Consider the following 452,825-nt stretch of genomic DNA (forward strand, 5'->3'; position numbering starts at 1 on the left):
GGGAGCTGCCGGATATCCGCGACCAGCGTTACATCGACTATGCGCGCGCCAATGCTTCTCTGGGCATCAATGGCACGGTGCTGAACAACGTCAACTCCAAGCCGGAGATCCTGACTGCACCCTGGATCGCGAAAGCTGCCGCCCTTGCTGACGTTCTGCGTCCCTACGGCCTTCGCGTCTATCTCTCGGTGCGCTGGTCGACGCCCCTGGAGCTGAAGCAAACCCGCACCGCCGACCCGCTCGATCCGCAAGTCGCGCAGTGGTGGCGTGACAAAGCCGACGAGATCTACCGCGTCATTCCCGACTTCGGCGGCTTCCTCGTCAAGGCCAACTCGGAAGGCCAGCCCGGCCCGCAGGATTACCACCGCACGCACGCTGAAGGCGCCAATATGCTGGCCGCCGCACTGGCCCCGCACAAGGGCATCGTCATGTGGCGCGCCTTTGTTTACGCCTCGGAACAGCCTGACGACCGCGCCAAACAGGCCTACAGCGATTTCGCACCGCTGGACGGCAAGTTCGCGCCGAACGTGGTGGTGCAAGTGAAGAATGGCCCGCTGGATTTCCAGCCGCGCGAACCGGTGCATCCCCTGTTCGGCGCGATGCCGAAAACGCCGCTGATGATGGAGTTCCAGGTCACCAAGGAGTACCTCGGTTTCGCCACCAACCTGGCCTACCTCGGCACGCTGTACGAAGAAACACTGCGCGATGCGGCGCCTGCGGTCGCCGGCATGGCAGGCGTCGCCAATATCGGCAGCAGCCGCACCTGGAGCGGTTCGCACTTCGACCAGGCCAACTGGTACGCCTTTGGCCGCCTTGCCTGGAACCCGCAGGCCAGGGCGCGCGATATTGCGCTGGAATGGGCCGGCCGTACTTTCTCTGCGAAGGCCGCGCCGGACATCGCCGGCCTGATGATGATGTCGCGTGAAGCCGTGGTGGACTACATGACGCCCCTCGGCCTGACACACCTGATGGGTACCGGACACCACTACGGCCCCGCGCCGTGGGTGTCGGACCTGGCGCGCCCCGAATGGAACCCGGCCTATTACCACCGTGCCCACAGCAAGGGCATCGGCTTCGACCGCACGGCGACCGGCAGCAACGCCCTGGCCCAGTATGCGCCGGCGCTGGCGCAGCGCTGGTCGGACCCGCGCAACACGCCGCCTGAATACCTGTTGTGGTTCCACCACCTGCCGTGGGATTACGCGATGCCGTCCGGCCGCACGCTGTGGGCCGAGTTGTTGGCGCATTACGACAGCGGCGTCGCCGCTGTGGCGGAAATGCAGCAGCGCTGGCAGCGCCTCAAGCCGTTGATCGACGCCCGTCGCCACCAGGAAGTGGCACAGCGGCTGGCCGTGCAACGCCAGGAGGCGCAATGGTGGCGCGACGCCAGCATCGCCTACTTCCAGTCCGTATCGAAGCTGCCGCTGCCCGCTGGCGTGCAGGCGCCGCCGCATAGCCTGGAGTACTACAAATCGCTGCACTTCCCGTTCGCGCCGGGACATGGCTGATACAGAACGATACTTTTTTTTGTTTGTGTTGGTAGCGGTAACAATTTATGTTACCAAATGGTAGTAATAACTATAATTTGGAGAAGACAGATGCAAGTAATATGCAGAGAGACCCTGCTGGGACTCACCGTCATGGCCGGCATGATTGCCCAGGCCTATGCGCAGGAAACAGTCACCCCCGCCAGCAACGTGGTGCAGGTGACCGGTTACCGCGGCAGCCTGGAAACTTCGGCGCGCGACAAGCGTGATGCGATCGGCTTCCAGGATTCCGTGTTTGCGGAAGACCTGGGCAAATTCCCGGATACGAACATCGCCGAATCGCTGAACCGCATCCCAGGCATCCAGGTCAGCCGCGAGATCAGCGGCGAAGGCCTGAATATCCAGATTCGCGGCCTCGGCACCAGCTTCACCAAGGTCTTGCTGAACGGCGCCCCGGTGGCGGTGGCATCGACCGGCCGCACCGACAACCAGAACACCAACCGCGAGGTTGACCTCGACATGCTGCCGACGGACCTGTTCCGCAAGCTGACCGTCAACAAGAGCCCGACCGCCGGCCTGCTGGAAGGCGGCGCAGCCGGCGTGGTCGACATGCGCAGCGCCCGACCATTCGACAACAAGGGCCGCTACATTGCAGCCAACGTGACTGCTACCGAAAACTCGGTCGCCAAGAAAGTCGGCAACCGCGGTTCCGTCCTGGCCAGCAACACCTGGGGCAATACCTTCGGTATCCTGGGCGGCATCGCCTGGGGTACCAACAAGGTCCGCACCGAGGGTTTTGAAACCATCGGCTGGACCAATGCCAACCTGAGCGCCGCGCAAAGCAGCTCGCCTACACGCAACAACACCGGCGGCGGCAACTGGACCATCCCATCGACCGTGCCGGCCGGCGCGGGCAACGGACTCACCACCGGCGCCACCATCGACCAGGTCTTCCTGCTGGCGAATAATCCGGGCCTGAACATCACCCAGATCGACAACGCCATCATCCCGCGCCTGGGACGCCAGATGGTCGAAAGCGGCAAGAAGGACAAGGTCTCCATCGTCGGCAGCCTGGAATACCGCCCGACCGAAAACCTGCAGTTCTACCTCGACACCCTGGGCGGGAAGAAGAAGAACACCCTGCAGCGTATCGACATGAACTGGGTCGGCCGCAACGGCGCCATGATCCCGCTGAACATGAAGGTCGACCGCGACGATTGCACCAATGGCTGCGTGGTCACCAGCGGCACCTTCGCCAATGCCCAGCACTTCCTCGAATTCCGTCCTTATACCGAAGACGTGACCTTGTGGGGCGCCAACCCGGGCATGGAATGGAAGATCAACGACAAGTGGAAGATGGATGCGCAAGCCAACATCACCCGCTCCACCTTCCTGCGCGATTCGCCGACCGTGATGCCGATCACCGCGCTGGGCACCGGTAATACCGTCGCCTTCGACAATACTTCGGGCGACGTCCCCACCATCAGCTCGAACATTGACCTGAACAACCCGGCCAACTTCCAGTGGAGCGGCGGCCGCGTGAACCTGCAGCAGGAAAAGCGCAACACCGAAACCAAGGGCGCGCGCGCCAATGTGACCTGGGGCGAAAAGTCCTTCAACGTCAAGGCCGGCTTCGCACTGGACGACATTTCGCGCCGCATTACCGCCAAGGACAATTCCGGCGCGTGGCAGGCAGCTGTTTGCGGCAACAATCCGAGCGTGTTCCTGCTTGGCCCGAACGGCGCACCGTCGTGCAACGGCGCCAGCACCCCGGGCGCCAGCGCGGCTGCGCTGTATCCAGGTTTCGGCACCGGCTACACTGCCGGCCGCACTGACACCCTGGTGTACAACGGCTCCCTGATTCCGGCGACCGCGCTGCAAAGCTACCTGCAGCCTGGCCCCGGCTTCGTCACGCTGGACTGGAACAAGTTCCGCCAGGACTCGCACTACGACCAGTTCGTGGCGACCGCGCCGGAAACCGGTTCCTCCAACACCAGCGCCTCCGCCGGCTACATCAAGGAAAAGACCAAGGGCTTCTACACCGAGGTCAATGGCGAAGCGGACCTGGCAGGCATGCAGCTGCGCTACAACGCCGGCGTGCGCCGCGTGAAGACCGACCAGACCGTGGGCGCCTTCAATTCGATTCCCGATCCGCGCAACGCAACGCTCACGCTGAACGGCAGCAAGTATCCCAACATCGACAGCTTCTACTACCTCGACACCAGCTACAGCAACACGCTGCCATCGGCCAGCGCCGCCCTCAGCCTGCGCAAGGACCTGCTGCTGCGCGCCTCCGCATCGCGCTCGATGACCCGTGCCGATCCGAACGCGCTGCGTCCGGGCATCAACGTCTCCAATCCGTCGGCCGATATCGGCAGCGTCGGCAACGCCTCGCTCAGCCCCTACCTGTCGGATAACATCGACGTCGGCCTGGAGTGGTACACCGGCCGCGAAGGCTATGTCAGCCTGACCCTGTTCCAGAAGAAGATCAACGGCTTCACCGTCAGCGAAAACGTCACTACCCCGTTCCGCGACCTGGCAGCCTACGGCGTGACCTGGGACGCGCTGACCCCGGTGCAGCAGGCAGCCATCAATGCGCGCGGCGGTCCCGACGCGGCCACCGTGGTCCTGACCCGCCAGAAGAACGCTTCAGGCGAGCTGAAGATCCAGGGCGTGGAACTGGGCTGGGTGCAACCGCTGGACAAGCTGCTGCCGGTGCGCGGCTTCGGCTTCTCCGAGACCATGACCTACACCAGGCAGAAAGCCAGCGGCGAAGGCACCAACGGCTTCGTGGCGCTGGGCGTGCCGCGCCTGACCAACAGCTTCACCGCCTACTACGAGCAGTCCGGCTACAGCATCCGCTTCTCGCACAACTGGACGGAAGGCAGCCAGGTATCGGGCGCCAACCAGAACGGCATCACCAATGCCGCGCTGTTCGTGAACGACTACAAGCAGCTGGACATGTCCTCCAGCGTGGACCTGGCCAAGGTCTTCGACCGCGACAACTGGCCAACGCTGACCTTCGACATCACCAACCTCAGTGATTCGGCGCAGCGTACCTACTTCCAGTACGAGAGCGCAGCCTTTACCAGGTACAAGCCAGGGCGGACTTTCAGCCTGGGGCTGCGTGCAAAGTTCTGATCGCCTGTGGTAGAGTCCCTTTGTTGTCCAACCACAAAGGGTCTTTTAAGCAGATGTCGAGCAAGAAGGTAAAGCCGAAGCCAGGATCCACGGCGCCGCGCAGCGGGGCGCCGACCATGTCCGACGTGGCCAAGCTGGCCGGCGTCTCGCCGATGACGGTGTCGCGCGTGATGAACGGCGACCCGAACGTACGCAGCACCACGCGCAAGAAGGTGGACGAAGCAGTAGCGGCACTGAATTACGTACCCAACCAGGCGGCGCGCCGCCTGGCCGGGGTACGGCCTGTACGCATCGGCTTCCTCTATTCGAACCCCTCGGCTGGCTACCTGACCGAATTCCTGGTCGGCTTGCTGAACCAGGCGTCGCTGAATAACGTGCAACTGGTGGTGGAGAAGTGCGAAGGGGAGCAGTGGAAAGACAAGACCCAGCGCCTGCTGGATAACGGCGTCGACGGCATCATCCTGCCGCCGCCGCTGTGCGATGTGCCAGGCTTGATCGACCTGGTGGCAAAGGCCCATGTGCCGGCAGTAACGGTTGCCTGCGGCCAGCCCGACAAGCGCGTCAGCGCCGTCAGCATCGACGACTACCAGGCCGCCTACACCATGACCAACCACCTGATTGCGCTGGGCCACCAGCGCATCGGCTTCGTCATCGGCCATCCGAACCAGACCGCCAGCGCACGCCGCCTGGCAGGCTTCAAGGCTGCCATGTCCGACAAGGGACTGGCGATGCCGAAAGAATTGACGGTGCAAGGGATGTTCACCTACCGTTCCGGCCTCGACGCGGCCGAGCAGCTGCTGGCACTTGAGCATCGCCCGACGGCAGTTTTCGCCAGCAACGACGACATGGCCGCCGCCACGGTGGCGATTGCCCACCGCATGGGACTGGACGTGCCGGGCGACCTGACGGTAGCCGGCTTCGACGACACCGCGCTCGCCACCACCATCTGGCCCGAGCTGACCACCGTGCGCCAGCCGATTGCCGACATGGCGGAAACCGCCGTCAAATTCCTGGTGCACCAGATCCGCGCCCAGCGCGAAGGCGACCCGCAGCAGCCGGAACACCTGGTCATGGATTCGACCCTGGTGCGCCGCCAGTCCGATGCCGCGCCGCGCATGCGCCCGCCGGCCAGGAGCGTCGCCAAAGCCTGATGAAAAATGGGGTACGTCCCCATTATTTGGTCATGCTAATATTTGGCTCATGATCGCTTCGGCCCTGTTTACCCCGGCCCAGCAAAAGCTGCTGGGCTTATTGTTCGTGCGCGTGAATGAGGGATTCCACCTCAATGAAATCATGCGCCTGACAGGGCTGGGCAGCGCTTCCGCACAGCGCGAGCTCAAGCGCCTGCACGAATCGGGGCTGATCGTTTCCGAACGCATTGGCAATGTGCGCCGGTTTCGCCCCAACAAGGAAAATCTGGTCTATCCGGAGCTGGCCAGCCTGGTCAAGAAGACTTTCGGCCTGGTCAGCGTGCTGAACTCGGCGCTGGCGCCAATGCGCAAGCAGCTCAGCGTGGCGTTCGTCTACGGCACCACCGTCAAGGAAGCGGAAGACTCCACCGCGCCGGTCGAGCTGCTGCTGATCGGCGAAAACACCACGTATGGCGAGCTGTTGAGCCGCTTGCCGGTGGCCGAGCGCCTGCTGCGCCGCAAGATCAACCCCAACCTGTATTCCGTCGACGACTTCCAGCGCCGCTTGCGCGAGGAACAGCCATTCATCCTCAAGATGCTGGGAGACCGCAAGGTCTTCGTGCTGGGCGACGATACCGACCTCGATAACATCATCAAGGAAGTCCACCCGGAGGAAGAGCATGGAGACGCGTTACCGGACATTTAAGGAGTTCTACCCTTTCTACCTGAAGGAGCACTCCAACAGCACCTGCCGCCGCCTGCATTTCGCCGGCTCCACCATTGTCCTGCTGCTGGTGGCGATGGCCATCGTCAGCGGCGAGCTGGCGCTGCTATGGCTGCTGCCCGTGGTGGGCTACGGTTTCGCCTGGGTCGGCCACTTCTTCTTTGAACACAACCGGCCGGCCACGTTCAGGTATCCGTTGTTCAGCCTAATGGGCGACTGGGTAATGTTCCGCGATATGCTTACGGGCCGGGTTGCATGGTGAGGGCGCCGTGCGCGGCAGGCTGATGGCCACGCGGGTATAGCGCCCCGCCTCCGATTCGCAGCCAATCTCGCCGCCGAAGGCCGACACCACGCGCTTGCAGAAGGCCAGGCCCATGCCGGTGCCGCCGCCATTGCGGTGTGTGGTATAGAACGGCTCAAAGACGTGCGGCAGCACGTCGGGCGCAATGCCATGGCCGTTGTCGCTTACCACCAGCCAGTTATGGTTGCCGCGGGAATAGCACTCGACATCCACTGCACCGCTGCCACCGGCCTTCACCGCCTGCAGCGCGTTCTTCAGCAAGTTATACAGCACGAACATCAGCAGTACGTCCGAACCGTGAAAGCTGTACTCGTTGCGGATGGTGACGCGCACCTGCGCGCGTTCGCTTCCGGAGAAAGGATAGCAAGCCATCGCTTCATCCACGCAGACGCTGATGGAATGCACGGCGAAGCTCTCGCTGCGCATGATGCCATCGCGCGCAGAGGCCAGCAACATGTCCACGATGAAGTTCGAGCGCGACACTTCGGCGTCGATGCTGCGCGCAATCTCGCCCAGGTGTTCCAGCTGGCGCGTGCCGAGTGCGCCCTGGTGTTCCGGCCGGTAGCCAGCGATCAGCTCGGGCAGGTTGCGCGCCAGGATGCGGGTCTGGCTGCGAATGCTGGCCAGCGGGGTGCGCATTTCATGGGCGATGGTGGCGGCAGCGGCCATCGGGTCGGCCAGCAGGTTATGGCGCACCATGGCTTGGGCGATCAGGCCCAGGGAGGCCATGATGAACAGCACGCCCGGCGGATACATTTCGACCCCGTAGTTGCATAGGTAATCGCTGGCCGCGCCGAAGTAGATGAGAATGCTGACCAGCACATAGCGCAGGCGCGTGCGCTCGGTTGATACCGCGCGCTGCTGGCGGTGGTACAGCAGCCACAAGGCGCGCCCGATCACAATCACGGTCTGCGCCAGGTGCAGCGGGTGCAGCCAGCCGGCCTTGGGATAGGCGCCGTAGAAATAATGCTGCAGCCCGGACAGCATCCAGTCCGTGGTTGGCAGCAGCAGGCCCAGGCCACCGGCAAACAGGTAGCTGAGGTAGAGGCCGGGACGCTCGTCCTTGCTGCCGGTCAGTTCGATGATGAAGTGGTACAACGTGGTCGGCAGGAACAGGATGGGCAGGTAGCCCAGGCGCGCCAACACCATGGCGGTGGTGTCGTTATGCGTCAGGAACAGCAGCGCCCAGCTCGCCTGCCAGAAGAAAGTGGTGGCGCATACGGAAAAAAAGGTCATGCCGACCCGGTTTGGGCCGCGCGAGCGCAATACGTACAGCCCATAGCAGATAAATAGGGCTGAGACCAATGCCGGAATTAGCGCATACATTGAGTTTCCTCAGCTTAAAAAGGGATTGTTAACAGCTTATTGTCAAGAAATTAGACAAGTATTGAGGAATATCAATAGTTCGGCGCGCCAATCGGAAAAAGTAAGGGCTGGCATTAAGCCGTTTTACTTTTATGGAGAAATAGTCCTATGTACGTCCACGTCCCAGCCCCCGACGCTCCTGCCGCAGCCGAAATGACCTTCCACCACAAGCTTTCGATTTTCCTCAAGGATTCCAATGCCTACGGCAATACCTACTTTGCGCGGTATTTCGAATGGCAAGGCATTTGCCGGGAGAAGTGGTTTTATGAATGTATTTCCCGCGACATGCTGCAGGCGGAGGGGGTATTTATTACCAAGCATGCCCAGAATGATTACCTGCAAGAGACCTTCCCATTCCAGGAAGTGTCGTGCGAGGTAAATACCTACGACGTCAGGAAATGCTCGTTCTGGCTTGAATTCCGCTTTTATGCCGATGGAAGCCCGGTATCGGTGGGCCGGCAGCAGATCGTGTTTGCCAACCACGCGAAACAGATTTCGCCGCTGCCCGAGCTGGTGCTCAAGCGCATCAAGCGCTACGCCCTCAAGAAATAACTGCCCAGCCCGTGTCCCACCATGGGGTCACACCCGAAACGGGACACGGGCACGGCCATTGCGCGCTTGAGGTCGTGTCTCACTTCGGGTGTGACCCCACGGTGGGACACGGGCCCATCTGTTAGCGCGATGCGGCGATCCAGGCGTCGACTTTGGACTCCAGCAGGGCCAGCGGCACGGTGCCGTCGCCCAGCACGATGGCGTGGAACTTGGCCAGCGTGAATTTGCTGCCCAGGGCCTTCTCGGCCTTGGCGCGCAGCTCCTGGATCTTCAGGGCGCCGGTCTTGTACGCCAGTGCCTGCGCCGGCCATACCATGTAGCGTTCGGTCTGGTTGCGCGCGACACTTTCGTCGCCCAGGGTTTCGGTCATGTATCGGATCGACTGCTCGCGGGTCCAGCCTTTGGCATGCATGCCGGTGTCGACCACCAGGCGCACTGCGCGCAGCATTTCGTCGTTCAGGTGGCCGAAGTATTGGGCAGGATCTTCGTACAGGCCCATTTCCTTGCCCAGGGTTTCCGCGTACAGCGCCCAGCCTTCGGTGAAGGCGGTATTGCCGCCGAATTTGCGGAACTTCGGCATGTCCAGTTCCTGCATCAGGGCGATGTGGAAGTGGTGGCCAGGTTTGCCTTCGTGCAGGAACAAGGTGTTCATGCCGGTGCTGCCGTATTTGGTCGGGTCGGTGACCACGGACCAGAACACGCCTGGACGCGAGCCATCCAGCGCTGGCGCGGTGTAGTGGTCGGATGCGGTATCGCGGCTCAGTTCAGGCTCCAGGCGCAGGTCCAGCTTGGCCTTGGGGATCAGGGTGAACATGGCGGGCAGCTTGGTGTCCAGCAGGTCGTTCAGCTTGTGGTACACGGCTTGCACTTCGTCTTCCGTTTTGAACGGGAAGAACTTCGGCTGCTGCGACACCCAGGTCGGCAGGCCGGCGGCCGGGCCGTTGTAGCCGAGTTTCGGGCCCAGCTTGGCGTATTCGGCCTGGATGCGCGCTACTTCGCGCAGGCCGGTCTGGTGGATTTCTTCGGCGCTCTTGCTGGTGGTGGTGGCATCGGCGATGCGTACCTTGTACCAGGCGTCGCCGTTCGGCAGGGCATTCCAGCCGGTGCTGGTGCGGCAGGCCGGGATATATTCTTGCTCCACGAAGGCGGACAGCTTGGCCAAGGCTGGATTCAGCTTGTCGGCCACGGTGGCGCGGAAAGCGGCGGCCAGGCGCTGCTTGTCGGCGTCGCTGAAGCTGGCCGGGAATTTGGTGACCGGCGTGAAGTAGATGTTCTTTTCAGGCGTTTCGCTGACCAGTTTTTGGAACTGCGGCAGCGCGGCAATCATGATGGCTTTCGGCTGGGTGATGCCCTTGGCCATGCCTTCCTTCATGTTGGCGATGGCCTGGTCGATCCAGGCTGGAAGCTGGTTCAGGCGGCTCAGGTAAGCTTCGTATTCCTTGACCGTGGTCAGTGGCTGCGATGCGTCGCCGCTCGAGAAGTTGGCCAGCGTGACCGGCATGCTGTCCATATGGCTGATCGGCAGCAGGTGTTCAGGGAAAGGCTCGTACGCCAGGTAAGTCTTCAGCTCGAAGGCCATCACGTCGTAGCTGATGCGGTCGCCGCGATTGAGCTGCGCGCGCGGGATGGCCTGCAGGCGCTTGGTGAAAGTGCGGTACAGGTCGAACTGCTTGCTGCGCGAGGCGGGCCAGATGGCGGTGCCCAGCTGGTCGTCGAAGCGGTTGTCGCCATTCTGCGTCGCGCCTACCGGATCGAACTTGGCGATGGCATCGTAATACTCGTCGGCCAATGCCCAGAACTGCTTCTTTGCCGCCTCATTGCTCTTGGCCGGAGCTTTTTCCAGCGCCGCAGGTTTGGCCGCGGCAGCATTGGCGTGGACCGGGGCATACGCCAGCAAAACGGCGGCCGCCAACGCGCCGAGGGTAATACGATGTTTCATTTTTCTTGATCCGGGTAAATGAAGGAGCGATAAGCATAGCCGAGCAAGCCCGCTGCTACAATGTTGCAAGATCGCTAAACTGGAACGAGGGAGCCGCATGTCGTATCCGCACATCGTTCCCCTCCAGAGCGCACCTGATGATCAACCGCGGCACGGGCCCTATGAAAAAAATCCTGGCAATGATGATTCCAGTGGCGGCGATGGCTGGATGCGCAACGGCGCCAACCGCGCAGCGTGGCTGCGTAGCGGAAAAGTTCGACAGCTTCCTGCCGCGCTACATGAGCGATCGCCAGTTCGCCGCCGAGCGCACGGTGTTCCCGCTTGAATCGCTGGCGACGGCGGAAGAAAAGAAAACGCTGGTAGCGCGTGAGCAGTTTGCGGCATCGGCCCTGCTGGCAGACATGATCAGGACCGATCACCTGTCGACCAGGCAGCTCGCAACGCCGGGCGGCATGGAGTTGAACGTGTTCCGGCCCGACTCGGATTCGCTGGTTTATTTCTACCGCTTCCGCCAGCAGGATGGCTGCTGGTACCTGTGGCAATTCGAGGACTCGTCGCTGTGAAAACAGGCGGCATCCGCCGGCAGCCAGGCCGGCCGGGAGCCGCGGCGGGCCGAGTCCCGGGCCTTAAGTAGCGTCCAGCGACTCCGCGCCGGTCATCAGCGATTCCACTGCCCGCTCGAACAGCGGCGAGTATTCCACCGGCCGCAGGCTGCCGTCGCGCATGGCTGCCAGCAGGGCTGCGCGCGAGTACACCAGTGGCGTGGTGTGGTCCGGCGCCGTGAACAGGAAGCCTGCATTGCGCGCCGCCACGGCACCCAGGCGCAGCGGCACGTAACTGCCGCCAGACAGCAGTTCGAAGCCGTTGCCGGCTTGCGCCCATTGCAGCCATTCGTCCTCGTAGCTCGATACCGGGGCCAGTGCCGGGTCGGGCTGCACGGTGGCCAGGACGCCATGCAGCGCAAACTCGGCGCTGAACTGCGGCTGTGCCGGCAAGGCATCGGCATGCGTGGTGGCGGCCAGCGCCGGCTGTCCCGCGTCAATGGCGGCGAAGCGTTCGCGCAAGCCTGCCACGTTCATGCGCGGCGTGGTCGGCATTGGCATATTGTTGGACAGCACATCCATGTGCAGCGACACCAGCTGGTCCAGTGCCGCCTGCGCATCGGCTTCGCTCATGCCGATCGTTGCCAGGCCGGCCCTCAACTCGCGGCCCAGCGACGGCAGCATTTTCATCAGCACCGAGCGTTCCTCCGGCAGGATTTTTTCCTGCGCGCTCCACACCAGTTCCGGCAGCAGCTTGCCGTAATCGGGCTGCTTGCCATAAGTGTGTACCATCACCTGCGCCCAGGTGCCGGTGATGAAATCCATCATGCGGCGGTCGACATTGACCGATTCGAGATGGCCGCGCAAGTTGTCCGCCAGGGCCGCCACGAAAGGCGCCACTTTCACCGCCCGTTCGAAGGCCGGCATCGAGCGGCGCACCACCGGGTCGCATTCGCGCAGCAGGGCGGCCAGGAAGCTATCCAGTTCCAGGGCCGCATCGGCGAACACGGAAGCGTCGTGCTCGTATTGCTGCAAGACCTGGTTGACCAGCCGTTCCACTTCGCCCTGCAGCGGCACGACCAGCGTCGAATCGGCACCGATGCCCACCGCGGCGCTGCCGATGCGGTCCAGCAGATGGCGCGCCGGCAGGTGGGCGCCTTGCAGCACCGCCAGGTCTTTCAGTGCCGCGCGCAGGAAGGGCGCGTGCAGGCGGCTCAGTTGTTCGCGGATGCCTTTGGGAAGCTGCTCGTCATTCAGGATGAACTCGAACAGCAGGCCGACCAGTTCCACCACGATGCGTTCCGAACTGTGCGGCAGGTTTGCCATGCGGTCGAGCAGGGCCAGCGGCGGTTGCGGGCCGCTGCCGGCATGTTCGCGCTGGAGCTGGCGCAAGGCGGTATCAAGCTGCACGCGCAGCGTGTTCTGCGCCTGCGGCGCACTGCGCCGGATGCCCGAGGGATTGAACATGCTGAAGACCAGCTCCTGCAGTTCCGGCTTGGATGGCACATCGGCTTGCCCGTGCAGGATGCTGGGCGGCGAGTCTTGCTGGATTTCCTTCCGTACCGCCCCCAGGCGCGCCACGCGCTGGCGCATGGCGACGTCGGCGTCGGCCTGCCCGGTTGCGGCGCGTTGCCATGCCAGGCGGTCCTGCTCCAGCCGGCTCAGGGCCGAGGGACGTGCCACCAGGCGCGAACGGATGCCGCGCGATTCGAATACTTCGCGCAGGCGGTTGTAGAACTCACCCAGCTCCGCCGTCATGGCGTGCGACAAGGTATCGAACAGCAGTTTGCTTTGCGCCTCGTCTGCCACCATGGCGCTCAGGGCGTCGTACAGGGAGCGCGCCAGCAGGTAAGGGCGGAACGGGTTTTCACGCTCGCGCACTTCGCTGTCGCCGTGCATCTGGGCGATGATCAGGTTCAGGTGGCCCAGGCTCAGTTCGTCCGCGTCGCGCAGCTTCAGCAGCAGGCGCTCGACTTCGATCTGACGCGTTACCACTTCGTCATCGATCAGGGTCAGGGTATCGGCGCGGAAGTCGTGCAGCCCGGTGCGCAGGTCGGTGTGCATGGTCTGCATGGCGCGCGCCAGCAAGCCTGCGTAAGAGCGCTCCATGCGCGCACGCATGGCAGCACCCTGCTCACGCAGGAAGAGGCGGCACGCCCCGGCAAGACGCTGGTCCGCCGGCGGCGCCGTACGCAGGGCTTCGCCCAATACTGCGTCCGCCTGCTCGGTCATCCGTTTGCACATTGTCGCAAAGCCTGTTTGCGCTTCTTCTAGGGCGAGTGCAAGCACCCTTTTCAACGTTTGCATATGCCTAGATTCTATCGAAATGTTGCGCCCAACAGTCAACAATTTAACGGTCGAAAATGTGTCAAAATGCAATTTTGACCGGAGTTTCCTGCAATGCGTATCGCGCTAGTTGCTGCCTTGATGTTAACCGCAGTGTCGGCCCAGGCCGATGTAAGCCTGGTGGGCACCATGAAAGAGAGGGCCCTGTTATCGGTCAACGGGGGCGCACCACGCACTTTCCCGGTCGGTGCCACGCTGCCTGATGGTAGCAGACTGGTTGGCGTCACGTCGGGCGAGGCAACCATTGAAGATGGCGGAAAACGCTATGTCATCCGCCTGGGCGAGTACGCCGCATCCAGGTCAAATGGTGGCGGCAATTCGATGGTGCTGTCGCCCGATACGAACGGCCATTACGCGGTGGCCGGCGAAATCAATGGCTTCCCGGTGAAAATGATGCTCGATACCGGCGCCACGCTGGTGTCGATTCCCGCCGCGCTGGCAGGCAAGATGGGCATCGACTACAAGAACAAGGGCCGCCGCGCCGTCACCAATACGGCGGCCGGCATGGCGCCGGTGTGGATTGTGAAGCTGGATAAGGTGAAGGTGGGCGAGTTCGAATTTGCCAACGTGGACGGCTCCATCAACGAAGCCGGCCTGAACGTCATCCTGCTCGGTAACTCGGTCCTCAAGCGGCTTGATATGAAGACGGAGTCGGGGACTCTGACGCTGACAAAGCGTTTCTAGCATACAGCGCCGCTACCACGTCCGATTGCGTCACGATGCCGGCAAAGCGGTCTTCGTGATCAAGCACGGGGATGTGGTGGAAGCCGGAATCGGCCATCAGCGGCACCAGTTCCGTGATGGGCGTGTCGATGCTGGCCGTGCGCGGGTGCTTCACCATGATCTGGCCGACCACCTCCGGCTTTTCCGAATGCGTGGTGCCTGACGGACGCAGGAAATCCAGCAACTGGCGGCGCATGCCGTGGTAGTCGTCCAGCCCGCCGTGCGCCATGAAGTCGCTGGTGGTGACGATGCCGATGACGCGCCGCACGCGGTTCAGGACCGGCACGGCTGCAATACGGTGCTGGCGCATTTCGCGCCAGGCATCGGCCAGCGGGGTGGCGAATTCCGCCGTCACCACGTCCTTCGACATGATGTCGCCGCAGGTGATGATGCCGAAGCGGCGCTGATAGGCGCGCATCTCGGTCTTCAGGAACAGTTCTTCCAGGTCGTCGCGGCTGATATCGAGTTCCTGGTTGTACTGGCGCAGCACCGCGTCCAGGTCTTCCGGCTGGAAGCCGAAGCGCACCGTCGGCACCTCGTCTTTCGTTGCGTGCGGGTTCGGGTGCGCCAGCTGCTGGCTGTGGGGATAGCGGCGTCCGGTCAGGTTGTTGTAGACGATTGCCGCCAGCACGACCAGCACGCAGTCCACCAGCACCGGTCCCAAAGGCAGGCGATAGCCCATGGCATGCACGGCCGGCCCGCCAATGACCATCATCAGCGCCGTGGCGCCGCCGGGCGGGTGCAGGCAGCGCAGCGCGTACATGGCGGCAATTGCCAGCGGCGTCGCCAGTGCCGCCGCCAGCGGACCGGGGCCGAAGAGCTGCACGCAGGCCACGCCCATCAGGCCGGACACCACGTTGCCGCCAATGACGGCCCACGGCTGGGCCATCGGGCTGGCGGGAAGGCAGAACAGCAGCACGGAAGAAGCGCCAACCGGGGCCACCAGCCACATCGCGTTATCGCCCAGCAGGTAGTGGGCGGCGAAGCTGGTTATCAAAAGGCCAAGCAGGGCGCCGACACTGGCGCGCAGGCGCTGGCGCTGGCTGGTATTGCTGCGGGCGGGAAGCAGGGAAAGAAGCACGGAATTCAGCATCCGGCCATTATCCCACGGTTGGCCGTGACTCTCAGCCACCGGCCCCGTGCGACACAAGGTCAAGCGGCAGGCTGGTGGTGAACTTGATCTGCTCCATCGAGAACGCGGACGAAACGCCGGTCAGTTGCGCGGCCTTGATCAGTTTCTTGTAAAAACGGTCATATCCATCGATATCGGTGGTCACGACTTTCAGCAGGTAATCGATGTCGCCGCTCATGCGATGGAATTCCTGCACTTCCGGCAGCGCCACCACGGCGGCGGCAAACTTTGCCAGCCACTTCTCGTCGTGCTGGCTGGTGCGCACGCTGACAAAGACGGTCACCGGCAAGCCCGCCTTGCGGCGATTGATGATCGCCACGCGGCGGTCGATATAGCCTTCCTCCTCCAGGCGTTTCAGGCGCTTCCAGCATGGCGTGGTCGAAAGGCCAACCTTTTCCGCCAGCTCGGCCACGGACAGCGTGCCATCGACCTGCAGCGCCCCCAGGATCGCGTAATCGAAGCGGTCAAGATCATTCATTTTTATTTATATGGTTATTTGGAATGCTTATTCTACATTAAGGCTTGTTTGAGGTAATTTTGGAATGCCTGATTCACGACTGGTTCGTAAACTATTGAGTATGAGCAAAGAAATCTACCTCGACGGGAATGCCACCACCTGCGTGCTGCCGGCCGCCATTGATGCGGCGGTGCAAGCCATGCGCGACTGCTTCGGGAATCCCAGCAGCACCCACGCAACCGGCCTCAAGGCCAAGGCCATGATGGACGCCGTGCGCCAGCGCGCCAAACGCCTGCTGGGCGTGGGCAACGGCCACATCATGTTCAACAGCGGCGCCACGGAAGGCATCCAGACCGCGGTGCTGTCAGCGCTGTGCGCCTTGCGTGAACGCCGTGAGCGCGGAGAAGCGATCGGCGGCCTGCTGGTGTATGGCGCCACCGAACACAAGGCCGTGCCGGAAGCGCTGGCGCACTGGAATCGCTTGCTGGGCCTGGGTCTCGAACTGAAAAAGCTGCCGGTGGACGGCGACGGCCGCCACGACCTGGCCGCGCTGCGTGCCTTGGCGCCGCAAGCGGCCTTCGTCTGCACCATGGCCGCCAATAACGAAACCGGCGTGGTGTCCGACCTGGTTGGCATTGGCGCCACGCTGGCAGCCAGCAAGGCGCTGTGGATGGTCGACTGCGTGCAAGGCCTGGGCAAGCTGCCGCTGGACCTGGGCAACACGCGCATCGACTACGCCCCGTTCTCCGGCCACAAGCTGTACGCGCCGAAAGGCATCGGCATGCTGTATGTGCGCGAAGGCGCGCCATACACGCCGCTGGTCATGGGCGGCGGCCAGGAAGCCGGGCTGCGCTCCGGCACCGAAAACATGGCGGGCATTGCGGCGCTGGGCGCCGTGCTGGCTGCGCTGGAAGAAGGCGGCACCTTCCGTTCGCCGTCGGAGCTGCACGGCTTCCGCGATAAACTGGCCGCCAGCCTGCGCGCAGCTTTCCCCGGCATCGTGTTCAACGCACCGCTCGACAAGGCGCTGCCGACTACCCTGAATTTCTCCGTGCCCGGTTTGTCGAGCAAGGAGCTGCTCGATGTATTCGACGCCGCCAATGTGCGCGTCAGCGCCGGCAGCGCCTGCTCCGCCGCCAAGGCTGCACCAAGTTATGTGCTCGATGCAATGGGCCTGCCGGCCTGGCGCAGCAGCAGCGCGGTGCGCATGTCCTTCGGTCCGCTCGCCAGCGAAGAGATCATCAACGAAGCCTGCGCCCGCATCGAACGCTGCGGCATGGCGCTGCGCGACGCAGGCCTGATGGATACGCCGGTGTCCGGCGCCGTCGTGCCGGAAGGCGTGCTGCAACTGAGCCTGGCGGGCAATCACACCTGGCTGCTGCTGGACGAGCCGTCGCGCCAATGCATCGTGATCGACCACCAGGCCGAACTGGGCGAACGTATTGACAGCCTGCTGCACAGCCACGGCTACAAGCTCGCGGCGCGTCTCAGCACGCGCGACGGCGGCGAAACCGACAGCTTCGCTTTCGGCGCACACGCGGTGCGCCGAGTGGCGCTGGATTCAACGCGCTCGGCTTACCTGCTGTGCAGCGGCGACAAAGTCGACTACGCCTTCACCGGCCTGGCGGCGTTGTCCGAACTTGCCGGCAAGGTGCCCGCCGATGCGTTGGTATGCGCCGGCCGCGAAGAAGTGAACGCCTGCTGCACCAGCTTGCGCGCCGAGGCTCAGGCCAGCAAGGCGAGCACGGAACTGAACCTGGACAGCATCGCCCTGGCGCGCCTGCTGGAAGCGCAACCCCAAGCCGTGCTGGTGGACGTGCGCGAAACCTACGAACAAGCCGCCTGCATTCCCGGCGGGCGCGCAGCGGAAAGCGTGCCGCTGAGCCGTCTGGCGGCCTTCGTGCCGGGCTGGCTGGCGGCCGTCGACCAGCCGCCGTTGGTGTTCTTCTGTCGCAGCGGGAACCGCAGCGCCAAGGCAGCGCAATGCCTGCGCCGCCTTGGCTACCGGAATGCCTACAGCCTGGCCGGCGGCGTCGCGCTCGCCGCGCCCGAGTTGGCGCTGGCTGCATGATTTTGTGAGCTTGTATCCTGTTTGCGGCGGCCTGCGGGCCGCCGTTTTTTTTGTGCCAACCGGCTCAGAGCTTCATTTCCAGCATTGCACGGAACAGGACGCTGGTCGGGGTGATGGTGGTGTCGCTGCGTCGCCCGGTGGCCTCGACATAGGAAGACTGCGCCAGGTTGTCCTGACGCAGCATGTTCGATGCCGACAGGCGCAGCTGCGTCTTCGGCGTGAACTTCCACAAGCCATACAAGTCCAGCGCGCGCTTCGGCACCGAATAGGCGTACTGCCTGTCGGAGATGCGCACTTCGCCGCCGCCCTGGTAGCTGTAGGAGCCGCCCAGGGTCAGCGGCAGCTTGTCCAGCTTCCAGTCCGCGCCGACGGTGCCGCTGACCGGCACCTGCTGGTCGAGGCGGTTGTTCGGGCCCGGTACGGTGTCGAGCTTCGACCAGCTGCGCGTCAGGTTGGCGCGCATCTCGACGCCCGGTGCTTCCTTCATGATCGAGCGCAAAGGCAGCTTGGCTTCCAGCTCGATGCCGTAAGTGTTTGCGGTGCCGGCATTGACCGGGCGCGACACCCACACGCCATCGATCAAATCCACCCGGCGGCGCGTGATGTCTTCGATGCGGCGCGCGTAAGTGCTGGCCGACAGCAGGCCGCCGCCTTCACCCAGGTAGTGCTCGAACGCCAGGTCCAGGCCCCAGGCCAGTTCCGGCTTCAGGTTCGGGTTGCCCATCATGTCCGGCGAAGTCGAGCTGTTGTTGTTGGAGGTGAAGCGGCGCGGAATCAGGTCGCCCACCCCCGGCGCCTTGTAGGTGCGGGTCAAGCCGAAACGCACCTGGTCCTTCTTCTTGTCGCCCAGCTTGTACAGGGTCTGGAACAGCGGGCTCAATACGCTGGAGTTGTTGTCGATGCTGCCGTAGTCGGTGCCGGTGCTCTTGATGTTCACCCCTTCCCAGCGCAGGCCAAAGTAGGCGGACCAGCGTTCGGTCACGTTCCATTCGTCCTGTGCGTAGGCCGCCAGGCGGGTCACGTCGGCGGAAAAGACTTCGTCAAGGTTCTGCGGCGCGATGCCGGCCGGCGCGCGCAGGTATTCTTCGCGCTGGATGCGGTCCTCATCGCGCTTGCTGTAGCCGATATCCCAGCCGGTAGCCAGGGCGTGGCCCGGCACGATCGGGCTGGAGTACTTGCCGGTCGTGGTGAAACCCTTGTCGGTCGACTCGGAAGTGACGCTGCGCTTGCGCTCAAATTGCGTGCCGGTCTGCAGGTTCGGCGCGCCCACGTTGCGGTGGTTGTAGTTGAGGCCTGCCTTCATATCCAGCTTGGCGCCGTCGGCCAGCGGGCGCGCCCAGCTCAGATCCGTGCGGAACAATTCCATGTCGGCCTTGATGTCCTGGTCCAGGCTGCTGAACATCGGCTCCTGGCCGTACACGGTGCTGATGCGTTCCGTGTTGTGGGCGCGGAAGCGGTTGACCGCAATGAAGCTCTGCGAAGTGATCACGTCGCCCGGCTTGATCGCGTAGTTGATGCGCGGCGCCAGGTTGAAGTTGCGGAAGTAGCCTTCGCTGGTGGCTTCGCCCCGGCGCAGCAATGGTGCGCTGCCGCCAGCTTCGGTGACGGTATGGCTGGGGCGATCGAAATCGCCGTGTAGGAAGCCGCCGCCGATCGAATACGACCACGGCCCCTTGCGGTCGGACATCTGCAGGTTGACGCTGGCGCCGGGCTGGCCGTTATCCGATTGCAGGCCGGCCTTGATCTCGGTCTGCGCGGTGGAGATGGCTTTCTTCAGCACGATGTTGATGCCGCCGGCAATGGCCTGGGTGCTGAACTCGGCGGTGGCGGCGCGCATCACTTCGATGCGCTCGATCATGTCCGGTGTCAGCGAATCGAGCGAGAAGCCCGGTGGCGCAGGCTCGCCGTTCAGCATGATGGAGGTGTAGCCGCTGCCCAGGCCGCGCATGCGGATATTGCCGCCGCGGCCTTGCACGCCGTCCAGCGTGATGCCTGGCAGGCGCTTGAGCACTTCGCCGATGCTGGTGTCGCCATTCTTCAGGATCTCCTCCTGCGTCACGACGATCTTGGTCGCGGTGTCATTGCGGCGGATATCCATCGCCGCGCTGCCCTTGATTTCAACCTTGGGCGTGGCGTTTTCGACGGGAGTTTGTTCCTGGGCGTAAACGCCGTGCAGGGCCTGGACGATCAGCAGCAGGGGGAGGGCGATTTTCTTCATGCAAATGGCGGTGGCTTTTGGGAAACTCAACAGGATACACTGCCGCGTGCCGAACTTAGCAAAAAAACTCGTGCTCTTTCTGATGCGAAATTTTGCGCCTGAAACGCACTGATCTGTAAGAAACCCATATGTACGCTAGCGAACAGTCGCATGTCGTGCGCCCGCCTACCATTGCTTGGAACATACTGCCGGTCTACACGGCAGTTCCAAGAATAAGTGTGAGGCCCCCCTTGAAAGAGAACCCTTTTTTATGGCCGGCCGCAAGTGCCGGTTTCAAGGAATCGGAATCGGGGTCCCTGGAAAAGGGGACCGGTGAGGAAGATGATTTGCCGCTGCGCGGTGAGCTGTTCAGCGCGCAACAGATGGAGCAGCATGGCCGCGCGCTTGCCGCCAGCCATGAGCTCAGCAAGCGTGGCGGCGGCGACCGCCTGCTGGCAAGGCTGAGCGAGAACGAAGCGCTGATCGGCGCCACCTGCGAGGGCCTGACCGAAGCGGTCAAGGAAGGCCGCCAGATCACGCCGGCATCGGAATGGCTGCTTGACAATTTCTACCTGATCGAAGACCAGATCCGCACCGCGCGGCGCCACTTGCCCAAGGATTACAGCAAGGAGCTGCCGCGCCTGGCGAAGGGCGCGCCGGAAGGCACGCCGCGCGTCTACCAGATCGCCCTGGAAATCATCGCGCACGGCGACGGCCGCGTCGATCCGGAAAGCCTGAGCCGTTTCGTCGAAGCCTATCAGGAAGTGGCGACCTTGAAGCTGGGCGAGCTGTGGGCCATCCCTATCATGCTGCGCCTGGCGCTGATCGAGAACCTGCGCCGCGTGGCGGCGCGCGTGGCGGAAAACCGCTTCCAGCGCGACCTGGCCAATAGCTGGGCCGACCAGATGGTGGAAATCGCCGACAAGAACCCGAGCGGCTTGATCTTGCTGGTGGCTGACATGGCGCGCTCCGAGCCGACCATTACCAGCGGCTTCGTGGCCGAACTGGCGCGCCGCTTGCAGGGACAAAGCCCGGTGCTGACCCTGGCGCTCAACTGGATCACCTACCGCCTGGCGGAGTCCGGCCAGACCATCGAGCAGCAGATCCAGGCTGAAATCCATTTGCAGGCAGCCGAGCAGGTCTCGATCGCCAACAGCATTGGCAGCCTGCGCTTCCTCGGCACCATGGACTGGCAGGAGTTTGTCGAGACCATGAGCGTGGTCGAGCAGTCCTTGCGCGAAGATCCGGCCGGCACCTACCCGGACATGGACTTCTCCACGCGCGACCAATACCGCCACAGCGTGGAACGCATGGCGCGCTATTCGCGTGCCACTGAGGCGGAAGTGGCGCAGCAGGCGCTCGAGCTGGCGCGCACGCGCGCCGCCGACCAGGACACGCGCCTGCATCACGTTGGCTATTACCTGGTCGGCGACGGCATGCTGCTGCTGGAGCGCCAGGTCGGCGTCCGCCTGCCGCCGCTGCGCTCCCTCAAGCGCACCATGCGCACCTCGCCCTTGCTTTCCTATCTCGGGGCAATCGGCGCGCTGTCGGTGATCGCCACTGCGCTGATGCTGGAGCGCGCCTGGCGCGACGGCGTGCAGCCGTGGGCGCTGCTGGTGCTCGGCATGCTTGCCCTGATGGGCAGCAGCCAGCTGGCGCTGGCCCTGGTCAACTGGGTGGCGACGCTGTTTGTCGAGCCGCGGCCCTTGCCGCGCATGGATTTTCGCAATGGCATTCCGCCCGATGCGCGCACCATGGTGGCGGTGCCGGCCCTGCTGTACAGCCGCGAGAACGTCGATGAACTGTGCGAGCAGCTCGAGGTGCGCTTCCTTGCCAACCGCGACCCCAACCTGCGCTTCTGCCTGTTGACCGATTTCGCCGACGCGCAGGAGGAAACGCAGCCGGCCGACGCCGCCCTGACCGAGCGCGCCGCCGCCAATATCGCGCGCCTGAACCTGAAATACACGGAGCAGGGCGCGGCCGCGCCCTTCCTCCTGCTGCATCGCCCGCGCCGCTGGAACGCTGCGCAGCGTACCTGGATGGGCGAAGAGCGCAAGCGCGGCAAGCTGTCCGACCTGAACCGCTTCATGCGCGGCGGTGCGCAGGATGCGTTCGCGCTGATCGTTGGCGATATAGACGACCTGCCCGACTTTAAATACGTGATCACGCTCGATAGCGACACACAGCTGCCGCGCGATGCCGCGCGCCAGTTTGTCGCCACCATGCGCCATCCGCTCAACCTGCCGCGCATCGACCTGCGCCTGCGGCGCGTGGTGGCCGGCTACGGCATCCTGCAGCCGCGCGTCGCGGTCAGCCTGCCGAGCGAGAACGCTTCGCGCTACGAAAAACTGTGCGGCGGCGAACCGGGAATCGATCCGTATACCCGCACCGTCAGCGACGTCTACCAGGACGTCTTCGCCGAGGGGTCCTTCATCGGCAAGGGCATCTACGATGTCGACGTGTTCGAGGAAGTGCTGGGCGGGCGCCTGCCGCAGAACCGCATCCTGAGCCACGACCTGCTGGAAGGCTGCTACCTGCGCGCCGGCCTGCTGAGCGACGCGCAGCTGTATGAACACTATCCGTCGCGCTACCGCGACGACGTGAGCCGGCGCCAGCGCTGGATGCGCGGCGACTGGCAACTGCTGCCATGGCTGATGCGGCGCGTGCCGCTGGCGGGCGGCAAGCATGAAAGGAATCCGCTGTCGGCGCTGTCGCGCTGGAAGCTGTTCGACAACCTGCGCCGCAGCCTGGTGGCGCCGGTCCTGACCTTGTCGCTGCTGATGGCCTTTGCCGCCTTGCCGCACCCGTGGTTCTGGGCCTGCGCCGTGTTGGCGATCATCTTCCTGCCGCCGCTGGTGAGCGCCATCCACGACCTGGCGCACAAGCCCGACGACACGCTGTGGAGCCAGCATGCGCCGGCTTCGCTGCGCCGCAGCGCCATGCAGTTCGCGCACGCCTTGCTGACGCTGGTATTCCTGCCGTACGAGGCCTATGTCAGCCTGGACGCCATCGTCCGCACCGGCTGGCGCCTGCTGGTATCGCGGCGCCGCTTGCTGGAATGGCGGGCATCGGGGCTGTCGCATGCCGGCACCAGCCTGGCCAGCAACTGGCGCACCATGTGGATCGCGCCGCTGCTGGCGCTGGGAGCCGGTGCCGGCCTGGCCGTGTTGCGCCCGCAGGCCGTCGAGGCGGCGCTGCTCTTCGTCGCGGCATGGTTCGTCTCGCCGGTGGTGGCATGGTGGATCAGCCTTCCCATAGCGCGCGTGCAGCGGGCGTTGAAGGAAGACCAGAACCTGTTCCTGCACAAGCTGTCGCGCAAGACCTGGCTGTGGTTCGAGACCTTCGTCGGCCCGGAGGACAATTGGCTGCCGCCGGATAATATGCAGGAGCATCCAACCCAGGTGGTGGCGCATCGCACCTCGCCCACCAATATGGGCATGGCCCTGCTGGCCAACCTGACCGCCTACGACTTCGCCTACATTTCCGGCGCACAGCTTGCGGCGCGCACGGCCAGCACGCTGGACAGCATGTCGCAGCTTGAACGGTACCAGGGCCATTTCTACAACTGGTACGACACCCAGTCGATGAAGCCGCTGCATCCGATCTATATCTCCACCGTCGACAGCGGCAACCTGGCCGGGCACCTGCTCACGCTGCAGGCCGGCCTGGTCGGCATTGCCGAACTGCCGATCGTGCATCCGAACCTGGCGCAAGGCCTGGCCACCACCTGCGCCCTGGTGCGCGAAGCCGCGGCAACGGCGGGCAGCGTGGCAGCCGATTCACTGGCCGCGCTGGAAGTGGCCATTGCTGCGCCGCCGCCCACCTATCCGCCAAGCCTGCGGCAGCAGCGCGCCTGGCTGCTGCGCGCCTGCGAGGGCGCCGAACTGTTCCTGCGCCAGGCCTCGGTGCCGCTCGATCCACAAGTTGCGGCGTGGGCCGGTGCGCTGCATGTGCAGTGCCGCAGCCTGCTGGACGAACTGGATGGCTTCGCGCCCTGGATCACGGCGCAGGCCGAAGCGCAATACGACACGACGCTTGACCGCGTACCGACCTTGCGCGAACTGGCCAGCTGGCCCCTGCCGGGGGCGGTGCTGAGCGACCTGGCGCCCGACGAGCGCGAACGCCAGCAGCAGCTGGCGACGCTGGTGGAGCAGGGCGCGGCGCGCGCGCGCGAGCGGCTCGACACGCTGAACCGGCTGTCGCACCAGGCCAACGAATTCGCCCAGTGCGAGTACGGCTTCCTGTTCAACCAGACCACCAAGCTGCTGGCCATCGGCTATAACCTGAGCGAGCGGCGGCTGGATGCGAGCTGCTACGACCTGCTGGCCTCCGAAGTGCGGCTGGCCAGCTTTGTCGCCATCGCCCAGGGACAACTGCCGCAGGAACACTGGTTCGCCATGGGACGCCAGCTTTGCATCGTGCACGGCCAGCCGGTGCTGCTCTCCTGGAGCGGCTCGATGTTCGAGTACCTGATGCCGCTGCTGGTGATGCCGACCTACCCGAGCACCTTGCTGGACCAGACCTACCAGTCGGTGGTGGCGGCGCAGGTGGAATACGCCAGGCAGCGCAATGTGCCGTGGGGGATTTCCGAATCGGGCTACAACACCACCGACGCGGCGCTGAACTACCAGTACCGCGCCTTCGGCGTACCGGGCATCGGGCTGAAACGCGGCCTGGCGGAAGACCTGGTGGTGGCGCCGTATGCCACCATGCTGGGGCTGATGGTCGACCCGGATACCGCTTGCCAGAACCTGCAGAAGATGGCGGCCATGGGCTTCATGGGACGTTACGGCTTCTACGAGGCGATCGATTACACGGCGGCGCGCCTGCCGCGCGGCCAGCAATACGCCATCATCAAGTCCTTCATGGTGCACCACCAGGGCATGGGCTTGCTGGCGCTGAGCTACGTGCTGAACGGCCGGCCGATGCAGCGCCGCTTCGAATCCGACCCGCTGCTGCAGTCGACCCTGCTAGTGCTGCAGGAACGCAGCCCGCGCATCGGCGCCTTCCATTCGGCCAGCGCGGAGCAGGCCTCGGTGCGCAGCACGGTGCCCGAGCAGGCGGCGCCGATGCGCATCATGAGCCAGCATACGCCGCCGGTGCCGGAAACCCAGCTCCTGTCGAACGGCCGCTACCACGTGATGGTGAGCAGCGCCGGCGGCAGCTACAGCCGCTGGAACAACCTGGCCGTGACCCGCTGGCGCGAAGACAGCACGCGCGACAACTGGGGCCAGTTCTGCTACGTGCAGGACGTGGAGGACGGCGCCGTCTGGTCCACCACCTACCAGCCGACCCAGGCCGAGCCGAAGCGGCTGGAGGTGATCTTCTCCGAAGGCCGGGCAGAATTCCGCCGCAGCGACAACGAGATCGAGCTGTACACGGAAATCGTGGTGTCGCCGGAGGACGATATCGAAATGCGCCGCACGCGCATCAGCAACCATTCCGACCGGCGCCGCATCATCGAGGTCACCAGCTTCGGCGAAGTGGTGATGGCGCCGGCGCCGGCGGATAACGCGCACCAGGCATTCAGCAAGCTGTTCGTTCAGACCGAGATCGTGGAGGACGAAAGCGCCATCCTTTGCACGCGCCGCCCGCGCGGCAAGGATGAGAAAACGCCTTACTTGCTGCATGTGATGACGGTGCACGATGCGCAGGTCCAGCAGGTCTCCTATGAAACCGACCGGGCGCGCTTCATCGGCCGCGGCAACACGGCGCACGCGCCGCTGGCGCTGCGGGAGCCTGGGCCGCTGTCCGGCAGCGAGGGCTCGGTGCTCGATCCCGTGGTGGCAATCCGCTACCGTATTGCGCTGGAGCCGGGGCAGGTGTCGGTGATTGACGTGGTGACCGGCATGACCGACACGCGCGATGCCGCGCAATACCTGATCGACAAATACCAGGACCGCCACATGGCGGACCGCGTGTTCGAGCTGGCATGGACGCACAGCCAGGTGGTGCTGCGGCAGCTGAATGCCAGCGAAGCCGAGGCCCAGTTGTACGCGCGCCTGGCCAACCATGTGATCTATCCGAATGCGGCCCTGCGTGCCGATGCCGGCGTCCTGGTGCGCAACCAGCGCGGCCAATCCGGCCTGTGGGCCTACGCCATTTCCGGCGACTTGCCGATCGTACTGATGGAAATCCGCGACGCCGCCAATATCGAACTGGCGCGGCAGCTGGTGCAGGCGCACGCCTACTGGCGCCTGAAAGGGCTGGTGGTGGACCTGGTGATCTGGTACGAGGACCGCTCCGGCTACCGCCAGGCCCTCCATGACCAGATCATGGGCTTGATCGCTTCCGGACTTGATGCGCAGGCGATCGACCGGCCGGGCGGCATCTTCGTGCGGCCGACCGATGGCATCGCGCCGGAAGACCGGGTGCTGCTGCAGACGGTGGCGCGCGCCGTGCTGAGCGACGAACGCGGCACGCTGGCCGACCAGTTGAAGCGCGGCGTGGCGCCCACGCTGCGCATGCCGCCGCTGATGGTGGAAGCGCGCGCCGAAGCGTTTGAACGCGATGCCGCGGCGGGCGTCCCGTTGCCGGATGACTTGATCCTGGTGAATGGCCTGGGCGGTTTCACGCCGGACGGCAAGGAATATGTGATCGCCACCAGCGCCGGACAACGCACGCCGCTGCCGTGGTCGAACGTGATCGCCAACGCGCAGTTCGGCAGTGTTGTATCGGAAAGCGGCCAGGCCTACACTTGGCAGGAGAACGCGCATGAGTTCCGCCTGACGCCATGGCATAACGACCCGGTATCGGATCTGAGCGGCGAAGCGTTCTACCTGCGCGACGAGCAGAGCGGCCGTTTCTGGTCGCCATGCGCCTTGCCCGCGCCGGGCGCAGGCAGCTACCTGACGCGCCACGGATTCGGCTATTCTTCGTTCGAGTACGCGGAAGCGGGCATCAACAGCCGCATGACCACCTTCGTGGCGCTGGATGCGCCGGTGCGTTACACGGTGATCCGCGTACGCAACGATTCCGACCAGGCGCGCAAGCTGTCGGTAACGGGCTACGTGGAATGGGTGCTGGGCGATATGCGCTCCAAGTCAGGCATGCATATCGTGACTGAAATCGATCCGGTGACCGGCGCCCTGTTTGCACGCAACGCCTACAACACGGAATTCTCCGGCCGCGTAGCCTTCTTCAATGCCGATGCTTCCGTGCGCAGCGTGACCTGCGACCGCACGGAATTCATCGGCCGTAACGGCAGCCTGGCCCGGCCGGCAGCGCTGCGGCGCGTGCGCTTGTCGGGCAAGGCCGGCGCGGGACTGGATGCCTGCGCGGCGATCCAGGCGCCATTCGAGCTGCAGCCGGGGCAGGAGCGAGAGATCGTGTTCGTGCTCGGCATGGGCGGCCGCCGCAATGCCGACGCCACCAACGTGGTGCAGCGCCACGGCGGGCGCGGGGCGGCGCTGCAGGCGCTGGGCGAAGTGCATGCGCATTGGGACAAGGTGCTGGGCGCGGTGCAGGTGCAGACGCCGGAGCCGGAGCTCGACGTACTGGCCAATGGCTGGCTGATGTACCAGACCATTGCCTGCCGCATGTGGGCGCGCAGTGGCTATTACCAGAGCGGCGGTGCGTTCGGCTTCCGCGACCAGCTGCAGGACGCGATGGCGATGGTGCATACGCGCCCCGACATCCTGCGCGAGCATTTGATCCTGTGCGCGGCGCACCAGTTCGTGGAGGGCGACGTGCAGCACTGGTGGCATCCGCCTTCCGACCGAGGCGTGCGCACGCACTGTTCGGATGACTACCTGTGGCTGCCGCTCGCGGCATGGCGCTATGTGTCCAGCACGGGCGATATGTCGGTGCTGGATGAGCAGGCGCCCTACCTGGAAGGCCGCCCCGTGCAGCCCGAGGAGGATTCCTATTACGACATGCCGAGCCGCTCGGCCCATGCGGGTGACTTGTACGAGCACTGCGTGCGCGCCATCCGCAACGGCCTGCGGTTTGGCGAACATGGCTTGCCGCTGATCGGCTCCTGCGACTGGAACGACGGCATGGACAAGGTGGGCGAGCATGGCAAGGGCGAGAGCGTGTGGCTGGCCTGGTTCCTGATCGAGGTGCTGCAGCGCTTTGCCGAAGTGGCCGAGAGGCGCGACGACTCCTCTTTCGCCAGCGAATGCCGCGAGCAGGCCAAACAGCTTGCCGCCAATATCGAAGCCAATGCCTGGGACGGCCAGTGGTATCGCCGCGCCTACTTCGACGACGGCACCCCGCTCGGCTCCGCGCAGAACGAGGAATGCCAGATCGACTCGATCTCGCAAAGCTGGGGCGTGCTGACCGGCGCCGCCGACAAGGCGCGCGTGGAAGGCGCGATGGAGCAGGTGGAAGCGCGCCTGGTGCGGCGCGAGTTCGGCCTGATCCAGCTGCTCGATCCACCGTTCGACAAGTCCGCGCTCAATCCCGGCTATATCCGCGGCTACGTGCCGGGCGTAAGGGAGAACGGCGGCCAGTACACCCACGCCGCCATCTGGACTGTGATGGCCTTCGCGCGCCTGGGCGATGTTGAACGGGCCTGGGACCTGATGCGGATGATTAATCCGGTACGGCACGGTTCCGATGCCGAATCCTGCGCGCGCTACAAGGTCGAGCCGTACGTGGTGACCGCCGACGTCTACGCCGTCGAGCCGCACGTCGGCCGCGGCGGCTGGAGCTGGTACACCGGTTCTTCGGGCTGGATGTACCGCCTGCTGCTGGAGTCCCTGCTCGGCCTGACGCGCCAGGCCGACAAGCTGCTGCTGGCGCCGCGCCTGCCGGCATCCTGGCCCGGCTTCACGCTGCACTACCGCCACGGCAGCAGCACCTACGTCCTGCGCATCACCCGCGGCGAAGCCACCGCCTCGCCAACGGAAATCGCCCTGGTCGACGACGGCACCACCTACGAGATAGACATCAAAGTGTGATTTGAAAGTCGGGGTCAGGTCTGGCAACAGGACATTTGCGCTGCGCAAATGTCCTGTTGCCAGACCTGACCCCGACTTTAGGTGTGCTATCCTCTGCGCGCTTGTAACAACAGAGAGATGCCATGTTCCGACTGTCTTTGACTGCTGCTGCGTTGGCGGCTGCGTTTGCGCTACCCGCGCGGGCGCAGGATCCGCTGAGCTTTGCGCGCTACGACCAGGTGCGCACCACCGACCTGCACCTGGACCTGCGAGCCGACTTCACGCGCAAGACGCTCGACGGTTATGCGGAACTGTCGCTGAACTGGATCGACAAGTCGGCGCGCACCCTGGTGCTTGACACGCGCCAGCTCAAGATCGCGCGCGTGCAAGTGCAGCGCCCTGACGGCAACTGGGCGCCGGCCTCCTTCATGCTCGACAAGCAGGATCCGAAGAAGGGCCGCGCCCTGCGCATCGCCCTGCAATCGCAGCCCGAGAAAGTCCGCATCTATTACCGTACCGCGCCGACCGCGAATGCGCTGCAGTGGATGAATCCCGAGCAGACGCTGTCGGGCAAGCGCCCCTTCATGTTCAGCCAGTCGGAAACCATCGATGCGCGTTCGTGGGCGCCGGTGCAGGATACGCCGGCGGTGCGCTTCACCTACAGCGCCCATATCGACGCGCCGGCCGGCATGCGCGTGGTGATGAGTGCGGAAGGCGACCAGCATGCGACCGGCAAGGGCGGCTGGAACTTCAAGATGCCGCAACCGATCCCGGCCTACCTGCTGGCCATCGCCATCGGCGAAATCGAACTGCGCAACCTCGGTCCGCGCACCGCGGTGTACGCGGAGCCCGGCCGCATCGATGCCGCTGCCTACGAGCTGGCCGACACCGAGAAGATGATCAATGCTGCCGAAGCGTTGTACGGCCCTTATCGCTGGGGGCGCTATGACATGCTGGTGCTGCCGCCATCGTTCCCGATCGGCGGCATGGAAAACCCGCGCATGACTTTCCTGACCCCGACCATGATCGCGGGCGATCGCAGCCTGAACGACCTGATCGCGCACGAACTGGCGCATAGCTGGTCCGGCAACCTGGTGACCAACGCTTCGTGGAAGCACTGGTGGCTGAACGAGGGCTTTACCACCTACGTCACCACCCGCATCGTGGAAAGCCTGTACGGCAAGGAAGTGGCCGACATGAACCTGCAGGTGGAGCAGGCCGAAGCCGTCGCGTCGTTGAAGGACATCCCGCCCGCCAAGCAGGCCTTGCTGACCAAGGACCCCGACACCAACCCGGACACCTACACCGACGAGGGCCTGGCCTACCCGAAAGGCGCCTGGCTGCTGCACACGCTGGAGCAGCGTGCCGGCCGCGACGTGTTCGACCCCTTCCTGCGCGGCTGGTTCGACCAGCACGCCTTCCAGTCGGCGACCACCGCCGAATTCGTCGAGTACCTGCGCAAGAACCTGCTGGCAAAAAATCCCGCCATCATGGGCGATGCGGAGCTGGACGAATGGCTGCACGGCAGCGGCATCCCGGCCGGCGCGCAGTACGTGAATTCGCCGCGCCTGGCCGCGCTGGACGGCAAGCGCGACGCCTGGTTGAAAGGCGACCTGGGCACCAGCCTGCTGGAGACGCAGCAGTGGACCGCGCTGGAGTGGATGCATTTCCTGAACGGCATCGACAGCAAGGCCAATGCTGCGCAAATGAAGGAGCTCGACGAGGCGTTCAAGCTGCGCGATACGAAGAATAATGAAATCGGCTTCCGCTTCCTGCTGGCGTCCGTGCATGCGGGCTACGGCGTGCGCGAGCCGTTGAATGCCTTCCTCATGAGCGTGGGGCGCCAGAAGTTCGTGGTTCCGCTGTACAAGGCGCTGCTGAACAACCCGAACGAAGCAGCATGGGCCAAAGGCGTCTACGCCAAGGCGCGGCCGCGCTACCATCCTGAGACCCAGGGTTCCGTCGACAAATTGCTGAAGAAATGACCATGCTGCTGAAGAAACGAATTGCCACCCTGCTCATGCTGGCCTTCGCAGCCAGTGCCGCCATCGGCGCGCCGGCCATCGCCGCGGCGGAAGGCGCGGTAGCCGCCGCCGCTGCCAGTGCGCCAGCCTTCGACCTCGAGCGTGACGTCAACCTGGCGCTGAAGACCTTCGACGTGCCCGGCATGGCCATCGCCATCGTCAAGGACGGCAAGGTGGTGGCGACCAGGGGCTTCGGCGTGCGCCGGCTCGGCAACCCGGCGCCGGTCACGGAGCAAACGCTGTTCGAGATTGCCTCGAACTCGAAAGCCTTTACCGCTGCCGAACTGGCGCAGCTGGTGGACGAGGGCAAGCTGGGCTGGGACGACCCGGTTACCAAGCACCTGCCGGGTTTCCAGATGGCGGACGCCTACGTGACCCAGGCCATGACCGTGCGCGACCTGCTGGTGCACCGCAGCGGCCTCGGGCTGGGCGCCGGCGACCTGCTGTGGTGGCCGACCACGACCTTCAGCACCGATGAAATCATCGACCGCCTGCGCAACGTGAAGCTGGCGACCAGCTTCCGCAACAGCTACGCCTACGACAACCTGCTGTACATCGTGGCGGGCAAGATCGTTGCGCAGAAGTCCGGCAAGAGCTGGGAAGAGGCGACGCGCGAACGCATCCTGGCGCCGCTGGGCATGAACGGCAGCACCACCAATGTCGATGACATGCTGAAAACGGCCGACTATTCGGCGCCGCACAGCAAGGTCAATGGCAAGGCCGCCGTGGTCAAGCCGATGCCGGTGCAAAACGCGGTTGGCGCGGTCGGCATCCAGACCAATGCGCAAGACATCGCCAAGTGGATGCAGGTCCTGCTCAACGAAGGCAAGATGGAGAACGGCAAGCAGCTGTTCAGCGCCAAGCAGGCGCGCGAGATGTGGACCCAGCAAACACCAATGAAGATCAGCGAGCCGAAACCGGCGCTGGCTGCCACCAGGCCTAACTTCGCGGCGTACGGCCTGGGTTTCCAGCTGCGCGATTACCGCGGCCGCAAAGTCGCCATGCACGGCGGCGCGCTGCAGGGCTTTTATTCGCGTATCGTGATGGTGCCGGAAGAGAAGCTGGGCGTGGCCATCTTCACCAATGCGGAGAACGGCCCGGTCATGACGGCGCTGCAATGGCGCATCCTGGACCACTACATGGGCGCGGCGCCGACCGACTGGATCAAGCTCTACGCCGAGCAGGAAGCTGAAATGCACAAGGAAGAACTGGCGCGCCAGGGCAAGCTGTCCTCGGCCCGGGCGGCGGCATCCAGGCCTTCGCTGCCGCTGGCATCCTACAACGGCGACTATAACGATCCCTGGTATGGCACGGTGAGCATCAGGCAGGAAGGCGGCAAGCAGCTCATGTCGTTCAGCCGCACGCCGGATTTGACCGGCACGCTGGAGCACTTCCAGCACGACACGTTCATCGTGCGCTGGAAGGAGCGCAATTTCAACGCCGATGCCTATGTGACGTTTTCGCTGAATCCGGACGGTTCGATTGATCGCATGAAGATGGCGCCAGTGTCCACCGAGACGGATTTCAGCTATGACTTCGCCGATTTGTCCTTTACTCCGGTGAAAAAATGACAAAATTCCGACAAACTTGAAACGAAGTGTGAGAATCATTCATGTGCGCATGCAGCATAATAGCGGCTGGTTTGTGCACTTGGGAGAATGAATGACTAGCCTGATCGTTTCAATTGCCGTCGTCTTGGGCGGTCTTTTCGTTGCCGGATACGGCTTTGTCACCTTGATGAGCCGCCTGCAATCCCGCTAGGAAGCTCCAGTTCAAATACCTTGCGCTTGCGCGCCGCGATCTCCCCCAGGGCGCGCTGGAAAGCCGGGTAGCCGTTCAACAGCTTGTCGAAACTGCCATCGGCTTGCGCAAGTTTCAAGCCTCGCTCCACCCGCTCCGCCATCGCCTTGTTGTCCTTGCTGACAAAGAAATAGAACGGTACGCGGTAATGCAGGAAGATCGTCGGTTCCACCATCAATCCATCCTTCCCATACACCTTTTCCTCGGCCCAGGCCTCGTGCACGCCGCGCGGCATGTAGTCGAAGCGCTTTGCTTTCAGCATCGGGAACAGCGAACTGTAATTGACCGTCGTTTCAACCGGCAGGCGGTTGTGGCGCAACACATCCACCGAAGGCCAGTTGACGCCCGCGCCGGCAACGAGCTTGCGCAGGTCGCCCAGGCTGCGAACCTCGCGGAAGCGGGCTTCATCCTCCTTGCGGATCATGAAGACGCGGTAATCGTTCAGCTCGCGCACCAGGGAGATGCGAATCGGCAGCAGGTCGCGTTCGCGCTCGGCGTTGGTGCCGTCCCACATGATGTTGATGACGCCATTGCGCTTGAGTTCCAGGGCGCGGCGCGGGCTGGTCAGTTCGTGGGGATAGAACTCGATGGAGAAGGGGCCGTCGGTCTTTTCCAGCGCGAGGCGCAGCAGCAGGTGAAAGTAGGTGACCTGTACCTCGGAGCCAGGCGTGACCGAGGGCAGGACGAAGCGCATCAGCGGCGCATTGGCCGCGTCGCCCGCATTGGCCAGGGTGGATGCTGCCGCCAGCAGCAAGCCGGCGGCAGAGCGTTGCAGCTTTTTCAGCACTGATTACTGCGGCTTGACGAACTTCAGCGTCATGCGGTCGCTCTCGCCAATGGCAGCGTACTTGGCGCGGTCCTTGTCCTTGTTGGTGAAGGTCGGAGGCAAGGCCCACACCCCGTTCTCGTGGTTGGCGTCATCCTTGGCATTGGCGTTGACTTCAGACTTTGCCACCAGCTTGAAGCCGGCCTGTTCGGCCATCTTGATGACATAGGCTTCGTGCATATAGCCGGTACTGGCCTTGGCATCCTGGGTCATGGCGGACGGCAGGCGGTGTTCTTCCACGCCGAAGATACCGCCTGGTTTCAGCGTGTCGTAGATGCTGGCCATCAGCTTCTTCATGTTCTCGTCGCCGGTGCCGATCCAGTTATGGATGTTGCGGAACGTGAGCACCATGTCGGCGCTGCCTTTCGGCGCGTAAGTGTATACGCCGTTGCCCGGTTCGAAGGCGCCCAGCACCACCTTGTCGCGGCCCGGCTGCTTGGCCAGGAACTCCTGGAAGCGTTCAGCCGACTTGCGCACGCGTTCGTCGGCCGATTGCGGGCTGGAGCCGGCGGTAATCAGCTTGCCCTGGTCGCGCAGGTAAGGGGCCAGGATTTCGGTGTACCAGCCGCCGCCCGGCGACAGTTCGACCACCGTCATGTTCGGCTTGATGCCGAAGAAGGTCAGGGTCTCGTAAGGATGGCGGTACTGGTCGCGTTTGACGTTGTCCGCGTTGCGGGTAGGGCTGGCGATTGCAGCTTTCAGGGCAGGATCTGCCAGTGCAACGCCGGAAAAACCGGTAAAGCCAACGGCCAGCAGGCCGGCCAGGACGTACTGTTTCATTCAGGAGTCTCCTTTTTTCGTTGGGCAGGCGACGCAGCGGCTCCGGTCGCCCGGGACTTGATGATCGTGCAAGCTGGCCGCCCGGTCAAGTGTCCGCGCGGACGGTGTGCGGACACTGCCCGGACACTTTTTGCGGATATGTTTCAGCTTTGTACAAGCTTTACACAATGGCATAAAAATTGCGTACGATTTGATCCCTGCAAGCTGTCTTAGGTAAAAACGATAACCCTGGAGAGACTATGGAACGACGTGCATTCCTCAACATGAGCGGCGGTGCAATGGCTGCCATGATGATGCCTTTTGGCCGCGCCATTGCGGCCGACGAGCTGGTAAAGCCCGTGGAAGTGAAGTTCAAGAAGATGCTGGCAGATACCGCGCTGACCGCGGCCACCCAGGCCGGCGCCAGCTACTGCGACGTGCGCATCGGCCGCTACCTGAACCAGTTCATCACGACCCGTGACCTGAACATCGAAAACGTCACCAATACCGAATCCGCTGGCGTGGGCGTGCGCGTGATCGCCAACGGCGCCTACGGCTTTGCCGCCACCAGCGACATGTCGCCGGACGGCGTGGCCGGCGCGGCGCGCCAGGCGGTCGCCATCGCCAAGGCGAACGCCAAGCTGCAGGCAGCCGGCGTGCAGCTGGCGCCGACGCCGGGCGTGGGCGAAGTGTCGTGGGCGACCCCGATCAAGAAGGACTGGCGCACCGTGCCGATCAAGGAGAAGGCCGACCTGCTGATCACCGCCAACAAGGGCGCGCTGGAAGCCGGCGCTTCGTTCATCCAGTCCTTGCTGTTCCAGGTTAACCAGCAGAAGTACTTCGCTTCCACCGACGGTTCCTATATCGACCAGGACCTGCATCGCCTGTGGGTGCCGTTCTTCGCCACGGCCGTTGACAAGTCGACCGGCAAGTTCCGCAGCCGTTCCGACCTGGGCACCCCGGTCGGCATGGGCTATGAATACCTGGACGGCCGCAAGGAAGACAAGATCAAGGCAGCGGGCGGCGTTGCCACGCTGTACAACCGTACCTATGACCTGGTCGAGGATGCGAAGGCCGCCGGCCGCCAGGCCAAGGAAAAGCTGACCGCCAAGTCGGTCGAGCCGGGCAAGTACGACCTGGTGCTGTCGCCGGAACATATGTGGCTGACCATCCACGAATCCGTCGGCCACCCGACCGAACTCGATCGCGTGCTGGGCTACGAGGCCAACTTCGCCGGCACTTCCTTCGCGACCCTGGACAAGCAGCAGTCGAAGAAATTCAAGTACGGTTCGGACCTGGTCAACATCGAGGCAGACAAAACCATCCAGGGTTCGCTGGGGGCGGTCGGCTACGACGACGAAGGCGTCAAGTGCAAGAAGTGGGACATCATCAAGGACGGCATCCTGGTGAATTACCAGGCTACGCGCGACCAGGCGGCGGTGATCGGCGAGAAAGAATCGCACGGCTGCTCCTACGCGGACTCCTGGAGCAATGTGCAGTTCCAGCGCATGCCTAACGTTTCGCTCAAGGCTGGCAAGAAGAAGATGACCCCGGACGAACTGGTGAAAGACGTGAAGAAGGGCATCTACATCGTGGGGGCCGGTTCCTTCTCGATCGACCAGCAGCGCTACAACTTCCAGTTCGGCGGCCAGATGTTCTACGAGATCAAGGACGGCAAGATCGGCCAGATGCTGGAAGACGTGGCTTACCAGTCGAATACCCAGGAGTTCTGGAACGCCTGCACCGCCATGTGCGATGAGCGCGACTGGCGCATGGGCGGCTCTTTCTTCGACGGCAAAGGCCAGCCGATGCAGGTGAGCGCGGTGTCGCACGGTTCGTCAACTTCGCGATTCAACGGCATCAACGTGATCAACACTGCACGCAAGATCGGCTAAGGCGAAAGGACTACGAATGAAGATCCTGAATCAGGAAGAGACCAAGCGCATCTCCGACAAGGTCATGTCGCTGAGCAAAGCCGATGAGTGCATCGTCACCATCAACGGCAGCCGCACCGGCAATATCCGCTATGCGCGCAATGCCGTGTCGACTGCCGGCCTGGTGGAAAATACCCAGCTGTCCGTGGCGGTCGCCTTCGGCAAGAAGCAGGGCACGGCAGTCATCAACGAGTTTGACGACAAGTCGCTGGCGAAAGCCGTGCAGCGCGCGGAAGAACTGGCAAAACTGGCGCCGGAAAATCCGGAGTTCATGCCGACGCCGGACAAGCAGGCGTTCAAGGGCTCCGACACCTTCAGCAAGTCGACCGACGCGATCAATCCTGAGTACCGCGCGCAGGTGGCGGCTTACAGCATCGAGGCCTGCAAGAAGAAGGGCCTGGTCGCTGCGGGCTTCTTTACCGACCAGTCCTCGTTCGAGACAGTCGCCAACTCGCGCGGCGTGTTCGGCCACCAGTCGCAGACCGGCATCGACTTCACCTGCACCGTGCGGACCGAAGACGGCCGCGGTTCGGGCTGGGTGCGCCGCGATGCTCAGGACGTCAATCGCTTCGATCCGCGCGCAGCGGCCGAAGTGGCGATGGAGAAGGCGATCCGCTCGGCAGAAGCCAAGGCGCTGGAGCCTGGCCGCTATACGGTGATCCTGGAACCTGCCGCGACTTCCGACCTGCTGGCGTTCATGTTCAGCAGCTTCGACGCGCGTTCGGCCGACGAGGGCCGCAGCTTCCTGGCCAAGAAGGGCGGCGGCAACCGCATGGGCGAAAAACTGTTCGACGAGCAGGTGAACGTGTGGGCCGACCCGTGGGATAAGGATATTCCTGTGCTGCCATGGGATAACCAGACCTTGCTGGCGCGCGAGCGCATGGACATCATCAAGAACGGCAAGATCGCTTCGTTGAACTACTCGCCGTTCTGGGGCAAGAAACAGGGCCAGCGCGCTGTAGGCCAACCGGGCAATATCATCATGTCCGGCGGTTCCAAGTCGACCGAGGAACTGGTTGCCTCGACCAAGAAGGGCATCCTGGTGACCCGTACCTGGTATATCCGCATGGTCGATCCGCAAACCGTGCTGCTGACCGGCCTGACCCGCGATGGCACTTTCTACATCGAGAACGGCAAGATCAAGCACCCGGTGAAGAACTTCCGATTCAATGAAAGCCCGGTGACGATGTTGAACAACATCGAGGAACTGGGCCGTCCGGAAGTGCTGGCCGGCGACGAGTCGCAATTCCAGCTGCTGATTCCGGCCATGAAGGTGCGGGACTTCAACTTCACCTCTTTGTCTGACGCTGTATAGGAAACCGAAGAGCGCAGCCGCCGCGCCACAAAGTGTCAGACCCTGTGGGTCTGACACTGCTTTACCGGTTTAAAAATGGAGCAACACATTGGAACGCAGATCCTTCCTGAAAGTCGCCGCTGCCGCCGGCGGCACCATGCTGGTCCCCGTCTTCGGCAACGCCATCGCCGCCGAAGACCTGATGAACCCGATGGCCCGCAAGTTCAAGAAAGAACTCGCCGACGCCGCGCTGAACGCCGCCACCAAGGCCGGCGCCAGCTACTGCGACGTGCGCATTGGCCGCTACCTGAACCAGTTCATCACCACCCGCGACACGCGCGTTGAAAACATCGTCAACACCGAATCGACCGGTGTCGGCGTGCGCGTGATCGCCAATGGCGCCTACGGCTTCGCCGCCACCAACGCGCTGACAGTCGACGCCGTCGCCGACGCCGCGCGCCAGGCAGTGGCCATTGCACGCGCCAACGCGCGCCTGCAGGCCTCGCCGGTGCAACTGGCGCCGGTCAAAGGCGTGGGCGAAGTCGCATGGCAGACGCCTTTCAAGAAGGATTGGCGCGAAGTGCCGATCAAGGAAAAGGCCGACATGCTGCTGGCCGCGAACAAGGCTGGCCTGGATGCCGGCGCCTCCTTCATGACCGCCAACCTGTTCCAAGTCAATCAGCAGAAATACTTTGCCTCGACCGACGGTTCCTACATCGACCAGGACGTACACCGCCTGTGGGCGCCTTTCACCGCGACTGCAGTGGACAAGGCAACCGGCAAGTTCCGCACCCGCGACGGCCTGTCTTCGCCGGCCGGCATGGGTTACGAATTCTTCGACGCCAAGCCGGAGCACAAGGTGCGCGCGGCAGGCGGCGTGACGCAGTTGTACAACGGCGGCTACGACATCATCGAAGACGCCAAGGCCGCCGGCAAGCAAGCGCGAGAAAAGCTCTCGGCCAAGTCGGTCGAGCCAGGCAAGTACGACCTGGTGCTGAGCCCTGAACACCTGTTCCTGACCATTCACGAGAACGTCGGTCACGCAACGGAACTGGACCGCGTGCTAGGCTATGAAGCCAACTACGCCGGCACCTCCTTTGCGACGCTGGACAAGTGGAAGAGCAGGAATTTCAAGTACGGTTCCGACATCGTCAACATCGTGGCCGACAAGACCACTCCCGGTTCGCTGGGCTGTGTGGGCTACGACGATGAAGGCGTGCCTTCGAAGAAATGGGACCTGATCCGCAACGGCATCCTGGTGAATTACCAGGCCACGCGCGACCAGGCGCACATCATCGGCGAGAAGGAGTCTCACGGTTGCTCATATGCGGATTCCTGGAGCAGCGTGCAGTTCCAGCGCATGCCCAACGTCTCGCTGGAAGCAGGCAAGAAGCCGCTGTCGGTGGACGACATGGTCAAGGACGTGAAAAAAGGTATCTACATCCTGGGCCGCGGTTCCTATTCGATCGACCAGCAGCGCTACAACTTCCAGTTCGGCGGCCAGTTGTTCTACGAGATCAAGGACGGCAAGGTCGGCCAGATGCTGAACGACGTGGCATACCAGTCGAACACCCAGGAGTTCTGGAACTCTTGTTCGGCCACCTGCGACCAGCGCGACTGGCGCATGGGCGGTTCGTTCTTCGACGGCAAAGGCCAGCCAAGCCAGGTCAGCGCCGTGTCGCATGGTTCCTCGACCACGCGCTTCAACGGCATCAATGTGATCAACACTGCCCGCAAGATTGACTAAGGACGCGATAGATGAAACTCCTGAGCAAAGACGAAGCAAAAAGCATTTGCGACAAAGTGATGGCCATGTCCAAGGCCGACGAGTGCCGCGTCAACCTGAGCGGAAGCCGCAAGGGCAACGTGCGTTACGCCAACAACAGCGTTTCCACTGCCGGCCTGATTGAAGATACGACCTTGGTGGTCAGCGTCGCTTTCGGCAAGAAGCAAGGTTCCGCCACCTGCAACCAGTTCGACGCCAAGTCGCTGGAAGCGGCCGTGCGCCGCGCCGAGGAAATCGCGCGCCTGGCCCCGGAAAATCCGGAATTCATGCCGGCCGTGGGCAAGCAGGACTTCAAGGCCAGCAATACCTTCAACCGTAATGCCGAGGCATTCAATCCCGAATACCGCGCAGATGTGGCCTTCGCCAGTATCGCCGCCGCCAAGAAGGCCGGCTTGCAGGCGGCGGGCTTCTTCAACGACAGCATTGGCTTCGACTGCATCGCCAACTCGAACGGCGTGTTCGGCTTCCAGGAACTGGGCGGCCTGAATTTCACCGTGACCACCCGCACCGACGACGGCCGCGGTTCGGGCTGGGTCAATCGTGCCGCCTACGATCCGAAGGCATTCGATCCGCGCGCGGCATCCGAAATCGCCATCGAGAAGGCCTTGCGCTCGGTGGACGCCAAGGCCTTGGAACCGGGCCGCTATACCGTGGTGATGGAACCTGCCGCCACCAACGACCTGCTGAATTTCATGTTCAGCGCCTTCGATGCGCGTTCGGCCGACGAAGGGCGCAGCTTCCTGTCCAAGAAGGGCGGCGCCAATCGCCTGGGCGACAAGCTGTTCGACGAGCAGGTGAATGTGTGGACTGACCCGTGGGATGCCAATGCACCGGTGCTGCCATGGGACCAGGGATCGATGCAGGCACGCGCGCGCCGCGACCTGATCAAAGGCGGCGTGATCACCTCGCTCGACTACAACCGCTACTGGGCGCAAAAGCAGAAGAAGGAAGCGACTCCGCCGGCGGGCAACATCATCATGGCGGGCGGATCGAAGTCGACCGAGGAACTGATTGCTTCGACCAAGAAGGGCATCCTGGTGACCCGCACCTGGTATATCCGCATGGTGGACCCGCAATCGGTGGCGCTGACCGGCCTGACCCGCGACGGCACCTTCTACATCGAGAACGGCAAGATCAAGCACCCGATCAAGAACTTCCGCTTCAACGACAGCCCGGTCTCGATGCTGAACAATATCGATGAACTGGGGCGTCCGGTGCTGATCGGCGATACCGATGCGCGCAAGCTGATGATCCCCGCCATGAAGGTGCGGGACTTCAACTTCACGTCGCTGTCCGACGCGGTCTGAGGAATGCCCGCCTACGATTTCTACTTCACGCGCCTGACTTACGAGTCGGGCGACTGGGATGTCGATATCCGCATGCCGAGCAATGTGCTCAACTCCCTGGTCGAATACACGACCCTGAAGGTTGATCCCGTTGAACGCATCGTCGCGCTGTCCGATCCGAAGATGCTGGAGGCGCCGTTCTGCTACCTGGCCGGCCATAAGCTGGTGCAGTTCACGCCTGCCGAGCGCAAGAACTTCGAGCGCTACGTGCGTGGCGGCGGCTTTGTTTTCGTGGACGACTGCAACCACGACATCGACGGCTTGTTTGCGAAATCGTTCGAGGCGGAAGTGGCCCGCATCTTCGGCCCGAAAGCACTGCACAAGATTCCCAACAGCCACCCGCTGTATTCCGCGTTCTTCAAATTCGACGGACCGCCGAATACCGGGATGGAGTTGAATGGCTGGGGCGACGACCTGGTGCACGACTACCTGAAGGCCGTGGAATTCGGCGGCCGCATCAGGCTTTTGTATAGCAATAAGGACTATGGCTGCGAGTGGGATTACGACTTCCGCAACAAGCGCTGGCTGGCAATCGACAACACGCGCTTCGCAGTCAACATCATTCAATACGCGTTGGGAGCATGACCGTGGCTGAAAGCGGCTGGAGCGAAAACGAGATCGGCGTACTGCACGCCAAGGTGAAGGCACTGAAGGCGAGCATGGGTCGCGTCATCATCGGCCAGGAAGAGGTAATCGACTCGCTGGTCATCTGCCTGCTGGCCGGCGGCCATGCGCTGGTGGAAGGCGTGCCGGGCCTGGGCAAGACGCTGCTGGTGAAGTCGCTGGCGCAGGCCACCGACATGGAATTCCGCCGCGTGCAGTTCACGCCGGACCTGATGCCGTCCGATATCGTCGGTACCGAGATCCTGGAAGAGGACCATGCGACGCGCAAGCGCGAGTTCCGTTTCCAGCAAGGGCCGGTGTTCACGCAAGTGCTGCTGGCGGACGAAATCAACCGCGCGCCGCCGAAGACGCAATCGGCGCTGCTGGAAGCGATGCAGGAACGCTCGGTGACCTTCGCCGGCCAGACGCATAAGCTGCCGCGCCCATTCTTCGTGCTGGCGACGCAGAATCCGATCGAGCAGGCAGGCACCTATCCGCTGCCTGAAGCGCAGCTGGACCGCTTCCTGCTGCATATCGATGTCGGTTACCCCACGGAAGACGAAGAAATCGCGATGGTATCGGCCACCACGCACGCCGGCTTGAAGGATGCGGAGCCGGCGATGGATGTGGAAACCTTGCTGCGCCTGCAGGCGCTGGTGCGCGATATCGAAATCGGCGAGCACCTGCTGCGCTACGCAACGCGCCTGGTGCGAGCCACCCGTCCCCGCGAGACGAGCGTCGAAGCGGTGAAAAAGCACGTCGGCTGGGGCGCAGGACCGCGCGCGGGCCAGGCCTTGGTGCTGGCCTCCAAGGCGCGTGCATTGATGCAGGGCCGCCTGGCGGTCACCCGCGAGGACATCGGCCACATGCTGCTGCCGGTGCTGGCGCACCGTGTCCTGCGCAATTTCGAAGCGGAAGCTGACGGCATTGCGATTGCCGGCATCCTGGCCGCACTGCGCGACGCAATCAAGCCCGAATAAGCATGCTGGAAACACCCGCGCTGCTGGCGCACTCCGCCGACCTTGAGCTGGTGATCCGCCATGTGCTGGCGGGCCTCGGCCATGGCATTCATGCGGGCCGCGAACGCGGCGCCGGTGTGGAGTTCTCCGAGTACCGTGCGTACGCGCCCGGCGACGAATGGCGGCGTGTCGACTGGAAGCTGCTGGCGCGCGCCGACCGCTATTATGTGCGCGAGGCGGAGCGCGACAGTCATGTCGCGACCTGGCTGGTGCTGGATGCGACCGCCTCGATGGCAGAGCCAAGCCGGCGTGTCGATGGCTTGAGCAAGTACTGGTATGCGCGCACGGCGCTGGCTTGCGTGGCGGCCATTGCGCAGCGCCAGGGCGATGCCTTCGGGCTGCTGGTGCTCTCTAACGGAAAGGTCGAATTCACGCAAGCTTCGCGCGGTCCGCGCCATCTGCAACGCGTGCTGGCGGCCCTGCAACGCGCCACGCCGTCCGGCGGGCTGCCGGATACCGAAACCCTGCGCGCAAGCCTGCACTTCGCGCGTTCGCAAAGCATGGTGTTCGCTGCAACGGACGCTTTGGACTGGCCGTCGCCGCTAAGCGAGGCGGTGGTGCGCTTGCGTCATATGCGGCATGACGTGCGCCTGCTGGCCTTGCGCACCGAAGCCGAAGTCGAAGCGGATTTCGCTGCCGGCCACGCCTATCGCGATCCGGAGGAGGGCGCTCGCCTGCATAGCTTTACCCGCGCCGACCGCGACAATTACCGCAAGGCGCTTGACTCCCACTTCGGTGCCGTGCGCACCGCATGTCGCCAGCATGACGTGCCGTTATGCGAAGCGCAGATTGAACAAACTTTGGGCGAAGTCCTGCGGGCATGGTTGAGGAATCCGGAGGCGCGCAGGCCATGACCAGCATGCAGCCTTTCTGGTGGCTTGCCTTGCCGGTGCTTTTGCTGCCGGTGTGGTGGCATATGCGCAAGCGCGAGCGCACGCGCACCGACATTCTCGCCACTGCGCGCTTCCTGCCTGCAGCAGCGCCACAACAGCAGCGCGTGCTGCGCTGGTCGGACGTGTTGCTCCTGCTGGTGCGGATGGCATTGCTGTTTATGCTGCTTGCCTGGCTGGCGGTGCTTGTCATGCCGTGGAAGGGCGACACGGTGTTCATCGACCCATCGCTCGAATCCTCGCCGTGGGCTGCGCAACAGGTGCAATCGGCTGGCATGGGCGCCGCTGCCCGCGAGCCGCTGCCCGCCGACCTGTGGACCTGGCTGGCCCGTAACGAACACGAATGGCGCCCGGAGGCGCGCTTCCTCATCCTTGCTCCCCGTGCCGCCATGCCCGCGCTTCCCCCGCGCCTGGCCCACGCAGCAGAGCTCCGCCTCGCTCCTTCCGCCATCGCCGCCCAGCCGCCCGTCGCTGCCGTTGCGACGCCCCGTAAGCGCCACGTCGTCGTGTCCGCGCCAGCCGAGCGCCTGCCTCGCTGGCAAGCGTTGTTTGCTGCCTTCAGCACCGCCGCCGACGGCGCCAATCTCTACCTTCTCTCCGACACCCCAACCACGGACACTGAGCTGATAGTCTGGGACCATTCAGGCAACGAACCTCCAGCCTCATGGAAGGCCCCTCTCTGGTGGCGCACCGCCGTCACTAACGGGCAAACGCAAACCCCGGAGGGCCTCGCCTGGACCGCCCCGCAATGGCCATTGCATGACGTCGATGCAGCCCGCGCACTTTACGAGCGCTGGCAAGCAGCAACTGCGCAGATGTCACCTTACCCAATGCCCGCGCAAACCCTGAAGGCCGGGCGCAAAGAACCGCTAGCCGCACCGCTGGGCCGTTCACCAGAATGGCTGGCGCTCGCCTTGCTGGCGCTGTTCGCAATCGAAAGGATCCTCACCCATGCCCGCCGCCGCTGACCACCTGGCCAGCGTGCGCCAACGCATGCTGGATGCCCTGATCCGCCGCCGCATCTCCAGTTGGCTTTTGCCGCTGCTGCCCGCAGCCGGGTTGGCTGCAATAACGCTCGCAGGTACCTTTGCTGCAAAGCTGCTGACGCTGACCATTCCGCTTGCACTGGCAGGAGCCGCCATGCTCTGGGCGGCGATTGACTTCGCGCTCTGGCGCAAGCGGGTGGATGCCCAATTGTCGTCCTGGCTGAACGACGCGGTTCCGGAACTGGAGGACAGTAGTGCCATGCTGGCCGCTGCCCCGGACACGCCACTCGGCCGCCTGCAACACAATCGCCTGATCGCGCGGGTCGGCCAGGTACTCGACGATGAGCGCTTGCGCAGCATCGCAATGCAGAAAGCCCGCTTCAATGCGATTCCGCTTGCCCTGGCAGCCGTGGCGGCCGCCGCTGCATGGGCCTATGTCGCAGCGCATAGCCCTCAGTACGCGCCGCCCGCGGGCACCGGTGCGGCAGCGCCGGCAGCCATCGCGGCAGCCGGCATAAGCCTGCACGCCGAGCCTCCGCCGTACACCGGCGTGAAGCCAAGTGAAGGCGCGCCGCGCGACCTGCAGATTCCCCAGCACAGCAAAGTGCGCTGGTGCGCGGTCAACGCCGATGCCATCATTGAGCTTGGCGACGGCCAGAATTTGCGGGCGACGGCGGGCCGCTGCGCTGAATGGACCGCAAGCGATTCCATCTTCTGGCGTAGCCGCCATAATGCCAGCCAGCGCTACACAATCCGCGTCACGCCTGACCAGGCCCCGCAAGTCGCCATTGCCGCGCCGAACGAATCGGTCAGCGTCCTGAAGCCCGACGCCCAAAGCGCACAGCTCAGCGTCAGCGTCAGCGACGACTACGGGGTCGTCAAAGCAACCCTGCATATGACCCTCGCGCGCGGAAGCGGCGAAAACATCCGCTTTACCGACAAGGAAGCTCCGCTTCCCGCTTCGTCCGATCCGCGCAAGCGCAGCTGGAACAAGCAATGGATGCTGAAAGAGCTCGGCATGGAGCCCGGTGACGAACTGTATTTCTTTGTGCGCGCCAGCGACAACGCTCCGGTCCCGCATGTTTCGCAATCGCCAACCTACACGTTGCGCCTGCCCGGCCAGCAAGGCGAAGCACTCGAATCGACTGCCCTGCCATCGATGGTGAAACCGGAAAACCTGCGCAGCCAGCGCCAGATCATCATCGACACCGAACAACTGGTGGCCGACTCGCCGCGCCTGGGCGCCGCAGAACTGCGCGCCCGCAGCGAGAAGATCGCCGGCGACCAAGCCAAGCTGCGCTTGCGTTATGGCCAATTTCTTGGCGAGGAGTCTTCCCTGTTCGGCGACGAAGAACACGGCGATGGCGATGGCCATGAACACGGTGGCGCCGGCACCCAGGGCCCGGGCGGTTTCGGCACCGGAAATATCGCCGCCCAGTTCGGCCACGCCCATGACCAGGAAGGCAACGCCACCATCTTCGATCCGGCCACCAAGGAAGTCCTGCGCCGCGCATTGCGGGCGATGTGGGACGCCGAAAAGCAGCTTCGCGCCATTGCACCCAAACCGGCCTTGCCGCCGGAGTACAAAGCGCTTGGGGCGATCAAGGAACTGCAGCAGGCGGAACGCGTCTACCTGCACCGCACAGCCTTCGTGTCGCCGGCCATCAAGGAAGAAAAGCGCATGAGCGGTGAGATGACTGGCGCGGCCAGCTACCGCCGTGCGCAAGGCACGGCCAACGAATTCGTGCCGGCCGATGTGCGCGAACTGGTGCAGGCCCTCGGCGGAGATGGCGCGCTGCCCTCACTGTGGACCAAGGCTGCGCGCGAAGCAGTTGCCCGCATCAAGGATGAAGAACTACGCCTGTCGGCGCAAGCCGCCGTGCAGGATGTGGCTGATGGTTGCCAGTCATGCCGTGCCCAGTTGCGTGCCTGGCTGCGTGCGACCGTGCAGCAGCCGGCAGTGCTGTTGCAGGCACGCCCGCAAGCGCAGACAAGGTTTGGCCAGGCATTGCAAGGGAAGGGCGCGCCGTGAACGTGGATATCAACTTCCTGTACGGTGGTGCGGTGTTAGCCGGCACGGCAAGCGCCTTGCTGTACTCACGCAAGAAGCGCTGGATAGACGCTGCCTTGGGCCTGGCGGCCGGCGCCTCGCTGGCGACCCTGCTTGCCGCCCCCGCTGCTCCTGCTGGCGGTGCGCAGCCAATAGTCCTGGCGACAGCAAGTGCTTCGCCAGCGGCACCGGACGATCGGTTGGCGGAGGCGCTGGCACAGATGCCGTCGGCGCTTCGCGATACCCCTGTGGAAGTGCAGGGCCAGGGCCTGTACGAGGCGCAATGGCGTGACATGCCCGTACGCCCTATCCAGTGGAAGCCGGCACAGGACGGCCTGCTTTGGTTGGACTTTCCACGCTCCCTGCCGCTCGGCCGCAGTTTCGCGCTGACCGTGCGGCGCGATGCCCCGCAGGCGGGCTGGCGCTTGCAGCTGCTGGCTGAAAATGGCCAGGTGCTGGCTGAATCGCGCGCCGCGGCTGCGGCAGACACCTTGACCGTGCAATGGCAACCGCCCTTGGCTGAATCGATGGTCTTGCAGGCGCGCCTGCTCGACAAGGATGGAAAGACCGCTGCGCAAGGCCCGGTGCCGCTGCGGGTTCTGGACGCCGTCCCCTTGCAGGTGCAGGGCCGCTTTGGCGCTGCGTCCTTTGACGCGCGCGTGCTGTACCAGTTGTTGACGGACTCCAACGCCATCGTCGATTGGCAAACCACGCTTGGCAAATCGCTGACGCGCAACGAAGAAGCACGCGCACCGCTGACGCATCCCAACATGCTGGTAGCCGATGCCGCCTGGCTTGAACGCGGCGGACTGCGTGGTGCGCTGGCGCAGGTTGCTCAAGGCTTGCCGCTGCTGGTCCTTGGCGGCAATGCAGACGATGCAGCGCTGTGGCAGCGTGAGACTGGATTGAAGTTGTCGGCGCAGTCGGCCACCACGGAGCAGGAAGATACGCGCCACCTACCATTCGCAGGCGCCACCCTGGCGTTCGCTCCCGGCGCACAAACGCCGATGGCCAGCGGCGCCTGGCAGCCCGTCGCGCGCGACAAGGACGGCAAACCCTGGTTGTGGCAGCGAGACTGGCAAAAAGGCCGCATCCTGTGGCTGGGCGTTCGCGACTGGCACCGGCACGCCATCAGCGAGCCGGCGGCTCTCGGCCAGTGGTGGCAGCAAGTGATCGACTTTGCCGCGTCGGGCAGCGAGCAGAAATTGCGCTGGCTTGATGCCGACCCAATGCCGCTGCCAGGCTTGCGCACTGAAATTTGCGCGCAAGGCGTGGCGACGGGCGGCGCTGTCACGGTGGGGCAGGAGGCCCTGCACTGGCAGGCCCGCAGCGAGCGCGCGGATTCGGCGTGCGTTGCACTGTGGCCGCGCGGTGCTGGCTGGTTACCGGTACGCACCGGCCAGGCGGAAAGCGCAGTCTACGTGTACGCTGCGCAAGACTGGCCGGCATGGCAGGCTGCGCTGCGGCATGACGCGACTGCCCGTTACGTTAGCCGCAGTGCACAGCCGATTGCCGGACTGGGTGCGGTCGATGCGGCCACGCTGCGTACCGGCGAACCGCAACCGTGGCCTATTGCAGTGCCGCGCTGGATGCCTGGCCTTGCGTTTGCCTTCTGCATGTTGCTCCTGTGGTGGCGTGAACGCCGCTGAACCGCAAGCTGTGCTAATGTCATCGCATGAAAGCGATCGACGAATTCCGTGCCAGGCCGGGCCTGCGCCTACGCGACAAGGATGCGAAATCGGACAGCAAGCCCGATCGGGAAATGCTGGACAAGATGTTGGACGACATCTCCGACCTGCAGGAGATGTTGTACGCCGAGCGCAAACGCAAGCTGTTGATCGTGTTGCAGGGCACGGATACCTCCGGCAAGGACGGCACCGTGCGCCACCTGTTCAGCAAAATCAACCCGATGGGCTTGCGCGCCGTGGGTTTCCGCGCGCCGACCGAGATCGAAGCCGCGCACGACTTCCTGTGGCGCATCCACCGCGAAGTACCCAAAGCCGGCGAGATCGCGGTCTTCAACCGCAGCCATTACGAAGACGTGCTGATCACGCGCGTTCTCGGCAAGATCACGCCGCAGGAATGCAAGCGTCGCTATGCCCAGATTCGCGACTTCGAACGCATGCTGGCCGAAAGCGGCACCACCATCGTCAAGCTGTTCCTGCACATTTCAAAGGATGAGCAAAAAGAACGCCTGCAGGAGCGAGTGGACGATCCGCACAAGCACTGGAAGTTCGACCCCGAAGACCTGAAGCAGCGCGAACTTTGGAAGAACTACCAGAAAGCCTACGAGGATGCGATTACGGAGACCGACGCCGGCCATGCGCCGTGGTACGTGGTCCCCTCGGATTCAAAACGCTATCGCAACGAAGTCGTTGCCCGCCTGCTGCTGGAAACCCTGCGCGGCATGCGGCTCGACTGGCCGCCGCCGGACAAGCGGCTGTTGAAACTCAAGGTTCGCTAGCCCAGTCCCGCACATAAGCCGGCGCCGCGGCCTTGCACTCCGGATCGGTGACCGGCGCGGTGCGCCATTGCACGAACGGCAGTTCGCCCGCCCAGGCAGCGATGCCCATGTCTTCCTCGTCGTCGTTTGGCCCGCCGCTGCGCACCTTGCACGCCGCTTCCGCCAGCGGGATCCGCAGCACTGTGGTGGCAGCATGTTCCTTGTCGTTGCCGCCGCGGACCTCGAGGCGGCGGCCCGGCGCCAGATGATCCATGAAGGCATCCAGCGTGCGGCGCTGCTCCGTCTCGTCGACCGCTTCGAAGCGGCCGTAGATCATTACCGAGCGATAGTTCATCGTATGGTTGAAGGCCGATCGCGCCAGAACCAGGCCGTCCAGGTGGGTGATGGTGACGCAGGCATCCTGCGCCATCAATTGCTTCAGCATGCGGCTACCGTTGGAGCCATGGATGTACAGGTGGTCGCCTTCGCGCCAGCAGGCGGTCGGGATGCAGTGCGTGCACTGCCCGTCGCTGAAGGCGATATGGCAAATGTAGGCGGCATCGACGATGGCGCGCACAAGGTCGGGTTCATAGGCGGCGTTGGCGGCGCCACGTCGCACGCGGGTGCGGTCGGATGGGGGAGGTGTTGTATTCATGGCATCGGACTATAATGTCCTGCTGGCCCCTGTAACAGGTCCAGGGCTATGCAAAACCATGGAGCCACGATTGGACTACTCGCTGCTGATCTCGAACTTCACCGCCAGCCATGGCCACCACGGCTGGCCGCGCCAACGCCTGCTGCACGAATGCCTGCGCTCTGCCATCCGCGACGGCACGCTGGCTCCCGGCACGCGCCTGGTTGCCACCCGCGCGCTGGCAGCGGAACTGGGCGTGGCGCGCAACACGGTGCTGTACGCCTACGAGCAGCTCACCAGCGAAGGCTATGTGGTGACCGACCGCAGCGGCACCATTGTTGCCGCCGTGGCGCCTGCCCGGCAGCAGCAAGCCAGCGTGGTGGTCCCGCACAAGGGCCTGTCGCAGCGGGCGCAGAACCTGCGCCACAGCACCGCTTCTGCCGCCAGCGGCACGCCCTTCGTGCCGGGCGTTCCCGACCTGCCAAGCTTCCCGATCGGCCTGTGGCGCCGGTTGCTGGAGCGCGCCTGGCGTTCGCTGCCCACCGACAAGCTGAATTACGGCGACCCGTGCGGCGAACCGGTGCTGCGCGAAGCCATCGCCGACTACCTGCGCGCCTCGCGCGGCGTGATCTGCGAAGCGGCGCAAGTGTTCATCACGGACGGCAGCCAGAGCAGCCTTGACCTGTGCGGACGCGCCTGCGCCGACGCCGGCGAAACGCTGTGGATGGAAAACCCCGGCTACGGCGGCGCCATGGCCGCCTTCCGCGCCGCCAGCCTGAAGCTGGAGCCGATCGAGGTCGACGAGGAAGGCATCGCCCCGCGCTCCGAAGACTGGAAGGAGCGCCCGCCGCGCCTGATCTACACCACCCCTTCGCACCAGTACCCGACCGGCACCGTGCTATCGCTGGCGCGCCGCATGGCCCTGATCGACGGCGCACGCGCCTGCGGGGCCCTGATCATCGAAGACGATTACGACAGCGAATTCCGCCACGACGGCCCGCCGCTGGCATCGATGCAAGGCTTGCAGCCGGACGCCCCGGTGCTGTACTGCGGTACCTTCAGCAAGACCATGTTCCCCGGGCTGCGCATCGGCTACCTGGTGGTGCCGCCGTGGCTGGTGCAGCCGCTGGCGACCATGCGCCAGCAATCGGCCTCGCGCGGGCGCGCCGCCGACCAGCTGGCACTGGCCGAATTCCTGCGCAGCGGCCAGTTCGCCCTGCACCTGCGCCGCATGCGCCGCGTCTATCGCGAACGGCGCGACGCCCTGGTGGAAGCGCTGGACAGGCACCTTGGCAGCATCGCCAGCGTACAGGGCGCCTCGGCCGGCATGCACCTTGCGCTGCGCTGGGAAGACCCGCGCCTGTCCGACGTGGAGATCAGCCGCCGCGCCCTCGAGCAGGAAGGCATGATTGCCAACGCCCTCAGCGTGCACGCCGTGGCCGGCCAATGCAGCTGGCGCGGACTGGCCCTGGGCTATGGCCAGGTCGATCCCGCCGGGGTAGATGCGCTGGTCAAGCGCCTGGCCGGTGTCATTCATTTAACGGCCTACGAAAATTTTTACCGAAAGTTCAAATAGTTGATCGAAAACCTGCGCCGCTTGTTTTTAGAATGAAGTAAATCTGGCCTGACCAGATGTAGTCAAAAACAAAAAACGAATACTGGGGCGCAATGAATCAACATTTCCTGAAGCTGCGGCAGAATTTCAAGGCCGACATGATGGCGCGCTACGCCGTCGACGAACAACTGTTTGACGAAACCAGCCAGTGCATCGCACCCCTGGCCGTGCCGTTTTCGGTGCGCCGCGGCGAGCTGCTGCAGCGCGTTGGCCAAGCCTCGCGCGACGTCTTCTGGCTGACCGGCGGCGTGGCCCGCGTGGGCTATGTCAGCGAAAGCGGCAATGAAGTCACGATGCGCTTCGCCACCGAGAGCCATATCGCGAACGCCTATGAAGACTTGCTGGAGTTCCGCGGCGAGCTGCCGGCGCGTTCCTTCATCGTGGCCGAGACCTCGGTGCAGGGTTTCCGATTCGACTGGGAGCAAATGAGCGTGGCGCGCAGCCAGCACCCGGTGCTGACCGCCTACATGACGCGCCTGCTGGAGTTTGCCGTATGCAGCCAGGCGCGCCGCTTCATCACGCACACCGCTTCGAGCGCCGAAGAGCGCCTGGCCAATTTCAGGGAAGAGTATCCGAACCTGGAACGCCGGATTTCGCAGAAGGTGCTGGCATCCTACCTGCAGATCACGCCAGCCTACCTGTCGCAGCTCATGCGCCGCGAACAGGAAGCCGCCTAGCGCTCCTGCTGCTCCTGCTCCTGGCGCAGCAGGGTGGACATGTATTGCGGCGTAATGCCCAGGAAGGAGGCCAGCGATTTCTGCGAAATACGCTGCTCCAGTCCCGGGTATTGCTCGCGGAAAGCCGCCAGGCGGCAGTTGGCGGACGTCATGCTGCGCACCAGGCAGCTTTGCGAATAGCGGCGGATCGAGTGCTCCGACACCTTCAGGTAGTACTCGCGCATGATGCTGTGCTCTTCGCGCAGGCGGGCCATGGTGGCCCATTCCACGCGGATCGCCGTCACCGGGGTCTCCGCAATGATGAATTCCTGGGCCGGCTGGCCGTCCTGGGCCGCCAGCAAGTCGTGGTGCGATCCGCAGGTATCGCCTTCCGCCGAAAACGCCATCGTCACATCGGCGCCATCCTGCGTGATCATGCCGCGCCGCGCCACGCCGCGGTAAAGCCAGTAAGCCACGCTGGCCGGCACGCCCGCGCGCTGCAGGTATTCGCCCTTGCGGAAATGTACCTCGACCACGTGCGGGGCGAGAATGCGATTGAAGGCATCGAACATTTCACGCGATACGCCGATGCGGCTCATCGAGTATTCGCTGAATTCTTCTCGCTGTTTTAGGAATGCTTCGGACATTGCGGCAACTCTTGGTCTTTATGACAATATTGTTTCTTGCCTGAAACCACAGGCCCCGCAATATAAACCACTGAAAGACGCCGGGCAATCCCGCCGTGACGACTGTTGCGTCCTACCAGTTAAATTTAGTAACTACTTGATAATCTTCAACTATTTAAACAGGAAACGCGCGCGCATGTAGCTATACTACGCGTTGGCCATCCAGTCGCGCATGCCGTCCACCCAGGGACGGGCATTCAGGTTAAGCGATTTCCTGATTTGGTTGGCGCGATCGTACAACAGTGAGAAATCGATCGATGGCGAACGCTTGAAAGCAATCACCACGATGTTGGCGTCGTGCACTTCCGGCAGCCACACCACCGCGTCGAACACCAGTTCCATGTGCTGCAGGTTCTTGGCGTAATTGTCGAAATCGCCAAATACATTGGTGGTCATGATGCCGTCCGGGCCCAGGCAGTCGAAGCAAGCCTGGTAGAACTCAGGCGTATCGAGCACCGGGCCGCGCGCTTCCTCGTCGTACAGGTCGACTTGCAGCACGTCCACCGTGCCATGGTTGCGCCGGTCGAGCACGAAGTCCATGGCATTCATCTGGCGCACCTCGAGCCGCTCGTCGTTCGGCGGCAGGCCGAACTTCTCTTCGCAAATTGCAATCACGTTCGGATTGAGTTCAATGGCGGTGACGCGCGCCTTGGGGAATTGGCGGTAGCTGAACTTGGTCAGGGCCGCGCTGCCCAGGCCGAGCTGGACAATATGGCGGGGAGCGGGAATGAATAGCGTCCACATCATCATCATGCGCACGTATTCAAGCTCGATCATGTCGGGCTTGGACAGGCGCATGGCGCCCTGCACCCAGGACGTACCCAGGTGCAGTGAACGGACACCTTCGAACTCGGTGATGGTGGCGGGAGGAAAACCAGGCTGGTCGAATCTACGGGAAGTCATGGCCGTAAGTTTACCAGCCCGGCGCTCAAGCTTCCCGGCGGCGCCTGCAGGCCGCTGCGCCGGCCACGCCGAGCCCCGCCAGCAGCAGGGCATATGCGCCCGGCTCCGGCACCGCGCTGATGTTCAGCGTTCCCGAGTAGCTGGCCGAGGCGGGCGTGAAACTGGTGTCTTCAAAATTCACGTAGCCGAAGACACTCAGTTCCAGTGGACCCGAGATCACGGTCGGCAACAGGAAACCGTATTCGAAGAGACCCGGACCGATCAGGCTCAAGGCGTTGCCATTGACGTAGGCGGCGGTGAGGGTGACATCGGTGTTCGGGCTGAAGCCCAGGGTCACCAGGCTGGCATCGACCGAATAGGTGCCGGCGCTGGGCGAGAAATAGAAGGTATCAGAGAAGGCTCCCTGTTCCAGGTGGGTCACGCCGAAAGCGGCGGAAAGTTCGGTGGCGCTGCCGCCGAGGTTGACGTTGGTAACAACGTTGTCGGCCTGCACCGCCGTGGCGGCCAGTGCAAGCAGCATACCCATGGCTGTCTTCATGGTGTTCTCCTGAAAGCGCAGGCGAGGCGCCTGCACATTCCAAGGTAGGCCGCACCGCTACTGTTTGATCTACATCAAAGCGGAAGGATGATTGCCACCGCAAGACCGCCACCATCGCGGTTGGCCAGCGCGATGCGGCCACCATGGGCTTCGGCGATCTCGCGCGCCAGCGCCAGGCCGAGGCCGGTGCCGCTGCGCTTGGTGGAATAGAATGGCACCAGGGCGTTGGCCAGCACCGCCTCGCTCATGCCGGGGCCGCGGTCCTGCACTTCGATGCGCAGCATGCCTTGCTGGCGGCGCAGCTCGAGGCTGACTTCTTCGGGTGGCGAGCCTGACTCGTGGGCATTCTTCAGCAGGTTGAGCAAGGCTTGCTCCATCTGGGCGGCGTCGAAGGCGTGCGCTTCGGCCGGCACTTCGCCATGCAGCTTGAATTGCACCTGGTCGGACAAGGCGGCCAGGAAGGCGCCCCAGTCCTGCTGTTCAAGCCGCGGCGTGGGCAGCTTGGCGAAGCGGGCGTAACCGAGGATGAAGCCCTCGAGGTGGCGTGTGCGTTCCTCGATGGTGGCCAGGATTTGCGGCAAGCGCTCGGTCTGGCCGCGCCGCACCAGTTCGCTGCCCGAATGGGCCAACGAAGTCAGGGGGGCCAGCGAGTTGTTCAACTCATGGCTGATAACGCGGATCACCTTCTTCCATGTCTGGACTTCCTGGCGGCGCAGTTCCTGCGTGAGCTGGCGCAGCAACAGCAGTTCGTGCGGACGGCCATTCAGGCTGAAGCTGCGCCGTGCAAGGTGGAAGACTTCTTCCTCCTCGCTGTCGCCGATGGTAAACAGGCCATCGCCGCCGCGGCCCAGGGCTTCGCGCAGGGCCGGCTGTACGCGCGCCAGCAACTCCGCCAGGCGCAGGCCCTCTAGCTTGCGGCCCTCGTTGACCAGCTGGCGCGCCGCCAGGTTGCCGAACACGATGGCATCGTTGTCGGTAACCAGCAGCATGGCGACCGGCGTGTGCTGGACCATGGTGTCGAGCAGGAGCTCGCGCTGCACCAGGCCAAGACGCTGCTCGCGCAGCACCTGCCCCAGTTCGTTGTGAGCGGCTACCAGGTCGCTCAATTCATCGTTCTGCGGCCAGTGCAGGCTGAAGGAAAAGTCGCCATCGCGGTAGCTGGCAACGGTGCCGGTGAGCGCGCGATACAGGGAAAGCTGGCGCTGCAGCTGGGCGCGGATGGTAATCACCGCCAGCGGTACCAGGCACAGCAGTGAAATGCCAAGCACGATGGTTGGATGCTTCGGCAAGAGCTGGTCCAGCCCAAGCGCAATCAGGATTCCCGTCGCCGTCAGCGTCCCCACCAACGCCGACCACAGAGTCAAAAGCGAAAGGCGCATAGCTTATACGGTCGTGCTCGTGTCACACCCTGGGGTCACACCCCAAGTGTGACACGGGCTCGTCTGCGCACCAGATGGGGTCGTGTCACCTTTGGGGTGTGACCCCATGGTGTGACACGGGCTGGGCCGTAGTGGAGGGCGGCTCATGGGCGGGCGATGCCGAGGCGTTCCATGCGGCGGTAGAGGGCTTGGCGCGAGAGGCCAAGCTCGGCGGCGGCCTGGGCGACCACGCCGCTGGCGCGCTGCAGGGCGCTGACGATGGCGTCGCGGTCGGGTTCCTGCTCGGGACTCGTTAGCGCGCCGTGGCCGTTCATGGTGTTCGCTGGAAGGCCGAGGTCGGGGACGGTGATGGCGTCGCCTTGCGCCAGCAGGCTGGCGCGTGCCATCACGTTCTTCAGCTCGCGTACGTTGCCGGGCCAGCCGTGCGCCAGCAGGGCGGCTTCGGCGTCGGGGCGCAATTGCCGTTCCTGGCCGAGGAAGTGGCGCGCCAGCGGCAGGATGTCGCCGGGGCGTTCGGCCAGCGGCGGCAGGCGCAGTTCAATCACGTTCAGGCGGTAGTACAGGTCTTCGCGGAAGGTGCCGGCGCGGATCATGGCGGGCAGGTCGGCATTCGTTGCGCTGACCACGCGTACCTTCACCTGGCGTTCGCGGTTGGAACCGAGTCGTTCGAAGCGGCCGGTTTCCAGCACGCGCAGCAGCTTCATCTGGCCTGCCAGCGGCAGGTTGCCGATCTCGTCGAGGAACAGGGTGCCGCCGTCGGCGGCTTCAAACTTGCCTTCACGGGCCTTGGAGGCGCCAGTGTAGGCGCCAGCGTCGGCGCCGAACAGTTCGGCTTCGATCAGTTCGGCGGGCAGGGCGCCGCAGTTCAGCACCACGAAGGGGCCTTCGCGCACCGAGGAATTGGCCTGGATGATTTCGGCGATGCGTTCCTTGCCGGTGCCGTTCGGGCCGGTGATCAGCACTGGCACGTCGGCGCGGGCGACCTGGCAGGCGAGCGATATTACACGCTCGGTGGCGGGGTCGTTCCAGACCATATTGTGCAGCTTGTAGCGTTCCAGTTCGCGGCGCTGGCGCAGTTCGTCGCTGCGGTGCTGGTTGAGGGCGCGGTTGGCCTGGCCCAGTTCCAGCAGGTTGCGCACGGTGGCGATCAGGCGCTTGTCGTCCCAGGGCTTGGACAGGTAGTCGGCGGCGCCGGCCTTGATCAGGTCGACGGCGGCGTCGAGGTGGGTCCAGGCGGTCAGCAGGATGACCGGCAGGTCGGGGTGGCGCTTGCGGATGGCGCGGAACAGCTCTACGCCTTCTTCGCCGGAGGTGGTGTCGGCGCTGAAGTTCATATCCTGCACCACCAGGTCGATGCTGGCGCTGCGCTGGTCGAGCAGGGCGAGGCCTTCTTCGGGGGAGGCGGCGTGCAACGCTTCGATGTCGTGCAGCGAGAACAGGACTTCGAGGGCGACTGCGACTGCGGCGTTGTCGTCGATGATCAGTACGGTTGGCATTTTGGCAGGATACATTAAAACCGGTAAACCGGGGTCTGACCCAAGGGTCTGACCCCGAACGGTTTTGAGGTCGGCGGTTGGGTTGGAAGATCTTGACTTTCGACGAAGATCAAAGGCGCAAAACCCAAACCATCGGCAGGCGGGCTGACAGGGTCTGACCCTGTGGGTCAGACCCTGGTTTACCGGTTTAAGCCGAACGGGTCGCCAGCGCCGGCGAGATGGAAGCTGCGCGCCACGCCGGCCCGTACACGGCGGCGATGCCGAGCGCCCAGGAAGCCAGCGCGCCAACCACCATATACTCGGCGGGCAGGCGCGCCAGCTCGAGTTTCGATACCAGCAACTGGTTCAGGGCCAGCGCGCCAAGCAGGCCGCCGACAATCCCGGTAGTGGTGATCATCAGGTTCTCAGTGACGAAGTAGCGCAGGATGTCGAGCTTGCGCGCCCCCAGTGCCCGCCGTACGCCAATCTGCTTGCGGCGCTGCGTGACCCACAGGCTGGCCATGCCGACGATGCCGCTGGCGGTCACCACCATCAGCAGCACGCTGACAGTGATCAGCATCCAGCACAGCGCGTTGTCGGCGCGGTAGCGCTTGACGCGCTCTTCGGACTGGGTGGTGGTGCGTACCACCACTTGGCCGTTATGCAGCTTGCGGATCGCTTCCTCGGCATCCTTCATGGCGCGGTCGCGCTGGCCCGGCTCGGCGCGCAGGGTGTACAGCGAGCGCGAGCTGCCCGTGATGCGGGCCGGTACCATGGTCGACATTTCGCCGTCCTGGCCCATGGCGGCGGACGGGGTCTGCAGCGTGTCGATCACGCCCACCACCGTCACTTCGCGCGCCTCGGCGCCGGTGCCGTAGTACATCTTCTTGCCGACAAAGCTGGGCGCGTCCGGCCACACCTTCTGGCCGGTGGCTTTGGTGATCAGGGCCACGGTGGGGAAGGCCTTGCTGGTGTTCTGGTCGATTTCCGGCGCATCCTGCGGGGTGAAATCGCGGCCGTCGACGATCTTCAGGCCCCAGGTCTTGACCAGCGAGTCCGGCGTCACGTACATGGACGGGCTGGCGTTGCTGCGCTCCTGCTCGCGGCTGGCGGCCACGCTGTTGTAGTTGCCGGAGTTGGACAGCGTGATCTGGTTGGTGTCGGCCACCGAAACGATGCCAGGCACGGCGCGCAAGGCCGCCGCCTGCGCTTTCTGGTTCGCCAGCTGCTGTTCATGGCCGCCCGGGGTGAGCGGTTTCACGCGCAGGTTGAACACTTCTTCTTCATTGGCGATGCCGGTCGGGCGCGCGGCGACAGCCTGGCGCACGCTGACGATGTGCATGGCGTTGGCCAGGATGGCGAGGCTGAGCGCCACTTGCACGGCCACCAGGATCGGGCCGGTCTTGGAGCGCATCAGCGCGGAAAAGATTGGTTTGATTTCCATGGTTATCCTCACTGCGATTTCAGTTGCAGGGCCGGGGTGACCTGGCAGGCGCGCCAGGTCGGCAGCAGCCCGGCCAGCATGGCGGCGCTGACGGACATGACGAAGGTCACCAGCAGCATCATCCAGTCCATATGCGTGGTGACGGCGATCTGCTCGGAGATGCTGCCGATCAGGGCCAGCGCGCCCAGTGCCAGCACCAGGCCGAGGATGCCGCCGGCCAGGCCGACCACGGCGCTCTCGATCAGGAACTGGGTGAAGATTTCCTTGCGCGAGGCGCCCAGGGCGCGCCGCACGCCGACTTCCGGTGCGCGCACAGAGAACTTGGCCAGCAGCAGGCCGATGGTGTTGACCAGGCAAAGCAGCAGGAAGCCGAAGGCCAGCATGGCCGACAGGCGGCTGTCCTTGCCGACCACTTTCTGTTCTTCCAGCCATTCCATCACGTTGAACAGCTTGTTCGGCGCGTTGCGTTGCAGGCGTCCCAGCTTGCGCTGTTCGGCGGCGTAGGCGTCCAGCCAGGCCTGCAGTTGCGGGCGGTCGGATGCCGAATGCAGTTCGAACCAGAACTGGATCCAGATGCATTCCGAATCGAGCAGGGCCTGGTAGCCGGGGCCGCGGTCGCTGCTGCAGTTCATATTGCCGTTCTGTCCCATTTCGTGACGGATCGCGTTGTGGAAGGGGATGTAGAACTCGTCCTCGTCGCCGAAGGCGCCGGGGCCGCCGATGATGCGGTGGTAGCGCGGCACCGGCTTCCAGTTGCCGTACACGCCGACCACGGCGTAGTCGAAGCCGCGGAAGCGCACGCGCTGGCCGACCGGGTTGGCATTGCCGAACAGGCGTTCGGCCAGCTTGCCGCTCAGGACCATCACGTCGGCGCCGGACTTGTCGTCCGCTTCGCTCCACGGCCCGCCGTGCACGAAGGGGACTTCAAACATGGCGAAGAAGTCGCGCGTCGGCGACAGGCCTTCGGTGGTGAACACCGGCAGGTCCTTGCGCGCCGGTTCGATGGTGCCGTCTACGCCGCGGACGGCGGTGCGGCGGTCGCCCTGGCCGGAAGCGAGCAGGTTGACGGCGTCGCGGTAGGACATCTCGTCGCCTTCACGCTCGCCCGGGGTGTAGCCCTTGAGCGGTCCGTTGTCGACCAGCGGCACGATCAGGCGCTCGCTCTTGTGCGGGATCGGGTCGCCCGACATCACGTGCAGGATGGTCAGGGTCGACACGCTGGCGGCCACGCCGACCGCCAGGATCAGCACCATCAGCGCGGTCAGGACCGGGTTGCGGCGCAGGCTGCGCACGCCCAGCAGGAAATAGTACTGGATCATCTCAGGCCTCCTTGGCGACCACCAGCGACGGCGATTTGCGCACCAGGTCGGACACCTGGCCGTCGATGATGTGGACGTTGCGCTGGGTGCGCTGGGCCAGTTCCGGGTCGTGGGTCACCATCAGGATGGTGGTGCCTTCGGCGTTGATTTCTTCCAGCAGTTCCATCACGCCGCGCGCCATCTGGGTATCCAGGTTGCCGGTCGGTTCGTCGGCCAGCAGCAGCTTGGGCGAGCCGGCCAGGGCGCGGGCGATGGCCACGCGCTGCTGCTGGCCGCCGGACAGTTCGGCCGGGTAATGGCGCATGCGCGAAGCCAGGCCGACCTTGGCCAGCGCGTCTTCGATGCGCTCCTTCCGTTCGGCGGCATTGAAGCCGCGGTAGCGCAGCGGCACGTCGACGTTGTCGAACAGGCTCAGGTCGGGAATCAGGTTGAAGCCCTGGAAGATGAAGCCCAGTTTCTCGTTGCGCAGGCGCGAGCGGGCGTTGTCGTCCATGCCCTTGACGTTGATGCCGTCCAGGACGTAGTCGCCGCTGGTGAAGTCTTCCAGCAGGCCTGCAATGTTCAGGAAGCTGGTCTTGCCGGAACCGGAGGGGCCGGTGACGGTGACGAACTCGCCCTGCTTGACTTCGATTTCGAAGCCGCGCAGCGCGTGGGTTTCGATCATGTGGGTGCGATAGACTTTGCTCAGGTTATTCATGCGCAGCATGGTTTGCCTCTCCGTAGGGGTTATTTGTTGATCGAGACGCGCTTGGCGTTCTCGAAGTTTTCGGTACCGGCGATCACGATCTTGTCGCCTTGTTTCAATCCATTGACGATTTCCACGGCGGCCACGCTGGTGGCGCCAAGCTGCACCGGGGTGCGCACGGCGATGCCGTCCTGCAGCAGGTAGACATAGCGGCCGCCTTCCGATTCCACGAAAGGACCGCGTTGCACCATCAGCACGTTCGGCTTCTCGTCGATCAGCAGGCGGGCAGAGACGCGCTGGCTCTGGCGCAGGCCTTCAGGCTGCTTGTCGAAGCGCACGCGCGCCAGCACCTGGTTCTTCACCACTTCCGGGGACAGGGCCGACAGCTTGCCCTTGGTCTTGGCGCCGGCCACTTCGATTTCGGCGGTCATGCCCAGGCCCAGGTCGTTGACATAGGATTCCGGCACTTCCAGTTCCACTTCGAGCTGGGACAGGTCGACCAGCGTCATGAGCGGCGTGTTGGCCTGCACCACGCTGCGGTTGGCCACCGACAGGGTGCCGATGAAGCCATCCACCGGCGCGCGCACGGTCAGCTCGTCGACGCGGCGCTGGGCGTTGGCAAGCGACAGCTTCTGGCGCTCCATCTGCGCGGTCTTGGTCTTCAGCTCCAGCGAGACGTTGTCGCCTTCCAGTTCGGCGGCCTGCTTGGTGTGCCTGGCGCGGATGTCGGCGGCGGCCACGGCGTCCTTGGCTTTCTGCATGTCGATCTTGGCGATGATGCCTTCGGTCGACACGCTTTCGTAGCGCTGCAGGGTGCGCATGGCGGATACGCGCTCGATTTCCGCGGTGTCGGCTTCGCGCTGGGCGGCCAGCTTCTGCTTGCGGGCCAGGATCTGCTGGCGCGCCACTTCGGCCTGCAGTTCGTTGAACAGCGTCTGTTCCTTTTTCAGTTCGTCGGTCAGGTCGGGCGATTCCAGCACGGCCAGCACCTGGCCTTTCTTGACGGTGTCGCCAGCGTGCACTTTCAGTTCGACCGTGGAGGTGGAGGTCGAGTACAGGGTCGGACTGACGGCGGCCACGATGCGGCCGTTGACGGCGGCATCGCGGATCAGGGTGCCGCGCGTGACTTCGCCGATGCGCAGGCGGGCGGCGCTGACCGATTGCTCGCTGCCGCTCCAGCTTTTCAGCAGGCCATAGCCAGCCGCAGCCAGCGCGAGCCCGACCACCAGCAGCAGCACCTTGCGGCGCGGGAAGCGGCTGGCCGGAGGGGCGATCACTTGGTCCTGGTGTGAGGTGTCGCGAATCATATTCTTGTTCCTGGTGTTGGTGATGTGGTCAATCTTGCTGACGCATGAAGTGTGCCAGCACCTAAGCCTTTGATTCCTATGACGTCCGCCTTGCCGCGGCTGCTGTCCGCGAGCGTCCACCGTGTCCACCTGTCCGCCATGCCCAGTCAACCGGACTACTTGATTTTTTTGTAAGCGGCTATACTTGCTGGCTTATCTTTATGGCAAGGGGTGGTTCTGTGGAGTATTCGTTCTCCGACAGCGCGGTGGCGCGTTACGATGAACTGGCCGGCGCCAGCGGCAACGGCGCGGTGGATGGGCAAACATGGCAGGATTTGCTGCTCGCGCCCTACCTGCGGGCGGTCGGCGAGGGGGCCAGCATCTTTGGCCGCCAAATGCTGTATCGGCGCTTGCGGCGCGGCGCCAGCGCTGCCGCGGCCGATCGTGTGCGCGCCTTGCTGGCGGACGTCGGCGCGCGCGAGCGTCTTGCCACGCAACTCGCGCCTTTACGCAAGGCCAGCGCAGAGGTCAGCGAATCCTTGTTCGTCCCGGTGACAGGCGCTGTCGTGCAGACCGAGTCGCCGCTGCCGCCCGTGCCGCGCTGGTCGGCCTGGCTCTGGCTGGTGCCCGTAGCCTTCCTCGCCAGTGTTGCCGCCAGCTTTTTCTGGCTGGCGGCGCTGGTTCCGGCGGTTGTGCTGTCGCTGGTGCTGATGGCGATCCAGATTGCTTTCCACTCTCGCGTCCAACAGTGGGGAGCCATTTCCGAGGCGCTGCGATTGCAGCTCTACGCACATAGCCAGCAAGCAGACGCACCCGGCGCCGGCCAGGCAGCCCAACTGCGCAGCAAGCTTGCGCGCAATGGCTTCTCCACTGCGCCTGGCGTGACCGAGTATGCCGACTGGATCATGCTCGCCAACCTGAAGCACTATTTCGCCACTTGCCGCCTGGTGCGCGGAAACGCGGCCTTCCTGCGCGAGAGTTTTGAACTGGTGGCCGGCTGCGATGCCGACCTTGCGCTGGCGCGTCATCTTTCCACGCAAGCGCAATGGTGCTGGGCGGAGGAGGGCTGGGAGCAGGAGGTCCAACTGCGTGCGGTCCGACACCCGCTGCTGCCTGATGCGCAGGCGCTGGACCTGGAACTGGATGGCAAGAGCGCCTTCATCAGCGGCCAGAATGGCATCGGCAAAAGTACCCTGCTGCGCACGGTCGGCCTCAACCTGCTGGCCGCGCGCGCATTCGGCTTCTGCTACGCGGAGGCGGCGCACGTGCCGAACCTGCCGGTCTATGCCAGCATGCAGAATGAAGACGCTCTTGATGGCGGCGAAAGCCTCTATCAGTCGGAACTGCGCCGCGCACATGAATTGCTGGCGCTGGCCAAGGAGCCGCAACGCGCGGTCTTCATCATCGACGAAATTTTCCGCGGCACGAATCACCTCGAGTCGGTTTCCGCTGCAGCCGCAGTCCTGGAGCAACTGGCCGGCCGTGGCACCGTGCTGGTGTCTTCGCACAACGTGGTGCTGGCGCAACTGCTCGAGCAATGCTGCGAGCCGCTGCTGGTGCAAAAACGCGCCGACCGCCTGGTGTTGACGCCCGGCGTGCTGGCCGAAACCAACGGCCTGACCCTGCTCGCCCAATCAGGCTTCGACGCGTCGATCGAACAACGCGCCCGCGATGTCTACAAGCGTCTTTCAGGCCGCCTGCTGCCGGCCTAAGACAGACGTTCGCCGGCGCAGCCAAAGCTTGGTCAGGCCGTACATGATTGCGATGACGCCGACCCACGCGGCGTAGACCACGGCCAGGGAAGGCTCGTAGCCTTTCGGTAGCGTGCATCCTCCCGGACCGCCTTGCGGGGTCGCGCCGTAGCGCAGCATGAAGTACGGCCCGGAGAGGAAGTGAATCATGGCGATGTGGATCACGTAGAAGAACATCGGGGTGCCGCCGAACAGCATCAGCAGCGGCACGGGGCGCAGGCGCTCGAACCACGCCAACAGGGGCAGGGCAATGCCGATCGTCACGCACAGGTAGAGGAGCGACGGCGGGTATTTGTGCACGCGGATGAAGGAAATGAAGTCCCACACGAAGCCGCGTCCCTGCGGCGACCAGGGATCGGGATCTCCGTAGAAGTTGCCGCTGCGCAGGGCGACGAAGACCATCAGCAGCACGGCGCCTGCAACCAGCAGGAAGCGCTGCCGGCGTGCCGGCTCCCATTGGAACACGGGGCCCAGCGCGTAGCCGGCCGCGATCAGGCCGAGCCATGGCATCAATGGATAGGCGAGATACACGCCGTAATTGCCGGCCACTGGCCAGAATCCGCGCTGGTGCCAGGCCAGCCACAGCGGGTGGGTGGACTGGATCGAATCGAGCAGGTTATGCGGCAGGATCAAGAGCGCGGCAATGAGCGCGATCGCGGGCCAGGGCAGCCACGCCAGCCCGGCAAGGAAGATCATCCCCATGCCCAGTGCCCACAGCACCTGCAGGATGGTGACGTTGTAGCCGAACTGCCAGCTGAAGCTGATCCAGGTCGCTTCAAGCACCAGCAGCAGGAGGCCGCGCGTCACGAGATAGCGCGACAGCGCGGGAATTCCGCTCTTGGTCCCCCGCAGGTAGGCCGAAGTACCAGCCAGCAGCACGAACGTGGCCGCGCACAGGTGCGTGATCCAGCGCGTGGCGAACCACAGCGGCGTGGTCTTGGCCAGGTCCTCCGGATCGAAAAGTGCAGCGCCAAAGAAGTCGCGCGTATGGTCCAGCGCCATCAATACAATGACCAGGCCGCGCAGCATATCGATGCTGGCGAGCCGCTTCGTAGTCTGCATGAGCGTCCCCCATGTTTATTTGCTATGCATTGTGGGCGCGAATTGCCATCCAGGCAAATATTTAATTTCTGTCTTGACAGAAATTTGTGTAAGCATAGAATGACAGGCATGGAACTGAAACCGATAGCCGAACGATTTGTACTGCACTGGGGCGAGATGGGTTCGCGCTGGGGCGTCAACCGCACCGTGGCGCAAATTCATGCGCTGCTGTACCTGGCCGCGCGTCCCATGGACGCCGAGGAGATCCAGAATACGCTGGGCGTGGCGCGCTCCAACGTCAGCAACAGCCTGAAAGAGCTGCAGTCCTGGAACCTGGTGAAAGTGGTGCACCTGAAGGGCGACCGCCGCGACCATTTCGAAACCTCGACCGATGTGTGGGAGCTGTTCAAGCTGATCGTGGCCGGGCGACGCCAGCGCGAGATCGATCCCACCGCCGCCGCGTTGTCGGAGTGTCTCGCCAACCCTGCGATGGCGGACGAGGACGAAGGCACGCGTGAACGGATCGAGGAAACGCTGAAGTTCATCGAAGTGATGGCGACGCTGTCGGATGAACTGCTGCGCTACAAGCCGGAAACGCTGATGAAGACGTTGGGCGTCAGCGCAAAAATCAGCCGGGCCATTCGCGGCAAGCAGTGATCGGGCAATAACGGAGGCGGGCGGCAATGCCCGTTTTTTTGAACATAAAATTTCTGTCTTTACAGAAATTACTGTCTGGGGAGGTTGTAAAATGTTGATCGCCTATGAAATCGTGATACCGCTGCTGGTTGGCCTGGCTGTCAGTCGCTACTTGCGTGATGTGCTGCGCCGCCTGCTGGTCGACCTGTGCGGAACGGCGGAACGCTCCGAATTCTGGGTGCGTGTGACCACGGTCCTGATTACCGCCTTCCCGGTGCTGTTGGCCTTGTGGTTCGGCCACAGCGACGCGCGCGATGCCAACCTGGCCAGCGTGCTGCGTACAACGCTGATCATGACTACCGCAGGCATCGTGGCAGGCGTCGCCGTGATGGCCTGGAGCATCGCAAAGTCGATTCCCAAGGCGGCCAAATGAAGGTCCTTGTTTGCGGCGCGGCTGGCTTCATCGGCCGCGCCATTTGCCTGCGATTGGCAGCGGCCGGACACGAAGTCCTGCGCGGAGTGCGCCGTCCTGCAAGGGGCGACGTGGCAGTCGATTACTCTGCCGACCTGCAGGCGGCCGACTGGCTGGAGCGCCTGCGCGGCGTCGATGCCGTAGTGAATGCTGTCGGCATCATCAGCGAAAACGGCGCGGCCACGTTCGAAGCACTGCACGCCCGCGCGCCGGTTGCCTTGTTTGCCGCATGCGCCCAGGCCGGCGTACGGCGCGTCGTGCAAATCTCGGCGCTCGGCGCGGATGGCGGCGACACCGCCTACTTCACCAGCAAGCGTGCGGCCGACGAAGCGTTGATGGCACTTCCATTGGAATGGATCATTTTGCGCCCATCGCTCGTGTTCGGTGCGGAAGGCGCGTCGGCTGCAATGTTCTGCCGGGCCGCCAGCATGCCGATGATTGTTGCGCCGGCCTTGGGCAAGGCGCGCTTCCAGCCGCTTCACGTCGACGACCTGGCGCAGGCGGTAGCAGCTGCGCTCTCTCCGGCGACGCCAGCACAGCGCGTGATCGATATCGCTGGCGACAGTGCCGTCAGCTACGATGGCATGCTGTCCGCCTACCGTAGCGCGATGGCCTTTCCTCCTGCCCCAGTGCTGCACGTTCCCGCAACGATCATGGCGTGCGCGGCCTGGGCCGGACAGTTCTGCGGCGCGCTCCTGACGCCGGAGACCTGGCGCATGCTGCGTGCAGGCAGTGCACTTCCGGAAGGCTGCGCCGCCAGCGCCGCCCCGATATGCGAGCTATTGGGCCGTTCGCCGCGCGGCATCAACGACTTCATGACGCCCGCCGAACGTGAACTGTTTCGCCTGCGCGCGCTGGCCGGCTGGCGCACCGCTTTGCTGCGCTGGGTCATGGCGATCGTCTGGCTGGCGACGGCCATCGTGAGCGCCTTCGTCCACCCGCAAGCGGACAGCCTGGCATTGCTGGCACGTGTCGGCATTGAAGGAATCCCAGCCATCGCCGCGCTGTATGGCGCAGCGGCCCTGGACTTCGTATTCGGCATCGCCTGCATCGTCCGCCCGCGCCGCGCGCTCTGGCTGGCGCAGGGCGCGCTGATACTCGGCTACAGCGCGGCAATTGCGGCCTGCCTGCCGGAATACCTGTGGCATCCCTTCGGCCCCTTGCTGAAAAACCTGCCGATCCTGGCCATCCTGTTCATCTTGTTTGCGGAGGAAAAAACGTGGACTACCTGACTGTCAAGACCATCCACATCCTGTCCTCGGTGCTGCTGGTCGGCACCGGTTTCGGCACGGCGTTCTACCTGTTCTTCGCCAACCGTTCGCGATCGGTAGAGGCGATTGCCGTGGTCTCGCGGCTGGTGGTGCGCGCCGATTGGTGGTTCACCACGCCGGCCGTGATCGTGCAGCCCCTGTCCGGCGCCTGGATGATCCACCTCGCCGGCCACCCGCTGGACGCGTTCTGGATCAGGGCTTCGCTGGCGCTGTACGTCCTGGCGGGCGCCTGCTGGCTGCCGGTGGTGTGGTACCAGGTCAGGATGGGCAAGCTGGCGCTGGCAGCGCATGCCGCCAACATCGCGCTGCCGGCCCAGTACTGGCGTTATGCGCGGCGCTGGGAACTGCTTGGCTATCCGGCCTTCATCGCCATGCTTGCCGTGTACTGGCTGATGGTGCACAAGCCGGTATGAGGCTTACTTGTCCTGCGACTGCGGCTTGCCCTTGTCGATCACTTCTCGGCAGTCGCCTTTGAACCTTGCGTTGTCGTAGTTGGTCCAGCCGTAGCTGTCCACCACCCGCTTGTGCACCTGGAAGTCCTTGTTGAGGAAGCTCCAGGCCGGCTTGTCGTCCGGGTAGCGGATGTTTGCCACGTCCAGCATGGTATGGAAGATGTTTTCCGTTGCCAGCTTGGCCTTGCGGTTGCGCAGCAAGGCGCCCACCTTGTCCGGGTAGCGATCGAGATACTGGTCCGAGAACCACATGAAGGCCGGCACATGGAATTCATAGTCCGTGTTGTGGCCGTGGAAGGCCAGGCGGCATGTGCCGTCGTACAGGGTCTGGCCATGGTCGGCGACGTACAGCATCGATGCCAGCTGGCCCGTGCCTTTCAGGTCACCGATCACCTGCGACAGGAACCAGTCGGTGTACAGGATCGAGTTGTCGTAGCTGTTATTCAGTTGCTGCTTGATCTTCAGGTCGGTGTAGGCCGGCTTGTCGACGCCGAACAGCGAGGGCTGCCACTTGTCGAATTCCTTCGGGTGGCGCTGGCTGTAGTTCCAGTGGCTGCCCAGCGAGTGCAGCACGATCAGCTTTTTCGGCGCCGGGTCGGCCAGCGCGCGCTTGAGCGGCTCGAACAGCACGTCGTCGTAATTGGAGTGGTTGGTGAAGCCGCCCAGGTTGAGGAACTGGATCACGTCCGCTTCCTTGGCAAACACCGACACCGGCGTATCGTACTGGCCGAACGAGATCTGGTTCGACAGCCACCAGGTCTTGAAGCCGGCTTCCTTGTAGGCCGTCAGGAAGGATTTTTCGCTGAAGCCATCCTTCAGGCTCTGCGTGGCGGGCTTGCGCGAAATGATGACCGGCACCGACAGGCGCGTCGCCGATACCGACGTGATCACGTCCGACAGCGGCACCAGGTTGCTTTCCTTGGCCAGCAAGGGATTGGTCTCGCGCTTGTAGCCGTTCAGGCTCCAGCGGTCGTAGCGCGACGATTCGCCCACCACCATCACCACGATTTCCGGCTGCGTGCCGCCGTCGACCTGGCGCGCGCCGAACTCGAAGCTGGCGCTGCGTTCATTGAGGTCTGCCAGGTAGCGCCGCTCCTTGTAGAAATCATAGCCGCGCGCGGCCAGGCCGAAGGGCCAGGATTCGACGAAGGCGCTCGGATCGAACGGCAGGCGCGCCCAATAAGGCAGGGCCGGACCGGGCAGGTGCAGGGCGTGGGCGCCGGCTACTGCGGCGCGCGCTGAGGCGCTCTCGCTGGAATCGTCATCGCTGGCGGCGCTTTCGCTTGCACTGTCGCTGTCTTTCGCGGCGCTGGCGGCCACGCTGGCTGCCGGGCGCGCCGGCGCCGCGTTGATGCCGAATTCATAGCCCCAGGCCGCCGTGGCGGCCAGTACGACCAGGGAGAACAGTGCCAGCCAGCGCGAGCCACCATGCCAGTCCAGCCCGCGCGTCTGGCGCGCAGCGCGGAAGGTCAGTACCCACCATACGGCGACGCCCACCATCACGGCCAGCATGGTCCATACCTTGCGGCCGAGGAACTCCAGCGCTTCCTGCGGGCTGGTTTCGGCCAGGATGCCGAGGTGGTGGGTGGAAATGCCCTGGCCGTAAAATACGAACAGGTAAATTTCGGTCGGCAACGCCAGGAAGGCGGGGATCAGCAGCCAGTGGAAGTAGGCCGGGCGCTTGAACAGTGCCCATATCGTGACCCAGGCCACGAACTCGATTCCCAGCAATTGCCACGGCTGCTCCACCGGCTTGCCCAATAGCAAAGGCAGGAAAGGCACTGCGGATAGCGCCAGGTAGCTAAACAGGATGAACAGGGTGGAAGGGCGCGGCAGCATTGCTTACAGGAAAGTACAAAATGATCGCTATTATGCTGCCAATAGCGGGCCGTGGGGCGTTCCAATACTGCCACTTTATTCAGCATTCCGGTTGACTGAGCTGTTAACCAGGTATATACTCGCGAGTTCTCAATTTAGTCTGCGCATCGTATACGCCTCGTTTTGAGTGACGTTCAGCGCACACTGGAGATACCGTTTTAGCCCCCGGGCAAAGCTGCCCGGGTTGTCAATGCTGTAATTTTGTTGGATTTAAAACGATGCCAACCATCAACCAATTGATTCGCCAACCACGTACCAAGCTGGTCGTGAAGAGCAAATCGCCGGCACTTGAAAACTGCCCGCAAAAGCGTGGCGTGTGCACCCGTGTGTACACCACCACTCCTAAGAAGCCTAACTCGGCACTGCGTAAAGTTGCAAAAGTGCGTCTGACCAACGGCTTCGAAGTGATTTCGTACATCGGCGGTGAAGGCCACAACCTGCAGGAACACAGCGTTGTCCTGCTGCGCGGCGGTCGTGTAAAAGACTTGCCAGGTGTGCGTTACCACATGGTCCGTGGCTCTCTGGATACCCAGGGCGTGAAAGACCGTAAGCAAGCTCGCTCCAAGTACGGTGCGAAGCGCGCTAAGGCCGCTAAGAAGTAATTTGCAATTTAACTGAGTTGAGGCGGTCGCGAGACCGAGTAAGTGGAAGGCTATGATGGCCTCCGCGAGTGCCCGAGGCACTCAACTGAAGAAAAGGAAATGACATGCCACGTCGTCGTGAAGTACCCAAGCGCGAAATTCTGCCGGATCCAAAATTCGGTAGCACCGAAGTCGCTAAATTCGTTAACGTTCTGATGCTGTCCGGCAAGAAGTCGGTTGCAGAAAACATCATCTACGGTGCCTTTGACCATATCCAATCGAAGTCCGGCAAGGACCCGCTGGAAGTGTTCACCGCAGCGATCAACAACGCCAAGCCACTGGTTGAAGTGAAGTCCCGCCGTGTTGGCGGCGCTAACTACCAGGTTCCAGTCGAAGTGCGCCCAGTGCGCCGCCTGGCCCTGTCCATGCGTTGGCTGCGTGAAGCCGCTAACAAGCGCTCCGAAAAGTCCATGCCACAGCGCCTGGGCGGCGAGCTGCTGGAAGCCGCGGAAGGCCGTGGCGGTGCAATGAAGCGCCGTGACGAAGTCCACCGTATGGCTGAAGCGAACAAAGCGTTCTCGCACTTCCGCTTCTAATACGTTTGGCCGGCCATTCGTGGCCGGCCTAGTTCAAGCCGGGCGCATTTTTCTAGTAAAAATGTTGCTCGGTTTTGTCCATTCAAAGATTTAGGATCAATTATGGCCCGCAAGACCCCCATTGAGCGCTACCGTAATATCGGTATCTCCGCTCACATCGACGCCGGTAAGACCACCACTACCGAGCGCGTGCTGTTCTACACCGGCGTGAACCACAAGATTGGTGAAGTGCACGACGGCGCCGCCACCATGGACTGGATGGAGCAGGAACAAGAGCGCGGCATTACCATTACCTCGGCAGCGACCACCTGCTTCTGGAACGGTATGGCCAACAACTTCAAGCCACACCACATCAACATCATCGATACCCCAGGGCACGTTGACTTCACCATCGAGGTGGAGCGTTCGATGCGCGTTCTGGACGGCGCTTGCATGGTTTACTGTGCAGTGGGCGGCGTGCAGCCACAGTCTGAAACCGTATGGCGCCAGGCTAACAAGTACAAGGTCCCTCGTCTGGCCTTCGTGAACAAGATGGACCGTACCGGCGCCAACTTCTTCAAGGTCTACGAGCAGATGCGTTCGCGCCTGAAGGCCAACCCAATCCTGATCCAGATCCCGATCGGCGCTGAAGACAACTTCAAGGGCGTGATCGACCTGGTCAAGATGAAGGCCATCATCTGGGACGACGCGTCCCAGGGCATGAAGTTCGACTACGTTGACATCCCTGCAGAACTGCAGGATTCCGCGACCGAGTGGCGCGAGAAGATGGTTGAAGCCGCTGCTGAAGCGTCGGAAGACCTGATGAACAAGTACCTGGAAGAAGGCGAGCTCTCCGAAGAAGAGATCAAGCAAGCCCTGCGCCAGCGTACCATCGCGTCGGAAATCGTTCCGATGATGTGCGGCACCGCCTTCAAGAACAAGGGCGTGCAGGCCATGCTGGACGCCGTGATCGAATACCTGCCATCGCCAGTGGACATCGCTGACGTTGCCGGTACCGACGAAGACGAACAGCCAGCTACCCGCAAGGCTTCGGACGAAGAGAAGTTCGCTGCCCTGGCATTCAAGATCATGACCGACCCGTTCGTGGGCCAGCTGGCCTTCTTCCGCGTCTACTCCGGCGTGGTGAACGCAGGCGACACCGTGTACAACTCGGTGAAGCAGCGTAAAGAGCGTCTGGGCCGTATTCTGCAGATGCACGCCAACCAGCGTGAAGAGATCAAGGAAGTCCGCGCCGGCGACATCGCCGCTGCTGTGGGCCTGAAGGACGTGACCACCGGCGAGACCCTGTGCGATCCATCCTCGATCATCACCCTGGAAAAGATGGTGTTCCCAGAGCCAGTGATCCAGCAGGCAGTTGAGCCTAAGACCAAGGCCGACCAGGAAAAGATGGGCCTGGCCCTGAACCGCCTGGCACAGGAAGATCCTTCGTTCCGCGTCAAGACCGACGAAGAATCCGGCCAGACCATCATCGGTGGTATGGGCGAGCTGCACCTGGAAATTATCGTTGACCGTATGAAGCGCGAATTCGGCGTGGAAGCAACCGTTGGCAAGCCACAGGTTGCATACCGCGAAACCGTGCGCAAGTCGGTGTCCGACGTGGAAGGCAAGTTCGTCAAGCAGTCCGGCGGCCGCGGTCAGTACGGTCACGCTGTTGTTACCCTGGAACCACAGGAACAAGGCAAGGGCTTCGAATTCGTCGACGCGATCAAGGGCGGTGTGATTCCTCGCGAATTCATCCCTGCGGTGGAAAAAGGCGTGCGCGAAACCCTGAACAACGGTGTTCTGGCAGGCTACCCGGTTGTTGACGTCAAAGTCACCCTGACCTTCGGTTCCTACCACGACGTTGACTCGAACGAAAATGCATTCCGCATGGCCGGTTCGATGGCGTTCAAGGAAGCGTGCCGTCGCGCCAGCCCAGTGATCCTGGAGCCAATGATGGCTGTTGAAGTCGAGACTCCGGAAGACTACGCCGGTACCGTGATGGGCGACCTGTCGTCCCGCCGCGGTATGGTGCAGGGCATGGACGAGATCCCAGGCGGCGGCGGCAAGATCATCAAGGCAGAGGTACCTCTGTCGGAGATGTTCGGCTACTCGACCATCCTGCGTTCCGCGACCCAGGGCCGCGCGACCTACACCATGGAGTTCAAGCACTACTCCGAGGCGCCTAAGCACGTGATCGACGCAATCGTCACCGCTAAAGCGAAGTAAAATAAATAATTACCCGGGCGGGGGAGATCCTCCCGCCCGGTTTGACCTTAAATCTAAAGTTCTGAGGAAGAATTAAAATGGCAAAAGAAAAGTTCGAGCGGACTAAACCGCACGTGAACGTTGGCACCATCGGTCACGTTGACCACGGCAAGACCACCCTGACCGCTGCTATCGCAACCGTCCTGTCGAAGAAATTCGGCGGCGAAGCGAAAGCTTACGACCAGATCGACGCTGCTCCAGAAGAAAAAGCACGCGGCATTACCATCAACACCGCCCACGTCGAGTACGAGACCGCAACCCGTCACTACGCTCACGTTGACTGCCCAGGCCACGCCGACTACATCAAGAACATGATTACCGGTGCTGCGCAGATGGACGGCGCGATCCTGGTTTGCTCCGCAGCTGACGGCCCAATGCCACAGACCCGCGAGCACATCCTGCTGGCACGTCAGGTTGGCGTTCCGTACATCATCGTGTTCCTGAACAAGTGCGACCTGGTTGACGACGCAGAACTGCTGGAACTGGTCGAAATGGAAGTGCGCGAGCTGCTGTCCAAGTACGAATTCCCAGGCGACGACCTGCCAATCATCAAGGGTTCGGCACGTATGGCCCTGGAAGGCGCTGCTGGCGAAATGGGCGAAGACTGCATCATGCGTCTGGCTGATGCGCTGGATTCCTACATCCCAACCCCAGAGCGCGCTGTTGACGGCACCTTCCTGATGCCAGTGGAAGACGTGTTCTCGATCTCCGGCCGCGGCACCGTGGTGACCGGTCGTGTTGAGCGCGGCGTGATCAAGGTCGGCGAAGAAATCGAAATCGTTGGTATCGTTGACACCGTCAAGACCACCTGCACCGGCGTGGAAATGTTCCGCAAGCTGCTGGACCAGGGTCAGGCCGGCGACAACGTTGGTCTGCTGCTGCGCGGCACCAAGCGTGAAGACGTTCAGCGTGGTCAGGTTCTGGCGAAGCCAGGCTCGATCAAGCCGCACGCTCACTTCACCGGCGAGATCTACGTTCTGTCGAAAGATGAAGGCGGCCGTCACACCCCGTTCTTCAACAACTACCGTCCACAGTTCTACTTCCGTACCACCGACGTGACCGGCTCCATCGAGCTGCCAGCGGACAAGGAAATGGTTATGCCAGGCGACAACGTCTCCATCACCGTGAAGCTGATCTCCCCGATCGCTATGGAAGAAGGTCTGCGCTTCGCAATCCGCGAAGGCGGCCGTACCGTTGGCGCGGGCGTGGTAGCCAAGATCATCGACTAATTTTTAGTCAGTCGATCTGAATCAAGCGGGCCGGCATGTGCTATCATGTCGGCCCGTCGTAGTATTTACTTACATTGCCGGAAACATATTGTTGCCGGTTCGTTCTTTAAGGAATAAGCATGTCCGCTCCAAACCAAAAGATCCGTATCCGCCTGAAGGCTTTCGACTACAAGCTGATCGACCAGTCCGCACTGGAAATCGTTGACACCGCCAAGCGCACCGGCGCCGTGGTAAAAGGCCCAGTTCCTCTGCCAACCCGTATCCAGCGTTACGACGTGCTGCGTTCCCCGCACGTGAACAAGACCTCCCGCGACCAGTTCGAAATCCGCACCCACCAGCGCCTGATGGACATCGTGGACCCAACCGACAAGACTGTTGACGCCCTGATGAAGCTGGACCTGCCAGCTGGCGTGGACGTCGAAATCAAACTGCAGTAATACCGGTTTCGTCGCAAGACACCTGAAAAGCCCGCTCCTGAGCGGGCTTTTCTTTTTCCAGGAGATTGGCATGAAACGCTTCGCAGTCATCGCCGCCGTCGCGGCACTGTCCCTGCTGGCCGCCTGCGGCAAGAAGAACCCGGCCGACCAGGCGGCGCAAGACATCAAGGCCATGGGCGCCCAGCGCGACAAGGCGAAGGATGCGCTCAAGGCGGCGCAAGAGGCACAACAAAAGCAGAGAGATGAAGCCGACAAGAACTGACGCGCTATACTGCCGCGCATGAGTGACAAGACCATCCTGATCGTCGAAGACGAACAAGCCATTGCAGACAGTATTGCCTTCGCCCTCGGCAAGGAGGGCTTTGCTCCGCACCATGTGATGCTGGGCGAGCAGGCGCTGGCAGCCGCGCGCGAGCAGGCGCCGGCGCTGGTGATCCTCGATGTCGGCCTGCCCGATATCAGCGGCCTCGATGTGTGCCGCCGCCTGCGTCAGTTCTCCGAAGTGCCGGTAATCTTCCTCACCGCGCGCAGCGATGAAATCGACCGCATCGTCGGCCTCGAGATCGGCGCCGACGATTACGTCACCAAGCCTTTCTCTCCGCGTGAACTGGTGGCGCGGGTGCGCGTCATCCTGCGCCGCGCCGGCAACGGCAACGGCAACGGCGTCGCGCCCGCCGCGCCGGTCTCGCCCCCGTCGGCACCGGCTGCCTCCCGCACGCCAGGCTTCGAACTGCGCGCTGCCGAAGCGCGCATCCTGTTCCGCGGCCAGCCGCTCGACCTGACCCGCTACGAATACCTGCTGCTGAAAACCCTGGTCGAACATCCGGGCCACGTGCTATCGCGCGCCCAGTTGATGGACCGCGTCTGGTGCGACGCCCCGGAAACACTGGACCGCACGGTGGACGCCCACGTCAAATCCCTGCGCGCCAAGTTGCGCGCCATCGATGAAAGCGCCGACCCGATCCAGACCCATCGCGGCATGGGCTACAGCCTCCAGGCCGGCGCATGAAAATCGGCCTGCGCATCCTGCTGGGCTACTTCCTGATCGTCGGCCTGGCAGCCTGGTTCCTGCTCAACGTCTTCGTACAGGAAGTCAAGCCCGGCGCCCGCTCCACCCTGGAAGCGGCCATGAACGACACTGCGCAGCTGTTGGCCCAGGTGGTAGCCGACGATGTAAGGGACGGCGCTTCCGATCCGGCCCTGCTGGCAAAAATCGCCGCCGCCAGCCGCAACACCGACTACCGCATCACCATCACCGATGCGGCAGGCATCGTGCGTTTCGATTCCGCCGGCAAGGCTGTCGGCCAAGACTACTCTCGCTGGAACGATGTCTACCTCACCCTGCGCGGCAAATACGGCGCCCGCATGTCGAGCGACTCGCCGCGCGAATATGGCGGCGTCGCAATGTACGTCGCCGCGCCGGTGCGCGACGGCGCGAACACGATTGGCGTGCTGACGGTCTCCAAGCCCATCTCCAGCGTACAGGGTCTCATTGAGCGCAGCCAGCGCAAGATCCTCAAGTGGGGCGTGGTGTTGCTTGGCCTGTCGCTGCTGATCGGCATTGCCATCACCTGGCGCATGGCCAGCACCGTCAACAAGCTGATGGTCTTCGTGGAAGACGTGCAGGCCGGCCGCAAAGCCGTCATGCCCAAGCTGGGCAGCAGCGAGATCAGCACCCTCGGCCATGCGCTGGAAGCCATGCGCGCCAAGCTGGAAGGCAAGGACTACGTCGAGACCCTGATGCATACGCTCACGCACGAGTTGAAAAGCCCGATCGCGGCCATCCAGGCTACAGCCGAACTGCTGGAAGAGGAGATGCCGCCCGAGCAGCGGCGCCAGTTCCTGTCCACCATCCAGGCCCAGAATGCCCGCCAGCGCGACCTGATCGACAAGCTGCTCGCATTGGTGCGCGTCGAAAAGCAGCAGCGCATCGACGATGCAGCGCCGCTCGACGTCGCCGGCCTGCTGCAGGACGTGGCTGGCGACTTCCAGGCCCGCCTCGCCGCGCGCAAGCTGCAGTTGGCGATCGAAGCAGATCCCACCCTGCAGTTGCGCGGCGATGCCTTGCTGCTGCGCCAGGCGCTGGGCAACCTGCTCGACAACGCCATCGGCTTTTCCCCGGCCGGCAGCATGGTGACGATGGCAGCGCAACGCAGCGACGGCCACGTCGAGATCAGCGTGCGTGACGCCGGCCCTGGCATTCCCGCCTACGCCCAAGCGCGACTGTTCGAACGCTTCTACTCCCTGCCGCGTCCCGATGGCGCCAAGAGTACCGGCCTTGGCTTGCCCTTCGTGCGCGAAGTCGCCGCCCTGCATGGCGGCAGCGCACAAGTGGTGAACGGGGAGGGCGGTGGCTGTCGCGCTGCCCTGCTGCTGCCGCTTCACGCAGAACGCATCGCCAGCGCATAAACGCTCCCCACACTGGCGCTATTTGCGTAAGTGAGGGAGCACTCTTGAAACGAAAATCGATCTTCTTTGGTGTGGCGCTGCTTGGCTTGGCGCTTCTGGCTTCCAGTATCTGGGTCTGGCAGCGCAATGGCGCCTACGGTTTCAATGTCCTGAAGCGGCGCGGCGGAACCTACTGGATAAAGATGGGCGCCGACGACGCCAGGCTGCCGTTGCCCATGCGGGAAGCGCTCAAGGAGATCGTGCCGGCGGTATCAGCGGGCCAGTTCTACTGGCGCGAGTTTGAGCCCGGCTACGAGGTCGCCGAAATGCCTGTGATGTCGGCCACCGGCGAGGTGGACCGCATCCTGCTCAACCGGATCGATCCACAGCGTTTTCGCTTCGTGGTGCGCAGCGCGCCGGAAGGCGACAAGGGCCTCGACGAATGGGAACGCGCCCTGCCGAGCGCAGTGCTGATCGTGAACGGCAGCTATTTCGGCCTCAAGGGCCAGCCCGATACGCCGTTTCTCAGCGAAGGCGAGCAGCTTGGCCCGCGCCACTACAAGGCTCGCGCCGGCGCTTTTGTTGCGCGGGAAGATGGCAGCGCGGGCGTGCACGACCTGACGCGGGCCGATTGGCAAGGCGCTTTCACGGGCGCGCGCAACGCGATGGTCTCGTATCCACTGTTGCTGGGCGAAGATGGGCAGAATCACGTGAACGTGAAAAGCCGCTGGCTCGCCAACCGCAGCTTCGTGGCGCAGGACCGGGCCGGCCGCATCCTGGTTGGCACCACGAAGGAAGCATTCTTCTCGCTTGACCGCCTGGCAAGCTTTCTCCGCGATGCGCCCTTGGACCTCGCGCTGGCGCTCAACCTGGACGGCGGCCCGATTGCATGCCAGAGCGTGCGCCTGGATGGATTCCAGCGCAGGTTCTACGCGCAATGGGAAGCGCAGGTGCGCGAGGGCGCGCCGAAGGGGACCGAGGTGAGCTTGCTGCGTTGGCCCGTTTCGCAGGCGACATGGGCCATGCCGGTCGTGTTGACGGTCGAGCGCTCGCGTTGAGTCGGCGTGACAAGAAAGCAGGTGCCTTCACACAGAACGCATCTTCCCTGCACACCGGCTTTTTACACTGGCGCAACCATAACAACAGGAAGTGCCCACCATGCAAAAGAAACTCCTTTTCAAAGCCCTGCTCGTCGGCATGCTGATGCTGCTGCTCGGCGTTCCGCTGGCCATGATCCAGTCCACCATCAGCGAGCGCATCGCCTACCGCGACGAAGCGGCGCGCAGTATCGCTGCCGATTCGGTGGGCGAGCAGCATATCTACGGTCCGGTGCTGGTCATGCCATACACTGAGGTGTACGCCGTCGAAGAAAAGGACAAGGACGGCAAGCCGGAGATGAAGCGCTACCGCAAGCAATCGCAGCACCTGGTGTTTCCCAACGAGCTCGAAGTCCTGTCAAACCTCGGCACCGAGCGCCGCCACCGCGGCATCCACCAGGTCCTGATGTTCAATGGCGCCCACAAGATCAACGGCGACTTCATCGTGCCGGCAGTGGCTGAACTGCCCCACACCGAGACCGGGTCGCAGATCACGCCCGAACGGCCGTATATTGCGCTGGCGGTAGCCGACGTGCGCGGTGTGCGCGACATCCCGCGCCTTGTGTGGGGGACTCGCAGCTTCGAATTCGAACAGGGCTCCGGGCTGCGTTCCTCGCGCCAGGGCTTGCACGCCTTGCTGTCGATGGAAGATGCCGCGGCTGGCCAGGTGAAGTTCAGCTTCAACCTGAACCTGGCGGGCATGGATAGCCAGGCCTTTGTTCCGCTGGCGCGCAATAACCGCTTCGCCATGTCTTCGCCATGGCCGCACCCGCAGTTCAGCGGCCGCTTCCTGCCGGAGCAATATAGTGTCGGCGACAAGGGCTTTCAGGCCGTGTGGCGCATTTCCTCGCTGGCCAGCGAGGCGCAGGCACAGCTGCGCCTGCGCGAACAGTCGGCAGGGCAGGGCGAAAATGCCTTGCCGGCGCTTGATACGATCCAGGCTGCATTCATCGAGCCGGTCAACGTGTACTCGATGGCCGACCGCGCCACCAAGTACGGCTTGCTGTTTGTTGCGCTGACCTTCGCCGCCTTCTTCCTGTTCGAAGTGATGAAGCGATTGCCGATCCATCCGGTGCAGTACTTGTTGGTGGGGCTGGCACTGGCGCTGTTCTTCCTGCTGCTGGTCAGCCTGTCCGAGCACTACAACTTCGTTGCTTCCTACCTCGCCGCCAGCGCCGCCTGCATCGTGTTGATTGCTTATTACCTCATGCATGTGCTGCACGACTGGAGGCGTGGCCTCGGCTTTGGCGGCGCGCTGTGCGCCTTGTACGGCATCCTGTTCGGCCTGCTCAATTCGGAGAACAACGCCCTGATGCTGGGCGCGATCCTGCTGTTCGCCGTGCTGGCCGCTGTGATGGTCGCCACACGCAAGGTCGATTGGTACAGCCTGGGCAGCCCGGCGCCAATGCCGGCGGAGCAAGCGTGATGCTGCCGGGCGGCCTGCTGACGCCATCCCTCGTCGAGGGCGCGCAACTGGTGGTCCTGTGCGGCTACACGGCCAGCCAGCCCGCCGGTCCGGTGCGGGTAGTGCTGGACCAGCGCGGCGCGCGTGTGGCGCTGGTGCTGGCCAGCTATGAGACTGTGGCGTGGCAGCTGGATGTCCGCCCCGGTACGGAGCTGGTGGCCGTGGTGGCCAGTGCTTACCGCGAGGTTGCGGTGGCCGGGCATGGCCGCGCCCCAGCCTACCGCTTGGCCCTGCCGTGCGCACCGGCGCCGGACAGTGCTGCCTACCGGGACCTGATGCAGGTCCTCCAGGCGAGGCTGGGGCGTGGCCAGCCGGATACGTTCCGTGGCTACATCCGCTTGCCGGAGCAGGTGGCAATTGCTTCCTGCGGCTCAGCGCTGCCGGTGACGGCGCAGCCAGAGCCAGGCATACAACACAAGGTTCACGCCCAGCACGACGCCCGCCAGTATGTATTGCATGGGCGGCGTCAGCCCGGCAGGGTAGATCAAGGGAAGGAGATAATGCTCGATGAACCCCTCCGCATAGCCCTGTTGGCCTGCGCGCACGCGTAGCTCGTTTTCCAGGTAGGTGAGCGGACAGATTGCGCCCATCAGTTCAATGCCGGCCGCCCACAGGGTAGCCGGCAGGTGAATCCGCCACATGCGCGGCCAGCGCAACGTCAAGGCAGCGCCGCAAAGGGCAAACAGGATGAAGGCCAGGTGCAGCAGCAAGACTGCATCGGCAGCGAGACGGAATAGCATCGCTGGATTTTACGCTGCCTTTCTGGATGACCCCATGGTGTGACACGGGCTCGGCGGTGCTTATGGGCGGGTGAAGCTCCATTGCTGGTTGGTGCCGTTGTTCAGCGACCATTGGATGATCTGGGCGTTTTCGGCGGTGCTCTTGTTTTGCACGTCGACCACGTAGCCGCTCAGCAGGTTCTTGACCGTGTACCAGCCGCTGGCGGGGCTGGCGAAGCTCCAGTGCTGGCCGTTGCCGGCCCAGTAGGACCATTGCGCGATATTGGTGCCTGCCGTGGTGGAGTTTTCCCAGTTGTCGAGGCTGAGCAGGCTGCCGGCGTTGATGATGCTGTATTGGCCGTCGCCATGCCCGATCAAATACCACTGCTGGTGCTTGCCGCCGCTGTAGGTCTGCTGCTGCACCATGGCGCCGTTGCTGGTGGAGGCGTTGGCGACCGCCAGCGCTTTGCCGCTCAGGCGTGACTTGATTACGTAAGGGCCGTCGCTCATGCCGCCGCAACCGGCAAAATTCGTAAAGTTGCGCGTCAGGCTGGGCCAGCCGCCGCTATACGTCATGCGCAGGATGTCGAGCTTGGCATTGCCGCCGTCGTTCAGGTCGTAGTAGTGGATCGAAGTGAAGTTGCAGCCATCCTGCTTCAATACGCCGATGTGGCCGGGGCCTTTGTATTTGCCGTCGACATTCGGCAGCACGGTGCGGGTGCCGGAGTAGGGGCCGGTAATGCTGGTGGCGCGCTGCACCTCGACGTAGTAGGTGCTGTTGCTGCCTTTGCAGCAGGCGCCGCGGTTGACGAACAGGTAGTAGTAGCCGCCGTCGCGGGTGATGTAGGGGGCTTCGATGTCCTGGCCGTTGCCGCCCCAGATCTTGGTGACGTTGCCGGCCAGCTTGCCGGTCGACTGGTTGATCTCGGCCACGCCGATGCCGCCGAAGAAGGAGCCGTAGCTCATGTACACCTTGCCGTCATGGTCGCGGTACAGGGCCGGGTCGATGGCGTTGATCTCGCTGCTGCCGCCAAACGATTCGACCACGATGCCGAGGTCGGTCCAGGCCGGGTTTTTCAGCGAAGGCGAGCGGGCGACGCCGATGGCCGAGCTGGAGGTACCGAAGGTCGAGACCGAGTAGTAAATATAGTAATACCCATTCATGTGGATCACGTCCGGCGCCCAGAACGAGCCGCTGAAGTTGGGAATCTTGTTGGCGATCCAGCTTGGATAGGTGCTGAATACCGGCCCCGGGCCGCCCTGCCAGGTGGTCAAGTCGGTCGAGGTGGAATACCAGATCCCGGTGCCGGTGGTGAAGTTGAAATAGGTGTCGCCGTCCTTGGTGATGGTGCCCGGGTCGTGGGCGTTCTGCAGCCCGGCGAGGTTGATGGCCTGCGCCGCCAGGGCGTGCAGGCACAGGCAGAGTACTGCCAGCAGCTTTTTCATTCGGTCTCCTTATCTATTTATAGGGCGCACTAGCCCATCACCAGATTAGGAGGCGTTGCCCCAAGGCACCAATGAGTTTTTTATCCGCTGCGATACCGTTTCCGGCATAGTCCGAGCAGGCCCAGCCCGGCGCCCAGCATGCCCCAGTTGGCCGGCTCGGGCACCGGCGCGAGCGCGTCGACCATCAAGTTGGTTCGCCACAGCAGTTGCTGGTTGTAGGCAGTGTCGTTGTGCCAACCCAGCGAGAAGCTGTCGGTAAATCCACCCGGTTCTGCGCCCAGCGTACTGCCGCGCTTGTAGTCAGGTTCGCAAGTGCTTGGAGCCAGGTCGAGGCAGATGCCGGCGAAGCCGCTGCTCTTGGCGCCGCCTGCGGTGCTGTCGTGGAAGGCCAGTTGCAGGCGGCCGCTGACGGTCACACTGGCGCCCGGTGCAAGATTGAGAAGAATGTCGGTCCACAGGCTGCTTTCGCCGCTGCGCCAGGCGCCGTCTCCTTCGGCCATGTCGACCGCCAGGCTGCCGCCGCCGGCCAGCGGGTTCCATCCGCCCTGTGCCTGCGAGCCGTTGTGCTGGGCGTTGGTGGCCACGGGCTGCCAGCTATCCTTGTCGATGGCCCATTCGGCAATGTCCTTGTAAGTGTCGACGTTGACGATGCGCGAATACAGTTTGCGATGGTCCGGCTGCACGGTGTAGTTGCCGCTGCCCTGCAGCTGCAGCTGGTCGATCGTGAGGGTGGCGCCCACGTTGCCGGCGTGGGTCAGGGGAGCGGCCAGCAAGCCGGCCAGGAGTGCGGGAATTGCCAGTTTTACCATGGGAACCTCCGTACACAAAGGAGGCAATCTTATCCGCGAGTTAACTGACGGCGGCGCTCGCTTGCCGCCAGGCCAGAACATTTGACATACCTCGTACAAAGCTGTTGCGTCAAGGGGGAAATATCGGTACACTAGCCGGCTTCGGTATGGGTTCGTCTTTTTTGCCCGTATCTTTTTTTGTAGTTAAACAAAGCCCCGCCCAATCGTAGGTGGGAATGGAGAAAAAATGAGCCTTGGCCTCCTCGGTCGCAAGGTTGGTATGATGCGCATCTTCAACGATGACGGGGATTCGATCCCAGTCACCGTGTTGGACGTGTCGAACAACCGTGTTGCGCAAATCAAAACTCCTGAAGTGGATGGTTATTCCGCTGTTCAGGTTGTCTTCGGTCAGCGTCGCGCATCCCGCGTGACTAAAGCTGCTGCCGGTCATTACGCTAAAGCAGGTGTTGAAGCTGGTTCCTTCATCAAGGAATTCCGCGTTGACGCAGCTAAGGCAAACGAACTGAAAGCTGGTGAAGTTATCGCCGCTTCCCTGTTCGAAGTCGGTCAGAAGATCGACGTGCAAGGTGTGTCGATTGGTAAAGGCTATGCCGGTACCATCAAGCGTCACAACTTCGCATCGGGTCGTCAAACCCACGGTAACTCCCGTTCGCACAACGTACCAGGTTCCATCGGTATGGCGCAGGATCCGGGCCGTGTGTTCCCAGGCAAGCGCATGACCGGTCACATGGGCGACGTTACCGTCACTACCCAGAACCTGGAAATCGCTCGTATCGACGCTGATCGCCAGCTGCTGCTGGTGAAGGGTGCAGTACCAGGCGCGAAAAACGGCCAGGTTGTTGTATCGCCAGCTGTTAAAGTTAAAGCAAAGAAGGGAGCTTAATCGATGGAACTGAAGCTCTTGAACGCGCAAGGTCAAGTTGCGTCGAACGTAGCTGCCGCTGACACCGTCTTCGGCCGTGACTACAACGAAGCGCTGATCCACCAAGTCGTCGTTGCTTACGCTGCTAACGCACGTAGCGGTAACCGCAAGCAAAAAGACCGTGAAGAAGTCCACCACACGACCAAGAAGCCATGGCGCCAAAAAGGCACCGGCCGTGCTCGTGCTGGTATGTCCTCCTCCCCGCTGTGGCGCGGTGGTGGTCGCATCTTCCCGAACTCCCCTGACGAGAACTTCTCGCACAAGGTCAACAAGAAGATGTATCGCGCAGGTATCTGCTCGATCCTGTCCCAACTGGCCCGCGAAGAGCGCCTGGTTGTGATCGAAGACCTGTCGATCGAAGCTCCTAAGACCAAGCTGCTGTCGCAAAAGCTGACCGGCATGGGTCTGGATTCGGTCCTGATCGTTACCGACACCATCCAGGAAAACCTGGAACTGGCTTCCCGCAACCTGCCGAACGTGCTGGTTGTCGAGCCGCGTCACGCTGACCCAATGTCCCTGGTCTTCTACAAGAAGGTCCTGGTCACCAAGGCAGCTCTGGCACAGATTGAGGAGATGCTGGCATGAGCGCAGTTATCAAACACAGCGAAGAGCGCCTGATGAAGGTGCTGCTGGCTCCGGTCATTTCCGAAAAAGCCACCATGGTTGCGGAAAAGAACGAGCAGATCGTGTTCCTGGTTACCAAGGACGCGACCAAGCCAGAAATCAAGGCCGCCGTTGAACTGCTGTTCAAGGTTGAAGTGGAATCGGTGCAGACCGTGAACCGCGAAGGTAAGGTCAAGCGTTCCGGCCGTTTCATCGGTCGCCGCAACCACACCAAGCGTGCTTTCGTGTGCCTGAAGCCAGGCCAGGAAATCAATTTCACCGAGGAGGCTAAATAATGGCACTCGTTAAGATGAAGCCAACCTCCCCAGGCCGTCGCGGCATGGTGAAGGTTGTGAACGCCGACCTGTACAAAGGCCGTCCGTTCGCCGCCCTGCTGGAGAAGAAGTCCAAGACTGCTGGCCGTAACAACAACGGTCACATCACCACCCGCCACATCGGCGGTGGCCACAAGCACCACTACCGTGTTGTGGACTTCAAGCGCACCAAGGACGGCATCCCTGCGAAAGTGGAACGTATCGAATACGATCCAAACCGTACCGCACACATCGCCCTGCTGTGCTACGCCGACGGCGAGCGCAAGTACATCATCGCCCCTAAAGGCGTTGCTGTTGGCGACACCCTGCTGAACGGTTCGGAAGCGCCGATCAAGGCCGGTAACTGCCTGCCAATCCGCAACATCCCAGTCGGCACCAACATCCACTGCGTGGAAATGCTGCCAGGTAAAGGTGCCCAGATGGCCCGTACCGCTGGCGCCGTTGTGGTCCTGATGGCCCGCGAAGGTACTTACGCCCAGGTTCGCCTGCGCTCCGGCGAAGTGCGCCGCGTGCACATCGAGTGCCGCGCCACCATCGGCGAAGTTGGCAATGCTGAGCACAGCCTGCGCAAGATCGGTAAAGCCGGTGCCATGCGCTGGCGCGGTGTTCGCCCAACCGTCCGCGGTGTGGTAATGAACCCGATCGACCACCCGCACGGTGGTGGTGAAGGCCGTACCGCAGCTGGTCGTCATCCAGTGTCCCCATGGGGCCAGCAGACCAAGGGTAAGAAGACTCGCTCCAACAAGCGTACTTCTTCGATGATCGTCTCTCGCCGCGGCAAGAAATAAGGATAAACCATGACTCGTTCATTGAAAAAAGGGCCGTTCTGCGACGCCCACCTGGTGAAAAAAGTCGAAGCCGCTCAAGCGACCAAAGACAAAAAGCCAATCAAAACCTGGTCCCGTCGCTCGACGATCATGCCTGACTTCATCGGTCTGACCATTGCCGTGCACAACGGCAAGGTCCACGTGCCTGTGTACGTGTCCGAAAACATGGTTGGTCACAAGCTCGGCGAATTCGCGCTGACCCGTACCTTCAAGGGCCACGCTGCTGACAAAAAGGCTAAGAAATAATGGAAACCAAAGCTATCCTCAAAGGCGTGCGCCTGTCGGATCAAAAGGGTCGCCTGATCGCTGACCTGATCCGCGGCAAGAAGGTTGACGCTGCGCTGAACATCCTGCAGTTCAGCCCTAAGAAAGGCGCGTTCATCGTCAAGAAAGTGCTGGAGTCCGCTATTGCGAACGCCGAGCACAACGACGGTGCCGACATCGACGAACTGTTCGTGAAAACGATCTACGTCGAAAAGGGTCCAATCCTGAAGCGCTTCACTGCACGCGCTAAAGGTCGTGGCGACCGTATCTCGAAACAATCCTGTCACATTTACGTGACTGTCGGTAACTAAGGAGCTGCGATGGGTCAGAAAATTCATCCAACCGGTTTCCGTCTGGCGGTCACCCGTAACTGGGCATCTCGCTGGTACGCAACCAACGGTAACTTCGCTTCGATGCTGAACGAAGACCTGAAGGCACGTGCTTTCCTGAAGAAGAAGCTGAAAAACGCTTCCGTAGGCCGCATCGTGATCGAGCGTCCTGCCAAGAACGCACGCTTCACCGTGTACAGCTCGCGTCCTGGCGTCGTGATCGGCAAGAAGGGCGAGGACATCGAAGTCCTGAAGTCCGCCCTGACCAAGATCATGGGCGTGCCAGTGCACGTGAACATCGAAGAAATCCGTAAGCCGGAAATCGACGCTCAGCTGATCGCTGACTCGATCTCCCAGCAGCTGGAAAAGCGTATTATGTTCCGCCGCGCCATGAAGCGCGCCATGCAGAACGCAATGCGCCTGGGCGCCCAGGGCATCAAGATCATGTCCTCGGGTCGTCTGAACGGCATCGAGATCGCCCGTACCGAATGGTATCGCGAAGGCCGCGTGCCTCTGCATACCCTGAAGGCGGACATCGACTACGGTACCTCCGAAGCTTCCACCACCTACGGCATCATCGGTGTCAAGGTGTGGGTGTACAAGGGTGACCGCTCCGCCACCGGCGAAGCACCAGTCATCGACACCCCGGCTGAAGAGAAGAAGCCACGTGGCCCGCGCCGCGACGACGGTAAGCCAGCTGGCCGCCGTCCAGCTCCAGGCGCCAAAGCCCCAGCCGCCCGCCGCGCTGCCAAGCCGGCTGCAGCTGACAAAGCAGGAGAATAAGCATGCTGCAACCAAGCCGCAGGAAATATCGTAAAGAGCAGAAAGGCCGCAACACCGGCATTTCGCACTCCACCGGCACTAACGTGTCGTTCGGTGAGTTCGGCCTGAAGGCCGTGGCTCGTGGCCGTATCACTGCACGCCAGATCGAGTCCGCTCGTCGTGCAATGACCCGTCACATCAAGCGTGGTGGCCGTATCTGGATCCGTGTTTTCCCAGACAAGCCGATCTCCAACAAGCCTGCCGAAGTCCGTATGGGTAACGGTAAAGGTAATCCGGAGTACTACGTTGCCGAAATCCGTCCAGGCAAAGTCCTGTACGAAATGGATGGCGTTGGCGAAGAACTGGCACGCGAAGCGTTCCGTCTGGCTGCTGCTAAACTGCCTCTGGCTACCACCTTCGTGGTGCGCCAGGTTGGCCAATAATTGGAGTGAAATATGAAAGCATCTGAACTCCGTGGCAAAGACCAGGCTGCACTGCAGAAAGAACTGAACGACCTGCTGAAGGCGCAGTTCGGTCTGCGTATGCAAGCTGCTACCCAGCAGCTGGGCAACAGTTCGCAGCTGAAGAAGGTCCGCCGCGACATCGCCCGCGTGAAAACGGTAATGAACTCGAAGGAAGCGAAATGACCGAACAAGTTAAGCTGAAGCGTACTCTGATCGGTAAAGTCGTGTCCGACAAGATGGACAAGACCGTTACCGTTCTGATCGAACGTCACGTCAAGCACCCTCTGTATGGCAAGATCATCGTGCGTAGCGCCAAGTACCACGCGCACGACGAGACCAACCAGGTCAAAGCCGGTGATACGGTAGAGATCGTGGAAGGTCGTCCGATCTCCAAAACGAAGGCGTGGACGGTGACCCGTGTAGTGCAAGCTGCACAAATCGTCTAAGTAAGTTGCAAGCCGGGAGCGTGAGTTCCCGGCCACAATTTAATTAGTTCTTGCAGGCCCGCAGGTTTTATGTGATACTTGCGGGCTTCGTCCATGTATCCGCCGCAAAGTTTCTCTCCGTAGACGCGATAGCGGTCAGTACTTGTATGAAGATCAAGCACCCAATCAGCAGGCGTTGTGTTTGCTGGCGGGACCAAGACTGACCGATGTCCGCATTGTGTGGATTCTTCGGCTTAAGTTGGGAAAGAGATAACTATGATTCAAACTGAAAGCCGGCTCGAAGTGGCCGACAACACCGGTGCCAAGGAAGTCATGTGCATCAAGGTGTTGGGCGGTTCCAAGCGCCGTTACGCTGGCATCGGCGACGTGATCAAGGTCACCGTTAAGGTGGCTCAGCCTCGCGGCCGTGTCAAAAAAGGTGAAATTTATAACGCCGTGGTAGTGCGCACCGCTAAGGGTGTGCGTCGCCAGGACGGTTCGCTGGTGAAGTTCGACGGCAATGCTGCTGTCCTGCTGAACAACAAGCTGGAACCGATCGGTACCCGTATCTTTGGCCCAGTGACGCGTGAACTGCGCACTGAGAAGTTCATGAAGATCGTGTCCCTGGCACCGGAAGTCCTGTAAGGAGTCAGACAATGGATAAGATTCGCAAAAACGACGAAGTCATCGTCCTGACTGGTAAGGACAAGGGCAAGCGCGGCGTAGTGACCCAGCGTGTAGACGCTGAGCACGTCGTGGTGGACGGCGTTAACGTGGCTAAAAAAGCCGTTAAGCCAAACCCGATGACTGGTGTTCAAGGTGGCATCGTTGACAAGACCATGCCAATTCACGTGTCCAACGTTGCTCTGTTCAACGCTGCGACCGGTAAGGCAGATCGCGTAGGCTTCAAGGAAGTGGATGGCAAAAAAGTCCGCGTCTTCAAGTCCTCCGGCGAAGTAGTGAAAGGGTAATCAGAAATGGCCCGTCTGCAACAACTGTACAAAGACAAGATCGTCGCTGAGTTGACCGGCAAGTTCGGTTATTCCTCCGTGATGGAAGTGCCGCGCCTGACCAAGATCACCCTGAACATGGGTCTCTCGGAAGCCGTGGCTGACAAAAAAATCATCGAGCACGCTGTTGGCGACCTGACCAAGATCGCCGGCCAGAAGCCAGTCGTGACCAAGGCCCGTAAGGCAATCGCAGGTTTCAAGATCCGCGAAGGCTACCCGATCGGTACCATGGTGACCCTGCGCGGCGCCCGCATGTACGAATTCCTGGACCGTCTGATCACCGTGGCCCTGCCGCGCGTGCGTGACTTCCGTGGTGTGTCTGGCAAATCCTTCGATGGCCGTGGTAACTACAACATCGGCGTGAAAGAACAGATCATCTTCCCGGAAATCGAGTACGACAAGATCGACGCACTGCGTGGTATGAACATTTCGATCACCACCACCGCGAAGACCGACGACGAAGCCAAAGCGCTGCTCGCCGCCTTTAAATTCCCGTTCAGGAACTAAACGATCATGGCAAAACTCGCACTGATTAACCGTGAACAGAAGCGTGCTGACCTGGTAGCCAAGTTTGCTGCCAAGCGCGCCGCTCTGAAGGCCATCATTGATGACCAGACCAAGTCGGAAGAAGAGCGTTACGAAGCGCGCCTGAAACTGCAGGCCCTGCCGCGTAACTCGGCTCCAACCCGTCAGCGCAACCGCTGCCAGGTCACCGGTCGCCCACGTGGCACCTTCCGTAAATTCGGCCTGGGTCGTATCAAGCTCCGTGAATTCGCCATGCGTGGCGAAATCCCGGGTATGACCAAAGCCAGCTGGTAATAGGAGAATAAGCAATGAGTATGAGCGATCCTATCGCCGATATGCTGACCCGTATTCGCAACGCACAGACCGTGCAAAAGACCTCCGTGGCAATGCCATCGTCGAAGGTGAAAGTTGCGATTGCCAACGTCCTGAAAGACGAGGGTTACATTGAAGATTTCGCCGTGTCCACCAACGAGGGCAAGTCGGAACTGAAAATCGGTTTGAAATATTATGTAGGCCGTCCTGTGATCGAGCGTCTGGAACGTGTTTCGCGTCCAGGCCTGCGTATCTACAAAGGCAAAGATGAGATCCCAACCGTGATGAACGGCCTGGGCGTGGCAATCGTGTCGACCCCGAAAGGCGTCATGACCGATCGCAAGGCGCGCGCTACCGGTGTTGGTGGCGAAGTCATCTGCTTCGTGGCTTAAGGAGTAACACAATGTCTCGTGTAGCTAAAATGCCGATCGTTGTGCCTGCTGGCGCCGAAGTTGCCATCTCCGCACAAGCGATCACCGTCAAGGGCCCGCTGGGCACCCTGACCCAGAGCCTGAACGGCCTGGTAAAAGTTGAAAACAACGCTGGCACCCTGTCCTTCGACGTGGTGAACGACAGCCGTGAATCGAACGCCATGTCCGGCACCCTGCGTGCCCTGGTCAACAACATGGTCGTGGGCGTTACCAAGGGCTTCGAGAAGAAGCTGTCCCTGGTCGGCGTGGGCTACAAAGCCCAGGCTCAAGGCGACAAGCTGAATCTGTCCCTGGGCTTCTCGCACCCGGTCGTTCACGACATGCCTGCCGGTGTGAAGTGCGCAACCCCGACCCCAACCGAGATCATCATCTCTGGCGTTGATCGCCAAAAGGTTGGCCAGGTTGCCGCCGAAGTGCGTGCTTACCGCTCCCCTGAGCCATACAAAGGCAAGGGTGTCCGCTATGTGGACGAAGTGGTTAAGCTCAAAGAAACCAAGAAGAAGTAATTAGGGGCTGACGATGGACAAAAAAGAATCTCGTCTGCGCCGCGGACGTCAAACTCGCATCAAGATCGCGCAACTGAAAGTGAACCGCCTGTCGGTCCACCGCACCAACCTGCACATTTACGCGAACCTGATCAGCCCGGACGCCAAAGTTCTGGTTTCGGCCTCGACCGTGGAAGCGGAAGTGCGCGCCGAGCTGGCTGGCAAGTCTGGCAAGGGTGGCAACGCCGCCGCTGCCGCACTGGTTGGCAAGCGTGTCGCAGAAAAAGCACTGAAAGCGGGCATCACCGAAGTCGCCTTCGACCGCTCCGGTTTCCGTTACCACGGCCGCATCAAGGCGCTGGCTGAAGCCGCGCGTGAAGCTGGCCTGAAGTTCTAAGGGTACGATCATGGCAAAAATGCAAGCAAAAATGGCATCCGATAAGCCGGATGATGGCATGCGCGAAAAAATGATCGCGATCAACCGCGTGACCAAAGTGGTCAAGGGTGGTCGCATCATGGGCTTCGCAGCGCTGACCGTGGTTGGTGACGGCGATGGCCGCATCGGCATGGGCAAGGGCAAGTCGAAGGAAGTTCCGGTCGGTGTGCAGAAGGCAATGGAAGAAGCCCGCCGCAACCTGATCAAGGTTCCTCTGAAGAACGGCACCCTGCAGCACACCGTCACCGGCCGCCACGGCGCGTCGAAAGTGATGATGTCGCCAGCCAAGCCAGGTACCGGCGTGATCGCTGGTGGCGCCATGCGCGCTATCTTCGAGGTGATGGGCGTGACCGACGTGGTGGCAAAATCCACCGGTTCGAACAACCCATACAACCTGGTGCGCGCCACCCTGGACGGCCTGGCCAAAATGAGCACTCCAGCTGACATCGCTGCCAAGCGCGGCAAGTCGGTTGAAGAGATCCTGGGTTAATAGGGAGCACTTCAATGAGCACTATCAAAGTCAAACTGGTGAAGGGCCTGATCGGCACCCGTCAAGACCACCGCGCTACCGTGCGTGGCCTGGGCCTGCGTCGTGTGAACTCTGTCAGCGAACTGCAGGACACTCCTGCTGTGCGCGGCATGATCAACAAGGTCGCCTACCTCGTTAAAGTCGTTTCCTAAGCGACCCTTAGGAACTGGAGAAAACAATGCAACTGAATACCATTCAACCAGCAGAAGGCGCGAAGCACGCTAAGCGCCGCGTTGGCCGCGGTATCGGCTCCGGCCTGGGTAAAACCGCAGGCCGCGGCCACAAGGGTCAGAAATCGCGTTCGGGCGGCTTCCACAAAGTCGGCTTCGAAGGCGGTCAAATGCCTCTGCAGCGTCGTCTGCCTAAGCGTGGCTTCAAATCCCTGAATGCCACTTTCAAGGCTGAAGTGCGTCTGTCCGACCTGAACGCCCTGGCTGTCGGTGAAGTCGACATCCTGGTGCTGAAACAGGCCGGTGTGCTGAATGTTCTGGCACGCGACGTACGTGTGATCGCTTCCGGCGAAATCACCAAAGCAGTGACCGTAAAAGGCCTGAAGGTGACCGCTGGCGCGAAAGCAGCCATCGAAGCAGCTGGCGGCTCGGTAGCCTGAGTCAGCTAGCTTAATCGGAGCGAAAATTGGCAACGAACCAACAGCTTGCTAAATCCGCCGCCGCCGGCTTCCCTTGGAACCGGCTGTGGTTTTTGCTGGGCGCTCTGGTGGTGTACCGTATCGGTGCACACATCCCTGTTCCGGGTGTCAACCCGGTAGAGCTGGCACGGTTGTTTGAATCGCAGCAGAACGGCATCCTGGGCATGTTCAACATGTTCTCCGGTGGCGCGCTGTCGCGTTTCACGATCTTTGCCCTGGGCATTACTCCATACATTTCGGCCTCGATCATCATGCAACTGGTGTCGATCGTGTCGCCGACCATGGAGGCGCTGAAAAAAGAAGGTGAATCGGGCCGTCGCAAGATTACCCAGTACACCCGTTATGCAACTGTCGGTCTGGCTTTGTTCCAGGCGTTCGGCATCGCGGTCGCGCTGGAAGCCCAGCCTGGCCTGGTGATCGACCCTGGTATGGGCTTCCGCTTCGTCACCGTGGTGACGCTGCTGACCGGCACCATGTTCGTGATGTGGTTGGGCGAGCAGATTACCGAGCGTGGCCTTGGTAACGGCATCTCGATCATCATCTTCGCCGGTATCGCGGCTGGTCTGCCAAATGCGCTGGGTGGCTTGTTCACCCAGGTCAGCAACAACCAGATCAACGCTTTCTCGGGGATCCTCATCGTGGTCCTGGTAGCTGCGGTTACCTACGCGGTGGTGTTCGTCGAACGTGGTCAGCGCAAGATCCTGGTCAACTACGCCAAACGTCAGGTCGGTAACAAGATCTACGGTGGGCAGACCAGCCACCTGCCGCTCAAGCTCAACATGGCAGGCGTGATTCCGCCGATCTTCGCTTCGTCGATTATCTTGTTCCCGGCTACCATCGTGGACTGGTTTTCGAAAGGTGCGGACACCTCTAACCCAGTGGTCCGCTTCCTGAAAGATCTGGCTGCGTCGATGGCTCCTGGTGAGCCAATCCATGCACTGCTGTACGCCGTGGCAATCATTTTCTTCTGCTTCTTCTACACCGCACTGGTGTTCAACAGCAAGGAAACTGCGGACAACTTGAAGAAGAGCGGGGCCTTTGTGCCAGGGATTCGTCCCGGTGAGCAGACAGCCCGTTACATCGACAAGATCCTGATGCGATTGACCCTGGCGGGCGCCGTGTACATCACCGCCGTGTGCTTGCTGCCGGAATTCATGCAAGCCCAGTGGAAGGTGTCGTTCTATTTTGGTGGTACTTCGCTGTTGATTATTGTAGTTGTGACCATGGACTTCATGGCTCAAGTGCAAAACTATGTGATGTCGCAGCAATATGAATCGCTGCTGCGCAAAGCTAACTTCAAGGGCGGACTTCCGACACGATAAATGGCAAAAGACGACGTAATTCAGATGCAGGGCGAGATCCTGGAGAACTTGCCCAATGCAACTTTTCGAGTAAAGCTGGAAAACGGCCACGTGGTACTCGGCCACATTTCGGGTAAAATGCGGATGAACTATATCCGCATTCTCCCTGGCGACAAGGTCACGGTTGAATTGACGCCGTACGACCTGAGCCGGGCCCGTATTGTGTTCCGGACAAAGTAATTAATTAAGCAATTTCGAACATAAGAGAGTGCAATCATGAAAGTTAACGCTTCAGTTAAGCGCATCTGCCGCAACTGCAAGATCATCAAGCGCAAGGGCGTGGTCCGCGTAATCTGCGTGGAAGCTCGTCACAAGCAGCGTCAAGGTTAATTCGAGGGAATAACGAATGGCACGTATTGCAGGGGTTAACATCCCAAACCATAAGCACACCGTTATCGGCCTGACCGAGATCTACGGTATCGGCCGTCCTCGTTCGCAGTTCATCTGCGCACAAGCCGGCGTTGCAACCAACAAGAAGGTCAAGGACCTGGACGACAGCGAGCTAGAAAAGCTGCGTGAAGAAATCGGCAAGTTCATCGTCGAAGGCGACCTGCGTCGCGAACTGTCGATGAACATCAAGCGTCTGATGGACCTGGGCTGCTACCGTGGTCTGCGTCACCGTAAGGGCCTGCCGGTCCGCGGTCAGCGCACCCGCACCAATGCACGTACCCGCAAGGGCCCGCGCAAAGCCGCTCAATCGCTGAAGAAATAATCTAGGGAACTACTATGGCTAAGCAACAAAGCTCCGCAGCAGCCGCTCGCGTACGCAAGAAAGTCAAGAAGAACGTCGCTGAAGGTATCGCACACGTTCACGCTTCCTTCAACAACACCATCATCACCATCACCGACCGCCAGGGCAACGCTCTGTCGTGGGCGACCTCCGGTGGTGCTGGCTTCAAGGGTTCGCGTAAGTCGACCCCGTTCGCAGCGCAGGTTGCTGCTGAAGCCGCTGGTAAAGTTGCGCAGGAATGCGGCGTGAAGAACCTGGAAGTTCGCATCAAGGGCCCTGGTCCTGGCCGCGAATCCGCTGTTCGCGCACTGAACAACCTGGGCATCAAGATCACCGAGATCCAGGACGTGACCCCAGTGCCGCACAACGGCTGCCGTCCTCCTAAGCGTCGTCGCATCTAATATCTGCAAGACAATGGCCGGTCTGGTGTGGACCGGCCACCGTTTTTCAGAAGTCAAAATCGCTGGAACAGTGAACCGGAAACGGTTATACTGTCCGGCTATTTTTGCCTTTCCGCGCCGCTTTTCGTGGCCGGCCTGGCAATGTTGAGCCACCGCCTGCGCTGAAAGTGAGCCAGGCTAGCGCCTAACCGCATCCCGATGCGGCTGGGGCGTCATTTACATCATTAAGGAAAATACCGTGGCACGTTATATCGGACCAAAAGCAAAACTGTCCCGCCGTGAAGGCACCGACCTGTTCCTGAAGAGCGCACGCCGCTCCCTGGATTCCAAGTGCAAACTGGACGTCAAGCCAGGCCAGCACGGCGTGAAATCCGGCGCCCGCACCTCCGACTACGGCAACCAGCTGCGCGAAAAGCAGAAGGTCAAGCGTATGTACGGCGTGCTGGAACGCCAGTTCCGTCGCTACTTCGCTGAAGCTGAGCGCCGCAAGGGCCCAACCGGCGAAACCCTGCTGTCCCTGCTGGAATCCCGCCTGGACAACGTTGCCTACCGCATGGGCTTCGGCTCGACCCGCGCTGAAGCGCGTCAGCTGGTGTCCCACAAAGCCTTCACCGTGAACGGCAACGTGGTGAACATCCCTTCGTACAACGTGAAGACCGGCGACGTGATCGCCGTGCGCGAAAAGTCGAAGAAGCAGACCCGTATCGTTGAAGCCCTGTCGCTGGCTGAACAAGTTGGCATGCCAGCTTGGGTGTCGGTTGACTCCAAGAAAATGGAAGGTACCTTTAAGTCCCTGCCAGAGCGCAACGAAATCGCTGCTGACGTCAACGAATCGCTGATCGTCGAACTGTATTCCCGTTAATCTCGGGTGCTGTACCAAGGCGGGACGCGGTCCCGCCTTTTCCATTTAATGCCATCAGCCTTATCGGTGTAACGAGCCGAGGGTAATGAAAAGGACATTTACATGCAAAATAGCTTGTTGAAACCACGTATTATCGATGTTGAAGCCCTGGGCCACGGTCACGCCAAAGTCGTGATGGAGCCGTTCGAGCGCGGCTACGGCCACACTCTGGGCAACGCGCTGCGCCGCGTGCTGCTGTCTTCGATGACCGGCTTTGCGCCGACCGAAGTCACCATCGCCGGTGTCGTTCACGAGTACTCCTCGCTGGACGGCGTGCAGGAAGACGTGGTGGACCTGCTGCTGAACCTGAAGGGCGTCGTGTTCAAGGTGCACAACCGTGACTCCGTGACCCTGACCCTGAAGAAGGAAGGCGAAGGCCCAGTGATGGCGTCGGACATCGACCTGCCACACGACGTGGAACTGATCAACCCGGACCACGTGATCGCCAACCTGACCGCTGGCGGCAAGCTGGACATGCAGATCAAAGTCGAAAAAGGCCGCGGCTACGTTCCTGGCAACGTGCGTCGCCTGTCGGAAGACGCCAACAAGACCATCGGCCGCATCATCCTGGACGCTTCGTTCTCGCCAGTGCGCCGTGTTTCCTACGCTGTCGAATCGGCACGTGTGGAACAGCGTACCGACCTGGACAAGCTGATCATCAACATTGAAACCAATGGCGTGATCACCCCGGAAGAAGCGATCCGTCAATCGGCCCGCGTGCTGGTCGACCAGCTGAACGTGTTTGCTGCCCTGGAAGGCACCGAAACCACCGCTGAAGCGCCATCGCGCGCTCCAATGGTCGATCCGATCCTGCTGCGTCCAGTGGACGACCTGGAACTGACCGTGCGCTCGGCCAACTGCCTGAAAGCAGAAAACATCTACTACATCGGCGACCTGATCCAGCGTACCGAAAACGAGCTGCTGAAGACCCCGAACCTGGGCCGCAAGTCGCTGAACGAAATCAAGGAAGTGCTGGCATCGCGCGGCCTGACCTTGGGCATGAAACTCGAGAACTGGCCGCCGGCTGGTCTGGAGAAATAAGTAACAAATTGGTGACAGTGCTGGACATCGCGCAGCGATGTTCTGCCCTGTTACCAACTGATTAGCAGTAACTTTAACCATAACCGGACCGCGCCGAGGCTTGCCAAGGCGATCGAAGATCTCGGATTTAAACATTATCGAAAGGAAGTACCATGCGTCACCGTCACGGCCTCCGTAAACTGAACCGTACCTCGTCCCACCGTCTGGCAATGCTGCGCAATATGACTGTTTCGCTGCTGCGTCACGAAGCGATCAAGACCACCCTGCCAAAGGCAAAGGAACTGCGTCGCGTTGTGGAACCAATCCTGACCCTGGGCAAGACCGACACCCTGGCCAACAAGCGCCTGGCTTTCTCCCGTCTGCGCGACCGCGAGATGGTTCTGAAGCTGTTCGCTGAACTGGGCCCACGCTACGCAAACCGCAACGGCGGCTACCTGCGCATCCTGAAAATGGGTTTCCGTCATGGCGACAACGCTCCAATGGCTTTCGTTGAGCTGGTGGACCGTCCAGAAGTCAGCTCCGCTGACGAGGCACCAACCGCTGAGTAATCTCAGACAGGTTTATTGAAAAGCCGGGCACTGCCCGGCTTTTTTTATTTCTGCTGGTAACAGCTTAAAGCAGCGTTAAGCCGCCCGGTGTACCATTGGCGTGCCCGATCGATTCACCGCTCAAGACCATGCACCGACAAGCGTCCTCCTTCCAGGCGTGGCTGTTCGCCGCGCTCTCGCTCTTTGTTCTCCTGTTTGCCGGTGCGGCGCGGGCCGACGAGGAATTCCTCGATCCCCAGGTAGCATTCAAGTTTTCCGCCAAAGTGGTGGAGGGCAAGGCCATCGCCGTAACGTATGAGATCGCGGACGGCTATTACATGTACCGCGAGCGCTTCAAGTTCGTTGCCGACGGCGCAACGTTGGGCGAGCCGCAAATCCCGCCGGGCAAGGTGAAATACGACGAGACCTTTGCCAAGAACGTGGAGACCTATCGCCACCAGGTGACGATCGTGATCCCGGTCGAGGCGCCCGGGCCATTCACGCTGATGGCTACCAGCCAGGGCTGCTCGGAAAAGGGCCTGTGCTATTCGCCGATGGAATCCTCGGCGCGCCTGATGGTGGTCGGCGGCAGCAGCGCACCGGCTGGCGGCAGCGTATTCGGCATTGGAACAAAACAAGGCACAGCAGGCGTTGCGCAAAGCGTGCCTGTCGCAGTTTCGCAAGCTGGCGTGGACATGCCTGCAGCTGCCGGCGCCACGACCCCGGCAGCGCCAGTCGCCGCCGCGGGAAGCGAGAGCGAAATGGGCAAGATCGAATCGGCGTTGAAAGGAGGCAGCCTGCTGGTGATCGCGCCGCTGTTTATCCTGCTTGGGCTGGGCCTGTCCTTCACGCCCTGCGTGTTGCCGATGGTGCCGATCCTGTCCTCGATCATCGTTGGCGATGGATCTTCCGGCAATCGCTCCCGCGGCTTCGTGCTGTCGGTCAGCTACTCGCTCGGCATGGCCATCGTCTACACCGTGCTTGGCGTGGCGGCGGGCCTGATTGGCCAGGGTTTGTCGGCCGCCTTGCAAAACCCGTGGGTGTTGGGCTTCTTCGGCCTGGGGATGGCCGGCATGGCGCTATCCATGTTCGGCGTGTATGACCTGCAAGTCCCGGCGGCGATGCAATCGCGCCTGGCGGGCGCGTCGAATCGCCAGTCCGGTGGCAAGCTGGCCGGCGTCTTTGCGATGGGAGCCATCTCGGCCCTGATTGTCGGCCCGTGCGTCGCGGCCCCCTTGGCTGGCGCGCTGGTCTACATCAGCCAGACCCGCGACGTCGTGATCGGCGGCAGCGCCCTGTTCTCAATGGCTGTTGGCATGAGTATTCCGTTGCTGCTGGTCGGTATTTCGGCCGGCGCCCTGGTGCCGCGCGCGGGTGTCTGGATGCAGGCCGTGAAACGCTTCTTTGGCGTGCTGATGCTGGCGATGGCCCTGTGGCTGGTGTCGCCGGTCTTGCCGGGCAAGCTGCAGATGATTGGTTGGGCCATACTGGGCGTGGGCTATGCGTTCTTCCTGCTGACCCATGAACGCGGCAAATGGCTGCCGAAAGTTATCGCATTCTTCTTTGCGGTACTGGGGCTGATCCAGGTCGCGGGCTTAGCGACAGGCAGCGCCGATCCGTTGCACCCGATTGAAAGACTGGCCGGACGCGCCGATCGCCACCTGCAATTTACCCGCATCAAAACGGTCGCTGACCTGGATGCCGTGCTGGAGCAAACCGGCGGCAAAACCGTGCTGCTGGATTTCTATGCCGACTGGTGCGTGTCGTGCAAGGAAATGGAAAAGCTGACCTTCATCGACCCGGCGGTCCAGCAGAAACTGGCCAATACGATTTTGCTGCAGGTCGATGTCACGGAGAACAACGAGGCCGACAAGGCGATGCTGCAGCGGTTCACTTTGTTTGGCCCGCCGGGCATCATCATGTTTAATGCCATGGGCCAGGAAATCCCGGATTCGCGGGTCATTGGCTTCCAGAATACCGAGAAATTCCTGCGATCACTTCAAAAGCTGAACTAATCCAAGGGCGCGAAAGGCGCCCTTTTTTTGGATTGTTTATTAAGATAAAATCAATAAATCTTGCTGGGTGTAATGGCTAATCGAAGGAAACGCATGAATGTTCGTAGTTTTGCCGTGATGGTGATGGCAGCCTTGCTGGCCGCCTGTGGTGGTGGTGGTGGCGATGATAGGAGTGGTGGTGTCAATGCAGGCGAGAGTGTCCAGCTGCCTGCCGGTCCCAAGACGTATGTCGCAGCCGCTGCAACGGTGGGCGACTATTATTCGTACAAGCAGGTGTGGCAGGTTTCAGGGCAAAACGATTCGACCACTTATGAATCGCGTTTGGTCAGCGGGGTTGCAACGGATGGGGGAACAACCGTCAAAGCCGTGTCGGCACTAGCAGGGCAAAGCGAGCTAATGGTGGCTAGCTCGAAAACAAGAACGGAAGAATACGACAGCTTGGGACGCCTGCTGAGTATCAGAGATTACCCCTGTGTTTCTACGACCAAACCAGCGTATTGAGGTGTACTGTCAATAGTGGACACTCTCGTCTCAAGCTGCCAGCACTTCCTTGTTGAAGTCTGCCGCAAAGCGTGCCGGCGATTTGTAGCCAAGGCGCGAATGACGCCGTTGGCGGTTGTAGAAGATCTCGATGTACTCCGTAATGGCCGCCTGCGCTTCAGACCTGCATGCAAAGCGACGATGATGAACCAGCTCATTTTTCAAGCTGCCCCAGAAGCTCTCCATCGGCGCGTTGTCGAAGCAGTTTCCCTTGCGCGACATCGAAGTCTTCATTCCGAATTGGTTCTGCAGTTTCCTGTATTTCTCGGCGCAGTATTGACTGCCGCGATCAGAATGATGGATCAATCCCGCCGCCGGTCTTTTGTTGCGCACAGCCCGCCACAAGGCTTGCGCCGTCAAGTCCTGCGTCATGCGTGGCCCCATCGCATACCCCACCAGCTCGCAGGTGAAAACGTCCTTCACGCCGGCCAGATAGAGCCAGCCTTCCTCAGTCGCGATGTAGGTGATGTCTGCCACCCAGGCTTCGTTTGGCCGCGTCGGCAGGAACGTTTGGTTCAACAAGTTCGGCGCGACCGGCATGTCATGCCCGGAATTGGTGGTGGCCTTGAACTTGCGCTTTTGTCTGCAGCGCAGACCAAGTTCTGTCCGCAACCTGGCGACGCGATCACGCCCGGCCTCAAATCCTTGCTCCTGGAGTTCAGGATGAACGCGCAGCGTGCCATAGGTTTCGCGCGATTGCTGATGCACGGCCTGAATCGCCACCTTCAGCTTGGCGTCCTCCTGAGCGCGGCGCGACGGCTTGCGCCCCTGCCATGCGTAAAAGCCGCTGCGAGAGACATTGAAGACCCTGCAAAGCAAATCCGTCGGGTATCCGTCGAGTCGCACCGACTTCATGAACGCGTACCTGGCAGCGACTCCCTTGCAAAGTACGCCGTTGCTTTTTTTAGCACTTCCTTCTCCATGCGTTCAACGGCCAATTCTTTGCGCAGCCTAGCCACTTCCGCTTCAAGCTCCGCCACGCTGCGACTACCGGGAGCAGCCCCAGTATCATTGCTTCGCTTTGCAGCGTTAACCCAAGTCCCCAGTGTTCCCTTAGGAATGTCAAGCCGCTGCGCGGCTTCCTCCAGTGTCAGTCCCTGTGCGAGGACTAGTTTGACCGCCTCTGCCCGGAACTCCGGTGTGTATGTCTTCGATTTCATAAATGCTTCTCCCGTTGCTAAGTTTAACAAACGAGAGTGTCCGAAAAAGTCAGGTTACCTCATATCACATGGTGGCGCTCAAGACGATCGCGGCCGGGATGAACTGGCAGCATGCTGGCGTGTATGAAACCAATTGCGGTTTCGAGCCTGAGCAATCAACCCTTGAGTTCAAGGATGTAGTCGGTGCCCTGGAACGGGTGACCGTGCCTGCTGGTACCTTCAATGCGCTCAAAATAACTCGGAACCACACCTCGAACAGCGCGACCTGGACGGCGGTGCGAGAGCGCACCTGCTGGTGGGAGCCTGAGCTGGGCGTGGAAGTGAAATGCATCGCCAATACGGCGCGAACGAAGAAGGCGACTGGCGAAAAGACGAGCTATGCGGACACCTATGAGTTGCAGGCATTCTCCAATCGTGCATTGGGGCGCAAAGTTGATTCGACCCTGCGTTTCACCGGCTCCTGGGCTGGACGCTTGCTGGGCGACGCCTACGGCAAATGTACAGCGATGTTCCTCCCGGATGGGACGATCAAGGGTAATTGCGCAGACAGTGGATTCGAATTCGATTTAGTCGGCAAGGTCAATCCGGACGGGACCCTGGCACTCAACCTGGTCAGCAATGGTGTCACAGGTCAGACGATCACGGGTAAGTTCGATAGTCTGCAGCAGATCAGCGGCACTTGGAGCGTGCCCAATCATGGCAGCGGTACTTGGGTGATCAACCAAGACTAAGTCTTGCCGAAAAAGGGCGCCAACCGGCGCCCTTTTGTTTCCCGTCCAGGGATCAATGATGGTTGCGCATGGCATGACGGTGCATGCCATGACCGAAATGTCCAGCCTTCTCATCGAACAGCTTTTGCTGTTCAGGCGTCAGCACGGCGTAGAAAGTCTTGGTTGCTGCCAGGTTGCTTTCCATGCGGCTCAAATGGGCCTTCGCCATCTCGATCCGCTTTTCCATGCGCTCCGGCGCCGGCATATTCTTGAATGCGGCGCGGTCGAACTGGCCGCGCTGCGGCATATTCGATTTCAGCGCCGACAAATAAGCCTGCCATGCACCTTCCTGGGCCGGCGTGATCTTCAGCGTATCGTGCATGCGCTTGGCATGCGCGTCCATACGCTCCTGCATTTTGACCGGATCGAATTTAGTGGCCGCATATTGATGCTGGGGAGCCTCTTCTGCCATAGCCGGCAAAGCTGCCGCGCCAAAACCAATAACCGCTGCGCCGATGACGAATGCTTTATGCAAGGTTTTCATGATTTATCCCTTCAGTATTGAACACAATTGAATGTGCACTCGCACTGCACATGGAAGCATCTTCCCGTTTTCCTGTTTCGGACAAGTGTCCCGGAGCAAGGACTTTGTATCTAGATGTTGCGCTTTTGATTACTTTATGGCAATATTGTTGGTTTTTCGTTTAATAATTGTCTCAAAGGGAATCGATGCGTAAGTGTGGCTTGGCAGTGTTGGCGGTGGCAGGCGTGCTTGCCGGTTGTGGGGGAGGCTCCAGTGGTGGAAACAGCTCGGTGCCACCACTTGCGGCCCCCCAAACTTTTGTAGCGGCGAAGGCGACCGTGGGGGACTACTTCACATGGGAAACCACAACGCGTGACAAGAACACCGGCGAAGAGGGTTACAGTTACAGCACCAAGCATTTTCGTAGCGTAGGGAGCGATGGCGCGGCAACGGTCAATTACTTTTCCGATTATGCGAATGCGACAGTTTCCCCGGTCTTTACCTCGAGCATGAATTCAATGGATCTGGACAGCCTGGGACGTTCGCTGCGCGTGAGCTATGGCGAATGCACGGAGACGACGAACCCGCCACTTCATTTGGTGGCGCCGTATGCCGTGGCCGTGGGCATGAACTGGCAATATTCCGGCGTTGTTCAAGCCCAGTGTTCGTTTAATCCTGCCACGCAGACCTCGATTGAGTTCAAAGACAGCGTTTTGGCGATTGAGCAGGTAACCGTTCCGGCCGGAGTCTTTATGGCCCATAAGATAAGCCGCAATGAAACTGACGAAGACGGCAATTTCCGAACAGTTGCCGATCGCATCTGCTGGTGGGAAACCGACCTGGGAATCGATGTCAAATGTGTCAGCAATATCACCAGGACCAATAAACTTACCGGTGCCAGTCGTGCCGCGACCCAGACTGAGGTACTGGAGGGTTATGCGAAGCAGAAGCTGGCGCGGAAGTTCGATACCACGCTGCGCTTTATCGGCAACTGGAAAGGGCGCATCGACGGCACCACGGCGTTCGGACAGAACGTGGCCGGCACGTGCACCGTTGCCATTGACTGGGATGGCGACATCAGCGGTGGTTGCTTCGGCAGCGGCGTGGCATTGAATGTCACCGGCAAGGTCAATGCTGACGGAACGCTGTACTTCAATTCGGTCAACAATAGCGATGGAAGCCCGTCCTTCGCCGGCAAGATCGATAGCCTGCAGCAGATGAGCGGTGTCTGGAACATCCCGGCTGTTGGCAACGGCACCTGGACCATCATTCAAGACTGATCAGCGCTGCCAGAGTTTTGTAACGCCATGTTTCGACAAGCAATATCTAAACATGGCGATACAAACTGTCTACCCTTGGCCAGCGTTGCAAGGGATAATTGTACGCATGGAAAATGCTGCCACTATCCTCATCGTCGACGACGACCGTGATATCCGCACGCTGTTGCAGGACTATCTGGAAACTAACGGTTACCGCACCCATGGCGCCGGAGACGGCGCGGCCATGTGGAAGCTGCTCGACAACACCAAGCCCGACCTGATCGTGCTGGACCTGAACTTGCCGGGCGAAGACGGCCTGACCCTGTGCCGCAAGCTGCGCGCCCACTCGACCCTGCCGGTCATCATGCTGACCGCGCGCAGCGAGCCGCTGGACCGCATCCTTGGCCTGGAAATGGGCGCAGACGATTACCTGCCCAAGCCATTCGAGCCGCGCGAACTGCTGGCCCGCATCCGCAGCGTGCTGCGCCGCAGCGCCAATGCTGCCGTCAGCGGCGTCGAGAAAGCCAGCCGCATCCGCTTCTCCAACTGGGTGCTGGACCTGACCGCGCGCCACCTGGTCAATCCGCAGGGCACGGTCATCATGCTGTCCGGCGCCGAATTCCGCCTGCTCAAGGTCTTCCTCGAGCACCCCAACCGCGTGCTCAACCGCGACCAGTTGCTGAACCTGACCCAGGGCCGTGACGCCGATCCATTCGACCGCTCGATCGACATCCAGATCAGCCGCCTGCGCCAGAAGCTGGGCGAAGATGCGCGCCTGCCGCAAATCATCAAGACAGTGCGCAATGGCGGCTATGTGCTGGCCGGTACGGTGGCGGTGGAGCCTGACTGATGAAAGCGTTCTTCAGGGGCATGACGGGCCGGGTATTCCTGGTCCTTATGCTGGGCATCATTGCCTCTGCCGCGCTGACCCAATACCTCGCTGTCAATGAACGCCAGCGCACACTGCAGCGCTATCGTGATTTCTTTGCCCTCGAGCGTGCCGAGCAAATCATTTCCACCGCAGTTGTCGTGCTGCCGGAATCGCGCAACCAATACCTGCGCGTAGCCAGCATGGGCGCCATCAAGCTCGAGGTCCTCGACGACTTGGCCGGCATCAGTCCGGAAATGAGCGAATTCGGCGCCACCCTGGCCAACCGCCTCGGCAAGGAATACACCCTGCAATCCCTGCTGGACCGCCCTGATGCCTGCGAGCGCCCGACGCCCGCCTACACGGCTTTCTCCGTGTTTGGCGCCGGCACCGGCACCTGGCGCGGCACCTGCGAATCGCTGGCGGTCACCATGCCCGACGGCCAGCACCTGAAATTGTCCATCCTGCCGCCGCGCCAGCCCGCGCCGACAGGCAAAAATGAATATGCCGCTTTTGTTCCCTTCCTCCTCAGCATTGCCGTGCTGGCCTACCTGGTGGCCCGCATGACGATGGGTCCGCTAAAGAATCTGGCCGTCGCCGCCAAAAACCTGGGTCACGACATCAATCACCCGCCGATCAAGCTGGGCGGCGCGACGGAAATCCGCACCGCCTCGGCCGCCTTCAACGCCATGCAGGCGCGCATCCGCCAGCACATCGCCCAGCGCACGGAAATGTTGGCCGCTATCACGCACGACCTGCAGACCCCTCTGACCCGCATGCGCCTGCGCCTGGAAAAAGTGCAGGACCCGGAACTGCAGGGCAAGCTGCTGGAAGACCTGTCGGCCATGCAGCAGATGGTCAAGGAAGGCCTGGACCTGGCGCGCAGCATGGACACCACCGAAGCCATGCAGCGCGTCGACCTCGACGCACTGCTCGACAGCGTATGCGCCGACGCCACCGACGCCGGCCAGCAGGTAGACCTGAAAGGCCGCGCAGGCATGGACTTGATGGGCCGCCCGCTCGACATCCGCCGCTGCCTGGTGAACCTGATCGACAACGCGGTCAAGTATGGCCAGCGCGCGCACGTGACGGTGGAGCGCGAAGCAGGCGCGTCGCGAGTGCGCATCCGCGATGAAGGCCCGGGCATTCCGGCCGGCCAGCTGGCCCAGGTGTTCGAGCCGTTCTACCGCCTGGAATCGTCGCGCAACCGCTCGTCCGGCGGCACTGGCCTTGGCCTGACGATTGCACGCAATATCGCTGAACAGCATGGCGCCAGCCTGAGCCTGGCCAACCACGCGAGCGGCGGCCTGGAAGCCACCCTCGTGTTCCCCGAATTTTATGCAGGAAAATAGTTAAACCTCTCATGAAGAAGAAAACTCTGGCAGTAGTGGTGGGCCTGGCCGTGGCAATCGGTGGCGGCGCCTGGTATGCGAGCAAGGCCCCGGCCGAGCAGGGCGCCGAGCATGGACAAGGCAGCGCCGCTGGCGGCAAAGGCAAGGGCGAACAAGGCCCGACCACGGTCAACGTGGTGGCGCCGCTGCGCCAGGACGTGCCGGTGGCGTTGTCGGCCAATGGCACCGTGAGCCCGATCTCGACTGTCGACCTGCACCCGCAAACCACCAGCACCATCGTCAAGGTGCATGTGAAGGAAGGCCAGTTCGTCAAGCAGGGCGAGCTGATGTTCTCGCTCGACGCCCGCACCGAGGCGGCCAACGTCGAGAAAGCCGATGCGCAAGTGGCCAAGGACCGCGCCACCCTGGCCGACCTGGAACGCCAGTACAAGCGCGCCCAGGAATTGCGCACCCAGAACTTCCTGGCCCAGAGCGCAGTCGACACGCTGAAGAGCCAGGTGGACTCGAGCCGGGCCACGCTGGAAGCCGACATCGCCGTCGCCCGCGCCAGCAAGGTCGACCAGAGCTTCACGCAAATCCGTTCGCCGCTGACCGGCCGCGTCGGCGCCATCAATGTCTATCCGGGTAGCCTGGTGCAGCTCAGCACTTCGCTCACCACGGTGACCCAGCTCAACCCGATCAACGTTGCTTTCACCGTGCCGGAATCGAGCCTGGCGGCCTTGCTCGATGCGCAGCGCGCCGGCAAGGTGGCGGTGCAAGCGTTCCAGAACAATTCGGACAAGCCGATCAAAGGCCAGCTCAGCTTTGTCGACAATACCGTTGACCCGGTGGCCGGCGTGATCCGCGTCAAGGCCGTGTTCGACAATGCCGATACCCGCCTGTGGCCGGGCCAGTACGTCAACACCAGGCTGACGGTCGCTACCCTGAAAGATGCACTGGTTGTGCCGCAGAACGCTATTATTACCAATACCAAAGGTACTTTTGTGTACACGGTTGCGCCTGACCAGACGGCCAAGGTAGTCAACGTCCAACGCATCCACGGCTTCGGCGCATTGGCCGCGGTCACCGGCCTGAATGGCGATGAGCAGATCATCGTGGAAGGCAAGCAGAACCTGCGACCTGGCGGAAAAGTCCGCATCGCCGAACCGGCAGTCGCGCAGAACGGCAAGGCCCACAAGAAGGGTAAGGCAGAATGAACCTTTCCGAGCTGAGTATCCGGCGCCCCGTGATGGTGGTGCTGCTCTCGCTGAGCCTGATCCTGGCGGGCGTGCTGGCCTATTCCCACATCCCCGTCGCCGCACTGCCGAGCTACAACACCCCGGTCATCAACGTCAGCGCCGACCTGCCGGGCGCCTCGCCGGAAACCATGGCCTCGTCGGTTGCGCTGCCGCTGGAAAAACAATTCTCGACCATCGGCGGCCTGTCGATGATCACCTCCACCAGCACGCTTGGCAATACCTCGCTGACGCTGGAATTCGACCCGTCGATCAACGTCAACGAAGCGGCCGTCGACGTGCAGGCCGCTTTGCTGCGCGCCCAGCGTTCGCTGCCGCAGGAGATGACGGACCTGCCGTCCTACCGCAAGGTCAACCCGGCCGACGCGCCGGTGCTGTTCGCCACCATGACTTCGCCGTCGCTGAGCCTGTCCGAGCTCAACGATTACGCGGAAAACCTGGTGGCGCCCAACCTGTCCACCCTGCCGGGCGTGGCCCAGGTCTCGGTCAACGGCCAGAAGCGCTTTGCCGTGCGCGTGCGCGCCAAGCCGGACCTGATGAACTCGCGCAACCTGACGCTCGACGAGCTGCAGGCCGCCATCAAGGCTGCCAACGCCAACACGCCGCTCGGCACCATCGATGGCCCGAGCCAGACCCTGACCATCCAGGGCAATGCCCAGCTGATGCGCGCCGCCGATTTCGCCGACCTGATCATCGCCACCCGCAATGGCCAGCCGGTGCGCCTGAAGGAAGTGGCAACGGTGGAAGACAGCTACCAGTCGATCAAGGCTGCCGGTAGTTACAACGGCGAGCGCGCCATCGTGCTGCTGGTACAACGCCAGCCCGATGCCAACACCGTGCAAGTGGTCGATGCGGTGCGCAAGCTGCTGCCGCGCTTCCGCGCCCAGTTGCCGGAATCAGTGTCGATCAACCTGGTCAACGACCGCTCGGTGTCGATCCGAGAGGCAATCCACGACGTGAACCTGACGCTCGCGCTGACTGTGGTGCTGGTGGTGCTGGTGATCTTCCTGTTCCTGCGCCGCCTGGCTGCCACCTTCATCCCGGCCGTCACCATGCCGATCTCGCTGCTCGGCGCGCTGTCGCTGCTGTACGCGCTGGGCTACAGCCTGGACAACGTGTCCCTGCTCGGCATCACGCTGGCGGTTGGCCTGGTGGTCGACGATGCGATCGTGGTGCTGGAAAACATCGTGCGCCATATCGAACTGGGCAAGAAGCCTTTGCAGGCGGCCCTCGTCGGTTCGAGAGAGATGGGCTTCACCATCGTGTCGATTTCGATTTCGCTGGTGGCGGTGTTCATTCCGATCTTCTTCATGCCGGGCGTGATGGGCCTGATGTTCCACGAGTTCGCCGTGGTGGTCGGCCTGTCGGTGCTGGTGTCGGCGATCGTGTCGCTGACCCTGGTGCCGATGCTGGCCTCGCGCTTCATGCCGGCCGATTCGCATGAAACATCGGGCGACGATACCTTCATCGGCCGCCACTTCGAGCGCGCCTTCCATGCCACGCGCGACGCCTATGCGCGCACGCTGGACCTGGCTTTGCACCATCGCTTCGTGGTGCTGGGCATCGCCGTCGGAACTTTTGCGCTGACGGCCTGGCTGTACATCGCGATCCCGAAAGGATTCTTTCCTGAGGAAGACCTGGGACAGATCCGCGTGAATACCGAAGCGTCGGAAGACATTTCCACCTCCGCCATGCTGGAGCTGCAGGAAAAAGTGGCGGCCACGATCCAGGCCAATCCCAATATCAAGGACGTGACGTCGTTCACGAGCGGCGGCAACACTGGCCGCATGTTCATCGTGCTGAAGCCGCGCGGCGAACGCAAGAAGATGACCGAGGTGCTGGATAGCCTGCGCAAGGAAACGAAAAAGATTGCCGGCATCCAGGTCTACCTGAGCCCGGTGCAGAACCTGCAGCTGGGCGGCCGTCCTTCGAAGAGCCGCTACCAGTACACGCTGCAGTCGGTCAGCCCGGATGCGCTGAACGACTGGGCGGCCAAGTTCCTGGACCAGATGCGGGCCGATACCGATTTCCGCGACGTGACCAGCGATTCGCAGAACCGCGGCTTGCAGGCGCAACTGAAGATCGACCGCGACAAGGCCAATATGCTGGGCGTCAAGCTGGCCGATGTGCGCACCGCGCTGTACCTCGCTTTTGGCGAGCGCCAGGTGTCGACCATCTACTCCTCGGCCGCCAGCTATTTCGTGATCCTGGAAGCGGCGACCGAAGATCGCCAGTTCGACGATTCGCTGACCAAGCTATCGGTGCGGAACAGCAGCGGCCAGCTGGTGCAGCTGTCGAGCTTTGCCACGGTCGAGCGCACGGTGGGCCCAACCTCGGTCAACCACCAGGGCCAGTTGCAGGCGATCACGATTTCCTTCAACCTGGCGCCCGATGTCCCGCTGGGCAATGCCACGGCCAAGATCGAAAAGATGGGCATGCAGATGGGGTTGCCAGCCTCGATCATCACCAGCTACGGCGGCGATGCGGCTGTGTTCAAGGATTCCCAAAGCAGCCAGCTGATCCTGATCGTGGCGGCGCTGGGCGTGATCTATGTGCTGCTGGGCGTGCTGTACGAAAGCTATATCCACCCGCTGACCATCCTGGCGGGCCTGCCGTCTGCCGCCGTGGGCGCGCTGCTGACCTTGTGGATCTTCAAGATGGACCTGACCATGATCGCCATCATCGGCATCCTGATGCTGATCGGTATCGTCAAGAAGAACGCCATCATGATGATCGACTTCGCCCTGGTGGCGCAGCGGGAGCAGGGCAAGGCGCCGATGGATGCGATCCGCGAGGCCTGCATCCTGCGCTTCCGCCCGATCATGATGACCACGCTGGCGGCCCTGATGGGCGCCTTGCCGATCGCGCTTGGCCTCGGTGCTGGAGCCGAACTGCGCCAGCCGCTGGGCTTGGCGGTCATTGGGGGCCTGCTGTTCTCCCAGGTGATTACTTTGTATATCACGCCGGTGATTTACCTGTTCCTGGATAAATATTCCGGCAGCGGTCCGATGAAGGACCAGGACCTGGATGATGGATCGGCAACGGAAGCCGTGCAACCGGTCGAGCTCAGGGCCGTCAAAGCGGCCAAACACTGATAATATGCGGGGCGGCGCTTACAACCTGTAACATTCGTCAAGGGCGAAAGTCGGTAAGCTTCCACCCCAGCATCTTCAGTTAAAAGCCAATATCTTGCACCAGTACACCCATTCCCACGCCGAACTTGCGGCCCACGACGGGCATACCTGCCCGACCTGCGGCCAGCCATGGCCGCAGGACAAGGTACTCGAATATGGTGCGAGCAAGCCAAACCGCTGGGGTATTGCCTTCACCATCGGCCTGCACTTGCTGGTCGTACTCATCTATTTCATCAAGCCCAAGGAAAAGATCGACATTACGCCGCCTTCCAAGGCCGGTGAAATGGTCTATATCACCCCGGGCAAGCCGGCGCCACAGCCAAAACCCAAATCGCAGCCGAAGGCAAAGCCGTCCAAGGAAACGCCGCGCTCGTCGCGTGCCTACCTGCCGCCAAACAAGAATGCGATCACCGAAGTCATCAAGCCGCAGGAGAAGATTGTGCCGCCCGAGCAGGCCAAGCTGACGCCGGTGCCGGATACGGTGCCGGATACGGTGCCGGACATGGCTGCCCTGATCGAGCAGCGCCGCCGTGCGCGCCAGGGCGATTCGCAGCAGCCGGCGCAGGAAGAAGATGCTGGCGCCACCGGCAAGGCGCGCGCCTTGGCCAATATCATGGGCGCACAGGGCCGTAACGCCAATGGCGAGCGCAACGACACCGGCGGTGTGTTCCAGATTGTCAATCAGACCTTCAACGGCGCCGATATCAAGTTCCGCGGTTTCAGCACCAACTTCAAACGTACCTGGCAGCAGCAGGTCCATGTGGACCAGGGTTCGGAGAAGGATATCGAAACGGCAATCGTCAAGAAGATGATCGAGATGATCCGCAAGGAGAAACCGGGAGACTTCATCTGGGAATCGCACCGCCTGGGCCGCAATGTGCCGATGAGCGCGCGCAAGGAAGATGAGAAAGAGCTGCAGGCCTTCCTCTTGCTGGAGTTCTGGCCGAACTACGGGAAGTTGCGCTGATCGATGGCCGCGACGCCGATCGCGACCAGCCTGGAACTGTGTACCGCCGGGCTTGGGTTGTTCCTGGCTGCGCCCCTTCTGGCATTGGCCAGGAAGCGTCCTGCCAACGCCTGGCTGGCCGCGTTTGTCGCCAGTTTTGCCTCGCTGGCGCTGGCGGACTTCTGTTATAGCGCGGGCATTTACCGCCAGCATCCGGCAATTTGGGGGCTGTTCGACCTGCCGCTGGCTTGCCTGGGCGCTTCCTTTTATTGTTACACTCGCGGGATGACCGGCCTGGGCGTAGGCCGGCGCCAGGCATGGCACCTGCTGCCGCTGCCCCTGTGGCTTGGCGTGATCTTGTCGCTGCGCGCAGGTGTTGCGCCGGGTTGGCTGTTCCTGGTCGCGGTACTGGCCTTGCAGTTGCTGACGCTGGCGTATGGCCTGGCCGTCCTGTGGCGCCTGCGCCAGTACCGCCACGCCGTGCGCCAGAACTTCTCGTCCATGCGCCAGCGCGACCTGCACTGGCTCAGCCGCCTGACCGCTGCCCTGATGGTGTTGCTGCTTGTCTGGTTCCCGGCAACCTTGCTCGGCGGGGCGTGGGACGTCCTGCTGTTGCTGGGACGGCTTGCTGTACTGTGCTTTGCAGGCTGGTTCGGCATGCGCCATGTGCCAGTGTTCGTGCCAAGCTGGCAGAAGGCCGTTCCATCGGAGCCGCTTGCACCTGTAACTGCGCCAGCGTGCGAACCTGCGGCCCGGACCGTGGCAGAGCCTGAGCCGGCAACGGATGGCAAGTACGCCCGTTCAGGCATGACTCCGGCCGCAGCCGAAGAAATTGGACGGCGCCTCCTCCAGCGGGTAGGGTGCCAGCATGACAACCGCGAGCCCGAACTGACGCTGGCCGAACTGGCTGGCCGTGTCGGCACGTCGCCGCAACTCCTGTCCCAGTACCTGAACGAGATTCAAGGCGTCACGTTCTATGACTACGTCAACGGCCTGCGCGTGGCCGACGTGCAGCGCATGATGTCCGATCCGGCACGGCGCGGCGATTCCCTGCTCGACCTGTCGCTGGCGGCCGGCTTCAATAGCCGCTCCACCTTCAATTCCGCGTTCAAGAAATTGGCCGGCATGCCGCCTTCCCAGTGGCGCAGGCGAGCCGGCTGCATGTCCGCGCCGATCGGCCAGGACGACAAACAGCCCGCCTGAGCCGATAGTGCCTGCATTCCAACCGTAGAGTTGGATCATCTATTGAAGAGGAATGCATGAGACTTATTACCCAAGCCGGATTGGCCGTCGTGGCCTTGTTGTCGCAGTCCGCCATAGCAGCCCAGCCGATCGAACCGCCGATGGCCGCCATCCCGGCCGGCAAATTCCTGATGGGCGACCCGCAGTCGCCACCTTCCGATGGCCAGATGATTTCCTCGGCCCCGCAACACCAGGTCAGCGTCAAATCCTTCCAGCTGTCCAAGTACGAAGTAACGGTCAAGCAGTTCCGCCAATTCGTCGACGCCACCGGCTACCAGGCCGGCGGTGAACCTGGCGAATGCTGGAAATGGGTCAAGCCCGGTGCCGGAGCCATCCCGGACGCGCCGCTTACCCCGGCGCCGGGCCGCTGGAACAGCCCTCAATACGCGCCATCCGATTACCACCCGGTCATGTGCGTGAGCTGGCAGGATGCCCAGGCCTATGCCCAATGGCTGTCAAAGGCCACCGGCAAGCATTACCGCCTGCCGAGTGAAGCGGAGTGGGAATACGCCGCCCGTGCCGGCGTCACCGGGGACTATCCGGGCGACGGCAAGCCGGACAGCATGTGCCGCTATGGCAATGGCTTCGATGTCAGCGGCCAAGTGGCGTTTGCGCGCGACCTGGGCTGGGAGCGCAAGATCCCGTCGTGCGACGACCAGGCGCCTTACACGGCGGTGGTAGGGTCCTACAAGCCAAATGCTTTCGGCCTCTACGATATGTTGGGCAACGTTGCCGAATACGTCGAGGATTGCCAGCACAATGATTATCAGGGAGCGCCGGCAGACGGCTCGGCCTGGACCAGCCAGTGCAAGGATGGCGAAGAACGCATGCAGATTACCCGGGGAGCGTCCTATGGCGCCAACCTTCCGCAACTGTCGCTGAGCCTGCGCGGCCACGCCAGCCCGGACAATCGGAGCAGCCTCGGCGAGGGCTTTCGCCTGGCGCTGGATGGCCAGCAGGCAGCGGCTCCCAGCGCTGTCGCTTTCGAACGGGAGCTGGCCCAAGCGCGTGCCGCCGGGGCGCGGAGGACTGCTGGCCGCTGAGGTGTTGTAGATTGTCAGGGTGATGTGTAAAAAGCGCTAATTTCTTGATTCAGCCGAAGTTCTTGCAGCTATAATCGCGAAATTTGCCGCTTGGAGCCGGAGTTTTCGCCGCGATGAACATCACCCTGATTTCCTTTGTTGTGCTGTACCTGCTGGGCACGCTTGGCCTTGGCGTGTGGGCCGGTACCCGCATCAAGAATACGACCGACTTCGCGGTGGCCGGCCGCAGCCTGCCACTGATCATGGTGGTGACGACAACTTTCGCGACCTGGTTTGGCGCGGAAACCGTGATGGGCATTCCTGCCAAATTCGTGCAGGGCGGCCTGAACGCCATTGTGGAAGACCCGTTCGGCGCGGGTACCTGCCTGATCCTGGTCGGCATGTTCTTCGCGGCCCGCCTGTACAAGCTCAACCTGCTGACCATCGGCGACTTCTACCGCCAGCGCTTTGGCAAGGGCATCGAGGTGTTCTGCTCGGTGGCCATCATCATTTCCTACCTGGGCTGGGTGGCGGCACAGATCACCGCCCTTGGCCTGGTATTCTCCGTGCTGACCAACGGCGCCATGTCGGAAACCGCCGGCATGATTGTCGGCACCCTGGCGGTGCTGATCTATGTGGTGATCGGCGGCTTCCTGGCGGTGGCCTGGACTGACTTTATCCAGATGATCGTGCTGGTGGTGGGCCTGTCCGTGATCGCCTTCTTCTCCGCCGACCTGGCGGGCGGCGCCGGCAAGGTGGTCGACATGGTGGCGAGCAAGGACTTGGGCAATTTCCTGCCGCCGGCGCAGTTCACCGACATCGCCTTCTTCGTCGGCTCGGCCGTGACAATGATGCTGGGCTCGATTCCGCAACAGGACGTGTTCCAGCGCGTGATGTCGGCCAAGAACGCACCGACTGCGCGCACCGGCGCCATCATTGGCGGCGCCAGCTACATCCTGTTCGCGGCGGTACCGATGTTCATTGTCTCCTGCGCCATCATCGTGCTGGGCGACCACGGCCTCGAAATGGCCAAGAACGATTACCAGCGCCTGCTGCCGACCTTCGTGCTGACCAAGATGCCGCTGGTGATGCAGATCCTGTTCTTCGGCGCGCTGCTGTCGGCGATCAAGTCGACTTCGTCGGCAACGCTGCTGGCGCCGTCCACCAGTTTCGTGGAAAACATCCTGAAGAACCTGCGTCCAGGCATGGGCGACAAGCAGCAACTGTTCGCAATGCGTGCCACGATCGTCGTGTTCGCCGCTTCCGTGCTGTTGTACGCGGTAGCGATGAAGGGCACTTCGATTTATGAGCTGGTGTCGAGCGCTTACCAGGTCACGCTGGTCGGCGCCTTCGTGCCGCTGCTGATGGGCCTGTACTGGAAGCGCGCTACCACGCAGGGCGCGATCCTGTCGCTGGCATTCGGCATCGGGACCTGGCTGGTATTCTTCCCGCAGATCGGCGGCGAAGAACTGGCCGCGAAATTCCCAGGCCAGTTGGCCGGCTTGGCTGCCGCCTTCGTTGGCATGATCGTCGGTTCTTTGATACCGCAAGTCCTGCAGGACCGGCAGGAAGGCGTACACCACGTCAAAGGCTTGAACGCCTGATTGCGTGAGTCAAGGCACGGGCGCCATCGAGCAGCCCGTGCTTAATGACAGGAAATTATTTTCTTGTTATTATCTGGTAGTTAATATTGCCACTTGGCTATTAAATTCCAGATGAAGAATTCCCTCCCCAAATTCCTCTTGGCTGCTGCCGCTTCGTGTGCGGCGCCGGCCATTTTCGCTAATCCGATAACGCTGAATTTCAAAGCCAGCATCCTGACCCAGATCAATTCGACTGGCCAGGAAGTGAAGGATGTGCCCGGGCAGTTCTTCGGATCAGTAACGATTGACGCCACCGGCTCGCCATACGTCTATGGTCCGGTTGGTTCGCGTATTGCATCCTGGTCCGGCAAGCAGGGTTGCGGTCTTTACATCGACGGAGCTTGCTCCGAAAACGTGGAAACGTACGCCCCGGCTTTACTCGGTTATTCGTTGACGCTGCCACAGGGCCGGACGGTCGATGGCTTATCGATTTTCAATGAATGGGGCCGCAGCACCTCGGTCCTGAAGTCTGAGAGCGGCACCAAGCAGGGCATTCATTTCGGCTTCGAAGAGCGCATAGGCATCACGGAAGGCGGTGCGATGCGAAGTGAAGAAAAGAACTTATGGCTCAACCTGGGGGGCGAACTTGGCAGCCTGTTTACCAGTCTGGGCGAACTGGATTTCAAACCTGCCGGCGCTACCACGGCCAGCGGCATGTTTTACTATTCCAAGAAGGGTTGCGGTCCGGACTTCGGGAACTCATGTGGTGTCGATCCGGCCTCGGTCGCGTATCAGTTCAAGATAGACGAGCTAAGTTTTGGCCCGGCGGCCAAGGTGCCGGAACCGGCGGGTGCCGCGCTGTTCGGCCTGGGCCTGGCCGGCCTCGCGCTGGCAAGGCGCCGCAAGCAGTTGGGGTAAGAAAAAACGCCGCGGTTAACGCGGCGTTTTTTTATCAGGCCAAGCCCTTGAGCTTGCGAGCGATGTCGAGGGCAAAGTAGGTGAGGACGCCGTCGGCGCCGGCGCGCTTGAAGGCCATCATCGATTCCATCATCACCTTGTCGTGATCGAGCCAGCCGTTCAGCGCGGCGGCCTTCAGCATGGCGTATTCGCCCGACACCTGGTAGGCGTAGGTCGGCACCTTGAATTCATCCTTCACGCGGCGCACGATGTCCAGGTAGGGCATGCCTGGCTTGACCATCACCATGTCCGCGCCTTCGGCGATGTCCAGCGCCACTTCGCGCAAGGCTTCGTCGGTATTGGCCGGATCCATCTGATAGGTGAACTTGTCGGCCTTGCCCAGCGCCGCTGCCGAACCGACCGCATCGCGGAACGGGCCGTAGAAGGCGGAGGCGTATTTCGCCGAGTAAGCCATGATGCGGGTGTGGATCAGGCCTTTGTCTTCCAGCGCCTTGCGCATCACGCCGATGCGGCCGTCCATCATGTCGGACGGGCCGACGATATCGACGCCGGCTTCGGCCTGGCACAGCGCCTGGCGCACCAGCATCTCGGTGGTTTCGTCGTTCAGGATCGAGCCTTTTTCGTCGACGGTGCCGTCCTGGCCGTGGCTGGTGTACGGGTCCAGCGCCACATCGGTCATGATGCCCAGCTCGGGGAAGTTTTTCTTCAGCTCGCGCACGGCGCGCGGGATCAGGCCTTCGGGATTGGTGGCTTCCACGCCTTCATTGGTTTTCAGCGATGGGTCGATGTTCGGGAACAGCGACAGCACCGGAATGCCCAGCTTGACGCATTCCTCGGCCACATTCAGCAGGTTGTCGATCGAGATGCGGTCCACGCCCGGCATGGTGGTGACTGCTTCGCGGCGGTTGGCGCCTTCCACCACGAAGACCGGGTAGATCAGGTCGTCCACGGTGACGGTGTTCTCGCGCATCAGGGCGCGCGAGAACGGGTCGCGGCGCATGCGGCGCATGCGGATGGCTGGAAAATCAGGAGTGATCATTCTTCGCTTTCATCAGGAGTGGGCGCTTGGTCGCCGTCGGCGAGGCCGGCCAGTTCTTCGATCTTGGCCGTCGCTTCCTCGATGCCGAGGCGCTTCAGCGCGGAAAACAGTTGCACGGTGAAGGGGAAGCCTTCGCCGTCTTCATCGACGTAGCTGTCGAGCTTGGCCTTGGCCTGGCGCAGCACGTTGATGGATTCATTGCGGTTGAGCTTGTCGGCCTTGGTCAGGATGCAGTGGATCGGCTTGCCGGTTGGGGCGAACCATTCGATCATTTGCACGTCGAGGTCGGTAAATGGACGGCGCGCATCCATCATGAGCACCAGGGCGGCCAGCTGATCGCGGCGCTGCACGTAGTCGCCCAGCAGGCGCTGCCAGTGGTTCTTGGCGTCTCCCGATACTTCCGCATAGCCGTAACCCGGCAAGTCGGCGATCAGGCACTGCAGTTCGTCCATGTTGATCGGGTCGTGGCGGTGCATCGCGACGTGGGCGCCACCGATCGAGAAGAAGTTGATGTGCTGGGTGCGGCCCGGGGTTTTGGAGGCGAATGCCAGCCCTTTCTGGTTGCACAGGATATTGATCGCGGTCGATTTGCCAGCATTGGAACGGCCCGCAAAGGCGATCTCTGGCACCGTCGTGCGCGGCAGGTCGCGCAGATGGTTAACGGTTGTGAAAAAGCGGGCTTGCCAGAGTTTGGACATGGGGAAAGCAACAAAAAGAGGGCAAAAATGCAGGAAAGCTATTGTACAATAAGGGGTTACGAATTGTTGCCATGCTATATTGCCCAATTCTTATACTACTCATTATTTACTTCTGTCCCAAGGTGTCTGAATGAATCGTGCGTTTTCGCCATTTGTAAAATCCTTGTTCGTCGCAATGCTGGCTGTTTCCGGCGTGGCCTCCGCTAATGAAGCGCATGCCCCGGCAGCAGCCAAGGTTGATCCAGCCAAAGGCGCGACCCTGTACGCTGAAGGTGACAACGCACGCGGCATTCCAGCCTGCGTCTCCTGCCACGGCGCCAAGGGTGCATCGACCATCACCGTCAATCCCAAGCTGGGCGGCCAGGGCGAAGCCTACGTCTACAAGCAACTGGTGGCCTTCAGCGGCGATGCCCGTCCAGGCACCGTGATGACTGCCTTTGCCAAGGCACTGACCGACGAAGAGAAGAAGAACGTGGCTGCCTACCTGGCCACCGAGCCAAGCAAGGCCGGCGCGGCCAAGAACAAGGACACCGTTGAACTGGGCAAGAAGATCTACCGCGGCGGCATCGCTGAAAACCGCGTCCCGGCCTGCGCATCCTGTCACGGCCCTGCCGGCGGCGGCATGCCAGCCATGTACCCACGCGTAGGCGGCCAGCACCAGGACTACACCGCTGCCACCCTGAAAGCCTTCAAGGCCGGCACCCGCAAGTCCAGCCCTGAAATGCAGACCATCGCTTACCGCATGTCCGACAAGGAAATCGAAGCGGTTGCCGACTACATGGCCGGCTTGAAGTAATTGCAATGCGCCGCCCGATGCAGGGCGGTTCTGGACATGAAAAAAGGGTGGCCGCGCAAGCAGGCTGCCCTTTTTTTGTTATTCTCCTGACTTTTCCCTGAGCTGCAATGAGCGACACCCCAAGTACCTCCGGAATCCAGCTTCGCAACCGGCGCGGGCCACTGGCCGAGACGGTCGAGCTGCTGTCCTCGATGCGGTTTGCGATCGCGCTGTTTGTAGTGATCATCTTCGCGGCGATCATCGGCACCATCGTGCAGCAAAGCCAGCCAATGCCGAACTACATCAACCAGTTTGGCCCGTTCTGGTTCGAAGTCTTCAACAAGCTGGGGCTGTACGCGATCTACTCGTCGTGGTGGTTCGTCTCCATGTGCGGCTTGCTGGTGGTGTCGACCACGCTGTGTATCGTCCACAATACGCCGAAGATGCTGAAGGATATGCGTAGCTGGCGCGAGAAGGTACGCGAAGCTTCGCTCAACAATTTCCATCACAAGACGCACTGGCAGTCGCCGCTGTCGCGCGAGCAGCTCGCCGGCCAGACTGCCCAGCGCCTGGGCCATGCCGGCTACGGCACCAAGGTCATTGAGAAAGACGGTGCCATCCTGGTCTCGGCCAAGCGCGGCGCCGGCAACAAGTTCGGCTACATCTTTGCCCACAGCGCCATCGTCGTCATCCTGATCGGCGGCATGCTTGACTCCGACCTGCCGATCCGCTTCCAGCAGTGGGTGCTGGGGAAGACCGCCTTCGGCGGCACCGGCCTGATTGCCGACATCCCGGCCCAGCATCGCCTTGGCGTGCACAACCCGACCTACCGCGGCAATATCGCCCTGCCGGAAGGCACGGCCGGCAACACGGCCATCCTGGCGCGCCCGGACGGCGTGCTGATCCAGGAACTGCCGTTCACCATCCAACTCAAGAAATTCGATATCGACTTCTACAGTACCGGCATGCCGAAGCTGTTTGCCAGCCACGTCACCGTGCGCTCCAACGACAGCGGCAAGACCGTCGATGCCGTGGTCGAAGTCAACAAGCCGCTGATCTTCGAAGGCGTGGCGATCTACCAGTCGTCGTTTGAAGACGGCGGCAGCAAGCTGAAGCTGCTCGGCCACCCGATGAAGGGCACCGCTACCACCACCTTCGGCCTGGAAGGCGAAGTCAACGGCACCACCAAGCTGAACGATGAATACACCGTGGAGTGGAGCGATTTCCGCCCCTTCAATGTGGAAAACATCAGCGGCCAGGATGCGCGCGCCGTCACCAAGGGCGAAAGCCTGAATGAATCCTTCTCGCGCAGCCTGGGCAAGCAACTGGGCTCGGCCGCCAAGACGGCCCACAACAAGGACTTGAAGAACGTCGGCCCGTCGGTACAGTACAAGCTGCGCGACAAGACCGGCCAGGCGCGCGAATACCAGAACTATATGCAGCCGGTGACCATCGAAGGCGATACGGTGTTCCTGGCCGGCGTGCGCGCCAACCCGTCCGACCCGTTCAGCTACCTGCGCATTCCTGCCGACGACGAGCACAGCGTGCGCGAGTGGATGCGCATGCGCGCCGCCCTGCAGGACCCGGCCTTGCGCCAGAAAGCCGCTGCCAGCTACGCGGCACACGCCATGCCGCAATCGAAGGCCGGCGATGCCCTGCGCGGCCAGCTGGAAGCCTCCGCCCTGAAAGGCCTGGAAATCTTTGCCGGCGATACCAATGGCGCTGGCTTCTTCGCCATCAGCCGTTTCCTGGAGAAAGTGCCGCAGGCCGAGCAGACCAAGGCCGCCGAGATCTTCCTGAAAATTCTGAACGGTTCGATGTGGGAACTGTGGCAAGCCGCCCGTGCCCAGGACGGCAAGCCGGCCGCCGCAATGGACGAGGCCCACGGCCGCTTCCTGCAACTGGCCACCAACGCGCTGTCGGACAGCTTTTTCTACGGCGCCCCTGTCTATCTGCAGCTGGATGAGTTCACCCAAATCAAAGCATCGGTATTCCAGGTGACGCGTTCGCCGGGCAAGACTATCGTGTACATTGGCTGCCTTCTGCTGGTGCTGGGCGTATTTGCCATGTTCTACATCCGCGAGCGCCGTGTATGGGTGTGGATCAAGGACGGCGAAGATGGTGCGGAAGCCTTGATGGCGATGAGCACCCAGCGCAAGACGCTGGACTTCGAAAAGGAATTTAAGGAACTCAAGGAAAAACTGCCGCAATCGGCGTAAGCTGTTGCCAGGTTTTTGGAGAATTGCAAATGGAAGCAACACAAACTTATACCCAGCAGCCCGGCTATTTCAAGCGCCTGAACGCGTTCGACTGGCTGTTTGCGGTGGTGCTATGCGCGGGGGCGCTGTACGCCTTCAACCGTTTCGGCGCCTACATGGACATTTATGAAAAGGCTATCCTGCTGGCCTCGGCCCCGGTGTTTGCCGCGCTGGGCTGGTACTGGAAGCCGCTGCGCTGGCTGATGCCGCTGTCGTTTGCACTGGCGCTGTGGGCTGTCAGCCTGTACAGCGGCGACCTGGCGGCGGCGGACAAGCGCTTCTTCCTCAAGTACATGCTGTCGAGCCAGTCGGCCATCCTGTGGATGAGCACCATGTTCGTCCTGTCGACCCTGTTCTACTGGGGCGGCCTGGTGGCCCGTTCGGATTTCGGCGGCGCGATTGGCTCGCGCCTGTGCTGGGCCGGCATCGTGCTGGGCGTGACCGGCATGCTGGTGCGCTGGTACGAGTCCTACCTGATCGGCACCGACGTCGGCCACATCCCGATCTCGAACCTGTACGAAGTGTTCATCCTGTTCTCGCTGATCACCGCGATGTTCTACCTGTACTACGAAGAACACTACAAGACCCGCGCCCTGGGTCCCTTTGTGCTGCTGGTGATTTCGGCCGCTGTCGGCTTCCTGCTGTGGTACACCGTGGCGCGCGGCGCTTCGGAAATCCAGCCGCTGGTGCCGGCCCTGCAAAGCTGGTGGATGAAGATCCACGTGCCGGCCAACTTCATCGGCTACGGCACCTTCGCCCTGGCGGCCATGGTGGCGTCAGCCTACCTGCTGAAGTCGCACGGCATGCTGGAAGACCGCCTGCCGTCGCTGGAAGTGCTGGACGATGTGATGTACAAGGCCATCTCGATCGGCTTTGCCTTCTTCACCATCGCCACCATCCTCGGCGCCCTGTGGGCGGCGGAAGCCTGGGGCGGCTACTGGTCCTGGGACCCGAAGGAAACCTGGGCCCTGATCGTCTGGCTGAACTACGCAGCCTGGCTGCACATGCGCCTGATGTCGGGCCTGCGCGGCCGCCCTGCCGCATGGTGGGCCCTGGTCGGCCTGCTGGTCACCACCTTCGCCTTCCTGGGCGTGAACATGTTCCTCTCCGGCCTGCATTCCTACGGCAAGCTTTAATATCGGCTTCAGCAAACTGGTGTAAGGTTTAGCTATTACCTTGCACCAGTTGGAGCCGACCATGTTGATTCTCCCTTCCGAAATCACGCCGCGCGAAGTATTCGAATCGCGCCGCAAGTTCATCAAGCTGGCCGCTGCCGGCGCCATTCTTGGCCCGGAACTGGTGCAGGCGGCCAATCTCCCGTCCAAGCTGAATCCTGCTTACGCCGTGATGGAAAAGCAGACCTCGCGCAAGGACGCCACCAGCTACAACAACTTCTACGAATTCGGCACCGACAAGTCCGATCCTGCCGAGAACGCGCATACGCTGCGCACCCGCCCGTGGACGGTGCAGATCGAAGGCGAAGTCAAAAAGCCCATGACCCTCGACATCGACAGCCTGCTCAAGCTGGCGCCGCTGGAGGAGCGCATCTACCGGCTGCGATGCGTCGAAGGCTGGTCGATGGTGATTCCGTGGATTGGCTATTCTTTCTCCGAATTGATCAGGAAGGTCGAGCTGAGCGGCAATGCCAAGTTCGTCGAATTCATCACCCTGGCCGACCACCAGCAGATGCCGGGCGTGCGCAGCCGCGTGCTGGACTGGCCGTACGTGGAAGGCCTGCGCATCGACGAAGCCAACCACCCGCTGGCGCTGCTCACGGTAGGCATGTATGGCGACGTGCTGCCGAACCAGAACGGCGCACCGGTGCGCATGGTGGTCCCATGGAAGTACGGCTTCAAATCGGCCAAGTCGATCGTCAAGATCCGCTTCGTGCGCGACATGCCGCGCACCTCGTGGAACAAGTCTGCGCCCAATGAATACGGCTTCTATTCCAACGTGAACCCGGAAGTCGACCACCCGCGCTGGTCGCAGGCATCCGAGCGCCGCATCGGTGAAGACGGCTTCTTCACCAAAAAGCGCAAGACGCTGATGTTCAACGGCTACCCGGAAGTGGCGTCCCTGTACACCGGCATGGATTTGAAGAAGTTCTACTGATGGCCTTTACTCCCACCCCGCGCCAGCTAACGGCAATCAAGAGCATCGCCTTTGTGCTGGCGCTGGTGCCGTTCTTCGCTTTGATCTACCTGGTGGCCACCGACCAACTGGTCGAACCGCTGCAGTACATCACGCGCAATACCGGTTCGTGGACCCTGTACTTCCTGTGCATCACGCTGGCTGTCACGCCGCTGCGCCGCTTGTCGGGCTGGAATTGGCTGCTCAAGCTGCGCCGCATGATGGGGCTGTATGCCTTCTTCTACGCGCTGCTGCACTTCACCACTTTCCTCTGGTTCGATCATTTCTTCGACGTGCAGGAGATGTTGAAAGATGTCGCCAAACGGCCCTTCATCACTGTCGGCTTCACTGCCTTCGTGCTGCTGGTGCCGCTGGCCGTGACCAGCACCAACGGCATGGTGCGGCGCCTGGGCGGCAAGCGCTGGCAGATGCTGCACAAGCTGGTGTATGTGATTGCGCCGTTGGGCATCCTGCATTTCTGGTGGATGCGGGCGGGCAAGCACGACTTCAACAAGCCGATCCTGTTTGGGCTGATCGTGATTGTGCTGCTTGGGATGCGCGCCTGGTGGGCGCGCGCTGGTAAACCGGCAACCCGGGTCTGACCCAAGGGTCAGACCCCCGTTGATCTTGCGGATGGCGGGGTTGGTTTTGCTTTATCGGATAACCGACTCCAGCGCGAACAGGTCGGCTGGATTTTCGCGCTGGCGCACAACGTGGACCTTGTCGCCGTCAACGATCAGCTCCACGGCGCGGCCGCGGGTGTTGTAGTTGGAAGCCATGGTCATGCCGTAGGCACCGGCGGTCTTCATCACCAACAGGTCGCCGGCATCGACGTTCAGCTCGCGGTCGCGGGCCAGCCAGTCGCCGGACTCGCAGATCGGGCCGACCACGTCGAACATGGCGGCTGCGGCGCCGTTGCGCACCACCGGTTGCATATCCATCCATGCCTGGTACATCGCCGGGCGGGCCATATCGTTCATGGCTGCGTCGACGATGCAGAAGTTCTTCTCTTCGCCGTGCTTGATGAATTCCACGCGGGTCAGCAGCACGCCGGCGTTGCCGACGATGGAGCGGCCCGGCTCGAAGATCACCTTGATCGGTGCCCCACCATGCTTCTCGGTGCGCCAGGCATCGATGCGCTTGAACAGGCGCGCCAGGTAGTCGCCGACAGGCACCGGTACGCCGTCGCCGTAGTCGATGCCCAGGCCGCCGCCGATGTCCAGGTGGTGCAGGTGGATGCCTTCCGCGCCCAGCGCGTCGATCAGTTCAATGAGCTTGTCCAGCGCTTCCAGCAGCGGCGCGTCGTCCAGCAACTGCGAGCCGATATGGCAGTCGATGCCGGAGACGTCCAGGTGCGGCAGCTTGGCGGCGGTGCGGTAGGTTTCCAACGCGTCGTCGAAGGCCACGCCGAACTTGTTGGCTTTCAGGCCGGTGGCGATGTAGGGGTGGGTCTTGGCGTCCACGTTCGGGTTCACGCGCAGCGAGATGCGCGCTTTCTTGCCCATGTTGCCGGCCACTTCGTTCAGGCGGTGCAGTTCCGGGATCGATTCGACGTTGAAGCACAGGATGTCGTGTTCGAGCGCCAGGCGCATTTCTTCCACGCTCTTGCCGACGCCGGAGAAGATCACTTTATTCGGGTCGCCGCCGGCGGCGATCACGCGCAGCAGTTCGCCGCCCGACACAATGTCGAAACCTGCGCCGCGGCGGGCCAGCAGGTCGAGGATGGCCAGGTTGGAGTTCGCTTTCATCGCATAGCACACCAGCGCGTCGCGGCCGGCGCAGGCGTTGGCGTAGGAGTCGAAGTTTTCGGTGAGCTGGGACTTGGAGTAGACGTAGGCCGGGGTGCCGTAGCTTTCCGCGATGGCGTCGAGCGCAATGCTTTCGGCGTGCAGCACGCCGTTCTGGTATTCGAAGTGGGACATAAGCTTACTGTTGGGATGCTGGTGGTGTGGACGGAACCGGAGCCGCCGGTGGCGCCACGCCCGGTTTCGCCTCGGCGGCGGGCTTGGCGGGTCGCTTTGGCATGTAGAGGGGGCCGGTTTGGCCGCATCCGGCCAGCAGGGCTGCCATTGTAAGGACAGCAAGTGCGATTGGGGACTTCACGATTAAAATAGGGGCTTGATAGGAATCTTGGAGTGTAGCATGACCGAATCGGAATTTTTGGACCTGGCCGAAGCGACCCTGGATGCGATCGAGGCTTCGCTGGACCGCCTGTGCGAGCAGGATATGGTGGACGTGGAGTGCAGCCGCAGCGGGAACGTGCTGGAGATCGAGTTCGTGGGGAACGGATCGAAGGTGATCATCAACTCGCAGGCGCCGATGCAGGAGCTGTGGGTGGCGGCGAGGTCGGGCGGCTTCCACTATCGCCAGGTGGAGGGCAAGTGGGTGGATACGCGCCGTGGTACGGAGTTGTATGCGGCGCTGTCGGAGATTGTGACGGAGCAGGGTGGGGCGCCGGTGGTGGTGGCGCCCTGAAACCGGTAAACCGGTGCCTGACCCGCAGGGTCAGGCACCAGGCCTGTGGCAGCCGCGTATTGGTGTCTGACCCTGCGGGTCAGACACTGCACTGCCGGTTTTAGAACAGCTCGTTCTTGACAGCGTCCTTCTGTTTCTCCTCCGCCGGCGTGCCGCGGGTCGCGCCTTCCAGGCTGTCGATGCCCACGCCCGGTGGATTCTCCGCATAGTAGTACTCGCCATCCTGGGCAATGATGCCCTGCGGAATCGGCCTTTCCTCAATTGGAATATTCTTCAGCGCCTTGCCCATGTAGCTGATCCAGATCGGCAGGGCCAGCCCGCCGCCGGTTTCCTTGTTGCCCAGGTTCTTGGGCTGGTCGAAGCCGATCCAGGCAATGCCCACCAGCTTGGCCTGGTAGCCGGCAAACCATGCATCGATCGAATCGTTGGTGGTACCGGTCTTGCCCGCGATGTCCGGGCGCTTCAGCGACAGGGCACGGGTGGCGGTACCGAAGCGCACCACGTCCTTCAGCATCGAATCCATCAGGAAGGCGTTGCGCTCGTCGATGACGCGGTTCTTTTCGTCGCCCGCCTTGTCCGGGTTGGCCTGCGACAGCACCTTGCCGTTGGCATCGGTGACCTTGGCGATCAGGTAAGGCGAAATCTTGTAGCCGCCGTTGGCAAATACCGCATAGGCGCCGGCCATCTGCATCGGGGTCACGCCGCCGGCGCCCAGGGCCAGCGTCAAATAGGGCGGGTTGCGCTCGGGGTCGAAGCCGAAGCGGGTGGTGTATTCCTGGCCGTACTTGGCGCCGATGCGGTGCAGGATGCGGATCGAGATCATGTTCTTCGACTTGGTCAGGCCGCGGCGCATGGTCATCGGGCCTTCGTACTTGCCGTCGTAGTTCTTCGGCTCCCAGGCCTGGCCGCCGGTCTGGCCGGCGTCGAACGAGATCGGCGCATCGTTGATCATGGTGGCCGGCGATAGGCCGCGCTCAAGAGATGCTGAGTAAATGAAAGGCTTGAACGAGGAACCGGGCTGGCGCCAGGCCTGGGTCACGTGGTTGAACTTGTTGCGGTTGTAGTCGAAGCCGCCCACCATGGCCTTGATCGCTCCATCTTCGGTGCTGGCCGAAACAAAGGCCGATTCCACTTCCGGCATCTGGGTAATCAGCCAGTCCTTGTCGTCCTGCATCACGCGGATCACGGCGCCGCGGCGGATGCGCTTGTTCGGCGGGTTTTTGTCCGAAAGCCAGCTCTTGCCCATGGCCAGGCCGGCGCCCTTGATGGTAATTTCCTCGCCGGAAGCGGTGACTGCCACCACCTTGTCGGCAGCGGCGCTCAACACCATGGCGGCCACGATATTGTCGCTGTCCGGATGCTCGGCCAGTTCGGTCTCCACGATTTCGTCGGCTTCCGACTTGTTGGCCGGCAGGTCGACATACGATTCCGGGCCGCGGTAAGCGTGGCGCTTCTCGTATTCCATCACGCCGCTGCGCAGCGCCAGGTAGGCGGCGTCCTGGTCGGCCTTGGTAATCGTGGTGAACACGTTCAGGCCGCGCGTGTACGTCTCTTCCTTGAACTGCTCGTAGACCAGCTGGCGCGCCATTTCCGCAACATATTCGGCATGAACACCAAACGCACTGCTGTCTGTTTTCACTTTTAACTGCTCATTCTTCGCCACCTCATACTGTGCGGGCGTAATATAGCCAAGCTGGGCCATGCGTTGCAGGATGTACTGCTGGCGCACCTTGGCGCGCTTCGGGTTGACCACCGGGTTGTAGGCCGAAGGCGCTTTGGGCAGGCCGGCCAGCATGGCCGCTTCCGCCACGCTAATGTCTTTCAGGTTCTTGCCGAAATAGATTTGGGCGGCCGATGAAAAGCCGTAGGCCCGCTGCCCCAGGTAGATCTGGTTCATGTAGACCTCAAGGATCTGGTCCTTGGTCAGGTTCTGCTCGATCTTCCAGGCCAGCAGCGCTTCGTAGGCCTTGCGCTTGAACGTCTGCTCGCTGGAGAGGAAGAAGTTGCGCGCTACCTGCTGCGTGATGGTGGACGCGCCCTGGCGGGCGCCCCCGGTCGCGTTGTGGACCGCGGCGCGCAGGATGCCCCAGTAGTCGACGCCGCCGTGTTCATAGAAGTTGCTGTCTTCGATCGCCAGCACGGCCTTCTTCATGACGTCGGGGATGTCCTTGATATGCACCAGGTTGCGGCGCTCTTCGCCGAACTCGCCGAGCAGCACATTGTCGGCCGAGTAAATACGCAGCGGTATTTTCGGACGGTAATCGGTAATGGTATCCAGCGACGGCAGGTTGGGGTAGGCCAGGGCCAGGCCGAATACCACCAGCAGGACGCCGGCCAGGATCAGGCCCAGCAAAGAAATCAGGGCCATCAGCAGAAAACCCTTCGGCGATTTTTTTGCCGTGGTCTCGTGGTTGTTTGCAGTCATACGCAGCTTCAGTGAGTTTTATGCAAGGCATTATAAATGAGGCCCCAGGCCCTTGAGCGCACGTGATCTCTGGAAATATTGGCTGTAGGCAACAAGACAACTTAGTTTATTGATATGCCATTAATTGCAACATTGGGTGTGGCAAATCCCTCACAAAACATTAATGGTGCACTGGAGAAATACCTTTACACGGCGCTGACAATGTTGCTAGCATCTAATGTACTGTCTCATGTTTGCGGTCTAAACACGGGTTTTTAAACGAATTTGGATATGTAAATGTCTATGGAGTTGTCAGGAGTGCATCCATGTCATTGGACCTGAAAGCCCTGTTTGGCGGCGCCCAGGGCCCGCTGGTTGGCTTAGATATCAGCACCTCGAGTGTGCGTATGGTGGAATTGTCCGAAGCGGGCAAGGACGGCATGCGCCTTGACCGGTGCGCCTCGGAGCCCCTGCCGCGCGGCGCAGTCGCCGACGGCAATATTGAAAATATGGAGCAAGTGGTCGAGGCGGTGCGCCGCCTGATCAAGAAAAGCGGCACGCGCGCCAAACACGTCGCGCTGGGCATGCCGCCTGCTTCCGTGATTACCAAGAAAATCGTGCTGCCGGCCGGTTTGTCGGAGCAGCAGCTGGAGATGCAGGTCGAGTCCGAAGCTGCCCAGTACATCCCGTTTGCACTCGACGAGGTGAGCCTGGACTTCGACGTGATCGGGCCGGTTGCCAATTCGACGGAAGACATCGAAGTCATGCTGGCTGCGGCACGTCGCGAAAAGGTCGTCGACCGCGTGGCGATTGCTGAAGAGGCCGGCCTGAAAGCATCGGTGGTGGACGTCGAATCGTATGCCGCGCGAGCCGCGCTGGACCACGTCACCTCGCAGCTGCCGAATGCCGGCGCCGGCCAGGTGATTGCGCTGTTCCAGATCGGCGCCGTGTCGACCCAGATTTCGGTGATGCTCGATGGCACGACGGTCTATGAGCGCGAGCAGCCGTTCGGCGGCAATTCGCTGACCCAGGATATCGTGCGTTCCTACGGCCTGGCTTTCGAAGAGGCCGAGGCGCGCAAGAAGGCCGGCGACCTGCCGGAGAACTACCAGTCCGATGTGCTCGCACCGTGGCTGGAAGGCGCCGCGCTGGAAGTGACGCGCGCGATCCAGTTCTTCTTCACGTCGACGCCGTTTACCAAGATCGACCAGATTTTCCTGGCGGGCGGCTGCGCCGTGTTGCCGGGCTTGCTGGACATGATCGCCAGCCGCACCCGTATTTCCAGCGCCGTCATTTCGCCGTTCAAGGGCATGCAGCTGGCGTCCGGCGTGCGTGAACAGGCGCTGCGCAACGATGCGCCGGCATACCTGGTGGCCTGCGGCCTAGCCATGCGGAGGTTCGGCTGATGATACGCATTAACCTTCTCCCGCACCGGGAGGAAAAACGCGCGCTGCGCAAAAAAGCCTTTTACGCAATGCTTGGCATCGGCGCCATCGCCGGCGCGACGGTCGTGCTGATGGTGGGCGGCTATAACGCCCGTGCCATTTCGATCCAGGACTTGCGCAACGGTGAACTGAAGGGCGCCATCGCTGAACTGGACAAGAAAATCGTGGAAATTTCCACGCTGCGCCAGGAAATCGACGCGCTGAAGGCGCGCCAGCAAGCGGTGGAAGACTTGCAGGCTGACCGCAACCAGCCGGTCTACCTGATGGATGAACTGGTCAAGCAGACGCCACCGGGCGTGTTCTTGAAGTCCGTCAAGCAGGAAGGCCAAAAAGTCACGCTGACCGGCAGTGCCCAGTCGCAGGAACGGGTGTCCGAGCTGCTGCGCAACCTGTCCGGCAATTCGCCGTGGCTGGAACGTCCGGAACTGGTCGAAGTCAAGGCCGGCACGATCGGCGGCAAGGACAAGTCGAGCGGCCGCGCCATCGTCGAGTTCCAGCTGTCCGTCATGATCAAACGTCCGCGCGACAAGGACGAAAACCCGGACGGCAAGCCGGGCGCCAAACCTGGCGCCACGCCGAATGCCGCAGCCAAGTCCTGAGAACATAACCATGGCAACTGATTTGAAACATTTAGATGAGGTGCTCAAGGCCCAGTTCAGGGACCTGAACGGGGTGCACCCGGGCCTGTGGCCGATCCTGCCGCGCGTGCTGCTTGCGCTGGGCGTGGCGGCTCTGGCCGTCGCTGCCGGCTATTTCCTGTACTGGGAGTCCCAGTACGAGGAGCTGGAAGCGGGCGCGCAGCAGGAGCAAAAGCTGCGCGACGAATACAAGCTGAAGATCGCCCAGGCGGTCAACCTCGAGGAGCTCAAGCGCCAGAAGGAACAGGTCGACAAGTACGTGGTGCAGATGGAGAAGCAACTGCCGGGCAAGGCAGAAATGGCGGCCCTGCTGTCGGACATCAACAATGCCGGTACCGGCCGCGGCCTGACTTTTGAACTGTTCAAGCCGAACCGTGTCGAAGTCAAGGATTACTACGCCGAGCAACCGATCGAGCTGCGCGTCAATGGCAGCTACCACGATCTTGGGGCTTTCGCCGGCGACCTGGCAGGCATGGCGCGTATCGTCACGCTGAACAACGTCTCGCTGGATATCAAGCCCAAGGAGGGCAAGGAGTTGCCAGCCGGCGTGCTGCAATTGAATGCCATCGCCAAGACCTTCCGCTATCTTGATGCAGAGGAAGTGGCCGAGCAGCGCAAGGCGGCCAACGAGAAGAAAAAGGGAGGTAAGAAGTAATGAAGAAGTTTGCCCCCCTCGCCTGTGCCCTGCTGCTGACCGCCTGCGGTGAGAGCGACGTGCAGCAGGTGCGTACCTGGATGAAGGAAACCGAGGCCCAGACCAAGCCGACCGTCAAGCCGCTGCAGGAACCGAAGACCTTCGTGCCTTTTGCCTACGTGGCCGGCGACGTGCTTGATCCCTTCAACGCCAGCAAGCTGCTGACCGAACTGGCCAAGAGCCGCGCAGGCAGTTCCCAGGCGCCGGACCAGAACCGGCGCAAGGAATTCCTCGAAAGCTTCCCGCTGGATGCCATGAAGATGGTCGGCACCATGGAAAAGAACAATGTGGTGAATGGCCTGGTGCAGATCGACCGCACCGTCTACCAGGTCAAGAAGGGACAGTACGTGGGACAGAATTATGGTTTGATCACCGGGGTCACGGATGACGCGATCACGGTGCGTGAAATTGTTCAGGATGCGGCCGGCGACTGGGTCGAGCGCATGTCGAAGCTGGAACTGCAGGAAAGTAAGGAGAGCTCCAAATGATCGCCATCAGAACCCTGAAGCGCTTGTGCCGCCAGGCTAGCGTAGTGCTGGCCCTGGCCGGCAGCGCAGCCGTTGCGCAGGCCCAGCAAGGCAACGCGATCGAATCGATCACGGCCAACCAGCAGGGCAGCAATGTGATCGTGAAGATCGCAATGAAGGATACGCCGCAAAAGCTGCCGATCGGCTTTGCCATCACCAACCCGGCCCGTATCGCGCTCGATTTCGGCCAGACCAGCAATGCTACCGGCAAGACCAGCCAGGACCTGAATATGGGCGACCTGGCCAGCGTCAACGTGGTGCAGGCTGGTGATCGTTCGCGCCTGGTGTTCAACCTGAAGCGCACGCTGAACTACGCCACCGCCATCGACGGCAAGAACGTGATCCTGACCATTGATGCTTCCGGCGGCGTGGCGCAGGCAGTTGACGCGCGCGGCCTGCCGGTCGCGGCAGCCAAGCCTGCCGCGCCGGTAATTGTCGGCAAGCAAGCGCTGCGCGATATCGACTTCCGCCGCGGTAACAACGGCGAAGGCCGCGTGGTGATCGACCTGCCGAACAACCAGGTTGCCGTCGACGTGCGCCAGACCCCGACCGGCGTCGTGGTGGACTTCCTCAAGACTACCGTGCCGGATACACTGCGCCGCCGCTTGGACGTGACCGATTTCGGCACCCCGGTCAACCGCATCACCACCGTGCCGCACGGCGACAATGTGCGCATGACCGTGGAAGCGCACGGCCTGTGGGAGCAGAGCGTGTACCAGAGCGACACCCAGCTGGTGGTGGACGTCAAGCCGATCAAGGAAGACCCGAACAAGCTGGTGCAAGGCAGCCAGGGCTACCGCGGCGAGAAGCTCTCGTTCAACTTCCAGAACGTGGAAGTGCGCGCTGCGCTGCAGGCCATTGCCGATATCTCGGGCCTGAACATCATCACCAGCGACAGCGTGCAGGGCAACCTGACCCTGCGCCTGAAGGAAGTGCCTTGGGACCAGGCGCTGGATGTGGTGCTGCAAGCCAAGGGCCTGGACATGCGCAAGAACGGCAACGTGCTGTGGATCGCGCCGAAGGAAGAATTGCTGACCAAGGAAAAGCTGGAGCTGGAGCAGAAGGCCCAGATCGCCGACCTGGAGCCGCTCAAGTCCGAAATCTTCCAGCTTAACTACCAGAAGGCGGAAGCATTCAAGACCGTGTTCGGCATTGAAGGCGGCGGCGACACGAAGAACCGCATCCTGTCCAAGCGCGGCAGCGCCATCATCGAAACGCGCACCAACCAGCTGTTCGTGACCGATATCGCGTCCAAACTGGAAGAAGTGCGCAAGCTGATCCAGAAGACCGACATCGCCACCAAGCAAGTGCTGATCGAAGCGCGTATCGTGGAAGCGTCCGATACCTTTACCCGCAACCTGGGCGCCAAGCTGGGCTTTGCCGACATGCGCGCCATCCGCGGCGGCGACGCCGGCTGGGGTGTCGGCAACGGCAACAACCGCGTTGGCCTGACCGGCAACATCACCGGCATGGGCCAGGCACAAGGCATTGTAAAAGTGGATGATGGCCAGGGTTCCTACAACAATACCCAGTTCATCAACCTGCCAGCGGCATCGATCAACGGCGCGCAGGCTGGCAGCCTGGCAGTCAGCCTGTTCAATTCGGCTGCCAACCGCTTCCTGAACCTGGAACTGTCGGCACTCGAAGCTGACGGCGCCGGCAAGATCATCTCCAGCCCGCGTGTGGTGACCGCCGACAAGGCTCCTGCCGTGATCGAGCAGGGCGTGGAACTGCCATACCAGGTGGCGACTTCTTCCGGCGCGACCTCGATCGTGTTCCGCAAGGCCAACCTGAAGCTGGATGTGGTCCCGCAGATTACGCCGGACGGCAATGTGGTGCTGGATGTTGACGTGAACAAGGACTCGGTGGGCCAGGAAACCCGCGCCGGTTTCGCCATCGATACCAAGCACGTCAAGACCCAGGTGATGGTGGAAAACGGCGGCACCGTGGTGCTGGGCGGTATCTATCAGCAGGTCGAGCGCAACACCACGAGCAAGGTGCCAGTACTGGGCGATGTGCCGATCCTTGGCAACCTGTTCAAATCGAATACGCGCGTCAATGACAAGACCGAACTGCTGGTCTTCATTACGCCAAAGATCGTTACCGACCGCCTGTCCGCGCGTTGAGGCGAAACATAGTGTCATCAGAATAAAGGAAAGAACATGGCAAACGTAGTATTCCGAAAACTGTCCGGCCTGGTTGGCGCGCTGGCTTGCGCCAGCCTGCTGGCAGCTTGCGGCGGCGGCGGCGGCAACCCTGGCGTCAGCCCCACCAATCCCGATCCGCTGACGCCGAAGGCCTCCAGTGTGGTGGTGAGTTCCAGCTCCGATACCATTGCCGCCTCTGGCGTCGACGGCACGGAAGTGACGATCACTGCCACCGTCAAGGATGGCGGCAATCAGGCTGTGCCTGGCGCAACCGTGCTGTTCAGTACCTCTGCAGGCACCATCAGCAACAGCGGTGCGACCACGGACAGCAATGGCCAGGTCAGCGAGAAGCTGAGCGTGAAAGGCGTTAACCAGCCGGCTGGCCTGGAAATCAAGATTTCCGCCGGCGTCAAAGGCGTCGACCACGTCAGCACCAACACCATTACCGTCAAGACGGTATAAGCGACACCCACTGCAGCGCCTGCCCGGCGGCAGGCTGTTGCAGTGTAATTTGCGCTATCATGCGTGAATGCAAAATGTATACTTAGTCGGATTGATGGGGGCTGGCAAGACGACCATAGGTCGCCAACTGGCCCGCAAGCTGGGCTTGCGGTTTGTCGATTCCGATCATGAGATCGAAAGCCGCACCGGCGCTTCCATTCCCTGGATCTTCGAGATCGAAGGCGAGCCGGCCTTTCGCCGGCGCGAAGCGGAAGTCATCCGCGAACTGACCAGCCAGCAAGGCATCGTGCTGGCCACCGGCGGCGGCGCCATCCTCAACGAGGACAGCCGCACCCTGCTGCAACAGCGCGGCACCGTCATCTACCTGCGTGCGTCGATCAACTCGATCCTGGCGCGTACCGCGCACGACAAGAACCGGCCCTTGCTGCAAACGGCCGACCCCCGCAAGAAACTCGAAGAACTGCTGGCGCAGCGCGAGCCGCTGTACATGGACATGGCCGACCTGGTCATCGACACCGGCCGCCCCAACGTACAATCGATGGTGCAGAACATCATCAACCAGCTCGATGCGCTGGCCTGCCAGGCCGCGCCCAATTGCATCACCAAAGCACAACCCGCGATGAACGAACAAACCAACATCCTGCTCAACGTCGACCTGGCCGAGCGCAGTTATCCGATCGCCATCGGCCCTGCGCTGCTGGACGATGCCGGCCTGCTGGCCAAATACGTGGGCGGCAAGAAAGTCGCCATCGTCTCCAACGACACCGTGGCGCCGCTATACATGGAGCGCGTACGCGCGCCGCTGGCCGCCGCCGGCAAGGAGGTGATCGAAGTGGTGCTGCCGGACGGCGAGGAGCACAAGCACTGGGAATCGCTGATGAAGGTGTTCGACGCCCTGCTGGCCAGCAAGGCCGACCGCAAGACCACCCTGGTGGCGCTGGGCGGCGGCGTGATCGGCGACATGACCGGCTATGCCGCCGCCTCCTATATGCGCGGAGTCGACTTCGTGCAGGTGCCGACCACCCTGCTGTCCCAGGTCGATTCCTCGGTCGGCGGCAAGACTGGCATCAACCACCCGCAGGGCAAGAACATGATTGGGGCCTTCTACCAGCCGAAGGCGGTGATCGCCGACACCACCACGCTGGAAACGCTGCCGGTGCGCGAACTGTCGGCCGGCCTGGCGGAAGTGATCAAGTACGGCTGCATCATCGACGTGCCGTTCTTCGAATGGATCGAAGCGAACATGGGCCTGCTGATGGCGCGCGACAAGGGCGCGCTGGCCTACGCCATCGCGCGCTCCTGCGAGATCAAGGCCGATGTGGTACGCCAGGATGAACGCGAAGGCGGCCTGCGCGCGATCCTGAATTTCGGCCATACCTTTGGCCATGCCATCGAGGCAGGCATGGGCTATGGCGCCTGGCTGCACGGCGAAGCGGTCGGCTGCGGCATGGTGATGGCGGCCGACCTGTCGCAGCGCCTGGGCTTCATCGACGCCGCCACGGTGGAACGCATCCGCGACCTGGTGTCCGCCGCCGGCCTGCCGATCGCGGCGCCGGACCTGGGCGCCGAACGCTGGCTGGAACTGATGGAGGTGGACAAGAAAAACGAGGGCGGGGCGATCAAGTTCATCCTGCTCGATCCGCTTGGCAAGGCGCGCATCACGACGGCGCCGCAAGACCTGCTGCTGCAAACCCTGGCCGCCTGCACGGAGTAATATGGAAGAGACGCTCGCCCCCTACGCAGCACATTCGGACAAGGGGCGCGGCCGCCGCTTTCCCGAAACACCGCATGCCTCGCGTTCGCAGTTCCAGCGCGACCGCGACCGCATCATCCATTCGACCGCCTTCCGCCGGCTCGAATACAAGACCCAGGTCTTCCTCAACCACGAGGGCGACCTGTTTCGTACCCGCCTGACGCACAGCCTGGAAGTAGCCCAGATCGGCCGTTCGCTGGCGCGCAACCTGCGCCTGAACGAAGACCTGGTGGAAGCCATCGCGCTGGCGCACGACCTTGGCCACACGCCGTTCGGCCATGTGGGGCAGGACGTGCTGCACGAATGCATGAAGGAGCATGGCGGCTTCGAGCACAACCTGCAAAGCTTGCGCGTGGTCGACCTGCTGGAGGAACAGTATGGTGCTTTCGATGGCCTGAACCTGATGTTCGAAACGCGCGAAGGCATCCTGAAGCACTGCTCGGTCAATCATGCCCGCCTGCTGGGCGACGTCGCCCAGCGCTTCCTCGACAAGACCCAGCCTTCGCTGGAAGCGCAGCTGACCAACCTGGCCGACGAAATCGCCTACAACAGCCACGATATCGATGACGGCCTGCGTTCCGGCCTGATCTCCATTGCGCAGCTGGAGGAAGTGGAATTCTTCGGCCGCCTGTGGCGCGAGGTACAGGATGCGCACCCGGGTCTGGCCGGCCGCCGCGCCATCTACGAAACGCTGCGCCGCCTGATCACCGCCCTGGCCGACAACCTGATCGCCACCTCGCAGGAGCGCATCGCCGCGCACCATCCGCAAAGCATGGAAGACGTGCGCGCCGCGCCGCCGCTGATCCGCTTTTCCGACCAGATGCGCAAGGATGCCACGGAGCTCAAGCGCTTCCTGCACGAGAACCTGTACCGCCACTACAAGGTCAACCGCATGCGCCTGAAGGCCAGCCGCATGGTGCGCGAGCTGTATGAAGCGTTCACCGCCGACCCGTCGCTGCTGCCGCCCGATTACCGCACCGAGCGCGGCGATGTGACCGGACAGGCGCGCCGCGTGGCAGACTACATAGCCGGCATGACCGACCGTTATGCCATCGCCGAGCACCGCCGCATCTATTCGCTGGAAAACCTCTAGCTTGCATCGGTGTACGTCACAGGTTAATCTTCTGGCAAGCTAAACTTGCCAGAAGAACCATGACCGACATCACTGCCTCCACTGCCACCACCCCACAACTCAGCAAGCACCGCATCGAAGCCCTGGTTGACGGCATCTTCGCCGTCACCATGACGCTGCTGGTGATCGAATTGCGTTTGCCGGAACACGCCACTACGCATAACAGCGCCGAATTGCTGGGAGTCTTGCAGGAATTGGCGCCGACCTTCATCTCTTGGGTGTTGAGTTTCCTGGTACTGGCGCTCTATTGGACCGCCAACCATCGCCTGTTCAGCTATGTGCGCCATGTGGATACGCCTTTGCTGTGGTACACCATCCTGTTGCTGGCAGGCGCCAGCCTGCTGCCCTTCGCTTCCGCAGTAAACAGCCGCTACCTGTCGCAACTGGCGCAAGCGGTGTATGCGGGAGTGATGTGCCTGATGTCGATCGGCTCGCTGCTGGTCGCCACGCGCATTTACCGCCATCCAGAGTTGTGCGCGCATCCGATGGACAAGGCGACCTATGTTGCGGCATGCACCCGCACCGGCATCATGGTCGTCATCGCCATCGTGACCGTCGTGGTGGCCGGCCAGGTCGCCGGCATTGCCAACTCGGCCTTCCTGCTGCTGTTCCTCGCGCGCCCCTTGAGCAACTTGCTGACGCGCCGCCTGCGCTAAGTTTGCGCTGGCTCAAGCCGATTCGCACCTGGGCCTGCTTGAAAGACCGGCTTCCAGGGACGATGATGGGACTTGGGAGGCGTAGGTGATCGAGGAACAAGAAAAGTCCGGCCTGGAACATGAGCGACGCTTTGCAGCACTCGAGCAAAACGTCGCCGTCATCATGTCCAACTACGCGACAAAAGAAGACCTTGCGAAGCTGGAAACGCAGCTGGCGCGCATGGGCACGCAAATGGCGCAAATGGAGACCCGCCTGATCAAATGGGTGATCGGCGCGATGGCAGCAAGTATCGTCAGCGTGATCGGAACCGCATTGAGCGTTGCCAAGCTGTTCATGTCATAACTGCTGTCAGAACATGCGCGCCTGGCTGCGCTCGCCGAGCAGGTCGAGCGCGAGCTTCTTGATGGGCGCGGGCAGGGCCGCGCCGGGCAGGACGGCGGCATCAAGCCAGGTATAGCGGCCTTCGCCGGCCAGGGCGGCGCGGCTTGAGAGGCTGACCAGCAGCGGGTGGATGTGCAGCTTGTAATGCGTGAAGACGTGCACTACCGGCAGCAGGCGTTCCAGCGATTCCATCACGCCAAACGGCTGCACCGCGGCAGCGACAGCTGAATCATCAGGCCCGGCGTCCTGCGCGGCGAAGGCCGCGTGGCCTGCCAGTTCAGGCAGGGACAGCAGGCCGCCCCAGATGCCGGCGGCCGGGCGCTGTTCCAGCAGCACCTGGCCGCGGTCCACCAGCAGCAGCATGTGCGCCACTTTCTCCGGCGTGGCCTTCTTCGGCTTGCGCACCGGCAGTTCGGCCGTGCGCCCGGTGGCGAAGGCGACGCAGCGCGGCTGCATGGGACAGCGTTCGCAGGAAGGGCTGCTGCGCGTGCACAGCGTCGCTCCCATGTCCATCAAGCCTTGCGTGTAGGCCTCGATGTCCTCGGCCGGCGCCAGCGCTTCCGCGCGTGCCCACATGGCTTCTTCTGTCTTGCGTTCGCCGGGATAAGTATCGATGCCGAACACGCGCGCGAATACGCGCTTCACATTGCCGTCCATGATGGCGGCGCGGCGGCCGGCGGAGAAGGCGGCAATGGCGGCGGCGGTGGAGCGTCCGATGCCAGGCAATTCGGCCAGCAAGGCAGGATCGGCAGGAAATACGCCGCCGTATTCAGCCACCACGCGCTGCGCGCACTTGTGCAGGTTGCGCGCGCGCGTGTAGTACCCAAGGCCGGCCCACTGCGCCATCACGTCTTCAACGGGAGCGGCGGCCAGCGAAGCGAGGGTAGGGAAGCGCAGCAGGAAGCGCGCGTAATAACCCAGCACTGCCGAAACCTGCGTCTGCTGCAGCATGATCTCGGACAGCCACACCAGGTAGGCATCGCGGGTGTTCTGCCACGGCAGGTCGTGGCGGCCATGTTTCTTCTGCCACGCAACCAGCGTGGCAGAAAAGCTCGGGTCTTCGTACTGCAATTACGCCGCTGCCTCCAGTACTACATGCTCGGCCGAGATCGCATCGTTGATGGCGGCGGCCAGCGCGGCCAGCTTGGCCTTTTGCGCCTCCAGCTCGGCCTGGGTGGTTTCGAAGGCCTCGATCTTCTGCTCCAGCGTATCGGTCGCATCGTGGATGCGTGCGATCGACTGCTGGCGGTGCTTCAGCTGCTCCTTGTGCTGGCGGATCTGCGCTTCCAGCGGCGCCATGATGACCTTCAGCCAGGCATCGGTATCGGCATTGGCGGCCTTGAAGCAGCGCTTGACGGCCGATGCCACCGAATCGAAGAAGCGCTCCATCAGCACCACGCGCGAAGTGGTCAGCATGACGGCGGTACCGAACTGCTTCTCGTAGATGCCGTGGGCTTCATTGATTTCATCGCGGTACTTGGCCAGCGAGAAGGCCATCGGCATCGGCAGGGTCAGGCCGTGCTCCGTCGAGAACTTCTTGTACATGGTTTCCATCATGCTGCGGATCTCTTCGATCTTGCGCTCCGATTCATCCAGGTTGGCGTGGATGCTGTCGAAGTACACCTTGATGGCATCGCGCAGGCCGGTGGTGAAGCGGCTGTTCTGCATTTCCGAACGCGCCTTGATCAGGTTGTCGCGCAGGATGCCCATGCCCAGGCTGGAATACAGCTCGGTGGACAAGCGGGTGAACACCGCGCGCGTGGCCTGCAGCTTGAACAGGCTTTCGTCGAATTCCTTTTTCTCGGCTTCGACGCGGCGCGCCATGTGCGCGATCACCGACTGGTTCTTGCCGCGCAGGCCTTTCAGCTCCAGCAGTTGCTCGACGATGCCGCGCGTCTTGGCCGACAGCGCCGCGTACTGGGCGCCGCTCAGTGCCGCCAGTTCGTCGCCCAGGCGACGGCGGATGATGTCCTTGCGGGCCGGGATCAGTTCGTTGAACAGCGCGCTCTCCAGCTGCTTCATGCGGCTCTTGTGCACCAGGTCATGGTCGCCGGTGATCTTGCCCAGCAGCGCTTTCTGCGCCGAGACCGGGAATACCTGGCGCGCGTCAAGGCCCAGCATATGGGCTGCGTGCTCGCGCTGGCGCGCGATGGCGGCTTCGATTTCTTCTTCGGTACGCAGCGGATCCCACATGGAGTCGATCTTGTTCAGCACCACCATGCGCCCGGCGCCATTGCCGATGTGGGTGCGCCATACTTCGATGTCGCTCTTGGTGACGCCGGTGTCGGCGGCCAGGATGAACAGCACGGCGTGCGCGTGCGGGATCATGTTCAGCGTCAGTTCCGGTTCGGTACCGATGGCGTTCAGGCCCGGCGTATCGAGGATCACCAGGCCCTGCTTCAGCAGCGGGTGCGGGAAGTTGATGATGGCGTGGCGCCACTGCGAAATCTCGACCAGGCCATTGTTGTCCAGCGTGGCGCCCATGTCGGGATCGTTCTCGTCGTACAGGCCGTAGCGCTTGGCTTCTTCCACCGGCACGTGGCGGGTCAGGCTGACCTGCTTGAACACTTCCTGCATCTGTTCCGCGGAATCGAGCTGCAGCGGCAGCACGGTCCAGGCATGCGGCTCGTCGCGGTAGTCGCTGGTCGACAGGTTTTCGGCGCGCGTTTCGATCGGCAGCAGGCGGATGCAGGCAGGGTAGGCCGGGTCGTACATCAGCTCGGTCGGGCACATCGTGGTGCGGCCGGCTGCCGACGGCAGGATGCGCTGGCCGAAATCGGCGAAGAAGATCGAATTGATCAGTTCGGATTTGCCGCGCGAAAATTCCGCCACAAAGGCCACCGACAGCTTGTCGTCGGCCAGTTTGGACAGCGTTTGCGCCAGGCGCTGTTCGGTCGCGGCATCGGACAGATCGGCCTGCACGATCCAGTCTCGGTAGTTTGCGACGGCGCCCATGACGCCTTGGCGCCATTGGCTGTATTGTTCCAGGTCCCGTACCATTAGCTTCTCGTTATTTCTGGCAATTTACACAATAAAAAGTGGATCTTTGGCCCTGCTTGATCTGGCGCACAGGCGCGCCGCAACAACGGCAGGGCACACCAGCACGATCATAGACGAAATATGTCTGTTGGAAATACCCTGATTGTCCATTTACCCCGATAAAGTCGCGCAAAGTGCTGCCTCCTTGCACAATTGCCTCAGCCAGCACGTCGCGGATGGCCTGCGCCAGGCGGTCGTAGCGGGCGGCACTGATGCGGTTGGCTGCGGTTTTCGGGTTGATCCCGGCGCGAAACAGGCTTTCAGAGCAGTAGATATTGCCCACCCCGACCACGATGTCGCCGGCCATCAGCACTTGCTTGATGGCCGCGCCGCGGGTACGGGTCTGTTCGAACAGCAGCTTGCCGGTAAATAGCGGGCCCAGCGGCTCCACGCCCAGGCCGCGCAGCAGCAGGTGCTCTTCCAGTGCGCCGTCTTCCGCCGCGTGCCACAGCACGGCGCCGAAACGGCGCGGATCGGTCAGGCGCAACACCTGCCTGCCATCGGCGCCTTCCACCATCATGTCGAAATGATCATGTTTTTCCGGCGGAATGCCGGTTGGCAGCACGCGCAGGTGGCCGCTCATGCCAAGGTGGATGATCAGCGAGCCATGCTCGAATTGCAGCAGCAGGTACTTGCCGCGGCGGCCGGTCGCGACGATGCGGCGGCCGGCCAGCAGCGCCGGCAAGTCGTCCGGGAAGGGCCAGCGCAAGCCTTCGCGGCGCAGCACCACGTCGCGCACGATACGGCCTTCGAGATGGGGTGCGACGCCGCGCCGGGTGACTTCTACTTCTGGTAATTCAGGCATGAGGGTGGTTTCTTGCAGGTTGGCGTAGAATCAAGTCTTGAGCCCGATTTGCAGGATCTTCCTTTGAAAAACGCATTCGCCATTGTAACCCTGTCGGCCCTCGTGTCCGCCTGCGCAGTCGTGCCACCGGAACAGGCTGCGCCTGAGCCCGCAGCACCCGTGGCGCCGGCTACGCCGGCTGCCGATGCCATTGCCAAGGCCGCCAGGCTCGACGAAAAGCTGCCCAACGTCGAACTGACCAGCGATTTGTTCTACAAGCTGACCAAGGCCGAACTCGATTTCAAACGCGGCCAGTGGCAAAGCGCCTATGTGACCATGATGGTGCTGGCACAGCAGACGCGCGACCCGCGCCTGGCGCGCCGCGCTTCCGAAATGGCGCTGTCGGCCAAGCAGGGCAATGAAGCGCTGGCAGCGATCCGCCTGTGGCGCGAACTCGCGCCCGATTCCGACGAGGCCGCACAGTATTTCCTCGGTTTTGCCGTCCTGGGCGACGACCTGGGCGAGGCGGAAACCCTGTTCGCGCAGCGCCTGAAAGCTTCGCCGCCGACGGGCCGCCCGCTGCTGATGTTCCAGATGCAGCAATTCCTGCTGCGCGCAAAGGACAAGGCTGCCGCCTTCGGGCTGATGGAGCGCGTCCTGCAGCCCTACCTGAATACGCAGGAAGCCCACCTGGTGCTGGCGCAAGGCGCCAGCGCCGCCAGCGATGCCGAGCGGGCGCGCGAGGAAGCGAAGAAAGCCGTGGCGATCAGGCCCGACTCGGAACTGGCCACGCTGACCATGGGGCAAATGCTGGGCGACCTCGATGGCGCGCAAAAACTGTTCGCCGAGTTCCTGCAGAAATACCCGGCCGCGCGCGAAGTGCGTTCGGCCTATGCCCGCCTGCTGGTGGAGCAGAAGCAGTACGACCAGGCGCGCGAACAGTTCCTGCTGCTGCTGAAAGAACAGCCTGACAATCCGGGCACCCTGTATGCGCTCGGCATCATTGCGCTGCAGGGACAGGACAGCAAGGCGGCCGAGGGCTATTTCAAGCGCTATGTGGAAGTGCTGGAGGCGGCTCCCGATCCTGAGCGCGACCCGAACAAGGCGCTGATGCTGCTGGCCCAGATCGCCGAAGAAAAGGGCGACCTCGATGGCGCGCTGGCATGGCTGGACAAGATCGACGGCGAAGATGCCCGCGCCGCCCTGCCGGCTCGCCTGAAACGCGCTCATCTCACGGCACGCAAAGGCGACGTCGACGGCGCGCGCGCACAGTTAAAAGAGATCGCCCCGGCCGACCAGGCCGAGCAGGTGCAGATCCTGCAAACGGAAGGCCAGTTGCTGCGCGACTCGGGCCGCGCAGTGGAAGCCTTCAAGACTTTGCAGGATGGCGTGCTGCGCTTCCCCAACAGCCCCGACCTGATGTACGACTACGCGCTGGCCGCGGAAAAGCTGGGCAAGGTCGAGGCGATGGAAACCGCGCTGCGCAAGGTGATCGAGTCGGTGCCCGACAACCACCACGCCTATAACGCGCTGGGCTATTCGCTGGCGGACCGCAATGTGCGCCTGGACGAAGCGTATGAGCTGATCGACAAGGCGCTGAAGATGGCGCCGGGCGACCCTTACATCATGGACAGCATGGGCTGGGTGCTGTTCCGCATGGGCAAGCTGAAAGAGGCAGAGCAATCGCTGCGCCAGGCCTATGCGCTGCGTGGCGATGCAGAAATCGCCGTGCACCTGGGCGAAGTGCTGTGGAAGCAGGGCGACAAGGCCGGCGCCGCCAAGCTGTGGCGCGAGGCCCGCGACAAGGATCCAAAAAACGACGCGCTGCGCAGCACGCTGGCGCGCCTCAACGCAGGAATTTAATGAGCTTCAAGACACTCGCCGCCATCACCGGCGCGGCCGCCATCCTGTGCGGCTGCGCCACCACGCCAACTGCGCCGCCATCCGCTGCCGTTGTCGCGCCCTACGCCGACAGCCTGGCCGTGTCGGGGCGCCTGAACGTGCGCTATATCAAGAACGGCAACCCGGAGTCCTCCACCGTCAAATTTGACTGGAAGCAGGACGCGCAGAGCACCGAGGTCGCCTTGTTTGATCCCTTCGGCAGCAAGGTGGCCAATATCAGCGTGACGCCGGAGGGCGCCACGTTGCGCCAGGGCGGCAACAAGCCGCCGCTGACGGCGCCAAGCATCGACGCGCTGAGCGCGCGTGCGCTGGGATGGGCGTTGCCGGTAGCAGGCCTGCGCGGCTGGCTGCAGGGCCACGCCACCGCTGCCGACGGCAAGCCATGGTCGGCCAGCCCGGCCAACAGCGAAGTGACCACGCGTGAAGGCTGGCACCTGCAATATACGGATTGGCAGCCCGACAGCTCCCCGCCGCGCCCGAAACTGATCGACGCCGAGCACCCGGGCGGAGGCGATGTGCAGCAAATGGCCTTGCGGATCGTCATCTCCGAATAAACATGAAAAGCCTGTTGAACTGCCCGGCTCCGGCCAAGCTGAACCTGTTCCTGCACGTGAATGGCCGCCGCGCCGATGGCTACCATCTGCTGCAATCGGTATTCCAGATCATCGATCGCTGCGATACCCTGCATTTCTCTCTGCGCGACGATGCTGAACTGCATCGCTCCAACGATATCCCCGGCGTGCCCGTCGAGCAGGACCTGGTGATCCGCGCTGCCCGCATCCTGCAGGCCGAAGTCTTGCGCCGCACCGGCGCCATGCCGCCAGGCGTGAATATCACGGTCGACAAGATCCTGCCCATGGGCGGCGGACTGGGCGGCGGCTCGTCCGATGCGGCCACCACTTTCATGGCGCTGAACAAGCTGTGGGCTGCAGGACTGCAGCGCGAAGAGCTGATGGCGCTGGCCTTGCCGCTGGGCGCCGACGTGCCTTTCTTTATCTTTGGCCAGACCGGCTTTGCCGAAGGCGTTGGCGAAGAACTGCAGGCGGTTGATGCGCCTGACTGTTGGTATGTTGTCATCGAGCCCGGCGTGGCCTGTCCGACGGCGCAAATTTTTACCTCCGAGCATTTGACAAGGGATACGCCGCCCGTTAAGATGTCGGACTTTTCCAGCTACCATGCAAATCGACAAGATCTGCGGCAGTTCGGGAAGAACGATTTGCAACAAGTGGCGTGCCGCTTATTCCCGCAGGTAGCAGAAGCGGTAGAATGGCTGGGCGCTGCCGGCGACGCCAGGATGACTGGCTCCGGAGCTTGTGTGTTCGTCGCCCTCCATAGCGAAGAACAGGCCGATGCGGTGCTTGCGAAAGTGCCAGCCGCCTGGACCGGATGGAAAGCGAGGGCACTGAAACAGCATCCGATCATCGCAAAGTTGTGAAGCGTAAAAAGATTTGGTTTTTCGTGAAATAGGCTATATAATGTCGGCCTACTGACGGAAGACAGTCAGTTGAGAGTAGGGGAATCGCCAAGCTGGTTAAGGCACCGGATTTTGATTCCGGCATACCAAGGTTCGAATCCTTGTTCCCCTGCCACCGTTTTCCCTGGGTCTGTCGAGGCAGCAGTCTCCAGCCAGGGTTAAGACAAAAGCTCCTGTATCGCAGGAGTGCCTCAAGAATTCAACACTACCTCTCGGGACTCCCAATGGCTTACGAAAACCTGATGGTTTTTACCGGCAACGCTAATCCAGCCTTAGCAGAAGGGGTCGCAAAAAATCTCGGCATCCCACTCGGCAAAGCAGTCGTATCGAAGTTCTCGGACGGCGAAGTCATGGTCGAAATCAACGAAAACGTCCGCGGTAAAGACGTGTTCGTGCTGCAATCGACCTGCGCACCGACCAACGACAACCTGATGGAACTGATCCTGATGGTCGATGCCCTGAAACGTGCGTCCGCTGGCCGAATCACCGCTGCAATTCCTTACTTCGGCTATGCCCGCCAGGATCGCCGTCCGCGCTCCGCCCGTGTGGCCATTTCGGCAAAAGTGGTTGCCAATATGCTGGAAGAAGCCGGCGTCGAGCGCGTCCTGATCATGGACCTGCACGCAGACCAGATCCAGGGCTTCTTCGATATCCCGGTTGACAATATTTACGCTTCGCCAATCCTGCTGGGCGACCTGCAGAAAAAGGCCGAGCAAGACCTGCTGGTCGTGTCGCCTGACGTCGGCGGTGTGGTGCGTGCCCGTGCCCTGGCCAAGCGCCTCGGCTGCGACCTGGCCATCATCGACAAGCGTCGTCCAAAAGCCAACGTTTCCGAAGTGATGAACATCATCGGCGACGTGGAAGGCCGTAACTGCGTGATCATGGACGACATGGTCGACACCGCAGGTACCCTGGTCAAGGCTGCCGAAGTGCTGAAAGAGCGCGGCGCCAAGAAAGTAACCGCTTACTGCACGCACCCGGTGCTGTCCGGTCCGGCAATCGACCGTATCTCCGGCTCTTCGCTGGACGAGCTGGTGGTGACTGACACCATCCCGCTGTCCGAAGCTGCCAAGGCTTGCGGCAAGATCCGCCAACTGACCTGCGCACCGCTGCTGGCTGAGACCTTCAAGCGCATCATCAAGGGCGACTCGGTGATCTCCCTGTTCGTCGACTAAAGTTTTTCCGGCCGTGGCGCAAGCCGCGGCCGATTTCTTGAAGTGCCCTGGTCGCGGGGCACTTCGTTTATCGACAAGGCGCGAGCCTTGTTTTATTTTTTGGAGTATTCCATGAAAGTTGTAGCATTCAAACGTGATCTGCAAGGTACGGGTGCGAGCCGCCGCCTGCGTAATTCCGGCCAGACCCCTGGCATCATCTACGGTGGCACCGAAGCCCCTGTGACCATCGCCCTGGACCACAACGCACTGTTCCACGCGCTGAAAAAAGAAGCTTTCCACTCGTCCATCCTGGACATGGAAATCGACGGCAAAGTGGAAAAAGTGCTGCTGCGCGACTTCCAGATGCACGCGTTCAAGCAACTGGTTCTGCACGCTGACTTCCAGCGCGTTGACGCCAACAAGCCACTGCACGTGAAAGTTGCCCTGCACTTCGAAAACGCTGACGTGTCCCCAGCTGTGAAACTGCACGCAGCGACCATCAGCCACGTGGCCAACGAGATCGAAATCTCCTGCCTGCCAGCTGACCTGCCAGAGTTCCTGACCGTTGACCTGTCGAAGATGGATGTCGGCCAGTCGATCCACGCTTCCCAGCTGACCCTGCCGAAGGGCGTGACCATCGTGACCCACGGTTCCGATGCCACCATCGCTACCGCATCCGTGCCAGCCGGCGCTGTTGCTGCTGAAGCCGCTGCTGCTAAAGAGTAATCCTCTTTCGCCGCAATAAAAAAAGGGGACGTACCCTTTAAAGGGGTACGTCCCCTTTTTTATTGCTTACGCGCCGGGACGCGGCTGGGGCGCCGAGGGCGGCACCACGATGGCCTCGTTCAGGCGCATGAACTTGAAGCCGGCCAGGCCATTGTTGGCACGTGCCTGGGTGCGTGCGATAAAGGCTTCGAACGGTTCTTCGCGCACTTCCGGCGCCGAAGAATGCAGGAAGTGGCGTGCTCCCTGTGCATCAAGCACCACCAGGCCAACGTGGGTCACCATGTGCTGGCCCTTGCGCACAGATACTACTTCCACCATATCGCCTTCGCCCAGCGTACCGAACTCCCGCAGCGCGCGCTCAACCGGCAGGTAGCTTTCCTGCGTGTCCTGCACTGGAATGTCGCGCTGTACATGGTGCTGGACCTTGAGGAACTGCGCACGATCGACGCGCATGGCATAGCTGGCGCCGCTGCTTGCATCTGAGAGCAGCCAGTGGTTGTTGATGTTCCAGTCCACTTCCATGTAGTGGTTGCGGCTGGCTACGCCGATCACGCCGTCCTTGTATCGAATGCGCTGCAGCGTCCAGAAGAACTCCTCCCACGAGGAGCTGAGCGCCATCGCATAGGTGTGCTCGGCGAAAACCAGGCAATCGCTGGCGGACAGGCTGTACATCGGCAGCGTGTCGTGCAGCTCGTAAGGGAATTCACCCAGCAGGTTCAGCTTGTACGGCTGGCCGATATTGCGCCGGCCGACGGTAGCGATGCGCTTGCGCAGGTCGGGTTCGGCACGCCGCACCTCGGCGATGAAGGCGCCCGCTTCCTGCGGCGACATCTGGTAAATCTGTTTCGGTTCCGCCGCCGCGGTGAGCGCGGCGGCGAGCATGACACTGGCAAGGAAAGGCATGTTCAGGCTGGTTTGGTTTTCGAGGGCCAGGTGAAGTAAGACTTGGCGATATAGCCCCAGGGTACGGCAATAATGGCCAGCAGCACGCCCAGGAAAGCATAGGTGGTACTTTCCGCCGGCGAGCCGGCCAGTTCGCCGCGCGACCAGAGCGGGTAGGCGACGATGGCCAGCCACATCACCTTGTAGAGGATCTCGAGCAGGATAATCGGCAGCATCTTCACCGGGCGCAGCAAGCCAAGGCCTGCCAGCGTGGCAAAAGCCGTCCATACGGTCCATGCCACAGCCTTGTTCGGCTCCCACGGGCCCTGGTGGGTCAGGATTTCAGTCCAGGTGGTTTGGCCCAGCATGAAGAACATCAGCGCATAGAGCAGGCGCAGCAGGTAGATGTTGATGCGCATGACGCCTTCATGCCGCGCATCGCGCTGCCACAGGCGGGCCAGCATCAGCCCACCTCTTTCAGCATGGTTTCGACTTCGGCCAGACGGCCGTTCATGTTGGCCAGCGTGGCCTGCATGGCGGCCAGCGCGGCGGCGTTTTCCGCCTGGCTGGCTGCTGCTTTCGCGGCCAGTGCGTGGTAAGCCTCGGCGTTGGCCGCTTCGGCGTGCGCCTTGTGCGCGGCGGACCAGTACTTCATGCCAAAGACAATCAGTACAGTTGCCAACGGCAGGCCCAGGGTCAACAGGTAAATATGCTCGGACATACGGTCATTCCCCTTCCAGGTTGAGATGTTTGGCAGCTTCCGCGATCGCAGCGGGATCGAGCGTCAGGCGAAAATCGGCTACTTCAAAGTAGTTCAGCGCCTTGCCGTCGCTGGAAAGCTCGTGCTTGCTGGTGACAAGGCCAGCCGCCTCCAGCTTGGCAAGGTGCAGGTGCAGCAGCGGGCGGCTGATGCCTACGTCGCGGGCCAGTTGGCTGACGTAGTTGCGGCCGTCCGTTTTCAATGCAGCGATGATGCGCAAGCGGTGCGGATTGGCAAGCGCTTCCAGCACTGGCAATAGCTTTTGCATTCCACTCACTTCAACAGCAGGCGGCAGTTGGCGCTGACCGATTCGGTCGCCATCGCCCCTTTTTCGCCACGCGCTGCTTGCATGCATTGGGCGAAGCTTTCTTCCTTGGTTTTGGGACGTTCGCATTGTTCGGCCAGCAGGGTGTTCTGGGCGATCAGCATCCTGTTTTGTTCAAGCAGCTGGTCGATGCGCTCCTTGTCCGTCATTGGCGCGTCAGCGGCCAAGGCGGGGGCGGCCAGGACTGCGGCAAACATGAGGGTAGTCAGGTATTTCATGGCACGTCCTTTCTGTTTTAAATTAAAGACACGTGTAATAAATATCTTACAGGTGGAATCTGTTGTCAAGTGTTCTATGCTGAAATGACTTTTCACCACGGGAGGACGATCCAATGAAAGCGCAACTTGCAGGGGTTATGGTGCTGGTAGCCGTATGTGCTGTGCCAGCGTTGGCGGCCGACGCCAAGGCGGATGGTGCGGCGATCAAGGCGGTCGACCAGGCCTGGCTGAAAGCCTTCGCGGCAGCCGACGGCGATGGACTGGCCAAGCTGTACGACGAAAACGCGGTACTGATGCCGCCAGGTGCGCCAGCAGTCACCGGCCGTGCGGCCATCAGCGAATTCCTGCTGAAGGAGGCGCAGGGCGCCGGCAAGTCCGGCATGGTGTTCAGCTTTGGCGAGAAATCGGACAGCGGCGCAAGCGGCAACCTGGGCTGGTCGTCCGGCACCTATATGGTGAAAGACAAGGACGGCAAGGTGGTCGAGACCGGCAAGTATCTGTCGGTGGACAAGAAGGTCAACGGCAAGTGGATGTATTGGCGCGATACCTGGAACGCTGACAGCGCAGCGCCGAAATAGTTCCGCTCTTTCTTGTGCGCCAGTTCAAGGCACAAAGCGCGAGAATGGCAAACAATGGTGGCTTGCCGACAGCGGGAGGCCGCCATGGAACAGTTGACCCCGGATGACCGGACTGCCGCACAGGAGAAAGCCTTGGATGCCGTCAATTGCGAACTGGCCTTGCTGCGACAGCACATGGATGCGCGGTTCGCCAGCATGCAGGCCTCCTTCGATGCACAGTTCGCCAGCATGCAGGCCTCCACAGACGCACAGTTCACCGGCATGCGCCAATACATTGACGACGGCTTCGTGAAGCTTCGTCTCGAAATGCAGCTTTACACAAGGGATGAGATTGCCAAGGCCGTGGCACCGCTGCAGGCCCAGATCGATGCCCTGCGCGATCACGTAGACCGTATCAGCCGCTGGGGATTCGGCATGATGGCCATGATACTGATAGGCGAACTTGCCTTGCTGGCGCGCGGACTACTCGGTTGAGGGCAAGGGTATAATCTGCGGTTTTGCACTCGCAACCGCAAGACCATGCCCATCCGCCTGATCGTTGGCCTCGGCAATCCCGGCGCCGAATACGAACAAACCCGCCACAACGCCGGCTTCTGGCTGGTGGACAACCTCGCAAACTCGCTGCCGAATGCGCGCCTGCAGCGCGAATCAGGCTTCAATGCCATGGTGGCCAAGACCATCATCGGCGGCAACCAACTGTGGCTGCTGGAGCCGCAAACCTACATGAACCGCTCCGGCCAGTCGGTCGGCGCCATTGCGCGCTTCTACAAGATCCAACCGGACGAAGTGCTGGTAGTGCACGATGAACTGGACTTGCCGCCGGGCGCCGCCAAGCTGAAAAAGGGCGGTTCGTCCGGCGGCCACAATGGCCTGAAGGACATCACATCCGCCCTGGGCACCCAGGACTATTGGCGCCTGCGCATCGGCATCGGCCATCCGCGCACGCTGAACCTGAACCAGCCGGTGGCCGATTTCGTGCTGCACCGCCCGCGCCGCGAAGAGCAATTGCTGATCGAAGAAGCGATCGAAAAAGCGCTGCGCATCATCCCCACCGCCGTCGCCGGCGACTTCACCAAGGCGACGATGGAGCTGCATACCAATTAAGTGGAGCCGGCGCCGGCCTGCCGCATCAGGCGCCACACCATGCCCGCCACAAGCGCCACGCCCAGCACCAGCACGCCCCACAGGATCATCAAACGGTTCTGGGCGGCGCTGTTGTCGGCGCTTGCCTGCTTGGCTGCGTTGGCCAGCGCTTCAAGCTGCTCTTGCGCTGCGCCAGCCGTAGCGTGATCCAGCGTGCGCAATTCTGCCTCGGTAAAGCCGGGCGCCACCTCCCTGATATCGCGCTTCGCCGGCGCGGCTTTGTCGCGCCCCACAGCCAGCTTATAGGGCGGGGTGCCGCCGGCAACGAATACCAATGTGGCCGGCACCCAGCTTACGCGCAGCGCGGGTTTGACCGTCGGTGGCTGGTCGAAGCGCAGCACCCAACGGTCGCCAAGCCAGGCCGGAACCGCGATGTCGTCCGAGAGCCGTGATTTGCCATCCTTCTCCAGGCGGTAGAACGTGGTGTGCAGGGCCGGCTCGAAACGGAACTGGCCGGTGCGACGTACTTCGACGTAGTTGCCCAGCATCGCGGGCAACACCATATTGCCGCTGTCGATCTGCAGCCCGACGCGTCGAGCGGTGACGCCTGCCGGTTTGCTGTATTGCAGGTCGCGCGGGTCGCGGCCCGGTTGCGGCTGCAGCAGCAAGGATTCGAGCGGCGCTGCAGCCGGCCCCTGAACCGGCGACTGGGCGCTGATGCTGGCGAAGGGGAGCGGCTCGCCGCTGCGCCAGCTGAGGCGCGCATAGCGCATCTGGCGGGCCGGGAATTCCAGCTTGTCGTTGGCAAGTGTTTCAGCGCTGGCATTGGCCAGCCAGCTCAACTCCGCCACGCCGATAGCATCCCAGTGTTTCAGGTCGTCGCTGGCTTCCAGCCATACCTGGCCGGTATAGGTGTTGCGGCCCGGCGGCAGTGCGAAATGCAGCGCGTCGACGGTAGGCGCTTGCTGCATGCCGTCCTGCCGCAGGTCGAGCACCAGTCCCGCCAGGCGTTCCTGCGTGCGGCCGGCCGGCGCGGCGCCCTGTTGCGTGGGCAGGCGGACGGAGAGCACGCGGCCATCGCTTGCAGTGCTGACTTCCAGTCCTGCCAGCGGGGCGTCGGAACGTTCCGCCATCAGTGGGAAGATACGCACCGGAAGGGCCCGGTGGCTGATGGTTGGCGCCGCATCCGGCTGGCGCAGGGCAAATGGTTGCGGCGTGCCATGCGCATCGAACACGCGCAAATCGTTGAGCGACGGCGAGCGCGCATTCAGGTAGGCATCGCGCGGCAACTGCAATTGCACCACGCTTGGCTTGCCATTCACCGATAGCGGAATGAGGTGGGTGTAATCCTGCGGCAGATCGCTTACCGCAGTGGTGGCGACAGCAGCTGCCAAAAGCAACGCGTTCATGCTGCTTCCTTTTCATTTTCGCCGCCGCGCGCGGACGGATAGGGGGCAAGGTAACCGATGCCGACCATCAGCGCGCCAACGCCGAGGAAGGATACGATGCGCTCCACGCCGCCGACGTTGGACAGGTCCACCAGGAACAACTTGGCGACCACGACACCAAGCAGTACTGCGCCGGCGATCCACAATTTCCGGTCCTGCCTGCGGGCCGCGAAGCGCATCAACAGCAGCGCGGTCACGCTCCAGACCAGCGAGAGCATGGCTTGCACGAACTGCGATGCAAACAAGTGATCGAACTGGTACGGTACGCCGACGTAGTGCGACACGGTGCGCAGCAGCGCGAGGTTGAACCACGCGTAGGCGACCAATGCTGCGCCGGCCAGCAGCTGTGGACGGTAGGGCGAGAGCTTGTCCTGCAGCATGCGGTAGGCGGCAAGCGACAGCAGCAGCGCAAAGATGCTGGTCAGGTCAAGCGGATTTGCCAGCGGGACGTAGGGCAGCGGCGCCATTGCGCCATCCTGGCCCAGGTTCCAGACTGCCACCAGCAGCAGCGACCAGCCGCAGCCCAGCGGCAGCAACACGTCGCGGTACCACTCCGCTACCGGTTTCACGGGCCAGCCGTTGGCACGCACGCGGCGCATGACCCAGGCCAGGCCGCCCATCATCAGCCAGGCCGGCAGGAAGTTGGCCCAGGCCGGATCGGCGCCGCTGCCTTCCAGCCCGCGCGAAATCCAGTAGGCGCCAACCGGCCAGATCATCAGCCAGGGACCGGTGCTGCGCAGCGTGTGCAGGACCACTTGCGGCGCCTTGCCCAGCGTTGCGCCACGCATCAGCCATTCGGAGAGCAGCCACAGGGCGGCGTAGGCAAACCATACCTCGCCGGCGGGCACCGTGATGCTGCTATACAGCGCGCCAAGCATGCCCAGCGTAGTCATGCCGAACAGCAGCCATGCCGGCAGCACTGCGGCGCGCAGGGCTGGCCAGGACAGGCGTTGCGCCAGCTTGACGAACAGCGGCGTAGTAGCGACGACCACCAGGTTGTAGGCGCTGGCACGCAACGGGCTATGCGGCTCAAAGTCGCCGGTGGTGGCGAGTTCATAATGGGCCAGCAGCCAGTTGGCAATCGTCGGCACGATCACCAGCAGCCACCATACGCCGGCATACGCCAGTACCGCATTCGACCAGGCAGGCGGGTATTGCGAGCCGTGGCGCTTCAGCGTCCAGGCGCTGAACACGGCGCCGGCCAGCAGCATCACGCTGCCCAGGAAAGGCGTGGCGAACAAGTCCGGCGACATCGGTGCAACGTGCCAGTTCAAGGCGAGCAGGAAGGCCAGCACCAGGCCCGCCAGCAGTTGTATGCCCAGGGCCAGGCCGCGTGCCATTGGCCAGGCCAGGCGGCGTCCGATCAGGGCCATGACGACGGCTGCGCCAAGGGCACTGGCAACCAGCAGGTTGGCCTGTAGTTTGCCGCTGGTGCGAAGAATGACTTCGGTCCAGGCGCCGCCGACCAGCCAGATAGCGGAGCCGGCGAGAAACAGCGCCCCCAGCAGTTGCAGGCGGCCCAGGCCCTCTTCGCCGGAATGGCTGCGGAAACGCATGGCCATGATGCAGGCGCTGATCGCCAGCAGCAGGAAGCCCAGCCACAGGTTGGAATGCATGGCGGCCTCCGGATCCAGGCCGGACACCGAACCGATGAAGCTGACCCAGGCGCCCAGCTGTACCAGCAGGCCGAAGCCCCAGGCCAGCGGCTGGCGCTGGCGCAGGCCGATCCAGACGATGCCGGCGCCTTCCAGCGCCCAGGCGGCAGAGGTCCAGCGGCCGTCGAGCGCCATCGGAATGGCGAGCGTGCCGAACACCACAGCCAGTGCGGTGAAGGCATCGACCAGCAGGCCGTAGGTGGCGCGGCGGCGCGCCAGCGAGATTGCCAGCGCGGCGTAGAACAGGCCAAGTACTAGGGCGGAATAGGCCATGCCGAATTCGAAGCCCTTGACCAGGCCGAATTGCAGGCTGGCGGCGAGCATCGGCGTGCCGAAGACCAGCGTGCCGTCGACATAGCCTTTCAGCTTGGGCGCCTCGAGGTGGGCGTAGGCGACGGCGATGCCGACGTAGTACAGGAAGAACAGTGCCAGGAAGCCTTGCACCGACAGGTAGAACTGCGGCTCATAGCGCAGCACGCCCCAGGCGGTGCCAATGGCAAAAGTGAACGCGAAGCCGAGCAGGTTCAGTGCGCGCCAGGAGCGCTTGAGGGCGATCGCCAGCACCCCGGCGTTAAGCAGGGCGTAATAGCTGAACAGGCCGACGTGGCTGCCCTGGCCGGTGGACGCCAGGATCGGCGCCGCGAAGCCGCCGGTAATGCCGAAGATGGCCAGCCATTGCGCGTTTTGCAGCACCGCCAGCAGGCAAGTGCCAAGCGTCAGCAGGAACAGCATGACGAAGGCCATGCCGCCCGGGATCAGGTGGTAGATGCGGAAGGCGCCAAACACCACCAGCATCAGCACCGCCATGCAGGTGCCCTGCAGCGGCAGGCTGACGCCTTTGTTGCTGTTGCGGATGCGCCAGGCCCATGCCAGCGCGGCCAGGTCGGCGAGCACGATGCCGGCCAGGCGCAGTTCGATCGGCACAGTGACGCGGGCGGCAGCATATTTCAGCAGGAAGCTGACGCCGATGAAAAGGATGAGAAGGCCGATCTTCGCCACCAGGTTGCCTTCGAACAGCCAGTTCCGGGCGGCGGTCAACCAGGCTGGCGGCTCGCTTGGCGGCCGGTGTGGGCGCGCGGGAGCCGGGGCTTGTTCGGCCCTGCTTGCCTTGGCAGCAGGTTCTGGACGCGGCGCGGCAGGTGGCTCGGCATTTGCGGTGGGCGATGCAGCGCCGGCTATCTCGGCCAGAGGTTCGGGCGTGGCGGCTTGCTCAATTGGCGCCGCAGGTGTGACGGCCAGTGCCGGCGCTGGCGTTGGCTGCTGCGCTTGCCCTGGGAGCACGGCGGTACGCGCTGGCAGCGGCTCGCGCTCGGCCGGCCGGGATGGCGCGACGGAAGGCGCCGCTGCAGCTGGCGGTTCCGGCGCGACGCCTGCTTGCTGGGCAGCGGTGCGTTGCTGGAGGCTGGCAAGGGCGATTTCCAACGCAGCAAGGTCGCGCTGCAACTCGAGGGCATGCTCGCGTGCCTGTCGGGCATCGCGGCGCGCGAGCCAGGCCCAGCGCGACACAAGCGCCAGCACGATAAACCACAGCAAATCCATGAATGCTCCTATATTGTACTAATGGCATTATTTTCCATTGGTAACAATATTACAAGCGCCAGCGATACCCGTATCGCCGATTGCCCAGAGGCGTATCAGGATCTGATCCTGCTCAAGCCTCCGCCTCAGGAACCAGCAACAGCAGGTCCGTCGCACCCACGTCAACGCCGGCCTGGGACAGCAGGGTGCTGGCCTGGCCGCGATGATGGGTTTGGTGATTGAAGAAATGCAGCAGCAATAGCCCGAGTTGCCGCTGGTTGGCTTCGCCGTTCATGCGGCGATAGCTGATGACGGCGTCCAGGTCCGCCTCCGTCAGGCCGGCGCTCCAGTCAAGGATCAGGCGGTCAAGCCAGGCCCGGTGCTCGCGCAGGGCGGCCAGGGAATCGAAGAGCGGCTGATCCAGCGCGATCGGCGCCGGCAAGGCCAACACAGGCGCAAGTGCGGCGGCAAAGCGCGGATGGACGCCGATGCGTTTCAGCCAGATGGTGTCTGCCACGGCGATGTGGTTCAGGGTCGCCAGCAGGGAACCAAAGAACGCGCCGCGGTCTGCCGTCAATTCCTCCGCCGGCAAGGCCGCCGCCGCTTCGTACAGCTTGTTGTTCATCCACTCGTTGTAGCGGGCCAGCAGGGCGATATGGGCGGTTCTGGACATGTTCTGGGGTACAATCTCGGTCTATTTGCGGAAAATTCCGTAGCAGAACAATATCATTTAAAGGTTTTCCATGAGTCTCAAATGCGGCATCGTCGGCCTGCCTAACGTCGGCAAGTCCACTCTTTTCAATGCACTGACCAAGGCCGGCATCGCGGCAGAGAACTACCCGTTCTGCACCATCGAGCCAAACGTCGGCGTGGTGGAAGTGCCTGATCCGCGCCTGAAGCAGCTGGCTGAAATCGTCAAGCCGGAACGCATCCTGCCTGCCATCGTGGAGTTCGTCGACATCGCCGGCCTGGTGGCTGGCGCGTCCAAGGGTGAAGGCCTGGGCAACCAGTTCTTGTCCCACATCCGCGAAACCGACGCTATCGTGAATGTGGTGCGCTGCTTCGAAGACGACAACGTCGTACACGTGGCCGGCCGCGTATCACCGCTGGACGACATCGAAGTGATCCAGACCGAGCTGGCGCTGGCCGACCTGTCGACCGTGGAAAAAACCATCGCCCGCGAGCAGAAGAAAGCCCGCTCCGGCGACAAGGATTCGGCCAAGCTGGTAGCCCTGCTGGAAACCCTGGTGCCGCACCTGAACGAAGCCAAGCCAGTGCGCGCCATGGGCCTGGGCGCCGAAGACATGGCGTTGATCAAGCCGCTGTGCCTGATCACCGCCAAGCCAGCCATGTACGTGGCCAATGTGTCCGACAGCGGCTTCACCAACAACCCGCTGCTGGACCAGCTGACCAAGTACGCCGAAGCCCAGAACGCGCCGATCGTGGCCATCTGCGCCGCCATCGAAGCGGAAATCGCCGAACTGGACGACGCCGACAAGGAAGCCTTCCTGGCCGACATGGGCATGGCCGAACCTGGCCTGGACCGCCTGATCCGCGCCGGCTTCAAGCTGCTCGGCCTGCAAACCTACTTCACCGCCGGCGTGAAGGAAGTGCGCGCCTGGACCATCCACGTAGGCGACACCGCGCCGCAAGCTGCCGGCGTGATCCACACCGACTTCGAGCGCGGCTTCATCCGCGCCCAGACCATCGCCTTCGACGACTACATCGCGTTCAAAGGGGAAACCGGCGCCAAGGAAGCGGGCAAGATGCGCGCTGAAGGCAAGGAATACGTGGTCAAGGATGGCGACGTGCTGAACTTCCTGTTCAACGTTTGATGCAGGCCAGCGCCCTCGCTGCCGCGCTGGCGGCGCTGCTGTTGACTGCGCCGGCGGTGGCGCAGCAGGGCACCTACTTCCACAAGAAATTTGATGGCACCATCGGCGACAAGCTCAAGTTCAGCATGGACTTGAAAAATGTCGATGGCGTCATTTCCGGCACTTACCGCTATGCGGGCAAGAAATCCGAGCTCTTCCTGAAAGGCAAGGCCGCACCCGACGGCACGCTTGTGATGGACGAGCAGCTCGCATTCAATCCCACGGTCACGGGCCGCTTGCGCGCGGTGCTGCGCGACGGCAGCCTGCAGGGCAGCTGGCAATCGCCGGACGGCGGCAAGAACTTGCCGCTGGTCGCCCACCAGACTTCTGAAATCATCATCCCGCCGAAAAAGGCGCTGTTGGCCGGTGCGGTCGGCAAGTATCGCCTGTCCGCGATCCAAGGCTTTGGCGGTGCCAATACCATGTGGGACCTGAGCCGCGACAGCAAGGGGCGCTGGAGTGGCAGCGAATCTTCGATTTCCGGCGGCACGCGCCAAGGGGGCGACATGGGCTTGAGCAAGAGCGACGAAAAGCTCCTCGCCAGCACCCTGGTCGAAGTGTTGCCCGACCTGTCCGTGCGCCTCTCGGCTGGAGGCAAGTTGCTGCTTACCGTGCCGTTTCGCGAAGAAGGCATGGAGTACGGCCTGAGGGAGGCCTTCGACGACAATCTGAAGGCCTTGTCGCCCAGGACTACGGTGTGGGATGAGCAGCTGTACCTGCTGGCACAGGAAAACACCACCTTCTACCGCTCCCTCTATACCGCACTGGTCGAGGATCAACCGGCCCGGGTGCTGCTGCGCTACTCGGTCGTCAGCGCATCGTTCGAATTGACCATTAAGCCGGCCGGGTGCTGCGACAATGCGGTCCTGACCTTCGCCCGCTCCAACTGATCGAGCGGGGATTGCCGGCCCAAGTCCTGCCTTGCGCGGTGTTTCTATCGAGTTTCAAAAATGGGCTATCAAGTCGAGAAGATGTCCCGCGAGGACATCGATTGGATTTATTCGGTCGCGGCGCTCGCCGGGTGGCATTGGTACCTGCACCCGCGCCAGTCGGCGGAAGTGATGTGGTTGGGTGGCGGATTCACGGTCGACCGGGCTGCGGGAAGCTTCATGTTGTGGTTGCCGCGCCGAAGGGAGATGCCCGCAGACCACTACCTGTTCCACTGTAACGAATGGACATTGCACTTGTGGCAGGAAGATCACTGCGAATATTCGGTCGAGGACATGCAAGCAGGCCCTGAGGACAACCTGGAGCAGGCGCGGGTGCTGGTCGAGAAAGCATTCCAGTCCGGCGGGTGGCACCTTACTGGCAAAAAAGACGACATTTTCGCTGTGCCTGCCAATGGTGCGTGGTACAGGCTATATCGCCGCGGACCCATCTCCAATCAAGTTGCTATTGAAGGCCAAGCCCGGATTCCGCCAAAATTGCTAAGCAGCCTGAAGGAAGAAATTACGGCGGCTTTTGCAGTATTTGGCGATTCGGGGCGCGGCCCCACGATAGGAGCTACAGGCTGGCCGATGATCCCTGTTTTCGTCGCGGAGGACAGGCGGGGTTGATTGTTACTTGGTCTTTGCCTCGTGCTCGGCGATCGCTTTGGTGAAGCTATCCATCAACGGGTTCGGCACGGCCAGCGACAGCTGGTAATGCTCGATCTTGAAGCCCTTGCCAGTATTGACCAGCACGCCGCTGGCCTGGCAAGTCCCCATCTGTGTGTTGAGCTGCTCGTCGAACCACACGTATTTCTTGTCCGGCGAGAAGTAGACATTGCGCTTTTGCGCGGTGAAGCTCCACGCCTTCTTGCGATCCCAGAAACGCTTGGCCCAGGCCTTGAATTCCTGGTAGCTCCACACCTCGCTCTTGTCGGTGCCGATGAACACGGCGTCCGGCGTGAACTTGTCCCAGTAGTCGGGGCGGGTGTTGGCTGCGTCGTCGTGCCAGCTGTCGACGAAGGCGTTGACCTGCTGGCGGAATTCGCTGTCCGGGTCGACGGCCAGAGCGCTGTGCATCATGAGGACGGTGGCGGCGGCGATCAGCAAGCGTTTCATTCGGTTGTCTCCCGGGTCAATGTTGGCGAAATAGTATAATCGTTGGATTGTGCACAGCATCCAGTAAAGAAAATGGCCTCACCCAACGAAAACGCCAGCATGGCACTGTTCTGCGACTTCGAAAACGTCGCACTGGGCGTCCGCGACGCCAACTACGAGAAATTCGACATCAAGCCGGTGCTGGAACGCCTGCTGCTGAAGGGCAGCATCGTGGTCAAGAAGGCTTACTGCGACTGGGACCGCTACAAGGGCTTCAAGGGCCCGATGCATGAGGCGAATTTCGAACTGATTGAAATCCCGCACGTGCGCCTGTCCGGCAAGAATTCGGCCGACATCCGCATGGTGGTCGATGCGCTCGACCTGTGCTACACCAAGGCCCACGTCAACACCTTCGTCATCATTTCGGGCGACTCCGACTTTTCGCCGCTGGTGTCCAAGCTGCGCGAGAACGCCAAGCGCGTGATCGGCGTGGGCGTGAAGGATTCCACCTCGGACCTGCTGGTGGCCAACTGCGACGAGTTCATTTTCTACGACGACCTGGTGCGCGAATCGCGCCGCCAGCGCCAGGCGAGCCGCGATGCGAGCGAGCAAAAGCCGAAGCGCACGCCGGAAGAAGAGAAGCGCCGCCGCGAAGAGATGGACAAGCGCCGCAACCAGTGCGTGGAAATCGCCTACACCACGTTCGATGCGCTGGCTGCCGAACGTGGCGAAGGCAAGATCTGGGCTTCCGTGCTGAAGGAGGCGATCAAGCGCCGCAAGCCGGATTTCAGCGAGTCGTATTACGGTTTCCGCACCTTCGGCAACCTGCTGGAAGAAATGAAGGCGCGCGGCCTGCTGGAATTCGGCCGCGACGAGAAGTCCGGCGCCTACGTGTACCGTAGCAGCCAGCCGGTCGTGCTGCCGGTTGAAGCGCAGGTCGAGCAGGACGCTGGAATTGTGGCGGACGCCGTTGCAGCGGAGGCGCAGGAACTCCATGAGGAAGCTTCTGCTGCCCCCGGCGAGCCGGCAGGCGACGCGCGCCGCGAACGCGAAGGCCGCGACGGCCGCCGCAACCGCGGTAACCGTGGTGGTCGCGGCCGTCGCGGCGAGGGCGATGCGGCTGCAGGAACTGCGGCCGCCCCGGTCGAGGTTCCAGCCGATGCCGAAGTCGCTGCCGTGGCTGCGCTGGAGGAGGTGGCTCCAGTGGTGGAAGTGGCGACCGAAGCCCCGGCGGAAGCGCCTGCTGAAACCCCGGCCAAGCGCACCCGCGCTGCTGCCAAGAAGCCGGCGGCCAAGAAGGCCAGCTCGCGCGGCAGCAAGGTAGCGCAGGCGGCTGCCGATGCGGCGGAAGCGGTGCAGCAGGCCGAGGCAGTGTTGGCTGCGGTTGCGGCTGATGCGGTGGTAGCCGAAGCAGCGGCACTGGAAGCGCCGCCAGCGGAAGCCGCGGCGGAAGCCAAGCAGACGGCGCAGAAGCGCGTCAGGAAGCCCGGCACGCACAAGCCGTCCGCGCGCAGCAAGCTGCCGAAGAAGCCGAAAACAGAAGCTTAACGTTCACGATTCGCCGCGCACCGCGCGGCGAAGTTTTTTCTGCCATACTCGCAAGCACTATGCCCTTCATCTCCGAACTGACCCTTTACCCGATCAAGTCCTGCGCGGGCCTGTCGTTGAAGCACGCGACCCTGACCCGCGCCGGCCTGATGACCGAGCAGATCTACGATCGCGAGTGGATGCTGGTCGACGCCGGCGGCGTGGCGCTGACCCAGCGCGACCATCCGCGCATGGCGCTGATCGTGCCGCGCCTGAAAGCTGAAGCCATGGAGTTGCGCGCGCCCGGCATGCTGCAGCTGGAAATCCCGCTTGGCCTGCCCGACCCGGACCGCGCGCCGACGCTGCAGGTACAAGTCTGGGACGACAGCGTGCTGGCCTACGATTGCGATGAAACGACCGCCACCTGGTTCAGCAAGTTCCTCGGCATCGAATGCCGCCTGGCGCGCTTCCACGCCAACGCAAAGCGCCTGACCAGCGGCAAATGGACTAACGGCGACCAGCACCCGACCCTGTTCTCCGACGGCTACCCGATCCTGGTGATCGGCACCGGTTCCCTGCAGGACCTCAATGAAAAACTGCAGCAGCAAGGCCGCCAGCCCTTGCCGATGAACCGCTTCCGTCCCAACCTGGTGGTGGGAGACCTGGACGCCTTCGAAGAAGACTACACCGAGGAATTCCGCATCGGTGAGGCCGTCCTGAAGCCGGTCAAGCCCTGCGCGCGCTGCCCGATGCCGTCGGTCGACCAGGCCACCGGCGAATTCGGCCCGGACCCGCTGGACATCCTGCAAAGCTACCGCGCCAAGCCGGAAGTCGATGGCGGCATCTGCTTCGGCATGAATGCAATCGTAGCAACAGGTGATGGCATAAAACTATCGGTTGGCGACCCAATCGAGGTTACACTGTCGTTTTAGTAGTGAATATCGGCAGGGCGATGGAGATCACGCAGAAAATCACGGGCAAGCAGCCCACATTGGCGGAACTGGCGGCAGAAAACCAGTCTCTGCGCGCCCGTCTTGCCTACCTGATCGAGCAGGCCGAACGCAATCACTCGATCATGACGCGCCACCAGGCATTCGACCTGGAGATTGTCGGCGCGGCCAGCTTCCCCGAGCTGATTGGCACCATTTTCCGCACCCTGCCGGTGATTTCCGACCTCGATGCTGTGACCCTGTCGCTGGTCGACGTGGATGACGATATCCGCACCGTGATGGAAAAGCTGGGCGTCGATTTCGCCGACTTTCCCAACCTGGTGTTCGTGCCGGACACGGAGAGCCTGACCTTCGAGATCGAACCGGGCCAGGCGCCCAAGCCCTGCCTTGGCATGTTCGACGCACGGAAGCACGGGCCGCAGTTCCCGCAGCCTGGCATGCGCCTGCAAAGCGTGGGCGTGGTACCGCTGCTGCGCAACAAGCGGCTGATTGGCTCGCTGAACCTGGGCAGCGCCGACCCGACGCGTTTCTCGCCGAGCCTGGGCACCGATTTCATCGAGCATATGGCCTCCATCATCGCCATCTGCCTGGAGAACGTGATCTCCAACGAAATGCTGAAGTACATGGGGCTGACCGATGCGCTGACCGGCGTGTTCAACCGCCGCTACGTCGATCGCCGCGTGCTCGAAGAAATTGCGCGCGCACGCCGGCAGTCCTATCCGGTGTCGTTCATGTACATCGACATCGACCATTTCAAGCGCGTCAACGATACAGTCGGCCACGGCGGCGGCGATGAAGTGCTGCGCGAAGTGGCCAACCGCATCAAGGCGGAGCTGCGGCTGTCGGACGCGCTGGCGCGCTTTGGCGGCGAGGAATTCGTGGTGCTGCTGATCGATGCTGACCTGGAGAGCGCGACCTATGTGGGCGAACGCATCCGCGCCGGCATCGCGGCCAGCATGATCGAGCTGTCGCACGGCGTGAAGGTGTCGATCACGGCTTCGGTCGGCGTGTCCAGCCTGGCGCAGGTGCCTGGTGACGTGTCGCCGGAAGAGCAGGCGACGCAACTGATCGAACAGGCCGACGAAGCCCTGTACCAGGCCAAGGAAGGCGGCCGCAACCGAGTGATCCGCTACGCTGCGTAGAACCGGCAACCCGGTGTCTGACCCGCAGGGTCAGACACCAAGCCTGCAACGGCCGCGCGCCAAGTGTCTGACCCTGCGGGTCAGACACTGACTTACCGGTTTTCAAGCCAGCAGGTCGTTTTCCGCACGCGCCACTTCCTCGGCCGTGCCGCGCAGTACCACCACGTCGCCGGCTTCCAGCGTGGTGCCAGCATCTGCATCCAGCCGCACTGTTCCGCGACGGATGGCGGAAATTTCGGCGCCGGTGCCATCCAGCCCCAGGTCCTTCACGCATTTGCCGATGCAGGAAGCCTGCTCGCCCAGCGGCACCGAGTGCAGGCGCACCATCTCCGACTCTTCGCCGCTGTCGCTGGCGCCGTGGAAATAGCCGCGCAGCGAGGCGTAGCGCTCTTCGCGGGCGCGCTGCACGCGGTGCACCACGCGCCGCAGCGGCACGCCCAGCATCACCAGCGCGTGCGATGCCAGCATCAGCGAGCCTTCCATCAGTTCCGGCACCACTTCGGCGGCGCCGGCTTCCTTCAGGCGGTCCAGGTCCGAATCGTCGTGCGAGCGCACGATCACCGGCAGCTCCGGCGCCAGTTCGTGCACCAGGTGCAGCACCCGCAGCGCCGAAGGCGTCGAGGCGTAAGTGATCACCACCGCCGAAGCGCGCTTGATGCCGGCTGCCACCAGCGACTCGCGCCGCGCCGCGTCGCCGTAGGACACGTTGGCGCCGGCGGCTTGCGCCTCCTGCACCCGCAGCGGGTCCAGGTCCAGCGCCTGGTAAGGAATCTTCTCTTCGGTCAGCAAGGTCGCCAGCGACTGGCCCGAGCGGCCGAAGCCGGCCACGATCACGTGCTTCTGCGCCGACATCGTGCGCGCTGCGATATTGGTCAGGTTCAGCGACTGCATCATCCACTCGTTGGCGGAGAACTTCAGCACGATCTTGTCCGACTGCGCGATCAGGAAAGGCGCCAGCAGCATCGACAGCACCATCGAGGCCAGCACCACCTGCACCACGAAAGGGTCGACCAGCTTCATGCCGCCCACGACGTTCAGCAGGACGAAGCCGAATTCGCCCGCCTGCGCCAGCGCCAGGCCGGTACGCATGGCAGTCGAGGTGGAGGCGCCGAACAGGCGCGCCAGGCCCGCGATCAGGGCAAACTTCAGCAGCACGGGCCCGGTGAGCAGCACCAGTACCAGCCACCAGTTTTCCAGCACCACGCGCGCGTTCAGCAGCATGCCGACGGTGATGAAGAACAGGCCCAGCAGCACGTCGCGGAAGGGCTTGATGTCTTCCTCCACCTGGTGCTTGTACTCGGTCTCGGAGATCAGCATGCCGGCCACGAAAGCGCCCAGCGCCATCGACAGGCCGGCCTGTTCCGTGATCCAGGCCGCGCCCAGCGTCACCAGCAGCAGGTTGAGCATGAACAGCTCCTGCGAGCGGCGCAGCACGACAATGGTGAACCACTTGCGCATCACTTTCTGGCCGACAAACAGCAGCAGGAGCAGCACCACGGCCGCCTTCAGCCCGGCCAGGCCCAGGGTCTTGGGCAAGTCGGCCGGATTCTGCGCCAGGGCCGGGATCAGAATCAGCAGCGGCACCACCGCCAGGTCCTGGAACAGCAGGATGCCGATGATCTTGCGTCCGTGCTCGCTCTCCAGCTCCAGGCGTTCCGTGAGCAATTTGACTACAATGGCGGTCGACGACATGGCCAGCGCGCCGCCCAGTGCGAACGAAGCTTGCCAGCCCAGCTGGATCGAGGGCGGCAGCAGGAAGTGGATGAGCCAGCCGAACAGCATGGTGGCGGCAATGGTGAGGCCGACCTGCGCCATGCCCAGCCCGAACACGATCGAGCGCATGGCCATCAGCTTGGGCAGGGAAAACTCGAGCCCGATCGAGAACATCAGGAACACAACCCCGAACTCGCCCAGCAACTCCGTCGCGTGGCTTTGCTCGGCCAGCCCCATGGCATGGGGGCCCAGCAGGATGCCGACAGCCAGGTAGCCCAGCATCGGCGGCAGGTGCATCATGCGGAAGGCGACCACGCCAAGGACGGCGCTGCCGAGGAGGAGGAGGGTCAGTTCAAGAGGGGAGAACATCCGTTGTTTGTTTTGTCTGGCAAGTTTTTTGCTTATCTAATTCGGCTATACTTCGGGCATGAGTTTAACCCATGAAAAAACAATGCTGAAATCTTTTGATGCCAAGACCGCAACACGTGCCCTGGAACTGGCGCGCGAGGCCCTGCAGATCGAAACGGACGCACTGGCAGCGCTGAATGCGCGCCTGGCCACCGACGAAACTGTGGGTCGGGCGGTGTCCTTGTTGCTTCAATGCAAAGGGCGCGTCGTGGTGTCCGGCATCGGCAAGTCCGGCCACATCGGCCGCAAGATTGCGGCGACGCTGGCCTCGACCGGCACCCCGGCCCTGTTCGTGCACCCGGCCGAAGCGGCGCACGGCGACCTGGGCATGGTGACGCCGGAAGACGTGGTGATCGCCATTTCATATTCCGGCGAAGCAGCCGAACTGATGGCCATCCTGCCCGTGGTCAAGCGCATGGGCGGCCACGTGATCGCCATGACCGGCAAGCCGGCGTCGAGCCTGGCCAGGCTGGCCGACGTGCACCTGGATGTGTCCGTGGCCAAGGAGGCATGCCCGATGAACCTGGCGCCGACCGCTTCCACCACCGTCACGCTGGCGCTGGGCGATGCGATCGCGGTGGCGCTGCTGGACCTGCGCGGCTTCAAGGAAGAGGATTTTGCCCGTTCCCACCCTGGCGGCGCCCTCGGCCGCCGCTTGCTGACGCATGTGCGCGACATCATGCGCAAGGATGGCGCCATCCCGGCCGTGGGCCTGGAAACGCGGCTGCCCGATGCGCTGCTGGAAATCACCCAGAAGGGCATGGGCATGACCGCCATCGTCGACGCGGCCAACAAGCCGGTCGGGGTCTTCACCGACGGCGACCTGCGCCGCATGATCGAAAAAGTCCAGGACTTCAGCAAGGTCGTCATCAAGGACGTGATGCATCTGAACCCGCGCACCATCGGCCCCGACCAGCTGGCGGTGGACGCCGTGGCGGTGATGGAAGAATTCCGCATCAACCAGATGCTGGTGGTGGATGCCGACGGCACGCTGGTTGGCGCCCTGCACATCCACGACCTGACCCGCGCCAAGGTGATCTGATGACGCTCGAACGCGAAGACCTGCTTGCCCGTGCAGCCAGGGTGCGCCTGTTCATCTTCGACGTGGACGGTGTGCTGACCGACGGCAGCCTGACGTATGGCGCCGACGGTGAAATGGTCAAGACTTTCAATGTGCACGACGGCCTGGGCATCAAGCTGCTGCAGGAAGCGGGCATCAAGACCGCGATCATCAGCGCCCGGCGCACGCCGATCGTGCTGGCACGCGCCAAGGACCTGGGCATCGATTACGTGCACCAGGGCGGCCACGACAAGCTGACCCCGTTCAAGGCCTTGCTGGCCGACCTGGGGCTGGCGGAAGAGCAGGTTGCCTTCATCGGCGACGACGTGGTGGACCTGCCGCTGTTGAGCCGTGTGGGCTTTGCGGTCAGCGTGCCGAATGGCCGCAAGGAGGCGCACGATCGCTCCCACTACATTACCGAAGCTGCGGGCGGCCGCGGCGCGGTGCGCGAGGCCTGCGAATTCGTGCTGCGCGCCAGCGGCAGCTATGACCGCGTGATGGCCCAGTTCCTGGTGTAAGGGCAAGCAATGCGTAACCAGAGGACCGCCCACCGCTTCCGCCTGTCGATCGGCATGATCTTCGTGCTGCTGGCGGCGCTTGGCAGCTTCTACCTGCTCGAGCTGCTGAACCGCGCGGACGATCAGATGCAGGCCGACAAGCGCATGAACGAGCCGGATTACATCATCCATAACTTCTCCTTCGTGCGCATGACCAAGGATGGCAAGCCAAGCTATATCATTGCCGGCGACAAGCTGACCCACCGCCCGGTCGACGATTCGTCCGAGATCGACAATCCGCGCGTGCACAGCCTGGCCGGCGAGAAGCCGCCGATGGAGATCGTGGCGAATACGGCGCGCGTGGACGACGCCAACAGCCGCGTCACCCTGAACGGCAGCGTGACGATCGACCGCGCGGCATCGCCGCAATCGCAACTGCTGCACCTGGAATCGGACAAGCTGGTGATCTTCCCGGACGAAGACCGCATGGAAACCGATCATCCGGTGAAACTGCGGCTGGGGGATACGACTGCTGCGGCCAACAGCATGCGCGCCAATAATGCGACGCGCGAAATGCACCTGGCCGGCAACGGCACGCTGCAGATTCCGCCCAAGGCCGCGGACCAATAACTGAGGAATGAACATGAAACGACTACTCTTGTCGGCAGCCTTGCTGCTGGGAGTCGCCGCTCCGGCGCTGGCCGAGAAAGCCGACTCCTACAAGCCGACCAACATCAGCTACGGCTCGATGGACATCGACGACGTCAAGCAGGTCACCATCCTGCTGGGCGGCGTCAAGCTGACCCGCGGCACCCTGACCATGACGGCCGAGCGCGCCTACGTCAAGCAGACGCCGGAGGGCTTCCAGCAAGTGACGCTGTTTGGCGACGGCAAGAAAGCCACCTTCCGCCAGAAGCGCGACGGCGCCGGCGACCAGTGGGTGGAAGGCGATGCCGACCGCATCGAATACGAGGAACAGGTTGAACTGGTGAAGATGTTCAACAAGGCCACCATCCGCCGCCTGGAAGGCGGCAAGCAGAACGACGAAGTGCAGGGTGAGTTCATTTCTTACGACAGCCGCAAGGAATTTTTCAGCGTGCGCAATTCGGCCAGCGGGGAGAGCAAGCCCGGCGGCGGTCGCGGCACCATGGTGATCCAGCCGACCCGTACCGAACCCCCAGCGACGCCGACGGAGAAGAAGTAAGCATGCAAGCAAATAACTGCGCCAGCACGCTGGTCGTGCGCGGCCTCCAGAAAACCTATGGCAAGCGCCAGGTGGTGCACGACGTTTCGCTGCAAGTCGATTGCGGTGAAGTGGTCGGCCTGCTCGGTCCCAACGGTGCCGGCAAGACTACCTCTTTCTACATGATCGTCGGCCTGGTGGCTTCCGATGCAGGCACCATCGATATCGGCGGCACCGACGTGTCGAGCCTGCCGATCCACAAGCGCGCCACGCTGGGCCTGTCCTACCTGCCGCAGGAAGCTTCGGTGTTCCGCAAGCTGACGGTGGAAGAAAACATTCGTGCCGTACTGGAACTGCAGAAGGTGGACGGCAAGCCTCTGCCCAAGGCGGAAATCAACCAGCGCCTGGAATCGCTGCTGGCCGACTTGCAAATCGAGAAGCTGCGCGAGAACCCGGCCCTGTCGCTGTCGGGTGGCGAACGCCGCCGCGTGGAAATTGCGCGCGCCCTGGCCACCAACCCGCGCTTCGTGCTGCTGGACGAACCGTTTGCCGGCGTGGATCCGATCGCCGTGATCGAAATCCAACGTATTGTGCGTTTCCTGAAGGAGCGCAATATCGGTGTGCTGATCACCGACCATAATGTGCGTGAGACCCTCGGCATTTGCGACCGCGCCTACATCATCAACCAGGGCGCCGTGCTGGCCTCGGGCCGCCCGGACGACATCATTGCCAACGAATCCGTTCGCCGCGTCTACCTCGGCGAACACTTCCGCATGTAAACGAAGGCCATGAAACAAACACTGCAACTGCGAACCTCGCAACACCTGGCGCTGACGCCGCAGCTGCAACAATCCATCCGCCTGCTGCAGCTGTCCACGCTGGAGCTGCACCAGGAGTTGGAACAGCTGCTTGGCGACAATCCCATGCTGGAGCGCCTTGACGACCCGCTCGACCACTCGGTACGGCTGCTGGCCGATGGCGCCATCAGCCAGGGCAACGGCAATGGCGCCGAAGCTCCCGCCACGCCTTCGGCTGAAGGCCCGCAAGGCGAGGGCGGCGAAGCCCCGGCCGCTGCCGGCGAAAGCGATACCTATGAAGGCGGCGACCATGAAGCCGGCAACGGCAGCGACGACGCCGACTGGAGCGCCAGCGCCGGCAGCAAATCCGCCGACGACGAAGACAGCCGCCCGCAACTGGAAGCGTCCGGCTGCACGCTGCGCGAACACCTGCTCGAGCAGATGCGCGTCACCGTGCAGGAGCCGCGCGACCGCGCGCTGATGGAACTGATCATCGATGCGCTGGACGAGAACGGCTACCTGGAAGAGCCGCTGGAAGAAATCCACGAGCGCCTGCCGCCCGAGCTGGAAATCGAACTGGACGACCTGCGCTGCAGCCTGGTGCTGCTGCAAAGCTTCGATCCGCCCGGCGTCGCCGCACGCAATGCCTCCGAATGCCTGGCGCTGCAGATCAGGCGCATGCCCGGCGTGCCGCTGGTGACGCGCCGCATGGCGCTGACCATCGTCGAGAAGCACCTGGCCTGGTTCGCCCAGCGCGAGTTCACCAAGCTGAAGAAAGCGCTCGACTGCGACGATGAAGACTTGCGCGAAGCACAGTGCGTGATCCGCCAGTGCAACCCGCATCCGGGCGCCGAATTTGCGTCAGGCGAGTCAGACTACGTGGTGCCGGACGTGATCGTGAAAAAGGGCCGCGGCGGCTGGATCGTCACCCTGAACAACGACGTGGTGCCGCGCCTGCGGGTGAACGCGCTGTATGCCAACTTGCTCAAGCAAGGCAAGAGCGAGTCGCAGATGAATGGCCAGCTGCAGGAGGCCAAGTGGTTGATCAAGAATATGCGCCAGCGCTTCGACACGATCCTGCGCGTCGCGGAAGCGATAGTAGAAAGACAAAAGAACTTTTTCAGTCATGGCGCAGTGGCCATGAGACCCCTTGTGTTGCGTGAAATTGCTGATACACTGGGACTACACGAGAGCACTATTTCTCGCGTAACAACTCAAAAATATATGCTCACCCCGCATGGCATGTTTGAGTTGAAATATTTCTTTGGTAGCCACGTCGCGACCGAAGCCGGGGGGGAGGCTTCCTCGACTGCGATACGGGCACTGATCGTGCAATTGACAGGAGCAGAAGACCCGAAAAATCCTTTATCCGACAGTAAGATTGCGGACATGCTGGGTGAACAAGGCATGGTGATTGCGCGACGGACTGTTGCCAAATATCGAGAAGCGTTGAAGATCCCTCCAGTTAGCCTCCGCAAATCGTTGTAGTGCAGTGCATGGGTTCCTCTGTGCGTTTCGGCGTGCACGAACTCGAGAGCGACATCATCTTTAGGAGTGTGTATGAATCTCACCATCAGTGGACATCATGTCGAAGTGACCCCAGCCATTCGCGAGTACGTGCAGAACAAGCTGGAACGAGTCAAGCGCCATTTCGATCAAGTAATCGATATTGCTGTCATCCTGACTGTAGATAACCTCACCGAGAAAGAGAAACGCCAGAAAGCCGAAATCAACCTGCGCATGTCTGGCAAAACTGTTTACGTCGAAAGCCTGTCGCAAGACCTTTACGCCGCCATCGATACCCTGATTGATAAACTGGATCGCCAGGTCATGAAATACAAGGACCGTGTGCAGAACCACAGTCATGCGGCCATCAAGCATTTCCCGGATACGTATGAGGCACCACCCACCGCCATGTAAAGGACTGGCCGTGCAGCACACCAAAGGGCGCAATTGGCGCCCTTTTTTGCGACCAGTGTGCGTTAGAATATTTGCATGAGCGAACACGTACACACCCAACTCTCCAACGGTACCGGCTTCATCACGCTGGACCGCCCCAAGACCCTCAATTCACTGTCCCTCGACATGGTGCGCGCGATGACGCAGGCGCTGCTGGCATGGCGCGACGATGCGTCGGTGGCGGCGGTCGTGGTGCGCAGCAGCAGCGAACGCGCGCTGTGCGCAGGCGGCGATATCCGCTTCTTCCACGACGTCGGCCGCGGCAATACGCAAGGCGGCAGCGCGCTGCTGGAAGACTTCTTCACCGAAGAATATGCGCTGAACCATTTAATCCATTTCTACCCCAAGCCTTATGTGGCGCTGATGGATGGCGTGGTGATGGGCGGCGGCATGGGCATCGCGCAGGGCGGGCCGGAGCGCGGCGTGCGCATCGTCACGGGCCGTACCAGGATGGCGATGCCCGAGGTGAACATCGGCCTGTTTCCCGACGTGGGCGGCAGCCACTTCCTGTCGCATGCGCCGGGCCAGCTTGGCATGTGGCTCGGCCTCACCGGGCTGACGGTCGGCGCCGCGGATGCGCTCTACCTCGACCTGGCTGACTACTTCGTGCCGGAAACTGAACTGGCCGGACTGGCCAAGCTGTTCGAGTCGACGCCCGGCAAATCGTTGCGCGATGCTGTCGCGGTCTTTGCCGGCCCGCACAACGCCTTCGCCGGCGACAGCGAACTGGAAGCGCAGCGCGCCCTGATCGATCAGCATTTCTCGGCGGGCTCGGTACCCGCCATCATGGATTCGCTGCGAGGCGACAGCACGCCTTTCGCGCAGAAATCGCTGAAGGCAATGGAATTGCGCTCGCCGCTGATGATGAGCGTGACCCACGAGCTGCTGAAGCGCGGCGCGTCGCTGGGCGTGTCCGACTGCTTGCGCATGGAGCGCAACCTGGTGCGCCGCAACTTCGAACACGGCGAGATTTTCGAGGGCGTACGCGCCCTGGTGATCGACAAGGACAACCAGCCGCAGTGGAATCCTGCAACGCTGGCCGAAGTGACGCCCGCCATGGTGGAGCGCTTCTTCGAACCATGCTGGCCGGCCTGGGCGCACCCCTTGCGCCACCTCGCATGAGGGATCTGGACCGGATCGACCGGGGCATCCTGAATATCCTGCAAGAAGATGCCAGCACGCCGTTGCGCGAGATCGCGGAGCGCGTGCATTCGTCGGTCGCGACCTGCCAGCGCCGCATCGAAAGGCTGCGCAACGACGGCGTGCTGGTCAAGGCTGTCGCGCTGGTTGACCGCGCGCTCGCCGGGCGGCCGCTGACGGTATTCGTGTCGGTCGAACTGGAGAAGCAGAATACCGACATCCTCAAGCAGTTCGAACACCGCATGCGTTCCGAGCCCGAGGTGATGTCCTGCTACGAAGTGGCCGGCGAGTTTGACTTCCACCTGATCGTCACGGTGGAGTCGATGGAAGAGTACAGCGCCTTCACGCGGCGCGTCTTCACCTCGCACCACAACGTCATCAACGTCAAGAGCCTGTTCGCGATGAACTGCTCCAAGTTCGAGACCAAGCTGACGCTGTAGTCACGGCTCGCAGCTGTAGCGCAGGCTGTCGTCCAGCGCGAGCGGCAGCACCAGCGTATGGAACTTGCGGGCGTTGGCATCGGCGCACAGCTTGGCGCGCGCTGCGGGATCGCTGCTGTATGGCGCAGCATACTCCGCATTGAATACCGGCTTGCCGCTGGCGATGAAAGCCTGGTAGCCCTCGCATTCGGCGAACTCATGGCATTGTTCGTTGACGGCAAAATCGAAATCGCCTACCAGGTCCTTCAACTGATCCGTATCGTTTTTCAATGCAATGGACATTCCCCGGCGGTGCGCTTCGCGTGCCAGGAATCGGTTGTAATCGAGCTGCGTGGCGGCGGTAAGGGCGAAGCCGCTGTTGTTCGCATAGCCGTCCACGTTGTCTGCTTCAACGCCATTGCATCCCTTGGAGACTGCCAGGTCCAACCGCGCAAGCATGATCTTCCGCACAGTTGCCGAGCGCGTGTCGAGCCATCGCTCCCCTGCCCATCCTTGCAGGTCCTTGCCCATGTCGGCTGGCGCAAAGCCGGAAAAGTCGGGACGCCAATTTTCGGAGCTGCCGGCTGAAAAATAGCAGACCACTTTCTTGCCGCTCGCCTTCAATGCCTGGACGGTAGCAGGCGCTGTATCGAACAGATCGATATCGTACACGGTTGCCGCATAGGCGGTATTGACCGTCCCTTTCAACTGCCACTGCCAGGTATCGCCCAACGCAGGTTTCCAGTAGGCGGCTGGTGCGCTTGCAGGCGGCGGCGTATCCGAACTGCTTCCGCCGCCGCATCCGCTCATCGTCGCCAGCGCCAAGCAGAAGATACTGATCGGAAGCAGCCGCCGGGTGTGTTGTCGCATCAATTCATCCTTGAAAATATTGGCCGGCAATAGTTTCACGGACGGCTTACGGCATGCTTACTCCCTGGCGCTCATGTGCTTAGGTCAGTGTCGTCCCAGTCATCTCCTGGCGCCAATGCCCAGGTGAACGAATGGCGGCGCTCATGAACGGCTCCGCCGTGCGCTATCGGATCGAAGTCTTTGGGCACGGTCATGCCCCCCATTTGCGCGCTCCTGACAGCGTTATGCGCGCAGTAGAATTTGTATTCCATGAAAATGACCTCGCCAGCCGCTCTCAATGAAGCGCCCGCCGCGAAGTCGGCGAGATTGCCGTCCCAGGCGGGCAGGAAGTCAAACAACATCGCCTCGATGACTTCGTCGGAGATTTGGCTGGCATCCAGCGTCGGCACCTGCGCAAAGCCAACGATCCACGCCAGCGCCCACATATTCTCCAGCCTCCAGCCGACAGTCTGGTCATGTAGCGCTTGGGATTCCTGGCGCGGCAGATCGATCAATGCAAGTTCGCTCTCCGTCATCGCGGCGCGCAGGTCGTTTCGCTCGATATAGCCCTGTAGTTGTGCAGTGTCGGCCAGGCGTACAGGCATTGCTGCCCAGGCAAATACGGCTTGCAGCGCCATCAGGCGTTTGCACAGCTCCTGCTTATCGCGCAGCGTGATACCCAGGTCGGGAAGGGGCAAGGAGTTCGCGGGCTGAAAGCCGAGTGCCGTAAGCTCGCTGAAAACGCGCTGCTTCAGTTTCAGTGCGTTGTTGTTGCCTGCACCGGATGGAGCCGTGATGGGCGTGTATTTCGGCCATTTGGCCTGGGGATCCGATGCAGACAAATCCTCGCCATACAGCACCCTTCCGTTTGAATCCCGCATGGATGAGGGAGTGAACCAGACTGCATCGAGGGCTTCTGCGATTACCGAAATAACCTCGTACCTTTCGTCGTCGGCCTCTGCGCCGGGCTCGCAGATTGTGCCAAGCGCGAAGCCGAATTTTTCGGTCAGGGCGAGTATTCTTGCCTGTGCAGGGGCGTGCGGGAAGCGGGCGAAATAGCCGCGCATTCCGGCCATCTGGTCCTCCCACGCTTGTCCGCTGTAATAGGCTGGATCGTGAGTGATTTTCAGCCGCTTCTTCTTCAGCCATCCGCCGGTCGTCACTTCGATTTCGCTCCACGCGTCGTCGGTGCCCGTGACTTTGAACTTTGCATTCAACTTCTTCAGGACTTCGATTACTAGCCCAGGGTTTATTTCCTGAGCGAATAGCGAAACAGGTTCAGTTGCCATCGTTTGAGTTTCCTTTGTGTCGCGGACCTTTACTCCAGTCGGTCGCGAGCGATGTTGTTGCGTATGGCATAGGCGGCCACCATCGTGGATAGGCAGGGCAGCCAAACCCATAGGAGTTCAGATTTAATTACTGTCAAGCCGGCGGGGCCCAGGAAGCGCCCCATTGTCAATGGCGATACGCGGATAAACTGGACCGGGAAGAAATGCCGCTGATCGGAGAATGGCCACCAGATGGCGGCACCGAGGCCGCCGGTTGTCAGCATGTCGAGCAAGGGATGCGAAACGCAGGCAACCGACACGAACGCCATCGTCACCCATCGTTTCGCGTGCAGCCACGGTGCGGCCAGTGCAGCCAGCATTCCCAATGCAAGTGCAAACGCGATCGAATGCGATGCCCCGCGGTGGCCAAGCTGGTTCGCGTATTCGATGCCGAGCTTGAAAGCGATGACGTCCATGTCAGGCACGATTGCCGCAACCATGCCTGCGAACAGCAGCCGGCGTGAAATGCGGTCCGGGCCAAGTACGACACCGAGTGCCAGCGGAATCGCTGGGTGGGTAAGGATGGTGGGCATGGTGCAGAGGAAATTAAAGCGGCACCTGGCAGAACAGGTTCACCAAAAACGAAACGTCGAGGTATTTGCGGCCAGTCTTCTGGACTAGTGTCGGGATTCGCTCTCTGACTGCCAAATAGAAGGAGGCATCCATTACTCTTTGGGACAGTCGACCGGAGGCAACGGGCCGAATACGACCTCGGAGTCAGCCGGGCCGGAAGTCTGCAGGATGTAGACGACGTTGGCCGCGCTGTCCACATACATCATGTGGGCGCGACCGCCTGGCAGCATGCCAGGTGAATTCAGCGTCATGTGTCGCGTGTCGCGCAACTTCTCCGGCAGCTTCGGTACCGTAGGCCACTTTTCGCGGGTGCCGGAAGGCGACACGAAGCCGGCGTAGTGCGCAGCCGTGCAGCGCCAGATTGGTTCCGGCTCGGGAGGTGCAGCGCCCAGCGCTGCTGCAAGCAGTAATGAGATCGCCATATGCAGATGATAGATCAAAAAGCAGGCGTTGATTTGTTTTTAATTGTTACCGGCGGCTGAGCTGCGGCCGGGCCGGAGGCGCGCCGCTTTCCATGCGGATGCGCAGTTCTCCGTCTTCCTTGATCAGCAGAACGGCGTATGAATGGGACGTGGTCTCGAGGCCAGCCTGGTCGCTCCGTGCGACACCGCCGGTGACCATTACCGACTGGTCACCGAGTTTTTCGTATGCCAGGCCTTGCCAACTGAACGTGACAGGCGGCTTCCAGCTTTTCGCGTATTCGTTGGAAAGCTTGTCAAAACCAATTTCTTCTTTCCATTCTCCGCCAATGAAAATGGTGCCGCGCCGGGAATAGCGGTTGGCCAGCGCCTTGCGATCGCCGGCGGTGAGGTCTTCTGCATAGGTGTCCATGAAGAAGTGCGCGAGATCGAGGATATCGGTTGCCGCAGGATCCGCGCAGGCGATCTTTGGCAGTGGGCCGAAGATCACGATGGAATCCAGCGTGCCCGCGGACTGCTCGACGTAAGCGCTGCCGGCTTTGACATCAACGTACATGACATGCGACTTGCCGCCCGCATAGGCGCCCGCTGTGTTGAGCAGCATGGACCTCTTCTTGCGCAAGCGCTCCGGCAAGGCCTTCAGCACCGGCCATTTGGCCGCGGTTCCGGATGGCGAAACGAAGGCGCCATAGTGCTGCGCCGTGCAGCGCCAGGCCGGATCGGGATCGACGGGCGCAGAACCGGCAGCCGCTGCGGCCAGCAAGACGAGCAAGCTCATTTTTCCTTCAACTCCCTCATGCGTTGCGGGATCAGATCCATCTTGCCTTCAACGTTGAACTCTTCGCAGCTGTCCGCGACTCTTTGCTCTTGGCCACCCTCTTTGGTGAAGTAAAGCTTCTCGCAATCGCAACGCAGGCGAGCCTTGAGCTGCTTGCCCTGCTTGAGTTCCGCAGTCCAGCACGAGTCGGCACAGCCGCAGGATTGGTAGGTCAGGACTTCGCCTGCACGTGGCCAGTCCAGATTGTATTTGTGATGCTGTCCAGCTGCCTGCACTGCAGGAGTCAGGGCCAGCATCGCAAGCAGGATGAGGATAGGAGTTGATTTCTTCATATCGGCGAATGTTAGCATATCGCCAAGTGAGAAAATTTCTCACCGCTATAGAGGTAATCGGGAAATCGTTTCGCCTGGACTGCCTATGATGATCGCTCGTTGTTTGAAAGGAGAGCATCATGATTGACCACGTATCCATTGCCACCCGCGACCTGCCACGTGCAGTGGAATTCTACAAAGCCTGCCTGGAGCCGCTTGGCTACAGCGTGCAGCACGAAGACGAAGGCCAGGCCATCTTCGGCGCCGACGGCCACTGGGCCTTTGCAATCTACCCGGCGCAAGGCGATGCGCCGCTGGTGGGCCAGCGCGGGCACATTGCCATCAAAGCGCCGTCGCAGCTGGCAACGCACGCCTTCCATGCCAACGCCATGGCGCAAGGCGCCGCTTCTGTGCGCAAGCCGGGCCTGCGTCCCGACGTCAACGAGCGCTACTTTGGGACGATGATCACCGATCCTGACCAGCATACGATCGAAGTGGTGCACTGGCTGGATTAATTTGGTGCACGCGGCCGGCCGGCGGCTGGCCCGCATCTTGCTGTAACGCTTGGGTCATCAAACTTCACCCAAGCGCTCATGACCAACATACGCTCAGCCCACCCGGCCGATGCTGCTGCCATCGCTGCAATCTACAACCACTACGTTTCATCCACCACCATTACTTTCGAAGAGGCCGAAGTCGGTGTCGACGACATGGCCGGCCGAATCACGAAAGTGATTTCATCGAAGCTGCCCTGGCTGGTGCTGGAGCAGGACGGCAAGATCCTGGGCTACGCCTACGCCAGCAAATGGAAGGAGCGCTCCGCTTATCGCTTCTCGGTCGAAAGCTCCATCTACCTGCACCAGGAAGTGCGTGGCAAAGGCTTTGCGCGCAAGTTGTACCAGCATTTGTTCAACCTGCTGCGCCAGAGCGGCGTGCATCTCGTGATCGGCGGCGTGGCGCTGCCGAATGAAGCCAGCGTTGGCCTGCATGAAAAGATGGGCTTCCAGCCTGTCGGCGCGTTCAAGGAAGTCGGCCGCAAGTTTGGCCGGTGGATCGACGTCAGCTACTGGCAGCTACGCCTGGAGTGATCAGGATTGCTCGCGGTGGCGCAGCACAACGGTTTCTGTCGGCGCGAAGTGACGCGCCAGGCGTTCGGCCATATAGACTGAGCGGTGCTGGCCGCCGGTGCAGCCGACGGCTACCGTCAGGTAGGAGCGGTTGTCGCGCTTGAAGTGCGGCAGCCATTTGGTAACGAAGCCCTTGATGTCCAGGAACATCTCCTCCGCGCTCTCCTGCGCATCGAGGAAGGCGATCACCGGTGCGTCGCGGCCGTTCAACGGACGCAAGGTGAGGTCGTAATACGGGTTGGGAATCGCGCGCACGTCGAACACGAAATCGGCGTCGAGCGGCACGCCGAGCTTGAAGGCGAACGATTCAAAGAACAGCGTCAATGGCGCGTTCTCGCTGTGCACCAGGTCCTTGACCCAGGCGCGCAGTTTGTTGGCACTCATTTCCGACGTATCGATCACGTGGCCAAGCTGCTGGATCGCGGACAGGCGTTCGCGTTCTTCGGCGATGCATTCGATCAGCGTGCGGCGTGCTGCAGGATTTTCGCCAGGGGCCAGCTCGTGCGACAGCGGGTGGCTGCGGCGCGTTTCGGAGAAGCGCGCCACCAGCGAGTGGGTATTCGCGGTGAGGAAGATCACCTTGACCTCGTGGCCGTCTTCTTTCAGCTTGCGGTATTCGCCGGGCAGGCTGGCAAGGCTGGAAGCGCTGCGTGCGTCGACCGCGACGGCCAAAGCATCCGTTCCCTCGATTGCGAGGCGATTGATCAGGTCCGGCAGCAGGGCAGGCGGCAGGTTGTCGACGCAGTAGTAGCCGATGTCTTCAAGAACATTCAGCGCAACGGATTTGCCGGAGCCGGAGATGCCGGTGAGTAGGATGATTCGCATGTGACCGATAGTACCATTAGTCCGAATCAGTCGCCGGACATGGCCTGTCGTTGGTGAAGCAGGGGTTTCGCCGAGCGGGCTCGGCGCCTGCGGAACGGGCCCGCTATGCATAGCGGGCTTCCTTAGCAACATGAGTCATGGGTGGGGCTAGTCCCCACTCATGGCCTGGCGTTGCCGCTCCATGAATTCCTGCAGCGTGTCGATGCCGCGCAGTTGCAGGATGGTGTTGCGAACCGCAGCCTCCAGCAGCACCGCGATGTTGCGGCCGGCTGCAACGGGAATCACGACCTTGCGGATCGGAAGTCCCAGCACGTCTTCGGTCGGGAACTGGAACGGCAGGCGTTCCACCTCTTCTTCCAGCGCCGAACGGCGCACCAGGTGCACGATCAGCTTCAGACGCATCTTGCGGCGCACGGCAGTCTCGCCGAAGATCGCCTTGATATCCAGCAGGCCCAGGCCGCGCACTTCCAGCAGGTTTTGCAGCAGCGGCGGGCAGCGGCCTTCGATCATGTTGGGAGCGATGCGCGCGAATTCCACCGCATCGTCGGCCACCAGGCCGTGCGAACGTGAAATCAATTCAAGTCCCAGCTCGGATTTGCCGAGGCCGGAGTCGCCGGTAATCAGCACGCCCACGCCCAGCACGTCCATGAACACGCCGTGCATGATGATGCGCTGCGCCAGCTTTTTCGACAGGTAGACGCGCAGAAAGTCAATCACCTGCGCTGCAGGCAGCGGCGTGGAGAACAGCGGGATATTCTTTTCGTCGCAGATCGCCAGGATGTCAGGCGGGGTCTCGAGCCCTTGCGCGATGATCAGCGCCGGCGGGCCGCCTGCGATCAGTTCACCGATCACATGGGCGCGCGTCAGCGATTTGAGGCGCTGGTAGTAATTGATTTCCTGGTGGCCGAACACCTGGATGCGTCCAGGGTGAATCGTATTCAAGTGGCCAACCTGGTCGGCCGCCGAAGCGACGTCGCCGGAGATCAGGCGCTCGCCGCCTGGAAAGCCGGCGAACCAGCCCAGTTGCAGGGTTTCGCGATTGTCGTCGTACAGTCTCTGGATCGTCAGCGGCGTTTGCAGCATGTTCAACCTGCCGCTTGCAGGCTAGGCTGCCAGTTGACGATGCGGCTGTAGACCGATTTCGGGTCCGGGTCTTCCGTCAGTGCCTGGCGGAAGGCGTCGTCCGAGAACATTTCTGCGATCTCGGACAGGATTTCGAGGTGCTGCTGCGTCACGTGGTCGGGGATGAGCAGGAAGAACAGCAGGTTCACAGGTTTGCCGTCCGGCGATTCAAAAGGAATCGGTTCGGCCAGGCGGACAAAGGCGGCCAATGGCGCCTTCAGGCTCTTGGAACCCTTGATGCGCCCGTGTGGGACAGCGACGCCGTGGCCGAGGCCGGTGGAGCCCAGGCGCTCGCGCGCGAACAGGTTGTCCGATACGGTGGAGCGAGCGATGCCGCAGTTGTTCTCGAAGATCAGGCCGGCTTGCTCGAAAGCGCGCTTTTTGCTGGAGACTTCCAGGTCGAGCTGGACGTTCTCTAGCGAAAGGATTTTGCTCAGGTTATTCATGACGCGACATTGATGTGCTTTGCGAGCGCATTATAGGCCTCTTTCTCAGCCGTGTAACTCGAATTTCACGCAATGTTTCTGCGTGGAAAAATCCCTTACTGGCGGGCGTTGCGCAAATTGGACGGCCGCTGTGCACTACTAAAGTTGGTGCGCCATGGGTTGATATCAAGGCCGCCTCGGCGGGTATACCGTGCATACACCGTCAAGTGTTGCGGCTTGCACTGGCGCAGGATGTCCGTGAAGATGCGCTCGACGCACTGCTCGTGGAACTCATTATGCTCGCGGAAGCCGATCAGGTATTTGAGCAAGCTTTCCTGGTCGATCTGCGGCCCGTAGTAGCTGATCTGCACGCTGCCCCAGTCGGGTTGGCCGGTGACCAGGCAATTTGACTTCAGCAAATGCGAGACGAGGGTCTCCTCTACTGGCAGCTCGTCGAAGTTGGCTTTCAATGTTTCCGGCTGAGGGGAATAGTTGTCGACGTCGATGTCGAGGCGGTCCAGCAACTGGCCTTCCAGCTCGCCCATTTCCAGTTTTTGGAAGTCCTCCTGCATGGTCAGGGTGACATGCACGCTGCCGCCGGCGGCGGCGGAAAGGTCTTGCTGCAGCAGCATTTTCAGCGCGTCGGGGCCGGCCAGCCTGGTCTGGTTGAAGGAATTGAGGTAAAGCTTGAAAGATTTAGATTCGATCAAGTTTGGCGAATCGGCAGGGATGGTGAAGCGGGCCACCGCCACTTGCGGCTTGCCGCGCATGTTCAGCCAGGACAGCTCGTAGCCGTTCCAGATGTCCACTCCGAAGAAGGGCAGGGTGCCTGTCAGGCCCAACTCGTCGCGCTTGCCCTGGCGCGGGATGGGGAACAGCAGTTCCGGCGCGTAGTCGGTGCGGTAGGCGGAGGTTTTGCCGAGGGGGGAATGTTCTGGGAGGTTGGACATGGCGGACTTTTCTTGAAACGGTCTGCCAGTTTACCAAAAACCGGTAAATCTGGGTCTGACCCGCAGGGTCAGACCCCGTACGGTCTCGAAGTCGCGGGGTGGATTCGAGGTCTTTGACTTTCAACGGAGATCAACGGCGCACAACCAACACCAACAGCGGTAGCGCAGACAGGGTCTGACCCTGCGGGTCAGACCCTGGTTTACCGGTTTCAGAGGAACAGTTTGTACACCGGATTCTGCGACTCATCCCAATAGCGATACCCCAAGGTAGCCAGGAACTGCGCAAACTTGTCCATATCCTGCGGCGGCACCTGCAAGCCAATCAGAATCCGCCCCACGTCGCCGCCCTGCGAGCGGTAATGGCACAAGGAGATATTCCATTCCGGCGCCATCGAATCGAGGAAGCGCATCAGCGCCCCCGGCCGCTCAGGGAATTCAAAGCGATACAGCAGTTCATCCTTGGCCAGCACGCTCTTGCCGCCGACCAGGTGGCGCAGGTGCGACTTGGCCAGTTCGTCATGGGTCAAATCCAGCGTCTTGAAGTTGTTCTCTTCAAAGCGCCGCGCAATCGACGACGACTCGCTGCGATCGGCAATCTGCACGCCGACGAACACGTGCGCCTGCTCCTGGTCGCTTATCCGGTAGTTGAACTCCGTCACATTGCGCGGGCCCACCAGGCTGCAGAAGCGCTTGAACGAGCCGCGCTGCTCCGGCATGGTGACGGCAAACACGGCTTCGCGCGACTCACCGAGTTCGGCGCGTTCCGCCACGAAACGCAAGCGGTCGAAGTTCATGTTGGCGCCGCTACAGATGGTCACCAGCGTCTCGCCCTGCAGCGGATACTTGCCCATTTCCGAGCGCTCGACATAAGCCTTGGCGCCGGCTACGGCCAGCGCGCCGGAAGGCTCCAGGATCGAGCGCGTATCGGTGAACACGTCCTTGATCGCCGCGCAGATCGCATCGGTATCGACCACGATCACTTCGTCGACAAACTGCTGCGCGAGGCGGAAGGTTTCCTCGCCCACCAGGCGCACGGCGGTGCCGTCGGCGAACAGGCCAACGTCGGACAAGGTGATGCGCTCGCCGGCCTTGATGGAGCGGCCCATCGCATCCGAATCCATGGTTTGCACGCCGATGACCTTGATATCCGGGCGCAGCTGCTTCACATAGGCGGCGACACCGGCAATCAGGCCGCCGCCGCCGATCGGCACGAAGATCGCGTGGATAGGGCCGGAATGCTGGCGCAGGATTTCCATGGCAATGGTGCCCTGGCCGGCGATCACTTCCGGATCGTCGAATGGGTGCACGAAGGTCAGCTTCTGCTCTTTCTCGAGTTGCAGGGCGTGGTTGTAGGCATCCGTATAGGACTCGCCATGCAGCACCACTTCCACGCTGGCGCCGCCGCGGCGGCGCACGGATTCGACTTTCAGCAGCGGGGTGGTGGCAGGCATGACGATGAGGGCGCGGCAACCGAGTTTGGCTGCGGACAGGGCGACGCCCTGCGCGTGATTGCCGGCGGAGGCGCAAATGACGCCGCGCTTCAATTGCGCGTCGCTTAGATTCGCCATCTTGTTGTAAGCGCCGCGTACCTTGAAGCTAAAGACGTCCTGCATGTCCTCGCGCTTGAAGTAAATCTGGTTGCCAATTCGTTGCGAGAGAATCGGAGCCAGTTCGAGCGGGGTTTCATGGGCCACGTCGTAGACGCGGGAGGTCAGGATTTTCTTCAGGTAGTCGATAGTCATAATTTGCAAAGGATTTGAGTGGTGCAAGGACTGTCAACGGCGGGTAACCGAAGGGGTGGCACGCCTGCCATGCGGGTATGCAATGGCGCGGGCTGTCTGGTGTGCCGGGTGTTCTGGTCGGTTCATTATAATGGAAGCCTATGATCGAATCTGCAATCCAATGGCTGCTGGGTGTGTTGGCGGCGCCCGAAGTGGGACTGACCTCGGTCTTCATCATCAGTTTTGTCTCTGCCACGCTGGTGCCGCTGGGGTCCGAACCCGCTGTCTTTGCCGTCTGCAAAGCCAATCCCGACATGTTCTGGCCAGCCATTGCGGTCGCGACCGTGGGCAATACCCTGGGCGGCGTGGTCGACTACTGGATCGGTTATTACGCCAAGAAAGCCTTTACCAAGGAACGTTCCAGCCGCTGGTTCGGCTGGCTGGCGCACTACGGAGCCAAGACCATGCTGCTGTCCTGGGTGCCCGGCATCGGTGATCCGCTGTGCACGCTGGGCGGCTGGCTGAAGCTGCCGTTCTGGCCCGCGACCATGTATATGGCGATCGGCAAGCTGGCGCGCTACATCACGATGACTTCGCTGCTGTTGTATGTGCCGGACGGTGCCTGGCGCTCGATCGCGCATGCATTAGGCGGTTGACCTCAATCCGATCCCAGGCCGCGCAGCAGCAGCAGCAGGGCGGCGGCCAGCTCGCTCTCGTACTCATACCGTAACGGTTCCAGTTCTGGAGCGGCCAGCACTTCGCACAAGGCCGGCGCCGGGTGGCTGAGTGGCCAGAGCCCGATCATGAGTGGGATGGCCAGGCGCATGAAGGTGATATAAGCAGCGGCTGGCAACGCCGGTGCCCTCGCGTTCAACAGGTCCGCTACCGCAGCCGTCATGGCGATGGTGCGCAGCTTGAATTCCTTCAGCCTTTCTTGCGATACATTGCGCTCGATGATCGAAGGCAGAATGCTGAGCAGGCGGCACATCAGAGGATAAGCGGCGCTGGCGGCGGCGAACGCCTGTGCAAGCTGCTGTCCGGTTGCGGGCTGCACGGCGGCGAGCCGCTCATCCAATTCCTGCTGCCAGCGTCCAGTCTCCTCTTCCAGTAATGCCAGCAGCAAGGCTTCGCGATTCTCGAAATACCGGTAGACATTCGATTTGGTCATTTCGGCGCGCCGCGCCAGCTCATTCAAGCCAAGCTCGCTGACTTCCATGCCGTTGCGCAGGGCAGCCTTGGCGGTTTCCAGCAAATGGAGGCGGCGCTCCTCTTTCTGTTCGGGGCGGCGGGCGCGCTGAAATGTCTCTGGTGCTGTCATAAATTAATCAGACGTTCTGGTGAGTGGCGCAACTTTATCATCGCAAAGCTGCTTGACAAGAGACCAGTGGTCTTCTAAATTGGAGACCAGTGGTTTCTTATGTCGAATGTCTCACACGGAGTACAAGATGGCTACCCCTTTAATGGTTCGTTCGGAAATTCTCGGGCAGGATCTGAGCGGCAAGACTTAGGTTGTCACCGGCGCCAATTCCGGCATCGGCCTGGTGACCACCCAGCAATTGGCCAAGCAAGGCGTGACCGTCGTCATGAGCGTACGCCGGGTCGAGGAAGGGAAGCGTGTCGCTGCTGAAATCCGGCAAGCGCTGCCTTCGGCAAAGCTGGCCGTGTACCGGCTGGCGCTGGACGATCTTGCTTCCGTGCGCGCCTTTGCGGTCGAGGTCAACCGCGAGCATCCAAAGCTGCAGGGACTGGTCAACAATGCGGGGGGCATGAAAACGCCATTCGGCCGCACCAACGACGGTTTTGAAACGCAATTTGGCGTCAACCACCTGGGCCATTTCCTGCTTACCGAGCTGCTGCTAAATGCGTTGAAGGCCGGCGCGCCTTCGCGAGTGGTCAACCTGTCGAGCTATTTCCATGAGTTTGCCATGGGGCGCAAGGGCGAAATCCACTTCGAGGACCTGAACTACGAGCGGCGGCCATTCGATACCTGGGAAGCGTACGCGCAATCGAAGCTTGCCAACTTGCTGCACGCCCGCGAGCTCAGCCGCCGGCTGGCCGGCAGCGGCGTGGTTGCCGCCAGCGTCAATCCCGGTTTTGTGCGTACCAACCTGCTCAAGGTTCCGCTGCCGATGTGGCTGCAGCGCCTGCTGGTGATCCCGGTGCTGAGGCTGGCTGGAATGATCGAGCCTTGGGAAGGCGCGCAAACTACCCTGCACGCCTTGCTCGCGCCTGAAGTGGAAGGCCAATCGGGCGCATACTACAGCCAGATCGCTGGCTATCAGGACAAGGCGTCGCGTAAGGGTGGCTGGCCGCTGCGCTCGCCCAATCCGGTGGCACATGACGACGACGTGGCCCAGCGCTTATGGGACGTCAGCGAAGCACTGGTGCAGGCAAAGTAAGCGCTGGCCTGCCGCGCGAGCGGGATCGTAAGATTCCGCATAGCAGCAGTGTTGCGAAATTCCAGACTGATGGGCGGGCATCGCGGAAAATTAAGGGTGGAATTTTTGTTGAAATGCGAAATTATATTTTGATAATTGACGTTAACGGAACCCTTCGGCCTTCTAAGGCTGTTCCCATCTTGTGCGCCGCAATAAGATAGAATGGCCTGTCCCAGCGTCAGCCCCCCGTCCACGCAATATGAACGCACCAGCACAAATCCAGGCACTGCTCGCCGAATCGCCAGATGGTCACGCCCACACCCGCTTGCGGGAAATTCCGTACAACTACACCTCGTTCTCTGATCGCGAAATTGTGATCCGCCTGCTGGGCGAAGAGTCCTGGGCGTTGCTGGACGAACTGAGGGCCTCTCGCCAGACCGGCCGTTCCGCGCGCATGCTGTACGAAGTGCTGGGCGATATCTGGGTCGTACGCCGCAACCCTTACCTGCAGGACGACCTGCTGGATAACCCGAAGCGCCGCCAGGCCCTGATCGACGCGCTGCATCACCGCCTGTCGGAAGTGGACAAGCGCCGCAACACCGTCGATGCGGCTGCCGATGCCGATTCGCAGAAGCGCAGCGGCAACGTGGAAAAGCTGCTGCGTGCCGCCAGCAAGGCAGTCGCCGATTTCGGCGAAGAGTTCCGCCAGATGTACGACCTGCGCAAGCGCACGCTGAAGGTGCTGGGCAAGTACACCGAGAAGCACAACATCTGCTTCGACGGCATGAAGCGCATCAGCCACGTGACCGACGCCACCGACTGGCGCGTCGAATACCCGTTCGTGGTGCTGACCCCGGACAGCGAAGATGAAATGGCCGGCCTGGTGAAAGGCTGTATCGAACTTGGCCTGACCATCATCCCGCGCGGCGGCGGCACCGGCTACACCGGCGGCGCCATTCCGCTGACGCCGCTGTCGGCCGTGATCAACACCGAAAAACTGCTCAAGCTGGGCGCCGTTGAAATGAAGGTGCTGCCGGGCCTGGACCGCGAATACGCGACCGTGCACTCGGAAGCGGGCGTCATCACCAACAAGGTCAGCGAAGCGGCCGAGAAGGCGGGCTTCGTGTTCGCCGTCGATCCGACTTCGGCCCACGCCTCCTGCATCGGTGGCAATATTGCGATGAATGCGGGCGGCAAGAAGGCCGTGTTGTGGGGTACCGCGCTGGATAACCTGGCGTCGTGGCGCATGGTCGACCCGAACGGTGACTGGCTGGAAGTCACGCGCCTGGACCACAACCTGTCCAAGATCCACGACACGCCGCTCGCGCGCTTCAAGCTGGAATGGACGCATCCGAATTCGCGCGGCGAAGCCAAGGGCGAACCGTTCAAGACCGAGATCCTGGAGATCGAAGGCCGCAAGTTCCGCAAGGAAGGCCTGGGCAAGGACGTCACCGACAAGTTCCTGGCCGGCCTGCCGGGCGTGCAGAAAGAGGGTACGGATGGCCTGATCACGTCTGCGCGCTGGATCCTGCACAAGATGCCGAAGTTCACGCGCACGGTTTGCCTGGAGTTCTTCGGCCAGGCGCGCGATGCGATTCCTTCGATCGTGGAGATCAAGGATTACCTGGATGGCCTGCCGGCACAGGGCGAACAGTTCAAGACCATCCGTCTTGCCGGCCTGGAGCACCTGGACGAGCGCTACCTGCGCGCCGTCGGCTACGCGACCAAGTCCAAGCGCGGCGTGTTGCCGAAAATGGCCCTGTTCGGCGACATCGTCGGCGACGATGAAGACGCCGTGGCGCTGGCCGCATCCGAAGTGGTACGCCTGGCGAACACCCGCGTCGGCGAAGGCTTCGTGGCAGTGAGCCCTGAAGCACGCAAGAAATTCTGGCTGGACCGCGCCCGCACTGCGGCTATTGCGAAGCACACCAACGCCTTCAAGATCAATGAAGACGTGGTGATCCCGCTGAACCGCATGGGCGAGTACACCGACGGCATCGAGCGCATCAACATCGAACTGTCGATCAAGAACAAGCTGCAACTGGCGGAAGAGCTGCGCGAATACCTCGCTGCCGACAAGCTCCCGATCGGCAAGAGCGACGACGCCACCGACGACAAGGTCGGCTACGCGGAAATGCTGGGCGACCGCCAGGCGCAGGCGCTGGCCCTGGTGGACCAGGTGCATGCACGCTGGACCTTCATCCTGGCCAACCTGGACAAGCCGCTGGCCGAAGTGCGCGGCGACCTGCTGGCGCTGGGCCTGGAGCACCTGGCCGGCGCGCTGGACGACCGCCTGCAGCACCAGCCGCAAGCGACCCTGTTCGACGTAGCGCAGGACCGCACCGTGCGCATCAGCTGGAAGCAGGAGATTCGCGCGCAACTGCGCCAGATCTTCAACGGCGGCGCGTATAAGCAGATCCTCGACGAAGCCCAGGCGATCCACAAGCGCGTGCTGCATGGCCGCGTCTTCGTGGCGCTGCACATGCACGCTGGCGACGGCAACGTGCACACCAACCTGCCGGTCAACTCGGACCATTACGAAATGCTGCAGGACGCGCACAAGGCCGTGGCGCGCATCATGAAGCTGGCCCGTTCGCTGAATGGCGTGATCTCGGGCGAGCACGGCATCGGCATCACCAAGCTGGAATTCCTGACCGACGATGAAATCGGCGAATTCCGCGAGTACAAGAAACGCGTCGACCCGGAAGGCCGCTTCAACAAGGGCAAGCTGCTCAACCTGCCGGGCATGGAAGCCACGCTGGAAAACGCCTACACGCCGTCGTTCGGCCTGATGGGCCACGAATCGCTGATCATGCAGCAAAGCGATATCGGCGACATCGCCAACAGCGTGAAGGACTGCCTGCGCTGCGGCAAGTGCAAGCCGGTGTGCTCGACCCACGTGCCGCGCGCCAACCTGCTGTATTCGCCGCGCGACAAGATCCTCGCCACCTCGTCGCTGATCGAAGCTTTCCTGTACGAAGAACAGACCCGCCGCGGCATTTCGATCCGCCATTGGGAAGAATTCGAAGACGTCAGCGACCACTGCACCGTGTGCCACAAGTGCGCCACGCCTTGCCCGGTCAATATCGACTTCGGCGACGTGTCGATGAACATGCGTAACCTGCTGCGCAAGATGAACAAGCGATCGTTCAATCCGGGCAAGAAGGCGACCATGTTCTTCCTGAACGCGACCGATCCGGCGACCATCAACGCCACGCGCCAGACCATGATCGGCTGGGGCTACAAGGCGCAGCGCCTGGGCCACGAAGTGTTCAAGGCCGTGGCGCGCAAGCAGACCAAGGCGCCGCCGCCAACCGTCGGCAAGCCGGCCGTGCGCGAGCAGGTGATCCACTTCGTGAACAAGAAGATGCCGGGCAACCTGCCGAAGAAAACGGCGCGTGCGCTGCTCGACATCGAAGACAACAAGATGATCCCGATCATCCGCGATCCGAAGAAGACCAACGCCAATACGGAAGCGGTGTTCTACTTCCCGGGTTGCGGCTCGGAGCGGCTGTTCTCGCAGGTGGGCCTGGCAACGCAGGCCATGCTGTGGGAGGTGGGCGTGCAGACCGTGCTGCCACCGGGCTACCTGTGCTGCGGCTATCCGCAGCGCGGCGCCGGCGATTTCGACAAGGCCGAGAAGATGATGACGGATAACCGCGTCCTCTTCCACCGCATGGCGAACACGCTGAACTACCTGGACATCAAGACGGTGGTGGTGTCTTGCGGCACCTGCTATGACCAGCTGGCGACCTATGAGTTCGAGAAGATTTTCCCGGGCTGCCGCATCATGGACATCCACGAATTCCTGCTGGAGAAGGGCGTCAAGCTGGAAGGCGTGGAGGGTACCCGCTACATGTACCACGATCCTTGCCACACGCCGATGAAGCAGCAGGACCCGATCAAGACCGTGAATGCGCTGGTGTCGACCATCGACAACGTGAAGATCGAGAAGAACGACCGCTGCTGCGGTGAGTCCGGCTCGCTGGCGAATGCGCGTCCGGATATTTCGACCCAGGTCCGCTTCCGCAAGGAGCAGGAAATGGTGTCGGGCGCAGACAAGCTGCGTGCCGACGGCTTCCAGGGCGACGTCAAGATCCTCACTTCCTGCCCATCGTGCATGCAGGGCCTGAGCCGCTATAACGACGATTCGGGCACCACCGCAGATTACATCGTGATCGAAATCGCCAAGCACAAGCTGGGCGACAACTGGCTGGTGGATTACGTGGCGCGCGCCAATGACGGCGGCATCGAGAGGGTGCTGGTATGACGACGACTGCGAACTGCGACCTGTGCAAGCTGTTGGCCGGCTTCGATGCGGCGCCCGCCGGCGCGGCGAGCCCGCTGGTCTGGCGCGACGAGCGCCTGGCTGTGGTGCTGGTCGACGAGCCGGGCTATCCCGGCTACACCCGCGTGGTGTGGCACGACCATGTGCGCGAGATGACCGACCTGTCGCCGGAAGACCGCGACCACGTCATGTGGGCCGTGTGGGCGGTAGAGCAGGCGCAACGCACGACCATGGCGCCGCACAAGGTCAATGTGGCCAGCTTCGGCAATATGACGCCGCACGTGCACTGGCACGTGATCCCGCGCTACACTGACGATGCGCACTTCCCGAACCCGACCTGGGGCGCGAAGCAGCGCGAAGCCGATCCGGCCGCCGTGGCAGCGCGTGCGGCCTTGCTGCCGGCCCTGCGTGCGGCGATTATCCTGAACCTGAAATGAGCAATCCTACCGGCCTGACTGTCCACAGCAAATCGCGCTATCTTGAAGTCTCCTTCGACGATGGCGCAAGCTTCAATATTCCTTTTGAACTGCTGCGCGTGTATTCACCGTCGGCGGAAGTGAAGGGGCACGGGCCGGGCCAGGAAGTGCTGCAAGTCGGCAAGCGGGAGGTCGCCATGACCAACCTCGAGCCGGTCGGCAATTACGCCGTCAAGCCGACCTTTGACGACGGCCACAATTCCGGCTTGTATACCTGGGATTACCTGTACGACCTCGGCGCCCGCATGGAGCACCACTGGACTGACTACCTGAAGCGCCTGGAGGCGGCCGGCTTCCCCGGCGACTCCGGCCGCGAGCCCGGCACAGTTCTCCCCGGCGCTGCCGCAAAAGCCCACGGTTGCGGCCATCATCACTGAGTCAGTCGCAGTCCAGCTCCGGGTGCTGGCGCATGAACTCCTCATACTCCTTCACGTGGTTCAGCCAAACATATTTGTACATGGCGCGGTTTTTCGCTGGCAATGAACGCAGGAATTTTGGGGAAAATGACGTCACTTCAGGAATGTCATCCGGGTGGCCCGGGCAACACCTGAGCATTTCTGCGTGCATCCTGTCCATTTCCTCTTTGGTCGCTTGGTCCAGTTCAGGGAAGTCTACGTCAGCGGGAAGTCTGTATCGTTTCATAGTTGAGCTCCAAGAGTTGTAGCGGAGTGACGAAATCGATTTGTGCAAAACCTGCCTCGCCGAGCATCATGTGCAGATGTGGCAGGCGTTCTGCTTCCAGGCGCTGCCATTGCCATGTCATAAACAAGCTGGAACCGAATTGAGATGCACACGCGATTTGAGCGCCAAGCTTCGCCTCATTGGAACTTAGGCCGCCGCCGGCTATCAAAAGTTCCGCTTTTTCGCGAAATATTTTGTTGTCCGGTAGGACGAGCACGGATTCGGCTTTCGTCAGGCGGGCGGAGGCCAGTTCGGGTGGGCCAGCAATGATTGCCTGGAGGGCGATCTCGGATGTGCAGAGATTCCGGGTGTGCGGCAGGGCGCGGAACCAGCGCCGCGTCAGCGACTGGCAGGTGCGTGCATAGGCGCTGCGGGCTGGCGGTCGGCCAGGGCGCAGAGGACGGAAGTGTCGAGGTAGATCTTGCTGGGCATTGGGCCAGCTTACGCTTGGCCCGAATGCCTGCTTTCGGATACATCAAGGAATGGCGGCATGTTGCCGCCATTGAAAGTGTGCTTAGTTGACCATCATTTTGCGACGCTGGAACTCTTCATAGCGCTGCTGCTCGCGTTCCCAGATGTAGCGGAATGCGGCGCGGGCTTCTGGAGTCAGGCGGCGAATTGCCTCGACGTTGAAGGTCATTGGATGCGGCTCAGCGGACGCCAGGGCGCGCGACTGGGCGCGGGTGGCATCGATGAACTGCTTGGTGGCTTCGTCGATATCCGGGAAAAAAATGTCCGCGGGCAATTTTTGCTGAAGCTCCATCTGAAAATCTCCTAGTAAGACAAATCGTCTGAGCCATAAAACGACTCGTTGAGCATTCTGGTTGACAAGCCTCATCAAAATCTGTGCGTCACCCCACAAATGTATAATGCGGCAATTACAAGGCACCCTCAAAATGACCAACACCACCCATTTCGGTTATAAAACCGTCAACGAAGACGACAAAGTCAAGGAAGTCGCCAAGGTCTTCCACTCCGTCGCCGCCAAGTACGACATCATGAATGACCTTCTGTCCGGCGGCTTGCACCGCATCTGGAAGGCTTTCACTATTGCTAACGCGGCCGTGCGCCCGGGCATGAAGGTGCTCGATATCGCGGGCGGTACCGGCGACCTGGCCAAGGCGTTTGCCAAGGCGGCTGGTTCGACCGGCGAGGTGTGGCTGACGGATATCAACGAATCGATGCTGCGTGTCGGCCGTGATCGTCTCTTGAATAAGGGCCTGGTTACCCCCACCTTGATTTGCGATGCGGAGAAGTTGCCGTTCCCGGATAACTACTTCGACCGTGTCAGCGTGGCGTTCGGCCTGCGCAATATGACGCACAAGGATGTTGCACTTTCTGAAATGCGTCGCGTGTTGAAGCCGGGCGGCAAATTGCTGGTGCTGGAATTCTCGAAAGTGGATCCGCTCTTGCAAAAACCGTATGACTTTTATTCCTTCACGGTGTTGCCGTGGATGGGCCAGAAAGTGGCCAACGATTCGGAGAGCTATCGCTACCTGGCCGAATCCATCCGCATGCACCCGGACCAGGAAACGCTGAAGACCATGATGCAGGCTGCGGGTCTGGAGCGCGTGCAGTACTACAACCTGACGGCGGGTGTGGCCGCTTTACACACTGGCATCAAAATGTGAGACATCCAACGATGAAAATGAAAAAATTCCTGGCCGGCGCGATGATTGTGCTGTCCGCTGTGAGCATGATGAGCGAATTGTCTGCCCGCCCGATGGGCGGCGGCAAGTCCTTCGGCCGCCAGTCGTCGAGCGTGAGCAGCATGCCGAAGCAGACCACTACTGCACCGGCGCCCACCGCTCCGACTGCAGCGCCGACTGCCACCCGTCCGGCTGCAGCGCCTGCGCCTGCAGCACCGGCTCCGGCGCCGAAGCCTAGCATGTGGAAGGGCATCCTCGGCGGTGCACTGCTCGGCCTTGGCCTGGGCGCACTGCTGTCGCACTTCGGCCTGGGCGGCGCCATGGCGTCGGCCATCAGCTCGATCCTGATGATCGCCCTGATCGGCGGTGTGATCTTCTTCATCGTCCGCATGCTGCGCCGCAAATCGCAGCCGGCGGCCCAGCCAGCGTTCAGCGGCGGCTATAACGGCGGCAACGTGCACCAGATGCAGCCAGCGGCTTTCGAGCCGGTGATGCCTGCTGCCGGCGCGGCATTGGCGGCGCCTGCAGCTGCAGAAACCGTGGCGCATACCCCATGGGGTGTGCCGGCCGACTTCGACACCGCCGGCTTCCTGCGTGCGGCCAAGTCCAACTACATCCGCCTGCAAGCGGCATGGGACAAGGCGGACGTGGAAGATATCCGTACTTTCACCACGCCCGAGGTTTTTGCCGAGCTGCGCATGCAGATCCAGGAGCGCGGCGCGCAAGCCGAGTACACCGATGTGGTGGCGATTGAGGCCGAGTTGCTGGGCATCGAGAACGACGGCAATGATTCCCTGGCCAGCGTGAAGTTCTGGGGCAAGATGAAACCCGCCGCCGATGCGCTGCCGGAACCGTTCCAGGAAGTCTGGAACCTGAGCAAACCGCATAACGGCAAAACTGGCTGGATGCTGGCAGGTATCCAGCAGCTTGCGTGAGTTGGCGCACTAACTGGTAAGATCGAGACCGCCCTGGTTTTCCGGGGCGGTTTTGTTTTATTTGGACCCACTTGAATATGTTTCCATTCCCTCCCAGGCTGCCTGGCCTGAGCATGCCGGCAGCTGCCACCGTCAATCACCTGCTGGCGCAGGAGCCATGGGCGCGCACCGAGCTCAAGCTACATGCCGGCAAGGTCGCCGTGATCGATGCCAACCCCGCTGTGCTGCGCCTGCGCGTGGCGCCCGACGGCATGGTGGAAGCGGCAGGCAACGAGGCCGGGGCAGCGGTGACGATCCGCCTGAAGCTGAGCGACCTGCCCCTGATCGCGCAAAACCGCGAGCGTGCTTTCTCCTACGTGCAGATCGAAGGCGATGCCGAATTCGCCAACGCCATTTCGCGCCTGTCGCAATCGCTGCGCTGGGAAGCCGAGTACGACCTGGAAAAACTAGTGGGCCCGATTGCTGCCGTGCGCCTGGTGCAGGGTGCGAAAGCGGCAGTGCAGGGCGCGCGCAACGGCCAGCGCAAAGTGGCCGAGAATGTCGCGGAGTATTTCCTCGACGAGAACCCGCTGTTGATCCGCCCTGTGGTGGCGGAAAGCTTTGCGGCCGATGTGACCCGCTTCCGCGACGACGTGGAACGCGCCAGCAAGCGGCTGGAAAAACTCGAACAAAAACTGGCTAAATGATTCGCAAATTCCTCAGGCTGTTCAAGATTGTCCGCGTCTCCGTCCGGTACGGGCTGGATGAAATCGCCATTTCCGGCTTCGACAAGCCACGCATCAGCAAGTTTCTCGATACCGTCTTTTTCTGGCGCGACCTGTCGACGCCGCGCGCCGTGCGCCTGCGCCGCGCGCTGGAGGAGCTGGGTCCGATCTTCGTCAAATTCGGCCAGGTGCTGTCGACCCGCAGCGACCTGTTCCCGCTCGATATCGTGGCCGAGCTGTCCAAGCTGCAGGACCGCGTACCGCCCTTCGATTCCGACCTGGCGATCAGGATGATCGAGGAGTCGCTGGGCGCCCATCCTGACGAACTGTTTGCGCGCTTCGAGCGCGTGCCGGTGGCGTCGGCATCCATCGCCCAGGTGCACTTTGCTGCGCTGAAGGATGGCACCCAGGTGGCAGTGAAAGTCCTGCGCCCTGGCATGAAGAAACTGATCGATGAAGACGTAGCGCTGATGCATATCGCGGCCAACTTCATCAACCGCGTGTGGGCCGATTCAAAGCGCCTGAAAATCCAGGAGGTGGTGCAGGAGTTCGACAAGTACCTGCACGATGAACTGGACCTGATGCGCGAGGCCGCCAACGCCAGCCAGTTGCGCCGCAACTTTGCCGAGTCGAAGCTGCTGCTGGTGCCGGAGATGTACTGGGATTATTGCTCCAGCAATGTGATCGTGATGGAGCGCATGCACGGCATTCCGGTGTCGCAGATCGATCGCCTGATCGAGGCCGGCGTGGACTTGAAAAAGCTCTCGTCCGATGGCGTGGAGATCTTCTTCACGCAGGTGTTCCGCGACGGCTTCTTCCACGCCGACATGCACCCGGGGAATATCCTGGTGTCGATCGAGCCTGAGTCGTTTGGCCGCTATATCGCACTGGACTTCGGCATCGTCGGCACGCTGAACGATTACGACAAGGATTACCTGTCGCAGAACTTCCTGGCCTTCTTCCGCCGCGATTACAAGCGCGTGGCGGAGGCGCATATCGAATCAGGCTGGGCGCCGAAAGAGACCCGCGTCGATGAGCTGGAAGCTGCAGTGCGGGCGTGCTGCGAGCCGATCTTCGACCGTCCGCTGAAGGACATTTCGTTCGGCCAGGTGCTGCTGCGCCTGTTCCAGACTTCGCGCCGCTTCAATGTGGAAGTGCAGCCGCAGCTGGTGCTGCTGCAAAAGACGCTGCTGAATATTGAAGGCCTGGGCCGCCAGCTCGATCCTGACCTGGACCTGTGGAAGACGGCCAAGCCTTACCTGGAGCGCTGGATGGCGGAGCAGGTGGGCTGGCGCGGCCTGGTGGAGCGCCTGAAGGCGGAAGCGCCGCGCTATTCGCATATCTTCCCGCAGTTGCCGCGGCTTGCGCACCAGGCGCTCACAGTCGCTGCGGAGCGCGACGTGGAGACCAAGGCTTTGCTGGCCCACTTGGTCGAAGAGCAGCGGCATACCAATCGCTTGCTGTCGTTCTTTGCATTCCTGGTCGGGTCGTTTGTGTTGGGCGCTGTGGCGTACGTGGCTTATGCCCGACTTCACTAACCGCGATCCGCGCACGCCGGAGTTCTGGGACCAGCGGTTCGAGGCTGAATTCAAGCCGTGGGATCGCGGGGGTGTTCCGGCGCAGCTGGCGCGCTGGCTCCAAACCGGTAACCCAGGGTCTGACCCACAGGGTCAGACCCCCAGGTACGCGGCAGCCGCTGGACAGGTGTCTGACCCTGCGGGTCAGACATCGGGTGGCCGGTTTTCGGTGCTCATCCCCGGCTGCGGCAGTGCCTACGAACTGCAAGCGTTCTGCGAAGCCGGCTGGAACGCCACCGCCATCGACTTCTCCCCGTCCGCCGTTGTTGCGGCGCAACAAGCTGTCGGCCCCTGGCGTGAGCACGTGATCGAAGCCGATTTCTTCGAATACACACCGCAACTGCCGCTGGACCTGGTCTACGAACGCGCCTTCCTGTGCGCCATGCCGCGCGAGATGTGGCCGCGCGTGGTGCAGCGCTGGGCGCAACTGCTGCCGGAAGGCGGCCTGCTCCTGGGCTACTTCTTCTTCGACAGCAATCCGAAAGGCCCGCCGTTCGGTGCCGACCAGGAGCTGCTGAACCGGTTAATGAGCGCTTACTTCGATCTCGAGCAAGACGCGCCGGTCGAAGACTCCATCCCGGTATTCGAGGGCAAGGAGCGTTGGATGGCCTGGCGCCGGAAAAAAGCTTTATAATTCAGGGTTTTGATGTTTTTTGCGGAGTAATCGATGCCTATCTACGCTTACCGCTGCGAGGAATGTGGCTTTGCCAAGGACGTGCTGCAAAAGATCTCCGATCCGCAGCTCACCGATTGCCCTTCCTGCGGCAAGTCCACCTTTAAGAAGCAACTGACCGCAGCCGGCTTCCAACTGAAAGGCACCGGCTGGTACGTAACCGATTTCCGTGGCGGCAGCGCCCCGGCAACCGGCGTTGCCAGCACGGCCAAGACCGAAGCCCCGGCGGCAGCCGCGCCGGCACCTGCACCGGCGAAGTCCACCAGCGAGGCTTGATTTTCCCCGCACAAGGAACACGATGCGCAAATATTTCATAACCGGCTTGCTGGTCCTGGTACCGCTGGCCATTACGGCATGGGTGCTGAACCTGGTGATCTCCACCATGGACCAGTCGCTGCTGCTGATCCCGGAGAAGTGGCTGCCCAAGGACCGACGAATTTCGGGCCTGGGCACCATCCTGACCGTGCTGATCGTGTTCCTGACCGGCCTGCTGACCAATAACCTGGTTGGCAATTTCCTGATCCGCCAGTGGGAAAAGCTGTTGCACCGCATTCCAGTGGTCAGCTCGCTGTACGGCAGCGTGAAGCAGGTATCGGACACGCTGTTCTCCGATTCCGGCAATGCCTTCCGCAAGGCGGTGCTGGTGCCTTATCCGCATGCGGGCTCGCGCACGATCGCCTTCCTGACCGGCGCGCCGGCCACCGAAGTGCAGAAGCACCTGGACGATGAATTCATCAGCGTCTACGTGCCAACCACGCCGAACCCGACTTCCGGCTTCTTCCTGATGTTCCCGAAAAAAGATGTAATCGAGCTCGATATGAGCGTCGATGCCGCACTGAAGTACATCGTTTCGATGGGCGTTGTCGTCCCTGAATAAAACTTAACCTGAAACTGAGAATCAATATGTCCATGCGTACTGAATACTGCGGCCTCGTAACCGAAGCCCTCGTAGGCCAAACCGTCAGCCTGTGCGGCTGGGTGCACCGTCGCCGCGACCACGGCGGCGTGATCTTCATCGACCTGCGCGACCGCGAAGGCCTGGTGCAGGTGGTCTGCAACCCGGACCAGGCGGAAGTGTTCTCCGTTGCCGAATCCGTGCGTAACGAGTACTGCCTGCGCATCACCGGCACCGTGAAAGACCGCCTGGCCGGCACCGTCAACAACAACCTGAAGTCGGGCAAGATCGAAGTCGTTGCCTCCAAAGTGGAAGTGCTGAACGCCTCCGTACCAGTTCCATTCCAGCTGGACGACGACAACCTGTCCGAAACCACCCGCCTGACCCACCGCGTGCTGGACCTGCGCCGCCCGCAGATGCAGAACAACCTGCGCCTGCGTTACAAGGTGACCATGGAAGTGCGCAAGTACCTGGACGACCTTGGCTTTATCGATATCGAAACCCCGGTGCTGACCAAGTCCACTCCGGAAGGCGCGCGCGACTACCTGGTGCCGTCCCGCGTGAACGCGCACGAATTCTTTGCGCTGCCGCAGTCGCCTCAGCTGTTCAAGCAGCTGCTGATGGTCGCCAACTTCGACCGCTACTATCAGATCACCAAGTGCTTCCGCGACGAAGACCTGCGTGCCGACCGCCAGCCTGAATTCACCCAGATCGACTGCGAAACCTCGTTCCTGACTGAACAGGAAATCCGCGACCTGTTCGAAACCATGATCCGCAAAGTGTTCAAGAACACCATGGGCGTGGATCTGCCAAACCCGTTCCCGGTCATGGACTTCGCCGAAGCCATGGGCAAGTACGGTTCGGACAAGCCTGACATGCGCGTCAAGCTGGAATTCACCGACCTGACCGACGTGATGAAGGATGTGGAGTTCAAAGTCTTCTCCGGCGCCGCCAACATGAAGAACGGCCGCGTAGTCGGCATGCGCGTGCCGAAGGGCGCCGACATGCCGCGTTCGGAAATCGACGCGTACACCCAGTTCGTCGCCATTTATGGCGCCAAGGGCCTGGCCTACATCAAGGTCAACGAGAAGGCCAAGGGCCGTGACGGCCTGCAGTCGCCGATCGTGAAGAATATCCACGACGAAGCCCTGAACAAGATCCTGGAACTGACCGGCGCGCAAGACGGCGACCTGATCTTCTTCGGCGCCGACAAGGCCAAGGTTGTGAACGACGCGATCGGCGCGCTGCGCGTGAAGATCGGCCACTCCGAGTTCGGCAAGGCCAATGGCCTGTTCAACGACGTGTGGGCGCCGCTGTGGGTGATCGACTTCCCGATGTTCGAATACGACGAAGAAGAAGACCGCTGGACCGCAACCCACCACCCGTTCACCTCGCCAAAAGACGGCCACGAAGACATGCTGGAAACCAATCCAGGCGCATGTATCGCCAAGGCCTACGACATGGTGCTGAACGGCTGGGAACTGGGCGGCGGCTCGATCCGTATCCACCGCGAAGAAGTGCAGTCCAAAGTGTTCCGCGCGCTGAAGATCGGTGCTGAAGAGGCTCGCGAGAAGTTCGGCTTCCTGCTGGACGCGCTGCAGTACGGCGCGCCTCCGCACGGCGGCCTGGCCTTCGGCCTGGATCGTATCGTGACCCTGATGACCAAGTCCGATTCGATCCGCGACGTGATCGCCTTCCCGAAAACCCAGCGTGCGCAGTGCCTGCTGACCCAGGCGCCATCGCCGGTGGACGAGAAGCAGCTGCGTGAACTGCATATCCGCCTGCGTTCGGCTGAGCCTAAGGTGGCTGGCTAAAACCGGCAAACCAGTGTCAGACCCGCAGGGTCTGACACTGGGCCCGCGACTGCCGCCGCAACTGCAGTGAAGGACGGGGGCTGGACCTAGGGCCAGTTCCCGCAGGTTCACCGGTTTATGAAGCCCTACAAAATCCCCGAATCCGTCCTGGTGGTCATCCACACCGCCGAGCTGGAAGTGCTCCTGATCGAGCGCGCCGGCAACCCCGGCTACTGGCAATCCGTCACCGGCTCGAAAGACGCCCTCGACGAACCCCTGCTCACCACCGCCACCCGCGAACTGTTCGAAGAAACCGGCATCGTCGCCGACGGCAAGCACATCGTACTGCGCGACTGGGGCCTGCAGAACATCTACGAAATCTATCCCATCTGGCGCCACCGCTACGAACCCGGCGTCACCCACAACCTCGAACACATCTTCAGCGTGCAGGTGCCGCGCAACGTGCCCGTCATGCTGAGCCCGCGCGAACATACCGCCCACGTCTGGCTGCCGTATCTGGAAGCGGCTGACCGCTGCTTTTCCCCCTCCAACGCCGAGGCAATCCTCCAGTTACCGCAATATATGTAACTTGCAGCTTGCTTGTAAATCGCACTCCGCGCGTTTGGCTATAATCGGACATCGACTGTCACGCTGGGGGCACATGCCATGCCGGAGACTCAGGATATTCTTCTGGAGCAGTTGCAGGTAGGCTTGTACGTCCACCTCGATCTGAAGTGGTTTGAGCATCCTTTTGCATTCAGCCATTTCAAGATCAAGTCGCAGGAGCAGATCCACCAGTTGCGCAGCCTCGGCTTGCACAAGATCCGCATCGATCCTGCCTTGAGCGACGTGCAGCCGGCCGCGCTGTCGGCCGAAGCGCAGGAAATTGCCGCCGCCGCGCCGCCGCCGCCGCCCGCGCCTGAATCCCCAGAGCTTGCAGCCAAGCGCGCCATGATGGAGCGCATGCGCCAGCAGCGCGAGAACGCGGCCCGCATCGAACATGCGTTTGTCGATACGGCGCGCGCCATGAAAGACATGGAAAAGAACATCTTCGCGCGCCCGGCCGAGAACCTGCAGAAGGCCAGCGAGATGATCGGCAAGATCGCCGACTCCATCCTGAGTGCGCCGGAACTGGCGATCCACGTCATGGGCGACCGCACCGGCGGCGAGGAAATCTACCTGCATTCGCTCAACGTCACCATGCTGTCGATGATGATTGCGCGCGACATCAAGCTGCCGCGCGAGGTGGCGGGAGCGATGGGCGTCGGCGCCATGTTCCATGACCTTGGCGTGCGCAATATCCCGGACAAGGTGCTGACCAAGACCGAGCCATGGACGCACTCCGAGCAGCACCTGTACGAAACCCATTGCGCGGTGGGGACGGAAATGGGGCAGCAGCTCAAGTTCCCGGCCGCCGCCGTTGCCATCGTGCGCGACCACCACGAAATGTTCGATGGCAGCGGCTACCCGCGGCAATTGAAAGGCGAGGAGATCGGCGTGCTGGCGCGCATCGTGGCGATCGCCAACTACTACGACCGCCTATGCAACCCGGTCAACGGCACGCCCGGCCTGACCCCGCATGAAGCCCTATCGCTGATGTTCGCCAAGAACCGGGGCAAGTTCGATCCCAAGCTGCTGCAGGTGTTCATCCGCTGCCTTGGCGTCTACCCGCCGGGCACCATCGTGCAGTTGTCGAACGGCGCCACCGGCATGGTCGCCACCATCAATACCGAAAAGCCGAACAAGCCGGAACTCGTCGTGTATGAACCGGGCGTGTCGCGCGAAGATGCGATCATGGTGGACATGGCGCTGGAAAGCGACCTGAATATCGTACGGGCCATCAAGCCTGCGCAGGTGCCGAAGGAGATCTACGCTTACCTCAGCCCGCGCAAGCGGGTCAGCTACTACTTCGACGCCACCAAGCCGGGCCAGGGAGCGACCGGGTGATTTCCGCACTGCGCCAGCTGATGCTCGACCACAGTCCGCATATGATGCTGCTGGTCGATCCCACCGACCTGCACATCATCGTTGCCAACCGGGTGGCCGAGCAAGTGCTTGGCTATTCGGGAGCGCAACTGGTCGAAATGCAGATCACCGACATCGAGAGCTCGCTGCAGGACGTGTTTTACTGGGAGGACGTGCGCGGCGGCCACTTCCAGGATATCGATGCGCAGGAAGGCGAATACCAGCGCGCCGACGGCACGCAAATCATGGTCATGAAATCGCTGCGCGTGCTGCGCCATGAAGACCGCTGGCTGATCCTGATTCTGGCCCGCGATGCACGCCAGGAGCGCAAGGTGGAGGACGTGCTGGAGCAGACCCTGTCGCAGCTGCGCACCACGCTGGAAGCAACCGGCAACGGCATCCTGGTGATCGACTGGCACAACAAGATCGCCAGCATGAACCGTCAGTTCAGCGAAATGTGGCACATCCCGGAAGCCTTCCTCAAGAACGGCAACGACGCAGCCATCCTCGAATTCCTGACTGCCAATGTGGTCGAGCAGGATTTATGCCGCGAACGGCTGCAGCAAGTGAGCGATCCGCACGAGACGCTGGACCAGTTCCACCTGCACGATGGCCGCGTGTTCGAATGCAGTTCGCGCCCGCAATTCCTCGGCGAGCGCATTATCGGCCGGGTGTACGGCTTCCTCGACAACACGGAGCGCGTGCATGCGGAGCAGGCCCTGCGCGAATCGCGCGACCAGCTGGAGAGCCGCGTGCACGAACGCACTCTGGCGCTGCAGATGGCGAACATCACGCTGGAGAGCGAGAAGACGCGCCAGGCCGACCTGATCCGCAAGCTGGGGGAAGCACAGAACCAGCTCCTGCAATCGGAAAAGATGGCTTCCATCGGCGTGCTGGCAGCCGGCGTGGCGCACGAGATCAACAACCCGGTCGGCTTCGTCAATTCCAACCTGAGCAGCCTGCAGCGCTATATGCAGTCGCTGATGCGGCTGCTGGACGCCTATGAGGCGCGCGAAGAACACCTGCCGGAAAGCGACCGCGGCGAGCTGAATGCCCTGCGCAAGGAGATCGACGCCGATTACCTGCGCGAGGACCTGGGCAGCCTGCTGTCCGAATCGATGGATGGCCTGGACCGCATCAAGCGCATCGTGCAGGACATGAAGGACTTCTCGCACGCCGGGGGCGGCGACGTGCTGGTGGCCAACCTGGAAACAGGCCTGGACAGCACCCTGAACGTGGTCTGGAACGAGCTGAAATACAAGGCGGAGGTCGTGAAGGAATATGGCGGCGTGCCGGAAATCGAATGCATCCCGTCGCAATTGAACCAGGTGTTCATGAACCTGCTGGTCAATGCCGCCCACGCCATCGAGAACCGCGGACGCATCACGGTGCGCACCAGTTACGAGAACGAAATGGTGACGGTGTCGGTGAGCGATACCGGCAGCGGCATCGCGGCGGAGAACCTGGGCCGCATCTTCGAGCCGTTCTTCACCACCAAGCCGGTCGGGAAGGGCACTGGGCTGGGCCTGTCGCTGTCCTACAGCATCGTGCAAAAGCACGGTGGGCGTATCGAGGTCGACAGCGAAATCGGGCGCGGCACTACCTTCCGCGTGATCCTGCCGCGGCAGATGTCGCCTGCCGCCGAGGAAAACGACGTCATAAATTGACCTGGATGCGGGTGGCTTAGCGGCTGCAGGGCACGGCAAAGTCGACGTGGTAATGCTCGTCATGCCGTACCCACGGCTTGCCCGTCATGAACTTGAGCCGCTTCAGTTCGGCGCCGCGCGGCGTGGCGAACAGGCGCGGCAGGTAGGCGGTGTCGAAGATCACCAGCGCGAGACCATGTCCGCGCGCACGGGCCGCCTGGTCCAACTGGAGCAGGTGTTCGGCCATCGCGCCAAAGTCGATGCTGTAGTCGCCATGGCGAGCGTCGCGGTCGAATTCGATGTCGTAGCCGAAACGCTGGGTGGCCGGTGTCGGCAGGCGCGCCGGCCGGCCACCCTGGTCCCGCACCGGCACGAGGAAATCGACCGACAGGCCATTCTGGTGCGTGCGATGAGGGCGGAAGCGGCCGCCGAACTCGTTGCCGGATTCCCCGTACACATATTGCACTCCCGGCGCGGCGCGCTCGAGCTTACGGTAGGCGTCGAGGATGATGGCCGACACTTCGCTGTGCACGTGGTTGCGGCCCATGCCGATGGCCAGTTTGCTGTAGGCCGTGAAATTGGCGCCTTCGGACGGGAGCTTGACGCTGCCTTCGATGCTGCCGCGATTGACGGTGCCGTGGCAACGGCTGCCGTCTGCGCCGGCCGAGGATGCGCAAAACGCCAGGAGGGCAGCAGCAGTGGCGCGGGCCGCTTTCAACGGCCAGGCCCCGAAAGGACGCGGCGCAGCATATAGCAAGCGGGGAAGGCTGGCAGCAGCAAGAGGACTAAGAAGCCCGAGTTGCTTTCCGCAGCACCGGCTCCGGCATTTGCGGCCATCAGCATGACCGAGGTGTTGACGGCCGCGTGCATGGCAATGCCCGGAATCAGCGAGCGCGTCCGCTCATAAAGCCAGCCAGCGACGATACCGAACAGGCTGGCGCCGACAAGCTGGTAAATGTTCATGTGGTAGAAGCCGAACACGACCGCTGATCCCAGGATGGCGTAGCGACGCTCATACTGCTGCAGGAAGCTGCGCAGGATAATGCCACGGAACAGCATTTCTTCCACCACGGGCGCGATGACGCAAATCAGCAATATCTGCGGCAGCCCGGCCGACAGCCAGCTACTGATCTCGTTCTCCATCCCGGCGCGCATGGGAAATTCGGCAAGCAGCAGGCGGTTCACCAAGCCCATGAGCAGGAACAGGCATGGCGTGGCCAGCAGGACCAGGGGCACGATGACAACCATGGTGGCGGCGGTTGCCGCGCGCGAGGAATGGAACAGGTCGCGGTAGTCAAGGTTCTTCCAATGCAGCAGCGCGGTGAAAACGATGCCGTTGGCCAGCAGCCGGGAGAGCGTGACCAGGCTGTAGGGATCGTCAAGGCCCAGCAAGCCGTGCGCGTCGTACAGTACGCAGGTCATCAGGTAATCGACGGCCCAAAGGCATAAAACAAGGAAGAAAGCTTCTGGTGCAGAAGGGAAAGTGGTGTGTCGTTCATTCATGCGCATGACTATAAAGCAATTCCCGACACTTTTGACGGGGAGCAAGCCGGGCAGTTGGGGTTAGAATGGTTCCATGAAGATCCGCGTTGCCACATACAACATCCACAAAGGCATGTCATACCGTAGCCACCCACGGGTGCATGCCTTGCGCCATGCGATAGAGGCCTTCCATGCCGACCTGGTCTTCCTGCAGGAAGTGCAGGGCCAGCACGACCGGATCGAGGCCCGTTACGGCGAAGAAAGCGCGGGCCACCGGCACTGGCCGAAAAAGGCCCAGCATGAATTCTTCGCGGGCGAGTCGCACCAGTCGGTGTACGGCCTGAATGCGCAATACGATCATGGCCACCACGGCAATGCGCTGCTCAGCAGATATCCGATTGCGCGCTGGACCAATACCGATATTTCCGACCACGCCTACGAATCGCGCGGCATCCTGCATTCGGTGGTGGAAACGGAAGGGCAACTGGTGCACTGCTACGTGATCCATCTCGGCCTGTTCGAGCGCAGCCGCGTGCGGCAGGCGGACATGCTGATCGAAGCCGTGCGCAGTTCGGCGCCCGATGGCGAGCCCGTTATCATCGCCGGCGACTTCAACGACTGGCGCAATACGCTGACGGACAAGCTGCAAAGCGCGCTTGGCGTGCGCGAAGTCTTCGACGAGATCAAGCACGGCCATTCGGTCGGCGACCTGGTGCGCACCCTGGCGCGGCGCAAGGCCGCCCAGCGCCCGGCCCGCACCTTCCCGGCCGCCTTGCCATTTTTCAGGTTGGACCGCATCTATGTGCGGGGCTTCAAGGTAGAATCCGCGGAAGTCCTGCATGGCCCGCTGTGGGCCAAGCTGTCGGATCACGCGCCCATCGTGGCGAACCTGAAACTGGTTTCCTGACACATGCGTCACGTTGATTTTCTAGCCGATAACGAAGTCAAACTCCTGCACTGCGGTACCGATTATTTTCCGGCACTGGTCGAGGCGATCGAGGCCGCGCAGTTTGAGATCTATTTCGAAACCTATATCTTTGCCGAGGATGAGACCGGCAAGCGTGTCATGGCCGCGCTGAAAGCTGCCGCCCAGCGCGGCGTGACGGTGCGCATGATTACCGACTGGTTCGGCACCGGCCACAAGCCCGCCTACCGTCTGCATGCCGAGGTGACGGCCGCCGGCGTCGAGCATCGCATCTTCAACCCCTGGTTCCGGCGCGGGGTGACGCGCACCCACCGCAAGATCTGCGTGGTGGACGCCCAGGTGGCATTTGTCGGCGGCATCAATATCAACGACGATATGTTCACCGACTACGACCACAACAAAGCGCTGGCAGCCCCGCGCTGGGATTTTGCGGTGGCGGTGCGCGGGCCGCTGGTCGAATCGATTCACAGCGAGGCGGAAACGCAATGGACGCGCCTGGGGCATATGAACATCGTCAAACGCCTGACCCTGTTCAACGAAGTGCGCAAGCTGAACAAGATCGCGCGCCAGAGCGCCATGCAGGCCGGCTTCGTGGTGCGCGACAACCTGCGCAATCGCCGCACCATCCAGCGCGCCTACCTGCAAGCGCTGGGACGGGCCAGGAAAAGCGTGCTGCTGGCCAATCCCTACTTCGCGCCGGGCCGCAAATTCCGCCGTGCGCTGGCTGCAACCGCACAGCGTGGGGTGGAAGTGGTGCTGCTGATCGGCGTGGGAGAATTCTGGCTGCAGGATGCGGTGGCACACTCCTTCTACCCGAAGCTGCTGGAAGCGGGCGTCAAGGTGGTGGAGTATCGCAAGACGCAACTGCACGCCAAGGTGGCAGTCATCGACGATGACTGGGCGACCGTTGGCTCCTCCAATGTGGATGGGCTGAGCCTGTTCCTCAACCAGGAAGCCAACGTGGTGATCAAGGACGCGGAATTCACGCGTTCCCTGCGCGGAAAGATCGAGGATGCCATCGCCGATGGCGTGGTGATCCACCCGCAGGATTTCGAACATGTCGGGCGCTTCCGGCGGGTCGGATACGAAGTGGCGTACTTCTTCTACCGCACGCTGATGCGCATTTTTGCAGTCGGAAAGTACACATGAGTGACGTAAGGATAGACAAATGGCTGTGGGCGGCGCGCTTTTTCAAGACGCGCCAGCTGGCCATCGACGCCATCGACAAGGGCAAGGTGAAACTGTCGAGCGGCGAACGCATCAAGCCCTCACGCAACGCGAAGCTGGGCGAGCGCCTGCATATCGATAACGGCGCGGACGAATGGGACGTGCTAGTGGTGGGCATTTCCGGCAAGCGCGAAGGAGCGCCGATAGCACGCCTGCTCTATGAAGAGAGCGAAGAATCGCTGGCCCGTCGCGCCGCCCTGATCGAGCGCAAGAAACTGTTCCCCGAGCCCTTCGCCGACAACAAGGGCCGCCCAACCAAGCGCGACCGCCGCACCTGGGAAAAGGCCACGGAAAGCTGAAAAAGGGGACGTAACCCTCTTTTCTACGGCTTTTTTCGCCTCCGGCGAATTTAAAAGGGGTACGTCCCCTTTTAAATTTTGTTGCAACGCAACAATAGAGGTGCACTTCTAGTGGTGCCGTTTGACTTTCGCCACACGCTGGATAATAGTACGAACGTTCGCAAAACTTTTCACCAGCGGCCGATCTGTTAGAGCGAGAATAAGGCTTTTCCTTCTATCTGGATGGGTTCAAAAGTGAGTGGAATTCTTGTCAATACACCAACGAAATTCATGCGCAAAGGCGAAATGACCCGTGCGGCCATCCTGGATGTGGCCCTCGACCTGGCAAGCCGTGACGGCCTCGAAGGCCTCACTATCGGCTTGCTCGCCGACAAGATGAACATGAGTAAGTCCGGTGTATTCGCGCACTTTGGTTCGCGGGAAGATTTGCAGATTGAAGTCCTGAAGCTGTATCACCATCGCTTCGAGCAGGAAGTGTTTTACCCGGCGATGAAGGAGGCCCGTGGCCTGCCTCGCCTGCGCGCCATGTTTGCCAACTGGATCAAACGTGTGAGCGTGGAAATCGCCTCGGGCTGCATCTATATCAGCGGCGCCGTCGAGTATGACGACCGCCCTGGCCCGATCCGTGAAGAACTGCTGGCCATGGTCGGCGCGTGGCAGGCAGCCTTGCTGCGTTGCGTGCGCCAGGCCATCGACAACGGCGACCTGCGGTCCGATACCGATGCGAGCCAGCTTGTGTATGAAATGTACGGCCTGATATTGGCCCTGCACCATGAGGCGCGTTTCATGCGCACTCCTGGCAGCGTGGACCGGGCAGGCGTGGGCTTCAACCGACTGATCGAAAACTATCAACCATCCTAAGGCTGCGTTTCGCAGCAGCCGAGCAAACATAACCTTTTAGCTTTCTGGAGAAAAAAATGGGTCAATACGTCGCGCCAATCCGTGATATGCAGTTCGTCCTGCACGAGCTGCTGAAGGTGGAAGAGAAGCTGAAAGAGCTGCCTCCTCACGCCGAAACCGACGCGGACATCATCAACCAGGTGCTGGAAGAAGGCGCCAAGTTCACCTCCGAAGTGCTGTTCCCGCTGAACCACTCCGGCGACCGCGAAGGCTGCCACCACGATGCAGCTGCCAAGACCGTGACCACTCCAAAAGGCTTCAAGGAAGCCTACGCACAGTACGTTGAAGGCGGCTGGGCTGCGCTGGCTTGCGATCCAGAGTATGGCGGCCAGGGCCTGCCTATCGTCCTGAACAACTCGTTCTACGAGATGCTGAACTCCGCCAACCAGGCATGGACCATGTACCCAGGCCTGTCGCACGGCGCCTACGAGTGCCTGCTGGCCCACGGCACCCCGGAACAGAAATCGACCTACCTGCCTAAGCTGGTTTCCGGCGAATGGACCGGCACCATGTGCCTGACCGAGCCGCACTGCGGCACCGATCTGGGCATGCTGCGCTCGAAAGCCATCCCTAACGCCGACGGTTCCTGGAACATCACCGGCGCCAAGATCTTCATCTCGGCCGGCGAACACGACATGTCCGAAAACATCCTGCACCTGGTGCTGGCTCGTGTTCCGGACGCTCCAGAAGGTTCGAAAGGCATCTCCCTGTTCCTGGTGCCTAAGTTCATCCCTAACGCCGACGGTTCGATCGGCGAGCGCAACCCGATCTTCTGCGGCGCGATTGAAGAGAAGATGGGCATCCACGGCAACTCGACCTGCCAGATGAACCTGGACGGCGCCAAGGGCTGGATCATCGGCCAGCCGAACAAGGGCCTGAACGCGATGTTCGTGTTCATGAACGCCGCCCGCCTGGGCGTGGGCGTGCAGTCCCTGGGCCTGACCGAAGTGGCTTACCAGAACGCGCTGGTGTACGCAAAAGACCGCCTGCAAATGCGCTCGCTGTCCGGCGTGAAGAATCCTGAAGGTCCAGCCGACCCGATCATCGTGCACCCTGACGTGCGCCGCATGCTGCTGACCGGCAAAGCCTACGCTGAAGGCGCGCGCGCTTTCGCTTCCTACGTGGCGCTGCAGATCGACCGTGAACTGCACCACCCTGACGAAGAAGTGCGCAAGGAAGCCGGCGACGAAGTTGCCCTGCTGACCCCGATCATCAAGGCCTTCATCACCGACAACGCATGGATCGCCACCTCCGACGCAATGCAGGTGTACGGCGGTCACGGCTACATCTCCGAGTGGGGCATGGAGCAGTACGTGCGCGACGCGCGTATCAACCTGATTTACGAAGGCACCAACACCGTGCAGTCGCTGGACCTGCTGGGCCGTAAGATCCTGATGGACAACGGCGCCAAGCTGCGCAAGTTCGGCGAGAAAGTGCGCGCCTTCGTGGAAGAAAACGGCACCGACGAAGCGATGTCCGAGTTCGTCACCCCGCTGGGCGACCTGGGCGAGAAGCTGACCAAGCTGACCATGGAAATCGGCATGAAGGCCTTCCAGAACCAGGACGAAGTGGGCGCCGCTGCAGTTCCTTACCTGCGCGTGGCCGGCCACCTGGTGTACTCGTACTTCTTCGCACAGATGGCGAAGATCGCCCTGGAAAAAGAAGCGTCGGGCGACAAGTTCTACACCTCGAAGCTGGCAACCATCCGCTTCTACTTCGGCCGCCTGTACCCAGAAACCGCAACCCTGATCCGCCAGGCTCGTTCCGGCGCCGCCAACCTGATGGCCCTGGACGCTGACCTGTTCTGAAGTTGATGGCGCTGGCTGATCGCGCGCCAAACCGGTAGTGCGGTGTCAGACCCAATGGGTCTGACACCGGTTTGCCGGTTTTGCTGTAGAAAGCCAGCCCCCATGGCATAGCAACGGAAATACCAACCAAAGGATATATATGAGCAACTTCAACGTGAAAAAAGTAGCGGTGCTGGGCGCCGGCGTGATGGGTGCGCAGATCGCTGCCCACTGCGTCAACGCTAAAGTACCAGTCGTCCTGTTCGACCTGCCAGCCAAGGAAGGCAACAAGAACGGTATCGGCATCAAGGCCATCGAAGGCCTGAAGAAGCTGTCCCCGGCTCCTTTCGGCGACAAGGCCGACGCAGAACTGGTGCAGATCGCCAACTACGAAGACAACCTGGACCTGCTGGCTGGCTGCGACCTGATCATCGAAGCGATCGCCGAGCGCATGGACTGGAAGCACGACCTGTACAAGAAAGTCGCTCCGCACATTTCGCAAAACGCCATCTTCGCCTCGAACACCTCCGGCCTGTCGATCAACAAGCTGGCCGAAGGCTTCGACGCTGACCTGAAGGCGCGCTTCTGCGGCGTGCACTTCTTCAACCCACCGCGCTACATGCACCTGGTGGAACTGATCCCGACCACCGGCACCAAGCCGGAAATCCTGGACCAGCTGGAAACCTTCATGACTTCCGTGCTGGGCAAGGGCGTGGTCCGCGCCAAGGACACCCCGAACTTCATCGCTAACCGCGTTGGCGTGTTCGGCATCCTGGCCATCATCCACGAAGCCGAGAAGTTCGGCCTGTCCGTCGACGTGGTCGACGACCTGACCGGCGCCAAGCTGGGCCGCGCCAAGTCCGGTACCTTCCGTACCGCCGACGTGGTTGGCCTGGACACCATGGGCCACGTGATCAAGACCATGGAAGACAACCTGCCGAACGATCCGTTCGCAGCGCTGTACAAGACTCCTGCCGTGCTGTCCGGCCTGGTCGCCAAGGGCGCCCTGGGCCAGAAGTCCGGCGCCGGCTTCTACAAGAAGGTCGGCAAGGACATCCTGCGCCTGGACGCGGCAACCGGTGAATACGTCGCCGGCGGCAAGAAGGCAGACGACATCATCGCCCGCATCCTGAAAGAAAAGGATCCGGTCAAGAAGATGAAGGCGCTGCGCGAATCGACCAACCCGCAAGGCCAGTTCCTCTGGGCGATCTTCCGCGACGCTTTCCACTACATCGCGATCCACCTGGAATCGATCGCCGACAACGCGCGCGACATCGACTTCGCCATGCGCTGGGGCTTCGGCTGGAACGTTGGTCCGTTCGAAACCTGGCAAGCAGCCGGCTGGGGCCAGGTTGCACAGTGGGTCAAGGAAGACATCGAAGCCGGCAAGGCGCTGTGCAATGCACCGCTGCCAGCGTGGGTCTTCGAAGGCAAAGTGGGCGAACAGGGCGTGCATACCCCTGAAGGCTCGTTCTCGCCAGCGACCAAGTCTTACACCCCGCGTTCCGAACTGGCTGTGTACAAGCGCCAGGAATTCCGCGCTCCAGTCGTGGGCGGCGGCGGTGCAGATCCCAAGACTGCCGGCGTGACCGTGCACGAAGACGAATCCGTGCGGCTGTGGCACACCGGCGACGACGTCCTGATCCTGTCGCTGAAGACCAAGATGCACGTGATCGGCAAAGGCGTGATCGGCGGCATCCAGCGCGGCCTGGCCGAAGCTGAGAAGAACTTCAAGGGCCTGGTGATCTGGAACACCGACGCAGCCGAAGGCGGCGCCTTCTCGGCCGGCGCCGACCTGCAGGAAGCCCTGCCAGCCTTCATGGCCGGCGGCGCGAAAGCGGTCGACCCGATCATCAAGGAACTGCAAGACACCTTCATGAAGATGAAGTATTCCAACGTGCCAGTGGTGGCGGCTGTTGCCGGTATCGCCCTGGGCGGCGGCTGCGAAATGATGCTGCACGCATCGAAGCGCGTGGCTGCACTGGAATCGTACATTGGCCTGGTGGAAGTGGGCGTTGGCCTGATCCCTGGCGGCGGCGGCCTGAAGGAAGCGGCAGTACGCGCTGCCCGCGAAGCCAAAGGCAACGACATCCTGCAATTCCTGAAGACCGGCTTCACCAACGCTGCAACCGCGAACGTATCCAAGTCCGCGCTGGAAGCGAAGGCCATGGGCTACCTGAAGGAAGACGACATCATCGTGTTCAACGCCTACGAGCTGCTGCACGTGGCGAAGACCACTGCCCGTGCGATGGCTGACGCAGGCTACCGCGCTCCGATCCAGCGCCCAGTGCCGGTGACCGGCCGTTACGGCTGGGGCACCATCCGCGGCCAGCTGGTCAATATGCGCGATGGCGGCTTCATCTCCGCACACGACTACAAGCTGGGCGACATGATCGCCGAGATCGTGTCCGGTGGCGACATCGACCAAGGCAGCGTAGTGAGCGAGCAGTGGCTGCTGGATATGGAACGCAAGGCCTTCCTGGAATTGCTGAACCATCCTAAGTCGCAAGAGCGCATCATGGGCATGCTGCAGACCGGTAAGCCGGTTCGCAACTAAGAGCAAATGTCCATCCTGTCGCTGGCCTTCAAAATCCTGTTGCGAGTGAAACCAAGCATGGTCTATGAGCAAATCAAGAAGCACATGACGGAGTCGCTGCCGTTCGTGCGCCTGCTCGGCATCCGTATCGACAGCATCGGCCCGGGAACGGCCGAAGTGTCGATGCCGGACGACGGCAAGCTGCACAACCACCTCGGCACGCCGCATGCAGGCGCGTTGTTTACGCTGGCCGAAACGGCGTCCGGCGCGGCCATGGCAGGCGGCTTCGCCGACCTGATCATGGACATGCGCCCGGTCGCCAAGGAGTCGCGCATCCAGTACCAGAAAGTTGCCAAGGGCGCGACGCGCGCCTCCGGCAAGGTACCGGGCGACCTGGCCGCGATCCGCGCCCAGCTCAAGGATGAAGGAAAAGTAGCGTTCCCGGTCAACGTCGACATCTTCGACGAACACGGCACGCTGGCAGCACAAGTACAGGTGGACTGGTACCTCTCCGCCAAACGCTAACGAACACAGATACTGGAAAGCTTAAAATGAGCAAACAACTGCAAGACGCATACATCGTCGCCGCAACCCGCACCCCGATCGGTAAAGCACCGCGCGGCATGTTCAGCAAGACCCGCCCGGACGACCTGCTGGTCGCCGCCATCAAGGGCGCCATGGCTGCCGTGCCTAACCTGGACCCGGCCCTGATCGTCGACGCGATCGTCGGCTGCTCCTTCCCGGAAGCAGAGCAGGGTTTCAACATCGCCCGTAACTCCGTGGTGCTGGCAGGCCTGCCGAACACCGTGGGCGGCGTGACCATCAACCGTTACTGCGCTTCGGGCATCACCGCCCTGGCCATGGCTGCCGACCGCATCCGCGTTGGCGAAGCCGACGTGATGATCGCCGGCGGCGTGGAGTCGATGTCGATGGTGCCGATGATGGGCCACCACCCGTCGATCAACATGGACACCTTCAAGGACGAGAACGTGGGCTTGGCCTACGGCATGGGCCTGACCGCCGAGAAAGTGGCGCAGCAGTGGAAGATTTCCCGCGAAGACCAGGACGCCTTCGGCCTGGAATCGCACCGCAAGGCGATCGCCGCACAACAGGCTGGCCTGTTCAAGGACGAAACCACCCCGGTCGAAATCATCACCCGCACCCCTGACCTGCGCACCGGCGAGATCAAGGTTGGCAAGCGCACCGTGGACACCGACGAAGGCGCCCGCGCCGACGCCTCCATGGAAGGCATGGCCAAGCTGAAGCCAGTGTTCGCCGCCAAGGGCACCGTGACCGCCGCGACCTCCTCGCAGATGTCCGACGGCGCCGGCGCGCTGATCGTGGTCTCCGAGAAGATCCTGAAAGAACACAACCTGACCCCGCTGGCCAAGTTCTCCTCGTTCGCTGTTCGCGGCGTGCCACCGGAAATCATGGGCATCGGTCCCAAGGTCGCCATCCCAGCCGCTTGCGCAGCTGCCGGTATCACCCAGGACCAGCTGGACTGGATCGAACTGAACGAAGCGTTCGCCGCCCAGGCCCTGGCCGTGATCCGCGACCTGAACCTGGACACCAGCAAAGTGAACCCGATGGGCGGCGCAATCGCCTTGGGCCACCCGCTGGGCGCAACCGGCGCGATCCGCGCCGCGACCGTGGTGCACGCACTGCGCCGCAACTCGCTGAAGTACGGCATGGTCACGATGTGCGTGGGCGCCGGCATGGGCGCAGCAGGCATCATCGAGCGCGTATAATCCGCGCAAGCAAGCGATAAGCAACAGGGCGCTTCGGGAAACCAGGCGCCCTTTTTCACATCCACAATCCGGCGAGAAGACAGTGTCTGACCCTGCGGGTCAGACACAGGTTTACCGGTTTAAAAGGAGACAAACGACAATGGCCATCCAGACCAGCAAAGCCAACGGCATCCTGACCATCGAATTCGACCGCGTGGACCGCAAGAACGCGATCACCTCCGCCATGTACCAGACCATGGCCGACACCATCAACGCCGCCGAGGGTGACGCCGAAGTACGCGCCATCCTGATCACAGGCAAGCCGGAGATCTTCACCGCCGGCAACGACCTGGTCGACTTCGCCATGACCACCACCGCCAACGACGGCGTGGCATTCACCGACCGTCCTGTGATCCAGTTCATGAAAGCCCTGTTCAACAGCACCAAGCCGGTCGTAGCGGCCGTGAACGGCGCAGCCATCGGCATCGGCACCACGATGCTGATGCACTGCGACCTGGTGTACGCCGCCGACAACGCCAAGTTCTCGGTGCCGTTCGCAGCACTGGGCCTATGCCCTGAATTCGGCTCCAGCATGCTGCTGCCGGCCAACGGCGGCCACGCCCGCGCGGCGGAAAAGCTGATGCTCGGCGAACCGTTCAGCGCCCAGGAAGCCTACGACATGGGCCTGATCTCCAAGCTGCTGCCAGCAGACCAGGTGCTGGCCCACGCTCAAGCGCAAGCCGCCAAGCTGGTCGCGCTGCCAGCCGAATCGATCCGCCAGACCAAGCGCCTGATGAAGGCCGGCCGCGAAGCGCTGAAAGCCCACATCGACGTGGAAAGCGCCCAGTTCGGCGCCATGCTGACCGGCGCCGAAGCCAAGGAAGCCTTCACTGCCTTCTTCGAAAAGCGCAAGCCGGACTTCTCGAAGTTCGCCTGATCGGAGCCACAATTGATTGCCGCGCCTGCCTGGCTGCCATTCGGCTTGCTGGGCCTTTCAATTGCCAGCACCGGCCTCGCGGTCACGCATAGCGAGCGGCCGGCTTTCTTGCGCAATCTCTGGCTGGTCTTGCTCGCACTGGCGACCGGCGCCGGCCTGGCGGCGGGCGTGTTGCGCCCCATCGCCCTGGCCAGCATCGCCGCTTTGCTGGCTTTCGCCTGGCTGGCGACCCGCCATGGCAAGTCCGCTGTGCGGGCGCTGTTGACGATATTGACGCTGGTGCTGGCACTTGCGCTTGCAATGCACGCCGTTCCCGGCTACGACAATCCGCTGCTCTTGAAAGATGTCCGGCTGTCGGCGCACTCGGCGCCTTACACCTTGTATGCGAACTTCGACAAAGGCGTGGTCGGGCTGGTGCTGCTCGCGTTGTTCTGCCGCCGCGCCAGTTCCTGGCGGGATTTTGCCGTCGCATCGAAGTCGCAAGCACCGGTGGTTGCGGGGATGTTGTGCGGAGTGCTAAGCATAGGCTGGGCGATTGGATTCGTGCATCCGGATTTCAAACTGTCGCCATTCCTGCCGCTGTTTGCCGTCATCAACCTGCTGTTTGTCTGCGTGGCGGAGGAGGCATTCTTCCGAGGCGTCATCCAGGAACAGCTCGCACGCTACAGCGATGCCCTGGCAGTAGTCGTCTCCGGCCTGCTGTTCGGCGCTGCGCACCTGGGCGGCGGCTGGCAGTTTGGTGTGCTCGCCAGCCTGGCCGGACTGGGTTACGCGGTGCTGTATTCAAGGACAAAGCGCATCGAGATTCCGATTGCGGCCCACTTCGTGTTAAACCTGGTGCATTTCGTAGCATTCACGTATCCGCGCGCTGGCTGAGAAAAGTCTCTGGAGAAGCGCCTGACGGCAAGCACTTGATCTAATTCGCGATGAATGGCCGTTGGCAGTCGGAAGCCAAAGGTTCCTGGACCGCGATCTCGCGCGCGCCTTACCTTTTAATATTCTTCCACCAAGGTTGCGCGCGTACCGCAGTTTTCAAAGCCATGGAACAGCGGTAGCAGGCTTTTGTGGCATACGACGCCGGGCGAGAAGCAACCATCAATGACGAAGAGCAGGCGCTCGTTGATTGGCGTACTTGCCATCAACTGCGTGTTGAAGCGGAAGGTCGTGACGTCGGGCGGGCTGGAGCCTAATCCCCTGTCAACCTTGTCGTCCCCACTCATGATCTCCGACAGTTCCCAGTCCAGGCAAGCGAACTTCGCCGTGAATCCTACGTACCAGTAATCGTGCAGCGTTTTGTCGTCGTGGACATACTGCGCAGGGTGCGTGAAGATCCGGCTGACGCCTTGTCCCAGCAATGCATCCCGTACCGGCTTGCGCACCAGCAGGTTATCGAATTCGAACATCACATCGGGTGGCACCGCCAGCGATGGGTGGCCCAACCGGCGAGCCCACTGCTTTGAAATATTGTAGAAGGCAAGCGGGGGAGAGCCGGGCGGCAAGGGCTTGGTTTCGTATTCGAGTTCTTCCGTTTCGTGGAAGGGGCGCGGCGTTGGCAGGGAATCGCTGTGGCCGCGCTTGATGAAGTAATACTCTTTTTCGAAGTTGCTCATTGTGTGCTCGTTATTCGTAATCGACAGTACCGACTTGGGGACCTGACGTCCTGTGGTCCAGGCTTCCGCAGCGGCGGCATGATTTGTCTTTGTGGATTGCTGCTTTCAGCGTCGCCAGGTTGGAGCGCGACGTGGGCGGCAACTCCAGGTCATCTTCCCGTCCCTCGGTGCGAAGGGCGCCGATCTTGTGCACTTCATCTGCAGCACGCGTGAACTGGATCAGCGACTCGGCGAAGACTTCAGGCGCCCAGTCAAATGCCAGGCCGTCGTGCCCGCCGGTCAGCGACGCTTCAAGGCGTTCTCCGATTTCGAAGATGATGTTGTCGACCACCCGCCCAGTGGAAAGCAGCAGGAGGGGCAGCAACAGCCGCAGTTCCAGCATCAGCGTGCCGCCTCCAGCGCCCGCGATATAGGCGTACATGGCGGGTGGAATGGCGTCGAACATGATCTCCATATGGGCCAGCCAAATGAGCATGCTCTCGTGCTCCTCGAGCAGGTCGTCGACCAGTTGCCTGTCTTGCGACGCGCGGATTGCTTCAGCCAGTTCAGGCCAGATCGCCGGCAGCACGCGCGCGAGAAAGTCTTCGATGCCGGCCTTGTCGCCGTTGGCGATCAGCGTGGGAAGGGACAAGACGGCGCCGCGATGTTCGCGCAGGGCGGCGGCAAACGCTTCCCCGTTGCCTGTGGTCCCGTGGGTGAAGTCATGCGAAGCCGCGCGACGCTCGCGGCCGGGTCGCAGCTTGAGACCACTGGTGACGGGCAGGCCTTGCATCGATTCCTTCCACCAGACCCATTCGTCCGCCTGGTCGGACTGCGCCGCTTCGCCTGGAATGGCATGCAGGCGCAAACTGTCGGAAAAGTCGTTCCACAGCCCCGCGTCAAACACGATGGGCCGTGAACGGAGCCACTTGGCAGGCGGCGGATTCCAGCCCACTTCCGCTGCCGCCTGGTAGGTAATGGCGGCCGCTTCCTCCCAGTGTTCACGATAGGTCTCCAGTGCTTCCACCATGTACAGGAAGGCGCTGTGCAAGCGCATGGCAATCATCCTGCGCTGTCCCCTGATTTCATGCGCAAGCTCTTTCGTGAGAAGGTCTATAGCGACTGGCGATACAAGTTTCGACATGGCTCTACAAATTGCAAAAAAAGCAAACAAGTATTGTAACAACAGGTCCAAAGTCGTGTCGTACAGCCATGCGGTGCCGCGTATAATGCAAGCGACTTTTCAACCGGAGACCTGTCAATGTCCATGCAAGTCCTGCGCCGCGCCGCTGCCCTGTCCGTTCTGGCCGCCGCCATCGCCATCCCTGCCTACGCCGGCAGTTCCGCTTCGTCCGCATCGAGTGCCGGTTCCGAGTCCTCGGGCAGCGTGTCCGATTCGATCGGCGGCTCCAGCAAGAGCTCCAGCGGGAACGACAGGAAAGTGGCCGCTGGCCAGTACCGCGTCATCGACGTTGCAGAAGCGCCGGGCAAGCCGGGTGCCACGCGCCTGAAGCTGCAAGGCCAGGGCAATGAATTCTTCCTGACCGTGCCGAAAGCCGCCCTGGCAGACCGTGCACTGCCAGCCGGCGCACTGGTGCAGGTCAACGAGCGTCCATACGGCTACGAATTCGCATATGCCGATACGCAGCAGGCCTTCTTCCTTGCCCTGGACGAAGCATGGCAACGCGAACTGCGCTCGCACGCCATCTGATCGCTGCCTGCCTGGCGCTCGGCTGGAATGCCGCAGCGCAGGCGGGCGGAATGATGTTCTGCGACCGTCCCGCGAAAGTCACGGCGACGGCGCAGGACCACGTGCTGCGTTTTGCAGCCGTGGTGAAGGATGAACTGGAACGCTCGGGCGCCACGGCCGCCGTCGTTTCGCGCGCCGGCCTTGACCTGGCGCGCCTCGGCCTGCGTTACTCGCACGCCGGCCTGGCGTTGAAAGACAATCCGAACAGCCCCTGGTCGGTGCGCCAGCTTTACTATGCCTGCGACGAAAAGCGCCCACGCATCTTCGACCAGGGCATGGCCGGCTTCGTGCTCGGCGCGGAAGAACCGGCGCACGGCCACCTGTCGCTGGTGCTTCTGCCGGACGAGCAGGCCAGGACGCTGCAGGCGGCGGCACTGGATGCGCAAACGCCGCTGTCGCTGCTGGCAGGGGAGTACAGCGCCAATGCGTATGCCTACAGCACGCGCTATCAAAACTGCAACCAGTGGCTGGTAGAGCTGATGGCAAGCGCCTGGGGCGCAGCCGCTCCCCGGCGTGAAGACGCGCAAAGCTGGCTGCGCGAACGCGGTTACCAGGCGGAGCCGGTCGCCGTAGGCCGCACGCTGGTGATTGCCGCACATTTCGTGCCGCTGGTGCATGTGCAGGACCATCCCGACGAAGACCTGCGCGCGCAGACCATGCGCGTCAGCATGCCTTCGTCGATTGAACATTTTGTTCATCGCGAGTCGCCGCAAGCGCGCCGCCTCGAGCTTTGCTATGACCCGAACCATATCGTGATCCGGCGTGGTTGGGAACCAATGGGCGCAGGCTGCGAAGCGCAGCCTGGCGACGAGGTAATCGCTTTTGAAAACAGTCACTGACAAGGTCATATGAATACGATTGCTTCGCTTTACCTGATCTCCGCAGGGGCGCTGGCAATGTCGGCATTCCAGTCGGCCCTGGTGGCGCGCAACAGCTCCTATGGGCGCGCGTGCTGGGCGTTTGCGGCCATCTGCCTGTCCTTTGCCTGTTTCCAGTACGCGAACGTGCAGCAGCAGCTTGCTCCGGGATTGGCGGAAGCCATCGCGGCGCACAAATGGGTCAACTTCTTTTCGATCCTGCTGGCGCCGCAGTTCTGCTACCTGGTCGCCTCGCTCGACCCAAGCCGGAACGCATTCCGCCTTACCTACGGCATTGCCTTCATCTCGGCCATACTGGCGGTGGACAATTTCATGGTGCCTTATGGCTACCGCTTTTCCGCGCTGGAGACCGAAGCGCCCATCGAGCTGGTGTGGGGCGGACATGCATTCCTGCTGTTCGGTGAAACGACGGCTGCCTATACGGTCAGCCGCTTGCTGTCGCTGGGGGCGACGGCGTTCGCAGTCGTCTACTGCATCCGCGTGCAACGCCAGAAGGCGCGTTTTTCAAACCGGCTGGTGTGGAGTTCCGCCGCGCTGGTGGTGGTGACGACGGCGCTGGGAGGTGCGACCGACACCGGCATGCTGCGGATGCCGTATTTGAGCGGTTTCGGATTCCTGTTCCTGGCTGCCTCCTACCTGCTGCTGGTCAGGCGTGAAGCGACCCAGCGCCTGACCGAGAAGATCCGCATCAGTGCCGCGCTGGAGCGCGAATTGGAGAACCACAAGCTTTCCAGCAGGCGCATCGAGCGCGCCCTGACCAATGATGAACTGACACGGTTGCCGAATCGCGAGGGCGCGCTGGAAAAGCTGCGCGCCATGTTCGTCTGGAGCGAATCCAGCCTGACCAGGACGGCTGTGCTGCTGCTTGACCTGGACCGGTTGGCGATCATCAACGGTACGCGCGGCTACGAGATAGGCAACCAGGTGTTGATCGAGGTGGCGCAGCGGCTGCGCGAACATTGTGGCAAGCGCAGGCTGGTGGCAAGGCTGGGCAGCGCGCGCTTCGCAGTTGGCATTGCGGGCCACAAGACCCTGGCAGGGATCGAGCGCGAAGTGGAGGGCATCATGGCAGCGATCAAGCCGCCATTCACCGTGGCGGACACCGTACTGAACATGACGTTCAGTGCCGGCGTGGCGATCTATCCGGACCATGCCAATTCGGCGGAAGACTTGCTGGCGTCGGCAGGCCTGGCGCTGCACGAGGCACGCGACCTGGGGCCGGGCAATCTGCGCGTGTTCCACCCTTCGCTGCAGCAGTCGCTGAGTGAGCGCATCGGCCTTGAAAATGAGCTGAAGGAAGCACTCGAGAACGGCGAGCTTTTCCTTCACTACCAGCCGCAGGTCTGCGCCGTTACTGAACGGGTGCTGGGCATGGAAGCGCTGATCCGCTGGCAGCACCCGGAGCTGGGCCTGGTCATGCCGGACAAGTTCATTCCACTGGCCGAGGCGACGGGCACGATTGCGGCGATTGGCGCGTGGGTAATTGAAAGCGCCTGCCAGCAATTGCAGAATTGGCGGGCGCTGGGCTTCGGCGACGTGCGGATGGCGGTCAACCTGTCGGCACAGCAGCTGCTGCTAAGCGATCTTGGCGACAACGTGCAGGCAGCCTTACGGCGCGCGGGGCTGATGGGTGAAGACCTTGAACTCGAAATCACCGAGTCGGTGCTGATGCAGGACCCGCAGCGCTCCATCGAAAAACTGGAGTCCCTGCGCAGGCTGGGTGTGCGGCTGTCAATCGACGACTTCGGCACCGGCTATTCCTCGCTCGGCTACCTGAAGATGCTGCCGGTGCACTCCTTCAAGCTTGATCGCAGTTTCGTGCGCGATATCGGCACCAGCGAAAAGGATCTCGAGATCTGCGCCACGGCTGTCGGCCTGGCGCGCAACCTCGGCCTGGAAATCGTTGCCGAAGGCGTGGAAGATGCGGTGCAGGCCGACCAGCTTCGCCAACTGGGCTGCAACCTGCTGCAGGGCTATTACTTTGCGCGCCCGCTCGCGGCGCATGCGGCGACCAATTACCTGATGGACCGGATGGAAGCTGCTGCATAAGCTGGCAAATCGAAAAGTAACTTGTTCAATTTGCTTTCGTTTAAAATAACGTGCATTGCAAAGAAGAAATGAACGAGGATCGATATGGACGCACCCATTGCTTCGCTCTACCTGATATCCGTGGGAGCGCTAGCAATGTGTTCATTCCAGGCGGCTTTGCTGGCGCGCAGCAGTTCCTACGTGCGGGCTTGCTGGGTCTTCGCCGTGATTTGCTTCACGTTTGCGTTGTTCCAGTATGCGAATCTGCGGCAGCAGCTGGCGTCCGACCTGGCGGCAGCGATTGCCGCCCACAAGTGGGTCAACCTGTTTTCGCTATTGCTGGTGCCGCAGATCTGGTACCTGATTGCCGCACTCGACGACCGCAAGCGAGCCTTCTTCCTTAGTTATTTTGTCGCGGGCGTGACGCTGCTCCTGGTGGCGGACAATTTCATCTCGCCATTTGGCTACCGCTTCGCTTCCCTTGCTGCCGAGGCGCCCTGCAAACTGCCCTGGGGTGAACAGGCATTTCTCCTCGCCGGTGAGACGACTCCGGCTTATACCGTCAACCGGCTGTTGTCGCTGGGAGCCGCCCTGTATGCCGCGGCCTTCTGCATCCGCGCCCGGCGCGAGCGCGCGCGCTTCTCCAATCGCGTGGTATGGCTTTCCGTGGCGCTGATCGTAGTGACGACCGCCATGGGCGGCGCAACCGACGCGGGCAAGCTGCAACTGCCTTACCTGAGCGGCTTCGGCTTCCTGTTCCTCGCTGCTTCGTACTTGCTGCTGGTGCGGCGGGAGGCCGCGCGGAGCATGACCGAGAAGATTCGTATCAGCGCCGCGCTGGAACGCGAAGTCGAAAGCCATAAGCTTTCCAGCCTGCGCTTCGAGCATGCGCTGACCAACGATGCGCTGACGCGTCTGCCGAATCGCGCGGGTGCGCTGGAAAAGCTGCGCGCCATGTTCATCCAGAGTGAATCGAACCTGACCAGGATGGCGGTGCTGCTGCTTGACCTGGACCGGCTGGCGATCATCAACGGCACCCGCGGATACGAGGCCGGCAATCAATTGCTGGTCGAAGTGGCGCAGCGCCTGCGCCAGGACTGCAGCAAAGGCGGGCTGGTGGCGCGCCTGGGAAGCGCGCGCTTTGTCGTCGGCATTGCGGGCCACAAGACTGTGGCTGGCATCGAGCGCGAAGTGGAAGAAATACTGGCCGCAGTCAAGCCGCCATTCAGCATTCCCGGCACGGTACTGAACATGACCTTCAGCGCCGGCGTGGCTGTCTATCCCGACCATGCTTCGTCGGCGGAGGATCTCCTGGCTTCGGCCGCGCTGGCCTTGCACCAGGCGCGCGACGCCGGGCCGGGCAACCTGCGCGTGTTCCACCCTTCGCTGCAGCAGACGCTGAGCGAGCGCATCGGCCTGGAAAACGAATTGAAGGACGCGCTTGAAAAGGAGCAGTTCGTCCTGCATTACCAGCCGCAGATATGTGCCGCCTCCGGGCGCGTGGTGTGCATGGAAGCGCTGATCCGCTGGCATCATCCTTCGCTCGGGCTGGTCATGCCGGACAAGTTCATCCCGCTGGCCGAAGCGACCGGCGCGATTGCCGCCATTGGGTCGTGGGTGATCGATGCCGCCTGCCGGCAATTGGCGAGCTGGCGTGAAAACGGTTTCATCGATATTCGCGTGGCGGTCAACCTGTCGGCGCAGCAGTTGCTGCTGTCCGATCTTGGCGATACCGTGCAGGCAGCCTTGCAGCGCGCCGGCCTGTGGGGCGCCGATCTGGAACTCGAAATCACGGAGTCCGTGCTGATGCAGGACCCGCAACGCTCGATTGAACGGCTGGAGGCTTTGCGCAGGCTGGGCGTGCGCCTGTCGATTGACGATTTCGGCACAGGCTATTCCTCGCTCGGCTACCTGAAGCTGCTGCCGGTGCATGCCTTCAAGCTTGACCGCAGCTTTGTGCGCGATATCGGCAAGTCGGCCAAGGACCTGGAGATCTGCGCCACCGCGGTCGGCCTGGCGCGCAACCTTGGCCTTGAGATCGTGGCCGAAGGGGTGGAAGATGCGAGCCAGGCGACGCAGTTGCGCAAGCTCGGCTGCCATCTCCTGCAGGGCTATTACTTCGCCCGTCCATTGGCCGTCTACGCCGCAACGGACTTCCTGGCAACCGAAAGGAGGGTCGCATGAGGCCCGGCTGGAAACCGACCCGGCGCAATCGCAACGCCGGCACCAAGGCGAATGGCGTTTTGAAGGCAATGGCTTCAGTGGGCCGGCAATCAACCTTGAGGCGCGCTCGCTGCTGCCATATCGCTGGGGCAAGCATATCAATCCCGAAAGCGCGCGCGAGCTGGCGCGCCTGCGTGATGATGGCCATGAGATCATAGGCACGCGGCGCGGGTTCGAGTTTCGGCCGACGCCGGCCAGCCTGCGCAACACCGTCCTGTTTCGTACCTTGCTGCATGAACTGGGTCACCACGTCGACCACTGGCTGCGCAAGGACGACAGCTACTACTTGCGTACGCTGGCGGCACGCGAGGACTTCGCGCGTCGCTATGCAGCGGAGGCTCAAGGGCGGCTGCAGCACTTTGGGCCGATCGTCGACCCTGAGCGCATGGCAAAGGAAGGGCTGCAGCCGGCCTGGTTCACCTTCTAATCATTCCCAGTGCCAGGACTGGCCCCAGCTTTCCTGGTAGTCCCACAGGTGCAGGTCCTGGCCATCGAATGAACCCCACCAGGCGTCCTTGACGTCGATTGCCTTGCCAGGGGCGTGGGCCGGGCGCAGGGTCTGGCCGGACCAGGAGAAACGCTGGTTGGCCTTGTCGTTGCAGTCCCAGACGACCAGCTTGGCCCCGTTGCCGGTACCGAAGGCGTAGACGTCGACGCATTTGTCGGGATTGTTCTTGCTGCGCAGCAGTCCATCCGGGTCCTGGTACCACAGTTGCGTGACCTGGCCCTGGCAGCTCCAGTGGTGGACCGGCGTGCCGTTGGCCATGTTGTTGCCCTCAATGTCCATGCACTTGCCACGGCCGTCGACCAGCTTGCGGAACACATAGGCGCTGCCAGGCTTGACGCTGGCAATCACGCCCGCCCCAGTGACGGAACCATCCGACGCCAGGCGGATGCGCGCGCTGTCGCCGTCGACCATGAAGCTGGTGGCGATGGCACCGGACAGCGATTTCACCAGCGCTCCATTGCGGTCATACACGTGGATGAAGTCCCGGTTCGCATCGGTGCCGCCGTTGACGTAGACTTTCAGCGCGGCTGCGCCGGGGATAGTCAGCCACTGGGAGCGGTCTTCGTTATTGCCGTAGGCGCCGCTGCTCCAGCTTATGGCAAGCGCTTCGATGCTGACGCTTGCTCCGCTGGACGTGCCGGCGCCGTCGGAGACCAGTTGCGCGATGACGCCGTTCTCGGCGACAACCAGCGATTGGGCAAGCGTTCCGCTGAAGCTTTGCAGCAGGCGACGGTTGCTGTCGTAAATGCGCAGCGCGTCGCCCGCGCCCAGCACGCCGCTGACGTTGACGCGCACTGCGCCGGCACCGGGCAGGCGCAAGGTTTGCGCGAGGTCGGCGTTATTCCCGTAGGCGCCGGTGTCCCAGCGCGTTGGCGCATCGTCATATTTTTCCCATTTGCCTTCCTCCGCCTGGTCCGAGTAATTGAGCCAGACGGGATTGGCGCCGGCCGCCAGGCGCAGGCGTTCATTCATGTACGCGTTGGCGGGAACGGAAAACGCGAAGCCGCTGCCGAAAGCCGCGACGCAAGCCTGCTTGCCGCCCTGCCAGGCGCCGGCCGCAGGCGTAACGCGCCAGTCGTCCGGCTGGGCCTTGCCCTGGCAGGCGAAGCGCAGCGCCACGGTGCAAGCGGCATCGTTCCAGCGCCCGTCGCCGCGCATTTGCGCGCAGTCTTCATTGTTATAGTCGTTCGGTTCGCCTTCGGCCCAGGACCAGATGGCGGAGGCGATCATGCCTTCGTCCCAGCGGTCCGCATCGACGTTGTCCACGCCGCAGCGCATCAGGGCAGGGATGTTGGAAGGGTCGATGGTGCCGGTTTCGTCGACCCAGGAATCGGGCAGCACGTCTTTGCCCAGCTTGGAGTCGGAGACCGCGTAGATTTTGTCCTGCTCGATCGGCAAGCCGTCCACTGTGCAGTTAGCGGTGTTGACGTACTTGACTTGCCGGCTGTTCCAGCCGCCCGCAGCGCCGGTGGCGAACAATGGGCCTTGCCAGACCACGGCGCCATCGTAGGTATTGTTGGCAGACTTGACGATCACCCGCTTGCCGCGGGCGATCATTTCGCGCGGCGTTTCCCAGCGGTTGGCCGGCTTGTCGGAGGGCTTGTACAGCAGGTTTCCGAAGACTGCTGTCAAGGGACCCACCACGCCGGCCTGGTTGTTGGCACGATCCTCCAGGTCGACAAAGACGATTGCCTTCGGATTCGCGTCAAGCCAGTTGCGAATCTTCCACAACTCATTGGGATAATTGTCCGGAGCGCCGTAGATCGCCGCACAGTCCTGGTGGCACAGCTGAACCTCTCCATTATTCATGTGCAGGTCCAGGTCGACGTTGCGGATGCCCGAATTGAGCAACTGGTTCATCGGCCAGCGCTGGTTGGCCCAGGTGGCGCCGCTGTCGTTCCATGCATTATGCGCGCCCAGTACCTGGATGCGATTGAGCGGGGTGTCCATGGCTACGTCGTATTGCGTGCGGATGCCCAGGCCAAGGTCCGCAGCGTGCAACGCCTGCATCCCGAGCAGGAGAGAAACGATGACGCCTGCCAGCTTCATTCTGCCTCCGAAAGGTGAGTGCCCTGAACCGGAAAACATACCCCAGGAAGGGTGTGCGCACGATGGAGGGCAGCCTCTAGGATTTTGGCTCGTGCGGTCATTTACTTGTAGCAGAGTCCTGCTAGTTTGGCCGGCACACCCATTCATAGGAGGAACAGATGCTGAAAACCGTTAGCTGCGCGGTCGTGGCCGCGTGCGCCTTTTCCGTCTTGCCGGCCTTGGCGGCTTGCCCTGACTACGTGACGGCGGCCAATCCGCCTGCACTGTCGGGCCCTGCGCGCAAGGGCTTTGCCAACTTCGGCAACACCATCCTGGCCGGCCTGTACAAGCCCTGGCATATGGCGCACGACGTCATCGTGAAGACGGGACAGCCCGCGACCATCACCGGCAAGTTCGATTACGATGCGGTCCTGCACAAGGACCTGGAAGGCGAACGGGTGCATGCCTACCTGTATGGCACCGGCATGCAGCAGTGGCAGTATCTCGGCAGCTTTATTACCGACAGCGACGGCAAGGCCAGCGTGCCCCTTGGCGTGCGCCCGGTCGGCGACTATGTGGTGCGCTTCGTGGTGGAGGGAGACCTGAGCAGCACCAACGGCTACCTGAGCGTGGTCGATCCAAGCCGTGACGCGGTGCTGTTCGACATCGACGGCACCCTGACCATCAACGATTTCGAAGCCTATGCCGATTACGTCGGCGTCAAGACTGCAACGGCGTATTCCTACGCGCCGCAGGTCGTGAATGCCTACCGCCAGAAAGGCTACCAGGTCATTTTCCTGACCGGACGGCCTTACTGGGTAACGAAGGATGGCCTGGAATGGCTGAAGATCCAGAACATGGGGCAATGGCACTACCACTCAAATCCCTACGGCGGCGGCCCCATTCCTCCGGACACGCAACAGTTCAAGACCGAGTATGTGCGATACCTGCGCAACACCGTTGGCCTGAATATCGTGCGCGCCTACGGCAACGCCACGACCGATATTGCGGCCTATGCCGACGGCGGCATACCGAAGGCGCAGACCTATATCATCGGCCCGAATGCAGGCGCGTCCGGCACGCAGCCGATCCAGGGCGATTACACCGCCCATTACAGCTTCGTGGTGGAACCTACGCCGGTGGCGAGCTGCCGCCTGTAACGTGGTAGATTCCCACTTTGAACACTGAGAAGGAGGTTTGAAGTGGGAATCCTTGACGGCATGCTGGGTAACGCGTCCAAGATCGACATCGCGGACTTGCGGGAAGACTTTGCGAAAGTCCTTGCACCGAATGAGCGAGTGGAGCATGCTTACCAACTGATACGCGACTATTTCGTGTTTACCGACAAGCGCCTGGTGGTAGTGAACATCCAGGGTGTCACGGGCAGCAAGAAGGAGTATCACTCGATCCCTTACAAGAGCGTGACGCATTTCAGCATCGAGACCGGCGGCACGCTGGACCTCGACGCCGACCTGAAGATCTGGATCTCCAGCATTGCGGAACCGTTCACGCAAAAATTCAACAAGCGCCTGAGCATTTACGAAGTGCAGGCAGTCCTGGCGAGCTATGTGCTGAAATGAAGCGAATTGTCTTCGTGCTGGTGTTGGCTGCAGCCGCCTTCTATATCTGGGGCGATCCTGCGGGGCTGCTGCACCGCGTCAGCATGTGGACTTGCGACTGGCTGCGCGTCTTCAAGGTTTGCTGACGCATCCATTGTTCGCCGGCGGACGAATTGTTACGGCGAGGCGCTCGCTAGCATGATGGCTTTGAAGGGAGCCAGCCATGCCAGCCTACGAAGTCATCGACATCCCCAGCCACCAGCCAGCCCTGGTGGCGCGCGTGCGGCACACCGCCCCCGACCGTGCCAATGGCGCTCTGCCCGTACTGTTCGTGCACGGGGCTTCGTTCCCCTCGGGATTGTCTTTCGATTTCCGCATGGATGGCCAGTCGTGGATGGACTGGATGGCTGCCCGCGGCTACGACGTGTATGCGCTCGACTTTCCCGGCTACGGGCTGTCGGATCGCTATGCCGGCGCTGCTGCATCGCCGCCTGGCCGGGCGCGCGAGGTGGCGCAGGATGTGGGCAGCGCGGTGGACGCCATCCTGCGCAGGACGGGCAAGCCGCAAGTCCTGCTGGTCGGGCATTCCTGGGGCGGCTCGGTGGTGGCGCGCTACGCCCTGGACCACGCGGCCAAGGTGGCGAAGCTGGTGCTGTTCGCGGCCATCACGCCGCGCGCTGCAGCCGGCCCGGCGCCGGCGGCTGCACCTGCCAAGCCGGTCGATGCCTACGAGGCATTGACGCCCGCCCAGCGCATCGCTGCCATGGACGGCTTGCGCCCGCCGCAGGAACCGCCACTGTTGCACGCCGATGTCTTCGCTCGCTGGGGTGCGCAATGGCTGGCGTCGGATGGGCGCCGCGATGGCGCAGTAAGCTTCCCTGCCGGTCCCAGTGCCGACCTTGCGGACTTGCAGCAGGGCAGCAGCTATTACGATCCCGCGCGGCTGCAAATGCCCGTGCTGCTGGTGCGCGGCGAATGGGACGCCTGGCCCGGCGACGCGGACTACCGCATCTTGCAGGCCGCGATCAAGGGCGCACGCTACGTAACCATCGCGCGCGGCACCCACGTGATGCACCTGGAAGCGGCACGCGTGCAGCTCTATGAAACGGTGCGCGGATTCCTGGACTAATTGATGCCGTAGCGCGCACGGATGGCAGCCAGCGCGCCGTTCTGCTCGAGCTGGGCGATCGCCTGGTTGATGCGCGCGAGTTGCGCTTGCGTGGTGCTGGCGGCATTCAGCATCAAATGCACCGGCGCGCGGTAGGGCATGTAGGGCAACTGCACGATCCGGACCTTTTGCAGGCGCGCGATGTGGCGCAGGGCGTGGGCATCGCCCATGATCAGGTCGCCGCGTCCGGCCTCGAGCATCTTGATGCCCTGTTCGAAAGTGCCGAAGGTGCTGCGCCGTCCTTCCGCGTTCAGCAGCGGCAGGGCGCGTTCGTAGTCGTCGCCGTAAAAGCCAAGGCGCGGCGCCAGCAGGCTGGCATGCTGGGTGGCGATGTCCTGGAAACTGTCGATGCGGCGCAGTTTGTCCAGCTTTTCGGGCAGCGTGAACAGGCCCACCGTCTCCTGCCGGTAGGGCAGGCTGAAACGGGCGTAGCCGCGCCGCTCCTCAGTGGCGGATGCGGCCATCAGCAGATCCAGTTTGCCTTGCTGGAACAGCACGTTGCGCCGCGCCGGCGGCATTTCCTTTTCCAGTTGCAGGGCGCAGCCGGCATGCTTGAGTATGGCCTGCAGCAATTCGAAATCGACGCCACCCAGCACTTCCTTATCATTGTGATAAAAGTAGGGCGGCCACTCTTCCGGCGCCAGGCGCAAGGTGCACGCCTCGGCCGGGCAGGCGAGCTGAATCAGGAGTGCAGCGAGCAACATCCTCATGACCGAGGGCATCCGAAAATATCCACGAGGACAGTGTTTCAGATGGCAGCGTCGCTGTAAAGAAAAAAGCTGGTGAATGTGGTGCCGGTATATTTCCCGACCGCCGGCCCCGGTAGTGGCGCCGCAGCGCCAGGTGCACGCATTTTGCTGGCCGAATGTGACCGCCGTTTGACGCCCGTTTGACGCCCGTGTGACGGCTTGGTGTAATAGCGGCCATGAAAGAAATACATGCACTGCTGCAACAAGCCGTCGCCCTGCACCAGAAGGGCGAACTGGCGCGCGCGCAAGCCATCTACGACGAGGTGCTGCGCGTCCAGCCGCTCAATTTCGATGCGCTGCACCTGAGCGGGGCACTGGCGCGCCAGCAGGGCGAGCCGCAGCGCGCGCTGGACTTGATCGATGGCGCGTTGGCCATCGATGCCCGCCGCGCCATCGCCCATTGCAACCGCGGCGTCGCCTTGCAGGACCTGGGCCGCTATGAAGAAGCCCTGGCCAGCTTCGAACGCGCGCTGGCCTTGCAGCCGGACTACGCCATCGCCCTGAGCAACCGCGGCAACGCCCTGCGCCACCTCGGGCATCTCGATCGCGCGCTGGAAAGCTACGAGGCGGCGCTGCGCCTCGCGCCCGGCTATGCCGACGCCCTGTGCAACCGTGCGCTGGCGCTGCAGGCGCTGGCACGCCACGAGGCTGCGCTGGACAGCTTCGGCGCGGCGCTGAGGGTGCGGCAGGAATATCCGGAGGCCCTGCATGGCGCCGCCGTTTCGCTGCTGGCCCTGGGCAAGCCGGCCGATGCGCTGGAAGGCTTCGAGCGGGCACTGCACCTGCAGCCGGAGTACGCGGAAGCATGGTGTTCGCGCGGCGCCTTGCTGCTGCGCGCGCAGGATCATGAGGAAGCGCTGGCAAGTTTCCAGGATGCGCTGGCGGTGCGCCCGCGCTACGCCCGCGCCCAGCTTGGGCTGGCGAACACCCTGCGCGCCATGGGCCGCCGCGATGAAGCGGTAAAAGCCTACCAGGCAGCGCTGGCCTTTGGCGCCGATGCCGACACCGTCGGCTACATGCTGGCCATCATGGGCGCCGAGCAGGCGCCGGGCGCCTCGCCGGCCGCTTATGTGAAGGCGCTCTTCGACCAGTATGCCGGCAATTTCGACCGCCACCTGGTCGACGTGCTGCGTTACCGCACGCCGTCGCTGCTGGTGGAAGCCTTGCGCCGCCACTTGCGGCCGGGCGAGCTCGATGTGCTGGACGCCGGCTGCGGCACCGGCCTGTGCGGGCCGCTGCTGCGGCCACTGGCCTGCCTGCTGGAAGGCGTCGACCTGTCGCCGCACATGCTGGACCGCGCCCGCGATACCGGCCTGTACAACGGCTTGTACTGCGGCGAGATGGTGGGCTATTTGCGGACCCGCCCGGCCAGCGTCGACGTCATCGTCGCGGCCGACGTGTTTGTCTACCTGGGTGAGCTGAAACCGGTGTTTTCCGTGGCGCGGCTGGCGCTGCGCAGTGGCGGCCGCCTGGCCTTCTCGGTGGAGGCGCACGAAGGCGCCGAGGACTTCGTATTGCGTTCCTCCGGCCGCTATGCGCATTCGCGCCAGGGCATCGAAACGCTTGCGCGCAGCCACGGCTTTGCCATCAATGAAATCACCCCAAGCACCCTGCGCCAGGAAAGCGGCGAAGACATGCGCGGTTTGCTGGTCATATTATCGAGAGGCTGAATACATCCCATGCGCATGATCATGGCAGAGCCGCTTGAAATCGCCGCAAATGCGATCATGGCAGTCTCGATCGTCCTGGCGGGACGCAACAATGTCCATTCCTGGTGGACCGGCATTGTTGGCTGCTCGCTGTTTTCCGTGCTGTTCTACGACTCCCAACTGTATGCCGACGTGGCGCTGCAGCTGTTCTTCATCGTCACCTGCATTATCGGCTGGCGCCAGTGGCTGCGCGGCGACCATGGCCATGCGCTGCATATCCGTACCACGCGGCCTGCCGTCCTGCTGATGATGGCGCTGGCGGGCGTCGCCGCCACCGCCGCCTACGGCCTGATGCTGAAGCACTACACCAACGCTTTCGCGCCTTTTGTCGATTCGACCGTGCTGATGTTCTCTGTCATCGCGCAAGTGCTGCTGATGGGGCGCCGCATCGAGAACTGGCCGGTGTGGCTGCTGGTGAACACCATCTCGGTGCCGCTATACGCCAGCCGCGGCCTGTACCTGACGGCCGTGCTGTATGCGGCCTACTGGATCAATGCCCTGGTGGCGTGGCGGCATTGGCGCCGCGAGCGCCGGGCAGGACACTAGGCAGTCTCAGAACTGGCGCTCGTAGCTGGCGCGGATCCAGGCCGGATTGTCGATGGACTGCACATTCTCCTTGCGGCCGTTGGCATCCGCATACACGCTCCCGGCAAGAGACGGCTGGCGCAGGATGCTGCCGGCGGTGATGCGCCATTGGCTGCCGGGTGCGAGGCGGTAGTTGAGGTAAGCTTCCAGGTTGCGTTCAACGCCGTTATAAGCAGATTGCCATCGCGTGATCCGGACCCGGCCCGTGGCGGTGTACGACAGGTTGGCGCCGCCACCCCATGGCCCGGACCGGTAATCGGCGCCGGCGTTCGCGGTCCAGCGTGGTTGCCGGGCCAGGCGGTTATCCGGGCCCGGCACGCTGTCCACACGCGACCAATGGCGCCCGGCGGTGAGGGAGAAGCGCAGCGGCGTTGCCGGAAGCGGGCCTTTCCATTCCAGCTCCATGCTGCTGGTGCGTGCGCTGCCGAAGTTATCGGGCGAGGAAACCCAGCGCCCATTCATCTCGGAGACTGCGTTGAAGATCACGTCGCTGATGTGCCGCGTACCGGCGGACAGGGAGAACAAGGCGCCATCCTTGCCGTAAGCTTCGAATGCGACATCCAGGCCGCGCGCCAGCTCGGGCCTGAGCTGCGGGTTGCCGCTGGCATCGGGCGCCAGTTCCGTATTGACCAGGCTAAGAAGACGGCGCGGCATTAACTGGTTGGTGGTGGGGGCCTTGTAAGTACGGGCCAGGGCAAAGCGTAGCTGGCGGCGCTGCTCGCCGGGCAGCTTCCATAGCGCTTGCAGGATCGGGCTGGTGACGCCGGCGCGCACCGTCACCGCGGCAAAATCGTTGCCGCTGCTGCGCGTCTCGCTGGTCTCGCGCCGCAGGCCGCCATACAGCGACCAGCCGGAACCGAGTTCCCATTCGTCCTGCACATACGCCGCTGCATTCCGCAGGCGGGTGCGCGAGGTACGATCGAAATCGACGACGCCGGCGCCGCCTGCCGACGTCTCGTCCTGCTGCTCGCGTTCGCGCTGGTCGCTGGATGACAGGTCCCAACCGAGGCTGATGGCATGGCCGCGTGCGGCTGGCAGCGACAGCTTGCCGGTCCAGCCTCCGCGCCGGCTGCTGGCGTCGACGTCGTAGCGACGGTCCAGGGTACGCTCGCCAGCGGTGCGCTCAAAGCCCGAGTTGCGCTCGCGTTGCACCTGGTCGCCGCTGATGCTCAGCGTGGATTCGATGCGGCCGCCTTCACCCCATGGGCGCGACCAGTTGCCTTCCGTGCGCAGTGCCGCCGTTTCATCCTTGCGCCCATAGTCGGTGTGCACGTAGGGCAGCACGCTGCCGCCGGTCAGTTGCACTTCGCGCGCGCGGTCGGCATGAAAGCGCACCACATTGGCGAAGGTTTGCCATCCCAGCGTTTCCGTTGCAGACAGCTTCCAGTTGAAGCGGCTGTTTGCGTTGAAGAACAGGAAGCGGTTGCGGCTGCGCTCTTCTTCCTCGCGCCGGCTGGTGAGCGCGCCGGACGGAGTGGTCTCCAGCACGCCGGTATGTTCCGGCCGATGGTTGTTGCCTTGCGTGACGCTGGCATTGAAGGTATGGCTGCCTGTGTCATCCTTGTCCGCCAGACCGAAGCCGGCGCTGCGCGATGGCAGGTGCGCCGGCAGGGTGGCGGCAGCGCGCCATTCCCGCGTTGGCTTGCTGGCGCTCCTGCGCAGCACGATATTGATGGTGCCTGCTACCGCCTGCGTGCTGTGCTCTGCCGTGGCGGAGCGTATCACTTCGATCTTGTCGATCATTTCCGGCGCCAGGTTGTCCAGTGAAAAGCCGGGGGGAGGGCGGTCGCCGTTGAGCAGGACCTGGGTGTAGCCGGCTCCGAGGCCGCGCATGCGCGGGCCGCCGTCGCTGACGGACACCCCCGGTAGCCGCTTCAGCACCTCAAGGGCATTGGCGTCGCCGAATTTGAGGATTTCCTCGCGGGTGATGATGGTGCGCGAGGCAGTGTCGCGCTCGCGCTGCATGTCGGCGCTGGCTCTTACCTGCACGACGGGCGGCGTTTCCTGGGCGTAGGCGCGTGCGAAGGCCATCGCCGCGCAGGCGATCAGTCGAATTTTCATGGCTTGTGGCTTACTTCAGGACGAAGATGGCATTCACGGTTTGTGAATAGGGGATTGAATCCGGCACGCTGTATTTGCCGGTTTGCGGCGCGGTGCCGCGCGTTTCGCGGCCGGCCTGCAGTTCCATGAACGGTGCGCCGACCTGGGCAAGCGGGCCGCGTGCGATGGCGACCACGGGGCCAAGCTTGCGGCCGAAGGCTTTGGCCAGCGAGTTGCCCTTGTTGCGCGCGTCGCCGGCGGCGGCTGCCATCAGCTGGGTGTTGATATCGTCGCTATCGGTGCGGTCGAAGGTCGAACTGATGCCGGTGACGTGGGCCAACTCGACCAGCTTGGCGACCAGGTCCGGCCATTGCGCCAGGTCGCGCACGCGGGCGTGGAACAGGCGGCCCATCGAATAGGCTGGCGCCTGTTGCTCGTTGACCGGGACGGTTTTCTTTTCGATCTCGTAGGATTCGATGTCGGCTTGCTGCACGCCGTGATCGGCCAGCAGCTGCATCACGCTGGCGCTCAATTCCTGCAACTGGGCGGCGGTGGCTTCCGCGCTCGCATCCTGGGCCCCGGCTTCGAACTTCACTTCGCCGATGTCGGGCCGCATCCACAGTTGCGCCTTGCCGGTGGTGCTGACGAACGGATGCGAAGGGAGGGGGGAGGCGGATGCCTGCGCGCTGCAGGCGGCGGAAACCAGGCCCAGAACCAGTGCCGCGATGCTGGTACTCAATCTCATCAGCTGTGTTCCTTATTCGAGGGTCCAAACGTACTGCATCTGCTGCCAGGTGGCGACGGGTTTGCCGCGCACCCTGGCGGGTTTGAAATGGCATTTGCCGATGCCGGTTCGCGCTGCCGTGTCCAGGCCCGGGTGGCCGCTGGACCTGACCACGCGCGAGCCGGCGACGTTGCCGCGTTCGTCGATGTTGAACGACAGCGTCACGGTGCCGGTATGCTCGGCTTGCAGGTCCTCGCTGGGCCACAGCGGCTTGGCGCAGGACTTGAAGTCGACCACGGCCGGCGTGCGCGCTGCCGGGACGTTGGCGGCGTCGACGCGGGCATTCGCGTAGCCGGCCAGGCAGGCGGCGGCGACGCCCAGCGCAGCCACAGCGGCCTTCCAGTTGCTGCGCTGCTCTTGCGGCACCATCAGGTGGCGGATGCGCTGCATCAGGTCGCCCCCATCGGCGGCCAGCGCCACGCGCTGGGAGGCGAACTGCATTTTCTCCAGCTCGGACAAGGCGAGTGCCAGGCGGCGCGGTTCGCCTGTCAACCTTGCGGCAATGCTGTCGGCTACCAGTTCGCGTTCGTGGCGGATGCGGCGCGACAGCCACCATACGGCAGGGTGGTAGAACAGCAGGGTCTCGACCACGTTCTGCATCAAGTTGACCAGGAAGTCATGGCGTCGCACATGGGCCAGCTCGTGCGCCAGCAAGGCTTCCAGCAATTCCGGCGGCATGCGCGCCAGCAGCGCGGCCGGGACCAGCACGACCGGACGCCACCAGCCCGCAGTGATCGGGCTGGCCAGCGTTTCAACGATGCGCAGGCCGACCTGGCGGCGGATGCCAAGGCGGGCTGAGAGACTCGAAAGGCGCTGCTGCCAATGGCCGTTGCGGCCGCCGGTGCGGCGGGCGCGGGCTATCCAGGCCAGGCCGAAGGCGCTGCGCAGCGCCAGTGCGCCGACGCAGGCCAGCCAGGCGGCGACCAGCATCGGCAAGTGCCTGTCGATGCTGGCCAGCAGTTCGCTTTGCCCGAGCGTGGCCGCGCTGCCAGACAGTACCAGGGCTTGCAGGGAGCGCGGCGTGGCCTGCAGCGCACTGGCGAATTCGCCGGCCGGCCACAGCAGGCAGGCCAGCATGGCCATGCAGGCGACCGCGTAGCGCGCGCCGGGGCGGGCGCCGCGCATCAGCCAGAGCAGGGCGGCCGCAGCGAGGCCGACCAGTGCACCTTGCCAGACAAAGTGGAGCAGGGCCCAGCCGGCCGCGTGGATGATGTCATTCATTCGGCTTGTCCTCCTGCTTCAGCAGCGCTTCGATTTCTTCGCGTTCCTTCTTCGAGATGCCGCTGCGCAGAGCCGCCAGAACCAGCGCCTTGGCGGAACCGGCGAAGGCGCGCTGCAGCAGGTCCTGCAGCATATTGCCCTGCATCGCCTCGCGCGCCACGGCGGCGGCATAGATATGGGAGCGCTGGCTCTCGTCGCGGATCAACAGGCCCTTGCCATGCATGATCTGCATCAGGCGCAGCACGGCGCCGTAGGCCAGGTCAGGCTTCTCGCCCAGCATGGCTTCGTGCACCTGCTTGGCGGTGGCGGGGCCCAGCGGCCAGATCGCCTGCAGCAATTCCAGCTCGGCGGGAGTGGGTTTCGGAATGGTAGCCATGTTTATTTCCTTCTAAGGTTTTGACTAGAATAGCCTGTCTAGACAGAGTTGTATACTTTGCCGTTTTCCTTGTGGCGAAATGTAGACAATGCTGTCTATATATTCAATTTGCATATAAGTCTGAGATTTAATTAGTTTCTGAAATGAAGGGTCGACGTTATAGTTGCCGCATGAATTCGCAAGCTGTCCTCCGCCGCCACACCATCTACATGCTCTGCATGGCGCAGTGCATGTGCCGCTGCTAAGCACCCCATCCCCCTAGTTTTGCCCGACCTGCCAATCCGGCCGGCGCGGGCCTCGTACACCCAAAAGGAAGACCATGATCAAGCCACTGAGCATTACGCTGGCCATTGCCGCCGCATTCCCGCAACTCGCTTACGCCGAGGAAGAACTGGCGCGCGTCGTCGTGACAGGTTCGAATATCCGCACCTCGCAAAAGGAAGGCGCCAGCGCCGTGCAGGTGCTGACCGCCAAGGAGCTTGCCGCCACCGGCAAGGCCACCGTGGCCGATATCCTGCGTACCATTTCCGCCAACAGCGGCAACAGCTATAACGAGCAGTACACCGGCAGCTTTTCGGCCGGCACGGCGGGCCTGTCGCTGCGCGGCCTGGGCCAGAAGAACACCCTGATCCTGGTGAACGGCAAGCGGGTGTCGTCCTACGCCACGGCGCAAGACCTGCAGGAAGTCTTCGTCGACCTGAATTCGCTGCCGATGGCCGCCGTGCAGCGCATCGAAGTGCTGAAGGATGGCGCCTCGTCCGTCTACGGTTCGGATGCGGTGGCGGGCGTGGTCAACATCATCCTGTACAAGGAATTCAAGGGCACGGAGGTGAGCGCGCAAGTGGGTTCGTCCACCGAGGGCACCGGCCAGCTTGAACGCAGCGCGTCGCTGCAGACCGGCTTTGGCAGCCTCGATGAAAAAGGCTGGAGCGTGGTGTTCTCGCTCGATGCGCTGAAGCGCGACAAGCTGCAGCAAACCGACGTGTCCTACCTGCGCGGCAGCGACTTCCGCGGTTATGCCAACGGCACGCTGGCCTGGACCCCGACCAATTACTACGGTACTTCCGACGCGACCAAACAGCTTGGCGGCGTGCAGGGGCCGCTGCAGGTGCAGAACTACGGCGACATCACGCCGGGCAAGAGCGGCCGGGTGCTGGCGTATAACCCGGCCGAATTCCGCACCCTGATCCCGGGCGTGGAGCGCGTGCACACCTCCTTGCGCGGCACCTTGAAACTGAATGACGACACCGAAGCTTATGCAGAAGGACTGTACGGCTACTCGTGGGCGGAGCAGACCTTTGGCGCACCGCTGACCGTGGGCAGCGGCCTGCGCGCCTGGAACAATGCCAGGCAGGCGTTGGACAACATCACGGTGGCGCTGCCGGCCGGCCATCCGAACAACCCTGGCACGACCGCGTTGCCATTCACTGCCACGCTGTTCGACCTGGGGTCGCGCATGAAGCAGGACAAGGTGGACTTCTACCGCGCCCTGACCGGCATCAAGGGCAACTGGAACGGCTGGGAATACGACGCTTCCATCGCCCGCTCGGGCAGCAAGCTGAAGGAAACCGTACAGAATTTCGTCAACCGCTACGAGTTCGAAAAAGTGCTGGCGGACGGCAGCTACAACTTCGCCGACCAGTCGAAGAACAGCGAAGAGCTGCGCAATCGCCTGCGCCTGTCGACCCTGCGTCCCGCCGAATCGACGCTGACCGTGGCCGACTTCAACGCATCGAAGGAACTGCTGGAGCTGCCGGCCGGCGCGCTGGGCTTTGCTTTCGGCGGCCAGTGGCGCCAGGAAGAGATGAACTCCAATACCTCGACCGCCGTGCTGTCGGGTACGGAACTGCGCCCTGCGATCAACATCATCCAGGGCAAGCGCCAGGTGACTGCGGCCTTCGCCGAATTCAACGTGCCCGTGCTGAAAGACCTGACTGTCAACCTGGCCGGCCGTGCCGACAAATACAGCGACTTCGGCTCCGCCTTCTCGCCGAAAGCCAGCGTGCGTTACCAGGCCGCCCCCTGGCTGCTGCTGCGCGGCACCGTGTCGCGCGGCTTCCGCGCACCTTCGCTGCCGGAGATTACCAGTTCGACTTCGGTCAGCTACGGCTCCGTGATCGACAAGGGGGACCCGATTACCCCAAGCCAGGCGCGCGGCATCACCAACATCACGGTCGCCAATACCGAACTGTCGCCTGAGCGCTCGAAGAACCTGAACCTGGGCTTTGTTGTTTCGCCATCGGCCAATAGCAGCGTGGGCGTGGACTTCTACCATATCCGTACCAAGGGCGTGATCGACACCGAAAGTACCGAGACCATCCTGGCCAACGAAAGCACCCATCCTGAGAAAGTGGTGCGCGATGCCCAGGGCCGCATCCTGACCCTGTACCGCCAGTATGCCAACCAGGGTGAACGCGTGGTGAGCGGCATCGACGTCGACCTGCGCTACAAGCTGCCAAAAACCGCCTACGGCAACGTGACCCTGAATGCGCAATTGAGCCGGGTGTTCAAGTATGAACAGCCGCTGTCGAACGGCGAGCCGCTGACCAACGGCGCCGGCACCAACTTCTTCGGTTCCATCCCGAAATGGCGCGGCACCACCAGCGCAGCCTGGGAACTGGCCCAGTGGACTGCCAACGCGGTATGGAATTACGTCGACGGCTACGAGCAGACCACCCGCCCCGGCGAGCGTGTCAAGCCATTCGCCACCGTGGATCTGAGCCTGGGCTACAGGATCAGTGCGGCCACCAGCGTGAACCTGTTGCTGGCGAATGCCTTTGACCGCAAACCTTCGTGGGACAGCTCGTTCAACTTCTTCGACTACACGCAAGGCGACCCGCGCGGCCGCTTCGCCTCAGTCAAGCTCAATCACAAGTTTTGATGATCGAGGCGCGGTAGCTGCTGGGAGTGGTGCCCATCCGCTCGCGGAAGGCGGTTGCGAAATTGCCGGCATTGGCAAACCCGAGCAGCAGCGCAATGTCCTGCACGTCCATGTCGGTATCGCGCAGCAGGTGCATGCCGCGCTGGATGCGCGCTTCGCGGATGTAGGCGAACACGGTCATGCCGGTGTGGGTGCGAAACAGCTGGTTCAGTTTTTCGCGGTAGGTGCCCACGCTGGCGGCGATTTCCGCCAGGCCGGGCAGGGCTGCCAGGTTGTCGTAGATCAGGCGCTTGGCGGCGTTGACGATCACCGAGTCGGTGTCGATCGGCCCTGCTTCGCTGGCCTCGACCGGGGGCCGTTTCATCAGGTTCAGGTGCACATGGATGCGCGCCGCCAGTTCACCGGGCGTAAACGGCTTGCTGACAAAGTCCACCCCGCCAAGCTGAAGGCCCATGATGCGGTCTTCCACCGCCTCGGTGCCGCTCAGGAAAATGATCGGGATATCGCGCGTGGCCGGGTTGGCCTTTAACAGTCGGCAACAGGTGTAGCCGTCCATATTCGGCATCCGCACGTCCAGCAGGATCAGGTCGGGCCTGCCGGACAGGGCCAGCTGGTAGCCCTGCTCGCCATTGAAGGCCACCGACACCCGGTAGGGCATTTCGCTTAACAAGTCGACGAGCATGCGTTGTTCGAACGCGGAATCATCCACGATCAAAATATTTCGCACTTGTGCATCGCTGGTCAGGTACATGGTCGCTCAGGGTGGGGCCGTGTTGCTTATTATGCCCATGTTTGAAAAAATGTTGCGCATTTCACATTGAGCAAAGGCATTCTCTCCTCTGGCAAAAGTAAAGTGCGCCGCAACAACGCCGAATGGAAAGAAGATAGCTACGTTCCTTGCAAGAGTGATTTTTGGTGAGTCTTTTAGGGGTGTTTTCGCGGTTCAATTGAGTCTGAAGCATTCAACTGGTTAAATTAAACCAACTGACTAGGAGGCAACATGAAACATACCGACTTTGGCCAAATGCCCTGCCCGATCGCGCGTAGCCTCGGCAAGGTAGGCGAGTGGTGGAGCATCTTGATTCTGCGCGATGCGTTTTACGGCCTGACCCGCTTCGATGAATTCGAGAAGAGCCTGAAGATTGCGCCGAACATGCTGACCCGTCGCCTGGCCGGCCTGGTCGAGGGCGGCCTGATGGAGCGCCGCCAGTACAGCACCCGCCCGCCGCGCTATGAGTACATCCTGACCAAGGCAGGCCGCGACTTCAAGCCTGTGCTGCTGGCCTTCATCGCCTGGGGTAACGAGCACCTGTCGCCGGAAGGCGCCAGCTTGCTGGTGGTGAGCCGCGAAACCGGCAAGCCGGCCGACCAGGTGCTGGTCGATGCCAACAGCGGCCTGGCCATCAATGACGAGGACTACATGTTCGCGCCAGGGCCTGCGGCGCCGGAAGTGATGCGTAACCGTATCACCGAAGCCGGCCGCCGCATGCCTAATTAGGCTGCAGCTGTTCGTAGACCGCGTTCGCGACCTGCGACAGCTCTTTCTTCCCGACGGCAGCCGACAGCGCATAGCCGAAGCTGCCGTCGATCCAGTAAAACACTCCCACGTTGCCTTCCTGCGCGAACCGGAATCCCGTGTCGCGGTTTTGCTGTTGGCCGGAACTGACGTAGAGCGTGAGGCGCTGACCGCCGGCATCGGCGTACATGAATTGGGCAACCGGGCCCGTGCCGCCGGGCAGCAGCCTTCCTCCCACCAGCTCATAACCCTGTTGCGCCAGTTGCGGCGGACGCAGTTGCTTGCCCAGGCGTTTCGACAGCCAGGCCACCAGGTGCTGCTGCTGGTCGGCGCCGACTTCGACCGGGTGTTTGACTTCAGGCGAGTAGACGGCGTGGGCGATGGCGGCTTCGCGCGGCAAGGCCGCCATGGCCTGGGCCGGGGCGCTGGCCTGAGTTCCTGCGCCGCGCAGTGTCCAGCCGGCCGCGCCGCCGATCATGCCGGCGCCGACCGCCACCGCCAGCATGGCGGCCATGCGGCGCCAGGCTGGCATGGCCCAAGCAGGACCGTTGGCCGGGCCGGGCCGGCCAGGCGCCGCCGGGTGCAGCGCTTGCGGAACATCGGCGTCCAGCACGTCGTCGAACAGCGCGTGCAGGGCGGCATTCTGCTCGCGGTAGGCTTGCAGCCGGCCGGCTTCGGCGGGATGGTCGGCCAGGTAGCGATCGACCGCCGCTTGCCGATCCGGCGGCAGGCGGCCATCGACCCAGGCTTGCAATTCGGCTTCGTTCATTTCACAACCTTCAAATTGACGGCCGGCGGCTGCCCCGTCATCAGCCGGCGCAGGTTCTCGCGCGCGCGGCTCAGGCGCGACATCACCGTGCCAAGCGGGATATCGAGCGTGGCGGCCACTTCTTCATAACGCATTTCTTCCAGCGCTACCAGCAGCAGGACCTCGCGCTGGGCAGGCGGCAGCTGCTGCAAGGCGCGCTCCAGGTCGCGCAAGTCGAGTCCCGCCGGGGGCGGCGCGGCCGGCAGGTCCGCGTCATCAAGTTCCACGGCCGGCGGCGGCGAGCGCCGCACCTGGTCCACGTGCAGGTTGTGCATGATGCCGAACAACCAGGCGCGCAAGTCACCATCCGGGCGCCACTGGGCGATGCGCTCCCAGCCGCGTTCCACGGTGTCCTGCACCAGGTCGTCCGCGCTGGCGCTATCGCCGGTCAGCGCCCGCGCATAGCGGCGCAGGCGCGGCAGGCAGGCCAGCAAGCGTTCATGCATTTCCTGCATGCGCTCAATCCTTGACGACGTGCCAGATATCCTTGACGTTGTCGCCTGCGCGGTCGCCGGCTTTCTTGTCGCCGGCGAACAGGTAAAGCGGCTTGCCCTTGTAGGCAAGCTGCTTGCTGCCGTCATCGCGGGTGATGGCCGACCACGGCGCAGACAGTTCGCCGCTGGCGGCAACGGCAGGCCAGTTTTTCAGACAGCCATCGACGCAGGCGCTCTTGCCGCTGCCGGCAACGTCCTTGTCGAAGGTGTAGACGGTCATGCCGGCGGCATCGACGTACACGCCGTCAGCTTTTTTCAGCGGTTCGGCGGCAACAGCGGCAGTGCTCAGCAGGGCAGCCAGGGTCAGTACGATAGCTTTCATTTTGTCCTCCGTGAGTGATGAGTATTGCGTATACGTAGCGTGTGGCCAGCTTATTCCATCCTGCCTAAAATATTTTCCTGCCTATTCAGTCACGGAGGATGCGATGAACAATTTCATGCGTGTAGCTGTGTTGTCGGCCCTGCTCGGCGTCGGAAGCGCCTGGGCGGAAGGCCTGGCCAAAGCGGACCAGAAGATGCTGACCGACCTGGCCCTGGCCAATATGGCGGAAATCGAGACAGCCAAGCTGGCCTTGCAAAAGACCCAGAGCGACCGCGTCAAGAGCTTCGCCCAGCAAATGGTCGACGACCATACCAAGGGGCTGGAAGAAGTGCGCAAAGTGGCAGCTGCGCGCAGCCTGACCTTGCCGACCGAGCTCGATGCCAAGCATAAGGCCATGGCCGCCAAGCTGGAAAAACTCTCCGGCGACAAGTTCGACCGCAGTTATATGGAGCAGGCCGGCGTGCAAGCCCACAAGGAAGCACACCAGCTGGTGAGCAAGGCGGAATCGACAGCCCAGGACAGCGAACTGAAATCGCTGGCCACGCGTTTGCAGCCAACCATCCACCAGCACCTGAACAATGCCGAGCAGCTGAATGCCGCGATCAAGGGCAGCAGCGCGACGGTGGGCAGCAGCGGCACCGAGGGCAGCAGCGGCGCCGGCACCATGCCGCAAACGGAAGCCGGTGGCCATGACCATGGCAGCACAGGCGGCAACAAGCCGGATTCCAGCACCCGCAGTACCAAGCCGGAACGGCGCTGACAGCCAGCCACGGGCAGCCGCGGCGTCGTCAGCCCTGCAGTGCTTAAGCTACTTGAACACCAAAAAGTCCGGTCGTGCGGTATGATTCCATGCTGCAACACCTATTTCAAGGATATCAAGTAGTGGATTTGTTCGCGCTCGACGAAGAGCTGGCCCTGTGGGAAGCAGAATTGCCTTTTGCTGAGGGCGAACGTCGCCTGAAATTGCTATCCCGGCTGGCTTGGCACCTGCGACAGCGCGATGGTGTGCGTTCGGCGCAACTTGTCGCCGAAGCAACTCCGCTTGCCCATCTTTTGCCGGCGGCGGAAAGGCGTGTGCTGGCAGCGCGCTGGGAACTGGTCAAGGCTGAAAACTGTTGGCTCGCGGGCGAGCTGGACGCCGCCATCGCCATTGCCGAACGCGCCATGCTGGAATTTGCCCGCCACAATGACCGGCTGGGTGCTGCAGACACCCACAGCCTGCTGGCCTGGGTCGCCGTCGACCGCGGCGACTCGGCCGGCTGCGACAACGAGCTGGCGCTGGCCATTGCAGATGCCCGCGCCTCCGGCGACGCCATGCGCATCGATGTTTTCGAGAGCCTGGCAGCGCTGTTCAGCGTGTTCCGCAATGCGCCGGCCGCCAACGAGCGCTGGAGCAAGCGCTTTGCGATCGACCTGGCGGGCCGCCATCCGGTGGTCGCGGGATCGATTTCGGATTATCTCGGCACGGCGGCATTCCAGGCGGCGGAGTTCGGCCGCGCCATCAGGCACTTGATCGCGGCGTTTGAAGCGGCCCTGGTCTCCGGCCAGGTGCGCCGCGCCGTGATCCTCGCCACCAATATCGGCAACGCCTTCACGCGCCTGAATGCGCACGACGCCGCGCTGGAATGGATGCAGCGCGCGCTGGAGCTGGCGCGGCCGACCGGCTGGCCAATGTGTATCGGCCTGAGCCAGATGCAATCGGCTGAAACGCTGCGCCACCTCGGCCAGCGGCCGGCGGCAAAAGCGCTGCTGCGCGATGCGCTGCAGATGCTGGCTCCCTTGTCCGGTTCGCGCGCCTTCGTCATGGCGCTGGAATACCAGGGCGACCTGGCGCTGGACCTTGGCGACAATGAGGCGGCGCTGGCCAGCTTCCGCGAACTGGAACTGCGTGGCCATGCCCTGGCGCAGAGCGATTTCCATAGTTGCGCGCGGCGCGGCCAGGCGCATGCGCTGGCGGGGCTGGGGAGAATGGAGGAGGCGCAGGCCGCCGCCATGTCGGCGCTGGCGCTGGCGCGCGAGCTGAACGACCCGTTCAGCCAGATCGCGGCCTTGCGCGTCCTGGCCGATATCCACGCCGGCAACGCGATGTCCGTGCTGCAGTACCTGCGCGAGGCCTTGATGATTGCCGCCACCATCGACGGCTATATCGTTCCCGGCGAACTGCTCGATGCCGTGGCGCGCGAATATGCCGCCGTTGGCGACTTCGCGCGCGCTTATGAGTTTTCGCTGCAGGCCAATGCGGCGCGCGACCGCAGCAACAGCCAGGAAGCGACCAACCGCGCGATTGCAATGCAGGTCCAGCACCAGACCGAGCGCGATCGGCAGCTTGCCGCCGCCGAGGCGCAGCGCGCGGAGGTGCTGGCCCAGACCAGCGCCACGCTGAGCCACCTGTCCGCGATTGGCCAGGAAATTACTGCGCAACTCGATGCCTCGGCTGTGTTCCGCGCGCTGGACCGGCACGTGCACGGCCTGCTTGATTCGACTCACTTCTCGATCTTCCTGCTGGAGACGGACGGCGATTTCCTGCATTGCGCATTTGGCGTGGAAATGGGCTTGCCGCTGCCGCCGACGCGCATCGCGCTGTCCGATCCGCACTTCAACACGGCGCGCTGCGTGCGCGAGCGCGATGAAATCCTGATTGAAATCGAAGACAAGTCCGACACGCCCAACCTGATCCCCGGCACCTTGCCTACCCTCACGCTCCTGTTTGCGCCGCTGATGATCGGCGAGCGCGTGCTGGGCGTGATGACCGTGCAATCGATGCTGCCGCGCGCTTACGGTGAGCGGGAGCGCCTGATCTTCCGCACCCTGTGCGCCTACGGCGCCATCGCGCTGGACAACGCCGCCGCGCAGGCGCAACTGCTGGAAAAGAATCTCGAACTGGAGCGGGCCTACAAGGCGCTGGAAGAGGTGAGCCTGACCGACCAGTTGACCGGCTTGCGCAATCGCCGCTTCTTCCTGCAGCACGTGGAGTCGGACGTGGCACTCAGCCTGCGAGGCTACGACGGGCCGGCCTCGGAAGCCGATGCCGTGGCCGACCGCGACCTGGTGTTCTACATGGTGGACCTGGACCACTTCAAGGAGGTCAACGACCGTCACGGCCACGCTGCCGGCGACTCGGTGCTGGTGCAGATGAAGGACCGCCTGCGCGAGGTGTTCCGCGAGTCGGACTACCTGGTGCGCTGGGGCGGCGAAGAATTCCTGGTGCTGGCGCGCGCCACCGGCCGGAGCGGCGCGCATGTGGTGGCGGAGCGCATCCGCCAGGCAGTGTCGTCGCGTGAATTCGTCCTGCCGGATGGCACGCGGCTGGCGCGCACCTGCTCGATCGGCTTTGCCTGCTATCCCTTCCTGCCGTCGCACCCGCGCCTGATGTCCTGGTCGCAGGTGGTGGAGCTGGCAGACCTGGGTCTGTACATTTCCAAGCATTCCGGGCGCGACGCCTGGACTGCCGTGCATGCCACCGAAGCGACGCAGCCGGAAGAACTGTTCCCCCGCCTGGTGCACCAGCTTGGCCAATGCATCGAGCGCGGCGAAGCGCGCATCGTGACCAGCCTTGGCGAGCGCACTATAATCACCCAATGAGCACACATCGCTGTTCCTGGGCCAATCCAAACAATCCACGTTATATCGCCTACCACGACCAGGAGTGGGGCGTCCCATGCCGCGACGAACTGCGCCTGTTCGAGATGCTGAATCTCGAAGGCGCGCAGGCGGGCCTCAGCTGGGAGACCATCCTCAACAAGCGCGACAACTATCGCGCGGCGTTCGATGGCTGGGACGCGCGCAAGATTGCCGCCTATGACGAGGCGAAGGTCGCGCAGCTGCTGTCCGATCCCGGGATCGTGCGCAACCGGCTCAAGGTGAACGCTGCCATCACCAATGCGCGCGCCTACCTGCGCCTGCTGGAAGAGGGCGGCAGCCTGTCTTCGCTGCTATGGGGCTATGTCGACGGCAAGCCGATCGTGAATCGCATCACAGCGCAGGGCGAGCGCCCGGCGCGCACCGAACTGTCCGACAGGATCTCCAAGGACCTCGCCAGGCGCGGTTTCAAGTTTGTCGGGTCGACGATCATTTATGCCTACATGCAGGGGATCGGGATGGTGAACGACCATGACCTCGCATGCTTCCGATACAAGGAGTGCCAGCACGGTGGCTGATTCGCGCCACGTCGTCCTCGACACCGCGTTTGGCAGCGGCGCCCAGTTCCTCGCAACCCTCGCCCGCCACCGCTCCGCGGCTGGCGGCGCCGGCGCTAGCCATCTGCATTATCTCGCGATCATGCCCTCCGTTCCCGGCTTGTCCACGCTTGCCGCGCTGGCGCAGGCCGTGCCCGCCCTGGCGGCGCAGTGGCCGGTCGACGTCCCCGGCCTGCACCGCCTGCACCTGCCTGCGGAACGCCTGACGCTCGACCTGCTCGCCGGTCCTGCCGAAGCCTGGCTGCCCGAAATCGTGGCCCGTGTCGACGAGTTCATTATCGACCGGCCGCTGGAGCACATCCGCGCCCTGCAACGCCTCGCAGCGCCCGCATCCACGCTGCGCATCCGCCGGCCCGATGAACATGCGCTGCGCTCCCTGCGCGCCGCCGGCTTCACCGTCACCGGCGAACCTGAAGGCGAGTGGCAACATGCCGCCTACACCAGCCGCAAGCCCCAGCCGCCGCGCGCGCCCTCGCCCGAGCGCCGCGCCATCGTCATCGGTGCAGGCGTGGCAGGCAGCGCCGCCTGCGAACGCCTGGCAGCCCGCGGCTGGCAGCTTACCCTGATCGAACGCCACGGCGCCCCTGCGCAGGAAGCTTCCGGCAACCGCGCCGGCATCTTCATGCCTCTGCTGTCGAAAGACGACAATATTCCGACCCGCCTGGCGCGCGCGGCGTACCTGTACGCGCAGCGCGCCTGGCAGCACCTGGGCGGTCTCGATCCGCACGCACCCGGTCCCGATGCGGAAGCCGGCGCAATCCGCGGCAACCGGTGCGGCGTGCTGCAACTGGCACGCGATGCCGAGCACGCCCGGTTGCAAAAGGACGTCGTCGACACCTGGCGCTACCCCGAGCGGTACGTGCGCTGGCTCGACGCCGTCCAGGCCAGCGCCATGCTGGGCGCGCCGACTCCTTACGGCGCCTGGCACTTCCCCGAAGGCGGCTGGGCCACGCCCGCTACCGCCTGCCGCGCCATGCTGCAAGCCTGCGGCGACAAGCTGCGCCGCGTCTTCCATAGCGAAGCCCTGCACATCGAGCGCGTGCAAGATGAATGGCGCGTATGCGACGCCTGGGGCCGACTGCTCGCCGCGGCCCCGACGGTCGTGCTGGCAAACGGCGCCGGCGCGACTGCGCTCGAGCAGGCCCGCGCGCTGCCGCTCTACACCATGCGCGGCCAGGTCACCCACCTGGAAGAAGGCAGCTTTCCCAGCCTCAAGCTGGTGGTCTGCCGCGAAGCCTATATGACGCCGCCGGTGGACGGCATCGTTTGCGTCGGCGCCACCTACGACAAGTCCAGCGAGCGCCAGCTGTGGCAATCCAGCCAGGATGAAAACCTGCTGCGCGCGGAAGAAATCCTCGGCAGCCCGCACGGTGCAGGCGCCCCGCTGCAAGGCCGGGTAGGATTCCGCACCATGGCCCCGGACCGCCTGCCGCTGGTGGGCCCGCTGCCCGACAGCGCCGGCGAGGCCCGCACCGAACGCCTGCGCGACCTGCCGCGCCACGCGGGCCTCCATGCCTTGCTCGGCTACGCCAGCCGGGGCTTGATCTGGGCCCCGCTTGCAGCGGAAATCCTGGCCTGTCAACTGGAAGACGAACCCCTTCCCATCGAAGCAACACTGGCCGCCGCACTGGACCCCGGACGCTTCCTGCTCAAGCAGCGCCGCAAGCTATAATGGCCTCCTATCCAATGGCTGGAGAATCCATGGAAGACCGCGCCGGCTCGCCAGAGCTGTTCATGTTCCTCGCCTCCACGGTGCACGACATGAAGAATTCCATCAGCGTGCTGACCGGCACGCTGGAGAACCTGCTTGTGCAGGCAGGGGATTCCGCGCAAGACAATCCAGCCTATCCGCAGATGGCGCAAATGCTGTACCAATCCAAGCGCCTGAACGACCACCTGATCCAGCTACTAGCGCTCTACAAGGAAGTCGGCCGCCCCAATTATCCTTTCGATCCGGCCCCGGTGCAGGTCAGTGAGCTGGTCGACCAGCTGGTGGCCCAGCAGCGCGTGCTGCTGCAATCGAAGGGCATCCAGCTCGACACCGAATCCCCGCCCGGCCTGATCTGGACCCTGGACGAAGACCTGGTGCTAGGCCTGCTGGCGCACGCAATCAACAACGCCGTGCGCTATACGCGCGACCGCATCGCCCTCACCATCCGCGAAGACGATGGCTTCATGGAGGTGCGGGTGGAAGACAACGGCGCCGGCTTCCCGCCCACTATGCTGGAAGCGGGCCAGGTGACAGGGCAGGGCATCAACTTCCTGGCCAACAGCAGCGGCCTTGGCCTCTATTTCGCCAGCGAAGTAGCGAAGTCCCACAAACACCGCCTGCGCCAGGGCAGCATCGCGCTGGAAAACGGCGGCGCGCTGGGCGGCGGCTGTTTCATCCTGCGCTTGCCATGAACGCCCCAGCCGTCACCACGCCCGTCGCAACGGCGCCGGAAAAAGAACCGGGCGTCAACTGGGCCGACAAGCGCTACCTGATCGTGGACGACTTTGTCGGCGTGCGCCAGTTGCTGCGCGAAGCCTTGCGCAGCCTGGGTGCGCGCCACATCGACCAGGCCTCGAGCGGCGGCGAGGCGATCGGGCTGCTGGCGCGCATCCAGTACGACGTCATCCTGTGCGATTTCAACCTCGGCGAAGGCAAGAGCGGCCAGCACGTGCTGGAAGAAGCCCGCATCCGCGGCATGCTGATGCCAAGCTGCGTGTGGCTGATGGTCTCCGCCGAGAAGAGCGTGGAGGCCGTGATGGGCGCCGCCGAGCACCAGCCGGATGCCTACCTGATCAAGCCGATCACCGAAGGCGTGCTGCTCACCCGCCTGAACCGCGCCTGGCAGAAGAAGCAGATATTCCAGGACATCGACCAGGCCTACCTGGAAAAAGACTACCTGCGCGCGGCCCGCTTGTGCGCCGAAGCGGCCGGCCGCAACAAGCTGCATGAGGTAGACCTGATGCGCATGCGCGCCACCTTGCTGCTGAAGGCCGGCGAGACCGAGCAGGCGCGCCTGGTCTACGAAAAGGTGCTGCAGGAACGCGACTTCAACTGGGCCCGCACCGGCGTCGGCAAGATCCGCATGGCCAATGGCGAGAACGAGGCCGCGCGCCAGATGTTCCAGGGCGTGATCGCCGAGAACCGTTTTTACCTGGATGCATACGACCAGCTGGCCAAGTCGCTGCAGAACATGGGCCGCATCGAGGAAAGCTGCGACGTGCTGGAGCGCGCAGCCAGGATGTCGCCCAATTCGGTGCCGCGCCAGCGCGCGCTGGGCACGACAGCGCTCAAGCTGGGGAATATCGCGCTGGCCGAGCGGGCTTTCCGCAAGTGCCTGCAGATCGGCGAATACTCCATCATGAAGACCGTGGATGCCTACTTCGGCCTGGCGCGCGTGCTGGGACAGAAGAACGACGCCAAGGAAGCCTTGCTGCTGCTGGCCGCGGCCCAGCGCGACTTCTCCGGCGGCATGGTGGAGCTGCGCTCCAAGATCACGGAGGGCCTGGTGTACCACGAGAGCGGCGATTACCGGCGCGCGCGCAAGTCCGGCGACGAACTGGAAACCATGCTGAAGGAAGACAGCGAGCGGCCCGACACCGCAACCTGCCTGGAAATGGCGACCTTGCTGTTTGCCGTCGGCGTGAAGGATGCGCCGGTGGAGTTGCTGTGCTACGTGGTGCGCAACAACGACGAAAACACCGTGATCCACGATGAAGTGCAGCGCATCTTCGACAAGGCCCGCATGGGTGAAGAAGGCGCAGCCCTGATCAGCACGGCGCGCAAGGAAGCAGCGGAGATGATGAACAAGGGCGTGCTGCTATGGAAGACCAACAAGCTCGATGACGCAGTCGAATGGATGCGCGAAGCGCGCCGCAGCCTGCCGGACAATATGCGGATCCTGTTCAACTCCGCCCAGATCCTGATCTCCCACATGCAGGCCAGGGGCTATAACGACGCCCTGATGGCCGAAGCGAATGATGTCTTGATGCACGTTGACCGGATTGCGCCGGGCCAGCAGCGCTTTGCGCAGCTGATCGAGCAGTTGCAGAAGTTGATCCCCGGCCGGATGTCGGCGGAAGAAATCGAAGCCGAGCTGACGGCCGCCATGAAAGATGACCACGACAAGGAGTGATCCATGCGCGATATCGCCAAAGAGGTCTATAACAAGATGAAGGTGGGGGCTGCCGCCTGGATTCGTCCAGTCAGCGCCAAGGGCGACACCATCGAATCCTTCCAGTCCGCGCATGACGCGGCCAAGGCCCTGGAAGACGAAGGCTTGATCAATATCATGAAGGTCCAGCGCGATGACGATGGCCTGATCGAGGCCATCCGCATCCAGAAGCTGAATTAAGGCTTGGCGGCCTTCGTGGCGCGCTTGCTTGCCGGCTTGCGCGCTGCCGGTTTGGCGACAGGCTTGCTGGCGTCATGTGCGGCGCCGTTCTTTGCGTCGGCCGGCTTGCCGGCCGGGTCGGGGGCCATCGCCGTGCTGACGGCTTGCGCAAACTGCTCTTGCAGCAGGTTCCACCAGGCGGCAGGGTTGGCCATCTGGTTGGCGGCGGCGCTGGCAGTGTCGTGCGCGGCAGGCTTGGCATCGGCCGGTTTTTCGGCCGGCTTGGCGGCGTCGCCGGCAGGCTTGTCCGCTGGCCTGGCGGCCGCAGCGGCTGCCGGCTTGGCAAACGGATCGTTGTGCGGCGCCTGCTGCACGGCGGCGGCCAGCGATTGACCCATCGACTTCAACGCCGCGATGGTGCCGCGCTGGACTTCCAGCGCCTGGATGCTCGAGCGCAGCATGGTGGCGTTCAGGTTGAGCCAGGACTCGACGGCTTTCAGCTCGCTGATTTTCTTGTCCAGGTCATCCACCGACAGCGTCGGGGCGGCGATGCCGGGAATGCTGATGCCTGGCACACCCATGCTTCCCCACAGGGATTTTACGAAGTCCAGCGTATCCGTCATCACTGCAGCGCCGGGAATGTGGGGCATTTGTGGATTGCTCATATCGGGTCTCCGAGGGTAGGTTGTTTAGCGTAGCACACAGCTCTCCCAGACAGCAACGAGCAGCAGCACGGCGACGCAAGCGCCGGTGGCCAGCAGCGGGGAAAGGTGCAGCACGATCGACAGAACGCCCAGCACCAGCAGCAGCGCGATGCCGAGCAAATGGGACAGCGGCGGCCAGGCGCGCGTGTGCGCCAGCCATTTGAACACGGCGGTGCCGCACAGGAAGAGCAGCGGGCCGCCGATGATGGCGGCCAGCGCTGCCGGGCTGCCATGCTGGGGATGGCTCAGCACCAGCTCGTCGCCGACGGCGCCGACGATGATGCCGGCCACGATGGGAATGTGCAGGTAGGTGTAGTTGTTGCGTGCATGGCGGCCCGGCGTTTGCGAATGCACGATGCGGTGGTGGCCCTGTTCCAGCCCGTGGTCGAAATACAGCCACCACATCAGGATCGAGCCCACGACCGCCAGCAGGAAGGCCAAGACGGTAAGCGGATCGAAGGCCAGGTCGGCAAACGTGGCGCCGGTCACCAGCAGCGATTCGCCGAGCGCGATGATGACGAACAGGGCGCAGCGTTCGGCCATGTGGCTGCCGTCCACGTTCCAGTCGGCCAGGGTGGAGCGGCCCAGTCCAGGGACGAAATAGAACATGACCGGCCCCAGCATGTCGACCGCCAGTGCGCCGAGCCACCATGCCATGCGCGAAGCCGGCTCCGCCAGGCCGCCGGCAAGCCATAGCGCGCCGCTGGCGCCAAGCCACAAGGCAATGCGCACGAAATTGCAGCGCAGCGCGGCATCTTCGCCGCGGCTGGCCGCCAGCATCGCCAGCGTGCGGCCCACCTGCTGCACCAGGATCGAGGCGCCGAACAGCCAGCCCATGTCGGTGAAGGCGCGCGGGATGGAGACCGACATCAGCAGACCGGCTACCAGCAGCGCAAACAGGGCGGCGCGCACGGACTTCTTTTCCGGGTCAAACCAGTTGGTGGCCCAGACCGTGTAGATCCACACCCACCACGTCGCCATGAACAGCAGACCGACCTGCAGCGCGCCTTGCGCATCGAGCTTTTTCAGCAGGGTGTGGGATAGCTGGGTGACGGCAAACACGAACACAAGATCGAAGAACAGCTCGACCATGCCGACCTTGCCGGAATCGGCCTGGCCGCGCTGGCGCAAAAGGGACATCGGGACTCCTTGTCAGAATATCCAGCAAATTATGCCATTGAGCGTGCTGTCAGCGGAATCGGGGGCCGGCACGTTAAACTAGCGACCATGACGATCGTTTCTTTTCCACGCCACCCACGCCGCATCATTGCCATTTGCGCAGCCACCGTGGCACTGCATTTCATGACGATCAACTGGGTCAGCGGACGCATTGGCGCGGCGGAGCGCGAACGCGATGCTGAAAAAAACGTCATCAGCGCGGAGTTGCGCCTGGCGCCACCGCCGCCTGAACCGGTCGCTCCGGAGCCGGTCGAAGCGCCGCCGCCACCGAAGCCCAAGCCGAAACCGAAGCCACCCAAGCCTGCGCCGCCGCCCGAAGAAGCGGCACCGATTGCCGACAGCGCGCCGGCCGACGCAGGACCAGCCGTGCCTGCGGAGCCGGAAGCGGCTGCGCCGGAGGGCCAATCGGGCGCTGCGCCCGCCACGCCTGCCGTAGAATCCGCGCAGCCGCAGCCTGAAGCCGCGCCGAAAGCCGAGCCGCCAGCCAGCGTCCAGCGCTGGAAAGTTGCGCTGCCGCCGTCGGCCCGGTTCGAACTGGACGTCAGGCGCAAGGACGCGGACGGCACCAACTGGAGCGGCTCGGCCAATATTGGCTGGGAGACCGATGGCGCCACGTATAAGGCGACGCAGGAAGTCGGCATCAGCCTGCTGATTGCGCGCGTCAAGCTGCTGGAGGTGAGCAGCGAAGGCACGATCAACGACACGGGCATCGCCCCGGCGAAATTCACCGAGAAGCGCCGCAACCGATCGGCCACCGCTACCCACTTCAACCAGCAGGATCAAAAGATCACCTTCTCCGCCAGCGAGCGCAGCGTGCCACTGGCGGCGGGAGCGCAGGACCGCGCCACGGTGCTGTTCCAGCTGGCCGGCATCGGCCGCGCGGACGTCAACCAGTTCGGCAAGCCGATGGACATCCTGGTCGGCGAAGACCGCAATGCCCAGGTCTACAGCTTCCTGCTGGTCGGCGAAGATGAACTGGAAACCCGGATGGGCAAGCTGATCACCTGGCACCTGGCGCGCCCGCCCAAGCCCGGCAGCTACAGCGCCAGGCTCGATATCTGGCTGGCGCCCAGCCTTGACTGGTACCCGGTGCAGATCCGCAATACGGAAAGCAACGGCGCCGTCACCACCCAAACCGTCACCCGCATCATCAAGTAAGGAAGCAACCATGCGCAGTACCCTGATTACCCTGGCATTGGCCCTCGCAGCCACCACCGCCAGCGCCGCCAAATCCGATTACCCGGTCGCCAGGCGCGCCACCAGCCTGCCGCCGTCGGCTGACCTGAGCTACGTGGTCAAGGGCAGCAACCATGGCTTCCCCTTGGTGGGCGCCGGCACCATCGCCTGGCGCCAGGGCGACGGCAGCTATTCCCTGCATACGGAAGCGCGTTCCAGCCTGTTCGGCAAAGTGCTCGAGCAGCGCAGCGAAGGCACGCTGGACGGCTACGGTCTGGCGCCCGCCAGCTTTTACGAGAAGCGCTTCCGCAAGGACCCCACCACCACCCGCTTCGACCGCGACACGCGCCGTATCGAATTCGAAGACGGCAAGGTGAGTTACGCCATCCGCGGCGGCGAGCAGGATCGCAGCAGCGTGACCTTCCAGCTGGCGATCCTGGCCCGCGCCACCCCGGAGAAATTCACGCCGGGCAGCGAATGGACCTTCTTCGTGGCCGGCCGCCGCGACGGCGAACCCTGGACTTTCCGCGTGGTCGGCACGGAAACCATGGAAATCGCCACCCTCGGCGAACAGAAGGTGCTGCACTTCAGCCGCAAGCAGGTCGGCGGCCACGAGCAGCAGGCCGACCTGTGGCTGGCCCCCGACCTCGACTGGTACCCGGCGCGCATCCTGTTGAAGGAAGAAGACGGCGATTCCTTCGAGCAAGTCCTAGAGAAAGTCAACCGAAAATAGCCACACCCGGCCTGTTATACTTGCAGCCTCAAAGTCGGGGTCAGGTCTGGCAATCCGCCATTCTTTTCGCATAGCGAAATTTGTGGCGGATTGCCAGACCTGACCCCGGTTTTAATTACTGGAGCGCAATGATTGATTTGATGTCAAGTGCGGCCCTGGCCGACACCAACCCGACTGAGCAAGAGCAGCAGGACGCCCTGCAGGCCCACTTCCAGCCCCACATTTCCGCCGACGAGATCGAGCAGGTCTACCACCTGAAGCGCGCCCAGCCGCTGCTGCAGGTGTTTACCGCTTTGTTCCACGGCGGCTTCGAGGGGGTGCTGGTGCGCCTGCTCGTCCTGCGTGAACTTGCTAATGAGACAACTTCGTCCGCGTTTTCGCGGGCCGATATCAATACGCGCCTGGCCTACCTGCTGCCGGAAAGCCTGGAAACTGTGCTGAACCGCCTGCGCTCCAACGGCCTGCTGGCCTGGGATGCGCAGCAATCCGTTTACCGCGTGACGCCGATGGCGCGCAATGTGCTTGCCTCGATCGATAGCCTGCTGGCCCTGGCCGCTCCGGAAGACGACGATGCCGAAATGGGCTTCCTGCTGTCGCAGGTGGCCGGCGCCCAGGCCGTGGGCGGGGTCACCACCGAGCAGCTGCAGCACCTGCTGGGCCGCCTGGTCGACCTGACCGAAGAATTCCGCGACGCCATCGCGTCCGGTTCCGAATTCCGCCTGCGCGAGTCGCAGGCCAAGTGGCACCAGGCTTGCGACTGGGTCGAGAAGGGCTCCCAGATCCTGCGTGCCATCACCACTGACGAAAATGCGGACAGCGCGACCCACCGCGCCGCGCAAGCCATCGGCCGTGCCCAGTCGCAGCTGCTGAACATGCAAGGCATGTTCTCGCGCGCGCTGAACCAGATCGAGCGCCAGCGCGTCCACCTGGGCCAGTCCGGCCTTTCCACTACCGACATCAAACGCTGGCTGCTGGCCCATGAGGACCTGTCTTCGCTGGCGAATGATGCGATCGACCAACCGGTGAAACCGCTGTTCATCACGCCTGCCGAGATGATCGACGTCGCCGAGACAGAATTAATGACAGAACGTGCCAATAACAATGGGCTGAACGGCCTGCCTGCCGGCCAGGATGCGCCGACCACGATCAACGACAGCCCTGCGATGCAGAAGGAACTGGATGACTGGCTGGCCCGCCTGTCCGACTTCGCGCAGCTGAACAATTTCCCTTCGGTGGCCGAGGAGTCGCCGCGCGAAGTGAAGGTGCACGAGGCGCTGCTGCCGGCATCCTTCGCCCTGGCGTCCTACCGCGCCTCGATGCTGCCGCTCTTGGGCGACGAGGCCGAGGCGTCGATGCAGGGCACCACTGCCGACCTGGCGCGCCTGCCTGTGCGCTTCTCGCCGCAGGACGAAATGGTGCAGCTGCCCGACCTGGAGGTCGCCGCCATGTCCCTGGCCGCGCTGACCCTCGAATTAGACAAAGAAAGTCCGAAGTCCGATGAGTGACGATACCCAAATCCTGATCGCGCGCCTGGTGGCGCACCAGACCCTGCGCCGCGACGACAAGATGGTCAAGCGCGCGCTGTCGGACGAGTTGTTCCGCGCCGAAGTCGATGCGCGCCTGGCCGCCTGCGGCATGAAGCTGCTGGATAACGTCTACGCCGACCACGTCACGCTGGCCCTGCACCGCAATATCGAGCCGAAGGTCTTCGGCGCGCGCGACACCTGGCAGAACAACAATTTCGGCCTGGCGCGCGACGGCGTGGCCTTGCTGGTGGTGCTGTGGGCGCTGATCATCCTGCCCAAGCGCGAACGCCAGGAAACCCACCAGGCGGCGGACGACGACCAGAACGATATGTTCGGCACCGAGAAGCCGGTGCCGCGCGCGGAAGATACCTCGATCGGCATCCCGTACAAGGCGCTGCTGGCCGACTTCGGCGACAAGCTGGGCAAGAAGACCCGCATGGACATGAACCTCGGCATCCTGGGCAAGCTCGGTTTCATCGAGCGCCGCGGCGAGATCATCGTCGAAGGCCCGCTGCTGGACCTGCTGATGGATACCGACCTGCTGAAAGAGCGCATCATCAACGGCGCCCTGGCTGACGTGTTCAAGCGCGCGCCGGCGCAGATCGTGCACATCCCGCGCGAAGTGCTGGCCGCCGCCAACGACGCCGAGCCGCAGCAAGCGGCCAACGAAGAAACCCCGACGGAAGAATAAGCGATGTTCCAAATCAAATCCCTTGAGCTGGTCCACTGGGACTACTGGCAGCGCATCAAGAACATTCCGCTGGATGCCAAGATCATCACCATCGCGGGCCAGAACGGCTCCGGCAAGACCACCTTGCTGGACGCGCTGCGCACGCTGTTCGGCCTCGATTGCTCGATGGGGCGCACCTACAAGCACTATGCCCGCCACAGCGGCCAGCAGACCGCCTGGCTGCGCGCCGTGGTCGACAACAAGCCGCAGGGCAAGCAGCTGTCCAACCGTCCGTTCCGCAGCAGCGGCTTCTTCGCCGAAGACGAGGTGACCCTGTTCTGCCAGGTGCAGAAAAACGGCGGCGACTGGAAGCGCCAGTACCTGATGCGTCCCGGTAACGTGGACATCGAAGAAGTCACCGAAGCCAACGACTGGCTGGGCGTGGAGAACTACCGCAAGCGCCTGGCCAACGCCGGCCTGTCGCAAGCCATGTCGAAAGTGCTGGCGCTGGAGCAGGGCGAAACCGACAAGCTGTGCGAGTACGCGCCGCGCCAGTTGCTGGACCTGGTGTTCCAGGTGTTCGGCGACAAGGAAGTGCTGGATGCCTACGACGAAGCGAAACGCCACCAGCGCGATACCGAAGAAGAGCTGAAGCGCTTCGAGGCCGAACTGGAAGGCTCCAAGACCAACCTGGAGGGCTTGCGCCTGCGCGTGGCCAACTACCACCAGTGGGAAACGCTGCACAAGGAACGCCGCAACCTGCAGGAAGAAGTGCTGCCATCGCTGGAATACCACGAGGCGCGCGAGAAGGCCGCCAACGTCAGCCGCCAGCTGCGCGAAGCGCGCAAGCCGCTGGCGCAGGCCGACCAGCTGCTGGCCGACAAGCGCGGCGAGGTGGCCAAGCAGGCCAAGGCCCTGCAGGACGCGCAGCAGCAGGAAACCCTGCTGGAACAGGAGCAAACCGCGCTGACTTCGCGCCTGAATCTCATCAACGGCAAACTGAAGCCGCTGGAATCGCTGGCGGAGCAGAAGTCCCGCCTGCAAAAACTGGCCGCCGAATCGGGCGCCGACGTGGCCGATGCGGCCGCGCAGCTCGAAGCCAAGGAAACCGAGCTGCTGAAGCTGCGCTCGCAGCGCGATGCCGTGTCCAACCGCATCGCGCAGGACAAGGCCACCATCAACGCACTGTCTGGCAAGACCGCCATGCCGGAGCCGGACAATGTGCGCGCCATGCGCCGCGCGCTGAACGATGCGGGCATCCCGCACGCCATGCTGTCGGACATCGTCGAAGTGACCGATCCGAAATGGCAGGGTGCCGTCGAGGGCGTGCTGGGCGGCTACGCCTCCGTGGTGCTGCTGGAGCGCTCCTCCGATGCCTCCTCGGCCTACCGCCTGGCGGAAAAGGAACGCTATCGCCACTTCATCGTGCCCGATTGCGTGAAGGCGCACGAGCCGAAGAACCAGAGCCTGCTGTCGGTGGTGAAGTTCAGCGGCCTGGCGCCGGAATGGCTGATCGACCAGCTGTCGCGAATCACGCGCGTGGAGTCGGTGGAAGAAGGCGCAAAGCTGGGCAATATCGAAGAATGGATCACGCCTGAGGCCTACCACAAGGAACGCCGCGGCGGCCGCTCGCTGTTCGTGGAAGCTGCGCGCTATCGCTTCGGTTCCGCCGGCAAGACTTCGCGCATGGATGCGATCCAGAAGAACCTGCCGAACCTGGAAGCCGAGGAAGACAAGTACACGCTGCAGATTTCCAAGCTGGCGTCGGAAACCTCAGCGCTGAAAGCCCGCCTGGCGGGAGTGGATGCGGTGAAGGAGCTGTCCGCCCGTACCGAGGAATTCGACGAAGCCGCCCGCTCCGCCGTGCCGCTGCGCGCCGAGCGCCTGGAAGTGGGCTCGCGCCTGGGCGAACTGCAGGGCTTGATGAAGAACGCCACCGTGGCGCGCACCAAGGCCGACACTGCATGGCAAAGCGCCCGCATGTCGCTGTCCGAGGCGGAAGCGGGCCTGCGCCTGAACTTCAAGCGCCAGATGGAACAGCGCTCCGACCACGCCCGTGCCATGCTGGCGCTGCGCCGCCAGTGGCGCCACTTGCCGGGGGCCTGGCGCCGTCCTGCGCGCCGCCAGGCGCTGGTGCAGCAGCACCAGAATGCGCACCAGGTCGACCTGCGTATCGCCAGCCTGCAATCCTCGCTGGCGCGCGATGACTGGGAACTCGATGCGACCGTGATCGACCAGTATGCGCGCCTGAACGAGCAGCTGTCGAACCGCAAGACGGAAACCGAAGAACGCCGCTACCAGAACAACCGCGCGATCGAAGCGACTGCCAATGCGCGCGGCGCCTACATCGAGCGCCTGCGCTACACGATCAAGACCTATTCGTCGAACATCAAGGAATTGGGCGCGCTGGCCAATATCGACGTGCACGTCGAGCCGGTCAAGCTGGAGAACGACGACCTGCTGCTGTCGCAGGCCGGCCTGCAGGTACGCTTCAAGTTCGACGGTAAGGGCCCGATTGGCCTGAACGACGGCGAAGCGTCGGGCGGCCAGCAGGTGATGAAATCGCTGGTGCTGCTGATCGGCTTGCTGAAGTCGGAAGATGGCTCCGGCGGCTTCGTGTTCATCGACGAACCGTTCGCCCACCTGGATATCCGCAACATTCAGCTGGTCGGCGAGTTCCTGAAGAACACCGACGCGCAGTACCTGATGACGACGCCGCTGACCCACAACACGGACGTCTACGATCCTTCCGACCTCACGCTCATCACGAGCAAGAAAAAGAAGGACACCCAGTGGGCGCAGCCGATCTTCGTGCTGCAGCGCCGCCAGGCGGCAGCGGCTTGATCGCCGCTGGCCGTCATTCCGACGGCACGAAGCAGGGGCAGAGCCTGATCGTGCCGGGAGTGACCTGAATCAGATTCAGGCGGCTTCCTTGGAACAGGCGCCCAGGATGGCGTCCAGTTCCTTTTTCAGGGCCAGCATGACGGGCCGGCCGCGGATGCGGTTCACCATTTCGAAGAAGGTGATGCGCATCGCTTTCAAATCCTCCAGCGTGGCGGCGGCTTCCAGCTTGGCTTGCATGACCTGGCCGCGTGCACCCAAGGTCGGTTCGATGGTGCGTGCATAGAAGGCGCGCGCCTGCGCATACTGCGCTGCAAGTTCCTCCTCGGTCGGCGGGATCGGCATGATCGTGATTGGCGGAGCCTCACCTTCTTCGATGAAACCTTGTGCCAGCAGTTCTTGCACGGCGCCGGCATCGAGCCCCAGCCCCGTTACTTTCGGCAGCAACTCTTCCATTGGATGGCGGCCGTCAATCATCACCAGCAGGGTGCGCATACGGGACGGCAAGCCATAGGTGCGTGCCGAAATTTCCTCTCGTCCCTTTGCGGTCTTATTGTAAGTCGTCATAGGAATGTTTCCTCATGGCAATCATTTTCGTGTGATTTTAGAATACACGACCTTTAAGGAATTGACATCGTCTGAAATATCGTCTTTAATTTCTGTAACGACAGAAAAAAATGAAAAATAACATAATTCAACAAATATTCATTCTGGAATCGGTGGAAATCCGTGACTTTCAGGATGTTAAGCGTGTTTCGGATGAATTTCACGTTTGTAGTTTTTATGTCACAAATGGAGTGAGCCAATGGCCGCACTGACCCTGTTTTTCGATAATGCCTGCCCGTTTTGCCGGAGCGAGATGTCCCGCCTGCGGCGCTGGGACCGCGCCGGCCGCCTGGCCTTCGTCGATATCGCTGCACCCGGCTTCGATCCCGCTCCGCTGGGCGCCAGCCTCGCTGCCATGAACACGGAGTTGCACGGACTGCGTGCCGACGGCGCCATGCTGGTCGGCACCGATGCCATCCTGGCGGCCTACACGCTGGCGGGACGCGCCTGGCTGGTATGGCCGCTGCGGGTAGCAGCGCTGCGGCCGATGCTGGCCTCGGCCTACCGCAGTTTCGCCCGCAACCGCTACCGCATTTCGCGCTGGCTCCGGATCGACGGCGCGCGCCCTGCCTGCGACGGCGAGCGTTGCCAGGCCTACTTCGGAGGCAAGGATGGAGCGTAAATGGCTGGTGCGCTGGATGTACGCCAGCGCAGTTGGACATTTGCTGGTCGGCCTGGTGCTGCCCTGGATCGCCGGCGCCGCAGCCCTTGACTGGTATCTCGCCTGGCTTGGCCCGGCATCGACGCGCCCGCAGCACGCCTGGTGGATGGCGCTGTTCGGGCCCACCATCCAGTGCGTCGGGCTGTGGATGCTGGCCTTGGTGTGGTTCGGCGACCAGCGTCGCGAGCCGGCGGCCTGGCTGTGGGTGGCGGCAGGACTGCTGTTGTGGGGGCCGCAGGACATCATGGTATCGCTGCGCGCTGGCGTATGGCCGAATGCGTGGCTCGACATCGCCACGCTGGCGCTGTTGCTGCCTGCCGCCTGGCGCCTGTACCGGATCGACGCTGCCGCGCGTGACGCCGCCGAGGCGGCGCCGCTGGTCGGCGAGGGAGAGCTGTTCCGAAAAGTCCTCGGCAGCGAGTGGAGCAAGCTGCACCCCGACATCCAGCAACGCTTCGCCAAGAACCCGGCACCCGGCAAACCCTTGCTGTACTACGGCACCCTGGCGGAGTTGCGCGCTTCGCGATTCGGCAAGCTGCTCGGCTTCGCCAGCAAACCCTTCATCCAGGGCGCACTGATACCCTACGACGACAGCGGCTTTCCGGTCGACATCCAGGTCTACGGCAAACCGGGCTCGCAGAACATCTACAAGCAGCGCATCTACATGCTGAATGGCCGCAAGCCGGTCAAGTTCACCTCCTACATGGCGGAGAGCGAGCGCGGCGAAGTGCTCGAATACGTGGGACTGGGCCTCGGCATGAAGCTCAAGCTGCACGTGGCCGATGGCAACCTGCATTTCACCAGCGACGGCTATTTCTGGGACCTGCTGGGCTGGCGCATCCCCCTGCCTGGCGTGCTCACGCCGGGCAAGACCTACCTGCGCCACTGCAACGAGGCGCCCAACCGATTCAACATCCGCATCGAAATCCGCCACGCCCTGTTTGGCACGACCTTCGTGCAAGCCGGCGTCTTCCACGAGAGGCGTGCAGCGGAGAGGGAGGCAGCATGAACACGCATCTGCTCGCATTGCAGCTCATGGCCGCACAAGGCTGCCTGGGCGCCTTCGACACCATCTACCACCATGAGCTGACGGAAGCCTTGCCGCAGCGCGTCACGGCAAGGCGCGAGCTTGCCATTCACGCAGTGCGTGCCACGATCTACGGCGTGCTGTTCGTGGGGTTGTCGGCCTGGGTGTGGCAGGGCGCCTGGGCCTGGGTGCTGCTGGCGCTGTTCGGCATCGAGATTGTCCTCACGCTGTGGGACTTCGTGGTGGAGGACCAGACCCGCCTGCTGCCTGCCACCGAGCGCGTAACGCACACCGTGCTGGCGATTAACGGCGGCGCCTTCATTACCCTGCTGATGCTGGGAATGCCGGCAGCCATCGATGCGCCGACAGGATTCGCTTATGCGCCGCAGGGCTGGCTCAGCATCTTCCTCGCCTTGTGCGGCGTGGGCGTGTTCGTGTCCGGCGTCCGGGACGCCTTCGCCTCGCGTGCCGTGCCTGGCGCTGCCTCGCAAAGCGTACGCTTCGACGGCCCGCCGCAAACGGTGCTGGTCACCGGCGCGACCGGATTTGTCGGGCATTCGCTCGTGCCAGCCTTGCTTGCCGGCGGCCACCGGGTCATCGTGCTGTCGCGCGAGCCGCGCAAGGCGGCATGGGAATATGGCGGCGCCGTGCGCGCAGTTGCCGGCATGGGCGACTTGTCGCCGGCCGAACCGGTCGACGTCGTCATCAACCTCGCCGGCGCCCGCATTCTTGGCTGGCGCTGGAGCGAGCGGCGCAAGGCCGTGCTGCGCGGCAGCCGCGCCGGGCTGACGCAAGGCGTGGTGGACTGGATTGCGCGGGCCGTGCACAAGCCGCGCCTGGTGATCAATGCATCCGCGGTCGGCTACTACGGCATCCAGCCGCAGGGCAGTGGCCAGGTATTGAACGAAGCCAGCCCGCCGCAGGCAATCTTCATGTCGCAGCTATGCCAGGAATGGGAGGCCGCCGCCAGCCGTGCACGCGAGTATGGCGTACCGGTTGCGCTGGCGCGCTTCGGGGTGGTCTACGGCCATGGCGGCGCGCTGCAGCCTATGCTGCTGCCGATCAGACTGGGCTTCGGCGGCCGCATGGGAACAGGACGCCAGCGCAACTCCTGGATCCACATTGCCGATTTGCTGGGGGCGATGGCCCACGTCTGGCGCCTCGGCGCCAACGCTGACGGCGCCTGGAATTTCACGGCTCCGGAGCAGCCGACGCAACTGGAGTTCACCCGGGCCGCCGCCGCCGAGCTGCATCGCCCGAGTGCGATTCCTACGCCGGCCTGGCCGGTGCGCTTGCTGCTCGGCGAGCAAGCGGGCCTGCTTCTGGAAGGCGCCGCCGTAGCGCCGACCCGCCTGCTCGCCAGCGGTTTCAGCTTCCGCTTCCCGACAGTCCGGCAAGCGCTGGCCGACCTGGTTTAGTCGAGCTTCTTCTGCGCCATGCTCCAGCGCAGCAGGCCGATGGAGTAGGCGGCAAGGTAGCCCAGCATCAGGCCGAAGGGAATGACGGTCAGCGGATGTTGCAGGACTTCGGCCTGGTTGATCACGCGCGGGTGTTCGGACTGGCGGTTGACGTAGAACTCGACGCCGATCTGCAGCACCCGGGCGGCGAACAGCATGCAGATCAGGATCGCGGTGCGGCTCGGCGGGGTGAAATACAGCTTGCTGCCGGTGTTTTCGAAGCGGGTCTTCTTGAGCGCGAAGAAGGCCATCCAGGCGCCGGCTATCACGGCGGCAGCCATCATCGCCAGCGCCGGCGGGTTGCGCAGCATGGACTGGGCGGCTGCCAGCAGCAGGACCGGCAAGCCGGCCGCGCCGACCCAGTGCCGCCACGCCACCGATTCCTGGCGGCGGAACACCAGCTTCAGGCGCGAATAGATGCGCCAGATCAGCGTCGGAACGAGGATGAGCAGGACTACGGTGGTGACAGTCAGTTGCATTGGGCGCCGGATTCGGGAAAAAAAGAAGAATTTTAACCGCAGGCGTAAAATACCCCTTCGTGATCTCGCTTTCGGGAGTTCCAGCCATGGAAAAACACCGTATCCACGCCCACCGCGCACCGGATTTGCCGGTGCCAGTCGACGAGTCGCAGCCGCACCCCGAGCCGGTGCATCCGCACAGCCCGCACAACCCTGTCCCGCAAGACGAGCCGGTGCCCAACCATAATCCCGAGCTGCGTCCGCCCGGTCAGTCGAAAGCCCAGTTGTAAAGCACGTCCAGTGCGTTGTTGGTGCCCGTCTGCACCTGCAGCGTCACGCGGTTGTTGACCTTGTAGCGCAGCTTGACCAGGCTGGTCGCGGTGCCCGCGCCCTGCTCGAAGCTGATGTAGGCGCGCGAAGACAGCTTTTTGCCGACCGTGACGACCGTGCTTTCCAGCCCCTTGGCCTGGCTGACGCCCAGCTCATCGAGACCGACCCGGTTGGCCAGGCTCGGCCCGCCGCTGCCGCCCAGCAGGGCGCCGGCTGCGGTGCCGAGCAGGCTCATTTCATTGCCGGCCATGTCGGCGGTGCCGTGGCCGAGCACCATCCAGGCCAGTTTTTCGCTGTCCGGCACGGAAGGCGTGGAAACCAGCTTGGCCGATGGCGCCAGCGCGGTGCCGCGCACTTCGACGCCGGCTTCCACATTGGTCTCGCTCAGCTCATCGCCTTCGGGGCGCTTGCGCACGGCGCGGATGTTCAGGCCCGGGTTGTCGTAGGCGCCGGTGAAATTCAGCACGCCGCGTTCGATCGCCAGGCGCTGGCCGTAGGCGGCGTACGTGCCGCTGACGACGCGGATGCTGCCGTTGACGCGCGGGGCGCGGCGATCGGCCATGCGCACGCGCACGGTGCCGGCCAGCTGCGCGTCCAGGCCCTTGCCGCGCAAGGTGAAATCGTCGCCCAGGTCGGCCTCCAGGTCGATATTCAGGGGCAGCCCGCTGCTGGCGGCAGCCTTCGGTTTTTCACGGCCCAGGATCACCACGTCTTCGCTGATGGTGGGCGTGTCGAGCGAAGGCAGTTCGATGACGGCGCGGTTGGCCCTGAACTTGCCGTCGAACTCGAAGCGCTTGGCGTCGCGCACCAGGGTGCTGCTGCCGCTCAGCACCAGGGTGCGGTCCGGGCGGTTGAATACTTCGAGCTTGTTGGCGGCCAGCTTGAGGTCCATCGACATGTCGCCGCCTGCCAGCCGCAACCAGCCGTCAGCCTGTACATTGCCGTCGGTTCCATCGAAGCGCAGGCGTTGCAGCTGCAGCTGGTCGCCGCTCACTTTGGCCTGCAGGGCGCCGTTGCGCAGGCGGATGCCTTGCTCGGCCCAGTTGATCACCAGCTGTTCGCCCACCACCTCGCCATCCAGCAGGGGATTGGCGATGGTGCCGTGGCCGCTGGCATGGGCGCGCAGGGCGCCGCCCAGTTCCATTCCTTGCACGCCAAGCAGCGGGGACAGCCAGGCAATGGAAGGCAGGCTGGCGCTGGCGCCGAAAGTCAGGGGGCTGTCGGATGGAATGCGGCCGTCGCGCAACTGGGCGCTGGCTTCCAGGCGCGCATTGCCGGCGCGGTCGCCGGCCAGTTCGGCCTGGGCGCGCAGCTGGTCGCCGGCGACCGTGACGCGCGCGTCCAGCACCTTCAGCTCGAGCGGGATCGGGCGTTCGCCGCCGGTGATCGTTACGTCGCCTTTTTCGCGGAATACGTGCAGGTAGCCGTCCAGCGCGGGCGCGGCGCCTTTCGCGGCGGGCGCTGCCAGTTCCAGCGACCAGTCGCCGCCCAGGGTCATGGTGCTGGCCACGTTGCTGCGCCAGGTGTCGGACAGTTGGGCGAGGTAGCTGGCGTTGACGCCGCTGGCGCTGCCTTTGCTGCGCCAGCGCAGGCCGTTCTTCTCCAGCGTGTCGATGCGCAGGCTGCCTTCCGGCATGGCGATGGTGGCGCTGCTTAACTCGAGCTGCTCCGGCTGCGCCAGGCCGGCAACGCCATCGCCTTTGCGGCCGCTAATGCGCAGCGTGGCCGGCGCCTGCAGGGTGAGGGCGAAGCGGCCTTTGTTCTGCAGGGCGTCGATGCTGCCGTTCCAGCTATCCGGGGCGAAGCTGCCGTGGACTTTTGTGCTGGCGTCGAAGTCGGGATTGGTGGCGGCTAGCTGCACCGAGTGGTTGCCTGCGGTGCCGCTGGCCTGCAGGCGCAGGCGGTCAAGCAGCAGGCCGGGCATGTTCAGGCCCGTGACCACCAGGTCGGCCTGCAGCGGATCGTCAGGTGCGAAAGAGGTGCCGATGGTGGCGCTGCCCTTGATCGAAGAGATCTCACGCTGCCCCGGCAGGCGCAGGTGGGCGCCATCCAGCGTGGCGCTGAGCGTTGGCATGGTGTTGGGGCCGCGGCCAGCGACGTTGCCGCCACTGGCGTAGCCGCTGCCGCGCAGGTTGCCGGACCAGCCGCTGCCCAGAACCGCCAGTTGTGGTGCGTCGAGCTTCCAGTCGATGCGGTCTTGCGGCTTGCCGAACGAGCCTTTGGCCTGCAGCAGGTTGGGGCCGAGGTGCAGGTCGACGTCGCTGTCCTGCACGCGGCCGGGGGCGGCGGCGAACTTTGCATGGCCGCTCAGTGCCGCGTTGCCAAGCGTGGACGCCGGCTGCAGGCGGATATCGGCATTGGCCAGCCAGTCCGCCGAGGCGCGCAGCGTGGCGTCGAAATCGGCGTTGACGTTGCCCGCGACCGAAGCGCCAAAGCTGGCCGGGTTGAGGCGCATTGCGCTGCCGGACAGCTTGACGTCCATTGCGCCGAAGAGCGCCGCTTCGCCGCTGGCACGGATCACGCTGTCGGCGCGGGCCGGCGCCGGCGTGGCCGCGGCCGGGCGCTGGCCGCCTGGCGGCTGGTAGCCCAGGCCGCGCGCCTCCGCGCTGAAACTGGTGCGCGGCGCCTTGTAGCCGCCGCCCAGGGTGCCGCTGGCAGTCGCGCTGCCTTGCAGTTGCGGGTCGAGTACGGAAAGCTGAGGGGCGTCGAGCTGCCATTCCAGCTTGTCGCCGGCAGCGCCGAATGCGCCGCGCGCGGTGGCGGTATTGCGGGCGTAAGCGAGGCGGGCGTCGATGCTGGCGATGTGCTGCGCATCGGCGGCCAGCTTGACGCTGCCCGAGAGCGGCTGCCCCATCAACTTGCTGGGCTGCAGGACGATGTCGGCGTTGGCGCGCCAGTCCGGCGCCAGCTTTCCGCTGGCCTGCAGTTCCGCGTTCAGGTCGGCTGAAGGGAAGGCGCCCAGCGCGGCCGGATCGAAGCGCTTGACCGCCGCGTTGGCCTTGAAGGTTTTGTCATCCTTCAGGCTGGCCTGGGCGGTGGCGGAGACGCTGCCCTGGCCGGCGCTGATGCGCGCCTGGTGCACGGTCAGCAGCAGGTCTTGCAGTGTGGCGTGGGCGTCCAGGCGCAGCTTGCCTTCGCCCAGCGCGGCGCGCAAGGTGTGCTGCTTGCCCTTGGTTTCGGCGCTGATGTCGCCGGCAATCGCCGTGCTGATGGCGGCGCCGTGCAGGCCGCGCAGGTCGAGGCGGTCGGTGTGCAGGCGCACGCTGGCGGTGTCGATGCTGCCGTCTTTCGGCAGGCGGCGCAGCTTGCCGCTGCCGGTGAACTTGCCGGCGGCGCCCAGGTCGATCAGCAGGCCGCTGAGGCTTGCATTGTCCAGCGTGCCGCCCAGTTGTGCGGCGGCGCTGTGCAGGGGCAGCTTTTGCTGGTCGAGCGGGCCGGGGGCGCTGCGGTTGGTAGCGGCCAGCTTGCCGGACAGCTTGTCGCCATTGATGGCGGCGTCCAGCGCCAGGTCGATTGCCGCCTTTGGCCAGGCCGGGTCGAAGCGGGCCGGGTCGACGTCGCGCGCCTGCAGGCGGATGCTGCGCAGGGGCAGGGCGTCGAACGGCGCCAGCACCAGGGTGCCGTCGCCGTTGGCGTAGTTCGATTTGCCTTTGACGTCCAGCTTCAGTTGCGCAAGGTCGCCGCTGGCGTACAGCTCCAGCCGCGTGGCGCTGCGCTCGACCATGCCGGGGTCGGGCGGCGTTGCCGCCGCAGCGCCGGGTGGTGTAACGGGATTGCCGGCAGGCCGGGCCGCGGGAGTCGACGGCGGCAGCGGCGCCAGGGCGACGGTGGCGCTCAGTTTGTACGGGCGCGTGGTCGAAATTTCCGCGCTGGCGGCAAGGGCGCCAATGGGTGTCTCGGCGCTGGCGTCCTTCAGTTGCCAATGCTGGCCGTCGCCCTGGAGCTGCAGCTTGATGGCGCGCAGCTCGGTGCGGCTGCCGTCTTCGCTGACCAGGGCCAGCGTGCTGACGCGGCCGTCCGCAATGCTCAGGCGGAACGGCGGCGTGATCGATGCCGGCATCACGGCTGGTTTGGATGGCCCGGTGCTGCGCGATTCGGCGCGCGCCACATGCAACTCGCTGATCGCCACGCCCTCGCTGAAGTATTGCAGCGGCGACCAGTTGATGTCGATGTTATCGAGCGTCAGGACGCTCGACTCGTCGCGGTAGATGATGCGGCCGATATGCATGCGGCCATACAGCGAACCGCTGACGCCGGTGACCACGATCTGGCCGCCGCTGGCGCGCGCAACCTGCGCCACGATCTGCTGCAGCGTGGTTTCGCGTCCCAGCAGCCACGCCGCGCCGCCCAGCACGGCCAGCGTCACGCCGCCGCCGATCAGCGTGCGGCGCAGCCACTTGCGGCGAGGCGCTGCCAGCGGCGCCTCAGGCGGCGCTGGAGGATGGGGGAGATGGCGCGGCGTATCCATCAGAACGTGAACCCCAGCGAGAAGTGCAGCCGGGCCTTTTTAGTGGCATGGCCATATGCGACGTCGACATTGATCGGCCCGACCGGGCTCTTGTAGCGCGCACCGACGCCGTAGCCGGACTTGGGACGCAAGCCGCCCAGCGAATTAGACGCATTGCCGGCGTCATAGAACACCGCCGCGCCCCAGGTCGGCTTGAACCAGTACTGGTATTCGGCGCTGCCGGTGACCAGGTAGCGGCCGCCGACCGTCGCTTCGCCCTGCTGCACGCCCAGCTCCTGGTAGGCATAGCCGCGCACCGAGTTGTCGCCGCCGGCGCGGAACAGGTAGGTGGTCGGCACGCCTTCCTGGTGCGCCGAGCCGAGGGCGCCGAATTCGGCGCGCAGGATGACGGTGGATTTCGGGCTCAGGGGCCGGTAAGTGATGCCGCGCGCCGTGGCGCGGATGAATTTTTCATCCGTCAGCACCGGCAGCAGCGCCCCGCCCAGCGTGGCATTCAGCACATAGCCCTTGGTCGGGAACACCAGGTTATCCACCTTGCGCCAGGTGGCGGCATAGGTGATCGGCAAGGACTGGCTGTGCGACGACAGCACCCGGTTCACGGTCTTGCTCTCGTTCAGGTACTCGATGGAGATGCTGCGCTCGAGCAGCGGCGTGCCCCAGGCCCGCTTGGCCGCGACGGAAGCGGTGCGCGTGATCTCGCCTTCGATATCCTTGCGTTCCAGCGCCGCGCCGAAGCTGTCGTTGTAGCCGTCCGCCGTGGTGGGAAAATAGAAATCGCTGCGCGCCTGCTGGCGCTTGGTTTCCAGCGTCAGCGCGCTCTTCATCTTCAGGCCGAACACGTTCAGGTCATCGTAGGTGCCCGAGGTGCGGTAGCCGGTATTGGTGCTGAAGCCGATACCCACGCTGGCATTCTTGCGCTTGTTCTCCACCACGCGCACCAGCAGCGGCAGCGGCGCCATCGTCGCCGGCTGCGGCACGCCTTCGGCTTTGCCCTCGGCCGCCTCGATCTGCTCGCCCAGCAGGGACGACAGGTCGGCGCTCACCTCGACGTTGGAGAAATAGCCGGTCTCCTGCAGCTTGCCCTGGTAAGCCTGCAGCGCCGCTTCGCTGTAGACGTCGCCCGGCTTGATAGGGTTCAGGTTGCGCACCGCCGATTCGGGATAGCGCCGCAAACCCTCGATTTTCAGCTCGCCGAAGCGCATTTCCGGCCCGCTGTCGAGCGCCACGTGCAGCAGTGCGCGCCGGGTCTCCGGATCGACCACCGCTTCGCTGGAAATCATTTGCGCGCGCGGGTAGCGCGTCTGCACCACGGCGCGCAGCAGATCGCGCTTGGCCTTTTCCCATTCGTCCTGGCGGAACACGGCGCCCCGCGGCAGGGCCCAGCCGGCCTTCAGCGCCTCCTGGTCGAACGGCGCGCCCGACGCCGACTGGAAACCTTCCAGCACGATCTCCACCTCGCCCACCAGCACCGGCTCGCCCGGCTGCACGTCGACCGTGACGGTCGGCGTGCCGCTTTCGTCCAGGCGGATATTCACCGCCGGCGTGTAGTAACCGGCAGTCGCAACCAGCGTCCTGATCTGCTCCGGCGCGGCGCGCAGCATGCGCTGCAGCTGGTCGCGGTCCATGCGCTCGTTCGTGCGGTAGCGCACCAGGTCGAGGTTATCTTCGAGAAGCGACTCCAGCGCGCGCGGGGCGTTGATGCGGACCTGGTAAGTCCAGCCCTGGGCAGCCGCCAGCAAGGGCAGCAGCAGGGCAGCGCAGCCCAGTACAAGGCCCCTCAATACTTTTATGCCGGTTTGTGCCAAAATTCGTGGTCTGTGATCTGGAAGTCGAAACCGAATGTTACCGGATCAGCCGCAATCTTGTCGGCCACTTAATGATTGATTACAAATAGACCTCTAAGAAAGACTGCGATGCTGACAAACGACGCCGCACTGGTCCTGTTCAGCGGTGGACAGGACTCGACAACCTGCCTGGCCTGGGCCCTGGAGCGCTATCCGCGCGTCGAAACCATCGGCTTCGACTACGGCCAGCGCCATGCGATTGAGCTGACCGTGCGCCCGCGCGTGCTGCAGCAGATGCGCAGCGTGAAGCCGGAATGGGCGGAACGCCTGGGCGAAGACCACATGGTCGACCTGGGCCTGATCTCGCAACTGTCGAAGACGGCCATGACCGAGGACATCGAGATCGTGATGCAGGAAAACGGCCTGCCGAACACCTTCGTCCCCGGCCGCAACCTGCTGTTCATGACCGTGGCCGCCACCCTGGCGTATCGCCGCGGCCTCACCGTGCTGGTCGGCGGCATGTGCGAAACCGACTTCTCCGGCTATCCGGACTGCCGCGACGACACCATGAAGGCGCTGCAGGTGGCCCTGAACCTCGGCATGGACACCCGCAACAAGCTGGAAACCCCGCTGATGTGGCTGGACAAGGCGCAAACCTGGCAACTGGCCGAACGCCTCGGCGGCCAGGAACTGGTCGACCTGATCCGGGCCGACACCCATACCTGCTACAAGGGGGAACGCGGCGCGCTGCACGACTGGGGCTATGGCTGCGGCACCTGCCCGGCCTGCGAGTTGCGCGCGCGCGGCTACCGCCTGTACCAGGCCGCACTGCGTGGCAATCACGATAGTAGCGCCGATTGACTTTTTCTATAGGGCAATTGCTTTGCCCTAAACAAACTAAGATGCTGGTATGCCGAGGCCACCTGCCAGCCCGCCGCTCCAACGCCTGCTCCAACCCCGCCTGCTGGCTGGGCTGGTGGTTGCGCTTTGCCTGACGGCGACCGGCAGCGTCTGGTGGGGCGCCCACGTCGATGCCGAGCGCGACGCCCGCAGCGGCTTCGAATACCGCGCCCGCGAACTGGTCAACAATATGGCTGCGCGCATGCAGGCCTATGTGCAGGTGCTGTACGGCGTGCAGGGCTTGTTCGCCAGTTCCGACTACGTCGACCGGCAGGAATTCCACACCTATATCGAGCGCCTGGAACTGGGACAGAACTTTCCCGGCATGCAGGGCATCGGCTTCATGCGCCTGGTGCCGGGTGCGCAGCTTGAGTCGCACGTCGCCATCGTCAAGGCCGAGGGCTTTCCCGACTACGCGGTGACGCCGCCCGGCCAGCGCAGCCAGTACGGCCCGGTGGTCTATCTGGAACCGTTCTCCGGCGCCAATATGCAGGCTTTCGGCTATGACGGGCTGTCCGAGCCAGTGCGCCGTGCCGCTTTCGAGCAGGCGCGCGATTCCGGCCTGCCGACCATGACGGGCAAGCTGCTCCTCAAGCAGGAAACCGCCGACCCGGTGCAGTCCGGCTTCATCATCGCGCTGCCGATCTACCAGAACGGCGTGGGCCGCTACACCCTGATCCAGCGCCGCAGTGCGCTGAAAGGCTGGGTCTACGCGCCGTTTCGCGTGGGCGACGTGATGGCGGCGCTGGGGCACGATGCCCTGCGCGGCCTGGACGTGGAGGTCTACGACGGCGACGCACCCAACGCCATGACGCGCATGTTCGACAGCGCGCCGGCGGCTGCCGCGGTGGAAGGGCGCCAGCACGCGCTCAAGCGCATCAGCCTGGCGGGCCGGCGCTGGACCCTGCATATCAGCGCGCTGCCCAAGGCCAACGGCGTGCTTTCGGATAAACCGCGCGCCATCGCCATCGGCGGCCTGTTGATCAGCGCCTTGCTGGCGCTGCTGGCCTACGTGCTGGCGGAAAGCCGGCAGCGCCTGCGCCTGGCGCTCGACCAGAGCAGCCGCATGGGCGATGAATTGCGCGAGGGGCAGGAAACCCTGCTGGCCATGGCCGAACATGCCCAGGGCAGCCAGGCGGTGTTGCGCTGCATCCTCGATTCCACGGTGGACGGCATCCTGGTCGACAACTACAGCGGTGCCGTGCTGAACTCCAATCGCCGCTTCCGCCAGTTGTGGAATGTGCCGGAGCAGCTCGATTGGGAAAACGACGGCGCCATCCTGCTGGCCCATATGGCCAGCCAGCTGGAACAGCCCGATGCCTTCCTGCAGGCCTGCGCCCGGCCCGAGCCGGACGACGAGGACAGCCACAGCCAGCTGCAGATGCGCGATGGCCGCGTGCTGGAAGTGACCACGCGCCCGCTGCGCCTGGGCAGCGAAGCAGCAAGGCTGTGGTCCTTCCGCGACGTCACCGAACGCACCCTGAACGAGCGGCGCGAGGAAGGGCGCCACCAGGTGCTGGAATTGCTGGCCGCCGGTGCGCCGCAGCAGGAGGTGCTGGACAGCCTGATGCGCGGCATCGAGGTGGTCAACCCCGGCATGATCTGCAGCGTGATGCTGCTTGACGAAGAAGGCAGGCACCTGCACCTGTCCGCCGCCCCCAGCCTGCCGGCCTTTTTCAGGCAGGCCATCGACGGCTTGCCGATCGGCTTTGGCAACGGTTCCTGCGGCAAGGCCGTCACCAGCAACAGCCGCGTGATCGTGGCGGACATCGCCAGCGACCCGCTGTGGGCGCCGTACCGCGAGATGGCCTTGCGGGCGGGACTGGGCGCCTGCTGGTCGGAGCCGGTGCACGGCGCCAACGGCAAGGTGCTGGGCGCCTTTGCCATCTATCACCGCGAACCGCAGCGTCCCAGCGTGGCGCAGCTGGCCCTGATCGACCAGGCTGCCAGCCTGGCCGGCATCGCGGTGGAACAGGCGCGCGCCGCCGAAGCCTTGCGCGTCGGCGAGGCGCGCTTCCGCAGCCTGTACGACCATGCGCCGGTCGCCTTGTGGCAGCAGGACTGGTCGGCCGTGCGCGCGGCCTTGCTGGAGCTGGCCGATTCGGGCGTGGAAGATGTGGCGCAATGGCTGCAGGTGAACCCCAGCCAGCTGCAGCGCCTGGCCGGGCTGGTGCGCATCACCGACGTCAACGCCGCCGCGCTGGCCCAGGTTGGCGCCGACCCGGCCTGCAAGCGGCCGGACAAGCTGGGCCTGGCGCAGAATTTCGCGCCGTCGGCCATGCGGGAATTCAGGCGTGCGCTGCTGGCGATGGAGCAGGGCGCGCACCTGTTCCAGTGCGAAGGCAGCTTTCTGCGCCTGGATGGCGTGCAGCGCCAGAATGAACTGACGCTGCTGGTGATGCCGGGCCACGAACATGCGCTGGACTTCGTGATCGTGTCCACCATCGACATCACGGAGCGCAAGCGCCTGAATGAAGAGCTGCTGCAGCTGGCCACCACCGACTTCCTGACCGGCTTGCCGAACCGGCGCGAATTCATGGCGCGCCTGGAAGACGAGCAGGCCCGCCTGCAGCGCGATGTCGGCGGCCGCGCCGCCGTGCTGATGCTGGACATCGACTACTTCAAGGACATCAACGACGCCCACGGCCACGACTGGGGCGACGCCGTGCTGCGCCACCTGGCCGGCCTGATGCGCGATTCGCAGCGCAAGATCGACATGCTGGGCCGCGTGGGCGGCGAGGAATTCGCCATCCTGCTGCCGGGCGCCGACCTGGAAGCGGCGCGCGCTTTTGCCGAGCGCCTGCGCCAGCGCATTGCCGAGACCCCGATGGGACGCAATGGCAACAGCATCGCCATCACGGTCAGCATCGGCATCGCCAGCATGGCGTCGGCCGATCGCAGCGGCGACGCGGCCCTGGTGCGGGCCGACCACGCGCTATACCGGGCCAAGCGCGCCGGCCGCAACCGGGTGGAAGGCTGATCAGTCGGGGCGCATGCGCAGCTGTTCGACCTTGTCGCCCTTGCCCAGGCTCAGGTCGACCAGCATGGCGCCGCTGCCGTAGTTCAGGCGGTAGCTGTACTTGCGCACTTCGCCATCGGTGCTGCGCGCCAGCGCTTCCACCTTGCGCAGCGGTCCCCATTCCTGCAGGTCCTCCGACACCATGGCCAGGAATTCCGGCGGCAGGTCGCCCGCTACTTTGTCGCTCAAGCCTTCCGGCAGCTTGCGCTCGGCAATGCTGGCGAACATGGCCCGCACGCGTTCGGCCACGGCCGGTTCGGTTTCCGCAATCGCAGGCTTCGGCTTGACGGCCAGCGCCGGCAGGTAATGCGCGGCGACGATGTCCCCCAGCTTGCCGGGGCGCGCGCTGGCCGAATTGGCCAGCACCACCACCGACAGCCTGTCGTCCACGAAGCGGTACAGCTGCGAACGGAAGCCTTGCCATGCGCCGCCGTGGGCGATGGCGCGATGGCCGTTACGCTGGAACAATTGCCAGCCATAGCCGTATTCGGTGGCCGTGCCGTCGTTCAGTCTGGCCGGCGTCCAGCTGGCATTGCGCGCGCTGGCCGGGAGCACCTTGTCGCCATACAGCGCCAGGTCCCATTTCGCCAGGTCGCGCGCCGTCAGGTACAGGCTGCCGTCCGCCGTGGTGTTCAGGCGCGGCGCCACCCAGGACTGGTTCACCAGCTTGCCGCCCTTGCGTTCATAGCCGCGCGCGCGGTGCGGAATGATGTCGGCTTCGCTGATGATGCGGGTGCCCATGTCCAGCGGCGCGAAGATGCGCTCGCGCAGCTGGTCGCCATAGAACTTGCCGCCCGCCTTGTTGCAAATGAAGCCGAGCAGGTGGTAGCCCATGTTCGAGTACGACCATTTCTCGCCCGGTGCGAACAGCACGGGGATCTCCGCCTCCAGCGCGATCAGCTCTTCTTCCGTGTAATCCTTGGTCAGGTCCAGCCTGGCGTAAGGATCGCCCAGGCCCGAGGTATGCGACAGCAGGTGGCGGATGGTGATGCCTTCCCAGGCCTTGGGCGTGTTCGCCAGGTGCCGGGAAACAGGGTCGTCCAGCGACAGTTTGCCGTCTTCGGCCAGCAGCATCACCAGGGCCGCGGTGAAGGTCTTGCCGACCGAACCGGACTGGAAGATGGTGGCGGGCGTGACCTTGACCTTGTTTTCCAGGTCGGCCAGGCCATAGCCTTGTTCGCGGATGATCTTGCCGTCCTTCACGACGGCGATGGAAACGCCGGGGATATGGCTGCGTTTCATCTCCGCCAGGATGGCGTCATCGAGCTTGTCAGCGAAGGCGGGGGCAGAGAAGGCGAGGGAGAGCAGCAGGATGGTCGTGCGCATGGATGCAATCCTTGAGTTGCAAAAATTGCATTCTAGCACCCGATCCGGGCGAATCAGGCAGGGGCATGTTCCAGCGCCGGCGCGGCAGCTTCGGCAGGCTTGCGGTGGCGGCGCTTCACCAGCCAGTAAATGAAAAACGGGATCATCAGCGGCAGCAACAGGGGCGACACGGCCGCCATGGTCACCACGGCCGCCAGCGCCAGGGACAGGATCACGATCACGCCGACGCCTGCCATCACCACGGCCACGATGGCTGCCGCGAAGATCATCGCCACCGCCATCACGGCAAACACGCCGCCGGCCAGCACGGTACCGAACAAGGCGCCCAGCGGCCCGTCATAGTCCGTGTCGCCGACCGTGACGACGAGGTCGCTGGCATCGAAGGAGATCCAGGCTGCAACCATGCAGAAGAACAGCAGGACCAGGGACAGGGCAAATACCTTTTTCATGATGGGCCTCTTGGCGTTGAACATGGTGTTACTGTAGGCCCGGCGCCCCTTGCCAGCCATCCGCTTGCGACGAACGGTGGATTTTGCATGATGAATGGAAAAAGTCCGCCGTTCCGCCTTGAATTGATTGACTGTTTGCCTATACTGAATATCCGATCTCTGAGATGGAGGGGAATATGGCTTGGCTAGTAAGAGACGGGAGCCAATCGTTGCTCCTGGTAATCGACAGCGAACCGCGCCAGCGCAGCGCGATGATCGAGTTAGGCCCCAAAGGCCCGCCATCCGCACCACCGACGATTCCACCAATCATCATCAATCCCTTCAAATACCAGACGCCCGACCCGGCCATCGATCCGCGCATCACTCCCCTCGGCCCGCCGGTGTTGCCGCCTCGGCGGCCTGCCATGTCGCTGCATTGATCTGGCACAAACTTGGTTTTCCTGATACAGCCCGCGCACCACGCGGGCTTTGTTTTCCGCTGGCTAGCGTGGGCGCCTCCTGCTATATTTCCCAGACGCATCTAACCTTGGGAATAAGATGGAAAGCCGTCTGCGCCGCCTGGAGGCCGTCCAGGAAATCCTGCTGGAAATTGGCAAGCTGTCCAATAGTTGCACCGACATCTTGGTCTTCCTGCAGTCCGTGCACGCGGCACTGGGCCGCATCATGTACGCCGCCAATTTCTACGTGGCCCTGAGCGACCGAGACGCGCCCGGCAATGCGGTGCGCTTCGTCTATTTTGTCGACGAAGTGGACGACCATCCCTACAAGGACCAACTGGTGCAGCTGGCCACGCCCGACCAGTCGCCCACCGCCTGGGTCATCCTGAACAAGCAGCGCCTGGTGATGACGGGCGACGAACACCGCGCCCGCGCAGAAAACGAAGTGTTCGGCGTCGGCACGATCGCCGAGCACTGGGTCGGTTGTCCCTTGCTGGACCAGGACCATGAGGTGCTGGGCGCCATGGTGATCCAGAGCTACGACAAGGAGCACACCTACAGCGAGGAAGACCAGGCCCTGTTCGCGCAGATTGCCAACCACGTGTCGAGCGCACTGCAAGGCTTGCAGAGCATGGACCGGCTCGAGCGTGCCGTGCGCGAACGCACCTTGGAACTGGAGCGCGAAGTAGCGGAGCGCAGCAAGGCCGAACGCCTGCAGCGCGCGCTGTACGAGATTGCCAGCCTGTCCGCATCGGCATCGGCCGAATCGGACGCCAGGCTGCTGTACGCCCGCCTGCACGAGATTGTCGGCAGCCTGATCACCGCCCGCAATTTCCTGATTGCGCTCTACCATCCCAAGCGCGACGAAATGTCGATCCCTTACTTCGTCGACGAGAAGGACCAGGAAGCGCCGGTCCAGCGTTTCGAATACGGCGTCGGCATGAGCTCCTTCGTGCTGAAGAAGCGCCAGCCCATGCTGCTCGACGGGCCCGCGTTCGCGGCGCTGATGGAGCGCGGCGACATCAATGAACCGCTGGGAAACCAGGGCATCGCCAGCTGGATGGGTTGCCCGATGATGGTGGGCGAGCAAGCGCTGGGCGTGATCATCGTGCAAAGCTACGACGCATCCGTGGTGTACTCGCAGGCCGAACTCGATATCCTGGCCTACGTCGCCAACCACACCGCCGCCGCCATCGCGCGCACCCGCGCCGACCTGGCGATCCGCCGCGCCAAGGCCGAACTGGAAGAACAGAACACCGCGCTGGCCACCGCGCTCACGCAATTGCAGACGGCGCAATCGGAGCTGGTGCGGCAAGAGAAGCTTGCCTCGCTGGGGCGCCTGGTCGCCGGCGTCGCGCATGAAATCAACACCCCGCTCGGCATCTGCGTGACCGCCACCAGCCACCTGGTGGAAGAGCTGCGCCTGTGCCGCCTCGACCTGGCCGAGGGCACGCTGGACGAAGACGGCTTGAACCAGTTCTTCGACACGGTCGACCAGTCGCTCAAGATCATGACCACCAACACCCAGCGCGCAGCGGCGCTGGTGCGCAGCTTCAAGCAGGTGGCGGTGGACCAGTCGTCCGACAATATCCGCCACTTCAACCTGCGCAAATACCTGGATGAAGTGCTGCTGTCGCTGCAGCCCAAGCTGAAGGGCAAACCGATTGCCGTCAACGTCGACTGCCCGCCGGACATCCATTGCGAGAGCTTCCCCGGCGCCGTCTCGCAGATCGTCACCAATATGGTGGTGAACTCCCTGGTGCACGGCTTCGAAGAAGGGCAGAAGGGCACCATCCGCATCACCGGCAAGCTCGAAGGCGACCACGTGCTGTTCGATTACAGCGACGACGGCGTCGGCATGGATTCCACCACGCTGCAGCAGCTGTTCGATCCCTTCTTCACCACCAAGCGCGGCTCCGGCGGAAGCGGCCTGGGGGCGCACATCCTGTACAACCTGGTGACCGGACCGCTGGGCGGCACGGTGAAGGTGGTCAGCTCGCCCGGCATGGGGCTGCACTACCACCTGCGTTTCCCGCGCGACCAGCGCAAGCAGTCTGCATGAGGGCGTTTTTCCTTGCCTTCGCGGCGGCGTTTGCCTGCGCCGCCGGCGCCGCACCGCTGGCTGACCAGCCGCGCAGTTATCCTTTCAAAGACCAGCAAGGCGACGATGCAGTCGCCAAGCTGCCGTGGATCGTAGGCGGCGAGCCCGGCGTGGCTGAGCGTATCAACGCCTATGTGTACGACGCGTTCCTGCATACCCTGCCTTCGGCGGACGCCAAGGCCATCGGCGGCATGATCGACCCGGGCACCATGTCGATCGAATCGAATGGCATCAGCCCTGTGAACGGCGGGCGCATGGCGCGCGTTTCGCTGCAGCTGTCGGCTTGCGGCGCGCATTGCGGCGATTCGAATTTTGACTATTACTTCGATGTGTCGAATGGGCGCATGGTGGAGGCACTGGATGTGGTCACGACGGATGCAAAGGCCAGGTTGCTGCCCAAGGCGCGCAAGGCGCGCAGCGTGACGATGCAAAAGCACATCGCCGAGCTCAGGAAGCGCTTCAAGAAGGGCAAGGACAAATCCGATGCCGAAGACCAGCTCATACTGTATGAAAATTGCCTCGACAACGAAGAACAGCCAACTGCCGGCGATTTCGGCCACCTGGGCATCCGCGACAACCGCCTGGTGCTGCGTTCCATGTCCTGCGGCAGTTATTCGGTCCGCAGCATCGACGAGCTGGGCGACTTCGAGTACGTACTCAAGGGCGATGAAATGCGGCCCTACCTGAATCCCTACGGCCGCAAGCTGATGCTGGGCGAGGGCGACGCACCGGCGCCGCTGGTCGGAAAATCCGCCCAGCTGTACAAAGGCACAATCAACGGCAACCTGGCGGTGACGCTGTTTATCGGCGACAGCGGCCTGTCAGCAAGCCCGTCGCCGCAAGCCCACTATTACTATGACAAGCACCGCAAGCAGATTGAGTTGACGGTGCAGCGTCAGGGCGCGCAGCTGACCCTCACCGAGCGCGACAACGACGGCAAGCCATCTGGCGTGATGACGCTGAAGGTGTCCGGCGCAAGGCTGACTGGTGAATGGCGTTCCGGCGCCAAGCGTATGCCGGTCGAACTGGCCGCGTACTGACGAAAATTCGGGGTCAGGTCTGTCTTTTGGACAGACAGCGCACTCCTTTGACAAAAATCAAAACGGGGCGAATCGCAACCTCGCGTATTCGTTCTGTCCCGTCGTTTTTCGGTGACTTTGATTTTTATCAAACGTCGTTCACCGCTGTCCAAATGACAGACCTGACCCCGAATTTCAGTCGGGGAAGCGCTCGTTGATCGCGAGGGCCTTGTCCATATTGGCGATCAGCAGTTCGACGAATTTCGGGTCGAGGTGAGTGCCCGCCACCTCGCGCATGTGCTCCACCACTTTCTCGACCGGCCAGGCATCCTTGTAGCAGCGCTTGTGCATCAGCGCGTCGAACACGTCGGACACGGCCACGATCCGCGCGTACTCGTGGATATCGTGGCCCTTCAGCCCTTGCGGGTAGCCGCTGCCGTCGAACTTTTCATGGTGCTGGTGGGCGATCACGGCGGCTGCCTTCAGGATCGGGCGCTGCGAGCCGTCCAGGATCGACAGGCCGACCGTTGGATGCTGCTTCATGATTTCCCACTCGGCCGCATCGAGCTTGCCCGGTTTGAGCAGCACCGAATCCGGCGTGGCGATCTTGCCGATATCGTGCATCGGCGCCGCGTGTTTCAGCACGGCGGTTTCATCTTCCGGCATGCCGGAAGCGCTGGCCAGCAGGTGGCAGAATTCGGCCATGCGCCGCACGTGGTTGCCGGCTTCGTTGGAGCGCGATTCGACCACGTCGCCCAGGCGCATGATCAGCTCGGCCTGGGTGTCAGTGATTTCCTGCGTCAGCAGGATATTGTCGAAGGCGATCGCTACCCCGCTGCAGAAAATCTCCAGCAGCTTCTGGTCGATCTCGGAAATCTCGTCCACGCCCTTCAGCACCAGCAGCGACGCCTTGCCGCTGCTGTTGGGGAAGTAGCCGACGAAGGTGTCGCCGGCCATGCGCGAGATGCGGTTGCGCTCGGCGTCCTTGAGCTGGGCCAGCAGCTCCGGCGTCAGCAGGCTGTCCTCGTCCTGGCCGATCTGGGCCAGCACTTCGTAATCGTGCTCGCCGCTGACGGCGCTGGCGCCGCGCAGGCGCACCAGCATGCTGTGCTCCAGGCGCAGCAGCGCGACCACCTGCTGCAGCAAGCCGTCGGCGAAGTCTTTCAGGTTGCGTGCCTGGAAGATGTGGGCCGAGGCGGCAATCACGCGTTCCAGGCCTTCGCGGTAATGCATTTGCTGCTGGCGCGCTTCTTCCACCTTCATGATGTCGCGGTAGGCGCGCAGGGCGGCGAAGGTGGTGGTGAACAGCTTGGTGCGATCGAGCTCGGTCTTTTCCTTGTAATCGTTGATGTCGTAATTGACGATCACGCGTTCTTCCGGCGCCTGGCCCGGTTGCCCGGTGCGCAGCACGATGCGGGTGAACTGGTTGTCGAGGTCTTCGCGCAGCCAGCGCGCCACTTCCAGGCCGGAGTCTTCGCGCTCCATCACGACGTCGAGGAAGACCAGGGCGATGTCTTTTTCCTTTGCCAGCACTTCCTTCGCTTCGGCGCCGCTGTATGCGTGCAGGAAAGCCAGGCCGCGTCCTTCCAGGCGAAACCGGCTCAGCGTGAGCTTGGTGATGTCGTGGATATCGGGTTCGTCATCAACCAGCAGGATGCGCCACGGCGCAAGTTTGGGCGTAGCAGAAGACAAGAAAGACATATTGGCAAATTCCAAATGTGACACACAGTCCTGGATGATGCGCAATTTTCAGGCGCATCAAATTGATTGTAGTCCTACCCATTGTTATTAACAACAGGCAATACTGGATGAGCTAAATCTTTACAACATCTACTGCGTCGCCGTAACGCTTTTGACAGCGCTCGCACCAGAACGTACGGCGCTGGGTGAGCCCGAGATGGGCCCGGTGCAGCTTGATATTACAGCGCGGGCACACGGCACGGTTGTGCACCAGCCAATGTTTTTTCAATTCAAACGCCAACTTCCATTGTTTGAACTCAAAACTGTATTGGCGCGCTTGCTTGACCAGCTCACGCAACTTTCCTTGTGGCAATTTACTTACCGTGGAGAGAGGGTGTATGTGTAAACGAAACAATACTTCGTTTTTAATAATATTGCCAACGCCAGCGAAGATGTCCTGGTCGAGCAGGACATCGCAGACAAGCCGCTCGGGATTGTCGCGCAGTTTTTTCAGCGCCAGGCGCGGACTCCAATGCGCCGACATCACGTCGCCGCGCCAATCGTAAGCCTGCTCCAGTTCCCCTTCCACCAGCTTGACCGAACAGGTATAGAAGTTCAGCTCGCCGCCTTCTTCGAATTGCAGCGACAGCCGCGGCTCGGCGCCTGCCTTGCGCTCGTCGATGCGGTAGCTGCCGAACATCAGGAAATGGATGCGCAGCGTGTACAGCGGCAATTCGATCAGGAAGTGCTTGCCCCAGCTGCGCAGCGACAGCACCGGCTGGCCGGGCAGCTCCTCGAACGGCACGGCCTTGCTGTTGCCGCTGGCGCAGGCAATGGTGCGCCCTTCAAACGCGCGCACCTGTTCGCTGAGGATGACGATCGACGGGCCTTCGGGCATGGCGCACCTCCTTGCCGACAGCATCGGCGCTCCAGCGCGGCGGCGCCGTGCGCACACGCACAATTGCTATACTCGCTGCATGCTGATCCGACCTACGACCGAACACGACTGGACCACCCTCAAGGAGCTGCGCCTTGCTGCGCTGCTTGATGCGCCAACTGCCTTTGGCGTGACGCACGCCAGCGCCGCTGCCAACCCGGATAGCCAGTGGCAGGACCGTGCCGCGGGGCGCGGGCCGGCGGCCTATCTGCTGGCCTTCGACGGCGGCATGCCGGTCGGCATGATCGGTGGTGTCCTGAGTCAAGCGCAGGAGTTCAGCGTGATCGCGATGTGGGTCAAGCCGGCACACCGCGGCGGTGGCGCGGCGGCGGCGCTGGTCGCTGCAATGAAGCAGCACGCGCAAGCACAAGGCCACCAGCGCGTGGTGCTCGAGGTGTCGCCCGAGAACGAACGTGCCGCAGCCTTGTACCGGAAGCTCGGCTTCCAGTTCCTGCCGCAGTGGGATGCGCTGGCAAGCCACCCGCATATCCAGCTGCAGAAGATGGAATGGCGGGCGGGCGAAAGCTGAACCGGCCGCCTCTTTCGTTTGCGGCGCGCAATCGGCTAGTCACAATGTTGTCATTTTCGCTTCCTAGAATGGCGGGCAGTTTCAACTCCCCCACTTTTGGAAAGCGTCATGGAAAACAAAATCGATCACGACGATATCGGCTACAACGATACCCCGAACGAGCACTTCAGCGAAATTCTCGACAAGCGCATCAGCCGCCGCAACCTGCTGCGCGGTTCGGTAGCGTCGGCCATCTCCGTGATGATGGGTTCTGCCACCCTGACCGCCTGCGGCGGCGGCGACGATGCACCGGTGGTCACCAAGCCGGAAACGCCGGCGCCGGTTGAAAAGCTGCTGGGCTTTGCGGCCGTGGGCAAGAGCCTGGCCGACCTGGTCACCGTGCCGGCCGGCTACACCGCCACCGTCATCTATGCACTGGGCGATCCGTTGACCGCTTCCGCCACGGCCTTCAAGAACGATGGCAGCGATGCCGACTTCGAGAACCGCGCCGGCGACCACCACGACGGCATGGAATTCTTCGGCCTGGACAGTGCCGGCAAACCTTCTGCCAGCGGCAACGACCGCGGCCTGCTGGCCATCAATCACGAAGCGACCACTAACGAAAAGCTGGCATCCTTCTTCATCCACGCCAATGGCGGCACCAACACCCTGCCGCGCCCGGCCGCGGAAATCGACCGCGAAACTTCGCTGCACGGCATCTCCGTGGTGGAAGTGCGCAAGAACGCAGGCAAATGGGAATACGTCAAGGATTCGGCATTCAACCGCCGCGTCACCTGCCTGACTGACTGCGACCTCAGCGGCCCGGTGAAAGGCAATGCCCTGGTGAAGACCAAGTACTCGCCGGACGGCAGCAAGATCCGCGGCACCCTGAACAACTGCGGCACCGGCCGCACCCCATGGGGTTCCTTCGTCTCCGGCGAAGAAAACTGGAGCGGCTACTTCACCCGCAGCGCTACCGACGATGCCGCGCGCGGCAACGACAAGAGCGTCGCCGCGCTCAAGCGCTACGGACGCAGCCAGGGCGCCGCTTCGCGCCACGGCTGGGAATCGGGCGGCGCCGACGACAAGTACGCGCGCTGGAACAACTCCAAGCTCGGTGCTTCGCTCGATGGCAGCGACGACTACCGCAACGAAATGAACGGCATGGGCTATATCGTGGAAGCCGATCCGTACAACAAGGGCAAGAATCTGCGCAAGCGCACCGCGCTGGGCCGCTACGCCCACGAAAGCGCCGCCTTCGGAAAGACCGTGGCCGGCCAGCCGCTGGCCGTGTACATGGGCGACGATTCGCGCAACGAGTACATCTACAAATTCGTCTCCACCGCCACCTGGAGCGAGGCCGACGCTGCGCCGGCCGACCTGCTGGCCACTGGCGACAAATACCTGGATTCAGGCAAGCTGTTCGTGGCCAAGTTTGCTGCCGACGGCAGCGGTTCCTGGATCGAGCTGAACATCAGCAATGCCGCCATCGCCGCTTACACGACCTATAAGTTCGCCGACCAGGCCGACGTGCTGGTCAACGCCCGCCTGGCGGCCGACGCCGTGGGCGCCACCAAGATGGACCGCCCGGAATGGTGCTCGGTCAACCCGGCCAATGGCGAGGTCTACTTCACCCTCACCAACAACAGCGCCCGTACCGCACCGGACGGCCCGAACCCGCGCACCTATGAAGACATGAAGGGCACGTCCAGGCAGACCGGCAACGTCAATGGCCACATCCTGCGCGTCAAGGAAAAAGACGGCAACGCTTCCGCCGCCTTTACCTGGGACGTCTACCTGTTCGGCGCCCAGTCCGATGCCAACCCAAGCCTGGTCAACCTGTCCAGCCTGACTGCCGACCAGGACTTCTCCAGCCCGGACGGCCTGGCCTTCTCGCGCTCCACCGGCATCTGCTGGATCCAGACCGACGACGGCGCCTATACCGATGTCACCAACTGCATGATGCTGGCCGGCCTGCCAGGCCAGGTGGGCGACGGCAAGAAAGTCACGCTGGCGTACGGCGCCACCAATGTCGACACCTTCGTCGGCAAGACCCCGACTGCCGACACGCTGAAGCGCTTCCTGGTCGGCCCGGTCGACTGCGAACTGACCGGCATCACCGAAACGCCGGATGGCAAGACGCTGTTCGTCAACATCCAGCACCCGGGTGAGGGCACGGCCAACGCCAATATCGCCGACCCGGCCAAATACACCAGCCAATGGCCAAGCAATGCCGGCTACGGCGTGGGCAAGCGTCCGCGTTCGGCCACCATCGCCATCACCAAGAACGACGGCGGGCGCATCGGTAGCTGATTGTAAAAAGTTGTCTGAAAAATGGGGTACGTCCCCATTTATTCTGGGCCGGACGTATCCGGCCCGTTTTTTTTGTCAGGAATTGTTTCAATGACAGCAGGGGCGGGGGCGAGGAGTATATTGAAGCTTATCTAGGAAAGGAAACCCATCATGAAACGCCAAACTCGCTTCTGGATCGCCGCTGCCCTGCTGCTGGCGGCGGCTGGCGCCGCCTCGGCAGGCGGGGTGACCGTCAAGTACCAGGACCCGGACAAATTCACGGACGTGCCGTTCTGGGAACAGGACCGTGACCAGGTGCTGAAGGAATTGACTACCCATTTCGAATCCCTGGCCAGGCAATTGCCGGCCAACCAGCAATTGTCGATCACCGTGACCGACATCGACCTGGCCGGCCGCGTCGAGCCGCGCCGCCGTTCCCTGCACGACTTGCGCATCCTGCGCGGCGGGGCCGACTGGCCGACCATGGAATTGCAATATACGCTGCAACAGGATGGCAAGGTGCTTGCCAGCGGCACCGACCGCCTCAGCAACATGATGTACCTGGACGGCCTGAACCGTTACGCGGGCGGTGATTCGCTGCGGTATGAAAAGCCGATGGTCGACGATTGGTTCAAGAAAACGTTCGGCGCACCGACCCAGCTCAGCAGCAAGTAATGTTGCCGCTCAGTCGATCCAGTTCACGCGGCTGAACTTGGCGCGGAAGTCGTCCGGCATCGGCACCACCTGGCTGTGGCGGTAGTGGTAGAACACGAAGCCTTGCTTGGCCATGGCAACCAGCGTGCCATCGGCCGGACGGGTGATGCGGAAGATGACGTCGCCGCCATACTTGTTGAAATCCATCACGCCTACCTCGAACAGCAGCTGGTCGCGCGCGTGCGCTTCGGCGCGGTAGGTGGTGGCCAGGTCGGTGACGATGATGCCGGTGCCGTCGGCTTCCGTTTCCTGCACGCCGAACTCGAACAGGAAGCGCGCCCGCGCTTCCGAGATCATGGAAATCATCGAGTCGTTGCCGAGGTGGTTGGCGCCGTTGATGTCGGTCACGCGGACCGTCAGCTGGGTCGAAAAGCAGAATTGGTCTTCCGGGAACGCAAGCGTCAGTCTGGCCATGTCTTTCGCGGGCTGGTGGGAAAGCGCCCATTGTAGCGCGCCTTCGCCACCGGGACCGGTCCTTACGGTTTGCGGATGATCTGGTACACCTTGCCGGATTCGCTCAGCATGTACAGCTCGCCCGCGGCATCCTGGCCGAAGGCCGGGACCTGGCCGATATCGCCCACCGCCCAGTCTTTCGCTTCGCTGACTGCGCCGTTGCTATACAGGAAGCTCTTCAGGAAGCCCTTGCAATAATCCGAATAGAGGTAGCGGCCGGCCAGTTCCGGCAAGGCCGTGCCGCGGTAGACAAAGCCGCCGGTGATCGAACAGCCGTTGGCATTGTTGCTGCCGTGGTCGTACTCGAAGACGGGCAGGGTCAGTCCTTGCTGGGAACAGGTGCTGGCGTTGTAGCAACTGGTCCCTTCCATGGTGTTCCAGCCGTAGTTGACTGCCTTGGCGCCGGCCGCCACCACGTCGACTTCCTCCTTCAAGGCCTGGCCGACGTCGGCAATGTACAGCGACGATGTCGTGTTGTCGAAGGCGAAGCGCCAAGGGTTGCGCAAGCCGTAGGCCCAGATTTCGCCGCGCTTGCCGGCTTGGCCGACAAAGGGATTGTCGGCCGGCACGTTATACAGCGGCGCCACCACGTCGTCCACCTTCAGGCGCAGCAGCTTGCCCAGCAGGGAGTCGAGGTTTTGCGCATTGCCGCTCGGGTCGCCAGCGCCGCCGCCGTCGCCGGTGCCGGCATACAGGTAGCCGTCGGCGCCGAAGGCCAGCATGCCGCCCATGTGGTTGGTGTACGTCGGGTGCGGGATGGTGATGATGCGCTTGAGCGAGTTGGCGTCGGCCACGTTGGCATCGGCCGAGACTTTCACTTCGTCGATGGCGATGTTGCTGAACTTGTCCGTGTAATAGATGTAGAAGCGGCCGGTCTGGGCGTAGTTCGGATGGAAGGCCATCGACAGCAGGCCGCCTTCGCCGTCCGTGCTGAGCAGGCCGGTCAAGTCGAGGAACGGCGTGCTGCGCAGCGTGCCGTCGCTGCCGAGGATGCGGATGCGGCCCGGGCGCTCGACAATGAAGCGGCGCGCATCGCCAGCCGGTGCGGTCAGCAACAGGGGAGTGCTGAGGCCGCTTGCCACTTCCTTCACGGCCAGCGCGAAGGCCGGCTTCGGCGGTTCCGGCGGCGGTGGCGCCGGTTGCGTCACGGGGGGCGAACTGCCACCGCCGCCGCCACCGCAAGCTGCCAGCAGCGCGGCCATCAAGGTTGCAGCCAGCGTGCTGGCCGGGGACACAGCGAGGGCCGCAGGCGCGGGCCGGGAATTCAGGTCATCAGCCATCATTTCCTCCGGTTGGGTTAGCAGCCAACTTTAGGACTGCCCAACTGCGCCATCTGTGCGGGAACGCACTTACTGGTTTTCACTTAAAAACAGCAGGGTGTGGCCATGCGCTTCGGCGGCGCTGGGCTGGTGGTAGCTGTTGCGGTGGTTGCAGTTGAAGCCGTGTTCGGCGTCCGGGTAGAGGTGGATTTCAACCTGTTCGCGCGCGCCGAAACGCTCGGCCACCTGGCGCACGGCCTCCAGCGGGATGTGGGCGTCGCGCCCGCCAAAGTGCAGCAGCAGCGGCGCGCGGATGTCGTCGGCGCGCTCCAGGCAATGCTGGATGCCGCCGCCGTAGTAGGCGACCGCATGCTCGGCGTGGTCATTGGCCAGGGCCAGGTAGGCCATGCGGCCGCCCCAGCAATAGCCCAGCGCGGCCAGCCGGCCTGCGGCGCCGGGCGTGGCGCGCAGTGCAGCCGCGGCAGCGCCGATGTCGGCCTGGGCCTGCGCCACGTCGGTGCGCTGCATGCACTGGGCGGCGCGGCCCCAGTCCGCCTCGTCATAGCCGAACTCCAGGCGCTTGCCCTGGCGCCAGAACAGGTCGGGCGCCAGCACTACATAGCCGTCGGCCGCATATTGCTCGGCCACCGCGCGGATGTGGGCGTTGACGCCGAAGATTTCCTGCAGCAAGAGCAGGGCGGGGCCGTGGCCGCTGCGCGGCAGGGCCAGGAAGGCGTCGAAGGCGCCGTCCGGGCCCTGCACCGTGACCCATTGCGTGCTGAGGTCCATGGCCTTAGCCGCCTTGCTGCGGCCGGGCCAGCGCCTGCAGGCAGGCATCGAGGTCCTGGCGCGCAAAGGCCGACACGTTCTTGGCCACTTCGGCCGTGACCAGCTTGCGGGTCTGCTTGTCCAGGCTGTCGCGCAGCAGGCCCAGGAAGCGCGGCGCGGCCACCAGGGCCAGGTGCTGGAAGCGGTCCTGGGCGGCGGCCGTATCGAGCCGGTGCCCGATTTCGCGCGCGAACTGGCGCACCTCGTGCTGCACCGGTTCTTCCACCCGCGGCGCGGTGTGGCCGCGCCCTTCGGGGCCGAAATACTGGCCGTGGCCGTCGGAAGCCAGCTGGCGGTTGTCGGCGCGTCCCAGCGGGTTGGCCAGGTCTTCGATCTCTTCGGCCGGCAACTGGCCGTCGCGCAATTGGAAGATGCGGGCGTGGCTGCTGTCAGCCACGACGATCCAGGTGTTTTCCATGGTCGCCTCCTCGTGGTGTGGGCAGCCCAGTATAGGCCGCTGCCGCAGCGCTTGGCGCGCGTGAGCCGGGCGGAAAATGTTTCCATATGGCATTAAATGGCCGACCGTGCGACAATGGTAAGCTGGCAAAGCGAAGGCAGGGACACGATGGACGATCCGATCAGCGCAGCATCACGGCAACCGTTCCGCACGCGCACGGCGGTGCTGGCGCTGCTGTGCGGCTTCGGCCTGACCGGCGTCCTGTTTGCCGGCGTCAGCCGGCTGGAAGCGCAGCGCGCGCAACTGGCTTTCGAGCAGCGCGTGCAGGCGCGCGCTTTCGTGCTGCGCGAGGGCATCGGCAGCGCCCTGGCCAGCCTGCATGCGGTCAACCAGCTGTTCGTGGCCCGCCCCGGCGCCAGCCGCGAGGAATTCCATCGTTTCGTCACGCCGCTGCTGGTGCGCCGGCCCTATGTGCTGGGCATCAGCTACCTGCGCTACATCGAGCACGCCGAACGGCCGGCCTTCGAGGCCGGTCTGCAGGCGCTGCAGCCCGGCGCCACGGTGCGCGAGCTGCGCGCCGGCGCAGCGCAGCCGGCCGCCGTGCGGCCGCGCTACCGGGTGATCGACTACATCGAACCGCTGGCCGGCAACGAGGCGGCGCTCGGCCTCGATACCCTGTTTCCCGGCCGCGACGACGGCGCGCGCCAGCGCGCCTATGCCAGCGGCGCCCCGGCGGCCGGGCCGCTGGTGCAACTGGCGCAGCGCGACGGCGCGCGCCAGCGCCTTGGCGTGGTGGTGGCGATGCCCTTGTACGCCGGCGCCGCGCCGGGCGGCACGGTGGTCGGCGAGACGGCCCTGACCTTGCAGCCGGGCGCAATGATCGAGAAGATCTTCGCCAGCGCCGGGCCAGACGCCGGCGCGCTCGACCTGCAGGTGTATGCCAGCGCCGAACCCGATCCGGTCGCCCTGGTGTACGACGCGGCGCCGGCCCCATCGCACGGCGGCCTGTCCCTGCCGGCCTGGCTGTACCCGGCCCGCACGGCGCCGCTGCAGCTGGCGCTCGACGTGGCGGGCTCGCGCTGGCTGATGGTGGCCACGCCCGGCGCGCGCATCCTGGCCAGCGAGCACCTGGCTTCGCTGTCCACGCTGGCGCTGGGCGTGCTGATTACCCTGATCGGCTCGGCCTTCATCGATTCGCTCAAGCGCCGCAAGCTGCTGATCCAGCAGCGCGTGGCCACGCGCACGGCGGAACTGAAGGCGGCCAACCAGGCCTTGCTGCTGCGCCAGCGCGCCATCGAGTCGAGCACCAATGCGGTGATGATCACGGCGGCCGAACCGCACAACCCGATCGTGTACGTGAACCCGGCGTATGAACGCATCACCGGCTACCGCGCGCAGGAAGCGCTGGGCCGCAGCCCGCGCGTGCTGTTTGGCGATGACCTCGACCAGCCCGGCATCGACGAGCTGCGGGCGGCGATCCGCGAGCAGCGCGACGGCCACGCGGTGCTGCGCTGCTACCGCAAGGACGGCACCCAGTACTGGAACGACGTGGTGCTGTCGCCGGTGCGCGACGAGCACGGCGTGGTGGTCAACTTCATCTCGATCCAGCACGACATCACCGCCATCAAGGCCTATGAGTCGGAGCTGGAACACCGCTCGACCCACGATGCGCTGACCGGCCTGCCCAACCGCGTGCTGCTGCAGGACCGGCTGGCGCAGACCATCCAGCACTCGGGGCGCAAGGGGCATGAACTGTGGCTGGTGTCGATCGACCTTGATCGCTTCAAGTTCACCAACAGCCGCCTGGGCCACAAGGGCGGCGACCGCCTGCTGCAGATCGTGGCGGCGCGGCTGCAGGCGGCCGTGCGGCCGGTCGACACGGTGGCGCGCCTGGGCGGGGACGAGTTTGCGCTGCTGCTGTTACCGGAACGGGGCGGCCTGGCGCCGCGCGCCGAACAGCTGCAGCGCGTGCTGGACAGCCTGGCGGCGCCGCTGGTGCTCGATGGCACCGAGCTGTTCCTGACCGCCAGCGCCGGCATCGCCGTGTTCCCGACCGACAGCAAGGAACCCGGCGTGCTGGCCGAGCGGGCCGACATCGCCATGTTCCGCGCCAAGGAAATGGGCGGCAACCAGTACCAGTTCTACACCGCGGCCCTGAACGAGCGCCTGGGCGAGCGGCTGCGCATCGAAAGCGCGCTGCGCACGGCGCTGGAGCGGCGCGAGTTCGAGCTGCATTACCAGCCCCAGGTCGACTGCGCCAGCGGCCGCATCATGGGCATGGAGGCGCTGATCCGCTGGCGCCATCCGGAAATGGGCATGGTGGCGCCCAACCGCTTCATCCCGCTGGCGGAGGAGACCGGCCAGATCCTGGCCGTCGGCCACTGGGTGCTGCGCACCGCCTGCCGCCAGCTGCGCGACTGGCAGCGCGACGGGCGCAAGCACTTGCGCATCGCCGTCAACGTCTCGGCGCGCCAGCTGGCAGAGCCGGACTTCGTGCAGGGCGTGGCGGAGGTGCTGGCCGATACCGGCCTGGCGCCGCACTGCCTGGAGCTGGAACTGACCGAGAGCGCCGTGATGAACGACGTGGCGCACGCCATGGCCGTCATGCACGCATTGAAGAAGCTGGGCGTGAAGCTGGCGATCGACGACTTCGGCACCGGCTATTCCTCGCTGGCGCACCTGAAGCGCTTCGAGATCGACGTGCTGAAGATCGACCAGACCTTCGTGCGCGACCTGACGGTCGATCCCGACGATGCCGCCATCGTCACCACCATCATCGCGCTGGCCCGCAACCTGGGGCTGGAAGTGATCTCGGAAGGGGTGGAGACGCAGGAACAGCTGGACTTCCTGCGCCGCCATGGCTGCCGCCACATGCAGGGCTACTTCTTCGGCCGGCCGCTGCCGGCCGAAGGCTTCCTCGCCCTGCTGCAGCAGGATGAAGCGGCGGCTAGCGCTTCACAAAGCTGAACGGGTCGCCTTTCTTCCAGGCCGGCATGGCCTTGCCGTTGGCGACTTCATAGCCCAGGTTCAGGGTGAACTGGGCTTGCTGCACCATGCCCGACAAATCCCAGCTGGCATGGTATTCGTCCTTGACGCTGTGGTAGTCGCGCTTGAAGGCGACGATGCTGGCGGCCGAGGCATCGTGCGCATGCTCGAACTCGAAGTGGCCGTCGCCGGAGAACACGGCGGAACCGACGTTAAAGGCCGGCACGCCCGCCTTGGCGAACTGGAAGTGGTCGGCGCGGAAGTAGGCGCCCGACAGGTCGGGGATCGGCGGCGCCAGTTTCAGGCCCATCTGCCTGGCCACCTTGGCCGCGCTGTCATGCAGCGAGCTGCGCTCGGCGCCGGCCACGCCGATGTCCCTGGTGCGGCCGGCAAAATTCATCGAATCGAGGTTCAGGTCGGCCAGCGTGCGCTTGAGCGGGAAGGCCGGGTTGGCGACGTAGGCCTGCGCGCCGTGCATGCCCACTTCCTCGGCGGCCGGCCACAGGAAGACTTGCGAGCGCTTGGCCGGTTTCTGCACCGCGGCGGCAGCCATCGCCAGCAGGGCGGCGGCGCCGGAACCGTTGTCGATGGCGCCGTTGTAGATGCGGTCCGTGCCGTCGGCCGGGCCGTCGGCCTTGCCCAGATGGTCCCAGTGCGCGGAATAGACCACCGCCTGGTCCCTCAGTGTCGGGTCGCTGCCGGGCACGATGCCGACCACGTTGAACTGCTCGACCTGGCGCACGCTGGAGCGGATTTCGCTGTGGGCGCTGATGTTCAGGACCACCGGGCGGAAGTCGCGGCGTTCGGCGGCGGCGCGCAGGGCGTCCAGCTCGAAGCCGGCAGCCCTGAACAGGGTGCGCGTGTAGTCTTCGGACAGCCAGCCTTCAACCAGGTTGCCGCCGCCGGGCGCATGGAAGCGTTCCAGCGAGAAGCTGGTGGCGGGGACGTTCCAGCCATAGGCGGCCGATGGCGTGGTGTGGATCAGCAGCGCGCCGGCGGCGCCGCGGCGCACCGCTTCTTCGTACTTGTACATCCAGCGGCCGTAATAGGTGTAGCCTTTGCCGGCAAAGCGGTTCGGTTCTTCGGCGGTGGGCTGCGGGTCGTTGACCATCATGACCAGGATCTTGCCCTTGACGTCGGCGTCCTTGTAGTCGTTCCAGTTTTCCTCCGGCGCGATGGCGCCGTAGCCGACGAACACCAGCGGCGCATCGAATATCACTTCGGCGCGGCCGCTGCCGGTGCCGATCAGGACGTCCTCGCCCAGGCGCGGCTTCAGGGTGCTGGCGCCGGCAGAGAATGTGATCGAACTGCCGGGCTGCAGGCGGGTGCCCTGGAACCTCACCGGCTGGCGATAGGAGCCGTCGGCCAGCGGCTGCAGGCCGATGGCCGCGGCCTGGGTCTCCAGGTAGCGCACTGCCAGGTCGCCGCCGCGCTGGCCGGTGCCGCGGCCCTCGAGCAGGTCGTCGGCGAGGAAGGAAAGGTGGGCGCGCAGCGGCGCTTCCTTGACGGTTGGCGCTTGCTGCGCTGCGGCAGAAGCGGCCGCCAGCAGCAGGCTGGCAGGGATCAGGTACTTGGTATGCATGGCGGGGATCTTACCCCATAATGGAGCGCATTCCCGGCGTCGAAACAAAGGAGATACATGGAAGTCATTATCATCACCGGCGCATCCGACGGCATCGGAGCAGAAATGGCGCGCCAGCTGGCGCGCACGCGCGGCAAGGATGTGGCACTGGTGCTGGCCGCGCGCAACGAGGCCGCCCTGCAGGCGGTGGCTGCCGACTGCGGCGGCGCCGGCGCGGCAACGCTGGTGGCGGCCACCGACGTGGCGCAGCAGGACCAGTGCCGCCACCTGGTAGCTGCCGCGGTGGAACGCTTCGGCCGCATCGACGCCCTGGTCAACAACGCCGGCCGCTCGGCCCACGCCCTGTTCGAGGACGTGACGGACCTGGGCTGGTATGAAGACCTGATGAAAGTGAACCTGTGGGGCGCCATCTGGTGCACCCACGCCGCGCTGCCATACCTGAAGGCGTCGCAGGGCAGGATCGTGGCCGTGTCGTCGCTGGCCGGGCTGGTTGGCGTGCCGGGGCGCACGGCCTACGGCGCCACCAAATTCGCCATGGCGGGCTTCTTCGAGGCACTGCGGGCGGAAATGAAGCAGCATGGCGTCAGCGTGACCACCGCCTATCCGGGCGTGGTGGATACCCAGATCCGTTATCGAGGTTATAACGCTGCCGGCGGGGAACTGGGCAGGAGCAGCCTGCGCGAGGACGATGCGATGCCGGTGGCTGAATGCGCGCAGCTGATTATCGATGGGATGGCGGGCCGCCGGCGCGAGGTGGTGATGACGGCCAAGGGCAAGCTGGGACGCTGGCTCAAGCTGCTGGCGCCGGGGCTGATCGAGAAAATGGCCCTGAATGCGCTGAAGGATGATGTGAAGCCGCACACCTGAAAACCGGCAAAGCGGTGTCTGACCCGCAGGGTCAGACACCTGGCCTGCGGCGGCCGCGTGTTGGTGTCTGACCCTGTGGGTCGGACACCGGGGTGCCGGTTTAAAAGGGTAAAATAGCGCTTTCCGTCGCATCAGGCGATACAACAATAACCTCACGAGTGCCGCCATGTCTGACACCCTGTTTACCGATTTGAACCTCAGCGCCCCCATTTTGAAGGCGCTGAAAGAAGTAGGCTACGAGACCCCGTCTCCGATCCAGGCCTCCACCATCCCGTACCTGCTGGAAAACCGCGACGTGCTGGGCACCGCGCAAACCGGCACCGGCAAGACCGCCGCTTTTGCGCTGCCGATCTTGTCGCGGATCGACATCAAGCAGGCCGCGCCGCAGGCGCTGGTGCTGGCGCCGACCCGCGAACTGGCGATCCAGGTAGCCGAAGCCTTCCAGCGCTACGCCACCCACATCCCGAAATTCCACGTGCTGCCGATCTACGGCGGCCAGTCCTACGGCCCGCAGTTGCAGGCGCTGCGCCGCGGCGTGCACGTGGTGGTCGGCACCCCTGGCCGCGTCATCGACCACCTGGAAAAGGGCTCGCTCGACCTGTCGCAGCTGAAAACCCTGGTGCTGGACGAAGCGGACGAGATGCTGCGCATGGGCTTCATCGAGGACGTCGAGCGCATCCTGCAGGAGACCCCTGACTCGCGCCAGACCGCGCTGTTCTCGGCCACCATGCCGGCCCAGGTCAAACGCATCGCCACCACCTACCTGAACGACCCGGCCGAAGTGATGGTGGCGGCCAAGACCACCACCAACACCAATATCCGCCAGCGCTACTGGCTGGTGTCCGGCATGCACAAGCTGGACGCGTTGACCCGCATCCTGGAAGCGGAGCCGTTCGACGGCATGATCATCTTCTCGCGCACCAAGATCGGCACCGAGGAACTGGCTGAGCGCCTGCAGGCGCGCGGCTTCTCGGCCGGCGCCATCAACGGCGACATGCAGCAGGCGGCGCGCGAGCGCATCATCGGCCAGCTCAAGGACGGCAAGATCGACATCCTGGTCGCCACCGACGTTGCCGCGCGCGGCCTGGACGTGGAGCGCATTTCGCACGTGGTCAACTACGACGTGCCGTACGACCCGGAAAGCTACACCCACCGCATCGGCCGCACCGGCCGCGCGGGCCGCAGCGGCGAGGCGATCCTGTTCATCACGCCGCGCGAGCGCAACCTGTTGAAACTGATCGAGCGCACGACGCGCCAGCCGGTCACGCCGATGACGTTGCCGACGCTGCAGGCGGTCAACGACGTCCGCATCAGCAAGTTCAAGGACCAGATCACCGACACCCTGGCGCAGGAAGGCCTGTCCTTCTTCGAAAACCTGGTGCGCGAATATGAGGCAGAACACAATATCCCGGCGGTGGAGGTGGCAGCCGCGCTGGCAATGATGGCCTGCGGTGGCAAGCCGTTGCTGCTGGACAAGTCGCGCGAAAAAGGCTGGCATGAAGACGGCGCGCCACGCCAGGAAGGCCAGGGCCAGGGCCGCGAGCCGCGTGAACCGCGTGAGCCACGTGAGCCGCGTCCGAAGAAGGAGCGCATCGAGCGCGAGCCGGAGCAGGGCATGGCGACCTACCGCGTGGAAGTGGGCTACCAGCACGGCGTCAAGCCGGGCAACATCGTCGGCGCCATCGCCAACGAAGGCGGCATCGATTCCAAGTTCATCGGCCGCATTGAAATCTACGACGACTACTCGCTGCTGGACATGCCGGCCGACCTGCTGCCGGGCGACATCGATGCGATTGCCGCGCTGCGCGTTGCAGGCCAGGCATTGCGCATTCACCGCGACGGCGAAACGCCGCCACCGGCGCCAGCCGCCAAGGCGCCACGCGCAGCCAAGCCTGAGCGCGCCGAGCGCCCGGAACGCGCCGCGCCACCGCTGTCCGAACGCGCCGATGACGACGAGCCGATGTTCGAGGAAGCACCCAAGCGCAAGAAGAAGGACAAGGCCGCGGCAGGCGAGGGTGCGCCAATGCCAATGCGCGCCTACCGCGTGGAAGTCGGTTCGGGGGATGGCGTCAATGCCGGCAATCTGGTTGGCGCCATCGCCAATGAGAGCGGCCTCGAGTCGCGCTTCATCGGTCGCATCGAAATCCTCGAAGACCATGCCTTCGTCGAGATGCCGGACGGCATGCCGGACGACATCTTCAAGCACCTGCGCAAAGTCTGGGTCGGCGGCAAGCAGCTGAAAATGTCGCTGGCCGACGCCATGCCGCCGATGTCAGGCAAGCACACCCCGCCGAAAAAGCCGGTAGCCAAGCCGAAGCGCTGATCCACGTCGAAACGACCGGGCCTGGCGAGTCGCCTGGCCCCCTTCTCTGGAGCCCCTGAACCGCGCCGACAATAGCGGCGTCAACCAGGCTTGTTGCCGAATTGGCCATCCACAAGCTATGCTGCTGGCTGTTCCGGACTTCACCGAGATAGCCATGCACAAACTGATCCGCCATTCCCTGTGCGCCGCCGTGGGTGCCGCCGCTGTCGGTGCGTCCGCTGCGCCGGCCGACGCCGTGGTCACCAAGCCCATGGACTTGCAGGATTACCTCGCGCTGAAGGGGCCCGCGCCGGACAAGCGAGTTATGTACGGCCCCTCGCCAAGCCAGTACGTTGAGCTGTTCAAGCCGGCAGGCCCCGGCCCGCACCCCGTCGTCGTACTGATCCACGGTGGCTGCTGGACTGTGCACTTCGGCGGCATCGAGCAGATGCGCAATATGGCGGGCGCGCTGACCCGGCAAGGCATCGCGGTCTGGAACGTGGAATACCGCCGCTACGATGAAGACGGCGGCGGCTATCCCGGCATGTACCAGGACGTGGCCACCGCTGTGGACTTGCTGAAGCACGAAGCCAAGTCCAGTGCCCTGGACCTGAGCCGCATCGTCGCAGTCGGCCATTCCGCCGGCGGCCACCTTGCACAGTGGGCGGTCTCACGCCACAAGCTGCCCGAGTGGAGCCCTGCCTGGGCGCCGCAGCCGCTGAAGATCAACACCGTCATCAGCCTCGGCGGCCTGGCCGACCTGCGCAACGAAGCCGCCCTGATCCGGCGCACCTGCGATCGCGAGACCGCTCAGATTGCCGGCCTGCCGAGCGCTTCGCGCCCCGACGTTTTCGCCGACACCTCGCCGGCTGAAATGCTTCCGGCCGGAGTGAACACGATCCTGATCCACGGCGAGCATGACGATATTTCGCCGGCCGTTACTGGAGAAAACTACGCCCGTCGCGCCAAGGCTGCGGGCGACTCAGCGGAGGTGCTGGTTCTGCCAGGCGGCAGCCACTACGACGAAGTCTCGGCCGACTCGAAAGCCTGGGGAATCGTCAATGCACAGATCCGCAAGGCGCTGGGATTCTGATGGAAGCGATCATGTTTGTCGGCATCCAGGCCTCCGGCAAATCGACCTTTTATAAAGAGCACTTCTTCAATTCCCACGTCCGCATCAGTAACGATTTGCTGAAAACGAAGAACAGGGAAAAACTGATGTTCGCGCTTTGCTTCGATACTGGAATGCCGCTGGTGATCGATAACACGAATGTCAGCAGGGAAGTGCGGGCGCGCTATATCGCGATGCTGAAGGAGCACGGCTATTGCATCAGGTGTTATTACTTCAAGAGCGACCTTGACCGGTCGCTTGAATGGAACGGCCAGCGACAAGGGGCCGAATGCATACCGCAGGTCGGCATCTTCAGCACTCACAAGCGGCTGGAAATCCCGGCGCGCGAGGAAGGCATTGATGAACTGTTCTACGTCGACTGGATTGACGGAGAACGTGTTGTAAAGGAATGGATTAGTGAAGTTTGATGAACTCGACGAATCAATGCGGGTGTATGAAACCGCGCATGACCAGTGCGTCCTGCCGGGCATCTATATGGTCGCGAGGATCGACGGCCGCAGTTTTACGCGCCTGACCAAGGAGCTTGCCGGCTTTGAGGCCCCGTTCGATGTCCGCTTCCGCGACTTGATGATCGAAACCACCAGGCATTTGATGAACTGCGGTTTCAAGGTCATCTACGGTTACACCGAGAGCGACGAAATCTCCCTGCTGTTCGACCCGGACATCAATGTCTTCGGCCGCAAGACCCGGAAATACAACTCTATCCTCGCCGGTGAAGCGTCCGCCAAATTCAGCCTGATGCTGGGGCAGTTGGGCGCCTTCGATTGCCGGATTTCGGAACTGCCCACCAAGCGCCTGGTGGTCGACTACTTCCGCTGGCGTAACGAAGATGCGCACCGCAACGCATTGAACGCCCACTGCTATTGGATGCTGCGCAAGGAAGGCGTGGAGCCGAACAGCGCCGCCGCAACGATTGCCGGCAAATCGCTCGCGGACAAAAACGAGCTGCTGTTTAGCCGCGGGATCAATTTCAACGAACTGCCGAACTGGCAGAAGCGCGGCGTAGGCCTGTATTGGGGCGTCGAAGAGAAAGCGGGTTTCAACCCGAAGGACAATGTGCCGGTCGTGTCGCACCGCCGCGCAATTGTGACGGACCTTGAACTCCCGATGCGCGACGAGTACAGCGCCTTCGTCGCAAACCTGATTGAAGGCGCATGATCCGCCAGCCTGGCATTTTTTGAGCTCAGGCGGAACTTCCGCCGCCCCCTCGGTTCTAAGCCCTTGCGAACAATCGGACGACTCTGATGGGCTCCTCTCAATTCCGAGGCCGGTCAACTTTGTTCGCAAAGCAGCTCAATGCTGCTTATCGCTGCTCATTCATTGCTCAAAGTTGCTCGTTCAATGCACGTTTTAGCTCGTTCGCTGCATATTTTTGCTCGTTTGCTGCTCGTTTTTGCTCTGAGTGCCGTCGAGTCATCTTGAGCACGATTAAGCGGCACTGGCGCAGTCAATGCGCGAGTAGCCGCTGTAGTCGCTGTGGCCGGTCAACTCTTTGGCGTTGGGTACTTAATGGCATTGAGCTCGATCTTTTCCAACGCCGCCGCGTGCAGGTCGACATCGAGCTTGTCGGCGATCTGCACCAGGTAAAGCAGCACGTCGGCCAGCTCATGGCGGATCGCCTCATGCTGGCCATCGGCCAGTTCGCCGGCGCGGCCGGTTGGCAGCCACTGGAAATGTTCGGCTAGTTCTGCCACTTCCACCGACAGCGCCATCGCCAGGTTCTTTGGCGTGTGGTACTGCTCCCAGTCGCGCGCAGCGGCAAAGGCACGGGTGCGCTCGCGCAGGTCCTGCAACGAGTCGCTCACGCCGTTTTCTCCATGAACACGCTCAAAGGATCGTCGCGGTAATCGCCATATGGCCCGCGCACACGGTAGCCCAGGCGCTCATACAAACCGATCGCTTCCGGCTGCGAAGGCCCGGTCTCCAGCATGAACTGGCGGCAGCCGCGCGCCAGCGCTTCCGTTTCCAGCATCCCGAGCAGGCGCTGCGCCACGCCCTGGCCGCGCGCGGACGGATGCACGAACATGCGCTTTACTTCCCCGTACTCCGGCGTCACCACGATGGCGCCGCAGCCCACCGCAGCGCCGTCGAGATTGCGCGCCACGGCAAACAGCACATTCGGCTGCAGCAGCGAATTCATGTCGAGCGCATACACGCTTTCCGGTGGATACAGCGACAGCTGGTAAGCATCCAGCAGGTCGATCAGGGCCACGACTTCGGGCTGGTTGGGGGTCTCGAGTTTGATGTCCATCGCCCAATGGTATCATCCCTGCGCCACCTGACCGGGGTCGGTCCGGGGCGAGACATGTCTAAGGATAACCATGAAATCGCTAGTTCCTCATGCCATTACACTGGCAGTCAGTGCTCTTGTCGCCACCAGCGGCATCGCGGCCGACAATAGCGCCATTACCCCGCGCGCTGAAAACCCTTACCTGAGCCAGGTCGATGCTGCCGCCCGCTCGGCGCGCGTGTCCAATGTCGCTTATGTCCTCGACTTCACGCTGACCGGCCAGGAAAGCTTCAGCAACACCACCACCGTCGCTTTCGACCTCAAAGACAACGCGCAGCCGCTGACGCTGGACCTGGACAAGGCCACCATCAAGCGCCTGGTGGTCAATGGCAAGCAGGTCGCCGCGCCGCAGTACAACAACTGGTTCATCACGCTGGCCGCCGCCGACCTGAAGGCAGGCCGCAACAGCGTTACCGTGGAATTCGAGCGCAAGCACAGCACCAATGGCGAGGGCCTGCACCGCATGGTCGACCCGGTCGATGGCCGCGTCTACACCTACTCGCACTTTGAACCGGCCGCCGCGCACCAGATGTTCGCGCTGTTCGATCAGCCGGACCTGAAGGCCACCTACCAGGTCAACGTCACCGCGCCTGCCGACTGGACCGTGGTGTCCACCACGCGCGAATCCAAAGTGGAAGACGTAGCCAACGGCAAGCGCTGGACCTTCCCTGTCTCCAAGATCCTCAGCCCTTACAACTTCTCCATGCACGCCGGTCCGTACAAGGTGTGGGAAGACGCTACCAGCGCCAAGTACCCGATGCGCCTGTTCGCGCGCCAGTCGGTGGCCGACCAGGTCGACCCGGCGCCGTGGTTCGAATACACGAAACAAGGCCTGGCCTGGTTTGACGACTACTTCGGCATTCCTTACCAGTACGGAAAATATGACCAGCTGCTGGTGCCGGACTTCCTGTATGGGGCGATGGAAAACGCCGGCGCGGTCACCTTCGCCGAACACTCCTTCCTTCACAAGGACAAGATGACCAGCGCCGAGAAGCACGACCTGGCCAGCGTCATCATGCACGAAATGGCGCACCAGTGGTTCGGCGACCTGGTCACCATGCAGTGGTGGAACGGCCTGTGGCTGAACGAGAGCTTCGCCTCCTTCATGGGCACCCTGGCTACCGCCGAAGCCACCGAATACAAGGACTCCGCCTGGCAGTACTTCTATTCGCAGGGCAAGTCGGACGCCTACGTGCAGGACCAGCGCGTCACCACCCACCCGATCGAAACCCCGGTGCCGTCGACTGCCAACGCCTTCGACAACATCGACGCCATCACCTACTCGAAAGGCGCCTCGACCCTGAAGCAGTTGCGCCACCTGCTGGGCGAAGAGACCTTCCGCAAGGGCGTGCACAACTACCTGGTCAAGTACCAGTTCAGTAACGCCAGACTCGATGACTTCATCGGCAGCCTGGCCGAAGCGGCCGGCCGCGACCTGGGCCAGTGGACCCAGGACTGGCTGTACCAACCGGGCGTGAACACCATCACCGCCAACTACAGCTGCAAGGCCGGCAAGATCGACGCCTTCAGCCTGCAGCAAACGGCCGTGGCGCAATTCCCGACCCTGCGTGAACAGCGTGTGCAACTGGCCCTGATGCAGAAGCAGGGCAAGCAGCTGGATATTGCCAAGGTGCTGCCGGTGACCTACAAGGGCGCCAAGACGGACGTGCCGGAGCTGAAGGGCGCGGCTTGCCCGGACCTGGTCTACCCGAACTACCAGGACTGGGGCTTCGTGAAAGCCAAGCTCGATACCCGCTCCTTTGCCACCGCGCGCCAGGACGTGAGCAAGGTGGAAGACAAGCTGCTGCGCACCATGCTGTGGCACAGCATGTGGGACAACGTGCGCGACGGCGCGCTGCCGCTCAACGAATTCCTCGACACGGTGCTGGTCAACGCGCCGCAGGAAAAGGACTACGTGCTGCTGGGCGACGTGCTGGGCAAGATGGCCCAGTCGATCCGCTACCTGCGCACCATGTCGGCCGACGGCGCCTACACGCGCACCGTGGTAGGGCGCCTGGAAAAGATGGCGTGGCTGCAGGCCAAGGCCAGCAAGGGCGACTTCCAGCGCCGCTGGTTCGGCGCCTACCTTGGCACTGCCGGCAGCAAGGATTCGCTGGAGCGCATCGCCGCCATGCTGGACGGCCGCGAAAAGCTGGCCGGCCTGACCCTGAGCCAGGACCTGCGCTGGGACATGATCGCTGTCCTGAACCGCAAGGATTATCCGGGCGCCGAGGCGCGCATCGCCGCCGAGCAGGCCAAGGACAAATCCGACAGCGGCGAGCTGGCTGCCGTGGCAGCCCAGGCCGCACGCCCGGATGCCAAGGTGAAGCAGGAATGGCTGGCCAGGATCGGCGACACGCAGACCAAGCTGCCGTTCTCGCGCATCCGCACCGCGATGCATGCGCTGTATCCTTCCTCGCAGGTGGCGCTCAATGAGCAGAGCGCTGCGGCGCGCCTGGCCCAGTTGCCCGTGCTGGACAAGTCGGCCGGCCCGGTCTTCATGCGCGACTATGCAGGTGCCATGATCCCGGCCACCTGCACGGCGCAGAGCGTGCAGCGCCTGGCCGATACCGCAGCTGCCAACCCCGGCCTGAGCGCCGGCACCCGCCGCTCGCTGCTGGTGGCGCACCAGGAAGACCAGCGCTGCGTGGCGATCCGCAAGGCCCTGACGGTGAAGCTCAACTAGACGGCAGCCCCGGTGGAGAGCTCGGCCTGCGCAGCCAGCAGGTCGAGCAGCGCCGGCAGCGGCGCCGGACGGCCCAGCAGGTAGCCTTGCAGTGCATGGCAGCCGTGGGCCGCCAGGAAGTCGGCCTGGGCCTGCGTCTCCACCCCTTCCGCCACTACCCGCAAGCCCATCTGGCCGGCCATGGCCAGGATGGTCTGCACGATCACCACGTCGCTGGCGTCGTCCGGCATGTCCATGATGAAGCTGCGGTCGATCTTCAGCTCATACAGCGGCATGCGCTTCAGGTAGGCCAGGCTGGAATAGCCGGTGCCGAAATCGTCGATGGAAAAGCGCACCCCGAGCTCGGCCAGCTCGTTCATGCGCGCCACGATTTCATCCATTTTCTCCACCAGCAGGCCTTCCGTCACCTCCAGGATCAATAGCGCCGGTTCCATGCCGTGCTCCCGCAAGATCGTGCGCACCTGCTGCACGAAGTCGGCCTGGCGGAACTGCTGCGGGCTGACGTTGACCGACAGCGGCAAGGACAGGCCCAGCACCGACATGCGCTGCTGCGCCAGGCAGGCCTGCTTCAAGGCCCATAGCCCGAGCGGCACGATCAGGCCCGCTTCTTCCGCCAGCGGGATGAAGATGGCCGGCGACACCATGCCGCCCTCGTCGCGCTCCCAGCGCATCAGCAATTCGGCGCCGTGCAGCCGCCCCTGGCAATCGAACTGCGGCTGGAACACCACGTGCAGGCGGTCCTGCTCGATGGCCTGGCCCAGCTCGCGCTCCAGCGTCAGGCGCCGCTCGACTTCGGCCTGCATGGCCGCTTCGAAGAAGGCAATGCCGTTGCGGCCGGCGCCCTTGGCGCGGTACATCGCGGTATCGGCCTCGCGCAGCAGGTCGTCGGCCTGCTGGCCGTACCGTGGCAGCAGCGTGACGCCGATGCTGGCCGAGCAGCCGTAGCCCTGGCCGGCAATCTCGAACTCCTGCGCCAGCGCGGCGCGGATCTTTTCCGCTACCGCTTGCGCCGCATTGCCGGCCGCGGCCAGGTCGGGCGCCAGGTGCGCCAGCAGCACCACGAATTCGTCGCCGCCGATGCGCGCCACGGTGTCGCTCTTGCGCACCGCTTCCGACAGGCGCTGCGCGGCCAGCCGCAGCAAATGGTCGCCGGTGGCATGGCCGCGCGCATCGTTGATGGTCTTGAAGCGGTCGAGGTCGACAAACATCACGGCGCTGAACACCTGCTGGCGCTCGGAACTGGCCAACAGCCCGGCCAGGCGGTCCAGCAACAGGCGCCGGTTCGGCAGCCCGGTCAGCGGGTCGTAGAACGCCAGTTGCTCGCCTTCGGCCAGCGAGCGCGCCAGGTGGCGCAGCAGCACGCCGCAGCTCAGGGTGAGGATGCCGGCAATGAACAGGTAATTGAGCGCCACGATCGAAGCGCGCAAGGCGGCGTCGTCGGACAGGCCGACGGCTGCCGGATCGGGCGGCGGCGCAAAGCCGGTCAGCACGATGGCGACGGCGCCGGCCAGCAGCAGCCAGATGGCCGGCTTCAGGCCCACCAGCAGCGCGGCCAGGCAGGGCACCGCCAGCAGGTAGGTGTGCGCCACGGGACCGACCTGCAGCATCAGCGCCACGCCGACCGCGAAGGTAATCAGCAGGAACTGCATGGCGCGCACCGGGTAGGACACTACTTCCTGCAGCCGCCACAGGGCAGTCAGCCAGGACAGCGCAACCGCGTCGACCACCACCACGCCCCACAGCCCTTCGCGCAGCGATTGCACGATGCTTGGAATGGCCGTGGCCAGGCCCAGTACCAGCACAATCTGGACCAGGCGGGCAAAGATTTTTTCGCGCCAGTGGGTGATCTGGTCGGGGGCAGCCATGGGCTAGCTTCCTTGCTCTTCGGAACCTTGATGGTACGCCCAATGGCGGCTTGTGTCACGGCAGCCTCAGCGTGACTATTTGATAGTTTTTCTGGCATGCCTTTCTTATAAAATCGGCCGTTTCATCCAAAAATTAGGGGATCTACGTATGAAGACCAAACTGTTCGCGGCCGTGGCGGCCCTGGCGCTGGCCGGTTGTGCCGGCACCCAACCAACCCTCGGCGGCGGCAGTACCGTGGCCACCGGCAGCGCCGGCGGCGCCACCGCCGCCAATGCCAACACCCAGCTGGAAAAATGCGACCGGCCGCTGGGCACCCTGTCGGTGGTGGAAGACCGCAGCATGCCGTGGTTCCAGCAACTGAGCCAGTACAAGCTGGGCTCCACCACGCCGGTGCTGCGCATGATGATCCAGCAGTCGAACTGCTTCGTGGTGGTGGAGCGCGGCGCCGCCATGGACCACATGATGGGCGAGCGCGCGCTGGAAAAATCGGGCGAGATGCGCGCCAACAGCAACTACGGCAAGGGCCAGATCGCCGCTGCCGACTACACCATGAGCCCGACCATCACCTTCAGCCAGAAAGGCACTTCGGGCGTGGGCGGCGCACTGGGCGGCTTTGGCCTGATCGGCAGCGTGGCCGGCATGGTGGCCGGCAATATGAAGACCAATGAAGCGTCGACCATGCTGCTGATGATCGACAACCGTTCCGGCGTGCAGCTGGCGGCAGCCGAGGGCAGCGCCAAGAACACCGACTTCGGCGCGTTCGGCGCCCTGTTCGGCGGCGGCGCCGCGGCCGGCGCCAGCGGCTACACCAACACCCCGGAAGGCAAGATCCTGGTGGCGGCCTTCATGGATTCGTACAACAACGTGGTGCGCGCGGTGCGCAACTACAAGCAGCAGGAAGTCGCCGGCGGCCTGGGCACCGGCGGCGCGCTGGGCGTGCAGGGCGGCACCACCGCCGCTTCGCAGCAGCCGGTGGCCGCGCAGTCGCAGGTGCAGGCGCCTGCTGCCAAAGCCAAGGCCAAGAAGAAGTAATTCCACCCGTTTGCCGGGCGTACAGCACGCCCGGCAAATTGCCAGTCCCGCCATCCGTTGTTATAGTTCCCCTTGCAGTCTTGCGCGGAGCTATACCTTGAACACCCAGACCATTCCAGACACCGCCGCGCCAATCCGGGTGCTGCTGGTGGACGACCATCCCATGCTGCGCGCCGGCCTGGCCGATGCGATTGCCGGCCAGCCCGACATGCAGGTGGCGGCCGAAGCCGGCGACGGCCGCGAAGCCGTTGCCGCCTGGGCCTCCGTGCGCCCCGACCTGGCCATCATGGACCTCGCCATGCCCGGCATGTGCGGCCTTGAGGCGCTGCAGGCCATTCGCGCCCAGTTCCCGGCGGCGCGCATCGTGATGCTGACCACCTTCGGCGGCGACGCCCAGGTGCGGCGCGCGCTGGAGGCCGGCGCCAGCGGCTTCCTGCTCAAGAGCAGCTTGCGCAAGGAGCTGGTGGGCATGATCCGTGCCGTGCACGGCGGCCAGCGCTACATCTCGCCGGAAATCGCGCAGCAGCTGGCCAGCCACCTGGGCGCCGCCCTGCTCAGCGAACGCGAGGCCGAGGTGCTGCAATGCGCGGCAGCCGGCAACGCCAACAAGCGCATCGCCAGCCAGCTGGCGATTTCGGAAGAAACCGTGAAGGCGCACATGCGCAGCATCCTGGCCAAGCTCGGCGCCAACGACCGCACGCACGCCGTCACCATTGCCTTAAAGCGCGGCATTATCGGGCTTTGATGGCTGCTGCCCGGCCAGCGCCGCCATTGCCAGCAGCAGCGCCACGGCCGGAAGCAGGCCGACGCCCATGCCCCAGCGCGATGCCAGCGCGCCCGCCACGCAGCCCGCCGCAAAGGCCAGCACGCCGCCGCCCAGCGCCGCCAGCGCGGGCCGTTCTGCGCCGCCCACGCGGTCCAGGCAGTCGATCACCAGTTGCGTGACATTGCCGGTCATGACCGTGCTGGCCGGCAGTTTCGCCAGCAGCAGCTTGCCGTAGCCGTTCTGCGCTCCCATGGCGGCAGCGCACAGCAGGCCGGCAGCCATGTCCCAGCGCGCGCTGGCCGCTGCCGCCAGCATCAGCGCCGCCTGCAGCAGGTGGGCCGGCCGCAGCGCCTCCCTGCCGCCGCCCTGGCAGCGCCGCACCAAGGCCCGCACTGCCACCACGCCGCCGACGAAAGCAGGGAAGGCGAGCAGCTTGAGCAGCACGTCATTACCCGGCGACACCACCTCCCGTCCGAGCAGGACGAAGTTGCCCGTCACGTGGGCCGTGAACAGGCCATGCAAGGCCACGAAGCCAAGGGTGTCGACGTAGCCGGCCAGGAAACTCAGGGTCGTTCCGCGTGCCATCTGCCCTCCTTGCGTGTCAGGTCGTGCCAGGCCACCAGCAGGAAGCCGCCAGCCAGGCCGAGGTGCTCGTAAAAGCTGTTGGCCGCCATGAAGCGCTCCATGCCCGCCATTTCCCAATAACGGTTGGCGATGAAGCTGGCCGCCACCGTGAACAGGGCCAGCCAGGCGGCGCCCAGCCAGCGCAGGCGGCCGCTCAGGATCATCGCCGCCGACCCCAGTTCGCCGGCGATGACCAGGATTGCCAGCGGCGCTGCCGGCTGCAGCCCGAAGTGCTGCATTTCGCCGACCGCGCTGCCGAAGTCGAGCAGCTTGTTCAAGCCGCCCTGCAGGTATGCTGCGCACAGCAGGAGCAGGGCCAGCCAGTGCAGGGCGCGGATGCCCGCGCCGGGCCTGTGCGGCGCCATGTCACACCGCCCAGCAGGAGCAGCCCAGCGCGCCCCAGAACGACTTCAGGTCCGCAATCGGCAGGGAGCGGGTCCAGGCCGTCGCGTGCTGGTGGCCGTGCATGCCGCATTGGCTGGAGCAGCCGCAGGCCGCCGCCGCAGCCATGGCGGCAGTCCTGGCGTGGCCTGCTGCGCCACCCTGCGCGCCGCGCGCCACGGCGCCCGGCATGGCGCCCCAGGCGCCGTAGCCGCCGTACTGGCGCACCGGCGACCAGTCCGGCATGGCGGTCGGGGTCGGCGGATCGTACTGGCCGAACGGGCCGGCGCCGTACACCACCTTGCCGCCAACCACGGTGAGCAGGGACGTGGTGCCGGCAATCTCGTCCTCCGGGCAGCGCAGGAAGTCGCGGTCAGGCACCATCAGGTCGGCCAGCTGGCCGACGGCGATGCGCCCCTTCTTGCCTTCCTCGTTGGAGAACCAGGTCACGTTCTCGGTCCACATGCGCAGCGCCGCTTCGCGGTCCAGGAGGTTGCGCTGCGGGTAGAGCCGCATGCCGCCCACCGTGCGCCCGGTGGTCAGCCAGGACAGCGAGACCCACGGGTTGTACGAGGCCACGCGCGTGGCGTCCGTGCCGGCCGACACCTTGACGCCGGATTCCAGCAGGTATTTCACCGGCGGCGTCGCTTCCGCCGCTGCCGCACCGTAGCGCTCGACGAAATACTCGCCCTGGTAGGCCATGCGGTGCTGCACCGCCACCCCGCCGCCCAGCGCCGCGATGCGGTCGATCGATTGCGGCGAAATGGTTTCCGCGTGGTCGAAGAACCAGTGCAGGCCGTCGAGCGGCATGTCGCGGTTCACTTTTTCGAACACGTCCAGCGCGCGCGAAATGGTTTCGTCATAGGTCGCATGCATGCGCCACGGCCAGCGGTTCTGCACCAGGATGCGGATCACGCCTTCCAGGTCGTCTTCCATATTGGCCGGCATGTCCGGCCGCGGCTGGCGGAAGTCTTCGAAGTCGGCGGCCGAGAAGGTCAGCATCTCGCCCGCGCCATTGTGGCGGAAGTAATCGTCGCCCTGCTGGTACTTGCTGCTGGCTGCCCAGTGCAGGAAATCGTCCTTCTCCTGTTTCGGTTTTTGCGTGAACAGGTTGTAGGCCAGGCGGATGGTCAGTTCGCCCGCATCGGCCAGTTGCTGGATCACCTGGTAGTCCTCGGGGTAGTTCTGGTTGCCGCCGCCCGCGTCCAGCGCGCCGGTCACGCCGAGGCGATTCAGCTCGCGCATGAAGTGGCGGGTCGAGTTGAGCTGGTATTCCGGCGGCAATTTGGGGCCCTTGGCCAGCGTGGCGTACAGGATCGAGGCGTTCGGCTTGGCCAGCAGCAGCCCGGTGGGGTTGCCGGCGCTGTCGCGCAGAATCTGGCCGCCCGGCGGCTCCGGCGTGTTGCGGTCGTAGCCTACAGCGCGCAGCGCGGCGCCGTTCAGCAGGGCGCGGTCGTACAGGTGCAGGATGAATACCGGCGTGTCAGGCGCCACGGCATTCAGTTCCTCGATGGTCGGCAGGCGCTTTTCCACGAACTGGTGTTCGGTGAAGCCGCCCACCACGCGCACCCATTGCGGCGCCGGGGTGATGGCCACCTGGGCGCGCAGCATGGCCATGGCGTCGGCCAGCGAGCGCACGCCGTCCCAGCGCAACTCCATATTGAAGTTCAGGCCGCCGCGGATCAGGTGCAGGTGGTTGTCGATCAGGCCGGGCAGCACGCGCCGGCCCTGCAGGTCGATCACGCGCGTTTGCGCTCCGGCCAGCGGCAGGATCTCGCGCGCCTCGCCCACACGGGAAAAACGGCCGCCGGTGACGGCAACCGCATCGGCCTCGGGCTGGCCCTTGTCCAGCGTCGTGAAGCGGCCGTTGTGGAGTATCAGCTCCGGAGCAGTCATTGCTTCTCCTCGTTCTTTGCAGCGCAAGGCAGTTCGCCGAAACAGTGCGGCTTAACGTGTTCTTGCAGCCATGATAACTGCTGTTCCTTCGGCGCCAGCCACTGGCGGACCAGCGGCGGCACCTGTTCTCCCAGCAGTATGCCGAGCAGCCCCACCAGCGCCACCACGGGCGGCGCCGGCGAGCGCACGTTCAGCACGCCGTACAGGATGCCGGCCAGCAGGCCGGCACCCAGCGAGAGAAGATAAATCTTCACTGGCCTTCCTTGGCGTGGAACATGGTCTGGGCGTAGATGATGCCCAGGCCGTAGGCGCCGCCGAATTTCTTGGCGATGCCGGTGGTCAGTTCATAGGTGTCGGTGCGGGCCCAGTCGCGCTGCAGTTCCAGCAGGTATTGCAGCGAGGTCATTGGGCGGGCGCCGGCCTGCACCATGCGGTCCATGGCGCGCTCGTGCGCTTCGGTGGACACGTCGCCGCAGGCGTCGGCGATCACGTACACCTCGAAGCCCTGGTCCAGCGCGGACAGTGCCGGGCCGACGATGCAGACGCCGGTCCACAGGCCGGCCAGCACGATGCGCTTCTTGCCGATGGCGTTGACGCGGCGGATCACGTTCTCGTCTTCCCAGGTGTTCATGGAAGTGCGGTCGGTGATTTCCGCGCCCGGGAAGGCGTCCTTGATCTCGTCGAAGACCGGGCCGGAGAAGCTCTTCTCGGCCACGGTGGTGACGATGGTCGACACGTCGAATCCGGCGGCGGCGTGCGCCACCAGGGCGGCGTTGTTGCGCAGCTGGACGGCGTCGATCGAGTGGGTGGCGAACGCCATCTGCGACTGGTGGTCGATCATGATCAGGGTGTGGTCGCGCGGCGTCAGCAGCAGGGAACCCGGGGTGGCTTTGGCGTTAATGGTCATGTTGTTTCCTTTTAAGTGAGTTACCAGAGTGGGCGCAACTTGTCGAGCGCGGCGGACACGCCGGCGCCGTAGGCTTCATCGGCCTTGTTGCAGTTTTCAATGTGGCGCTGCTGGATGTGCAGCGGCACGCCGGCCAGCGAGCGGGCCGTGTTGTCGAACAGGGCTTGGCGCTGCTGCTCGTCCATCAGGCGGAACAGGGCGCGCGGCTGGCTGTAGTAGTCATCGTCGGCGCGGTGGTTGTAATGCGCGGCGGCGCCGTCCAGGGACAGGGGCGGCTCGGCGTAGGCGGCTTGTTGCTGCCATTCCCCGTTCGAGTTCGGCTCGTAGCCGATGGTGGCGCCCTGGTTGCCGTCGACGCGCATGGCGCCGTCGCGGTGATAGCTGTGGAAGGGGCAGCGCGGCGTGTTGACCGGGATCGCGTGGTGGTTCACGCCCAGGCGGTAGCGCTGGGCGTCGCCATAGGCGAACAGGCGCGATTGCAGCATGCGGTCGGGCGAAAAGCCGATGCCCGGCACCACGTTGGCCGGCGTGAAGGCGGCCTGTTCGACGTCGGCGTGATAGTTGCCCGGGTTGCGGTTCAACTCCAGCACGCCCACTTCATGCAGCGGATAGTCCTTGTGCGGCCAGACCTTGGTCAGGTCGAAGGGATTGAAGGCTGCCTGCGCGGCCTGCTGCTCCGTCATCAGCTGCACTTTCAGCGTCCAGCGCGGGTACTCGCCGCGCTCGATCGCTTCGAACAGGTCGCGCTGGGACGATTCGCGGTCCTTTGCAATCAATTCCGCAGCCTCGGCATCGCTCAGGTTGACGATGCCTTGCTGGCTGGTGAAGTGGAACTTGACCCAGTGCCGTTCACCGCCGGCGTTGATGAAACTGAAGGTGTGGCTGCCGAAGCCGTGCATGTGGCGGTACGAGGCGGGGATGCCGCGCTCGCTCATCACGATGGTCACCTGGTGCAGCGCTTCCGGCAGCAGGGTCCAGAAATCCCAGTTGTTCTCGGCGCTGCGCAGGTTGCTGCGCGGGTCGCGCTTGACGGCGTGGTTCAGGTCCGGGAACTTCAGCGGGTCGCGCATGAAGAACACCGGGGTGTTGTTGCCCACCACGTCCCAATTGCCCTGCTCGGTGTAGAACTTGACGGCGAAGCCGCGGATATCGCGTTCCGCGTCGGCCGCGCCCCGCTCGCCGGCCACGGTGGAAAAGCGCGCGAACACCTCGGTCTTCCTGCCCACGGCGCCGAACAGCGCGGCTTTGGTGTAGCGCGTGATGTCGTGCGTCACGGTGAAGCAGCCGAAGGCGCCCGAGCCCTTGGCGTGCATGCGCCGCTCAGGGATCACTTCGCGGTGGAAGTGCGCCAGCTTTTCCAGGTGCCACACGTCCTGCAGCAGCATGGGGCCGCGCGGGCCCGCGGTTTCCACGTTCTGGTTGTCCGCAACCGGCGCGCCGGCCGCGGTAGTGAGCTTGCGTTCCATTGCTTAGCCCTTGATGAAAGCCAGCAGGTCGGCGTTCAGCTTGTCCTTGTGGGTGTCGGTCAGGCCATGCGGCGCGCCAGGGTAGACCACCAGCTTGGCATTCTTCAGCAGCTTGGCGGCGGACTTGGCGGCAGCGTCGATCGGAACGATCTGGTCGTCGTCGCCGTGCAGCACCAGCATCGGGATGTCGATCTTTTTCAGGTCGGCGGTAAAGTCGGTTTCGGAGAAGGCCTTGATGCAGTCGTAGGTGTTCTTGTGGCCGGCCATCATGCCTTGCATCCACCAGGCGTTAATCATGCCTTGCGATGGCTTGGCGCCCGGGCGGTTGAAGTTGAAGAACGGGCCGGAAGCGATGTCCAGGTAGAGCTGCGAGCGGTCTTTCAGCGAGCCGGCGCGGATGCCGTCGAACACTTCGATCGGCAGGCCGCCCGGATTGGTGGCGGTCTTCAGCATCAGCGGCGGCACGGCGGAAATCAGGCCGGCTTTGGCGATGCGCTTGCTGCCATGGCGGCTCAGGTAGCGCGCCACTTCGCCGCCGCCGGTCGAGAAGCCGAACAGCGCTGCGTTCTTCACGTCCAGCAGGTCCAGCAGCTGTGCCAGGTCGTCGGCGTAGTGGTCCATGTCGTTGCCGTCCCAGGGCTGGCTGGAACGGCCATGGCCGCGGCGGTCGTGCGCGATGGTGCGGTAGCCACGGTCGGCCAGGAACAGCATCTGCGATTCCCAGCTGTCCGAATTCAGCGGCCAGCCATGGCTGAACACGACTACCGGGCCGTTGCGCGGGCCCCAGTCCTTGTAATAGATTTCCACGCCGTCGCGGGTGGTGAAGGTGCCGGAAGTGCGGCCGGCGGCGGCGGAGGCCCTGGCGCCGGCCGGTGCGGCGGCGGCGCTGGAAGCGGAGAGCGAGGCGCCGGCGGCGGCGACGGCGGTGGCAGCGCCCAGCAGGACGTTGCGGCGGCGGTTGCTGATAGGGGATGGCATGGTCGGTTCTTCTTTCTTCAAGTGGTTAAACAGCAATTGAAAGAATAGCCAGCTGATGCCGCAGCCGAATCGCCCATCCGGGGGCGCGCCGCCTACCTCTTTTGGGGGAGGGCCGGCAGCGCCGGCTTGTCGGGCAGCCAGCGCCACAGGCGGCGCAGCAGGCTGTCGCTGCGCCGTTCGGCATAGGCCAGCTGCGCCGGCATCTGCAGGCGCACCGCGGTGCCGCCCTGCGCCGGCGAGACGATGGTGCAGGTGGCGCCCAGCGCTGCGGCGCGTTCCTGCATGCCGACCAGGCCGAAGTGTCCTGGCAGGGCCGGATTGCTGCCGATGCCGCCGCCGTTGTCGCTGACTTCGAGCTGGAACAGGGTGGCGCCGTAGTCGATCAGCAGGTCGACCCGCGTTGCCTGGGAATGGCGCGCGGCATTGAACAGCGCCTCGCGCGCGATGACCAGCACCTCGCAGTGCACATGGTCGAGCAGCGGGCGCGCCGCCTGCGTCACCGACAAGTGGAAGCGCTCGTTCAGCAGCACCGTGCCGTACTGGCGCAGCACCTGGGCCAGGTTCTCCGCCTCGCCGTCGCCGCGCAAGTCCATGATGTAGTTGCGGCCCTCGGCCATCAGCTGGTCGGCCAGCTCCAGCGTCTGCTCGATCCTGGCCTTTTCCTCGCTGTCGCGGGGCAGCAAGGCAGCCTGGCGGTCGAAGAACATGATCAGCCCCTGCACGCTTTGCAGCAGCGTGTCGTGCAAGCCGCGCGCGATGCGGGCGCGCTCGGCCAGGCGCTCCTGCTGCAGGTCGCGCATGCGTTCCGTCAGCTGGCGCACGCGCAAGGCATACAGCGCCAGCAGCGCCAGTGCCGCTGCCGCCAGCAGCAGGGCGTCGAACCAGCCGGTCTGGGTGAACGATGGCAGGATCTCCAGCTGCATACTGGCGCCGTCTTCATTCCACACGCCGTGCTCGTTGGCCGCCGTCACGCGGAAGCGATAGCTGCCCGGCTGCAAATTGGTGTAGAAGGCCTCGCGCCGGCCTTGTACCTCCTGCCATTCCTGGTCCACGCCCTCCAGTCGGTAGCGGAAGCGCACCCGTTCCGGCATCGACAGGGTGAGCGCCGTGAAAGCGATGGCCAGGTCCTTGCTGCCCTTGGGCAGCTGTAATGCAGGCAGCGGCAGGTAGGATGCGCCGCCCGAACGCAGGCCGCGGATCTGCACCGCCGGTGCCAGCGTGTTGCGCGCGATGTTGGCGGGATCGATGCTGGCAATATTGTTGGCGGTCGAAAACCACAGCTTGCCGTCGCTGCCCTGCACCAGCGAGGGCAGGGGGCGGAACTGCTCCGCGCTGCCCAGCAGGCCGTCCTGGGCATCGAAGCGCTCGAACTGCGGCAGGTAGGCCGGGTCGGTCAGCAAGCGCGTGAGCTGCGCGGCCGACAGGCGCGAGATGCCGTCGATGCCGTGCAGCCACAGCTCGCCATGCGCCGTGCGCGCGATGCCGGAAATGCCGCGCAAGCCGGCTTCCACCGCATGGTAGCCGGCGCTGTCGAACCAGCCCAGGCCGAACTCGCCGCCGGCCCACATGCGCGGGCCGTCAGCCTGCAGCGCCAGCACGTTGCCGATGCCCACGCCCTGCTCGGGGCCGAAGATGCGCGCCCGGCCATCCTCGATGACGGCGATGCGGCTGCCCAGGTAGCCGACCCAGATGCGCCCTTGCTCGTCGCTGGCCACGGCGGGCGCCAGGCCCTGCGGCAGGCCGGCCACGCCGCCATCCTTGCGCCAGTTGTTGCCTTCGGCCATGAACAGCCCCTTGCGCGAAAGCGACAGCCACATGCGGCCCGCGCGGTCCAGCGTCATGGCCTGCACGTCGTGCTGCGCGTGTTGCGGCGGGTGCGGATAGCGGGTCAGCAGGCCGGAGGGCGCGCGGCGCCAGCGCTCGCTGTCGGTGCCGAACCAGAGCGCGCCGTCCGGGGCGCGGTAGCCGGCGGTCATGCTGCCGGCTTCGCGCCGCAGGCGCAGGCCTTCGCTGCTGTAGCTGTAGACCGCGCCCGCCATATTGCTGACCAGGATGCGGCCCTCGCTGTCGGCCAGCATGCCCGGATGGTCCAGTTCCTCGGGCGTGGCCAGCAGGCGCAGGCGGTTGCGGCGCAGCCGGTCCAGGCCGGCCGAGGTGCCGATCCAGATATTGCCTTCGCGGTCTTCGAACCAGGTCTGCGGCAGGCCGCCGCTGATGCCGCTCTCGCGCGTCAGCTGCTGCGCCGCATCGCCTTCGGCAGCGCCGTCGCCGGCCAGGCGCTCCAGCGCGTGGGCCTTGAGCAGCCACATGGTCCCGTGGCGGTCGAAGTGGATGCCGTTGGCCGCCACTTCCGCCTGCGGCGCGGCGCCGCTGGCCGGGGCCCGGTCCTGCAGGCGGTAGCCGCGGTCGTTGCCGTCCGTGGCCCACATGGTGCCGTCCGGCCCTTCGGCCAGCGACATCAGGTCGAGGTAGGGCCAGGCGCGCCGGAACTGCAACTGGCCCGCCTCGCGCCAGTAGACGCCGCCCCGCACCGACACCCACTGCCGCCCGTTGCGGCTGAACAGGATCTGGCGCGCGCCGCCGTCCGGCAGCCCGCTCTCGGGCCCGACCCGTTGGAAGCGGCCGGCGCCGGGCCTGAGCTGCGCCAGGCCGCCGCCGGCCGCGACCCAGATGGCGCCGTCCGGGCCCTCCGTCAGGCTCAGCACCGCCGATGCGGGCAAGCCTTCGGCCGGCGTGAATTCGCGCACCTTGCCGTCCACGAAGGCGGTGACGCCGCCGAAGCGGTGCCCGATCCACAAGCCGCCGTCGCGGGTGGCCAGCAAGCCCATGGTGCTGGTCGACTGCAGCCGGTGCCCGGCCAGGCTTTCGATGCGCTCGAAATGGGCGCCGTCGAAGCGGTGCAGACCGCCGGGCGAGGCGATCCACAGCCAGCCGTCGCGCGTCTGGGCGAATTTGACAACGTCGCTGGGCGCGCCCTGCAGGCGGGTCCAGGCGGTATGGGTGTAGTCGGCCAGCAGGCGCGCCGGCGCGGCCTGCGTGGCGCAGCTTGCTGCCAGAGCGAGGGCAGCGATCAGGGAGCGGAGAAACATTCCGCTAGTGTAGGTGATTCGCGCCCGCCCTATAAACGCGAAAGGTCGGGCCCGCCGCTGGGGCCCAGCCAGGTGGCGGCGAATCGCTTGTGCGCAGCGGCGGCGGCGGCCTTGTCGCCGCGTTTCTCGTACACCGCGGCCAGGCCGCGCAGGGCCCAGCCATTGCTCGGCGTTTTGGCGAACGAGGCGCGGAACGCCGCTTCCGCTTCTTCCAGCTTGCCGGCCTTGAGCAGCGCCGCCCCCAGCGACTGGCGCACCGGGTAGTACCAGTACGGCGGCTCGGTATAGGGCAGCGCATCCTGCGCCGCCACCGCCTGCGTGAACAGGGCGATCGCGCCGGGCAGCTCGCCCTTCGCCTCGGCCAGCTTGCCCGCTGCCACCAGGCGCGCGGTGCGCACGATATCGGCGCCGGGCACGCCCCAGTCCTGCAGCGGCTTGAAGTCGGCCTGTTGCTCGATGGCGGCAATGCGGTCGACCTCGCGCTGGCTGTCGTCCCACATCGCCGTGCGCGCAAAGCCGACGGCGCGCGCGTAATGCCACATCGCGCGCAGCAGCACGAATTCCTCGGCCGGAGCCGGCAGCGCCAGCAGCGTGCCGGGGCTGCTGAACTGCACGTGGGCGAAGTAGGGCGCGGCGCGCACCGGCTGCAGCGGCGGAATCGCGCGCAGCTGTTCCGGGCTGATCGACTGCTCCAGGCGTTGCGTCGCCTGCAGTGCGGCCTTGCCGTCGCCGCCCATCAGCGCCGAGACCATCGCGAAGTGGATGTTGTGCGGATAGTAGGCGCCCTTGTACATCGGGTCGCTGGCGGCGCCGCGGAAGTAGGTTTCGTCAATGGCAATGGCATCGAGATTCGCCTGCAGCGCGTCCTTGTACAGGCCGACGCGGTAGTAGATGTGCGACGGCATGTGCACGATATGGCCGGCGCCGGGCATCTGCCTGGCCAGCTGGCGCGCATGGGGCAGGGCTTTTTCGGGATGGGTCGAGGCTTCCATCGCGTGGATGTAGTAATGGATGGCGCCGGGGTGGCTGGGATTGCGCTCCAGCACCCGCTCCAGCGCATCGACCAGCTCCTGCGTGCGGCCTTTCGGGCTGGCGCCGCCCGCTTCCCAGTAATCCCAGGGCGACAGGTCCATCAGCGCTTCGGCGAACAGCACCTGCACCGTGTCCTCGTTGGGGAAGCTGCGCGCAGCGTCGGCCATGGCGGCGGCATAGGCCTGGTCCAGCGCTGCGCGGTCGGCTGGCGGCTGCGCGGCGTAGCGCCGGTTGACGGCGCGCACCAGCGCCTGTTCCACCGGGCTGGCGCTATTGGCTGCCGCCGCTGCGCGCTCGGCTGCCGCAAACGCCGGCCCCGCCATGTCGGGAAACATCGGCGCATTGATGTTCGGCCCCAGCACCAGCGCCTCGCCCCAGTGGCACATGGCGCACTGCGGGTCGGCCTGCTGCGCGGCGTGGAAGGCGCGGGCCGCTTCCGCGTGGTTGAAGGCGAACAGCAGGCGCAGGCCCTGGTCGAAGTAAGCCTGCGCGCGCGGGCTGCGCGTGGTGATCGAGAAATGCAGCTTGCCCAGGTCCTTGTACAGCGGCGGCGGACCGCCTGCCTGCGCCTGGCGCGCCTGCTGCGCCGGCTTGAAGGGCGCCGTTTCGGCCGGCGCCGCCAGCGCCAGCAACAGCGGCCGGCCGCCGGCCGGATTGGCGCATAGCGCGCCATCCAGCAGCGGATCGAAGGCCGGCTCGCGTACTGCCTGCGAGCCGGCAGGGAGGGCGCCGGCCGCCAGGCACAGCATGAAGGGCAGGGCACGGGCGGCCGGCATGTCAGCTCTCCTTGTCAGTGGTGCAAGGGCTTGCCGGCAGCCTGGCCGGTGGTGGCCGGGTGCAGGGCATGCTCCAGCTTGCTGGTGTCGTAGTAGGCGCGCAATGAAGCGACTTTATTGTCGCGCATCTTGAAGACGTGGACGAACGGATTCTCGTAGGCGATACCCGTGCTGCGGGCAATCCAGCTCGAGTCGCCGGTCACCACCACGGTATCGCCTTCCTGCACCATGGTCTTCGGTTCGAGGTAAGTGCACTGCGTGGTCTCATTCAACTTCACGAAGAATTCGGCTATCTGCTGCTTGCCTTGATAGCTGCCACCTATGGGCAGGTAGTCGGAGTCGGGATTGATCATCTCCGCATCGTCGTTATAGCGTTCGAGCAGGCCTTTCAGGTCGCCTGCCGCGAATAGCTTGTAGCCTTCACTGATGAACTTTTTGGTGTCCATGACATCCCCCAAACACCGGCACCTGCAGCGGCATGCCGCAGGCTGCCGATCAGATAAGCCTAGTACGCAGGGGGCAGATGTCAAGCTCAGCGCGGGGCGCCGAATACCTGGGTCCAGTAGGCTGCCGGGCGCTTGCCCTGGCGGATGGCGACGCCGGCGCCGAACTCGGTGAAGCGCGGGTTCATCAGGTTCAAGCAATGGCCGGGACTGTTGATCCAGCCGGCCACGGCCTCCGTCGCACTGGACTGGCCGCGCGAAATGTTTTCGCCGATATGGCGCCAGCGGTAGCCTTGCGCTTCGGCGCGCTGTGACACCTCGTTGCCCTGCTTGTTCTTATGGGCGAAGTAGCCTTGCTGCGCCATGTCCTGGCTGTGGGCCAGGGCGGCCGCTGCCAGGTCCTTGTTCCAGGCCAGCGCCGGCGCAGCGTCCATCCAGGTGTCGCCGCATTGGCGCGCCTGGGCGCGCGCCGCATTAGTCGCCCTGAAGACCTCCCGCGCTGCATCGGCCATATCGGGCAGCAGCATCAGCGGGTTCGGCGCCGGCACCGCCAGCACGATGGTCCATTCATTGCCTGAGCGGTGGGCGCCGATCTCGCGATAGCGCGCGCTGCCCAGCGTGGCGCAATACGAGTCGCGCAGGGCCTCGAAGGCGCTGCGCGCGTCTGCGGGGCCCTCCACATTGACCGCGTCGGCGACTTCCGGGTCGTAGCCGGCGCTGTCCAGCGCCGCCAGCAGGATCATGCCGGGCCGCAGCGCGATGCGCGACAGTACCGGCTTTGGCGCCAGCACCGCTACGGCGGGGCGCTGCTTGCCCTGGCAGGCGGCCGGCGCGGCACGCCAGGCGTTGACCATCGCCACAAGTTGTTCGGCATCGCCGGCATGGGCAGGCGGCAGCAGCGTGGCGAGCGCGGTTGCGAGAATAGCAAGTCTCTTCATGCAGGCACTATACGCGCTCTGCTAAACTTGCGGGCAACAAAGGAGTGTGACAATGGTTTCATTGCAAGAACAATTGATGAAGGCTGGCCTGGTCGACAAGAAGAAGGTCAACAAGGTGCAGCAGGAAAAGTCCAAGCAGCACAAGGAAGAACTGCGCAGCGGCACCAAGGCCGTGGACCAGACGCGCGAGGCGGCCCTGGAGCAGCAGCGCAAGAATGCCGAGCGTGCGCGCGAGCTGAACGCGGCGCGCGACGCGGCTGCCACCCAGAAGGCTATCCTGGCCCAGGTGGTCCAGATGGTGCAGCAGCACCGCCAGCCGAAAGGCAACGGCGATGTCGCCTACAACTTCACCATCGGCAGCAAGATCGAGCGCATTTACGTATCGGATAAGGTGCAGCAGCACCTGGTCAACGGCCGCCTGGTGATCGTGGTGCTGGACGGCGTGGCCGAACTGGTGCCGAAAGTGGTGGGCGAAAAGATCGCTGAACGCGCGCCGGAAGTGGTGGTGGCGGTCAAAAAGGCCGCCAGCGAGCAGCCGGCGGAAGACGATCCTTACGCCGACTACAAGATCCCGGACGACTTTACCTGGTAAGCAGCACCCCGGCTTCGGCGGACACGGTGAAAGGCACCGTCGCGCCGCCATAGCCGGCCCAGTTGCGCAAATCGAAGCTGCCGCCGCCCGACATGCGCTGTCCCTGCAGGTTCAGGTAGGTCAAGGGCTGCTTTGGCTTGCACACTTGCGGCAGGCCGACCGATTGCAGGAAGGTGACCGAGCCCGTGCCCACGCGCGTGCCCTTGCCGTCTTCCACCAGCAGCGCCGTTTCCACGTCCACCCCGATGCCGCGCGCCATGCCGGCCCAGCCATCATTGACGATGCGGGCGATGAAGGCCACCAGGCGACCCATGCGGTCGCGCGTGTCGAAGTGGGCGTCGGTAATCACGCTGCCCAGGTCGGGCAGCAGCAGGAAGTCGCGCTCAAGCGTCATGCGTTTGTCGTAGGGATTGGCCAGTGCTTCAGCCGAGGTGATGCTGCCGTTCAGTGCCGCAAAGCCGAAGCGCCCCATCAGGGCCAGGCCGGCGCTGGTGCCGCCGATCGGGATCTTGCGCCCGGCCAGTTCCTGGATCGCAGCCTGCACTGGCGTGCCCTGCCAGAAGTTGATGTAGTCCGACTGGTCGCCGCCGGCGATGAACAGTTCTTCCGCATTGCGGATGCGTTCGGCCACGAAGGGATCGTTGGCGGCATCGCGGCTCGGGATCACCAGCGTTTCCACCGATTGTGCCCCGCCCATGGCGAAGATATAGGGGTTGTAGGCGTCGGTGCCGCGGCTGCGGATCACCACGAAGTTGCCGCCGCCGCCTTTCTGGATCATCCAGGCAAAGACGGCATCGACGTCCGGCCCGCCACCCATCAGCACCAGGCTGGGTTTTTTAGGCTGCGGCAGGACGACGTTGGTGGGATCGCCCACCGCGTAATACTGGTAAGGCTTGCCGGCGTGGGCGGGTGCTGCCAGCGCGGCGGCCAGCAGCAGGAAGACAGCAGACAGGCGGTGGAGGCGTGGCATAGCGATGCTCCCGGGCTGGTGGAAACCTGCCCAGCCATTGTACGCCCGTCACTTGCAGGAATTTAGCTGCGGGCTGGAATATTCAGGCCGCGCGCCACAGCCGGGCGGTCGAGGAAGGCGGCCAGCACGCGGCGCACGTTGGCGAATTTCTCGAAGCCCACCAGGTCGCCGGCGCCGTAGTATTCCACCAGGTTGCGCACCCACGGGAAGATCGCAATATCGGCGATGGTGAACTGCTCGCCCATGATCCACTTGCGGCCTTGCAGGCGCTGCTCCAGCACGCCGAGCAGGCGCGCCGATTCGTTGATGTAGCGGTCGCGCGGGCGCTTGTCTTCGTATTCCTTGCCGGCGAACTTGTGGAAGAAGCCCACCTGGCCGAACATCGGGCCGATGCCGCCCATCTGGAACATCACCCACTGGATGGTTTCGTAGCGCGCGGCCGCGTCCTGCGGCATCAGCTTGCCGGTTTTCTCGGCCAGGTAAAGCAGGATGGCGCCCGATTCGAACAGCGGCAGCGGCTGGCCGCCAGGACCGTCCGGGTCGATGATGGCCGGGATCTTGTTGTTCGGGTTAAGCGACAGGAACTCCGGCGACATCTGGTCGTTGCTGTCGAAGCTGACCAGGTGCGGCTCGTAAGCGAGGCCGGTTTCTTCCAGCATGATCGATACCTTGACGCCGTTCGGCGTGGGCAGGGAATACAGCTGCAGGCGTTCAGGATGTTGGGCGGGCCATTTGGCGTTGATGGGAAAGTCGGTAATGCCAGTCATGCTCAATCTCTCGCGGTTGGACAATGAACCGCGATTATGGGGCAATCCGGTTTTTCATGCCCAAGCCGGGTTATTATTGTCAAGCAATTAACTTTGCGTATACCGATAACTAGGAGACAAGATGAGACAGCATGTTTTATCCCGTATTCTGACGTTGGTCCCGTTCGCGCTGCTGGCGGCCTGCGGCAGCAGCAGCGACGATCCCCCCGCGGCGCCCACTCCCCCACCGATTACCGGCACCACCTATGTCGCATCGATCCGCTATACCTCCTACGGCGTGCCGCACGTCAAGGCGGAGACTTTCAAGGGAGCCGGCTATGGCTACGGCTACGCCTTCGCCAAGGAGAACATCTGCCTGTACGCAGAAGAACTGGTGACCCTGCACGGCGAGCGCGCGAGATACTTCGGCGGCGCCGGCGGCTATCTGGGCCAGTTGGGCGATACCTTCGGCAATATCGATTCCGATTTCTTCTACAAGCTGCAGTTCACGCCGGCGCTGGCGGCCAAGATCAAGGCCGCCTCCAGCCAGGATGCGCAAGACCTCACCGCCGGTTTCGTGGCCGGCTACAACCGCTACCTGAAGGAGACTCCGCTGGCCAGCCTGCCGGCAGCCTGCAACAACGCCGCCTGGGTGCAGCCGATGACGGAGGACGATGCCTACCTGCGCTTCGCCCAGGCCGCGATGGCCGGCAGTTCGCTGGCCTTCATCAAGCAGATCGGTTCCGCGCAGCCGCCGAAAACCGCCACGGCCGCGCTGCTCAAGCGCAGCAAGCCGCGCCTGCTGGCCGCCTCCGATTACGCCAATTCCTCGATTGCAAAAGGCTTGCAGGCCATCCAGGAGCACACCATCGGCTCCAACGGCTTCGGGCTGGGCAAGGACGTGACGCAGTCCGGCAAGGGCATGGTGTTCGGCAACCCGCACTTCCCGTGGTGGGGCGCGTTGCGCCTGAACCAGCTGCACCTGACCGTCACCGGCAAAGGTTACGACGTGTACGGCGCCACGCTGCTTGGCGTGCCGCTGCCGCTGATCGGCTTTAACGACAAGGTGGCGTGGACCCACACCTTCTCCACCGACAACCGCTTCACGTTGCGCTACCTGGCGCTCGACCCGAGCAGCCCGACCCGCTACATCAAGGACGGCAAGCCGGTGGCGATGACGGCGGTGCCGCTGACCATCAGCGTCAAGGGCGCCGACGGCGCGCTCACCTCGCTGTCGCGCACCCTGTACACCACCGAGTTCGGCCCGATGCTGATGGACAGCTCCTTCGCCTGGGGCACAACGTCGGCGTTTGCGATCCAGGACGCGAACCTGGCCAACCATAAGCTGATCGACCAGGTCATCCTGAACGGCAAGTCCACCAGCGTGGACAGCCTGCGCACGGCGGCGGCAACCCATGTCGCCATGCCGTGGGTGAACACCATGGCCGCCGACAAGGCCGGCGATACCCTGTACGGCGACTTCTCGGTGGCGGCCAACGTGCAAGATGCCCAACTGGCCGGCTGCGTTCCCGGTGCGGCGCAAGGCGCGCCATTCCAGGACATCATGGCCACCACCGGCGTGGTGGTGATGGCGGGGACGACCTCGGCCTGCGACTGGTCGGGCGCGATCGGCGCCGCCCAGCGGCCCTGGGTCAAGCGCAGCGACTACATCCTGAACGCCAACGACAGTCACTGGTGGCCGTCCGCCAGCACCTTCCTCACCGGTTATCCGAAGATCATCGCCACCGGCCCGAATGTGGAAGGCGCGCCGCAGAACAACCGCACCCGTACCGGCCACGCCATCGTGCGTGACCGCCTGGCCAGTGCCGACGGACTGCCGGGCAACCGCTTCACCATGGCCAACCTGCAGCAGATTTACTTGCAGGCACGCTTCTTCAAGGCGCAGAAATGGCTGCCGGAATTCACCGCCGCCTGCCTGGCTTCCAGCACCGCCACGGCGGCGGCCAAGGATGCCTGCACTGTGCTGCAAGCATGGGACAAGACCCATGCGCCAGGCAGCGCCGGCGCCATCCTGTTCTTTGAGCTGTATGCAGCGCTGGGCGAACTGAATGCGGCTTCGTGGTGGAGCGTGCCGTACAACCCGGCCGACCCGCTGGAGACGCCGCGCGGCGCCGCAGGCATCGCCGCCGCCATGGCGAAGCTGGAGGCGCTGGTCGCCAGCAGCCAGTTCGATACCGCAGCCAAGCGCCGCACCCGCCCGGAAGAAGTGCAAACCCTTTCGCGCCCCGACGGCAGCCTGGCCGTGCCGGGCGGACGCTATACCTTCATGAACTGGCGCGGCGTGAAGAACCAGATCTATCCCGGCATCTGGATCTACACGGCCGATTCGAAAACCAACGCCGGCGCCTACGGCAACAGCTATATCCAGTTCGTCACCTGGGACGATAGCGGGCCGGTAGCGGAAGGCATCCTGACCTACAGCCAGTCCTCCAACCCGGACAGCCCGCATTTCAATGACGAGACCAAGCTGTACGTGAAAGGCCAGTGGATCAAGCTGCCCTATACCGAGGCCCAGATCACTGCCGACCCGGGCTACAAGCTGGTTGAGATATCAGAGTGAATCTCTTTACCCTGATTGGCCAGGCGGCTCCCATGGATTAAAAACGGAGACGCCTGCCGCTTGGTAAGGAGCCATGTCGCGGGACGCCACAATGAAGTTGTGCGATGCGGCAATCGCAGCGATATAGCCGTCCGGTGTGGGAAATCCACGCCCGGCGGATTTTGCTGCTGCGGCCAGTTCCGCATAATGCCGGGCGGCCTCGATATCGAAGGCAAGGATGCGGCCCCTGAACAGGTCGACCAGACCGTCCAACGCTGCGGTCAACGCTTCCTTGCGCCGGCCGGTCGGGAGTGCACGAATGCCCTAAAGCAGTTCGGCCAGCGTAATGCTTGACAGGTAAAGGGTTTCGGCCGCCTGGTTATCCAGCCAGGCCTTGACAGCGGGATGTGGTGCCGCTTTCATTGCTTCGGAAACCACATTGGTGTCGAGGACGATCATTCGAACGTCAATGGCTCGGCAGGTTTGCTGTCACGGGCTTGAGCTATGGTTTCGATGTCCTTGTCTGTAATGCCGATTTCGCGGCCGAGTGCAGACAAGGCTTCGCCCATGCGGATTCGCGTTTCCGGTTTTACTGCGCTGGCCAGAATTTCCCGCACTTCAGCCTCGGTGCTGCGCCCATTTCCGGCGGCACGCACCCGGAGCGCCCGGTGGACTTCATCGGGAAGGTTGCGAATTGTTAACATTGCCATCGAATCCCTCCGACAAATGCTGTGGATGCATTCATCCTAAACAGATGAATGCAAGCTAGCAAGCGCCGATTGCAATGAATTACGCGGCTCGGCGCGCGGCGCGGCAGGCTTCGAGCTGGGTGCGCAGCTCGGCGGCTTCTGCCAGGTAGTTGTCGCGCGCCGTGGTGGCGCCGACCAGCTCCATTTCCGCCGCCAGCTTGGCGTCGGACAGCGTGGCCGCGATGGCGACGCTGCGTTCGAGCTGGCCGCGCAGGTCGGCGATCTGGGCATCCTTGCCTTCGATCGCCAGTTGGTCCTTGGCCTTGCCGACCAGGGCGTCCGCCGCGATATTGCGGGCGTTGCGCAATTCCCCGTTCAGGCGCGTGATCTGGTCTTCGTTTTCTTCCAGCGTGGCGTGGGCGGCTGCCAATTGCGCACGCAGTTCTTCGATCTCGCTGCGCAGGGGGCTGCCCGCTTCCTGGGCGGCTTGCTGCACCCAGTGGCTCAGCGCCGCCTTGACCGATTCGGGGATTTCGAGTTGGGGGATGTCGTGCTCTGCCATGTCCGGCTCCGGTGAGGTGTCCACAATCCAGACACGATACCCCTCGATTTGCCGCAGGGCAATGGATGAAAGGAAACTGAAAGCTCCTGTTTGTTACCCTGAAATTTGCTTCTTGGTAACAAGCCAGGGCTAACAATAATAGGGAGACAATCATGGGCTGGTTCTACCACCTGAAGATCGGGAAGAAGCTGCTATGCGCGTTCAGCCTGGTCATCGCCTTCACCTGCGTGATGGGGCTGTTCTCCATCGTCGAGCTGGTCAAGGTCAGCAAGTCCTCGACCGACATCGCCACCAACTGGCTGCCGGCAGTACGCTACGTGGGGCAGGTGCAGACCTCGCTGGCCCGCTACCGCATTTCCGAGGCCAGCCACATCCTGGTGGATGAAGGCGAGGAAATGAGCACCATCGAAAAATCGATGGCCGGCCGCCTGGACACCATGCGCAAGCAACAGGAATCGCTGGCCGCGCTGGTGACCGATGCCGAAGAGTCACGCATTTACGCCGACCTGAAACAGGACATCGATGCCTACCTGGCGCAGAGCGCAAAATTGGCCGCGCTGTCGCGAGCCGGCAACAAGGACGAAGCGCGCTTGCTGTTCCGTGGTGCTTCCAACAAGATTTACCGCAAGCTCAATGAGCAGTTCGAAGCGCTGTCGAAATATAACGACGAAGGCAGCAGCGGCGCCGAAAAAGCTGCAGCGGAACGCTTCGACATGTCGCGCAAGCTGATCATCGGCATGCTGGCCGCGCTGCTGGTGGCGGGCGTGCTGCTGGCGCTGTGGGTGGCGCGCATCGTGGCGGCGCCTTTGAATGAGGCCGTGGCGGTGGCGCAGCGCGTAGCGGGCGGCGACCTGAGCGCCAGCATCAAAGTCGAATCACGCGATGAGACAGGCGCGCTGATGCAATCGCTGCGCGAGATGAACGATAGCCTGGCGCACGTTGTGGGCCAGGTGCGCGGCGGCACCGATGCCATTGCCACCGCCTCGGCGCAGATCGCCAGCGGCAACCTGGACCTGTCGGCCCGCACCGAGAGCCAGGCCAGCTCGCTGGAAGAGACCGCATCGGCCATGGAGGAGCTGACCTCCACTGTGCGCCAGAACGCCGACAACGCGCGCGAAGCCAAGCAGCTCGCGCAGTCGGCATGGAACGTGGCCAGCGATGGCGGCAAGGTGGTGCAGCAGGTGATCCTGACGATGGAAAACATCAGCGCCGCCTCCGGCAAGATCGTCGACATCATCGCGGTCATCGACGGCATTGCGTTCCAGACCAACATCCTGGCTCTGAATGCGGCGGTGGAAGCGGCGCGTGCCGGCGAGCAGGGACGCGGTTTTGCCGTCGTCGCATCGGAAGTGCGCAACCTGGCCCAGCGCAGCGCCTCGGCGGCCAGGCAGATCAAGCAATTAATCGACGACTCCGCGCGCGAGGTGAATACCGGCACCCGGCTGGTGCAGCAGGCCGGCAGCACCATGGAACAGGTACTGGCCAGCGTGCGCCGCGTCAGCGACGTGGTGGCGGAGATCTCGGTCGCCAGCGCCGAGCAAAGCACCGGCATCGATGAAGTCAACCGCGCCATCGGCCAGATGGACGAAGTGACGCAGCAGAACGCCGCCCTGGTCGAACAGGCCGCTGCTGCAGCCGGAGCGCTGCAGGAGCAGGCCGACCAGCTGGCGGGGGTGGTCAGCCAGTTCCGCCTGGCCGGCATGCCGGGCCGGCAGCTGGCGCTGCGCTAGGCGCCTCCCTGCATAATGAAAACCACCTTCGGGTGGTTTTTTTTGTTTTTCGGGAACGCAGGCGCAACGCGCGACATCCAATGTCTTGAAAACAGCCAGAAACGGGGAAGCCCATGAACGACCTAGCCGCATTCGAACAGCTGATGCGCCGCCATAACCGCGCGCTTTACCGCACCGCGCGCAGCATCGTGAAGGACGATGCGGAAGCCGAGGACGTGCTGCAGGAAGCCTACCTGCTGGCTTTCCGCGCGATGGCGGACTTTCGCGGCGAAGCCAGCATGTCGACCTGGCTGACCCGCATCGTGATCAATGAAGCCATCGGCCGCACGCGCCGCCGCAGCGCCGAGATCATCCCGCTTGACGTGGAGGACACAATGGACGAACACCAGGAACGACCGGAGCAAGCCTTGCTGCGCAGCGAGGCGCGGCGCCTGATCGAGCGCAAGATCGATGGCCTGCCCGACAGCTTCCGCACGGTGTTCGTGCTGCGCGCCTTGGAAGAGATGACGGTGGAGGAAACCGCCGCCTGTCTCGCCATCCCGGAAGCGACTGTGCGCACGCGCTATTTCCGCGCCCGCGGCCTGCTGCGTGAAGCCTTGTCGCGCGAACTCGATGTCGCGCTGGAAGATGCGTTTGCCTTCGACGGCGCACGCTGCGACCGCATCGTTGCCAACGTTCTCGAACGGCTGAAAAACTGACCACCCACCACAAGGAGAAAACCATGTCCTTCCTGATTTCCCTCGACGACGCTGCACAGGGCACGCGCCGTTCCTTCCTCTCCAGATCGGGCCTGCTGCTGTCCGGCGCGGCCGTGGCGTTGCTGGCGGGCGAAGACGCGCTGGCCGCCAAAGGCGACAAATCGTCCGACGAAGACGTGCGCATCCTGAACACGGCGCTCGGCGCCGAACTGGAAGCGATTGCCGCTTACCAGCTGGGCGCGGAAAGCGGCCTGCTGCAAAAGCCGGTTCTCGACCTGGCGGTGACCTTCCAGGGCCACCATAAGGAGCATGCCGACATCCTCGCCAAAACGATCGGCAGGCTGGGAGGAAAGGCCGTTAGCGCCAAGGCGAAATATACCTTCCCGACCGAGAACCTGAAATCGCAGGCGGACGTGCTGCGCTTTGCGGCGGCGCTGGAGAAGGGCGCCGTCAGCGCCTACCTGGGCGCCGTGCCGCTGTTCGGCAACCGCGAGCTGGCCAAGGCGGCCGCCAGCATCCTCGGCGACGAGGCGATGCACTGGGCGGTGCTGCGCAACGCCCTCGGCGAAGCGCCGGTGCCGTCGGCCTTCATGTCATGAAAACCCCGCTTGCCGCACTGGCGCTGGCAGCGTGCAGCGCCACCACGCAGGCCGCGCCGGCTGCCAGCGTGGCCGCTGGCAAGGTGGTCTACGAGCGCTGCCTCGCTTGCCACGCGCTGGCCTACGACCGCACCGGGCCGCGCCATTGCGGCCTGTTCGGCCGCCGCGCCGGCAGCCTTGCAGGATTCCCGTATTCGCAGGCGATGCGGCGCTCGCGCATCGTCTGGAACGAGCAGACACTCAACCTGTTCCTGGCCGATCCGCTGAAGACCGTGCCCGGCACGAGCATGGGCTATGCAGGCGTCAAGGACGACGCCGAGCGCGCCGACCTGATCGCTTACCTGAAGCAGGCTTGCCGATAAACTTGTCCATGGCTTGTTTTGCGGTATCCTCGTTGGATGACCGATGCTTTAGCGCGCCTGCCGGAGCTGTTACTGGACGCCGTCTTCATGGTGGACGAGGGCGGACGCATCGTGTTCGTCAACCCGGCCTGCCGAGCGATCTTCGGCTACGCGCCGGAAGAAATGATCGGCCGCATCATCCTCGACTTCATCCATCCGGATGACAAGGACAGGACCGTGGCTGAAATGGGACATGTGCTGAACGGCCGTCCAGGCCTCGGCTTCGAGAACCGCTACCTGCGCAAGGATGGCAGCGTGGTCCACATCATGTGGACCGCGCGCTGGTCGCCCGAAGACCGCTTGCGCATCGGCGTGGCGCGCGAGATCAGCGAGCGCAAGCTTGCCGAGCAGCGCCAGGCCGGCATGCTGGCGCTGGCCACGGCCGCCCATGGCGCCGACAGCCTGCCCGAACTGTTCCGCAGCTTCGACCAGATCCTGCAAGGCTTGCTGCCCTTGCGCGGCATGGTGGCCGTGTTGCAGCCGGGCGAGCGGCTGGCCTATGCCAGCACGCCGGAACGGGCCGCGCGGCCCGACGCGACAGGCTGGCACCACGTCACCTTGTCGGGTTCCGGCATCGCGTTCGGCGAATTGCGGCTCGACCTGGGCCAGCACGGCGCGCTGTCGGCGAGGGAAATCGATCTGCTGGAATTTACTGCCGGCCAGGCCGGCGCCGTCATCGAAAGGCTGGCGCTGCATGCCGACCTGGCCCACGCCGCGCGCTACGACGAGCTGACCGGTCTGCCGAACCGGCGCCTGTTCCAGGACCGCATCCTGTCCGCCATTGCGCGCTGCCGGCGCGGCCAGTCGCGCGGTGCGCTGCTGTTCATCGACCTCGACGACTTCAAGCAGGTCAACGACCAGCATGGCCATGTGGTGGGCGACCAGCTCTTGCATGCCATTGCCCGCCGCATCACGTCCTGCGTGCGTGAATCCGATACGGTGGCGCGCATCGGCGGCGACGAATTTGTCGCCCTGCTGGAAAACGTGGCCGGCCATGCGCAGGCGGAAGCCCTGGCCAGCAAGATCCGGCAAGTGATTGCCACGCCCCTGGTGCTGGCCGGCCGCACCCTGCAGCCACACGCCAGCATTGGCATTGCCCTGTATCCCGAACACGGGGAAGTCATCGACCAGCTCATGCGCCATGCCGACCAGGCCATGTATGTGGCGAAAGCCGCGCGCAAGGCCGCGGCGGCCAGTTAGCGAAAGCACTCGCCGGCCCGGTCGGGCTGGTACAGCACTTCCAGTACGCGCACCGTTGACAACTGGCCATCGGGGCGCGGCCAGTGGATCGTATCGCCTGTTGACAGGCCCAGCAGGGCCGCGCCGATCGGTGTCAGTATGGAAATGGCGTCCGGCACCTGCGCCATGTCCCTCGGATAGGCCAGCGTCAGGCAATGCGCCTCGCCCGAGCCGTCAATGGCGAAGCGGACGGTGGAATTCATCGTCACAACGTCAGGCGGCATGTCCTCCGGTGCGCGGATATCGGCGCGTGCCAGCTCGTCCAGCAGGGCGGGACCGATGCCGGCCAGAGCTTCAATGCTCTCGGCGTCGAGTGATGAAATGGTGATATTGGGTTGCATGCGGAATTCTCCTGGTTTTCGGTTCAGCTTGTTGAGGGAAGCGGAGCGGCTCGGCGGGGTGGCGGTGGCCGGAACAATCCGGTCCGGACCCGACCGAGCCTAGGAAAGCCAGGTGGTGACAGGTGTGCGCGATGCGCTCCCGTGCAGGGAAGCAGCGCTGCAGCGTCCTGGGAAGGGGGCCTTGATCATCATGTCAGCGAGTATAGCGCGTTGTGCTGGCTGAAAAGAGCATGCCCCCGCAACTGGGCTGGGTTATCATAATGGACTCGGCCGGGCGCATGAATTCAATGTCCGGCAATTTGCATTAAAGTATCTTGCTGTGCCATTAAATAAGAGTGAATTGTAATAGGGCATTTGCCGGACGCTTTTATTCACTAGAATTGCGGATGTCTGTAATTTCAATTTGTTCAGGCTGTGAAATGGAGGAAAGTTGGTGACCCAACTTTGTATGGAAAACGTTGGTGCACCGCTGGGGACGAAGCGTGTGGACCCTAAAGTGGCGATCCTGTTGGGCACCTTTTGCGGCCAACAGTATCTCGCGGAACAGCTCCGTTCATTTGAATCCCAAACCCATTCAAATTGGGAGGTCTGGACATCGGACGATGGCTCGACAGATGATACCCTGGCGATTCTCGAACGTTTCAGGGGCGCGTGGCCTGCTGGGCGATTGTCGATTCATGCGGGCCCGGCTAAAGGATTTGTTTCAAACTTTCTGGCCTTAACTTGCAATGCAAAGATTCAGGCGGATTATTACGCATATTCGGACCAGGACGATATCTGGGAATTAGATAAACTCGAACGCGCCCTGCGGTGGCTTGAAGGCGTTCCGGCCAATGTTCCAGCCCTGTATTGTGCACGCACCAGGCTAATCGATTCCAATAACCGGGAAATTGGACTGTCTCCGTCATTTGGTAACCCTCGCTTTGCCAATGCATTAGTGCAAAGCATTGCCGGCGGTAATACTATGGTTTTCAATAATGCTGCCCGCTCATTGCTCATGCGGGCAGGTGCGCAACTGCCAGTAGTATTCCATGACTGGTGGGTCTATTTGGCGGTGACGGGATGCGGCGGCGAGGTTTTTTACGACCCGGTTCCTACGTTGCGTTACCGGCAACATGGGGCAAACGTGATAGGGGTAAATTCAAGCTGGGGGGCGCGCCTTCAACGCTTGCGAAAATTTTTGCAGGGGCAGCATCGGAAGTGGTACGAGGACAATATTGCAGCGCTTAGGAAGCTGGAAGACCAGCTAACGCCAGAGAACAGGAAAATATTGAGCCATTTCGCCAAAGCTCGAAAAAAAGGCTTAATTTCACGCCTGATTCACCTCAGCCACAGCGGAGTAAGGCGACAAACTTGGCTGGGCAATATTGCACTGTTTGCTGCGGTCTTCTTTAAAAAACTCTAACCTGACGGCGCAATTTAATGAACATACTCGTGACAGGCGGCGCCGGCTATATTGGATCCCATACCTGCGTGGAACTGCTGGCCGCCGGGCACACGATTGTTGTATTTGATAATTTCAGCAATAGCCATCCGGAATCCCTGACCCGCATCGAACGTATCACGGGGCAGCGCCCCATCCTGGTTGAAGGAGACATCCGCGACCAGACCGCCATTGAGCGGGCCTTGCGCCAACATCGGTGCGACGCGGTCATCCATTTTGCCGGTCTGAAGGCGGTCGGCGAATCAGTAGAAAAGCCACTTGCGTACTACGACTGCAATATTGTCGGTAGCCATCGCCTGTTGTCAGCAATGCAGGCTTGCGGAGTTCACACCCTGGTTTTCAGCTCCTCGGCGACCGTCTACGGCGAGCCCCAGCGCTTGCCGCTTACTGAAGATCATCCACTGTCCGCGACCAATCCTTACGGCCGCAGCAAGCTGTTTGTTGAAGACATGCTGCGCGACCTGTATCGTGCTGACCCGAGCTGGGGGATTGCCCTCCTGCGTTATTTTAATCCGGTCGGTGCCCATGAAAGCGGCCTGATTGGCGAGAATCCACAAGGCATCCCCAACAATCTAATGCCTTTCGTAGCCCAGGTCGCGGTGGGCAGGCGCGAATACCTGAATGTCTGGGGTAACGATTATCCGACCAGCGACGGCACCGGCGTGCGGGACTATATCCACGTGGTGGATCTTGCAATCGGGCACCTGAAAGCCTTGCAACGACTCAATACGCCCCAGTGTTTGGAAATCAACCTGGGCACAGGAAATGGTTACAGTGTCCTAGAGGTAGTACGTGCCTTCGAGCGCGCCAGTGGTCAGACCGTTCCGTATCGCATTTCTCCGCGTCGTTCGGGGGATGTAGCGGAATGCTACGCCGACCCAGCGCGGGCCGAGCGCGATCTGGGGTGGAAGGCGGAGCGTGGGCTCGAAATAATGTGCCGCGACCATTGGAACTGGCAAATGCGAAATCCGAACGGCTACGAATGAAAACGGGTAACTGCCGCGTTTAGGCGGGCAGATTCTAAAACGGTGGGCTGAAACCCAAATGCTATAATATTGGCCAATTTTTAAGTCCGCTAGAAAATTATTATTTGGATTCAAGTAATGAATCACATCAAAAAAGCTGTATTCCCAATTGCGGGGCTAGGAACCCGCTTCCTTCCCGCCACCAAGGCATCGGCTAAAGAAATGCTGCCGGTAGTTGATAAACCACTGATTCAATATGCAGTGGAGGAAGCCTATGCTGCCGGGATTCGTCACATGATTTTCGTGACAGGTCGTACCAAGCGCAGCGTGGAAGATCATTTTGATACTGCCTACGAACTGGAGAATGAGCTGGAGCTGGCGGGCAAGACCGAGCTGCTCAATACTGCCCGCAGCATCGCACCGGAGGATATGGTGTGCACCTATGTTCGTCAGCCCCGCGCCCTAGGGCTCGGCCACGCTGTGTTGTGCTCTAAAGAACTCGTCGGCCATGAACCGTTTGCAGTCCTGCTGGCCGACGACCTGATGGTGGGCAAGCCATCGATCATGGCGCAGATGGTTGAACAGTTTTCCGATTGGGGAGCCAGTATTCTCGCCGTGCAAGATGTGCCGCGGGAAGAAACGAAGCGTTACGGGATCGTTAGCGCTGAAGAGGTCACGCAAGACATCGTCAATGTGACTGGAATTGTGGAAAAGCCTAACGCGGAGGTGGCGCCAAGCACGCTCGCAGTTGCGGGGCGCTATATCCTGACGCCAGGGATTTTCAAGGAACTCGAGAATCTTCCGCGCGGGGTGGGCGGCGAGATCCAACTGACGGACGGCATCGCGAATCTCTTGCGCCGCGAAAAAGTGTTTGCCTACCGCTATAAAGGCGCACGTTACGACTGCGGCAGTAAGTTGGGATTTTTGCAAGCCACTGTTGATTTGGGTGCGAGACATGATGAAATTGGCGCCGAGTTTTCAGAGTGGCTGCAGCGGCGCAGATAGTGCCGTGCTGCTGCTGGCTAAGCGGAATTGGCTTGAACTTCTATTCAGCCGCAATTAGGGCACCCGCCTCTCCCTGGCTTCGCACAACGCCGCGATCACGACACCCTAACTCGGCCCGGTCTTGGGCATGGCCGGGTGCAATCAATATATGCAGAAGAAATTAACCCTCTCGATCGTCAGTCACGGTCATCGCGTCCACGTGGCGAACTTGTTGCAGCATTTGGCAAGACTAGGTCGGAGCGATTTTGAAGTCATCCTCACGCTGAACCTGCCTGAGCCTGTGGAACTCGACGGCCTGCCTTTCCCAGTACGGCTGATTCAGAATCCGACGCCGAAAGGCTTTGGCGCCAATCACAACGCAGCATTTCTTGAAAGCGTTGGCGCCTATTTTGTCATCCTGAATCCGGATATCGAGTTGCCGGAAGACCCTTTCGAGCCATTGCTCGAGTTGGCACAAAGGGATTCCCTGAATATCTGTGCCCCGGTAATTCTCGATGCCGAAGGCCGGGTCGAGGACAGTGCACGCAATTTTCCGACACCCTACAGTCTTTTCAAGCGCCTGTTATGTCGATTACTGGGGCGTCCAATTATTGCCGATACCCTCAGGCAGGATGAGGACACCTTGCTGCCGGATTGGGTGGCGGGTATGTTTGTGATGGTGCCACGCGACCTCTACCAACGGCTGGGCGGTTTCAATGACGCCTATTTCTTGTACTTTGAAGATGTCGACTTCGGGGCCCGGGCTCGTCTGGCAGGCTGCCATATCTTGGTATGTAAGCACGCGCGTGTGATCCACAAGGCCCAGCGCGACAGCCATCGGCGTTTGCGTTTCATGTGGTGGCACGTGCAAAGTGCTGCGAAATTCTTCACTTCCCCCGCCTATCTGCGCGTCTTATGGTGGCGCCAGGCCAAGCCTGGATAAGTTGGTAACTAAGACGTAATTTGTGTTTCAGAAGTTGCGCGATGGGTAAAACGGAAGGGCGGGTTTTACCATATGCGGTAGAATTATCGTTTGCCCGAATGGTAAGTGTTTACTTATAACTTGTTTTAGAGGAAGTTGCGATGATTTTAGTTACGGGTGGTGCGGGCTTTATCGGGGCCAATTTTGTGCTGGACTGGCTGGCGCAATCGGATGAAGCCTTGGTCAACCTCGACATCCTGAGCTACGCCGGCAACCGCGAGACGCTAGCTGCCCTGGAGGGCGATGCGCGCCACATTTTTGTGCAAGGCGACATTGGCGATGCGGCCCTAGTGGCGCGCTTGCTGGCCGAGCACCGGCCGCGCGCCATCGTGAATTTTGCCGCCGAAAGCCACGTCGACCGCTCGATCCATGGCCCGGAAGCTTTCATCCAGACCAATATCGTCGGTACTTTCCACCTGCTGGAGGCGGTACGCGCCTACTGGGGCAGCCTGGAAGGCGAGGACAAGGCCAATTTCCGATTTCTGCATGTGTCGACGGACGAGGTGTACGGTTCGCTGGGCAAACAGGATCCGGCATTCACGGAAACCAATCGTTATGAGCCGAACAGCCCGTATTCGGCCAGCAAGGCGGCCAGCGACCACCTGGTGCGCGCCTACCACCATACCTACGGCTTGCCGGTGCTGACCACGAATTGCTCGAACAATTACGGCCCTTACCACTTCCCGGAAAAGCTGATTCCACTGGTGATTCACAACGCGCTGGCTGGCAAGCCGCTGCCGATTTATGGCGATGGTCAGCAAATCCGCGACTGGCTGTACGTCAAGGACCACTGCAGCGCCATCCGCCGCGTGCTGGAAGCGGGCGTGCCGGGCGAAACGTATAACGTCGGTGGCTGGAACGAAAAAGCCAACCTGGATGTCGTACATACGCTGTGCGCCATCCTGGATGAACTGCAACCGCGCACTGACGGGCAGTCTTACCGGACCCAGGTCACCTTCGTCAAGGATCGCCCTGGCCATGACAAGCGCTACGCCATCGATGCCAGCAAGCTGGAACGTGAACTGGGCTGGCGCCCGGTCGAGACGTTCGAGAGCGGCATCCGCAAGACCGTGCAATGGTACCTGGCGAACCAGCCCTGGGTGCAGAACGTTATCAGTGGCAACTACCGCAACTGGATCGAGAAGCAATACGCATGAAGATCCTGCTGATCGGTAAAAATGGCCAGGTCGGGCAGGAATTGCAGCGAACCTTGTTGCCATTGGGTGAATTGGTAGCGTTAGGCCGCGACGGGCTTGACCTGGGCGACCTCGCGGCCGTCAGGCAAGTGCTGGCGGAGCAGGGCGCCAACGTGGTCGTCAACGCCTCGGCCTACACGGCAGTCGACCGCGCCGAGGCTGACGAAGCCGGTGCCATGGCTGTCAACGCCGCCGCTGTCGGCGCGATGGCGGCGTACGCGCGCGAGCACGGCGCCTTGCTGGTGCATTACTCGACCGACTACGTGTTCGATGGCGACAAGACCGAACCTTATGTGGAAGACGACGCCACCGCGCCGCAAAGCGCCTACGGCCGCAGCAAGCGCGCCGGCGAGGAAGCGATCCTGGCCAGCGGCTGCAAGGCCCTGGTGTTTCGTACCAGCTGGGTGTTTTCGGCCCATGGCGGCAACTTCATCAAGACCATGCTGCGCCTGGCCGGCGAGCGCAATCAATTGAACGTGGTGGCCGACCAGGTCGGCGCGCCGACCTCGGCCGAGTTGATCGCCGACGTCACGGCCCTGGCTGTCGCAGCCTATCGCCGCGGCGCCCTGGCTGACGGCATTTACCACCTGACCGCGGCCGGCGCCACCAGCTGGCACGGCCTGGCCAGCTATGCCATCGGGCGTGCCCGGGAGCGGGGCGCCGCCATCAAGGTGGATGCGTCGCAGATCTGTCCGATCCCGACGGAAGCTTATCCCTTGCCTGCCAAGCGCCCGAAGAATTCCCGCCTTGACACCAGCAAGCTGTCCGGCGCCCTCGACCTGCATCTTCCAGACTGGAAGATTCATGTCGACCGCCTTCTCGACCAACTCCCCTGAACGGAAAACCGCATGAAACGCAAAGGTATTATCCTCGCTGGCGGCTCCGGCACCCGCCTCCATCCAGCCACGCTGGCGATCAGCAAGCAATTGCTGCCGGTGTTCGACAAGCCGATGATCTACTACCCGCTCAGCACCCTGATGCTGGCAGGTATCCGCGATATCCTGGTCATCTCGACGCCGCAGGACACCCCGCGCTTCCAGCAGTTGCTGGGCAACGGCGAACAGTGGGGCTTGAACCTGCAGTACGCCGTGCAGGAATCGCCGGATGGCCTGGCGCAGGCTTTCATCATCGGCGAGCGCTTCATTGGCGACGACTTGTCGGCGCTGGTGCTGGGCGATAACATTTTTTACGGCCACGACTTCCAGGACTTGCTGGGCAATGCCATGGCGCGCGACGAAGGCGCCAGCGTCTTTGCCTACCATGTGCAGGATCCTGAGCGCTACGGCGTCGCCGAATTCGACGCGCAGCGGCGCGTGCTGTCGCTGGAAGAAAAGCCGGCCAAGCCAAAGTCGAACTACGCGGTAACTGGCCTGTACTTCTATGACAACCAGGTTGTCGAGCTGGCCAGGAGCCTGAAACCATCGCCGCGCGGCGAGCTGGAAATCACCGACCTGAACCGCCTGTACCTGGAGCGCGGCCAGCTCAATGTCGAAATCATGGGCCGCGGCTATGCCTGGCTCGATACCGGCACCCACGAGTCTTTGCTGGAAGCCAGCCAGTTCATCGCCACCCTGGAGAACCGCCAGGGCCTGAAGGTGGCCTGCCCAGAGGAAATTGCCTTCCGCCAGGACTGGATTGATACGGCAGGGCTGGAACAGTTGGCCCGGCCGCTGGCCAAGAACGGCTATGGCCAATACTTGTTGCGCATCCTGGAAGAGAAGGTGTATTGATGAATGTGACCCGCTTGCGTATCCCCGAGGTCTTGCTGCTGGAACCGAAAGTGTTCGGCGACGAGCGCGGTTTTTTCTACGAGAGCTTCAACCAGGCCCGCTTCGACGAAGCGGTGGGCAGGTGCGTGCACTTCGTGCAGGATAACCACTCGCGCTCGGCCAAGGGCGTGCTGCGCGGCCTGCATTACCAGATCCAGCAGGCGCAAGGCAAGCTGGTGCGTGTTGTCAGTGGCAGCGTGTTCGATGTGGCGGTTGACCTGCGCAAGAGCTCGCCAACCTTCGGCCAGTGGGTCGGGGAAATCCTGAGTGCCGAGAATAAGCGTCAGCTGTGGGTGCCGGAAGGCTTCGGCCATGGCTTTGTCGTGCTCAGCGACAGCGCCGAGTTCCTGTACAAGACCACCGACTACTATGCGCCGCAGTATGAGCGCAGCATCGCCTGGAATGATGCCGAGCTGGCGATCGACTGGCAGTTCGACGGCAGCCCGGTGCTGTCGGCCAAGGATGCCCAGGGCACGCCCTTGCGTGAAGCCGAGGTCTTTGCCTGATGCAGAATTTCTCGATCGCGCCGGCCGAGATGGCCGGCAGCGTGTGGCGTCACCGCACCTTGCTGCGTTCGCTGGTCCAGCGTGAAGTGGTAGGCCGCTACCGCGGCTCGTTCATGGGGATCCTGTGGTCGTTTTTCAATCCGGTGTTCATGCTGCTGGTGTACACCTTCGTCTTCAGCGTGGTGTTCAAGGCGCGCTGGCAGGCCGGCAGCGCCTCGAAGACGGAATTTGCGCTGGTGCTGTTTGCCGGCCTGATCGTGTTCAACCTGTTTGCTGAGTGCGTCAACCGGGCGCCGGGACTGGTGCTGGCTAACGTCAACTACGTCAAGAAAGTGGTGTTCCCGCTGGAGATCCTGCCGTGGGTCGGGCTGGGATCGGCCCTGTTCCATGCGGCGATCAGCCTGGCCGTGTGGCTGCTGGCCTATGCACTGCTGTTTGGCGTACCGCACGTGACAGTGTTGCTGCTGCCACTGGTGCTGCTGCCGCTGCTGCTGCTGATTATCGGGCTGGGCCTGGCGCTGGCATCGCTCGGGGTCTACCTGCGCGACGTGGCGCAATTCATCGGCATCGTCACCACGGTGCTGATGTTCCTGTCGCCGATTTTCTATCCGGCCAGTGCGTTGCCCGAAGAGTACCGCCACCTGCTGCTGCTCAATCCCCTGACCCTGGTCATCGAGCAGGCGCGCGACGTGCTGTTCTGGGGCCGGGTGCCGGACCTGGCGACCTGGGCCGTATACCTGCTGTGTTCGTCGGTGCTGGCCTGGCTGGGCTTTGCCTGGTTCCAGAAGACGAGAAAGGGATTTGCCGATGTCCTCTGATATCGCCATCAAGGTCGAGAACCTGAGCAAGTGCTTCCAGATCTATGACAAACCGCATGACCGCCTGAAGCAGGCTATTCTTCCGCGCCTGCACCGCCTGGCCGGTGGTCACGGCGGCCAACAGTATTTCCGCGAATTCTGGGCCCTAAAGGGACTGAGCTTTGAGGTCGGGCGCGGTGAGACAGTCGGCATCATCGGTCGCAACGGCAGCGGTAAATCGACGCTGCTGCAAATGATTTGCGGCACGCTCAACCCGACTGGCGGCACGATCAGTACGCACGGCCGCATCGCGGCCCTACTGGAACTGGGTTCCGGCTTCAATCCCGAATTCACCGGACGTGAGAACGTCTATATGAACGCTGCCGTCCTGGGGCTGAGCCACAACGAAACGGAGGCACGCTTCGACGCCATCTTGGCGTTTGCCGACATCGGCGAGTTTATCGAACAGCCGGTCAAGACCTACTCAAGCGGCATGCTGGTGCGGCTGGCCTTTGCCGTGATCGCACACGTCGATGCCGACATCCTGGTGGTGGATGAAGCCTTGTCGGTGGGCGACGCCTTCTTCACGCAGAAATGCATGCGTTTCCTGCGCAACTTCATGAAGACCGGCACCGTGCTGTTCGTCAGCCACGATACCGCTGCCGTGACCAACCTGTGCACGCGCGCCATCCTGCTCGAAGATGGAGCCGTCGCCATGCAGGGCCATCCCAAGGATGTCATCGAGCGCTACTTGGCATCATTATATGAAACGGCACAGGATGACTCCCCAGCCGGAGCCGAGGCACCGACCAAGCCGGATGCGGCAGTGGCCACCGACTACCGTGACATGCGGACGGCGCTGTTCAACGGCTCGACCTTGCGCAACGATATCGAGGTGTTCCAGTTTGAGCCTGACGAGCAGCAGGCCGGATTCGGCAGCGGGGCCGCCGCAATCACCTCGGTTCGCCTGCTCGACGAGAGCGCCGCTCCACTGTCATGGGTCGTGGGCGGCGAAAATGTCATCCTCGAGATCTGCTGCCGGGCTAGCCGAGCGGTACGCCCGATTATCGGCTTCGTGGTGCGCGACCGTCTGGGCCAGGTCGTTTTTGCTGACAATACCTATTTGGCCTACCAATTCGATGCGCCGCTGGTGGGACCAGGCGAAGACGTGGTGGCGCGTTTTGAGTTCCGCATGCCGGTATTGCCGTCGGGAGACTACAGTTTTTCTCCCGCCATCGCCGAAGGTACCCAGGACGAACATGTGCAGCATCATTGGGTCCACGACGCGCTGATGGTGCGCGTGCACGCTAGCTCTGTCTGCCTTGGTCTGATGGGCGTCCCCATGCGCAATATGACCTTATCTGTTTTACCGACTACTGAGACTTTATGAAATTTACAGGGGAACGCTTTATCCCGGAATCAAGTGTGGACGGCGAGTTGGAACATATCCACCGTTACTTGCTGGCCCGCGAGCTGGTGGCGGGCAAACGTGTGCTTGACATCGCTTGCGGCGAAGGCTACGGCTCGCAACTGCTGGCTGAGCGCGCCGCACAGGTGTCGGGCGTCGACATTGCCGCTGAAACCGTCGATCATGCGCGCGCGACTTACGGCGCGGGCAACCTGGAATTCCTGCTCGGCGACTGCGCCGCCATTCCCTTCGAGGCAGGCACTTTTGACGTGGTGGTGAGCTTCGAGACCATCGAACACCATGACCAGCACGAAAAGATGATCAGCGAGATCCGGCGCGTCCTGAAGCCGGACGGGATCCTGGTGATCTCCAGTCCCGATAAGCGCTACTACTCTGATGAGCGCGGCTACGTCAACCAGTTCCACGTCAAGGAGCTGTACCGCGATGAGTTCGTGGGCCTGCTGCGCAATAGTTTTGCCAATGTTGAACTGTATTCACAGCGCCTGCTGTATGGTTCCGCCATCCTGGCCGAAACTGTGGCCCAGCCGGGGCGCACTTACGGTAGGGCGGACGGCGACTTCAGCGTTGCCGACGGCGTGCGCGCGCCACTGTACCTGATTGCCGTGGCCGGGGCGGGTGCCTTGCCGGCCCTGCCGCATGGCGTGTACGAGACCCCGATCGAAAGCAGCGATGCGTTCAAGGAAATGCTGCGCAGTGCAGCAGAACGCGACGGCATGCTGGAGGCTACCAAGGCAGCGTTTGACGACCGCGACGGCCGGCTGGCGCAAGCCACTAGCGAAATTGAGCGCCTGTCGAGCCTGATTTCGGAGGTCAGCGGAACGCTGGTGGCTGTCGTGGCGGACCGCGATTTCCAGCGTGACGGACTGGCGAAACTGGTGGGCGAGCGCGATGCGTTCGCACAGCGGCTGACCGCCGTGCAGGCTGAGCGGGAAGAGCAGGCGCGTGAAATGGCCGCCACACTGGCCGCTGTGGAAGAGCGTACACGGCAACTGGCCGACTCGCTCGGCGAGCGCGATGGTCAGCTGCGGCAGCTGGCTGCCACGGTCGGTGAACGCGACAGTCAGCTGCGCCAGTTGAACGAGCAACTTGGCGATCGGCACAGCCATCTGCTGCAGGCCAACACGGCGCTGGGCGAGCGCGAGGGCCAGTTGCGGCAGGCCGAAGCAGCCTTGGGTGAGCGCGATGCCCGATTGCGTCAAGCACACGAGGCTCTCGATGCGTGCAACAGCCAGCTCAGGCAGGCGGCCGAAATGCTCGGCGAGCGTGACCAGCAGTTGCGCCAGTTGACCGTCGAACTGGCCGAGCGCGCCAGCCAGATCGGTCAGGTGGAGATGGCGCGCAGTGTCGTGGCGCTCGAATCGGAGACCCGGCGCGCCAGCATGGAGCAACTACAAGCACGGATCGCGCAACTCGACAGCGAGCGCGCTAGCGATATGGTGGCGATGGAGGCCAAATTGAAGGAGCGCGATGCGATGAATGACAAACTGGCGGCGGCCATGGCCGACCTGTACCGATCCAAGTCCTGGCGCGTGACGGCACCATTGCGCGCGATGACGCGCCTGTTGGGTAAGGTCAAGCGTCGCGCCAACCTGGCCCGCCAGGCGGCGCCCTCGGCAAGCGCGGCCGCAGCGGTGCCGCTGGCGGCGAACCCGGCCGGCGCAGAAAACAAGCCCTTCCGCATCCTGCTGGTTAGCTATTACTGCCCGACCCGCGCCCACGCAGGCGGCTTGCGCATTCTCGACATGTACGCCCTGATCCGGCAAAAGTGCCCGCATGTGCAGATCGACCTGCTGACCCATCACCGCCCATCGATTGATTGGTCGATCGATGACTTGCCGAAGATCTTCCATAACGTGTATCTGTCGCCGGTCGAGGACTTGACACCGCTCGGACTGGCGGCTTTGCGCGGCTCGGTACTCCCTTACGACGTGGTGGACCTTCAATTCCACCAGAGCGGCTACCATATCGATGCTTTCCGCGCGATTGGCGGCAAAATCCTGTTTACGCCAATGGAAGCCCAGACCAAGGTGCTGTTGCTCGACCTGCGCGCCAAATTCAGCCAGAGTTACGGCATGCGCCTGCTGAAATTCGCATCGGCCATCCGCACTGCGGCGGTTGAGATTGGCTTCACGCAAAAGGCTGACGACGTGGTCTGCGTTTCGCGCGCCGACGCCGCCTTCCTGCGTGCGGTGACTGGCTCGCACCATATCCGCTGGGTCGACACTGGCGTTTCGTCGTTCGAGTTTGCCGAAGCGCTGACGCCTGGCTTCGTCCCGCCCCCGGCTGCCGAGCGCACCTGCCGCGTGCTATATGTCGCCTATTTCGGCTCCGAGACCAACGTCAATGCCTTGCGCTGGTACCTTGACCATGTCCATCCGCAGATCAAGGCCAGCGTTCCCGGCTATGTGCTGACGGTGGTCGGCCGTGGCGATATGACGCCGTTTGCTGCCTATCACGATGAGAGCATCGAGTTCGTCGGCGAGGTGCCGGCGATTGCGCCACATATCGCCGATGCGCGGGTCTGTATCGCACCGGCCCTGAGCGGCTCCGGCTTCCGCGGCAAGGTCAACCAGTACGCGGTACTGGGCTGCCCGAGCGTGGTCTCGCCGATTGCCGCCAAGGGCCTGGCCTACCAGGACGGCATCGATGTTTTCATCGCCGAGACCCCGCAGGCATTTGCGCAACGCTGCGTGCAATTGCTGACCGATATGGAGCTGAACGACCGCATGGGACAGGCTGCGCGCAAGCTGTGCATGGAGCGTTATTCATGGGAATCGAAGTGGCCGGTAATCCGCCGCCTTTATCAATTGGAGAATCAGGCATGAACATGGCGCAGCCCAAAGTAAGCGTGCTGGTGCCGTCGTATAACCACGGCAAGTATATTCGCGAACGCATCGAGTCGATCGTCAACCAGACTTATGGCAATGTCGAGCTGATCGTGATCGACGATTGTTCGGAAGACGACTCGGACCGCGTGATCCGGGAACTTCAGGCAGCCCACGGCTTTCGCTACCTGCCTAACGAACGCAACTCCGGCACACCTTTTGCCGCGTGGGAGCGGATCTGCACGCTGGCTAGCGGCGAGTACATCTGGGTGTGTGAAAGCGATGACGTCGCCGAGCCGACCTTCCTCGAAACCGCAGTCGCGGCCTTGCAGGCGGAACCGGCAGCGGCCCTGTTTTACAGCAGTTCGCTGGTCATCAACGAAGCCAGTGAAACCATTGGTCACACCGACAGCTATTTCCACGAAGTCTGGAAAGACACGCGTTGGGATGCCGATTTCCATACCGACGGCCTGCGCGAGCTGGTGCAATACCAGTTGCGCGGCCAGACCGTTCCCAATATGAGCTCGGCGCTGTTTACTGCGGCCTCGTTCCGCGCCGCGTTCACGCCGTTCCTGCGCCGCCTGCGCCTAACTGGTGATTGGTTGTTTGTCGGCGATGTGATGAAGCACGGCAAGGTGGTGTTCCATCATGGAGCGCTGAGCCGCTTCCGCAAGCATGCCGTGACGTCGCGCGTGCGGGTCAAGTCGGCCCGTTCGCAAGCCGAATTCATCTTGACCAAATACCGCCTGTTCCGAGGCAGTGGCCAGCCGCTGGCTGCCTTTGCGCCACTGATTGGTACCGATGTGGTGCGTTTCCTGTACGAGCCGGCCAGTTGGTTCGACGTGCTCAAGGCATTGCTGCAAGTGTCGTGGCGCGACACATTCGCCGCCGGCGGCTTGCTGTTGCTGTCGACCAGTAAGAACAAGAGTTACCTGAACAAATTCAAAGAACGTTATATTCACGCCAAGAAATGGAGAACTGATGAACAATCCCATCACGATTAACCCTGACGCAAGCATCCTGATTACCGGCGGCACCGGCTTGGTTGGCCGGGCATTGGTGCGGGCGCTGCAGGAGGAAGGTTTCAGCAAGATTACTGCGATCGGCAGCCGCGATTGCGACCTGCGCGATGTGGCAGCAGTGACGCGCTTGATGGAGCAGGTGAAGCCCGAATACGTGTTCCACCTGGCGGCGCGCGTGCATGGACTGGGTGGCAACCTGCGCTACAAGTCGGACATTCTGGTGGACAACGTCCTGATCAATACGAACGTGGTGGAACAGGCGCGCCGCGCCGGCGTGAAAAAGATTGTGGCCATGGGGTCGGGCTGCGTTTATCCCGAGCTCAAGGGCCAGCAGGAATTGTTCGAGAACCAGGTATGGATCGGTCCTCCGCATGGGTCCGAAGATTCCTATGCCCATTCCAAGCGGCTGATGATGGCGCAGCTGGAAGCGGCCCGTGAACAGTACGGCCTGTCGTCGGCCTTTGTCATCAGCGGCAACCTGTACGGCCCGCACGACAGCTTCAATATCGAAGAAGGTCATGTGACGCCTTCGCTGGTGGCGAAGTTCTTTGCTGCCCGTCGCGCCGGCACCGCCGTGCGCGTGTGGGGCAGCGGCGTGGCGATCCGCGACTTCTCGTACTGCGATGACACGGCGGCGGCGCTGATCGCCATCTGGCGCAATCTGGAGGGCGCGGTGAACCTCGGTAGTGGCCAACGCCATCCGATTCGCGACATCGTCGACACCCTGCACGAACTGACTGGCGTGCCGGTCGAATGGGATGCTAGCAAGCCGGATGGCCAGCTGGTGCGTTTCTACAACCTGGACCGCTTGCATGGCACCGGCTTCAAGGCCAAGGTGGCGCTGGCTGATGGCGTGCGCCGCACTTACGAATGGTACGAACAGAACTGGGAAACCGCACGCAAATGAAGACTATGACTACTAAGATGAAATATGCAGCCCTGCTGGTGGCTGGCGTGTTGCTGGCGGCCTGCCAGGACAAGCCGGCGCCGGCTCCCGCCAGCGCCGCTGCTCCCGCCAGCGCCGCTGCTCCCGCCAGCGCCGCTGCTCCCGCCAGCGCCCCAGCCGCGCCAGCGGCCGAAGACTTCAGCAAGATTACCAATCGCCTGGAAGGCGTCGCCTTTGGCGGCGTCGATGCGATCAACGGCGCAGTCCTGAAAGCTGGCGCAACGGTGTCCGTCAAGGGCGACAAGATTGAAATTGCCGGCAACTATGTCGACGCGGTGAAGGGTGAGGCGGCAGCGGGCGTAGTAGTTATGATCGGCGGCAAGCCGTTTACCGCCATCTACGGTGGCGAACGTCCCGACATCGCTAAAGCCCACAGCAATCCCAAGTACCTGAAAAGCCAGTTCTACCTCGAGGTTCCGGCCTCGGCCATTGACAAGGGAACGCAAGAGTTGTCGGTGCACGTGATTGCCAGCGACCGCTCGGGCTATTACGACAGCGGCGTAGTCGCCAAGATCGACTTGCAATAAGCGATTGTGCGACACGGCGGCCTTGGTGGGCCGCCGTTTGTTTGCTATCATTATTCGTTAATTTTCTTACCAACACACTGAATTTAGAGGCGCCAACATGACCAAGAAACGAGTATTTATCACGGGAATTACCGGCATGGTCGGCTCCCATCTGGTCGATTTCCTGCTCGAGGAAACCGATTGGGAAATCTTTGGCCTGACGCGCTGGCGCAGCCCGCTGGACAATATTTCCCACCTGCTGCCACGCATTAATGCCAACGACCGCGTGCACCTGCTGTACGGCGACCTGCGCGACTACTTGTCGATCCACGAAGCGGTCAAAAAAGCCAAGCCGGACTATGTCTTCCACCTGGCTGCGCAAAGCTATCCGAAAACCAGCTTCGATTCGCCGCTGGACACGCTGGAAACCAACGTGCAAGGCACTGCCAATGTGCTGGAAGCGCTGCGCAAGAACGATATCAAGGCCGTTACCCACGTGTGCGCCTCGTCCGAAGTGTTCGGCCGCGTGCCAAAAGAGAAGCTGCCTATCGACGAGGAGTGCACCTTCCACCCGGCATCGCCCTATGCGATTTCGAAAGTGGGCACCGACCTGATCGGCCGCTACTACGCCGAAGCCTACGACATGACTGTGATGACAACCCGCATGTTCACGCACACCGGCCCGCGCCGTGGCGATGTCTTCGCTGAGTCGACCTTCGCCAAGCAGATCGCCATGATCGAAGCTGGCCTGATCCCACCGGTAGTCAAGACCGGTAACCTCGATTCGCTGCGCACCTTCGCGGACGTGCGTGACGCCGTGCGCGCCTACTACATGCTGGTCACGATCAACCCGACCCCGGCAGCCTACTACAATATCGGCGGCACTTATACCTGCAGCATTGCCGACATGCTGAAGACGCTGATTTCGATGTCGACCGTCAAGGATATCCGCGTCGAAACCGATCCGGAACGCCTGCGCCCGATCGACGCTGACCTGCAAGTGCCGAACTGCGCCAAGTTCAAGGCCCACACTGGATGGGAACCGCAGATTTCGTTCGAACAGACCATGCGCGACCTGCTTGAATACTGGCGCGCGCGCATCAAGTCCGGCCAGGGCTATCTGACTCGTTGAGGACGCTATGACTGTTATCCGTGCCCGCGCCCCGCTGCGCCTCGGCTTGGCCGGTGGCGGCACCGATGTCGCCCCGTATTGTGACCTGTACGGCGGCCACGTGCTGAATGCAACCATCGACCGCTACGCCTATGCAGTCATCAAGACGCTTGACGAGCCGGTCGTGCGCTTCTCGGCGACCGACCAGCAAGCCGAGAAATTGCTGGCCGTGTCACATCCGCTGGAGCTCAATGGCAAGCTCGATTTGCACAAGGCGGTGTACAACGAGATGATCCGCGTTTACAACAATGGCGTGCCGATCGCGCTGGAGCTGAGCACGTTCTGCGACGCCCCGGCCGGTTCCGGCCTGGGCTCCTCGTCGACCCTGGTCGTAACGATGATCCGCGCCTTCGTTGAACTGCTCAACCTGCCGCTTGACGACTACACGATCGCCAGCATGGCGTACAAGATCGAACGCGTCGATTGCGGTTTGCAGGGCGGGCGCCAGGACCAGTACTCGGCCACTTTCGGCGGCTTCAACTTCATGGAGTTCTACGCCGACCGCACGGTCGTCAATCCGCTGCGTATCAAGCCTTGGATCCTGTGCGAGCTCGAGGCGTCGCTTGTGCTGTTCTACACCGGGGTGTCGCGCGAATCGGCCAAGATCATCGCTGACCAGAGCCGCAACGTGGAAGCAGGTCTGGTCGACCGCACGGAAGCGATGCACGGCATCAAGCGCGAAGCGCTGGTCATGAAGGAATGTCTGCTGCGCGGCGATTTCGACGGGATCGTCGAGTCGATGCGTGAAGGCTGGGAGAACAAGAAGCGTTCCGCCAACACGGTCTCGAACTCGCATATCGAAGAAATCTACAACGCTGCGATCGGGGCTGGCGCACTGGCGGGCAAGGTGTCGGGCGCCGGCGGCGGCGGATTCATGATGTTCTTCGTGCCGCCGGATAAGCGCATGGACGTCATCCGCACCCTGAAACAATTCGATGGTCAGGTAAGCAACTGCCATTTCACCAAACACGCAGCACAAGCATGGAGAGTGTAATGAAGGAATATATCAGCGCCCAGATCGCCGAAGCGCAACGCGTGATGGCCGCCATGCTGGCCGACCAGGCCTTGCAGCAAACTATGGCCGCAGCCGCCGAGACTTGCATCGCCTGTATGAAAAATGGCGGCAAGCTGCTGCTGGCTGGTAACGGCGGCAGCGCCGCTGACGCCCAGCACATCGCGGGCGAGTTTGTCAGCCGCTTTGCCTTCGACCGTCCAGGCCTGCCAGCCATCGCGCTGACCACGGACACTTCGATCTTGACCGCCATTGGCAATGATTACGGCTATGAAAAGCTGTTCACGCGCCAGGTGCAGGCACACGGAGACAAGGGTGACGTTTTCATCGCCTATTCCACTTCTGGCAAGTCGCCCAACATCCTGGCAGCGCTGGTCGAGGCCCGCAGCCGCGGCCTGATCTGCATTGGCCTGACCGGCAATCGCGGCGGCCCGATGCGTGAACTGTGCGACCACCTGTTCGAAGTGCCGTCGTCGGATACGCCGAAAATCCAGGAAGGCCACCTGGTGCTGGGCCACATCCTGTGTGGCCTGATTGAAAACGCCTTGTTCACCCCACCGCAGTAATGGAAGCAATCGTCCTCGCAGGCGGGTTTGGCACCCGCCTGAGGCAAGCGGTCCCCGACTTGCCGAAACCGATGGCGCCGATTGCCGGCCGTCCTTTCCTCGACATCCTGCTGCGCTCCCTGGCCGACAAGGACTTCAGCCGCGTGGTGCTGTCGCTTGGCTACATGTCGGAGAAAATCATCGCGCATTTCGGCCCCAGCCATGCCGGCATGGAACTGGTGTACACGGTCGAGCAGTCGCCGCTGGGCACCGGCGGCGCAGTGCGCCTGGCAATGGCGAAATGCCAGCAGGATCATGTCTTCGTGTTCAATGGCGACACCTATCTTGACTTGGAAATCGATGCCGTGGAAAGCCAATGGCAAATCCGGCGTGAACCGATCATCGTCGGGCGCGCCGTGCCGGATACCGCACGCTATGGCCGCCTCGCGACCGACGGCGCCCGGGTCACCGGTTTTGCCGAAAAAGGCGCCGGCGGACCAGGCCTGATCAATGGCGGCACGTATGTGTTGAACCGCGGGCAGTTGGACGGGTTCGCTCTGGAGCAGGCGTTTTCGCTGGAAACCGACTATCTGATGCCGGAACTGGCGCGCAGGCCCTTCGACTTGTTCGTCACGGCCGGGCACTTCATCGATATTGGTGTGCCGGACGATTTTGCCCGCGCACAGACCGAACTGGCAGGACTCTGAGCGATGGCGCGTCCTGCCCTGTTCCTGGATCGCGATGGCGTGATCAATGTCGATCACACCTACGTGTATCAGAAGGAGAACTTCGATTTCATCGAAGGCATTTTTGAACTGGTCGCCGCCGCCAAGCGCGCCGGTTATCTGGTGGTGGTCGTCACCAACCAGGCCGGCATTGGCCGCGGCTATTACACGCCGGAAGATTTTCACCTGCTGATGGACTGGGTGGGGGAGCAGTTTGCCCAACGGGGCGGCACCTTGGATGGCGTCTACTTCTGTCCGCACCACCCGGAACACGGCATCGGAACCTACAAACAGGATAGCCAGGACCGCAAGCCGGGGCCGGGCATGCTGCTGCGCGCCGCGCGCGAACTCGATATCGACCTGGCGCGTTCGCTGATGGTGGGCGACAAGGCGTCCGACGCCCAGGCCGGCCAGGCAGCCGGTTTGACCAGGCTATATTATTTCGGCAACGATGGCGACCATGGTCCTGCTGAGCCGATTGCCCGCCTCGCCGACCTGATTCCATATCTGGAAAAAACATGCGATATCTAGATGGCGCGCTTTCTTCGCGCCAGAATAACTTTGACCTGATCCGGTTGCTCGCTGCGGCACTAGTTATCTACGGACACACGTTCACCTTTGTGGCCAACTCCGGCGCACGCGATATTATCCGTGTACTGACTGGCTTCGATTCCGGCGATCTGGCCGTGAAAAGCTTCTTCTTCCTGAGCGGGCTGCTGGTCACCAATTCGATCATCGAGGGCAAGTCGCTCAAGAAATACGTGGTGTCGCGCTTGTTCAGGATCATGCCGGCGCTGCTGTTCATGCTGCTAATCGTCACGTTCTGCATCGGGACGGCGCTTACCACGCTGCCACTTGGCGACTATTTGGTCCACTCCGGCACTTACCGTTTCTTCGTCAAGATGTCCTTGTTTGGCGGCTGGGGCGCAGTGGGCGGCGGCTACCATCAGTTGCCGGGGGTGTTTGAAGCTAGCCCTGCTTCCGGCAGCGTCAACGTGCCGCTCTGGACCCTGACGGTCGAAGTATTTTCCTATGCGCTGATCTTGGCTCTGTTCGCGCTCGGCCTGCTCCAGAAACGCGTAACCCTGGTGCTGGCCCTGGTGATCATTGGCGATTCGATGCTTGGCAAACCGGTGCTGTTCTACTTCTTGCCCGATACCTTGGATCATCGTTTCACGCCATTCTGCTTCGCGCTGGGTGGACTGTGCGCGGTGTACAAGCAGGAGGTTTCGGTATCCTTCCTGATGCCGTTTGGTTTTGGATTGCTGTACGTTCTCTTCAGGGGGGCGGTGTGGGATGACTATGTCTTCTATGCGGCCGTGTTCTCGACCATCCTGGCGGTCGCCTGCGCCCCGCAGGTGGTCAAGCTCAAGCTCAAGGGCGATATTTCCTACGGCCTGTATCTGTGGGGCTGGCCATTGCAGCAATTGGTGTTGTTCATGTGGCCGGGCATTTCGTTTGCTATGCACTTGCTGCTGTCCCTGGTGTCAGCCACGCTGATGGCAATCGTTTCCTGGAAGCTGGTTGAAAGGCCGGCGATGGATCTGGCGCGCAAACTACTGAACCTTTCCATGACACGGTCAGCGGCCGGCGTACCGGAGCCGGCAATCAAGAAGGTCGGCTGAACCGATTCGCCCTGCGCCATCGGCCAATAGCCACGCTGGCCGCTGGTCGGCATGGCTTTTTGGCGGGGCGTCGCTTGGGAGATGTCTGGCTGTGACCGGCAGTTTCTTCCCAAAGATGAAAGGTTGACACGGTTGAAGCAGTTTTGTTGCGCTTGAGTCAAAATGTTAGAATGTTGGCCGAATTTAGGCGATGCAAACGGAATGCTTGCGGTGCTTCAATGGCGACAATTTTAAGATCTGACCCTATGGCTATTTTGGTAACCGGCGGCGCAGGCTTCATTGCCAGCAATTTTGTGCAGGACTGGCTGGCGCAATCGGATGAAGCCTTGCTCAACCTCGACATCCTGAGCTACGCCGGCTACCGCAACTGGATTGAGAAGCAATACGCATGAAGATTCTGCTGATCGGTAAAAATGGCCAGGTCGGGCAGGAATTGCAGCGAACCTTGTTGCCATTGGGTGAATTGGTAGCGTTAGGCCGCGACGGGCTTGACCTGGGCGACCTCGCGGCCGTCAGGCAAGTGCTGGCGGAGCAGGGCGCCAACGTGGTCGTCAACGCCTCGGCCTACACGGCAGTCGACCGCGCCGAGGCTGACGAAGCCGGTGCCATGGCTGTCAACGCCGCCGCTGTCGGCGCGATGGCGGCGTACGCGCGCGAGCACGGCGCCTTGCTGGTGCATTACTCGACCGACTACGTGTTCGATGGCGACAAGACCGAACCTTATGTGGAAGACGACGCCACCGCGCCGCAAAGCGCCTACGGCCGCAGCAAGCGCGCCGGCGAGGAAGCGATCCTGGCCAGCGGCTGCAAGGCCCTGGTGTTTCGTACCAGCTGGGTGTTTTCGGCCCATGGCGGCAACTTCATCAAGACCATGCTGCGCCTGGCCGGCGAGCGCAATCAATTGAACGTGGTGGCCGACCAGGTCGGCGCGCCGACCTCGGCCGAGTTGATCGCCGACGTCACGGCCCTGGCTGTCGCAGCCTATCGCCGCGGCGCCCTGGCTGACGGCATTTACCACCTGACCGCGGCCGGCGCCACCAGCTGGCACGGCCTGGCCAGCTATGCCATCGGGCGTGCCCGGGAGCGGGGCGCCGCCATCAAGGTGGATGCGTCGCAGATCTGTCCGATCCCGACGGAAGCTTATCCCTTGCCTGCCAAGCGCCCGAAGAATTCCCGCCTTGACACCAGCAAGCTGTCCGGCGCCCTCGACCTGCATCTTCCAGACTGGAAGATTCATGTCGACCGCCTTCTCGACCAACTCCCCTGAACGGAAAACCGCATGAAACGCAAAGGTATTATCCTCGCTGGCGGCTCCGGCACCCGCCTCCATCCAGCCACGCTGGCGATCAGCAAGCAATTGCTGCCGGTGTTCGACAAGCCGATGATCTACTACCCGCTCAGCACCCTGATGCTGGCAGGTATCCGCGATATCCTGGTCATCTCGACGCCGCAGGACACCCCGCGCTTCCAGCAGTTGCTGGGCAACGGCGAACAGTGGGGCTTGAACCTGCAGTACGCCGTGCAGGAATCGCCGGATGGCCTGGCGCAGGCTTTCATCATCGGCGAGCGCTTCATTGGCGACGACTTGTCGGCGCTGGTGCTGGGCGATAACATTTTTTACGGCCACGACTTCCAGGACTTGCTGGGCAATGCCATGGCGCGCGACGAAGGCGCCAGCGTCTTTGCCTACCATGTGCAGGATCCTGAGCGCTACGGCGTCGCCGAATTCGACGCGCAGCGGCGCGTGCTGTCGCTGGAAGAAAAGCCGGCCAAGCCAAAGTCGAACTACGCGGTAACTGGCCTGTACTTCTATGACAACCAGGTTGTCGAGCTGGCCAGGAGCCTGAAACCATCGCCGCGCGGCGAGCTGGAAATCACCGACCTGAACCGCCTGTACCTGGAGCGCGGCCAGCTCAATGTCGAAATCATGGGCCGCGGCTATGCCTGGCTCGATACCGGCACCCACGAGTCTTTGCTGGAAGCCAGCCAGTTCATCGCCACCCTGGAGAACCGCCAGGGCCTGAAGGTGGCCTGCCCAGAGGAAATTGCCTTCCGCCAGGACTGGATTGATACGGCAGGGCTGGAACAGTTGGCCCGGCCGCTGGCCAAGAACGGCTATGGCCAATACTTGTTGCGCATCCTGGAAGAGAAGGTGTATTGATGAATGTGACCCGCTTGCGTATCCCCGAGGTCTTGCTGCTGGAACCGAAAGTGTTCGGCGACGAGCGCGGTTTTTTCTACGAGAGCTTCAACCAGGCCCGCTTCGACGAAGCGGTGGGCAGGTGCGTGCACTTCGTGCAGGATAACCACTCGCGCTCGGCCAAGGGCGTGCTGCGCGGCCTGCATTACCAGATCCAGCAGGCGCAAGGCAAGCTGGTGCGTGTTGTCAGTGGCAGCGTGTTCGATGTGGCGGTTGACCTGCGCAAGAGCTCGCCAACCTTCGGCCAGTGGGTCGGGGAAATCCTGAGTGCCGAGAATAAGCGTCAGCTGTGGGTGCCAGAAGGCTTCGGCCATGGCTTTGTCGTGCTCAGCGACAGCGCCGAGTTCCTGTACAAGACCACCGACTACTATGCGCCGCAGTATGAGCGCAGCATCGCCTGGAATGATGCCGAGCTGGCGATCGACTGGCAGTTCGACGGCAGCCCGGTGCTGTCGGCCAAGGATGCCCAGGGCACGCCCTTGCGTGAAGCCGAGGTCTTTGCCTGATGCAGAATTTCTCGATCGCGCCGGCCGAGATGGCCGGCAGCGTGTGGCGTCACCGCACCTTGCTGCGTTCGCTGGTCCAGCGTGAAGTGGTAGGCCGCTACCGCGGCTCGTTCATGGGGATCCTGTGGTCGTTTTTCAATCCGGTGTTCATGCTGCTGGTGTACACCTTCGTCTTCAGCGTGGTGTTCAAGGCGCGCTGGCAGGCCGGCAGCGCCTCGAAGACGGAATTTGCGCTGGTGCTGTTTGCCGGCCTGATCGTGTTCAACCTGTTTGCTGAGTGCGTCAACCGGGCGCCGGGACTGGTGCTGGCTAACGTCAACTACGTCAAGAAAGTGGTGTTCCCGCTGGAGATCCTGCCGTGGGTCGGGCTGGGATCGGCCCTGTTCCATGCGGCGATCAGCCTGGCCGTGTGGCTGCTGGCCTATGCACTGCTGTTTGGCGTACCGCACGTGACAGTGTTGCTGCTGCCACTGGTGCTGCTGCCGCTGCTGCTGCTGATTATCGGGCTGGGCCTGGCGCTGGCATCGCTCGGGGTCTACCTGCGCGACGTGGCGCAATTCATCGGCATCGTCACCACGGTGCTGATGTTCCTGTCGCCGATTTTCTATCCGGCCAGTGCGTTGCCCGAAGAGTACCGCCACCTGCTGCTGCTCAATCCCCTGACCCTGGTCATCGAGCAGGCGCGCGACGTGCTGTTCTGGGGCCGGGTGCCGGACCTGGCGACCTGGGCCGTATACCTGCTGTGTTCGTCGGTGCTGGCCTGGCTGGGCTTTGCCTGGTTCCAGAAGACGAGAAAGGGATTTGCCGATGTCCTCTGATATCGCCATCAAGGTCGAGAACCTGAGCAAGTGCTTCCAGATCTATGACAAACCGCGTGACCGCCTGCTGCAAATGCTGGTGCGCAACCGCAAGCAATACTTCCGCGAATTCTGGGCGGTCCGCGATGTGTCGTTTGAGATCAAGCGTGGTGAAACGGTCGGTATCGTTGGCCGCAACGGCAGCGGCAAATCGACGCTGCTGCAGATTATCTGCGGCACGCTGAATCCGACGCGAGGCAGCGTGCAGACCTCGGGACGCATCGCAGCGCTGCTGGAACTGGGTTCCGGCTTCAATCCCGAATTCACCGGACGTGAAAACGTGTACATGAATGCGGCCGTGCTCGGATTGACCCGGGCCGAGATCGAGGCGCGCTTCGATGATATCCTGGCGTTTGCCGACATCGGCGAGTTTATCGAACAGCCGGTTAAGACCTACTCGAGTGGCATGATGGTGCGCCTGGCCTTTGCGGTGGCAATCAATGTCGACCCGGAGATCTTGATCGTCGATGAAGCGCTGTCGGTGGGGGACGAGCTGTTCCAGCGCAAGTGCTTCTCGCGCATCGAGGCGATCCGAGCTAAGGGAGCGACCATCTTGTTCGTGTCGCACGCCGGCAGTACCGTAGTCGAGCTCTGCGACCAAGCGATCCTGATGGATGCCGGCGAAAAACTGGCAGTGGGCAAACCCAAGCAGATCGTTGGGCGCTACCAGAAGCTGTTGTATGCACCAGCGGACAAGCAGGCTGCAATCCGTGAACAGATCCGGCAGGCGGACTTGCTGCTCGAGGCCTCGGCCAGCCATGTCGCCGACCCGGTTCCCGGGCCGGCCGCGGCGGCAGCCTTCGACGATCGCGAAGAAGAAAGTTTTGATCCGTCTTTGAAGCCGTCCAGCACCATCGCATATGAAATGCGCGGCGCGGAGATTTGTGAACCGAAGATCGTCACCATCGGCGGCAGACAGGTGAACCACCTACGGCGGGGTCGGACCTATCGTTATGTGTACACTGCCAGGTTCGACAGCGACGCACGCAACGTTCGCTTCGGCATGTTGATCAAGACCCTGAGCGGTGTCGAGCTGGGCGGCAGTGTCAGTGCCAACGGTGTCTTTGATCGCATCCCGTTCATTGCCGCAGGGACCGAATTCAAGGTTGAATTCAGGTTCAATTGCAGCCTGAATCCGGGCGTCTATTTCTTGAACGCTGGATTGCAGGGGGAAGTCGACGGTGTTGAAACTTACCTACATCGGCTAATTGATATTGCAATGTTCAGGGTGGCGCCTGAAGTGGACGACCTGGCGACTGGCACCATTGATTTTGCCTGCAGTCCAGACGTCGAACCAATGAATCGAGCGAACTGAAAGGTTAATCATGCCAGATAGCAAAGTTACCAGGCTGTTCATTGTTTTAGGGATGCATCGGAGCGGCACTAGTGCCATCACGCGCGGCTTGTCCGTGCTGGGCGTCGACCTCGGCGACCGCTTGCTTCCGGCGGTGGAGGGCAATAATGCTAAGGGTTTCTGGGAAGATATCGATCTGAATGCCCTCAATATCGAGATGCTGAAATTCCTCGGGCGCGACTGGTCGCACCTGGCGATGATCAGGCCGGCGGAGATCGACAGCTTGCGCCAGCAGGAGTTCTTCCTGCGCGCTGTTGAGCTGGTGCGCAAGAAGATCGGCGGCGCACGCCATTTTGGCTTCAAGGATCCCCGTGTCGCCACCTTGCTGCCGTTTTGGCGCGCGGTGTTTGCCCACTGTGGCTTTGAAGTCAGCTATGTCTTTGCTATGCGCAACCCTTTAAGCGTTGTGCGTTCGCTGGGCAAGCGCGATGGCATTGAAAGCGAACAGAGCTATCTGTTGTGGCTGGCCCATGTCGTGTCCGGCCTCAGTCATAGCACGGGTAGCCCTTGCGTGGTGGTCGATTACGATCGCCTGATGCAGGCACCGGAAGCCGAACTCGCGCGCCTGGCGCGCGCGCTGAAGCTGGAAGTTGATGCCGCGGCCCTGCAACTCTACAAAGAGGATTTCCTGGATGAGAATTTGCGGCACACGCAGTATGTTGCCGAAGATTTGCTGATCGACCCGGCTTGTCCGCAACTGGTACATGAAGTCTATCTGGCCTTGCTTGAAGTTGCCGCCGACCGCCTGACGCTGCAAGATACCGCGCTGCAAACGAAAATCCGCTTGTGGTTCCAGCGATATGAACAGCTGCAGCCCTCTTTGCGCCTTAATGATAAATTACTGGACCAGAAAGCTGCGGCACTGGCCCATAGCTTGCAGCAGGAAGCGCGCATGCGCCAGCTGCAACAGGCGAGCGACGAGCGTTTTGCCGCGCAAGACGCGGCATTGAATGAGCGTGAAGTACGGCTGGCGGCCTTCGATCAGCACCTCAAATCGCTGGATGCGGAAATTGTCGAGCTTCGGCAGGCGCTGGCCGCGCGCGACGGGCAAGTTGCCCAGGCGACGCAGCTCACCGCAGAGCATAGCGACCGAGCCGACGAGATGGCTGCCCTGGTGGCGCTACGCAGCGAAGAGTTGCTGGCGGCGAATGCCGCCGCCGTTGAACGCGACCGCCTGATCGAGGGCTTGCGTGCCGCGCACGCTGACTGTGAGCAGCGTCTGGCGATATTGCATGCAGCGCAGGACGAGCGCGAGACACAATTGAACCAATTGCGTGCCACATTGGCCCAGCGCGAGTCCGATTTGGGCGACCTGCGCACCGCGTTAGCCGCACGCGACACTCAGCTGGAGGCGTTGCGCATCGCAGCGGGTGAACGCGAGCACGCGCTGGAGCAGGCGCGCACTGCCTTGGGTGAAGGGGCGGTTCAACTAGCCGCCACGCGCACGGCCTCGGCCGAATGCCGGGCACAGCTCGAGGCTACCGCCCGCGAAATGGCGCAGTGCGACGAAGCATTGAGCCACAGCAAGGCTGAGCTGGCAAAACTGCAGGACGCCGTAGTCGAGCGGGAACGCCAGATCGCAAGCCTGCGTCAAACCGTACAGTCACTGCTCAGCTCGACCAGTTGGCGTGTGAGTGCGCCGGTGCGCTGGCTGGGCAGCGTGGCGCGCGTCCTCGGCCGGTCTTGAGCGGCCAGACGTTATGCCAAACCCAGCTTCAATAGTCGTGCGACGCAGTCATCGAGGGTGAGCTGGCCGCTATCAAGCGTGATATGGGGAGCCAGCGGCGCCTCATAAGGACTGCCGATTCCTGACATGTTCGGCAGTTGGCCTGCGCGCGCTTTCTTGTACAGGCCCTTGGGATCGCGTCCTTCACACACCTCGAGAGGCGCGTTCATGTAGACTTCCACGAAGTTTGCTTCGCCGATCAGCGCGCGCGCCATTTCACGCTCTTGCCGGAATGGCGAGATGAAGGCCGTAATGACGACCAGCCCGGCATCGAGCATAAGCCTGGCTACTTCAGCGACACGACGGATATTCTCAACCCGGTCGGCATCGGTGAAGCCGAGGTCGCGGTTCAGGCCTTGCCGCACATTGTCGCCATCGAGCAGGTAGGTGCGCTTACCCTCCGCATGCAATGCCATCTCCAGCGCATTGGCAACAGTTGATTTGCCGGAACCGGACAGGCCGGTCAGCCAGATCACCTTCGCCGCGTGGCCATTCAGTTTTTCGCGGGCCGCCCGGTTGATCGACAATGCCTGTTTGTGCACGTTTTGGGCACGCCGCAAATTGTGCTGCACTATGCCGATTGCCACGGTGGCGTTGGTGTAGCGGTCGATCAGGATAAAGCTGCCAAGCGGTTTCGATTTCTCGTAATTGTCGAAGACCAGGGGTTTGCTCAGCGCGAGCGTACAGACCGTGATGCTATTGAGCGTCAAATGCTTGCTGGCATGATGCGCAAGCGTATTGACGTCGATCTCATGTTTGATCTTGGTGATGGATGCGGCGGCATCCTGGGTCGCAAGCTTGATCTGGTAGCTGCGGCCGACCAGGCCGGGTTCGGCATCGGTCCAGATCAGGGTCGCTTCCAGCTGGTCGGTCAACTCCAGCGGCATCTTGGCGAGCGACAGGATGTCGCCACGCGAAGCGTCGATCTCGGAGGCCAGCCGCAGGGTAACTGCATCGCCGTGCACGGCGCGCTGGAGCGAGCCATCCATGGTGACGATTTCGGCAATGCTGCTGGTCTGGCCCGATGCGCTGACGCGAATTTCATCGCCGACACTGAACGCGCCCTGCGCTACCGTCCCACTGAAGCCACGGAACGCAGAGTCCGGGCGGTTGACCCACTGCACCGGGAAAACCGGAGCGCTGCCGACCGGCTCAGCCTGCCTTACGGTTTCCAGGCAGCCCAACAGGGTTGGACCGAAATACCACGGCATGTTTAGCGAACGCTGACCCAGGTTATCGCCCTTGAGGGCGCTGAGCGGAATGGCGGTCACGGAGGAAAACTTGAAAGTGGCGGCGAACGCGGCGAATTCCTCGTGGATCTTGGTATAGGCTGCGGCGGAGTATGCCACCAGGTCCATCTTGTTGATGGCCAGCACGACGTGGCGCACTCCCATCAGCGAAGCAAGGAATGCGTGGCGCCGGGTCTGCGTCTGCATGCCGTTGCGGGCGTCCACCAGTAACACGGCAACGTCGGCTGTTGAGGCTGCAGTGACCATATTGCGCGTATATTGCTGATGGCCGGGCGTATCGGCAATGATGAAGCGGCGCAGGGTGGTGCCAAAGAAGCGGTACGCGATGTCGATCGTAATGCCTTGCTCGCGTTCTGCGGCCAGGCCATCGACCAGCAGCGCAAAGTCAATCTCGCCACCCTGCGTGCCATACTTCTTCGATTCTTTCTGCAACGCGTCCAGTTGGTCGTCGAATAGTTGCTGCGACTCCCACAGCAAGCGTCCGATCAGCGTGCTCTTGCCGTCGTCGACACTGCCGCAGGTGATCACGCGCAGCAAATCCTGGCTGTCCTGCTGCCGCTGCAGCGTCTCCAGCGAGGCTAGGGAGGCGGGCCCGCGCAGGGGCTGGCTCGGCGCCGGCGAGGTCTTTTTGGAGCGAGGCATTAAAAGTATCCTTCTTGTTTCTTTTTTTCCATGCTGGCGGCAGCATCGTTGTCGATCGCCCGGCCCTGTCGCTCAGAGTTGCGGGCCTGTGCCAGTTCCATGATTATTTCCGGCAAGGAATTGGCTGTCGATTCGATTGCGCCGGTGAGAGGGTAGCAACCGAGGGTGCGAAACCGGACTGTCTTCTTGAAGATCTGTTCCTCCGGACCGATCGGCATACGGGCGTCATCCACCATGAGCCACATGCCGTCGCGCCGGACCACCGGGCGCTCTTTGGCGAAGTACAAGGGAACCACGGCGATGCCCTCCTGGTGGATGTACTGCCAGATATCGAGTTCAGTCCAGTTTGACAAAGGGAAGACGCGCACGCTTTCGCCTTTGTTGCGACGGGTGTTGTACAGGTTCCAGGGTTCGGGGCGCTGGTTTTTCGGATCCCAGCGATGGCTGGCCGAGCGGAAGGAAAAGATACGTTCCTTGGCGCGCGACTTTTCTTCATCGCGGCGCGCGCCGCCAAACACCACGTCAAACTGGTGCTGGTCGAGTGCCTGCTTAAGGCCGATGGTCTTGGTGATGTCGGTATGCAGGCTAGAGCCATGGTCGAAAGGATTGATATTCTTTTCGATCGCCTCTGGATTAGTGTGGACCAGGATTTCCATGCCGCTCTCACGCACCATTGCATCACGGAAGTCATACATTTCCTGGAACTTCCAGCGCGTGTCGACATGCAGCAGCGGGAACGGCGGCTGGGAAGGATAGAATGCCTTGCGCGCGAGGTGCAGCATGACTGAACTGTCTTTGCCAAGGGAATAGAGCATGCAGGGATTGCCGCCGGCCGCGACTGCTTCCCGCAGGATTTCGATGCTCTCTGCTTCGAGCCGCTTCAGGTGCGGCGATATGCCTAGCACGGGACCGCGGCTGACATTTGGCGGCGCCGCCCTATAGCTGAGCAAGCTGAACTGGATCTCCTTACTGGAACATAAGTCCCGGCAGAAGCCGGCCAGACGGCCGTGTGGGAACAGGGCCAGCGGTTTGCCGATATGCGTTTGAAGCCTGGCCAAGCCACTTGCCACCAACGCCGCATCAACGTCCGCCGTCGCTAATGGCAACCAATAGCGGGCGCCGCGTGCATCGTTCAAGTGCAAGCAGGCCTGATTGCCAGGCAGCTTGCCTAACTGGGCGAAAACGATCAGAGTGCGCTTGCTGCGTGCCTGGCGGATGTCCCAGTCCAGCACGGATGGGGTGGGCTGCCGCCCATGCTCGTCCCGCAGCGCCGATGCCTCAAGCGCCTCAGGCAGCAGATCCAGTCTGTGCAGCAGCCGCTCTGCGGTGCGCTTGCTGTCGGCCATGCCTAGCTCCTGCAAGTGCAGGTAGGCGCTTTCAGTATCCCAAGGGCCAGCGCGATCCAGGTTGAACAAGGCGGAAGGGGGCAATGTCATGCATTCCTCGTTGTGTCGCAATTTGTATTTGACTTGGTTTTTATTTGTAATTCTTGTGATTGATGATAGCATGCTCAAAACAAAATCACGAATGATGCATAATGCGACAAGAGCTGGGCAAGGAACTGGTGGCGGCTGTGATCGCCCTGGCACAAGATGCGGGGGAGGCCATCATGGAGGTTTACCGGGCCGGCGAAGTGAGCTGGACCGTCAAGGGAGACGCCAGCCCGGTTTGCGCGGCCGACTTGCGAGCGCATGAGGTGCTTATCGCTGGGCTGACCGCACTGACGCCTGGCATGCCCATCGTGTCGGAAGAAGGGGGGCAAGCAGTCGCCGTGCGGCAGATCGGCGGTCAGTTCTGGCTGCTCGATCCGCTCGACGGGACTAAGGAATTCATTTCACGCAACGATGAATTCACCGTCAATGTCGCCTTGGTCGAGGATGGTTGCCCGGTGTTCGGCGTGGTTGTCGCACCGGCGCTGGGCCAGACTTTCTGGGGCGCGCGCGGCATGGGCGCCTGCCGCATTGACGCCGGCGGCGTCCGCTCGATCCGGACCGTGCCGCCGGGCGCGGGGCCACTGCGGGTGGTGGCCAGCAAGAGCCACATGAACGAAGCGACGCAGGCGTTCATTGCCCGCCTCGGCGCCTGCACGCTGGTACAGGCCGGCAGCTCGCTGAAAATTTGCCGGGTTGCCGAAGGTGCGGCTGATCTTTACCCGCGACTGGGGCCGACCTGTGAATGGGACACAGCGGCAGCCCATGCCGTACTAGAGGCGGCGGGCGGAGTGCTGTGCACCGAGTCGGGGCAGGCACTGCGTTATGGCAAGCCCGAGGTCTTGAATCCGTTCTTTATCGCATCGGCACCGAGCGGCTATCCACCAAAGGAGATTTGAACATGGAAAAGCAACAGATCCACATCCGTTTCAACAACCGCAACGATAACGATAACCCTTTGCCGTGGCGTGTCTTGACCAAGTGCGACGAAGTGGACGGCGTGCTCCAGTTCACGCAGCAATTTGCGGCGGAAGTCCGCTTCCATGCGCCGGTCGTCACCTCAGAAGACCAAGTGGAGGCTGGCGTTTTCAAATGGCACATCCGTTCCAGCGGCTACGTATCCTGGTGTGGGGATGTGTGCTATGTAAGCGAGCGGGAAGACTTCACACCTGGGTAAGCAGGATTCCCGAAACAATCAGAGAAGCTCCTATCCAAAAGCGCGGCTGCAGGTGCTCGCCGAACAGTTGGCGGCTGCCTAGGGGAACGAGTAGATAGGCTCCAGCCGCAAACGGAACCAATTGCGAGATGGGGAGGGTTTGGAGTGCCAAGACGACCAGACCTACCGACAACAATTGAAGGCCGCCCGCTACAACAAAGCAGGTCAGCCGCCTGATTGGTTTGCCTGGTATTGCTGCCCCCTTCATGCATAACTGCGAGATGCTGCTGCAGGTAAGCGAGGCTAGGCACAATCCGAGTTCCGCCGGGCTCATCGCTGCGCTACTCCGCGGCTGGTCAGTAACACCCCCAAGAGGATGAGTACGATCCCGACAGCATAGCTTGCGCTGAGCAATTCAGCGAAGCACCAGGCGCCTACCAGCGGCGTGATGACATAGATCAATGCTGTCCAGGGATAGGCCACTGCCAGCGGTAGCTGGCGCAGCGTCAGCAGCCAGCAGCAAATGCCGCCGGCAGAACAGGTCACGGCGGTCCATAGCCATGGATTGCGAATGAACCCCGGCAGCGCGCCGACATGGACTACTGAATGCAGGGCGGCGAACTTAAGGAAGACCTGAGACGCGGTCATGCATAGGATCATTCCTGCTAGGGAGGCGACCTTCTTCATCGCTTGGCGACGATAATGCTCTGGCCGCAAGCGATGTCTCTTAGCAGGGGAATGCGTTCGACCAACGGTTCGGCTGCCCGAAGGAACTTGGCAAAGGGATCTGGGCAGAAGAATGGCACCAGGTTCAGCAAGCGACAGCTACGCACGGTCAGGCCAGCTGCGCCCAACCAGGCACCGATCAAGCGGGGACGGAACGAGCGTTCTTCATGCTCGATGTGGTAGCGCGAGAAGCGCTCTAGCAGCTTGAGTACTGGATTATTGCCGTTGGGCTCTAGCACAACCACCGTGCCTTCGAATGTTGCCAGGCCGGCCAAGGCGCGCGCCGGATCGGGCAGGTGGTGCAACACCCCCCTGATCACGATGCAGTCGAATTGGCCAGGACTGAGGTATTGGTCCAGATCATAAATATTGCCAACTTCGAAGCTAACTGTGCCGGCCACGCCCAAGGCGTGAGCGCGGGTGCGGGCTGCCTCGATCGCGACAGCGGCCGGATCCAGTCCGATCACCTGGCGCACGCCAAGGCCAGCGAATTCGACTGTGTAGGCACCGTCTCCGCAACCGAGGTCGAGCACGGATGCATCCTGGAAGTCAAAGGATTCGGCAATGCTACGGCTAATCCGGCCATTGGCGAGCCGGGCAGACAGGCGCTCGCCAGTGTAGGCGTAGGAGCCTTGTTTGCGAACGTCTTCGTCAAAGCGGCGGACATTTTGCTTGAAATCAGACTGGGTCATTTCGAGGGTTCAGGTTTGTAGCCAACAGCGAGCATATTACCTACGTTCATGGCGATTTGGCGATCCGCCAGACCGCTGCGTTCGAGCAGGCGAAGGAGTAACCGCTTGGCGCTGGCAGGCAAAGGGGTGAGCCGCAGCCAATAGCGTAAGGGATAGGCGTTGCGGATGGGCTTGAGTGCGATGTGCTCGAAGCCTGTGCGCGCAAGGAGCTCATGCAGTGCTCGGGGACTGAAAAGCTGCAGGTGCTCGACGTCGATAATTGGCGAACGCGGGCCGAGCAGGCGATTCAGCGGGGCGCGCCAATTGTGCACCACGACCGCAATTGCTCCCCCGGGTTCCAGCAGGCCATGCGCGGTGGAGACGAATTCACCCGGGTCGCGAAGGTGTTCGAGAGTCATGAACGATGTGATCAGGGAGAGGGTCTCGCCTTCCAGCATTGCCGCCGAGAACATGCCTTCCCGCAGCAGTGGTCGTGCTGCTGGCGGAGCGGCCTCGATTGCCGCGCGCGATGGCTCGATCCCGATCACCGGAAAAAAACCTTGCTCCTGGAGGAAGGGGAGCAGTGGTCCGCTACCGGCGCCGACGTCGACTGCGGCATTGCGGCGTGCTAGTCCCGGCAGGTGGACCCGCAGGGCGTCGGCATAGGTTTGGGCTGCTGCCAACGCTTCGGGGCCGGAATCGAAATCCGCGTCGGAATAGGCTGCATGGAGGAAATCCTCGGCAGGGGGGGTCGGCGCATAGACCAGGTCGCAGTCTTTGCAGCGTACCAAGCGAAGGCACATGAATTCCGGTGGCTTGCGCGATGCGTAAGTCAACGCGCCGACGCGTGCCGGATCAATACGCTCATCGGTGAAATGCGCATAGCTGCGGCCGAGGCAGACGGGGCATGGGCGCTCGCTGCTCACACCTGTCCCCGTGGGTCGGCCGGACGAATTGCGCCGCGCACAATCAGGTTGCGGCGAATAAAGGCTGGTCGAGCCTTGGTTTCCTCGAAGATCTTGCCAATGTACTCCCCCAGCAAGCCGATGCCGAGCAGGGTGAAAGAACCAAAGAACATGACCAACAGCGACAGGAAAGTAACACCCCTCGGGACGGAATCGGCTTCGAATAGCCGCACAAAAATGGTAAAGATTGCCAGCAGAACCGTGCCAAAGCTTGCGATGCCGCCCACCGCGGTGAGCAGGTGAAGGGGCATGCGCGAGAAGGAGAATATGCCTTTCTTAGCCCAGCCGATATTCTTGATCCAGTTGTTAGTGCTGACGCCAAACATGCGTTCTGGCCGCACGTAGTCCACACCTTCCTGGCGGAAGCCTACATAAGCGCGCAGCCCACGCAAAAAGGAGTCGCGCTCCTGGCACTGCAGTAGCCAGTACACGACGCTGCGATCGATCAAGGAAAAGTCGCCCGCATCCTTGGGCACCGGCACTTCACTCATGATTGCAAAGACGCGGTAGAAGGCCCGGTAACATGCCTCGATCAGTACCGGCATCTCTCGCTTGATGCGCCGACCATAAATGACGTCTGCTCCAGCGCGCCAGCGTTCGACGAACGCTTCGATCAGCTCTGGCGGATCCTGAAGATCGCCGTCCATTAGCACTACGGCTTCCTTGCTCGCCAATTCCATGCCGCTGCGAAAGGCTGCTTGCGAGCCGAAATTGCGCGAGTGGGTAATGCCGATCACATGAGGATCCTGGGCACTGATTTCGCGTATCGTTTCGGCCGAGTTGTCCGGTGAATTATCGTTGACGAAGATGATCTCGTAATCGAGTCCGAGGCGTTGGAATACCGCTACCAGCCTCTCGTGCATGATAGGAATCGCTTGGCCGTCACGATAACAGGCGATCACGGCGGATATGGAGTTCTTTTCCTGGCGTGATTGAGTCCGCTTAGTCAGCCGTTCAAATTCCGCATGGACGAGATGGGCCTGCCACCAAGCGCGCGTTTGTTGCAGGCCAGCCGCGAGGCTGGTCTTGGGAGACCAGCCGAGCAGGTGTTTTGCCTTTCCAATATCGGCAAACCAGTTGTCGGTATCCCATGCGCGGCCCGCGGCGGGATTGAATCGCGGTTCAGCGGCGAGACCAAAAGACTGGATCGCAATGTCGGCCAATGCTGCAAGTGTAGTTGGCTGGCCACTGCCTATGTTGATGGATTCGCCAGCGATGTCGGGACTCATCATCTGGGCGGCATCGGCAAAGGCTTCGATCACGTCGTCAACGTGCACGAAGTCGCGGCTTACCTCGGCGCGGGCCAGCATCGGCAGTTCACCTTTCAAGCTGGCTTCGCACAAGGCAGGAATCAATCGCGAGCTATCCTCAAATGGGCCGTAAACAGCGTACAGGCGCAGGTTGGCAACCGGAATGCCGCGCACTTTGCCAAAGTAGGCAATGGCAGCGCTCGCCGCAACCTTGCTGACTGCATAATGGCTGTTTGGCAGTAAAGTAGCGTCTTCCACAGGGCCTGCTGAATTGAGGCCATATTCGGACGAACTGCCGGCATGGATAAATGCCGCCAGCTTCAAGTCGGCAACTTCTTCCATCAAGCGGATAAAACTGAGATAGTTCGTAGCATGGACGCGCTCAAAGTCCTGCTCGAAGGAATAGGCGCCAAAGGACGAGCAATCAAAAATGGTCTTGGGGGCGACGCGGTGCAGCACCGACCGGACGCTGACCGGATCCTGTAGATTCAGGAATGCGACATGGGTCGATGAAATGCCGTCGAGGCGCCAGGTATCGCCGGCGAAAACAGTGCCGATAACGTCACTGCGTACAGCCAGCAGGCGGCGCAGTAAGTTGGCCCCAATGAAACCGCTGGCGCCGAGTACCAACACTGGGCCGGCGAGGCTTTTAAGCTTGTCTTCTAAGTTCATTTTCCCTCAGTGACCATATTGCGGATGGAAACCGCATCGAGCCCGCACTGCTTGCGGTGAAAAGCCTGGGAGCCGAAGCGGCCGCCGGGGTAACCGAGTGCCGGTCGGTGAACGAAGCGCCCGGCCGTTAGGCCACGCTTTGCTAGTTCAAAGGCCAGGTGCATGCCAAGACCTCCGTGGGCAACGTGTTCTTCCAGGACGTACAGCGGACCGCGTCTTATTTGGTCCAGGAAACTGGCTGGTATGGCGGCGCCATTGAACTCGCACACCGCCCAAACCGATGGCCTGGCGTCGATGTCGAGACCTGCCAAGGCATGCCATGCAAGCCCAGCCATCGGTCCCAGCGCTGCCAACGCGCCGCTGTTGCCAGGTAGGACTTCGCGCCAAGGGGCATACCCGGGCACGCTCTCGCCGGCCGGCCTGACGTCATAACCAAGTCGAAGGTAGGTAGGCATTTCCAAATGGGCGAGAAGGACCGAAAGGTCGTCGTCGAAAGCCGGAGCCAGGACGCGCACACCTAGGGCGTTCATCGCGGCGCAGTCTTCCAAGGCGTGATGGGTAGGCCCCATATGGCCATATGCATATCCGCCGCCGTTGCCGACTAGACAAACGGGTAGCTTGCCCAGGCACAGGTCGTTGCGGATCTGCTCGAAAGGCCGCGCGTAGCAGAATGGCGCAATACTGTAAACGATAACGCGCAGCTCTTCTCGCGCGAGCCCCGCCGCCACGCCAACCATGTTTTGTTCCGCCACACCGGCATTGACAAAACGATTGCCAAACGCAGTCTGGACCTCTTCCAGAGCCATGAAGCCTAGATCGCCAGTCAGGAAGAACCAGTCCTCGCGATTGCACTGAGTTAAGACGGCTTCTGCAAACGCTTTCCTCATCGGCGACCCTCCTGTTCCACGGCGTTTCGCGCTACATAATAATTGGCATCTGACAGGGGCAGGTAGTGGGACTCAAGCTGATCCGCAAAATGCAGGCCGTGACCTTTGACTGTCTGGAGGGTTAGCACTCTCGGAGCACCAGCGACGGGTGAACTGAGTGCTTCGCAAATTGCATCCGGATCGTGGCCATTGACGTGCTGCACGCTGGCGCCGAACGCAGACAAACGCGGCGTCAGGTCCTCGCAGGAAATCACGTCGGCAGTACGGCCGAATCCTTGGAGCCCATTCTGGTCAATCAGTATGGTCAGGTTATCAAGGCGCTGATGGACGGCAAAATTGAGCGCCTCCCAGCAGCTTCCTTCCTGCCACTCGCCATCAGAACACAGGCAATAGATGTGGTGAGCAAGACCTCTATGGCGTGCCGCGAGCGCGAGACCGGCAGCGAGCGAGGGACCGTGACCGAGGGACCCGGTTGAAAACATCAGTCCTGGAATGCCGGCACCGCTGGGGTGACCCGGGAGTAAAGAATCATCGCGGGCGAAGCTTTCCAGTTCAGCATCCGAGAGTTGGCCCAGGCTCCACTGTGTGACGTAGAGGGCGCCCGCAGAGTGCCCTTTGGAGAGGATAAATCGGTCGCATGGTCTCATCACTTGATGGTGCAGGGTCATCAGCGCTTCGATACACGAGAAGTTGCCTCCGATATGCCCGCTGTTCGCATCTCGGTGAAGTTGGAGGAGCCGCAATTTGGTCTTGCGCAGGAGGTCGCGGAAGTGCGGATCAGGCTTGCCCATCATTCAGTATCTTTCGATTTGAAAATTCTATACGCCGCATTTCCAGCAAACGGCACTGGCAAATAATTCTGCGCTATATATTGTTGAATCAATGGATGTGTATTTTTAAAGCGCAGATCGTCGCGCCCATCGAGTGGCAGATCAATTACGAGGGCAAAGCCAGGCTCGGCCGCCTTGATGCGCTCGATCTCTTTTTCCTCAAAGGCGGCCGGGCGCGGAAGGATTGCATAAATTTCCCACATAGGCGACTTGCGCTCCAGTAAGGCATATGCACCAGGCCAGACCGGCGTTGCAATAAATGTTTTGCCACCTTGAGCGTATTGCCGGCTCAGCTCTCGCAACAGAGCCACATCGTGGGCGGTACTAGAATCCACTTCAAGGTCTTTCCCAGAAACCTCAATAGTGACGCACTGGGTACTCGCGTGGCATTGCCAACCGGGGTGGTATACGTGCATGACCCAAAAGCTGGCGCTAACCAGTGTTAGGGCAAGCGGCCATTTGACCTGGCTTCGCGCTGAGGAGAAGAGCAGCATGCATCCCACCAGCAGTGGGAAAATGCCCTGGGCCAAGTGGCCTATATCCGCACGTGAGAATGCAAAATGCGCGTACGGTAAAGCAAGAAACGCCGATGCCACGAATGCTGGCGCGACAGGTTTCGCCTTGACCTTGCAGTAGGTGACCCAAGCAATCGCTGCAATCGCATAGATCAGAACAGCCATGAAGAAAAGACCGACCAGGACGCTTCGAGCAGTTTCGCCGGCCGGGGCTCCAGTGAAGTCAACCAACCATGGCCAAGGAACAGGCAAGGGTAAATTGGTCGACTTTGTTTCCAGTAAAAAGCGAATACTTTCCCAAAATGCCTTGGAAAAACCCGGGACAACTAGAATCATCAATATGACAGGGAGAAAACCGACTACAACCCCGCCTGCCCAGAGCAGGCTAGCCTGGACGAGGCCTGAACCAGAGCGACTGTTGATTGAAAACCAGGCAAAGACTCCAAGGCAAGCAATAGCGCCATACATGCCGTGGTTGCGGCCAAATATCGCCGCTACGCCCACGCAAACGCCTGCGATAAAATAGCGACGAGCAGTAGGATTCTTGATGAGGTAAGTAAGTGCGCCAATCAAGAATAGCGAAATCGAGATATCGAAAAGCTTATGGCGCGGAAACATCCAAACCATGAAAGTGGCTGCTGCTATCAGCCAAAGTATGAATTCAGTCCGTGGCTTGTTATGCTCAGAGCTTGTAATTAACAGCATTCCCACGAATAACCCGTAGGCCTGGAAGACTGCTACTGCAGCGCGTAGACTCATGATGCCGGCGTCGCCGAAAATGCTCATAATCGTCGCGGACCAGTAATACCTTCCTGGGTCGTAGGCCAGGAAATCGCGAATCGGGATTTCGTTATTGAGTACACGCTGTGCGCCGTACCAGAGATATCCTTCATCCCACAGATTTAGTCCCTTATTGCCTTGCCACATGAAAGAAAGAAAGACAGCTAAACAGGAAATTGCCAGTGTCTTGAGGACGATATAGTCATTCTTTCTTATGACGTCGTGCATGCGGGCATCATTTTGTGAGAAAAATGACATTCTAAACTGTAGGGGGAGGGACGTCACCTTCTTTGCTGGAACCGCTTCCGAAGGGGCAATCTGGGCCGCGAAGTGGACGCGTCAAGCGGGCGCTGAAACAAAAACGCCGACCTGCAAGGGTCGGCGTTTTCATTTTTATTCTTGGTGGCCCGGGGCGGAATCGAACCACCGACACAAGGATTTTCAGTCCTCTGCTCTACCAACTGAGCTACCAGGCCAAGGCGCGCAATTATAGCAGACGGATTTTCCTTTTGCCAAGGCTTCAGCCCAGTACGATAGAATGTTGTCATGAGTGCAGCAAACCTCGATCCCGGACAGATTGCGTTCATGCGCGGAGGCGTGTCGATCAGCGTGGCCAGTTGCGACCGCAACGGCTTGCCCCAGCTTGTGCGCGCCATCGGCTGCCGCGTCAGCGACGACGGCCGCCGGGTCACGGTCTTCGTGCCGGAAGCGAAGTCGCAGGCGGTGCAGCGCGACATCTTTGCCAGCGGCGCCATTGCCGTCGCCTTCACCCAGCCTTCCACCCACCGTACCATGCAGCTGAAGAGCCGCGATGCGCGGGTGGCGGCGCTGCAGCCGGACGACGTGCAACTGGTCGAGGCTTACCGCGACGCCTTCGTGGCGGAGGTGGGCGCGATCGGCTTCCACGAAAAGATGGTGCGCACCCTGCTATCGTGCCCGCCCGAGGAACTGGTGGCGCTGAGCTTCTGTCCCAGCGAGGCCTACAGCCAGACGCCGGGGCCCAACGCCGGCAAGAAGCTGGAGGCAGGCGAATGAGCGCGATCATGCTCGACACCATCCGCGAGTGCTTAGAGGGCGTCATCCCGGCTGTGCTGGGCACGGCCGACCTGGCCGGCATGCCGAACGCCTCCTACCTGTCGCAAGTGCAGTACATGGACCGCGACCACGTGGCGCTGTCCTACCAGTTCTTCAACAAGACACGCGCCAATATCCTGGCCAATCCGCATGCCAGGCTGACGGTGGTCAATCCCTATACCGGAGCCCAGTATTCGCTGGCGCTGCAATACCTGCGCACCGAAACTTCCGGCCAACTGTTCGAAAGCATGAAGGCCAAGCTGGCCGGCCTGGCCTCGCATGTCGGCATGACGGGCGTATTCAGGTTGCTTGGCTCCGATGTGTTCCGTGTCACCGAGATCGTCTGCGTGGACCGCGATGTGGCGCCGCCGCCCCCGCCGCCGCGCAACACCCTGGCCGCACTGCGCCTGTGTTCCGAGCGCCTGCTGGCCTGCCGCGACCTGGCGCAACTGTTCGATGAAACCATGGCTTGCCTGAACGAGAAGATGGGCATCAGCCACGCCATGCTGCTGCTGCACGATCCGCAGGCGGCCTGCCTGTACACGGTGGCCAGCCAAGGTTACGAGCAATCGGGCGTGGGCTCCGAAATTCCGCTGGGGCAGGGCGTGATTGGTGTCGCGGCGCGCGAAGGCACGGCAATCCGCATCAGCCACATGACGGCCGAATACAGCTACAGCCGCGCGATCCGGCAGCAGGCGGAAGGTACAGGGCTGGGACATGCACTGCAGACCGAGATTCCCTTTCCAGGGCTGGCCGCATCGCGCAGCCAGCTCGCCGTGCCGATCCAGGGCTGCGAGCGCCTGATCGGCGTGCTGTACGTGGAAAGCCCGCAAGACCTGCGCTTTAGCTACGATGACGAAGATGCGCTGGTGACCTTGTGCGGCCAGCTGGCGATGGCCATGCACATCATGCAGAACGTGCCGGTTCCCGAGCCTGAGCCCGAAATGGAGGCGCTGCCCGATGTGCAGGGGATGCCATTGGCGGTGCGCCACTTCGGCGACAACGATTCTGTCTTCTTCGGCAACGACTACATGATCAAGGGCGTGGCGGGAGCCGTGCTGTGGGCCTTGCTGCAGGACTTTGTTGCGCATGGCAAGACCGCCTTCAGCAATCGCGAACTGCGGCTGGACCAGCGCGTGCGCCTGCCGGACATCAGCGACAACCTGGAAGCGCGCCTGGTCCTGCTGGCGCGGCGCCTGTGCGAACGCGAGGCGCCGGTGCGCATCGAGAAAACAGGACGCGGCCATTTCCGCTTGTGCGTCCAGCGCCCCTTGCGGTTGACGGAAGCCTGAGCCTGCGGCGCTTCATGCGGCGATCGGCTGCGGCGCTGCCAGTACTGCTTCCAGCTTCTGCATGTCGCGTGCGCTGACCAGGCTGCGCGTGAGTGACAGTATGCCTTCGAACAGCGGCGGCGGCATGCCGGCGCGCATGCCCAGCAGCATGCCGGCGCGTTCGGCCGGGCTCACGGCCGGGATCATCCAGCGCATGGTTGCCTGCATTTCCTCCGGCGTAATGGCAGCAATGATGCGCTCGTGGATCTGGTGCAGTTCCTCGTCGGAGTAGCAGGTCCACAGCACGGCATTGTGCTCGGTTTCCTCCAGGTTCATATGCACCAGGTTCTCGCCGATGAAGACCGACAGTTGCAAGTGCAGGTGCTCCAGGTGCTGGAAGCGGGCGCCGCCGACCGCAGTGGCACAGTGGTCGCACAGCGCCAGCAGCTTGTCGATGGCCCAGTCGTGGTGATCATGGTCGCCTTCGGCCAGCTGCGCCGAGCCGGGATGGCGCGCGTTCATTGCAGGATGCACGAAATCGCGCTCGTGTTGCAGGTGCTTGCGCATCATGGCCAGCAGTTCGCGCACCTGCGCCAGGCTGCCCTGCAGGTCTTCGTTATCGGCGGCGTCGGTGCGGGACAGGCGGCTTTCCGTGTCGCTCATGAAGTGGCGCAGCGCCTTGTGGATGCCGGAGTACATATTGATTCGCGGTTTGCTCATGTCATTCGTCCTCGGGTGGGTACGAAGAGAATGGTAGTCATGAAGACATCGCCGCGTTCTTAAAAACTCCCTCAGCAAACCTTAAAAACTTCTTAAGCAAAAGTCGGGGTCAGGTCTGGCAATCCGCCATTTTGGCGGATTGCCAGACCTGACCCCGACTTTCATGGTGCACGTTGGCGCGACTTCAGCGTGGCGCCGTCGAGGGCGAACAGCAGCACATGCTCGCCCATGCGCGGGCGGCCGTCGGGGCCGGGCTCCAGGGGGATGGGTGGCGTGGACTGGTACAGCCAGACTTCGCGGCCGCTGCCGAAGCGCAGGCTGAGCTGGGGCGGGCCCAGTGCGGCACGCGTTGCCGTACGGTCGCGCGGGGCGGCCGGGCTGGCGGGTGGCGGGTCGTCCATGTATTCGAAGCCCAGCAGGGTGTCGTCCGGCCAGCTGCGGTCCCATATCGGGGCGAAGTAACTGCGGTCGAGCAGCACTTGGCAGTCGCAGTAGGGCATTTCAGCAGCGGGCGGATTGCCCGCATACAGCGCGTGGAAGGGCAGGGTGGCGTGCCGCTCGCCTGCCTGCAGGGTAACGGAGAATAACGGTTTTTCCGTAAAGAACATATAGTTGCCGTGCGGGTCGCTGCATACCTTGTCCGGACTGCGCAGGAACTCATCGAGCCAGGCAAACAGGTGGGCGTTGTTGGACACCAGCCCGGCCTCCATGCCGACCAGGCATTCCAGCCGCAGGTCGCCCAGGCGCCGCATGCCTGCCGGTACGCCCGGGCTGCGCACTTCGGCGCGCCATGTCATGGACAGGGTCTTGCGGTTGGCAAGAACCGCGCTGTCTTCGCGCCACAGTTGTTCGTTGTAGTCCAGCGTGAAGCTGTTGTCGGCGCCGACCGGCACCGCCATGCTGGTGGTATCGCCCACCACCTTCAGCCTGATGCCTTGCATATCGGTGCCCGGCTGGCGCGGCAGGAGGCGGAAGCGCAGCGTGGCCTGCGGCGCCAGCGCGCGCTCGCGCTTGAAACGCTCCACGCCCTGCAGCATCTTGCGGTAGGACTTGTCCACCGGCGAACGGGTGCCGGGCACCTCCACCGTGGGCAGGGCCATGGCCGAGGCCAGGGCCAGCAACAATGTCGTTTTCCACATAATTGCAGATTGTGGCATCCTGCTGAAATCCTCGCACAATGAATGCGCGCAGCAGTGCGCGCCCGCTACTGATGATCAACGAAGCTCCGGCGCTTGAGAGTCTGTCAACCAGGTATGAACTCCTGGTATCCAGCATCAGCGACTACGCGATCTACATGATGGACACGGAAGGCCGCATCAGTAGCTGGAATGCGGGCGCCCAGCGTTTCAACGGTTTCAGCGAAAGCGAAGTGCTCGGCATGCATTTCTCGCGCTTCCATACGCCGGAAGACCAGCAGGCCGGCCTGGCGCAGCGCGCCCTCGCAACAGCGCTGCGCGAAGGCCGTTTTGAAAGCGAGGGCTGGCGGGTGCGCAAGGATGGCTCGCTGTTCTGGGCCAGCGTGGTGATCGACCCGATCTATACGCCGGACGGCGAGCATGTCGGCTTTGCCAACGTCACGCGCGATGTTACGGAGCGCAAGCGCGTCATGGAAGCCCTGCGCGAAAGCGAACGGAGTTTCCGCCTGCTGGTGCAAGGCGTGATCGACTACGCAATCTACATGCTGTCGCCGCAAGGCTTGATCACCAACTGGAATCTGGGCGCGCAACGCATCAAGGGCTATGCGCCGGAGGAGGTGCTGGGCACCCACTATCGGCGCTTCTTTACTGAAGATGACAAGGCGGCAGGGGTGCCGGATCGCGCGCTCGAAGTTGCGGCGCGGGCGGGCCGCTACGAAAGCGAAGGCTGGCGCGTGCGCAAGGACGGCACGCGCTTCTGGGCCCACGCCGTGATTGATGCGCTGTACGATGATGACGGCGAGTTGCTCGGCTTTGCCAAAGTCACGCGCGACAACACCGAGCAGCGCCAGGCGCAGGAATCGCTGGAGCAGGCGCGCGCGGCCCTGTTCCAGGCGCAGAAGATGGAATCGATCGGGCAATTGACGGGCGGCGTGGCGCACGACTTCAACAACCTGCTGGCTGTGGTATCGAACGGCATCGACATCCTGCGCACCGCGCCGCCGGAAGCTGCCGGTGCGCGCGTGCTGGACAGCATGCGCCGCGCGGTCGACCGGGGCGCCGCGTTGACGCAGCAACTGCTGGCCTTTGCGCGCCAGCAGCCGCTGGCGCCCAGCGTGCAGCAGCTGAACCGCCTGGTGCTTGGCTTCGAAGGCGTGCTGCGGCGCGCGGCCGGCCCGCTGATGCGCTTTGAAATGGACCTTGACCCCAAACTGCGCCAGGCCTCGATTGACGAAGCGCGCTTCGAGGCAGCCCTGCTTAACCTGGTGGTCAATGCGCGCGATGCCATGCCCGAAGGCGGCACGCTGGAAGTCACCACGCGCAACGTCAGCCTCGAAGCCAACAAGGAGGGAGCCCTGCCTGCCGGCGACTATGTGCGGGTCAGCGTTGCCGACACCGGCACCGGCATGAGCGAGGAAGTGCGCCGGCGCGCCTTTGAACCGTTTTATACCACCAAGGAAGTCGGCAAGGGTTCCGGCCTGGGATTGAGCCAGGTGTACGGCTTTATCGTGCAATCCGGCGGCGGTGTGACAATCGACACCGAGGAAGGCAAGGGTACATGCATCAATCTCTTCCTGCCGGCCCTGGAGGAGGCGGTGCCGGAAACGCCGGCGCCGCGCGCGGCGCGCGAGGAACGCGTGCTGATCGTGGACGACGACCCGCTGGTGATGGAGTCGGCGCGCGAACTGTTCCAGTCCATGGGCTACGCCACCTTGCATGCCAACGATGCGGCGGCTGCCTTGCGCGCACTGCAGCGCGACAGCGAAGTCGACGTGCTGTTCAGCGACGTGATGATGCCGAACGGAATGACCGGCCTGGAACTGGCGCGCGAAGTGCGCCAGCGCTACCCGCGCATCAAGATCATCTTGTCTTCCGGCTTCCCGCAGTCGGACCAGGAGTTTGCCGTCGTCGGCAAGCCGTATCGCCTGGCCGACCTGGCCCGCCAGTTGCGCACGGCCTGAGTTACACTCTACGGCTTTGGCACAAGCCGCGGAGGGGACATGAAAAAAATCGTACTGGGAGGATTGGCCATGCTGATGGCTGGCAGCGCCATGGCAGCGTCGGTGCAGGACGTGGCGGAACGCTACCGCAAGCTGGTGCTGGCCATCGGCCAACACGACGCCAGCTATGTGGATGCCTACTACGGCCCGCCGGAACTGGAACAGCAGGCGGCGCAGGACAAGCAAAGCCTGGCGTCGATCAAGGCCGGCGTGGTGGCGGCACAGCGCGACATCGCGCAGCAGAAGGCCGCTGGTGCCGACGAAGCGCTGCGCATCGAGTTCCTTGCCAAGCAGCTCAAGGCCATGGAAGCGCGCGTCGAGATGCTGGAGGGCCGCAAATTCAGCTTCGACGAGGAGACCGCGTTGCTGTACGACGCCGTCACTCCGCATCACGACCGCGCCTACTACATGGCGCTGGTGGCGCAGGTCGACAAGCTGCTGCCTGGCGAGGGTTCGCTGCCGGAGCGCCTGAAAGCTTTCCGCGCCAAGTTCGCCATCCCCAAGGGCAGGTTGAAGCCCGTGTTCGATGCCGCCATTGCTGCCTGCCGCGAGCGTACCGCTGCCTTCATGGCATTGCCGCAGAAGGAAAGCTTCGTGCTGGAATTCGTCGCCAACAAGCCGTGGTCCGGCTATAACTGGTACAAGGGCAATGCGCATAGCCTGATCCAGATCAATACCGAATTCCCGATCTACATCGAGCGCGCTGTGGACCTGGGCTGCCACGAAGGCTATCCGGGCCATCACGTCTATAACGCCTTGCTGGAGCAGGCGCTGGTCAAGCAGCGCAACTGGGTAGAGTTCAGCGTGTACCCGCTGTATTCGCCGATGTCGCTGATTGCCGAGGGCAGCGCGAACTACGGCATCGAAATGGCCTTCACCGACGAAGAACGGCTGGCCTTCGAGCAGAAGGTGCTGTACCCCTTGGCGGGATTGGACCCCGCCCTGGCGCCGCAATACGCGCAGCTCATGAAATTGCTCGGCAAGCTGAGCTACGCCGACAACGACGCGGCGCAGGCTTACCTGGAAGGGAAGTGGACGCGCGAGCAGACCATCGAATGGCTGGTGAACGTGGCCTTGTACCCGCCGGAGAAATCGGCGCAGCGCCTGTCCTTCTATGACGCCAACCGCGGCTACGTCATCAACTACAACCTGGGCAAGGACCTGGTCAAGGCCTGGGTGGAAAAACATGTGACGGCCACCGATCCGGTGGCCGCCCGCAAGCAGCGCTGGGAAGCGTTCAAGACTTTGCTGTCGTCGCCGCGCCTGGCCAGCGGCCTACGCTGATGAGCTGATCAGGCGGCTTTTTTCGCGCTCAGGCATTCTTTCATGAAGGCCTTGCGCTCATCGCCCTTCTTCCCTGCCGCGTCTGCGTTGCAGGTCTTCATCTTGTCCTGCTGTGTCGCCGGCGCGGCGGGTTTCGCACTCAGGCATTCCTTCATGAATGCCTTGCGTTCGTCACCCTTCTTGCCTTCGGCTTCCTTATTGCAGGTCGTCATCTTGGATTGCTGGGAGTTCTTTGCCGGCGCCGGGTCCGCGGCGAAAGCGGCGGAACAAGACAGGGCCAGGGCGGCAATGATCAGTTTTTTCATGAGGGGTTCCTTCTAACAGTTGAGTTGGTCTTGCGGTAGTAACTATACATAGATTTTTTGTCGATGTGACCTATTCTCAAAGGACGCCGATGAGTTCAAACGGTCGTTTCTACTGGGGAGTGAACATGGACAAGAACTTGAAAGGGGCAAGCTATGCCGGCCTGGCGCTGCTGTTGCTGTCGGCCTGCGCGGGCACGGATCCAAAACTGGGCGGGGCGCCAACCATGGCCACCGGTTCCGCGGGCGGCGCCACGGCGTCGAATGCGAATACCCAGTTGGAAAAATGTGACAAGCCGCTCGGCACGCTCGGCGTGGTGGAAGATACGGCTGCGCCGTGGTACCACCACCTGTCGCAATACAAGCTCGGCTCAACCGTGCCAGTGCTGCGCATGATGATCCAGCAATCGAATTGCTTCGTCGTCGTCGAACGGGGGGCGGCAATGGGCAAGCTGATGCAGGAACGGGCGCTGGCTTCGTCCGGTGAAATGCGGGCCGGCAGCAACTACGGCAAAGGCCAGATGGTGGCGGCCGATTACACCATGAGCCCGAGCATCACCTTCAGCCAGAAAGGCACGCAGGGTGTCGGCGGCGCGCTGGGCGGCCTGGGACTGCTGGGTAGCGTGGCGGGCGTTGTCGCTGGCGGGCTGAAGGCGAACGAGGCCTCGACCACCTTGCTGATGGTGGACAACCGTTCCGGCATCCAGCTGGCGGCGGCGGAGGGCAGCGCCAAGAACTATGACTTCAACGTTGGCGGCGCGCTGTTCGGCGGCGGCGGCTTCGGCGCGGCCGGTGGCTATTCCAACACGCCGGAGGGCAAGATCCTGATCGCCTCCTTCATGGACTCGTACAACCAGCTGGTGAAGGCGGTGCGCAACTATAAGACGCAGGAGGTTGCCGGCGGCATGGGCACGGGCGGCGCGCTGGGTGTGCAAGGCGGATCGACGCCGGCATCCAAAGAGCTCGAGAAGAAAGCCGGCAAGAAGAAAAACTGAGTTCCATTGCGGGCCAGGCGAACTATAGTGTAAGTAGCTCTTCGGAAGGGAGGCCGCCATGACCCGCAAATATATCGACTGCCGCGAATTCCCCAGCGATGCGCAATGCAGCGTCGCGATATCGGCAGACAACGAAGACGAGCTGCTGGAAGTGGCCGTCCAGCACGCCGTCTCGGTCCACAAGCATGCGGACAGTCCTGAACTACGCAGCGCCATCCGCGGCATGATCCATGAAGGCATGCCGCCGGAACATGCGATGCCGCCAGGCGCCACGACAGGCGCGCCGGAAGGCGTCAGGCCGCACTAGGCGGCTTGCTCCGAGGGCCGGGTTTCCAGGTAGCGCAGCAGGTCGCGCCCGAGCACGCGCAGGCGCGCTGTCTCGACCTGGCGTTTCTTGTAGGCGTCATGGCTGGCTGGGCCTTCCAGCGTGCGGCCATGGCTGGCCTTGTCCATCAACTGGATCTCGTACTCGAAGAAGAAGCCGATGTCGTAGTCGGGGCCGCCGCTTGCCGGGTCGTCCGGCGGCAGGTGGATCATCTTGCGGACCGTAACCTGGATGCTGTTGAAGCCGGCGCCGCTGTGCGGGTTGTCGGCCCGCGTTTGCGGCGACGAGATGGCCATCAGCTCCGCATCCATCTTTTCCAGTAATTCAGCCGGGTAGCCGTCGGCCGCTTCCAGCAGGCAGCGGTACTGGGTGAACACTTCCTTCGCGGCCTCCATGTCGAGCAGGGTGTTGCGGGTACGCTGGGAGTCGACATTGGTGACCGATATCAGGTGGGCGCGCTGCAGGGTGCGCAGGGCAAGCAGGCATTCGAAGCGCGTGTTGAACACCAGCCGCACGCCGAGGTGGTCGAAGATGTCGGCAGCCAGGTAGGCGGCCTTTTGCAGCAGCTTCAGCAGGATACTGCCGCGGCTCTTGTTGTTCTTGCGGTCAAAGTGCAGCAAGGGCAGGCAGGTTTCGCCATCGCTCAGGTAGAACTGGCCGTCCTCTTCGCGGATCACTTCGTCCAGGCTAGCAAACACTTGCTGGCGAATGGTGTTGAAGTAGCGCAGCTTGAGGTTGTTATCGATGTAGAAAATGCCGTGCATGACCTTGAGCACGGCGCAAGACCACATGCGGCGCAGCTCGACTTGCTCATTGCCGTGCAGGGAAGCGAATACCAGCAAGTCCAGCGGGTCTTCCGGCGCCATCACTTCCGGCGGGACCAGGGCGGCCTGCACGGGGGCCAGGAAGCTGGTGCAGATGAAATCCAGCGCTTCAGCGTGGGCGCGGGCGATCACTGCGCGCGCATGCGGGTTGTCGATGTCGAAGCCGTATTCGCGCACGAACTGGCGCGCGTCATGCTGGTTGCGCAGGGCCAGGCCGCCGAGGTCGATGGCCGACACGCCGGAGGCGATGGCATTCAGGTAGGTCCAGTTCAGGGAAAACTTGCCCTGGCACTTGAGTGAGGGATGCATGGCGGCGTTCGTGAATTGGTGCAACCGTCCAGTCTTTAAAGAAAGTATCGCAGTCGCCGGTGCAAGCCGCAAGCGCGGTGTTGTATCGAAATCGGCCCTGCGTCTTGGCGGGCTGCGCACGATTGAAAATCGCATTTACAACGACGTTATTATTTTAATAATATAGTGTCGGCCGAAAATTATTCTCCTGAAATAACAGTGATTCCATCCATTCCCAGCCTGCGATTTGATAACCGTACCGAGCTCGACGCGCTGCACTTCGATACCATCGACCAGAACGGCGTTGCGTTTCACGTGATCGTCGCCAAGACAGGATACCGCATGGTGCCGGGTGAAATCGCCGGCATGGCCAGGCTCATTCCTACCGATGAGCCGTTGCCGCTGTACGACAAGGACCAACACTTTGATGACGATCTGGAAAAGAGCGTAAGGGTAGAAAGCGACCTGGCGCCGTATAAGCCGCTCTGCGATGTCGTGGTCATCGGCGAAGCCCATCCGCCAGCCAACGTTAAGGTGCCGCATTTCCATGTCGGGCTGCGGGTGAACCATCCTGATGCGCCGGCGCCGATCCCCGAGCGGCCGCGTCCGCTCAATCCCATGCAGGCTTTGTCGCCCGCGGTTTTCGAGGAATGGCAGCGGCAAGTGGAAATCGCGGAGCGAACCCGCATACCCGGCAAGGTCCTGGTCGACAAAACCCTGAACGTGACGGGGAAGCGCTATCTGCGTCGCCGCGCCGCGCCTGTTCGATGGCTGGGTGGCTTGCTGCGTGCCGCGCCGTGGCGCCTGACATCCGCAGAGCCGGCAACGGCTATCCCGTTGCGCTACGAGTCGGCTTTTGGCGGCGAGTGCCGCGTGGAGCGTGCCAGCGGCTTGACGAAACGGATTCCAAAGAAGCACCGCATGGAAGATGAGCAGGCCGCCAATTATCCAACGCCGCCTGGCGCCCCAGATGCGCACGACAGCAGCCAGCAAAATCCGGCAGGCTGTGGTTTCAGCAGGAAGTGGTACCTGGACGCGACCCGGACCTCTGAGCTGTCTGCACCCTGCATTGAATATCCGGCGCGGCCGTTCAGTGCGGACTTGTTCTGGAAGGTAGCCCAAGGCCAAACCGACCTGGAGACCGCCGGCATGGGATATGTGGGGCGTGGGTGGCTGCCTCGCCGCACGCTGGTCGGTACGGTCGAAGAAAAGTCCGACTGGCAGGAAAACGAGATACCGCTTCTGCCCAAGGATTTCGATTTCCGCTATTGGAACGGCGCCCCGGATGACCAGCAGTGTCCTCACCTGGCTGGCGGCGAGCAGTTCACGCTGACCAACCTGTCGCATCCTTCGTCGACCCTGGCGCAGCTTGACCAAGCTGGCAACCGTCACCTGGCCTTCGCCTTGCCGCAGCAGTCGCTGTTTGTCATGGGCGCAACGGAGGCGGGCGGGATTGCGGTCCTGCCGCTGGCGATCGACACCGTCGTGATCGATATGGAAGCCGAGCGGCTTGAATTGGTGTGGCGGCTTGCCATTGTCGCTGACGGAGAATTCGAGGACGTTCGCCTGATGCACGCTACCGAAGCCGAGCAGCTGGCACGCCTGAACGAATGGCCGACCGCCCAGCTTGAACCCGCTCCCCTGGCCGCCTGACACCACACACAACCCGCAACAAGAATCGCCATGGCTCACGAAACAGTCACCAAATCGAAACGCTTCTACTGCGTCAGCCTCAGTCCGGACTTCTGCAAGACGCCAGTGGGAAGCAGCGTTGCCGTACTCCCTTACAACATCAAGGGAGAATTCAAAGACGCGGCCGACGTCTCAAGAAACGTCAAGACCCATGGCGAACCGGTCCTGCTGCACAACAAGAGCTTCATCCCGAGCATCATCGGTGATGAACGAGGCACCTTGGGTGGCATCAAGAGCCAGACCTATCTCAAGCGCGCGCAGCCGATGGAGTTCAGTTCGACCAAGGGATCGAATGGGGCGCAGACGATCCAGGAATCGCGACTGATCTACATGAACGACAAGAATACGATCGGCCGTATTCACGAACGCCAGGTGCAAGCGCCGCGCCCGCGGCTGACGATTCTGGGTGTCGAACTGCCGACGTTGAAAGAGGCTGCGCAGGAATACAAGGATAAGTACTCCGAACCGATGCACCAGTTCGGCGGCAAGGCAATGGATGTCGGCGGCAAGATCGGCATGGGCAGCGCCGCGCTGGGCGGCGCGGGACTTGCGGTCGGCGCCACCGGCGTCGGCTTGCCGGCAGCGGCTGTGATGGAGACTGGTGCCGCAGCCGGCGCTACTGTTGGCGGCGGCGTGGCTGCCACGGGGCTTGCCGTTGATTCGACAGCGACTGCACTTGATAATGCCGCCAACTTCGTCCTCACCGGAAAGGCGCCTGACGTGCTGGGCATGGCCGGCGATATGGCATGGAATGCTGCGGAAAACCTTGCTCTGAAAAAGCTGCCCTTCGTCGGCGGTTGGATCAAGAAACTGGCAGCCAAGAAGAATGCCGTACCAGGCAAGACCCCGACACCGCCCAAGAAAGCGCCGCCAGAACCCAAGAAAGCTGATGGTGGCAAAGGCGACAAGGAAGGGCATGATGGTGGGAAGACCAAGAAGCCCAAGGGAGAAAAAGCGGACAAACCGTCCGACTGCTGCCCCAAAAACGGCGCGCCGGGCGGCAAACCCGTGAAAAGCAAACGCCCTGTGCACTTTGGCACTGGGGAAGAAATCCTGCAGCAAACGGACTTTGTATTGGAAGGACCGACACCCCTGGAGTGGGTCCGGACGTATCGATCCGGTTCTGAAACGGAAGACTGGGGCGTATTGGGTGCACGTTGGGCGACGCCATTCTCAAGTTCAATCTCAGTTTGCGCCCAAGGCATTGTCTATCATGACGATAGCGGGCGTGCACTGCGCTTGCCCATGCTCGCCATCGGCCAGGAGCACGATAGCAGAGCCGAAGGTTTTACCTTGCGCCGCGACAGCGAGAATCAGATCACGCTGGTTTGGCGCGATGGGGCGAACGATACCTACCTCTCAGGGCCGGATGGCTGGCTGCCGCATGGTCACGAAGGCGTCAACGCAATGCTGGCGCCACGCGCTCCGGTGCGCGCCCAACGGTACTATCTGGCCCGGCACGCTGGCCGTGACGGCAAGGGCATCCAAATCGAGCGCATCCACGAGGCCAAACCCGGAGAATCGCTGCTGCGTATTCGCACCGACGACGGGCTGGCGCTCGAAGCGCTGCGTGCTGACTATCTACCAGAAGAGGTGGCTGACGATGCGCCAGTAGCAATGCCACGTATTGGCCGTGTTGAACGAGTCGACGCCGATGGCAGCCGCCAGTGCCTGGTGCGCTACAGGTACGAAGCCAGCCTCATTGACGCCAGCGATCCTCTCACCCCATTCCCACTGCGCTGTGATCTGGTAGAGCAAACTGACCTGGCCGGCCAATCGCGTACCTACAGCTATCAGCATCACCTGCTTAGGCAATACACCACTTACACAGGGTTCGCGCACGGGCTGGAATGGGTCAGCCTGGCCTTTCTACGTGAACGCTGGGCTGGCTCCCTACTCGGATCCCCACAACTCGCTGAACGCCATCCGATCAACTTCAACAACAGCTATCAGGCGCGCGCCATACGCACCAGCACGTCCGACGGAAATGGCGAAGTACAGATCGACTATGTTGATGCCGACACCACCCGCGTCACTGAAGCTGACGGCGGTGTACTGGAATACAGCTTCAACGCCAACTGGCTCGCGACATGCGTGCGCCGCATTGGACCTGATGGCAACGCACGCGTACTGGGACGGCGCGAATGGGACCGTGACGGCATGCTGCTGGCCGAAACCGATGCCGAACACAATGCCACACGATACGAGTACGACCTTGCCGGCAACCTGACGTCGATCACCGATGCCCAAGGCCATACGACCCATATCGAATATGATGGCCACAACCAGCCCATCGCCGTCACCGATGCGCTGGGCCATACCACTCGTAGCCGTTATGACGAGGCCGGACGCATCGTCGAGCGCATCGATGCATTGGGTCACAGCACCGGCTATGCCTACGATGCGCAAGGACGCCTGTCGCTGCTGACAGATGCACGCGGCGGCACTAAGCGCCTTGTATATGACCAGGGCGGTCGACTGGCTGCGTACACCGATTGTTCCGGCTTTACCACGCGCTACAACTATGATCGGAATAGCCGCCTGGCCGAGCATATCGACGCCGCCGGCAATACCAGCCATTACGTCTACAATGCCCACGGCCAGCTCGCAGCCGTAACGCGCCCCAATCAAACGACAGAGCAATTTGAATACGACGCCGAAGGGCAACTGCTTGCCTATACGGACGGCAAAGGCCAGGTCACGCGCTATCGCTACAATGGGCATGGCCAGCCAATCGAACGCATCGACGCCAAAGGTCAGACACTAAGCTATGTCTACGACAAGGCGCTCCGCTTGATCGAACTGATCAATGGTAATGGCGAGTCATATCGCTTTGCTTATGACGCCGAAAGCCGGCTGGTCAGCGAAACAGGATTCGATGGCAAGACCACGACCTACACGTACAACCAGGCGGGCCAGCTGATTGGCGCTGCCTGCAATGGCGTGCAAACTGATTTTGCCCGCGACGCGCTGGGCCAACTGCTGGCGAAAAGCAGCCCCGATGGCGCGGTGCGCTACGCCTACGATGCGCTTGGGCGCTTGATTGCGGTGACGTCGCCGCAGGCCGAGAATCGCTTTGAATATGACCCGCTAGGCCAATTGGTTGACGAACGTGTCGCTTATGCGCTGGCCGCCCCACGCCTACCTGACACCCCAAGAGAGTATGTGGCGGCCTTTACGATGACCCATGCCTACGATGAGCTGGGCAATCGTATTCAGACTATCCTGCCCAACGGCCGCCGTATCGACACGCTGCGCTACGGTTCTGGCCATTGGCATGGCACGTTATGGCAAGGTAAATCACTGGTCGATTTGGAACGCGACCAGCTGCATCGAGAAACTACGCGCCAGCTTGGGGGCGAACGGGAACGGCTGACGGAGAGCCGAAGCTACGACCCGCAATCGCGTCTGCGCACCTTCACATTGAGTAAAGGAGCTGAGCGCCTGCGTGAGCGACGTTACGATTATGACGCTGCGAGCAATCTGACGCTAATCGACGACCTATCAAGCGGCAGTACCCGCTACACCTATGACCCGCTCGGTCAGTTGCTCTCAGCAACTCAGCGCGACTTGAAGGAAACGTTTGCCTTCGATCCTGCCGGCAATTTACTGGATTCAGATGTAAGTGGGAATCCGGTTCAAATCGACACCCGCAAGGTTCTGCGTGAATTGGATGAGCAGCCAACCAATATAGCGGCCATTCCGCCAAAGCTGGCCAAAGTCACGCATAACTTGCTGCGACAATACATGGGGTATGTGTATGAATACGATGTGCAGGGGAACACCATTAGCAAGCGCTTGCGCGTGGCAGCAAGTGCCAACGATGAAGGCGTCCTTGAATTTTCCTACGATACAGAAAACAGACTGACGACAGCCACCCGCACCTTTGCTCATTCTCGGCAAATTGCACGCTACAGCTACGATGCATTTGGAAGGCGCATTGCCAAGCAGTTGACCTCACAACGCTGGGACGCCAGGAATGCCGCGCCGTCCGCCGAGGTTACCGATACGGACAGTCTCACGCTCTTCGTCTGGGATGGCGACACCTTGTTGCAAGAGGTGTGGCCGGACAAAACAATCACATATCTCTACGAACCGAACAGTTTTGTGCCCCTCGCCCGAATCGAATCGGGGGAAGGGGCTGCTTGTTATAAGCCGGCCAATAGTCATCTATGTCGCATAGAGGAATGGGCGCTACCCGGCGTCAAAAATGATCCGGATGCACATGTCGAGTTTTGGCAGGTGCAGCAGGAATTCAATAAGGCGCAGGTCCATCGTGCAGAATGGATGCAACGGTTCGAGCAGGCTGACGGCAACTCCAGCGCTGACCACGTGCTTCATTATCAGTGCGATCACCTTGGTACGCCACTTGAGTTGATTGATTGCCACGGAGAGATTTTTTGGTCGGCGCGCTATCGAGCCTGGGGCGGGGTCCTGCGCTATGGCGTGGTGAATGTGGTACAGGCGCTGCGATTTCAGGGACAGTACTATGACGAAGAGACGGGACTCCATTACAACCGGCATCGCTATTACGACCCCAGTATAGGGCGTTTCCTGTCGCAAGATCCTATTGGACTCAGCGGCGGCGAAAACCCCTACATTTATGGACCGAACCCGACGAGGTGGACCGATCCTAACGGGTTGAAGCGCACTCCTCACGTTGGAAATTGTGCCGATGACGTAGCGCGTAGTGCATTGGATGCCGCGAATGCCAAAGCGATTAAGAACAACAAAGAATATGGTGGGCTGATTTATGAAAAGGGTGGCAAATATTACGCGACAATACCGGTTCCTGGAACCGGTCGTACATTCAAGCCAATTTTTGCTTTACCGCAAGTTCCGAGCGGGGCGACAGTGGTTGGAGACTATCATACGCATGGTGATTATTCTCTCGAAGGCAAGAATGGGAGTGTAATTCGAACAAGCGATCCGTTGCGGGATAGCTTCAAGAGCGACAATTTTTCTGACTCGGATAGGCGGACACACATGTTCGCATCGCAAAAAAATAAGTGCCACAAGTCATATCTAGGTACCCCAAGTGGCAAGTACAAGGTCTTACAGGGAGGGATTGAGCATGAATTTTGATGGAGGACAGATGTGGGAATTAGATCACTATCCGAAAGACTTTAATCTCCCTGGGAAAGTTATAAGGGCGGCAAGTCTTGCGTACGAGGAGTTCGTGTCTTTTTCTAAGGGAGAATGGTCACTTGATAATTATGAGATCTGTCTCAGCATCACTAAAGATCTTCAGTTCTTATCATTTTCGTTTATTCCGGACCCTGCTTACGAAATAAACGGCTTACCTTTTGAAATTTCGGCAAATGGCATGTACAAAAACGGTAGAGGCGTGGTGTACGTTTTTCGAATCGAGGATTACGCATTGATAAATAGAACATTTATGAGATAAGCGTAAATACATGCTTAAATGCGGATGCAAAGTGCTTTGGTGTCTTCTTGCGAGGAAATAATGAAGAGTGGTAGTGAGGCGTGGGATTACTTGACAACAAATTATCCGGGAGACTTTTTGTTTCGCGGTAAAGTTTTGAAAATTATGAGCCTTGCTTATAGGGAGCTTTCGAAAAAGCCAAGTGCGGATGAGTCATTAAATAGTTGTGATGTGCAAATTGAAATCGAAGACAATTTGCAGCGCTGTTATATTACATTCAATTTCGCCGCTGATGAAAATTCCGGGAATCGTGGTGAGAGTGTTGCTGAAATAATAAGATACGAATATGATCTAAATAATTTGCAATTAGTGGACGTAATTCGAATTCATTGAGATTTAACTTGGCTCGTCGTATATTACTGGATGAAGATATTGGTGGTGATGCTATACCGGAAATGGCGCGTGATCAAACAGCCTCACCGTCGGGCACCTCGAATGACTGACAATCTGAGTGTCGGCGTCGAAGAATAGCCGCATAAACGGCGGCGCCGTCGACCCCCGCAGTTTTCATGCCATTTCACTACCCGAATCCTTTGATTTAGGCGGTTCAGACGGACTTCGCGCCTCAGAGGCCGAAATTGTGGCCTCTGCCAGATAGCAAAGGCTCCGCAAGCCGTAGCGGCAGCCTTCCTGTTCAGATGGATTGTGGCGCGGGCCAAGCAGCTTAAGCGCGGCATTTTGCCGCCAAGTAGCGCTTCGGACAGCGGCTTATCTTTGCTGCCTTTGCGCTAAATGTGCATGCGGTAGCCTTAATTGGGCCGCTATTACCTCAGTAGGAAATGGCGGCTGTCCACTGTGTTCGGGGCCAGTTCGCGGCGCCGATTTATCGACCGACACAGGCATAGCCGCGAAATCGACATGTCGCTCAAGCATCGGAGCGCGTCGCCAAGCTTGGTCATTTTTCTTGGTACCTCAAGTGGTAAATATGAGGCTCTACAAGGAGGTATTGAAAGTGAGTTCTTATAACGATAAGTTGCTGGGTTTGGATAATCTCTTCCAGCGGAGCTTTATCTTTTCTGGCGAAGTCGTTAAGGCAGCGAATCTAGCTTACGCAGAGTTTATGCGGTTATCAAAGGGCGCATGGTCTCTGGAAAGTTATTCAATATGTTTTAGTGTTACGGATGACAATAGGTATACTTCCTTTGCATTTATGCCAGACCCAGCTTATGAAGTAAATGGAATACCGTTTGAAGTGGCGGATAGAGGGATGTACAAAAATGGAATGGGGGTGGTGTACATCTATCGGTTGGTGGACTATTCGTTGGTTAATACAACCTACATGCGATAAGAATCGCCGCTAGAGATGCTTAGTGCAGAAATGATGAAATTACTTAGAGCGGTGAACTATGACGGAGAATAATGGTGAATGGGCTAAATTAAAATCGAATTTTCCCGGTAATGCGCTGTATAGAGGCAAGATATTAAAGATTATTAGTCTTGCATATGAGAAATATCTGGAGCGCGGAGGGGACGATGCGTCATTGAAGCATTACGATGTTGTTGTTGAAATAAACGAATCCGGTGAGACTGTTGAAATTTTGTTTTCCTTAAGAAATTTAGTTGAACCTATAGATCCAACGGCTGATCTTATTGAAATTTTTGGTTTTACCTTTAATTTTGAAGACTGTGGATTAGTTGATGTTGCAACGGTACGGTAAGAGATAATCATAGTAGTAGTAGAGGAACGGGGCGTGACGGCACCGCCGCTTTCTATGCGGCTATTTGAAGTGTCGCAGGGCGGGCTTAATAAAATTGAGAATTAATGAGTACACCAACTACCGAACAATTTTATGTGCTGGAAGATGCGATCGCTGTCTTTTGCCTTTTAGGGAGATACTTCCTTCCATCGAGCCAGAGTTTGTTTATTATTTCAATAGGGCAATCTTTGCGGAAAGGCGAGAGCATTCGTTCGCTCACAAGAAAAAATAACCGCCGTCGATGATATATGGTGATTAAATGGATGATATGCTAGGAATAAAAAAAGATGCCCTGTTCAGCTCTTTCGCTTCCCTGAATTGGATTGATGTAAATTTATTTCGGCTCGGAACGAACATGGGAGAAATGAATTTGACGAAGCAGGAATCTGCTGAATTGCTTTTGGATTTTTTTGTGAAAAACGATATTGGAAACAAAATTGCGGACATAAAACAAACGCTGCGTGAGGAGATCGAGCAATATTTGGATTTTGATGAGTCTGGAATAACCGATCTTGATCGGATTTGCCAGAGGAAACTTAGCGAATGTCCTCCAGTGTAAGGAGATTCGACTAGCGGGCGCCTCGAATGGCTGACAATCCGAGCGTTGGCGTCGAGGAATAGCCGCATAAACGGCGGCGCCGTCATCCACGCTATTTTCATGCCATTTCATTATCCGAACCCGTTGAATTAGGCGGTTCAGACGGACTTCGCGCCTCAGAGGCTGAAATCATGGTCTCCTCTAAGTAGCAAAGGCGCCGCAAGTAGTAGCGGCAGCCTTCCGGTTCAGATGGAGTGTGGTGCGGGCCATGCCGGTCGAGCGCAGCATTTTGCCGCCCAGTTGCACTTCGGACAGCGGCTTATCTTTGATGCCTTTGCGCTAAGCTAAATGTGCATGCGGTAGGCTTCATTGGGCAGTCGATCTTGGCGCTTTGTGATTGACATAGCCATAGATACCCCGGCTGGTGTTGGTCGGCTCGCTCTTGAAAGTCCAAATCGTTGTGCGGCCTCGAATCTGACTCGAGTCGCGCAGTCCGGCGAAGCGGTGGAAGCTGAAGCAATCGAGCAGTTGGAATTCCATCTGTTCGTTCGTCCGGCAATTTATTGAACAGTTGCTGGATCAGCAGAATCCGCACTATTACCTAAGTAGGGAATGGCGGCCATCCACCGCGTTCGCGGACAGTTCGCGGCGCCGATTTATCGACCGACACAGGCATAGCCGCGCGCATGCCAACACATCAATATCGAGCGCAGGGACGGGAAAAAGTGCTTATCAATATTACCGGCGAAGAGATGATTGATGAAAAATTCAATGCGCTTATCGAGCGCGGGAAACAAGTAGGAAGCTCATTTAGCTTTCCTCGCGGAGGTGAAACGTTTTGGATAACGCTTGCTGTCCAAAAAGTCGGAGCTGAATATTTTGCTCACATTGCGCTAATCAAAGAAAAGAACATGGACCGCGAGAAATTCGAACTGTACGAAACATGGGCCTTTCCAACTCTTGAAAAGGCTATTGACTATCTTCAAATGCATAGCCCCAGCCCATTCGCGATAACCAGTCTTTCAACGTTTAAAGGACAGAAAGGATTCAACCCGAAGGCTGAGGATATTCTTCGTGAGGTACCTTAACTGTATTGCAATCGCCACCGTTATTACGACACCGATACTTAGCCCGCGCCATGCTGCAGCTGAACTTGAAGGCGGCGGCCTGCAAGTTGTGCCGCCTCTGCTCTCAGAAAGAAGGGAAGTTCTCGACGTCCTGCCGCCGCGCCCCGTCTGACCGCCGGCTCCCACGCGCTCACGTTGGAAGACGCTGTTTATCACTGCCTCGCCCCAGATCGGCCAAAATTCCAGGTCACATTAGTAAAAAAATAATGTAAAATTTTCTCGGTAGTAACTCTAATAACGATTCAATACCCCTTTAGGAGCAACCGTGAGTAATCCATATTCGATGCCGCAAGCGCCGCTGGTCGAACGCCTCAACAGCGACGAGACCTACATGCCGAAGTTCTTTTCCCTCAGTGGCCGCATTGGCCGTGTGCGTTACCTGGCATACGGTTTCGGCGCAGGCCTGCTGATGATGCCTGTTGTGTTCCTGTTGGCGGGCCTGGGCGCACTGACTGGCTCCAGCGCCAACAGTGCCGGCGCGGCGGGCGCCATCGGCGGCCTGCTGGGCTATGCCCTGTATCTGGTTGCCATCCTGAGCCAGGTGCGCCGCCGCCTGCATGACCTGGGCAAGTCCGGTTGGATGGGCCTGCTGATGATTGTCCCGCTGGTCAATATCATTTTCGGCCTGTGGCTGTTGTTCGGCTCGGGCGATGAGGGTGCCAATGAATACGGCCCGGCGCCAGCACCGAACACGACTGGCGTGATCATCCTGGCGTGGATTCTGCCGATCATCATGATCGTCGGCATGATGGCTGCGATTGCGATTCCTGCTTACAGCGATTACACCGCCAAGGCGCGCGCCGCGCAGATGCAAGACAGCCAGTAATGCATGCATAACCCTTACGCCGCGCCCCAGGCAGGGCTGGAACTGCCGTTCGCCCCTGTCGGCGAGGCGCGGCTGTTTTCCTGGAATAGCCGCATCGGGCGCTGGCGGTTTGTGGCGTACTGCATGCTGGGCGCTCCTGTTGCGCTTCTGTACGCCATCGCACTCGGCACGGCCTTCGGCACGGCGTGGGTGCAAAAATACATTCCCCTGCAATCCGGGCTCCACGATGCCTTGAGTTTTTCAGTCCCGCTGGTTTTCCTGCTGGCGATCGTGCTGGCGACGCGCCGGCGGCTGCACGATTTCGATGTCAGCAGCTGGTGGGCGCTGTTGCTACTGTTCCCCTTCTTGCAGATCATCTTCCTGATCTACCTGCTTATCGCACCCGGTACACCGGAGGCCAACCGTTTCGGCGCGGTGCCCGCGCCGGCAGACCTGGGCGTGAAGCTTGGCGTGGCGCTCGGTTGCGCCTTGCCGCTGGCGTTTACAGCGCTCCGCTTTCTTTGATATCGAGGTAGCGGTTCAGCAGGGCGCCGGCCAGTTGCTCCGGCGCGACGTCGACCAGGTGGCCTGAGCGCAGGCCGAGGCGGCGGATCGCTTCCTGGCGCTGCTGCAGGTAATGCTCGCTGGCCGCCAGCCGCAGGGCGTCGTCGAAATCCTGCACCGGCGCCACGCTGGCGGCGTCCAGCGCGCGCTCGCGCAGGCTGGCGCACAGCACCAGGTGGCGCGAGGACAGCAGGTCGACCGCCTGGCGCAGCGCCACGTCGTCTTCATCGCGCACATTGGTCACCAGCACCACGAAGGCGCGCCGGTTCAGGCGGTTCAGCAAGTCGTTGGCGGCGCGCAGGTAATCGGGCGCGGCTTCGCCTGGCTGCAGGTCGTAGACCCCGGCCAGCATGCGGTCCAGGCCAATGCGGCCCTTGGCCGGCGCCAGCCAGCGATGGTCGACGCCAAAACTCATCAGCCCCACCGCGTCGCCCTGTTTGCCCGCCACGAAAGCCAGGGTCAGCACGGCATACAGTGCGTGGTCGAAGTGGCTGGTGTCGTCGTCGCGCGCCAGCATGCGGCGGCCGGTATCGAGCAGGAATACTACCTGCTGGTCGCGTTCGAGCTGGTATTCGCGGCTGATCGGCTTGCGGTGGCGCGCGGTGGCTTTCCAGTCGATCGAGCGCAGGCTGTCGCCGCGCCGGTATTCGCGCAGTTGGCGGAAGTCGGTGCCTTCGCCGCGCTGGCGCTTGACCAGCGAGCCGGCGGTCGGCGCCTGGCGGTCGGTGGCGCGCAGCGCCTGGCCCAGCAGGCGCGCCACGTCGGGAAATACCTTGGTGGTCTGCTGCGGCCCGATGCGGTGTGTGGCCTGCCACAGGCCCAGCGGTCCGGCCACGCGCAGCCATGGCGTGCCGAAATTGCCGTCGCCGCGGTCCAGCGGGCGCACGCGGTAGGTGAGTGTGGAAAACGTACCGGGCGCCAGGCGTGTCGCATGCGGCATTCCTTCCAGTTCCCAAGCTGCTGGGTAATCGTCAAACACCTCAAGCTGCAGCGCGGCCTTGCCCTCGTTGTGCAGGGTCAGGCGCACTTCGTGCCAGGCGCCGACCGGGAGGACACCGGCCATGCTGCGTTCCGCGCGCAGGGCAGGCCGACGCCGTGCCTGCAAGGCATCGGCGCCGGCGGCCAGCAGCAGGGCGCCGCCGAGCACTTGCCATGGCGCCTGCAGCAGCGGCCAGACGCTGGCCGGCACGCCGAGCGCGGTCAGGCCCATCAGGGCCAGGAACATACGGCGGGTTGGCTTCATCAGTTGCGCGGCGCGGCGACGGAATCGATCAGCGCAGCCAGCACGTCGTCGGCGCCCAGGCCATCGAGCTCGCTTTCCGGCGACAGGGCGATGCGGTGGCGCAGCACCGGCAGGCTGGCCTGCTTGATGTCGTCAGGGGTGGCGTAATCGCGGCCCGCCATCAGGGCCATGGCTCGCGCCAGGCGGACCAGGGCAATGCTGCCGCGCGGGCCGGCGCCGACTGCCACGCCGGGCCACTGGCGCGTTGCGCGCACCATGCGCACGGCGTAGTTGGCGACTGCCTCGTCGACGCGGATGCGGGCCACCAGCTGCTGCAGTGCAACCAGGATCTCCGGCTTGATCAGGGTGCGCACCTGTGCCACTTCAAGCGCGTCGCCGACGCGGTCCTGGGTCACCGCCAGCAGCATCGCGGTTTCTTCCTGCTCACCTGGGTAGGCGATGCGCGCCTTGATCAGGAAGCGGTCAAGCTGGGCTTCCGGCAGCGGGTAGGTGCCTTCGCTTTCCAGCGGGTTCTGGGTGGCCAGCACCATGAAGGGCGCTTCCAGCGTGTGCGCTTCGCCTTCGATGGTGACCTGGCGCTCCTGCATGGCTTCCAGCAGAGCGGACTGGGTCTTGGCCGGCGCGCGGTTGATTTCGTCGGCCAGCAGCAGGTGGGTGAAGACCGGACCTTTGCGGATGCTGAAGGTCTGCTGGCGCTGGTCGAAGACGGCATGGCCCATCACGTCGGCCGGCATCAGGTCGGGCGTGAACTGGATGCGCGAGAATTCGCCGGCAAAGGTCTTGGCCAGGGCCTTGACCAGCAAGGTCTTGCCCAGGCCCGGCACGCCTTCCAGCAGCACGTGGCCGCCGGCCAGGCAGCAGGCCAGCACCTGTTCGACCACCGTGTGCTGGCCGACGATGGCGCGGCCGATTTCCTCGCGCAGGCGTTGCACGATGTCGATCGCCTGTGCCAGGCGGTCGGCCGGAATGGCGTTGTTGGTGGAGGCGGACATGCTATCGCTCATGATGGGCTCGCAATTGTTGGAGTATTGAAATTTGTCGTGTAAAGTCGGCAGCGCGGCTGGCCGGGGCGCCAAGCAGGGCATCGCTCACTTGCGCTTCCGGCAGCTTGGCCAGGCGCGCAAGGCGGCGCGCGCGTTCGGCAGGCCCCAGGGCATGCAGTTCCGGCAGGCGCCGCAACAGCTGCTTCTCGGTACTCTTGCGCACGGCCTGCAGCAGCAGGGCGCGCCCTTGCGGCAGGCGCCACAGCCAGCGGCCGCTGGCTTCGATATGTTCGATCAGGGCGCGGCGTGCCGTGGCCGCTTCCGGCAGCATGGGGCCGAAGCGGCGCGAGGCGCTCCAGGTCCACAGCAGCAGCAGGGCGGCCAGGCCCAGCACGACCAGGCGGGCGTGCTGCCACAGCCAGGCTGCCCAGCCGACCGGCTCGTTGTGCTGCACCAGCATCACCTGGGCATTGGGCCCGCTTTGCCCGGCCAGCAACAGCAGCAGCTCGCCGTGGTCGAACTGGCGCAGAGCGTCGTTGTCGAAATAGCTGTCGGCGGCATCGACCGCCACCATGGCGACCTTGCCGCGACCTTCGCCGTACACCAGCACGGCCAGCTCGTAGGTGTCGCCCCACAGCGGTTTCGGGCCCTTGCCTTCGATGCGTTGCAGGGTATCGGAAGGGCGCGCCAGCTCGATGGTGTTGGCGGCGCCCGGCGCGTTGAGGCACACCAGGCGCGGCGGGCCGGCGGGCTCTTTCGCGGCCGCTGTTTCTTCTTCGCCTGTCTCGCTTTCCTCGTCTTCCTCGTCCTCGGCGCCTTGTTGCCCGGCCTTGGCGGCAGCGCGCTTCTCGCGGCGGCTGGCCTCCAGCGGATCGATGCGGCAAGTGTCGTCCATGCGGGTGCGGCCCGACATTGCCACGCCAAAGTGCTTGCCCAATGGGTCGGTCGACTGATCGGGGGCGCCATCCGGACCGGCCTCGCCGGCGTCGGTGTCGTCAACCCAGTCGGGGGTCATGATCAGGGTGTTGCCGCGGCGGACCCAGTCCAGCAGCAGCCTGGCCTGGCGTTCGTCCGGCGGGCGTGCATAGCGCGACAGCAGCATGACGCCGTCCGGCAACTGGTTCAGCAACTGGTAGCTGAGCACGGGCTCCACGCGCACCTTGTGGCCGCGCGCTTCCAGCAGCCGCGTGGCCGCCAGCATCGGGTTCTTTGCCTGCGCTTCGGAAATGTGGTGCTGGCCGCGCCACACCTTGTGGAAGTACAAGTGCCATAACTCGTAGCCGGCGCCGGCCAGCAGCACGGCAACGATGGCGATGATGATCGAATAGCTCCGCTTCATGCTGCCTCGCGGTCGAAGTGTGCTTGCCAGCGTGAGCACAGCGCCGCCACCGTTTCAGCGGCCGGCCAGCGCGCGCCATAGGCCGCGTTCAGCCAAAGCGTGGTGGCCTGGTCGGCCAGTGCCAGGCTGGCGCTATCGAGCGTGCCGGCGGCGTTGGCGCTGCGCGCCTGCGCCAGGCATTCGCCTTCCGTCGCGCCGTGGTGCAGCTTGAGCGACTGGCGGCTGACCAGGCGAGACAGCGTGGCGCGGTACAGCAGCGCCAGCGCGACACGCTGCTGGCCTTGCTGCCACAAGGCGCGCACGGCGCCGGCCACATCGGCCGGCAGGCTCTCTTCTCGGATATCGAGGCCGCCCACCTCCGTGGCCAGCCTGGGCTCGGGCGCTGCCGCAAGGCTGAAGCGCAGCGGTGCGGCATAGCGCCACAGCAGCCAGGACACCAGGGCAATCGCACCGGCGATCAGGGCAAACTTGAACACGCCGGCCAGGATGGCGGCCAGCCAGCGCGGCACCAGCGGCGGGGCCTTCGGCTTTACCTGTTCCTTTTCCGGCGGAACGCGCAGCTCCCATTGTTCGCCGCAGCGGTAGCCGCGCAGGTCTTCGTGCGCGAAAACCTCGTCGAGCTGGCGGCGCACTGCGGCTTGTTGCGGCGACAGGTCGGGCCCGCGGCCGCTGTCCTGTTTCCTGAGGCCGTCGGGCGGCTCGCATGCGGGAACCACGGGAACCACGGGCGGCGCGCTGGCGGCCGGCGCGGCTGCCTGCACCGGCGGCGGCATGCCGAGCAAGGCCATGGCCAGCAGCGGGGCTGCCATCAGCACGCCGGCGACGTGGCGCGCCGCGGCCGGCCGTGCCGGAGGACGCAGCTGGCGCAGCACGATTTCGATATCCCAGGCTTCCAGCGTGGCGCGGCGGTTCAGGTACAGGGTAAAGGTGCAGGCTGTGTAGACCGGGCCGATGATGGCACAGGCCAGGCACCATGCCGCCGTGCCCAGCACCGCCTGCAGGGAGCCCTGGTCGGTCAAGCCGAACAGGGCGAAGGGATTGGGCGACTCGCCCGGCATGAACAGGCCGATCAGGGCCAGCACGCCCATCATCAGCACGAATTCGAAGGTGGCGCAGGTGCTGCCGAACATCAGGGCGGCGCCGCCGGTGCCGTTGCGGGCAATGGTGGCGCGGCGCGCGGTGGCGACCTTGCCGCGGGCGCGTTCCAGCACCCATACCGGCTGGTGCAGGCCGCGCCCGGCCATGAAGGGGCGCCACCAGGTCAGCATGCGGAACCAGCCGCCGCCCAGCTCGCGCGGCCAGGCGCGCAGGGCATCGCGCCAGCTGGTCTGTTCGCCGAAGACCTGGCGTGCCAGCACGTGCAGCGGCGCACGTTCCAGCAGGGGACGCAGCCACCATGGCAGCAGCCAGCCCAGGGCCAGGTCAGGGTAGTACCAGCTGATCAGCACGGCCAGCGCCGACAGCGGCAGCCACAGGGCCAGCCAGGCGCGCCATACGTCGGCGCCGCCGGCATGCAGCAGGGCGAAACCAAGGTCCAGGCCTTGCGCATTGCTGCGCGGGCGCAAATCAAGGCGCAGCTTATCGAGTTGCATGCACGCCTTTCTCGCGGCCGGCGAAACCGAAGAACAGGAAAACCAGGGCCCAGCACACTGCGCCGACGCTGTATTTGACGGCCGGGGCAAAGGCGCTGGCCGACCAGAAGGCCTCGAAGAAGGCTGCCAGCACGGTGAGCAGGGCGGCGCCGGCCACCACCGGATACATCTGGACGCTGGCTTCCTGCAGGGCGCGGCGGCGGCTCAGGCGGCCCGGCTTGACCAGCGCCATGCCAAGGCGGGCGCCGGCCACGCCGGACAGCACCAGGCCTGTCAGTTCAAAGCTGGAGTGGGTCACCACGAAGGACCAGAAATTACTCCGGGTGGCCGGATCGAGGCTGAGCCAGGCGGCCACCACCCCCATTTTCATGCCGTTGAACAGGACGCTCAGCAAGGCGGGCACGCCGCCGAAGATGCCGCTGGCGAAAGTACGGAAGCCGATCGAGACATTGTTCCAGATGTAGTGGCCGAACATCTGCAGGTCGCCTTCGCTGCCGCCGCGGCCAGTCTTCATGCTGGAGGGGGCGTACATCTGGTGCATGCGCGTCAGTTCGTCCGGCGAGGCGAACATGAAGGCGTTGTGCGAGTCGTGCCATACCAGCGCGCCGATGGCGATGGCCGGCCCGAGCAGGCAAAACAGCACCAGCAGCAGCAGCCTCCATTCGGCGCGTACGCGGCGCGGCAGGTCGGCGCGCAGCCATTGCAGCAGCACGGTCGGGCGTTCGGCCGCCACCCCGTACAGGGCGTGGTGGCAGCGCGCCACCAGTCCGTGCAGGTAGGACACCAGCTGCGGCGAGTAGCCGCGCTGGCCAGCCAGGGCCAGGCATTGGCACAGGCGGCGATATTGTTCGGGCAGGGCTTCGCGGCCTTTGGCGCGCTTGGCCAGCAGGGTATCGATCTCGCTCCACAGGGGACCGTAAGTTGCCTCAAACTGCGCTTGCTTCATCGGACCAATCCTGCGGCCATGCCGCGCAAGCGTTCCAGCGAAGCGTCGCCCTCGCGGCCGGTCAGCGGCTCAGCGATATCGGCCAGTTCCAGCATGCGCGCGTGCGGCAGCCGGCTTTCGCGGGCAAACAGGTCGGCCAGCGCACGCTGCTGCTCCGGCGTCAGCGGAAAGGGCAGCGGCAGCGGTGCCGCATCGGGCACTGCAACGCGCTTGGGCGGCTTGTCGCGGTACACCACCTGGGTACCGGCCACGATGTCGCCCAGGCGGCGGAAATGGCGGTCGCACAGCATGGCCAGCAGGCCGGCGGCGTACAGCAGCGGCAGGAAGTCGGCCACCATCAGCAGGTTGCGCAGCACCGACTCGCGCCAGCGCACCGGCAGGCCGTTGGCGCGCAGCACCTGCAGGCCGACGATGTGCTTGCCCAGTGTGCGGCCGCCGGCGTATACCTCGCACAACACCGGGTAGGCCCAGTAGGCAAGGAAGAACACGATCGCCGTCACGCCGTTTAACAGTTTTTCGGAAGGGATGACCGCGCCCAGGATCGAGATGAGGAAGCTTGCCCCCATGCCCCAGGCAACGAAGTCGATGGCCCATGCGTAGCCGCGTGCCACCGGACCGGCAGGAACAAGCAGCAAACGCACGCCTTCGGGGGTGGTCAAGGACAGGCGTCCGTCGAGAAGGGAATTCATGCCATTTATTTAACCATAAAATTTCCTCCTTGGAAATATTAATGGAAATGTTTTATGCCTGCCGCCTCTTCGATTTGCCGGTAATCGCGTGCCTGGCGCACGCTGCCGATGGCTTGCCAGATGGCCTCGATCCGTTGCGGATCGCGCTGGTAGGCGCCGCGTCCCACCATCAGGTACAGGTTGACAGTGGAATAGGGCAACTCGGCCTGCTGGACCTTCCCCTTGAAGCGGGGATCTTCGTGCACCAGCTTGCTCGCTTCCAGTCCCTGCAGGATGGCGACGTCGAAGCTGCCCGTGGTCAGCATGCGCAGGGCGTCGGCAGCCGACTTCACGGTGTCATGGGGAATATAGCCGCGTTCACGCAACTGCTGCCCGACCAGGTAGCCGGTCTGCACGATCACGACCTTGCCGGGCGCCAGCAATTCGTGGCCGTCCCAGCTGCCTTTGCCGCCCACGCGCAGGAAGACCAGGGCGGCGTCCTCAAACAAGGCCCGGCCAGGATCTTCGCGCCCGTCGGGCAATTGGGGAATGCGCGACCATGCGCGGCGGTCAATTGCATCCGCTGCACCGACTACTGCATCCACCTGGCCAAGTTTTAATTCATTTAGGCAACGCTTCCAAGGTTTCGGTGAATAAATAAACTGTTCATTCAGGAGTAATTCAACTCGCTTCAATAATTCAAAATTCAGGCCTTTTCCAGCGGGCGTGCTCCATGGCCTCTGGTCGACATCTTCGTAGCAAAGGCGCAGCGGCGGGCCTTTCGCGGCATGGGCAGCCATGCCGGTCAGCAGCGCCAGCAGCACGCAGAGGCTTTTGTAGCTCATGCCATAAAGATTATCACGGCATTTTTATGTTCCAGGCGACTTCATAAAAAAGATCCATACATGTTGTATTTGTGCATGTAAAACGGGAAATAATAGACGGATGAAAATGTTGCATATAAATTCTTCCCTAGTTTTTTTAAATCTGTATGGAAGAGAGAAATACATGAATAAACATTTTCCGATTGCAGCATTAATGTTGTCCGCCAGCCCGTTTGTGCTGCTGGGCCAAGCCTACGCACAAGCACAGGATGCTGCCCCTATCCAGGCGCAGCAGGCTGCCGACAGCACCACCGACGAGATCCAGAAGGTGGTCATTGTTTCGACCGGTAGCCGCGGCTCGCAGCGCACCATGGTGGATACCCCGGTCCCGGTTGACGTGCTGAGCTCGCGCGAACTGACCAAGACCGGCCAAGTCACCCTCGACAAGTCGATGCAGTTCCGCGTCCCTTCCTTCAATACCGTACAGACCCCGGTCAATGACGCGACCTCGCTGCTGGACCCGTACGAAATCCGTAACATGGGCCCGAGCCGCGTGCTGATCCTGATCAACGGCAAGCGCAAGAATATGAGCTCGCTGGTCTACACCCAGACCTCGCCAGGCCGCGGCGAATCCGGCTCCGATATTTCGGCCATCCCTGCCGATGCGATCAAGCGCATCGAAGTGCTGCGCGACGGCGCCTCGGCACAATACGGCTCCGACGCGATCGCCGGCGTGGTCAACATCATCCTGAAGGACAATGCCGAAGGTGGCTCCGTCACGGCGCGTGCCGGCATCACCCACGAACACGATGGCGGCATGGGAGGCCTGAGTGTCAACCAGGGCTTCGCGCTGGGCGGCGACCGCGGCTTCTTCAACTACACCATCGATGCGTCGCGCGTGAACCTGTCCAGCCGCTCCGGCGCGGTAAGCGCAGCCGGCGAATCGAGCGACTTCGGCGCGCCGCTGTCGGAAGTGCAGGCCTTCCTGTCGAAATATCCTGACGCCCGCAACATCAACGGCTCGCCGAAGACCAAGGCCTACAAGGGCCTGTTCAATACCCGCTACGATATCGGCGAAGGCGTCGCGATCTACGCCAACGCGGCGTATGTGAACAAGAAGATCAACTCCTTCGCGAACTACCGTACTCCTTACTGGCGTCCGACCGATTACGGCTTGTTGCACCCTGCAGGAACCCCGTACGAGGGCTATCAGCCAACCTTCGACGGCACGCTGGACGACTACAATGCCACCGGCGGCGTGAAGATGGACTTGGCCGGCTGGAATGCAGACTTCAGCCTGACCTACGGCGGCAACAAGCAGAAGTACGACGTCGACCACTCCGTCAACCGCAGCATGGAAGACGCCGTCCTGGCGGGTACCAGCACCGAGCACTCGCCGACCCACTTCTATGCTGGCGGCGTGGAGTTCCAGCACTACGTGTTCAACGGCGACATCTCCCGGCAGCTGACCGATACCGTCAACTTCTACGCCGGTACTGAACTGCGCCACGAGAAGTTCGAGGTGAAGGCGGGCGAACGCGCATCGTGGCAGGGCAGCGGGGCGGACTCCTTCGCGGGCAACCATCCGGACAACTCTTTCCCATCGTCGCGCTCCAACTACGGCGTGTATGCCGGATCGACCTGGGACATCAGCAAGGACCTGCTGGTTGATGGTACCGGCCGCTGGGAAAAATATACCGACTTCGGTTCCGCGTTCGTGTGGAAGCTGTCTACCCGCTACAAGGCAAACGATTGGGTGACGCTGCGCGCATCGGCCTCGAAGGGCTTCCGCGCGCCGTCGCTGGCTCAGATCTACACGCAGAAGGCGCAGTACTCCTTCGTGCCTGGCGGCGGCATCCAGGTGTCTGGCCTGGTGAACAACGTGTCGGCGCAAGCCGCTGCGCTGGGCGTGCCTAAGCTGAAGGCGGAGAAGTCCGACAACATCACGCTGGGCCTGGGTCTGAAACCGGATGAAAACACCAGCGCCACCCTGGACTACTACAACATCAAGGTGAAGGACCGCATCGTGCTGGGCAAGGAAATCGTGCCGACCGGCGATCCTTCCCAGCAGCTGGACCAGATCCTGGCGGCAAATGGCATCGTTTCCGTCAGCTTCTTCGTCAACGCAGTGAAGACCCGGACCGAGGGTCTGGATTACGTGCTGTCGCGCAAGAATATCCCGCTGGCGGACGGCAAGCTGACCCTGAACCTGTCCGGCAACTACACGCACAAGAACGAGCGTGACGGCGCGGTCAAGAATCCTACGATTGTGGCGAACGCCGGGCAGTCCGTGCTCGATGCGACCCAGGAAGCGCTGATGTTCACTTCGCGTCCGAAGTTCAAGACCATCCTCGGCGCCGACTGGGACTACAAGAAGCTGAACCTGTCGGTCAACAATACCGTGTTCGGCCCGACCCGTTTCCGCCAGGCTGGCCTGGACAGCAACCTGGAAACGAAGTTCAAGACCAAGAACGTCACCGACTTCGCCCTCAACTACAACCTGATGCCGAACGTGACCGTGTCGTTCAACGTCAACAACGTGTTCAACACCACCCCTGAGTGGGAGTTCAAGGCCCTGAACGCCGAAGGCCAGAAGATCATCGACGACCCGAACGCCAAGGCCATCCAGCGCAACCTGATCACCTTCAACGGCCGCTACGACATGGTGACCTACGACGGTTCGCATTTCAGCCAGCTTGGCCGCACCTATGCCGCATCGCTGAACTACCGCTTCTAAGCCGCAATCCGCTTGCTGCGAAAACCGCCCCCCTGGGGCGGTTTTTTTATTGTAAAGTGGATAATCAACGGTGAGGGGGAAACCATGCTTTCGATGCGGCGGGCAATCACAAGCGGCGCGCAGCACGTAAGGCCCGTTATTGACGACGCTGTGCTTGCCCGTTACGTCGAAAACGGCCTGGCGGTGCGCGAAGCGTTCCGCAAGAAGGAGCTGCGCGAAACCCTGATCGCGCGCCTGAAGCCGCATCGGCGCCTGATTGCAGGCTGCGTACCGGCAGGCATCCAGCAGCACGGCATGCTGCCGGAGCGAGCGCCTTCGCACGGGCTGGCCGAGATCTCCGACGCGGATCTGGCGCAATGGCTGGTCGACGATGGCCGCCTGATTTACGGCGAATTCACGCAGCAGGAACTCGACAACTATTTCGAAGCGGTGGCACCCTGGCTGCCCCTGCACGGCCATTTCATCGACCTTGGCAGCGGCCTTGGCAAGGTCGTCCTGAGTGCGGCGCTGGCCTTGCCCGGCATGCGCTGCACGGGCGTCGAGCTGCTTGGCTACCGCAATGACATGGCGCAGGTGCGGCTGGCGCAGATGCTGGCGGCCGGCGTGGCGGAAGATCCCGCGGCGGCGGCCAGGGTTGCGGCCCGCGTGCGGCTGCTGCACCAGGACATGTTTGAAGCCGATGTCTCGGACGCGAGCATGGTCTATATCTACAGCACCTGTTTCGCGCCAATGATGGACCGGCTCGCCGGCAAGCTGGCGCGGGAGTTGCCGGAAGGGGCCCTGGTAACGACGGTCACGTTTCCGATGCCGCACCCGGCCTTCGAACTGGTGAAGCAATTCGCGCCGCCCAGCGTGGCTTGGACGACGGTGTTCCTGTATCGACGGCGTAGCGCGCTGGAAGCGGCGACGCCGGCGGCGGCCAACTTCCTGTACGAACAGGATAGCGCTGCATGGGAATATGCAGTGCGGGCCGCGTTTGCGGCTTACGATGCGGAGGATGGAGCCTGATATGGATATTCGTGCGATGACCCTGCCCGAGCTGGAAATGGTGCTCGATTGGGCCGCATCTGAGGGATGGAATCCCGGACTGCAGGATGCAGGCAGCTTTTATGCCGCCGACCCGGACGGCTTCCTTCTCGGCAAGATCGATGGCGAGCCGGTGGCCAGCATCTTCGCGGTGCGCTACGGCGCCGGATTTGGTTTTATCGGCGGCTATATCGTGCGGCCGGAGTTTCGTGGCAAGGGCCATGGCATGGCGCTTTGGCGCGCCGGCATGGCGCGACTCGAAGGGCGCAACGTGGGACTGGACGGCGTGCCGGCCCAGCAGGCCAACTACGCGCGTTCCGGTTTCAGGCTGGCGCACCGCAATGTGCGCTATGAAGGCCGGGGCAGCGACGTTCCCGCTGCCGATCGCGTGCTGCCGCTGGGACCGCACGATATGCGCGATGTGCTGGCGTATGATCGCGTCTTCTTTCCCGCCGACCGTGAGCAATTCATGCGCTGCTGGTTGCAGCAGGAAGGCAGCGTGGCGTTCGGCGTGCGTGAAACTGGCGGCGCGCTGCTTGGCTATGCCGTGCTGCGGCCGTGCCGCGCCGGCTTCAAGATCGGCCCGCTGTGCGCAGCGTCGCCGGAAGTGGCCGAGGAATTGATGCAGGCGCTGCGTGGCCGCGTGCCGGCCGGGGAACCGGTATTCCTCGACGTGCCCGAGCCGAATGCCGCAGCCGTGGCGCTGGCGGAGCGGCACGGCATGCATGCCTGCTTTGAAACGGCGCGCATGTACACTGGCGAAGACCCTGGATTGCCGCTGGCGCAGCAGTACGGCATAACAACTTTCGAACTGGGATGAAAAAGTGCTTGACCATGACGTCGCGTCAACCTTGAGGATGGCTGCATGTTCACCGTAAAACAGCTCTCCGACATCACCGGCGTCACCGGCCGCACGCTGCGCTACTACGACAGCATCGGCCTGCTCAAGCCTTCGCGCATTGGCGACAACGGCTACCGCTATTACAACGAAGCGGACTTGCTGCGGCTGCAGCAAGTCCTGTTCTACCGGGAGATGGACGTGCCGCTGGCCGCCATCTGCGACATCATGTCGCAACCTGGCTTCGACGTGCTGGCGGCGCTGCAAAGCCACAAGCAGGCACTGGCTGGCCGGCTGCAGGAATTGCAAGGGCTGATTTCCACAGTGGACAAGACCATCCTCCACCTGAAAGGAAAACACAGCATGAAACCAGTACAGCTCTTCGACGGCCTGCGTGACAAGCACGACAGGCACCAGCAGGAAGCGGAACAGAAATACGGCAAGGAAGTCGTGCAGGACTCGGCCCGGCAATGGCAGGGCTACGGCGACGGCAAGCAGCAAGCCCTGATCGATGAAGGCAACGCCATCTACGCCGAGCTGGCGGTCGCCATGCCGCAAGGCGCCGGCAGCGGTGCAGTGCAGGCCCTGGCGGCGCGCTGGCACGAACACATGCGCCACTTCTGGCCCGCCGAGCGCGAACACCTGCCGAGCCTCGCCGCCACGTATCGCGACGACCCACGCTTCCGCGTCAACTTCGACAAGATCCACCCCGACCTCGCACCTTTCATGGTCGAAGCCGTGAGCATCTACGCCGCCTGAGCACAACGCTTGCCCAAGCGCAAAACGCGCCGCCTGGTGCGGCGCTACTCTCGCTTTTGTGCGACGCTACCGGCTGCGGGGATTCGGTGATGAAAGATCAGCTCTTGCTTTTGATATCAGCCATTGCCTGCGCGTTTGGCGCGTGGGCATTTTGGCACTACCTGGATGCAGACGCGGTAGTCGCGTTGATGACGCTTGCATTGGTGTCGTCTGTGGCGGATAACCTGCGTTTGCGACGCAAGTTGCGCGAAACGGAGCGGCGCGGTTGACAGGGCGGCGCGGCGGCGCGGAGAATGGCCCTTCCACAACCCTGCTGGATAAGGAGGAAGCCATGAAGCTCCGTCGTGTCGCGCAGTACCTGGTTGTTGTTGCAGGATTCACCCTGGCCGGCGCCGCCCTCAGCGCTGCACCGGAAAAGAAAAAGGCCGCTGCGCCGCCTGACGACAAGGCGGCAATGGAGGCGATGAATAAAGCCGCCATGCCTGGCGAAGCACACAAGAAGCTCGATGCATTGGCCGGCAAGTTCACGGTCAAGTCGAAAATGTGGATGGACCCATCCAAACCTCCGGAGGAAACTGAAGGCTCCACAGAACGCAAGTGGATCATGGGTAACCGCTACCTGCAGGAAAACTACCAAGGCAAGTTCATGGGTCAGCCTTTCGACGGAATGGGCATCCAGGGCTATGACAACGTGACGAAGAAGTATTTCGGCAGCTGGATCGATTCCGGCAGCACCGGCATGACCCTGTCGCATGGCAGCATGAACGGCAATACCATCAAGTACAAGGGCATGATGTCCGACCCCATGAGCGGCAAGGAGGTGCCTTACACGATGAGCGTGGCCATCACCGACAACGACAACCACAAGCTGGAAATGTGGGGGCCGGGGCCGAACGGCAAGGACATGAAGTGGATGGAGATGAGCTATACCCGCATCAAGTAAGGAAAGGCCCCGCGAGGGGCCGGCGCACCGGCGCTACGCCACGCGCAGTGGCGCGCGGTGCGCAACCTCCAGCAAGATTCCCCAATCAGTGCGGCAATAGAAGCCCGGGCCGCCGCGCATCTCCTGCAGCGGTGACAGCCCGTTCACGCCCGCGGCCTCCAGCTCCGCATGCTTGGCGCTGACGGCGGCTACATCGCCGACGAGGAAGCCGATGTGGAAAGTCTTGGGATAGCTGGGCTCAGCGTGGCGGGTCAGCACGAGTACCACGCCGCCGTCGCCGGCCAGCACGGCCATGCCATGGTTGCATTTGGTTTGCAGCAAGGTAAAGCCGAAATGGCGGGACAGGAAAGCGGAAGCCGCAGCCACGTCGGGCACGGACAGGTCGAGATGATTCAATTGCATGTGAACTCCATGGTTGGTGGGCCCAACGGGAGTGCCAGCGAAGATCGATCGGCCACGCCCAGACGAGCCCGAGACGCACGTGCGCCGGGATCGTCGTGGGTTCTCATGCAAGACTGCACATGGAGCAGAGCTCTCCGGAGAGGAGAGGGACCGGGCTTACCTTGAACCGGTCCTGCCTTTTTCGACAGGCCGGATCATAGCACGATATCAGCTGCGGCCAAGGCGCGGCATGCGCCGCCCGGGTACGGCGGACGGTTCGGCATCGACGCGGAACACGCCAACGGCCTGCAGCAGTGCTGCCGATTGCTGCTGCATGCTGGCTGCAGCGGCGGCAGCCTGTTCGACCAGTGCGGCGTTCTGCTGCGTAACTGCATCCATTTGCGAAATCGCTTCGTTGACCTGGGCGATGCCCGCGCTCTGTTCGTTGGAAGCGGTGCTGATCTCGTTGATGACCTGGCGCACACGGTGCACGCTTTCCACCACTTCCTGCATGGTGCTGCCGGCCTGCGCCACCAGGGAATTGCCGACGCCGACCGTTTCAACAGAGGCGCCGATCAGGTCCTTGATCTCCTTGGCCGCCGCTGCACTGCGCTGCGCCAGGTTGCGCACTTCCGAGGCCACGACCGCGAAGCCGCGGCCCTGTTCACCGGCACGCGCCGCTTCCACCGCCGCATTCAGCGCCAGGATATTGGTCTGGAACGCAATGCCATCGATCACGCTGATGATGTCGACGATCTTGCGCGAAGAGCTGTCGATCGAGGCCATGGTCTCGACCACTTGCGACACCACGGCGCCGCCTTTCTGCGCCACTTCCGAGGCATTGGCCGCCAGCTCGTTGGCGGTACGCGCATTGTCCGCATTCTGGCGCACGGTGGACGTCAGTTCTTCCATCGACGCCGCGGTTTCTTCCAGCGAGCTGGCCTGGCTTTCGGTGCGGGCCGAGAGGTCGCTGTTGCCGGCGGCGATCTCGCTTGAAGCGGTGGCGATGGTATCGGTTGCGTTGCGCACCGAGCTGACGATGCGCGCCAGGTCGTCGCGCATGCCCTTCAGTGCATTGACCATGCTGCTGTTGTCATCGCGCTTGACGTCGATCGGCACGGTCAGGTCGCCGCCGGCGATGCTGCGGGCGATCGAGGAAGCGTAATCGGGTTCGCCGCCCAGCTGGCGCAGCATGCCGCGTGCGATGAACACGCCGATGCCGAGCAGCACGGCAGCCAGCACCACGGCGCCCGCGGCGAAGGTCACGGCGCGTCCGCGCACGGTGGCGTCGACGGTGTCGACGTAGACGCCGGAGCCAAGGATCCAGCCCCAGGGCTCGAAGCCCTTGACGTAGGAAACCTTCTGCACCGGCTTGTCGCTGCCCGGCTTCGGCCACATGTAATCGACCGGGCCGGCGCCTGCCTTCTTGACCATGTTGACGAATTCGACAAACAGGAATTTGCCGGTCGGGTCCTTGTTGCTGCTGAGGTCTTTGTTGTCGAGCTCAGGCTTGATCGGGTGCATGATCATTTTCGGCTGCATGTCGTTCAGCCAGAAATATTCGTTGTTGCCATATCGCAACACCTTGATCGCGTCCATCGCCTTCTTCTGCGCTTCCGCGCGCGGCAGGGTGCCGCTGGCTTCCTGCTTCTGGTAGTAGTCGAGTACACCGTAAGCCGTTTCGACGGCCTGTCGCACATTGCTGGTTCGTTCCTCAAGGATGAGGGTGCGCTCGGAAATGAGGAAGATGGCGGTAAGGATGATGATGCCGAGGATGGCGCCGGCATTCAGCACTGCGAGTTTCTTGGCAATGCTCATCGACTGCGTGAAGTTCATGGTTTGTCTCCAGCTAAAACGATCCTTTTTGTGAAGCCAGCATGGCACGCCTCGCAGAAAAAGAAAAGGCCCTCCGTGGAGGGCCTTGACCTGCGTTTGTCTTTTTATTTGGACCGTTTTGCCGCGCTCTGGTCGCGCACCGTGCGGAATTCGGAGTCGGCCGACCAGTTCGGCCAGTCCTTCGATTCGGCCAGGTCGCGGCCGAGGCCGTACAGGACACCCAGGTCGCGCGCCATGCCGGTGAACGGCCACTTGGCATCCCACTCGTCCGAAGGCTGGTGGTAGTTGTTGTTGGTGTAAGCTTCCTGCGCTGCCTTGCCGGCAGCGACGCCGCCTTGTTCCCAATCCTCGCCGGAGTCGAGCGAGAACGCAGGCACGCCGCGCTTGGCCATCGGGAAGTGGTCGGAGCGGAAGAAGTAGCCGGCTTCGGTGTGCGGGTCAGGCGTGTAGCTCACGTTGACCGCCTTGAACCTGCTGACCAGCATATCCAGCAAGTCCAGCTTGGCGCTGCCGGAAATGGTGAAGTTGCGCGCCGGGCCGTACGGGCTCAGTGCATCCATATTGATCATGCCGACGGTGGTGGCCAGCGGGTAGACCGGATTGGCAGCATAGTACTCGGAGCCGAGCAAGCCTTTTTCTTCAGCCGTCACCGCCAGGAACACCACGCTGCGCTTTGGCGCTGGCGCCTTGCCGTAGGCGCGGCCCAGTTCCAGCAGGGCGGCGATGCCGGTGCCGTTGTCGATGGCGCCGTTATAGATCTTGTCGCCCTTGGAGTCAGGCAGGCCAACGCCGAGGTGGTCCCAGTGACCGCTGTAGATCACGGTCTCGTTTGGCGCCGTCGAGCCTTCGCGCACGGCAATCACATTCTTCGATTTGATCACTTGCGCGTCGACCGCGTAGTGGGCCGACAGGCTGACGCCTTTCAGCTCCACCGGCTTGAACTCGCGCGTTTGCGCCTGCTTCTTGAGCGCGTCGAAATCAAGGCCGGCGCGCTTGAACAGGTCGGCCGCCACGTCGCGCTGGATCCATGCTTCCATCGGCGCGTGCGATTTGCCTGGTTCCTTGCGCACGATGTCGTACATCACGTTGGTGTTGGAGTTCTTCACCGTCGCCCAGCCGTAGGAAGCCGGTGCGGTTTCGTGCACGATCAGCGTGCCGATGGCGCCCTGGCGTGCCATCTCCTCGTACTTGTATGTCCAGCGGCCGTAGTAGGTCATGGCCTTGCCGCCGAAATCGCCTTCGCCGGTTTCGAAGTCCGGATCGTTGATCAGCACCACCGCCAGCTTGCCCTTCAGGTTGACGCCCTTGAAGTCGCTCCACTTGCGCTCAGGCGCGGTCACGCCGTAGCCGACGAAGACCAGCGGCGCCTTGTCGAAGTCGACGCGCTTGGCGCCATTCATCGCGGCGCGCACCGCCAGGTGTTCGCCTTGCGCGAACGGGATGCTGTCCTTGCCGGCGTGCGCGTTCAATACCACCGGACCCTTGATCTCGAAGCGCCCCAGCGGCACTTCCTGGTACCAGCTGCGCTTGCCTTTCACCAGGTCGCCGCCGGGCTTCAGTCCCGCTGCTTCGAATTGCTTGGCGATGTATTCGACGGTCTTTACTTCGCCGGCGGTGTTGGGGCCGCGGCCTTCGAATTCATCGGATGCCAAAGTTTTAACGTCCTGCGACAAGCGCTGCGGATCGATCTTCGGCACGTCCTGCGCTTGCGCTGCGGCTGCAGCCAGCAGCACGGTGGCCAGCATGGAATGTTTCACTGGTTACCTCCTGGTTGGGGTGAATGGATCTAAAACCCGGCAAGTATCGGTCTTGCAGGGCTGCAGGTCAATTGCCTGGCCCGTATGTAACTTAGTGTTGCTCGCTGGGCTGCGGCGACCACGCGCAGAGCTGGCTGCGGCATACTGCCGTAAGCATTTTTTTCACCGGAGTCATCACATGAAACGCACAATTCTCGGCGGCCTGATTTTTGGCCTGGCATGTTCGCACGCCTTTGCGGCGGACCTGGGTTCAGGCATCGACGCTGCAGGCATCGACCAGCAGGTTCGCGCGCAGGACGATTTTTTCCGCTATTCACAGGGCAAGTGGCTGAGCGGCGTCGAGATCCCGGCCGATCGTTCGAGCTGGGGAGCGTTCAATGTGGCGCAGGAAAACGTGGAAGGCCAAGTGAAATCCATCATCGAAAGCGCGGAACGCGACAAGTCGCGCAAGGCAGGTTCCGATGCGCAAAAGATCGGCGATTACTACGCCAGCTTCATGGATGAAGCGCGCCGCAACGCCCTGGGCCTGAAGCCGCTGAGGGCGGAGCAGGCGCGCATTGCCGCCCTGTCCGGCAAGCAGGGCATTGCTGCCCTGGTGGCGCACCTGAACCGCATCGACGCTGGCGGCCCGCTCGACATGAGCGTGCGCCAGGATGCCAGGGACTCGACGCGCTATGTGCTTGGCATCCGCCAGGCCGGCCTGGGCTTGCCGAACCGCGACTACTTCTTGTCCGATAAGGATGCGCGCCTGAGCGAGATCCGCACCAGGTACCAGCTGCACGTGGAGAAAATGCTGGCGCTGGCCGGCCATGCGCAAGCGGCGCAGGAAGCGGCGCAGATCGTGGCGCTGGAAACCGGGATCGCCCGTGCCCACTGGACTGCCGTGGACAACCGCGATCCGGTGAAGACCTACAACAAGCTGTCGCTGGCAGAACTGAAAGCGCTGATGCCGGGCTTCGACTGGGACGCCTACCTGAAGGGCGTTGGCGTGGCAGGCAAGATCGATTCCGTGATCGTCAGCCAGCCAAGCTACCTGTCCGCGCTGGACAAGCTGATCGAAGCGACGCCGCTGCCGGTGTGGAAGGCCTACTTCGAGTTCCACATGATCAGCTCTTTCGCGCCGTACCTGTCGCAGCCTTTGGTCGACGAGGACTTCGCCTTCCGCGGCGCGGTGCTGGCTGGCACCAGGGAAAACCGTTCGCTGCAAAAACGCGCGATCGCGGAGGTGAATCGCGCGCTGGGCGAAATGGTGGGCAAGGCGTACGTGAAGGAGTACTTCCCCGCTGAACGCAAGCAGCAGGTGGCCGAGATGGCGCAGAACTTCATCGCCGCTTTCCGTGAAGGTATCGACACGCTCGACTGGATGAGCCCTGAGACCAAACTGCAGGCGCAGGCCAAGTTGGCCAGGATCAACGTCAAGATTGGCTATCCGGACAAATGGCGCGATTACTCCAGCCTGAAAGTGGCGCGCGACGACCTGGCGGGCAACGTGCTGCGCTCGCGCGAATTCGCGCACAACTTCAGCATCGACAAACTGGGCAAGCCGGTGGACCGCTCGGCATGGAGCATGACCCCGCAAACCGTCAACGCCTATTACAGCCCGTCGCTGAACGAAGTGGTCTTCCCGGCGGCGCGCCTGCAGTATCCGCTATACGACGCCAAGGCGGAGCCGGCGGTCAATTACGGAGCAGTCGGCATCTCCATCGGTCACGAAATCAGCCACGCCTTCGACGACAAGGGTTCGCAGTACGACGGCGACGGCAACCTGCGCAACTGGTGGACCAGGGAAGACGGCGAACAGTTCGCCGCGCGCGGCAAGATGCTGGTGGCGCAGTACAACGGCTACAGCCCGGTGCCGGGCTATCGCGTAAACGGCGAGCTGACCTTGGGCGAGAACATTGCCGACAACGCAGGCCTGATCATGGCCACGCGCGCCTACAGGATCTACATGAAAGGCCAGCCTGGCCCGGTGATCGACGGCTATACCGCCGAACAGCGCATCTTCATGGGCATGGCGCAGGCACGCCGCGGCAAGGGCCGCGAAGCGTTCCTGATCCAGCAGGTGAAATCCGACCCGCACTCGCCATCCGAATTCCGCGTGAACGGCAGCCTGAAAAACCACCCGGGCTTCTACGATGCCTTCGGCGTGAAGGAAGGCGACAAGATGTACCTGCCTCCCGAACAGCGCGTGATCTTCTGGTGATTTATTTGCGCCCGGGTGTTGTATTTTGGTTGGAAAGAAAGAAACTGTGAGAATTTGAAAATGTTTATTGCCATACCATAAGCCCTTTTTCCTGAGGGTTTTGTTATGCATCCAATCATTCGGGCTACCGCGCCCCTGCTGATGGCGCTGGCCTTGGCTGCTTGTGGCGGCGGTGGCGGTAGCCCGGGCGCAAGCTCGAGCGGTAACTCAAGCGGTAGCTCCGGCGGAACTGTCACGAACCCGGACGGCAATTGGCTCTCCTTCACGCCAAATCCGGTCCAGGTATCGGGCTACGAAGGAGAGTCGATTCCGTTCAAGATCACTGCGACTTCCAGCCGCACGTTTACCAAACCGTTCAACGTCGCCATCGTCGACACATCGGGCACGATTACTACCGACGTACAGATATCGGCCCTGAACGAGATGACCTATCAAGCTAGCCTGAGCACCTCACCCAAGCTTCCCGCAGGTCTCACCCAGGTCAATCTTGAAGTCCGCTTGTGCGAAGATGCGCCGCTGACCTGCAGCAAGCCGCTGCCTGGATCGCCATGGAAAGTACCGCTGAAAGTCAACGTGAAGTCGACGACGGAGGCGGCTAAGCGTCTTGCACTGTCGGCGCAATCACTGCAGGCAGTAACCTATGCTGGCGAACAGGTTCAACTGAACCTGGATGGCACATTCACGGGCGACCTGCTGGGTACGCAATTCCTGGTTGGCGTGTACGAGAAGGGTGGCTTGAGTAATGTCAGCTATACGCAAAGCGCGCAAGGCTTCAATGCAACGCTGAAATCAGCTGCCACCTTGCAGCCGGGTGAATACAACAGCAATGTGGAAGTTCGCTTGTGCCGCGACGATCCGGCAACCTGCCGCCTGCCGATACCTGGTTCTCCCTGGATAATCCCTCTGAAATTGACGGTCAAGAATGCAAGCAACCTGACCACGCTTTTGCGTGTGCCGGGTGTTGGCGCCTGGTCTAGCTTCCAGGGCAACGCTTCGCACAGCGGATTCATTGACGCAACGTTTGACGCGACTAAGTTCTCGCGGCGTTTCAGCTTACCGGCCAGCGCTGTGACTGAATCCACGAATAGTGTCGCCACCGATAATGGCAAGGTGTTCATGACTCTTGGCAAGAGCTTCGACAGCGAATTTGAACTGCTTGCCATCAGCGAAGCCGACGGAAGTATCTTGTGGCGCAGCAGCCTGGGCAAAGTCAATCGCGCCAACTCGCCGGCTGTCGGCAATGGGTTTGTGTTCGTGGTCACTGTCGATGTGCAGAGCAACCTTTGGGTATTTGACCAGCAGAACGGCAACCTGGTCTCCAAAACCGCATTTGGCTCGAATACGGGTTCCCGCGCACCGACTGTAGCTGGCACCGACGTGTTTTCGATGGATGGTTATGACTATGACCGCAGCATGACAGCATTCTCATCCTCGCTCTTGAGCAAGCGTTGGTCCTCTCCCATGCCAAGCGTGATGCGTTCGAGCCCTACGCCGGCTGTAGACCTTGAAAATGTTTATGTCTTCCTGGACGGGAAACTTCGCGTGCTCGATACCAGTAATGGCAATCTGAAGTGGGCGGTGTCCGGTCCCGACGCCAATACCTTGGGCGGACAGAGTGTTACGTTGTCCGGCAACCTGGCCTTGACCTACGGTTCGGTCATCAGCGCTTATGACCTTACCTTGCGCACAGTCGCCTGGTCGGTGGCGAACAGCAATGTCGTCGATATGGCTGTGGGTAACAGCATGGTGTATTCCGTAGCCGGCATGAGCACTGTGCTGGAAGCACGCTCATTGTCTGACGGCAAGCTGCAGTGGACTTCAGAAAGCCTGGGGCAGGATAACTTCCGGAGCGTAGTCGTAGTACGCAACCTGGCTTTCGTCAGCGGCAGGCTGAGGACGGTAGCGGTTGACCTCGCGACCCATAAAGTAGTGTGGAGCTACCCGCGCGGCGGCAATCTTTCGATCTCCAGCAACGGCGTGCTTTACATTATGGAAGACAACCGCTCTGTATCGGCGATCAACCTGCAGTAATCAAAGATAGCGCGACAGCAGTGCGCCATCCAGCCCTTCTTCGAGCTGGATGCGCACGATGTGGCCGCTGCCGGGCGCGATCGTGATCTCGCTGCCATCGTCCGCCAGCATGCGGGCGATGGTGATATCGCGGTTGCCGCGCGGGTGCATGACTTCAATGCGGTCGCCCACCGCGAAATGGTTCTTCACATCGACGCGCGCCCAGCCGCCGTCGATTCCCAGCACATCCCCCACATACTGGCTGCGGTCGGTCTCCGAGGCACCGCGCATGTAGTTCTGGTGCTCCTGCGTGTGGTGGCGCTGGTAGAAACCATCCGTGTAGCCGCGATTGGCCAGGCCCTGCAGCTGGCCGAGCAGGCTTTCGTCGAACGGGCGTCCGGCCACCGCGTCGTCAATGGCCTGGCGATATACCTGCGCCGTGCGCGCTGCGTAATACGCCGACTTGGTGCGGCCTTCCACCTTGAGCGAGGTGACGCCGATCTTCACCAGGCGCTCGACGTGCTCCACCGCGCGCAGGTCTTTCGAGTTCATGATGTAGGTGCCGTGTTCATCTTCGAAGATCGGCATCAGTTGGCCCGGGCGCCCGGCTTCTTCCAGCAGGTAGGTCTGGTTGGCCAGCGGGTGGCGCGGCTGCTGGTGCAGCACCGAGATGTCGCCGATCGCGTCCTGGCAGCCTTCGCCCACCTTGTAGTCCCAGCGGCAGGCATTGGTGCAGGTGCCCTGGTTGGCATCGCGGTGGTTGAAGTAGCCTGACAGCAGGCAGCGGCCGGAGTAGGCCATGCACAGCGCGCCATGCACGAAGACTTCCAGTTCCATGTCGGGACAGCGCTGGCGGATCTCCTCGATCTCGTCGAGCGACAGCTCGCGCGACAGGATCACGCGCGTCAGCCCCATGCGTTGCCAGAACTTGACGTCGGCCCAGTTGACGGCATTGGCCTGCACCGACAGGTGGACCGTCATGTCCGGCCATTCTTCGCGCACCATCATGATCAGGCCAGGGTCGGCCATGATCAATGCGTCGGGTTTCATGGCGATGACGGGCGCCATATCGCGCAGGTAGGTCTTGAGCTTGGCGTTGTGGGCGAAGATATTGCTGGCGACGAAGAACTGCTTGCCGCGCGCATGGGCGCCGTCGATGCCTTCCTGCAGCGCCTGCAGGGTGGAGAAGTCGTTGTTCCGCACGCGCAGGCTGTAGCGCGGCTGGCCCGCATACACGGCGTCGGCGCCGTAGTCGAATGCGGCATTCATTTTCGCCAGGGAGCCGGCGGGCAGGAGGAGTTCGGGGGCGGTCAGCATGGCAGGCAAAATCCGCCAGCGTAGCCAAGCCGCCGCTGTCCGGCCATGATCTGGATCAAGTCTCGCGTATGATGTCGGCCATGATGATCGACTGGTTCTCGCCGGCGCAGTGCGTCGGCTACGTAGCGTTCGTGCTGGGCGTGGGTTGTTTCCTGCAGTCCGACGACCGGCGCTTCAAGCTGTTCATGGCGGGCGAATGCCTGGCCTACATCGTGCATTTTGCCTTGCTGGGCAATCCCACGGCGGTGGCCAGCACCTCGGTTTCCCTGTTGCGCTCCTTGCTGGCGCTGCGTACCCGCTCGCTGTGGGTGGTGGCGCTGGTGATTGCGCTGAACGTTGGCCTTGGCCTCGCCTTTGCGCGGCAGCCGGGCGATTGGCTGCCGCTGGCCGCATCTTGCCTGGGGACGCTGGCCCTGTTCCTGTTGCAGGGCATTCCAATGCGGCTGGTGATGCTGTGCGGGACCTGCCTCTGGATCGTCAATAACATCAGCGCCGGCTCCATCGGCGGCACGGCGCTGGAAGTGATCGTCGCCGGCGTGAATATCGCGACGATCCTGCGCTTACGCCGCGTGCAGCTCGCCGTATAGGGCGAGGAACTCCTGGCTCAGCTTGTGGCTGCGATCGAGGTGGATCATCGGAAGGTTGCGCTCGTGCGATTCGCGGATGCGGATCGAGCTTGAGAGCTTGTTTTCAAACACCGGCAAGCCTTCTTCCTTGAGCTGGTCCACCATGCGCTGCGGCAGCAGGGCGCGCGGCTGGAACTGGTTGACCACGATGCCTTCGATCTGCAGCGCGGGATTGTGGTCGGCCTTGATCTCTTTGACGTTGTTGACCAAGGTGTAGAGGGCCTGGCGCGAGAAGTCGTCGCAGTCGAACGGGATCAGGCAGCTGTCGGCCGCGATCAGGGCCGACTGGGTGAAGAAGTTGTAGGCCGGGGGCGTGTCGACGTAGATCTCGTCGTATTCCTTTTCCAGCTCGTTGAGCGTGTCGCGCAGCTTGTAGATCTTGTGGCGCGATTCCAGCTTCGATTGCAGGTCGCCCAGTTCGGGATGGGCCAGCATGATGGACAGGTTGGCGAACGGCGTGGCATGCACGTATTCGCCGGCCGGCCTGGCGAACATGCTGAAACTGAGCATTTGCTCGAAGTAGGCGCCGAGGGTAGGCGCCAGGCCTTGGGTTGCCGCGCCGAGCAGGTAGCGGCTGCTGTTGCATTGCGGGTCGATATCGATCAACAGCGTGCGTTTGCCATGGTGCGCCGCGATGGCCGCCAGGTTTACCGCAATGGTCGATTTACCGACGCCGCCCTTCTGGTTGAAGATTACGCGTTTCATTTGCTGGCCCCCGCTGTGGCTAAGATTGCAACGATTCTAGCATGATGCGGCGCAGCAAAAGCAAGCGTTTATGCGTGTTTATGCCTTCATGCAGGCATTTGAATCCATGAGGCCGCGCAGGTAGCCACGGCGGACCTTGCCTGCCAGGATCGCGCTTTGCGCTTTCCTCGATTGGCGCTCGGCGCCGCTCAGCTTGCGCAGCCAGCCGCGGAAGGGAATCGCGCCTTCCACCGTGCGCGCCAGGGCGCCGGTGGCCGCGTCACCGATGGCTTCCTTGGAGGCGTCCAAATGGCTCTGCTTTTCTTCGGGAACGTCGAAGTCCGGGCCCAGCTCTTCATCGAGGTCTGCAACTTGCGCCAGCAGGGCCGGGCAGCTCTTGTCGGAAGGCGCCTTGTACGGGTTGCCCATGGCGTCGCGCAGGACGTCCGGGATTTCGACCTTGGCGATATTCAGGTCGCGCAGAGGGGTGGTCGAAATTTCCTGGATGCGGTTTTGATCCTTGGTAGCGCACGCGCTCAGGGCCAGCGCGGCAATGGCCAGTAACACTCGTTGCATAGCTTTTGCGGTTAAAAAAAATGCAAGTATAACTAAGTCGGCGCGATTCGTTCCACAATTGTTTTGCGGTAGCGGCGGCTCATGCGCAGGTGCTGGCCGCCTGCCAGCACGACTGCATACTCGCCGTCTTCGCGCATTTCGAGCGAGCGCACGCTTTCCAGATTGACGATGGCGGAGCGGTGGATGCGCTGGAAACCGTAGGGCGCCAACTCCCCCTCGAGCTCGGACAGGCTGCGGCGCAGCATATGCGCCCGGCCGGCGGCGTGCACGGTGGCGTAGTAGTCGCTGGCCTCGATCCAGTCGATGTCGACAAATTTCACCACGTCCAGGGTATTGCCGTTCCTGATGATGAAGCGGCGCGTTTCTCCCGGCACGCGCAGGCGCTCTTTCACGCGTTGCAGCACGTGCTCGAAGCGCTGGTCGTCGAAGGGCTTGAGCAGGTAGTCGAGTGCGCCGACTTCGAAGGCGCGCAGCGCAAACTGGTGGTGGGCGGTGACGAAGACGATGGCAAACGGCGGTGCTGTGCCCAGGCGCTCGAGCAGCCCGAAGCCATCGCATTCCGGCATTTCCACGTCGAGGAAGACCAGGTCGGGCCGGGCCGCCGGCAGCGCCGCCAGCGCTTCTTCCGCCGAGCCGCACTGTCCGACCACCGTGATTGCTGGATCGCGCGCCAGCAGCAGGGCGACATTGCTGCGGGCCAGGGGTTCGTCGTCGATGATCATTGCGCGCAGCATCAATGCTCCCGGTAGGGCAGGGTGAGCGTGGCCTGCACGCCATGCTCCATGTCATGCAGCGCCAGCGACTGCCGCTCGCCGTACAGCGCTTGCAGGCGCTGGCGGGTGTTGGACAGGCCGACGCCTTCACGCAGTTGCGCCGCCAGTGCCGGACCTTCGTTGGCAACGGACAGCACCAGCATTTCGCCCTCCCTGGCTGCCGTCACGCGTAGCGTCCCGCCCTTGGCGCGCTTGGCGATGCCGTGCTTGATGGCGTTTTCCACCAGCGGCTGCAAGACAAGGTCCGGCACCTGTGCGGCTGCGATTTCGGCCGGTATGTCGAGCTGCCAGCGCAGGCGCTCGCCGAAGCGCACCTGCTGGACTTCCAGGTATTTGCGCTGGAAATCAGCTTCGCTTGCCAGCGGCACGAGCTGGCGTTCGGAGCGGTCCGTCACCCGGCGCAACAGGTCGCCGAGGGCGGCAATGGTGGCGATCGCTTCGCTGTCCTTCTTCTCGCGAATCAGGCCGCTGACGGCGTTCAGGGCATTGAAAATGAAATGCGGCTCGAGTTGCAGCCGCAGTGCCGCCAGTTGCGCCTGCGCCAGCAGTTCGCGCTGCTGCGACAGGCGCTTGCGGGTGGCGAAGGTGACGCTGAGCGCGGCAATCGCGCCGTACAGGATCACGTCGCCCACCAGGTTGCCGATGAACTTCGATTTCCACAGCGGCAGGAAAGGATCGGGGCCCTTGGGATAGGCGAAAGGATTGAAGGCATGTTCCAGCATGGCCGCCCAACAGGTCCAGGCGGCGCCGATCGCCAGGCAGGCGCAGGCATGCACGGCCCAATTGCCCGCAGCGCGGGACGGCAGGGGAAAGCGCCGCAGCAATGCAAGCGCTACCGGCGTCGCGGCTGCCCACGCGCCCCACGACGCGACGATCACGAAGAACAGCGTCCACCAGTCATGCTGCATGCCCATGGCGTGCATGGAGACCACGGTCTGGGTGGCATCGAACAAAGCCAGTGCCAGCCAGGCGAGGAAGGGGGCGATTGCGGTCATGGCCGCAATGATAGGGGAATTCAGGGCGCCGGGCGATGGCTTTGCAGCGAAACCACGGCGCGCTGCAGCGAACTGCATCGCGCCGGGCAATGGGGCGATGGGAGACTACAAGCCTTGACAATCCAACGAGGCGAGACCATGAAAAGACGAGAGCTGTTCCGCATTTCCACCGCAATGGGCCTGGGCGCCGCGCTGCCCGCGCTGGCCGGGACCAAGGTGCCCCAAGCTGGTGCGCCGGCACCCGCGGCGCCACTGAAACCGCCGCCGGAAGGCAGCATTCCAGTGGCCTTCCTGCTGTCCGATAACGCCGTGGTCATCGATTTTGGCGGACCATGGGAGGTGTTCGCCAACGCCAGCGTGCAGGGAAGGTCGGGTGAAGCGGCGTTCCAGCTGTATACGGTTGGCGCGACGGCGGCGCCGGTCACGGCATACGGCGGCATGAAGATCGTGCCGAACTACACCATCGCCAACGCGCCCCCGCCGAAGGTAATTGTGGTCCCGGCGCAAACCGTGGGCGATCCTGCCGTGCTGGAGTGGCTGCGCCAGACCTCGCGCACGGCAGACTTGACAATGTCGGTCTGCACCGGTGCGTTCATCCTGGCCCATGCCGGCCTGTTGGACGGAAAGTCGGCAGTCACCCACCACGGCGCCTTCAAGGAATTCGCCATGAAGTTCCCGCGCGTTCGCCTCAAGCGCGGTGCGCGTTTTGTCGAAGAGGGCAATATCGCCACTGCCGGCGGGCTGTCCTCCGGCATCGACCTCGCCCTGCGCGTGGTGGAGCGCTATTTCGGCCGCGCTGTGGCAAGCAGCACGGCCTATACCATGGAGTACCAGGGCCAGGGCTGGCTGGACCCGAACTCCAACAGCATTTACGCCATAACGCGCCGCTCAACCGAGCAGCATCCGCTGTGCCCTGTTTGCGAAATGGACGTCGACAAGTCGGCCTCCTTGTCCACCACCTACCGCAAGCGCAACTATTACTTCTGCATGGAGGAACACAAGAAATTGTTTGATGCGAACCCGGCGGGCTTTATTGCGTCGCTTCCCTGAGCAGCCAGTCGCGGAAGGCCGACGTCGGGGGCAGGCCCGCGCAATCGGCACGGTGCATCATGTAACTGTTGTTGGACGAATGAGGGTATATCATGCACTTAGTTTCAACGATTGGACTATGCATGCTTATAGCGACTCACAGCGGCAAGTTCCACGCAGACGACGCGTGGGCTGTCGCTGTATTAAATGTTTTATATCCCGGCGCCGACATCATCCGCACGCGCGACCAGGCCATCATCGATACGGCTGACTTTGCAGTCGACGTGGGCGGTGTGTGGGATCCGGCCGCGGGCCGCTTCGACCATCATCAAAAAGGCTTCGATGTGGCGCGGCAGAGTGGCGTGCCTTATGCCAGCGCCGGCCTGGTATGGCGCGAGCATGGCGCGCGCTGCGTGGCTGCGCTGGCCCTTGCCCATACCGGGCAGCAGCTGGCGGAAGCGCAGGCACGCGAAATTGCTTATGCCATCGATGCGGACGTGGTGCAGTACCTCGACCTGTCGGATGTGGGCGCCGCGAAGAGCGCGCCGGGCAGCTATGGCTTGTCGGCGGTGATTTCCGGCTACAACAGCAACTGGCTCGACGAGCAAAGGCTCGGCTATGGCGGGCCATCGGATGAATTCCGGCTGTCGCAGTTCCGCCGGGCGATGGACGTGCTGACTGACGTCATGGTCAATGCCGTCAAGTACCGGGTCGGCGCCTTGCTGGCCGTGGAGCAGGTGCGACAGGCAGAAGTGCTGGAGGGCGGCAAGGTCCTGTTCCTGAAAAATGGCGCGCTGCCGTGGAGCCAGGTGGTGCGCAAGGAGATGCCCAAGGTGCTGTTCGTGATCAGCTACAGCATCGCCGAGCAGCGCCACCTGCTGCATACGGTTCCGCTCAGTACCGAAAATTTCGATGCGCGGGCAGACTTGCCGGAGTCCTGGGCGGGCTTGCGCGATGCCGAACTGGCGGCAGTCACCGGCGTGCCGGACGCCGGTTTTTGCCACAACGGCAGGTTTATCGCCTCCGCCAGGTCGTACGAGGGAATCCGCGCCATGGCATCCCTCGCCCTGCAAGCCCTGAACCCCGCCTAGTTGTTGCAGCCCATGCTATGGAGGCGGTCATAGGCGGCCTTGGCTTGCACCAGGCCATAACCGTAGTACGGGTCGCGGCCGGCCGCGCCCAGGTCAAGCGCGGTCTTGTCCAGCGTGCTGCGGATCTGGGCCGCGCTGCATTTCGGGAAGTAGCTCCACACCAGCGCTGCCACTGCCGACACGTGCGGGGTTGCCATTGAGGTGCCGTTGAAGAGCGCGTAACTGCTTGCGTTCACTTGCAGCACCGCCGGCTGGCCCAGTTGCTGCAGCAGGCTGGCGCCCACCGTATCCGATACGCCGACCGAAGGAATGCTGGTGGCCGATCCACCCAGCGTGCCATTCAGCTCGCCCGCCACGTTGTTGTACACGACCGCGCCAATGCCGCCGCTGGCCTGGCAGTTGGTGACCTTGGCCGCGAACGAGACCGAGCCGCGCTGGATCAGGCAGATCTTGCCGGCCATGGCGCCATCGACCGCCGTGCCGAGCCCGAAGTTGGCCAGCATGCCCGAGGCGGTGCCGGGCGGCGTGCCATCCATCGGAATCGGCGTGTAGACGACATCGCTCACCTGCAGGGTGGCGCTGCGGCCGCTGCCCATCGGCACCGTCGACAGCACGCTGACGCCCGGCGCCGACAGTTCAACCTTTGGCGTGAACTGGGAGAAGCTGGCGACCTGCCGGTTTTCGTCCAGGGCGCCGATCGACATCACGCTGCTGTAGCCGGCTGGGTAGGACTGGGTATTGTTGCCGTCATTGCCGGCGGCGGCAATCGATAGCACGCCGCGCTTGGCCAGCCCGGCGAAGGCGAGTTCTTCGGCGATGCTCGGGTCGCCGCCGCCAAGCGACATGCTGATCACATTGGCGCCGGCCGCGCCGCACTTGTTGGCGGCGCCGATCAGGGTCGAGGTATAAGTCCATTCGTCGGCACTGAACACCTTGACGATGTGGATGTTCAGCTGGCGGCCTGGATTCACGCCGACCACGCCGACGCCGGCATTGTTGATGGCGGCGATGGTGCCGGCGACGTGGGTACCGTGATGCAGTTCGTCGGTGCTCCAGTTACCGGTGCCGGGATTGCTGTTGCCGGTGAGGCGGTTGCCGTTCAGGTCTTCATGTGCCCGGTCGATGCCGGAGTCGATGATGCATACGGTGCGGTTGCTGGCATAGGTGTCGGGCAACTGGTCGGCCTGGACCATGCTGATGCCATACGGGACCTGCTGGCCCAGCAAATAGGGGCTGCCGGTGGACGGCGTGCTGACGGCGAAGGGATAGCGTTTCCTGTCCTCTTCCACGAATTCGATCTGTGCGTTCTTGCGCAGCGTGGCCACTTCGCTGCCGGGAACCTCGGCTGCCGTGGCGTTAATCTCCGCCAGGTCCTGTACCACCTTGCCTCGCGCTGCCGCGATCGCTGCTTTGGCGCCTGACGCGCCGCCGGCCTTGAAGCCGATGATGACGCGCACGTCGCCGGTCGCGGCGCCGGCAATGGAGAACTGGGCACTGACGGCCGCCGCCAGCACGGTCATGGCGAACCTGGCGCGGGAATTTCTGCTCTGTTTTTTGAACATGATGAGTCCTGGGATCGAGTGTTGAATGAGTGGCCTTGGACAACAGAAAAAGACAGCCGCTGGTGGCGGCTATCGAAAGTGATGCTAGGTTGCTTCAATCGCAAGGTCAACCGGAATACTGGCTTTCTTCGCAAAACTGACCTGGAAACCACACAAATTCCATGCAGAAACAGGCAAAAAAAAACGCCACCCGAAGGTGGCGTTCAGCCTCAGGAGGAAGCTTAGAACTGGTTCATGGTGTTGTCTTTGCCGGCCGCTTTCAGGGCAGCCTCGCCGCTGAAGTATTCCTTGTGGTCGTCGCCGATGTCGGAACCGGACATGTTCTGGTGCTTGACGCAGGCGATGCCCTGGCGGATTTCCTTGCGCTGCACGCCGGCCACATAGCCCAGCATGCCCTGGTCGCCGAAGTATTCCTTGGCCAGGTTGTCGGTCGACAGGGCCGCGGTGTGGTAGGTCGGCAGTGTGATCAGGTGGTGGAAGATACCGGCTTCGCGGGCTGCATCAGCCTGGAAGGTGCGGATCTTCTCGTCGGCTTCGATCGCCAGCGGGGTGCCATCGTATTCAACGCTCATCAGGGCGGCGCGGTCGTAGGCCGACACGTCCTTGCCTTCCGCTTTCATGCGGTCGTAGGCTTGCTGGCGGAAGTTCAGGGTCCAGTTGAACGATGGGCTGTTGTTGTACACCAGCTTGGCGTTCGGGATTACCTTGCGGATTTCGCTGACCATGCCGCCGATCTGGGCAATATGCGGTTTCTCGGTTTCGATCCACAGCAGGTCGGCGCCGTTCTGCAGCGAGGTGATGCAGTCGAGCACGCAACGCGCTTCGCCGGTGCCGGAGCGGAACTGGAACAGGTTGGAAGGCAGGCGCTTTGGACGCAGCAGCTTGCCGTCGCGCTTGATGATCACGTCGCCGTTGCCCAGGGCGTCGGCCGACACTTCGTCGCAATCCAGGAAGGAGTTGTATTGGTCGCCCAGGTCACCCGGTTCCTTGGTGACGGCGATCTGCTTGGTCAGGCCGGCGCCCAGCGAGTCGGTACGGGCCACGATGATGCCGTCGTCCACGCCCAGTTCCAGGAAGGCGTAGCGTACCGCGCGGATCTTGGCCAGGAAGTCTTCATGCGGCACGGTGACTTTGCCGTCCTGGTGGCCGCACTGCTTCTCGTCGGATACCTGGTTTTCGATCTGGATGCAGCAGGCACCGGCTTCGATGAACTGCTTGGCCAGCAGATAGGTCGCTTCGGCGTTACCGAAACCGGCGTCGATGTCGGCGATGATTGGCACCACGTGGGTCACGTGGTTGTCGATCTTGTCCTGGATGGCTTTCTTGGCGTCGCCGGTGGCGGCGTCCAGTTGGCGGAACAGGCCGCCCAGTTCACGCGCGTCAGCCTGGCGCAGGAAGGTGTACAGCTCCTTGATTAGGGCCGACACGGCGGTCTTTTCGTGCATCGACTGGTCAGGCAGCGGGCCGAACTCGGAGCGCAGCGCGGCGACCATCCAGCCCGACAGGTAGAGGTAGCGGCGGTCGGTGCTGTTGAAGTGCTTCTTAATCGAGATCATTTTTTGCTGGCCGATGAAACCGTGCCAGCAGCCCAGGGACTGGGTGTACTGGGACGGGTCGGCATCGTAGCGGGCCATGTCGGCGCGCATGATCTTGGCGGTGTAGCGGGCAATGTCCAGGCCGGTCTTGAATTTGTTCTGGGCGCGCATGCGGGCGGCCGCTTCAGGGCTGATGGCGTTCCAGGCGCTGCCGTTGCGTTCCTTCAGGGCTGCGATGGCTTGAATGTCGTCTTGGTAGTGGGACATGGTCTATTCCTAGCAAAAAAGCGGATTAAAAAAGGCGAAGCACTTGGAATAATGATAGGCCGTTCTTTTGCGTCGCACCATGTCTTATATAAGACATATAAGCTATATTTTTTCCTTTTTATTCAAATAGTTAATTTTAATTTGTCATGATATGAAATCGCTTTTCGCAAAATGAACTGTTCGGTATGGTGCGCCGCCAAGCAATTTTCTACGATATGAGATCTGGTTTTCGCAATGTGGAATATGCTCACTTGGGCAGCACGGGCATCACGCCATCCTGGTGCTCGCCTTCCTCGACGTTACCGAAATGGACGTTGAGGTCCTTGGCCGGGCGGAAGTTCGCCAGGCGCACTTGGTAGGTGAGCGCGTTGATCTTCTTGAACGTGCCGGGGAAGCACAGGCTGACCAATTCATCCGGCTTGCGCTTGATGATGTTGAGGGTGAAATCCTCGATCCCGTTCTTCCAGGTGTTTCCCGTCTTGAGGATGTAGGACACGTTATGGGTATTGACGTAGCCATTGCTGCGCGCCGCGACCTTGGCACGGGCATTCAGGTAGCCCTGGTCGGTGCAATAGGTCGCCGCGAAGCCGTCGTACATGGCCGTCGCACCGGGGCCGCCTTCGAAAAAGGGGCGGTAGTCGTGGTGAACGCGCACGATCTTATTGGCCGGGAATTTCTGGTGCCAGACGTAATTGACTTCCACCGTCCAGGTCGGGTCCCGGCTCTCCTCATCCAGCAGGCCCAGCTTGATCAACTGCCTGGCTTGCTGCTCGGTGAAGGCAGCGACCTTGCCGGAGGTTTCTGCAAACGCTGGCGTGTAGGCGATCTCTTTGTTGCTGAAACCGAGTTTCTTCAGCTGCGCGGTGACGTCCTCGCCTTCGGGCGAGCGGGCCACCAGCCTGCTCTGGAAGGTAACAGGTTTGCCGTCAACGCGGATGGAAAATCCGTCCGGCTGGCCATAATACGTGTCACTGCCCTGCATTGCGGCAGGGTAGGGCGGCAGGGGAAACACAATGGTTTCCTCGACACCGTTAGCCGACTCATTCAGGAATTCGTAGTCGACGCTGATCAGGTCATGGCTGATGTTCAGCACTTCCTTTTTCATCGCAATGGCGTCGGTTTTGCCGAACACAATGCCGCCAACGCTGACCGAGGCAATGCCGTCGTTGGCCAGGACCGTCGCTGGAATCGTGCATGCCGCAAAGGCGAACTGGAAGATTCTTTTCATGGATTAATTACCTATTGGAAACTCAGAGAAGTGCGGCATATTATATTGATAACGCGCGGTGGGGCGTACGCAACACCGGCCAACCGCTTCGATTGCCGTACGGCATTTGTGTTACATCTCTGTGGTAATCTGTTTGCACTTGCCGCGCTCGCTGCCTTCGGTCCCCGACCGTATCGTTTCCCCTTCCTCGCCCCCGAAGGTCCGTTTTTCACATAGATCAAGGGAAATCATGATTTCTCTCTTTGCCAGGACACGCACAATACTGGCCCGGCTTGGCCTGCCCGCCGCAGTTTTTGTGGGCGGGGTGCTGGCGTCAGCTTACCTGTATGTCGCAACCGTCCAGCATAGCCAGGAGGAGCAGCTCGCTGACTTGCAGGAAAGCGCCAGGTATTACGAGGCACTGTTGCGACATCGACTGGGGCAGTACATGGACGCTAGCCGTTCGATGGGTGCGTTCTTCAGTGCATCGGGCCGCGTCGACCCGGAAGAGTTTGAGAAGTACATGGCAGCCAGCCGCTTGTTCGAACGGCTGGAAGGCAGCAGTTCCTTCGGTTACCTGCCGCGGGTGGAGGCTTCCCAGCTTCAGCGCTTCGAGGCCGAGACGGCGCAGACGTTTGCCGGCTTCCGCGTTTCCAGTCCGCGCTACGGTGCCGATGCTTTTTATCCCCTGCTGTATGGCCAACATGCGACGGATGCAAATCGCGCAGACCGCTTGCGCGGCTTTGACTTCTCGTCGGTCCCGGACCGTTGGCAAGCGATGCGCGAAGCGGATATGCGCGATGCACCGGTGGCCAGCAGCCGCCATTCGGCTCTGCAGCATGCCGGAAGGGCCCAGGTTGTCATGCTGTTTACGCCTGTCCGGGGCGCGCGCGCCGGAACGAGCGCGAAGCCTGGCGCCGACCTGAAGGGATTCGTCTTTTCATCCATGTACGTCGATCGCCTGTTCCAGGGTTTCGACCATGGACGCCTTGCCCAGCTCTTCGACCTCGAGGTGTTTGAAGACCGCGTGGCCGAGAGCACGGTGTTGTTCGACGCCGACCAGGTGCCGCACGTGCTGCAGCCTGAATCGGCCCACGTGCTGGCACACCGGGTGGAATTGCAGTTTGCAAACCGCAATTGGTTGATCTTTTTCTATGCCAAAAAGGCTGTGCTCAACCCGAAAGCGACGCAGGCGGGGGCGCAAATGTTTGCCATCGGCCTGCTGCTCTCCCTGGTCGCCAGCTATGTCGCGGCTGCGTGGCCGCGTTACCTGGTGCGCAAGCGCGCGAGGCGCGACTTCAGCGAACGCTTCGCCGGCTTTTTCGAAGGCCATCCTTTCGCCGTGTATGCGCTGGACACCGAACGGCGCATCATCCACGCGAACCAGCAGCTGGCGCGAGAACTCGGCGTGAGCCGCGAAGCCCTGGTCGGGGCCTCTGTGGACAGCTTCATCGTGGACGAAAGCCGCGCAGTCGCGGCAAGGCGTTTCGAGGAAGTCCTTGCCGGCAACGCCGTGGCCTATACCAGCCGGGTCGTTGCGCCCGATGGCCGCAGCTCGGACATGTCGATCGTGCTGATACCGATGAGTGCAGGCGGCACCTTGACCCATGTACTGGGCTTTGCAGAAAACATCACTGAGCGCAAACAGGCGGAACTGGCCCTGCACGAGTCGCGCCAGATGCTGCGCCACATCATCGACAATATTCCACAGAGCGTATTCTGGAAGGACCTCGACAGCGTCTTCCTTGGCGGGAACCGGTCCTTGCTCGAGGATGCCGGCCTGGACAACGTGGACGAGCTGGTTGGCAAGACCGATGCCGACTTGCGCTGGAAGGACCAGGCCGAGCACTTCAGGCAGGTGGACCGCGACGTGATGCGCTCCGGCCTGCCACGCCTGAAAATGCAGGCAACCGATCATCGCCGCGACGGCTCGCCGTGCTGGATCGAAACCAGCAAGATCCCGCTCAAGGACGAGCAGGGGAAAGTTGTCGGGGTACTGGCAGTGACCGAGGACATCACCGCGCGCAAATACATGGAGCAGGAGTTGTTCCGTCGCGCGAATTACGACATCTTGACCGGCCTGCCGAACCGGGGCTTTTTCGATAGCCACCTGGGCGAGGCTGTCAAGCGGGCACAGCGGCAACCAGGGCTGGCGCTGATGTACTTCGACATTGATCGTTTCAAGCACATCAACGACAACTATGGACACGATGTCGGGGACGAGGTGATCCGTATGTTTGCCAGCCGCACGCGTGCGGTGCTGCGCGAGTCGGACTTTATCGCTCGTCTTGGCGGTGACGAATTCGTGCTCGTGATCGAAGGCCTGGCCGAAAGGGAAGATGCCGCCGTGATTGCGGAAAAGCTGGTTCTTGCAATGGTGCCGCCGTTCCTTTTGCCTGGCGCGCAACTGCAGGTGAGTACCAGCATCGGCGTGGCCTATTACGAAGCCGGCATGGCGGCCGAAACCTTGGTCAAGGCCGCCGACCAGGCCATGTACCAGGCCAAGCGCGCCGGCAGGAATTGCTTCCGGCAGGCAGAAGCCCAGCGTGCCTGAGACGCGCCAGGAAGTGGCGCTCAGGGGCGCGCAAGCCGAGGTCGGCAAGTTGCAGCGCAATAGGACGGGGAACGGTAACGCCGCCTTATGGCATTTGGCGCTACATTGACCGGGTCCCGCGCCAAGCGGATTCTTGATGAAGGAGCCCGGCCATGACTATCAAAGGACGTTGCCACTGTGGCGCCGTTGCGTTCGAGATCGATGGCGAAATTCCCGCCCAGCTCACACGCTGCACCTGTTCGTTTTGCGCCAAGCGCGGCGCTTTGCTCGCCTATTTTTCGCCTGACCAGTTCCAGCTGGTGCCGGCGCCGTCGGGCGATAGCGCCTACCGCTGGAAAACCAGGGCGGTAGCGCACCATTTCTGCCCCTTGTGTGGCTGCGCGACCTTTTCCGATTCACCAGCCTTCGAGATGGATGGCAGTTGGGATGGCCATACCCGCCGCATAGGTGTCAATGCGCGCCTGTTCGACGATTTCGATGCCGCCACGGCCGACGTCACGGTGATCGACGGCAAGCACTTATGGTGATGCGCGGGCGGCCGACTTAAAAAAATCATCACGGCAAGTTCCGGTTATATAATTTATAACCTTTATGTTTATATAGGATCTACCCAGAGTGAAGCTACTTACCGCCATCATGCTCAGCGCAGGGATCCTGTCGCCAGCGTTCGCCGCTGCGCCAGCCATCCCCGTCAAACCTGCCGCAAGCAAGGCTGCCGCAGTCGAGGTCACCTCGGTCGAGGGGATTACCGAATACCGCCTGGCCAACGGCCTGCGCGTGCTGCTGTTCCCCGACGCGAGCAAGCCGACCCTGACCACCAACATCGTCTACATGGTGGGTTCGCGCCACGAGAACTATGGCGAGACCGGCATGGCGCACTTGCTGGAACACCTGCTGTTCAAGCCGACCGCCAACTTCGGCATCAAGAAAGGCAGCAAGACTCCGGTGGAAGTGCTGAACCAGACCGGTGGCCGCTTCAACGGCACGACCTGGTACGACCGCACCAATTACTTCTCGACCTTCCCGGCCAACGACGACAACCTCAAGCTGATGCTGGAGCTGGAAGCCGACCGCATGGTCAACTCGCCGATCAGCCAGGACGACCTGTGGAACAACAAGACCCAGAAAGGGGAGATGACGGTCGTACGTAACGAATTCGAACGCGGTGAAAGCGATCCGTTCCGCGTCACGCTCGAGCGCACCATGTCGGTCGCCTTCGACTGGCACAACTACGGCAAGTCGACCATCGGCGCCCGTTCCGACATCGAAGGCGTGAACATCGAGCGCCTGCGCGCGTTCTACCAGCGCTACTACCAGCCCGACAACGCGATCCTGATGGTGGCCGGCCGCTTCGACGAAGCCAAGGTGCTGGCCCAGATCAATGAACTGTTCGGCAAGATCCCCAAGCCAAGCCGCGTGCTGGCCCCGACCTATACCGCCGAACCGACGCAGGACGGCGAGCGTGCGGTCACCATACGCCGTAGCGGCGGCACCCAGATCGTGGCTGCCGGCTACCACGTTGCCCCGGCCAGCCATCCGGATGCGGCGGCCCTGCAGGTGCTGGGCCGCATCCTGTCCGAGGCCCCAAGCGGCCGCCTGCACAAGACCCTGGTGGATGCCAAGCTGGCGTCGTCCGTGATGGATCTCGACTTCAACCAGATGGAACCGGGCTACCACCTGTTTGCTGCCGTGGTGCCGAAGGACGGCCAGACCATGGCGGTGGAAGAGGCGATGCTGAAAGCGCTGGAAGACATCAAGTCCAATCCGGTCACCGAAGCTGAAGTGGAGCGCGCCAAAGCCTCGATCGCCAAGGACATCGACCAGACTGTCAACGACACTGCCCGCTTCACCATCGCCCTGACCTCGGCGCAAGCGGCGGGCGACTGGCGCCTGTTCCACCAGCGCCGCGACCAGGTTGAGAAAATCGACGCGGCGGCCGTGCAGGCCGCGGCACTGAAATACCTGAAACCTGCGAACCGTACGCTGGCACGCTTCATCCCGACTGACGCCGCCGACCGTACCGAGGTGCCGAAGACGCCGGACGTCGCCGCACTGGTGAAGGACTACAAGGGCCGCGCGGCAATCGCGCAGGGCGAAGTATTCGATCCCAGCCCCGACAACATTGAAAAACGCACCCAGCGTTCGGTACTGGCCAACGGCATGAAGCTGGCGCTGCTGCCAAAGAGCACCAAGGGCAACACCGTCAGCGCGTCGCTGCAACTGCGCATGGGAACGGCCGAGAACCTGATGGGCAAGGCCGCCATCGGTGACCTGGCCGCCTCGTTGCTGTTGAGCGGTACCGAGCGCCTGTCGCGCCAGGAGGTCAAGGATGCCCTCGACAAGCTGAAGGCAAACGTCAACGTCAACGGCGGCGCCGAAGGCGTGACCGTCAACGTGACCACCACGCGCGACAACCTGGCGGCGGTACTGGACCTGTTGGGCGAATCGCTGATGAAGCCGGCATTCACGGCAAAGGACTTCTCCGAGCGCCAGCGCGAGATGATCTCCGGTACCGAACAGCAAATGACCGAGCCGCAACCATTGGCAGGCAACGCCATGCAGCGCCTGACCAATACTTTCCCGGCGGGCCACGTGCGCTACACCATGACCTTGCCGGAGCAGCTGGCGGAACAAAAAGCCGCGACCCTGGAGCAAGTCAAAGCCTTCCACAAAGCCTACTACGGCGCCGGCAACGCGAGCCTGTCCGTGGTGGGTGATTTCGACGCCGCTGCCGTGCAGGCGCAGGCAGCCAAGCTGTTCGGCAACTGGAATGCTGAGCAGCCCTACGTCCGCATCGCCAGCGAATTGAAACAGGTGGCGGGCCAGAGCATTTCGCTCGAGACTCCGGACAAGGCCAACTCGGTCCTGTTCGCGATCCAGCCGGTGCCGATGAAAGACGACGCTGCGGCCTACCCGGCCCTGTTGATGGGTAACTACATGCTCGGCGGCGGCGCCCTGCGCAGCCGCCTGGCCGACCGCATCCGCCAGAAGGAAGGCCTGTCCTATGGGGTGGGTTCGCAACTGTCCGTGCCGGCACGCGATCCGGCCGGCTTGTGGCTGGCCTTCGCGATCAGCGCTCCGCAAAACACCGTCAAGGTGGAGGCCGCGCTGCGTGAAGAGCTGAACAAGGCGCTCAAGGAAGGCTTCACGGAAACCGAGCTGGCCGATGCCAAGAAAGCCTGGCTGCAATCGCAGCAGGTGGGCCGTACCGGTGACGCGGGCCTGGCTGGCCGCCTGGCCAACTACCTGAGCTTCGACCGCACCATGGCCTTCGACAAGGACCTGGAAGCCAAAGTCAGCGCGCTGACCGTGGCCCAGGTCAACGAAGCACTGCGTGCGAACCTGAAGCCGGAAGCCGTGTCGGTCATCAAAGCCGGTGACTTTGCCAAGGCAGCGGCGGGCGCGGCTGGTGTAGCGCCAGCCTCCAAGCCGTAAGTGATGCCACCCCCGCCGCGCTGCGCGGCGGGGCTTCCGTCAAGCGCTGAGCAGCGCTTCCAGCTTGTCAAAGGACCCGCTCCATCCCTGCGTCATGCTGGCACGGTGTTCAAGGAAGGCTGCCAATTCTGCCGCCGTGGCTTTGCCTTCCACTTCCCACGTCACGGTAACCCTGGTGCGCTCAGGGGTTTCGGCAGCAAATTGCACCGTGGTGCGCATGGTTTCCGGCCATACCGGCGCCATCGGGTGGCGTGCGATCTTCTCGTTCTCGTCGCAGAATTGCTGGGTGTAGACCAGCAGGTTGGGGCGGCGGATTTCCTTGTAATGGGCGCGGCCATACATGGTGATGGCCGCATTGCTCATGCAGTAAAGCGACTCGCCTCCGGTGCGGATGTCTGCGCGCAGGAAGCGCATTTCCATGCCGGTTGGCGGAAGCCAGCGGGCCAGGTGTTCTGGCCTGGTCCACATGTCGAATACAGTCTCCAGTGGCGCTTCGAAGCTGCGATTGATGACGAACTTGTCTTCGTCCGCCAAGCGCTTGCCCAGGTATTCCGCCAGCCGGTCCCAGGTCGAATCGCCGTTGGCGTGCCTGATGAACTGGCGGGTCTGGGCGGCGGCTTCCGCATCGGCCAGGGCCATGGTCATGTCCATGCGGGTCCTGCCATCGACCTCGGCGAACAGCACCGTGACGCGGAACAGCGGCGGCGTGTCGTCCGTGGCGCCGTGGTCGTAGACCAGCTTGTGCAGCGGCTCCACCACATGGTAGGTGGTCTTGTTCGGGAAATCGGTACCGTCCGGGCCGTGCATGGTGTAGCGCCACGTGCCGCCGACGCGCAAGTCCTTGCTGTGCGTGGTCAGCGTAAAGCCGCGCGGCCCCCACCATTGCGCGACCTGGGCCGGATCGGTCCACGCATCCCATACCGCCTGCACCGGCGCGTCATAGGTGCGGATAATGCGAATCTCATTCGGGGCGCTGAATTCAGCCATTTTCGTCTCCTTTAGGTGGGTTTTTTGCGGTAACGGTTTTCAGGTAGGCATCGAGGCGGTCGAAACTCTCTTCCCAGAACACGCGGTATGGCTCCATCCAGTCGGCGGCATCCTTCAGGCCATCGCCATTGATTTTGCAAGAGCGCCACTGCGCCTTGCGCGTCTTGGTAATGAGGCCGGCTTTTTCCAGTACCTGCAAATGCTTGGTAATGGCGGGCAAGCTCATCTCGTCCAGGAAGGGCTGGGCCAGGTCGGAAACGTTGGCCTCACCCTGCGACAGCCGCGCCAGCATGGCACGCCGTGTCGGGTCTGCCAGGGCAGAAAAAGTTTGGCTGAGCGCGTCTTGCATCGAATTTCACCAATCATTTAATTAACCGATTGGTTTAATATAAGTCGGAGAACGGGCGCCGTCAAGAAAGAAAAACGCCGATCGCGAGGATCGGCGTTTTCAAGGAGCGTTCAGCTTACTTGCGAGGCTTGCGGCGCGAAACGGCGATTCCCGCCAAGCCCAGGGATAGCAGCAGCATGCTGGCTGGCTCTGGCACGTCATTCGGCGTCGTGGTGTTGGTGAAGGAGAAGCTCAGGTCGTTGAACTCGAACGGGGAAGCCAGTTGCCCTGGACGCGCGCATCATAACAACAACATTACCGTTTTCACTTGTAGTTACAAGCGGTCACGATTTGTTTTACTCGTGAAATTCGTTGCTTTACAGTTAATGTGCAAAGTTTTCCGACATCCCCACGCTCGCAGACCGGGGCGATCCGCGAGTGATGGGCGAATGCCGATTCACATCAGAAGTAGTAGTTGCCCGAAATGCCAACGTGGTTGGCTTTCACTTCAACTTTGTTGTAGCGGTTCTTGACTTCAAATTTCTCATTCACGTAACGCAGTTTGATGCTGATGTGCGGCGTGAACAGGTACTCCCCTTCCACCACAGCGCTCAGGGTGTTGTCGAACTTCACGTCCTCGATTTCGGCCGCGCCGCTGCCGCTCAGCTTGGCGCCCGTGACGTAGCGCAGGCCGGTGCCAATCTTCCATTGCGGGTCGATATGGTAGAAAGCCAGGGCTTCGATCGGGAAGCGGTTGAAGTGCAGGTCGCCGTTGCGCGCAGACTGGTTATCCACGTGGAAGTTGACGCTGGTTTGCGCCGAAAACTGCTCATTGATGCGGAAGTCCAGGCCGCCGGTGAAATAGACGCCGGAGCCGGCACGGATGCTGGCGGTATCGCCATTGGTGTACTCGGCAGTGGCCAGTTTGTCGCCGCCAGCGCTGGCGCCGAGGCCGACGAAGGGACGCACGGTTTGAGCCGGGGCAGCAGCGTCCTGGGCGTAGGAGGAGGAGGCGATTGCCAGTGCGGCGAGGGCGAATACAGCTTGTTTCATGCTAAAGATCTCTTGTTTTGAAAGTGTGGGAAAAGGCATTACCCAGGGGTACTGAGGTAGCTTGCCATCCGGCATATCGGTCATATTATTTGCCGGGAGGAAAGTAAGCGCGAGATAGTATCATGTTGATACCTTTGGAAAATGCGCTAATTCTCACAAAGTCAAAAGGCGGGCGCACAAAACGAAAACGCCGACCACTAGGGTCGGCGTTTTCACTTTTTATTCTTGGTGGCCCGGGGCGGAATCGAACCACCGACACAAGGATTTTCAGTCCTCTGCTCTACCAACTGAGCTACCAGGCCAAGAGGCAGCATTATAGCAGGGAATCCTTGGTTTGCAATAGCCTTTTTCCATTGAGGGAAAGCTATAATGCGCGGATGAACAAGCCCACGCATCACCATGTGCAGACCGCGGTCTGCATCGTCGGCAATGGCGCCATAGCCAAGACGGCAGCCCTTGCGTTTGCCCAGTCCGGATTGAGCGTAACTGTGCTTGGCCCACCCCCGGCGCCGATGCGCCCGGACGAGGCGAGCTGGGACGTCCGCGTGTTCGCCCTCAACCATACTGCCCACCGCCTGCTCGATTCGCTGAAAGTATGGGGAGCGATGGATCAGTCGCGCATCGCCCCGGTCGACGCCATGCTGGTCAATGGCGACGGCAGCAAGGCCGGCGCGCTGAACTTCGATGCCTACGGCGCCCACACCGGCACCCTGTGCTGGATCGTGGAAGACCGCAACCTGAACCAGGCCCTGGATGCAGCGCTGCGTTTCGCGCAGAACGTGCATTTCGTGCAAGGCAAGGCCGTCGCGCTGAAGCATGACGAGCAGGGCGCCGTGATCACCCTGGACGATGGTTCCCACCTTGGCGCTTCGCTGGTGGTTGGCGCCGACGGCGCCCAGTCCTGGGTGCGCGGCCAGTGCGATATCGGCCTGGATTACCGTCCTTATAACCAGAGCGGCGTGGTGTCCAACTTTGCCTGCGAATTGCCGCATCACGGTGTCGCACACCAGTGGTTCACCGGCGAGCAGGGCATTGTCGCCTTGCTGCCGCTGCCGGGCAGGCAGGTCTCGCTGGTATGGTCGGCGCCGGACATGCTGGCCGATTCCCTGTGCCGCGAAGGTGCTACAGCGCTGGCCGAAAGGCTGGCTGCTTTTGCGCAGGAGAAGCTGGGCAAGCTGACCCCGCTGCAGCCGGAAGTCGTCAAGGCCTTCCCTTTGCGCTTGATGCGCCCCCATGCGATGGTGGCGCCGCGCGTGGCCCTGGTGGGGGACGCCGCCCACGTGGTGCACCCGCTGGCCGGGCATGGCATGAACCTGGGCTTCGGCGAGGTGCAGGAACTGGTCAAGGCCGTGGCGGAGCGGGAAGAACACCGCTCCATCGGCGATGACCGCGTGCTGGCGCGTTATGCCCGCGCACGCAAGGAAGAAGTGAGCCTGATGCTGGCCACCACGGATGGCCTGGAGCGCCTGTTCGGCACCGATCTCGAACCGGTGCGCGCAGTGCGCAATTTCGGGCTAAACTTGCTGGATAAATTGCCGGGCGTAAAGCGCCGGCTGATTTCACATGCCCTCGGAAAGCTGTAAAGCGGAGAACTTAATGAATAAGAGTAAGCTGGTATTGGCATTGGCTTCGGTCATGCTGATGTCCTGTGCGGATGCGCAGAACGCAAAAGAAGAAGCGCAACTGCGCAAAGCCCTGGCCGAGCGCCTGAACGGCGTCAAGATCGACTCCGTCAAGAAGTCTCCGATCCCTGGGATGTACGAAGTCGCCATCGGCAATGAGGTGCGCTACGCGGACCCGACCGGGCGCTACCTGGTGGAAGGGCATATCCTTGACCTGCAGACCCGGACCGACCTGACCCAGGCCCGCATCGATGACCTGAACAAGATCAAGTTCGACGACCTGCCGTTCGAACTGGCGCTGAAGACCGTCAAGGGCAACGGCAAGCGCGTGATGGCGATCTTCGAAGACCCGAACTGCGGCTATTGCAAGCGCTTCCGCCAGACCACGCTGGCCAATATGGACAATGTGACCGTCTACACCTTCCTGTACAACATCCTGTCGCCGGATTCATTTGCCAAATCGCAGAACATCTGGTGCTCGGCCGACCGCAACAAGGCGTGGGATGACTGGATGTTGAACGGCAAGGCCGCGCCGGTTGCGCCGAACGGCTGCACCGCGCCGAACGACAAGGTACTGGCCCTGGGCCAGAAAATGAGCATCAATGGCACGCCTGCGATCTTCTTCGCCGACGGCAGCCGCATTGCAGGAGCAGTTGACCAGCGTACGCTGGAAGCAAAGTTCGCCACCATCAAGTAAAAACGCGGGCTCGGGTCCGGCAACCGGACCTGTACCCGGAGATACCTTAACTAGGGAGCTGGCATGGTCACATTGAACATCAACGGGCGCGACGTGCAAGTCGACGCCGACCCTTCTACGCCTATCCTGTGGGCCTTGCGCGACAACCTCAATATGACCGGCACCAAGTTCGGCTGCGGCATGGCGATGTGCGGTGCGTGCACAGTGCATCTGGAAGGCCAGGCAATCCGCTCCTGCGTGACGCCGATTTCGGCGGCGGTGGGCCAGAAGATCACCACCATTGAAGCCATGTCTGCCGACAAGGTGGGCAAGGCGGTGCAGGATGCCTGGGTCAAGCACGATGTACCGCAATGTGGCTACTGCCAGAGCGGCCAGGTGATGAGCGCAACGGCGCTGCTGCGCACCAACAAGGCGCCGACTGACAGCGATATCGACAATGCCATGTCGGGCAATATCTGCCGCTGTGGTACCTATCAACGGATCCGCGCCGCCATCAAGGACGCCGCGAAATCCATCGCTTGAGGGAGACGGCCATGCGCAAAGAATGGTTCATGGCAGCTCAAGCGGACGGCGTGGCTTCTGAAGGAGTGTCGCGCCGTACTTTCCTCAAGGCCGGCAGTGGCCTGATCCTCGGCTTCTACGTGGCCAGCAACGGCGGGCGCTTTGCCCGGGCACTGGCCGCCGATGCCCCGGCCAAGCCGCCAGTGGCGCCCAACGCCTTCCTGCATATCGCACCGGATAATACCGTCACCATCCAGGTCAACCGGCTCGAATTCGGCCAGGGCGTGCATACGGCGCTGCCGATGCTGATCGCCGAGGAGCTGGATGCGGACTGGTCGCAGGTGCGCTCTTCGCTGGCGCCAGCCGGCGACCCCTATAAAGACCCCAACTTCGGCATCCAGATGACGGGCGGTTCCACCGCCGTCAAGCATTCCTGGCAGCAGCACCGTGAAATCGGCGCCCGTGCGCGCGCCATGCTGGTTGCCGCGGCGGCCGAGCAGTGGAAAGTGCCAGTTTCGCAGGTACGCGCGTCGAAAGGCTTGCTGACCGGACCATCCGGCCAGAGCGCGACGTATGGCGCGATGGCCGATGCGGCGATGAAGCAGCCGGTGCCGACCGAAGTCAAGCTGAAAGACCAGAAGGACTTCACCATCATCGGCAAGCCGACGCCGCGCCTGGATGCGCGCGCGAAGTCGACCGGCACGCAGCAATTTGGCATGGACTTCAAGCCGGAAGGCACCAAGGTTGTGGTGGTGGCGCGTCCGCCTGTCTTTGGGGGCAAGGTGAAGAAGTTCGATGCGGCCAAGGCCAAGGCCATTCCGGGCGTGATCGACGTGATCAAGGTCGATACCGACCGTGGCGGCAGCGGCCTGGCCGTGGTGGCGAATGGCTACTGGCCGGCCAGGCAGGGGCGCGAGGCCCTGGTGGTCGAATGGGATACCGAGGGCCTGGAAAAAGTCAGCAGCAAGAAGCAGCTGGCCGAGTACAAGGCCCTGGCGAAGAAGGCCGGAATGCCGGTGAAGAAGGCCGATATTGCGGCCATCGCCAAGGCGCCGAAAAAGATCAGCGCGACCTATGAATTCCCTTACCTGGCGCACGCGCCGATGGAGCCTTTGAACTGCGTGGTCGACCTGAAGGGCGACTCCTGCACCATCTGGGCTGGCAGCCAGTTCCAGACGCTGGACGCGGTGGCAGCGGCCAAGGCGGCCGGCCTGACGCCGGACAAGGTCACGTTGAACACCATGATGGCCGGCGGCGGTTTCGGCCGCCGCGCGGTGCCGACTTCCGACTACATCGTGGAAGCCGTGAACGTGGCCAAGGCTTGGGGCAAGGGTCCGGTCAAGCTGATCTGGAGCCGCGAGGACGATATCAAGGGCGGCTACTACCGTCCTTCGCATGTGCACCAAGCCGATATCGGCTTCGACGCCAAGGGCAATATCGTGGGCTGGAATCATGTGATCGTTGGCCAGTCCATCATTACCGGCACGCCGTTCGAGCCGATGATGGTCAAGGACGGCGTGGACGCGACGATGGTCGAGGGCATGGGCGATCCGTACTCGGTGCCGATGAACCTGAGCGTGCATAACGTGAAGGCCAATGTGCCGGTGCTGTGGTGGCGCTCCGTGGGCTCGACCCACACCGCCTTCGTGATGGAGACGCTGATTGACGAAGCGGCGCATGTCGCCAAAATGGACCCGGTGGAGTATCGCCGCAAGCTGATCGATCCCAAGCATGCGCGCCAGTTGGCGGCGCTGAACCTGGCGGTCGAGAAGTCGGGCTACGGCAAGACCAAATTGCCGAAAGGCCAGGCCTGGGGCGTGGCGCTGCATGAATCGTTCGAAACCTCGGTGGCCTACGTCGTGGTGGCGTCCATCAGGAATGGCCAGCCCAAGGTGCACAAGGTGACAGCAGGCGTGCATTGCAACCTGCCGGTGAACCCGATGACCATCGAAGCGCAGGTGCAGGGCGCCGCGCTGATGGGACTGGGCACCACCTTGCCTGGCGCGGCGATCACGCTGAAGGATGGCCTGGTCGAGCAGTCGAATTTCAGCGACTACACGGTAGCGCGCATGACGGACATGCCGGTGGTGGAAGTGTTCACCGTCGCATCGACCGACAATCCTACCGGCATGGGCGAACCGGGCTTGCCGCCGCTGGCGCCGGCGCTGGCCAACGCAGTGTTCAAGCTGACCGGCAAACGCGTACGCAAGCTGCCGTTCGACCTGGCCAAGGCGTAAGGCAGGCATAGCACGTGGCCGCTCCCGACCCCGCCCACGCGTCCGCCGCTGCTGCGGACGCTGGCGCTGGCGCCGTTGCAGGCATCTTGCTGGCTGCAGGCCGCGGCAGCCGTTTCGATCCGACCGGCGAGCGCTATAAGCTGCTGCAGGCGCTGCCGAATGGCGAGCCGGTCGTCGTGGCCAGTGCCCGCGCCTTGCAGGCCGCGGTGCCGCGCGTAATAGCGGTAGTTCGCGCGGAAGACGCGGCCACGGCCAATCTTTTACGCGGCCTTGGCTGCGAAGTTGCCGTTTGCGAAAACGCGGGCGAGGGCATGGCCGCCTCGCTGGCATGCGGCGTGCGGCGCGCGCAGGACGCCGGGGGCTGGCTGATTGCGCTGGCCGACATGCCTTATGTGCAGCCGGCCACGATGGCGGCGCTGGCGGATGCCGTGACAACCGCAACGACGATCGCAGCGCCGGTGCACGATGGCCAACGCGGCAACCCGGTTGCCTTCGGCCGCGTCCACCTGCATGCCTTGCTGGCGCTGGCCGGAGACCAGGGCGCCCGCAGCATCTTGAAGAACAACCCGGTTAACGAACTGATGGTGGACGATCCCGGCATCCTGCAGGACATCGACACGCCATCCGACATCCAATGAAAAACAAAAAAATCAGCTACACCATCGCCGCCAAAGACCCGGCAACCCATATGTTCCAGGTCACGATGACCATTGAAGCGCCAGCGGCGGAAGGCCAGGTCCTGGTGCTGCCAGCTTGGATCCCCGGCAGCTACATGATCCGCGAATTCTCGCGCAACATCGTGCAGATCCGCGCCGAGGCAGGCGGCCAGCCGGTCGAACTGTCGAAGCTGGACAAGCACTCGTGGCAAGCCGAGCCCTGCAAGGGCAAGCTTACCGTGCATTACGAAGTCTATGCCTGGGACCTTTCGGTGCGCGCCGCCCACCTTGACCAAACGCACGGCTTCTTCAACGGCACCAGCGTGTTCCTGCGCGCCCTTGGTCAGGAAGGCGAGCCGCACGTGGTCGACATCCAGCGGCCTGCCCATGAAGCAGCGTCCAAATGGCGGGTTGCCACCGCATTGAAGGAATTGAAAGCCAGGCGCTACGGCTTTGGCACTTACGTCGCGCAGGACTACGACGAATTGATCGACAGCCCGGTGGAAATGGGCACGTTCGAGATGGCCAGCTTCAAGGCGCTAGGCGTGCAGCACGACGTGGTGTTCACCGGACGCGTGCCAAACCTCGACATTGCCCGCGTTTGCGCCGACCTGAAGCAGATCTGCGAGACGCAGATCGCCTTCTTCGAGCCACGCACGAAGAAGGCGCCGATGGACCGCTACGTGTTCATGACGATGGTGGTGGGCGACGGCTACGGCGGCCTGGAACACCGCGCCTCCACGGCGCTGTTCTGCTCCCGTGCCGACTTGCCCACCACAGCGCAGAAAGGCAAGGAGCCGAGCGAAGGCTATATGAAGTTCCTGGGCCTGTGCAGCCACGAATACTTCCACACCTGGAACGTCAAGCGCATCAAGCCGGCGGTGTTTGCTCCTTACGATTACCAGGCAGAGAACTACACTCCGCTGCTCTGGCTGTTCGAAGGGTTTACCAGCTACTACGACGACCTGTTGCTGGTGCGTGCCGGCCTGCTGTCGGAAGAAGGCTACTTCAAGATGCTGGGCAAGACTGTCGGCGCCGTGCTGCGCGGCAGCGGCCGCACCAAGCAAAGCGTGGCCGATTCCAGCTTCGACGCCTGGGGCAAGTACTACCGCCAGGACGAGAACTCGCCGAATGCCATCGTCAGCTACTACGCCAAGGGCTCGCTGATCGGCCTGGGCCTGGACCTGACCATTCGTGCCAAGACTAATGGCAAGCGCTCGCTGGACGACATCATGCGCGCGCTGTGGCAGAAGTTCGGCCGGGATTTCTACAACGGCAAGCCGCGCGGCGTGACGCCGGAAGAAGTGGAAGCGCTGTTCGACAACGTGGCTGGCTTCAAGCTGAAGACTTTCTTCGACAAATACATCCGCGGCACCGAAGACGTGCCGCTGGCCAAGCTGCTGCCTCAATTCGGCGTGGGCTACAAGGACGAACGCAAGGCGTCCAAGCCTGGCCTGGACGTCAACCTCGGCCGCGAGGGCACCGACTGCAAGCTGAGTGCCGTGCATGATGGCGGCGCCGCGCAGAAGGCCGGCCTGTCGGCCAACGACCTGCTGGTGGCCATCGACGGCCTGCGCGTCAGCGGAAACCCGTCCAACGTGGATGGCCTGCTGTCGCGCTACAAGGTCGGCGAAACCGTGCAGGTGCATGCCTTCCGCCGCGACGAGCTGATGGCCTTCGACGTGGTGCTGCAAGGCGATCGCGTGCCGGGCATCACCATCGCCGTGGAGCAGCAGAAAACCAGCCTGCGCCGCCCGACCGCCTGATGGCGCCGTGACGTTCGCGCTGGATCCGTTCACCATCCTGTTCACCACCACGCTGGCCTGCGCGTGCTGGCGGTAGGCATGGTATTCCATGCTTGCGAGCTTCCGGCGCGAGGTCGCCGGCGTTGGGCACTGGGCCTGCGGGCTGCTTTGCATGGTTGGCGCAGGTGGGCTGTTCCTGTCGCGCGGCATGCTGCCCGACGAAGCGGTACTGCCTGCGGCCAATACCTTCCTGATGTGGGGCATCGGCTTGTCGATGGTGGGGACGCGGCGCTTTTTCGGCGAGCCGCCGGGATGGACGATATTCCACGCGGCGTGGCGGCCATGTTAATCAGCGGCCAGGCGGCGGACCCAGTCGCAATTGCAGGAATGTTAACAGCCGGGATTTCCAAATTGCACAATCAGCATCGGTATTGCCAGCCAGCAAACTTTGGGTGAGTCCCTTGACAGCTTGTCGTCGCGCGCCGACGCCGCCCTGTACCGCGCCAAGGCAAACGGGCGCAACCGTACTGAAATCGCGGCCCCTACACCTTTGGCGGCCTGACTGTCGCCACGTTGGCGGCTGTCGTTTTCATGCCGCACAGACTATTCTTTTGCTCGCCGGTAATTTACCATCACTCATTACGAGTTTGGCTACGTTTAATTTATGACTTATCTACTGCACATCGTCGCGCGCGAAGTTCCCGCCAACGATGCGGAAGTTCTCCCATTCCTGGAACAGATTGCCGGCGCAACCATCAGTATTGCGCCATCCCAGCAGTTGAAGAGTTTTCGCGACGCCATCCTGAAGCTGTTCCCCTGCCTGACCAGCTATGGCGCCGGGGACAAGGCCGTTGAGAACTGCCCCTGGGCGGACGGCCCGCTGGCAGACAATTTCAAAGGCGGTTATGGCAGCGTGGCGATCTCGCGCCGCCATGACGAAGTGATTCCTCACGTGCTGCGTATCGCCAGCGACCTGGGCGTGACCGTGGTGGACGAGCAAAACGGTGCGGTGCACCGCCCGCAGGCTTACCAGGTCGTGCTGGAAGGTCCGCTGGAGGGCGTGGAAGTCGAAACCGCCGCGACCCAGCTTGCGGAGTTGATGAACCAGCCGCTCCCGCAGATGGTGCTGCTGCTGCATTCGCGCCGCCGCACCCTGGTCAAGAAGGGCCTCACCCGCGCACAGGCCGAAGTCTATGTGACCGCCTTGCGCGAGCGCGCCAGCTGCCGTGCCACGGTTTCGGCGGAGCCGCGCAAGGCCGCGGTCAAGTCCGTTCACAAGGCCCCGGGTCACGTTGCCTCGAGGGCGCCAAGTCCGCCGCCGGCGCGCGTGGCGCAAGTGCCTCAGGCGCCCACCTTCGACCAGCCGGAAATCGTCGGCATCGAGCCTGACGAGCAAATGTTCCAGGCCGCCGAATCCCAGCGCATGGCCGCCGCATCGCTGGTTGGCAGCATGGTCCTGCTTGTGCTGGTCATGGTCCTTCGCATCAAGTCGCCGTTCATGATGTCGTTCGCGCTGGCGATGAGCGCGCTGGGCGCCATTGCGGTGGTCCGGCTTGCCCAGGCGATCGGTTCCGGCCTGCTTCGCACCCTGGTGTTTGCGATGCTGGCATTCGTACCGGGCCCGGGCACCCTGATGGTCGCGTGGACCTATTTCCGCGCGGCGGGTGTCTTGAAAGAGAATGGCCTTACTACCCGCAACTCCTTGCTGGATGCGGACGAGGTGCGTGAGCTGGGCGGCCGTGACGGCATGCTGCCTTCCACCAAATTACTGCTCGCACTGCTGGTTCTCGCAGCAGTTGGGGGCTACGCCTTCATCAACCAGATTCTTTGAGATCGCGGTGGCTGGCCAGCGTTACGCGGCCAGCCGTTCCTGCTTTCGCAGCGCATGAGTTACCAGATTCAACTGGCGTCGGTCGCCACCCCGGAAGCGGACCTGGACGTTTTTCCCTTCATGAACAGGTTGCGGCAAGAAAGCGGTGAGCAGCCGCCATCCGCCTTGTTGAAGCGCTTTCACGACAAGCTGACAGCCCTTTTTCCGGACACGCCCTGGTCGGATTGTCATTTCGCCGGTGATACCGGCCGCTTGACCGTGGACTACCGCAAGCAGGAAGTTGTTCCGCATGTGCTTTACCTTGCCGGCGAATTGGGCCTGACCGTGGTGGACAACCAGTCTGGCGCAGTGCATCGTCCCCCGACTTACCAGGTAGTGCTGGAAGGGCCCGCGCCGGGCGTGGCGCTGGGCGAAGCTGCCAATCGCCTTGCCGCTTTGATGCAAAAGCCGGTAACGGAAATGCTGGCGCTGTTGTCCGGAGGACGGCGCAAGATCGTCAAAAAAGGGGTACTGCGAGCCCAGGCCCAATACTATGTGCTTGCGCTGAAGGAGCGCGCTGGCTGCCAGGCGACGATGGCGCTTGAGCATGACCGCGTGGTGCATCCTGAACCCCCGCCGCCAAGCGCGCCCCCGGCGCGGCCTGCCGCTGCAGGGAAAGCTGCGGCAGCGCCGGGCGTATCCCTGGCACCGGTCGACGTCAGGCCGGCCATGCCGCCGCGATCGCGCCGCGAGCCGGAACCGGAGCCGGAAACCTGTTCCTTGGCCGGCGCCGACCCGCGCCTCTTCATGCTGGCCGATGGCCTGCGCCTGACGGTGTACGCGACCGTGCTATACCTTGTCACGGGATACTTTTTCCGCGACCTGGCCGGTTGGCCGAAGCTCTTGCTGGCGCTGGGCGTTACCGCCCTGGCAATGGCTGCCGTCTACCGCCTGGCCAAGGGAGCAGGGTCGAATATCGTGATGCGGATCCTGGCGATGGTCCTGATCATCATCCCGCTCGCCAATATCCTCGTGCTGCTGCTGATGATACGGCGCGGTAAAGTGGCCTTGCGTGAAAATGAAATCGGGGCCGGCTGGTTTGGCGCCGCCTACGACGACATGGTCCGCTTGCGCGGCGGAGACAGCGGCTTGCTGCCGTCGACCATGACCGGCCTGCTCGCCGCTTTGGGCGTGGCTGGCTTGATCGGCGCCGGGAAGCAGGCGGCTGAAAAATATATCGACGCGGCGCTTGGCAGCCATCCGCAGCCTTGCGCTATCGTCGGCATATGGGAGTCCAGCAAACTTGGCCCGAATGGCAGGGTGGTGATGCGGGATGACGGCAACTATTCCGTTCTGCCGCTGCAAGGCCAGGAGGACAAGGTCAAGCAGGAGCAGGGCGAATGGGCTGTGCGCAACCGCAGTTTTGTTTGGCAGGTGCCACTGGCGGACAAGCCCTGGATGAAGGTTGAGCACATCGAGACCTTCAAGCTCAGTCTCGATGGCCAGACCCTTACCATTTTCGAGCCAAGGTCGATGGGCCTGTTTACTGAATGGCGCCGCGCGGGCGCCATGAAATCGCAGCGTTGCGGCTTTAATTGAACAGCTTGCGCAGCTCGGCTCCCGGATCGGGCGCGCGCATGAAGGCTTCGCCGACCAGGAAGGCGTGCACGTTGCGTTCGCGCATGCGCTGCACGTCGGCTGGCGTCATGATGCCGGATTCGGTGATGACCATGCGTTCTTGCGGAATACGCGACAGCAGGTCGAGCGTGGTGTCCAGCGTCACGTCGAAGGTGCGCAGGTTGCGGTTGTTGATGCCGATCAGGCGGCTCTTGAGGTCCAGCGCCGCGGCCAGCTCGTCGCCATCGTGCGATTCGATCAGAACGTCCATGCCCAATTCGTGGGAGCAGGCTTCCATTTCCGCCATCAGGCCATGGTCCAGCGCGGACACGATCAGCAGGATGCAGTCGGCGCCCATGGCACGCGCTTCATAGATCTGGTACATGTCGACCATGAAGTCCTTGCGCAGGACGGGAATGTCGCAGGCAGCGCGCGCCTGTTTTAGGTATTCGTTCGAGCCCTGGAAGAAATTCACGTCGGTCAGTACCGACAGGCAGGCCGCGCCGGCACTGGCGTAGCTGCCGGCGATTTCGGCTGGGCGGAAGTCTGGGCGCAGCACGCCTTTCGATGGCGATGCTTTCTTCACCTCGGCGATCACGCCGGCCTGGCCGGCTTCGATCTTGCTGCGCAGGCTGGCTTCAAAGCCGCGCAGGCCGGCGCGCAGTTCCTTGTCGCCTTCGACTTCGTCGCGCAGGGATTGCAGGCTGCGGTGCTTCTTGGCCGCCGCTACTTCGTCGGCCTTCACGGCAAGGATTTTGTTCAGGATGTCGGACATGATGATTCTTTAATGTTGTTCGGCCAGGGCCAGGCGCGCGCCAAGCGCGATGAACAGGCTGCCGGTCGCGCGGTTCAGCCACAGCGCCACCAGTGGTTTGACCTTCAGCCGCGCGCTTGCGAAGGCGGTGAAGATGGCAAGGCTGTTACACCACAGCATGCCGTTGAAATTGAAGATGCAGCCAAGGACCAGGAAGGCCAGCGGCTTGTTGGCCGCGTCCACGTCGATAAACTGCGGCACGAATGCCAGGAAGAACAACGCGACTTTCGGGTTCAGGACATTGGTCAGGAAGCCTTGCGCGAAGATTTTGCGGTAGGGCAGATTCGCCTGCGGCGCAAACCGGTAGGGCGGTGTCTGACCCAATGGGTCAGACACCGGTGTGCCGGTTTTATCGGCCTTAAGCCGCGCCCGCAGCATGCCGATGCCGCACCAGACGATATACGCCGCGCCCACCCATTTGACAACGGTGAAGGCGGTGGCGGAGGTAGCCAGCAGGGCCGACAGGCCAAGCGCTGCCGCGCCGATGTGCAGCATGGTGCCCGCGCCGACCCCCAGCGCCGCAGCGCAACCAGCACGCCAGCCCTGGCTAGCGCTGCGCGCCATGATCAGCAGCGAATCCGGTCCCGGCATGATGTTCAGCAGCAGACCGGAGATCACAAACAGCGTCAGGTCATGGATGCCGAACATCGCTTAACCCTCCCGGCCGAGTTCCTGCGTGACGCGAACGAACTGTTCCAGCTTGGCCACCGCGGCGCCGGACGACACAGCCGTTCGTGCCCGCGCCAGCCCGTCCTCGATGGACGAGGCTACGCCGGCCGCATACAAGGCGGTGCCAGCATTCAGCGCCACGATATCCGACGCAGGCCCCGGTTCGCCGTGCAGGGCTTCCATCACGCGCGCCTTCGATTCGGTGGCATCCGCCACCTTGAGGTTGCGCGAAGCGATCATCGACAGGCCGAAATCTTCAGGATGGATTTCATACTCGCGGATTTCGCCGTTGACCAGTTCACCCACCATGGTGCCTGCGCCCAGCGACACTTCATCCATATTGTCGCGGCCATAGACGACCACCGCATGCTGCGCGCCCAAACGCTGCAGCACGCGCACCTGGATACCCACCAGGTCCGGGTGGAACACGCCCATCAGGATGTTCGGGGCGCCGGCTGGATTGGTCAGCGGGCCAAGGATATTGAAGATGGAGCGCACGCCCAGTTCGCGGCGCACCGGCGCCACATGCTTCATCGCAGCGTGGTGATTTGGCGCGAACATGAAGCCGATGCCGGTCTGCGCGATCGACTGCGCGATCTGTTCCGGCTTCAGGTTGATGTTCGCGCCCAGCGATTCGATCAGGTCGGCGCTGCCCGAGGAGGACGACACGGAGCGTCCGCCATGCTTGGCCACGCGCGCACCGGCGGCAGCGGCGACAAACATCGAAGCGGAAGAAATATTGAACGTGTGCGCGCCATCGCCGCCGGTGCCGACGATATCCACCAGGTTGGTGGTATCGGCCATCGGGACCTTGGTCGAGAACTCGCGCATGACCTGTGCCGCAGCGGTGATCTCGCCGATGGTTTCCTTCTTGACGCGCAAGCCCATGGTCAGGGCAGCCACCATGACTGGCGACATTTCGCCCGACATGATCTGGCGGAACAGGTACAGCATCTCGTCGTGGAAAATCTCACGGTGTTCGATGCAGCGAACCAGTGCTTCTTGATGCGTGATAGGCATGATGCTTCCTTCTCTTATTTGCGATCGAGGAAATTCTTCAGCAAGGCGTGGCCGTGCTCGGACAGGATGGACTCGGGGTGGAACTGCACGCCCTCGATGTCGTATTCCTTGTGCCGCACGCCCATGATTTCGCCGTCGTCGGTCCAGGCTGTGACTTCCAGGCAGGAAGGCAGCGAGGATCGCTCGATTGCCAAAGAGTGGTAGCGGATTACCGTGAACGGGCTGGATAAGCCCTGGAACACGCCCACACCCGTATGCGCGATAAGAGAAGTTTTGCCATGCATGACTTGCTTGGCGCGGATAACTTTGCCGCCAAAGGCTTCGCCGATGGCCTGGTGTCCCAGGCAGACGCCCAGGATAGGTTTCTTGCCCGCGAAGTGCTTCAGCACTTCCAGCGAAATGCCCGCCTGCGACGGGTCTTTCGGACCCGGCGAGATGCAGATGCGGTCGGGATTCAATGCTTCGATTTCGGCGATGGTGATTTCGTCGTTGCGGTGCACGCGCACGTCTTCGCCCAGCTCGCCGAAATACTGCACGATGTTGTAGGTGAAGGAGTCGTAGTTGTCGATCATCAGCAGCATTTCAGAACTCCCCATCCAGGCCATCTTGCACTTGCTCGGCCGCGCGCAGCACGGCGCGCGCCTTGTTTTCAGTTTCCTGCCATTCCATTTCCGGTATCGAGTCGGCGACGATGCCGGCGGCGGCCTGCACGTACAGCATGCCGTCCTTGATCACGCCGGTGCGGATCGCAATTGCCACGTCCATTTCGCCGCCGAAGGACAGGTAGCCGCAGGCGCCGCCGTAGATGCCGCGCTTGCAGATTTCCAGTTCGTCGATGATTTCCATCGCACGCACTTTCGGCGCACCGGTCAGGGTGCCGGCAGGGAAGGTGGCGCGCAGCACGTCGAGGTTGGACATGCCTTTCTTCAGCTTGCCCTCCACGTTGGAGACGATGTGCTGCACGTGCGAGTACTTCTCGATCACCATCTTGTCGGTCAGCTTCACGCTGCCGGTTTCGGAGATGCGGCCCAGGTCATTGCGGGCCAGGTCGATCAGCATCACGTGTTCCGCCACTTCCTTCGGATCGTTCAGCAGTTCTTCGGCCAGCGCCGCATCGCGTTCCGGCGTATTGCCGCGCGGGCGGGTGCCGGCGATCGGGCGCAGCGTGACTTTCTTTTCGCCGTCAGCCAGGGTCTCGTTGCGCACCAGGATTTCCGGCGACGCACCAACGATCTGCATGTCGCCGAAATTGTAGAAGTACATGTACGGCGACGGGTTCAGCGAACGCAGGGAGCGGTACAGCGTGAGCGGCGAATCCACGTATGGCTTGCGGATGCGCTGGCCGATCTGCACCTGCATCAGGTCGCCCGCCAGGATATATTCGTGTGCCTTGGCGACGGCCTTCAGGTAATCCTCTTTGGCGAAGTCGCGGATGGTCTCGGTGCGTACCGACGGCGTGGTGACCGGCGCATCGACACCGCGCCGCAGCAGGGCGCGCAGGTCTTTGAGGCGCTGGCGGGCCTTGGCGAAGGCTTCCGGCTGCTGCGGATCGGCGTAGACGATCAGGTACAACTTGCCGGACAGGTTGTCGATGACGGCCAGTTCCTCGGTCACCATCAACTGGATTTCCGGCAGGCCCAGGTCGTCCTTCGGCTGCGTCCTGGCCAGGGTCTTTTCAATATGGCGCACGGTGTCGTAGCCGAAGTAGCCGGCCAGGCCGCCGCAGAAGCGCGGCATGCCGGGACGCACGGCTACTTTGAAGCGCGCCTGGTATTGCTCAATGAATTCGAGGGGATTGCCCTCGTGGGTCTCGATCACCTGGCCGTTCTTGACGATCTCGGTCAGCTTGCCGGTGCTGCGCAGCAGGGTATTGGCAGGCAGGCCGATGAAGGAGTAGCGGCCGAAACGCTCGCCGCCCACCACCGACTCCAGCAGGAAGGTGTTCTTGCCGTAGTTCTGGGTCTGGGCCAGCTTGAGGTACAGGGTGAGCGGGGTTTCCAGGTCGGCGAAAGCTTCCGCGATCAAAGGAATACGGTTGTAGCCTTCCGCGGCCAGGGATTTGAATTCGAGTTCGGTCATGTTTCTCTCCATTCCGCCATGGATGTGGTGGTGGCGGTTCGGTTACAAAAAACCTGCCGGAGCAGTGACACGCACGTGCGCCGACAGCAATCGGGACTAAGTCAGGATTGCCAGCGTCGCCACAGCCAGGCCTCAATCGAGCCCCGGTGGGTTACATTGTGTCTTTTGTTGAGAAACATTTCGGTCAGATAGCGTCGTTTTGCGTGCTAATCAAGGCAGCTGCATGAAGCAGCGTGTCAACTATACCATCGGAATCTGTTTCGTGTATACCCACGCCGTGGTTATATCCATATGGCACAGTCAGCACAGGACAGCCAGCCGCGCGGGCCGCTTCGGCGTCGTTCGAGGAGTCGCCAATCGCCACCACCTGCGCCGGCGGCAAGTCGAAAAATTCGCAGGCCTTCAGCAAGGGCAGGGGGTGGGGTTTCTTCTTTTCGAAGGAATCGCCGCCGAACAGCACTTCGAAGTAGCCGTCCAGGCCCTTCAGCGCAAGCAGCGGCTCGGCGAATGCCACCGGCTTATTGGTCACGCAGGCCAGGCGCAGCCCGTCCGCACGCATGCGCTCCAGGCCCGCCACCACGTCGGCATATACTTCGCTGTGCCGGCCATTGATGACCAGGTAGTGGCGCTGGTAGGCTTCCATCGCGGCCGGGAAGTGCTGCTCGACGCCGGCATCGTCGTGGTCCAGTGCGAGCACGCGCCGCACCAGGTTCTCCGACCCTTTGCCGACCATCAGTTCGATCTGCGCGACCGTAATGGGCGCCAGCCCCAGTTCTTCGCGCATCAGGTTGATGGCCACTTCGAAGTCCGGCATCGTGTCGAGCATCGTGCCGTCGAGGTCAATGATGGCGGCCCTTACGCCGCGCAGGACCGCCGCCATTCTTACAGCGAAGCCAGTTGGCCGCGCATCGCGTCAATCACGGCCTTGTAGTCAGGCTGGCCGAAGATCGCGGAACCAGCCACGAAGGTGTCGGCGCCGGCTTCTGCCGCGGCCTTGATGTTGTCGATCTTGATGCCGCCGTCGACTTCCAGCATGATGTCGCGGCCGGATTCGTCGATGCGGCGGCGCGCTTCGGCGATCTTCTTCAGCGCCTGCGGGATGAAGGACTGGCCGCCGAAGCCCGGGTTCACCGACATGATCAGGATCATGTCGATCTTGTCCATCACGTGATCCAGGTAGCTCAGTGGGGTGGCAGGATTGAACACCAGGCCAGCCTTGCAGCCGTTGTCGCGGATCAGTTGCAGCGAACGGTCGATGTGGTCGGACGCTTCCGGATGGAAGGTGATGATGTTGGCGCCAGCCTTGGCGAAATCAGGGATGATGCGGTCGACCGGCTTGACCATCAGGTGCACGTCGATCGGCACTTGCACGTGCGGGCGGATCGCCTGGCAGACCAGCGGGCCGACGGTGAGGTTAGGCACGTAGTGGTTGTCCATGACGTCGAAGTGGATGATGTCGGCGCCAGCGGCAACTACGTTGCGAACCTCTTCACCCAGGCGGGCGAAGTCGGCGGACAGGATGCTCGGAGCGATACGGAAAGTGGTCATGGCTGGTCGGCTGAGAAAAAAAGATGCGTTATTTTACGCTGCTGTGCGGACGCTGTCCGATTGCTTGGACTAGAATTGCCCAATTGTTATGAAGGAAACCCTTATGGCCCAGTATGAGTTTGCGGTCGAGGTACGCACGCAGTACCTGCCGGAACAGTCCAATCCGGACCGCACCAATTTCGTGTTCACTTACACGATCACCATCAAGAACACCGGCACCGTGCCGGCCCAGCTGATCTCCCGTCACTGGGTGATCACCGATGCGAACAACCATATTGAAGAAGTACGCGGCCTGGGCGTCGTCGGCCATCAGCCATTGCTGGCGCCGGGCGAGGTGTTCGAGTACACCAGCGGCACGCAGTTGCGCACGCCGCAGGGCTCCATGTATGGGGAATATTTCTGCGTGGCTGAAGACGGCCACCAGTTTGAAACCAAGATTCCTGAATTCGTGCTGTCCTTGCCGCGAACCCTGCACTAGTTACTTCTCGCCGTCCTTCTTCTTTTTGTTGGGCGGCAGCGTCCACCAGACGATGAATACCAGAAGGAAGAGCGCCACCAGCGCTTCAAGCATCAGATAAATCATAGACAACACCTCATGTTTTTGACACGCCGTAGTTTACCCGTTTGCGCCACCGCCGTCGCGTTAGTGCTGGCCGGTTGCGTCACTCCACCACCGCCGCCTGCCAAACCGTCGCAGCCTGCCCCTGTCACGCCGACTGCGCCTGCCACGCCGGCCCAGCCGCCGGTCCAACCCACCGTGCCGGCCGCACCGACCCCGCCTGCCAAAGCGGAATTCATTCCCGCCCGCTTCTCCGACTTGCCGGGCTGGGATCGTGACGACCTGCGCGCTGCATGGCCGGCCTTCATGCTGTCCTGCTCCAAGCTGGCAAGCGGAGCAGACTGGAAGGAACCCTGCGCGATCGCCAAGACCGTGGACGCCAATAGCCAGGCTGCCATCCGCCTGTTCTTTGAATCCTTCTTCGACCCGCACCAAGTGGTCGCGCCGGATGGCAGCAATACCGGCCTGATTACCGGCTATTACGAACCGCTGCTGCGCGGCGCCCGCAAGAAGGGCGGCCCTTACCAGACACCGTTGTACAAGGTGCCGGACGATATGGTCATCATCGATGTCGGCTCGGTCTATCCCGAACTGGCGGGCAAGCGTGTACGCGGCCGCCTGAAAGGCAAGCGCGTCGTGCCCTATCCGGCGCGAGAAGAAATCAGCCGTACGGGCTTGCCGGGCAACGAGCTGCTGTGGGTGGACGATTCGGTCGAGGCCTTCTTCCTGGAAGTGCAGGGTTCCGGCCGTGTGCAACTGCCTGACGGCGATACCGTGCGCGTTGCCTATGCCGACCAGAATGGCCGGCCGTACCAGTCGATCGGCAAATGGCTGGTGCAGAAGGGTGAGCTGACCGCTGAACAAGCCACTGCGCAAGGCATCAAGGCCTGGATCGACGGCCACCCGACGCGCCAGCAGGAGCTGTTCAATGCCAATCCAAGCTACGTCTTCTTCAAGGAAGAAAAGCTGCCCGACCCGAAGGTCGGCCCGAAAGGGACGCTGAACGTGCCGCTGACGCCGCAGCGTTCCGTGGCGATCGACCGCAGCCAGCTTCCGCTGGGAGCCCCGGTCTACCTGAATACCACGCTGCCTGGCGACGATGAGCTGCCGCTGCAAAGGCTGATGCTGGCGCAGGATACCGGCGGCGCCATCAAGGGCGCCATCCGTCTTGACCTGTTCTTCGGCTTTGGTTCGGAAGCTGCCGATTTCGCCGGCCGCATGAAACAGCGCGGCAGTATCTGGGTGCTGTTGCCCAAGCTCGCCCGCTAACGCTTGCCCTGCGCATCGGGCACATTCAGCGCGCGCATGATCTTGCCGATATCGGCAGCATACATGCGCGCGCTTGCCTGGTAGGGAGAGCGGCAGGGAACGGGCAGCGTAGCGCCGTCCTTCAAACCCAGCACCACTTCATGCCGCGCGGCGCATGCCTGCGAGATGGCCGGCAAGGCCTGCATGCCGCCAAACAGCGGCTTTCTCTCGACCTGCACCACTTCCACATCCTGGCGCAAGGTCGTGCACGAAGGCAGGGTATCGACCAGGATGCTGGTGCTGGTGGGCGTCATGCTGCGCTTGCCCTTGCAGTCTTCGCGCACCAGCTTGGTCAGCGCCCGCAGCATCATCGCGTCGGTCTGGCGCTGCGTCGGCGCCACCGGCTTGGCCAACCCTGTCTGATCGAGCACGCGCGACCATTCGTCGCGCATTGCGCCGGAGCCATCCAGCACTGCCGGGAGCACCATTGCCTTGCAGGCCTGGCTTCCGCATTCCATTGCCTGGGCCAGGTCCGGCTTGGCGCCATTGCGAAGCTGGCGGTAAAAGTCGTCGATGCGCGCGACGGCGTCACCCTTGCCCTGGCGTGCCGCCAAGGCGTAAACAAAGGCCGGCAGGCCACATTCGTACTCCAGGCGCGTGCCGCCGATCTCCGCGGGGGAGATAGCATGCCAGCGGCGGTCGTCGGCGATCAGCATGCAGGCGGCGAGAGCATCATCCAGTTCGTTCGCGGCTTCCTGCGGCGTCAACCAGCCTTCGTGCACGGACACCAGCCAGCGCAGGAATTCGCCGATACCCTCGTTGATCAGGCGCGAATCGTCGTAGATGTCCACGGCGTCGCGGATCTGGAAGCGGTGGCTCATTTCATGCGCCACCAGCTTGTTGGCAAGGCGGGATACCTCCGGCGATGGCTCGGCAGGCCAGTTGAACAGCGCCAGATGGAGGATGTCGCCGGCGCTTCCGTCAATATTCGGTCCGCCCGGCTCCTTTGCCATGGTGGCAGCAATGATCGGGCGCCTGAACTGTGCTCCCGGCATGCGGTTGTTCAGCCACTTCGCAGTGCGGTCGGCCCGCTCGCGCAATTGCGTCACAGTGGCGGGCGGCAGCGCCGGATCGTAGTAGTCGAGGCTCGTGCCTGCCGCCGGCAAGCGGGCCGGGAACAGCAGTGCCGGCGCATCGGCGTGGGCAGTTGCGCTTCCTTCGTGCCGCGCCAAACCTGTCAGTATGCTGCCGGGCGCAGCAAAGCGGTAAATCACCGCTCCACAGGCCTCGGTGACAGCATAGTTCGACATATGCGCGTAGATACCTTCGCCGGTAGGGAAGGAACCGGGATATCCCTCGACCTTGTTGGTCGTGGCAGGGATGAGGAAGGCGAGCGCCTTGCAATTGTTGGCGCCGCGCGCCAGTGCGTCACCGCCAGCTTTGCCGCACTCGCCGACAGCTTGCCAGTGCGAGCGTATCTCGGCAGCGCCGGCGCCAGTCTTCAGGAACGGCAGTTGCGTGCAGGCGGCGGGCAGCTCGTAGCTGACTTCCAATGCGTCGGGAGCCGCCAGGCGGACAGTGACGTGTACGTTTTCGGCAGCGGCGCCAGACATCGCCAGTGCCAGCCCTGCCAGTAAGCCGAGGTGCTTCATTCTGACCCTTGATCAAGTTGTGAATTCGATAAATATTACCAAATTCGCAATAAGATCAGGGGTCAGCGTAGAACGAGCACCGGCAAATGCGTATGTGCGAGAACCTTCTGGGTTTCGCTTCCAAGGAATAGTTTATTCAGGCCCTTGCGGCCATGGGACGCCATCAGGATGATGTCGCAATGCCGCTCTTCCGCGGTCTTGACGATGACCTCGTAGGGGTTGATTGCCTCGCCCAGCACGGCATCGCACTCGATGCCGGCTGCGGTGGCTGCCGCAAGCACCTTATCCAGGCCAGCCTGGACATTGCTCCGTACTTCGCGGTCAAAGACGCCGGGGTCTGGCAGCACGGCCGCATCGGCCAAGGGTACGAAGGGGAGGGGCTGGACCACGGAGACCGCAGTGATGCGCGCGCCATGGATCTTTGCGAATTCGATCGCAGTCTGGGTGGCCCGTTCCGAAAGTTGCGAGCCGTCGGTGGGCAGCAAAATCGATTTGAACATGGCAGTTCTCCTGACAAATTCTCCAGTCCAGTGTAGGTCTACCCCGGATTCATCGGCGCGCGCTTCGTGCACAACAGCTACAATTGCCCGATAGCTAACCGACTGGAGGAGAATAAATGGAATACCAGGACCTGCTCGTAGAAGTTCACGACAAAGTGGCGCTGATCCGCCTGAACCGTCCCAAGGCCCTCAACGCCCTGAACGACAATATGATGAATGAGCTGGGCGAGGCTTTCGCCAAGTTCGAAAAAGACCCGGCGATCCACGTGATCGTACTGACCGGCAGCGAAAAGGCCTTTGCCGCCGGCGCAGACATCGCTGCGATGAAGGATTACACCTACCAGGACACCCACCGCGACAACTATATTGGGCGCAACTGGGAGCACATCCTGAAAGTGCGCAAGCCGGTGATCGGCGCCGTGGCCGGCTTCGCGCTGGGTGGCGGTTGCGAACTGGCCATGATGTGCGATTTCCTGGTTGCAGCCGACACCGCCAAGTTCGGCCAGCCTGAAATCAAGGTCGGCGTTACTCCGGGCGCCGGCGGCACCCAGCGCCTGCCGCGCACCATTGGTAAGGCGAAAGCGATGGATATGCTGCTGACCACCCGCATGATCGATGCGGCCGAAGCGGAGCGCATTGGCCTGGTCTCGCGCGTAGTCCCGGCCGACAAGCTGATCGAATCCGTGCTGGAGATCGCCCAGGGCATCGCCCAGATGCCGGTTTCCGTCGCCATGCAAATCAAGGACTGCGTGAACCGCGCCTTTGAGACCACGTTGTCGGAAGGCGTGAATTACGAGCGCCGCCTGTTCCACGCAGGCTTCGGCACGCCGGCCCAGCGCGAAGGCATGTATGCCTTCCTCGAAAAGCGCTTGCCAAACTTCGAGGGGCTTTGATATAGTTCGGTCCCTCGCAACGCAGCGTACTTAACGCAACGAAGCGAGAGAAGAAAAAGAGGGGTTGACGAGTTGCACGCTGTACCGCATAATCTCGCTTCTCTGCTGCTGACAAACACAACGCTTTGTCAACGATAAGGCAGCGATCTTTAAAAATCAACAGTCGATAAGTGTGGGCGTTTGACGATATGCCCGAGCCTTCGGGCTCGATGCTCAAAATATACGTTATAACGCTCGCACAAAATTAAACGTAAATCTCTTTATGAGATTTCGTCAGTATTTTGAGTGAGTGACCTGCCGCAGAAATGCGGCAAAAACAGAGATTGAACTGAAGAGTTTGATCCTGGCTCAGATTGAACGCTGGCGGCATGCTTTACACATGCAAGTCGAACGGCAGCGCGGGCTTCGGCCTGGCGGCGAGTGGCGAACGGGTGAGTAATATATCGGAACGTACCCAAGAGTGGGGGATAACGTAGCGAAAGTTACGCTAATACCGCATACGATCTAAGGATGAAAGCAGGGGACCGCAAGGCCTTGTGCTCCTGGAGCGGCCGATATCTGATTAGCTAGTTGGTGAGGTAAAGGCTCACCAAGGCAACGATCAGTAGCTGGTCTGAGAGGACGACCAGCCACACTGGAA

General features: G+C 62.6%; 419 protein-coding genes, 3 tRNA genes, 1 rRNA gene and 3 pseudogenes (2 of these 426 running past the window's edge). 273 read left to right on the forward strand and 153 right to left on the reverse strand.

The window, feature by feature from the left end; all coding sequences use genetic code 11:
• The 5 genes from ACN9M3_RS03680 to ACN9M3_RS03700 form a co-directional block, all read left to right on the forward strand.
• Positions 1-1,508: the 3' portion of an alpha-glucuronidase family glycosyl hydrolase gene (locus ACN9M3_RS03680; protein WP_426320614.1), read on the forward strand. Its footprint begins 598 nt before the window's first position; only the last 1,508 of its 2,106 coding nucleotides appear in the window; its start codon lies off the left edge, out of view; it ends in the stop codon at positions 1,506-1,508.
• A gap of 90 nt (positions 1,509-1,598) precedes the next feature.
• On the forward strand, positions 1,599-4,628 hold the full coding sequence (locus tag ACN9M3_RS03685) for a TonB-dependent receptor (protein ID WP_426320616.1): 3,030 nt from the start codon (positions 1,599-1,601) through the stop codon (positions 4,626-4,628).
• A gap of 53 nt (positions 4,629-4,681) precedes the next feature.
• Positions 4,682-5,779, forward strand: coding sequence for a LacI family DNA-binding transcriptional regulator (locus ACN9M3_RS03690; RefSeq protein WP_426320618.1), 1,098 nt, complete (start codon positions 4,682-4,684; stop codon positions 5,777-5,779).
• 49 nt (positions 5,780-5,828) lie between these two features.
• On the forward strand, positions 5,829-6,464 hold the full coding sequence (locus tag ACN9M3_RS03695; RefSeq protein ID WP_426320620.1) for an ArsR family transcriptional regulator: 636 nt from the start codon (positions 5,829-5,831) through the stop codon (positions 6,462-6,464).
• Complete coding sequence (locus ACN9M3_RS03700; RefSeq protein ID WP_426167659.1) at positions 6,439-6,744, forward strand: Mpo1-like protein; 306 nt, start codon at positions 6,439-6,441, stop codon at positions 6,742-6,744. The genes ACN9M3_RS03695 and ACN9M3_RS03700 overlap by 26 nt, the downstream gene beginning before the upstream one ends.
• Here the strand turns inward: ACN9M3_RS03700 and ACN9M3_RS03705 are convergent.
• Complete coding sequence (locus ACN9M3_RS03705) at positions 6,688-8,109, reverse strand: ATP-binding protein (protein WP_426167661.1); 1,422 nt, start codon at positions 8,107-8,109, stop codon at positions 6,688-6,690. The two genes, ACN9M3_RS03700 and ACN9M3_RS03705, sit on opposite strands and share 57 nt — an antisense overlap.
• Positions 8,110-8,256: 147 nt before the next feature.
• On the opposite strand from ACN9M3_RS03705, the gene ACN9M3_RS03710 reads away from it, so the two are divergent.
• Positions 8,257-8,700 (forward strand): acyl-CoA thioesterase, encoded by a 444-nt coding sequence (locus ACN9M3_RS03710; protein WP_426167663.1) that lies wholly within the window; start codon positions 8,257-8,259, stop codon positions 8,698-8,700.
• A gap of 121 nt (positions 8,701-8,821) precedes the next feature.
• Here the strand turns inward: ACN9M3_RS03710 and ACN9M3_RS03715 are convergent, their stop codons facing one another.
• The gene (locus ACN9M3_RS03715) at positions 8,822-10,639 is read right to left on the reverse strand and encodes a DUF885 domain-containing protein (protein ID WP_426167665.1); all 1,818 of its coding nucleotides are present in this window, start codon (positions 10,637-10,639) and stop codon (positions 8,822-8,824) included.
• 161 nt (positions 10,640-10,800) lie between these two features.
• On the opposite strand from ACN9M3_RS03715, the gene ACN9M3_RS03720 reads away from it, so the two are divergent.
• Complete coding sequence (locus ACN9M3_RS03720) at positions 10,801-11,202, forward strand: hypothetical protein (protein ID WP_426167667.1); 402 nt, start codon at positions 10,801-10,803, stop codon at positions 11,200-11,202.
• Between the two features lie 63 nt (positions 11,203-11,265).
• Here ACN9M3_RS03720 and ACN9M3_RS03725 read toward each other — a convergent pair whose 3' ends face one another.
• Positions 11,266-13,488, reverse strand: a complete 2,223-nt coding sequence (locus tag ACN9M3_RS03725) for a DUF1631 family protein (RefSeq protein ID WP_426320624.1) — start codon at positions 13,486-13,488, stop codon at positions 11,266-11,268.
• A 93-nt stretch (positions 13,489-13,581) separates the two neighbouring features.
• On the opposite strand from ACN9M3_RS03725, the gene ACN9M3_RS03730 reads away from it, so the two are divergent.
• A complete protein-coding gene (locus tag ACN9M3_RS03730; protein WP_426320626.1) occupies positions 13,582-14,211 on the forward strand; it encodes a TIGR02281 family clan AA aspartic protease in 630 nt (209 codons plus the stop codon).
• Here ACN9M3_RS03730 and ACN9M3_RS03735 read toward each other — a convergent pair.
• Together ACN9M3_RS03735 and ACN9M3_RS03740 are read right to left on the reverse strand one after the other, a co-directional pair.
• On the reverse strand, positions 14,153-15,343 hold the full coding sequence (locus ACN9M3_RS03735) for an HPP family protein (protein ID WP_426320628.1): 1,191 nt from the start codon (positions 15,341-15,343) through the stop codon (positions 14,153-14,155). The two genes, ACN9M3_RS03730 and ACN9M3_RS03735, sit on opposite strands and share 59 nt — an antisense overlap.
• A 31-nt stretch (positions 15,344-15,374) precedes the next feature.
• On the reverse strand, positions 15,375-15,860 hold the full coding sequence (locus ACN9M3_RS03740) for an Lrp/AsnC family transcriptional regulator (protein WP_426320630.1): 486 nt from the start codon (positions 15,858-15,860) through the stop codon (positions 15,375-15,377).
• A 100-nt stretch (positions 15,861-15,960) separates the two neighbouring features.
• Between ACN9M3_RS03740 and ACN9M3_RS03745 the strand changes: the two genes are divergently transcribed.
• A complete protein-coding gene (locus ACN9M3_RS03745) occupies positions 15,961-17,910 on the forward strand; it encodes an aminotransferase class V-fold PLP-dependent enzyme (protein ID WP_426320632.1) in 1,950 nt (649 codons plus the stop codon).
• Between the two features lie 64 nt (positions 17,911-17,974).
• Here the strand turns inward: ACN9M3_RS03745 and ACN9M3_RS03750 are convergent, their stop codons facing one another.
• Positions 17,975-20,128 carry a TonB-dependent receptor plug domain-containing protein gene (locus ACN9M3_RS03750; RefSeq protein WP_426320634.1) on the reverse strand — a complete coding sequence of 718 codons (2,154 nt, stop codon included), beginning with the start codon at positions 20,126-20,128 and terminating at the stop codon, positions 17,975-17,977.
• Positions 20,129-20,358: 230 nt separating this feature from the next.
• On the opposite strand from ACN9M3_RS03750, the gene ACN9M3_RS03755 reads away from it, so the two are divergent.
• The 3 genes from ACN9M3_RS03755 (at position 20,359) to ACN9M3_RS03765 (ending at position 32,584) form a co-directional block, all read left to right on the forward strand.
• A complete protein-coding gene (locus ACN9M3_RS03755; RefSeq protein ID WP_426320636.1) occupies positions 20,359-29,010 on the forward strand; it encodes a GH36-type glycosyl hydrolase domain-containing protein in 8,652 nt (2,883 codons plus the stop codon).
• Positions 29,011-29,132: 122 nt separating this feature from the next.
• Complete coding sequence (locus tag ACN9M3_RS03760; RefSeq protein WP_426167683.1) at positions 29,133-30,974, forward strand: M1 family metallopeptidase; 1,842 nt, start codon at positions 29,133-29,135, stop codon at positions 30,972-30,974.
• A gap of 2 nt (positions 30,975-30,976) precedes the next feature.
• The gene (locus ACN9M3_RS03765; RefSeq protein WP_426320639.1) at positions 30,977-32,584 is read left to right on the forward strand and encodes a serine hydrolase; all 1,608 of its coding nucleotides are present in this window, start codon (positions 30,977-30,979) and stop codon (positions 32,582-32,584) included.
• 158 nt (positions 32,585-32,742) lie between these two features.
• Here the strand turns inward: ACN9M3_RS03765 and ACN9M3_RS03770 are convergent, their stop codons facing one another.
• The gene (locus tag ACN9M3_RS03770; RefSeq protein ID WP_426167687.1) at positions 32,743-33,600 is read right to left on the reverse strand and encodes a substrate-binding periplasmic protein; all 858 of its coding nucleotides are present in this window, start codon (positions 33,598-33,600) and stop codon (positions 32,743-32,745) included.
• Positions 33,601-33,603: 3 nt separating this feature from the next.
• Complete coding sequence (locus ACN9M3_RS03775; protein WP_426167689.1) at positions 33,604-34,419, reverse strand: class I SAM-dependent methyltransferase; 816 nt, start codon at positions 34,417-34,419, stop codon at positions 33,604-33,606.
• A 239-nt stretch (positions 34,420-34,658) separates the two neighbouring features.
• On the opposite strand from ACN9M3_RS03775, the gene ACN9M3_RS03780 reads away from it, so the two are divergent.
• The 11 genes from ACN9M3_RS03780 to ACN9M3_RS03830 all read left to right on the forward strand — a co-directional run bounded on the left by ACN9M3_RS03780 (position 34,659) and on the right by ACN9M3_RS03830 (position 48,770).
• The gene (locus tag ACN9M3_RS03780; protein ID WP_426167691.1) at positions 34,659-36,293 is read left to right on the forward strand and encodes a TldD/PmbA family protein; all 1,635 of its coding nucleotides are present in this window, start codon (positions 34,659-34,661) and stop codon (positions 36,291-36,293) included.
• 16 nt (positions 36,294-36,309) lie between these two features.
• Positions 36,310-37,647 (forward strand): TldD/PmbA family protein, encoded by a 1,338-nt coding sequence (locus tag ACN9M3_RS03785; protein ID WP_426167693.1) that lies wholly within the window; start codon positions 36,310-36,312, stop codon positions 37,645-37,647.
• Positions 37,648-37,735: 88 nt separating this feature from the next.
• Positions 37,736-39,373, forward strand: a complete 1,638-nt coding sequence (locus tag ACN9M3_RS03790) for a TldD/PmbA family protein (RefSeq protein WP_426167695.1) — start codon at positions 37,736-37,738, stop codon at positions 39,371-39,373.
• 11 nt (positions 39,374-39,384) lie between these two features.
• Entirely contained in the window at positions 39,385-40,719 is a 1,335-nt protein-coding gene (locus ACN9M3_RS03795; protein WP_426320643.1) for a TldD/PmbA family protein, read from the forward strand.
• 3 nt (positions 40,720-40,722) lie between these two features.
• Positions 40,723-41,343 (forward strand): DUF4159 domain-containing protein, encoded by a 621-nt coding sequence (locus tag ACN9M3_RS03800; protein WP_426167699.1) that lies wholly within the window; start codon positions 40,723-40,725, stop codon positions 41,341-41,343.
• Positions 41,340-42,341, forward strand: coding sequence for an AAA family ATPase (locus ACN9M3_RS03805; RefSeq protein ID WP_426320645.1), 1,002 nt, complete (start codon positions 41,340-41,342; stop codon positions 42,339-42,341). The genes ACN9M3_RS03800 and ACN9M3_RS03805 overlap by 4 nt, the downstream gene beginning before the upstream one ends.
• Positions 42,342-42,343: 2 nt before the next feature.
• A complete protein-coding gene (locus ACN9M3_RS03810; protein ID WP_426320647.1) occupies positions 42,344-43,234 on the forward strand; it encodes a DUF58 domain-containing protein in 891 nt (296 codons plus the stop codon).
• On the forward strand, positions 43,231-44,238 hold the full coding sequence (locus tag ACN9M3_RS03815) for a hypothetical protein (protein ID WP_426320649.1): 1,008 nt from the start codon (positions 43,231-43,233) through the stop codon (positions 44,236-44,238). Before ACN9M3_RS03810 ends, ACN9M3_RS03815 begins: the two co-directional genes overlap by 4 nt.
• Positions 44,222-46,288, forward strand: coding sequence for a DUF4175 family protein (locus tag ACN9M3_RS03820; protein WP_426320651.1), 2,067 nt, complete (start codon positions 44,222-44,224; stop codon positions 46,286-46,288). The genes ACN9M3_RS03815 and ACN9M3_RS03820 overlap by 17 nt, the downstream gene beginning before the upstream one ends.
• On the forward strand, positions 46,285-47,955 hold the full coding sequence (locus ACN9M3_RS03825; protein ID WP_426320653.1) for a hypothetical protein: 1,671 nt from the start codon (positions 46,285-46,287) through the stop codon (positions 47,953-47,955). Before ACN9M3_RS03820 ends, ACN9M3_RS03825 begins: the two co-directional genes overlap by 4 nt.
• Positions 47,956-47,981: 26 nt before the next feature.
• The gene (locus ACN9M3_RS03830) at positions 47,982-48,770 is read left to right on the forward strand and encodes a PPK2 family polyphosphate kinase (protein ID WP_426167711.1); all 789 of its coding nucleotides are present in this window, start codon (positions 47,982-47,984) and stop codon (positions 48,768-48,770) included.
• Here ACN9M3_RS03830 and ACN9M3_RS03835 read toward each other — a convergent pair.
• Positions 48,757-49,404, reverse strand: coding sequence for a pyridoxamine 5'-phosphate oxidase family protein (locus tag ACN9M3_RS03835; protein ID WP_426167713.1), 648 nt, complete (start codon positions 49,402-49,404; stop codon positions 48,757-48,759). The genes ACN9M3_RS03830 and ACN9M3_RS03835 overlap by 14 nt on opposite strands.
• A gap of 70 nt (positions 49,405-49,474) precedes the next feature.
• On the opposite strand from ACN9M3_RS03835, the gene ACN9M3_RS03840 reads away from it, so the two are divergent.
• Together ACN9M3_RS03840 and ACN9M3_RS03845 are read left to right on the forward strand one after the other, a co-directional pair.
• Positions 49,475-50,959 (forward strand): PLP-dependent aminotransferase family protein, encoded by a 1,485-nt coding sequence (locus tag ACN9M3_RS03840; protein WP_426323679.1) that lies wholly within the window; start codon positions 49,475-49,477, stop codon positions 50,957-50,959.
• Positions 50,960-51,051: 92 nt separating this feature from the next.
• A complete protein-coding gene (locus tag ACN9M3_RS03845; RefSeq protein WP_426167715.1) occupies positions 51,052-51,675 on the forward strand; it encodes a Crp/Fnr family transcriptional regulator in 624 nt (207 codons plus the stop codon).
• Here ACN9M3_RS03845 and ACN9M3_RS03850 read toward each other — a convergent pair.
• The 9 genes from ACN9M3_RS03850 to ACN9M3_RS03890 all read right to left on the reverse strand — a co-directional run bounded on the left by ACN9M3_RS03850 (position 51,672) and on the right by ACN9M3_RS03890 (position 61,390).
• On the reverse strand, positions 51,672-52,301 hold the full coding sequence (locus ACN9M3_RS03850; RefSeq protein ID WP_426167717.1) for a Crp/Fnr family transcriptional regulator: 630 nt from the start codon (positions 52,299-52,301) through the stop codon (positions 51,672-51,674). The genes ACN9M3_RS03845 and ACN9M3_RS03850 overlap by 4 nt on opposite strands.
• 186 nt (positions 52,302-52,487) lie before the next feature.
• Positions 52,488-53,243, reverse strand: coding sequence for a spermidine synthase (locus ACN9M3_RS03855; protein ID WP_426167719.1), 756 nt, complete (start codon positions 53,241-53,243; stop codon positions 52,488-52,490).
• A gap of 25 nt (positions 53,244-53,268) precedes the next feature.
• Positions 53,269-53,781, reverse strand: coding sequence for an FxDxF family PEP-CTERM protein (locus ACN9M3_RS03860; protein ID WP_426320657.1), 513 nt, complete (start codon positions 53,779-53,781; stop codon positions 53,269-53,271).
• A gap of 74 nt (positions 53,782-53,855) precedes the next feature.
• Entirely contained in the window at positions 53,856-55,160 is a 1,305-nt protein-coding gene (locus ACN9M3_RS03865; protein WP_426320659.1) for a sensor histidine kinase, read from the reverse strand.
• A 143-nt stretch (positions 55,161-55,303) separates the two neighbouring features.
• On the reverse strand, positions 55,304-56,656 hold the full coding sequence (locus ACN9M3_RS03870) for a sigma-54-dependent transcriptional regulator (protein ID WP_426167725.1): 1,353 nt from the start codon (positions 56,654-56,656) through the stop codon (positions 55,304-55,306).
• A 187-nt stretch (positions 56,657-56,843) separates the two neighbouring features.
• On the reverse strand, positions 56,844-58,079 hold the full coding sequence (locus ACN9M3_RS03875) for an ABC transporter permease (protein WP_426167727.1): 1,236 nt from the start codon (positions 58,077-58,079) through the stop codon (positions 56,844-56,846).
• 8 nt (positions 58,080-58,087) lie between these two features.
• Entirely contained in the window at positions 58,088-59,398 is a 1,311-nt protein-coding gene (locus ACN9M3_RS03880; RefSeq protein WP_426320662.1) for an ABC transporter permease, read from the reverse strand.
• A gap of 1 nt (position 59,399) precedes the next feature.
• A complete protein-coding gene (locus tag ACN9M3_RS03885; protein ID WP_057261435.1) occupies positions 59,400-60,104 on the reverse strand; it encodes an ABC transporter ATP-binding protein in 705 nt (234 codons plus the stop codon).
• Positions 60,105-60,124: 20 nt separating this feature from the next.
• Positions 60,125-61,390, reverse strand: coding sequence for an efflux RND transporter periplasmic adaptor subunit (locus tag ACN9M3_RS03890; RefSeq protein WP_426320665.1), 1,266 nt, complete (start codon positions 61,388-61,390; stop codon positions 60,125-60,127).
• Between the two features lie 218 nt (positions 61,391-61,608).
• On the opposite strand from ACN9M3_RS03890, the gene ACN9M3_RS03895 reads away from it, so the two are divergent.
• Complete coding sequence (locus ACN9M3_RS03895) at positions 61,609-63,081, forward strand: MutS-related protein (RefSeq protein ID WP_426320667.1); 1,473 nt, start codon at positions 61,609-61,611, stop codon at positions 63,079-63,081.
• On the opposite strand, the gene ACN9M3_RS03900 is transcribed toward ACN9M3_RS03895, so the two are convergent.
• A complete protein-coding gene (locus tag ACN9M3_RS03900) occupies positions 63,058-64,182 on the reverse strand; it encodes a DUF1624 domain-containing protein (protein ID WP_426320669.1) in 1,125 nt (374 codons plus the stop codon). The genes ACN9M3_RS03895 and ACN9M3_RS03900 overlap by 24 nt on opposite strands.
• A gap of 108 nt (positions 64,183-64,290) precedes the next feature.
• Here ACN9M3_RS03900 and ACN9M3_RS03905 point away from each other — a divergent pair, with 108 nt between their 5' ends.
• The 4 genes from ACN9M3_RS03905 to ACN9M3_RS03920 all read left to right on the forward strand — a co-directional run bounded on the left by ACN9M3_RS03905 (position 64,291) and on the right by ACN9M3_RS03920 (position 66,953).
• A complete protein-coding gene (locus ACN9M3_RS03905; protein ID WP_426167738.1) occupies positions 64,291-64,818 on the forward strand; it encodes a GbsR/MarR family transcriptional regulator in 528 nt (175 codons plus the stop codon).
• 91 nt (positions 64,819-64,909) lie between these two features.
• On the forward strand, positions 64,910-65,230 hold the full coding sequence (locus tag ACN9M3_RS03910) for a hypothetical protein (protein ID WP_426167740.1): 321 nt from the start codon (positions 64,910-64,912) through the stop codon (positions 65,228-65,230).
• Positions 65,227-66,501, forward strand: a complete 1,275-nt coding sequence (locus ACN9M3_RS03915; protein WP_426320672.1) for an SDR family oxidoreductase — start codon at positions 65,227-65,229, stop codon at positions 66,499-66,501. Before ACN9M3_RS03910 ends, ACN9M3_RS03915 begins: the two co-directional genes overlap by 4 nt.
• Positions 66,489-66,953, forward strand: a complete 465-nt coding sequence (locus ACN9M3_RS03920) for a DUF2269 family protein (RefSeq protein WP_426320674.1) — start codon at positions 66,489-66,491, stop codon at positions 66,951-66,953. Before ACN9M3_RS03915 ends, ACN9M3_RS03920 begins: the two co-directional genes overlap by 13 nt.
• Positions 66,954-66,956: 3 nt before the next feature.
• Here the strand turns inward: ACN9M3_RS03920 and ACN9M3_RS03925 are convergent, their stop codons facing one another.
• A complete protein-coding gene (locus tag ACN9M3_RS03925) occupies positions 66,957-68,831 on the reverse strand; it encodes a phosphoethanolamine transferase (protein WP_426320676.1) in 1,875 nt (624 codons plus the stop codon).
• Positions 68,832-69,088: 257 nt separating this feature from the next.
• Here ACN9M3_RS03925 and rpsL point away from each other — a divergent pair, with 257 nt between their 5' ends.
• The 10 genes from rpsL to creD all read left to right on the forward strand — a co-directional run bounded on the left by rpsL (position 69,089) and on the right by creD (position 78,871).
• A complete protein-coding gene (rpsL, locus tag ACN9M3_RS03930) occupies positions 69,089-69,472 on the forward strand; it encodes a 30S ribosomal protein S12 (protein WP_028102972.1) in 384 nt (127 codons plus the stop codon).
• A gap of 104 nt (positions 69,473-69,576) precedes the next feature.
• A complete protein-coding gene (rpsG, locus tag ACN9M3_RS03935) occupies positions 69,577-70,047 on the forward strand; it encodes a 30S ribosomal protein S7 (protein WP_155452640.1) in 471 nt (156 codons plus the stop codon).
• Between the two features lie 102 nt (positions 70,048-70,149).
• On the forward strand, positions 70,150-72,255 hold the full coding sequence (gene fusA / locus ACN9M3_RS03940) for an elongation factor G (RefSeq protein WP_426167749.1): 2,106 nt from the start codon (positions 70,150-70,152) through the stop codon (positions 72,253-72,255).
• A gap of 77 nt (positions 72,256-72,332) precedes the next feature.
• On the forward strand, positions 72,333-73,523 hold the full coding sequence (gene tuf, locus ACN9M3_RS03945) for an elongation factor Tu (RefSeq protein ID WP_426167612.1): 1,191 nt from the start codon (positions 72,333-72,335) through the stop codon (positions 73,521-73,523).
• A 119-nt stretch (positions 73,524-73,642) separates the two neighbouring features.
• On the forward strand, positions 73,643-73,960 hold the full coding sequence (rpsJ, locus tag ACN9M3_RS03950) for a 30S ribosomal protein S10 (protein ID WP_028101676.1): 318 nt from the start codon (positions 73,643-73,645) through the stop codon (positions 73,958-73,960).
• 70 nt (positions 73,961-74,030) lie between these two features.
• Positions 74,031-74,222 carry a hypothetical protein gene (locus ACN9M3_RS03955; RefSeq protein ID WP_426167751.1) on the forward strand — a complete coding sequence of 64 codons (192 nt, stop codon included), beginning with the start codon at positions 74,031-74,033 and terminating at the stop codon, positions 74,220-74,222.
• A gap of 18 nt (positions 74,223-74,240) precedes the next feature.
• Positions 74,241-74,969 carry a two-component system response regulator CreB gene (gene creB / locus ACN9M3_RS03960; RefSeq protein ID WP_426320680.1) on the forward strand — a complete coding sequence of 243 codons (729 nt, stop codon included), beginning with the start codon at positions 74,241-74,243 and terminating at the stop codon, positions 74,967-74,969.
• Positions 74,966-76,369, forward strand: a complete 1,404-nt coding sequence (creC, locus tag ACN9M3_RS03965) for a two-component system sensor histidine kinase CreC (RefSeq protein WP_426320682.1) — start codon at positions 74,966-74,968, stop codon at positions 76,367-76,369. Before creB ends, creC begins: the two co-directional genes overlap by 4 nt.
• Positions 76,370-76,413: 44 nt before the next feature.
• The gene (locus tag ACN9M3_RS03970) at positions 76,414-77,406 is read left to right on the forward strand and encodes a phosphodiester glycosidase family protein (protein WP_426320684.1); all 993 of its coding nucleotides are present in this window, start codon (positions 76,414-76,416) and stop codon (positions 77,404-77,406) included.
• Positions 77,407-77,506: 100 nt separating this feature from the next.
• Complete coding sequence (gene creD / locus ACN9M3_RS03975) at positions 77,507-78,871, forward strand: cell envelope integrity protein CreD (RefSeq protein WP_426320687.1); 1,365 nt, start codon at positions 77,507-77,509, stop codon at positions 78,869-78,871.
• Positions 78,872-79,281: 410 nt separating this feature from the next.
• Here creD and ACN9M3_RS03980 read toward each other — a convergent pair whose 3' ends face one another.
• The 3 genes from ACN9M3_RS03980 to ACN9M3_RS03990 form a co-directional block, all read right to left on the reverse strand.
• Positions 79,282-79,650 carry a DUF2784 domain-containing protein gene (locus ACN9M3_RS03980; protein WP_426320689.1) on the reverse strand — a complete coding sequence of 123 codons (369 nt, stop codon included), beginning with the start codon at positions 79,648-79,650 and terminating at the stop codon, positions 79,282-79,284.
• Positions 79,651-79,710: 60 nt separating this feature from the next.
• Positions 79,711-81,075, reverse strand: coding sequence for a family 43 glycosylhydrolase (locus ACN9M3_RS03985; RefSeq protein WP_426320691.1), 1,365 nt, complete (start codon positions 81,073-81,075; stop codon positions 79,711-79,713).
• Positions 81,076-81,155: 80 nt separating this feature from the next.
• On the reverse strand, positions 81,156-81,884 hold the full coding sequence (locus ACN9M3_RS03990; RefSeq protein ID WP_426320693.1) for a PEP-CTERM sorting domain-containing protein: 729 nt from the start codon (positions 81,882-81,884) through the stop codon (positions 81,156-81,158).
• Between the two features lie 226 nt (positions 81,885-82,110).
• Between ACN9M3_RS03990 and rplC the strand changes: the two genes are divergently transcribed.
• The 30 genes from rplC to ACN9M3_RS04140 all read left to right on the forward strand — a co-directional run bounded on the left by rplC (position 82,111) and on the right by ACN9M3_RS04140 (position 98,669).
• Positions 82,111-82,767 (forward strand): 50S ribosomal protein L3, encoded by a 657-nt coding sequence (rplC, locus tag ACN9M3_RS03995; protein ID WP_426167767.1) that lies wholly within the window; start codon positions 82,111-82,113, stop codon positions 82,765-82,767.
• Between the two features lie 3 nt (positions 82,768-82,770).
• On the forward strand, positions 82,771-83,391 hold the full coding sequence (gene rplD, locus ACN9M3_RS04000; protein ID WP_130315953.1) for a 50S ribosomal protein L4: 621 nt from the start codon (positions 82,771-82,773) through the stop codon (positions 83,389-83,391).
• On the forward strand, positions 83,388-83,705 hold the full coding sequence (gene rplW, locus ACN9M3_RS04005) for a 50S ribosomal protein L23 (protein ID WP_130315952.1): 318 nt from the start codon (positions 83,388-83,390) through the stop codon (positions 83,703-83,705). Before rplD ends, rplW begins: the two co-directional genes overlap by 4 nt.
• Positions 83,705-84,532 (forward strand): 50S ribosomal protein L2, encoded by an 828-nt coding sequence (gene rplB, locus ACN9M3_RS04010; protein ID WP_130315951.1) that lies wholly within the window; start codon positions 83,705-83,707, stop codon positions 84,530-84,532. Before rplW ends, rplB begins: the two co-directional genes overlap by 1 nt.
• A gap of 9 nt (positions 84,533-84,541) precedes the next feature.
• Complete coding sequence (gene rpsS / locus ACN9M3_RS04015) at positions 84,542-84,817, forward strand: 30S ribosomal protein S19 (protein ID WP_093556914.1); 276 nt, start codon at positions 84,542-84,544, stop codon at positions 84,815-84,817.
• Positions 84,814-85,146, forward strand: coding sequence for a 50S ribosomal protein L22 (gene rplV, locus ACN9M3_RS04020; protein WP_207232949.1), 333 nt, complete (start codon positions 84,814-84,816; stop codon positions 85,144-85,146). Before rpsS ends, rplV begins: the two co-directional genes overlap by 4 nt.
• 9 nt (positions 85,147-85,155) lie before the next feature.
• Positions 85,156-85,947: a 30S ribosomal protein S3 gene (gene rpsC / locus ACN9M3_RS04025; RefSeq protein ID WP_057264738.1), complete on the forward strand. Its 792-nt coding sequence runs from the start codon at positions 85,156-85,158 to the stop codon at positions 85,945-85,947.
• A 2-nt stretch (positions 85,948-85,949) separates the two neighbouring features.
• Positions 85,950-86,369 (forward strand): 50S ribosomal protein L16, encoded by a 420-nt coding sequence (gene rplP / locus ACN9M3_RS04030; RefSeq protein WP_028101660.1) that lies wholly within the window; start codon positions 85,950-85,952, stop codon positions 86,367-86,369.
• Positions 86,370-86,381: 12 nt separating this feature from the next.
• Positions 86,382-86,573, forward strand: coding sequence for a 50S ribosomal protein L29 (gene rpmC / locus ACN9M3_RS04035; RefSeq protein WP_028101659.1), 192 nt, complete (start codon positions 86,382-86,384; stop codon positions 86,571-86,573).
• On the forward strand, positions 86,570-86,836 hold the full coding sequence (gene rpsQ, locus ACN9M3_RS04040) for a 30S ribosomal protein S17 (protein ID WP_055937633.1): 267 nt from the start codon (positions 86,570-86,572) through the stop codon (positions 86,834-86,836). The genes rpmC and rpsQ overlap by 4 nt, the downstream gene beginning before the upstream one ends.
• 255 nt (positions 86,837-87,091) lie before the next feature.
• Positions 87,092-87,460 (forward strand): 50S ribosomal protein L14, encoded by a 369-nt coding sequence (rplN, locus tag ACN9M3_RS04045; protein WP_028101657.1) that lies wholly within the window; start codon positions 87,092-87,094, stop codon positions 87,458-87,460.
• A gap of 11 nt (positions 87,461-87,471) precedes the next feature.
• Positions 87,472-87,786, forward strand: a complete 315-nt coding sequence (rplX, locus tag ACN9M3_RS04050) for a 50S ribosomal protein L24 (protein ID WP_055937637.1) — start codon at positions 87,472-87,474, stop codon at positions 87,784-87,786.
• Positions 87,787-87,792: 6 nt separating this feature from the next.
• Entirely contained in the window at positions 87,793-88,332 is a 540-nt protein-coding gene (gene rplE, locus ACN9M3_RS04055; protein ID WP_155452625.1) for a 50S ribosomal protein L5, read from the forward strand.
• A 6-nt stretch (positions 88,333-88,338) separates the two neighbouring features.
• The gene (gene rpsN / locus ACN9M3_RS04060; RefSeq protein ID WP_055937643.1) at positions 88,339-88,644 is read left to right on the forward strand and encodes a 30S ribosomal protein S14; all 306 of its coding nucleotides are present in this window, start codon (positions 88,339-88,341) and stop codon (positions 88,642-88,644) included.
• Positions 88,645-88,658: 14 nt separating this feature from the next.
• Positions 88,659-89,054 carry a 30S ribosomal protein S8 gene (gene rpsH / locus ACN9M3_RS04065; protein WP_130315945.1) on the forward strand — a complete coding sequence of 132 codons (396 nt, stop codon included), beginning with the start codon at positions 88,659-88,661 and terminating at the stop codon, positions 89,052-89,054.
• Between the two features lie 11 nt (positions 89,055-89,065).
• Positions 89,066-89,599, forward strand: coding sequence for a 50S ribosomal protein L6 (gene rplF / locus ACN9M3_RS04070; RefSeq protein WP_130315944.1), 534 nt, complete (start codon positions 89,066-89,068; stop codon positions 89,597-89,599).
• A gap of 13 nt (positions 89,600-89,612) precedes the next feature.
• On the forward strand, positions 89,613-89,975 hold the full coding sequence (rplR, locus tag ACN9M3_RS04075; RefSeq protein ID WP_028101651.1) for a 50S ribosomal protein L18: 363 nt from the start codon (positions 89,613-89,615) through the stop codon (positions 89,973-89,975).
• Between the two features lie 10 nt (positions 89,976-89,985).
• On the forward strand, positions 89,986-90,504 hold the full coding sequence (gene rpsE / locus ACN9M3_RS04080) for a 30S ribosomal protein S5 (protein ID WP_057264732.1): 519 nt from the start codon (positions 89,986-89,988) through the stop codon (positions 90,502-90,504).
• Between the two features lie 14 nt (positions 90,505-90,518).
• Entirely contained in the window at positions 90,519-90,695 is a 177-nt protein-coding gene (gene rpmD, locus ACN9M3_RS04085; RefSeq protein ID WP_035373423.1) for a 50S ribosomal protein L30, read from the forward strand.
• Between the two features lie 26 nt (positions 90,696-90,721).
• On the forward strand, positions 90,722-91,153 hold the full coding sequence (gene rplO / locus ACN9M3_RS04090) for a 50S ribosomal protein L15 (protein WP_028101648.1): 432 nt from the start codon (positions 90,722-90,724) through the stop codon (positions 91,151-91,153).
• A gap of 26 nt (positions 91,154-91,179) precedes the next feature.
• The gene (secY, locus tag ACN9M3_RS04095) at positions 91,180-92,514 is read left to right on the forward strand and encodes a preprotein translocase subunit SecY (protein WP_130315943.1); all 1,335 of its coding nucleotides are present in this window, start codon (positions 91,180-91,182) and stop codon (positions 92,512-92,514) included.
• Positions 92,515-92,733 carry a translation initiation factor IF-1 gene (gene infA / locus ACN9M3_RS04100; RefSeq protein ID WP_005663428.1) on the forward strand — a complete coding sequence of 73 codons (219 nt, stop codon included), beginning with the start codon at positions 92,515-92,517 and terminating at the stop codon, positions 92,731-92,733.
• Positions 92,734-92,769: 36 nt separating this feature from the next.
• A complete protein-coding gene (rpmJ, locus tag ACN9M3_RS04105; protein WP_082507582.1) occupies positions 92,770-92,883 on the forward strand; it encodes a 50S ribosomal protein L36 in 114 nt (37 codons plus the stop codon).
• Positions 92,884-92,899: 16 nt separating this feature from the next.
• On the forward strand, positions 92,900-93,265 hold the full coding sequence (gene rpsM, locus ACN9M3_RS04110; RefSeq protein ID WP_028101646.1) for a 30S ribosomal protein S13: 366 nt from the start codon (positions 92,900-92,902) through the stop codon (positions 93,263-93,265).
• Positions 93,266-93,279: 14 nt separating this feature from the next.
• Entirely contained in the window at positions 93,280-93,684 is a 405-nt protein-coding gene (gene rpsK / locus ACN9M3_RS04115) for a 30S ribosomal protein S11 (RefSeq protein WP_028101645.1), read from the forward strand.
• Positions 93,685-93,922: 238 nt separating this feature from the next.
• Positions 93,923-94,546 carry a 30S ribosomal protein S4 gene (rpsD, locus tag ACN9M3_RS04120; protein ID WP_342118631.1) on the forward strand — a complete coding sequence of 208 codons (624 nt, stop codon included), beginning with the start codon at positions 93,923-93,925 and terminating at the stop codon, positions 94,544-94,546.
• A 102-nt stretch (positions 94,547-94,648) separates the two neighbouring features.
• On the forward strand, positions 94,649-95,626 hold the full coding sequence (locus ACN9M3_RS04125; RefSeq protein WP_130315941.1) for a DNA-directed RNA polymerase subunit alpha: 978 nt from the start codon (positions 94,649-94,651) through the stop codon (positions 95,624-95,626).
• Between the two features lie 152 nt (positions 95,627-95,778).
• A complete protein-coding gene (gene rplQ / locus ACN9M3_RS04130; protein ID WP_130315940.1) occupies positions 95,779-96,174 on the forward strand; it encodes a 50S ribosomal protein L17 in 396 nt (131 codons plus the stop codon).
• 128 nt (positions 96,175-96,302) lie between these two features.
• The gene (gene dsbD, locus ACN9M3_RS04135) at positions 96,303-98,168 is read left to right on the forward strand and encodes a protein-disulfide reductase DsbD (protein WP_426167779.1); all 1,866 of its coding nucleotides are present in this window, start codon (positions 96,303-96,305) and stop codon (positions 98,166-98,168) included.
• 93 nt (positions 98,169-98,261) lie between these two features.
• The gene (locus tag ACN9M3_RS04140; protein WP_426320705.1) at positions 98,262-98,669 is read left to right on the forward strand and encodes a hypothetical protein; all 408 of its coding nucleotides are present in this window, start codon (positions 98,262-98,264) and stop codon (positions 98,667-98,669) included.
• A gap of 30 nt (positions 98,670-98,699) precedes the next feature.
• Here ACN9M3_RS04140 and ACN9M3_RS04145 read toward each other — a convergent pair.
• Positions 98,700-99,868 (reverse strand): IS3 family transposase gene (locus tag ACN9M3_RS04145; RefSeq protein ID WP_426317910.1). Its coding sequence is split into 2 segments (ribosomal slippage): positions 98,700-99,601 and positions 99,601-99,868, totalling 1,170 coding nucleotides; the frame shifts between segments, so codons are not numbered across the junction.
• A gap of 68 nt (positions 99,869-99,936) precedes the next feature.
• Here ACN9M3_RS04145 and ACN9M3_RS04150 point away from each other — a divergent pair.
• Positions 99,937-100,599: a hypothetical protein gene (locus ACN9M3_RS04150; protein ID WP_426320707.1), complete on the forward strand. Its 663-nt coding sequence runs from the start codon at positions 99,937-99,939 to the stop codon at positions 100,597-100,599.
• Positions 100,600-100,651: 52 nt separating this feature from the next.
• On the opposite strand, the gene ACN9M3_RS04155 is transcribed toward ACN9M3_RS04150, so the two are convergent.
• Positions 100,652-101,122: a Spy/CpxP family protein refolding chaperone gene (locus ACN9M3_RS04155; RefSeq protein ID WP_426320709.1), complete on the reverse strand. Its 471-nt coding sequence runs from the start codon at positions 101,120-101,122 to the stop codon at positions 100,652-100,654.
• A gap of 200 nt (positions 101,123-101,322) precedes the next feature.
• On the opposite strand from ACN9M3_RS04155, the gene ACN9M3_RS04160 reads away from it, so the two are divergent.
• From ACN9M3_RS04160 to ACN9M3_RS04205, 10 genes are all read left to right on the forward strand, one after another.
• Complete coding sequence (locus ACN9M3_RS04160; protein ID WP_426320711.1) at positions 101,323-102,381, forward strand: hypothetical protein; 1,059 nt, start codon at positions 101,323-101,325, stop codon at positions 102,379-102,381.
• Positions 102,382-102,487: 106 nt separating this feature from the next.
• A complete protein-coding gene (locus ACN9M3_RS04165; RefSeq protein ID WP_426167787.1) occupies positions 102,488-103,210 on the forward strand; it encodes a response regulator in 723 nt (240 codons plus the stop codon).
• On the forward strand, positions 103,210-104,580 hold the full coding sequence (locus ACN9M3_RS04170) for an ATP-binding protein (protein ID WP_426320713.1): 1,371 nt from the start codon (positions 103,210-103,212) through the stop codon (positions 104,578-104,580). Before ACN9M3_RS04165 ends, ACN9M3_RS04170 begins: the two co-directional genes overlap by 1 nt.
• Before the next feature lie 11 nt (positions 104,581-104,591).
• A complete protein-coding gene (locus ACN9M3_RS04175; RefSeq protein ID WP_426320715.1) occupies positions 104,592-105,776 on the forward strand; it encodes an efflux RND transporter periplasmic adaptor subunit in 1,185 nt (394 codons plus the stop codon).
• Complete coding sequence (locus tag ACN9M3_RS04180; RefSeq protein WP_426320717.1) at positions 105,773-108,910, forward strand: efflux RND transporter permease subunit; 3,138 nt, start codon at positions 105,773-105,775, stop codon at positions 108,908-108,910. The genes ACN9M3_RS04175 and ACN9M3_RS04180 overlap by 4 nt, the downstream gene beginning before the upstream one ends.
• Before the next feature lie 94 nt (positions 108,911-109,004).
• Positions 109,005-109,916, forward strand: coding sequence for a hypothetical protein (locus tag ACN9M3_RS04185; protein ID WP_426320719.1), 912 nt, complete (start codon positions 109,005-109,007; stop codon positions 109,914-109,916).
• Positions 109,917-109,919: 3 nt separating this feature from the next.
• A complete protein-coding gene (locus ACN9M3_RS04190) occupies positions 109,920-111,098 on the forward strand; it encodes a helix-turn-helix domain-containing protein (protein ID WP_426320721.1) in 1,179 nt (392 codons plus the stop codon).
• A 56-nt stretch (positions 111,099-111,154) separates the two neighbouring features.
• A complete protein-coding gene (locus tag ACN9M3_RS04195; RefSeq protein WP_426320723.1) occupies positions 111,155-112,180 on the forward strand; it encodes a formylglycine-generating enzyme family protein in 1,026 nt (341 codons plus the stop codon).
• Between the two features lie 113 nt (positions 112,181-112,293).
• The gene (locus ACN9M3_RS04200) at positions 112,294-113,763 is read left to right on the forward strand and encodes a sodium:solute symporter family protein (RefSeq protein ID WP_426320725.1); all 1,470 of its coding nucleotides are present in this window, start codon (positions 112,294-112,296) and stop codon (positions 113,761-113,763) included.
• 111 nt (positions 113,764-113,874) lie between these two features.
• Entirely contained in the window at positions 113,875-114,660 is a 786-nt protein-coding gene (locus ACN9M3_RS04205; RefSeq protein ID WP_426320727.1) for a PEP-CTERM sorting domain-containing protein, read from the forward strand.
• A 34-nt stretch (positions 114,661-114,694) separates the two neighbouring features.
• Here the strand turns inward: ACN9M3_RS04205 and hemB are convergent, their stop codons facing one another.
• Together hemB and yihA are read right to left on the reverse strand one after the other, a co-directional pair.
• Positions 114,695-115,699, reverse strand: a complete 1,005-nt coding sequence (hemB, locus tag ACN9M3_RS04210) for a porphobilinogen synthase (RefSeq protein WP_426320729.1) — start codon at positions 115,697-115,699, stop codon at positions 114,695-114,697.
• A complete protein-coding gene (gene yihA / locus ACN9M3_RS04215; protein ID WP_426167801.1) occupies positions 115,696-116,397 on the reverse strand; it encodes a ribosome biogenesis GTP-binding protein YihA/YsxC in 702 nt (233 codons plus the stop codon). The genes hemB and yihA overlap by 4 nt, the downstream gene beginning before the upstream one ends.
• A gap of 130 nt (positions 116,398-116,527) precedes the next feature.
• Here yihA and ACN9M3_RS04220 point away from each other — a divergent pair, with 130 nt between their 5' ends.
• From ACN9M3_RS04220 to ACN9M3_RS04240, 5 genes are all read left to right on the forward strand, one after another.
• The gene (locus ACN9M3_RS04220) at positions 116,528-117,193 is read left to right on the forward strand and encodes a c-type cytochrome (RefSeq protein WP_426167803.1); all 666 of its coding nucleotides are present in this window, start codon (positions 116,528-116,530) and stop codon (positions 117,191-117,193) included.
• Positions 117,194-117,300: 107 nt separating this feature from the next.
• Positions 117,301-119,391 (forward strand): cytochrome c biogenesis protein ResB, encoded by a 2,091-nt coding sequence (locus tag ACN9M3_RS04225; protein ID WP_426320732.1) that lies wholly within the window; start codon positions 117,301-117,303, stop codon positions 119,389-119,391.
• Between the two features lie 29 nt (positions 119,392-119,420).
• The gene (ccsB, locus tag ACN9M3_RS04230; RefSeq protein ID WP_426167807.1) at positions 119,421-120,566 is read left to right on the forward strand and encodes a c-type cytochrome biogenesis protein CcsB; all 1,146 of its coding nucleotides are present in this window, start codon (positions 119,421-119,423) and stop codon (positions 120,564-120,566) included.
• 61 nt (positions 120,567-120,627) lie between these two features.
• On the forward strand, positions 120,628-121,542 hold the full coding sequence (gene msrP, locus ACN9M3_RS04235; protein ID WP_426320735.1) for a protein-methionine-sulfoxide reductase catalytic subunit MsrP: 915 nt from the start codon (positions 120,628-120,630) through the stop codon (positions 121,540-121,542).
• Entirely contained in the window at positions 121,542-122,162 is a 621-nt protein-coding gene (locus ACN9M3_RS04240) for a sulfite oxidase heme-binding subunit YedZ (protein WP_426320737.1), read from the forward strand. Before msrP ends, ACN9M3_RS04240 begins: the two co-directional genes overlap by 1 nt.
• Before the next feature lie 51 nt (positions 122,163-122,213).
• Here ACN9M3_RS04240 and lysA read toward each other — a convergent pair whose 3' ends face one another.
• Both lysA and lptM read right to left on the reverse strand, forming a co-directional pair.
• Positions 122,214-123,482 carry a diaminopimelate decarboxylase gene (gene lysA / locus ACN9M3_RS04245; RefSeq protein ID WP_426320739.1) on the reverse strand — a complete coding sequence of 423 codons (1,269 nt, stop codon included), beginning with the start codon at positions 123,480-123,482 and terminating at the stop codon, positions 122,214-122,216.
• A gap of 4 nt (positions 123,483-123,486) precedes the next feature.
• Positions 123,487-123,630 (reverse strand): LPS translocon maturation chaperone LptM, encoded by a 144-nt coding sequence (gene lptM / locus ACN9M3_RS04250; protein ID WP_426320741.1) that lies wholly within the window; start codon positions 123,628-123,630, stop codon positions 123,487-123,489.
• Positions 123,631-123,702: 72 nt separating this feature from the next.
• On the opposite strand from lptM, the gene cyaY reads away from it, so the two are divergent.
• Complete coding sequence (cyaY, locus tag ACN9M3_RS04255; protein WP_426167815.1) at positions 123,703-124,035, forward strand: iron donor protein CyaY; 333 nt, start codon at positions 123,703-123,705, stop codon at positions 124,033-124,035.
• A gap of 100 nt (positions 124,036-124,135) precedes the next feature.
• On the opposite strand, the gene ACN9M3_RS04260 is transcribed toward cyaY, so the two are convergent.
• Positions 124,136-126,403, reverse strand: a complete 2,268-nt coding sequence (locus ACN9M3_RS04260; RefSeq protein WP_426172113.1) for a penicillin-binding protein 1A — start codon at positions 126,401-126,403, stop codon at positions 124,136-124,138.
• Positions 126,404-126,765: 362 nt separating this feature from the next.
• Here ACN9M3_RS04260 and ACN9M3_RS04265 point away from each other — a divergent pair, with 362 nt between their 5' ends.
• The 10 genes from ACN9M3_RS04265 (at position 126,766) to ACN9M3_RS04310 (ending at position 136,236) form a co-directional block, all read left to right on the forward strand.
• Positions 126,766-127,845 (forward strand): pilus assembly protein PilM, encoded by a 1,080-nt coding sequence (locus ACN9M3_RS04265; protein ID WP_426167817.1) that lies wholly within the window; start codon positions 126,766-126,768, stop codon positions 127,843-127,845.
• On the forward strand, positions 127,845-128,483 hold the full coding sequence (locus ACN9M3_RS04270) for a PilN domain-containing protein (RefSeq protein WP_426167819.1): 639 nt from the start codon (positions 127,845-127,847) through the stop codon (positions 128,481-128,483). The genes ACN9M3_RS04265 and ACN9M3_RS04270 overlap by 1 nt, the downstream gene beginning before the upstream one ends.
• Before the next feature lie 10 nt (positions 128,484-128,493).
• Positions 128,494-129,177 carry a type 4a pilus biogenesis protein PilO gene (locus ACN9M3_RS04275; RefSeq protein ID WP_426320744.1) on the forward strand — a complete coding sequence of 228 codons (684 nt, stop codon included), beginning with the start codon at positions 128,494-128,496 and terminating at the stop codon, positions 129,175-129,177.
• Positions 129,177-129,704, forward strand: coding sequence for a pilus assembly protein PilP (locus ACN9M3_RS04280; RefSeq protein ID WP_426167823.1), 528 nt, complete (start codon positions 129,177-129,179; stop codon positions 129,702-129,704). The genes ACN9M3_RS04275 and ACN9M3_RS04280 overlap by 1 nt, the downstream gene beginning before the upstream one ends.
• Positions 129,701-131,869 (forward strand): type IV pilus secretin PilQ, encoded by a 2,169-nt coding sequence (gene pilQ / locus ACN9M3_RS04285; protein ID WP_426167825.1) that lies wholly within the window; start codon positions 129,701-129,703, stop codon positions 131,867-131,869. Before ACN9M3_RS04280 ends, pilQ begins: the two co-directional genes overlap by 4 nt.
• A 36-nt stretch (positions 131,870-131,905) precedes the next feature.
• Positions 131,906-132,352 (forward strand): Ig-like domain-containing protein, encoded by a 447-nt coding sequence (locus ACN9M3_RS04290; protein WP_426167827.1) that lies wholly within the window; start codon positions 131,906-131,908, stop codon positions 132,350-132,352.
• Positions 132,353-132,446: 94 nt separating this feature from the next.
• Positions 132,447-134,066, forward strand: a complete 1,620-nt coding sequence (aroKB, locus tag ACN9M3_RS04295) for a bifunctional shikimate kinase/3-dehydroquinate synthase AroKB (protein WP_426323682.1) — start codon at positions 132,447-132,449, stop codon at positions 134,064-134,066.
• A 1-nt stretch (position 134,067) separates the two neighbouring features.
• The gene (locus ACN9M3_RS04300) at positions 134,068-135,198 is read left to right on the forward strand and encodes a deoxyguanosinetriphosphate triphosphohydrolase (RefSeq protein WP_426167829.1); all 1,131 of its coding nucleotides are present in this window, start codon (positions 134,068-134,070) and stop codon (positions 135,196-135,198) included.
• Between the two features lie 59 nt (positions 135,199-135,257).
• Positions 135,258-135,893, forward strand: coding sequence for a TMEM175 family protein (locus tag ACN9M3_RS04305; RefSeq protein ID WP_426320747.1), 636 nt, complete (start codon positions 135,258-135,260; stop codon positions 135,891-135,893).
• 85 nt (positions 135,894-135,978) lie between these two features.
• Positions 135,979-136,236, forward strand: coding sequence for a hypothetical protein (locus ACN9M3_RS04310; protein ID WP_426320749.1), 258 nt, complete (start codon positions 135,979-135,981; stop codon positions 136,234-136,236).
• 6 nt (positions 136,237-136,242) lie between these two features.
• On the opposite strand, the gene mutY is transcribed toward ACN9M3_RS04310, so the two are convergent.
• The 3 genes from mutY to mutM are packed head-to-tail and all read right to left on the reverse strand — an operon-like array spanning position 136,243 to position 140,119.
• Positions 136,243-137,346 carry an A/G-specific adenine glycosylase gene (gene mutY, locus ACN9M3_RS04315; protein WP_426320751.1) on the reverse strand — a complete coding sequence of 368 codons (1,104 nt, stop codon included), beginning with the start codon at positions 137,344-137,346 and terminating at the stop codon, positions 136,243-136,245.
• A complete protein-coding gene (locus ACN9M3_RS04320) occupies positions 137,347-139,275 on the reverse strand; it encodes a dynamin family protein (protein WP_426167837.1) in 1,929 nt (642 codons plus the stop codon).
• A gap of 10 nt (positions 139,276-139,285) precedes the next feature.
• Entirely contained in the window at positions 139,286-140,119 is an 834-nt protein-coding gene (gene mutM, locus ACN9M3_RS04325) for a bifunctional DNA-formamidopyrimidine glycosylase/DNA-(apurinic or apyrimidinic site) lyase (protein ID WP_426167839.1), read from the reverse strand.
• 63 nt (positions 140,120-140,182) lie between these two features.
• Between mutM and ACN9M3_RS04330 the strand changes: the two genes are divergently transcribed.
• The 6 genes from ACN9M3_RS04330 to ACN9M3_RS04355 all read left to right on the forward strand — a co-directional run bounded on the left by ACN9M3_RS04330 (position 140,183) and on the right by ACN9M3_RS04355 (position 145,354).
• Positions 140,183-141,961: a tetratricopeptide repeat protein gene (locus ACN9M3_RS04330; protein WP_426320754.1), complete on the forward strand. Its 1,779-nt coding sequence runs from the start codon at positions 140,183-140,185 to the stop codon at positions 141,959-141,961.
• Positions 141,961-142,554, forward strand: a complete 594-nt coding sequence (locus ACN9M3_RS04335; protein WP_426320756.1) for a lipoprotein insertase outer membrane protein LolB — start codon at positions 141,961-141,963, stop codon at positions 142,552-142,554. The genes ACN9M3_RS04330 and ACN9M3_RS04335 overlap by 1 nt, the downstream gene beginning before the upstream one ends.
• Before the next feature lie 2 nt (positions 142,555-142,556).
• The gene (ispE, locus tag ACN9M3_RS04340) at positions 142,557-143,435 is read left to right on the forward strand and encodes a 4-(cytidine 5'-diphospho)-2-C-methyl-D-erythritol kinase (protein ID WP_426320758.1); all 879 of its coding nucleotides are present in this window, start codon (positions 142,557-142,559) and stop codon (positions 143,433-143,435) included.
• 77 nt (positions 143,436-143,512) lie between these two features.
• A tRNA-Gln gene (locus tag ACN9M3_RS04345) sits at positions 143,513-143,589 on the forward strand.
• A gap of 109 nt (positions 143,590-143,698) precedes the next feature.
• Complete coding sequence (locus ACN9M3_RS04350) at positions 143,699-144,649, forward strand: ribose-phosphate pyrophosphokinase (RefSeq protein ID WP_057264651.1); 951 nt, start codon at positions 143,699-143,701, stop codon at positions 144,647-144,649.
• Positions 144,650-144,760: 111 nt separating this feature from the next.
• Entirely contained in the window at positions 144,761-145,354 is a 594-nt protein-coding gene (locus ACN9M3_RS04355) for a 50S ribosomal protein L25/general stress protein Ctc (RefSeq protein ID WP_426167847.1), read from the forward strand.
• A gap of 66 nt (positions 145,355-145,420) precedes the next feature.
• Here ACN9M3_RS04355 and ACN9M3_RS04360 read toward each other — a convergent pair whose 3' ends face one another.
• The 5 genes from ACN9M3_RS04360 to ACN9M3_RS04380 are packed head-to-tail and all read right to left on the reverse strand — an operon-like array spanning position 145,421 to position 147,539.
• On the reverse strand, positions 145,421-146,257 hold the full coding sequence (locus ACN9M3_RS04360) for an N-acetylmuramoyl-L-alanine amidase-like domain-containing protein (protein WP_426167849.1): 837 nt from the start codon (positions 146,255-146,257) through the stop codon (positions 145,421-145,423).
• Between the two features lie 2 nt (positions 146,258-146,259).
• Positions 146,260-146,700, reverse strand: a complete 441-nt coding sequence (locus ACN9M3_RS04365; protein ID WP_426167851.1) for a hypothetical protein — start codon at positions 146,698-146,700, stop codon at positions 146,260-146,262.
• Complete coding sequence (locus ACN9M3_RS04370) at positions 146,700-146,957, reverse strand: hypothetical protein (protein ID WP_426320761.1); 258 nt, start codon at positions 146,955-146,957, stop codon at positions 146,700-146,702. The genes ACN9M3_RS04365 and ACN9M3_RS04370 overlap by 1 nt, the downstream gene beginning before the upstream one ends.
• 4 nt (positions 146,958-146,961) lie before the next feature.
• On the reverse strand, positions 146,962-147,264 hold the full coding sequence (locus ACN9M3_RS04375; protein ID WP_426167855.1) for an ArsR/SmtB family transcription factor: 303 nt from the start codon (positions 147,262-147,264) through the stop codon (positions 146,962-146,964).
• 5 nt (positions 147,265-147,269) lie between these two features.
• On the reverse strand, positions 147,270-147,539 hold the full coding sequence (locus ACN9M3_RS04380) for a hypothetical protein (RefSeq protein WP_426167857.1): 270 nt from the start codon (positions 147,537-147,539) through the stop codon (positions 147,270-147,272).
• Between the two features lie 113 nt (positions 147,540-147,652).
• On the opposite strand from ACN9M3_RS04380, the gene ACN9M3_RS04385 reads away from it, so the two are divergent.
• From ACN9M3_RS04385 to pth, 3 genes are all read left to right on the forward strand, one after another.
• Positions 147,653-148,117 (forward strand): YybH family protein, encoded by a 465-nt coding sequence (locus ACN9M3_RS04385; protein ID WP_426320763.1) that lies wholly within the window; start codon positions 147,653-147,655, stop codon positions 148,115-148,117.
• 84 nt (positions 148,118-148,201) lie between these two features.
• A complete protein-coding gene (locus tag ACN9M3_RS04390) occupies positions 148,202-148,591 on the forward strand; it encodes a hypothetical protein (protein WP_426167861.1) in 390 nt (129 codons plus the stop codon).
• A gap of 45 nt (positions 148,592-148,636) precedes the next feature.
• Complete coding sequence (gene pth / locus ACN9M3_RS04395) at positions 148,637-149,221, forward strand: aminoacyl-tRNA hydrolase (protein WP_426167863.1); 585 nt, start codon at positions 148,637-148,639, stop codon at positions 149,219-149,221.
• Here the strand turns inward: pth and ACN9M3_RS04400 are convergent.
• The 3 genes from ACN9M3_RS04400 to ACN9M3_RS04410 all read right to left on the reverse strand — a co-directional run bounded on the left by ACN9M3_RS04400 (position 149,218) and on the right by ACN9M3_RS04410 (position 154,494).
• A complete protein-coding gene (locus tag ACN9M3_RS04400; protein WP_426320766.1) occupies positions 149,218-150,609 on the reverse strand; it encodes a DUF3999 family protein in 1,392 nt (463 codons plus the stop codon). The genes pth and ACN9M3_RS04400 overlap by 4 nt on opposite strands.
• The gene (locus ACN9M3_RS04405) at positions 150,606-153,842 is read right to left on the reverse strand and encodes a DUF2339 domain-containing protein (RefSeq protein WP_426320768.1); all 3,237 of its coding nucleotides are present in this window, start codon (positions 153,840-153,842) and stop codon (positions 150,606-150,608) included. Before ACN9M3_RS04405 ends, ACN9M3_RS04400 begins: the two co-directional genes overlap by 4 nt.
• Before the next feature lie 112 nt (positions 153,843-153,954).
• Positions 153,955-154,494, reverse strand: a complete 540-nt coding sequence (locus ACN9M3_RS04410) for a DinB family protein (RefSeq protein ID WP_426167869.1) — start codon at positions 154,492-154,494, stop codon at positions 153,955-153,957.
• A gap of 70 nt (positions 154,495-154,564) precedes the next feature.
• Between ACN9M3_RS04410 and ychF the strand changes: the two genes are divergently transcribed.
• From ychF to ACN9M3_RS04425, 3 genes are read left to right on the forward strand one after another with little or no spacing between them, the layout of a single operon-like run.
• Entirely contained in the window at positions 154,565-155,656 is a 1,092-nt protein-coding gene (gene ychF, locus ACN9M3_RS04415) for a redox-regulated ATPase YchF (RefSeq protein ID WP_426320770.1), read from the forward strand.
• Complete coding sequence (locus ACN9M3_RS04420) at positions 155,656-156,585, forward strand: hypothetical protein (RefSeq protein WP_426167873.1); 930 nt, start codon at positions 155,656-155,658, stop codon at positions 156,583-156,585. The genes ychF and ACN9M3_RS04420 overlap by 1 nt, the downstream gene beginning before the upstream one ends.
• A gap of 60 nt (positions 156,586-156,645) precedes the next feature.
• The gene (locus ACN9M3_RS04425; RefSeq protein WP_426167875.1) at positions 156,646-157,251 is read left to right on the forward strand and encodes a hypothetical protein; all 606 of its coding nucleotides are present in this window, start codon (positions 156,646-156,648) and stop codon (positions 157,249-157,251) included.
• Between the two features lie 3 nt (positions 157,252-157,254).
• Here the strand turns inward: ACN9M3_RS04425 and ACN9M3_RS04430 are convergent, their stop codons facing one another.
• Positions 157,255-157,740 carry a nuclear transport factor 2 family protein gene (locus tag ACN9M3_RS04430; protein WP_426167877.1) on the reverse strand — a complete coding sequence of 162 codons (486 nt, stop codon included), beginning with the start codon at positions 157,738-157,740 and terminating at the stop codon, positions 157,255-157,257.
• A gap of 72 nt (positions 157,741-157,812) precedes the next feature.
• Here ACN9M3_RS04430 and ACN9M3_RS04435 point away from each other — a divergent pair, with 72 nt between their 5' ends.
• The 3 genes from ACN9M3_RS04435 to ACN9M3_RS04445 are packed head-to-tail and all read left to right on the forward strand — an operon-like array spanning position 157,813 to position 161,338.
• Positions 157,813-159,267: an NYN domain-containing protein gene (locus ACN9M3_RS04435; RefSeq protein ID WP_426320773.1), complete on the forward strand. Its 1,455-nt coding sequence runs from the start codon at positions 157,813-157,815 to the stop codon at positions 159,265-159,267.
• Positions 159,268-159,326: 59 nt separating this feature from the next.
• Positions 159,327-160,178 carry an MOSC domain-containing protein gene (locus ACN9M3_RS04440; protein WP_426320775.1) on the forward strand — a complete coding sequence of 284 codons (852 nt, stop codon included), beginning with the start codon at positions 159,327-159,329 and terminating at the stop codon, positions 160,176-160,178.
• A 20-nt stretch (positions 160,179-160,198) separates the two neighbouring features.
• Positions 160,199-161,338, forward strand: coding sequence for a DUF484 family protein (locus ACN9M3_RS04445; protein WP_426323684.1), 1,140 nt, complete (start codon positions 160,199-160,201; stop codon positions 161,336-161,338).
• A gap of 102 nt (positions 161,339-161,440) precedes the next feature.
• On the opposite strand, the gene ACN9M3_RS04450 is transcribed toward ACN9M3_RS04445, so the two are convergent.
• On the reverse strand, positions 161,441-163,420 hold the full coding sequence (locus ACN9M3_RS04450; protein ID WP_426320777.1) for a cation:proton antiporter: 1,980 nt from the start codon (positions 163,418-163,420) through the stop codon (positions 161,441-161,443).
• Between the two features lie 82 nt (positions 163,421-163,502).
• Here ACN9M3_RS04450 and ACN9M3_RS04455 point away from each other — a divergent pair, with 82 nt between their 5' ends.
• The 9 genes from ACN9M3_RS04455 (at position 163,503) to ACN9M3_RS04495 (ending at position 170,535) form a co-directional block, all read left to right on the forward strand.
• Positions 163,503-164,501 (forward strand): KpsF/GutQ family sugar-phosphate isomerase, encoded by a 999-nt coding sequence (locus ACN9M3_RS04455; protein WP_426167887.1) that lies wholly within the window; start codon positions 163,503-163,505, stop codon positions 164,499-164,501.
• A complete protein-coding gene (locus tag ACN9M3_RS04460) occupies positions 164,501-165,037 on the forward strand; it encodes a KdsC family phosphatase (RefSeq protein WP_426167889.1) in 537 nt (178 codons plus the stop codon). Before ACN9M3_RS04455 ends, ACN9M3_RS04460 begins: the two co-directional genes overlap by 1 nt.
• Positions 165,038-165,046: 9 nt before the next feature.
• On the forward strand, positions 165,047-165,646 hold the full coding sequence (gene lptC, locus ACN9M3_RS04465) for an LPS export ABC transporter periplasmic protein LptC (protein ID WP_426320780.1): 600 nt from the start codon (positions 165,047-165,049) through the stop codon (positions 165,644-165,646).
• Between the two features lie 13 nt (positions 165,647-165,659).
• Positions 165,660-166,220 carry a lipopolysaccharide transport periplasmic protein LptA gene (gene lptA, locus ACN9M3_RS04470; protein ID WP_426167893.1) on the forward strand — a complete coding sequence of 187 codons (561 nt, stop codon included), beginning with the start codon at positions 165,660-165,662 and terminating at the stop codon, positions 166,218-166,220.
• A gap of 2 nt (positions 166,221-166,222) precedes the next feature.
• Complete coding sequence (lptB, locus tag ACN9M3_RS04475) at positions 166,223-166,978, forward strand: LPS export ABC transporter ATP-binding protein (RefSeq protein ID WP_426320782.1); 756 nt, start codon at positions 166,223-166,225, stop codon at positions 166,976-166,978.
• Between the two features lie 9 nt (positions 166,979-166,987).
• On the forward strand, positions 166,988-168,484 hold the full coding sequence (locus ACN9M3_RS04480) for an RNA polymerase factor sigma-54 (RefSeq protein ID WP_426320784.1): 1,497 nt from the start codon (positions 166,988-166,990) through the stop codon (positions 168,482-168,484).
• Between the two features lie 72 nt (positions 168,485-168,556).
• Positions 168,557-168,916, forward strand: a complete 360-nt coding sequence (gene hpf / locus ACN9M3_RS04485) for a ribosome hibernation-promoting factor, HPF/YfiA family (RefSeq protein ID WP_426167899.1) — start codon at positions 168,557-168,559, stop codon at positions 168,914-168,916.
• 75 nt (positions 168,917-168,991) lie between these two features.
• Positions 168,992-170,077 carry an enoyl-CoA hydratase/isomerase family protein gene (locus tag ACN9M3_RS04490; protein WP_426320787.1) on the forward strand — a complete coding sequence of 362 codons (1,086 nt, stop codon included), beginning with the start codon at positions 168,992-168,994 and terminating at the stop codon, positions 170,075-170,077.
• The gene (locus tag ACN9M3_RS04495) at positions 170,074-170,535 is read left to right on the forward strand and encodes an Lrp/AsnC family transcriptional regulator (RefSeq protein WP_426167903.1); all 462 of its coding nucleotides are present in this window, start codon (positions 170,074-170,076) and stop codon (positions 170,533-170,535) included. Before ACN9M3_RS04490 ends, ACN9M3_RS04495 begins: the two co-directional genes overlap by 4 nt.
• On the opposite strand, the gene ACN9M3_RS04500 is transcribed toward ACN9M3_RS04495, so the two are convergent.
• From ACN9M3_RS04500 to ACN9M3_RS04525, 6 genes are all read right to left on the reverse strand, one after another.
• Entirely contained in the window at positions 170,536-171,384 is an 849-nt protein-coding gene (locus ACN9M3_RS04500) for an endo alpha-1,4 polygalactosaminidase (RefSeq protein ID WP_426320789.1), read from the reverse strand.
• Positions 171,385-171,455: 71 nt separating this feature from the next.
• Entirely contained in the window at positions 171,456-172,652 is a 1,197-nt protein-coding gene (locus ACN9M3_RS04505; protein WP_426320791.1) for a DUF4272 domain-containing protein, read from the reverse strand.
• A 29-nt stretch (positions 172,653-172,681) separates the two neighbouring features.
• On the reverse strand, positions 172,682-173,224 hold the full coding sequence (locus ACN9M3_RS04510; RefSeq protein WP_426320793.1) for a metal-dependent hydrolase: 543 nt from the start codon (positions 173,222-173,224) through the stop codon (positions 172,682-172,684).
• A 132-nt stretch (positions 173,225-173,356) separates the two neighbouring features.
• Positions 173,357-173,686, reverse strand: coding sequence for a hypothetical protein (locus tag ACN9M3_RS04515; protein WP_426167910.1), 330 nt, complete (start codon positions 173,684-173,686; stop codon positions 173,357-173,359).
• Positions 173,687-173,732: 46 nt separating this feature from the next.
• Positions 173,733-174,461 (reverse strand): hypothetical protein, encoded by a 729-nt coding sequence (locus tag ACN9M3_RS04520; protein WP_426320795.1) that lies wholly within the window; start codon positions 174,459-174,461, stop codon positions 173,733-173,735.
• Positions 174,458-174,811, reverse strand: coding sequence for a hypothetical protein (locus tag ACN9M3_RS04525; RefSeq protein ID WP_426167914.1), 354 nt, complete (start codon positions 174,809-174,811; stop codon positions 174,458-174,460). The genes ACN9M3_RS04520 and ACN9M3_RS04525 overlap by 4 nt, the downstream gene beginning before the upstream one ends.
• Positions 174,812-174,912: 101 nt before the next feature.
• On the opposite strand from ACN9M3_RS04525, the gene ACN9M3_RS04530 reads away from it, so the two are divergent.
• Together ACN9M3_RS04530 and ACN9M3_RS04535 are read left to right on the forward strand one after the other, a co-directional pair.
• Positions 174,913-175,287 (forward strand): VOC family protein, encoded by a 375-nt coding sequence (locus tag ACN9M3_RS04530; protein WP_426320797.1) that lies wholly within the window; start codon positions 174,913-174,915, stop codon positions 175,285-175,287.
• A 78-nt stretch (positions 175,288-175,365) separates the two neighbouring features.
• Positions 175,366-175,860: an arsinothricin resistance N-acetyltransferase ArsN1 family B gene (locus ACN9M3_RS04535; RefSeq protein ID WP_426167918.1), complete on the forward strand. Its 495-nt coding sequence runs from the start codon at positions 175,366-175,368 to the stop codon at positions 175,858-175,860.
• Here ACN9M3_RS04535 and rapZ read toward each other — a convergent pair whose 3' ends face one another.
• The 5 genes from rapZ to ilvA form a co-directional block, all read right to left on the reverse strand.
• Positions 175,861-176,724: an RNase adapter RapZ gene (rapZ, locus tag ACN9M3_RS04540; protein ID WP_426167920.1), complete on the reverse strand. Its 864-nt coding sequence runs from the start codon at positions 176,722-176,724 to the stop codon at positions 175,861-175,863.
• A 147-nt stretch (positions 176,725-176,871) separates the two neighbouring features.
• Complete coding sequence (gene hprK / locus ACN9M3_RS04545; RefSeq protein WP_028101576.1) at positions 176,872-177,807, reverse strand: HPr(Ser) kinase/phosphatase; 936 nt, start codon at positions 177,805-177,807, stop codon at positions 176,872-176,874.
• Positions 177,808-177,809: 2 nt separating this feature from the next.
• Positions 177,810-178,292, reverse strand: a complete 483-nt coding sequence (locus tag ACN9M3_RS04550; protein WP_028101575.1) for a PTS sugar transporter subunit IIA — start codon at positions 178,290-178,292, stop codon at positions 177,810-177,812.
• 95 nt (positions 178,293-178,387) lie between these two features.
• Positions 178,388-179,221 carry an NADPH-dependent 7-cyano-7-deazaguanine reductase QueF gene (gene queF / locus ACN9M3_RS04555; RefSeq protein WP_426320801.1) on the reverse strand — a complete coding sequence of 278 codons (834 nt, stop codon included), beginning with the start codon at positions 179,219-179,221 and terminating at the stop codon, positions 178,388-178,390.
• 209 nt (positions 179,222-179,430) lie between these two features.
• Entirely contained in the window at positions 179,431-180,963 is a 1,533-nt protein-coding gene (ilvA, locus tag ACN9M3_RS04560; protein ID WP_426320803.1) for a threonine ammonia-lyase, biosynthetic, read from the reverse strand.
• 140 nt (positions 180,964-181,103) lie between these two features.
• On the opposite strand from ilvA, the gene ACN9M3_RS04565 reads away from it, so the two are divergent.
• Positions 181,104-181,598, forward strand: a complete 495-nt coding sequence (locus tag ACN9M3_RS04565; RefSeq protein WP_426167927.1) for a YqaA family protein — start codon at positions 181,104-181,106, stop codon at positions 181,596-181,598.
• Positions 181,599-181,600: 2 nt separating this feature from the next.
• On the opposite strand, the gene ACN9M3_RS04570 is transcribed toward ACN9M3_RS04565, so the two are convergent.
• On the reverse strand, positions 181,601-182,260 hold the full coding sequence (locus ACN9M3_RS04570; protein WP_426320805.1) for a TetR family transcriptional regulator: 660 nt from the start codon (positions 182,258-182,260) through the stop codon (positions 181,601-181,603).
• Between the two features lie 202 nt (positions 182,261-182,462).
• Here ACN9M3_RS04570 and ACN9M3_RS04575 point away from each other — a divergent pair.
• The 4 genes and pseudogenes from ACN9M3_RS04575 to ACN9M3_RS04590 all read left to right on the forward strand — a co-directional run.
• Positions 182,463-183,341, forward strand: a pseudogene (locus ACN9M3_RS04575) (SDR family NAD(P)-dependent oxidoreductase); the annotation flags it as partial.
• A gap of 238 nt (positions 183,342-183,579) precedes the next feature.
• On the forward strand, positions 183,580-187,590 hold the full coding sequence (locus ACN9M3_RS04580; RefSeq protein ID WP_426320807.1) for a DUF3683 domain-containing protein: 4,011 nt from the start codon (positions 183,580-183,582) through the stop codon (positions 187,588-187,590).
• A complete protein-coding gene (locus tag ACN9M3_RS04585) occupies positions 187,587-188,045 on the forward strand; it encodes an HIT family protein (protein WP_426167934.1) in 459 nt (152 codons plus the stop codon). The genes ACN9M3_RS04580 and ACN9M3_RS04585 overlap by 4 nt, the downstream gene beginning before the upstream one ends.
• Positions 188,042-188,461, forward strand: a complete 420-nt coding sequence (locus tag ACN9M3_RS04590) for a gamma-butyrobetaine hydroxylase-like domain-containing protein (protein ID WP_426167936.1) — start codon at positions 188,042-188,044, stop codon at positions 188,459-188,461. Before ACN9M3_RS04585 ends, ACN9M3_RS04590 begins: the two co-directional genes overlap by 4 nt.
• A gap of 1 nt (position 188,462) precedes the next feature.
• Here ACN9M3_RS04590 and ACN9M3_RS04595 read toward each other — a convergent pair whose 3' ends face one another.
• The 3 genes from ACN9M3_RS04595 to ACN9M3_RS04605 form a co-directional block, all read right to left on the reverse strand.
• On the reverse strand, positions 188,463-188,726 hold the full coding sequence (locus ACN9M3_RS04595; protein ID WP_426320810.1) for a hypothetical protein: 264 nt from the start codon (positions 188,724-188,726) through the stop codon (positions 188,463-188,465).
• A complete protein-coding gene (locus ACN9M3_RS04600) occupies positions 188,701-188,982 on the reverse strand; it encodes a hypothetical protein (protein WP_426167940.1) in 282 nt (93 codons plus the stop codon). Before ACN9M3_RS04600 ends, ACN9M3_RS04595 begins: the two co-directional genes overlap by 26 nt.
• A gap of 297 nt (positions 188,983-189,279) precedes the next feature.
• Positions 189,280-189,528 (reverse strand): hypothetical protein, encoded by a 249-nt coding sequence (locus tag ACN9M3_RS04605; RefSeq protein ID WP_028101568.1) that lies wholly within the window; start codon positions 189,526-189,528, stop codon positions 189,280-189,282.
• A 133-nt stretch (positions 189,529-189,661) separates the two neighbouring features.
• Here ACN9M3_RS04605 and ubiE point away from each other — a divergent pair, with 133 nt between their 5' ends.
• The 11 genes from ubiE to ACN9M3_RS04660 all read left to right on the forward strand — a co-directional run bounded on the left by ubiE (position 189,662) and on the right by ACN9M3_RS04660 (position 200,623).
• Positions 189,662-190,396, forward strand: coding sequence for a bifunctional demethylmenaquinone methyltransferase/2-methoxy-6-polyprenyl-1,4-benzoquinol methylase UbiE (gene ubiE / locus ACN9M3_RS04610; protein WP_426167943.1), 735 nt, complete (start codon positions 189,662-189,664; stop codon positions 190,394-190,396).
• An 11-nt stretch (positions 190,397-190,407) separates the two neighbouring features.
• Positions 190,408-191,349, forward strand: coding sequence for a Tim44 domain-containing protein (locus tag ACN9M3_RS04615; protein ID WP_426320813.1), 942 nt, complete (start codon positions 190,408-190,410; stop codon positions 191,347-191,349).
• Positions 191,350-191,426: 77 nt separating this feature from the next.
• The gene (locus ACN9M3_RS04620; protein ID WP_426320815.1) at positions 191,427-192,035 is read left to right on the forward strand and encodes a ubiquinone biosynthesis accessory factor UbiJ; all 609 of its coding nucleotides are present in this window, start codon (positions 191,427-191,429) and stop codon (positions 192,033-192,035) included.
• Positions 192,032-193,591 carry a ubiquinone biosynthesis regulatory protein kinase UbiB gene (gene ubiB / locus ACN9M3_RS04625; protein ID WP_426320817.1) on the forward strand — a complete coding sequence of 520 codons (1,560 nt, stop codon included), beginning with the start codon at positions 192,032-192,034 and terminating at the stop codon, positions 193,589-193,591. The genes ACN9M3_RS04620 and ubiB overlap by 4 nt, the downstream gene beginning before the upstream one ends.
• A 208-nt stretch (positions 193,592-193,799) precedes the next feature.
• A complete protein-coding gene (locus tag ACN9M3_RS04630) occupies positions 193,800-194,264 on the forward strand; it encodes a methyltransferase (protein ID WP_426320819.1) in 465 nt (154 codons plus the stop codon).
• Between the two features lie 33 nt (positions 194,265-194,297).
• Positions 194,298-194,579, forward strand: coding sequence for an FmdB family zinc ribbon protein (locus ACN9M3_RS04635; protein WP_426167953.1), 282 nt, complete (start codon positions 194,298-194,300; stop codon positions 194,577-194,579).
• A gap of 22 nt (positions 194,580-194,601) precedes the next feature.
• A complete protein-coding gene (locus ACN9M3_RS04640; protein ID WP_426320821.1) occupies positions 194,602-195,180 on the forward strand; it encodes a DUF502 domain-containing protein in 579 nt (192 codons plus the stop codon).
• Positions 195,181-195,206: 26 nt separating this feature from the next.
• Positions 195,207-197,012, forward strand: a complete 1,806-nt coding sequence (gene aspS / locus ACN9M3_RS04645) for an aspartate--tRNA ligase (RefSeq protein ID WP_426320823.1) — start codon at positions 195,207-195,209, stop codon at positions 197,010-197,012.
• A 117-nt stretch (positions 197,013-197,129) separates the two neighbouring features.
• The gene (gene nudB / locus ACN9M3_RS04650; RefSeq protein WP_426167959.1) at positions 197,130-197,579 is read left to right on the forward strand and encodes a dihydroneopterin triphosphate diphosphatase; all 450 of its coding nucleotides are present in this window, start codon (positions 197,130-197,132) and stop codon (positions 197,577-197,579) included.
• 78 nt (positions 197,580-197,657) lie between these two features.
• On the forward strand, positions 197,658-198,938 hold the full coding sequence (locus ACN9M3_RS04655) for an HD-GYP domain-containing protein (RefSeq protein ID WP_426167961.1): 1,281 nt from the start codon (positions 197,658-197,660) through the stop codon (positions 198,936-198,938).
• Positions 198,935-200,623 (forward strand): ATP-binding protein, encoded by a 1,689-nt coding sequence (locus ACN9M3_RS04660; RefSeq protein WP_426167963.1) that lies wholly within the window; start codon positions 198,935-198,937, stop codon positions 200,621-200,623. The genes ACN9M3_RS04655 and ACN9M3_RS04660 overlap by 4 nt, the downstream gene beginning before the upstream one ends.
• A 16-nt stretch (positions 200,624-200,639) precedes the next feature.
• Here the strand turns inward: ACN9M3_RS04660 and ACN9M3_RS04665 are convergent, their stop codons facing one another.
• Both ACN9M3_RS04665 and ACN9M3_RS04670 read right to left on the reverse strand, forming a co-directional pair.
• Positions 200,640-201,320, reverse strand: coding sequence for a penicillin-insensitive murein endopeptidase (locus tag ACN9M3_RS04665; protein WP_426167965.1), 681 nt, complete (start codon positions 201,318-201,320; stop codon positions 200,640-200,642).
• A complete protein-coding gene (locus tag ACN9M3_RS04670; protein WP_426320826.1) occupies positions 201,317-202,024 on the reverse strand; it encodes a CPBP family intramembrane glutamic endopeptidase in 708 nt (235 codons plus the stop codon). Before ACN9M3_RS04670 ends, ACN9M3_RS04665 begins: the two co-directional genes overlap by 4 nt.
• A gap of 154 nt (positions 202,025-202,178) precedes the next feature.
• On the opposite strand from ACN9M3_RS04670, the gene ACN9M3_RS04675 reads away from it, so the two are divergent.
• From ACN9M3_RS04675 to ACN9M3_RS04720, 10 genes are all read left to right on the forward strand, one after another.
• Complete coding sequence (locus tag ACN9M3_RS04675; protein WP_426167969.1) at positions 202,179-202,991, forward strand: endonuclease/exonuclease/phosphatase family protein; 813 nt, start codon at positions 202,179-202,181, stop codon at positions 202,989-202,991.
• Positions 202,992-202,994: 3 nt separating this feature from the next.
• On the forward strand, positions 202,995-204,158 hold the full coding sequence (gene clsB / locus ACN9M3_RS04680; protein WP_426167971.1) for a cardiolipin synthase ClsB: 1,164 nt from the start codon (positions 202,995-202,997) through the stop codon (positions 204,156-204,158).
• Positions 204,155-204,535 (forward strand): RNA-binding S4 domain-containing protein, encoded by a 381-nt coding sequence (locus ACN9M3_RS04685; protein ID WP_426320829.1) that lies wholly within the window; start codon positions 204,155-204,157, stop codon positions 204,533-204,535. Before clsB ends, ACN9M3_RS04685 begins: the two co-directional genes overlap by 4 nt.
• A 270-nt stretch (positions 204,536-204,805) precedes the next feature.
• A complete protein-coding gene (locus ACN9M3_RS04690) occupies positions 204,806-205,396 on the forward strand; it encodes a TetR/AcrR family transcriptional regulator (protein ID WP_426167975.1) in 591 nt (196 codons plus the stop codon).
• 56 nt (positions 205,397-205,452) lie between these two features.
• On the forward strand, positions 205,453-207,243 hold the full coding sequence (locus ACN9M3_RS04695) for an acyl-CoA dehydrogenase C-terminal domain-containing protein (RefSeq protein ID WP_426167977.1): 1,791 nt from the start codon (positions 205,453-205,455) through the stop codon (positions 207,241-207,243).
• A 139-nt stretch (positions 207,244-207,382) separates the two neighbouring features.
• On the forward strand, positions 207,383-209,779 hold the full coding sequence (locus ACN9M3_RS04700; protein ID WP_426320831.1) for a 3-hydroxyacyl-CoA dehydrogenase/enoyl-CoA hydratase family protein: 2,397 nt from the start codon (positions 207,383-207,385) through the stop codon (positions 209,777-209,779).
• A gap of 6 nt (positions 209,780-209,785) precedes the next feature.
• Positions 209,786-210,283, forward strand: a complete 498-nt coding sequence (locus ACN9M3_RS04705) for a PaaI family thioesterase (protein ID WP_426167981.1) — start codon at positions 209,786-209,788, stop codon at positions 210,281-210,283.
• 26 nt (positions 210,284-210,309) lie between these two features.
• Entirely contained in the window at positions 210,310-211,506 is a 1,197-nt protein-coding gene (locus ACN9M3_RS04710; RefSeq protein WP_426167983.1) for an acetyl-CoA C-acyltransferase, read from the forward strand.
• A gap of 139 nt (positions 211,507-211,645) precedes the next feature.
• On the forward strand, positions 211,646-212,422 hold the full coding sequence (locus tag ACN9M3_RS04715) for an enoyl-CoA hydratase (RefSeq protein WP_426167985.1): 777 nt from the start codon (positions 211,646-211,648) through the stop codon (positions 212,420-212,422).
• Positions 212,423-212,434: 12 nt separating this feature from the next.
• Entirely contained in the window at positions 212,435-213,298 is an 864-nt protein-coding gene (locus tag ACN9M3_RS04720) for a CPBP family intramembrane glutamic endopeptidase (protein WP_426320833.1), read from the forward strand.
• Between the two features lie 116 nt (positions 213,299-213,414).
• On the opposite strand, the gene ACN9M3_RS04725 is transcribed toward ACN9M3_RS04720, so the two are convergent.
• Together ACN9M3_RS04725 and ACN9M3_RS04730 are read right to left on the reverse strand one after the other, a co-directional pair.
• Positions 213,415-214,032, reverse strand: a complete 618-nt coding sequence (locus tag ACN9M3_RS04725; RefSeq protein WP_426167989.1) for a hypothetical protein — start codon at positions 214,030-214,032, stop codon at positions 213,415-213,417.
• A 10-nt stretch (positions 214,033-214,042) separates the two neighbouring features.
• Positions 214,043-215,068 (reverse strand): hypothetical protein, encoded by a 1,026-nt coding sequence (locus tag ACN9M3_RS04730; protein WP_426320835.1) that lies wholly within the window; start codon positions 215,066-215,068, stop codon positions 214,043-214,045.
• Between the two features lie 204 nt (positions 215,069-215,272).
• On the opposite strand from ACN9M3_RS04730, the gene ACN9M3_RS04735 reads away from it, so the two are divergent.
• From ACN9M3_RS04735 to ACN9M3_RS04750, 4 genes are all read left to right on the forward strand, one after another.
• The gene (locus ACN9M3_RS04735; protein WP_426320837.1) at positions 215,273-215,722 is read left to right on the forward strand and encodes a hypothetical protein; all 450 of its coding nucleotides are present in this window, start codon (positions 215,273-215,275) and stop codon (positions 215,720-215,722) included.
• Positions 215,689-216,600: a DUF2145 domain-containing protein gene (locus tag ACN9M3_RS04740; protein WP_426320839.1), complete on the forward strand. Its 912-nt coding sequence runs from the start codon at positions 215,689-215,691 to the stop codon at positions 216,598-216,600. The genes ACN9M3_RS04735 and ACN9M3_RS04740 overlap by 34 nt, the downstream gene beginning before the upstream one ends.
• A gap of 9 nt (positions 216,601-216,609) precedes the next feature.
• On the forward strand, positions 216,610-218,688 hold the full coding sequence (locus ACN9M3_RS04745) for a putative bifunctional diguanylate cyclase/phosphodiesterase (protein WP_426167997.1): 2,079 nt from the start codon (positions 216,610-216,612) through the stop codon (positions 218,686-218,688).
• A gap of 84 nt (positions 218,689-218,772) precedes the next feature.
• Positions 218,773-220,851, forward strand: coding sequence for a putative bifunctional diguanylate cyclase/phosphodiesterase (locus ACN9M3_RS04750; protein WP_426320841.1), 2,079 nt, complete (start codon positions 218,773-218,775; stop codon positions 220,849-220,851).
• 466 nt (positions 220,852-221,317) lie between these two features.
• On the opposite strand, the gene ACN9M3_RS04755 is transcribed toward ACN9M3_RS04750, so the two are convergent.
• The gene (locus tag ACN9M3_RS04755; protein WP_426320843.1) at positions 221,318-223,447 is read right to left on the reverse strand and encodes a ricin-type beta-trefoil lectin domain protein; all 2,130 of its coding nucleotides are present in this window, start codon (positions 223,445-223,447) and stop codon (positions 221,318-221,320) included.
• A gap of 158 nt (positions 223,448-223,605) precedes the next feature.
• Here ACN9M3_RS04755 and ACN9M3_RS04760 point away from each other — a divergent pair, with 158 nt between their 5' ends.
• The 4 genes from ACN9M3_RS04760 (at position 223,606) to ACN9M3_RS04775 (ending at position 226,114) form a co-directional block, all read left to right on the forward strand.
• Entirely contained in the window at positions 223,606-224,586 is a 981-nt protein-coding gene (locus ACN9M3_RS04760; protein WP_426320845.1) for a lipin/Ned1/Smp2 family protein, read from the forward strand.
• 42 nt (positions 224,587-224,628) lie between these two features.
• Entirely contained in the window at positions 224,629-225,006 is a 378-nt protein-coding gene (locus tag ACN9M3_RS04765; protein ID WP_426320847.1) for a PH domain-containing protein, read from the forward strand.
• Positions 225,003-225,131 (forward strand): hypothetical protein, encoded by a 129-nt coding sequence (locus tag ACN9M3_RS04770; protein ID WP_426168007.1) that lies wholly within the window; start codon positions 225,003-225,005, stop codon positions 225,129-225,131. Before ACN9M3_RS04765 ends, ACN9M3_RS04770 begins: the two co-directional genes overlap by 4 nt.
• A gap of 77 nt (positions 225,132-225,208) precedes the next feature.
• Positions 225,209-226,114, forward strand: coding sequence for an alpha/beta hydrolase (locus tag ACN9M3_RS04775; RefSeq protein WP_426320849.1), 906 nt, complete (start codon positions 225,209-225,211; stop codon positions 226,112-226,114).
• Here the strand turns inward: ACN9M3_RS04775 and ACN9M3_RS04780 are convergent.
• Positions 226,111-226,863 (reverse strand): substrate-binding periplasmic protein, encoded by a 753-nt coding sequence (locus ACN9M3_RS04780; protein WP_426320851.1) that lies wholly within the window; start codon positions 226,861-226,863, stop codon positions 226,111-226,113. The two genes, ACN9M3_RS04775 and ACN9M3_RS04780, sit on opposite strands and share 4 nt — an antisense overlap.
• Positions 226,864-227,078: 215 nt before the next feature.
• On the opposite strand from ACN9M3_RS04780, the gene ACN9M3_RS04785 reads away from it, so the two are divergent.
• Both ACN9M3_RS04785 and pnuC read left to right on the forward strand, forming a co-directional pair.
• Entirely contained in the window at positions 227,079-228,572 is a 1,494-nt protein-coding gene (locus ACN9M3_RS04785; RefSeq protein ID WP_426320853.1) for a tetratricopeptide repeat protein, read from the forward strand.
• Between the two features lie 9 nt (positions 228,573-228,581).
• Positions 228,582-229,157 carry a nicotinamide riboside transporter PnuC gene (gene pnuC, locus ACN9M3_RS04790; RefSeq protein ID WP_426320855.1) on the forward strand — a complete coding sequence of 192 codons (576 nt, stop codon included), beginning with the start codon at positions 228,582-228,584 and terminating at the stop codon, positions 229,155-229,157.
• A 6-nt stretch (positions 229,158-229,163) separates the two neighbouring features.
• Here the strand turns inward: pnuC and ACN9M3_RS04795 are convergent, their stop codons facing one another.
• Genes ACN9M3_RS04795 through ACN9M3_RS04810 form a run of 4 tightly spaced genes read right to left on the reverse strand, consistent with a single transcriptional unit; the run spans position 229,164 to position 233,617 of the window.
• Positions 229,164-231,257 (reverse strand): TonB-dependent receptor plug domain-containing protein, encoded by a 2,094-nt coding sequence (locus ACN9M3_RS04795; protein ID WP_426320857.1) that lies wholly within the window; start codon positions 231,255-231,257, stop codon positions 229,164-229,166.
• Positions 231,258-231,267: 10 nt separating this feature from the next.
• Entirely contained in the window at positions 231,268-231,981 is a 714-nt protein-coding gene (locus ACN9M3_RS04800) for an SIMPL domain-containing protein (protein WP_426320859.1), read from the reverse strand.
• Between the two features lie 12 nt (positions 231,982-231,993).
• Complete coding sequence (locus tag ACN9M3_RS04805; RefSeq protein WP_426320861.1) at positions 231,994-233,241, reverse strand: M56 family metallopeptidase; 1,248 nt, start codon at positions 233,239-233,241, stop codon at positions 231,994-231,996.
• Entirely contained in the window at positions 233,234-233,617 is a 384-nt protein-coding gene (locus ACN9M3_RS04810; protein WP_426168023.1) for a BlaI/MecI/CopY family transcriptional regulator, read from the reverse strand. The genes ACN9M3_RS04805 and ACN9M3_RS04810 overlap by 8 nt, the downstream gene beginning before the upstream one ends.
• A gap of 319 nt (positions 233,618-233,936) precedes the next feature.
• Between ACN9M3_RS04810 and ACN9M3_RS04815 the strand changes: the two genes are divergently transcribed.
• Entirely contained in the window at positions 233,937-236,498 is a 2,562-nt protein-coding gene (locus ACN9M3_RS04815) for a TonB-dependent receptor plug domain-containing protein (RefSeq protein WP_426320863.1), read from the forward strand.
• On the opposite strand, the gene ACN9M3_RS04820 is transcribed toward ACN9M3_RS04815, so the two are convergent.
• Entirely contained in the window at positions 236,482-237,249 is a 768-nt protein-coding gene (locus tag ACN9M3_RS04820) for a response regulator transcription factor (protein WP_426168027.1), read from the reverse strand. The genes ACN9M3_RS04815 and ACN9M3_RS04820 overlap by 17 nt on opposite strands.
• 249 nt (positions 237,250-237,498) lie before the next feature.
• Here ACN9M3_RS04820 and ACN9M3_RS04825 point away from each other — a divergent pair, with 249 nt between their 5' ends.
• Positions 237,499-237,996 carry a winged helix-turn-helix transcriptional regulator gene (locus tag ACN9M3_RS04825; protein ID WP_057264480.1) on the forward strand — a complete coding sequence of 166 codons (498 nt, stop codon included), beginning with the start codon at positions 237,499-237,501 and terminating at the stop codon, positions 237,994-237,996.
• On the opposite strand, the gene ACN9M3_RS04830 is transcribed toward ACN9M3_RS04825, so the two are convergent.
• From ACN9M3_RS04830 to ACN9M3_RS04840, 3 genes are read right to left on the reverse strand one after another with little or no spacing between them, the layout of a single operon-like run.
• Positions 237,989-238,783 carry an anti-sigma factor family protein gene (locus ACN9M3_RS04830; protein ID WP_426320866.1) on the reverse strand — a complete coding sequence of 265 codons (795 nt, stop codon included), beginning with the start codon at positions 238,781-238,783 and terminating at the stop codon, positions 237,989-237,991. The genes ACN9M3_RS04825 and ACN9M3_RS04830 overlap by 8 nt on opposite strands.
• On the reverse strand, positions 238,780-239,277 hold the full coding sequence (locus tag ACN9M3_RS04835; protein WP_426320868.1) for an RNA polymerase sigma factor: 498 nt from the start codon (positions 239,275-239,277) through the stop codon (positions 238,780-238,782). Before ACN9M3_RS04835 ends, ACN9M3_RS04830 begins: the two co-directional genes overlap by 4 nt.
• 4 nt (positions 239,278-239,281) lie before the next feature.
• Positions 239,282-239,638 (reverse strand): COG4315 family predicted lipoprotein, encoded by a 357-nt coding sequence (locus ACN9M3_RS04840; protein ID WP_426168034.1) that lies wholly within the window; start codon positions 239,636-239,638, stop codon positions 239,282-239,284.
• 103 nt (positions 239,639-239,741) lie between these two features.
• Between ACN9M3_RS04840 and ACN9M3_RS04845 the strand changes: the two genes are divergently transcribed.
• The 7 genes from ACN9M3_RS04845 (at position 239,742) to ACN9M3_RS04875 (ending at position 248,177) form a co-directional block, all read left to right on the forward strand.
• Positions 239,742-240,398, forward strand: a complete 657-nt coding sequence (locus ACN9M3_RS04845; protein ID WP_426320870.1) for a DUF4142 domain-containing protein — start codon at positions 239,742-239,744, stop codon at positions 240,396-240,398.
• 122 nt (positions 240,399-240,520) lie between these two features.
• Complete coding sequence (locus ACN9M3_RS04850; RefSeq protein WP_426320872.1) at positions 240,521-243,220, forward strand: diguanylate cyclase; 2,700 nt, start codon at positions 240,521-240,523, stop codon at positions 243,218-243,220.
• Positions 243,217-243,795 carry a DNA-3-methyladenine glycosylase I gene (locus ACN9M3_RS04855; RefSeq protein ID WP_426320874.1) on the forward strand — a complete coding sequence of 193 codons (579 nt, stop codon included), beginning with the start codon at positions 243,217-243,219 and terminating at the stop codon, positions 243,793-243,795. The genes ACN9M3_RS04850 and ACN9M3_RS04855 overlap by 4 nt, the downstream gene beginning before the upstream one ends.
• A complete protein-coding gene (mnmC, locus tag ACN9M3_RS04860; RefSeq protein WP_426320879.1) occupies positions 243,749-245,506 on the forward strand; it encodes an FAD-dependent 5-carboxymethylaminomethyl-2-thiouridine(34) oxidoreductase MnmC in 1,758 nt (585 codons plus the stop codon). Before ACN9M3_RS04855 ends, mnmC begins: the two co-directional genes overlap by 47 nt.
• Positions 245,507-245,535: 29 nt before the next feature.
• Complete coding sequence (locus tag ACN9M3_RS04865; protein ID WP_426320881.1) at positions 245,536-246,237, forward strand: sensor histidine kinase; 702 nt, start codon at positions 245,536-245,538, stop codon at positions 246,235-246,237.
• Positions 246,234-247,958, forward strand: a complete 1,725-nt coding sequence (locus ACN9M3_RS04870; RefSeq protein WP_426320883.1) for a response regulator — start codon at positions 246,234-246,236, stop codon at positions 247,956-247,958. The genes ACN9M3_RS04865 and ACN9M3_RS04870 overlap by 4 nt, the downstream gene beginning before the upstream one ends.
• 3 nt (positions 247,959-247,961) lie before the next feature.
• Complete coding sequence (locus ACN9M3_RS04875; protein ID WP_426168048.1) at positions 247,962-248,177, forward strand: hypothetical protein; 216 nt, start codon at positions 247,962-247,964, stop codon at positions 248,175-248,177.
• Here the strand turns inward: ACN9M3_RS04875 and ACN9M3_RS04880 are convergent.
• Both ACN9M3_RS04880 and ACN9M3_RS04885 read right to left on the reverse strand, forming a co-directional pair.
• Positions 248,174-248,821, reverse strand: coding sequence for a PhaM family polyhydroxyalkanoate granule multifunctional regulatory protein (locus tag ACN9M3_RS04880; protein ID WP_426320885.1), 648 nt, complete (start codon positions 248,819-248,821; stop codon positions 248,174-248,176). The two genes, ACN9M3_RS04875 and ACN9M3_RS04880, sit on opposite strands and share 4 nt — an antisense overlap.
• A 24-nt stretch (positions 248,822-248,845) precedes the next feature.
• Positions 248,846-250,000 carry a low temperature requirement protein A gene (locus ACN9M3_RS04885; RefSeq protein WP_426320887.1) on the reverse strand — a complete coding sequence of 385 codons (1,155 nt, stop codon included), beginning with the start codon at positions 249,998-250,000 and terminating at the stop codon, positions 248,846-248,848.
• Positions 250,001-250,087: 87 nt separating this feature from the next.
• On the opposite strand from ACN9M3_RS04885, the gene ACN9M3_RS04890 reads away from it, so the two are divergent.
• The 5 genes from ACN9M3_RS04890 (at position 250,088) to ACN9M3_RS04910 (ending at position 256,988) form a co-directional block, all read left to right on the forward strand.
• Positions 250,088-251,197: a DUF3108 domain-containing protein gene (locus ACN9M3_RS04890; RefSeq protein WP_426320889.1), complete on the forward strand. Its 1,110-nt coding sequence runs from the start codon at positions 250,088-250,090 to the stop codon at positions 251,195-251,197.
• A gap of 10 nt (positions 251,198-251,207) precedes the next feature.
• Positions 251,208-251,948, forward strand: a complete 741-nt coding sequence (locus ACN9M3_RS04895) for a DUF3108 domain-containing protein (protein WP_426320891.1) — start codon at positions 251,208-251,210, stop codon at positions 251,946-251,948.
• A 128-nt stretch (positions 251,949-252,076) separates the two neighbouring features.
• Complete coding sequence (locus tag ACN9M3_RS04900) at positions 252,077-253,453, forward strand: hypothetical protein (RefSeq protein ID WP_426320893.1); 1,377 nt, start codon at positions 252,077-252,079, stop codon at positions 253,451-253,453.
• Positions 253,446-254,165, forward strand: coding sequence for a hypothetical protein (locus ACN9M3_RS04905; protein ID WP_426168060.1), 720 nt, complete (start codon positions 253,446-253,448; stop codon positions 254,163-254,165). The genes ACN9M3_RS04900 and ACN9M3_RS04905 overlap by 8 nt, the downstream gene beginning before the upstream one ends.
• 3 nt (positions 254,166-254,168) lie before the next feature.
• The gene (locus ACN9M3_RS04910; RefSeq protein ID WP_426320895.1) at positions 254,169-256,988 is read left to right on the forward strand and encodes an ATP-binding protein; all 2,820 of its coding nucleotides are present in this window, start codon (positions 254,169-254,171) and stop codon (positions 256,986-256,988) included.
• 75 nt (positions 256,989-257,063) lie between these two features.
• On the opposite strand, the gene ACN9M3_RS04915 is transcribed toward ACN9M3_RS04910, so the two are convergent.
• Positions 257,064-257,552: a hypothetical protein gene (locus tag ACN9M3_RS04915; protein WP_426320897.1), complete on the reverse strand. Its 489-nt coding sequence runs from the start codon at positions 257,550-257,552 to the stop codon at positions 257,064-257,066.
• A gap of 238 nt (positions 257,553-257,790) precedes the next feature.
• On the opposite strand from ACN9M3_RS04915, the gene ACN9M3_RS04920 reads away from it, so the two are divergent.
• From ACN9M3_RS04920 to ACN9M3_RS04930, 3 genes are read left to right on the forward strand one after another with little or no spacing between them, the layout of a single operon-like run.
• Positions 257,791-258,213 (forward strand): thiol-disulfide oxidoreductase DCC family protein, encoded by a 423-nt coding sequence (locus tag ACN9M3_RS04920; protein ID WP_426320899.1) that lies wholly within the window; start codon positions 257,791-257,793, stop codon positions 258,211-258,213.
• Complete coding sequence (locus tag ACN9M3_RS04925) at positions 258,203-259,261, forward strand: DUF4166 domain-containing protein (RefSeq protein WP_426168070.1); 1,059 nt, start codon at positions 258,203-258,205, stop codon at positions 259,259-259,261. Before ACN9M3_RS04920 ends, ACN9M3_RS04925 begins: the two co-directional genes overlap by 11 nt.
• Positions 259,258-260,697 carry a TIGR01777 family oxidoreductase gene (locus tag ACN9M3_RS04930; protein ID WP_426320901.1) on the forward strand — a complete coding sequence of 480 codons (1,440 nt, stop codon included), beginning with the start codon at positions 259,258-259,260 and terminating at the stop codon, positions 260,695-260,697. Before ACN9M3_RS04925 ends, ACN9M3_RS04930 begins: the two co-directional genes overlap by 4 nt.
• Here the strand turns inward: ACN9M3_RS04930 and ACN9M3_RS04935 are convergent.
• Positions 260,694-261,215 carry a hypothetical protein gene (locus ACN9M3_RS04935; RefSeq protein WP_426168074.1) on the reverse strand — a complete coding sequence of 174 codons (522 nt, stop codon included), beginning with the start codon at positions 261,213-261,215 and terminating at the stop codon, positions 260,694-260,696. The two genes, ACN9M3_RS04930 and ACN9M3_RS04935, sit on opposite strands and share 4 nt — an antisense overlap.
• Before the next feature lie 86 nt (positions 261,216-261,301).
• On the opposite strand from ACN9M3_RS04935, the gene ACN9M3_RS04940 reads away from it, so the two are divergent.
• Complete coding sequence (locus tag ACN9M3_RS04940) at positions 261,302-261,484, forward strand: hypothetical protein (RefSeq protein ID WP_426168076.1); 183 nt, start codon at positions 261,302-261,304, stop codon at positions 261,482-261,484.
• Here the strand turns inward: ACN9M3_RS04940 and ACN9M3_RS04945 are convergent.
• Positions 261,463-265,992, reverse strand: a complete 4,530-nt coding sequence (locus tag ACN9M3_RS04945; RefSeq protein WP_426320904.1) for a translocation/assembly module TamB domain-containing protein — start codon at positions 265,990-265,992, stop codon at positions 261,463-261,465. The two genes, ACN9M3_RS04940 and ACN9M3_RS04945, sit on opposite strands and share 22 nt — an antisense overlap.
• On the reverse strand, positions 265,992-267,773 hold the full coding sequence (locus ACN9M3_RS04950) for an autotransporter assembly complex protein TamA (RefSeq protein WP_426168080.1): 1,782 nt from the start codon (positions 267,771-267,773) through the stop codon (positions 265,992-265,994). Before ACN9M3_RS04950 ends, ACN9M3_RS04945 begins: the two co-directional genes overlap by 1 nt.
• Positions 267,774-267,905: 132 nt before the next feature.
• On the opposite strand from ACN9M3_RS04950, the gene queC reads away from it, so the two are divergent.
• Together queC and ACN9M3_RS04960 are read left to right on the forward strand one after the other, a co-directional pair.
• Positions 267,906-268,637 (forward strand): 7-cyano-7-deazaguanine synthase QueC, encoded by a 732-nt coding sequence (gene queC / locus ACN9M3_RS04955; RefSeq protein WP_426168082.1) that lies wholly within the window; start codon positions 267,906-267,908, stop codon positions 268,635-268,637.
• A 49-nt stretch (positions 268,638-268,686) separates the two neighbouring features.
• Entirely contained in the window at positions 268,687-271,656 is a 2,970-nt protein-coding gene (locus tag ACN9M3_RS04960; protein ID WP_426320907.1) for a CHASE domain-containing protein, read from the forward strand.
• Here ACN9M3_RS04960 and ACN9M3_RS04965 read toward each other — a convergent pair whose 3' ends face one another.
• Positions 271,657-273,021, reverse strand: a complete 1,365-nt coding sequence (locus ACN9M3_RS04965; RefSeq protein ID WP_426320909.1) for a serine hydrolase domain-containing protein — start codon at positions 273,019-273,021, stop codon at positions 271,657-271,659.
• Positions 273,022-273,074: 53 nt separating this feature from the next.
• Entirely contained in the window at positions 273,075-273,470 is a 396-nt protein-coding gene (locus tag ACN9M3_RS04970; RefSeq protein WP_426168088.1) for a hypothetical protein, read from the reverse strand.
• A 209-nt stretch (positions 273,471-273,679) separates the two neighbouring features.
• Between ACN9M3_RS04970 and ACN9M3_RS04975 the strand changes: the two genes are divergently transcribed.
• The 3 genes from ACN9M3_RS04975 to ACN9M3_RS04985 all read left to right on the forward strand — a co-directional run bounded on the left by ACN9M3_RS04975 (position 273,680) and on the right by ACN9M3_RS04985 (position 277,048).
• On the forward strand, positions 273,680-273,889 hold the full coding sequence (locus ACN9M3_RS04975) for a hypothetical protein (RefSeq protein ID WP_426320912.1): 210 nt from the start codon (positions 273,680-273,682) through the stop codon (positions 273,887-273,889).
• A gap of 118 nt (positions 273,890-274,007) precedes the next feature.
• Complete coding sequence (locus ACN9M3_RS04980) at positions 274,008-275,969, forward strand: GAF domain-containing sensor histidine kinase (protein ID WP_426320914.1); 1,962 nt, start codon at positions 274,008-274,010, stop codon at positions 275,967-275,969.
• Positions 275,966-277,048 (forward strand): hypothetical protein, encoded by a 1,083-nt coding sequence (locus tag ACN9M3_RS04985; protein WP_426320916.1) that lies wholly within the window; start codon positions 275,966-275,968, stop codon positions 277,046-277,048. The genes ACN9M3_RS04980 and ACN9M3_RS04985 overlap by 4 nt, the downstream gene beginning before the upstream one ends.
• A 174-nt stretch (positions 277,049-277,222) precedes the next feature.
• On the opposite strand, the gene ACN9M3_RS04990 is transcribed toward ACN9M3_RS04985, so the two are convergent.
• Positions 277,223-278,728 carry a DUF3369 domain-containing protein gene (locus ACN9M3_RS04990; protein WP_426168096.1) on the reverse strand — a complete coding sequence of 502 codons (1,506 nt, stop codon included), beginning with the start codon at positions 278,726-278,728 and terminating at the stop codon, positions 277,223-277,225.
• Positions 278,729-278,840: 112 nt separating this feature from the next.
• Positions 278,841-279,629: a DNA-formamidopyrimidine glycosylase family protein gene (locus ACN9M3_RS04995; RefSeq protein WP_426320918.1), complete on the reverse strand. Its 789-nt coding sequence runs from the start codon at positions 279,627-279,629 to the stop codon at positions 278,841-278,843.
• 55 nt (positions 279,630-279,684) lie between these two features.
• On the opposite strand from ACN9M3_RS04995, the gene ACN9M3_RS05000 reads away from it, so the two are divergent.
• The 3 genes from ACN9M3_RS05000 to ACN9M3_RS05010 all read left to right on the forward strand — a co-directional run bounded on the left by ACN9M3_RS05000 (position 279,685) and on the right by ACN9M3_RS05010 (position 283,119).
• Positions 279,685-280,173: a GNAT family N-acetyltransferase gene (locus ACN9M3_RS05000; protein WP_426320920.1), complete on the forward strand. Its 489-nt coding sequence runs from the start codon at positions 279,685-279,687 to the stop codon at positions 280,171-280,173.
• A 108-nt stretch (positions 280,174-280,281) separates the two neighbouring features.
• Positions 280,282-282,465, forward strand: a complete 2,184-nt coding sequence (locus tag ACN9M3_RS05005; RefSeq protein ID WP_426320922.1) for a PhoX family protein — start codon at positions 280,282-280,284, stop codon at positions 282,463-282,465.
• 150 nt (positions 282,466-282,615) lie between these two features.
• Positions 282,616-283,119 carry a DUF3016 domain-containing protein gene (locus tag ACN9M3_RS05010; protein WP_426320924.1) on the forward strand — a complete coding sequence of 168 codons (504 nt, stop codon included), beginning with the start codon at positions 282,616-282,618 and terminating at the stop codon, positions 283,117-283,119.
• A 9-nt stretch (positions 283,120-283,128) separates the two neighbouring features.
• Here ACN9M3_RS05010 and ACN9M3_RS05015 read toward each other — a convergent pair whose 3' ends face one another.
• From ACN9M3_RS05015 to ACN9M3_RS05030, 4 genes are all read right to left on the reverse strand, one after another.
• A complete protein-coding gene (locus ACN9M3_RS05015; RefSeq protein ID WP_426168106.1) occupies positions 283,129-283,572 on the reverse strand; it encodes a thioesterase family protein in 444 nt (147 codons plus the stop codon).
• 62 nt (positions 283,573-283,634) lie between these two features.
• Positions 283,635-284,894: a PQQ-dependent sugar dehydrogenase gene (locus ACN9M3_RS05020; RefSeq protein ID WP_426168108.1), complete on the reverse strand. Its 1,260-nt coding sequence runs from the start codon at positions 284,892-284,894 to the stop codon at positions 283,635-283,637.
• 66 nt (positions 284,895-284,960) lie between these two features.
• On the reverse strand, positions 284,961-285,659 hold the full coding sequence (locus tag ACN9M3_RS05025) for a dienelactone hydrolase family protein (protein WP_426320926.1): 699 nt from the start codon (positions 285,657-285,659) through the stop codon (positions 284,961-284,963).
• 4 nt (positions 285,660-285,663) lie between these two features.
• Positions 285,664-286,116 (reverse strand): host attachment protein, encoded by a 453-nt coding sequence (locus ACN9M3_RS05030; protein WP_426168112.1) that lies wholly within the window; start codon positions 286,114-286,116, stop codon positions 285,664-285,666.
• 147 nt (positions 286,117-286,263) lie between these two features.
• Here ACN9M3_RS05030 and ACN9M3_RS05035 point away from each other — a divergent pair, with 147 nt between their 5' ends.
• Entirely contained in the window at positions 286,264-289,062 is a 2,799-nt protein-coding gene (locus ACN9M3_RS05035) for a bifunctional diguanylate cyclase/phosphodiesterase (protein ID WP_426168114.1), read from the forward strand.
• On the opposite strand, the gene ACN9M3_RS05040 is transcribed toward ACN9M3_RS05035, so the two are convergent.
• Complete coding sequence (locus tag ACN9M3_RS05040) at positions 289,043-290,662, reverse strand: M28 family peptidase (RefSeq protein WP_426320929.1); 1,620 nt, start codon at positions 290,660-290,662, stop codon at positions 289,043-289,045. The two genes, ACN9M3_RS05035 and ACN9M3_RS05040, sit on opposite strands and share 20 nt — an antisense overlap.
• A gap of 57 nt (positions 290,663-290,719) precedes the next feature.
• Between ACN9M3_RS05040 and ACN9M3_RS05045 the strand changes: the two genes are divergently transcribed.
• The 5 genes from ACN9M3_RS05045 to ACN9M3_RS05065 all read left to right on the forward strand — a co-directional run bounded on the left by ACN9M3_RS05045 (position 290,720) and on the right by ACN9M3_RS05065 (position 296,121).
• Positions 290,720-291,529: an SDR family oxidoreductase gene (locus ACN9M3_RS05045; protein ID WP_426168118.1), complete on the forward strand. Its 810-nt coding sequence runs from the start codon at positions 290,720-290,722 to the stop codon at positions 291,527-291,529.
• A 166-nt stretch (positions 291,530-291,695) separates the two neighbouring features.
• Positions 291,696-293,852 (forward strand): DEAD/DEAH box helicase, encoded by a 2,157-nt coding sequence (locus ACN9M3_RS05050; protein ID WP_426320931.1) that lies wholly within the window; start codon positions 291,696-291,698, stop codon positions 293,850-293,852.
• A gap of 154 nt (positions 293,853-294,006) precedes the next feature.
• Complete coding sequence (locus ACN9M3_RS05055) at positions 294,007-294,924, forward strand: alpha/beta hydrolase (RefSeq protein ID WP_426168123.1); 918 nt, start codon at positions 294,007-294,009, stop codon at positions 294,922-294,924.
• Positions 294,924-295,370, forward strand: coding sequence for an AAA family ATPase (locus ACN9M3_RS05060; protein ID WP_426168125.1), 447 nt, complete (start codon positions 294,924-294,926; stop codon positions 295,368-295,370). Before ACN9M3_RS05055 ends, ACN9M3_RS05060 begins: the two co-directional genes overlap by 1 nt.
• Entirely contained in the window at positions 295,360-296,121 is a 762-nt protein-coding gene (locus tag ACN9M3_RS05065) for a tRNA(His) guanylyltransferase Thg1 family protein (protein ID WP_426168127.1), read from the forward strand. Before ACN9M3_RS05060 ends, ACN9M3_RS05065 begins: the two co-directional genes overlap by 11 nt.
• Positions 296,122-296,447: 326 nt before the next feature.
• Here ACN9M3_RS05065 and ACN9M3_RS05070 read toward each other — a convergent pair whose 3' ends face one another.
• Both ACN9M3_RS05070 and ACN9M3_RS05075 read right to left on the reverse strand, forming a co-directional pair.
• Positions 296,448-296,768 carry a nucleotide pyrophosphohydrolase gene (locus tag ACN9M3_RS05070; RefSeq protein WP_426320934.1) on the reverse strand — a complete coding sequence of 107 codons (321 nt, stop codon included), beginning with the start codon at positions 296,766-296,768 and terminating at the stop codon, positions 296,448-296,450.
• Complete coding sequence (locus ACN9M3_RS05075; RefSeq protein WP_426168131.1) at positions 296,765-297,214, reverse strand: GNAT family N-acetyltransferase; 450 nt, start codon at positions 297,212-297,214, stop codon at positions 296,765-296,767. Before ACN9M3_RS05075 ends, ACN9M3_RS05070 begins: the two co-directional genes overlap by 4 nt.
• A 70-nt stretch (positions 297,215-297,284) precedes the next feature.
• Between ACN9M3_RS05075 and pepN the strand changes: the two genes are divergently transcribed.
• Complete coding sequence (gene pepN / locus ACN9M3_RS05080) at positions 297,285-299,939, forward strand: aminopeptidase N (RefSeq protein WP_426320936.1); 2,655 nt, start codon at positions 297,285-297,287, stop codon at positions 299,937-299,939.
• Here the strand turns inward: pepN and ACN9M3_RS05085 are convergent.
• Positions 299,936-301,804, reverse strand: coding sequence for a putative bifunctional diguanylate cyclase/phosphodiesterase (locus ACN9M3_RS05085; protein WP_426320938.1), 1,869 nt, complete (start codon positions 301,802-301,804; stop codon positions 299,936-299,938). The genes pepN and ACN9M3_RS05085 overlap by 4 nt on opposite strands.
• A gap of 148 nt (positions 301,805-301,952) precedes the next feature.
• On the opposite strand from ACN9M3_RS05085, the gene ACN9M3_RS05090 reads away from it, so the two are divergent.
• Both ACN9M3_RS05090 and ACN9M3_RS05095 read left to right on the forward strand, forming a co-directional pair.
• The gene (locus tag ACN9M3_RS05090) at positions 301,953-302,837 is read left to right on the forward strand and encodes a CsgG/HfaB family protein (protein ID WP_426320940.1); all 885 of its coding nucleotides are present in this window, start codon (positions 301,953-301,955) and stop codon (positions 302,835-302,837) included.
• Positions 302,838-302,934: 97 nt separating this feature from the next.
• Positions 302,935-303,582, forward strand: a complete 648-nt coding sequence (locus ACN9M3_RS05095; RefSeq protein WP_426168142.1) for a response regulator — start codon at positions 302,935-302,937, stop codon at positions 303,580-303,582.
• On the opposite strand, the gene ACN9M3_RS05100 is transcribed toward ACN9M3_RS05095, so the two are convergent.
• The 11 genes from ACN9M3_RS05100 to ACN9M3_RS05150 form a co-directional block, all read right to left on the reverse strand.
• Positions 303,556-304,188, reverse strand: coding sequence for a YoaK family protein (locus ACN9M3_RS05100; protein WP_426320942.1), 633 nt, complete (start codon positions 304,186-304,188; stop codon positions 303,556-303,558). The genes ACN9M3_RS05095 and ACN9M3_RS05100 overlap by 27 nt on opposite strands.
• Positions 304,167-304,592 carry a DoxX family protein gene (locus ACN9M3_RS05105; RefSeq protein ID WP_426168147.1) on the reverse strand — a complete coding sequence of 142 codons (426 nt, stop codon included), beginning with the start codon at positions 304,590-304,592 and terminating at the stop codon, positions 304,167-304,169. Before ACN9M3_RS05105 ends, ACN9M3_RS05100 begins: the two co-directional genes overlap by 22 nt.
• A 1-nt stretch (position 304,593) precedes the next feature.
• The gene (locus ACN9M3_RS05110; protein WP_426168150.1) at positions 304,594-306,504 is read right to left on the reverse strand and encodes an amidohydrolase; all 1,911 of its coding nucleotides are present in this window, start codon (positions 306,502-306,504) and stop codon (positions 304,594-304,596) included.
• Positions 306,501-306,758 (reverse strand): DUF1427 family protein, encoded by a 258-nt coding sequence (locus ACN9M3_RS05115; protein WP_426168153.1) that lies wholly within the window; start codon positions 306,756-306,758, stop codon positions 306,501-306,503. The genes ACN9M3_RS05110 and ACN9M3_RS05115 overlap by 4 nt, the downstream gene beginning before the upstream one ends.
• Positions 306,755-307,411, reverse strand: a complete 657-nt coding sequence (locus ACN9M3_RS05120) for a hydrolase (RefSeq protein ID WP_426168155.1) — start codon at positions 307,409-307,411, stop codon at positions 306,755-306,757. The genes ACN9M3_RS05115 and ACN9M3_RS05120 overlap by 4 nt, the downstream gene beginning before the upstream one ends.
• Before the next feature lie 20 nt (positions 307,412-307,431).
• Positions 307,432-308,877, reverse strand: coding sequence for a catalase (locus ACN9M3_RS05125; RefSeq protein ID WP_426320945.1), 1,446 nt, complete (start codon positions 308,875-308,877; stop codon positions 307,432-307,434).
• A 3-nt stretch (positions 308,878-308,880) separates the two neighbouring features.
• Positions 308,881-309,855, reverse strand: coding sequence for an alpha/beta fold hydrolase (locus tag ACN9M3_RS05130; protein ID WP_426320947.1), 975 nt, complete (start codon positions 309,853-309,855; stop codon positions 308,881-308,883).
• A 92-nt stretch (positions 309,856-309,947) separates the two neighbouring features.
• Positions 309,948-312,944 (reverse strand): sensor histidine kinase, encoded by a 2,997-nt coding sequence (locus tag ACN9M3_RS05135; RefSeq protein ID WP_426320949.1) that lies wholly within the window; start codon positions 312,942-312,944, stop codon positions 309,948-309,950.
• A 29-nt stretch (positions 312,945-312,973) separates the two neighbouring features.
• A complete protein-coding gene (locus ACN9M3_RS05140; RefSeq protein WP_426320951.1) occupies positions 312,974-314,752 on the reverse strand; it encodes a tetratricopeptide repeat protein in 1,779 nt (592 codons plus the stop codon).
• 14 nt (positions 314,753-314,766) lie between these two features.
• Positions 314,767-315,198 (reverse strand): nuclear transport factor 2 family protein, encoded by a 432-nt coding sequence (locus ACN9M3_RS05145; protein ID WP_426168168.1) that lies wholly within the window; start codon positions 315,196-315,198, stop codon positions 314,767-314,769.
• An 86-nt stretch (positions 315,199-315,284) separates the two neighbouring features.
• Positions 315,285-316,133 carry a CAP domain-containing protein gene (locus ACN9M3_RS05150; protein ID WP_426168171.1) on the reverse strand — a complete coding sequence of 283 codons (849 nt, stop codon included), beginning with the start codon at positions 316,131-316,133 and terminating at the stop codon, positions 315,285-315,287.
• 52 nt (positions 316,134-316,185) lie between these two features.
• Between ACN9M3_RS05150 and ACN9M3_RS05155 the strand changes: the two genes are divergently transcribed.
• Positions 316,186-316,725: a DUF2058 domain-containing protein gene (locus tag ACN9M3_RS05155; protein ID WP_426168174.1), complete on the forward strand. Its 540-nt coding sequence runs from the start codon at positions 316,186-316,188 to the stop codon at positions 316,723-316,725.
• Here ACN9M3_RS05155 and ACN9M3_RS05160 read toward each other — a convergent pair.
• Entirely contained in the window at positions 316,715-317,695 is a 981-nt protein-coding gene (locus tag ACN9M3_RS05160; protein ID WP_426320954.1) for a cyanophycinase, read from the reverse strand. The two genes, ACN9M3_RS05155 and ACN9M3_RS05160, sit on opposite strands and share 11 nt — an antisense overlap.
• Before the next feature lie 62 nt (positions 317,696-317,757).
• Positions 317,758-318,462: a glutathione S-transferase N-terminal domain-containing protein gene (locus ACN9M3_RS05165; protein ID WP_426168179.1), complete on the reverse strand. Its 705-nt coding sequence runs from the start codon at positions 318,460-318,462 to the stop codon at positions 317,758-317,760.
• Between the two features lie 121 nt (positions 318,463-318,583).
• Here ACN9M3_RS05165 and ACN9M3_RS05170 point away from each other — a divergent pair, with 121 nt between their 5' ends.
• Entirely contained in the window at positions 318,584-321,022 is a 2,439-nt protein-coding gene (locus ACN9M3_RS05170) for a penicillin acylase family protein (protein WP_426320956.1), read from the forward strand.
• 6 nt (positions 321,023-321,028) lie between these two features.
• Here the strand turns inward: ACN9M3_RS05170 and ACN9M3_RS05175 are convergent.
• The 3 genes and pseudogenes from ACN9M3_RS05175 to ACN9M3_RS05185 form a co-directional block, all read right to left on the reverse strand.
• Positions 321,029-321,460: pseudogene (locus ACN9M3_RS05175) on the reverse strand (type II toxin-antitoxin system VapC family toxin).
• Positions 321,457-321,711 carry a FitA-like ribbon-helix-helix domain-containing protein gene (locus tag ACN9M3_RS05180; protein WP_426168187.1) on the reverse strand — a complete coding sequence of 85 codons (255 nt, stop codon included), beginning with the start codon at positions 321,709-321,711 and terminating at the stop codon, positions 321,457-321,459. The pseudogene ACN9M3_RS05175 and the gene ACN9M3_RS05180 overlap by 4 nt, the downstream one beginning before the upstream one ends.
• A gap of 79 nt (positions 321,712-321,790) precedes the next feature.
• Entirely contained in the window at positions 321,791-322,252 is a 462-nt protein-coding gene (locus ACN9M3_RS05185; RefSeq protein WP_426320959.1) for a hypothetical protein, read from the reverse strand.
• A 152-nt stretch (positions 322,253-322,404) separates the two neighbouring features.
• On the opposite strand from ACN9M3_RS05185, the gene ACN9M3_RS05190 reads away from it, so the two are divergent.
• The 5 genes from ACN9M3_RS05190 to ACN9M3_RS05210 all read left to right on the forward strand — a co-directional run bounded on the left by ACN9M3_RS05190 (position 322,405) and on the right by ACN9M3_RS05210 (position 326,880).
• A complete protein-coding gene (locus ACN9M3_RS05190) occupies positions 322,405-323,982 on the forward strand; it encodes a methyl-accepting chemotaxis protein (RefSeq protein WP_426320960.1) in 1,578 nt (525 codons plus the stop codon).
• 113 nt (positions 323,983-324,095) lie between these two features.
• Positions 324,096-324,680, forward strand: coding sequence for an RNA polymerase sigma factor (locus ACN9M3_RS05195; protein ID WP_426320962.1), 585 nt, complete (start codon positions 324,096-324,098; stop codon positions 324,678-324,680).
• Between the two features lie 23 nt (positions 324,681-324,703).
• The gene (locus ACN9M3_RS05200; protein ID WP_426320964.1) at positions 324,704-325,279 is read left to right on the forward strand and encodes a ferritin-like domain-containing protein; all 576 of its coding nucleotides are present in this window, start codon (positions 324,704-324,706) and stop codon (positions 325,277-325,279) included.
• Positions 325,276-325,641, forward strand: a complete 366-nt coding sequence (locus tag ACN9M3_RS05205; RefSeq protein ID WP_426168201.1) for a c-type cytochrome — start codon at positions 325,276-325,278, stop codon at positions 325,639-325,641. Before ACN9M3_RS05200 ends, ACN9M3_RS05205 begins: the two co-directional genes overlap by 4 nt.
• Positions 325,642-325,677: 36 nt before the next feature.
• Positions 325,678-326,880, forward strand: a complete 1,203-nt coding sequence (locus ACN9M3_RS05210) for a diguanylate cyclase domain-containing protein (protein WP_426320966.1) — start codon at positions 325,678-325,680, stop codon at positions 326,878-326,880.
• Here the strand turns inward: ACN9M3_RS05210 and rnk are convergent.
• On the reverse strand, positions 326,877-327,260 hold the full coding sequence (rnk, locus tag ACN9M3_RS05215) for a nucleoside diphosphate kinase regulator (protein WP_426320968.1): 384 nt from the start codon (positions 327,258-327,260) through the stop codon (positions 326,877-326,879). The genes ACN9M3_RS05210 and rnk overlap by 4 nt on opposite strands.
• 448 nt (positions 327,261-327,708) lie before the next feature.
• Between rnk and ACN9M3_RS05220 the strand changes: the two genes are divergently transcribed.
• The 27 genes and pseudogenes from ACN9M3_RS05220 to ACN9M3_RS05350 all read left to right on the forward strand — a co-directional run bounded on the left by ACN9M3_RS05220 (position 327,709) and on the right by ACN9M3_RS05350 (position 354,313).
• Positions 327,709-328,665 (forward strand): glycosyltransferase family 2 protein, encoded by a 957-nt coding sequence (locus ACN9M3_RS05220; protein WP_426320970.1) that lies wholly within the window; start codon positions 327,709-327,711, stop codon positions 328,663-328,665.
• A 17-nt stretch (positions 328,666-328,682) separates the two neighbouring features.
• Entirely contained in the window at positions 328,683-329,690 is a 1,008-nt protein-coding gene (gene galE, locus ACN9M3_RS05225; protein ID WP_426320972.1) for a UDP-glucose 4-epimerase GalE, read from the forward strand.
• 117 nt (positions 329,691-329,807) lie between these two features.
• Complete coding sequence (gene galU, locus ACN9M3_RS05230) at positions 329,808-330,674, forward strand: UTP--glucose-1-phosphate uridylyltransferase GalU (RefSeq protein WP_426320974.1); 867 nt, start codon at positions 329,808-329,810, stop codon at positions 330,672-330,674.
• Between the two features lie 148 nt (positions 330,675-330,822).
• Positions 330,823-331,596 (forward strand): glycosyltransferase family 2 protein, encoded by a 774-nt coding sequence (locus ACN9M3_RS05235; protein ID WP_426320976.1) that lies wholly within the window; start codon positions 330,823-330,825, stop codon positions 331,594-331,596.
• Between the two features lie 140 nt (positions 331,597-331,736).
• A complete protein-coding gene (rfbB, locus tag ACN9M3_RS05240) occupies positions 331,737-332,792 on the forward strand; it encodes a dTDP-glucose 4,6-dehydratase (protein ID WP_426320978.1) in 1,056 nt (351 codons plus the stop codon).
• Positions 332,789-333,667, forward strand: coding sequence for a dTDP-4-dehydrorhamnose reductase (rfbD, locus tag ACN9M3_RS05245; RefSeq protein ID WP_426320980.1), 879 nt, complete (start codon positions 332,789-332,791; stop codon positions 333,665-333,667). The genes rfbB and rfbD (ACN9M3_RS05245) overlap by 4 nt, the downstream gene beginning before the upstream one ends.
• A gap of 12 nt (positions 333,668-333,679) precedes the next feature.
• Positions 333,680-334,561 carry a glucose-1-phosphate thymidylyltransferase RfbA gene (gene rfbA / locus ACN9M3_RS05250; RefSeq protein WP_426320982.1) on the forward strand — a complete coding sequence of 294 codons (882 nt, stop codon included), beginning with the start codon at positions 333,680-333,682 and terminating at the stop codon, positions 334,559-334,561.
• Complete coding sequence (gene rfbC, locus ACN9M3_RS05255; RefSeq protein ID WP_426320984.1) at positions 334,561-335,106, forward strand: dTDP-4-dehydrorhamnose 3,5-epimerase; 546 nt, start codon at positions 334,561-334,563, stop codon at positions 335,104-335,106. The genes rfbA (ACN9M3_RS05250) and rfbC (ACN9M3_RS05255) overlap by 1 nt, the downstream gene beginning before the upstream one ends.
• A complete protein-coding gene (locus tag ACN9M3_RS05260; RefSeq protein WP_426320986.1) occupies positions 335,106-335,924 on the forward strand; it encodes an ABC transporter permease in 819 nt (272 codons plus the stop codon). The genes rfbC (ACN9M3_RS05255) and ACN9M3_RS05260 overlap by 1 nt, the downstream gene beginning before the upstream one ends.
• On the forward strand, positions 335,914-337,293 hold the full coding sequence (locus ACN9M3_RS05265; protein ID WP_426320988.1) for an ABC transporter ATP-binding protein: 1,380 nt from the start codon (positions 335,914-335,916) through the stop codon (positions 337,291-337,293). Before ACN9M3_RS05260 ends, ACN9M3_RS05265 begins: the two co-directional genes overlap by 11 nt.
• Complete coding sequence (locus tag ACN9M3_RS05270) at positions 337,290-340,157, forward strand: methyltransferase domain-containing protein (protein ID WP_426320990.1); 2,868 nt, start codon at positions 337,290-337,292, stop codon at positions 340,155-340,157. Before ACN9M3_RS05265 ends, ACN9M3_RS05270 begins: the two co-directional genes overlap by 4 nt.
• A complete protein-coding gene (locus ACN9M3_RS05275) occupies positions 340,154-341,161 on the forward strand; it encodes a glycosyltransferase family 2 protein (protein ID WP_426320992.1) in 1,008 nt (335 codons plus the stop codon). Before ACN9M3_RS05270 ends, ACN9M3_RS05275 begins: the two co-directional genes overlap by 4 nt.
• Positions 341,139-342,086 (forward strand): NAD-dependent epimerase/dehydratase family protein, encoded by a 948-nt coding sequence (locus tag ACN9M3_RS05280; RefSeq protein WP_426320994.1) that lies wholly within the window; start codon positions 341,139-341,141, stop codon positions 342,084-342,086. Before ACN9M3_RS05275 ends, ACN9M3_RS05280 begins: the two co-directional genes overlap by 23 nt.
• A gap of 5 nt (positions 342,087-342,091) precedes the next feature.
• Positions 342,092-342,652 (forward strand): hypothetical protein, encoded by a 561-nt coding sequence (locus tag ACN9M3_RS05285; protein WP_426320996.1) that lies wholly within the window; start codon positions 342,092-342,094, stop codon positions 342,650-342,652.
• A 97-nt stretch (positions 342,653-342,749) separates the two neighbouring features.
• The gene (locus ACN9M3_RS05290; protein ID WP_426320998.1) at positions 342,750-343,763 is read left to right on the forward strand and encodes a GDP-mannose 4,6-dehydratase; all 1,014 of its coding nucleotides are present in this window, start codon (positions 342,750-342,752) and stop codon (positions 343,761-343,763) included.
• A gap of 7 nt (positions 343,764-343,770) precedes the next feature.
• Positions 343,771-344,796, forward strand: a complete 1,026-nt coding sequence (locus ACN9M3_RS05295; protein WP_426321000.1) for a dehydrogenase — start codon at positions 343,771-343,773, stop codon at positions 344,794-344,796.
• Positions 344,796-345,380, forward strand: coding sequence for a D-sedoheptulose 7-phosphate isomerase (locus ACN9M3_RS05300; RefSeq protein WP_426321002.1), 585 nt, complete (start codon positions 344,796-344,798; stop codon positions 345,378-345,380). Before ACN9M3_RS05295 ends, ACN9M3_RS05300 begins: the two co-directional genes overlap by 1 nt.
• Positions 345,380-346,066 carry a nucleotidyltransferase family protein gene (locus tag ACN9M3_RS05305; protein WP_426321004.1) on the forward strand — a complete coding sequence of 229 codons (687 nt, stop codon included), beginning with the start codon at positions 345,380-345,382 and terminating at the stop codon, positions 346,064-346,066. The genes ACN9M3_RS05300 and ACN9M3_RS05305 overlap by 1 nt, the downstream gene beginning before the upstream one ends.
• Before the next feature lie 3 nt (positions 346,067-346,069).
• Entirely contained in the window at positions 346,070-346,615 is a 546-nt protein-coding gene (locus ACN9M3_RS05310; protein ID WP_426321006.1) for a D-glycero-alpha-D-manno-heptose-1,7-bisphosphate 7-phosphatase, read from the forward strand.
• Complete coding sequence (locus ACN9M3_RS05315; RefSeq protein WP_426321008.1) at positions 346,603-347,709, forward strand: acyltransferase family protein; 1,107 nt, start codon at positions 346,603-346,605, stop codon at positions 347,707-347,709. Before ACN9M3_RS05310 ends, ACN9M3_RS05315 begins: the two co-directional genes overlap by 13 nt.
• Positions 347,710-347,954: 245 nt before the next feature.
• Positions 347,955-348,068: pseudogene (locus ACN9M3_RS05320) on the forward strand (dTDP-glucose 4,6-dehydratase); the annotation flags it as partial.
• 29 nt (positions 348,069-348,097) lie between these two features.
• Positions 348,098-348,976, forward strand: coding sequence for a dTDP-4-dehydrorhamnose reductase (gene rfbD, locus ACN9M3_RS05325; protein ID WP_426320980.1), 879 nt, complete (start codon positions 348,098-348,100; stop codon positions 348,974-348,976).
• A 12-nt stretch (positions 348,977-348,988) separates the two neighbouring features.
• The gene (rfbA, locus tag ACN9M3_RS05330; RefSeq protein WP_426320982.1) at positions 348,989-349,870 is read left to right on the forward strand and encodes a glucose-1-phosphate thymidylyltransferase RfbA; all 882 of its coding nucleotides are present in this window, start codon (positions 348,989-348,991) and stop codon (positions 349,868-349,870) included.
• Positions 349,870-350,415, forward strand: a complete 546-nt coding sequence (gene rfbC / locus ACN9M3_RS05335; protein ID WP_426320984.1) for a dTDP-4-dehydrorhamnose 3,5-epimerase — start codon at positions 349,870-349,872, stop codon at positions 350,413-350,415. Before rfbA (ACN9M3_RS05330) ends, rfbC (ACN9M3_RS05335) begins: the two co-directional genes overlap by 1 nt.
• Positions 350,415-351,233, forward strand: coding sequence for an ABC transporter permease (locus ACN9M3_RS05340; protein ID WP_426320986.1), 819 nt, complete (start codon positions 350,415-350,417; stop codon positions 351,231-351,233). The genes rfbC (ACN9M3_RS05335) and ACN9M3_RS05340 overlap by 1 nt, the downstream gene beginning before the upstream one ends.
• Positions 351,223-352,587, forward strand: a complete 1,365-nt coding sequence (locus ACN9M3_RS05345) for an ABC transporter ATP-binding protein (protein ID WP_426321010.1) — start codon at positions 351,223-351,225, stop codon at positions 352,585-352,587. The genes ACN9M3_RS05340 and ACN9M3_RS05345 overlap by 11 nt, the downstream gene beginning before the upstream one ends.
• A 52-nt stretch (positions 352,588-352,639) precedes the next feature.
• On the forward strand, positions 352,640-354,313 hold the full coding sequence (locus ACN9M3_RS05350; protein WP_426323686.1) for a hypothetical protein: 1,674 nt from the start codon (positions 352,640-352,642) through the stop codon (positions 354,311-354,313).
• 11 nt (positions 354,314-354,324) lie between these two features.
• Here ACN9M3_RS05350 and cysN read toward each other — a convergent pair whose 3' ends face one another.
• Together cysN and cysD are read right to left on the reverse strand one after the other, a co-directional pair.
• On the reverse strand, positions 354,325-356,244 hold the full coding sequence (gene cysN, locus ACN9M3_RS05355; protein WP_426321012.1) for a sulfate adenylyltransferase subunit CysN: 1,920 nt from the start codon (positions 356,242-356,244) through the stop codon (positions 354,325-354,327).
• A complete protein-coding gene (gene cysD, locus ACN9M3_RS05360; protein WP_426323688.1) occupies positions 356,244-357,140 on the reverse strand; it encodes a sulfate adenylyltransferase subunit CysD in 897 nt (298 codons plus the stop codon). The genes cysN and cysD overlap by 1 nt, the downstream gene beginning before the upstream one ends.
• Before the next feature lie 641 nt (positions 357,141-357,781).
• Here cysD and cysQ point away from each other — a divergent pair.
• Together cysQ and ACN9M3_RS05370 are read left to right on the forward strand one after the other, a co-directional pair.
• The gene (gene cysQ, locus ACN9M3_RS05365) at positions 357,782-358,573 is read left to right on the forward strand and encodes a 3'(2'),5'-bisphosphate nucleotidase CysQ (protein ID WP_426321014.1); all 792 of its coding nucleotides are present in this window, start codon (positions 357,782-357,784) and stop codon (positions 358,571-358,573) included.
• Positions 358,574-358,575: 2 nt separating this feature from the next.
• The gene (locus tag ACN9M3_RS05370) at positions 358,576-358,851 is read left to right on the forward strand and encodes a hypothetical protein (protein WP_426321016.1); all 276 of its coding nucleotides are present in this window, start codon (positions 358,576-358,578) and stop codon (positions 358,849-358,851) included.
• 309 nt (positions 358,852-359,160) lie between these two features.
• On the opposite strand, the gene ACN9M3_RS05375 is transcribed toward ACN9M3_RS05370, so the two are convergent.
• From ACN9M3_RS05375 to ACN9M3_RS05410, 8 genes are all read right to left on the reverse strand, one after another.
• Positions 359,161-359,517: a hypothetical protein gene (locus tag ACN9M3_RS05375; protein WP_426321018.1), complete on the reverse strand. Its 357-nt coding sequence runs from the start codon at positions 359,515-359,517 to the stop codon at positions 359,161-359,163.
• Entirely contained in the window at positions 359,514-360,248 is a 735-nt protein-coding gene (locus tag ACN9M3_RS05380; protein WP_426321020.1) for a class I SAM-dependent methyltransferase, read from the reverse strand. The genes ACN9M3_RS05375 and ACN9M3_RS05380 overlap by 4 nt, the downstream gene beginning before the upstream one ends.
• Positions 360,245-361,153: a class I SAM-dependent methyltransferase gene (locus tag ACN9M3_RS05385; protein WP_426321022.1), complete on the reverse strand. Its 909-nt coding sequence runs from the start codon at positions 361,151-361,153 to the stop codon at positions 360,245-360,247. Before ACN9M3_RS05385 ends, ACN9M3_RS05380 begins: the two co-directional genes overlap by 4 nt.
• On the reverse strand, positions 361,150-363,114 hold the full coding sequence (locus ACN9M3_RS05390) for an NAD-dependent epimerase/dehydratase family protein (protein ID WP_426321024.1): 1,965 nt from the start codon (positions 363,112-363,114) through the stop codon (positions 361,150-361,152). The genes ACN9M3_RS05385 and ACN9M3_RS05390 overlap by 4 nt, the downstream gene beginning before the upstream one ends.
• The gene (locus ACN9M3_RS05395; protein ID WP_426321026.1) at positions 363,111-364,001 is read right to left on the reverse strand and encodes a transketolase family protein; all 891 of its coding nucleotides are present in this window, start codon (positions 363,999-364,001) and stop codon (positions 363,111-363,113) included. The genes ACN9M3_RS05390 and ACN9M3_RS05395 overlap by 4 nt, the downstream gene beginning before the upstream one ends.
• A complete protein-coding gene (locus ACN9M3_RS05400) occupies positions 363,998-364,795 on the reverse strand; it encodes a 1-deoxy-D-xylulose-5-phosphate synthase N-terminal domain-containing protein (protein ID WP_426321028.1) in 798 nt (265 codons plus the stop codon). The genes ACN9M3_RS05395 and ACN9M3_RS05400 overlap by 4 nt, the downstream gene beginning before the upstream one ends.
• Positions 364,792-366,354: a hypothetical protein gene (locus ACN9M3_RS05405; protein WP_426321030.1), complete on the reverse strand. Its 1,563-nt coding sequence runs from the start codon at positions 366,352-366,354 to the stop codon at positions 364,792-364,794. Before ACN9M3_RS05405 ends, ACN9M3_RS05400 begins: the two co-directional genes overlap by 4 nt.
• A 172-nt stretch (positions 366,355-366,526) precedes the next feature.
• Positions 366,527-366,602, reverse strand: a tRNA-Phe gene (locus tag ACN9M3_RS05410).
• Between the two features lie 70 nt (positions 366,603-366,672).
• Between ACN9M3_RS05410 and ACN9M3_RS05415 the strand changes: the two genes are divergently transcribed.
• Together ACN9M3_RS05415 and ACN9M3_RS05420 are read left to right on the forward strand one after the other, a co-directional pair.
• A complete protein-coding gene (locus tag ACN9M3_RS05415) occupies positions 366,673-367,161 on the forward strand; it encodes a hypothetical protein (RefSeq protein WP_426168282.1) in 489 nt (162 codons plus the stop codon).
• Positions 367,158-368,492, forward strand: a complete 1,335-nt coding sequence (locus tag ACN9M3_RS05420) for a GAF domain-containing protein (protein WP_426321032.1) — start codon at positions 367,158-367,160, stop codon at positions 368,490-368,492. Before ACN9M3_RS05415 ends, ACN9M3_RS05420 begins: the two co-directional genes overlap by 4 nt.
• A 12-nt stretch (positions 368,493-368,504) precedes the next feature.
• On the opposite strand, the gene ACN9M3_RS05425 is transcribed toward ACN9M3_RS05420, so the two are convergent.
• Both ACN9M3_RS05425 and ACN9M3_RS05430 read right to left on the reverse strand, forming a co-directional pair.
• Positions 368,505-369,191 (reverse strand): hypothetical protein, encoded by a 687-nt coding sequence (locus tag ACN9M3_RS05425; RefSeq protein ID WP_426321034.1) that lies wholly within the window; start codon positions 369,189-369,191, stop codon positions 368,505-368,507.
• Positions 369,192-369,352: 161 nt separating this feature from the next.
• Positions 369,353-370,315 (reverse strand): hypothetical protein, encoded by a 963-nt coding sequence (locus tag ACN9M3_RS05430; protein ID WP_426321036.1) that lies wholly within the window; start codon positions 370,313-370,315, stop codon positions 369,353-369,355.
• A 53-nt stretch (positions 370,316-370,368) separates the two neighbouring features.
• Here ACN9M3_RS05430 and ACN9M3_RS05435 point away from each other — a divergent pair, with 53 nt between their 5' ends.
• Positions 370,369-372,288 carry a PAS domain S-box protein gene (locus ACN9M3_RS05435; RefSeq protein WP_426321037.1) on the forward strand — a complete coding sequence of 640 codons (1,920 nt, stop codon included), beginning with the start codon at positions 370,369-370,371 and terminating at the stop codon, positions 372,286-372,288.
• 39 nt (positions 372,289-372,327) lie between these two features.
• Positions 372,328-373,611 (forward strand): hypothetical protein, encoded by a 1,284-nt coding sequence (locus ACN9M3_RS05440; RefSeq protein WP_426321039.1) that lies wholly within the window; start codon positions 372,328-372,330, stop codon positions 373,609-373,611.
• Positions 373,612-373,619: 8 nt separating this feature from the next.
• On the opposite strand, the gene ACN9M3_RS05445 is transcribed toward ACN9M3_RS05440, so the two are convergent.
• Positions 373,620-373,916 (reverse strand): PsiF family protein, encoded by a 297-nt coding sequence (locus ACN9M3_RS05445; protein WP_426168298.1) that lies wholly within the window; start codon positions 373,914-373,916, stop codon positions 373,620-373,622.
• A gap of 125 nt (positions 373,917-374,041) precedes the next feature.
• On the opposite strand from ACN9M3_RS05445, the gene ACN9M3_RS05450 reads away from it, so the two are divergent.
• On the forward strand, positions 374,042-374,908 hold the full coding sequence (locus tag ACN9M3_RS05450) for a CsgG/HfaB family protein (RefSeq protein WP_426321041.1): 867 nt from the start codon (positions 374,042-374,044) through the stop codon (positions 374,906-374,908).
• 58 nt (positions 374,909-374,966) lie between these two features.
• On the forward strand, positions 374,967-375,215 hold the full coding sequence (locus ACN9M3_RS05455; RefSeq protein ID WP_426168303.1) for a DUF1059 domain-containing protein: 249 nt from the start codon (positions 374,967-374,969) through the stop codon (positions 375,213-375,215).
• On the opposite strand, the gene ACN9M3_RS05460 is transcribed toward ACN9M3_RS05455, so the two are convergent.
• The gene (locus ACN9M3_RS05460) at positions 375,212-376,366 is read right to left on the reverse strand and encodes a TIGR04552 family protein (RefSeq protein ID WP_426321043.1); all 1,155 of its coding nucleotides are present in this window, start codon (positions 376,364-376,366) and stop codon (positions 375,212-375,214) included. The genes ACN9M3_RS05455 and ACN9M3_RS05460 overlap by 4 nt on opposite strands.
• Positions 376,367-376,564: 198 nt before the next feature.
• Here ACN9M3_RS05460 and ACN9M3_RS05465 point away from each other — a divergent pair, with 198 nt between their 5' ends.
• The 9 genes from ACN9M3_RS05465 to ACN9M3_RS05505 all read left to right on the forward strand — a co-directional run bounded on the left by ACN9M3_RS05465 (position 376,565) and on the right by ACN9M3_RS05505 (position 388,175).
• A complete protein-coding gene (locus ACN9M3_RS05465; RefSeq protein WP_426321045.1) occupies positions 376,565-377,998 on the forward strand; it encodes a DUF2169 family type VI secretion system accessory protein in 1,434 nt (477 codons plus the stop codon).
• A 30-nt stretch (positions 377,999-378,028) separates the two neighbouring features.
• On the forward strand, positions 378,029-383,122 hold the full coding sequence (locus ACN9M3_RS05470; protein WP_426321047.1) for an RHS repeat-associated core domain-containing protein: 5,094 nt from the start codon (positions 378,029-378,031) through the stop codon (positions 383,120-383,122).
• A gap of 382 nt (positions 383,123-383,504) precedes the next feature.
• Complete coding sequence (locus ACN9M3_RS05475; protein WP_426168312.1) at positions 383,505-383,816, forward strand: hypothetical protein; 312 nt, start codon at positions 383,505-383,507, stop codon at positions 383,814-383,816.
• A gap of 619 nt (positions 383,817-384,435) precedes the next feature.
• Positions 384,436-384,771 (forward strand): hypothetical protein, encoded by a 336-nt coding sequence (locus ACN9M3_RS05480; RefSeq protein ID WP_426168315.1) that lies wholly within the window; start codon positions 384,436-384,438, stop codon positions 384,769-384,771.
• 58 nt (positions 384,772-384,829) lie between these two features.
• Positions 384,830-385,141: a hypothetical protein gene (locus ACN9M3_RS05485; protein ID WP_426321050.1), complete on the forward strand. Its 312-nt coding sequence runs from the start codon at positions 384,830-384,832 to the stop codon at positions 385,139-385,141.
• Positions 385,142-385,439: 298 nt separating this feature from the next.
• The gene (locus tag ACN9M3_RS05490) at positions 385,440-385,739 is read left to right on the forward strand and encodes a hypothetical protein (RefSeq protein WP_426168320.1); all 300 of its coding nucleotides are present in this window, start codon (positions 385,440-385,442) and stop codon (positions 385,737-385,739) included.
• Between the two features lie 665 nt (positions 385,740-386,404).
• Positions 386,405-386,806: a hypothetical protein gene (locus tag ACN9M3_RS05495; protein WP_426168323.1), complete on the forward strand. Its 402-nt coding sequence runs from the start codon at positions 386,405-386,407 to the stop codon at positions 386,804-386,806.
• 304 nt (positions 386,807-387,110) lie between these two features.
• Positions 387,111-387,671: a DUF805 domain-containing protein gene (locus tag ACN9M3_RS05500; protein ID WP_426168326.1), complete on the forward strand. Its 561-nt coding sequence runs from the start codon at positions 387,111-387,113 to the stop codon at positions 387,669-387,671.
• Between the two features lie 3 nt (positions 387,672-387,674).
• Positions 387,675-388,175, forward strand: a complete 501-nt coding sequence (locus ACN9M3_RS05505) for a DUF805 domain-containing protein (protein ID WP_426168328.1) — start codon at positions 387,675-387,677, stop codon at positions 388,173-388,175.
• Here ACN9M3_RS05505 and ACN9M3_RS05510 read toward each other — a convergent pair.
• The 7 genes from ACN9M3_RS05510 to ACN9M3_RS05540 are packed head-to-tail and all read right to left on the reverse strand — an operon-like array spanning position 388,153 to position 395,830.
• Complete coding sequence (locus tag ACN9M3_RS05510; protein ID WP_426321053.1) at positions 388,153-389,457, reverse strand: DUF58 domain-containing protein; 1,305 nt, start codon at positions 389,455-389,457, stop codon at positions 388,153-388,155. The genes ACN9M3_RS05505 and ACN9M3_RS05510 overlap by 23 nt on opposite strands.
• A complete protein-coding gene (locus ACN9M3_RS05515; RefSeq protein ID WP_426321055.1) occupies positions 389,457-390,461 on the reverse strand; it encodes an AAA family ATPase in 1,005 nt (334 codons plus the stop codon). The genes ACN9M3_RS05510 and ACN9M3_RS05515 overlap by 1 nt, the downstream gene beginning before the upstream one ends.
• Entirely contained in the window at positions 390,451-391,779 is a 1,329-nt protein-coding gene (locus ACN9M3_RS05520) for a DUF4350 domain-containing protein (RefSeq protein ID WP_426321057.1), read from the reverse strand. Before ACN9M3_RS05520 ends, ACN9M3_RS05515 begins: the two co-directional genes overlap by 11 nt.
• Entirely contained in the window at positions 391,776-393,371 is a 1,596-nt protein-coding gene (locus ACN9M3_RS05525) for a hypothetical protein (protein WP_426321059.1), read from the reverse strand. The genes ACN9M3_RS05520 and ACN9M3_RS05525 overlap by 4 nt, the downstream gene beginning before the upstream one ends.
• Positions 393,358-394,317, reverse strand: a complete 960-nt coding sequence (locus ACN9M3_RS05530; protein WP_426321061.1) for a stage II sporulation protein M — start codon at positions 394,315-394,317, stop codon at positions 393,358-393,360. The genes ACN9M3_RS05525 and ACN9M3_RS05530 overlap by 14 nt, the downstream gene beginning before the upstream one ends.
• Positions 394,314-395,006 (reverse strand): RDD family protein, encoded by a 693-nt coding sequence (locus tag ACN9M3_RS05535; protein ID WP_426321063.1) that lies wholly within the window; start codon positions 395,004-395,006, stop codon positions 394,314-394,316. The genes ACN9M3_RS05530 and ACN9M3_RS05535 overlap by 4 nt, the downstream gene beginning before the upstream one ends.
• Positions 395,007-395,044: 38 nt before the next feature.
• Positions 395,045-395,830, reverse strand: a complete 786-nt coding sequence (locus tag ACN9M3_RS05540; protein ID WP_426321065.1) for a substrate-binding periplasmic protein — start codon at positions 395,828-395,830, stop codon at positions 395,045-395,047.
• A 163-nt stretch (positions 395,831-395,993) separates the two neighbouring features.
• On the opposite strand from ACN9M3_RS05540, the gene ACN9M3_RS05545 reads away from it, so the two are divergent.
• The 6 genes from ACN9M3_RS05545 (at position 395,994) to ACN9M3_RS05570 (ending at position 402,112) form a co-directional block, all read left to right on the forward strand.
• Positions 395,994-398,546, forward strand: a complete 2,553-nt coding sequence (locus ACN9M3_RS05545) for a TonB-dependent receptor plug domain-containing protein (protein WP_426321067.1) — start codon at positions 395,994-395,996, stop codon at positions 398,544-398,546.
• Between the two features lie 84 nt (positions 398,547-398,630).
• Positions 398,631-399,554: a histone methylation protein DOT1-like protein gene (locus tag ACN9M3_RS05550; RefSeq protein ID WP_426168347.1), complete on the forward strand. Its 924-nt coding sequence runs from the start codon at positions 398,631-398,633 to the stop codon at positions 399,552-399,554.
• A gap of 1 nt (position 399,555) precedes the next feature.
• Entirely contained in the window at positions 399,556-400,392 is an 837-nt protein-coding gene (locus ACN9M3_RS05555) for a GNAT family N-acetyltransferase (protein WP_426168349.1), read from the forward strand.
• A 45-nt stretch (positions 400,393-400,437) separates the two neighbouring features.
• The gene (locus ACN9M3_RS05560) at positions 400,438-401,169 is read left to right on the forward strand and encodes a MerR family transcriptional regulator (protein ID WP_426321070.1); all 732 of its coding nucleotides are present in this window, start codon (positions 400,438-400,440) and stop codon (positions 401,167-401,169) included.
• An 89-nt stretch (positions 401,170-401,258) separates the two neighbouring features.
• Positions 401,259-401,438, forward strand: coding sequence for a hypothetical protein (locus ACN9M3_RS05565; RefSeq protein WP_426168355.1), 180 nt, complete (start codon positions 401,259-401,261; stop codon positions 401,436-401,438).
• Between the two features lie 62 nt (positions 401,439-401,500).
• Positions 401,501-402,112, forward strand: a complete 612-nt coding sequence (locus tag ACN9M3_RS05570) for a DUF1579 domain-containing protein (RefSeq protein WP_426321072.1) — start codon at positions 401,501-401,503, stop codon at positions 402,110-402,112.
• A 33-nt stretch (positions 402,113-402,145) separates the two neighbouring features.
• Here the strand turns inward: ACN9M3_RS05570 and ACN9M3_RS05575 are convergent, their stop codons facing one another.
• From ACN9M3_RS05575 to ACN9M3_RS05585, 3 genes are all read right to left on the reverse strand, one after another.
• Entirely contained in the window at positions 402,146-402,514 is a 369-nt protein-coding gene (locus ACN9M3_RS05575; RefSeq protein WP_426321074.1) for a VOC family protein, read from the reverse strand.
• A 207-nt stretch (positions 402,515-402,721) separates the two neighbouring features.
• The gene (locus ACN9M3_RS05580) at positions 402,722-404,329 is read right to left on the reverse strand and encodes a methyl-accepting chemotaxis protein (protein ID WP_426321076.1); all 1,608 of its coding nucleotides are present in this window, start codon (positions 404,327-404,329) and stop codon (positions 402,722-402,724) included.
• A gap of 104 nt (positions 404,330-404,433) precedes the next feature.
• Positions 404,434-406,086, reverse strand: a complete 1,653-nt coding sequence (locus tag ACN9M3_RS05585) for a M28 family metallopeptidase (protein ID WP_426321078.1) — start codon at positions 406,084-406,086, stop codon at positions 404,434-404,436.
• 178 nt (positions 406,087-406,264) lie between these two features.
• Here ACN9M3_RS05585 and ACN9M3_RS05590 point away from each other — a divergent pair, with 178 nt between their 5' ends.
• Positions 406,265-408,289 (forward strand): M13 family metallopeptidase, encoded by a 2,025-nt coding sequence (locus ACN9M3_RS05590; protein WP_426321080.1) that lies wholly within the window; start codon positions 406,265-406,267, stop codon positions 408,287-408,289.
• Between the two features lie 105 nt (positions 408,290-408,394).
• Positions 408,395-410,320, forward strand: coding sequence for a PQQ-binding-like beta-propeller repeat protein (locus ACN9M3_RS05595; protein WP_426321082.1), 1,926 nt, complete (start codon positions 408,395-408,397; stop codon positions 410,318-410,320).
• Here ACN9M3_RS05595 and yegQ read toward each other — a convergent pair whose 3' ends face one another.
• The gene (gene yegQ, locus ACN9M3_RS05600) at positions 410,321-411,616 is read right to left on the reverse strand and encodes a tRNA 5-hydroxyuridine modification protein YegQ (RefSeq protein WP_426321084.1); all 1,296 of its coding nucleotides are present in this window, start codon (positions 411,614-411,616) and stop codon (positions 410,321-410,323) included.
• Between the two features lie 80 nt (positions 411,617-411,696).
• On the opposite strand from yegQ, the gene ACN9M3_RS05605 reads away from it, so the two are divergent.
• Positions 411,697-412,203: a YgjV family protein gene (locus ACN9M3_RS05605; protein WP_426321086.1), complete on the forward strand. Its 507-nt coding sequence runs from the start codon at positions 411,697-411,699 to the stop codon at positions 412,201-412,203.
• On the opposite strand, the gene ACN9M3_RS05610 is transcribed toward ACN9M3_RS05605, so the two are convergent.
• The 4 genes from ACN9M3_RS05610 to ACN9M3_RS05625 all read right to left on the reverse strand — a co-directional run bounded on the left by ACN9M3_RS05610 (position 412,177) and on the right by ACN9M3_RS05625 (position 415,270).
• Positions 412,177-412,947, reverse strand: coding sequence for a ParA family protein (locus tag ACN9M3_RS05610; RefSeq protein ID WP_426321088.1), 771 nt, complete (start codon positions 412,945-412,947; stop codon positions 412,177-412,179). The genes ACN9M3_RS05605 and ACN9M3_RS05610 overlap by 27 nt on opposite strands.
• A gap of 78 nt (positions 412,948-413,025) precedes the next feature.
• Entirely contained in the window at positions 413,026-413,502 is a 477-nt protein-coding gene (locus tag ACN9M3_RS05615; protein WP_426321090.1) for a hypothetical protein, read from the reverse strand.
• Positions 413,503-413,534: 32 nt separating this feature from the next.
• On the reverse strand, positions 413,535-414,236 hold the full coding sequence (locus tag ACN9M3_RS05620) for a LytR/AlgR family response regulator transcription factor (RefSeq protein ID WP_426321092.1): 702 nt from the start codon (positions 414,234-414,236) through the stop codon (positions 413,535-413,537).
• On the reverse strand, positions 414,236-415,270 hold the full coding sequence (locus tag ACN9M3_RS05625) for a sensor histidine kinase (RefSeq protein WP_426321094.1): 1,035 nt from the start codon (positions 415,268-415,270) through the stop codon (positions 414,236-414,238). The genes ACN9M3_RS05620 and ACN9M3_RS05625 overlap by 1 nt, the downstream gene beginning before the upstream one ends.
• Positions 415,271-415,408: 138 nt before the next feature.
• Between ACN9M3_RS05625 and ACN9M3_RS05630 the strand changes: the two genes are divergently transcribed.
• A complete protein-coding gene (locus tag ACN9M3_RS05630) occupies positions 415,409-416,320 on the forward strand; it encodes a DJ-1/PfpI family protein (protein WP_426321096.1) in 912 nt (303 codons plus the stop codon).
• A gap of 122 nt (positions 416,321-416,442) precedes the next feature.
• The gene (locus ACN9M3_RS05635) at positions 416,443-417,390 is read left to right on the forward strand and encodes an MYG1 family protein (protein WP_426321098.1); all 948 of its coding nucleotides are present in this window, start codon (positions 416,443-416,445) and stop codon (positions 417,388-417,390) included.
• Here ACN9M3_RS05635 and ACN9M3_RS05640 read toward each other — a convergent pair.
• From ACN9M3_RS05640 to ACN9M3_RS05650, 3 genes are all read right to left on the reverse strand, one after another.
• Positions 417,387-418,952 carry a S8 family serine peptidase gene (locus ACN9M3_RS05640; RefSeq protein WP_426321100.1) on the reverse strand — a complete coding sequence of 522 codons (1,566 nt, stop codon included), beginning with the start codon at positions 418,950-418,952 and terminating at the stop codon, positions 417,387-417,389. The two genes, ACN9M3_RS05635 and ACN9M3_RS05640, sit on opposite strands and share 4 nt — an antisense overlap.
• 221 nt (positions 418,953-419,173) lie before the next feature.
• Positions 419,174-420,754: an isocitrate lyase gene (locus ACN9M3_RS05645; RefSeq protein WP_426168392.1), complete on the reverse strand. Its 1,581-nt coding sequence runs from the start codon at positions 420,752-420,754 to the stop codon at positions 419,174-419,176.
• Positions 420,755-421,001: 247 nt separating this feature from the next.
• On the reverse strand, positions 421,002-421,982 hold the full coding sequence (locus ACN9M3_RS05650; RefSeq protein WP_426321102.1) for a DUF4424 family protein: 981 nt from the start codon (positions 421,980-421,982) through the stop codon (positions 421,002-421,004).
• 229 nt (positions 421,983-422,211) lie between these two features.
• Here ACN9M3_RS05650 and ACN9M3_RS05655 point away from each other — a divergent pair, with 229 nt between their 5' ends.
• From ACN9M3_RS05655 to ACN9M3_RS05665, 3 genes are all read left to right on the forward strand, one after another.
• Positions 422,212-424,515, forward strand: a complete 2,304-nt coding sequence (locus ACN9M3_RS05655) for a diguanylate cyclase domain-containing protein (protein WP_426321104.1) — start codon at positions 422,212-422,214, stop codon at positions 424,513-424,515.
• 152 nt (positions 424,516-424,667) lie between these two features.
• On the forward strand, positions 424,668-425,042 hold the full coding sequence (locus ACN9M3_RS05660) for a GFA family protein (protein WP_426168399.1): 375 nt from the start codon (positions 424,668-424,670) through the stop codon (positions 425,040-425,042).
• A gap of 88 nt (positions 425,043-425,130) precedes the next feature.
• A complete protein-coding gene (locus tag ACN9M3_RS05665) occupies positions 425,131-427,950 on the forward strand; it encodes a M16 family metallopeptidase (RefSeq protein WP_426321106.1) in 2,820 nt (939 codons plus the stop codon).
• A gap of 39 nt (positions 427,951-427,989) precedes the next feature.
• On the opposite strand, the gene ACN9M3_RS05670 is transcribed toward ACN9M3_RS05665, so the two are convergent.
• From ACN9M3_RS05670 to ACN9M3_RS05690, 5 genes are all read right to left on the reverse strand, one after another.
• Positions 427,990-428,937: an SRPBCC family protein gene (locus ACN9M3_RS05670; protein ID WP_426321108.1), complete on the reverse strand. Its 948-nt coding sequence runs from the start codon at positions 428,935-428,937 to the stop codon at positions 427,990-427,992.
• Complete coding sequence (locus ACN9M3_RS05675; protein WP_426168406.1) at positions 428,930-429,286, reverse strand: ArsR/SmtB family transcription factor; 357 nt, start codon at positions 429,284-429,286, stop codon at positions 428,930-428,932. The genes ACN9M3_RS05670 and ACN9M3_RS05675 overlap by 8 nt, the downstream gene beginning before the upstream one ends.
• A gap of 115 nt (positions 429,287-429,401) precedes the next feature.
• Positions 429,402-429,482 carry a PEP-CTERM sorting domain-containing protein gene (locus tag ACN9M3_RS05680; RefSeq protein ID WP_426323690.1) on the reverse strand — a complete coding sequence of 27 codons (81 nt, stop codon included), beginning with the start codon at positions 429,480-429,482 and terminating at the stop codon, positions 429,402-429,404.
• Positions 429,483-429,727: 245 nt separating this feature from the next.
• A complete protein-coding gene (locus tag ACN9M3_RS05685; RefSeq protein ID WP_426321111.1) occupies positions 429,728-430,318 on the reverse strand; it encodes an outer membrane beta-barrel protein in 591 nt (196 codons plus the stop codon).
• 226 nt (positions 430,319-430,544) lie between these two features.
• Positions 430,545-430,620 (reverse strand) — tRNA-Phe (locus ACN9M3_RS05690).
• Between the two features lie 75 nt (positions 430,621-430,695).
• Between ACN9M3_RS05690 and ACN9M3_RS05695 the strand changes: the two genes are divergently transcribed.
• From ACN9M3_RS05695 to ACN9M3_RS05740, 10 genes are all read left to right on the forward strand, one after another.
• Positions 430,696-431,901, forward strand: coding sequence for an FAD-dependent monooxygenase (locus ACN9M3_RS05695; protein WP_426321113.1), 1,206 nt, complete (start codon positions 430,696-430,698; stop codon positions 431,899-431,901).
• A 13-nt stretch (positions 431,902-431,914) separates the two neighbouring features.
• Positions 431,915-432,637, forward strand: coding sequence for a DsbC family protein (locus ACN9M3_RS05700; protein WP_426321115.1), 723 nt, complete (start codon positions 431,915-431,917; stop codon positions 432,635-432,637).
• 63 nt (positions 432,638-432,700) lie between these two features.
• Positions 432,701-433,159, forward strand: coding sequence for a (2Fe-2S)-binding protein (locus tag ACN9M3_RS05705; protein WP_426168417.1), 459 nt, complete (start codon positions 432,701-432,703; stop codon positions 433,157-433,159).
• 11 nt (positions 433,160-433,170) lie between these two features.
• Positions 433,171-435,375, forward strand: coding sequence for a molybdopterin cofactor-binding domain-containing protein (locus tag ACN9M3_RS05710; RefSeq protein ID WP_426321117.1), 2,205 nt, complete (start codon positions 433,171-433,173; stop codon positions 435,373-435,375).
• Positions 435,376-435,389: 14 nt separating this feature from the next.
• The gene (locus tag ACN9M3_RS05715; protein WP_426321119.1) at positions 435,390-436,013 is read left to right on the forward strand and encodes a nucleotidyltransferase family protein; all 624 of its coding nucleotides are present in this window, start codon (positions 435,390-435,392) and stop codon (positions 436,011-436,013) included.
• Positions 436,010-437,797, forward strand: a complete 1,788-nt coding sequence (locus ACN9M3_RS05720) for a M61 family metallopeptidase (protein ID WP_426321121.1) — start codon at positions 436,010-436,012, stop codon at positions 437,795-437,797. Before ACN9M3_RS05715 ends, ACN9M3_RS05720 begins: the two co-directional genes overlap by 4 nt.
• 88 nt (positions 437,798-437,885) lie before the next feature.
• Positions 437,886-438,125 (forward strand): hypothetical protein, encoded by a 240-nt coding sequence (locus ACN9M3_RS05725; RefSeq protein WP_426168426.1) that lies wholly within the window; start codon positions 437,886-437,888, stop codon positions 438,123-438,125.
• 75 nt (positions 438,126-438,200) lie between these two features.
• Positions 438,201-438,338 carry a diguanylate cyclase domain-containing protein gene (locus tag ACN9M3_RS05730; protein WP_426323692.1) on the forward strand — a complete coding sequence of 46 codons (138 nt, stop codon included), beginning with the start codon at positions 438,201-438,203 and terminating at the stop codon, positions 438,336-438,338.
• Between the two features lie 102 nt (positions 438,339-438,440).
• Positions 438,441-439,607 (forward strand): hypothetical protein, encoded by a 1,167-nt coding sequence (locus ACN9M3_RS05735; RefSeq protein WP_426321123.1) that lies wholly within the window; start codon positions 438,441-438,443, stop codon positions 439,605-439,607.
• 54 nt (positions 439,608-439,661) lie between these two features.
• Complete coding sequence (locus ACN9M3_RS05740) at positions 439,662-441,185, forward strand: hypothetical protein (protein WP_426321125.1); 1,524 nt, start codon at positions 439,662-439,664, stop codon at positions 441,183-441,185.
• Here ACN9M3_RS05740 and trpC read toward each other — a convergent pair.
• The 7 genes from trpC to rpe form a co-directional block, all read right to left on the reverse strand.
• Complete coding sequence (trpC, locus tag ACN9M3_RS05745; protein WP_426321127.1) at positions 441,178-441,978, reverse strand: indole-3-glycerol phosphate synthase TrpC; 801 nt, start codon at positions 441,976-441,978, stop codon at positions 441,178-441,180. The genes ACN9M3_RS05740 and trpC overlap by 8 nt on opposite strands.
• A 9-nt stretch (positions 441,979-441,987) precedes the next feature.
• Positions 441,988-442,665 (reverse strand): LysE family translocator, encoded by a 678-nt coding sequence (locus ACN9M3_RS05750; RefSeq protein ID WP_426321129.1) that lies wholly within the window; start codon positions 442,663-442,665, stop codon positions 441,988-441,990.
• A gap of 3 nt (positions 442,666-442,668) precedes the next feature.
• Complete coding sequence (gene trpD / locus ACN9M3_RS05755) at positions 442,669-443,706, reverse strand: anthranilate phosphoribosyltransferase (protein ID WP_426168438.1); 1,038 nt, start codon at positions 443,704-443,706, stop codon at positions 442,669-442,671.
• A gap of 14 nt (positions 443,707-443,720) precedes the next feature.
• A complete protein-coding gene (locus tag ACN9M3_RS05760; protein ID WP_055938512.1) occupies positions 443,721-444,287 on the reverse strand; it encodes an anthranilate synthase component II in 567 nt (188 codons plus the stop codon).
• Position 444,288: 1 nt separating this feature from the next.
• Entirely contained in the window at positions 444,289-445,785 is a 1,497-nt protein-coding gene (gene trpE / locus ACN9M3_RS05765; RefSeq protein WP_426168442.1) for an anthranilate synthase component I, read from the reverse strand.
• A gap of 184 nt (positions 445,786-445,969) precedes the next feature.
• Entirely contained in the window at positions 445,970-446,665 is a 696-nt protein-coding gene (locus ACN9M3_RS05770; RefSeq protein WP_426321132.1) for a phosphoglycolate phosphatase, read from the reverse strand.
• Between the two features lie 2 nt (positions 446,666-446,667).
• Positions 446,668-447,333: a ribulose-phosphate 3-epimerase gene (gene rpe, locus ACN9M3_RS05775; protein WP_130315645.1), complete on the reverse strand. Its 666-nt coding sequence runs from the start codon at positions 447,331-447,333 to the stop codon at positions 446,668-446,670.
• A 103-nt stretch (positions 447,334-447,436) separates the two neighbouring features.
• Here rpe and apaG point away from each other — a divergent pair, with 103 nt between their 5' ends.
• The gene (apaG, locus tag ACN9M3_RS05780) at positions 447,437-447,811 is read left to right on the forward strand and encodes a Co2+/Mg2+ efflux protein ApaG (protein ID WP_342115459.1); all 375 of its coding nucleotides are present in this window, start codon (positions 447,437-447,439) and stop codon (positions 447,809-447,811) included.
• A 117-nt stretch (positions 447,812-447,928) separates the two neighbouring features.
• A complete protein-coding gene (gene mltA / locus ACN9M3_RS05785) occupies positions 447,929-449,161 on the forward strand; it encodes a murein transglycosylase A (RefSeq protein ID WP_426321135.1) in 1,233 nt (410 codons plus the stop codon).
• Here mltA and ACN9M3_RS05790 read toward each other — a convergent pair.
• Both ACN9M3_RS05790 and ACN9M3_RS05795 read right to left on the reverse strand, forming a co-directional pair.
• Positions 449,158-450,792, reverse strand: a complete 1,635-nt coding sequence (locus tag ACN9M3_RS05790; protein ID WP_426321137.1) for a hypothetical protein — start codon at positions 450,790-450,792, stop codon at positions 449,158-449,160. The genes mltA and ACN9M3_RS05790 overlap by 4 nt on opposite strands.
• A 62-nt stretch (positions 450,793-450,854) precedes the next feature.
• Positions 450,855-451,292, reverse strand: a complete 438-nt coding sequence (locus tag ACN9M3_RS05795; RefSeq protein WP_426321139.1) for a universal stress protein — start codon at positions 451,290-451,292, stop codon at positions 450,855-450,857.
• A 116-nt stretch (positions 451,293-451,408) separates the two neighbouring features.
• Here ACN9M3_RS05795 and ACN9M3_RS05800 point away from each other — a divergent pair, with 116 nt between their 5' ends.
• Positions 451,409-452,185 (forward strand): enoyl-CoA hydratase, encoded by a 777-nt coding sequence (locus ACN9M3_RS05800; RefSeq protein WP_426168456.1) that lies wholly within the window; start codon positions 451,409-451,411, stop codon positions 452,183-452,185.
• A gap of 325 nt (positions 452,186-452,510) precedes the next feature.
• Positions 452,511-452,825 (forward strand): 16S ribosomal RNA (locus ACN9M3_RS05805) (it continues 1,216 nt past the right edge of the window).

The sequence above is a fragment of the Pseudoduganella sp. R-43 genome, from assembly GCF_049913255.1.
In the GTDB taxonomy this organism is placed as follows: Bacteria; Pseudomonadota; Gammaproteobacteria; order Burkholderiales; family Burkholderiaceae_D; genus Rugamonas.

Bases quoted from the DNA above. Each gene is read 5' to 3' on its own strand.
- ACN9M3_RS05740 (WP_426321125.1), top strand. From the start codon at position 439,662: ATGAGTTACCAGATTCAACTGGCGTCGGTCGCCACCCCGGAAGCGGAC.
- ACN9M3_RS04505 (WP_426320791.1), bottom strand. From the start codon at position 172,652: ATGGCAACTGAACCTGTTTCGCTATTCGCTCAGGAAATAAACCCTGGG.
- ACN9M3_RS05520 (WP_426321057.1), bottom strand. From the start codon at position 391,779: ATGAAGCGGAGCTATTCGATCATCATCGCCATCGTTGCCGTGCTGCTG.
- ACN9M3_RS03690 (WP_426320618.1), top strand. From the start codon at position 4,682: ATGTCGAGCAAGAAGGTAAAGCCGAAGCCAGGATCCACGGCGCCGCGC.
- rfbA (WP_426320982.1), top strand. From the start codon at position 333,680: ATGAAACGCAAAGGTATTATCCTCGCTGGCGGCTCCGGCACCCGCCTC.
- ACN9M3_RS03730 (WP_426320626.1), top strand. From the start codon at position 13,582: ATGCGTATCGCGCTAGTTGCTGCCTTGATGTTAACCGCAGTGTCGGCC.
- ACN9M3_RS03875 (WP_426167727.1), bottom strand. From the start codon at position 58,079: ATGGAAATCAAACCAATCTTTTCCGCGCTGATGCGCTCCAAGACCGGC.
- ACN9M3_RS05135 (WP_426320949.1), bottom strand. From the start codon at position 312,944: ATGTTTCTCCGCTCCCTGATCGCTGCCCTCGCTCTGGCAGCAAGCTGC.
- rpsG (WP_155452640.1), top strand. From the start codon at position 69,577: ATGCCACGTCGTCGTGAAGTACCCAAGCGCGAAATTCTGCCGGATCCA.
- ACN9M3_RS05495 (WP_426168323.1), top strand. From the start codon at position 386,405: ATGCCAACACATCAATATCGAGCGCAGGGACGGGAAAAAGTGCTTATC.
- ACN9M3_RS03910 (WP_426167740.1), top strand. From the start codon at position 64,910: ATGTTGATCGCCTATGAAATCGTGATACCGCTGCTGGTTGGCCTGGCT.
- rplO (WP_028101648.1), top strand. From the start codon at position 90,722: ATGCAACTGAATACCATTCAACCAGCAGAAGGCGCGAAGCACGCTAAG.
- clsB (WP_426167971.1), top strand. From the start codon at position 202,995: ATGCGTCACGTTGATTTTCTAGCCGATAACGAAGTCAAACTCCTGCAC.
- ACN9M3_RS05395 (WP_426321026.1), bottom strand. From the start codon at position 364,001: ATGAGGAAAGCGTTTGCAGAAGCCGTCTTAACTCAGTGCAATCGCGAG.
- rpmJ (WP_082507582.1), top strand. From the start codon at position 92,770: ATGAAAGTTAACGCTTCAGTTAAGCGCATCTGCCGCAACTGCAAGATC.
- ACN9M3_RS05530 (WP_426321061.1), bottom strand. From the start codon at position 394,317: ATGAAGCAAGCGCAGTTTGAGGCAACTTACGGTCCCCTGTGGAGCGAG.
- ACN9M3_RS05165 (WP_426168179.1), bottom strand. From the start codon at position 318,462: ATGACTGGCATTACCGACTTTCCCATCAACGCCAAATGGCCCGCCCAA.
- ACN9M3_RS05000 (WP_426320920.1), top strand. From the start codon at position 279,685: ATGCTGATCCGACCTACGACCGAACACGACTGGACCACCCTCAAGGAG.
- ACN9M3_RS04300 (WP_426167829.1), top strand. From the start codon at position 134,068: ATGGAAGAGACGCTCGCCCCCTACGCAGCACATTCGGACAAGGGGCGC.
- ACN9M3_RS04615 (WP_426320813.1), top strand. From the start codon at position 190,408: ATGAAAATGAAAAAATTCCTGGCCGGCGCGATGATTGTGCTGTCCGCT.
- ACN9M3_RS04980 (WP_426320914.1), top strand. From the start codon at position 274,008: ATGGAAAGCCGTCTGCGCCGCCTGGAGGCCGTCCAGGAAATCCTGCTG.
- ACN9M3_RS04675 (WP_426167969.1), top strand. From the start codon at position 202,179: ATGAAGATCCGCGTTGCCACATACAACATCCACAAAGGCATGTCATAC.
- ACN9M3_RS04805 (WP_426320861.1), bottom strand. From the start codon at position 233,241: ATGAATGACATCATCCACGCGGCCGGCTGGGCCCTGCTCCACTTTGTC.
- creD (WP_426320687.1), top strand. From the start codon at position 77,507: ATGCAAAAGAAACTCCTTTTCAAAGCCCTGCTCGTCGGCATGCTGATG.
- ACN9M3_RS05170 (WP_426320956.1), top strand. From the start codon at position 318,584: ATGAGACAGCATGTTTTATCCCGTATTCTGACGTTGGTCCCGTTCGCG.
- aroKB (WP_426323682.1), top strand. From the start codon at position 132,447: ATGGGGGCTGGCAAGACGACCATAGGTCGCCAACTGGCCCGCAAGCTG.
- ACN9M3_RS04180 (WP_426320717.1), top strand. From the start codon at position 105,773: ATGAACCTTTCCGAGCTGAGTATCCGGCGCCCCGTGATGGTGGTGCTG.
- ACN9M3_RS04865 (WP_426320881.1), top strand. From the start codon at position 245,536: ATGGAAGACCGCGCCGGCTCGCCAGAGCTGTTCATGTTCCTCGCCTCC.
- rpmC (WP_028101659.1), top strand. From the start codon at position 86,382: ATGAAAGCATCTGAACTCCGTGGCAAAGACCAGGCTGCACTGCAGAAA.
- ACN9M3_RS03890 (WP_426320665.1), bottom strand. From the start codon at position 61,390: ATGATTCGCGACACCTCACACCAGGACCAAGTGATCGCCCCTCCGGCC.
- ACN9M3_RS04995 (WP_426320918.1), bottom strand. From the start codon at position 279,629: ATGCTGTCGGCAAGGAGGTGCGCCATGCCCGAAGGCCCGTCGATCGTC.
- ACN9M3_RS04690 (WP_426167975.1), top strand. From the start codon at position 204,806: ATGCGCAAAGGCGAAATGACCCGTGCGGCCATCCTGGATGTGGCCCTC.
- ACN9M3_RS05405 (WP_426321030.1), bottom strand. From the start codon at position 366,354: ATGCACGACGTCATAAGAAAGAATGACTATATCGTCCTCAAGACACTG.
- lysA (WP_426320739.1), bottom strand. From the start codon at position 123,482: ATGTCCCACTTCGAATACCAGAACGGCGTGCTGCACGCCGAAAGCATT.
- ACN9M3_RS04820 (WP_426168027.1), bottom strand. From the start codon at position 237,249: ATGTACCTGACCAGCGATGCACAAGTGCGAAATATTTTGATCGTGGAT.
- ACN9M3_RS04815 (WP_426320863.1), top strand. From the start codon at position 233,937: ATGATCAAGCCACTGAGCATTACGCTGGCCATTGCCGCCGCATTCCCG.
- ACN9M3_RS04525 (WP_426167914.1), bottom strand. From the start codon at position 174,811: ATGCTAACATTCGCCGATATGAAGAAATCAACTCCTATCCTCATCCTG.
- ACN9M3_RS05515 (WP_426321055.1), bottom strand. From the start codon at position 390,461: ATGAGCGATAGCATGTCCGCCTCCACCAACAACGCCATTCCGGCCGAC.
- ACN9M3_RS04350 (WP_057264651.1), top strand. From the start codon at position 143,699: ATGGCTTACGAAAACCTGATGGTTTTTACCGGCAACGCTAATCCAGCC.
- ACN9M3_RS03955 (WP_426167751.1), top strand. From the start codon at position 74,031: ATGAAACGCTTCGCAGTCATCGCCGCCGTCGCGGCACTGTCCCTGCTG.
- ACN9M3_RS04390 (WP_426167861.1), top strand. From the start codon at position 148,202: ATGGAACAGTTGACCCCGGATGACCGGACTGCCGCACAGGAGAAAGCC.
- ACN9M3_RS03780 (WP_426167691.1), top strand. From the start codon at position 34,659: ATGGAACGACGTGCATTCCTCAACATGAGCGGCGGTGCAATGGCTGCC.
- ACN9M3_RS05155 (WP_426168174.1), top strand. From the start codon at position 316,186: ATGGTTTCATTGCAAGAACAATTGATGAAGGCTGGCCTGGTCGACAAG.
- ACN9M3_RS04795 (WP_426320857.1), bottom strand. From the start codon at position 231,257: ATGAAAATTCGACTGATCGCCTGCGCGGCGATGGCCTTCGCACGCGCC.
- ACN9M3_RS04915 (WP_426320897.1), bottom strand. From the start codon at position 257,552: ATGACGACTTACAATAAGACCGCAAAGGGACGAGAGGAAATTTCGGCA.
- ACN9M3_RS04495 (WP_426167903.1), top strand. From the start codon at position 170,074: ATGAGGGATCTGGACCGGATCGACCGGGGCATCCTGAATATCCTGCAA.
- ACN9M3_RS04685 (WP_426320829.1), top strand. From the start codon at position 204,155: ATGAGTGACGTAAGGATAGACAAATGGCTGTGGGCGGCGCGCTTTTTC.
- ACN9M3_RS04770 (WP_426168007.1), top strand. From the start codon at position 225,003: ATGAAGCGAATTGTCTTCGTGCTGGTGTTGGCTGCAGCCGCCTTCTAT.
- ACN9M3_RS05210 (WP_426320966.1), top strand. From the start codon at position 325,678: ATGACCGATGCTTTAGCGCGCCTGCCGGAGCTGTTACTGGACGCCGTC.
- ACN9M3_RS05015 (WP_426168106.1), bottom strand. From the start codon at position 283,572: ATGGCCAGACTGACGCTTGCGTTCCCGGAAGACCAATTCTGCTTTTCG.
- ACN9M3_RS04265 (WP_426167817.1), top strand. From the start codon at position 126,766: ATGTCATTGGACCTGAAAGCCCTGTTTGGCGGCGCCCAGGGCCCGCTG.
- ACN9M3_RS05160 (WP_426320954.1), bottom strand. From the start codon at position 317,695: ATGCCACGCCTCCACCGCCTGTCTGCTGTCTTCCTGCTGCTGGCCGCC.
- ACN9M3_RS05090 (WP_426320940.1), top strand. From the start codon at position 301,953: ATGAAGACCAAACTGTTCGCGGCCGTGGCGGCCCTGGCGCTGGCCGGT.
- ACN9M3_RS05120 (WP_426168155.1), bottom strand. From the start codon at position 307,411: ATGACCATTAACGCCAAAGCCACCCCGGGTTCCCTGCTGCTGACGCCG.
- rpe (WP_130315645.1), bottom strand. From the start codon at position 447,333: ATGACCACTTTCCGTATCGCTCCGAGCATCCTGTCCGCCGACTTCGCC.
- ACN9M3_RS04735 (WP_426320837.1), top strand. From the start codon at position 215,273: ATGTCCATGCAAGTCCTGCGCCGCGCCGCTGCCCTGTCCGTTCTGGCC.
- ACN9M3_RS05610 (WP_426321088.1), bottom strand. From the start codon at position 412,947: ATGAAACGCGTAATCTTCAACCAGAAGGGCGGCGTCGGTAAATCGACC.
- mltA (WP_426321135.1), top strand. From the start codon at position 447,929: ATGTTTTTGACACGCCGTAGTTTACCCGTTTGCGCCACCGCCGTCGCG.
- yegQ (WP_426321084.1), bottom strand. From the start codon at position 411,616: ATGCTGACCGCCCCCGAACTCCTCCTGCCCGCCGGCTCCCTGGCGAAA.
- ACN9M3_RS04375 (WP_426167855.1), bottom strand. From the start codon at position 147,264: ATGCAAAAGCTATTGCCAGTGCTGGAAGCGCTTGCCAATCCGCACCGC.
- ACN9M3_RS03810 (WP_426320647.1), top strand. From the start codon at position 42,344: ATGCTGGAAACACCCGCGCTGCTGGCGCACTCCGCCGACCTTGAGCTG.
- ACN9M3_RS04755 (WP_426320843.1), bottom strand. From the start codon at position 223,447: ATGAAGCTGGCAGGCGTCATCGTTTCTCTCCTGCTCGGGATGCAGGCG.
- ilvA (WP_426320803.1), bottom strand. From the start codon at position 180,963: ATGACTATCGACTACCTGAAGAAAATCCTGACCTCCCGCGTCTACGAC.
- ACN9M3_RS04425 (WP_426167875.1), top strand. From the start codon at position 156,646: ATGGGCTATCAAGTCGAGAAGATGTCCCGCGAGGACATCGATTGGATT.
- ACN9M3_RS05490 (WP_426168320.1), top strand. From the start codon at position 385,440: ATGGATGATATGCTAGGAATAAAAAAAGATGCCCTGTTCAGCTCTTTC.
- rpsE (WP_057264732.1), top strand. From the start codon at position 89,986: ATGGCAAAAATGCAAGCAAAAATGGCATCCGATAAGCCGGATGATGGC.
- ACN9M3_RS05010 (WP_426320924.1), top strand. From the start codon at position 282,616: ATGAAACGCCAAACTCGCTTCTGGATCGCCGCTGCCCTGCTGCTGGCG.
- pnuC (WP_426320855.1), top strand. From the start codon at position 228,582: ATGCGCATGATCATGGCAGAGCCGCTTGAAATCGCCGCAAATGCGATC.
- ACN9M3_RS05555 (WP_426168349.1), top strand. From the start codon at position 399,556: ATGGATATTCGTGCGATGACCCTGCCCGAGCTGGAAATGGTGCTCGAT.
- ACN9M3_RS04320 (WP_426167837.1), bottom strand. From the start codon at position 139,275: ATGGTACGGGACCTGGAACAATACAGCCAATGGCGCCAAGGCGTCATG.
- rpsC (WP_057264738.1), top strand. From the start codon at position 85,156: ATGGGTCAGAAAATTCATCCAACCGGTTTCCGTCTGGCGGTCACCCGT.
- ACN9M3_RS04380 (WP_426167857.1), bottom strand. From the start codon at position 147,539: ATGAAATACCTGACTACCCTCATGTTTGCCGCAGTCCTGGCCGCCCCC.
- ACN9M3_RS04420 (WP_426167873.1), top strand. From the start codon at position 155,656: ATGCAGGCCAGCGCCCTCGCTGCCGCGCTGGCGGCGCTGCTGTTGACT.
- ACN9M3_RS04175 (WP_426320715.1), top strand. From the start codon at position 104,592: ATGAAGAAGAAAACTCTGGCAGTAGTGGTGGGCCTGGCCGTGGCAATC.
- ACN9M3_RS04960 (WP_426320907.1), top strand. From the start codon at position 268,687: ATGCCGAGGCCACCTGCCAGCCCGCCGCTCCAACGCCTGCTCCAACCC.
- ACN9M3_RS05510 (WP_426321053.1), bottom strand. From the start codon at position 389,457: ATGAAGCCAACCCGCCGTATGTTCCTGGCCCTGATGGGCCTGACCGCG.
- ACN9M3_RS03745 (WP_426320632.1), top strand. From the start codon at position 15,961: ATGAGCAAAGAAATCTACCTCGACGGGAATGCCACCACCTGCGTGCTG.
- ACN9M3_RS04305 (WP_426320747.1), top strand. From the start codon at position 135,258: ATGACCGACATCACTGCCTCCACTGCCACCACCCCACAACTCAGCAAG.
- ACN9M3_RS05375 (WP_426321018.1), bottom strand. From the start codon at position 359,517: ATGAAGAAGGTCGCCTCCCTAGCAGGAATGATCCTATGCATGACCGCG.
- ACN9M3_RS03715 (WP_426167665.1), bottom strand. From the start codon at position 10,639: ATGAAACATCGTATTACCCTCGGCGCGTTGGCGGCCGCCGTTTTGCTG.
- ACN9M3_RS05645 (WP_426168392.1), bottom strand. From the start codon at position 420,754: ATGTCCCACTACCAAGACGACATTCAAGCCATCGCAGCCCTGAAGGAA.
- ACN9M3_RS04715 (WP_426167985.1), top strand. From the start codon at position 211,646: ATGGCCATCCAGACCAGCAAAGCCAACGGCATCCTGACCATCGAATTC.
- ACN9M3_RS04590 (WP_426167936.1), top strand. From the start codon at position 188,042: ATGAGCAATCCTACCGGCCTGACTGTCCACAGCAAATCGCGCTATCTT.
- rpmD (WP_035373423.1), top strand. From the start codon at position 90,519: ATGAGCACTATCAAAGTCAAACTGGTGAAGGGCCTGATCGGCACCCGT.
- ACN9M3_RS05005 (WP_426320922.1), top strand. From the start codon at position 280,282: ATGGAAAACAAAATCGATCACGACGATATCGGCTACAACGATACCCCG.
- ACN9M3_RS05485 (WP_426321050.1), top strand. From the start codon at position 384,830: ATGACGGAGAATAATGGTGAATGGGCTAAATTAAAATCGAATTTTCCC.
- ACN9M3_RS04800 (WP_426320859.1), bottom strand. From the start codon at position 231,981: ATGAGATTGAGTACCAGCATCGCGGCACTGGTTCTGGGCCTGGTTTCC.
- ACN9M3_RS05455 (WP_426168303.1), top strand. From the start codon at position 374,967: ATGACCCGCAAATATATCGACTGCCGCGAATTCCCCAGCGATGCGCAA.
- ACN9M3_RS05695 (WP_426321113.1), top strand. From the start codon at position 430,696: ATGAACAAGCCCACGCATCACCATGTGCAGACCGCGGTCTGCATCGTC.
- ACN9M3_RS03990 (WP_426320693.1), bottom strand. From the start codon at position 81,884: ATGGTAAAACTGGCAATTCCCGCACTCCTGGCCGGCTTGCTGGCCGCT.
- ACN9M3_RS03720 (WP_426167667.1), top strand. From the start codon at position 10,801: ATGAAAAAAATCCTGGCAATGATGATTCCAGTGGCGGCGATGGCTGGA.
- ACN9M3_RS05305 (WP_426321004.1), top strand. From the start codon at position 345,380: ATGGAAGCAATCGTCCTCGCAGGCGGGTTTGGCACCCGCCTGAGGCAA.
- hprK (WP_028101576.1), bottom strand. From the start codon at position 177,807: ATGCTGCAAACGCCGCTGACGATCCAGAGACTGTACGACGACAATCGC.
- ACN9M3_RS04990 (WP_426168096.1), bottom strand. From the start codon at position 278,728: ATGTCTTTCTTGTCTTCTGCTACGCCCAAACTTGCGCCGTGGCGCATC.
- ACN9M3_RS05025 (WP_426320926.1), bottom strand. From the start codon at position 285,659: ATGGACCTCAGCACGCAATGGGTCACGGTGCAGGGCCCGGACGGCGCC.
- ACN9M3_RS03705 (WP_426167661.1), bottom strand. From the start codon at position 8,109: ATGTATGCGCTAATTCCGGCATTGGTCTCAGCCCTATTTATCTGCTAT.
- ACN9M3_RS05635 (WP_426321098.1), top strand. From the start codon at position 416,443: ATGCTTATAGCGACTCACAGCGGCAAGTTCCACGCAGACGACGCGTGG.
- ACN9M3_RS05055 (WP_426168123.1), top strand. From the start codon at position 294,007: ATGCACAAACTGATCCGCCATTCCCTGTGCGCCGCCGTGGGTGCCGCC.
- ACN9M3_RS04695 (WP_426167977.1), top strand. From the start codon at position 205,453: ATGGGTCAATACGTCGCGCCAATCCGTGATATGCAGTTCGTCCTGCAC.
- ACN9M3_RS04190 (WP_426320721.1), top strand. From the start codon at position 109,920: ATGGCCGCGACGCCGATCGCGACCAGCCTGGAACTGTGTACCGCCGGG.
- trpD (WP_426168438.1), bottom strand. From the start codon at position 443,706: ATGCCTATCACGCATCAAGAAGCACTGGTTCGCTGCATCGAACACCGT.
- galE (WP_426320972.1), top strand. From the start codon at position 328,683: ATGAACATACTCGTGACAGGCGGCGCCGGCTATATTGGATCCCATACC.
- ACN9M3_RS04905 (WP_426168060.1), top strand. From the start codon at position 253,446: ATGAGTGACGATACCCAAATCCTGATCGCGCGCCTGGTGGCGCACCAG.
- ACN9M3_RS04410 (WP_426167869.1), bottom strand. From the start codon at position 154,494: ATGTCCAGAACCGCCCATATCGCCCTGCTGGCCCGCTACAACGAGTGG.
- fusA (WP_426167749.1), top strand. From the start codon at position 70,150: ATGGCCCGCAAGACCCCCATTGAGCGCTACCGTAATATCGGTATCTCC.
- rpsM (WP_028101646.1), top strand. From the start codon at position 92,900: ATGGCACGTATTGCAGGGGTTAACATCCCAAACCATAAGCACACCGTT.
- ACN9M3_RS04370 (WP_426320761.1), bottom strand. From the start codon at position 146,957: ATGTCCGAGCATATTTACCTGTTGACCCTGGGCCTGCCGTTGGCAACT.
- ACN9M3_RS04450 (WP_426320777.1), bottom strand. From the start codon at position 163,420: ATGTTCTCCCCTCTTGAACTGACCCTCCTCCTCCTCGGCAGCGCCGTC.
- hemB (WP_426320729.1), bottom strand. From the start codon at position 115,699: ATGATCACTCCTGATTTTCCAGCCATCCGCATGCGCCGCATGCGCCGC.
- ACN9M3_RS05075 (WP_426168131.1), bottom strand. From the start codon at position 297,214: ATGGACATCAAACTCGAGACCCCCAACCAGCCCGAAGTCGTGGCCCTG.
- ACN9M3_RS04655 (WP_426167961.1), top strand. From the start codon at position 197,658: ATGCCGGAGACTCAGGATATTCTTCTGGAGCAGTTGCAGGTAGGCTTG.
- ACN9M3_RS05125 (WP_426320945.1), bottom strand. From the start codon at position 308,877: ATGGAACGCAAGCTCACTACCGCGGCCGGCGCGCCGGTTGCGGACAAC.
- ACN9M3_RS04910 (WP_426320895.1), top strand. From the start codon at position 254,169: ATGTTCCAAATCAAATCCCTTGAGCTGGTCCACTGGGACTACTGGCAG.
- ACN9M3_RS04530 (WP_426320797.1), top strand. From the start codon at position 174,913: ATGATTGACCACGTATCCATTGCCACCCGCGACCTGCCACGTGCAGTG.
- ACN9M3_RS05340 (WP_426320986.1), top strand. From the start codon at position 350,415: ATGCAGAATTTCTCGATCGCGCCGGCCGAGATGGCCGGCAGCGTGTGG.
- ACN9M3_RS05425 (WP_426321034.1), bottom strand. From the start codon at position 369,191: ATGAGCAAACCGCGAATCAATATGTACTCCGGCATCCACAAGGCGCTG.
- ACN9M3_RS04535 (WP_426167918.1), top strand. From the start codon at position 175,366: ATGACCAACATACGCTCAGCCCACCCGGCCGATGCTGCTGCCATCGCT.
- ACN9M3_RS05180 (WP_426168187.1), bottom strand. From the start codon at position 321,711: ATGGCAATGTTAACAATTCGCAACCTTCCCGATGAAGTCCACCGGGCG.
- yihA (WP_426167801.1), bottom strand. From the start codon at position 116,397: ATGTCCAAACTCTGGCAAGCCCGCTTTTTCACAACCGTTAACCATCTG.
- ACN9M3_RS04270 (WP_426167819.1), top strand. From the start codon at position 127,845: ATGATACGCATTAACCTTCTCCCGCACCGGGAGGAAAAACGCGCGCTG.
- ACN9M3_RS05235 (WP_426320976.1), top strand. From the start codon at position 330,823: ATGCAGAAGAAATTAACCCTCTCGATCGTCAGTCACGGTCATCGCGTC.
- ACN9M3_RS05085 (WP_426320938.1), bottom strand. From the start codon at position 301,804: ATGGCTGCCCCCGACCAGATCACCCACTGGCGCGAAAAAATCTTTGCC.
- ACN9M3_RS04705 (WP_426167981.1), top strand. From the start codon at position 209,786: ATGTCCATCCTGTCGCTGGCCTTCAAAATCCTGTTGCGAGTGAAACCA.
- rpsJ (WP_028101676.1), top strand. From the start codon at position 73,643: ATGTCCGCTCCAAACCAAAAGATCCGTATCCGCCTGAAGGCTTTCGAC.
- ACN9M3_RS04870 (WP_426320883.1), top strand. From the start codon at position 246,234: ATGAACGCCCCAGCCGTCACCACGCCCGTCGCAACGGCGCCGGAAAAA.
- rnk (WP_426320968.1), bottom strand. From the start codon at position 327,260: ATGCAACCCAATATCACCATTTCATCACTCGACGCCGAGAGCATTGAA.
- ACN9M3_RS05640 (WP_426321100.1), bottom strand. From the start codon at position 418,952: ATGTTCAAAAAACAGAGCAGAAATTCCCGCGCCAGGTTCGCCATGACC.
- ACN9M3_RS05205 (WP_426168201.1), top strand. From the start codon at position 325,276: ATGAAAACCCCGCTTGCCGCACTGGCGCTGGCAGCGTGCAGCGCCACC.
- ACN9M3_RS05580 (WP_426321076.1), bottom strand. From the start codon at position 404,329: ATGAACTTCACGCAGTCGATGAGCATTGCCAAGAAACTCGCAGTGCTG.
- ACN9M3_RS04775 (WP_426320849.1), top strand. From the start codon at position 225,209: ATGCCAGCCTACGAAGTCATCGACATCCCCAGCCACCAGCCAGCCCTG.
- ACN9M3_RS05735 (WP_426321123.1), top strand. From the start codon at position 438,441: ATGACTTATCTACTGCACATCGTCGCGCGCGAAGTTCCCGCCAACGAT.
- ACN9M3_RS04150 (WP_426320707.1), top strand. From the start codon at position 99,937: ATGGTGGCGCTCAAGACGATCGCGGCCGGGATGAACTGGCAGCATGCT.
- rplB (WP_130315951.1), top strand. From the start codon at position 83,705: ATGGCACTCGTTAAGATGAAGCCAACCTCCCCAGGCCGTCGCGGCATG.
- ACN9M3_RS03815 (WP_426320649.1), top strand. From the start codon at position 43,231: ATGACCAGCATGCAGCCTTTCTGGTGGCTTGCCTTGCCGGTGCTTTTG.
- ACN9M3_RS05630 (WP_426321096.1), top strand. From the start codon at position 415,409: ATGAAAAGACGAGAGCTGTTCCGCATTTCCACCGCAATGGGCCTGGGC.
- ACN9M3_RS04520 (WP_426320795.1), bottom strand. From the start codon at position 174,461: ATGAGCTTGCTCGTCTTGCTGGCCGCAGCGGCTGCCGGTTCTGCGCCC.
- ACN9M3_RS03885 (WP_057261435.1), bottom strand. From the start codon at position 60,104: ATGCTGCGCATGAATAACCTGAGCAAAGTCTATCGCACCCACATGATC.
- ACN9M3_RS04405 (WP_426320768.1), bottom strand. From the start codon at position 153,842: ATGGATTTGCTGTGGTTTATCGTGCTGGCGCTTGTGTCGCGCTGGGCC.
- trpE (WP_426168442.1), bottom strand. From the start codon at position 445,785: ATGACCGAACTCGAATTCAAATCCCTGGCCGCGGAAGGCTACAACCGT.
- ychF (WP_426320770.1), top strand. From the start codon at position 154,565: ATGAGTCTCAAATGCGGCATCGTCGGCCTGCCTAACGTCGGCAAGTCC.
- hpf (WP_426167899.1), top strand. From the start codon at position 168,557: ATGAATCTCACCATCAGTGGACATCATGTCGAAGTGACCCCAGCCATT.
- ACN9M3_RS05045 (WP_426168118.1), top strand. From the start codon at position 290,720: ATGGAAGTCATTATCATCACCGGCGCATCCGACGGCATCGGAGCAGAA.
- rfbD (WP_426320980.1), top strand. From the start codon at position 332,789: ATGAAGATCCTGCTGATCGGTAAAAATGGCCAGGTCGGGCAGGAATTG.
- rpsH (WP_130315945.1), top strand. From the start codon at position 88,659: ATGAGTATGAGCGATCCTATCGCCGATATGCTGACCCGTATTCGCAAC.
- ACN9M3_RS04385 (WP_426320763.1), top strand. From the start codon at position 147,653: ATGAAAGCGCAACTTGCAGGGGTTATGGTGCTGGTAGCCGTATGTGCT.
- ACN9M3_RS04155 (WP_426320709.1), bottom strand. From the start codon at position 101,122: ATGAAAACCTTGCATAAAGCATTCGTCATCGGCGCAGCGGTTATTGGT.
- ACN9M3_RS05705 (WP_426168417.1), top strand. From the start codon at position 432,701: ATGGTCACATTGAACATCAACGGGCGCGACGTGCAAGTCGACGCCGAC.
- ACN9M3_RS04885 (WP_426320887.1), bottom strand. From the start codon at position 250,000: ATGTCCCTTTTGCGCCAGCGCGGCCAGGCCGATTCCGGCAAGGTCGGC.
- ACN9M3_RS04935 (WP_426168074.1), bottom strand. From the start codon at position 261,215: ATGCAACTGACTGTCACCACCGTAGTCCTGCTCATCCTCGTTCCGACG.
- ACN9M3_RS04170 (WP_426320713.1), top strand. From the start codon at position 103,210: ATGAAAGCGTTCTTCAGGGGCATGACGGGCCGGGTATTCCTGGTCCTT.
- rplP (WP_028101660.1), top strand. From the start codon at position 85,950: ATGCTGCAACCAAGCCGCAGGAAATATCGTAAAGAGCAGAAAGGCCGC.
- ACN9M3_RS03805 (WP_426320645.1), top strand. From the start codon at position 41,340: ATGACCGTGGCTGAAAGCGGCTGGAGCGAAAACGAGATCGGCGTACTG.
- ACN9M3_RS05370 (WP_426321016.1), top strand. From the start codon at position 358,576: ATGGAAAAGCAACAGATCCACATCCGTTTCAACAACCGCAACGATAAC.
- ACN9M3_RS05100 (WP_426320942.1), bottom strand. From the start codon at position 304,188: ATGGCACGCGGAACGACCCTGAGTTTCCTGGCCGGCTACGTCGACACC.
- lptB (WP_426320782.1), top strand. From the start codon at position 166,223: ATGCAAGCAAATAACTGCGCCAGCACGCTGGTCGTGCGCGGCCTCCAG.
- ACN9M3_RS05380 (WP_426321020.1), bottom strand. From the start codon at position 360,248: ATGACCCAGTCTGATTTCAAGCAAAATGTCCGCCGCTTTGACGAAGAC.
- ACN9M3_RS05420 (WP_426321032.1), top strand. From the start codon at position 367,158: ATGAGCGCGATCATGCTCGACACCATCCGCGAGTGCTTAGAGGGCGTC.
- ACN9M3_RS03865 (WP_426320659.1), bottom strand. From the start codon at position 55,160: ATGCGCCTTTCGCTTTTGACTCTGTGGTCGGCGTTGGTGGGGACGCTG.
- ACN9M3_RS03870 (WP_426167725.1), bottom strand. From the start codon at position 56,656: ATGCCAACCGTACTGATCATCGACGACAACGCCGCAGTCGCAGTCGCC.
- ACN9M3_RS04900 (WP_426320893.1), top strand. From the start codon at position 252,077: ATGATTGATTTGATGTCAAGTGCGGCCCTGGCCGACACCAACCCGACT.
- pth (WP_426167863.1), top strand. From the start codon at position 148,637: ATGCCCATCCGCCTGATCGTTGGCCTCGGCAATCCCGGCGCCGAATAC.
- ACN9M3_RS04670 (WP_426320826.1), bottom strand. From the start codon at position 202,024: ATGACCTGCGTACTGTACGACGCGCACGGCTTGCTGGGCCTTGACGAT.
- ACN9M3_RS05505 (WP_426168328.1), top strand. From the start codon at position 387,675: ATGCATAACCCTTACGCCGCGCCCCAGGCAGGGCTGGAACTGCCGTTC.
- ACN9M3_RS05710 (WP_426321117.1), top strand. From the start codon at position 433,171: ATGCGCAAAGAATGGTTCATGGCAGCTCAAGCGGACGGCGTGGCTTCT.
- ACN9M3_RS04355 (WP_426167847.1), top strand. From the start codon at position 144,761: ATGAAAGTTGTAGCATTCAAACGTGATCTGCAAGGTACGGGTGCGAGC.
- lptA (WP_426167893.1), top strand. From the start codon at position 165,660: ATGAAACGACTACTCTTGTCGGCAGCCTTGCTGCTGGGAGTCGCCGCT.
- ACN9M3_RS05550 (WP_426168347.1), top strand. From the start codon at position 398,631: ATGCTTTCGATGCGGCGGGCAATCACAAGCGGCGCGCAGCACGTAAGG.
- ACN9M3_RS04360 (WP_426167849.1), bottom strand. From the start codon at position 146,257: ATGCCTTTCCTTGCCAGTGTCATGCTCGCCGCCGCGCTCACCGCGGCG.
- ACN9M3_RS04365 (WP_426167851.1), bottom strand. From the start codon at position 146,700: ATGCTGGCCCGCCTGTGGCAGCGCGATGCGCGGCATGAAGGCGTCATG.
- ACN9M3_RS05720 (WP_426321121.1), top strand. From the start codon at position 436,010: ATGAAAAACAAAAAAATCAGCTACACCATCGCCGCCAAAGACCCGGCA.
- ACN9M3_RS05725 (WP_426168426.1), top strand. From the start codon at position 437,886: ATGCTTGCGAGCTTCCGGCGCGAGGTCGCCGGCGTTGGGCACTGGGCC.
- ACN9M3_RS04435 (WP_426320773.1), top strand. From the start codon at position 157,813: ATGGCCTCACCCAACGAAAACGCCAGCATGGCACTGTTCTGCGACTTC.
- rplF (WP_130315944.1), top strand. From the start codon at position 89,066: ATGTCTCGTGTAGCTAAAATGCCGATCGTTGTGCCTGCTGGCGCCGAA.
- queF (WP_426320801.1), bottom strand. From the start codon at position 179,221: ATGTCCAACCTCCCAGAACATTCCCCCCTCGGCAAAACCTCCGCCTAC.
- ACN9M3_RS03750 (WP_426320634.1), bottom strand. From the start codon at position 20,128: ATGAAGAAAATCGCCCTCCCCCTGCTGCTGATCGTCCAGGCCCTGCAC.
- rpsL (WP_028102972.1), top strand. From the start codon at position 69,089: ATGCCAACCATCAACCAATTGATTCGCCAACCACGTACCAAGCTGGTC.
- ACN9M3_RS04490 (WP_426320787.1), top strand. From the start codon at position 168,992: ATGAGCGAACACGTACACACCCAACTCTCCAACGGTACCGGCTTCATC.
- ACN9M3_RS05675 (WP_426168406.1), bottom strand. From the start codon at position 429,286: ATGCAAGACGCGCTCAGCCAAACTTTTTCTGCCCTGGCAGACCCGACA.
- ACN9M3_RS05220 (WP_426320970.1), top strand. From the start codon at position 327,709: ATGGAAAACGTTGGTGCACCGCTGGGGACGAAGCGTGTGGACCCTAAA.
- ACN9M3_RS05540 (WP_426321065.1), bottom strand. From the start codon at position 395,830: ATGAGCTACAAAAGCCTCTGCGTGCTGCTGGCGCTGCTGACCGGCATG.
- ACN9M3_RS04750 (WP_426320841.1), top strand. From the start codon at position 218,773: ATGGACGCACCCATTGCTTCGCTCTACCTGATATCCGTGGGAGCGCTA.
- ACN9M3_RS03735 (WP_426320628.1), bottom strand. From the start codon at position 15,343: ATGCTGAATTCCGTGCTTCTTTCCCTGCTTCCCGCCCGCAGCAATACC.
- pilQ (WP_426167825.1), top strand. From the start codon at position 129,701: ATGATCGCCATCAGAACCCTGAAGCGCTTGTGCCGCCAGGCTAGCGTA.
- lptC (WP_426320780.1), top strand. From the start codon at position 165,047: ATGCGTAACCAGAGGACCGCCCACCGCTTCCGCCTGTCGATCGGCATG.
- ACN9M3_RS03925 (WP_426320676.1), bottom strand. From the start codon at position 68,831: ATGCTGCCGCGCCCTTCCACCCTGTTCATCCTGTTTAGCTACCTGGCG.
- ACN9M3_RS04280 (WP_426167823.1), top strand. From the start codon at position 129,177: ATGAAGAAGTTTGCCCCCCTCGCCTGTGCCCTGCTGCTGACCGCCTGC.
- ACN9M3_RS04965 (WP_426320909.1), bottom strand. From the start codon at position 273,021: ATGCGCACGACCATCCTGCTGCTCTCCCTCGCCTTCTCTGCCCCCGCC.
- rfbD (WP_426320980.1), top strand. From the start codon at position 348,098: ATGAAGATTCTGCTGATCGGTAAAAATGGCCAGGTCGGGCAGGAATTG.
- ACN9M3_RS05275 (WP_426320992.1), top strand. From the start codon at position 340,154: ATGAACATGGCGCAGCCCAAAGTAAGCGTGCTGGTGCCGTCGTATAAC.
- ACN9M3_RS03860 (WP_426320657.1), bottom strand. From the start codon at position 53,781: ATGAAGACAGCCATGGGTATGCTGCTTGCACTGGCCGCCACGGCGGTG.
- ACN9M3_RS05570 (WP_426321072.1), top strand. From the start codon at position 401,501: ATGAAGCTCCGTCGTGTCGCGCAGTACCTGGTTGTTGTTGCAGGATTC.
- ACN9M3_RS05590 (WP_426321080.1), top strand. From the start codon at position 406,265: ATGAAACGCACAATTCTCGGCGGCCTGATTTTTGGCCTGGCATGTTCG.
- ACN9M3_RS05435 (WP_426321037.1), top strand. From the start codon at position 370,369: ATGAATGCGCGCAGCAGTGCGCGCCCGCTACTGATGATCAACGAAGCT.
- ACN9M3_RS04725 (WP_426167989.1), bottom strand. From the start codon at position 214,032: ATGAGCAACTTCGAAAAAGAGTATTACTTCATCAAGCGCGGCCACAGC.
- ACN9M3_RS05560 (WP_426321070.1), top strand. From the start codon at position 400,438: ATGTTCACCGTAAAACAGCTCTCCGACATCACCGGCGTCACCGGCCGC.
- tuf (WP_426167612.1), top strand. From the start codon at position 72,333: ATGGCAAAAGAAAAGTTCGAGCGGACTAAACCGCACGTGAACGTTGGC.
- ACN9M3_RS05145 (WP_426168168.1), bottom strand. From the start codon at position 315,198: ATGGACACCAAAAAGTTCATCAGTGAAGGCTACAAGCTATTCGCGGCA.
- rplQ (WP_130315940.1), top strand. From the start codon at position 95,779: ATGCGTCACCGTCACGGCCTCCGTAAACTGAACCGTACCTCGTCCCAC.
- ACN9M3_RS05415 (WP_426168282.1), top strand. From the start codon at position 366,673: ATGAGTGCAGCAAACCTCGATCCCGGACAGATTGCGTTCATGCGCGGA.
- ACN9M3_RS04925 (WP_426168070.1), top strand. From the start codon at position 258,203: ATGGAGCGTAAATGGCTGGTGCGCTGGATGTACGCCAGCGCAGTTGGA.
- ACN9M3_RS05265 (WP_426320988.1), top strand. From the start codon at position 335,914: ATGTCCTCTGATATCGCCATCAAGGTCGAGAACCTGAGCAAGTGCTTC.
- ACN9M3_RS03880 (WP_426320662.1), bottom strand. From the start codon at position 59,398: ATGATCCAGTACTATTTCCTGCTGGGCGTGCGCAGCCTGCGCCGCAAC.
- ACN9M3_RS05280 (WP_426320994.1), top strand. From the start codon at position 341,139: ATGAACAATCCCATCACGATTAACCCTGACGCAAGCATCCTGATTACC.
- ACN9M3_RS04635 (WP_426167953.1), top strand. From the start codon at position 194,298: ATGCCTATCTACGCTTACCGCTGCGAGGAATGTGGCTTTGCCAAGGAC.
- ACN9M3_RS05040 (WP_426320929.1), bottom strand. From the start codon at position 290,662: ATGCATACCAAGTACCTGATCCCTGCCAGCCTGCTGCTGGCGGCCGCT.
- ACN9M3_RS04640 (WP_426320821.1), top strand. From the start codon at position 194,602: ATGCGCAAATATTTCATAACCGGCTTGCTGGTCCTGGTACCGCTGGCC.
- ACN9M3_RS04740 (WP_426320839.1), top strand. From the start codon at position 215,689: ATGGCAACGCGAACTGCGCTCGCACGCCATCTGATCGCTGCCTGCCTG.
- ACN9M3_RS04165 (WP_426167787.1), top strand. From the start codon at position 102,488: ATGGAAAATGCTGCCACTATCCTCATCGTCGACGACGACCGTGATATC.
- ACN9M3_RS04855 (WP_426320874.1), top strand. From the start codon at position 243,217: ATGAGCACACATCGCTGTTCCTGGGCCAATCCAAACAATCCACGTTAT.
- ACN9M3_RS04620 (WP_426320815.1), top strand. From the start codon at position 191,427: ATGTTTCCATTCCCTCCCAGGCTGCCTGGCCTGAGCATGCCGGCAGCT.
- ACN9M3_RS03695 (WP_426320620.1), top strand. From the start codon at position 5,829: ATGATCGCTTCGGCCCTGTTTACCCCGGCCCAGCAAAAGCTGCTGGGC.
- ACN9M3_RS04780 (WP_426320851.1), bottom strand. From the start codon at position 226,863: ATGAGGATGTTGCTCGCTGCACTCCTGATTCAGCTCGCCTGCCCGGCC.
- ACN9M3_RS04275 (WP_426320744.1), top strand. From the start codon at position 128,494: ATGGCAACTGATTTGAAACATTTAGATGAGGTGCTCAAGGCCCAGTTC.
- ACN9M3_RS05390 (WP_426321024.1), bottom strand. From the start codon at position 363,114: ATGAACTTAGAAGACAAGCTTAAAAGCCTCGCCGGCCCAGTGTTGGTA.
- ACN9M3_RS04810 (WP_426168023.1), bottom strand. From the start codon at position 233,617: ATGGCTACCATTCCGAAACCCACTCCCGCCGAGCTGGAATTGCTGCAG.
- nudB (WP_426167959.1), top strand. From the start codon at position 197,130: ATGAAGCCCTACAAAATCCCCGAATCCGTCCTGGTGGTCATCCACACC.
- ACN9M3_RS04595 (WP_426320810.1), bottom strand. From the start codon at position 188,726: ATGAAACGATACAGACTTCCCGCTGACGTAGACTTCCCTGAACTGGAC.
- ACN9M3_RS05400 (WP_426321028.1), bottom strand. From the start codon at position 364,795: ATGATGGGCAAGCCTGATCCGCACTTCCGCGACCTCCTGCGCAAGACC.
- ispE (WP_426320758.1), top strand. From the start codon at position 142,557: ATGAAAAGCCTGTTGAACTGCCCGGCTCCGGCCAAGCTGAACCTGTTC.
- ACN9M3_RS05440 (WP_426321039.1), top strand. From the start codon at position 372,328: ATGAAAAAAATCGTACTGGGAGGATTGGCCATGCTGATGGCTGGCAGC.
- apaG (WP_342115459.1), top strand. From the start codon at position 447,437: ATGGCCCAGTATGAGTTTGCGGTCGAGGTACGCACGCAGTACCTGCCG.
- ACN9M3_RS04510 (WP_426320793.1), bottom strand. From the start codon at position 173,224: ATGCCCACCATCCTTACCCACCCAGCGATTCCGCTGGCACTCGGTGTC.
- mutM (WP_426167839.1), bottom strand. From the start codon at position 140,119: ATGCCTGAATTACCAGAAGTAGAAGTCACCCGGCGCGGCGTCGCACCC.
- ACN9M3_RS04195 (WP_426320723.1), top strand. From the start codon at position 111,155: ATGAGACTTATTACCCAAGCCGGATTGGCCGTCGTGGCCTTGTTGTCG.
- ACN9M3_RS04830 (WP_426320866.1), bottom strand. From the start codon at position 238,783: ATGAACGAAGCCGAATTGCAAGCCTGGGTCGATGGCCGCCTGCCGCCG.
- ACN9M3_RS05060 (WP_426168125.1), top strand. From the start codon at position 294,924: ATGGAAGCGATCATGTTTGTCGGCATCCAGGCCTCCGGCAAATCGACC.
- ACN9M3_RS04920 (WP_426320899.1), top strand. From the start codon at position 257,791: ATGGCCGCACTGACCCTGTTTTTCGATAATGCCTGCCCGTTTTGCCGG.
- rplX (WP_055937637.1), top strand. From the start codon at position 87,472: ATGGATAAGATTCGCAAAAACGACGAAGTCATCGTCCTGACTGGTAAG.
- ACN9M3_RS05260 (WP_426320986.1), top strand. From the start codon at position 335,106: ATGCAGAATTTCTCGATCGCGCCGGCCGAGATGGCCGGCAGCGTGTGG.
- lptM (WP_426320741.1), bottom strand. From the start codon at position 123,630: ATGGCAGCCCTGCTGGCCGGATGCGGCCAAACCGGCCCCCTCTACATG.
- ACN9M3_RS05655 (WP_426321104.1), top strand. From the start codon at position 422,212: ATGATTTCTCTCTTTGCCAGGACACGCACAATACTGGCCCGGCTTGGC.
- ACN9M3_RS04880 (WP_426320885.1), bottom strand. From the start codon at position 248,821: ATGAGCAATCCACAAATGCCCCACATTCCCGGCGCTGCAGTGATGACG.
- ACN9M3_RS04840 (WP_426168034.1), bottom strand. From the start codon at position 239,638: ATGAAAGCTATCGTACTGACCCTGGCTGCCCTGCTGAGCACTGCCGCT.
- ACN9M3_RS04240 (WP_426320737.1), top strand. From the start codon at position 121,542: ATGGCCTTTACTCCCACCCCGCGCCAGCTAACGGCAATCAAGAGCATC.
- ACN9M3_RS05625 (WP_426321094.1), bottom strand. From the start codon at position 415,270: ATGACCGCAATCGCCCCCTTCCTCGCCTGGCTGGCACTGGCTTTGTTC.
- ACN9M3_RS05525 (WP_426321059.1), bottom strand. From the start codon at position 393,371: ATGCAACTCGATAAGCTGCGCCTTGATTTGCGCCCGCGCAGCAATGCG.
- queC (WP_426168082.1), top strand. From the start codon at position 267,906: ATGCTGACAAACGACGCCGCACTGGTCCTGTTCAGCGGTGGACAGGAC.
- ACN9M3_RS05185 (WP_426320959.1), bottom strand. From the start codon at position 322,252: ATGGCAGAGCACGACATCCCCCAACTCGAAATCCCCGAATCGGTCAAG.
- rpsN (WP_055937643.1), top strand. From the start codon at position 88,339: ATGGCAAAACTCGCACTGATTAACCGTGAACAGAAGCGTGCTGACCTG.
- ACN9M3_RS04710 (WP_426167983.1), top strand. From the start codon at position 210,310: ATGAGCAAACAACTGCAAGACGCATACATCGTCGCCGCAACCCGCACC.
- ACN9M3_RS04970 (WP_426168088.1), bottom strand. From the start codon at position 273,470: ATGAAAAAGGTATTTGCCCTGTCCCTGGTCCTGCTGTTCTTCTGCATG.
- ACN9M3_RS04700 (WP_426320831.1), top strand. From the start codon at position 207,383: ATGAGCAACTTCAACGTGAAAAAAGTAGCGGTGCTGGGCGCCGGCGTG.
- ACN9M3_RS03775 (WP_426167689.1), bottom strand. From the start codon at position 34,419: ATGAAACAGTACGTCCTGGCCGGCCTGCTGGCCGTTGGCTTTACCGGT.
- ACN9M3_RS03710 (WP_426167663.1), top strand. From the start codon at position 8,257: ATGTACGTCCACGTCCCAGCCCCCGACGCTCCTGCCGCAGCCGAAATG.
- rfbC (WP_426320984.1), top strand. From the start codon at position 349,870: ATGAATGTGACCCGCTTGCGTATCCCCGAGGTCTTGCTGCTGGAACCG.
- ACN9M3_RS05770 (WP_426321132.1), bottom strand. From the start codon at position 446,665: ATGGCGGCGGTCCTGCGCGGCGTAAGGGCCGCCATCATTGACCTCGAC.
- ACN9M3_RS05470 (WP_426321047.1), top strand. From the start codon at position 378,029: ATGGCTCACGAAACAGTCACCAAATCGAAACGCTTCTACTGCGTCAGC.
- ACN9M3_RS05475 (WP_426168312.1), top strand. From the start codon at position 383,505: ATGAAGAGTGGTAGTGAGGCGTGGGATTACTTGACAACAAATTATCCG.
- galU (WP_426320974.1), top strand. From the start codon at position 329,808: ATGAATCACATCAAAAAAGCTGTATTCCCAATTGCGGGGCTAGGAACC.
- ACN9M3_RS04500 (WP_426320789.1), bottom strand. From the start codon at position 171,384: ATGCGACAACACACCCGGCGGCTGCTTCCGATCAGTATCTTCTGCTTG.
- ACN9M3_RS05650 (WP_426321102.1), bottom strand. From the start codon at position 421,982: ATGAAAAGAATCTTCCAGTTCGCCTTTGCGGCATGCACGATTCCAGCG.
- ACN9M3_RS05150 (WP_426168171.1), bottom strand. From the start codon at position 316,133: ATGAAGAGACTTGCTATTCTCGCAACCGCGCTCGCCACGCTGCTGCCG.
- ACN9M3_RS05345 (WP_426321010.1), top strand. From the start codon at position 351,223: ATGTCCTCTGATATCGCCATCAAGGTCGAGAACCTGAGCAAGTGCTTC.
- ACN9M3_RS03820 (WP_426320651.1), top strand. From the start codon at position 44,222: ATGCCCGCCGCCGCTGACCACCTGGCCAGCGTGCGCCAACGCATGCTG.
- ACN9M3_RS05685 (WP_426321111.1), bottom strand. From the start codon at position 430,318: ATGAAACAAGCTGTATTCGCCCTCGCCGCACTGGCAATCGCCTCCTCC.
- ACN9M3_RS05310 (WP_426321006.1), top strand. From the start codon at position 346,070: ATGGCGCGTCCTGCCCTGTTCCTGGATCGCGATGGCGTGATCAATGTC.
- ACN9M3_RS04200 (WP_426320725.1), top strand. From the start codon at position 112,294: ATGAACATCACCCTGATTTCCTTTGTTGTGCTGTACCTGCTGGGCACG.
- ACN9M3_RS05790 (WP_426321137.1), bottom strand. From the start codon at position 450,792: ATGAAGCACCTCGGCTTACTGGCAGGGCTGGCACTGGCGATGTCTGGC.
- rfbB (WP_426320978.1), top strand. From the start codon at position 331,737: ATGATTTTAGTTACGGGTGGTGCGGGCTTTATCGGGGCCAATTTTGTG.
- pepN (WP_426320936.1), top strand. From the start codon at position 297,285: ATGAAATCGCTAGTTCCTCATGCCATTACACTGGCAGTCAGTGCTCTT.
- msrP (WP_426320735.1), top strand. From the start codon at position 120,628: ATGTTGATTCTCCCTTCCGAAATCACGCCGCGCGAAGTATTCGAATCG.
- infA (WP_005663428.1), top strand. From the start codon at position 92,515: ATGGCAAAAGACGACGTAATTCAGATGCAGGGCGAGATCCTGGAGAAC.
- ACN9M3_RS04550 (WP_028101575.1), bottom strand. From the start codon at position 178,292: ATGAATAACCTGAGCAAAATCCTTTCGCTAGAGAACGTCCAGCTCGAC.
- ubiB (WP_426320817.1), top strand. From the start codon at position 192,032: ATGATTCGCAAATTCCTCAGGCTGTTCAAGATTGTCCGCGTCTCCGTC.
- ACN9M3_RS05190 (WP_426320960.1), top strand. From the start codon at position 322,405: ATGGGCTGGTTCTACCACCTGAAGATCGGGAAGAAGCTGCTATGCGCG.
- ACN9M3_RS04565 (WP_426167927.1), top strand. From the start codon at position 181,104: ATGATCGAATCTGCAATCCAATGGCTGCTGGGTGTGTTGGCGGCGCCC.
- creC (WP_426320682.1), top strand. From the start codon at position 74,966: ATGAAAATCGGCCTGCGCATCCTGCTGGGCTACTTCCTGATCGTCGGC.
- ACN9M3_RS04455 (WP_426167887.1), top strand. From the start codon at position 163,503: ATGCTGAAATCTTTTGATGCCAAGACCGCAACACGTGCCCTGGAACTG.
- rplE (WP_155452625.1), top strand. From the start codon at position 87,793: ATGGCCCGTCTGCAACAACTGTACAAAGACAAGATCGTCGCTGAGTTG.
- ACN9M3_RS03980 (WP_426320689.1), bottom strand. From the start codon at position 79,650: ATGCTATTCCGTCTCGCTGCCGATGCAGTCTTGCTGCTGCACCTGGCC.
- ACN9M3_RS05565 (WP_426168355.1), top strand. From the start codon at position 401,259: ATGAAAGATCAGCTCTTGCTTTTGATATCAGCCATTGCCTGCGCGTTT.
- ACN9M3_RS03855 (WP_426167719.1), bottom strand. From the start codon at position 53,243: ATGACTTCCCGTAGATTCGACCAGCCTGGTTTTCCTCCCGCCACCATC.
- ACN9M3_RS04445 (WP_426323684.1), top strand. From the start codon at position 160,199: ATGGAGATCACGCAGAAAATCACGGGCAAGCAGCCCACATTGGCGGAA.
- rplW (WP_130315952.1), top strand. From the start codon at position 83,388: ATGAGCGCAGTTATCAAACACAGCGAAGAGCGCCTGATGAAGGTGCTG.
- creB (WP_426320680.1), top strand. From the start codon at position 74,241: ATGAGTGACAAGACCATCCTGATCGTCGAAGACGAACAAGCCATTGCA.
- ACN9M3_RS05200 (WP_426320964.1), top strand. From the start codon at position 324,704: ATGTCCTTCCTGATTTCCCTCGACGACGCTGCACAGGGCACGCGCCGT.
- ACN9M3_RS05760 (WP_055938512.1), bottom strand. From the start codon at position 444,287: ATGCTGCTGATGATCGACAACTACGACTCCTTCACCTACAACATCGTG.
- ACN9M3_RS05020 (WP_426168108.1), bottom strand. From the start codon at position 284,894: ATGATGGCTGATGACCTGAATTCCCGGCCCGCGCCTGCGGCCCTCGCT.
- ACN9M3_RS04205 (WP_426320727.1), top strand. From the start codon at position 113,875: ATGAAGAATTCCCTCCCCAAATTCCTCTTGGCTGCTGCCGCTTCGTGT.
- ACN9M3_RS04585 (WP_426167934.1), top strand. From the start codon at position 187,587: ATGACGACGACTGCGAACTGCGACCTGTGCAAGCTGTTGGCCGGCTTC.
- ACN9M3_RS03900 (WP_426320669.1), bottom strand. From the start codon at position 64,182: ATGCAGACTACGAAGCGGCTCGCCAGCATCGATATGCTGCGCGGCCTG.
- ACN9M3_RS05750 (WP_426321129.1), bottom strand. From the start codon at position 442,665: ATGTTCGGCATCCATGACCTGACGCTGTTTGTGATCTCCGGTCTGCTG.
- ACN9M3_RS05670 (WP_426321108.1), bottom strand. From the start codon at position 428,937: ATGGCTGAATTCAGCGCCCCGAATGAGATTCGCATTATCCGCACCTAT.
- cysQ (WP_426321014.1), top strand. From the start codon at position 357,782: ATGCGACAAGAGCTGGGCAAGGAACTGGTGGCGGCTGTGATCGCCCTG.
- ACN9M3_RS03915 (WP_426320672.1), top strand. From the start codon at position 65,227: ATGAAGGTCCTTGTTTGCGGCGCGGCTGGCTTCATCGGCCGCGCCATT.
- ACN9M3_RS05445 (WP_426168298.1), bottom strand. From the start codon at position 373,916: ATGAAAAAACTGATCATTGCCGCCCTGGCCCTGTCTTGTTCCGCCGCT.
- ACN9M3_RS05295 (WP_426321000.1), top strand. From the start codon at position 343,771: ATGACTGTTATCCGTGCCCGCGCCCCGCTGCGCCTCGGCTTGGCCGGT.
- ACN9M3_RS04220 (WP_426167803.1), top strand. From the start codon at position 116,528: ATGAATCGTGCGTTTTCGCCATTTGTAAAATCCTTGTTCGTCGCAATG.
- ACN9M3_RS04985 (WP_426320916.1), top strand. From the start codon at position 275,966: ATGAGGGCGTTTTTCCTTGCCTTCGCGGCGGCGTTTGCCTGCGCCGCC.
- ACN9M3_RS05460 (WP_426321043.1), bottom strand. From the start codon at position 376,366: ATGCATCCCTCACTCAAGTGCCAGGGCAAGTTTTCCCTGAACTGGACC.
- ACN9M3_RS04225 (WP_426320732.1), top strand. From the start codon at position 117,301: ATGAGCGACACCCCAAGTACCTCCGGAATCCAGCTTCGCAACCGGCGC.
- ACN9M3_RS03905 (WP_426167738.1), top strand. From the start codon at position 64,291: ATGGAACTGAAACCGATAGCCGAACGATTTGTACTGCACTGGGGCGAG.
- dsbD (WP_426167779.1), top strand. From the start codon at position 96,303: ATGCACCGACAAGCGTCCTCCTTCCAGGCGTGGCTGTTCGCCGCGCTC.
- ACN9M3_RS04460 (WP_426167889.1), top strand. From the start codon at position 164,501: ATGACGCTCGAACGCGAAGACCTGCTTGCCCGTGCAGCCAGGGTGCGC.
- ACN9M3_RS04580 (WP_426320807.1), top strand. From the start codon at position 183,580: ATGAACGCACCAGCACAAATCCAGGCACTGCTCGCCGAATCGCCAGAT.
- ACN9M3_RS03800 (WP_426167699.1), top strand. From the start codon at position 40,723: ATGCCCGCCTACGATTTCTACTTCACGCGCCTGACTTACGAGTCGGGC.
- ACN9M3_RS04515 (WP_426167910.1), bottom strand. From the start codon at position 173,686: ATGGCGATCTCATTACTGCTTGCAGCAGCGCTGGGCGCTGCACCTCCC.
- ACN9M3_RS05130 (WP_426320947.1), bottom strand. From the start codon at position 309,855: ATGCCATCCCCTATCAGCAACCGCCGCCGCAACGTCCTGCTGGGCGCT.
- ACN9M3_RS03845 (WP_426167715.1), top strand. From the start codon at position 51,052: ATGAATCAACATTTCCTGAAGCTGCGGCAGAATTTCAAGGCCGACATG.
- ACN9M3_RS04480 (WP_426320784.1), top strand. From the start codon at position 166,988: ATGAAACAAACACTGCAACTGCGAACCTCGCAACACCTGGCGCTGACG.
- rplC (WP_426167767.1), top strand. From the start codon at position 82,111: ATGAGCCTTGGCCTCCTCGGTCGCAAGGTTGGTATGATGCGCATCTTC.
- ACN9M3_RS05660 (WP_426168399.1), top strand. From the start codon at position 424,668: ATGACTATCAAAGGACGTTGCCACTGTGGCGCCGTTGCGTTCGAGATC.
- rfbC (WP_426320984.1), top strand. From the start codon at position 334,561: ATGAATGTGACCCGCTTGCGTATCCCCGAGGTCTTGCTGCTGGAACCG.
- ACN9M3_RS05105 (WP_426168147.1), bottom strand. From the start codon at position 304,592: ATGGCGCCGCACAGGCCCGGCGCGGGCATCCGCGCCCTGCACTGGCTG.
- ACN9M3_RS03830 (WP_426167711.1), top strand. From the start codon at position 47,982: ATGAAAGCGATCGACGAATTCCGTGCCAGGCCGGGCCTGCGCCTACGC.
- rplN (WP_028101657.1), top strand. From the start codon at position 87,092: ATGATTCAAACTGAAAGCCGGCTCGAAGTGGCCGACAACACCGGTGCC.
- ACN9M3_RS05605 (WP_426321086.1), top strand. From the start codon at position 411,697: ATGATGATCGACTGGTTCTCGCCGGCGCAGTGCGTCGGCTACGTAGCG.
- ACN9M3_RS04605 (WP_028101568.1), bottom strand. From the start codon at position 189,528: ATGGAGCTTCAGCAAAAATTGCCCGCGGACATTTTTTTCCCGGATATC.
- ACN9M3_RS04400 (WP_426320766.1), bottom strand. From the start codon at position 150,609: ATGAACGCGTTGCTTTTGGCAGCTGCTGTCGCCACCACTGCGGTAAGC.
- rpsS (WP_093556914.1), top strand. From the start codon at position 84,542: ATGACTCGTTCATTGAAAAAAGGGCCGTTCTGCGACGCCCACCTGGTG.
- ACN9M3_RS04440 (WP_426320775.1), top strand. From the start codon at position 159,327: ATGCCCTTCATCTCCGAACTGACCCTTTACCCGATCAAGTCCTGCGCG.
- ACN9M3_RS04845 (WP_426320870.1), top strand. From the start codon at position 239,742: ATGAACAATTTCATGCGTGTAGCTGTGTTGTCGGCCCTGCTCGGCGTC.
- ACN9M3_RS03850 (WP_426167717.1), bottom strand. From the start codon at position 52,301: ATGTCCGAAGCATTCCTAAAACAGCGAGAAGAATTCAGCGAATACTCG.
- ACN9M3_RS05195 (WP_426320962.1), top strand. From the start codon at position 324,096: ATGAACGACCTAGCCGCATTCGAACAGCTGATGCGCCGCCATAACCGC.
- ACN9M3_RS04895 (WP_426320891.1), top strand. From the start codon at position 251,208: ATGCGCAGTACCCTGATTACCCTGGCATTGGCCCTCGCAGCCACCACC.
- trpC (WP_426321127.1), bottom strand. From the start codon at position 441,978: ATGTCCGACATCCTGAACAAAATCCTTGCCGTGAAGGCCGACGAAGTA.
- rapZ (WP_426167920.1), bottom strand. From the start codon at position 176,724: ATGCGAATCATCCTACTCACCGGCATCTCCGGCTCCGGCAAATCCGTT.
- ACN9M3_RS05535 (WP_426321063.1), bottom strand. From the start codon at position 395,006: ATGAATTCCCTTCTCGACGGACGCCTGTCCTTGACCACCCCCGAAGGC.
- aspS (WP_426320823.1), top strand. From the start codon at position 195,207: ATGTCCATGCGTACTGAATACTGCGGCCTCGTAACCGAAGCCCTCGTA.
- ACN9M3_RS04745 (WP_426167997.1), top strand. From the start codon at position 216,610: ATGAATACGATTGCTTCGCTTTACCTGATCTCCGCAGGGGCGCTGGCA.
- ACN9M3_RS05315 (WP_426321008.1), top strand. From the start codon at position 346,603: ATGCGATATCTAGATGGCGCGCTTTCTTCGCGCCAGAATAACTTTGAC.
- ACN9M3_RS05620 (WP_426321092.1), bottom strand. From the start codon at position 414,236: ATGCTGCGCGCAATGATCATCGACGACGAACCCCTGGCCCGCAGCAAT.
- ACN9M3_RS05545 (WP_426321067.1), top strand. From the start codon at position 395,994: ATGAATAAACATTTTCCGATTGCAGCATTAATGTTGTCCGCCAGCCCG.
- ACN9M3_RS05615 (WP_426321090.1), bottom strand. From the start codon at position 413,502: ATGCAACGAGTGTTACTGGCCATTGCCGCGCTGGCCCTGAGCGCGTGC.
- ACN9M3_RS04335 (WP_426320756.1), top strand. From the start codon at position 141,961: ATGAGCTTCAAGACACTCGCCGCCATCACCGGCGCGGCCGCCATCCTG.
- ACN9M3_RS04290 (WP_426167827.1), top strand. From the start codon at position 131,906: ATGGCAAACGTAGTATTCCGAAAACTGTCCGGCCTGGTTGGCGCGCTG.
- ACN9M3_RS05595 (WP_426321082.1), top strand. From the start codon at position 408,395: ATGCATCCAATCATTCGGGCTACCGCGCCCCTGCTGATGGCGCTGGCC.
- ACN9M3_RS03760 (WP_426167683.1), top strand. From the start codon at position 29,133: ATGTTCCGACTGTCTTTGACTGCTGCTGCGTTGGCGGCTGCGTTTGCG.
- ACN9M3_RS04430 (WP_426167877.1), bottom strand. From the start codon at position 157,740: ATGAAACGCTTGCTGATCGCCGCCGCCACCGTCCTCATGATGCACAGC.
- ACN9M3_RS04825 (WP_057264480.1), top strand. From the start codon at position 237,499: ATGAAACATACCGACTTTGGCCAAATGCCCTGCCCGATCGCGCGTAGC.
- rpsK (WP_028101645.1), top strand. From the start codon at position 93,280: ATGGCTAAGCAACAAAGCTCCGCAGCAGCCGCTCGCGTACGCAAGAAA.
- ACN9M3_RS04835 (WP_426320868.1), bottom strand. From the start codon at position 239,277: ATGCAGGAAATGCATGAACGCTTGCTGGCCTGCCTGCCGCGCCTGCGC.
- ACN9M3_RS04785 (WP_426320853.1), top strand. From the start codon at position 227,079: ATGAAAGAAATACATGCACTGCTGCAACAAGCCGTCGCCCTGCACCAG.
- rplR (WP_028101651.1), top strand. From the start codon at position 89,613: ATGGACAAAAAAGAATCTCGTCTGCGCCGCGGACGTCAAACTCGCATC.
- ACN9M3_RS05285 (WP_426320996.1), top strand. From the start codon at position 342,092: ATGACTACTAAGATGAAATATGCAGCCCTGCTGGTGGCTGGCGTGTTG.
- cyaY (WP_426167815.1), top strand. From the start codon at position 123,703: ATGACCGAATCGGAATTTTTGGACCTGGCCGAAGCGACCCTGGATGCG.
- ACN9M3_RS05270 (WP_426320990.1), top strand. From the start codon at position 337,290: ATGAAATTTACAGGGGAACGCTTTATCCCGGAATCAAGTGTGGACGGC.
- ACN9M3_RS05795 (WP_426321139.1), bottom strand. From the start codon at position 451,292: ATGTTCAAATCGATTTTGCTGCCCACCGACGGCTCGCAACTTTCGGAA.
- ACN9M3_RS05290 (WP_426320998.1), top strand. From the start codon at position 342,750: ATGACCAAGAAACGAGTATTTATCACGGGAATTACCGGCATGGTCGGC.
- ACN9M3_RS04890 (WP_426320889.1), top strand. From the start codon at position 250,088: ATGACGATCGTTTCTTTTCCACGCCACCCACGCCGCATCATTGCCATT.
- ACN9M3_RS03740 (WP_426320630.1), bottom strand. From the start codon at position 15,860: ATGAATGATCTTGACCGCTTCGATTACGCGATCCTGGGGGCGCTGCAG.
- ACN9M3_RS04125 (WP_130315941.1), top strand. From the start codon at position 94,649: ATGCAAAATAGCTTGTTGAAACCACGTATTATCGATGTTGAAGCCCTG.
- ACN9M3_RS05050 (WP_426320931.1), top strand. From the start codon at position 291,696: ATGTCTGACACCCTGTTTACCGATTTGAACCTCAGCGCCCCCATTTTG.
- rplD (WP_130315953.1), top strand. From the start codon at position 82,771: ATGGAACTGAAGCTCTTGAACGCGCAAGGTCAAGTTGCGTCGAACGTA.
- ACN9M3_RS05035 (WP_426168114.1), top strand. From the start codon at position 286,264: ATGGACGATCCGATCAGCGCAGCATCACGGCAACCGTTCCGCACGCGC.
- ubiE (WP_426167943.1), top strand. From the start codon at position 189,662: ATGACCAACACCACCCATTTCGGTTATAAAACCGTCAACGAAGACGAC.
- ACN9M3_RS03725 (WP_426320624.1), bottom strand. From the start codon at position 13,488: ATGCAAACGTTGAAAAGGGTGCTTGCACTCGCCCTAGAAGAAGCGCAA.
- ACN9M3_RS05450 (WP_426321041.1), top strand. From the start codon at position 374,042: ATGGACAAGAACTTGAAAGGGGCAAGCTATGCCGGCCTGGCGCTGCTG.
- ACN9M3_RS04930 (WP_426320901.1), top strand. From the start codon at position 259,258: ATGAACACGCATCTGCTCGCATTGCAGCTCATGGCCGCACAAGGCTGC.
- rfbA (WP_426320982.1), top strand. From the start codon at position 348,989: ATGAAACGCAAAGGTATTATCCTCGCTGGCGGCTCCGGCACCCGCCTC.
- ACN9M3_RS04260 (WP_426172113.1), bottom strand. From the start codon at position 126,403: ATGGCCCTGATTTCTTTGCTGGGCCTGATCCTGGCCGGCGTCCTGCTG.
- ACN9M3_RS04940 (WP_426168076.1), top strand. From the start codon at position 261,302: ATGGAAAAACACCGTATCCACGCCCACCGCGCACCGGATTTGCCGGTG.
- ccsB (WP_426167807.1), top strand. From the start codon at position 119,421: ATGGAAGCAACACAAACTTATACCCAGCAGCCCGGCTATTTCAAGCGC.
- ACN9M3_RS05030 (WP_426168112.1), bottom strand. From the start codon at position 286,116: ATGGAAAACACCTGGATCGTCGTGGCTGACAGCAGCCACGCCCGCATC.
- ACN9M3_RS05300 (WP_426321002.1), top strand. From the start codon at position 344,796: ATGAAGGAATATATCAGCGCCCAGATCGCCGAAGCGCAACGCGTGATG.
- ACN9M3_RS05140 (WP_426320951.1), bottom strand. From the start codon at position 314,752: ATGCCGGCCGCCCGTGCCCTGCCCTTCATGCTGTGCCTGGCGGCCGGC.
- ACN9M3_RS04875 (WP_426168048.1), top strand. From the start codon at position 247,962: ATGCGCGATATCGCCAAAGAGGTCTATAACAAGATGAAGGTGGGGGCT.
- rpsQ (WP_055937633.1), top strand. From the start codon at position 86,570: ATGACCGAACAAGTTAAGCTGAAGCGTACTCTGATCGGTAAAGTCGTG.
- ACN9M3_RS05110 (WP_426168150.1), bottom strand. From the start codon at position 306,504: ATGACTGCTCCGGAGCTGATACTCCACAACGGCCGCTTCACGACGCTG.
- ACN9M3_RS05350 (WP_426323686.1), top strand. From the start codon at position 352,640: ATGCATCGGAGCGGCACTAGTGCCATCACGCGCGGCTTGTCCGTGCTG.
- cysN (WP_426321012.1), bottom strand. From the start codon at position 356,244: ATGCCTCGCTCCAAAAAGACCTCGCCGGCGCCGAGCCAGCCCCTGCGC.
- ACN9M3_RS05700 (WP_426321115.1), top strand. From the start codon at position 431,915: ATGAATAAGAGTAAGCTGGTATTGGCATTGGCTTCGGTCATGCTGATG.
- mnmC (WP_426320879.1), top strand. From the start codon at position 243,749: ATGACCTCGCATGCTTCCGATACAAGGAGTGCCAGCACGGTGGCTGAT.
- ACN9M3_RS05575 (WP_426321074.1), bottom strand. From the start codon at position 402,514: ATGCAATTGAATCATCTCGACCTGTCCGTGCCCGACGTGGCTGCGGCT.
- ACN9M3_RS03985 (WP_426320691.1), bottom strand. From the start codon at position 81,075: ATGAAAAAGCTGCTGGCAGTACTCTGCCTGTGCCTGCACGCCCTGGCG.
- ACN9M3_RS03795 (WP_426320643.1), top strand. From the start codon at position 39,385: ATGAAACTCCTGAGCAAAGACGAAGCAAAAAGCATTTGCGACAAAGTG.
- ACN9M3_RS03785 (WP_426167693.1), top strand. From the start codon at position 36,310: ATGAAGATCCTGAATCAGGAAGAGACCAAGCGCATCTCCGACAAGGTC.
- ACN9M3_RS03700 (WP_426167659.1), top strand. From the start codon at position 6,439: ATGGAGACGCGTTACCGGACATTTAAGGAGTTCTACCCTTTCTACCTG.
- ACN9M3_RS05800 (WP_426168456.1), top strand. From the start codon at position 451,409: ATGGAATACCAGGACCTGCTCGTAGAAGTTCACGACAAAGTGGCGCTG.
- ACN9M3_RS04140 (WP_426320705.1), top strand. From the start codon at position 98,262: ATGAATGTTCGTAGTTTTGCCGTGATGGTGATGGCAGCCTTGCTGGCC.
- ACN9M3_RS03765 (WP_426320639.1), top strand. From the start codon at position 30,977: ATGCTGCTGAAGAAACGAATTGCCACCCTGCTCATGCTGGCCTTCGCA.
- ACN9M3_RS04945 (WP_426320904.1), bottom strand. From the start codon at position 265,992: ATGGATACGCCGCGCCATCTCCCCCATCCTCCAGCGCCGCCTGAGGCG.
- ACN9M3_RS04570 (WP_426320805.1), bottom strand. From the start codon at position 182,260: ATGACAGCACCAGAGACATTTCAGCGCGCCCGCCGCCCCGAACAGAAA.
- ACN9M3_RS04730 (WP_426320835.1), bottom strand. From the start codon at position 215,068: ATGCGCTTGCACAGCGCCTTCCTGTACATGGTGGAAGCACTGGAGACC.
- ACN9M3_RS03685 (WP_426320616.1), top strand. From the start codon at position 1,599: ATGCAAGTAATATGCAGAGAGACCCTGCTGGGACTCACCGTCATGGCC.
- ACN9M3_RS03835 (WP_426167713.1), bottom strand. From the start codon at position 49,404: ATGAATACAACACCTCCCCCATCCGACCGCACCCGCGTGCGACGTGGC.
- ACN9M3_RS04760 (WP_426320845.1), top strand. From the start codon at position 223,606: ATGCTGAAAACCGTTAGCTGCGCGGTCGTGGCCGCGTGCGCCTTTTCC.